The organism is Streptomyces africanus, assembly GCF_030816955.1.
GTDB lineage: Bacteria > Actinomycetota > Actinomycetes > Streptomycetales > Streptomycetaceae > Streptomyces > Streptomyces africanus.
Genome location: NZ_JAUSYP010000001.1, coordinates 1,019,499 through 1,474,843, shown reverse-complemented (window position 1 = coordinate 1,474,843; position 455,345 = coordinate 1,019,499). Strand labels below are relative to the sequence as shown.

Here is a 455,345-nt window from a genome sequence, read left to right as displayed (position 1 = left end):
CCAAGGGCACGAACTCCGAGCAGGCCCGCAAGCAGGTCGGCACCACCGCCAAGCTCTACTTCCGCCCGGTCATCGCCACGGAGGTCTCCGGCGGCGCCGGCGCGGCCAGCCCCTCGCCGAGCCCCACGGGAAGCCCCTCGGACAAGCCGTCCGGCCAGGCCACCGACAAGCCCGAGGCCACGGACAAGGGCTCCGCCTCCCCGTCCGCCTCGCCCACCACGCAGGGCCGCGCGGTCACGGACGCGCTGAAGGCCGACGCGACGCCGTCGGCGAGCGCCTCGGACAAGGCGAAGGCCAGCCCCTCCCCGTCCGCGTCCGGCGGCGCCGCCGCCGACGCGAGCAAGCTCCAGGAGCAGTACGCCAAGCTCGACTGCACCAACGCGAAGACCCGCTCCGCCGTGGGCGACGGTGTCAAGGCCTCCCAGCCCACCCTGGCCTGCGGCAAGAACTCGCAGGGTCAGTGGCAGAAGTACATCCTCGGCCCCGCCGAGGTCGACGGCACCGACGTCGACAAGGCCCAGGCCGTCCTGAACACCCAGAGCGGTGCCGGCTGGACGGTCACGATGGACTTCACCGACGGGGGCGGCAAGAAGTTCGCGGACATCACCGGCAAGCTGGCCAAGAACCAGTCGCCGCAGAACCAGTTCGCGATCGTCCTCGACGGCGACGTGGTCTCCGACCCGTACGTGCGGCAGGCGCTGACCGGTGGCAACGCGGAGATCTCCGGCAACTTCAACCAGCAGTCCGCCCAGGACCTCGCCAATATGCTGAGCTACGGTGCGCTGCCGCTGACCTTCCGGGAGGACAGCGTTTCGACCGTCACCGCCGCGCTCGGCGGTGACCAGCTGAAGGCCGGTCTGATCGCCGGCGCGATCGGTCTCGCGCTGGTCGTCATCTACCTGCTGCTCTACTACCGCGGCCTGGCGTTCATCGCGATCCTCTCGCTGCTGGTCTCCGCCGCCCTGACCTACACGATCATGGCGCTGCTCGGCCCGACCATCAATTTCGCGCTGAACCTGCCGGCCGTGTGCGGTGCCATCGTCGCGATCGGCATCACGGCGGACTCGTTCATCGTGTACTTCGAACGCGTCCGCGACGAGATCCGGGAGGGCCGCTCGCTGCGTCCCGCCGTCGAGCGGGCCTGGCCGCGCGCCCGGCGCACCATCCTGGTCTCCGACTTCGTGTCGTTCCTCGCCGCCGCGGTGCTCTTCATCGTGACCGTCGGCAAGGTCCAGGGCTTCGCGTTCACGCTCGGCCTGACCACCCTGCTCGACGTGGTCGTCGTGTTCCTCTTCACCAAGCCGCTGCTGACGCTGATGGCCCGCCGCCCGTTCTTCGCGAACGGCCACAAGTGGTCCGGCCTCGACCCGAAGGGCCTGGGTGCGAAGCCCCCGCTGCGCCGCACCCGCCGCCCCGCCGCCCCCGTCGACACCAAGGAGGCCTGAGATGTCGAAACTCGGCACCCTCGGCGCCCGACTGCACCGTGGCGAGGTCGGCTACGACTTCGTCAAGAACCGCAAGATCTGGTACGGGCTCTCCATCCTGATCACCATCACGGCCATCGTCGGCCTGGCGGTCCGCGGCCTGAACATGGGCATCGAGTTCCAGGGCGGGGCCGTCTTCAACACCCCGAAGAACACCAGTGCCTCGGTGTCCCAGGCGGAGACGTACGCGGAAGAGGCCTCCGGCCACGACGCGATCGTCCAGAAGCTCGGCGACGGCAGCCTGCGCATCCAGGTGGCCGGCATCGACACCGGCGCGGCCGACAAGATCAAGGACAAGCTCTCCGACGACCTCAAGATCGACAAGGAGCAGATCAACGCCGAACTGGTCGGCCCCAGCTGGGGTGACCAGATCGCCGGCAAGGCCTGGCAGGGCCTCGGCATCTTCCTGGTCCTCGTGGTGCTCTACCTGGCGATCGCCTTCGAGTGGCGGATGGCGCTGGCCGCGTTCGTCGCCCTGATCCACGACATCACCATCACGGTCGGCATCTACGCCCTGGTCGGCTTCGAGGTCACACCGGGCACGGTGATCGGTCTGCTGACCATCCTCGGCTACTCGCTCTACGACACGGTCGTGGTCTTCGACAGCCTCAAGGAACAGACCAAGGACATCACCAAGCAGACCCGCTGGACCTACAGCGACGTCGCCAACCGCTCGATCAACAGCACCCTGGTCCGCTCCATCAACACCACGGTGGTCGCGCTGCTGCCGGTCGCGGGCCTGCTGTTCATCGGCGGCGGTGTCCTCGGCGCCGGCATGCTGAACGACATCTCGCTGTCGCTGTTCGTCGGCCTCGCCGCCGGTGCGTACTCCTCGATCTTCATCGCCACGCCGCTCGTCGCCGACCTCAAGGAGCGCGAGCCGCAGCTGAAGGCCCTCAGGAAGCGCGTCCTCGCCAAGCGGGCCCAGTCCGGTGCCCAGGGCGGGACCGAGCCCCAGGGCACCGACGAGTCGTACGACGGCGAGCCCGAGGACGCGGCACCCGCGGTCGTCGGCCCCCGCAACCAGCCCGCGTCCCGCACCCGGGGCCGTGGCCGTCCCTCGGGGAAGCGCCGATGACCGACATCAGGGAGCTGCTGCTCAGCCGCATCAGGGACGTGGCGGACTACCCGGAGCCGGGCGTGATGTTCAAGGACATCACCCCGCTCCTGGCGGACCCGGCGGCGTTCACCGCGCTCACCGACGCCCTCGCCGAGATCGCCGAGCGCACCGGTGCCACCAAGGTCGTCGGCCTGGAGGCCCGGGGCTTCATCCTCGGCGCCCCGGTCGCCGTCCGCGCCGGCCTCGGCTTCATCCCCGTACGCAAGGCGGGCAAGCTCCCCGGAGCCACCCTCGGCCAGGCCTACGACCTGGAGTACGGCTCGGCGGAGATCGAGGTGCACGCCGAGGACCTGACCGCCGACGACCGCGTCCTGATCGTCGACGACGTCCTCGCCACCGGCGGCACCGCCGAGGCCTCGGTCCAGCTCATCCGCCGGGCCGGCGCCGAGGTCGCGGGCCTCGCCGTCCTCATGGAGCTCGGCTTCCTCAGCGGCCGCGCCCGCCTGGAGCCGGCTCTGAACGGCGCCCCGCTGGAGGCGCTGCTCACGGTCTAGAAACCCCACCGCAGAGCGCCGTACACCGGCACGACAGCGCGGAGGCGGGCCCGGAGGAATCCGGTGCCCGCCTCCCGTGTTTCTCGGGTAGACGGTCCTCACATTGGCCTGAAGGCGATCCTGGGGCCCAGGATGGCTACCATGGGGTCTCCGGAGCCTGACCGGGGGACCCGGATCGCGCACGAGGAGCCCTCTTGCCAGACGAGGCCCAGCACCTGACCGCCGCCAAGCCCGAGTCCGCCTCGGCAGCCGCGGCCAAGCCCGCGCCGAACGCGCCCCACGCGAAGAACGACACCCGCGGGCCGGTCGAGCACGCCCAGTCGGCGCCGGTCGACAAGCCCGCCGAGCAGGCGCGCCCCAAGCCCGCCCCGCCCGTGCGGCAGGCCTCCGGTCAGCCGGCCCGTACCGGCTCCTCCAACCGTGTCCGCGCCCGCCTGGCCCGCCTCGGCGTCCAGCGCGCGAACCCGTACAACCCGGTGCTGGAGCCGTTGCTGCGGATAGTGCGCAGCAACGACCCGAAGATCGAGACGTCGACGCTCCGCCAGATCGAGCGCGCCTACCAGGTCGCCGAGCGCTGGCACCGCGGCCAGAAGCGCAAGAGCGGCGACCCGTACATCACGCACCCCCTCGCGGTGACGACCATCCTCGCCGAGCTGGGCATGGATCCGGCCACCCTGATGGCGGGCCTGCTGCACGACACGGTCGAGGACACCGAGTACGGCCTGGACGACCTGCGCCGCGACTTCGGCGACGTCGTCACCCTGCTCGTCGACGGCGTCACCAAGCTGGACAAGGTCAAGTTCGGCGAGGCCGCGCAGGCCGAGACCGTGCGCAAGATGGTCGTCGCCATGGCCAAGGACCCGCGCGTCCTGGTCATCAAGCTCGCCGACCGCCTGCACAACATGCGCACCATGCGCTACCTCAAGCGCGAGAAGCAGGAGAAGAAGGCGCGCGAGACCCTGGAGATCTACGCGCCGCTCGCCCACCGCCTGGGCATGAACACCATCAAGTGGGAGCTGGAGGACCTCGCCTTCGCGATCCTCTACCCCAAGATGTACGACGAGATCGTCCGCCTGGTCGCCGAGCGCGCCCCGAAGCGCGACGAGTACCTCGCCATCGTCACCGACGAGGTGCAGCAGGACCTGCGGGCGGCCCGCATCAAGGCGACCGTCACCGGCCGTCCGAAGCACTACTACAGCGTCTACCAGAAGATGATCGTCCGCGGCCGGGACTTCGCGGAGATCTACGACCTGGTGGGCATCCGCGTCCTCGTGGACACCGTCCGCGACTGCTACGCGGCCCTCGGCACGGTGCACGCGCGATGGAACCCGGTCCCCGGCCGGTTCAAGGACTACATCGCGATGCCCAAGTTCAACATGTACCAGTCGCTGCACACGACGGTCATCGGCCCCGGCGGCAAACCGGTCGAACTCCAGATCCGCACGTTCGACATGCACCGCCGCGCCGAGTACGGCATCGCCGCGCACTGGAAGTACAAGCAGGAGGCCGTCGCCGGCGCCTCCAAGGTGCGCACGGACGCGCCCAAGTCCTCCGGCAAGGACAAGGACGCCATCAACGACATGGCGTGGCTGCGGCAGCTGCTGGACTGGCAGAAGGAGACCGAGGACCCCGGCGAGTTCCTGGAGTCGCTGCGCTTCGACCTCTCCCGCAACGAGGTCTTCGTCTTCACCCCCAAGGGCGACGTCATAGCGCTCCCCGCGGGTGCCACTCCGGTGGACTTCGCCTACGCGGTCCACACCGAGGTCGGCCACCGCACCATAGGCGCCCGGGTCAACGGCCGGCTGGTTCCGCTGGAATCCACCCTCGACAACGGCGATCTGGTCGAGGTCTTCACCTCCAAGGCATCCGGCGCCGGTCCCTCCCGCGACTGGCTCGGCTTCGTCAAGTCACCGCGCGCCCGCAACAAGATCCGCGCCTGGTTCTCCAAGGAGCGCCGCGACGAGGCGATCGAGCAGGGCAAGGACGCCATCGTCCGCGCCATGCGCAAGCAGAACCTGCCGATCCAGCGCATCCTGACCGGCGACTCCCTGGTGACCCTCGCGCACGAGATGCGTTACGCGGACATCTCCGCGCTGTACGCGGCGATCGGCGAGGGCCATGTCTCCGCGCAGAACATCGTGCAGAAACTCGTCCAGGCCCTCGGCGGCGAGGAGGCCGCCACCGAGGAGATCGACGAGTCGATCCCGCCGGCCCGCGGCCGCAGCCGCAAGCGCCGCTCCAGCGCCGACCCGGGCGTCGTCGTCAAGGGCGTCGAGGACGTGTGGGTCAAGCTGGCCCGCTGCTGTACGCCCGTCCCCGGCGACCCCATCATGGGCTTCGTCACGCGCGGCAGCGGCGTATCGGTTCACCGCACCGACTGCGTCAACGTCGACTCGCTGTCCCGCGAGCCCGAGCGCGTCCTCGAAGTCGAGTGGGCGCCCACCCAGTCCTCGGTCTTCCTGGTCGCCATCCAGGTGGAGGCCCTGGACCGCTCCCGGCTTCTCTCGGACGTCACCCGCGTCCTGTCCGACCAGCACGTCAACATCCTCTCCGCGGCCGTCCAGACCTCCCGCGACCGCGTCGCCACCTCCCGCTTCACCTTCGAGATGGGCGACCCGAAGCACCTCGGCCATGTGCTGAAGGCGGTCCGGGGCGTGGAGGGCGTCTACGACGTGTACCGGGTGACGTCGGCGCGCAGCAGGTCGTAACGGCTCGCCGCGACCACGCGAAAAGCGACCACGCGAAAAGGGCCCCGTACGGCATGTACGGGGCCCTTTTCCGACCGGCTGATCAGCCGCCGAACTCCTGCAGACCCTTCAGCGCCTGGTCCAGCAGCGCCTGACGGCCCTCGAGCTCACGCTCCAGCTTGTCGGCCCTGGCGTTGTTGCCCTGCGCCCGGGCCTGCTCGATCTGGCCCCTCAGCTTGTCCACGGCGGCCTGGAGCTGGCCGGTCAGACCCTCGGCACGCGCGCGTGCCTCCGGGTTCGTCCGGCGCCACTCGGTCTCCTCGGCCTCCTGGAGGGCCCGCTCGACCGCGTGCATCCGGCCCTCGACCTTGGGCCGGGCGTCGCGCGGCACATGACCGATGGCCTCCCACCGCTCGTTGATCGTGCGGAACGCGGCCCGGGACGCCTTCAGGTCAGTGATCGGCAGGAGCTTCTCGGCCTCCTCGGCCAGCTCCTCCTTGAGCTTGAGGTTCTCCGCCTGCTCGGCGTCCCGCTCGGCGAACACCGAGCTGCGCGCGGCGAAGAAGACGTCCTGGGCGCCGCGGAAGCGGTTCCACAGATCGTCCTCGTGCTCGCGCTGGGCCCGGCCGGCGGCCTTCCACTCGGCCATCAGCTCGCGGTAGCGCGCGGCCGTCGCACCCCAGTCCGTCGAGTTCGACAGTGCCTCGGCCTCGGCGACCAGCCGCTCCTTGGTCCGCCGCGCCTCCTCGCGCTGGGAGTCCAGCTGCGCGAAGTGCTGCTTGCGCCGCTTGGAGAACGCCGACCGCGCATGCGAGAACCGGTGCCACAGCTCGTCGTCGGACTTGCGGTCCAGCCGCGGCAGACCCTTCCAGGTGTCCACCAGGGCCCGCAGCCGCTCACCGGCCGCCCGCCACTGGTCGGACTGCGACAGCTCCTCCGCCTCGACGACCAGCGCCTCCTTGGCCTTGCGCGCCTCGTCGGACTGCTTGGCCCGCTGCGCCTTGCGCTCCTCGCGGCGAGCCTCCACCAGCTCGGTGAGCTTGTCCAGTCGGACCCGCAGGGCGTCCAGGTCGCCCACCGCGTGATGCGCGTCGACCTGCTCCCGGATGTGGTCGATGGCCGCCTGGGCGTCCTTCGCCGACAGGTCGGTGGTCTTCACTCGCTTCTCGAGGAGGCCGATCTCGACAACCAGGCCCTCGTACTTGCGCTCGAAATAGGCCAGCGCCTCCTCGGGGGAGCCTGCCTGCCACGAACCGACGACCTGCTCGCCGTCGGCCGTACGCACGTACACGGTCCCCGTCTCGTCGACGCGGCCCCACGGGTCGCTGCTCACAGCGCCTCCTCCACATGATGCCTGCGAGGGGCTGAAGCTCCCCCGGGCATCGTCCACAGTTTCGTCACGGCCAACATAGGCGACCGGCGGGGGGCCTGTCCGCATCCCGCGCGACCGAAATTACGCAGTTGAGGGTCAGGATTTCGCGACCGTGGCCTTGTTGATCACGACCGTCGCGTTGGGCGCGGTATTGCCCGTCTGAGGGTCGGGGGCCTGCGCTCCGGCGGCGGCGATTTTCTTGAGCACCTTCATGCCCGCCTCGGACACCGTTCCGAACGGGGTGTAGTCGGGCGGCAGCTGACTGTCCTGGTAGACGAGGAAGAACTGGCTGCCGCCGCTGTTGCGGCCCTGCTTCGTCTGGGCGTTGTACTGGTTCGCCATCGCGACCGTGCCCGCCGGGTAGACCCCGCCCTTGAGGCTCTTGTCCTTCAGATTCTCGTCCGGGATCGTGTAGCCGGGGCCGCCCATGCCGGTGCCCTGCGGGTCGCCGCACTGCAGGACGTAGATGCCCTGGTCGGTGAGCCGGTGGCACTTGCTGTGGTCCAGGTAGCCCTTGCCGAGAAGGAAGTTGAACGAGTTGACGGTGTGCGGCGCCGCCGACGCCTTCAGCGCGATGTCTATCCCGCCGCAGGTCGTGTCCAGTTTCATCGTGTACTTCGCGGACTTGTCGATGGTCATCGCCGGTTCCTTCTTCCAGGTCTCCGACTTGACCTTGCCCGGGGCCGGCTTCTCGCACGGGTCCGGGGCCTTGCTGGGCGAGGCGCTCGGGCTGACCTCCGCGCCCGCCTTCTCCGTCTTGCCGTCGTCCTCGAACGGCTTGGTCAGGTAGACCGACACGGAGAGCACCACGACCACGCCGAGAACCGAGGCGATCACGGAGTTGCGGATACGGGCCTTGCGTCGCGCATCAGTGCGCCGCTGCTGCTGCCGCAAGTACTTCTCACGGGCGAGCTGACGCCGCCGCTGTTCCTGGCTGACCACCGGGTTCTCTCCTCATGCGTCTCGAACGTCGAACCGGTACGCGTGGGGCCTGTGCGCCGACCGCCTGCGTGTGCCCCGTACCGTATATGGGTTCGCTGAGGAATCGGCAGCGCCGGTAGGCTCTGACAGCAGTCGCAGCCGCCCGTATCGACACAACGAAGGACGATCGTGCTCATTGCCGGGTTCCCCGCCGGGGCCTGGGGGACGAACTGTTACCTCGTCGCCCCCGCCGCCGGTGAGGAGTGCGTGATCATCGACCCCGGCCATCAGGCCGCCGACGGCGTCGAGGAAACGCTCAGAAAGCATCGGCTCAAGCCCGTCGCCGTCGTCCTCACGCACGGCCACATCGACCACGTGGCGTCGGTCGTCCCGGTGTGCGGCGCGCACGACGTGCCGGCCTGGATCCACCCCGACGACCGGTACATGATGAACGACCCCGAGAAGGGAATCGGCCGTTCCATCGGGATGCCGCTCCTGGGCGAGCTGACCGTGGGGGAGCCCGATGACGTCAAGGAACTGGCCGACGGGGCGAAGCTGGAGCTGGCGGGCCTGGAGCTGTCCGTCGCGCACGCGCCCGGCCATACCAAGGGGTCGGTGACCTTCGGTATGCCCGAGGCGGCGGACATCCCGCCGATCCTGTTCTCGGGCGACCTGCTGTTCGCCGGCTCCATCGGACGCACCGACCTGCCCGGCGGTGACATGGCCGAGATGCTCGACTCGCTGGCCCGCGTGTGCCTGCCGCTCGACGACTCGACCGTGGTGCTGTCCGGCCACGGCCCCCAGACCACCATCGGCCAGGAGCGCGCCACCAACCCGTATCTGCGGCAGGTGGCGGCCGGCCAGGGAGCATCCCCGGCTCCCCGACGAGGAATGTGACGAGACCTTCCGTGAGCACCTTCAAGGCCCCCAAGGGCACGTACGACCTGATCCCGCCGGACTCCGCGACGTTCCTCGCGGTCCGCGAGGCGATCGCCGCGCCGCTGCGCAACTCCGGCTACGGCTACATCGAGACGCCGGGCTTCGAGAACATCGAACTCTTCGCGCGTGGCGTCGGCGAGTCGACGGACATCGTGACGAAGGAGATGTACGCCTTCGAGACGAAGGGCGGCGACAGGCTGGCCCTGCGTCCCGAAGGCACGGCCTCCGTGCTGCGTGCCGCGCTGGAGGCCAACCTGCACAAGGCGGGCAACCTCCCCGTCAAGCTCTGGTACTCCGGCTCGTACTACCGCTACGAGCGCCCCCAGAAGGGCCGCTACCGCCACTTCTCCCAGGTCGGCGCCGAGGCGATCGGTGCCGAGGACCCGGCGCTGGACGCCGAGCTGATCATCCTGGCCGACCAGGCGTACCGCTCGCTGGGCCTGAGCAACTTCCGGATCCTGCTCAACAGCCTGGGCGACAAGGAGTGCCGCCCGGTGTACCGGACGGCGCTGCAGGACTTCCTGCGCGGCCTGGACCTGGACGAGGACACCCTGCGCCGGGCGGAGATCAACCCGCTGCGCGTGCTGGACGACAAGCGCGAGTCCGTCCAGAAGCAGCTCGGGGACGCCCCGCTGCTGCGCGACTACCTCTGCGACGCCTGCAAGGCGTACCACGAGGAGGTGCGCGAGCTGCTCACGGCGGCGGGCGTCGCCTTCGAGGACGACCCGAAGCTGGTGCGCGGCCTGGACTACTACACCCGCACGACGTTCGAGTTCGTCCACGACGGCCTCGGCTCCCAGTCCGCCGTCGGCGGCGGCGGACGCTACGACGGGCTCTCCGAGATGATCGGCGGCCCCGCGCTGCCGTCCGTCGGCTGGGCCCTCGGCGTCGACCGCACGGTCCTCGCGCTGGAGGCGGAGGGCGTCGAGCTCGAACTCCCCGCCACCACCAGCGTGTTCGCCGTCCCGCTCGGCGAGGAGGCCCGCCGGGTCCTGTTCGCCAAGGTCACGGAGCTGCGCAAGAACGGCATCGCGGCCGACTTCTCCTACGGCGGCAAGGGCCTCAAGGGGGCGATGAAGAACGCCAACCGCAGCGGCGCCCGCTACACGATCGTCGCCGGCGAACGCGACCTCGCCGAGGGCGTCGTCCAGCTCAAGGACATGGAGTCGGGCGAGCAGACGCCGGTCGGCGTGAACGAGATCGTGGCGGAACTGGAAGCGCGGCTCGGCTAGCAGCAGACCAGGAGCGAAGGCGCCGGACACCTGCCGAGGTGCCCGGCGCTTTCGTCACTGCTCCAGCAGCCCGTACCGCAGCGCGCTCGTCACCGCCGCCGTCCGGTCGTCCACTCCCAACTTGCCGAAGACGCGCAGCAAATACGTCTTCACCGTCGACTCGCCGATGAACAGCCGCCGCCCGATCTCCGCGTTCGTGCAGCCCTCGGCGACCAACCGCAGCACGGCCGTCTCGCGTTCCGACAGCCGCGGCCGCTCCGGCTTCGTACGCAGCTGCTCCACCAGCCGGGCCGCGACGGACGGGGCCAGGACCGTCTCGCCGCGCGCCGCCGCCCGCACGGCATCCGCGAGTTCCGCACGCGGCAGGTCCTTCAGCAGATAACCCGCCGCCCCGGCCTCCACCGCCCGCAGAATGTCCCGGTCCGTCTCGTACGTCGTCAGCACGACCACCCGGCACGGCAGCCCGGCCCGTGTCATCCGCACGATGGAGTCCACGCCCCCGCCACCCGGCATCCGCAGGTCCATCAGCACGATGTCGGGCCGCAACTCAGCCGCCAGCGCCTCCGCCTGCGGCCCGCTGGACGCGTCGGCGACGACCTCCAGATCGGACTCCGCACTGAGCATCGCCCGCAGTCCCTCCCGTACGACGGGATGGTCGTCGGCGAGGACGATCCGGATCACGGCGTCTCCCTCCTCAGGACCGGAAGGCGGACGGTCACCACCGTGCCGACGCCCGGGGCACTGCGCACCTCGGCCGTTCCGCCCACTTCCACGGCCCGGGCCCGCAACCCCGCCAGACCGTACCCACCGCGGGCGGCACCCGGGTCGAAGCCGGGCCCGTCGTCCCGCACGGACACGGTCAGCATGTCGTCGGCGTACGCCAGCGCCACCCCGACCGCAACCGAACTCCCCGCGTGCTTACGGGCATTGGCCAGCGCCTCCTGGCAGGCGCGCAGCGCGACCACCTCGGGACCGGCGGGCAGCATGCGGACCGGGCCGGTCACCTCCAGCGTCGCGTCATGGCGCGCGGCGAGCCGGCCCAGCGCGTCCGGCAGGGAGGCACCGTCCAGGTCGGCCGGCGCGCCCCCGGCGACCAACGCCCGGGCCTCGGCGAGGTTCTGCCGGGCCGTCTCGTCCATCAGCCGCAGATGACGCCGCGCCTCGGGCAGGTCGTGGTCCAGCTCCGCCTCGACCGCCTGGATCAGCATCACCAGACTCGTGAACCCCTGCGCGAGCGTGTCGTGGATCTCCCGGGCCAGCCGCTCCCGCTCGGCCAGCGCCCCGTGCGCCTCGGACAGCCGGCCGATCTCGTGCCGGCTCGCGTCCAGCTCCGCGATCAGCTCGGCCCGCCCCTGGCTCTGCTCGATGATCCGGATGGTCCAGATCCCGAGCGCCACCGAGAACACCAACGTGACCAGGCAGAACAGCGCGTTGAAAACCAGATCCCGGGCATTCGGGCGCCACAGCAGCGCCCAGCCCGCCACGGGCACCAGATTGATCGCGGCCACCGCCACCAGCGCCGACCGCAGCCGCAGCGTCATGAAGCACTGCGGGATGAGCGCGAAGGTCAGCACCCGCGTCTCACCGGCGAGCACCGCCGACGGAAGGAACAGCGCCAGCGCCGCCGCCAGATAGACGACCGCCTGCCACTGGTCGGGCGGATCGCCCCGGATCAGACGTCGCCCGGCCCCGACGTACAGCGGGACGAGCGGCACGAGCAGCGCCGCCGCGACCGTGCGGAGCGGCCAGCCGGACTGCTCCGCGGCGAGCACATAGGCCACGGTGGCTGCCCACACCAGCGCGAAGTACGTGTCCCAGAGCCGGAACGAGCGCTCCCAGTGGTACGCGCTCGCGGCATCGCTCATCCGGTGCGCCGGTCCTTCCAGCGGAACGTCAGCAGACACAGCACCAATCCTCCGGCGCACCACGCGGCGAGCACCAGGGCCACGCGTCCCATCTCCCAGCTCCCCGCCTGCTCCAGCACCTGCGCCGACTCCGGCAGGAACACCCCGCGCAGCCCCTGGCACATCCACTTCAGAGGGAACAGCGCACCGATGGTCAGCATCCAGTCCGGGATGGTGCCGATGGCGATGTACACCCCGGAGATGAACTGGAGTACCAGGAAGGGCAGCACGACCACGGAACTCGCGCTGTTCGCGGACCTCGGCACCGAGCTGATCGCGATGCCGAGCAGGGCGCAGGCCGTGATCCCGAGCACGAAGATCCACGCCAGGTCGAACCAACGGCCCGCGTCGGACGGCAGGTTCACGTCGTACACGGTCGTGCCGACGAGGAGCAGGATCACCGTCTCCAGCAGACCGGTGAACAGAACAAGCCAGATCTTGCCGAGGAAGTACGCCGTCGGCGGCATCGGCGTGCCCCGCAGCCGGCGCAGCACCTTCTCCTCCCGCTCCACGGCGATCGAGATGCCGAGCGCCTGGAAACTCGTCGACATGATGCCGGCGGCCATCATCGCCGGGACGTAGAGCTGCGAGGCGGTGATGCCCGCGCCCGCCACGTCGTCCCGGAAGATAGACGCGAACAGGAACAGGAAGACGACCGGGAAGGCGAACGTGAACACCACCTGGTCGCGCTGCCGGAAGAACTGCCTGATCTCCAGGGCGCCCCGCCGCAGCCCCAGGCTCCAGGCGCCGGGCAGCCCCCCGACGCCGACCCCACCTCGCTCCCGTACGGCGGTCGTGGTCATCGCGCGTCCTCCTGCCGCTGTCCGGTCAGCCGGAGGTAGACGTCCTCCAGCGTGGGCCGGCTCACCGCCAGCCCCGGGATCTCACCGTCGAAGCGCTGCATGAGCCCGGCGATCGTCCTGGTCGGCGTGCCCGTGCGCTCCCTGCGCGGGGTGCCGTCCGGCTCGGTCCACTCGACGAGGGTCTCGGTGCCGAACCGCTCCCGTAACGCCCCGGGCTCGCCCTCGGCGACGATCCGGCCCTTCGCGACGACGGCCAGCCGGTGCGCGAGGGCCTCCGCCTCCTCCAGGTAGTGCGTGGTCAGCAGGATGGTCGTGCCGTCGTCGGCCAGGGCGCGGATGAGCGACCAGAACTGCCGCCGGGCCGCCGGATCGAACCCGGTGGTCGGCTCGTCCAGAAGCAGCAGGTCCGGCCCGCCGATCACGCCGAGCGCCACGTCCAGACGCCGGCGCTGGCCACCCGACAGCGCCTTGATCCGGCTGTCCGCCTTCGTCTCCAGTCCGACCAGGCCGATGACCTCCTCCGGGTTCCGCGGCCGGGGGTAGTAGCCGGCGAAGTGCCGCACCGTCTCCCGGACCGTCAACTCCGCGGGCGCCGATTCGTCCTGCCAGACGATTCCGACACGCGAACGCCACGCGCGCGTGCCGGTCGCCGGGTCCGACCCGAGCACGGACACCTCGCCCGCGTCCCGGTCCCGGTTGCCCTGGAGGATCTCCACCGTGGTGCTCTTGCCCGCGCCGTTGGGCCCGAGCAGGCCGAACACCTCGCCCCGGCGGATGCCCAGATCGATGCCGTCGACGGCGGTCACGTCCCCGTACCGCTTGCGCAGTCCCCGCACCTGAACGGCGAGGTCGTACTCGTGTGCTGTCATACGACGAGCGTCGGCCGGAACGCACCCCTCAGGGACGACCGTGCGGACATCCTTATGTCCACTGAACGGTGGACAGGCGCCCGCGTGCGGCAGAATGGCACTGCCCGAAGTTGGTCAGGCCTCAAGCGACGGAATCGGCGTGATGAGCAAGACGACAGTCAAGGACGTCTCCATGGAGCCCGAGTCGGAGCGCGCGGAGATCGCGCCCCGCACCGAGGGCGGCAGCCGGGCCCTCGCCCTGCTGCTGGTGATCACCGGCGCGGCCGGGCTGCTCGCCTCGTGGGTCATCACGATCGACAAGTTCAAGATCCTCGAAGCCAAGGTCGCGGGCACGACGTTCACGCCCGGCTGCAGCCTCAACCCCGTCGTCTCCTGCGGCAGCGTCATGGAGAGCAAGCAGGCCGCCGTCTTCGGTTTCCCGAACCCGATGCTCGGCCTCGTCTGCTACGGCATCGTGATCGCCGTCGGCGTGAGCCTGCTCGCCCGCGCCCGCTTCCCGCGCTGGTACTGGCTCACCTTCAACGCCGGCTGCCTGTTCGGCGTCGTCTTCTGCGCCTGGCTGATGTTCCAGTCCCTGTACCGGATCAACGCGCTGTGCCTGTGGTGCTCCCTGGCCTGGGTCGCGACGATCCTCATGTTCTGGTACGTGACGTCGTTCAACATCCGCAAGGGCTTCCTGCCCGCCCCGGCCTGGCTCAGGAGCTTCTTCGGCGAGTTCACCTGGGTCATGCCCGTGCTGCACATCGGCATCATCGGCATGCTGGTCCTGACCCGCTGGTGGGACTTCTGGCTGAGCTGAGCCGGGAGCACCGGGGCCCGGAGGGATTGTCAGTGCCGTGATTTAGGGTTTCTGACGTGGAGCCCGACCTGTTCACCGCCGCAGCAGAAGAACGCCAGGAGAAGGAGCCGTCCAGCAGCCCCCTGGCGGTGCGGATGCGCCCGCGCACCCTCGACGAGGTCGTGGGCCAGCGGCATCTGCTGAAGCCGGGCTCTCCCCTGCGCAGACTGGTCGGCGAGGGCGCCTCCGGCCCGGCCGGCCCCTCCTCGGTGATCCTCTGGGGCCCGCCCGGCACCGGCAAGACCACCCTGGCGTACGTCGTCTCCAAGGCCACCGACGCCCGCTTCGTCGAGCTCTCGGCGATCACCGCGGGCGTCAAGGAGGTCCGCGCGGTCATCGACGGCGCCCGCCGCGCCTCCGGCGGCTTCGGCAAGGAGACCGTCCTCTTCCTCGACGAGATCCACCGCTTCAGCAAGGCCCAGCAGGACTCCCTGCTCCCGGCCGTGGAGAACCGCTGGGTGACGCTGATCGCCGCGACGACGGAGAACCCGTACTTCTCGGTGATCTCGCCGCTGCTGTCCCGCTCCCTGCTGCTCACCCTCGAACCGCTCACGGACGACGACATCAAGGGCCTCGTCCAGCGGGCCCTGACCGACGAGCGCGGCCTCAAGGGCGCCGTCGCCCTCCCCGAGGAGACCGAGAGCCACCTCCTGCGCATCGCCGGCGGCGACGCCCGCCGCGCCCTGACCGCCCTGGAGGCCGCCGCCGGAGCCGCCCTCGACAAGGGCGAGACGGAGATCGGGCTGACGACGCTGGAGGAGACGGTCGACCGGGCCGCCGTGAAGTACGACCGCGACGGCGACCAGCACTACGACGTGGCCAGCGCCCTGATCAAGTCCATCCGCGGCTCCGACGTCGACGCCGCCCTGCACTACCTGGCCCGGATGATCGAGGCCGGCGAGGACCCCCGCTTCATCGCCCGCCGCCTGATGATCTCCGCCAGCGAGGACATCGGCCTGGCCGACCCGACCGCTCTGCAGACGGCGGTCGCCGCCGCCCAGGCCGTCGCCATGATCGGCTTCCCGGAGGCCGCCCTCACCCTCAGCCACGCCACCATCGCCCTGGCCCTGGCCCCCAAGTCCAACGCCGCGACCACCGCGATCGGCGCCGCCCTGGAGGACGTACGCAAGGGACTGGCCGGGCCCGTGCCCGCGCATCTGCGCGACAGCCACTACAAGGGCGCCACCAAGCTCGGCCACGGCCAGGGCTACGTCTACCCGCACGACCTGCCCGAGGGCATCGCCGCCCAGCAGTACGCCCCGGACGCCCTGAAGGACCGCGAGTACTACGAGCCGACCCGGCACGGCGCGGAGGCCCGCTACGCGGACGCGGTCGAGTGGACCCGGAAGAACCTCGGTCGAAAGCGGTCCTGAGCACCCTGTAAACTCGGTCGGAGTGCCGCGTCCCGTGCAGTCAGAACGGGACAGTCGGCCGGAGCCAGTCAGGGGCACAGTCCCCGGGACCGGCTCCAGGAGCGTCGCGCACCGTCGAACGGTGTCGCGGGCAGCCCACCACCCCTCGTCGCAGGACGGGACCGGTCGGTGGGCCACTCGCGTGCTGCACGTATGTGCCCAGACCAGGGGAGCGGCTGCCCACCCCGTCCGGCAAGGACGAGGAGGGTTTCCCCGGCTGCGGATGCGACCTCCCACAACCCTGACAAGCCGACACTAGGAAACGAGAAACAGTGGCGAACCAGTCCCGCCCCAAGGTCAAGAAGTCGCGTGCCCTCGGCATCGCGCTCACCCCGAAGGCCGTCAAGTACTTCGAGGCCCGTCCGTACCCGCCCGGTGAGCACGGCCGCGGCCGCAAGCAGAACTCGGACTACAAGGTCCGTCTGCTCGAGAAGCAGCGCCTGCGCGCGCAGTACGACGTGTCCGAGCGCCAGCTCGTCCGCGCCTACGAGCGCGCCTCCAAGGTCCAGGGCAAGACCGGTGAGGCCCTGATCATCGAGCTGGAGCGCCGTCTCGACGCCCTGGTCCTGCGTTCGGGCATCGCCCGCACGATCTACCAGGCCCGCCAGATGGTCGTCCACGGCCACATCGCGGTCAACGGCAAGAAGGTCGACAAGCCCTCCTTCCGTGTCCGCCCGGACGACGTGGTGCAGGTCCGCGAGCGCTCCAAGGAGAAGACGCTCTTCACGATCGCCCGTGAGGGTGGCTTCGCCCCCGACGGCGAGACCCCGCGCTACCTCCAGGTGAACCTCAAGTCCCTGGCGTTCCGCCTGGACCGCGAGCCCAACCGCAAGGAGATCCCGGTGATCTGCGACGAGCAGCTCGTCGTCGAGTACTACGCCCGCTGATCCACGGCAGGCACGCGGTACCCCAGCCCGTCGTCTCCCCGCCCCTTCGGGCGGGCGAGGCGGCGGGCTTTCGCGAATCCGCCGTCCCCGGGCGGTAATCCGGTACGGAGCCGCATCCCCGGCGCGATAGGCTCGTCGCACGACTTTTTCGATGTTCAGGCACGTTTTTCAGGGAGCGGGTGCACACAGTGTCCGGTGGAGAGGTGGCCGGAATCCTGGTGGCCGTCTTCTGGGCGATCCTGGTCTCCTTCCTCGCCGTCGCGCTGGCGAGGCTGGCCCAGACGCTCAGGGCGACCACCAAGCTCGTGGCGGACGTGACGGATCAGGCCGTCCCGCTGCTGGCCGACGCCTCCGCGGCGGTGCGCTCCGCGCAGACCCAGATCGACCGGGTCGACTCGATCGCCTCCGACGTACAAGAGGTCACGTCGAACGCCTCCGCGCTGTCGACCACCGTCGCCTCCACCTTCGGCGGCCCCCTGGTCAAGGTCGCCGCCTTCGGCTACGGCGTGCGCCGGGCCCTCGGCGGTCGCAAGGAGGACGTGCCCGGCAAGGCGTCGAGGCGTACCGTGATCGTGGGCCGCACGGTCTCTCGGCGCAGCGCCCGAGGGAAGAGGGACTGAGAGCCAGCGATGTTCCGCCGTACGTTCTGGTTCACCACCGGCGTCGCCGCCGGAGTGTGGGCCACCACCAAGGTCAACCGGAAGCTGAAGCAGCTGACGCCCGAGAGCCTCGCCAGAACCGCGGGGAACAAGGCGCTCGAGGCCGGCCACCGGCTCAAGGACCGCGCGGTCGACTTCGCGCTCGACGTCCGCGACAACATGGCCCAGCGGGAGGCCGAACTGGGCGACGCGCTCGGGCTCAACGCCCCCGTCGACCCCGAACTCCCGGCCCCCCGGCGGTACGCCGCCATCGAGAACCGCACAGAGCCGAAGACGTACGTCATCGACAGCACGTCGTCCACGTACAAGAAGAATTCGTACAACCGGAATGAGGACCACTGATGGAGTCGGCTGAGATTCGCCGCCGCTGGTTGAGCTTCTTCGAGGAGCGCGGTCACACCGTCGTCCCTTCGGCGTCGCTCATCGCGGACGACCCGACTCTGCTCCTCGTCCCGGCCGGCATGGTCCCCTTCAAGCCCTACTTCCTGGGTGAGGTCAAGCCGCCCTTCGCCCGCGCCACCAGCGTGCAGAAGTGTGTGCGCACGCCGGACATCGAAGAGGTCGGCAAGACCACCCGGCACGGCACGTTCTTCCAGATGTGCGGCAACTTCTCCTTCGGCGACTACTTCAAGGAAGGCGCCATCAAGCTCGCCTGGGAGCTGCTCACCAGCCCCCAGGACAAGGGCGGTTACGGCCTCGACCCCGAGCGCCTGTGGATCACCGTCTACAAGGACGACGACGAGGCCGAGCGCATCTGGCACGAGGTCGTCGGCGTGCCGAAGGAGCGCATCCAGCGCCTCGGCATGAAGGACAACTACTGGTCCATGGGCGTCCCCGGCCCCTGCGGCCCCTGCTCCGAGATCAACTACGACCGCGGCCCCGAGTTCGGAGCCGAGGGTGGCCCCGCCGTCAACGACGAGCGGTACGTGGAGATCTGGAACCTCGTCTTCATGCAGTACGAGCGGGGCGAGGGCACCGGCAAGGACAACTTCGAGATCCTCGGGGACCTGCCCAGCAAGAACATCGACACCGGCCTCGGCCTCGAACGCCTCGCCATGATTCTGCAGGGCGTGCAGAACATGTACGAGATCGACACCTCGATGGCCGTCATCGACAAGGCCACCGAGCTGACCGGCGTCCGCTACGGCGACGCCCACGCCTCGGACGTGTCCCTGCGCGTGGTCACCGACCACATGCGCACCGCCACCATGCTCATCGGCGACGGTGTCACCCCGGGCAACGAGGGCCGCGGTTACGTGCTGCGCCGCATCATGCGCCGCGCCATCCGCAACATGCGCCTGCTCGGCGCCACCGGCCCGGTCGTCAAGGACCTGATCGACGTCGTCATCGGCATGATGGGCCGGCAGTACCCCGAGCTCATCACCGACCGCGAGCGCATCGAGAAGGTCGCCCTCGCCGAGGAGAACGCCTTCCTCAAGACGCTGAAGGCCGGCACCAACATCCTCGACACCGCCGTCAGCGACACCAAGGCCGCCGGCTCCACCGTGCTGCCCGGCGACAAGGCCTTCCTGCTCCACGACACCTGGGGCTTCCCGATCGACCTCACCCTGGAGATGGCCGCCGAGCAGGGGCTGTCCGTGGACGAGGAGGGCTTCCGCCGCCTGATGAAGGAGCAGCGGGAGCGCGCCAAGGCCGACGCCCAGGCCAAGAAGACAGGCCACGCCGACCTCGGCGCCTACCGCGAGATCGCCGACCGGGCCGGCGCCACCGACTTCATCGGCTACACCGACACCGAGGGCGAGTCCACGGTCGTCGGCATCCTGGTCGACGGCGTCTCCTCCCCGGCCGCCACCGAGGGCGACGAGGTCGAGATCGTCCTCGACCGCACCCCGTTCTACGCCGAGGGCGGCGGCCAGATCGGCGACACCGGCAAGATCAAGACCGACTTCGGTGCCGTCATCGAGGTCCGCGACTGCCAGAAGCCGGTCCCTGGTGTCTACGTGCACAAGGGCGTCGTCCAGGTCGGCGAAGTCACCGTCGGCGCCAAGGCCCACGCCGCCATCGACGACCGCCGCCGCAAGGCCATCGCCCGTGCCCACTCGGCCACGCACCTGACCCACCAGGCCCTGCGCGACGCCCTCGGCCCGACGGCCGCCCAGGCCGGTTCCGAGAACCAGCCCGGCCGCTTCCGCTTCGACTTCGGTTCCCCGTCCGCCGTTCCGACGGCCGTGATGACCGACGTCGAGCAGAAGATCAACGAAGTGCTCGCCCGCGACCTGGACGTCCGCGCCGATGTCATGGGCATCGACGAGGCCAAGAAGCAGGGCGCCATCGCCGAGTTCGGCGAGAAGTACGGCGAGCGCGTGCGCGTCGTGACCATCGGCGACTTCTCCAAGGAGCTGTGCGGCGGCACGCACGTGCACAACACCGCTCAGCTGGGCCTGGTGAAGCTGCTCGGTGAGTCGTCCATCGGCTCCGGTGTCCGCCGGATCGAGGCCCTGGTCGGCGTGGACGCCTACAACTTCCTCGCCCGTGAGCACACGGTCGTCGCCCAGCTCCAGGAGCTGATCAAGGGCCGCCCGGAGGAACTGCCGGAGAAGGTCTCCGCCATGCTCGGCAAGCTGAAGGACGCCGAGAAGGAGATCGAGAAGTTCCGCGCCGAGAAGGTCCTCCAGGCCGCCGCCGGTCTCGCCGAGTCCGCCAAGGACGTCCGTGGCGTTGCTGTCGTGACCGGTCAGGTCCCGGACGGCACGACCGCCGACGACCTGCGCAAGCTCGTGCTCGACGTGCGCGGACGGATCCAGGGTGGACGGGCCGTCGTGGTCGCCCTGTTCACGGTGGCGAACGGCAAGCCGCTGACGGTCATCGCCACCAACGAGGCCGCCCGCGAGCGCGGCCTGAAGGCCGGCGACCTGGTCCGGACGGCCGCCAAGACCCTCGGCGGCGGCGGTGGCGGCAAGCCGGACGTCGCCCAGGGAGGCGGCCAGAACCCGGCCGCGATCGGCGACGCCGTGGACGCCGTCGAGCGCCTGGTCGCCGAGACGGCCAAGTAAGAAACGGGTCCGGAAAAGATGCGCAGAGGACGTCGACTCGCGATCGACGTCGGGGACGCCCGGATCGGGGTCGCCTCGTGCGACCCCGACGGGATCCTCGCCACCCCGGTGGAGACGGTCCCGGGGCGTGACATCCCCGCAGCTCACCGGCGGTTGAAGCAACTCGTCGAGGAGTACGAGCCCATCGAGGTCGTGGTCGGTCTCCCGCGCTCCCTCAAGGGCGGCGAGGGCCCGGCCGCGGTCAAGGTCCGGGGCTTCGCGCAGGAACTGGCGCGCATGATCTCCCCGGTTCCGGTGAGACTCGTGGACGAACGCATGACGACGGTGACGGCCAGTCAGGGACTGCGCGCTTCGGGCGTGAAGTCCAAGAAGGGAAGGTCCGTCATCGACCAGGCGGCGGCGGTGATCATCCTGCAACAGGCCCTCGAATCCGAACGGGTGTCAGGTAAAGCACCCGGAGAAGGCGTCGAAGTGGTCATCTGATCGCGATACGGTAACGTTCCGCGCGATGCGGCGGCATTCGAACAGCCACCGCACAGCAAGAGGCGGGACGGGAGCCGAGCCGGAAGCCGCGTGACCGCCGCCTCGCGGCTCTAGGGGATCGATGACTGAGTATGGCCGGGGCCAAGGCTCCGAACCGTGGCATCCGGAGGACCCGTTGTACGGGGACGGCGGATGGGGAGGAGAGCAGGCCCACCAGGGCCGGCATTCCCCCTACGGCGGCCAGCCGCAGCACCATCCAGAGCAGCCGCAGCAGCCGCAGTACGGCGACTGGGGCACCGGTGAGCAGGCCGGATACGGTCAGGCGCAGCAGCAGTACCAGTACGACCAGCAGCAGTACGCGGCACAGGCCCATGGGCATCAGCAGTACCCGGGGCAGGGTGACCAGGGGCACCAAGACCAGCGATACCAGCAGGACCCGGGATACCAGGACCAGGGATACCAACAGGATCCCGGATACCACCAGCAGCAGTACGACAACGGCGGCTGGGCCACAGGACAGCACCAGCAGGTCTCGTACCCCGGCGACCCCGCCGACCCGTACGGTCAGCAAACCGGTGCGTACGGCCAGGGCCAGTCCGACTACTACGGCACGCCTGACGCGTATCCGCCACCGGAGCCGCCCGGCCGGCGGCGGGCCGAGCCGGAGCCGGAGACCGACTGGGACCCCGGCCCCGACCAGGGTGAGCACGCCTTCTTCGCGGGCGGCGACGACGATGACGACGCCGACGAGCCGGGCGACCGCCGCCGGCGTGACGACCAGCGGGGACGCGGCGGCAAGCCCAAGAAGCGCCGCAGCGGAATGGCCTGCCTGGTGGTCGTCCTGGTCCTCGGCGGCGGCCTGGCGGGCGTCAGCTACTTCGGCTACCAGTTCTTCCAGGATCGTTTCGGCGACGCCCCGGACTATGCGGGGGACGGCAACGGGCAGCAGGTGTCCGTCGAGATCCCGCAGGGTGCGGACGGTTACACGATCGGCCGGGTGCTGAAGTCCGCGGGCGTCGTCAAGAGCGTCGACGCCTTCGTCTCGGCGCAGGCCGGCAACCCCGAGGGCAGGACCATCCAGGACGGCGTGTACACGCTGCAAAAGCAAATGTCGGCCGACAGCGCGGTCGAAATGATGCTCAGCCCGGAGAGCCGCGACAACCTGATCATCGCCGAGGGCAAGCGCAATGCCGACATCTACCGGCTCATCGACAAGCGGCTGGAGGTCAAGGACGGCACCACCGCCGCGGTCGCCAAGAAGGACTGGAAGAAGCTCGGCCTGCCCGACTGGGCGCTGAACCACAAGGATGTCAAGGACCCGCTGGAAGGGTTCCTCTACCCCTCCAGCTACGGCATCGCCAAGGGACAGAAGCCCGAGGACGTGCTGAAACGGATGGTGACCCGGGCCACCCAGACGTACGAGAAGCTCGGCGTGGAGAAGAAGGCCCAGAGCCTCGGACTCGAGGACCCCTGGCAGTTGCTCACCGTCGCGAGCCTGGCCCAGGCCGAGGGCACGAGCCACGACGACTTCCGCAAGATGGCCGAGGTCGTCTACAACCGCATGAAGCCGGGGAATCCGCAGACCAACGGCATGCTGGAGTTCGACTCCACCTACAACTACATCAAGAACCAGAGCAAGATCGACCTGAGTCTGAGCGAGCTGCGGAACTACGACAACCCGTACAACACGTACTTCCACAAGGGCCTGCCGCCCGGGCCGATCGACAACCCGGGCGAGGCGGCGCTCAAGGGCGCCCTGAACCCGACGAAGGACGGCTGGTACTACTTCATCTCGCTGGACGGCAAGACCAGCGAGTTCACCAAGACCAACGCCGAGCACCAGAAGCTGGTCGACAAGTTCAACGCCTCGCGGAACAACTGAGGAACACCTGATGGCCGCACATCGCCGAGCCGCCGTTCTCGGCTCCCCGATCGCCCACTCGCTCTCCCCGGTCCTGCACCGCGCGGCCTATGAGGAGCTGGGCCTGACCGGCTGGACGTACGACCGGTTCGAGGTCGACGAGGCCGCGCTGCCCGGGTTCTTCGAGACGCTCGGGCCCGAATGGGCGGGGCTCTCGCTGACCATGCCGCTCAAGCGGGCCGTGATCCCGCTGCTCGACGGGATCAGCGAGACAGCGGCCTCCGTCGACGCGGTCAACACGGTCGTCCTCACCGAGGACGGCCGCCGGACCGGCGACAACACCGACATCCCCGGCATGGTCGCGGCTTTGCGCGAGCACGGCATCGACAAGGTCGAGGCCGCCGCGATCCTGGGCGCGGGCGCCACCGCCTCGTCCGCACTGGCCGCGCTGTCCCGGGTCTGCCCGGGCGAGATCGCCGTGTACGTGCGCAGCGAGGCCCGGGCCGCCGAGATGCGGCAGTGGGCCGAACGGCTGGAGGTCCCGGTGCGCATCGCCGACTGGGCGGACGCCGAGCGGGCCCTGCACGCCCCGCTGGTGATCAGCACCACGCCGGCGGGTGTCACCGACGCCCTCGCCCGATCCGTCCCGGAGCGCCCGGCGGCCCTGTTCGACGTGCTCTACGACCCCTGGCCGACCGCCCTCGCCGCCCGCTGGTCGGCGTACGGCGGCGCGGTCGTCAGCGGCCTCGACCTGCTGGTGCACCAAGCAGTGCTGCAGGTCGAGCAGATGACGGGTCGGGCCCCGGCCCCGCTGGACGCCATGCGAAAAGCGGGCGAACGCGCTCTCGCGGCCCGATAGGATCCGCTCTCGTTCCGCAGGGGGCGGAACAGGGGAGGGGAACCAACCATGTCCAGCGGCATGCCTCAGGCGTCCGTCAAGTCCCAGATATTCGAGTCCCTGCTGGGATTCCTGCCCGACTGGGTGCAGATCACGGTGCTCGCCCTGATCGTGCTCGCGGTCCTCGCGTCCTGGGCGGTCAAGATCAAGCGCAAGATCGCCTACCGGCGGGCCGTGCGCAGCGGCCGGCCCGTCCACGCGGCGGCCCAGTACGGGCAGGGGCGCGGCGCGGACTACCTGGGGGAGTACGCACCGCAGCAGGCGCAGCAGCAGGGCAGCGGGGCCGACCATCTGGGCGCCTGGGCACCGCAGCAGACGCAGACCGCGCAAGCGCAGAGCGGCGCGGACTTCCTGGGCGCCTACGCGCCGCAGCGGGAGACCGGCGGCCCGGCCTCGTCCGCCTGATGGACCGGCGGCCGGACCCGCGCTCCGGACATGGCAGGATCGTAGGTGGCGGACCGGGGCCGCGCACCCGGTCGGGCCGTCGCCGTACGCGATGAGGTGCGTACGCTGGGCAGTAAGCACGCCGCGAACACTGAGGAGCACCGTTGAGCAGGTTGCGCTGGCTGACCGCGGGGGAGTCCCACGGTCCCGCACTCGTCGCGACGCTGGAGGGTCTTCCCGCCGGCGTGCCGATCACCACGGACATGGTGGCGGACCATCTCGCGCGGCGGCGCCTGGGCTATGGGCGCGGTGCGCGGATGAAGTTCGAGCGGGACGAGGTCACCTTCCTGGGCGGCGTCCGGCACGGCCTCACTCTCGGCTCGCCGGTCGCGATCATGGTGGGCAACACCGAGTGGCCCAAGTGGGAACAGGTCATGGCGGCCGACCCGGTCGACCCGGAGATCCTGGCCGGCCTCGCGCGCAACGCTCCGCTGACCCGTCCGCGCCCCGGTCATGCGGATCTGGCGGGGATGCAGAAGTACGGCTTCGACGAGGCCCGTCCGATCCTGGAGCGGGCCTCCGCGCGGGAGACGGCGGCGCGGGTGGCGCTCGGGGCGGTGGCGCGGTCGTATCTGAAGGAGACGGCCGGTATCGAGGTCGTCTCGCATGTGGTGGAGCTGGCGGCCGCGAAGGCGCCGTACGGCGTGTACCCGAGGCCGGCGGATGTGGAGAGGCTGGACGCGGATCCGGTGCGCTGCCTGGACGCGGACGCGTCGAAGGCGATGGTCGCGGAGATCGACCAGGCCCACAAGGACGGTGACACCCTCGGCGGCGTGGTCGAGGTGCTGGCCTACGAGGTGCCGGTCGGGCTCGGTTCGCATGTGCACTGGGATCGTCGTCTGGACGCCCGGCTGGCCGCGGCGCTGATGGGCATCCAGGCGATCAAGGGCGTCGAGGTCGGCGACGGCTTCGACCTGGCGCGGGTGCCGGGCTCCGAGGCCCACGACGAGATCGTGGGCACGCCGGAGGGCATCCGGCGGACGTCCGGCCGCTCGGGCGGCACCGAGGGCGGGTTGTCCACGGGTGAGTTGCTGCGGGTGCGGGCGGCGATGAAGCCGATCGCGACGGTGCCGCGGGCGCTGAAGACGGTGGACGTCGTCACGGGCGAGGCCACGGCCGCCCATCACCAGCGTTCGGACGTGTGCGCGGTGCCGGCGGCGGGGATCGTCGCGGAGGCGATGGTGGCGCTGGTGCTGGCGGACGCGGTGGCGGAGAAGTTCGGCGGTGACAGTGTGGCCGAGACCCGCCGCAACGTGCGGTCCTACCTCGACCATCTGGCCATCCGATGAGCCCGCTGATCGTGCTGGTCGGTCCGATGGGGGTGGGCAAGTCCACCGTCGGGCAGCTGCTGGCCGGGCGGCTCGGGGCCGGCTACCGGGACACCGACGACGACATCGTCGCCGCGCAGGGCCGGACCATCGCCGAGATCTTCGTCGAGGAGGGCGAGCCCGCCTTCCGCGCGATCGAGAAGCAGGCCGTGCGCGAGGCACTGGCCGGGCACGACGGCGTGCTGGCGCTGGGCGGCGGCGCCGTCCTCGACCCGGACACGCGCGCGCTGCTCGCCGGGCAGCGCGTGGTCTACCTGTCGATGGACGTCGAAGAGGCGGTCAAGCGCACCGGTCTGAACGCGGCCCGGCCGCTGCTCGCCATCAACCCGCGCAAGCAGTGGCGCGAGCTGATGGAGGCCCGCCGCCACCTCTACGAAGAGGTCGCCACGGCCGTGGTCGCCACCGACGGCCGCACCCCCGAAGAGGTCACCCAAGCCGCCCTGGACGCACTGGAGTTGAAGGAAGCATGAGCGAGGCACTGACCCGGATCCAGGTCGGCGGCACGGCGGGCACCGATCCCTACGAGGTCCTCGTAGGGCGTCAACTCCTCGGCGAGCTGCCCGGGTTGATCGGCAGCAAGGCCAAGCGGGTCGCGATCGTCCACCCCGAGGCACTGGCCGAGACCGGTGACGCCCTGCGCGCCGACCTGGCCGGGCAGGGCTACGAGGCGGTCGCCATCCAGGTGCCCAACGCCGAGGAGGCCAAGACCGCCGAGGTCGCCGCCTACTGCTGGAAGGCGCTGGGCCAGTCCGGGTTCACGCGCACGGACGTCATCGTCGGCGTCGGCGGCGGCGCGACGACGGACCTGGCCGGGTTCGTGGCCGCCACCTGGCTGCGCGGGGTGCGCTGGATCGCGATCCCGACGACGGTCCTGGCCATGGTGGACGCGGCCGTCGGCGGCAAGACCGGCATCAACACCGTCGAGGGCAAGAACCTGGTCGGTGCCTTCCACCCGCCCGCCGGTGTGCTCTGCGACCTGGCCGCGCTGGACTCCCTCCCGGTCAACGACTACGTCTCCGGACTCGCGGAGGTCATCAAGGCCGGCTTCATCGCCGACCCGGTGATCCTCGACCTGATCGAGTCCGACCCCGAGGGCGCCCGCACCCCGGCCGGTCCGCACACCGCCGAGCTCATCGAGCGCTCCATCCGGGTCAAGGCCGACGTGGTGTCGTCCGACCTGAAGGAGTCGGGCCTGCGCGAGATCCTCAACTACGGCCACACGCTCGGACACGCGATCGAGAAGAACGAGCGCTACAAGTGGCGGCACGGCGCCGCGGTCTCGGTGGGCATGCACTTCGCCGCCGAACTGGGCCGCCTCGCCGGGCGGCTGGACGACGCCACGGCGGACCGCCACCGCACCGTCCTCGAAGCCGTCGGGCTGCCGCTGCACTACCGGCACGACCAGTGGCCCAAGCTGCTGGAGACCATGAAGGTCGACAAGAAGTCCCGCGGCGATCTGCTGCGCTTCATCGTCCTCGACGGTCTGGCCAAGCCCACGGTTCTGGAAGGACCCGACCCGGCCGTGCTGCTCGCCGCGTACGGCGAAGTCGGACAGTAAGTACCCAGGCGCGCCTTCCGCCCGGAATCGCCTTACGGGGCCGGGCACTTCGGACCGCCCCCGGCCGTTCACACAACACCGGCCGGGGGCGGTACCGTTCGGTAGCAGCGGGTTCCGCCCCCGCTGTTCAGCGCCCATCGCCTGTACGAGACGGAGTGGCACCGGATGCAGCACGCAGTGGGTTCTCCGCTGCCGCCGCCCCACCAGCCGGGGCACGGACCGGCCGTCGGCTGGTCGCCGGCCGCACACCACCCGGGCCCGCAGCACCCGGGTGCGCACCAGGGTTCCGCGCCCGTGCCCCCGCCGCCCCCGGCACCCGGTTATCCCGCGCCTCCGCCCGGGCCGGGCCCGCTCCCGCCGCAGGCCTCCGTCCCCCCGGCGCCGGACACCACCGGCCATGTGCCGCTGCCGCCCGGCGGCCCGGTCGCCATGCCCAGCGCGCCGCCCGCGACGGCGGCCCCCGACCCGGCCGGTACGACGCTCGCGGTGCTGCTCATCGGGCCCGCGGGCGCCGGGAAGACCAGCGTCGCCAAGTACTGGGCGGACCATCGCCGGGTCCCCACGGCGCACATCAGCCTCGACGACGTGCGCGAGTGGGTCCGCTCGGGCTTCGCCGACCCGCAGTCCGGGTGGAACGACAACTCGGAGGCGCAGTACCGCCTCGCCCGCCGCACGTGTGGTTTCGCCGCGCGGAACTTCCTGGCCAACGGCATCTCCTGCATCCTCGACGACGCGGTCTTTCCCGACCGGCCCGTGGTCGGCCTCGGCGGCTGGAAGCGGCACGTCGGGCCGGGTCTGCTGCCGGTCGTCCTCCTGCCCGGGCTGGACATCGTCCTGGAACGCAACGCGGAGCGCACGGGCAATCGGCGGCTGTCGGACGAGGAGGTCGCCCGTATCCATGGGCGGATGGCCGGGTGGTACGGGTCCGGTCTGCCGATCATCGACAACTCGCAGCTGGATGTACCGGAGACGGCGCGGCTCCTGGACGATGTACTGGCCAGGTCCATCGCGAGTCCGCCGAAGTGGTAGCCGGGGTGCGGTTCCAGCTGCGGGCAGTCGTGCCTCCCTCAGTGCCTTAAGGGCCTGGGAGGTACCCAGGGCGGCACGGGTGGGCGCAGCGGCACCCCGGCGCGCCGGCCTGCGCAACGCCCCGGCCTCAGCGCTGACGCCCTGACACTGAGACGCCGGGCTACGGGCCGGTGTACCGCCCAGCCGCCGCGGACAACCCCCACTCGGCCCTCCCGACCGGCGACATCGCCCCGGCGCTCGTAGGCTCGGGTCATGTCAGAGGTGTACGCGGCCCGCCGGACGCGTCTGAGGGAATACTGCAACGCGGGCGGCAGCGCGGCGGCGCTGGTCTCCCGCCCCGCCAATGTGCGCTATCTCGCGGGTGCGGCCCCGCACGGCGCCGTTCTCCTGCTGGGCAAGACCGAGGACCTCCTGGTGTGTGCCGGCCCGACGGCCGACCGCCCCACGCAGGAGCGCCCCGACGAGGCCCTGCGCGTACAGACCCTGCCCGGTGCCGGCGGCGGCGACCCGGCCGTCGCGGCCGCCGGCCTCGCCGCGCGCCAGGGCGCCGACTCCCTCGCAGTGGAGGAGCACCACCTCACCGTGGCCCGGCACCGCGCCCTCGGCTCGGTCGCCCCCCGGCTGCGCCTGGCCAACCTCGGCGGTGCCGTCGAGCAGCTCAGGGTCGTCAAGGACGAGGAGGAGATCTCCTGCCTGCGCATCGGCGCCGAGATCGCCGACCAGGCCCTCGGCGAACTCCTGGAGTCCATCCTCGTCGGGCGGACGGAGCGCCACCTCGCCCTGGAACTCGAAAGGCGCCTCGTGGATCACGGGGCCGACGGCCCGGCCTTCCCCACCTCCGTCGCCACGGGGCCGAACGCCGGACGGCCCGGGCACCGGCCCACCGACCGGCGCGTCGAGGAGGGCGACTTCCTCTCGGTCTGCCTGGGCGCGACCTACCGCGGCTACCGCTGCGAGATCGGCCGTACGTTCGTCATCGGCACGGCCCCCGCGGACTGGCAGGTCGAGCTGTACGACCTGGTCTTCGCGGCGCAGCGCGCGGGACGTGAGAGCCTGGTACCCGGCGCCGCCTGCCGGGACGTCGACCGTGCCGCCCGCCAGGTCCTGGACTCCGCGGGGTACACGGAGGGCCTCACGGCGCTCACCGGACACGGGGTCGGGCTCGAAATCGACGAGGACCCTCAATTGAGTCCTGCGGCCATGGGTAAACTGGACGCTTGCGTGCCGGTCACCGTCGAGCCTGGGGTCCACCTCCCGGGCCGGGGCGGTGTCCGGATCGATGACACGCTCGTCGTCCGCCCAGAGGCGGACGGCGGACCCGAGCTACTCACCATCACGACCAAGGAGCTGCTCGCCCTGTAGGCAGGTGCGTGCCCCGGGGTCGTACGTCAGTCCAGGAGATTCCGCAACCGTGGCTTCCACGAACGACCTCAAGAACGGCATGGTGCTCAAGCTCGAAGGCGGCCAGCTCTGGTCCGTCGTCGAGTTCCAGCACGTCAAGCCCGGTAAGGGCCCGGCCTTCGTGCGCACCAAGCTCAAGAACGTGCTCTCCGGCAAGGTCGTCGACAAGACCTTCAACGCCGGCGTCAAGGTCGAAACGGCCACCGTCGACAAGCGCGACATGCAGTTCTCCTACATGGACGGCGAGTACTTCGTCTTCATGGACATGGAGACCTACGACCAGCTCATGGTCGACCGCAAGGCCGTCGGCGACGCCGCCAACTTCCTCGTCGAGGGCTTCACGGCCACGGTCGCCCAGCACGAGGGCGAGGTGCTCTTCGTCGAGCTGCCGGCCGCCGTCGAGCTGACCGTCCAGGAGACCGAGCCGGGCGTCCAGGGCGACCGCTCCACCGGCGGCACCAAGCCCGCCACGCTGGAGACCGGCCACCAGATCCAGGTCCCGCTCTTCATCACCACCGGTGAGAAGATCAAGGTCGACACCCGCACCAGCGACTACCTCGGCCGGGTGAACAGCTAACCGTGGCTGCCCGCAACACGGCCCGCAAGCGCGCCTTCCAGATCCTCTTCGAGGGCGACCAGCGCGGCGCCGAGGTCCTCACGGTCCTCGCCGACTGGGTCCGGCTCTCCCGGGCCGACACCCGGCAGCCGCCGGTGAGCGAGTACACGATGGAACTGGTCGAGGGCTACGCGCAGCACGCGAAGCGCATCGACGAGCTCATCGCCCAGTACTCGGTCGGCTGGACGCTCGACCGGATGCCGGTCGTCGACCGCAACATCCTGCGGCTCGGCGCCTATGAGCTGATCTGGGTCGACGAGACCCCGGACGCCGTTGTCCTCGACGAGATGGTGCAGCTGGCGAAGGAGTTCTCCACGGACGAGTCGCCCTCGTTCGTGAACGGCCTGCTCGGACGGCTGAAGGAGCTCAAGCCCTCGCTCCGCCGCGACGAGGTCTGAGAGACAGACAGACAGAACGCCGGAGGGCCCGCAGCAGCGTGACTGCCGCGGGCCCTCCGGCGTTCCCGTGCCGTCGAGGGCTGCCAGGCCCTCACAACGGCGCCGGGGCGGCCGAAACCCATACGGTTTCGGCCACCCCGGCGGCACGTTTCTGCTGGCCCCTCCGCTGCTCCCGGGAGCGGTCAGCCCTCCTCGTGGGCCGCCACCGCGCGGCGCGCGTCCGCGTCGAGGACACCCCAGCTGATCAGCTGTTCGGTGAGGACCGAGGGCGACTGGTCGTAGATGACGGCGAGTGTGCGCAGGTCGTCCTGGCGGATCGAGAGCACCTTGCCGTTGTAGTCACCGCGCTGCGACTGGATCGTGGCCGCGTAGCGCTGAAGCGGGCCCGCCTTCTCGGCCGGCACCGTGGCCAGCCGCTCCAGGTCCAGGACCAGCTTCGGCGGCGGCTCGGCGGCGCCGCCCGGGGTCGTGCCCGGGAGCAGCTCCTGCACCGGAACGCCGTAGAAGTCCGCCAGCTCGGCAAGGCGCTGCACGGTCACGGCACGGTCGCCGCGCTCGTACGAACCGACCACGACCGCCTTCCAGCGTCCCTGGGACTTCTCCTCGACACCGTGGAGGGAAAGGCCCTGCTGGGTGCGGATCGCCCGGAGCTTGGCCCCGAGCTGTTTGGCGTATTCGCTGGACATATAGCTCCCCGGCACTGTGTCGACGCGTCTGGCGTGGGTGCCAGGCCGCGCGGCTGGTAACTCACTGTGAGGTTACGCAGCGTTACTCTGCCGCGTCAAGCCGAATGGTCCGCACCGACTCTTCCGTGGTATCGGCACTCTGTTAGGCCGAGTGGGTGATCCGAGGGGGCCGTCCGGGCGACGGCGAGGGCCTGCTACCGTGGATGGCGCAATCCCGACGTCCTTTAAGGTCCGTCCCGTGAGGCGGAGAAGGAGGTCCGTTTCGTATGGACACGCACGACTCGCAGTCCGATGCCCGGCCCGTTCTCGAAGGGCCCGACATCGCGCGGGTACTGACCCGCATCGCCCACGAGATCGTCGAACGCGCCAAAGGCGCCGACGACGTGGTGCTCCTCGGCATTCCGACCCGGGGCGTCTTCCTCGCCCGGCGGATCGCCGACAAGCTCGAGCAGATCACCGAGCGCAAGGTTCCGTGCGGCTCGCTCGACATCACCATGTACCGCGACGACCTGCGCATGCACCCGCCGCGTGCGCTGGCCCGCACCGAGATCCCCGGTGACGGCATCGACGGCAAGCTGGTCGTCCTCGTCGACGACGTCCTCTTCTCCGGCCGCACCATCCGCGCCGCCCTCGACGCCCTGAACGACATCGGGCGCCCGCGCGCGGTGCAGCTCGCCGTCCTCGTCGACCGCGGTCACCGCGAACTGCCCATCCGCGCCGACTACGTCGGCAAGAACCTCCCCACGTCGTTGCGGGAGACGGTCAAGGTCCAGCTCGCCGAGGAGGACGGTCGCGACACCGTGCTGCTCGGTGCCAAGCCGACCGCCCAGTAGCGCTTCAGGCGTGCGCCCCTGTCGTGCGCCGGCTCAGTGCGCGCCCTCGCGCGCCCGTCTGCCCCGATTCTCCCGTTTGAACTGCCTTACGGAGCCTGACAGATGCAGCGTCATCTCATCTCGGCCGCCGACCTCACCCGCGACGACGCCGTCCTGATCCTCGACACCGCCGAGGAGATGGCCCGGGTCGCCGACCGGCCGATCAAGAAGCTGCCGACCCTGCGCGGCCGCACGATCGTCAACCTCTTCTTCGAGGACTCCACCCGGACCCGGATCTCCTTCGAGGCCGCCGAGAAGCGGCTGTCCGCGGACGTCATCAACTTCTCCGCCAAGGGGTCGAGCGTCTCCAAGGGCGAGTCCCTGAAGGACACCGCCCAGACGCTGGAGGCCATGGGCGTCGACGCCGTCGTCATACGGCACGGCGCCTCGGGAGCCCCGTACCGGCTGGCGAACTCCGGCTGGATCGACGCGGTCGTCGTCAACGCCGGCGACGGCACCCACCAGCACCCCACCCAGGCCCTGCTGGACGCCTTCACCATGCGCCGCCGCCTGATCGGCCCGGACGCCGGGATCGGCCAGGACCTCGACGGCAAGCGCATCACGATCGTCGGCGACGTCCTGCACAGCCGGGTCGCCCGCTCCAACGTCGACCTGCTGCACACCCTCGGCGCCGAGGTCACCCTCGTCGCCCCGCCGACCCTGCTGCCGGTCGGCATCGAGACCTGGCCCTGCGAGGTGTCGTACGACCTCGACAGCACGTTGCCCAAGTCCGACGCGGTGATGATGCTGCGCGTGCAGCGCGAGCGCATGAACGCCGCCTTCTTCCCGACCGAGCGCGAGTACTCCCGCCGCTACGGTCTCGACGGCGACCGCATGGCGCGGATGCCCGAGCACGCCATCGTGATGCACCCCGGCCCGATGGTCCGCGGTATGGAGATCACCGCCGAGGTCGCCGACTCCGACCGCTGCACCGTCGTCGAGCAGGTGGCGAACGGGGTGTCCATCCGGATGGCCGTTCTGTACCTGCTGCTCGGTGGCAACGAGCCCGCCGTCACCCACCCCCGTACCGAGGAGAAGTAAGACAGATGAGCAAGATCCTGATCCGTGGTGCGAAGGTGCTCGGCGGCGAGCCGCAGGACGTGCTGATCGACGGCGGGACCATCGCCGAGGTGGGTGCCGCTCTGAGCGCCGAGGGCGCGGAGGTCGTCGAGGCCGAGGGCAAGGTGCTGCTGCCGGGCCTGGTCGACCTGCACACGCATCTGCGCGAGCCGGGCCGTGAGGACTCCGAGACCGTCCTCACCGGTACGCGCGCCGCGGCCTCCGGCGGCTACACCACCGTGTTCGCCATGGCCAACACCTTCCCGGTCGCCGACACCGCCGGCGTCGTCGAGCAGGTCTGGCGGCTCGGCAAGGAGCACGGCTACTGCGACGTCCAGCCCATCGGTGCCGTCACCGTCGGACTGGAGGGCCGCAAGCTCGCCGAGCTGGGCGCCATGCACGAGTCGGCCGCCGGGGTCACCGTCTTCTCCGACGACGGCAAGTGCGTCCACGACGCCGTGATCATGCGCCGCGCCCTGGAGTACGTGAAGGCCTTCGGCGGTGTCGTCGCGCAGCACGCTCAGGAGCCGCGGCTGACCGAGGGCGCCGAGATGAACGAGGGCGTGGTCTCCGCCGAGCTGGGGCTCGGGGGCTGGCCCGCGGTGGCCGAAGAATCGATCATCGCCCGGGATGTCCTGCTCGCCGAGCACGTCGGCTCCCGCGTCCACATCTGCCACCTGTCGACCGCCGGGTCCGTCGAGATCGTCCGCTGGGCCAAGTCCCGCGGTATCGCCGTCACCGCCGAGGTCACCCCGCACCACCTGCTCCTCACCGACGAGCTGGTCCGCACGTACAACCCCGTCTACAAGGTCAACCCGCCGCTGCGCACCGAGCGCGACGTGATGGCCCTGCGCGAGGCGCTCGCCGACGGCACGATCGACATCGTCGCCACCGACCACGCCCCGCACCCGCACGAGGACAAGGACTGCGAGTGGGCCGCGGCCGCCATGGGGATGGTCGGCTTGGAGACCGCGTTGTCAGTGGTGCAGGAGACGATGGTCGACACGGGTCTGCTGGACTGGGCCGGCGTCGCCGACCGGATGTCCGTCAAGCCCGCGCAGATCGGACAGGCCACGGGCCACGGCCGTCCCGTCTCGGCAGGTGAGCCCGCCAACCTCACCCTGGTCGACACGGCATACCGTGGGCTCGTGGAACCCGCGGGCTTCGCCTCGCGCAGCCGCAACACCCCCTACGAGGGGCGTGAGCTGCCGGGCCGTGTGACGCACACGTGGCTGCGGGGCAAGGCCACGCTCGTCGACGGGAAGCTCACGTGACACCTGTACTGCTGCTGGCCGCCGAGAAGGAATCGGCGCAAGTGACCGACTGGGCCGCCCGCATCGGCTGGGTCGTCGGCCTCGCCCTGTTCGTCGCGCTCGTCTACTGGCTGATGCGCGAGGGCTGGAAGTGGCGCGGCACCCTCCAGGGCGACCTGCCCGAGCTGCCCGTCACCCCGGACGAGACGGGCCCGGAGCGCCTGACGATGAGCGGCCGCTACCACGGCTCCACCACGGCCGGGCAGTGGCTCGACCGCATCGTCGCGCACGGCCTGGGCACCCGCAGCCGCGCCGAGCTGACCCTCACGGACGCCGGACTGGACGTCGTACGCCCCGGGGCGAGCGACTTCTTCGTCCCGGCCGCACAGCTGCGCGAGGCCCGGCTCGACAAGGGCATCGCCGGCAAGGTGCTCACCGAAGGCGGCCTGCTCGTCGTCACCTGGGAGCACGGCGACCGGCTGATCGACTCCGGCTTCCGCTCCGACCACGCGGCCGAGCACAACGAGTGGGCCGACACCATCAACTCCATGATCGAAACGAACAGCAGGGAAGGCGCCGAACGATGACCACCTCCACCAGGGGAGCCGCCAAAACTCCCGCCGTACTCGTCCTGGAGGACGGCCGGGTCTTCCGCGGCCGTGCCTACGGGGCCGTGGGGGAGACCTTTGGCGAAGCGGTGTTCTCCACCGGCATGACCGGCTACCAGGAGACCCTCACCGACCCCTCGTACCACCGCCAGGTCGTGGTGATGACCGCCCCGCACGTCGGCAACACCGGCGTCAACGACGAGGACCCCGAGTCCAAGCGCATCTGGGTCTCCGGGTACGTCGTGCGCGACCCCGCGCGCGTGCCGTCCAACTGGCGCTCGCGGCGCTCGCTGGACGAGGAGCTGGCGGCGCAGGGCGTCGTCGGCATCTCCGGAATCGACACCCGGGCCCTCACGCGCCACCTGCGCGAGCGCGGCGCCATGCGCGTCGGCATCTTCAGCGGCGACGCCGTCCGGGACGACAGCGCACTCCTCGCGCGCGTGCAGGAAGCCCCGCAGATGAAGGGCGCGAACCTCTCCGCCGAGGTCGCCACCACCGAGCCGTACGTCGTCCCGGCGATCGGCGAGAAGAAGTTCACGGTCGCCGCCGTCGACCTCGGCATCAAGGGCATGACCCCGCACCGCATGGCCGAGCGCGGCATCGAGGTGCACGTGCTCCCGGCCACCGCCACCGTCGAGGACGTCTACGCTTTGAACCCGGACGGCGTGTTCTTCTCCAACGGCCCCGGCGACCCCGCCACCGCCGACCACCCCGTCTCCGTGATGCAGGGCGTCCTGGAGCGCGGCACGCCGCTGTTCGGCATCTGCTTCGGCAACCAGATCCTGGGCCGCGCGCTCGGCTTCGGCACCTACAAGCTGAAGTACGGCCACCGCGGCATCAACCAGCCCGTGCAGGACCGTACGACCGGCAAGGTCGAGGTCACCGCGCACAACCACGGCTTCGCCGTCGACGCCCCGCTCGACCAGGTCTCCGAGACCCCGTTCGGCCGCGCCGAGGTGTCCCACGTCTGCCTGAACGACAACGTGGTGGAGGGGCTCCAGCTCCTCGACCGCCCCGCCTTCAGTGTCCAGTACCACCCCGAAGCGGCAGCCGGCCCGCACGACGCCGCCTACCTGTTCGACCGCTTCGTTTCCCTGATGGAGGGCCAGCGTGCCTAAGCGCACCGATATCCAGTCCGTCCTGGTCATCGGCTCCGGCCCGATCGTCATCGGCCAGGCCGCCGAGTTCGACTACTCCGGCACGCAGGCGTGCCGCGTCCTGAAGGCCGAGGGCCTCAGGGTCATCCTGGTGAACTCCAACCCGGCGACGATCATGACCGACCCGGAGATCGCCGACGCCACCTACGTCGAGCCCATCACCCCCGAGTTCGTCGAGAAGATCATCGCCAAGGAGCGCCCGGACGCGCTGCTGCCCACCCTGGGCGGCCAGACGGCCCTCAACACCGCGATCTCCCTGCACGAGTCGGGGACGCTCGACAAGTACGGTGTCGAGCTGATCGGCGCCAACGTCGAGGCGATCCACAAGGGCGAGGACCGCGACCAGTTCAAGGAGGTCGTGGAGGAGGTCCGCAAGAAGATCGGCCACGGCGAGTCCGCCCGGTCCTACATCTGCCACTCCATGGACGACGTCCTCAGGGGCGTCGAGGAGCTCGGCGGCTACCCGGTCGTCGTCCGCCCGTCCTTCACCATGGGCGGCGCCGGCTCCGGCTTCGCCCACGACGAGGAGGAGCTGCGCCGCATCGCCGGCCAGGGCCTCACGCTCTCCCCGACCACCGAGGTGCTCCTGGAGGAGTCCATCCTCGGCTGGAAGGAGTACGAGCTGGAGCTGATGCGCGACAAGCACGACAACGTCGTGGTCGTCTGCTCCATCGAGAACTTCGACCCCATGGGCGTGCACACCGGCGACTCCATCACCGTCGCCCCGGCGATGACGCTCACCGACCGCGAGTACCAGACCCTCCGCGACATCGGCATCGCCGTGATCCGCGAGGTCGGCGTCGACACCGGCGGCTGCAACATCCAGTTCGCCGTGAACCCCGAGGACGGCCGGGTCATCGTCATCGAGATGAACCCGCGCGTGTCGCGCTCCTCGGCGCTCGCCTCCAAGGCCACCGGCTTCCCGATCGCCAAGATCGCCGCCAAGCTCGCCGTCGGCTACACGCTGGACGAGATCCCGAACGACATCACGCAGGAGACCCCGGCCTCCTTCGAGCCGACGCTCGACTACGTGGTCGTGAAGGCCCCGCGCTTCGCCTTCGAGAAGTTCCCGAGCGCGGACTCCACCCTGACCACCACCATGAAGTCGGTCGGCGAGGCCATGGCCATCGGCCGCAACTTCACCGAGGCCTTCCAGAAGGCCCTGCGCTCGCTGGAGAAGAAGGGCAGCCAGTTCACCTTCGTCGGCGACCCCGGCGACAAGGACGAGCTGCTCCGTGAGGCGGTCCGCCCCACCGACGGCCGGATCAACGCGGTCATGCAGGCCATCCGCGCGGGCGCCACGCCCGAGGAGGTCTTCGAGTACACGAAGATCGACCCCTGGTTCGTCGACCAGCTCTTCCTGATCAAGGAGATCGCGGACGAGCTGGCCGAGGCGCCCGAGCTCACGCCCGGCCTGCTCGCCGAGGCCAAGCGGCACGGCTTCTCCGACACGCAGATCGGCGAGATCCGCGGCCTGCGCGAGGACGTCGTCCGCGAGGTCCGGCACGCGCTCGGCGTCCGCCCGGTCTACAAGACGGTCGACACCTGCGCCGCCGAGTTCGCCGCGAAGACGCCGTACTTCTACTCCTCCTACGACGAGGAGACCGAGGTCGCGCCCCGCGAGAAGCCGGCCGTCATCATCCTGGGCTCCGGCCCGAACCGCATCGGCCAGGGCATCGAGTTCGACTACTCCTGCGTCCACGCCTCCTTCGCGCTCAGCGACGCGGGCTACGAGACCGTGATGGTCAACTGCAACCCGGAGACCGTCTCCACGGACTACGACACCTCCGACCGCCTGTACTTCGAGCCGCTGACGCTCGAGGACGTGCTGGAGATCGTCCACGCCGAGCAGCAGGCCGGCCCGGTCGCGGGCGTCGTCGTCCAGCTCGGCGGCCAGACCCCGCTCGGCCTGTCGCAGGCGCTGAAGGACAACGGCGTGCCGATCGTCGGCACCTCCCCGGAGGCCATCCACGCCGCCGAGGACCGGGGCGCCTTCGGCCGGGTCCTGAAGGAGGCCGGCCTCCCCGCCCCCAAGCACGGCACGGCCACGACCTTCGCCGAGGCCAAGGCCATCGCCGACGAGATCGGCTACCCGGTCCTGGTGCGTCCCTCGTACGTCCTCGGCGGGCGCGGCATGGAGATCGTCTACGACGAGACGCGCCTGGAGGCGTACATCGCCGAGTCGACGGAGATCAGCCCGTCCCGTCCGGTCCTGGTCGACCGGTTCCTGGACGACGCGATCGAGATCGACGTCGACGCGCTCTACGACGGCGAGGAGCTGTACCTCGGCGGCGTCATGGAGCACATCGAGGAGGCCGGCATCCACTCCGGCGACTCGGCGTGCGCCCTGCCCCCGATCACGCTCGGCGGCTTCGACATCAAGCGCCTGCGCGCCTCCACGGAGGGCATCGCCAAGGGCGTCGGGGTGCGCGGCCTGATCAACATCCAGTTCGCGCTGGCGGGCGACATCCTCTACGTCCTGGAGGCCAACCCGCGCGCCTCGCGCACCGTCCCCTTCACCTCGAAGGCGACCGCGGTGCCGCTGGCGAAGGCCGCCGCCCGGATCTCCCTGGGCGCGACCATCGCCGAACTGCGCGCCGAGGGCCTGCTCCCGGCCACCGGCGACGGCGGCGAGCTGCCCTTCGACGCGCCGATCTCCGTGAAGGAGGCCGTCATGCCGTGGTCGCGCTTCCGCGACATCCACGGCCGCGGCGTCGACACGGTCCTCGGCCCGGAGATGCGCTCCACGGGCGAGGTCATGGGCATCGACTCCGTCTTCGGCACGGCGTACGCCAAGTCGCAGGCGGGCGCCTACGGCCCGCTGCCCACCAAGGGCCGGGCGTTCATCTCGGTCGCCAACCGCGACAAGCGCTCGATGATCTTCCCGGCGCGGGAGCTGGTCGCGCACGGCTTCGAGCTGCTCGCCACCTCCGGCACGGCCGAGGTCCTCAAGCGCAACGGCATCAACGCCACGATCGTGCGCAAGCAGTCCGAGGGCACCGGCCCGAACGGCGAGAAGACCATCGTCCAGCTCATCCACGACGGCGAGGTCGACCTCATCGTCAACACCCCGTACGGCACCGGTGGCCGCCTCGACGGCTACGACATCCGCACGGCGGCCGTGGCACGCTCCGTGCCCTGCCTGACGACGGTCCAGGCGCTCGCGGCGGCGGTCCAGGGCATCGACGCCCTCAACCGCGGTGACGTGGGCGTCCGATCGCTCCAGGAACACGCGGAACACCTGACAGCGGCCCGCGACTAGCAGCCCCGAGGGGGACACCGGAAACGGTGTCCCCCTCTTCGTGAGGACACCCATGTCTTCGTGAGGACACCATGTACAAGATCTTCTTCAGTCTGCTCTTCAAGCGGATGGACCCGGAGCAGGCCCACCACCTGGCTTTCCGCTGGATCCGCCTGGCCGCCCGCGTGCCCGTGCTGCGCACCTTCCTCGCGGCGGCCCTCGCGCCCCGCCACAAGGAACTGCGCACGGAGGCCTTCGGGCTGCGGATGCACGGCCCCTTCGGGCTCGCCGCGGGCTTCGACAAGAACGCCGTCGGCATCGACGGCATGGCGATGCTCGGCTTCGACCACGTCGAGATCGGCACGGTCACCGGCGAGCCGCAGCCCGGCAACCCCAAGCAGCGGCTGTTCCGCCTGGTCAAGGACCGGGCGTTGATCAACCGCATGGGCTTCAACAACGACGGATCGCTCCGCGTCGCCGCCCGCCTGGCCTCCCGGACGCCCGTCTTCAAGACCGTCGTCGGCGTCAACATCGGCAAGACCAAGGTCGTACCCGAGGAGGAGGCCGTCACGGACTACGTGAAGTCCGCCGAGCGGCTGGCGCCCTACGCCGACTACCTCGTGGTCAACGTCTCCTCCCCGAACACCCCCGGCCTGCGCAACCTCCAGGCCACACAGGCGCTGCGGCCCCTGCTGAGCGCCGTCCGCGAGGCCGCCGACCGCACGGTTCCGGCGCGGCGCGTCCCGCTCCTGGTCAAGATCGCGCCGGACCTCGCCGACGAGGACATCGACGCCGTCGCCGACCTCGCCGTGGAACTCGGCCTGGACGGGATCATCGCCACGAACACGACCATCGCGCGCGAGGGACTCGGCCTGAGGTCCGACCCCTCCCTGGTCGAGGAGACCGGCGGCCTGTCCGGCGCGCCCCTGAAGGAACGCTCCCTGGAGGTCCTGCGCCGCCTCTACGCGCGCGTGGGCGACCGCATCACCCTGGTGGGCGTCGGGGGCGTCGAGAACGCCGAGGACGCCTGGCAGCGCATCCTGGCCGGTGCCACGCTGGTCCAGGGCTACAGCGCCTTCATCTACGAGGGGCCCTTCTACGCCCGCACCATCCACAAGGGGCTCGCCGCGCGCCTGCGCACCAGCCCGTACGCCACGCTCGCCGACGCGGTGGGCGCCGACGTGAGGAAGACGGCATGAGTGGTCTCGAACCCTTCGGCGTCCGGCTGCGCCGCGCCATGGACGAGCGCGGCCCGCTCTGCGTCGGCATCGACCCGCACGCCTCCCTGCTCGCCGAGTGGGGCCTCGACGACGACGTGACGGGCCTGGAGCGGTTCAGCCGCACGGTCGTCGAGGCGGTGGCCGACCGGGTCGCCGTGCTCAAGCCGCAGAGCGCGTTCTTCGAGCGGTTCGGCTCGCGCGGCGTCGCCGTCCTGGAGAAGTCGGTCGCCGAGGCGCGGGCGGCGGGCGCGCTCGTCGTGATGGACGCCAAGCGCGGCGACATCGGCTCGACCATGGCCGCGTACGCCGAGTCCTTCCTGCACAAGGACGCCCCGCTGTTCTCCGACGCGCTGACCGTCTCGCCCTACCTGGGCTACGGCTCGCTCAGCCCGGCCGTCGCGCTGGCCCGGGAGAGCGGGGCCGGGCTGTTCGTGCTGGCGCTGACCTCCAACCCGGAGGGCGGCGAGGTCCAGCACGCCGTGCGCTCCGACGGCCGCAACGTCGGAGCGACCATGCTCGCGCACCTGTCCGCCGAGAACGCGGGGGAGGAGCCCCTGGGGTCCTTCGGCGCCGTCGTCGGCGCGACCCTCGGCGATCTGTCGTCGTACGACCTGGACATCAACGGCCCGCTCCTCGCGCCCGGCATCGGTGCCCAGGGGGCGACGCCGGCCGATCTTCCCGGGGTCTTCGGGGCGGCGGTGCGCAATGTCGTGCCGAACGTCAGCCGGGGAGTGCTACGCCACGGTCCCCACGCGGTCGCGCTGCGTGACGCCGCGGAACGCTTCGCGGAGGAGATCCGGCACGCCGTGGCCTCCTCCTGACCTCCTCCTGACCTCCTCCCGACCCCTTCCAGGCCTCTTCCGGAGTCCTCCGATGAGTGGTCCGGGGCACGCTTGAGCCTGAATACATCCTCAAATCCGGGGCAGTATGTCCTAAATGTCCGTTGAGATGAAGGCTGACCAGGACTTTTCCGCTGTTCTCGCTGACTCTGGCGGACTTGCCCGCTAGTCTCCGACGAGAGTGAACGGGCAAGCGTGTTGCTCGTGGCTCCCCAGGTGTGGGGCGACTAGGTTCCTCACCGGTCCGTATCCGACAGTTCGACATCCGAGGTGACGTAGGCGTGGCTCTTCCGCCCCTTACCCCTGAACAGCGCGCAGCCGCGCTCGAAAAGGCCGCCGCGGCTCGCCGGGAGCGGGCCGAGGTCAAGAATCGACTCAAGCACTCCGGCGCCTCTCTTCACGAGGTCATCAAGCAGGGCCAGGAGAACGACGTCATCGGCAAGATGAAGGTCTCCGCCCTCCTCGAGTCCCTGCCGGGCGTGGGCAAGGTCCGCGCCAAGCAGATCATGGAGCGACTCGGTATCTCCGAGAGCCGCCGCGTGCGGGGTCTCGGTTCCAACCAGATCGCCTCCCTTGAGCGTGAGTTCGGCAGCACCGGCTCCTGAACCGGGAACTCCGGGGGAGCGAGTCCCGGGCACTCCGGGTTTGCTGGATAATCGCTGCATGGCTGCAACACCCCGGGGGACCACCCCCGTGCCCCCGGACGTACGTCCGCGGCTGACCGTGCTCTCCGGCCCCTCCGGGGTCGGCAAGAGCACGGTCGTCGCCCATATGCGCAAGGAACATCCCGAGGTCTGGCTCTCGGTGTCGGCGACGACCCGCAAGCCCCGGCCCGGCGAGAAGCACGGAGTCCACTACTTCTTCGTCACCGACGACGAGATGGACAAGCTGATCGCCAACGGCGAACTGCTGGAGTGGGCCGAGTTCGCGGGCAACCGCTACGGCACGCCGCGTGCGGCCGTGCAGGAGCGCCTGGAGAAGGGCGAGCCCGTACTCCTCGAGATCGACCTCCAGGGCGCCCGGCTGGTCCGGGAGTCGATGCCCGAGGCCCAGCTGGTGTTCCTGGCTCCCCCCTCCTGGGAGGAGCTCGTGCGCAGACTCACCGGGCGCGGCACCGAACCGCCCGAGGTCATCGAGCGCCGGCTCGATGCGGCGAAGATCGAACTGGCCGCCGAGCCCGAGTTCGATACGACCCTGGTCAACACCTCCGTCGAGGACGTGGCTCGCGAGCTGCTAGCCTTGATGGACGTGGTGTGACCATCGCTGATCGTTTCAGGGTCTCGCTGATCATCCCGACAGAATCTTTCCCATCCATCGGAAGGTAGAGCGTGTCCTCTTCCATCTCCGCGCCCGAGGGCATCATCAACCCGCCGATCGACGAGCTCCTCGAGGCCACCGACTCGAAGTACAGCCTCGTGATCTACGCGGCCAAGCGGGCCCGCCAGATCAACGCGTACTACTCGCAGCTCGGCGAGGGTCTCCTCGAGTACGTCGGTCCTCTCGTCGACACCCACGTCCACGAGAAGCCGCTCTCGATCGCCCTTCGCGAGATCAACGCGGGGCTGCTGACGTCCGAGGCCGTCGAGGGCCCGGCGCAGTAAGTGCTGTTTACAGCTTGACGCTGACTTTTCCACAGGCCCGGCAGGCCGACTGCCGGGCCTGTGGTGTGTCATGGAGTCGTACGGTGTGCCGGTTGCCGAGGTCCGGGGAGAGACGTGGACAAGCCGAAGGTCGTTCTGGGGGTCAGTGGCGGCATCGCCGCGTACAAGGCCTGTGAGCTGCTGCGGCGGCTGACGGAGTCGGGCCATGACGTGCGCGTCGTCCCCACCGCCTCCGCGCTGCACTTCGTCGGCGCCGCCACCTGGTCCGCGCTCTCCGGAAACCCGGTCTCCACCGAGGTGTGGGACGAGGTGCACGAGGTCCCGCACGTCCGCATCGGACAGCACGCCGACCTGGTCGTCGTCGCCCCCGCCACCGCCGACATGCTCGCCAAGGCGGCCCACGGCCTCGCCGACGACCTCCTCACCAACACCCTGCTCACCGCCCGCTGCCCGGTCGTCTTCGCCCCCGCCATGCACACGGAGATGTGGGAGCACCCGGCCACCCAGGAGAACGTGGCGACGCTGCGCCGCCGCGGCGCCCTCGTCATCGAACCGGCCGTGGGCCGCCTCACCGGCGTCGACACCGGCAAGGGCCGGCTGCCCGACCCCGGCGAGATCTTCGAGGTCTGCCGCCGGGTGCTGGCCCGGGGCGGGGCCGAGCCCGACCTGAAGGGCCGGCATGTCGTGGTCAGCGCCGGCGGCACCCGCGAGCCCCTGGACCCCGTCCGGTTCCTCGGCAACCGCTCCTCCGGCAAGCAGGGCTACGCCCTCGCCCGCACCGCGGCGGCCCGCGGCGCGCGCGTCACGCTGATCGCGGCCAACAGTGCCCTGCCCGACCCGGCCGGCGTGGACGTCGTGCCCGTGGGCACCGCCGTGCAGCTGCGCGAGGCGGTGCTGCAGGCGGCCGCCGACGCCGACGCGGTGGTCATGGCGGCGGCGGTGGCGGACTTCCGCCCGGCGGTGTACGCGGCCGGGAAGATCAAGAAGAAGGACGGCCAGGAGCCGGAGCCGATCACCCTGGTGCGGAATCCGGACATCCTCGCGGAGATCTCCACCGAGCGCGCCCGCCCCGGGCAGGTGATCGTCGGCTTCGCGGCGGAGACCGACGACGTGCTCGCCAACGGCCGCGCGAAACTGAAGCGCAAGGGCTGCGATCTGCTGGTGGTGAACGAGGTCGGCGAGAGCAGAACCTTCGGTTCCGAGGAGAACGAGGCCGTCGTCCTCGGCACCGACGGAAGTGAGACCGCGGTGCCGCACGGCCCCAAGGAAGCCCTGGCCGAGACCGTGTGGGACCTGGTGGTCGAGCGTCTCCGCTGATGTTTCAGTCGCCCTGCGACACGGTGAAACCCGGCCGATCGGGGCGTGGCGCCTCTGGCCAACGCAGCTCGGCATTGGGCAGAATGCCCGTGCCGCAGGTCACAGCACTTCCGAGTGGCGAGACAGGGGGGCCGTGGCCGAAGCGTGACCGATAAACTGTTCCACGGACGGCGCCGGGTGCAGCCCCCGCCGTCCGCCAATGATCAGCCAGCAGCCGCTGCAACCCCAGGGAGCGTTGTGTCCCGTCGTCTGTTCACCTCGGAGTCCGTGACCGAGGGTCACCCCGACAAGATCGCTGACCAGATCAGCGACACCATTCTCGACGCGCTGCTCCGCGAGGACCCGACGTCCCGGGTCGCCGTCGAGACCTTGATCACGACCGGCCTGGTGCACGTGGCCGGCGAGGTCACCACCAAGACGTACGCGGACATCGCGACGCTGGTCCGGAGCAAGATCCTCGAAATCGGCTACGACTCCTCGAAGAAGGGCTTCGACGGCGCCTCCTGCGGTGTCTCGGTGTCGATCGGCGCGCAGTCCCCGGACATCGCCCAGGGCGTGGACACGGCGTACGAGTCCCGTGTCGAGGGCGACGAGGACGAGCTCGACAAGCAGGGCGCGGGCGACCAGGGCCTGATGTTCGGCTACGCGACGGACGAGACGCCGACGCTGATGCCGCTGCCGATCTTCCTGGCCCACCGCCTGTCGAAGCGCCTGTCCGACGTGCGCAAGAACGGCACGATCCCCTACCTGCGCCCGGACGGCAAGACGCAGGTCACCATCGAGTACGACGGCGACAAGGCGGTCCGCCTGGACACCGTCGTGGTCTCCTCGCAGCACGCCTCCGACATCGACCTGGACTCGCTCCTGGCTCCGGACATCAAGGAGTTCGTCGTCGACCCGGAGCTCAAGGCGCTGCTCGACGAGGGCATCAAGATCGACACGGAGAACTACCGCCTCCTGGTCAACCCCACCGGCCGCTTCGAGATCGGCGGCCCGATGGGTGACGCCGGCCTGACCGGCCGCAAGATCATCATCGACACCTACGGCGGCATGGCCCGCCACGGCGGCGGCGCCTTCTCGGGCAAGGACCCGTCCAAGGTCGACCGCTCCGCGGCGTACGCGATGCGCTGGGTGGCCAAGAACGTGGTCGCCGCGGGTCTCGCCACCCGCTGCGAGGTCCAGGTGGCGTACGCCATCGGCAAGGCCGAGCCGGTCGGTCTGTTCGTCGAGACCTTCGGCACCGCCAAGGTCGACACGGAGAAGATCGAGAAGGCGATCGACGAGGTCTTCGACCTCCGCCCGGCCGCCATCATCCGCGACCTCGACCTGCTCCGCCCGATCTACTCCCAGACGGCGGCCTACGGCCACTTCGGCCGTGAGCTTCCCGAGTTCACCTGGGAGCGGACGGACCGCGTGGACGCGCTGCGCAAGGCCGTGGGTCTGTAGGTCCCAGCAGGACGGCGGGGCCGCGAGCCCGACGCCGCCGCGGTACCTCGCGAGGCCCGGCACCCTTCGGGGCGCCGGGCCTCGTCGTGCGTCCGCCGTGCGGGCGGCGGGTACTCGGGGCCCGCCGGATGTCAGTGGCGTTTGGTAAGAATGCAAGCGTGAGCAGCGAGAACGAACAGGCGGGAGGCGGCGCGGAGGGTGCGCCGCCCGAGCAGCTCGCGCTCATCCGGGAGAGTGTGCGCAAGGCCAAGACCCCCCGGGCCAAGCCGCGGACCTGGCGGGGGGCCGCGCTCGCCAAGGAGCTGCCCGTCGCGCGGGTGCTCGTCGACAAGGGCGTGCTCCATCTCGACCGGTACTTCGACTACGCCGTGCCCGAGGAGCTGGACGAGCAGGCCCAGCCGGGCGTCCGGGTGCGGGTGCGGTTCGGGGCCGGGCGGCACCGGGTGCGGGACGGGCGGCGCGAGGGCGGCGGGCTGATCGACGGGTTCCTCGTCGAGCGGCTGGCCGAGTCCGACTACTCCGGGCCGCTGGCCGCCCTCGCCCAGGTCGTGTCGCCCGAGCGGGTGCTGAGCGAGGAACTGCTCGGGCTGACCCGGGCGGTCGCCGACCGGTACGCGGGCAGCCTCGCCGACGTCCTGCAACTCGCGGTGCCGCCGCGTAACGCCCGGGCCGAGCAGCGCCCCTCGCCCGCACCGCTGCCGCCGTCTCCGGCGCCCGAGGCGGGCTCCTGGCAGCGGTACGAGCAGGGGGAGGCCTTCCTGGAGTCGCTGGCCTCGGGCGGTGCGCCACGGGCCGTGTGGAACGCCCTGCCCGGCCCGGAGTGGAGCGAGGAGCTGGCCCGGGCCGTCGGGGCGACGCTGGCCTCCGGCCGCGGCGCGCTCGTGGTCCTGCCCGACGGGCGGGCGGTCGCGCGGGTCGACGCCGCCCTGACCGCCCTGCTGGGGGAGGGGCGGCACGCCGTGCTCACCGCCGACGCGGGACCCGAGAAGCGGTACGCGCAGTGGCTCGCGGTCCGGCGGGGCTCCGTCCGGGCCGTGATCGGGACCCGGGCCGCGATGTTCGCACCGGTCCAGGACCTCGGGCTGGTCGCCATCTGGGACGACGGGGACGACAGCCACAGCGAGCAGCACGCCCCGCAGCCTCACGCACGTGAAGTGCTGTTGCTGCGGGCCGCCCAGGACAGGTGCGGCTTCCTGCTGGGCAGCTGGGGCTGCACGGTGGAGGCCGCGCAGCTCGTCGAGAGCGGATGGGCGCGCCCGCTGGTCGCCGGGCGTGACCAGGTGCGCGCCACCGCCCCGCTCGTCCGCACCGTCGGGGACGGGGACCTCGCACGGGACGAGGCCGCCCGGGCCGCCCGGCTGCCGACCCTCGCCTGGCAGGTCGTCAGGGAGGGACTGCGGCACGGCCCGGTGCTGGTGCAGGTGCCCCGGCGGGGATACGTGCCGCGCATGGCCTGTGCCAACTGCCGGGCGCCCGCGCGGTGCCGGCACTGCTCCGGACCGCTGGAGACGCGGGACGGCGGCGCGTTGTGCTGCGGGTGGTGCGGCCGTGAGGAGAGCGGCTGGCACTGCCCGGAGTGCGGCGCCTTCCGGCTGCGCGCGTCGGTGGTGGGTGCCCGGCGGACCGCCGAGGAACTCGGACGGGCCTTCCCCGCGGTTCCGGTGCGGACCTCGGGTCGTGAACACGTGCTCGACACCGTGCCGGGGGCGCCCGCGCTGGTGGTGAGTACGCCGGGGGCCGAGCCCGTCGCCGAGGGCGGCTATGCGGCGGCGCTGCTGCTGGACGGGTGGGCCATGCTCGGGCGGCCCGACCTGCGGGCCGGCGAGGACGCGTTGCGGCGGTGGATCGCGGCCGGCGCGCTCGTCCGGCCGCAGCCGGCCGGCGGGCACGGTGGTGGTCGTGGCCGAGCCGACGCTGCGGCCCGTCCAAGCTCTCGTGCGGTGGGATCCCGTCGGTCACGCGGTGCGGGAACTCGCCGAGCGGGCCGAGTTGGGGTTTCCGCCGGTGTCGCGGATGGCGGCCGTGTCGGGGCCGGCGGAGGCGGTGGCCGAGTTTCTCCGTGCGGCAGAACTGCCCCCGGAGGCCGAGGTGCTGGGGCCGGTGCCGTTGCCCGTCCCCGCGGCGGGGCGACCGCGGCGGGCGGGGGCGCCGCCGCCCGGGGAGCAGTGGGAGCGGGCGTTGGTCAGGGTGCCGCCGGGGAAGGGTGCCGCGCTGGCCGGTGCGCTGAAGGCGGCGCAGGCCGCGCGGATGGCCCGGGGGAGTGCGGAGCCTGTCTGGGTGCGGATCGATCCGGCTGACATCGGGTGAGCCGGTGGCTGCGGTCGTGCCTGCCGCTGTTCGTTGCCTCGATATGACGCTGCCCTCCCGGACGCATCGGGAGGGCAGCGGCCTGTCGGGGCGGGATGCGGCTCAGCCGTTGCGCGGGCTGGGGAAGGCCGTCGACCTCGCCTCGTCGCGGAGGGCCGGGCTGCCCGCCGTCGGCTGGGTGGGCATGGAGCGGGCCGCCGGGACTGTCGGGACCGTGGGGAGGCCGGTGTTCACACTGACCGTGCGGGAGCCCGACGGCTCCGGTGTGCGCTCCGCCTCGGCCGCGGCAGGCTGGGGCGTGGCCCGGCGGGCGCCGTAACGGCGGTGGACCGCCTGTTTGGTGACTCCGAGCGCGGAGCCCACCGCGTCCCACGAGAAGCCGAGTGAGCGGTCGAAGTCCACGGCCGCCGTGACCAGGGTCTCGACGCTGTCCCGCAGCTCCTGGGCGAGACGTACCGTCGGGGCGGGGGCGCGTCCGTAGACGACGAAGCCCGTGGAGGGGCCGGAGCGGCGCGGGCGGTAGACGTTGCCCAACTGGGCGGTGAGTGTGCGCAGTGCGTCCACCTGCCGGCGGACCCGCTCGATGTCCCGCACCAGCAAGTGCAGGCTGGCCCGAGCCTGGGCGTCGTGGGTTGCGTGGTCGGCCATGAACAAGCCTCTCGAACCGGCGTTGAAAGGAATGGGCCGCGATCGCGGCCCGATGTGGTCAACTCTGTCTTGACCAACGCGGATTCGCTCCGCGGGTCACGGTGTGGGGGCGTGGGGGCACATGCGTGCGCCCGTTTGCGCGGGGTGTGCGCCTCGGCCTGCGGCCTTCGGCTTTGGTCTCCCACCCGCGCACCGCCCGTAACTGTCTGTCGAGTGGCCCGGCTCTCCCGTGGGTGGCCGGGCGCCGTCGGCGGCTTTCCGTGTCCGGCTCATAGACTTGGGCGTTGCCCGTCGTCGTCCCCACCCGAGAGGCCCCCACCACCCCATGAAGCTCGTCTTCGCCGGTACACCCGAGGTCGCCGTTCCCGCTCTGGACGCTCTTCTCGCCTCCGAGCGGCACGAGGTGGCCGCTGTCGTCACGCGGCCCGACGCGCCGGCCGGGCGGGGGCGCAGGCTTGTCGCGTCGCCCGTCGCCGAGCGGGCGGAGGAGGCCGGGATCGAGGTGCTGAAGCCCGCGAAGCCGAAGGACCCCGAGTTCCTGGAGCGGCTGCGGGAGATCGGGCCGGACTGCTGTCCCGTCGTCGCCTACGGTGCGCTGCTGCCCCGGGTCGCCCTCGACGTCCCGGCCCACGGCTGGGTCAATCTGCACTTCTCCCTGCTGCCGGCCTGGCGCGGTGCCGCGCCCGTGCAGCACGCCATCATGGCCGGGGACGAGATCACCGGGGCTTCCACCTTCCTGATCGAGGAGGGGCTGGACTCCGGGCCGGTGTACGGGACGGTCACCGAGGAGATCCGGCCCACCGACACCAGCGGGGACCTGCTGACGCGGCTGGCCTTCGCCGGTGCGGGGCTGCTCGCGGCGACCATGGACGGGATCGAGGACGGCACGCTGAAGGCCGTACCGCAGCCGGCCGAGGGGATCAGCCTGGCCCCGAAGGTCAACGCCGAGGACGCCCACATCGACTGGAGCGCGCCCGCGCTGCGCGTCGACCGGATGGTGCGGGGCTGCACTCCCGCGCCCGGTGCCTGGACCACCTTCCGCGGTGAGCGGCTCAAGCTCATCCAGGTCACCCCCGTGCCGGACCGGACGGATCTGGCCCCGGGGCGGATCTCCGCCGGGAAGAACAACGTGTACGTCGGCACCGGCTCGTACGCCGTCGAGCTGGTCTGGGTGCAGGCCCAGGGCAAGAAGCCGATGCGGGCGGCGGACTGGGCCCGGGGGGTGCGGATCGCCGAGGGCGAGCGGCTCGGGGGCTGACACGGCGGCACGTCCGGGGCGGCGTAGGCTGGACGGCGCACTTCTTCTCACATCCGGAGCACCTTTTCGTGAGCGACCAGCCCCGTCGGCCCCGTACGTCCGGCAAGCCCTACCGGCGGCCCAAGAAGGACCCCGTCCGCATCCTCGCCTTCGAGGCGCTGAGGGCCGTGGACGAGCGGGACGCCTACGCCAACCTCGTTCTGCCGCCCCTGCTGCGCAAGGCGCGGGAGAAGGAGGGGCCCGAGAAGTTCGACGCCCGTGACGCGGCGCTCGCCACCGAGCTGGTCTACGGCACGCTGCGGCGGCAGGGGACGTACGACGCCGTCCTTTCGGCCTGCGTGGACCGGCCGCTGGGGGAGGTCGACCCGCCCGTGCTGGACGTGCTGAGCCTCGGCGCGCACCAGCTCCTCGGGACGCGGATCCCGACGCACGCGGCCGTGTCCGCCACCGTCGAGCTCGCCCGGGTCGTGCTCGGCGACGGGCGCGCCAAGTTCGTCAACGCCGTGCTGCGGAAGGTCGCGCAGCACGATCTGGACGGCTGGCTGGAGCGGGTCGCGCCGCCCTACGACGACGATCCCGAGGACCACCTCGCCATCGTCCACTCGCATCCGCGGTGGGTCGTGTCCGCGCTGTGGGACTCCCTCGGCGGCGGTCGCGCCGGCATCGAGGACCTGCTGCGCGCCGACAACGAGCGGCCCGAGGTGACCCTGGTGGCGCGGCCCGGGCGGGCCACGGCCGAGGAACTGCTCGAAGAGGACGCCGCCGTGCCGGGCCACTGGTCGCCGTACGCCGTGCGGCTGACCGAGGGCGGTGAGCCGGGCGCCGTCGCGGCCGTGCGGGACGGGCGCGCGGGCGTGCAGGACGAGGGCAGCCAGCTCGTGGCGCTCGCCCTTGCGGGCGCGCCGCTGGACGGGCCCGACCGGCGGTGGCTGGACGGGTGTGCGGGGCCCGGCGGCAAGGCCGCGCTGCTCGGCGCCCTCGCGGCCCAGCGGGGCGCGCTGCTCGTCGCCTCCGAGAAGCAGACCCACCGCGCCGGGCTCGTGGCCAGGGCGCTGGAGGGGAACCCCGGTCCGTATCAGGTGATCGCCGCGGACGGGACGCGTCCGGCGTGGCGGCCCGGCAGCTTCGACCGCGTGCTGGTCGACGTGCCGTGCACCGGGCTCGGTGCCCTGCGGCGCCGCCCCGAGGCGCGCTGGCGGCGCCGGCCGGAGGACCTGGAGGGGTTCGCGCCGTTGCAGCGCGGCCTGCTGCGCACCGCCCTGGAGTCGGTGCGGGTCGGCGGTGTCGTCGGCTACGCGACCTGCTCGCCGCACCTCGCCGAGACCAGGGCCGTGGTCGCCGACGTCCTCAAGCAGTATCCGGACACCGACCTCCTCGACGCCCGGCCGCTGCTGCCCGGCGTACCGGACCTCGGCGAAGGGCCCGACGTGCAGCTGTGGCCGCACCTGCACGGGACCGACGCGATGTACCTGGCGCTCATCCGCCGGACCGGCTGACCCCCGCTCCGACGCTCTCCCGGTCCGCCGCACCGCCGTCCTCCCCAGCCAGCCGGTGCGGCCACCACACCTTCGGGCCGACGTCCAGGAACAGCGACGTCACCAGGACCGAGCGCACGATGAACGTGTCGATGAGGACGCCGAGGGCGACCGCGAAGCCGATCTCGGCGAAGGCGACCATCGGCAGGGTGCCGAGGGCGGCGAAGGTGCCGGCCAGGACCAGGCCGGCGGAGGTGATGACCGCGCCGGTGGTGGCGAGCCCGGTGACCACGCCCGCTCTGGTGCCCTGGCGGGCCGCCTCCTCGCGGATGCGGGTGGTCAGGAAGATGTTGTAGTCGATGCCCAGGGCGACCAGGAACACGAAGACGAAGAGCGGGAAGTCGGTCGCCTCGCCCGCGTAGTCGAAGACGTACCGGAACGCGAGCGCGCTGATGCCGAGGGCCGCCGCGAACGACAGGATCACCGTCCCGATCAGCAGCAGCGGGGCGATCAGGGCGCGCAGCAGGGCGCACAGGATCAGCAGGACGACCGCCAGCACCACCGGGATGATCAGCACGTTGTCGTGGGTGATCGCCTCGTCCATGTCCACCAGGCCCGCCGTACCCCCGCCCACCTTGGCATCGGCGTCCGGTACCGCATGGACGGCGTCCCGTACCCGCTCCACGGTCTGTTTCGCCGCGTCGCTGTCGGCCGGGGCGGTCATCGTGGCCTCGAAGAGGACCCTGCCCTGGAAGGACGGTTTCGTGCCCGGTGGCAGGCCCAGCGACTGCGGGACCACGCCCGGCGTGGCGGCGACCGCGCGGCCCACCTGCCGGGCCTGCGCCTGGTTGCTGACGATGACGAGCGGACTGCCGCTGCCCGCCGGGAAGTAGCGCGCCGACACCTCCTGGCCGGTGACCGAGTCCGGTTTCCCGGTGAACGCGTCCGCGTTGCCGATGCCCTCCGCGCGCAACTGGATCAGGCCCAGCGAACAGACCGCCAGGGCCAGCGCCGTGACGGCCCAGGTCGTACGCGGCCGGCGGGCGATACGGCGGCCCGTGCGCGCCCAGATGCCGCGCTCGGTCGGGTCGGGCGCGCCGTAGTGCGGGACCGCCGGCCAGAAGATCCACCGGCCGAAGATCACCAGCAGCGCCGGGAACAGGGTCATCATCGCCAGCAGGGCGACGGCGACACCGATCGCGGCGACCGGGCCCAGGCCGCTGGTCGAGTTCATCTCGGCGACCAGCAGTACCAGCATGCTCAGCACGACCGTCGCGCCGGAGGCGAGCACCGCGGGGCCCGCGCGGTGCAGCGCCAGGGCCATCGCCTCGTGCCGGTCCTCGTGCCGGCGCAGCTCCTCGCGGTAGCGGGCGACCAGCAACAGGGCGTAGTCCGTCCCCGCCCCGAAGACCAGCACCGTCAGGATGCCGGCGCTCTGGCCGTTCACCGTCAGGCCCGCGTGCTCGGCCAGCAGGTAGATCAGCGCCTGGGAGGTGAACAGCGCACAGACCACCGAGATCAGCGGGACGAACAGGAGGGTCAGGCTGCGGTAGGTGATGAGCAGCATGACGATGACGACGGTCATGGCCGCGAACAGCAGCGTCGAGTCGATGCCCTCGAAGGCCTCCGAGAAGTCCGCCGACGTGCCGCCCGGCCCCGTGATGTGCACGGCCGGCCCGCCGCCGCCCTCGCCGACGTCGTCCCGGACGGAGTCGACGGCGGGCGCGATCCGCTCCCAGCCCTTCTCGTCCATCGTGATCGGCACGAACACCTGCGCCGCCCGCGGATCGGTCTGCCGGTCGAAGACCGGCCCCCGGGTCTCCGCCCCCCGGATGCCGTGGTCACGCAGCTCCTTCAGCTGCCGCACGTCCTGGGCGATCTCCGCCCGGTCCCGGGCCGTCAGCCCCCCGTCCCGGGCGTAGATCACCACCGCCGGGATCTGCTCCGGCCGGAAGTCCTCGGAGATCTGCAGCACCTGCGTCGACTCCGCGGACCCCGGCAGCCAGGACGCCGCGTCGTTGTCCTGGGCGTCGGTCAGCTTCATCGCGAGTGGTGCCGTCACGAACAGCACCGCCACCCACAACACCAGCACCAGCCACTTGGCCCGCCGCCCGCAGACGAGATGTGCGACGCCCTGTTTCATGGCAACCCCCTCCGCGCCCCGGGACCGATGCCCACAACCCCGGGAGGGCATGGCAGTCTTAGGTCATGGCCGCGCAGATCAACCCCAGCATCCTGTCCGCCGATTTCGCCCGCCTCGCGGACGAGGCGAAGGCCGTGGAGGGAGCCGACTGGCTCCACGTCGACGTCATGGACAACCACTTCGTCCCGAACCTCACCCTCGGCGTGCCGGTCGTAGAGTCGCTCGCCCGTGCGACGGACACCCCGCTGGACTGCCATCTGATGATCGAGGCCCCCGATCGGTGGGCGCCCCAGTACGTCGAGGCGGGGGCCGGTTCCGTCACGTTCCATGTCGAGGCGGCCGCCGCCCCGGTCCGGCTCGCCCGGGAGATCCGGGCCAAGGGCGCCCGCGCCTCCATGGCGCTGAAGCCCGCGACCCCCATCGAGCCGTACGAGGACCTGCTCCCCGAGCTCGACATGCTGCTGATCATGACGGTCGAACCGGGCTTCGGGGGGCAGGCCTTCCTCGACATCATGCTCCCCAAGATCCGCCGCACTCGCGAGTTGATCAGCAAGCACGGTCTGGAGCTCTGGCTCCAGGTCGACGGCGGAGTCTCCGCTTCCACGATCGAGCGGTGCGCGGACGCCGGAGCCGACGTCTTCGTGGCCGGATCGGCGGTCTACGGGGCAAACGACCCGGCAGAGGCGGTACGTGCACTACGCACGCAGGCGGATGCGGCGACCGCCAAGGCCTCCTGGGCCTGCGACCACTGAGCCACAGCAAAGTGAACGGCTCTCATCAGGGCTGATCATCCGCGCCGGATCTGCAAGGATGAACGGCGAATCCAGAGTGTGAACAGCAGTGAGGAGATCGCCGTGTCGGGTATGTCGGCGGGCCGGTCAGCCATGCGGATGGGACCCGCTGAGCTGGTGCAGGCGGCGGCCATGGCCCGCCGCTTCTACCTCGAGGGCAAGTCCAAGATCCAGATCGCGGAGGAGTTCGGCGTCAGCCGCTTCAAGGTGGCCCGGGTCCTGGAGACCGCCCTCGAACGGGATCTCGTGCGTATCGAGATCCGTGTGCCTGCGGAGCTGGACGCCGAGCGCTCGGACGCGCTCCGCGCCCGGTACGGCCTCAGGCACGCCGTCGTGGTCGAGTCCCCGGCCGATGCCGAGGAGTCGCCCGACCCCGAGAACCTGGGAGAGGTGGCCGCCGACCTGCTCGGCGAACTGGTCAACGAAGGTGATGTGCTGGGCCTGGCCTGGGGCCGTTCCACCATCCACATGGCGGCGGCCCTCGACCGGCTGCCGCCGTGCACGGTGGTGCAGCTGACGGGCGTGTACGACGCCGGGACCGCCGAGCGCGGCTCCGTCGAGGCCGTACGCCGTGCCGCCCAGGTGTCCGGCGGTGACGCGCACCCCATCTACGCGCCGATGCTGCTGCCCGACGCGGCCACGGCCACGGCCCTGCGCAACCAGACGGGGATCGCCCGGGCCTTCGAGCACTTCGACAAGGTCACCGTCGCCTGCGTCTCCATCGGCTCCTGGGAGCCGGGCATCTCCACGGTGCACGACATGCTGAGCGACGAGGAGCGCGCGCACTACGCCTCCCTCGGTGTCGCCGCAGAGATGTCCGCGCACCTCTTCGACTCCGAGGGCCGCAGGGTCGGCCGGGACCTGGGCGAGCGGTGCATCACCGTCAAGGCCGACCAGCTCCGCCGTATCCCCGAGGTCGTCGCGATCGCCGGCGGGCAGCGCAAGGGGCCCGCGATCGACGCGGTGCTGCGGTCCGGGCTCGTCACCAGCCTGGTGACGGACACCTCGGCCGCGGACTATCTGATGACGGCGGGCCCGGCACCGAAACCCGCGCTCAACAGGGCCGACCCGGACGGAGTCTGACAGATGGTCAGCCAGTCGCACGAAGTGCCGGACGACCCGGCCGGCCGGATCGTGCTCGTGCTGGACCTCGACGGGGTCACGGACAAGGCGGGCCTCATGGACCGCTGCGCCCGTGACCTGTCCCTGCCCGAGTGGTTCGGCCGTAACTGGGACGCCCTCGCCGACTGCCTGGCCGATCCTGACCTGTGGCCCGAGGGGTCCGAGGAGCGGGGGCTGCTGGTCGTCGTCCGGGGCTGGCGGGCGTACGCCGAGAAGCGGCCCGAGGAGTGGCAGGTCGCGGAGGAGATCTTCGCCGAGGCGACGGACCGGGGCCCGGGTCTCTTCGTGACCCTCGGGCTTGGAGCATCCTCCGAACGAGGCCCTGACCAGCCTGGATGATCCGCTGGGGGTTGTTCGCCGGCCCGTCATGGGAGAATGAAGTACGTGCTCTTTTCCCCCTGGCCGGCCGGTCGGGGGGTCACCTCTGATCGACTGGGATGTGCAGCACGTGCGTTTCCTCAATGACATCCAGCCCGGGTACGACCTGACGTACGACGACGTCTTCATGGTGCCGAGCCGCTCCTCGGTGGGCTCGCGGCAGGCCGTCGACCTCAGCTCCCCGGACGGCACGGGCACCACCATCCCGCTCGTCGTCGCCAACATGACCGCCATCGCCGGGCGCCGCATGGCCGAGACCGTGGCCCGCCGCGGCGGCCTCGTCGTCATACCGCAGGACATCCCGATCGACGTGGTCACCGATGTCGTCTCCTGGGTGAAGAGCCGCCATCTGGTCCTGGACACCCCGATCATGCTGGTGCCCCACCAGACGGTCGCGGACGCGCTGGCCCTGCTGCCCAAGCGGGCGCACAACGCCGGAGTCGTCGTCGACGAGAACCACCGGCCGGTCGGCGTGGTCACCGACTCCGACCTGTCCGGCGTGGACCGCTTCACGCAGCTGGGCGAGGTCATGTCCCGGGACCTGCTGCTCATCGACGCGGACATGGACCCGGGCGAGGCCTTCGACACCCTCGACCACGCCAACCGCCGCTACGCCCCCGCGGTCCACGAGGACGGCACGCTCGCCGGCATCCTCACCCGCAAGGGCGCCCTGCGCGCCACGCTCTACACGCCGGCCACGGACGCGCAGGGGCGGCTGCGGATCGCCGCCGCCGTCGGCATCAACGGCGACGTCGCGGGCAAGGCCAAGCAGCTGCTGGACGCGGGCGTCGACACGCTCGTCATCGACACCGCGCACGGCCACCAGGAGTCGATGATCAGCGCCCTGAAGCTGGTGCGCGACCTCGACCCGCAGGTGCCGATCGTCGCGGGCAACGTGGTGGCCGCAGCGGGCGTGCGCGACCTGATCGAGGCGGGCGCGGACATCGTCAAGGTCGGTGTCGGACCCGGCGCCATGTGCACCACGCGCATGATGACCGGCGTCGGCCGGCCGCAGTTCTCCGCCGTCTTGGAGTGCGCCGCCGAGGCCAGGAAGTACGGCAAGCACGTGTGGGCCGACGGCGGGATCCGCCACCCGCGCGACGTGGCCATGGCCCTCGCCGCCGGCGCGTCCAACGTGATGGTCGGCTCCTGGTTCGCGGGCACCTACGAGTCCCCGGGCGACCTCCAGCACGACGCCCAGGGGCGCGCCTACAAGGAGTCCTTCGGCATGGCCTCCGCGCGGGCCGTGCGCAACCGCACGTCGGAGGAGTCGGCGTACGACCGGGCCCGCAAGGCGCTGTTCGAGGAGGGCATCTCCACGTCCCGGATGTTCCTCGACCCGGCCCGCCCCGGCGTCGAGGACCTGATCGACTCGATCATCGCGGGCGTCCGCTCCTCCTGCACGTATGCCGGGGCCGGATCCCTGGAGGAGTTCGCCGAGAAGGCCATCGTCGGCATCCAGAGCGCCGCAGGCTACGCCGAGGGCAAGCCGCTGCACGCCAGCTGGAGCTGACGGGCCCCCACACCCTCGTCCGGGCCCCCGGTGAAAATCGGGGGCCTCGTGCGTGCGGGCGCCCTACCGTCGTACGTCATGGAGATCACCGTCTGCCGGGCCGCCGACGTGCCGCTGCTCGACCAGTACATCGGCTCCCCGGGCGCCACCTCGTTCCACGCGCGCCGCTTCGAACGTCAGGAGCAGGGCCGGAGCACGTATCTCGTCGCCTGGGTCGACGCACGGCCCGTCGGGCACACGGAGCTGCGCTGGGGCGGCTGCGACGACGCGGCCGTACGGGCGGCCCGGCCCGGCTGCCCGGAGATCAACGCGCTCTCCGTGTGGCCCGAGACCCTGCGCTCGCGCGGCATCGGCAGCGCCCTGATCCGGGCCGCGGAGGAACGCGCCCGGGAGCGGGGCCGCACGGCCATCGGCCTCGGCGTCGCCGACGACAACCCACGCGCCGCCGTCCTCTACGCCCGGATCGGCTACCGGCCCCTCACCCCCTACGTCGGCCGCTGGTCCTACGAGGGCCACGACGGCGTCACACACGAGTGTGTCGAGGAGCTCACGTTCCTCGTGAAAGAGCTGGTCCGAGCAAGGCCCGTGCAACGGACCAACGCTGACGTGCAACGAACCTCCGGCCAGTCCCGAGGAACGCAATGATCTTGCGGGCACGCGCAAGGTTGCTGCATTACACGGGCAACGCCGCTGCTCGTAGGCTGTCGCCTCGTACGTGGCGTGGCGGGGACCCCGCTCGGTGGGTCCCGGCTGTCGGGCGGGGCGCTGCCGGTCCCCGCCGCCCAAGACCGGCAGTGACGAAGGAGCCAGCGCGTGCTCGACCAAGGCGCACCCCCGCACAGCAGTAGTCAGACCGCCCCGCCGTCCCCGGGCGTCGGCGCGCGCCTCATGCGCCGCAAGCCGGTGGAGAACCTGGTCGCGGAGGGTGGCCAGGGCGAGGGAGGCTCGCTGCGGCGCTCCCTCGGCCTGTGGCAGCTCACCATGATCAGCATCGGCGCCACCCTCGGCACCGGCATCTTCGTCGTGCTCGGCGAGGCCGTCCCCAAGGCGGGACCGGCCGTCACGCTCTCCTTCGTCATAGCCGGTCTGACCGCCCTGTTCTCGGCCCTGTCCTACGCCGAGCTGGCGGGCACCATCCCGGTCTCCGGCTCCTCGTACTCGTATGCGTACGCAACGATGGGCGAGCTGATCGCCTGGATATGCGGCTGGTGCCTGGTCCTGGAGTACGGCGTGTCCGTCGCCGCCGTCGCCGTCGGCTGGGGCGAGTACCTCAACGAACTGCTCGACGGGACCATCGGCGTCACCCTCCCGGCCGCCCTGTCCGCCCCGCCCGGCGACGGCGGCGTGTTCAACCTGCCCGCGCTGATCGTCGTCCTGCTCGCGATGGCGTTCCTGCTGGGCGGCGCCCGCGAGTCCGCACGCGCCAACACCGTCATGGTCATCGTGAAGATCGCCGCGCTGGTGCTGTTCTGCGCCATCGGCGTCCAGGGCTTCCGCTCGGGCAACTACGAGAACTTCATGCCGCTGGGCATGGCGGGCGTCAGCGCCGCCGGTGCGACGCTGTTCTTCTCCTACATCGGCTTCGACGCCGCCTCCACCGCCGGCGAGGAGGCCAAGAACGCCCAGCGCGACCTGCCGCGCGCGATCATGCTGTCGCTGGTCATCGTCACGGCGCTGTACGTCCTCGTCGCCGCCGTCGCGGTCGGCGCCAAGCCCTGGAAGGGCTTCACCGACTCCGAGGCCGCCCTCGCCCAGATCATGCGCGAGGTCACCGGGCAGACCTTCTGGGGCACGCTGCTGGCCTTCTGCGCCGTCATCGCCATCGCGAGCGTGGTGCTGACCGTGCTCTACGGCCAGACCCGCATCCTGTTCGCCATGTCCCGCGACGGTCTCGTGCCGAAGGTGTTCGCCAAGGTCCACCCCAAGAGCGGCACGCCCCGCGCCAACACCCTGATCGTCTCCCTGTTCTGCGGTGTGCTGGCGGCCGCGATCCCGCTCGGGCAGCTCGCCGACGCCACCAGCATCGGCACGCTGTTCGCCTTCGCGCTGGTCAACGTCGCCGTCGTGGTGCTGCGCCGGACCCGGCCGGACATGCCCCGCACCTTCCGGGTGCCGCTCTCCCCGGTCCTGCCCGCGCTGGGCTTCGCCCTCTGCCTCTGGATGATGGGCAGCCTGTCGACCGTGACCTGGGTCGTCTTCGGTGTCTGGATGGCCGCCGGGCTCGTGTTCTACTTCGTGTACGGCTATCGCCGCTCCCGACTCGCACCATCCGAAAAGTGACCGACCCACTGTGCTGAACGATCTCGACGAACGCATCGTGCACGCCCTCGCCGAGGACGCCCGCCGCTCCTACGCCGACATCGGCCACATCGTCGGCCTGTCCGCGCCCGCCGTGAAACGGCGCGTGGACCGGCTGCGGGCCACCGGAGCCATCACCGGCTTCACCGTACGGGTGGACCCGGGCGCCCTCGGCTGGCAGACCGAGGGGTTCGTCGAGATCTACTGCCGGGGCAACACCTCCCCGGAGACCATCCAGCGGGGCCTGGAGCGCTACCAGGAGGTCGTGGCCGCGTCCACCGTCACCGGGGACGCGGACGCGATCGCCCAGGTCTTCGCCTCCGACATGCGGCACTTCGAACGGGTCCTGGAGCGGATCGCCGGGGAGCCGTTCGTCGAGCGGACCAAGTCCGTGCTCGTGCTGTCGCCGCTGCTGCGGCGCTTCTCGTCGGGTTCGCCCACCTGAGAATCCGCCACCGGGAAATCGGCGGCGCCCCGCGCCGCACGGGCCTAGCATCGGTGTCATGACCTGGCGACATTGATCCACCAGCCGCGCCTCCCGAGGACCGCCTCGCACGCCGTATCTCCGGCGTCCGATCGGTCCTTACGGGAAGGCCTCATGACACTCTCACCCGCACGCGTGCCCACCACCGGCGTCCGGCGGCTGACACGCACGCTGTACGGCTACGCGTTCCTCGACGACTTCGTCCTGCTCTACCCGGTGTACGCGCTGCTGTTCGCCGACACCGGCCTGTCGCTGTGGCAGATCTCCTCCCTCTTCGCCCTGTGGTCGATCACCGGGGTGGTGCTGGAAGTGCCCTCCGGTGCCTGGGCCGACGCCGTGTCGCGCCGCAGGCTGCTGTGGATCGGCCCGCTGCTCACCGCCGCCGGCTTCGCGCTGTGGGTGGCGATCCCGTCGTACGGGGCGTTCGCGGTCGGCTTCCTCCTGTGGGGCGCCGGCGGAGCGCTCGGCTCCGGAGCGCTGGAGGCCCTCATCTACGACGAGCTGGACCACCTCGGCGCCGCCGACCGGTACGCGCGGGTCATGGGCCGGGCCCGGGCCGCGCGGCTGGCGGGCACCGTGGCCTCCCTCGGCCTCGCGGGGCCCGTCTTCGCCGAGGGCGGCTACGCGGCCGTCGGCGCCGCCAGCGTCCTGGCCTGTGTGCTGACCGCCCTCACCGCGACCCGGTTCCCCGAGCACCGGGCGCGCCCGGAGACCGCCGACGACAGCTGGGCGACGATCCTGCGGACCGGACTCGCCGAGGTCCGCGGGGACCGTGCGGTGCGCGGCGCCCTGCTGCTGGTCCCGGCCGTGGCCGCGGTGTGGGGCGCGCTGGACGAGTACACCCCGCTGCTCGTCCGTGACATCGGCGTCGCGGAGGCGACGGTGCCCTACCTGATCATGCTGATCTGGGCGGGCGTCACCGTCGGCAGCCTCCTGGCCGGACCGGCCGAACGCCTGGGCACGGCCGGGTTCGCGGCTCTGCTCGCCGGCGCCGCCCTCGCCCTGGCCGTGGGCGCCGCGTCCCGCTCACTGGCCGGAATCGCCCTCGTGAGCCTCGCCTTCGCCGGGTTCCAGCTGGCCGAGGTGCTGGCCGACGTCCGCCTCCAGCACCGCATCGACGAGTCCCGCCGGGCCACCCTCACCTCCGTGGCGAGCCTGGGCACCGAGCTGGCCACGGTCGCCACGTTCGGCGTGTACGCGCTGCTCGGCACCCGCCTGGCGCACGGCACCGTCTTCGCGGTGCTCGCGGTGCCCTACCTGGTGACGGCCCTGGCGCTGATCAGAGCTCGGGCTGCCAGGGCACGACAGTGAAGTCGCCCGTCCCCTTCGCGACCTTCTCGAAGGGGGCGGAGCTGACGCACTTGGGCAGCTCCTTCGTCTCGGCGGGGCTGCCCGTGGACGCCCAGCTGTAGCCGAGCCGGTCGTGGCGGCCGAGGTCGTGGACGGTGACACCGACCCGCTTGCCCTCGGCGCCCGGCAGGTCGGACTCGGTCACGACACCCGAGACGACGGCGACCTTGCCGCCGGTCAGCAGGCAGTCGACCGCGACCTCGGCCCGGGCGCCCTGGCCATTGAGGTAGTGGCTGAACTCGAAGGTGCCGGTGGCCTTCATCGGATCGGCCTTGTCCTTCGCGGCCAGGTGCGCGTCGAAGGAGAAGGTGATGTCGTCCCCGGCCGAGCGGTACAACTTGGCCTTGCCGGTGAGCGCGGCGGCCTCACGCCCGCTTCCGTGGTGGGCGGATGCTCCGGCGGAGCCGGCCGCGGCGGCGACGGTGAGCAACAGCGCGGAGCCGAGTAAGGCGGTCCTCGTACGGCGGTTCATGGCGGTCCTTTCCGCAGGTGACGCACGTCGACTGGACACTCACCACTGTCCCGGCGCGGCGCCCGCACCACATCGCACCCGGGACGGGACCCGGCCTCCGCCGTCCGGCGGGGAAACACCGCTCGGGCATGCGCCCAGGGGAGGACTGGCCAGGGCCCGCAACGAATCGCCGCAGAGGCGGCGGCGGACGCAATGATCCGCTCACGGACGCGCAACGGCTGCTCCTTGTCCGGCCGCAGCCGCCGACCGTACCGTCTATCAGGCCCCCCGAAACCCCCGCGTACCGGTGAGGAACACGCATGCGCACCGCCCTGCTCCAGAGCTCCGGCCGACCCGGCTCCACCGCCGAGAACCTCAAGGTCCTCGACGAGGCCGCGGGCCGGGCCGCCGCCGCGGGCGCCGGGCTGCTGGTCGCGCCGGAGATGTTCCTGACGGGGTACGCGATCGGCGGCGACATCGGCCGGCTCGCCGAGCCCGCCGACGGCACTTGCGCGGACGTCATCGCCGAGACCGCGACCAGGCACGGACTGGCGATCGCCTACGGCTACCCCGAGCGGGCCGGCGACGCCGTGTTCAACTCCGCCCAGCTGATCTCCGCCGACGGCACCCGGCTCGCCAACTACCGCAAGACCCACCTCTTCGGCTGCTTCGAGCGGGACCACTTCACGCCCGGGGACCAGCCGGTCGTCCAGGCGGAGCTCGACGGTCTGCGCGTCGGGATCCTGATCTGCTACGACGTCGAGTTCCCGGAGAACGTCCGCGCCCACGCCCTCGCCGGCACCGACCTGCTGGTCGTCCCGACCGCGCAGATGCACCCGTTCCAGTTCGTCGCCGAGTCGATGATCCCGGTGCGTGCCTTCGAGAACCAGATGTACGTCGCGTACGTCAACCGGGCCGGCCGGGAGGGCGAGTTCGAGTTCGTGGGGCTGTCCACGCTGGCCGGGCCCGACGGGGTCGCCCGGACCCGGGCCGGGCGCGCCGAGGAACTCGTCCTCGCCGACGTCGACCCCGTCTTCCTCGCCGCGTCGCGCGAGGCCAACCCGTATCTGCGGGACCGGCGCCCCGGCCTGTACGGGCCGCTCGTCTGACACCCCCTTCAACGCCTGTTCGTATCTGTGCAAGGAGTCCGTACCCCATGACGTCCACCGTGCCCAACGCCGTCGAGCACGCAGACGCGCAGCAGCCGCCGATCACCATGTTCGGCCCGGACTTCCCGTACGCCTACGACGACTTCCTCGCCCACCCGGCGGGTCTCGGGCAGATACCCGCGACCGAGCACGGCACGGAGGTCGCGGTCATCGGCGGTGGCCTGTCCGGCATCGTCGCCGCCTACGAGCTGATGAAGATGGGCCTCAAGCCGGTCGTGTACGAGGCCGACCGGATCGGCGGACGGCTGCGGACGGTGGGTTTCGACGGCTGCGACGACTCCCTCACCGCCGAGATGGGCGCGATGCGCTTCCCGCCGTCCTCCACCGCCCTCCAGCACTACATCGACCTGGTCGGCCTCCAGACGCGGCCCTTCCCCAACCCCCTGGCGGAGACGACCCCGTCGACCGTCGTCGACCTCAAGGGCGAGTCGCACTACGCCGAGACGATCGCCGACCTGCCCCAGGTCTACCGGGACGTCGCCGAGGCCTGGAACCGGTGCCTGGAGGAGGGCGCCGACTTCTCCGACATGAACCGGGCCCTGCGCGAGCGGGACGTCCCGCGCATCCGCGAGATCTGGTCCCGGCTCGTGGAGAAGCTCGACAACCAGACGTTCTACGGCTTCCTCTGCGACTCCGAGGCGTTCAGGTCGTTCCGGCACCGCGAGATCTTCGGCCAGGTCGGCTTCGGCACGGGCGGCTGGGACACCGACTTCCCCAACTCCATCCTGGAGATCCTGCGCGTCGTCTACACCGAGGCCGACGACCACCACCGCGGCATCGTCGGCGGCTCCCAGCAACTGCCGCTGCGCCTCTGGGAGCGCGAGCCGGAGAAGATCGTCCACTGGCCCTACGGGACCTCCCTCGCGAGCCTCCACGACAACCGTGCGCCCCGCCCGGCCGTCACCCGCCTGCACCGCACCGCCGGCAACCGCATCACGGTGACCGACGCGCACGGCGACATCCGCACCTACCCGGCGGCGATCTTCACCGCCCAGTCCTGGATGCTGCTGTCGAAGATCGACTGCGACGACTCGCTCTTCCCGATCGACCACTGGACTGCCATCGAGCGCACGCACTACATGGAGTCCTCCAAGCTGTTCGTCCCGGTCGACCGGCCGTTCTGGCTCGACAAGGACGAGGAGACCGGGCGGGACGTCATGTCGATGACGCTCACCGACCGGATGACGCGCGGGACCTACCTCCTCGACAACGGCCCGGACCAGCCCGCCGTCATCTGCCTCTCCTACACCTGGTGCGACGACAGCCTGAAGTGGCTGCCGCTGTCCGCGAACGAGCGGATGGAGGTCATGCTGAAGTCGCTCGGCGAGATCTATCCCAAGGTGGACATCCGCAAGCACATCATCGGCAACCCGGTGACCGTCTCCTGGGAGAACGAGCCGTACTTCATGGGCGCGTTCAAGGCCAACCTGCCCGGCCACTACCGCTACCAGCGGCGCCTGTTCACGCACTTCATGCAGGACCGGCTGCCCGCGGACAAGCGCGGCATCTTCCTCGCCGGCGACGACATCTCCTGGACGGCCGGCTGGGCCGAGGGCGCCGTCCAGACCGCCCTCAACGCGGTCTGGGGCGTCATGCACCACTTCGGCGGCACGACCGACCCGGCCAACCCGGGTCCCGGCGACGTCTACGACGAGATCGCGCCGGTCGAGCTGCCCGAGGACTAGGGCAGGCAGGAGGGCTGCGGCAGGGGCGTGAGCAGCATGCGCCCCGCGAAGCCCACCGCCGTGTCCAGGCGTTCGGTGAACTCCTCGGCGACGTCGGGGAGTCCGCGCAGCGCCCACAGCGCCCGGGCCGCCGTCCAGGTGGCGTCGCGGGCGCGCTCCAGGCTCCAGGAGCCGAGCAGATGGGTCAGCGGGTCGGCGATCTGGAGGAGGTCGGGGCCCGGCATCAGATCTTCGCGGATGCGCTCCTCCAGCGACACGAGGAGATCGCCCACCGCGTCGAACTCGTCCTCCAGCTCGGCGGGTGCGCAGTCGAGCGTACGGCAGGTGTCCACGACGGCCAGCGCGAGATCGTGCCCGATGTGCGCGTTGATGCCCGCGAGCGCGAACTGCAACGGCCGTACACCGGGATGGCGCCGGAACTGGAACAGGGGCCGCCAGCAGGCCGGCGGGCGCCGCTCGCCGGCCACCGCCTCGACGGCCTCCAGGTACCGCTGCGCGAACCGTACGTCCAGCGTGATCGCGGCGTGCGGGTCCGCGAACCGCCCGCTGTCGACGTACCGGTCCACCGCTTCCGTCACGGCGAGGTAGACGCGGTTGAAGACCGCCACCCCGTCCCGGGGGTGCAGGGTCGCGTCGAGGGCGCGCATACGGGAGATGACTCCGTCGACCGGAGTGTCCACGGCTGGGGGGACTTGTTCGCATCGCGGCATGCGGGCAGAGTCCCAGCTCTAGGCTGGCGGGAGTACCGGCAGGCCCGGCGCTTCCCCGAAACGGGGGAACGCCGCCCGCCGCAGGGGGAGGGGGACCGGCACCGTGTCAGGCTCACGTGCCCAGCGCCTGGCCGTCCGCAGGGCCGAGCGCAGGCGTGCCGTACGGCGTGGCGCGATGGTCGTGGCGGCCTCCGTCGTGGTCGCGGCCGGCTCGGTCGCCGGGGTGCTGTCCGCGTTCGACGCCCGGCGCGGCCCGGACCGGGCCGAGCGCCCCGCGGTGCCCGCCTCACCCCGTCTGGCGCCCCTGCCTGCCGTACCGTCGGCTCCCCCGTCGGTGACCGAGCCGGCTTCCCCGACGCCCGTCACCTCCGCGCCCGCGACGCCGAGCCCCAGGCCGTCGCCGTCGAGAACCCGCGAGAAGCGGGAGCGGACCGCCCCCGTGAGCGCCCGGCTCTACCGCCACCCCGACTCCCAGGTACTCGACTGGGTCCGGGCCCACGCCGGCGATCCCCGCCAGGCGGTCATCGCCTCCCGCATCGCCGACCAGCCGGCCGCCGTCTGGTTCGCCGACTACGCCCCGGACACGCTCACCGCCCGGGTCGCCGCGGTGACGTCGGGCGGTGCCGCGCTGGGCCGGGTGCCCGTCCTCGTGCCGTACGCGATCCCCGGCCGGGACTGCGGCGGTCACTCCCAGGGCGGGGCGCCCGGACTGGACGCCTACGACGCGTGGATCGACCGGTTCGCCGACGGGCTGGGCTCCGGCGAGGTCATCGTCGTCCTGGAGCCGGACTCGGTCGCCCAGGCCGAGTGCCTGTCACCCGGCGAGCGCGCGGACCGCTTCGCCTCGCTGGCCCGGGCCGGACGCGTCCTGAAGGCCGCCAACCCCCGGGCACGCGTGTACTTCGACGCGGGGCACTCGGGCTGGAACGCGCCCGGCAAGCAGGCGGCGTGGCTGCGGCAGGCCGGTGCCGCCTCGCCCGCCTCCTCCGACGGGATCTTCAGCAACGTCTCCAACTTCCACGCCACGGCCGACGAGGTCGCCTACGACCGGCGGGTCCTCGACGCGCTGGGCGGGCCGGCGGGCCTGGGTGCCGTCATCGACACCAGCCGCAACGGCAACGGCGCTCCGCCCGACGGCATGTGGTGCGACCCGGCGGGCCGTAAGCTCGGCCGGGCCCCGACCCTCAGCACCGGCGAGGACCGGATCGACGCCTATCTGTGGGTCAAGCTGCCGGGGGAGTCGGACGGCTGCAAGGGCAGGCCCGGGACGTTCACGGCGTCGTACGCCTACGAGTTGGCCTCGTCGTAGGAGCTGGTGCCCTCGTCCAGCAGCGGCCGCTGTGTCTTCAGGTGGGGCGGGGCGAAGGCCCGCAGCGCGTGGTAGCCGGTGATGACGACGAGCGTGCCGAGCGCGATGCCGCTCAGCGAGAAGGTGTCCGTGATCTTCATGGAGACGTTGCCGACGCCGATGATGATGCCGGCCGCCGTCGGGACCAGGTTCAGCGGATTGCGCAGGTCCACCCCGGCGTTGAGCCAGATCTGGGCACCGAGCAGGCCGATCATGCCGTACAGGATGACGGTGATGCCGCCGAGCACCCCGCCCGGGATCGCCGCCACGACCGCGCCGAACTTCGGGCAGACGCCGAAGAGCAGGGCGAAGCCGGCGGCGGCCCAGTAGGCGGCCGTGGAGTAGACGCGGGTCGCGGCCATCACGCCGATGTTCTCGGAGTACGTCGTGTTGGGCGGGCCGCCGACCGCGGTGGACAGCATGGAGCCGACGCCGTCGGCCGCGATCGCCGTGCCGAGCTTGTCGTCCAGCGGGTCGCCGGTCATCTCGCCGACCGCCTTGACGTGCCCGGCGTTCTCCGCGACCAGCGCGATGACGACCGGCAGGGCGACCAGGATCGCCGACCACTCGAACGACGGGGCGTGCAGGGTCGGCAGCCCGATCCAGTCGGCCTCGGCGACGCCGGAGAGGTCGAGCCGCCAGTGGTCGGTCGGCTTGCCGCTCGCGTCCACCGAGTGGATCCTGCCGAAGACCAGGTCGAAGACCCAGGAGACGCCGTACCCGAAGACCAGCCCGAGGAAGATCGCGATCCGGGACCAGAAACCGCGCAGGCACACCACGGCGAGACCGGTGAACAGCATCACCAGCAGCGCCGTCCACTGGTCCTGCGGCCAGTACGTCGAGGCCGTCACCGGCGCCAGGTTGAAACCGATCAGCATCACCACCGCGCCGGTCACGACCGGCGGCATCGCGGCGTGGATGATCCGCGCCCCGAACCGCCGCACGGCGAGCCCCACCAGGAACAGCGCGGCGCCCACGACGAAGACCGCGCCGGTGACGGTGGCGCTGCTGCCGCCCTGCGCCCGGATCACCGCCGCCACCCCGACGAAGGACAGCGAGCAGCCCAGATAACTGGGCACGCGGCCGCGGGTGGCGAGCAGGAACACGACGGTCGCGACGCCCGACATCATGATCGCGAGGTTGGGGTCCAGGCCCATCAGGACCGGGGCCACGAAGGACGCCCCGAACATGGCCACCACGTGCTGGGCACCGAGCCCGGCGGTGCGGGGCCAGGAGAGCCGCTCGTCGGGGCGGACCACGGCGCCGGGCGCCGGGGTGCGTCCGTCGCCGCCGTGCAGTTTCCAGCGGACGCCGAGATCCATGGTGCGGTTTCGCTTTCGTCGTGCGTGCGAGTGTCCGGACCATTGTCGGGGTGCGTCAGCGGTGGGGATGACCCAGGGCGGTCGGATGTCCGTTCAGGGCCGCGGGTCGGGGACCGCCGCGTCCGGCCGGCTGATCGCCGCCCGGTCGCCGGGGCGCAGCACGCGCGCGAACGCCACGATCCCGCAGGACAGCAGCGTCACCAGAGCGAACGACACCATCAGGCTGGTCGCCTGCGCCAGCATGCCGATCGCGCTCGGCGCGACCAGGCCCGAGGTGTACGTGATGGTCGCGACGCCCGCGATGGCCAGGCTCGGGTTGGACCCGCTGCGGCCCGCCGCCGCGAAGCACAGCGGTACGACGACGGCGATGCCCAGCCCCATCAGCGCGAACCCGGTCATCGCCACCGCCGGGTGCTCCGCCACCACGATCAGCAGCCCGCCGAGGACGGCGAACACCCCGCTCGCCCGCACGGTCCGCACGGCACCGAAGCGGTCCACGACCTTGTCACCGGCGATCCGGGCGATGGCCATGGTGAGCGTGAAGCCCGTCGTGCACGCCGCCGCGAGACCGGCCGAGGTCTCCAGCTGCTCCCGCAGATAGACCGCCGACCAGTCCAGGCTCGCGCCCTCGGCGAACACCGCGCAGAAGCCGATCGCGCCGATGAGCAGCGCCGAGCGGGGCGGCAGAGCGAACCGCGGCGGCGGCTCCTCGTCCTCGGCGGGCTGGAGGTCGAGCACCCACTGGCAGGACAGCACGCCGGCGACGGTGAGGACCGCGGCGGCCAGGACGTGGTGCAGCCGGGCGTCCGAACCGAGGTGCGCGGCGAGCGTGCCGGCCGCCGAGCCGACCAGGGCGCCCGCGCTCCACATGCCGTGCAGTCCGGACATGATCGACCGGCCGAGGCGGTTCTCGACCTCGACGCCGAGCGCGTTCATCGCCACGTCCGCCATGCCCGCCGTGGCGCCGTAGGTGAACAGGGCCAGGCAGAGCGTGAGCAGGTTCGGGGCGAGGGACGGCAGGACCAGCGACAGCGTCCACAGGGCGATCAGTGCGCGCAGGGCGTTGCGGGCGCCGAAGCGGTGGCTGACGCTGCCGGCGAGCGGCATCGCGACGGACGCGCCGAGCGCGGGGAAGGCGAGCGCGATCCCCAACTGGCCGGGGCTGACGCCCGCGTGGTCCTGGATCCACGGCACGCGGGTGGCGAACGAGCCGGTCACGGCGCCGTGTACGGCGAAGACGGCGGCCACGGCGTACCGCGACCGCTTCACCTCGCGCTCTTCGTAGACCACGTTGCTCATTCTCCGGCCCCCGTCCTCTCCTGGTCTTCCCCGCGTCGGCGCCCGTGGGCACGCGTTGTCGAGCGCTGGCGCGCGTAAACTATCAGGAACCCTGCCTGATAGATAAGGGGATGACCGGTCGGCCGGAGCACCCGGCCGTGCGGCCCCGATGTTCTGGAAGGATCCCGGCATGCCCGCATCCCCGAGCACCGCCCGGGCCATCAACGACCGGCTCGCCCTGCGACTGCTCCAGCAGGAGGGCCCGCTGACGGCAGGGCAGTTGAAGCAACTGACCGGTCTGTCCCGGCCGACCGTCGCCGACCTCGTCGAACGCCTCACCGCCGCCGGGCTGGTCGCGGTGGTCGGCGAGGCGGGGGAGCAGCGGCGCGGGCCCAACGCCAAGCTGTACGGCATCGTCGCGGACCGGGCGCACCTCGCCGCGCTGGACGTACGCACCGAGGGCGTCTCCGTGGCCGTCGCGGACCTGGTGGGACGGGTCCTGGCCGAGGAGTCGGTGCCCATCGGCGGCGACATGGCGACGGGTCCCGCCGTGGAGCAGGCGGTCGCGCTGGTCGAGCGCGTGGTGAAGGAGGCCGGGGCCGACCGGCTGCACACCGTGGGGATCGGGGCGCCCGGTCTGATCGACCCGGCCAGCGGCGAACTGCGCGACTCCTCCGGGTTGCCCAAGTGGCACCGCCGGCTCGTCGCCGCCCTCCAGGAGCGGCTGCCCGAGGCCCGGGTGAGCGTGGAGAACGAGACCAACCTCGCGGCGCTGGCCGAGCAGCGTGACGGGGCGGCCCGGGACCGCGACACCTTCGTCCTGCTGTGGCTCGGCCACGGGACGGGCGCGGCGGTGGTCCTCGACGGCGCGCTGCGACGCGGTGCCTCCGGCGGCACCGGCGAGATCGGCTTCCTCCCGGTCCCGGGCACGGCCGCGCTGCCGTCCTCGACGGACTGCGAGGGCGGCTTCCACTCCCTGGCGGCGGCGGGCGCGGTCGTGGACCTCGCGGCGAGGTGCGGGGTTTCGGCGGAGCCGGGGCAGGAGCGGTCGGTGGTGGGGGTGGTGCGGGCGGCGGTCGGGCTGGTGGGGTCGGCGGTGGCGCAGGTGCCGGAGGTGCCGGAGGTGCCGGAGGTGGTCGAGGGGGAGAGGCGAGAGACGGCGCAGGCGGGGCGAGGGGTGAAAGAGGTGCGGGGGGCCGTCGCCGCTGCCCGTTTCCTCGATGCCCTCGCCGACCGGCTCGCCGTCGGTGTCGCCTCGGTCGTCGCGATCCTGGACCCCGGGTGCGTGGTGCTCGGCGGTGAGGTCGGCCGAGCGGGCGGCGACGAACTCGCCGCCCGGGTACAGGACCGCATCGCCCGGATGACCCCCCTGCCCACGGAGGTACGGACGACCACGCTCGGCGGAGGTGCCGTCCTGCGCGGCGCCCTCCTCACGGCCCGCGACCGCGCCCAGGAGGAACTCTTCGCGCCAGGGGAGCGGCCGGTTCAGCGGTGGTAGGCCGTGCCGGGGCTCACGCCCTGGACCGCCCGCTGCCCGCCCGGGCCTGCTCGCCCCCGTACCGCCGCGCCAGATACTCCTCGAACGTGCCCGTGCCGGTCGCACGCTGCGGCGTCAGGTGACCACCGCTGCGGAAGCCCCGGTAGGCCGCGCCCCACAGCGGCACGTTCACAACCGCCCGGCGCCGCCCCGTCGCCTTCAGATACGCGCGGGCCAGGGACTCGAACGTGCGCACCTCCGGCCCGCCCATGTCCTCCACCCGCCCCGCCGGCGCCCCCGCCGCGAGTTCGACCAGCCGGTCGGCGACCTCGGCCACCTCGACCGGCTGGTCACGGACACCGGCCGGCAGGAACACCACGGGCAGCTTCGACAGCCCCTCGAGCAGCATGACGAGCAGGTCGTGGAACTGCGTCGCCCGCAGCACGGTCCAGCCGAGCCCCGACTCCTCGACCAGCCTCTCCACCGCGAGCTTGCTCTTGTAGTAGCGGAACGGCACCCGGTCGATGCCCACGATGGAGATGTGGACGAGGTGCCGCACACTGGCCCCGCGCGCCGCCCTGATCAGGTTCGCCGCAGCCCGCTCGTCGCCCTTCGGTGATGACGCGCAGTGCACGATCGTGTCGACACCGGCGACGGCAGCGTCCAGCGCGTCACCGCCTTCCCGCAGGTCGACCGCGTACGGCTGGGTGTGCCTGCTGAGCACCCGCACGTCGTGCCCGTCCGCGCGCAGCCGCTCGGCGACGAGCCGGCCGAGCGTCCCGGTGCCGCCGGTCACCAGAATCGTGGTCATGCTGTTCAGTCCCTTCGGACGCCCGGCACTCCCGGACGGAGCGCCGCTCATCAGATGAGACCGAACAGCCCCTGCCGGATGTGACATACCCGCCCGGCGTCCGCGCCCGACGCGCTACGTCCCGCGTCTGGCGCCCGGCGCTCGGCGTCCCGCGTGCCGCGTGCCGCGTGCCGCGTGCCGCGTCCGGCGCCCGGCGTGCCGCGTCCCGCGTCCGGCGCCCGCCGTCCGACGCGCCACGTCCCGCGCCCGGCGCCCCGCGCCCGACGCGCCACGTCCCGCGCCCGGCGCCCCGCGCCCGACGCGCCATGTCCCGCGCCCGGCGTCCCGCGTCCGGCGCCCGCCGTCCGCCGCCCGGCGTCCCGCGTCCGGCGCCCGGCGCCCGCCGCCCGACGACCCACGACCCGCGCCCGACGACCCGCGCCCCGCCGACGGTCCCGCGACCCGCTCGACGGCCCTACGCCCGGCTGAACTGACGCCGTGCGAACGCCAGCTTCTCCGGGTTGACCACGGCCCGAACCCCCGCGATCAGCCCGTCGCGCACCTCGAACGCCGCCAGGCCGACGAGCGTGTCGCCCGCCCACGTGGCAAGCCCCGTCGCACCGTTGACCTCGACGACGGTGAACTCGAGGCCCCCCGTGAACTTCGGGCCCCCGCCCGCCAGGAAGTGGGCGACCCTGGGCCCGCCCTCGATCGGCCACCGGGCCGCGATGACCTTCCCGCCCCCGTCGCTCCACCAGGTGGCGTCGGCCGTGAGCAGCTTCTCCAGCCCGGCCAGGTCGCCGTCGCGCGCCGCCGTGAGGAACGACGTGACCAGCTCCTCCTGCTGCTCGGACGCGGGCTCGAACCGGGCCTGCGGCTCACCCACCCGCTGCACGGCCCGCCGGTACAGCTGGCGGCAGTTGGCCTCGCTCAGATCCAGCACCCCGGCGATCTCCCGGTGCCCGTAGCCGAACGCCTCCCGCAGCACGTACACCGCCCGCTCGGTCGGCGTGAGCCGCTCCAGCAGCACCAGCATCGCCATCGACACGGCGTCCCGCTGCTCGGCCGACTCCAGGGGCCCGAGCGTGCCGTCCGCGGTCACCACCGGCTCGGGCAGCCACGTCCCGACGTACCGCTCGCGGCGGGCCCGGGCTGAGGTCAGCCGGTTCAGACAGAGGTTGGTGACGACCTTGGCGAGCCAGGCCGCCGGATGCTCGATCCCGCTACGGTCCGCGCCGCTGAAGCGCAGATACGCGTCCTGGACCGCGTCCTCCGCCTCCTCGGCGGAGCCCAGCAGCCGGTAGGCGAGCGAGAACAGCCGGGGCCGGTGGGTCTCGAACTCGTAGGCGAGCGTGGTGGTCATGCGCCTCACCCTGCCAGAACACCGTCCGTCCGGCGTGGGAAGGCCCGACGGCGGGCAAGGGCCGTCGTCACCGCCGCCGGGCCGGTCTGGGCAGCTTGCGCACGACCCTAGAAAGGACTAGACCACAGCGTCAATAGGTGCGTACCAACGCGAGGGCCGTCGGACAAGGGCGGGCGTGCGCACCGGAGTTGCATCGCCCTGTCGCGCTCGGGAAGGGCGGCGACACGTTCTGTGAGGCACCCCACACCGATCGCCCGTCTGGGCATCGATCAGGCGTGGCAGACTAGGCATGTATCAGTAGCAGCGCACTCCGGGGTCGGTGAAAGTCCGAACCGGCGGTTACAGTCCGCGACCCGGTCGCTTCCAGCGGCCGGTTGACCAGGTGAAATTCCTGGACCGACGGTTAAAGTCCGGATGGGAGGCAGTGCGCGGCGAGCGGGCATACATGCGCGCCGCCGAAGAAGTCCGTCCTCGCGGCGGACTCCGTCCGGCGTCGTTCCCAGTGTCCTCGCTCGTATCACCTGTCGTCATCGACAGCCCCGGAGTCCGTGCCCGAAGAGGCAGGAGGACCCGGGAAGTGTTCACCGGAATCGTCGAAGAGCTGGGCGAGGTCACCGCCGTCGAGACCCTCGACGACGCCTGTCGCTTCCGTCTGCGAGGCCCCGTCGTCACCCAGGGCGCGAAACACGGCGATTCCATCGCCGTCAACGGCGTCTGCCTCACGGTCGTCGACCACGAGGGCGACGAGTTCACCGCCGACGTGATGGCCGAGACCCTCAACCGCTCCAGCCTCGGCGCGCTCCAGGCCGGCTCCCGCGTCAACCTCGAACGCCCCATGGCCGTCGGCGAACGCCTCGGCGGGCACATCGTGCAGGGTCATGTGGACGGCACCGGCGAAATCCTGGAGCGCAAGCCGTCCGACAACTGGGAGATCGTGAAGATCTCCCTCCCCGCGGACCTCACCAGGTACGTCGTCGAGAAGGGCTCCATCACCGTCGACGGCATCAGCCTCACCGTCGTCGACGCCGGCCCCGACTACTTCACCGTCAGCCTCATCCCCACCACCCTCGACCTGACCACGCTCGGCCACAAGCAGCCCGGCGACCCGGTCAACCTCGAGGTGGACGTCATCGCCAAGTACGTCGAGCGGATGCTGGGCGACCGTGTGCAGGGGGCGGCCAAGTGAACTGGCTCAACTCCGAGGCGTTCACGCTCTTCGGCCAGCACATCAAGTGGTCGGACATGATCGGCAACGTGATCGGTCTGATCGGCCTCGCCTTCGGCTGGCGGCGTTCGCTGTGGACCTGGCCCGCCCAGTTCGTCTCCGGCCTGATCCTCTTCGCGGCCTTCGCCACCGCCCATCTCTCCGGCAGCGCCGGCAAGCAGGTCGTCGTGATGCTCGTCGCCACGTACGGCTTCTGGCAGTGGAACCGCGGCCGGCAGCAGGCCCAGGACGGCTCCATCGCCGTACGGTTCGCCACCTGGCGCGAGCGCGGGGTGCTGGCCGGGGCCGCCGCCCTCGGCACCCTCGCGGTCGGCGGCCTGTTCACGGCCTTCCCGGCCCTGTCCTGGGACCCCTGGCCGGACGCGTACATCTTCGTCGGCACGATCGTCGCGATGTACGCCCAGGCCCGCGGCATGGTCGAGTTCTGGTTCGCCTGGCTGCTGGTCGACCTGGTCGGCGTCCCGCTGAACTTCGCCAACGGCTTCGCCTTCTCCGGCTTCGTCTACGTCATCTACGGCGCGCTCGTCCTGTGGGGCCTGCGCGACTGGTGGCTGCGTTCGCGCGCGGCAGCACAGCCCACCCTGGAAGGAGCGCCGGCATGAGCACGGCACCGATCCTGTACGGCACCGACGGCTTCGAGGACCTCACCCTCGACCCGGTCGAGCAGGCCATCGCCGACATCGCGGCCGGCCGCCCGGTCGTGGTCGTCGACGACGAGGACCGGGAGAACGAGGGCGACCTCGTCATCGCCGCCGAGAAGGCGACCCCCGAGATCGTCGCCTTCATGATGAGCGAGTGCCGCGGCCTGATCTGCGCGCCCATGGAGGGCGACGAACTCGACCGGCTGCGCCTGCCGCAGATGGTCGAGGACAACACCGAGTCGATGAAGACCGCGTTCACGGTCTCCGTCGACGCCTCCGCCGCGCACGGCGTGGGCACCGGCATCTCGGCCGCCGACCGCGCCACCACCCTTCAGCTGCTCGCCGACGGCGCCGCCCAGCCCGACGACTTCGTCCGCCCCGGCCACATCTTCCCGCTGCGTGCCAGGCCCGGCGGGGTGCTGACGCGTAACGGCCACACCGAGGCCGCCGTCGACCTCGCCCGCCTCGCGGGTCTGCGCCCGGCCGGCGCGATCGTCGAGATCGCGGGCGAGGACGGCACGATGCTGCGCCTGCCCGAGCTGATCCCCTTCGCCCGCAAGCACGGCCTGACGATCATCTCCATCGAGGACCTGATCGCCTACCGCCGCGGCAGCGAACCCACCGTCCGCCGCGAGGCCAGGACCCAACTGCCCACCGCGCACGGCACCTTCACGGCCTACGGCTACCGCTCCACCGTCGACGGCGTGGAGCACGTCGCCCTGGTGCACGGCGAGATCGGCGACGGCCAGGACGTCCTCGTGCGCGTCCACTCCGAATGCCTCACCGGTGACGTCTTCGGCTCCGCCCGCTGCGACTGCGGCCCCCAGCTCGACGCCTCGCTGGCCCGTATCCAGGCCGAGGGCCGGGGAGTCGTGGTCTACCTGCGGGGGCACGAGGGCCGCGGCATCGGCCTGATGTCCAAGCTGCGCGCCTACGAACTCCAGGAGCGCGGCCGCGACACCCTCGACGCCAACCTCGAACTCGGCCTGCCCGCCGACGCCCGCGACTACGCCGCCGGAGCCCAGATCCTCGCCGACCTCGGCGTGCGCGGCGTCCGCCTGCTGACCAACAACCCCGACAAGACCGACGCGCTCACCCGCCACGGCATCGTGGTGAAGACGCGCGTGCCGATGCCCGTGAGCGCCGGCGAGCACAACCTCCGCTACCTGCGCACCAAGCGGGACCGGATGGGCCACGACCTGCCCTGGCTGGACACGACCACCGTGCCGGCCTGCGGCAACCAGTAACAGAGCACAAAAGGAGAGACGTGAGCGGCAAGGGTGCACCGGAGCTGTCCGTACGCAATGTGGGTGACCTCAGGGTCGCCGTCATCGCGGCGCAGTGGCACGAGAAGGTGATGGACGGTCTGGTCGACGGCGCCCTGCGCGCCCTGCACGACCTCGGAATCGACGAGCCGACCCTCCTCAGGGTCCCCGGCAGCTGGGAGCTCCCGGTCGTCGCCAAGGTCCTCGCGGGCCGCGGCTACGACGCGATCGTCGCCCTGGGCGTCGTCATCCGCGGCGGCACCCCCCACTTCGAGTACGTGTGCCAGGGCGTGACCCAGGGCCTGACCCAGGTCTCCGTCGACACCGGCGTCCCCGTCGGCTTCGGCGTGCTGACCTGCGACACGGAGGAGCAGGCCCTGGACCGCGCCGGCCTGGAGGGGTCGAACGAGGACAAGGGACACGAGGCGGTGACGGCGGCGGTGGCGACCGCGGCCACCCTCCGCTCAGTATCCGAACCCTGGCGCTGACGAAGGGCACCCGTGGCATAGGCTGAGCGTCACCATGTCCAAGAAGACGTTCGAGGAGCTCTTCACCGAGCTCCAGCACAAGGCCGCCCATGGCGACCCCGCCACTTCCCGCACCGCAGAACTGGTCGAGAAGGGCGTCCACGCCATCGGCAAGAAGGTCGTCGAAGAGGCCGCCGAGGTCTGGATGGCCGCCGAGCACGAGGGCAAGGAGGCGGCCGCCGAGGAGATCTCGCAGCTGCTGTACCACGTCCAGGTGATGATGGTCGCCCGCGGCATCTCCCTCGACGACGTCTACGCCCACCTGTAAGCCGCACCGTTCCCGTAAGACACCCACGCAAAGGAAGCCGACCTCATGCTGCGCATCGCCGTCCCCAACAAGGGTTCCCTGTCAGGCCCTGCGGCGGAGATGCTGCATGAGGCCGGCTACCAGCAGCGCCGGGAGTCCAAGGAACTGCGGATCGTCGACCCGACCAACGAGGTCGAGTTCTTCTACCTCCGCCCCCGCGACATCGCGATCTACGTCGCCTCCGGCCAGCTGGACATCGGCCTCACCGGCCGGGACCTGCTCATCGACTCCGGCGCCGACGCGGAGGAGATCCTCGCCCTCGGCTTCGCCCGCTCCACGTTCCGCTACGCCGGCAAGCCCGGCACCATCAGCGGCCTGGCGGACCTGGCGGGCAAGACCGTCGCCACCTCCTACGAAGGCATCGTCGCGGCCCACCTCGCCGAGCACGGCATCGACGCCTCCGTCGTCCACCTCGACGGCGCCGTCGAGACCGCCATCCAGCTCGGCGTCGCCCAGGTCATCGCGGACGTCGTCGAGACCGGCACCTCGCTGCGCAACGCGGGCCTGGAGGTCGTCGGCGAGCCGATCATGCAGTCCGAGGCCGTCGTGATCCGCCGCACCGGCGCGGACGGCGACGACCCCAAGGTGCAGCAGTTCCTGCGCCGCCTCCAGGGCGTCCTGGTCGCCCGGACGTACGTGATGATGGACTACGACTGCCGCGTCGAGCAGCTGGAGAAGGCCGTCGCCCTCACCCCCGGCCTGGAGTCGCCGACCGTATCCCCGCTGCACAACGAGGGCTGGGTCGCCGTCCGCGCGATGGTCCCGGCCAAGGAGGCGCAGCGGATCATGGACGACCTGTACGACATCGGCGCCCGGGCCATCCTGACCACGGCCATCCACGCCTGCCGTCTGTGAGAGGCGCGCACTGATGTCCGATCTGCCCACCCTGCCCGTCACCTTCCGGCCGGGCAGCACCCGCGCGGTGCTGCTCAGCGCCGCCGTCGCGATCCTCGTGGTGATCACGGCCGTCGCCATGCTGCTGAAGCAGCTCAGCCCCGCCGAGCGCCTGAGCTTCATCGCCACGGCGCTCCTGCTGGACGCGGTGCTGCTTCTGCTGGCGCGGCCCAAGGTCGTCGCCGACGAGTCCGGCGTCACTGTGGTCAACCTCACGAACAAGCGCCGGCTGGAATGGGCCGAGATCCTCCAGGTGACCCTCCGGCCGGGCGACCCCTGGGTGTTCCTCAACCTCAGCGACGGCACCAGCCTGCCCGCGCTGGGCATCCAGCCGGGCATCGCCCGGCAGCGCGCGATCGCCGACGCCCGGGCCCTGCGGGCGCTCGCCGAGGCCCGTTCCATCGCGGACCCCGAGCGGCCTCAGGGCTGACTCGGGGGATCCACAGGGCCGCCGCCACTGCCGCACCGGGCCGTGTCTTGATTAATCTGTTGGGCGGAGGCGCGAACGGATGCGCCTTCGCCCCTGTCGCCCCGCCCGGTGCGCCCGGGGCTCCAGCTAACCGAGGAGTGACCCCCTCCGGCGATGGACGGATCGTCCTGCAGTACCTGCGCCGCCCCCTGCCGACATAGCGCGGACCGTGTCCGCGACCGTGCGGAGGCGGCGGCATCATGACCATCCCCCTGCTGCTTCTGGCAGCCGCGTTCCTGCTGATTCTGGCCAACGGATTCTTCGTCGCGGCCGAGTTCGGACTCGTGACGGTCGAGCGGCCGGAGGCCGAGAAGGCCGCCGCCGAGGGCGACCGGCGCGCCCACCGCGTCGTCGAGTCGCTCAAGGAGCTGTCCTTCCAGCTCTCCGGCACCCAGCTGGGCATCACCATCACCTCCCTCGTCGTCGGCATGCTCGCCGAACCGGCGCTCGCCGAGCTGCTGCACGGCCCGTTCACCTCGATCGGCGTCCCCGAGGGAGCCGTCTCCGGTGTCACGGTCGTCGTCGGCATGCTGCTGGCCTCCGCCGTGCAGATGGTGATCGGCGAGCTCCTGCCCAAGAACTGGGCGGTCTCCAGGCCGCTCCAGGTAGCGCGCTTCGTCGCGGGCCCGCAGCACGTCTTCGCACGGCTCTTCCGGCCGGTCATCGCCGGCCTCAACGCCGTCGCGAACCGGCTCGTGCGCGCCCTGGGCGTCGAGCCCGCCGAGGAGCTGGCCTCCGCCCGCACCCCCGGCGAGCTCGTCTCCCTCGCCCGCCACTCGGCCCGGGCCGGCGCCCTGGAACAGGACACGGCCGACCTCTTCGTGAGGACCCTGTCGCTGGGCGAGCTGACCGCGCAGCACGTGATGACGCCGCGCGTGAAGGTCAGCGCCCTGCAGTCCTCGGCCACCGCCGAGGACGTGGTCAACCTGACCCGCGCCACCGGCCTGTCCCGCTTCCCCGTCTACCGGGAGAGGATCGACGAGGTCGTCGGCATGGTCCACCTCAAGGACGCCCTGGCCGTGCCCGTGCGGGACCGGCTGCGCACGTCCGCCGGCCGCATCGCCCGCCCGGCGCTGCTCGTCCCCGAGACTCTGCCCGTACGGCCGCTGCTCGCCCGCCTGCGCAGCGAGCAGCCGATCGCGGTCGTCGTCGACGAGTACGGCGGCACGGCTGGTGTCGTCACGCTGGAGGACATCGTCGAGGAGATCGTCGGCGAGGTCCGCGACGAGCACGACGGACACGACCTGCCCGAGCTGGCCTCCGCGCCGCCGGAGGACGGCAGGCCCGCCTGGGACGTCGACGGCAGCTGCCGGGTCGACATCCTCCAGCGCATAGGCCTCGACGTACCCGAAGGCCCGTACGAGACCGTCGCGGGTCTGATCGCCGACCTGCTGGGCCGTATCCCGGCCGTCGGCGACAAGGCGGAACTGCCCGGCTGGCGGCTGTCGGTCCGCCAGGTCGGCCACTACCGCGCCGAGCGGGTCCGCCTGGTCAGAACGGCTCCCGTCGCCGTGGTGGAGGCCGCCCGATGAGCGTGCTCCAACTGACCTTCGCCGCACTCCTGGTGCTTCTCAACGGCTTCTTCGTCGGCGCCGAGTTCGCGCTCGTCTCCGTACGCCGCAGCCAGATCGAACCCCTCGGCACCGCCCGCTCCCGGCAGGTCCTCTACGGTCTGGAGCGGCTGCCGCAGATGATGGCCGCGGCCCAGTTCGGCATCACGATCTGCTCCCTCACCCTCGGGGCGGTCGCCGAACCGACCGTCGCGCACCTCCTGGAGCCGGTCTTCGAGTGGATCCACCTGCCGCAGGGCGTGATCCACCCGCTCACCTACGTCATCGCCCTCGCCGCCGTGGTCTTCTTCCACCTCGTCATCGGCGAGATGGTCCCGAAGAACCTGGCGATGGCGGCCCCCGAGAAGGCCGCGCTGTGGCTCAGCCCCGGCCTGGTCTGGTTCGCCCGCTTCTGCAAGCCGATCACCGCCGCGCTCGGCGCCGTCTCCCAGGGCATCCTGCGGCTCTTCCACGTCGAGCCCAAGGACGAGGTCGAGGCCGTCTTCACCAGTGAGCAGCTCAACCGGCTCGTGGAGGACGCCGGCCAGGCGGGCCTGCTCGACCCCGAGGAGGCCGAAAGCCTGGAGGACGCCCTGGAGCTGGGCTCCCGCCCGGTGACGGACGTCCTGCTCAAGCGCGAGTCACTGGTGACGGTCAGCCCGTCGGTCACCCCCGGCCGCATCGTCGAGCTCACCGCGCGCACGGGGTACTCCCGGTTCCCGGTCGTCGCGGAGAACGGTGTGTTCATGGGATACCTGCACGTCAAGGACGTCCTCGACCTGGAGCACTCGGACCGGGCCGTGCCACAGCAGTTGTGGCGCTCCATGACGACGCTGCGGTCCGAGCTCCCGCTGGACGACGCGCTGACCGTGATGCGGCGGGCGGCGACACATCTGGCCCAGGTGGCGGACGGGTCCGGGAAGGTGCTCGGGCTGGTCGCGCTGGAGGATGTGCTGGAGCTGCTGGTGGGGGAGGTGCGGGATCCCGCGCACCGGGAGGTCCGCGAGGTGAGACTGACCGAGCCGAGGTCCGGCGAGGAGGTACTGGCGACGTAGGCCCAGCTGCGGGCAATCGTGCCTCCCCCAGCCCCTACGCCAGTTCCTACAGTCCGGGCGGATCCTGCGGCCCCCGCCCGGACAGCACCTCTCCGTACGCCTGCATCAGATCCGGCAACCGCAACGTCGCCAGGTCCTCCCTGCCCAGCGCCCCCGGACAGACGGACAACCGCAGATCCCGGTACGCGCAGCTCTTCTCGTACAGCGTCCGCAGGAACCGCCCGTTGCCCAGCTCGTCGATCCACCCCTGGTCCACCACATGCCCGGCGATCGACCGCAGCTCGTCGAGGGCCTCCTCGTCCCACAGGTCGCCGTTCTCCGCGGCGAGCACCTTGCCGATCTCGGTGAGTTCCAGGGGCCGGTAGGAGGGGAAGTCGACGCGGGTGGTGAAGCGGGAGGACAGCCCGGGGTTGGCGGCGAGGAGCCGGTCCATGCCCTCGGGGTAGCCGGCCAGGATCACCACGAGATGGTCGCGGTTGTCCTCCGCCCGCTTCAGCAGCACCTGGAGCGCCTCGTCGCCGTACGCGTCCCCCTTGCCGTAGCCCGAGTTGGACAGCGAGTACGCCTCGTCGACGAAGAGCACGCCGCCGAGCGCCGAGTCGATCAGTTCGTTCGCCTTCACGGCGGTCTGCCCGAGGTACTCGCCGACCAGGTCGGCCCGCTGGGCCTCCACGAGATGGTCGCCGCCGAGCAGGCCGAGCGCGTAGAAGACGCGGCCGAGGATGCGGGCGACGGTGGTCTTGCCGGTGCCCGAGGGGCCGGAGAAGACGAAGTGGCGTTTCGGCGGCTGGACCGGCAGGCCCTGCCCGGCCCGCAGCCGGGCCATGTTCAGCTGCGCCGACAACGCCTTGACCTGGCGTTTCACCGGTTCCAGACCCACCATGCGCTCAAGCTCGGCGAGCGCCTCCTCGAGTAACACGGGGTCGGTGGGACCGGCGGGCAGCGACGGGGCCGGGCCGGTCCGCGAGCGCACCGTGGGGTCGGTCACCGGCGGCAGGGGAGCGGAGGCGGGCGTTTCGGGATCGGGCAGTCTCAGGTCACGGCCCTCGGCGCCGAAGAGCGGGTCGAATCCGTCCGGTCCGTCCGCGGCGTCCTGGCCGGCGCCGGTGAGGGTGATCGCCGCGAGGTCCGTGGCCTCGTCGTAGCCGTCGCCCTCAGCGATCGCGGCGAGCCGGGCCGCGGTGTCCATGAAGGCCGGGTCGACGCGGTGCACGGCCCGGTACAGGGGGAGCGCGGCGGCGCTGCGGCCGGTGCCCTCGTGCGCCCGGGCCAGCCAGTAGCGCAGTTCCTTGCGCTGGGGCTGCTCGCTGCGGCAGCGCATCAGCGCGGCGGACAGCAGTGGTTCGGCCTGCCCGTACATCTCCAGACGGACCCGGGCCATGCCGCCGAACAGGCCGGCCTCGATGCCGAGCATCGGATCGTCGAGGAGCGGGTCGGTGTGCCGGACCAGCTGCTCCCAGTCCTTGACGAGATAGGCGCGGCAGGCGTGCAGGAAGCGGACCTGGGCGTCGGTGTCCACCGGAGGCAGCCCGGCGAGGGCGCGGTCCAGCTCGGGGACGTGGCGGCCGTCCAGCCAGTGGGAGGCGTGCGCGAGCAGCAGATCGCGGGGGCTCTCCAGCACGGGCTGTACCCACCAGCCCAGCCAGTACCAGGAGTTGAGGGCGCGACGGTAGCGGGTGCGCTGCTCGCCGAAGCGGTCCCGGTGGCGGAACATCCTGAGCAGCGCGGTCGTCGTGTCGACGCGCAGCGCGTGCAGCCCGAGCCAGGCGTCGGCCATCCCGGAGTCCATCCGCACGGCGGCGCGGAACTCCTCCTCCGCCTGCGGATAGGCGCCCATGGTGTAGGCGTCCACGCCTCGCAGCCAGGCGAGGTCGGCCGGGGCCTGCGGGCCCTGCGTGCCGAAGTCCATCACGTCCCCCACGAACCGTGCCCCCGTCGGTATGCCAACGAGCCGTCCCCCGGCCGGCTGCCCTGCTCGAACCGCTATGCCACGGACCGGAGTTGCAAGGTGTGCGAAGCAACCGTCCGTAGGTCGCAACGAGGGCATCGTACCTGCGCGGGCGGCGCCCCCGTAGGGTGCCGTACGGGGCGTTCGGCGAGGTGGGAGCGGATGCGGCACACTCCCGCACGGTGACCGAGGGTGAGCACGTGGCGCCGCGCGGCGCCCGGAAAACAGTAAGAAGACAGAACGAAGCCCCCGATCACGGGGGAACAACCGGGGGCTTCGCGTCTGTGGGCGGCTCCGAATGGCCGCACATTGAGAACGTAAGACCTGTACGGGCCCCCGGTCAAGCCGAGTTGAAGCACTCCGGCAAGTTGTTCCGCAAGGCCCTTCACAAGTTCAGCACACTGCGGGCGGTCCGTCACCGTGCGTGAGGGGCTGGTCCGGTCCAACCGTCCCAGCAGGTCCCGGAAGTACCTCATACCCCTTCTCTCGCTGGCGTACCAGAAGGTCGGCGAACGGCCGCGAGGGATCGTCGGCGAAATGCCGGCGTTCCGCCGGTGCCCATGCGTCCCAGAACTCCCGCTGTTCCTCCCCGTCCCGTGAACGACCCCGCGCCCAGGCCTCCGCAGGGGGCAGCTCCATCCACAGCAGCAGGGCCAGGCGGGGCCGCAGCGCCCGGCGCCCCGCGCCGACGCCCTCCACGAGAACCACCGGAGCGGGCGGCAGGGGGCGCGGCGTACCGAAGCGGCGAGATCGCCAGTCGTAGGGGGCGTAGTGCGCGGTCCGGCCCTGGGCCAGGGGCTCGATCACCTGGTCCAGCAGGCGTCCGGTCCAGTCGAACAGTTCGTCGTGGGTGGCGATGTCGTCGAGGCGCAGCACCGGCGCGCCGCCCAGCGCCGCGGCCAACTGCCCGGCGAACGTGGTCTTCCCGGAGCCGGCGTGCCCGTCGACGCCGACGAGGCGGACCGGGCCGCAGGAGGGCGGAAGGCGGCGGATCCGGGAGGCCAGGTCGCGGACGGCGGGCCCCGGTACGGGGCGGAAGGGCGGATTCATCTCGCGCAGCACTCTAACCACGGTGTCCGCGGCGCCCGCCAGTGGTCGACGCCAATATTGGTAGGCGTGGCGCGGGCCGAAGTGCTGGCGGGACCCGGCGGGCTGTGCTCCTATGTGGCGCATACATGTGTGCTGCCCCTATGGGGCGTCCACACGTGTGCGACCGACCGTGCAACGGACCTGCCCCACCCCTGTCCGACTCCGACTTCCGGGGGTCCCCGCCATGCGCAGAGCCGAACAGCCCTCCCGCAGAGCCGTCCTGGCCGCCGCGGTCGCCGCCGCCGTCACGGCAGGCGCGGGCCCGGCGGCCGCCGACACCGAGGAGCCCATGACGACCGACACCGCCGAACTCGCCCGCGCGGACCTGGCCCGGACCGTGGACAACCGGGCCTGGACCTCGTACGGCGACTGGCGCGGCGGCACCGCCCACGGCACCCGTGCCGTCGCGGGCGCCCGCCCGGGCGTGGCGATCGCGAAGCCCGCCGGAACCGCCGACTACACGGACCCGCACACCGGCACCACCGCCCGCTGGGAGTTCGGCACCTGGACGTCCCCGGCCCACCGGCTCGCCGTCCCCGCGACGGAGGCGATCGTCTCCTGGAACGCGCACACCCCGGCCGGCACGTGGCTCCAGGCAGAGATCAAGGCCACCTACACCGACGGCACCCGCACGCCCTGGTACGTGATGGGCCGCTGGGCGGCCGGCGACCAGGACATCCGGCGCACCTCGGTCGACGACCAGAGCGACGGCAAGAGCACCGTCTGGACCGACACCCTGGCGATCGACGACCCGTCGACGGGCCTGCGCCTGGCCTCGTACCGGCTGCGCCTCACCCTCTACCGCAAGCCCGGCACCAAGGCCACGCCCACCGTCTGGCGGCTCGGCGCGATGGGCTCCGACGTGCCCGACCGGTTCACCGTCCCGGCGTCCGCGCCCGGCTTCGCCGGGGAGCTGGCCGTCCCGCGGTACTCGCAGGAGATCCACAAGGGCCAGTACCCCGAGTACGACAACGGTGGCGAAGCCTGGTGCAGTCCGACGTCCTCCCAGATGATCATCGAGTACTGGGGCGGCCGGCTCACCCCGGAGCAACTGGCCTGGGTGGATCCGTCGTACGCCGATCCCCAGGTGTGCCACGCGGCCCGCTTCACCTACGACCACCAGTACGCCGGCTGCGGCAACTGGCCTTTCAACGCCGCCTACGCGGCCACGTTCAAGGACCTCCAGGCAGTGGTCACCCGGCTCGGCTCGCTCACCGACCTGGAGACGCTGATCGCGGCGGGCATCCCGGCCATCACCTCCCAGTCCTTTCTGAAGGAGGAGCTGACGGGCGCCGGGTACGGCACCGCCGGGCACCTGATGACCGTCATCGGCTTCACCGCCGAGGGCGACGTGATCGCGAACGATCCCTTCTCGGAGACCAACGAGGCCGTGCGACGCGTCTACCGGCGGCGGGAGTGGGAGAACATCTGGCTGCGGACCAAGCGGTACAACGCCTCCGGCAAGGTCGTCTCCGGCACCGGCGGCGTCTGCTACCTGTACTTCCCGGCCCGCCCGACCGCGGCCCAGCGCAAGGCGCTGACCGCCGTGGGCGTGCGCGTGTGACCAAGCTCTCGGCCACGCAAGCCGCTCCCGATGGCAAAGTGGACAGGCCCTCAAAGTGGACTGACCCCTCGGGGGAAAGTCCGTCCGCATCACGAATCAGCGAGAATTCATGACCGCGCACTCAGTCACCGCAGCCGGCGTCCGTACCGGCGGTCCTCAGGACGACGGCCCGAAGATCGTCGAGCATGTCATGGGCTGGACCCTCGTCGTGGTCGTCGCGATGCTCGTGACCCAGCTCGGGCTGCTGTGACCCGTCGCGGGGTGCTGTGACCTGACCCACGGCCCTGCTCTGCGGCCTGCCATACTGCGGATGTCCCGCCGCCGCCCGTTGGAACCAGGGTCGAAATTGAATATCAGTCAACAGCCTGCCGCGCGTCCCAGAGCCCGCGGCACCGAGCGCTCGCTGGCGCGCCGTGCCGAACTCATCGCAATCGGGCGGAGGTTGTTCGCCGACACGTCCTACGACGCCCTGTCGATGGACGACATCGCCCGGCAGGCGCACGTCGCCAAGGGGCTGATCTACTACTACTTCCAGTCCAAGCGCGGCTATTACCTGGCCATCATCCAGGACTCGGTCACCGACCTGGTCACCCTGGCGGCGAGCGGACACGAACTGCCCCCGGTCGACCGCGTCCAGCGCACCATCGACCGCTATCTGCGCTACGCCGAGCACAACCAGGCCGCGTACCGCACCATCGTCAGCGGCGGCGTCGGCTTCGACACCGAGGTGCACGCCATCCGTGACGGTGTGCGCGAGGCCATCGTCGCCACCATCGCCGAGGGGGCGTACGGCCGCGCCGACATCACGCCGCTGGCGCGCATGGGCCTGCTCGCCTGGGTGTGCGGTGTCGAGGGCACCACCCTCGAATGGATCGACCGCCCCGAACTGCCCCGCGAGACCATGTGCGAGCTGCTGGTGAAGGGGCTCGGCGGCGCCCTGCGCGCGATCGAGGACCTCGACCCCGCCTACCCGGCTCCGCAGGTCGCCCGCCAGGGCGCATGAGAGGGGGGGCGGAGGGGTCCGTCACGGTCCCTCCGCCCCCGGGTGCCCAGGCCTACTTGATGGCCCTGATCAGCTCACCGTTCGCCGTGTCGCCGCTCAGCTCCCAGAAGAACGTGCCGCCCAGGCCCTGCTGGTTCTTGTAGGTCATCTTGGTCGCGACGGTCGTCGGGGTGTCGTAGCTCCACCAGTCGTTCCCGCACTTGGCGTACGCCGTGCCGGCCACCGTCCCCGTCGCCGGGCACTTGGTCTTGAGCACCTTGTAGTCGTCGATGCCCTGCTCGTACGTGCCCGCCGCCGGGCCGGTCGCGGTGCCGCCGGGCGCCGACTGGGTGACGCCGGTCCAGCCGCGGCCGTAGAAGCCGATGCCGAGCAGCAGCTTCGAGGCGGGGATGCCGAGGCCCTTGAGCTTCGCGATGGTCGCCGAGCTGTGGAAGTCCGCCTTGGGGATGCCGGCGTAGGAGGTCAGCGGGGAGTGCGGGGCCGTCGGCCCGGCGGCGTCCCAGGCGCCGAAGTAGTCGTACGTCATCGGGTTGTACCAGTCGACGTACGGGGCGGCGCCCGCGTAGTCCGCCGCGTCGATCTTGCCGCCCGGGGTGGCGTCGGCGGTGATCGCCGCGGTGACGAGGTTCTTCGAGCCGAACGTGGCGCGCAGCGCCTGCATCAGGTTCCTGAAGGCCGCCTTGCCGCTGGTGTCGCAGGTGGCGCCGCAGGCGTTCGGGTACTCCCAGTCGATGTCGATGCCGTCGAAGACATCCGCCCACTTGGAGTTCTCGACGAGGTCGTAGCAGGACCGCGCGAAGGCGGCCGGGTTCTTCGCGGCCTCGCCGAAGCCGCCCGACCAGGTCCAGCCGCCGAAGGACCACAGCACCTTGAGGTTCGGGTGCTTCTGCTTCAGCTTGCGCAGCTGGTTGAAGGTGCCGCGCAGGGGCTGGTCCCAGGTGTCGGCCTTGCCGTCGACGGACTCGGCGGCGGTGTAGGCCCGGTCGGTGGCGGCGTAGGCGTCGCCCATCGCGCACTTGCCGCCGGTGACGTTGCCGAAGGCGTAGTTGATGTGCGTGAGCCGGGCCGCCGAGCCCGACGTCTCGATGTTCCTGACGTAGTACTTGCGGTCGTAGGTGCCCCATTCGGTGAAGTACCCGACGACCTTGGAGCCGGCGGCCTTGGAGTCGGGAGCGGCCTTCGTGCCGGCGGCGGCCTCCTGAGCCGAGGTCGCCGCGGTGGCGGTGGCACCCGCGCCGGCCAGCAGACCGGCGCCGAGGACGGCGCAGCAGGCCGCGGACACGATGGCCCGGAAACGGGAGCGGTGGGGGGTGTGCATCCGATGACTCCTCGTAGGGGAGGGGACGCGTGCCTATTGGCATGAACGCGGTGAATCGGTGGAGCGAAACAGTAGGAGGACTAGACCAGTCCGGTCAATGGTGCGGACCAATTTCGCTTCCCCGGGGGCGCTCGGGTATTTCTTGAAGTAAGCGGTCGTTAACTGGTGACGGGATGCCTCCGATCGGGCATACTCACAGCGCAGAGCCGCTGGTCAGCAGCTTCCGAGACCCGGGACTGCAAGCATCGGCCAGGCACCAGAACGACCCGGCGGCGCCGCCCCCACCCACGGGCCCGTCCGCCAGTGCCCGACAGGGAGGAGAGTGTCGCCATGCCCGACCGCGCCCCGCAGCCGGTGGACCGGCAACTGCCCACGGAGGAGGCCCGGGACCTGATCTCGCTCGTCCGCGACATCGCGCAGCAGGAGATCGTCCCGAAGGCGGCCGAAGAGGAGGACGCCGGCCGCTTCCCGCGCGAGCTGTTCACCCTGCTCTCACGCTCCGGCCTGCTCGGCCTGCCGTACGACTCCGAGTACGGCGGCGGTGACCAGCCCTACGAGGTCTACCTCCAGGTCCTGGAAGAGCTCGCCGCGGCCCGCCTCACGGTCGGCCTCGGCGTCAGCGTGCACTCCCTGGCCTCCTACGCGCTCGCCGCCTACGGCACCAAGGAGCAGCAGGTCGAGCACCTGCCCGCGATGCTCGGCGGTGGCATGCTCGGCGCCTACTGCCTCTCCGAGCCGCACTCCGGCTCGGACGCGGCCGCCCTGCGCACCAGGGCGGTGCGCGACGGCGACGCCTGGGTGATCACCGGCACCAAGGCCTGGATCACGCACGGCGGAATCGCCGACTTCTACACGGTCATGGCGCGCACCGGCGAGGAGGGTCCGCGCGGGATCACCGCGTTCCTGGTGCCCGGCGACGCGCCGGGGCTGAGCGCCGCACCGCCCGAGAAGAAGATGGGCCTGAAGGGCTCGCCCACCGCCCAGGTCCACTTCGACGGCGTACGCGTCACCGATGACCGGCGTATCGGCGAGGAGGGGCAGGGCCTTGCGATCGCCCTGTCCGCGCTCGACTCGGGGCGGCTCGGCATCGCGGCGTGCGCGATCGGCGTGGCGCAGGCGGCGCTCGACGAGGCGCTGGCGTACGCGACCGAGAGGCGTCAGTTCGGCAAGCCGATCGCCGACTTCCAGGGGCTGCGCTTCATGCTCGCCGACATGGCGACGCAGATCGAGGCGGGCCGGGCGCTCTACCTGGCGGCGGCGCGACTGCGGGACGCGGGCCGGCCGTTCGCCGCGCAGGCGGCCATGGCCAAGCTGCACTGCACCGACACGGCGATGCGGGTCACCACCGACGCCGTGCAGATCCTCGGCGGCTACGGCTACACCGCGGACTTCCCGGCGGAGCGCTACATGCGCGAGGCGAAGGTGCTCCAGATCGTCGAGGGCACCAATCAGATCCAGCGGATGGTCATCGCCCGCCATCTCGTGGGTCCAGGGGGACGCTGAACTGGTCCAGGCCCCGCCAGGGCGCCGCGAGCCGCATCCACTCCGGGTCGTGCCGGCCCGGAAGAGTGCGGCCGCGCTCGACCCAGGCCCGCATCAGGTCACGGTAGATCGGCGGGTCCTGATAGCGCGGCGCGGTAGGCCGAACCGATTCTGCGGGCGGCGGGACGAACAGGAGGCGTTGACGCCCGGTCGCTGAGGAGATGGGGGTCATGCCAGGGCAACGCGGAAGAGGCCGGACAGGTCACCCCGGGGCGGAATCGCGCGTGCGTTCAGGGGAGTTCAATACATCTGGACGCACTGATCCCGCACCACGGCAGACTGCGAGCCGTGGTGCGGGGCAGTCACTGGGATGGAGCGAGCGGGCGAAGAGGGCCCGCGCTCAGGCCGCTTGGCGGCGCATGACGGGGACCCTGATGGGGCGCGAGCCCGGCCCGCCGACGTGCGAGAAGGGCTGGGTCCGCCAGTCGAGTCCCTGAGGCAGCGTCAACAGCAGGGCGGTGTCCTGCTCCTGAGGGTCGACGGACTCGTCCGCGGGGCGGGCGTCCGTGGCCCTGCGGCCGGTTCCGGCACAGACCGTGAGTCCGAACGGGTTCCACGGCGAGGCGCACAGCGCGTGCTCCGGCAGGACCTCCTCGTCCGCCAGGAGGGCGATTGGCTGCGCGCAGTCCGGGCATACGACCCGGTACATCTCGAACGTGTCGTAGGCGTCGAGTTCGTCGTCGAAGGTGTCGGGTTCGACGCCCTCCGGCTCGGGCTCGACGACGAGCTGCTGCCGCTTGGGTGCGGTGCGACCTGGGCGCTTAAGACTCTGCATTGGGTTCTCCCCCTCGGGCTGGGCCGTATCAGGCACTGCGGCCTCGACCACAGCAAGCACTTCCCGTCCGCCCTCGGCGGTAATCACGAGAACATTACGGAGACTGTTCGAGCCCTGTGGCGTTCGTCACATGCCGCACGCAGGTGCCCACTGCGGCCGGTTTGTCCCCCGGACGGCTGACCGTCGCCCACCGGCCGGCTCACGAACCGGGCATGGCCCGGGCCGCTCAGGTATCGGAGGAGATCAACCGCACTGTAGGTTCTTGCGCCATGGAGGAGCTGGACCGACAGATCGTGCAGCTGCTCGTCAAGGACGGGCGGATGAGCTACACCGACCTGGGCAAGGCCACGGGCCTGTCCACGTCGGCCGTGCACCAGCGGGTGCGCCGGCTGGAACAGCGTGGCGTCATCCGCGGCTACGCCGCGGTCGTCGACCCGGAGGCCGTCGGTCTGCCCATGACCGCGTTCATCTCGGTCAAGCCCTTCGACCCCAGCGCGCCCGACGACATCGCCGACCGCCTCGCGGACGTGCCCGAGATCGAGGCGTGCCACAGCGTCGCGGGCGACGAGAACTACATCCTCAAGGTGCGGGTCGCCACGCCGCACGAACTGGAGGAACTGCTCGCACGGGTGCGGTCGTTGGCGGGCGTGTCCACACGGACGACGGTGGTGCTGTCCACGCCGTACGAGGCACGGCCGCCGCGGATCTGACCGCCGGGCCTCCCTGTTCGGCTGTTGGGGGTCACCCCTGTTCGTAGCGGTCGGAGTGAGGCGCGAGACTGGTCCTCATGAGTGAGTCCAGTGCCCCGCCGAAGACCGTCCTGCTCCGTCGCGGAGAGGTTCACAGCCCTGCCGATCCGTTCGCGACCGCGATGGTCGTGGAGCGGGGGCAGGTCGCCTGGGTCGGCTCGGAGGGAGCCGCCGACGCCTTCGCGGACGGTGTCGACGAAGTGATCGACCTGGACGGGGCCCTGGTCACCCCGGCGTTCACGGACGCCCACGTGCACACCACCGCCACCGGCCTCGCGCTCACGGGCCTCGACCTGTCCGCCGCCCCCTCCCTCGAGTCCGCACTGGCCCTCGTACGGGACTTCGCCGCCGCCCGGCCGCACGACCGCGTGCTGCTCGGGCACGGCTGGGACACCGCCCGCTGGCCCGGCGGACGTCCCCCGACGCGTGCCGAACTCGACGAGGCCACCGGACACCGGCCGCTCTACCTCAGCCGGATCGACGTCCACTCGGCGGTCGTCACCACGGCCCTGCTCGACATGGTCCCGGACCTCCCGCGCGCGGACGGACCGCTCACCGCCGATGCCCACCACGCCGTCCGCGCCGCCGCGTTCGCGGCCGTGACGCCTCGGCAGCGCACCGACGCCCAGCGCGCCGCCCTCGCGCACGCCGTCTCGCTCGGCATCGGCACGATCCACGAGTGCGGCGGCCCGGAGATCTCCTCCGAGGACGACTTCACCGGTCTGCTGCGGCTCGCCGCCGAGGAGCCCGGTCCGCGCGTCGTCGGCTACTGGGCCGAGGAGGACGTCGCCAAGGCCCGGGAACTGGGCGCGGCCGGCGCCGCGGGCGACCTGTTCGCCGACGGCTCGATCGGCTCGCACACGGCCTGCCTGCACCAGCCGTACGCCGACGCCGACCACACCGGCCGGGCCTATCTGGACGCCGCCGCCGTCGCCGCCCACGTCGTGGCCTGTACCGAGGCGGGCCTCCAGGCCGGCTTCCACGCCATCGGCGACGCCGCGGTGGATTCCGTGGTCGAGGGCGTGCGGGCCGCTGCCGAGAAGCTCGGTCTCGCCCGCATCCGGGCCGCCCGCCACCGGATCGAGCACGCCGAGATGCTCACGCCCGAGACCGTCGCGGCCTTCGCCGAGCTCGGTCTCACCGCCTCCGTCCAGCCCGCCTTCGACGCCCTGTGGGGCGGCGCGGACGGCATGTACGCGCAGCGGCTGGGGGCCGAGCGGGCCCGTACCCTGAACCCCTACGCGGCGCTGCTGCGCGCCGGTGTGCCGCTCGCCTTCGGCTCCGACAGCCCGGTCACACCCCTCGATCCCTGGGGCACGGTGCGCGCCGCCGCCTTCCACCGCACGCCGGAGCACCGCATCTCCGTGCGCGCTGCGTTCACGGCGCACACGCGCGGCGGCTGGCGGGCCGTCGGACGGGACGACGCGGGCGTCCTGGCGCCGGGGGCGCCCGCCGACTACGCGGTGTGGCGCACCGGCGAACTCGTGGTCCAGGCCCCGGACGACCGGGTCGCGCGCTGGTCGACCGATCCCCGCTCCGGCACCCCGGGACTGCCCGACCTGACCCCGGGCCGCGACCTGCCCGTCTGCCTGCGGACCGTGGTGGGCGGACACACGGTGTTCGTACGGCCGGGCGAGTGATCTACGGGGGTGGCGCGCACACGATCGTGCGCCGCGCCCCTGGCGTGCGACCTGCGCATCCTCCGCGCTGACCAGGGCTTTGCCGAACGATGCGCAGGTCAAATGGCTGTTGACAGGCGGCCGCAGGGGGCCGGTAGGTTCGGCCGAGTCCACCACCGGACGCCCGACCGGGGTACGTCCGCCCACTCGCCGCAGCGCCGCCGGGTCAGGGACGGTGTGCCGCACCGGGGCACCGCCACTGGGAGCCAGGCTCAGGCCGGCGCGGCGCCGAGGGAACGTTCCGGCCGGTCGGGGAGGTGTGACCCCGGGTGGGGCCCGGGCGCTCAGTAGACAACGGCTTTCGGTCGATCCGCAGCCGGCGGATCCCAGGTCGGCCCGAAGGGCGCCGGGCCCCCATCCGCCGTACGCTCGCCCCCGGAGGCGCGCTCTTACCCGGGTCTTGTGGATTCGACACCACGATTCGAACGGCCTATCACGTCATCGCAGGCCGGGCCCACTATGGTGGACCCCTGCGTACGGACATGAAGGGGCATCAGTGAACGACGGCGACGGAACCCTCGCGGCAGGAGCCCAGGGGAGGAAGTTCGGCCCGCTCGGCACGGCCTTGGTGATCATCCCGACCTACAACGAGGCGGAGAACATCAAGAGCATCGTCGGCCGGGTGCGCGAGGCCGTCCCCGAGGCGCACGTACTCGTGGCCGACGACAACAGCCCGGACGGCACGGGCAAGCTGGCCGACGAACTGACCGTCGACGACGACCACGTCCACGTGCTGCACCGCAAGGGCAAGGAGGGCCTGGGCGCCGCCTACCTCGCGGGCTTCCGCTGGGGCCTGGAGCACGACTACGGCGTGCTGGTCGAGATGGACGCCGACGGCTCCCACCAGCCCGAGGAACTGCCCCGTCTGCTCACCGCCCTGAAGAGCGCCGACCTGGTGCTCGGCTCGCGCTGGGTGCCCGGCGGCCGGGTGGTGAACTGGCCGAAGTCCCGCGAGGTGATCTCCCGGGGCGGGAGCCTCTACTCCCGGCTGGCGCTCGACCTGCCGCTGCGCGACATCACCGGCGGCTACCGCGCCTTCCGCCGGGAGACCCTTGAGGGCCTCGGCCTCGACGAGGTCGCCTCCCAGGGCTACTGCTTCCAGGTCGACCTCGCCCGTCGCGCGGTCAAGGCCGGCTACCACGTCGTGGAGGTGCCCATCACCTTCGTCGAGCGTGAACACGGCGACTCCAAGATGAGCCGCGACATCCTCGTCGAGGCCCTGTGGCGGGTCACGGCTTGGGGTGTGGGGGAGCGGGTCGGCAAGGTCACGGGGCGCGGCGGCAAGCCGTCGACGTCGTAACCGGCACTGCGCGCTCCCTCCTCGCCCGCCGCTCACAGAAACACCTGATCGGGGCCTTATCCCGCGCTGAGCCGGGCCCAGGCACACTGGAGACATGACGACTGGCGCTCAGACCCCCGGTAATCCCGCCCGGCCCCGGCGCTCCCGGCTGCGTACGTTCCTGCCGCTGGGGCTCGCCGCGTGGCTCGTCCTGGAGATCTGGCTGCTCATCCTGGTCGCGGGGGCGTCGAGCGGGCTGGTGGTGTTCCTCGTCCTGGTGGCGGGGTTCGTCCTCGGCTCGGTCGTCATCAAGCGGGCGGGCCGGCGGGCCTTCCGCAACCTCTCCGAGACGCTGCAACAGCAGCAGAGCGGCGTGATGCCCGCGGAGGCCCGGCCGAACAGCGAGGGCAACGGCCTGATGATGCTGGGCGGACTGCTGCTGATGATCCCCGGCCTGGTGTCGGACGCGGTGGGTCTGCTCCTGCTGCTGCCCCCGGTCCAGAAGGCCGTGAGCCGCACGGCGGAGCGCACCTTCGAGCGCAAGCTCCGCGAGGCCGACCCGGGCACCCTGGGCGGCGCCTTCCAGCAGGCCCGTATGCACCGCCCCGACGGCAAGGTGGTCCAGGGCGAGGTCATCAGGGACGACCGGGGCGACGCAGCGCAGGAACCGCGGCCGCCGCTGACGCACTGATCCGCGGGAACGCACGGCGCACTGATCCGCGGGCACGCACGCCGCACCATCCGCAAGAAGGCATGACAAAAACCGCGGGCGCCGTACTTCACGTACGGCGCCCGCGGTCCTTGACGCGCTGTAACTTTCGGCCAGACCCCGGAGGGACTTACGCCGACTTGCGGCTGTCTCGGGGATGAACCGCGATGTTCATCGCCCCGGAGCGCAGAACCGCCAGGCGCTCCTCGAGGACCTCTTCGAGTTCCTCACGGGTGCGCCGCTCCATCAGCATGTCCCAATGCGTACGCGCGGGCTTGGCCTTCTTCTCTTCAGGGCCATCGCCGTCCACGAGGAGTGCCTGGGCCCCGCAGACCTTGCACTCCCACTCCGGCGGGATCTCCGCCTCGACCGAGAAGGGCATCTCAAACCGGTGCCCCTTCTCGCATGCGTACTCCACGGCCTGGCGCGGGGCCAGGTCGATGCCGCGGTCCGTCTCGTAGCTGGTCACCACGAGGCGCGTGCCGCGAAGAGCTCGCTCACTCATGAATCGTGCCTCCCGGGCTTGTCGCCCACAGGACAGGTGTCGCTGTCGTCGTCATCCGGTCAACGTCCGGTCGGCGGTAAAGATTCCCGTTCCGAGTCCCGTTCCGGGTCATGCGTCGCCGTCGTAGCCGCCCTTGTTGTACCCACCAGCGCCCGGTTTGTCACATCTGCTAGCAGATGTAACCCAGCGTTTCGGCATCTTTGACGCGCAGTAACGGTACGCCTGGCAGGCCAAACGCGTACACTACAGCCCTTTCGCGCCGAGCGCTAAATTCTGTCAGGAACCGGGTTCCCCGCTTCTTCGATCGCACGCCGCACCGGAACCCGCGCGAGCAGGGCGAACCCGATGACGAAGAAGCCCACCAGCGAGATGATCGCGTCCCGATAACTCCCGGTCAGCTGGTAGGTGAGCCCGAACACCAGCGGCCCGAGCCAGCTCATTCCGCGGTCGCTCATCTCGTACGCGGAGAAGTATTCGGCCTCCTTGCCGGGCGGGACGAGATGGGAGAACAGGGACCGGGACAGGGCCTGACTGCCGCCGAGGACCAGGCCGATGCCGGCGGCCAGGGCGAAGAACCACGCCGGTGCCCCGGCCGGCAGGAAGAACCCGGCCGCCAGCGTCACCGTCCACGCCACCAGCGAGCCGAGGATCGTGCGCTTGGCGCCGTAGGTCCGGGCCAGCCGGCCCATCGTCAGCGCTCCCACCACCGCCAGTACCTGCACCAGCAGCACGGCGCCGATCAGGGTGGACTGGCCGAGGCCGAGCTCCTCGGAGCCGTAGACCGAGGCCTGGGAGATCACCGTCTGGATGCCGTCGTTGTAGACGAGGTAGGCGAGCAGGAAGGAGAGGGTCAGCGGGTGCCGGCGCATGTCGCGGACGGTCGCCGCGAGCTGCCGGAACCCGGGAAGGGCCGCCTCCCGGGCGGCGGACCTGCGATCGCGGAGCCGGATCAGCGGGATGAGGGTGAACGCGCCCCACCACAGGCCGGCCGACGCCAGGCAGATGCGGACCGCCGTGCTCTCGGAGACGCCGAAGCTGTCGTGCCCGGTGTAGAGGGCCAGGTTGACGACGAGGACCAGCGAGCCCGCCGCGTAGCCGAAGGCCCAGCCGCGGGAGGAGACCGCGTCCCGCTGCTCGGGCGGGGCGATCTGCGGCAGGTAGGAGTTGTAGAGCATCATCGCCACGGACTGCGCGGCGTTCGCGACGATCAGCAGCGCCCCGCCGAGCAGATAGCGGTCGCCGTCCAGGAAGAACATCGCCGTCGTGGCCGTGGCCCCCAGGTAGGCGGCGGTGGCGAGGAGGGGTTTCTTGCGGCCGGTGCGGTCGGCGGCGGCGCCCACCAGGGGCATCACCAGCACGGCCACGATCACCGACAGGGACACCGAGTACGCGAAGAAGGACCCGGCCCGCACCGGGATCCCGAGGGGGTGCACGTACCCGTCGGCATCGGCCGCCGACTCGGCGACCGACGTCAGATAGGGGCCCAGGAACACGGTGAGCACGCTCGTCGAATAGACGGAGCAGGCCCAGTCGTAGAAGTACCAGCCGCGCTGCTCGCGCCTCAGTCCCGCGGCCCCGTCGGCCGCCTCCGGACGCGCGGTGTCGGTGCCCACCCGTGCCCTCGCCTCCCCGTGAACGCGCAGAGGCGACCGGCCGGGTCTCAGACCCAGACGCCGCGGTCCTCCATGACCTTGCGCAACGTGTCGATGTGATCGGTCATGATGCCATCCACGCCGAGGTCGAGAAGCCGGTGCATGCCCTCCGGGTCGTTGACGGTCCACACGTGCACCTGGAGCCCGCGCGCGTGGGCGGCGCGGAGGAAACGGTGGTCCACGACCTGGATGCCGGACTGGATCTCGGGCACCTGGGCGGCGACCGCCGAACGGCGCACCGCGGCCGGCAGCCCCCAGGAGCGCAGCCGCAGGTTGAGCACTCCCCGGGTGCCGTACGAGGTGGCCAGGCGCGGGCCGGCCAGCCGCTGGGCGCGCACCACCCGCGCCTCGGAGAACGAGCCGAGGCAGATCCGGTCCCAGGAGTTCGTCCGGCCGACCAGGTCGAGGAAGGGCAGCAGGGCGGCCTCCGCCTTGACGTCGACGTTCCAGCGGACGTCCGGGAAGGTCTCCAGGAGCTCCTCGAAGAGCGGCACCGGCTCCTCGCCCGCCACGCGCGCGTGGCGCACCTCCTGCCAGGGCAGGTCGGCGATCCGGCCCGCGCCGTCCGTCACCCGGTCCAGGGTCGCGTCGTGGAAGGCGACGAGTGCGCCGTCCCGGGTGGCGTGGACATCGGTCTCGATGTACCGGTAACCCGCCTCGACGGCGCACCGGAACTGCCGCACGGTGTTCTCCAGGCCGTCCGCGGCCCCGCCCCGGTGGGCGAAGGCGATCGGGCCGGGATGGTCGAGGTAGGGATGGCGTATCCGCGGGGTCACGGACGCAGTATCGCTCCTCGGGGTTGACCGGTGGCAACGACCGTGCTGCCGCCGGATGCCGCGGGGACGGCGAACACGCGCAGGAACAGCTGGGCCAGCGGGCCGATCGCCACCGCGTACAGGAGGGTGCCGACCCCGACGGTGCCGCCCAGCGCGAAGCCGGTCGCCACGACCGTGAGCTCGATGCCCGTGCGCACCAGGCGGATCGAGACGCCCGTGAGCTGGTGGAGGCCCGTCATCAAACCGTCGCGCGGGCCAGGGCCGAAGCGGGCCGCGATGTACAGGCCGGTCGCCGCGCCGTTCAGGACGATCCCCGCCGCCAGCAGGGTCACGCGGAGCGCCCAGCCGTGCGCGTCGGGCACCAGGGCCAGCGTCGCGTCCATCGCCATGCCGATGACCAGCACGTTGGAGATCGTGCCCAGGCCCGGCCGTTGGCGCAGCGGGATCCATGCGAGCAGCACCGCGGCGCCCACGATGGTCAGCACGACGCCGATGGACAGACCGGTCCGCTCGGCGAGGCCCTGGTGCAGGACGTTCCACGGCTCCAGTCCGAGGCCCGACCTGACGAGCAGCGCCGAACTCGCGCCGTACAGAACGAGACCGACGTAGAGCTGCGTCAGACGCCGGGCGAGCCGCCGCTGCGTGGACATGATGTGCCCCCCTGGTGGTAGTGGACTGATGCATGACACCCTGTGGCTTGGATGGAGAGGCCATCCATGGCCAATCCGGGGAAGGTGGACTGATTCTCATGGCGCAGTGGACCTCGGCCGTGGGTGCGACTCAGCTCGCGCGGCTGCTCAACTCCCAGCACGACCGCCCGGCAGGGCCCGGCACGCGCCGGCCGCCCGCCTACCGCGCGCTCGCCGACGGCGTCCGCCTGCTGGTGCTCGAAGGGCGGGTCCCGGTGGCCGCCCGGCTGCCCGCCGAGCGGGAACTCGCCCTCTCCCTGTCCGTCAGCCGTACGACGGTCGCCGCCGCCTACGAGGCCCTGCGCAGCGAGGGTTTCCTGGAGTCCCGGCGCGGCGCGGGCAGCTGGACCGCCGTACCGGCCGGGAACCCGCTGCCCGCGCGCGGGCTGGAACCCCTGCCGCCGGAGGCCCTCGGCTCGATGATCGACCTGGGCTGTGCGGCGCTTCCGGCCCCGGAGCCGTGGCTGACCCGGGCCGTGCAGGGCGCGCTGGAGGAACTGCCGCCGTACGCGCACACGCACGGCGACTATCCCGCCGGGCTGCCCGCGCTGCGGTCGATGATCGCCGAGCGCTACACCGCGCGCGGGATACCGACCATGCCCGAGCAGATCATGGTGACGACCGGGGCGATGGGCGCGATCGACGCGATCTGCCATCTGTTCGCCGGGCGGGGCGAGCGCATCGCCGTCGAGTCGCCCTCGTACGCCAACATCCTCCAGCTGATGCGGGAGGCCGGGGCCCGGCTCGTGCCCGTCGCGATGGCCGAGGGACTCGCGGGCTGGGACATGGACCGCTGGCGGCAGGTCCTGCGGGACGCCGCGCCCCGGATCGCCTACGTCGTCGCCGACTTCCACAATCCGACCGGTGCGCTCGCCGACGAGGACCAGCGGCGGCGGCTGGTCGACGCGGCCCGGTCCGCGGGGACCGTGCTGATCGCCGACGAGACGATGAGCGAGCTGTGGCTCGACCCGGACGTGCGGATGCCGCGGGCGGTGTGCGCTTTCGATCCGGCCGGGTCGACGGTGATCACCGTGGGGTCGGCGAGCAAGGCCTTCTGGGCCGGGATGCGCATCGGGTGGGTGCGGGCCGCGCCCGACGTGATCCGCAGCCTGGTCGCGGCGCGGGCGTACGCGGACCTCGGTACGCCGGTGCTGGAGCAGCTGGCCGTGAACTGGCTGTTCGGCACGGGCGGCTGGGAGCAGGCCGTCAGGATGCGGCGGGAGCAGGCGCGGGAGAACCGGGACGAGATCGTGGCGGCGGTGCGGCGGGAGTTGCCCACCTGGGAGTTCGAGGTGCCTCGGGGCGGCCTGACGCTGTGGGTGCGCACGGGCGGTCTGTCCGGCTCGCGGCTCGCGGAGGCGGGGGAGCGGGTGGGCCTGCGGGTGCCGTCCGGACCGCGCTTCGGGGTCGACGGGGCGTTCGAGGGGTATGTGCGGTTGCCGTTCACCGTGGGGGGTGCGGTGGCCGAGGAGGCGGCCGCGCGGCTGGCTGCGGCGGCGCGGATCGTGGAGGACGGGGGTGTGGGGGCCGGCGAGTCGCCGCGGACGTTCGTGGCGTAGGGCCGGGCCAGCCGGGCCAGGCCGGGCTCGTGGCTGCGGCGATCGGCCTGGTTGACCGCGGCTAGTGACCTGAGTCAGAGATTCGTCGTTAGTCGGGCATGAGTCGTCCGGGTCCGAAGATTCCGCCGTTGTCGGTCACTGATGCCCAGCGGGCGGTGCTGGAAGGCTGGCTACGTCGACGTAGGACGGCTCAGGCTCTGGCCCAGCGGTCTCGGATCGTGCTGGAGTGCGCCGAGGGCCACTCGATCATGGAGGTGTCCCGTCGGCTGCAGATCGTTCCGGACACGGTCCGCACCTGGCGGCGTCGCTTCATCGAGCGGGGTCTGGACGGCTTGTGCGACGACCCCAGGCCCGGCGTCCCCCGGAAGATCACCGATGCCGACGTCGAGCGGGTCATCGTCAAGACGCTCGAGGAGACACCGAAGAACGCCACCCACTGGTCGACGAGGTCGATGGCCGCTGCCACGGGCATGTCCCAGTCGACGATCTCGCGGATCTGGCGGGCGTTTGCCCTGGCCCCGCACCGGTCGCAGACGTTCAAGCTGTCCACGGACCCGCTGTTCATCGACAAGGTCCGTGACGTCGTCGGTCTGTATCTCGATCCGCCGGAAAAGGCTTTGGTGCTCTGCGTGGACGAGAAGTCGCAGATCCAGGCCCTGGACCGGTCGCAGCCGGTTCTGCCGATGGTACCTGGCGTTCCCGAACGCCGCAGCCACGACTATGTCCGGGCCGGCACCACGACCCTCTTCGCCGCCCTGGAGGTCGCCACCGGCAAGGTCATCGGCTCCCTCCACCGCCGCCACCGGGCAGCGGAGTTCAAGAAGTTCCTCGCGAAGCTGGACAGGGAAGTCCCGGCTGATCTGCAGGTTCATCTGATCCTGGACAACTATGCGACTCACAAGACGCCCGACATCAAACGGTGGCTGCTGGCCCACCCGCGGTTCCGCCTGCACTTCACACCGACCAGCGCGTCCTGGCTGAACCTGGTCGAGCGGTGGTTCGCCGAGCTGACCCAGAAGAAGCTCAAGCGCGGCGTCCACCGCTCCGTCCAAGCCCTCGAACGCGACATCCGGGCCTGGCTCACCGACTGGAACGAGCACCCCAGACCGTTCGTCTGGACGAAGACCGCCGACGAAATCCTCGACAAAGTCGCCGCCTACTGCCGACGAATCTCTGACTCAGATCACTAGGACGTCTTCGTGGGTTTGGTCAGTACGGGGACCGGCTTTCGTTCCGCCGGTTCGGGTTCCGGTTCCGTCAGTACCGGTACTGGCTCGGATTCCACGGGCTCCGGTTCCGCCGGCTCAGGCTCGACCAGCTCCGGTTCTCCCTGCGACGGATCCGGGTCGGGCACCGTCTCCCCGTCCGCCGGTGTCGTGCGGGGCGGCAGGAGGTCCAGCACCGCCTGGCGGAGGGCGTCGGACGTCGCGTCGTCGTAGGGGTTGGGGGTGGCCGGGACCTGGAGGCGGTGGACCGGGCCCGTGCCCAGGCGGGCGTAGCCGCGGCCGGGCGGGACCTGGTCGACGGGCGTGGTGTGCGGGGGCGCGCCCAGGACCGACTCGACCTGGGCGGCCGTCGCCGGGCCGAGGATCACGCGCGCGCGGGTGTGCTGCCGTACGGCGTCGGTGAGGGTGTCGACGCTGTCGAGCTGGTCGGCCACCACCACCGTCACGTTCGCCGGACGGCCGTGCCGCAGGGGGACCTGGAGGAGGGCCTGGGGATCCTTGCGGTCGTCGGCGGCGGCCAGGTGGGTGAAGGCCGTCGGGCGGTCCAGGAGGATCCACAGGGGGCGCTTGGTGTCGTCGGGCGGCGGGTGGCCCGCCTGGTGGGCGCGGTTGGCGGCGATGAGGCGGCGCTCGGTCTCGGTCGCGGCCCACTCCAGGATGGCGAGTGCCCCGGTGAGCCCGCACTCGACGGCCAGGACGCCGTCCCGGCCGGTCAGGCAGGCGTACTCGCCGGTGCCGCCGCCGTCGACGATCACCACGTCGCCGTGCTGGAGGGCCTGGAGGGCGATGGACCGCAGCAAGGTGGAGGTGCCGCTGCCGGGCTGGCCGAGGGCGAGCAGATGGGGCTCGGTCGAACGCAGGCCCGTGCGCCAGACGACCGGGGGCGCGTCCCGCCGCTGTTCGCCGTAGGTGAGGGGGAGCGTGCGCCGGACCTCGGTGGGGTCGGTGAAGCCGAGGACCGTCTCGCCGGGGGTGGTGACGAAACGCTGGGCGGCGATGTCGACGGGCAGCGGCAGGAGCACGCTGACCGTCAACTGGTTGCCCTCCTCGTCCCACGTGAAGTGGTATTCGCGGCCCCGGCCCGACTTGGCCGCGAGCAGGTGCTCGATCCGGGTGCGGACTTCGGCCTCGCCGTCGGTGAAGTACGCCGGGTAGCGGACCACCAGGTGCGAGATCCGGCCGGCGCCGTCGAACGCGTAGGTGGGGAAGGCCTTGTCCCACGCACCGCCGTGGGCGTACAGCGGCTCGGGGTCCTCGGTGGCGGAGAAGTGCGGCACGAGGGCCTCGTAGAGCGCCTTGAGGCGTTCCGACTGCGACTCGTCGGGCCCGTCGGACGCCGCCGGGGCGCGGTCCCGGCCCTTCCAGGCCGCGGCCGCCATCAGGGTGACGGCGGCGCACAGCGGTCCGTAGGGCAGCAGCGCCACGACCAGGAGCACGGAGGCGACGAGGAACAGCAGCGCCCCCCGTCTCTCCTTGGGGGTCTCGGTCCATCTGCGCCGCCCGGCCGCTGCCAGCCGGCGCAGACCGCGCGTGATCGTGATCAGCGGGTGGAGGACGTCCGTGGCGCTGTCGGCGGCCGTCCGGGCCAGCTCCCGGCTCCGGGCGAGCTGTGCGCTGCCGTTGCTCAGGATGCGGGGGAGGGGGCGCCGGGCCACTGCTGCCTCCAGGGAGTGCGTACGGGGAGCGGGGTCGTCAGAACTTGATTCCGCCGAGGAGGCTCGCCAGGCTCTCGCCGCCCGCCTTGATGCTCGGGGCGATGGCCGTGCTCGCCAGGTAGAAGCCGAACAGCATCGCCACCACCGCGTGCGACGCCTTCAGGCCGTCCTTGCGGAAGAAGATGAAGACGACGATGCCGAGCAGGACCACGCCTGAGATGGAGAGGATCATTTGAGATCTCCTGGTTCGCGGGGACAGTCACCATGAGTACTTCCAGGCTCACAGGATGTATCCATACGATAAAAGGTGCAACTGGGTGAAATTCGGACTATTCCGCCTGGCTGGCGGAGTGGTCCCCGGCCCGGTCGCGCTGGGCTGTTGCGCCCGGCGAGGTCTGTGGTGATCTTTACCTCGGGCACATCGGGTCATGTGCCGCGCGAGCCAGTACTCTGGCGATTCACTCGTACGGCTGCACCGCTGCAGGCGTACGCACCCGACGAGACGCGTGAGAGGCGGTCCGGCCGATGACCGAAGTCCCCGACCCCGAGGTCGTGGAGCTGGCGACCAAGATCTTCGATCTGGCCCGGCGGGGACAGACGGAGGCGCTCGTGGCATACGTCGACGCGGGTGTCCCGGCCAACCTCACCAACGACCGCGGTGACTCGCTCGTGATGCTCGCCGCCTATCACGGCCACTCCGAGGCGGTCCGCGCGCTGCTCGCCCGCGGCGCCGAGGCCGACCGGGTGAACGACCGAGGCCAGACCCCGCTCGCGGGAGCGGCCTTCAAGGGCGAGACGGGCGTCGTCAAGGCCCTCCTGGAGGGCGGCGCCGACCCGTCCGCCGGCACCCCCTCGGCGGTCGACACCGCCCGGATGTTCGGTCGGACGGAATTGCTCGAACTGTTCGGCGAGCACTGAGCCGACCAGTCTGACCTGGAACGACGACGAAAACGGGGGAGGCGGTACAGGGCCGCCGAAATTTCGGTCGCGGCAGATGGAACTGCCGGGTCATCATGACGACGTGGTTCACGGACGTGATGGCTGGGCAGCTGTTGCCGCACCGCGCGGACCGTGACCCGGTCCGCAAGGGCCACCGACGAGAGGCAGAGGAAGATGGTCTACAGCAAGCAGGAAACGGCGGACACTCCGACGTGTTGTCGCGCGGCCAGGTAGTACACGTCCCCGGTTGCGTCGACGCTTGATGTGAGGCTGTTTCCCATGTTCGATCCGGTCATAGCGCCCAGCGGTACGCTGCTCGGCCTGCTCCAGCGGGGCCGCGGCGACGGCACACTGCACGCGCTCACCGCCCCGCGTCCCGAGGCGCTCGCGGCACTGAACCACTGCGTGCTGCGCGATCCCCGCCACGACTGGCAGGTGGAGAACCGCTCCCTCTACTACGCCCGGCTCTTCCTCGACCTGAACGGCGAGCTGGACGAGATCGAGGCCCACCTCTTCGGTGCCGAGGACGTCCTCGACGCCGACGAGTCACGCACCGGGCTCGCCCTCGCCGTCCTCGGGCACCTCGCCTCCTACGGCAGGCGGGACGCGCTCGAACTGCTGCGCAGGTACGCCGCCCACGGCTCCAACTGGGCCTGGGCCCTCGACGAGCTGGCCCTCAGGGACGACGACGCGGGCCTGCGGGCCCTCGCCGCACCGGTCCTCGCGCGGTTCCCGGCCGATCCGGAGGGCGACGCCGAGCTGGCCGCGACCGTCCGTGACGCCTTCGAACCCCGGCCGTGGCGGCTGTGGGCCGAGGATCCGCGCGAATCCATCGCCACACGCGTGCGTGCCGCCCACGAGACAGGCTGTTTCGACCGCTGGCAGCGGCAGATGCGGCCGGCCGGACCCCGCCCCGGGTGGAGTGTGCAGGCCGTTTTCGAATGGGCCCAGCAAGGCCTCGAACGGGGCGCGGCGCTCCATGTCCCGGCCGCCCGCTGTCTCACCGCCGTGGCGGGGCCCGAGGACCGGGCCGAGATCATCCAGGCGGCGAAGGACGGCGGCGACGGAGCCCGGTGCACCGCCCTGCGCTACCTCGCCGACGGCAACGATCCCGACGCCCTCGGTCTGATCGAGGGCGCCGTGGCCACCGGCTCGACGGTCGTCGTGGACGCCGCCGTCGACGCTTTCGAACGTATGCGCTCGCTCGCCGCCGTCGACCAGGCGCGCGGCTGGGCCCGGCGGCCGGACGCGCTGGGCGCCGCCGCCGGACGCGTCCTCGCCTGCCGGGGCGGCGCGCAGGACCGCGACCTGGTCCTCGCGGCACTGCGCGAAGCCGTACGGGGCGACGGCCCCGACGCACCGACCCTGTGGACGCTGGTCGACGGCACCGGACGGCTCGGCATCGCCTGCGCCGCACCCGTGCTCCGCCACATCTACCGCGAGACCGCCTCCTCCCAGTTGCGCTGCCGGGCCGCCCGCGCCCTCGCCGCCACCGACCCCTCCTTCGCCACCGGCTTCGCCGTCGAGTGCCTGTGGGACTGCGAGGAGACCACCCGGGAGATCGCCGCCCGGCATGCCGAGACCGGAGACGCCCGTGTCGTCGAGCGACTGCGCCGGCTCGCCGCCGACCCGGCCGAGGAGGCCGAGGTCCAGACGGCCGTACGCAGCCGGATCGGTCCCGAGGAGACCGCCGTGTGACCCCTCTGCGTGAGCGGGTTGACTCCCTTGGGGCAAGGGCGCGGGGACGGATTGCGCAAGGACGCCAGGGCGGAATCAGGCCGCCCGGGTGAACGCGGGATGACTCGCGGGCCAGGAGCGCATGGCCGCGGCCTGACCTGCGCGGGTGCACCTCAGAACGCTCATGGGACGTTCCTCGTCCGGAAAGATCCACGTTGACGCGGCCACGTCCGGCACGGCGAGAACACCGGTATGCGTGTCGTCATCGTGACCGAATCCTTTCCCCCCGATGTGAACGGCGTGGCCCACTGCGCGCTCCAGACCGCCCGGCACCTCGTCGATCGCGGTCACGCCCCCGTCGTCGTCGCCCCGGCCCCCGCGCCCGGGAGCAAGCCCGACGCCGACGCGCCGTGCCCCGTCGTCCACGTCCCCTCCCTCCCGCTCCCCGGCTACTCCCAGGTCCGCATCGCCCTCCCCAGCCGCCGCCTGGCCGCCACCCTCGCCGAGCACCGCGCCGATGTCGTCCACCTCGCCAGCCCCTTCGTCCTCGGCGTGCGCGGCATGGCCGTCGCCGCCCGCCTCGGCATCCCCGCCGTCGCCGTCTACCAGACCGACCTGGCCGGATACGCCCGTACGTACATGGGTGCCGGGGAAGCCGCCGCCTGGCGGCGGATCCGCTCCGTGCACGGCGCCGCCGACCTCACCCTCGCCCCGTCCAGCGCGTCCCTGCGCGACCTCACGACGCACGGAGTGCCCCGGGTCGAGCTGTGGCCGCGCGGCGTCGACACCGAACGTTTCCGGCCCGACCGCCGCGACGAGGCCCTGCGTCGCGAACTCGCCCCGAACGGTGAGCTGATCGTCGGCTACGTCGGCCGGCTCGCCCCCGAGAAGCAGGTCGAACTCCTCGCCGGTGCCTGCGGCCTGGAGGGCGTCCGGGTCGTGGTCGTCGGCGACGGCCCGAGCCGGCCCGGCCTGGAACAGGTGCTGCCCGGCGCGGTCTTCCTCGGCCGCCGTACCGGCGACGATCTGGCCCGGGTCTTCGCCTCGCTGGACGCCTTCGTGCACACGGGTCCCTTCGAGACCTTCTGCCAGACGGTGCAGGAGGCCATGGCCAGCGGCCTGCCCGTCGTGGCTCCCGCCGCGGGCGGGCCGCTGGACCTGGTCGCCCACGGGCGCACGGGCCTGCTGGTGCCGCCGCGCGACGCGAGTGCCGTACGGGACGCGGTACGGGCCCTGGCCGCAGACGCCGGGCTGCGCGCCGCCTTCGGGGTCGCCGGGCGCGCCACCGTGGAGGGCCGCACCTGGGCGGCCGTCGGGGATCAGCTGATCGGGCACTACGCGCACGTGCTCGCCGGGCGCAGGACGGCGGTGGCGGCATGAGCGTCTCGCGTCCGGGTGACGGCAGCCGCAGCCGTCAGTCGCTGCGGATCGTGCGGCTCGCCAACTTCGTCGCGCCCGCGTCCGGCGGTCTGCGCACCGCCCTGCGCGAACTCGGCAAGGGCTTCAAGGCGGCGGGGCACGAACCCGTCCTCGTGGTCCCCGGCGAGCGGATGAGCGACCGTGAGACCGAGCAAGGGCGGGTGATCACCCTCCCCGGGCCGCTGCTGCCCGGCACCGGCGGCTACCGCGTGCTCGCCGACAAGCGGCGGGTGGCCCGGCTCCTGGAGGAGCTCGCGCCGGACCGGCTGGAGGTGTCCGACCGTACGACCCTCAGGTGGACCGGCAAGTGGGCGCGGCGCGCCCGGATCCCGGCCGTGATGGTCTCCCACGAGACCGCCGACGGGGTGCTGCGCACCTGGGGCCTGTCCGAGGGGGCCGCCCGGCGGGCCGCCGACGCCCTCAACGTCCGCACGGCCCACACGTACGCGCGCGTCGTGTGCACCACCGAGTTCGCCGAGCGGGAGTTCGTGCGGATCGGGGCACGCAACGTCGTCCGAGCCCCGCTGGGCGTCGATCTGGCGCAGCGGCACCCCGCGCTGCGCGACCCGGAGCTGCGGGCACGGCACGCGCGCGTGGACGAGACGCTGCTGGTGATGTGCTCGCGGCTGTCCGTGGAGAAGCGGCCCGGCACGGCGTTGGACGCCCTGGAGGCGCTGCGGTGGCGCGGGCGCCGGGCGGTGCTGGTGGTGGCCGGGGACGGGCCGCTGCGCGCCCGGCTCGAACAGCGGGCGCGCGAGAGCGGCCTGCCGGTCACCTTCCTCGGGCACGTCTCCGACCGCGGGCTGCTCGGCGCGCTCCAGGCGTCCGCCGACGTGGCCCTGGCGCCGGGGCCCGCCGAGACGTTCGGGCTCGCCGCGCTGGAGGCCATGGCGTGCGGCACGCCCGTGGTGGCGAGCGCGTCGTCCGCGCTGTCGGAGGTGATCGGCTCCGCCGGGGCCGTCGCGGGGGACCACGGGGGGGCCTTCGCGGACGCCGTGGACCTGCTGCTGGAACGACGGGAGGCGGACCGGCGCGAGCGGGCACGCGCGCGTGCGGAGTGCTTCGGCTGGGACGCGGCGGTCGACGCGTTCCTCGCCGCGCATGACGCGGCTGTCCCTGCGCGTCCGGTTCAGCCCTTCGTGCCCGGGGGCGTGGCATGAGACCCCCGCGGTTCGAGGGGCCCGTGAGGTTCGTGGCCCTCGGCGACTCACTCACCGAGGGCGTGGGGGATCCCGTCGGCCACGGGGCGTGGCGCGGCTGGGCAGCGCTGCTCGCGGACGGGCTCGCCGAGGGGCCCGCGGGGCTCTTCGAGGGACCCGTCCGGTTCACCAACCTCGCGGTGAGCGGGTCGCAGACCCGGGACGTGCTGGAGCGGCAGTTGCCTGCCGCGTTGGAGCTGCGGCCCGACCTCGTGTCCGTCGTCATCGGCGTCAACGACACCCTGCGCTGCACCTTCGACATCCAGGCCGTGGCGGCCCGGCTCGACCAGATGTACGCGGCCTTCACCGAGCGGGGCGCGGTCCTGCTCACCGCCTGTCTGCCCGACCCGGGCACGATGCTCGGGCTGCCGGGGGCACTGGCCCACCCGCTGGCACGGCGGCAGCGGGCCGTGAACGCGGTCGTCCATGCCCTGTCCGACCGGTACGGGGCTCTGCACCTGCACGCGTGCGAGGGCGACTGGATCACGGACCGTGCCTTGTGGAGCGCGGACCGGTTGCACCCCGGAGAGCGCGGGCACCGGCAGCTGGCCCTGCGTTTCCACGCGCTGCTCGCTGAACACGGCCTCGCGACGGGGCCCGTGCCCTCGCCCGAGCCCGAGTCCCCCGTCCCGACCAGGGCGGCGAGCCTGTGGTGGCTGGCCACGGCGGGCACCGGCTGGGTGGCCCGCCGGTGCACCGACCTGCTGCCCCAGCTCCTGACGCTCGCCGCCGACGAGCTCCGGCACCGTGCCCGGGGTACGAGCGCCCGGCTCGATCTGCGGGCCTCCGCGGCCGTGTCCGCCGCGCTGGCCGCCCTGTCTTTGGCGGAGCAGCCGGACGCGGCCTGACGGGGCGGCGGCGACCGACATGGTCCGGCCGGTTCAGCGGCGCCGTACGGCCGTGAAGCGGACCGGCGTGCCCGGAACCGCCTGGGCGGCGGCCGCCAGGTCGGCGGCGCGGACCACCGCGATCACCGGATAGCCCCCGGTGGTCGGGTGGTCGGCGAGGAACACCACCGGCCTGCCGTCGGGCGGCACCTGGACGGCGCCCAGCACCATGCCCTCGCTGGGGAGTTCTCCGGGCCTGGCCCGCTCCAGGGCGGCCCCCTCCGTGCGCAGCCCGATGCGGTTGCTCGCCGGGGACACCCGGTAGGGGCGCGAGACGAAGGTGCGTACGGCCTCCGGCGTGAACCAGCCGTCGCGCGGCCCGAGTGTCACCCGCAGGACCAGCTCGGCCGGTGGCGCCGGCTGCGGGGCGACGTCCACGCGCGCCTGGACGCCCGAGGGCCGGCCCAGGGGCAGCACCGTGCCGTCCGTGAGAGGGGGCGGCCCGAGCCCCGACAGCAGGTCCGTCGAGCGGCTGCCGAGCACCGGCTCGACGGTGATGCCCCCGGAGACGCCCACGTAGCTGCGCAGGCCCGACACGGCAGGCCCGACGTCCAGCAGCGCCCCGGCGGGCACGCGCACCGGCGCTCCCCAGGCGACGGGCCGTCCGTCCACCGTGACCCGGCAGGGCGCGCCCGCCACGGCCACGGTGACGGTGGAACGGGGCCGTACGGTGCAGCCGTTGACGGTCGTCTCCAGCACGGCCGCCTCGGGCGGATTGCCCGTCAGCCGGTTGACGAGGTCCGCCGCGGGCCGGTCCAGGGCCCCGGAGCGGGGCACACCGAGGTGGGCGTGCCCGGGGCGTCCCAGGTCCTGCACGGTGGTCAGGGCCCCGGCCCGGACGACGGCGAGCGCGCGGTCGGTCACGGGTGCCCCACCGGCTCGACGGGGACGAACCGCACCCGCGTGCCCGGCGACAGCAGCGCGGCCGGCACGCGCGCGTGGTCCCACAGGACGGCGTCCGTCGTGCCGATCAGCTGCCAGCCGCCCGGCGACGAGCGCGGGTACACGCCCGTGTACGGGCCCGCCAGCGCCACCGAACCGGCCGGGACGGCCGTGCGCGGGGTGGCCCGGCGCGGGACGTCGTAGCGCGGGGGCAGGCCGGTGAGGTAGCCGAAGCCGGGGGCGAAGCCGCAGAAGGCGACCCGGAACTCCGTCCCCGAGTGGAGGCGGGCGACCTCCCGCTCCGGCACGCCCCAGTGCGCGGCGACATCGGCCAGGTCCGGGCCGTCGTAGCGCACCGGGAGCTCGACCACGGCACGCGCGCGTGGGGGAGCGGGCGGCAGTTCGGCGGCGGTCAGTTCGGCGGCCACCCGGGCGGGGGCGTCGAGGCCGTCGAGGAGGACCGTGCGGGCCGCGGGCACGATCTCGCGGGCCGACAGCGTGCCCTCCGCGCGGCGGCGCAGCAGCTCCGCGTGCAGGGCCTGGGCCTCGTCGCCCGAGGAGACCTCGACGAGCAGGGCGTCCTCGCCGACCGGCAGGACCTTCATGCGAAGGCCTCCACCCGGACGCCCGACGCCTCCAGGCGCTCCCGCACGCGGCGGGCCAGCTCCACCGCGCCGGGTGTGTCGCCGTGCAGGCACAGGGAACGCGCGCGTACCTCGATCCGGGTCCCCGAGCGGGAGACGACCTCGCCGGAGCGGGCCAGGCCGAGCGACCGTTCCACGACGGTGTCGGGGTCGGTGACCACGGCGCCTTCCAGGGTGCGCGGCACGAGGGTGCCGGCGTCGGTGTACGCCCGGTCCGCGAACGCCTCCGTGACGACCGGCAGTCCGGCCTTCCCGGCCAGCTCCAGCAGGCGCGAGCCGGGCAGGCCCAGCACCGGCATCGAGGCGTCCGCGAGGAGCACGCCGTCCACGACCGCGCCGGCCTGCTCCTCGTCGTGCACGACGCGGTTGTAGAGCGCGCCGTGCGGTTTCACGTAGGCCACGCGGGCACCCGCCGCGCGGGCGAAGACCTCCAGGGCGCCGATCTGGTAGGCCACCTCGGCCGCCAGCTCGGCGGGCGGCACGTCCATCGCGCGCCGCCCGAACCCGGCCAGGTCCCGGTAGGACACCTGGGCGCCGATCCGGACGCCGCGCTCGGCCGCCAGCTCGCACACCCGGCGCATGGTGGCCGGGTCCCCGGCGTGGAAGCCGCACGCCACGTTGGCGCTGGTGACGACCGACAGCAGGCGTTCGTCGTCGGTGAGCCGCCAGCGGCCGAAGCCCTCGCCGAGGTCGGCGTTCAGGTCGATGGACGTCATAGCGAGTCGGGTCTCCTGTCAGGCCACGCGGTACTGCTCGTCGCGGGCGTCGGTGAGGAACATCTGCCCGGGGGCGTGCGTGAGGGCGAACGGCGGGCGGGAGGCCATCACGGCCGCCTGCGGGGTCACTCCGCAGGCCCAGAACACCGGGATGTCGTCCGGCTCGGCGGCCACCGGGTCGCCGAAGTCGGGACGGCCGAGGTCGTCGATGCCGAGCCCCGCGGGATCGCCGCAGTGTACGGGGCTGCCGTGCACCGCCGGCAGCAGACTGCTCTCCCGGATCGCCGCCGCCAGGTGTGGGGGCGGCACCGGCCGCATGGACACCACCAGCGGCCCGTGCAGCCGTCCCGCCGGACGGCACTGCCGGCTGGTGACGTACATCGGGACGTTGCGGCCCTGCTCGACGTGGCGGATCGGCACGCCCGCCTCGCTCAGCGCCCACTCGAAGGTGAAGCTGCACCCGATCAGGAACGACACCAGGTCGTCCCGCCAGCACGCGCGCACGTCCGTCGGCTCGTCCACCAGCTCGCCGTCCCGCCACACCCGGTAGCGCGGCAGGTCGGTGCGCAGGTCCGCGCCCTCCGCGAGCACGGTGGTCCAGGACCCGGCGTCGGTGACGTCGAGGACGGGGCACGGCTTGGGGTTGCGCTGGCAGAACAGCAGCATGTCGTAGGCCCAGTCGGCGGGCACCGAGATCAGGTTGACCTGGGTGTGGCCCGCGGCGACCCCGGCCGTGGGGCCTGTCAGGCCCTCCCGGAAGCGGGCCCGGGCCGTTTCCGGGCTCCACGCGCGCGCGTGCTCGTCGACGAGGACGACGGGACGGTCCCCGGTCTCGGTGCTCGTGCGGTTCATGTGAGCTCCTTCCCGCGCGTCTCCGGCAGCCCGAGCAGCGCCAGGGCCGCGATGCCGTAGCCGATCGCCCCGAAGACCAGCGCGCCGCCCACACCCCAGCTGTCGGCCAGGAACCCGACCGTCGTCGGGAAGACGGCACCCACCGCGCGCCCGGTGTTGTACGTGAATCCCTGCCCCGTGCCGCGCACCGCCGTCGGGTACAGCTCGCTCAGGTACGAGCCGAAGCCGCTGAAGATCGCCGACATGCAGAACCCGAGCGGGAAACCGAGCACCAGGAGCAGGGTGTTGGCGCCGCTCGGGATGTTCGCGTACGCCAGGATGCAGATCGCCGACAGCAGGGCGAAGAGCCAGATGTTGCGCCGCCGGCCCAGCTTGTCGGTGAGGTAACCGCCCGTCAGATAGCCGATGAAGGCGCCCGATATCAGGAACGTCAGATAGCCGCCGGTGCCGACGACCGACAGGTCGCGCTCGGACTTGAGGTAGGTCGGCACCCAGGTGGCCAGCGTGTAGTAGCCGCCCTGGACGCCGGTCGAGAGCAGCCCGGCGAAGATCGTCGTCCGCAGCAGGCCCGGCTTGAAGATCGCCGTGAACGAACCCTTCTCCGCGCTCTGTTCACGAGCGGCGGCCGCCTCGGGCGCGTCGTGCACACTGCGCCGCACCCAGATGACGAGCAGCGCGGGCAGCGCCCCGGTCCAGAACATGATGCGCCAGGCCAGGTCGTCGCCGGCCACCGAGAAGACCACGGTGTAGACGACCGCCGCGAGGCCCCAGCCCACGGCCCAGGAGCTCTGGATGGCGCCGAGGGTGCGCCCCCGGTGCCTGGCGCTCGCGTACTCGGCGACGAGGATCGCGCCGACCGCCCATTCGCCGCCGAAACCGAGGCCCTGGAGGGCGCGGAAGACCAGCAGCGTCTCGTAGTTGGGCGCGAAGCCGCAGGCGACGGTGAAGACCGCGTAGGTGATCACCGTGAGCATCAGCGCCTTCACCCGGCCGATGCGGTCCGCGAGGACACCCGCGAGGGCGCCGCCGATCGCGGAGACCACCAGCGTGACCGTCGTGAAGAGGCCGGTCTGGCCGCTGCTCAGGCCGAAGTAGGCGGACAGCGCGACCATGCTCAGCGGCAGCGTGAAGTAGTCGTACGAGTCCAGGGCATAGCCGCCGAAGGCACCGGTGAAGGCGCGCCGGCCGCGCGGGCCCAGGGCGCGCAGCCAGCCGAACGCCCCGTCACCGCCGGTGTGTTCGGCCGCCGCGGAGCGCGTGTCGTCGGTCAGGGCCTGTTGTGGAGGAGTCGTGCTCATGGGCACCTCGAAGAGGGGGACGGAGGGTGCTTCGGACTGAGCAGTGGGGGTGCTCTGTGAGTGAGCCCGGCCGCTTCGGGAGCGAGCCGTGCCTAGCACCGTAGAGGATTGTTCAACGATCCCTCAATACCCATGTTGGTTCGTTCTTGCGATCTGCGATTGAATTCCGGCATGGCAGAGCAGCTGAGGGACCTTTCCGACGACCGGGCTCTCCTGGGGCGCACCAGCACCGCCGAGCGCGTCTCGGACATCCTCAGGAGCCGGATCGCCGAGGGCTATTTCCCGCCCGGGACCCGGCTGTCGGAGGACAGCATCGGCGGCGCGCTCGGCGTCTCCCGCAACACGCTGCGCGAGGCGTTCCGGCTGCTCACGCACGAACGCCTGCTCGTCCACGAGCTGAACCGGGGCGTTTTCGTCCGGGTCCTGACCGTCGAGGACGTCGAGGACATCTACCGCACCCGCAGGCTCGTCGAGTGCGCCGTCGTGCGAGGTCTCGGCGAGCCGCCCTACGGCCTCGACGGGCTCGCCGGCGCTGTGGAGGAGGGGCGGCAGGCGGCGCGGGAAGGCGACTGGAAAGGAGTGGGCACGGCCAACATCCACTTCCACCGGGAGCTGGTCGCCCTCGCGGCGAGCGAGCGCACCGACGAGCTGATGCGGAGCGTGTTCGCCGAACTCCGCCTCGCGTTCCACGTGGTGGACGAACCGCAGCGGTTGCATGAGCCGTACATCGCGCGAAATATCATGATTCTTGAGGCTCTTCAGGCAGGAGACCGGGGCAAGGCCGAGCGTCTGCTCGCCGGTTACCTGGACGACTCGCTGCAACGGGTCGTCGAGGTGTACCGGCGGCGGGTCGGCGAGGACGGCTGACCAGGCCCACCCGCGTCGTTTGGGTCGTTGTCAGACCCAGGACCTAGTCTGTGCACCGTGACTTCGCCTGCATCGACGGACAGCGTTCCGCCCCAGCTCAGCGCGGGGCCGCGCCCCGCCCCGGGGCCGGCCGCCGACGAGGGCCTGGCGCGGCGCCTGCGCGCGCTGGCCTGCACCGCGCCGCTGCACGACCTCGACGCGCGCAAGGCCAACCTCGCCGGTGAGTACTCGGTGTACGGCATGGCGGAGGTCGCCCTCGCGGCCATCGACCTGGTCACGCTGAACATGGACTTCGACACGGGCGCGGACCACGACCAGATCGTCGCCCGCCTCGTCCCGCGCATCGCCGCCCAGGCGCCGCAGCGCCCCGCCGCCGAGCATGAGCGGGTGGCCCGCTGGGTCCTGGAGAACCTGATCAACGTCGGCAGCGTCGACCGCGGCTTCCGCGCCGTGTACGGCACGTTCGGCGCGGACGGCACCTATGTGCGCCGTGACTACGACTTCAAGCTGATCGAGGAGGTCCCGGGCCCGGGCGGCACGGTCTACCTGCGCACGACGGACGAGGCGGTCAACGTCCTCGTCGGCGCCCTCGACACGGACGTCACCAGCGCGCAGATCGCCGCCGAAGTCAAGCTGGAGGTGCTGATCAGCCGCGGCCGGCTCGCCGACGCACAGCTCGCGGCCGAACAGGCCCGCTACCGCACCGTGCAGTACTCGGAGACCCTGCGCCGCGCCCTGGAGGCCACCCGGCGCAACGTGCGCGCGGTGGACTGGCTCACCACCGTGCCCGACATGATCGCCGAGGCCCTGGAGCACGTGGCCGACCGCTATCGCCACGAGAACGCGATCCTCACGAACATCCGCAAGGCCCGTGACGAGTCCGAGGGGCCCGAGCACAAGCGCCGCGCCGCCGAACTCGTCGACATCGTCAAGGACTGCATCCGGCGGCACACGCAGTTGCAGTCCCGGCTGCTCGAGGCCGGACCGCTGTTCCGCGCCGAGCAGGACCGGCAGGCCTTCGCCACACCGGCCGCCACCTCCGGAATAGACCTCTACGGGCACCTCGTCTCGCCCGTCCTGCCGCTGCCGCTGGAGCAGGCCGTGCGGGTCACGGACGCGTTCTTCGGGCACGGCACGGGGCTGCGGACACCGGTGTCCGTCCGGGTCGGGGACCTTGTCGACATACTGCTGACGCCGCCGCTGGAGCGGGAGCACCTGGGTGCGGAGATGCCCGAGCCGGACCTCATCGCCACGCCCGACGACAGCCGCTTCAGCGAGGAGCAGATGGCGGCCGCGCAGGAGCTGCTCGACCTGCCGGCGGATGCGCCGCGCCGGTTGTCCGGGCTGCTGGCCGAGGCCCGGCGGCAGGATCCCGAACTGCCGTATCTGGTGGCCTTGCTGGCGGTGCACGCCGCGAGTCCGCCGGTCGGTACGGCCTATCGCCAGGGCGAGCAGAAGCTGCTGTTCGCCGTGGACGACGGGACCGAGCTCGATGATCCGGAGTTCGGCGGGTCGGATCTCATCGTCGGTACCGCGCTGCTGGACGCGGCGGGGATGGCGGCGGACCGGACGGAAGCAGCATGAGTCAGTACGAGTGGCACAAGGAGTCCCGACCGTGAGCGAGCATGTCGAGTGGAGTGAGCCGGAAGCCCCGGCCCCGACGGCCTCGGCCGCCGTCACTCCCGCCGACGCCGCCGACGCGGCTCGGCTCGTGTCCTTCGGGCTGCAGCCCAAGCTCCAGCCCGCGCGCGACCAGGAGTACGCGGACCTGCTGCGGCGCTACCGGGAGGACCCCCCCTTCGCGCGGCTCGCCGACGCCGTGGCGACCGGCCTGGGGCTGATCGTGCTGGAGGTGTCCCCGCGCGCGGGCATGGCCGTGACCGCCGCCGAGGACTCGGTGTTCGCCGTCCGCATGGGCGACTACGCGCGTCGTACGTCCGCCGACGGCGGCGACCGGTTCCTGCACGGGCTCGCCCATCTCGCCGTCGCCGCCATGGCGTTCCCGCGCCCCGAGGACCTCGCCGACGACGGCTACATCGGCCGCGTCACGGTCAACGGCGTCGACGCCTTCGTGCGCCAGGCCTGCCGCCGCCTGGAGGAGCGGGCCGCCGAACAGGGCGAGAACACCGACCCGGCCACCGACGCTCCCGGCCTGGAGGCCGCCTGGCGGATCTGGGTGCGGCGCAGCTCGACCGGGGCCACCAAGGACGCGCGCCGGCTCGCCGGTTCGACCACCGGCATCGTCGCCAAGGCCGTCGCGTTCCTCACCGACTCCGGTTTCCTCCAGCGCACCGGCGACGACAACGGCGGCACGTACCGCACGACCGCCCGCTACCAGCTCCAGGTCCGCGACATGGCCGGCAGCGCCGCCCTGGCCGAGCTGCTGGAGCTGGGCGTCGTCCCGGTCACCGACGGCACGCCGACGCTGCTGCCCCCCGAGGAGAGCGACGACCTGGATCTGGTCGCCGACGCCGGGCTGCCGTTCCACTCCTCCTGAACTCCCCACCACTCCTGCTGAACCCCCACCTCACGAAGCCTTACGAGAGTCCGCCATGTACGAGCTGTCCCGGGTCCGCCTCTACTCCATCGGGCCCGCCGGTGCGCGTTACGCCGACACCGTGCTTGACCTGCGCGGCGTGGGCGAGCCCGTGCCCGACCCCGCGCCCACGCAGGCGGAGTTCTTCGAGGAGGAGCCCGTCGGCCCGCCGCGCCGGCCGGCGCCCGCGGGCGTGCTCTTCCTGGAGAACGGCGGCGGCAAGTCGGTGTTGCTCAAGCTGATCTTCTCCGTGATGCTGCCGGGGCACCGCAACACGCTCGGCGGCGCCAGCTCAGGCGTGCTGCGCAAGTTCCTGCTCGCCGACGACTGCGGCCATGTCGCGCTGGAATGGCAGCACGTGCTGACCGGCGAGTGCGTCGTCGTCGGCAAGGTCAGCGAGTGGCGCGGACGGCAGGTCTCCAACGACCCGCGCAAGTTCGCCGAGGCCTGGTACTCCTTCCGGCCCGGGCCCGGACTGAGCCTCGACAACCTTCCCGTGGCCGAGTCCACCGCCGTACGGGCCCCGGTCGAGGGCCAGTCGGGCGCGCGCGGCCGGCGTCGCACCATGAAGGGCTTCCGTGACGCCCTCATGGAGGCGGGCAAGACGTATCCGCACCTGGAGGTGCACTGGGAGGAGATCCACGACCGCTGGATCGAGCACCTCGGCGACCTCGGCCTCGACCCCGAACTCTTCCGTTACCAGCGGGAGATGAACGCCGATGAGGGTGAGGCCGCAGGTCTCTTCGCGGTCAAGAAGGACGCCGACTTCACCGACCTGCTGCTGCGCGCCGTCACCGACACGCGTGACACCGACGGGCTGGCCGACCTGGTCAGCGGATTCGGCAACAAGCTGGGCCGGCGCGCCGAGCTGATCGCCGAACGCGACTTCACCGCCGGGTCCGTCGACCTGCTCGGCCGGATCGTCGAGGCCGCCGAGGCCCGCTCACGCGCGCGGGACATCCATGCCGCAGCCGAGCGCCGGACCCGGACCCTGGCGCGCAGACTGTCCGCGCGCGGCGTGCAGGAGCGGGCCCGGGCCGCCGATCTGGCCCAGCGGGTCACCGCCGCCGCGTACGCCGTCACCCACGCGGAGGCGGCCCGTGAACGCAGCGCGCTGATCTCCGCCGAACTGGCCTACCGGCACGCCTCGCTGGCCCTCGCCGCGGCCGAGAAGTCCGCCGCCGCGCAGAAACGCGAACTGGCCGACGCCCGCACGCTGTACTCCGCGTGGCAGGCCGCCGAGGCCGTACTGCGCCACCGCGCCGCCGCCGACCGCGTCACCCGCGTGTCCGCCGCGATCCAGGAGGCGGAACGCGACGCCGCTCCGGCCCTCGCCGCCCGCTCCAAGGCCGCCGTCGACCTCGTACGAGCCCTGCACGCGGCCGCGGAGAACGCCGAGAACCACGCCAACGAGGAGGAGGAGCGCTCCGCCGCCCTCCAGGAGGTCAGCGACGCCGCCTACCGGGACTCCACCGCCGCCGCCACACAGGCGCAGCGGGCCCGCAGCGAGGTCGGGCACCTCAAGCAGCGTCTCGCCGAGGTCGAGCAGGAGACCGCCGAGGCGGTCCGGGCCGGCTGGCTCGACGACAGCGCGCCCGACGCCGACCCGGCCCGGGCGGCCCTCGCCGCCAGCGACGCCGAGAAGACCGCCGTCGCGGCCTGGGACTCGGCCCGCGAGGCCTCCCACCGGGCCACCGAGCACGCGCGCGAGGCCGGTGCTGCCGAGACCCGCGCGGAACTGACCGCGGCCCGTGCGGCGGACGCGGCCACGGCGGCCGAGCGGTCGTACGAGGCCGAGCGCCGCACCGCCGAGGCACTGGCGAGGGAGGAGCGGCTGGCGGAACTGCTCAGCCTGACCTCCGAGACCCGCCCGGGCATCCCGCAGCCCCGCCACGGCACGGACAGCGAGCCGGCCACCCGGCCCGCCCCCGGCCGGCATGGCCTCAGCCCCGAGGAGCTCGACCGCTTCGCCGACGACCTGCGCGAACTGCTCGACGACGCCGTCAGCTCGGCCGAACGGCAGCTGTTCGACCTGCGTACGGCCGCCGCCGACGACTCCCGGATCCTCGGCGCGCTCGGTGACGGCGGGCTGCTGCCGCCCGGCCCGGACGTGCTGGCCACGGTCGAGTTCCTCGGCGAGCACGGCATCCCCGCGCTGCCCGGCTGGCGCTACCTCGCGCAGGCCGTCGACCCGGCCGACCACGCGCGCGTCCTGGCCGCCCGGCCCGAACTGGTCGACGGCGTGATCATCACCGACCCCGACTCCCACGCACGCGCCCGGGAGGCGCTGGGCGACGCGGCGCTGCTGCCCCGTTCCGCCGTGGCCGTCGGCACGGCCGCCGCCCTGCTCGCCCCGACCCCCGCCCCGGACACCGACAGCGGCGACGTGTTCCTCGTCCCGCCGAACCCGGCCATGCACGACGAGCATGCCGCCGACGAGGAGCGGCAGGCGCTGCGCGCCCGGGCGGCCGAGCGGGACGAGGAGATCCGCACACTCGCCGCCCGGCTCGGCAAGGACCGCGAACTGGCCGCCCGGCTCGCCTCCTGGCGCACCGGCTGCCCGGCCGGCCGGCTGGCCGAACTGGCGCAGGCGGCACACGACACCCGTGCCTTCGCCGAGGAGGCGGAAGCCGAGCTGGCCGAGGCGCGCACGGTGCGGGCGGAGGCCGAGGAGGCCGCCGCGGAGGCCGCGCGCGTCCGGGACGAGCGGCAGGAGACCGCCCAGAAGGCCCGCCGCTCCGCCGACGCCCTCGCCGGGCTCGCCTTCCGGCTGCGCGAGCGGGCCGGCTGGCAGGTGAAGCTGCGCGAACTGGCCGACGAGGCGGCCGAATCCGAGGCGGCCGCCCAGGCCTGCCTGGAGCGGGCCCGGGCCGCAGACGAGGACCGGCGGGCCGCCCAGCGCGCCGCCGACGACGCCCGCCGCACGGCCCGCGCGCTGCGCGCCGAGCGCTCCGAGATCGCCGGCGCCCCCGACGACGTACCCGAGGACGACGCCCAGACCCCGAAAGCCTCCCTGCCCGCCCTGCGCGAGGCCTACCGGGCGGCGTCGCAGCTGTACGAGAAGGTGGGCGTCGGCGCCGACCTGCGGGCCGAGCAGGCCCGCGCGGAGAGCGACGAGAGCGCGGCCCGCGCGGAGCTGGACCGGCTGAGCAACAAGGTCCGCACGCGCGCGGAGCAGCTCCTCGAATCCCCCGACGGCTCCGACGGACCCAGCCGCCAGGCCGCCGCCGCCCGTGCCGAGGAGCTGGTGCAGCTCCTGGAGACCCGTATGTCGAGCGCGAGCGAGCAGCTCGGGCGGCTGCGCGGCGAGGCCGAGCGGCACGCGCCCGAGGAGGGCGAGGCGCACACCGACCTCCCCGAGGACCTCCAGCCGCGCGACGCCGAGCACGCGCAGGCCCTGCTGCGCACCGCGACGGCCGAACTCGCCTCCCACACCGAGGCGCTGAACCAGGCACGCGAGGCGCACGCCGAGCTCCTCGACGCCCACCGCGCCGCCGAGGACGCGGCGAGCGGCTTCGACGAGATCGCCGCCATGCTCCGCGACCTGCTGCGCGAGCACACCACGGAGGAGGAGCAGGAGGAGACCGAGCCGTACCCCGGCAGCCCGGAGGAGGCCCGGCAGTCGGCCGCCGAAGCCCGCCGCTCGCTGCGCGGCTGCGCCGCCGACCTGTCCGCCGCGGAGGCCGCCGTCCGCGAGGCCAGCGACATCCTCGTCCGGCACGCCAACTCCACGCGCTACGAGCAGGTCCGAACCCCGGCACGGCAGCAGATCCGCGAACTTCCCGCCTCCGCTCTGCCCGAACACGCCCAGAAGTGGGCCGACGCCTTCGCGCCCCGGCTCCGGGTCCTGACCGACGAGCTGGAGCAGCTGGAGCGCAACCGCGACTCGATCGTGGACCGCCTGCGCGGCCTGGTCGAGTCGGCCCTGGCCACCCTGCGCTCCGCCCAACGGCTCTCCCGCCTTCCGGAGGGCCTCGGCGAGTGGTCGGGACAGGAGTTCCTGCGGATCCGCTTCGAGGAGCCCGACCAGGCCACGCTCACCGAGCGGCTGGGCGAGGTCATCGACGAGGCGACCCGCGCCGCCGTCAAGAAAAACTCCGACCTGCGGCGTGACGGCATGTCCCTGCTGCTGCGGGGCGTCGCCGCGGCACTCCAGCCAAAGGGCGTCGCAGTCGAGATCCTCAAGCCCGACGCGGTTCTGCGCGCCGAGCGCGTCCCCGTCGGACAGATGGGCGACGTCTTCTCCGGCGGCCAGCTTCTCACCGCCGCGATCGCCCTGTACTGCACGATGGCCGCGCTGCGCTCGAACGACCGGGGCCGCGACAAGCACCGGCACGCCGGGACGCTGTTCCTGGACAACCCCATCGGCCGCGCCAACGCCACGTACCTGCTGGAACTCCAGCGGGCGGTGTCGGACGCGCTGGGCGTCCAGCTCCTCTACACCACCGGCCTGTTCGACACCACGGCGCTCGCCGAGTTCCCCCTGGTCATCCGCATGCGCAACGACGCCGACCTGAGGGCCGGCCTCAAGTACATCAGCGTCGAGGAACACCTCCGCCCGGGACTGCCGCCGCAGCCCCAGGCGGGGGAGGCCGTACACAGCGAGATCACGGCGACCAGGATGTACAAACGCCCCGCGTCCACGACGCCTTAGGGGCGGGGAGCCGCGCGACCGGCCACAACGGTTCGGGGGCCGACCGCGGTCAGGCGCTGTCGGCCCCCGGGGCGGCGACGGAAGCGGTGGCCCCGCCGTTCGAACGGTGCTCGGCGAGCACGCCGGTCCGGTGCCGCTGGACGAACCAGTAGTAGGCGAAGCCGCCGCCCGCGATGACGGCGACGAACAGCACCGCGCCCCAGCGCAGGTACCAGTGGTACGGGGCCGTGGCGTTGTAGACCGCGCCCCGGGGCCAGATCAGGTTCAGCGTCATGGCCGCGCCCCACAGCACGGCCAGGATGTTGACCGGCAGGCCCCAGCGGCCCAGCGAGAACCGGCCCTCGCCCGCGGGCTGCCACCTGCCGCGCAGCCGCGCGACCAGCAGCGGCACCGTGACGCCCAGGTAGGCGAGGTAGATCATGATGATGCCGATGCTGGTGACGACGGTGAAGATCTGCGGCTGGCGGATGTTGACCACCAGGATCGCCAGCGCCAGGATCCCGATGATCACGGTCGGCAGCACCGGTGTCCGGAAGCGCGGATGGCACTTGGCCAGCCGCGAGGAGGCGGGCAGGTTGTTGTCGCGGGCCATCGCGAACGCCAGCCGGACCGCCGCCGTGTGCACCGCCAGGGCGCACACCGTCACCGCGATCAGCACACACCACAGCATCGCCTTGCCGGCCGTCGGACCCAGCACGTCCAGGACGATGTATTGCAAGCCGTCCGTGGACAGCTTCTCGCCCTTCAGACTGGAGACGCTCATCAGGGCGAGCAGCAGGATCAGGCCGCCGAGCACGAAGGAGGCCACGATCGCCCGGATGATCGCGCGCGGCGCGTTCCGCGTCGGGTCCAGGGACTCCTCGCCGAGCGAGCCGCGGTGTCGAAGCCGTACATGACGTACGCCGAGGCCAGTGAGGCGACCAGGAAGGCGCCGAGGTAGCCGTAGCCGGCGCCGGTACCGTGCGTCTCCATCACGACCTGCGGACCACGCGTGATGTGGACCGCGAACAAGGCGATCAGTACGACAGTGGCGATCAACTCGATGAACACGCCCGCCGTGTTGATCGTGGCCATCAACGTGACGCCGAAGGCGTTGACCAGGGTGGTGAACAGGATCAACACGGCCGCCAGGATGACCGCGTTGGTCGCCACGTCGTACGTACCCGTGCCGTCCCCCACGAACTGGAAGAACGACGAGATCTGCGGCAGCGTCAGCTGGTAGGCCAGCGCCACGGCCGATATGGAAACGATCGAGGCGATCAGCATCATCCAGCCGGCGAGCCAGCCCAGATGCGGATTGCCTGTCTTCTTCGACCAGTTGTAGACGGAGCCCGCGACGGGATAGCGGGCGGCGAGCTCCGCGAAACACAGGGCGACCATGAACTGGCCGACGAAGACCATCGGCCACGACCACCAGTAGGCGGGACCGCCGCTGCCGTAGCCGAACTCGGTGAGTTCGGCGTCGTCCTGGCCGTGTGATTCCGTGGACTGCGCGGTCGGTCTCATGGGTGGTTCCTCAAGGGGCGTTCTCTCAGGGCGGCTTGATCAGTCGAACCAACCCTGAGGTGGGGAACCGGTGTTGCGCCAGATGGACTGCAGGAAACCGCCCCTCCCGCCGTCACTCACAAGCGGGCCACCTGCCCGTCCACGCTACGAGTGGGCCACCTGCCCGGCCCCGCCCCGCCGGCGTATCCGCTCCTGTGCCCGCTCGGCGGCGCGCGCCTGCCGCCGGGCCCGGCGGCGCTCGCGTCGCAGGGCCCGTGCCGTGCTGCTCGGCACGGACACCACGCCGTTGCGCTGGTTCCAGACCTGACGCGTCACCCACACGTCGAGTGCTCCCCAGGTCGCCACGATCGTGCTGACCACGCTGCTGATCACCATCGGGAACGCCAGCCAGGATCCGGCCATCGTGCACAGGAAGGCCACCATGGCCTGAAGCAGCGTCAGGGCGATGAGGAGTACCGACCGCACGGCGGCTGTCCGCACGGGATCCGGCAACCGGCGCCGCCGCGCCGGCTCCTCGACCCACAGAGGCCGGTAGTACTGCTGCTCGCGCACGTCACGGCCCGCCCCTTGAGCCGGGACCCTCGCCCCGCGAGTCGTGCTCTCCGCCTCGTCAGCCGCGTTGTCGCGATCAGTCGCCTCGCCCTCCTGATGCGCTGTTACTTGCACCCCGCCCGCCCTGGGCGCCCTGCTCCGCTCCGCCGTGCCCATCACCGTGTCACTCCCCACCGCCAGCAGACTGCTCGCTCGCATCCGAAGACCCGTGCTTCCCAGTGGCTGCCCGGCTTGCGCTGTTTTACGCCGCCCGGATGCGGGATGCGGCTCCTGTGGCCGATTCCGCCTTCATTTCCCGTAGAGAAGGACGAACAACCCGTCACGAAGATTCCCGGAAACCGAAAAATTTCAGCCAACCGCCCGGACCGTCCACCGGCCTTGGCCCGCGCGGCCGCCGTCGGTTTCGGGGAGACAACTCCCGCAATGCCCGGACAACTCCACGTGCCTCGTAGCTGGCGCGGAAGTTCACCTTCCGGACCGGCCTTCGAGTTCCCTGGGCGTCGGTAGTAGGCTCGCGCCGTTTGTTGACGCACATGTGTACCCCCGGTGGACCGGGGGGCCCGAGCTGGGGGAGGCCATGCGCTTTCGCGGGAAGTCCATCCGCCGGAAGATCGTGGCGCTGCTTCTCGTGCCGCTGGTGTCCCTGACCGCGATCTGGGCCTTCGCCACGGTGCTCACGGGACGTGAGGCGGGCGACCTGTTCAACGTGTCGTCCGTGGTGGAGAAGATCGGCTATCCCATCGAGGACACCGTCCGTGTCCTCCAGGAGGAGCGCCGTCAGACCCTGGTCTACCTCGCCGACCCCCGTGCTTCCGACGGGCTCGCCGCGCTCCGGCGCAGCCGGACCGCCACCGACGAGGCCGTCGGCAGCATCCGCGAGAACGCCCGGAATCCGGACGTGCGTGACGCGATGGGAGCGGACACCGACGAGCGGCTGACCGCGGTCCTGGACGCCTTCGACGGCATCGAGTCGCTGCGCAGCAGTGTCGAGGACGGCACCGTCGACCGCTCCCAGGCCCTCGACCTCTACAACCGGCTGGTCGACCCGTGTTACGTCCTGCTCACCAACCTCCACGTCGTCGACAACGTGGAACTGGACAAGCAGTACCGCGCGCTGGTCAATCTCGCCCGCGCCCGCGAACTGCTCTCCCGTGAGGACGCCCTCCTCGGCTCCGCCCTGATCGTCGGCGAGATCTCCCGGTCCGAGGAGCGGGAGATCTCCGACCTCGTGGCACAGCGCACCCTGATGTACGACACCAGCCTCCCGCTGCTGCCCGTCTCGGAACGCGACCGCTACCAGACCTTCTGGAAGAACGCCTCCACCGCTCCGCTGCGCGTAGCTGAGGAAGCGGCCGCCTCCTCCGCCGACGGAACACCGCGCGGCGTCACCGCCAAGAGCTGGGACAGCGCCGCCGGCAACGTGCTCGACGAACTCGGCACGCTCAACGACCAGGCCAACGACCGCTACCAGAACCGCGTCGAACCGGTGGCCATGGGCGTCATCGCCAAGGCGGTCATCGCCGGCGTACTCGGCCTGCTCGCTCTCCTGGTCTCCCTCTTCCTCTCCGTGCGCGTCGGCCGCACCCTCATCCGCGATCTGCGGCAGCTGCGTCTGGAGGCCCACGAGGCGTCCGGAGTGCGGCTGCCCAGCGTGATGCGCCGCCTCTCGGCGGGCGAGCAGGTCGACGTCGAGACCGAGGTCCCGCGCCTGGAGTACGACAAGAACGAGATGGGCGAGGTCGGCCAGGCCCTCAACACGCTTCAGCGCGCCGCCGTCGAAGCCGCCGTCAAGCAGGCCGAACTGCGCGCCGGCGTCTCCGAGGTGTTCGTCAACCTCGCGCGCCGCAGCCAGGTCCTGCTGCACAAGCAGCTCACCCTGCTCGACGCCATGGAGCGCCGGACCGAGGACACCGAGGAACTCGCCGACCTGTTCCGTCTCGACCACCTGACGACCCGTATGCGCCGGCACGCCGAGGGCCTCGTGATCCTCTCCGGCGCCGCGCCCTCCCGGCAGTGGCGCAAGCCCGTCCAGCTCATGGACGTCGTACGCGCCGCCGTCGCCGAGGTCGAGGACTACGAGCGCATCGAGGTCCGCCGCCTTCCGCGTATCGCCGTCACCGGCCCGGCCGTCGCCGACATCACCCATCTCGTGGCGGAACTCCTGGAGAACGCCACGGTCTTCTCGCCGCCGCACACCGCCGTCCAGGTCCTGGGCGAGCGGGTCGCCAACGGCTTCACCCTGGAGATCCACGACCGCGGCCTCGGCATGGCCGCCGAAGCGCTCCTCGACGCCAACCTGCGGCTCGCCGAGACCCCGGAGTTCGAGCTGTCGGACACCGACCGGCTCGGCCTGTTCGTGGTCAGCCGTCTCGCCCAGCGACAGAACGTCCGCGTCTCCTTGCAGCCCTCCCCGTACGGCGGCACGACTGCTGTCGTCTTCATCCCGGACGCCCTGCTGACGGACGACGTCCCGGACACGAACGGCATCGGGTTCCGGCTCGACCGCCCCCAGCTGGCCAAGGAGAGCGAGCCGCAGGACAGCCGCCGCGTCGCGCTGTCCCAGGGGCCCGCGCAACGGCCCGGCCTGCCGGCATCCCTCCTCGACGGACCGGTGGAGCTGGAGGCCCCCGTCGACCTGGACGCCATCGGCGACTTCCCCGGCGCGCTCGATGACGGGGGCAGCGAACACGGCGCCCTGTTCCGCCCCCGGCCCCTCACCCGCGCCCAGGACGAGGCCGCCGGCCGCCGCCCCGATCCGCACCAGGCAGCCGACTCCCACAGCGCCCACGACCGGACCGACACCGATGACGACCCGAGCGCTCCGGTCCAGTTGCCGCGCCGCCACACCCCGAAGCTGGTCAGCTCGCACGGGCGCCCGGTCACCGAGCAGCGCCCCCGGCGGGGGAAGACGGACGAGGAGACCCCCGCGGGCACCGGCCGAGGGGAGCCGGGCGGTGCCTCACCGCTCCCTTCGCGTCGCCGGGGAGACGACTCCGTGAGCGGCGGGGCCGTGGGCCGATCGGGGCCGGAGCCCGCGTCCGCGCTTCCGGTGCGCCGCCGCACCGAGGACTCCTCGACCGGCGGCGGGCGAGGCGAAACCCAGTCGGACGCACCGCCGCCTCTGCCGGCCCGCCGTCGGGGAGCGGAGTCCGGCCGCCGTGGCATCGGCGCGGCCAGCCGGAACGACGACCGCACGGCGTCACCGGCCTCGCCCGGCACCGGGCCGCAGCCGCCCACACTCCCCACGCGGACACGCCGCGCGGAGATCGCATCGAGCGGCCAAGAGGGCTTCGACCATCGGTCGGGCCCCGGGCCGGAGCCCACCGGCGGGTCCACGCGCCAGATGACCGGCTCCGGTGCCACGCCGCAGGAGACCGGGTCGACTCCCAGCGGCGGACGACGGGGGCAGGCTCCCGGGTCCGCTACGAACGAGCCCCGCTCCGGCACCGCGCCGCTGCCCCGGCGCGTCCGCCAGGCCAACCTGGCACCGCAGCTGAAGCGGGGGTCCGAGCCGCGTACGGAGGACAGAGCCGAGCCCGTCGAACGCGACGCCGACGAAGTACGCAGCCGTATGGCCTCGCTCCAGCGCGGCTGGCAGCGCGGCCGCGACGAGAACGCAGCGGGCGACGCCGCCCACAGCGGCACAGCACGACAAGGAACGACAGAGAGGGACGGTCGATGACCGCACCGAAGGCCACCGGCCACACCGCAGCCAACAAGGGGGAGCTGAACTGGCTCCTCGACGACCTGGTGGACCGCGTCGCGAGCATCCGCAAGGCCCTCGTGCTCTCCGGCGACGGTTTGCCGACCGGGGTGTCCAGGGACCTGACCAGGGAGGACAGCGAGCATCTGGCCGCCGTCGCCTCCGGGTTCCACAGCCTCGCCAAGGGCGTGGGACGCCACTTCGAGGCCGGCAACGTCCGTCAGACGGTCGTCGAGCTCGACGACGCTTTCCTGTTCGTGACGGCCGCCGGCGACGGCAGCTGCCTCGCCGTCCTCTCGGACGCCGACTCGGACGTCGGCCAGGTCGCCTACGAGATGACGCTCCTGGTGAAGCGGGTGGGTGTGCATCTGGGTGCCGCTCCGCGCACCGATCTGCCCGCAGGCGGGTAGTGGGATGACATGAGCGCTGACGGTCAGGGAAGAAGCCACTGGTTCGACGACGAGGCCGGACCGGTCGTCCGTCCGTACGCCATGACGCGCGGCCGCACCAGCAGCCAGGGCCAGCACCGCCTGGACCTGATCGCGGTCGTGGTCACGGAACCGCACGGGAACGACCCGGAAGCGGACCACATGCTCTCCCCGGAGCATGTGGACATCGTCGAACTGTGTCGTGACGCCCCGCAGTCCGTCGCCGAACTCGCAGCGGAACTCGACCTGCCGATCGGGGTGGTACGGGTCCTTGTCGGAGATCTCGTGGACGCGGAATTCGTCCATGTGAACCGGCCCGTACCCCCTGCCGAACTGCCGGACGAGAGTATTCTGCGCGACGTGATCAACGGCCTCCGGGCGCTGTGAGCAGCGCGGAAGCGGGGTACTGACGTGACAGGCTGGCAGTTCTGGGTCGACCGAGGCGGCACCTTCACCGACATCGTCGCGCGTCGCCCGGACGGCCGGCTGCTCACGCACAAGCTGCTGTCGGACAACCCGGCCCGCTACGCCGACGCGGCCGTCGAGGGCGTCCGCTCCCTGCTGGCCGGCTCCGACGACTCCGTGGACGCCGTGCGCATGGGCACGACGGTCGCCACCAACGCCCTCCTGGAGCGCAAGGGCGAACGCACCCTGCTGGTCATCACCCGCGGCTTCCGCGACGCCCTGCGCATCGCCTACCAGAACCGCCCGAGCATCTTCGCCCGCCGCATCGAACTGCCCGAGCTGCTGTACGAACGGGTCGTCGAGGTCGACGAGCGCATCGCCGCCGACGGCACCCTCCTGCGCGCACCCGACCTGGACGCCCTCACCGGGCCCCTCCGGGAGGCCTACGACGACGGGATCCGGGCCGTCGCCGTGATCTGCATGCACAGCCACCTCCACCCCGCCCACGAACAGGCCGTCGGGGAACTCGCCGCCCGCATCGGCTTCCCGCAGATCTCGCTCTCCAGCGAGGCCAGTCCCCTGATGAAACTCGTCCCCCGCGGGGACACCGCCGTCGTCGACGCCTACCTCTCGCCCGTCCTGCGCCGCTACGTCCGGCACGTCGCCGACGCCCTGGAAGGCGTACGGCTGATGTTCATGCAGTCCAACGGCGGTCTCACCGAGGCCGGGCAGTTCCGCGGCAAGGACGCCATCCTGTCCGGGCCGGCCGGCGGCATCGTCGGCATGGCCCGCATGTCGCAGCTGGCCGGTTTCGACCGCGTCATCGGCTTCGACATGGGCGGGACCTCCACCGACGTCTCCCACTTCGCGGGCGAGTACGAACGTGTCTTCACCAGCCGGATCGCCGGCGTCCGGCTGCGCGCCCCCATGCTCGACATCCACACCGTCGCCGCCGGCGGGGGCTCGGTCCTGCACTTCGACGGCTCCCGCTACCGCGTAGGGCCTGACTCGGCGGGCGCGGACCCGGGGCCGGCCTGCTACCGCGGCGGTGGCCCGCTCACCGTCACCGACGCCAACGTCATGCTCGGCCGCATCCAGCCCGCCCACTTCCCGAAGGTGTTCGGCGCGAACGGCGACGAGCCCCTCGACGACGCGCTCGTCCGGGACCGCTTCGCGGCCCTCGCGCGCGAGATCCGCGAGAAGACCGGCGACGACCGCACCCCCGAACAGGTCGCCGAGGGCTACCTGCAGATCGCCGTCGCCAACATCGCGTCCGCCGTGAAGCGGATCTCGGTCCAGAAGGGCCATGACGTCACCCGCTACGCCCTCACCACCTTCGGCGGCGCCGGCGGCCAGCACGCCTGCCTGGTCGCTGGCTCGCTCGGCATCCGCACCGTTCTCGTACCGCCCATGGCCGGTGTCCTCTCCGCACTCGGCATCGGCCTCGCGGACACCACCGCCATGCGCGAACAGTCCGTCGAGGCACCCCTGGAACCCGCATCCATGCCCGGCGTCCTCAAGACCGCCGAAGACCTGGAAGCCGCGGCACGCGCCGAACTCCTCGCCGAGGACGTCCCCGAGGAGCACATCGAGATCACCCGCCGCGCGCAGCTCCGCTACGACGGCACCGACACCACCCTCACCGTCGAGCTGACCGAACCCCGCACCATGCGGCATGCCTTCGAAGAACGTCATCGCGCCACGTACTCCTTCACGCTCGACCGCCCGATCGTCGTCGAAGCCCTCTCCGTCGAAGCCACCGGCATCACCGAACCCCCCGATCTCTCCGCTCTCGCTCCCTACGAAGCCACCGCCGACGGCGGCCCCGCGGCGCCGCGGTCCGTCCGACTCCACACGGGCGGAGCCTGGCGCGACGTGCCCCTCCACCGCCGCGAGGACCTTCCCCCCGGCGACACCGTCACCGGTCCCGCGATCATCACCGAGGCCGGCGCGACGACCGTCGTCGACGACGCCTGGAGGGCCGCGGCGACCGACGACGGGCATCTGGTCATGGAACGCGCCGCGATTACGCAGAGTTCCGAACTCGACACGAAGGTCGACCCGGTTCTGCTTGAGGTCTTCAACAACCTGTTCATGTCCATCGCCGAGCAGATGGGCGCCCGTCTCGAATCCACGGCCCAGTCCGTCAACATCAAGGAGCGCCTGGACTTCTCCTGCGCGCTCTTCGACCCGGACGGAAACCTGGTGGCCAACGCCCCGCACATCCCGGTTCACCTGGGCTCTATGGGCACGAGCGTCAAGGAGGTCATCCGGCGCCGGGGCTCCCGTATGCGCCCGGGGGACACCTACGCCGTCAACGACCCGTACCACGGCGGCACTCATCTGCCCGACGTCACCGTGATCACCCCGGTCTTCGACACCGCACCGTCGGCCGACACGGAGAGTGACCCGGAGATCCTCTTCTACGTCGCCTCACGCGGCCACCACGCCGAGATCGGCGGCATCGCCCCCGGCTCCATGCCCGCGAACAGCCGCACCATCGAGGAGGAAGGCGTCCTCTTCGACAACTGGCTGCTCGCCGAGAACGGCCGCTTCCGCGAGGACGAGACCCTCCGCCTCCTCACCGAGGCGCCGTACCCCTCGCGCAACCCGAAGACCAACCTCGCCGACCTGCGGGCCCAGATCGCCGCGAACCAGAAGGGCGTCGACGAGGTCGGCCGCATGATCGAGGACTTCGGTCTCGACGTCGTCCAGGCCTACATGCGGCACGTCCAGGACAACGCGGAAGAGGCCGTACGCCGTGTCATCGACGCCCTCGACGACGGCGACTACGCCTATGAGACCGACTCGGGCGCCGTCATCCGCGTCAGCGTGCGCGTGGACCGCGAGAACCGTGCCGCGACCGTCGACTTCACCGGCACCTCGGCGCAGCTGCCCACCAACTTCAACGCCCCCTTCTCGGTCGTCAACGCGGCCGTCCTCTACGTCTTCCGCACGCTCGTAGCGGACGACATCCCCCTCAACGACGGCTGCCTGCGTCCCCTGGACATCGTCGTGCCTCCCGGCTCCCTGCTCTCCCCGGAGCCGCCGGCCGCCGTCGTCGCCGGCAACGTCGAGACGTCCCAGGCCATCACCGGTGCCCTCTACGCGGCGCTCGGCGTCCAGGCCGAGGGCTCCGGGACCATGAACAACGTCACATTCGGGAACGCACGCCACCAGTACTACGAGACCGTCGCCTCCGGCTCCGGCGCGGGCGACGGTTTCCCCGGCGCCCCCGTCGTCCAGACGCACATGACCAACTCCCGCCTCACCGACCCCGAGGTCCTGGAGTGGCGGCTGCCCGTGCGCCTCGAGGAGTTCGCGGTCCGGCGCGGCAGCGGCGGAGCCGGCCGGTGGCGCGGCGGCGACGGCGCCGTGCGGCGCATCCGGTTCCTGGAGTCCATGACCGTCTCCACGCTGTCCCAGCACCGCCGCGTTCCCCCGTACGGTATGGCGGGCGGCGAGCCGGGCACTCTCGGCGCCAACCGGGTGGAACACGCCGACGGCACCGTGACCGAACTCGGCGGCAGCGACTCCGCGGACGTCGTCACCGGCGACGTGCTCGTCATCGAAACCCCAGGCGGCGGCGGCTACGGCCCGCCGTCGCCCGACCCCCATCAAGCAGGAGAAGAGATCGATGATCTTCGGGCGTTCTGAGCGCGGCAAGCCTCCGGTCGAGCCCGTCACGCTCAAGATCCTGGTGGCCGGCGGTTTCGGCGTGGGCAAGACCACGCTCGTCGGCGCGGTCAGCGAGATCAGGCCGCTGCGCACCGAGGAGCTGCTCACCGAGGCCGGGCGCCCGGTCGACGACACCAGCGGTGTGGAAGGCAAGCACACCACGACCGTGGCCATGGACTTCGGCCGCATCACGCTCCGCGAGGACCTGGTGCTGTACCTCTTCGGCACGCCCGGCCAGGAGCGGTTCTGGTTCATGTGGGACGAGCTCTCCGAGGGCGCCCTCGGAGCCGTCGTGCTCGCCGACACGCGCCGCCTGGAGGACTCCTTCGCCGCCGTCGACTACTTCGAACGGCGCTCGATACCGTTCCTCGTCGGCGTCAACTGCTTCGAGGGCGCCCCGCGTTACCCCGTCGAGGACGTGCGCCAGGCCCTCGACCTCGACGACGGCGTACCGCTCATGATGTGCGACGCCCGTGACCGCGAGTCGGTCAAGGAAGCGCTCATCGGCGTCGTCCAGCACGCCATGGCATACGCGGCCGACCGCCGCCAGACGGTGACCACCTGAGGCTGGCCGACCGCGGCGGGCGCGGACCGTACCCCCGCCGACGGGGGTACGGTCCACAGTCGCGAAAGGCCCTCCACGCGCGCGTGGCTAGCTGTCGGCGTCCTCCTCCCAGCCGAAGCTCTTCTCCACGGCCTTGCGCCAGTTCCGGTGCTCGCGGTCCCGCACGGACGCGTCCATGGACGGCGTCCACTCGACGTCCTTCTGCCAGTGCGCCTTGAGCTCGTCCGTGTCGTTCCACACGCCGGTGGCCAGACCGGCCGCGTACGCCGCGCCCAGACAGGTCGTCTCGGAGACCTTGGGCCGCACCACCGGCACGTCGAGCACGTCCGCCTGGTGCTGCATGAGCAGGTTGTTCTTCGTCATGCCGCCGTCGACCTTCAGGGTGGTGATGTGCACCCCGGAGTCCTGGTACATGGCGTCCACGACCTCGCGGGTCTGCCAGCTCGTCGCCTCCAGCACGGCGCGCGCGAGGTGCGCCTTCGTGACGTACCGGGTCAGCCCGGTGACCACGCCGCGCGCGTCGGAGCGCCAGTACGGCGCGAACAGGCCCGAGAACGCCGGCACGATGTACGCGCCGCCGTTGTCCTCCACGCTCGCGGCCAGGGGCTCGATCTCGTCGGCGGTACGGATGATGCCGAGCTGGTCGCGGAACCACTGGACCAGCGCGCCCGTTATGGCTATCGACCCCTCCAGACAGTAGATCGGCGCCTCGCTGCCGATCTTGTATCCCATCGTCGTCAGCAGGCCGCTCTTCGACGACACCGGGCGGTTGCCGGTGTTGAGGAGCAGGAAGCTGCCCGTGCCGTACGTGTTCTTCGCGGTGCCCACGTCGTAGCAGGCCTGGCCGAACACCGCGGCCTGCTGGTCGCCCAGTGCGGAGGCCACGGGCACGCCGGCGAGCTGGCCGACGGCGGTGCCGTACACCTCGGCGGAGGACCGGATCTCGGGCAGCATGGCCTCGGGGATGTTCATCGCCGAGCAGATCGAGGAGTCCCACTGGAGGGTCTCCAGGTTCATCAGCATGGTGCGCCCGGCGTTGGTCACGTCGGTGACGTGCTGCCCGCCGTCCGTGCCGCCGGTGAGGTTCCAGATCAGCCAGGAGTCCATCGTTCCGAAGGCGATCTCACCGCGTTCGGCCCGGGTCCGGAGGTCAGGCACGTTGTCGAGCAGCCAGGCCGCCTTGGGTCCGGAGAAGTAGGTGGCCAGCGGCAGACCCGTCTGCTCGCGGAAACGGTCCTGCCCTTCCGAACCGCCCAGCTGGTTGCACAGCGCCGCCGTCCGCGTGTCCTGCCACACGATGGCGTTGTGCACCGGCTTCCCCGTCGCGCGGTCCCACAGGAGGGTCGTCTCGCGCTGGTTGGTGATTCCCATCGCGCTCAGCTGGTCGGCGCGCAGCCCGGCCTTGGCGAGCGCCCCTGCGACCACCGCCTGCACCTTGGACCAGATCTCGGTGGCGTCGTGCTCCACCCACCCGGGCTTCGGGAAGATCTGGCGGTGCTCACGCTGGTCCACGGCGACGATGGCACCGTTCTGGTTGAAGACGATGCAGCGGCTGGAGGTGGTGCCCTGGTCGATCGCTGCTACGTACTTCTCGGAGTTGTCCGTCATGGCTACTACCTCTTGATCGCTTGGTCAGAAGGCTGCGTTGCAGATGAGGGCCCCGAGAATTCCGCCGGCCGCAGGCCCTGCCACGGAGGCCCTGCCACGGGATCCAGGCGTACCCCCAGTCGGACGTTCCCTTGCCCGGGATCGGGATCGGGATAGGGATAGAGGCGAACTGGTGCGCGATGCGCGGCCCCGGTCACGTGCGTGATCGGTGTGGCCACCCGACAGCCGGCCGGCGGCGGTGTACGCGCCCGCCGTATCGATGGTCTCGCCGACGAAGATTCCACGCTGCTCATGGCGGCTCCTAGGCCGAGGCCCCGGGACGATCCGCCCCGGTCCTCATGTGCGGGGTGCGTTTCCCATGGCTACTTCACCCGAAGGCAGGAAGGTCCCACGCCCCGCCCGGCGTCCGTGACGCGCGTGCCGATCGCAGCCGAACCGCCCGTGGAACAAAGGGCCTTGGTGGTCGGCGCGCCCGCGCGCCGCATGCCGGATACGCCGGGTATGTACGGCGAGGTCGACTGACACCGGAAGTGTTCACCGGCGCCCAGGGGGCGTCAAGGTCGCCGACCGCAACGGTTGACGGCCTTGTGGCGGCGGCCGGGCCTGCCGGGCCGGGTGGCCGGCTGCACGGCCCTGGCGGCGCCCGGTCGGGTCGCTGTTCAGATCTGGTCGGGGCCTGCGCGCGCTTCGCTGAGCCGCGCGAGGCCTTGCTGGTGGTGTCGTCCGGCCTACGCTGGGCTCCGCCGTAGGCGATCGCCCAGCCGCACCTGACTCCTCGCTTGCTAGCCACCAGCATCCACCTGACCAGGCGGTCTCTCAACCGGACGAGCAGCGCCCCGCCCCTGGCGCCCTACCGGTGCCCTGGCGGGCCTGGGCGGGCGGGCCACTGCCGTGCCAAGGCGCCCGCCCCTCACGGCGCCACAATCCCGCGTACGGACTGAGTCGTGCCACCGGACGCCCCTAAGGGGCCCCCGCACCGCGCCGCTGCCGGCGTCGTCTCAGCGCCGCGGCGGGTCTCATGTCCGGGCGTGCCCGCGCGGCCCAGCACCCAACTCGGCCCGTGCAACGCCTTCGCCGCCTTCTTCAGGGGTGCCAGGCATGCCGCCGCCTGTCGGTGGTCGGTCACACTGCCCGGCGCGCACAGCACCGTGGCGAGCGACAGCGTGACCGGCCGACCGCCCGCCGACCAGGGGGCGTCCAGTACGGAGGCGGCCAGCGGATCGAGGCCCTCCGGTTCGGCGAGCACCAGGAAATCGTCGCCGCCGATGTGTCCCACGCGTGTGCTGTCCGTCGCGGCCTGTTGCAGCGCACGCCCCACCGCCCGGATCAGCTCGTCGCCCGCCGCGAACCCGGCTCCGTCGTTGACCTGCTTGAAGTGGTCGACGTCCAGCCAGCTCAGCGCGAACGCCCGCCCGGACGCGATCCGCCGGTCCACCTCACCGGTGATCGCGTCCGAGCCGGGCAGACGCGTCAGCGGATTGAGCGCCGCCGCCTCCTCCACTCGGGTCTCGGCCAGTGCGCGCACGAGGTCCGCGAGCCGTACGACGCCCACACACCGCCCGTACTGGTCCACGACGGCGACATCGTCCGACGTGCGATCCCGCTCGCCGACCGCCACGACGTCCAGTACCTCCCAGGCGGTGGCGTCGATGCCCACCGTCCGCGGTGGATCACCGAGCTTGGCCGCGGGCCGGTCGGCGTAGAGGGCGTGCCCGTAGCGCCCCGACATCGACAACAGGAAGCGGGACCGGTGCACCGACCGGACCGGCACTCCGGCGGTGTCCACGAGCAGCACCCCGGACACATCCGGTGATCCCGTCAGCAGCGCCCGCACGTGCCCCGCGGACGCCGTGGCGGGCAGCAGTGCGGCGGGCCGCACGAACTCCCGCACCGACGGTCCCGACCGTGGCACGGCCACATCGACGGGGGAGCGGGGCGGGACGTAGACGTCGGCGGCGGGCAACCGGGCCGGCGGGGCGAACAGCTCGCCCTGTGCGAGCTGTGCCCCGGCCGCCAGCGCCGTCGCGCACTGCCCTTCGGTCTCCACGCCCTCGACAGCCAGGAGAGCTCCCATCTCGTCGCACAGCGTCCGCATCGACCGCACCACCGCCGGCCGGGCCAGCAGCGACGCGTCCAGCTTCACCAGGTCGGGCGTGATGTCCGAGAGGAGCCGCAAGGGCACGTCGCCATCCCCGATACCGTCCGCGCAGATCCGGAACCCGTGCCCGCGCAGCCTGGACACCGCCTCCAGAAGTGCCCCCTGCGGCACGTGCGTGTACGGCGGACAGACGTCGATCGTCACCTCCCACGGAAGCCGCCCCGCCTCGCGCACGGCGTCGTGGAGCGAAGGGAGCCCGCCGAGGTCGGCGAGGGTGCCGGCGAAGGCATTGACGAACAGCGGCAGCAGGGTCTCTTTGTCCACCGCGGCGCGGAGCGCCGACACCGCCAGCCGGCTGTCGAGCTCGGGATCCCGGCGGGCCTCGGCCAGGATGTCGCCGGTCTCCGGGCGAGCGAGTATCTCCAGTCCCGCGACCGCGCCGGTCGTCAGATTGACCACCGGTTGGAAGGCGAAGCGGAGAGTGTCCGTCCAGGAGTGCACGGCAGCATGATGGCTCCACCGGCGCAGACCTGAGCGCAGTTCATGAGACGTTCACGCAGGATTCCGGACCGGTCACGCAGCGTATGGCAAGGCTCGGTCGCGGCCGCACAACGAGCGCGCGCGGCGGCACGGCTCCGGCGGCGTCCCGGCACGATCCCGGTGTGCGTCCGTGCCGCCTCCGGGGACCTGCCCTCGCGCCGCGTCCGGGCGCCTCCTCGCGCCGCGTTCGGGCACCCGCCGACGCCACGCCGGTCACCGCCCAGGCCCCGTCCCGGCACCGCCTCAATCCACGCCCCCTCGCACTGCACCCGTCGTTCCCAACGCCCCCCAGGCCGTGCCCGGCACCGCACCCGTCGCGTCCCAGCGCCGCCTCAGACCGAGTCCGGCACCGCACCGTCGCGTCTCAGCGCCGCCGCAGGCCGTGCCCGGCACCGCACCGTCGCGTCTCAGCGCCGCCGCAGGCCGTGCCCGGCACCGCACCGAGCCTCGTCCCGACCCCGCCGCTCACCGCACCGCGATCACCGCCGATCCATGCCCGAACAACCCCTGATTCGCGCTGATCCCCACGCGCGCCCCCGCGACCTGCCGGTCCCCTGCCTCGCCCCGCAACTGCCAGGCCAGCTCGCACACCTGGGCTATCGCCTGTGCCGGTACCGCCTCGCCGAAGGAGGCCAGTCCACCGCTGGCGTTCACCGGTATTCGCCCGCCCAGGGCCGTCGCCCCGTCGCGCAGCAGCTTTACGCCCTCGCCCTCACCGCACAGCCCCAGGTCTTCGTACCACTGCAACTCGAGCGCCGTGGACAGGTCGTAGACCTCGGCCAGCGACAGGTCCTCCGGCCCGATCCCCGCTTCCTCGTAGGCCGCCCGGGCGATGGACACCCGGAACGTCTCGGCGGGCGGATCGACCGCCGCCGCGGAGTCCGTGGCGATGTCCGGCAGGTCCAGCAAGGTGTTCGGGTACCGCGGCGTCACCGTGGCCACCGCCCGGATCCGCACCGGATCCGCATGGCCGTGCCGCCGCGCGAACTCCATGCTGGAGAGCACCACCGCCGCGCCGCCGTCGGAGGTCGCGCAGATGTCGAGCAGCCGCAGCGGATCGGCGACGACGGCGGAGGCGGCCACCTCCTCGGCGGTGACACGCCGGCGGTAGCGCGCATGGGGGTTCAGCGCACCCATCGCCGCGTTCTTCACCTTCACCTGTGCGAAGTCGCCCGGCGTATCGCCGTGCACGGCCATGCGCCTACGGGCATACAACCCGAAGTACACGGGGTTGGTCGCCCCGATGATCCGGAACCGCAGCCAGTCGGGATCGTCGGGCCGATCCCCGCCCGCGGGGCGGAAGAATCCCTTGGGAGCGGCATCGGCTCCCACCACGAGCACCACCTCGGCGAGCCCGGAGAGGATCTGGGCCCGCGCCGCGTCCACGGCCTGCGCCCCGGACGCGCACGCGGCGTACGCGCTCGTGACCCGGGCGCCTTGCCAGCCCAGTGCTTTCGCGAACGTCGCTCCGGCGACATAGCCGGGATAGCCGCCACGGACGGTGTCCGCGCCGATGATCGAGCCGATGTCCCGCCAGTCCAGCCCGGCGTCGGTGAGCGCCGCGCGGGCCGCTGTGACGCCGTACTCGACGAAGTTGCGCCCCCACTTGCCCCACGGGTGCATGCCCGCGCCCAGCACCGCCACCTCGCCCGTCACGCCTTCACCCCCGTCGGCCGCCAGTGCCACGTCGTCCAAGTCGTTTCCGCGTCCTCGTGGAGCACGCCGGGCACGACCTCCACCTCCATGCCCACCGTCAGATCCGCGACGGTGACCCCGGGAGCCGCCTGTCCCAGCACCACGAGCCGCTCGGCCTCCAGCTCCACAGCGATCAACGCACACGGCTCCCACGAGAGTTCCGGATCGCTCACGTAGGGTGACGGCGGCCGATACCGGCTGTCCGTATACGACCAGACGCGGCCATGCCGCGACAGCGGGACCTCCGTCAACTCTCCGCCGGCGCAGGCCGGGTTGCGGCAGTGGTGGTCCTCGCGGGGGAAGAAGACCGAGGCGCACGCTGCGCAACGGGTGCCGAGCAGCCGGAAATCCTTCCCCTCTCCGGCGAACCACCCGGCGACCACCGGCGTTCGTGCACGCGACACAGGGCCTCCCCGCAGACCGAATCTGACGGTACGTCAGAATTCTGCCACGGCCTCCCGGATTTCGGCATCCCTTCCCCGGCGGGACCGTCTCCTGGTAGACGCAGGAGCCATGACACGACTCACCACCGTGGCACGCGGCCTGATCACAGCCCTCGCCGCCGTGCTGGCAGCGACCGCCCCCACCGCCACCTCCCAGGCCAAGACCGGGCCCGGACCCCATGCGCCCGACGACTTCGTGGCCCTGAAAAGCGTGGACCCGACGATCATCCAGGAGATGCGCTACTTCACCCCGCACAACTTCGTCGGCGAGCGCATCGACGGCTACGCCCAGCCCATCTGCGTCCTCACCCGCCCCGCCGCCCAAGCCCTCCACAGGGCCCAGACGAAGCTGCTGCGCCAGGGCTACACACTCAAGGTGTACGACTGCTACCGGCCGCAGCGCGCGGTGAACCACTTCGTCCGCTGGGCCAAGGACCTCGACGACCAGGCCATGAAGGGCGAGTTCTACCCGAACGTCGACAAGACCCGTCTGTTCGCCGATGGCTACATCGCCGAGAAGTCCGGCCACAGCCGCGGATCGACCCTCGACGTCACGCTCGTGAAAGTGCCGGCGAAGCCGACCCGGCCGTACCACCCCGGAGAGCCCCTCGTGCAGTGCTTCGCCCCCAAGGACGAGCGGTTCCCCGACAACTCCGTCGACATGGGCACCGGCTTCGACTGCTTCGACACTCTCTCGCACACGCTCGACCCCCGCGTCCAGGGCGAACAGCGCGCCAACCGGCTGTTGCTCAAGAGCACCCTGGAGGGCCTCGGCTTCGTGAACCTGGCAGAGGAGTGGTGGCACTACACCTACAAGCCCGAGCCCTACCCGGACACCTACTTCGACTTCCCCGTGTCCAGGAAGGCGCTGACCAGCGCTCACTGAGCCGCCCGCCCGAGACGCCCTCTCCGTGATCGGCTACAGTCCGCCGCGTGTCCGAAACTCAGCACTCCAGTTCCAACTCCGCGCCGGGCTCCCACTGTTCGAGCTGTGGCGCGCCCTACGGAGAGGGCGTCTCCGGCTGGCCCCGCACCTGCCCGGCGTGCGGCAACGTGGCCTACCGCAATCCACTCCCGGTCGCGGTGGCCCTCCAGCCCGTGTACGACACCAAGGGCACCGCCCTGGTCGTCATCACCCGAACCGTCACTCCCGCGCGCGGGGGCATCGCCCTGCCCGGCGGTTACATCGACGACCGGGAGGACTGGCGGCAGGCCGTCGTACGCGAACTCAAGGAGGAAACCGGCATCGACGCGGCCGTCCGCGACGTACGCCTCGTCGACGCGATGAGCTCGCCCGACGGACACCTACTGCTGTTCGGCCTCCTCCCGGAACGCCCTGTCGAGGGCCTGCCGCCCTCCGCCGCCACGGACGAGACGGAGGGCTGGCACCTCCTGCGCAGGGCGGAGGAACTCGCCTTCCCTCTGCACACCGTGGCGGTACGGGCGTGGTTCGAAGGCCGCTACATCTGAGCTCAGCGCTTCCCGGCACCGCGGACGCGCACCGGGCGGGACGGCTCGCCCCCGCCGGCCCCACCCTCCAGCTCTACGACCACCCGAGAGCCCACCCACCGAGCGGTGTAGCGCTCGATATCCGGCTCGTCCCACCCGTCGCCGCCGTCCGGCACGACCAGCCCGCCCCCGGTCCGTCCCGGGGCGGGCGCCCACACTTCCAATTCCAGCCCGCCGTCCTCCCCGCGTACGGGAAGCACCGCACCCGCGCGTGCGAACACCGGGATCCGCGACAGAGGTGCGTCGACGAGCACCTGCGCCGGCCCCTCGTACGCCTGCTCCGTCACCGTGTCGTACCAGCGTCCCCGCGGCAGCTGCACGGCACGCCGGTCCGCGCCCGGGTCCAGCACCGGCGCCACCAGCAGGCTGTCGCCCAGCAAGAAGGCGTCCCCGCAGTCACGCAGCGCCCGCTCCTCCGGCGCGGCCCACCACAGAGGCCGCACGTAGGGCGCTCCCGTACGCCGCGCCAGATGCGCCAGCGTCATGAAGTACGGCAGCAGCCGCCGGCGTTCGATGAGTGCCACGCGCGCGTGCTCCAGCACCTCGGCACCGAACTCCCACGGCTCCCTGCGCCCCGCCCGCATACTCGCGTGCGTACGGAACAGCGGCAGATACGCGCCCAGCTGGAACCACCGCAGGAACAGTTCGGGCGAGGGATCCCCGTCGAAGCCCCCGATGTCCGGCCCCGAGTACGGCACACCGCACAGACCGAGCCCCATCACCAGCGCCACGGACGCCCGCAGTCCCGGCCAGTCGGTGGCCACGTCACCCGACCATGTCCCGCCGTAGCGCTGCAGTCCGGCCCACCCGGAGCGGGAGAACAGGAACGGCCGCTCCTTGGGATCGAGCTTCCGCAGCCCTTCGAAGCCCGCCCTGGCCATGCACAAGGCGTACACGTTGTGCGCCTCACGATGGTCACCGCCCCGCCCCTCCAAGGAGTGCCGCGCCGAACGCGGCAGCGTCGCCTCCCCGAAGGCGGCGAAGGACGTGGGCTCGTTCATGTCGTGCCAGAAACCCGAGAAGCCCTGCGCGAGCCGCTCCTCGTAGAGACCGCCCCACCACTCACGCACACGCGCGTGCGTGAAATCGGGAAACACCGCCTCCCCGGGCCACACGACACCGCGCACGAGCCGCCCCGAGGCATCCCGCACGAACACGTCCTCGGCCGTCCCGCCGTCGTACACGGCATTGCCCGGCAGGGCCTTCACGGCCGGGTCGACGATGGACACCAGCCGGATGCCGTCCCGTCGGAGTTCCTCGGCCAGAACGGGCAGCTTCGGGAAGCGGTCCTGGTCGACGGTGAACACCTGATGCGCGTCGAAATGATCGATGTCCAGGTGCACGGCGTCGAGCGGCAGACCGTGCTCCAGGTAACCCGCGACGATCCGCCGCACCTCCTGCTCACTGCCGAACCCCCACCGCGCGTGGTGGTGCCCGAGGGCCCACGCGGGCGGCAGCGCGGGCGCGCCGGTCAACGAGGCCCAGGCGAGCAGCACGCGCGCGGGGGTGCCCGCCATCACCCAGCAGCGCAGGGGACCGCCCTCCATCCGCAGCTCGCTCGTCCCCACCCGGTCATGCCCGGAACCAGCGCCCTCCTCGCCCTCCCGCAGCGTCACCGTGCCGTCCCACGAACTGTCGTGGAACACGAGATGCGTACCGCCGTCGGACACCACCATCTGCACCGGCATCGTGATGTACAGCGGGTCGTCACCGGGCGCGAAGGCGTGACCGGGGTCGGTGTTCCACAGCCGGTACGTCCCGTCCGGCAGCCGAGGACCCGAGGCACGACCACCGAGCCCGAAGAACCGCGCGTCGGCAGCCACCTCCGACCGCTGCATCCACCGCGCCGGGCCGCCCCCGACCGGCTCCCACCACCGCGGCGGCAGATCACGGCGCAGCGTCACGCCACCGGGGGTGCGCACCTCCACCGCGCCATGCCGCGTCACGACGACCGTCACCCGCTCGGCCACCACCCGCCAGCCGCCGTCTTTGTCCGGCTCCAGCGCTGCCCGGGGATCCGCCTCCGGACACCGGCCGGCCAGCGCGTACGACGGCTCGGGCTCCGCCCCGTCCCAGCCCCAGAAGACGGCTCCGTTCACGGCGACGAGAATCCGCAGCTCCGACCGGCTGAACCGGACGACACCGCCCCCCGGCCCCGGCTCCACCTCCTGCACGGCCCCGGGCACCCGCGCACGCTCCGCCCCGCGCGACGGCAGCCCGGTGGCGTCGGCCCGCCGCCTGCGCCACGCTGCTCGTACGGTACGCACACCCTGTGCCGCGCCCACCGAACCCACCGCTTTCACCGAACGCACCAGGTCACGACCGTTCATGCTGCTCACCCTGCCACTGACCGCCCCACGCGCGCGTGTCGTTCAACTGCCGTTCATCCGTGCCGGGACCACATCTTCACGACACGGACTATGTGGGGCGCACCCTGGTGTCGAAGTCGATCACATGGCATTGTCCGTGCCAGCCGCGTCACGCGCACACCCCAGCCCGTGCGCGGAGGACGCACACGACGCGTACAGTCCGGGAGCCGACCATGTCGACCGATAGTCCTCAGCCGCTGTGGCAGCCAGACCCCGACCGCATCGCCCGGGCACGGATCACGAGGTTCCACGCCTGGGCAGCCGAGTACCACGGCGCCCCCGCCGAGGGCGGCTACGCGGCCCTCCAGCGCTGGTCCGTCGACGAGCTGGACACCTTCTGGAAAGCCCTCACGGAGTGGTTCGACGTCCGTTTCTCGACGCCCTACGCGCGCGTGCTCGGCGACCGTTCGATGCCCGGCGCCCAGTGGTTCCCCGGCGCGACCCTCAACTACGCCGAACACGCCCTGCGCGCGACCGACACCCGCGCTGACGAACCGGCCCTCCTGTACGTCGACGAGACACACGAACCAAGCGCCGTCACCTGGGCCGAGCTGCGCCGCCAGGTCGGCTCCCTGGCCGCCGAACTGCGCGCCCTCGGCGTACGCCCCGGAGACCGCGTCAGCGGCTATCTCCCCAACGTCCCGCAGGCCGTGATCGCCCTCCTCGCCACAGCCGCCGTCGGCGCCGTCTGGACGTCCTGCGCGCCCGACTTCGGCGCCCGCAGCGTCCTCGACCGCTTCCAGCAGGTCGAACCCGTCGTGCTGTTCACGGTCGACGGCTACCGCTACGGCGGCAAGGAGCACGACCGCCGCGAGATCGTCGCCGAACTGCGCCGCGAACTGCCCACCCTGCGCGCCGTCGTCTACATCCCCCTCCTCGGCACCGAGGCACCCGAGGGCGCCCTGGACTGGTCGGCCCTCACCTCCGCCGACACGACCCCCGTCTACGAGCAGGTGCCCTTCGACCACCCCCTGTGGGTGCTCTACTCCTCCGGCACCACCGGCCTGCCCAAGGCCATCGTCCAGTCCCAGGGCGGCATCCTGGTCGAGCACCTCAAGCAACTCGGCCTGCACTGCGACCTGGGCCCCGAGGACCGCTTCTTCTGGTACACGTCGACCGGCTGGATGATGTGGAACTTCCTCGTCTCCGGCCTGCTCACCGGCACCACGATCGTCCTCTACGACGGCAGCCCCGGCTACCCGGACACCGGCGCCCAGTGGCGCATCGCCGAACGCACCAAGGCCACCCTCTACGGCACCTCGGCCGCCTACGTCATGGCCTGCCGCAAGGCGGGCGTCCACCCGTCGCGCGACTTCGACCTCTCCACTGTCCAGTGCGTCGCCACCACCGGTTCCCCCTTGCCGCCCGACGGCTTCCGCTGGCTCCACGACGAGGTCCGCGACGACCTGTGGATCGCTTCCGTCAGCGGCGGCACAGACGTGTGCTCCTGCTTCGCCGGAGCCGTACCGACCCTCCCGGTCCACGTCGGCGAGCTCCAGGCCCCCTGCCTCGGCACCGACCTCCAGTCCTGGGACCCGAGCGGCACCCCCCTGGTCGACGAGGTCGGCGAACTCGTGGTCACCAACCCCATGCCGTCGATGCCCATCCACTTCTGGAACGACCCCGACGGCAGCCGCTACCACGACAGCTACTTCGACACGTACCCCGGCGTCTGGCGGCACGGCGACTGGATCACCGTCACCTCCCGCGGATCCGTCGTCATCCACGGCCGCTCCGACTCCACGCTCAACCGCCAGGGCGTACGCATGGGATCCGCCGACATCTACGAGGCCGTGGAGCGCCTTCCCGAGATCAGGGAATCCCTGGTCATCGGCATCGAACAGCCCGACGGCGGCTACTGGATGCCCCTCTTCGTGCACTTGGCCCCCGGAGCCGTCCTCGACGAGGCCCTGCTGAACCGCATCAAGCAGACCATCCGGGAACAACTGTCACCGCGCCACGTCCCCGACGAGATCATCGAAGTCCCCGGCGTCCCCCACACCCTGACCGGCAAGCGCATCGAGGTCCCGGTCAAACGCCTCCTCCAGGGCACCCCGCTGGACAAGGCGGTCAACCCGGGCTCCATCGACAACCTCGACCTGCTGAGCTTCTACGAGGACCTGGCCCGCAAACGCGCCTGACCGGCATCACCCTGAGACCACTCGTCGTAACCATGGCTGCCGACGCAATCGTGCCCCCTGTAAGGTCGCTGACCTGCTGTTTTCACCCTCGCTCGGATGGGTGTTCACCTTGCCCACCCCCGTTGTCAGTGCCTCCGATTACTGTGAGTGAGCATTGATCGACCGTGCACAGGGGGAACAATGACGCACACCGACAGCCGGACCATGCGACGTGTACTGCGCCGCGAAATCGCCGGCACCATCGGCCTGCTCACCGACGAGCACGACTTCCGGGTCATGCGGCGCTACCGCAGCTTCACCTTCCATGACCACGCCGCCTACCTCAAGCATGTGGAAGGCCTCCTCAGGGCACGAGCCCTGGAAGGCAGTCACACCACGGTGGCCCTCTTCGACCCCGAGGAGTACGCCGAGTTCTGCACGCAAAAGGGCCTTGATCCCGACCACCCGTCGAGCCGCACACGCTTCACGGCACGACTCGCGGTCACAGGCCCGACCCTTCCCTACGAGGGCCAGCCTCTGTCCGACCTCCTCCCGGCCCTCGTCGACGAGGCCGTGCGCCAGGCCACCTGGGAGTACGCGACCACACTCCTCGCTCGCCTGGGCGCCTGCACCTCCTGCGGCGAGGACCTCGGACGCGCCGCCTTCGCCCGGGCCTCCGACCTCCTCGTCCGCATCCTCGACACGGCCCCACCCGGCAACCGCCACCTCGTATGCAGCGTCACCGGACCGCCCGAAACCCTCGTCGCCGCCCTCCACGTCGCCGACACCGGCGGCGCCGTGAAACTGGACGAGACCGAAGCCCTCGAGTTCACCACGGTCCTGGCCCTCGGCCTGGCCACCGAAAGCCCCGGAGGACTCGTCATCCGTGCCAGCGCCCCAGGCGACCCCGACCGCGTCTACGGCTGGCGCCTGCGCGCATACGGACTCGAACCCCTCACCGCGGGAGAGGTCTTCGACGCCTACTGCACCGACGTCGAATCCGGTGACCTGATCTCCCCTGAATCCAACGTCGACTACTGCGAACCGCCCGACCTGGGAGAAGTGCAACCCGCACAGGGACACAACCACTGAAAAGCGGGCGGGGCGCCCCACCGCAGTGGAGCGCCCCGCTCGGGCAATCATCAGCCGGACATGGCCCGGCTCACTCGCCCGACAACACGGCCTGCGCCGCGCTGCGCGCGTCCTCGGCGCTGTCCGAGGCCCGCGCCGCCGCAGCGGCCCGCTCACACTGCGCCAGGGTGTACTTCGCCAGCGTGGCCCGGACATAGGGAATCGACGCCGCGCCCATCGAAAGAGAGGTGACGCCCAGACCAGCCAGCACGCACGCGAGCAGCGGGTCGGACGCGGCCTCACCACACACGCCGCAGCTCTTGCCCTCGGCCTTCGCCGCCTCGGCGGACAGCGCCACCAGGTCGAGCAGCGCCGGCTGCCAGGGATCCTGGAGACGGGAGACCGCACCCACCTGACGGTCGGCGGCGAAGGTGTACTGCGCCAGGTCGTTCGTCCCCAGCGACAGGAACTCGACCTCCTGGAGGATCGAGCGTGCCCGCAGCGCGGCCGACGGGATCTCGACCATGGCGCCGAACTTCGCACGCAGCCCGGCCTCTCGGCACGCGTCCGCGAAGGCTCGGGCATCAGTGCGGTCCGCGACCATCGGGGCCATGACCTCGAGGTAGACCGGCAGCCCCTCCGCGGCCTTGGCGAGCGCCGTCAGCTGGGTACGCAGGACCTCCGGGTGATCCAGCAGCGTCCGCAGACCCCGCACGCCGAGCGCCGGGTTAGGCTCGTCGGCCGGCGTCAGGAAGTCGAGCGGCTTGTCCGCGCCCGCGTCCAGCACCCGCACCACGACACGCCCCTCGGGGAACGCCTCCAGCACCTGTCGGTACGCGGCAACCTGCTTCTCCTCGGACGGCGCCTGCTTGCTGTCGTCCAGGAAGAGGAACTCGGTACGGAAGAGACCGACCCCCTCCGCCCCGGCCTCGACCGCTGCCGCTGTATCCGCGGGGCCACCGATGTTCGCAAGCAGCGGCACCTTGTGACCGTCCGCGGTGGCACCGGGACCGGTGGAGGCCGCCAGCGCCGCCTTGCGCTCGGCGGCCGCGGCCTCGAGTTGAGCCTTCTTCTCATCACTCGGGTCGACGAAGATCTCGCCGGTGCTGCCGTCGACGGCGATCATCGTGCCTTCGGCGAGCTCACCCGCACCCGGCAGCGCGACCACGGCCGGCACCCCGAGCGCCCGCGCCAGAATCGCGCTGTGGCTGGTCGGACCGCCCTCCTCGGTGACGAAGCCGAGCACCAGAGTCGGGTCCAGCAGTGCGGTGTCGGCGGGCGCGAGGTCACGGGCGACCAGGACATAGGGCTCGTCGCTGTCGGGGACACCCGGCATCGGCACCCCCAGCAGACGGGCGACGATACGATTCCGCACGTCGTCGAGGTCGGCCACGCGACCGGCGAGGTACTCACCGGCGCCCGCCAGCAGCTCGCGGTACGCGGCGAACGCGTCGTACACCCCGCGCTCGGCCGTGCTGCCGACGGCGATCCGTCGCTCCACGTCTGCTATCAGCTCGGGGTCCTGGGCCATCATGGCCTGCGCCTCGAGCACCGCCTGGGCCTCACCCCCCGCCAGGTTGCCCCGTGCCATCAGGTCGGCCGCCACAGCCTCCACGGCCTTGCGGGCGCGCCCCTGTTCACGCTCCGCCTCCTCCGCGGGGATCTGCTTCGCGGGCGGCTCCAGCACCGCCGTACCCATGTGCCGAACCTCGCCGATAGCCACACCGTGGCTTACGCCGACGCCTCGCAGCGTTGTGTCCATCTCACCCGTCTCCGATAGTGCGGCGGATCCAACCGCCGCGTTGGTTCTCCTGCTGGCCGCCCTCCGACGGCACTGACGTCACTTCCAGAGGAAGAGGCTGTCGCCGGCCTTCACATCGCCGTCGTCACGCAGATCGGAGAGTGCTTCGGCCGTGGCCTCCAGCGCCACGATCGGGCAGACCGCGGACTTACCGGCGGCCTCGACGGCAGCCGGGTTCCAGCGCACGATGCCCTGACCGCGCCTGACGGTGTCACCCTTGTTCACGAGCAGCTCAAAACCCTCGCCGTTGAGCTGCACGGTGTCGATACCGAGGTGGGTGAGAACACCGTGACCGTTCTCGTCGACGACGACGAACGCGTGCGGGTGCAGGGAGACGATGACGCCGTCCACCGGCGAGACGGCCTCGGAAGGCTCACGTACGGGGTCGATCGCTGTGCCCGGGCCGACCATGGCCCCGGAGAAGACCGGATCCGGCACGGCTGCCAGTCCGATGGCGCGTCCTGCGAGTGGGGACGTCACGGTGGTCATGGGAAGCCTCCCAGGGGTGGAGATCGATATGGGCCGTCCCTGTCGGTACCGGGCGGCACACTGTTCAGCAGGGTATGTCACCTGAAGTGCCGGTTCCGCATGAGCGCTTCAGAGTGGTCTAGACCATACCGCACATCGATTTGCACCCGCTCCGTGGCCGCGTGTACAGTCGTACTCCTGCCTGGGGCTGAGCGACGCACTCTCGCGGCCCGGCCTGGCAGCACCCAACTTGCCAGATCCTATCTCGGGGTCACTTTCTGCATGCCTGCAGGACGGTGGTCAGAGGGCCGGAAAAACACTGGTAGAGTTGGAAACGTCGAAGGGAAGCGCCCGGAGGAAAGCCCGAGAGGGTGAGTACAAAGGAAGCGACCGTTCCTTGAGAACTCAACAGCGTGCCAAAAGTCAACGCCAGATATGTTGATACCCCGTCTCCAGCATCTGCTGGGGCGAGGTTCCTTTGAAAAAACACAGCGAGGACGCTGTGAACGGCCGGGCTTATTCCGCCTGGCTGTTCCGCTCTCGTGGTGTTCATCCCGATTACGGGAAAACATTCACGGAGAGTTTGATCCTGGCTCAGGACGAACGCTGGCGGCGTGCTTAACACATGCAAGTCGAACGATGAACCACTTCGGTGGGGATTAGTGGCGAACGGGTGAGTAACACGTGGGCAATCTGCCCTGCACTCTGGGACAAGCCCTGGAAACGGGGTCTAATACCGGATACAACCACTAGGGGCATCTCTTGGTGGTGGAAAGCTCCGGCGGTGCAGGATGAGCCCGCGGCCTATCAGCTAGTTGGTGAGGTAATGGCTCACCAAGGCGACGACGGGTAGCCGGCCTGAGAGGGCGACCGGCCACACTGGGACTGAGACACGGCCCAGACTCCTACGGGAGGCAGCAGTGGGGAATATTGCACAATGGGCGAAAGCCTGATGCAGCGACGCCGCGTGAGGGATGACGGCCTTCGGGTTGTAAACCTCTTTCAGCAGGGAAGAAGCGAAAGTGACGGTACCTGCAGAAGAAGCGCCGGCTAACTACGTGCCAGCAGCCGCGGTAATACGTAGGGCGCGAGCGTTGTCCGGAATTATTGGGCGTAAAGAGCTCGTAGGCGGCTTGTCACGTCGGTTGTGAAAGCCCGGGGCTTAACCCCGGGTCTGCAGTCGATACGGGCAGGCTAGAGTTCGGTAGGGGAGATCGGAATTCCTGGTGTAGCGGTGAAATGCGCAGATATCAGGAGGAACACCGGTGGCGAAGGCGGATCTCTGGGCCGATACTGACGCTGAGGAGCGAAAGCGTGGGGAGCGAACAGGATTAGATACCCTGGTAGTCCACGCCGTAAACGGTGGGCACTAGGTGTGGGCAACATTCCACGTTGTCCGTGCCGCAGCTAACGCATTAAGTGCCCCGCCTGGGGAGTACGGCCGCAAGGCTAAAACTCAAAGGAATTGACGGGGGCCCGCACAAGCGGCGGAGCATGTGGCTTAATTCGACGCAACGCGAAGAACCTTACCAAGGCTTGACATACACCGGAAAACCCTGGAGACAGGGTCCCCCTTGTGGTCGGTGTACAGGTGGTGCATGGCTGTCGTCAGCTCGTGTCGTGAGATGTTGGGTTAAGTCCCGCAACGAGCGCAACCCTTGTCCCGTGTTGCCAGCAGGCCCTTGTGGTGCTGGGGACTCACGGGAGACCGCCGGGGTCAACTCGGAGGAAGGTGGGGACGACGTCAAGTCATCATGCCCCTTATGTCTTGGGCTGCACACGTGCTACAATGGCCGGTACAATGAGCTGCGATACCGCGAGGTGGAGCGAATCTCAAAAAGCCGGTCTCAGTTCGGATTGGGGTCTGCAACTCGACCCCATGAAGTCGGAGTCGCTAGTAATCGCAGATCAGCATTGCTGCGGTGAATACGTTCCCGGGCCTTGTACACACCGCCCGTCACGTCACGAAAGTCGGTAACACCCGAAGCCGGTGGCCCAACCCCCTTGTGGGGAGGGAGCTGTCGAAGGTGGGACTGGCGATTGGGACGAAGTCGTAACAAGGTAGCCGTACCGGAAGGTGCGGCTGGATCACCTCCTTTCTAAGGAGCACTTCTCACCGATCCCTTCGGGGTGAGGTCAGAGGCCAGTACATCAGCGAATGTCTGATGCTGGTTGCTCATGGGTGGAACGTTGACTACTCGGCCGGATTCTGGGTCGGAGGCTGCTAGTACTGCTCGCAAGGGCGTGGAACGCATGATCTTCGGGCGGGAGCTGGTCGGGCACGCTGTTGGGTGTCTGAGGGAATGAACTTTCCTCAGTGCCGGCCCCGGTAAAGGTTCGCGTAAGCGGGCTGTGACGGGTGGCTGGTCGTTGTTTGAGAACTGCACAGTGGACGCGAGCATCTGTGGCCAAGTTTTTAAGGGCGCACGGTGGATGCCTTGGCACCAGGAACCGATGAAGGACGTGGGAGGCCACGATAGTCCCCGGGGAGTCGTCAACCAGGCTTTGATCCGGGGGTTTCCGAATGGGGAAACCCGGCAGTCGTCATGGGCTGTCACCCGCTGCTGAACACATAGGCAGTGTGGAGGGAACGCGGGGAAGTGAAACATCTCAGTACCCGCAGGAAGAGAAAACAACCGTGATTCCGGGAGTAGTGGCGAGCGAAACCGGATGAGGCCAAACCGTATGCGTGTGAGACCCGGCAGGGGTTGCGTATACGGGGTTGTGGGATCTCTCTTTCATGGTCTGCCGGCCATGAGACGAGTCAGAAACCGTTGATGTAGGCGAAGGACATGCGAAAGGTCCGGCGTAGAGGGTAAGACCCCCGTAGTCGAAACGTCAGCGGCTCGTTTGAGAGACACCCAAGTAGCACGGGGCCCGAGAAATCCCGTGTGAATCTGGCGGGACCACCCGCTAAGCCTAAATATTCCCTGGTGACCGATAGCGGATAGTACCGTGAGGGAATGGTGAAAAGTACCGCGGGAGCGGAGTGAAATAGTACCTGAAACCGTGTGCCTACAAGCCGTGGGAGCGTCGGGCAAGCACTTGTGCTTGCCTCGTGACTGCGTGCCTTTTGAAGAATGAGCCTGCGAGTTTGCGGTGTGTTGCGAGGTTAACCCGGGTGGGGAAGCCGTAGCGAAAGCGAGTCCGAATAGGGCGATTTTAGTAGCACGCTCAAGACCCGAAGCGGAGTGATCTAGCCATGGGCAGGTTGAAGCGGAGGTAAGACTTCGTGGAGGACCGAACCCACCAGGGTTGAAAACCTGGGGGATGACCTGTGGTTAGGGGTGAAAGGCCAATCAAACTCCGTGATAGCTGGTTCTCCCCGAAATGCATTTAGGTGCAGCGTCGTGTGTTTCTTGCCGGAGGTAGAGCACTGGATAGGCGATGGGCCCTACCGGGTTACTGACCTTAGCCAAACTCCGAATGCCGGTAAGTGAGAGCGCGGCAGTGAGACTGTGGGGGATAAGCTCCATGGTCGAGAGGGAAACAGCCCAGAGCATCGACTAAGGCCCCTAAGCGTACGCTAAGTGGGAAAGGATGTGGAGTCGCACAGACAACCAGGAGGTTGGCTTAGAAGCAGCCACCCTTGAAAGAGTGCGTAATAGCTCACTGGTCTAGTGATTCCGCGCCGACAATGTAGCGGGGCTCAAGCGTACCGCCGAAGTCGTGTCATTGCAGCATATACGGCCAACGCCGGCTGTGATGGGTAGGGGAGCGTCGTCTGCCGGGTGAAGCAGCACCGGAAGGTAGTTGTGGACGGTTGACGAGTGAGAATGCAGGCATGAGTAGCGATTCACACGTGAGAAACGTGTGCGCCGATTGACTAAGGGTTCCTGGGTCAAGCTGATCTGCCCAGGGTAAGTCGGGACCTAAGGCGAGGCCGACAGGCGTAGTCGATGGATAACCGGTTGATATTCCGGTACCCGCTGTGAAGCGTCAAACATCGAATCCAGTGATGCTAAGCCCGTGAAGCCGTTCCGGACCCTTCGGGGAAAGGAAAGTGGTGGAGCCGGTGACCCAATCTGGTAGTAGGTGAGTGATGGGGTGACGCAGGAAGGTAGTCCAGCCCGGGCGGTGGTTGTCCCGGGGTAAGGGTGTAGCCCGTCATCTAGGTAAATCCGGGTGACATGAGGGTGAGACCTGATGCCGAGCCGATTGTGGTGAAGTGGATGATCCTATGCTGTCGAGAAAAGCCTCTAGCGAGTTTCATGGCGGCCCGTACCCTAAACCGACTCAGGTGGTCAGGTAGAGAATACCGAGGCGTTCGGGTGAACTATGGTTAAGGAACTCGGCAAAATGCCCCCGTAACTTCGGGAGAAGGGGGGCCACATCCGGTGATGAGCTTTGCGCTCTGAGCTGGGGGTGGCCGCAGAGACCAGCGAGAAGCGACTGTTTACTAAAAACACAGGTCCGTGCGAAGCCGTAAGGCGATGTATACGGACTGACGCCTGCCCGGTGCTGGAACGTTAAGGGGACCGGTTAGTCACTCTTCGGGGTGGCGAAGCTGAGAACTTAAGCGCCAGTAAACGGCGGTGGTAACTATAACCATCCTAAGGTAGCGAAATTCCTTGTCGGGTAAGTTCCGACCTGCACGAATGGCGTAACGACTTCTCGACTGTCTCAACCATAGGCCCGGTGAAATTGCACTACGAGTAAAGATGCTCGTTTCGCGCAGCAGGACGGAAAGACCCCGGGACCTTTACTACAGTTTGATATTGGTGTTCGGTTCGGCTTGTGTAGGATAGCTGGGAGACTGTGAAGCGCTAACGCCAGTTAGTGTGGAGTCGTCGTTGAAATACCAGTCTGGTCGTGCTGGATGTCTAACCTGGGTCCGTGATCCGGATCAGGGACAGTGTCTGATGGGTAGTTTAACTGGGGCGGTTGCCTCCTAAAGAGTAACGGAGGCGCCCAAAGGTTCCCTCAGCCTGGTTGGCAATCAGGTGTTGAGTGTAAGTGCACAAGGGAGCTTGACTGTGAGACCGACGGGTCGAGCAGGGACGAAAGTCGGGACTAGTGATCCGGCGGTGGCTTGTGGAAGCGCCGTCGCTCAACGGATAAAAGGTACCCCGGGGATAACAGGCTGATCTTCCCCAAGAGTCCATATCGACGGGATGGTTTGGCACCTCGATGTCGGCTCGTCGCATCCTGGGGCTGGAGTCGGTCCCAAGGGTTGGGCTGTTCGCCCATTAAAGCGGTACGCGAGCTGGGTTTAGAACGTCGTGAGACAGTTCGGTCCCTATCCGCTGTGCGCGTAGGAGTCTTGAGAAGGGCTGTCCCTAGTACGAGAGGACCGGGACGGACGAACCTCTGGTGTGCCAGTTGTTCTGCCAAGGGCATGGCTGGTTGGCTACGTTCGGGAGGGATAACCGCTGAAAGCATCTAAGCGGGAAGCCTGCTTCGAGATGAGGACTCCCACCTCCTAGAGAGGGTAAGGCTCCCAGTAGACGACTGGGTTGATAGGCCGGATATGGAAGCACGGTAACGTGTGGAGTTGACCGGTACTAATAGGCCGAGGGCTTGTCCTCAGTTGCTCGCGTCCACTGTGTTGGTTCTGAAACCACGAACAGCCCCATGCCATGGTCACGGCGTGGTGCGGCATAGTTCGACAGTTTCATAGTGTTTCGGTGGTTATAGCGTAGGGGAAACGCCCGGTTACATTCCGAACCCGGAAGCTAAGCCTTACAGCGCCGATGGTACTGCAGGGGGGACCCTGTGGGAGAGTAGGACGCCGCCGAACTCCTTTTAGAGCTCTGGCTCTTGGGCACTCAGCCCGAGAGCCAGAGCTTTTTTGCGTTGAGGTAAGGTCAGGGGGCATCGTTGGCACGTTTCCCACAGGAGGCCCCCGGGTGGAGGTTCAGGAGACTCGCGTCCAGACGGACCGTGTGCTCACCATCCCGAACATCCTCAGCATGGCGCGCCTCGTCGGCGTGCCCCTCTTCCTGTGGTTGATTCTGCGTCCTGAGTTCGGTGGGCCCAAGAGTGACGGCTGGGCACTTCTGGTACTGGCTCTCAGCGGCATCAGTGACTACCTCGACGGCAAGCTCGCGCGGCGCTGGAACCAGATCAGCAGCCTCGGCCGGCTCCTCGACCCCGCGGCCGACCGGCTCTACATTCTTTCCACTTTGGTCGGCCTCACCTGGCGCGAGATTCTGCCCCTCTGGTTGACCGCTGTACTTCTGGCGCGAGAGCTGGTTCTGCTGGTGATGGTGGGCATCCTCCGCTGGCACGGCTACCCGCCGCCCCAGGTGAACTTCCTGGGGAAGGCCGCCACCTTCAACTTGATGTATGCCTTCCCGCTGCTCCTGCTCAGTGACGGAAGTGGTTGGATCTCGTCACTGGCTGCTATTTTCGGATGGGCGTTCGCCGGATGGGGTACAACGCTGTACTGGTGGGCAGGAGTCCTCTACGTAGTACAAGTCCGCCGCCTGGTCCGTGCGGACGCCATGCCCGATTGAACTCGCGGATTGCTCCCACAGAAGCGGTGCGATGGCCCGTGGTGGAAAAGTGCGGGACAATCCTCGCGGGGGAAGTCGGCTAGACCGTCGTCTCTTTGAGGAGGACGCTTCCGACATGAAGGCCGTCGTGATGGCCGGAGGCGAGGGCACGCGCCTTCGCCCCATGACCTCGAGCATGCCCAAGCCGCTCCTGCCCGTGGCCAACCGCCCGATCATGGAGCATGTGCTGCGGCTGCTCAAAAGGCATGGGCTCAACGAAACAGTCGTAACTGTCCAGTTCCTGGCCTCGCTCGTCAAGAACTACTTCGGTGACGGCGAAGAGCTCGGTATGGAGCTCACCTATGCCAATGAGGAGAAGCCACTCGGTACCGCCGGAAGCGTCAAGAACGCCGAAGAGGCGTTGAAGGACGATGCCTTCCTGGTCATCTCGGGCGATGCGCTGACGGATTTCGATCTCACCGAGCTCATCAATTTCCACAAGGAGAAGGGTGCACTGGTCACGGTCTGTCTGACGCGTGTGCCCAATCCGCTGGAATTCGGTATCACCATCGTCGACGAGGAAGGCAAGGTGGAACGCTTCCTCGAGAAGCCCACCTGGGGCCAGGTCTTCTCCGACACCGTGAACACCGGCATCTACGTGATGGAGCCCGAGGTCTTCGACTACGTCGAGCCCGATGTGCCCGTCGACTGGTCCGGCGATGTCTTCCCGCAGTTGATGAAGGAAGGCAAGCCCATCTACGGCTACATCGCCGAGGGCTACTGGGAGGACGTCGGCACGCACGAGAGCTACGTGAAGGCCCAGGCCGACGTCCTGGAGGGCAAGGTCGACGTCGACATCGACGGGTTCGAGATCTCCGCCGGGGTGTGGGTCGCCGAAGGAGCCGAGGTCCATCCCGACGCCGTGCTCCGAGGGCCGCTGTACATCGGTGACTACGCCAAGGTCGAAGCCGGCGCCGAAATCCGTGAGCACACCGTCGTGGGCTCCAACGTGGTCGTCAAGAGCGGTGCTTTTCTGCACAAGGCCGTCGTTCACGACAACGTCTACGTGGGGCCCCACAGCAATCTGCGGGGTTGCGTGGTCGGAAAGAACACCGACATCATGCGCGCGGCGCGGATCGAGGACGGCGCGGTCATCGGTGATGAGTGCCTGATCGGTGAAGAATCGATCGTTCAGGGCAATGTGCGGGTCTATCCGTTCAAGACCATCGAAGCCGGCGCCTTCGTCAACACCTCCGTCATCTGGGAATCAAGGGGACAGGCGCACCTCTTCGGCGCCCGGGGTGTGTCCGGAATCCTGAATGTGGAGATCACGCCGGAGCTGGCGGTACGGCTTGCCGGTGCCTATGCGACCACCCTGAAAAAGGGCTCGACCGTCACCACGGCCCGCGATCACTCGCGTGGTGCCCGCGCGCTGAAGCGAGCGGTGATCTCCGCGCTGCAGGCCAGCGCCATCGACGTGCGGGACCTGGAGAACGTGCCGCTGCCCGTGGCCCGTCAGCAGACGGCGCGCGGCAGTGCGGGCGGGATCATGATCCGTACGACGCCCGGGGTGCAGGATTCCGTCGACATCATGTTCTTCGACGGGCAGGGCGCCGACCTGTCGCAGGGCAGCCAGCGGAAGCTGGACCGGGTGTTCGCGCGGCAGGAGTACCGGCGTGCGTTCCCCGGGGAGATCGGTGACCTGTACTTCCCGGCGAGTGTCTTCGACTCGTACACCGGGTCGCTGCTGCGGAACGTCGACACCACCGGGATCGCGGACTCGGGTCTGAAGGTGGTCGTGGACGCGTCCAACGGCAGTGCGGGACTCGTCCTGCCGAGTCTGCTGGGGAAGCTCGGTGTCGACTCGCTGACGATCAATCCCGGTCTCGACGAGTCCAGGCCGACGGAGACGGCCGACATGCGGCGGTCGGGGATGGTGCGTCTCGGGGAGATCGTGGCGTCCTCGGGGGCCGCGTTCGGGGTGCGGTTCGATCCCGTCGGTGAGCGACTGTCGCTCGTCGACGAGAAGGGGCGCATCATCGAGGACGACCGTGCGCTGCTCGTGATGCTGGACCTCGTTGCCGCCGAGCGGCGCAGTGGACGGGTCGCGCTTCCGGTGACCACGACCAGGATCGCCGAGCAGGTTGCGGCGTACCACGGGACCCAGGTCGAGTGGACCACCACGTCTCCCGACGACCTCACGCGCGTGGGCGGTGAGGAAGGGACGATCTTCGGCGGCGACGGCAAGGGCGGGTTCATCGTCCCCGAGTTCAGCAGCGTGTACGACGCCACCGCGGCCTTCGTACGGCTCATCGGGCTCGTGGCGCGGACGCAGCTCACGCTCAGCCAGATCGACGCGAGGATCCCGCGGGCGCACGTCCTGAAGCGCGACCTGGCGACTCCGTGGGCCGTCAAGGGGCTGGTGATGCGGCGGGTCGTCGAGGCGGCCGGAGACCGGTTCGTGGACACCACGGACGGCGTGCGAGTGGTGGAGACGGACGGTCGTTGGGTGATGGTGCTGCCCGACCCGGCCGAGGCCGTCACCCACCTGTGGGCCGAGGGGCCGGACGATGCCTCCGCGCAGGCCCTGCTGGACGAGTGGTCGGCGGTCGTGGACAGCGCCGGCCGGTAAACGGGCTGCACGCGTGCGTGCCGGACAAGTGTCCCCAACGGGGCCTGTCCGGCACGCCGTGGGGCCGTTTCGGAGGTAGTGGCCCCGACGTGCGACGATGTGCGGCATGCCGCAGCAACCCCCCATTCGGAGCACACCGACGCGGCCCCGGCGCCCGGACGCGTCCATGTCGTTGATCACCAACGTCATGGACCACAGCCTCGACGACGGATACGCCGAGGCCGCCGAGCGGAAGAAGGCCGCGGGTGACGGTGGCATGCCGAGGACGCTCAGGGCGAAGCTGGGACTCGCTGCCGGCCTGGTGCTCGCGGCTCTCGTCGTGACCGTGGGAGCGGCCCAGGCGCGCGTCGCCGCTCCGGTCGTCGCCAAGGAGCGGGAGGAGCTGGTCGACCGGATCGACCGGGAGACCGAGGCGGCGGACCAGTTGGAGGACTCCGTCGACCGGCTGCGCGAGGATGTGAGCGCGCGCCAGCGGGAAGCGCTGAAGCACAGCGGTGGCAGCGCCGAGTCCGAGGTCGTGGGCATCCTGTCGGGTGCCACGGCGGTGCACGGCCCCGGCGTGAAGCTCGTGGTCAACGACGCCAAGGAGGCCGGCTCGGGCGGTGGCGCGGACCCGCGCGAGACCACCGGATTCTCCGACACCGGCCGCGTGCGCGACCGGGACATGCAGCGTGTGGTCAACGGTCTGTGGGAGTCGGGTGCCGAGGCCGTCTCGATCAACGGGCAGCGGCTGACGGCCCTGTCCGCGATCAGGGCCGCGGGGGACGCGATACTGGTCGACAACAAGCCGCTGGTGCCGCCGTACACGGTGCTCGCGGTGGGGGACGGGCAGCGGCTGAGCACTCGGTTCCAGGACAGCGCGGACGGGCTGTATCTGAACGCGCTCCAGGAGAGTTACGGCATCAGGACAGGTATCTCCGTGGAGGACGACCTGCGGTTGCCTGCCGCGCCGAGTGTGATCGTACGTACCGCACAGCCGAGCATTGAGAAGAGCGAGAAGGGCACATCGTGATCGCCGTACTGGGCCTCGTCGTGGGAGTCGTGGCCGGCCTGTTGGTCCGGCCTGAGGTTCCGGCGGTGGTCGAGCCTTATCTGCCGATCGCTGTCGTGGCGGCGCTCGACGCCGTCTTCGGCGGCCTGCGGGCCATGCTCGACGGCATCTTCGACGACAAGGTCTTCGTGGTGTCGTTCCTGTCCAACGTGGTGGTGGCCGCGTTGATCGTGTTCCTGGGCGACAAGCTGGGCGTGGGTGCCCAGCTGTCCACCGGTGTGGTGGTCGTCCTCGGTATCCGGATCTTCTCCAACGCCGCGGCGATCCGCCGGCACGTGTTCCGGGCGTGAGGCCGATGAGCGAGCACGACGACAAGCGCCCCGAGGAGAACGGCGGGACGCGCGCGGACCAGCGTGACGGGAACGGCGAGTCCGGGAACCGGCTGCGCAAGGAACTGCCCCAGGAGGTGTCCGCGCCCGTGCCGGCGGCCCAGGACGCCTCTGAACCAGAACCCCAATCGGAACCGGAGCCGCAACCGGAACCGGAGCCGGAACCGCAGGCGCCTCCCGGGCCCGGTCCCGAGTCCGAGCCGCGGCTGACCGGTCGGCAGCGGCTGGTTCAGGGGCTGTGGCCGCCGCGGGTCTCACGGGCCCAACTCATCGTCGCTGTGCTGCTGTTCGGCCTCGGGTTCGGGCTGGCCGTGCAGGTGGCCTCGCACAGCGACAGTGACAGCGCGCTGCGCGGTGCGCGTCAGGAAGACCTTGTCCGGATTCTCGATGAACTGGATGACCGTACGCAGCGTCTTGAGGACGAGAAGCAGGGCCTCGAGAAGCAGCGCGACGAGCTGGAGAACAGCTCGGACCAGGCCGAGGAGGCCCGGAAGCAGACCGTCGAGAAGGAGAGGCAACTCGGCATCCTGGCCGGCACCGTGGCCGCGCAGGGGCCTGGCATCACCATGACCATCGAGGACACCAAGGGGACGGTCGAGGCGGACATGCTGCTCGACGCGGTCCAGGAGCTGCGCGCGGCGGGTGCCGAGGCGATACAGGTGAACGGCGTGCGGGTCGTCGCAGGCACGTATCTGACGGATTCCGGCAAGGGCGTGAGCGTCGACGGGAACAAGATCAACGCGCCCTATCGTTTCAAGGTCATCGGCAAGCCGCAGGATCTCGAGCCGGCGCTCAACATCCCCGGAGGCGTGGTGCAGACTCTCGAGAAGGAACAGGCCACGGTCACCATCGAGCGGTCGACCAAGATCGTCGTGGACGCCTTGCGGGCGGTGAAGCGGCCTGACTACGCTCGGTCGTCCTCCCAGTGAACCGGGGGTGCATGGGCGAGGTCGGGCGAGGGCATGAGGTTGCGGGGGGTCGGCGCACCGAATGGGTGGTGCGTGGTGGAAACTGTCTGGTGCAGACGGACGTTGTCAGGATGTCCGGGTCGGCCAGAGTGTTCAGTCAGGGTTCGTCCTGCCCCACGGGCGGGTCTGTTTCGGTCAAGGGGAATCGCCCGTGAAGTTGTTTGCGAAGTTGTTCGGCAAGAGCGCGCGAGAGAGCAGCGACAACGCGACGGCTCGCCATCGCGCACAGCCTGACGCGGAAGGCCAGCGGCCGCTGTTCCGGGACCAGGTCGGTGGCCCGGGCGGTGACGTTTCCGGAGGTCAGGGCGCGCCGTCGGTTGACCCTGCGCAGTCCGGAGGCATAGGTTTCGGGCAACCGCCAACCTCAAGTGCGGGTGGAGGGTTTTCCGACCCGCATGCGTCCAATGCCCCCGGTGGGCAGCCGCGGCAGGAGGATCCGATGTCGGCCCTGGTGTGTACGAGGTGCGGTAACCGCAACGCGGAGAACAGCCGCTTCTGCTCCAACTGCGGCGCGCCGCTGCGGGCGGGTGCGGCGGCGGAGCGTCCGTCCGAGACGACCTCCACGATCTCCATTTCCGGTCTCGAGGCCTACGACAGCGAGACCACCGGCCAGACGCCGATGCCGACGCTGTCTCCCGAGGCGCAGGCAGCCGTCGACGCGCTGCCGCTGGGTTCCGCGCTCCTGGTCGTGCGCCGCGGGCCGAACTCGGGCAGCCGCTTCCTGCTGGACGGCGATCTGACCACGGCCGGGCGTCATCCGCAGAGCGACATCTTCCTGGACGACGTGACGGTCTCCCGGCGGCACGTGGAGTTCCGCCGAGGTCAGGACGGCTCGTTCACGGTGGCCGACGTGGGCAGCCTGAACGGCACGTACGTGAACCGCGAGCGGATCGACCAGGTCGCCCTGAACAACGGCGACGAGGTGCAGATCGGCAAGTACCGGCTGGTCTTCTACGCCAGCCAGCGGGGCTACTGACCGGATTCCGTCCGGGGAACCCCTGCGAAGGTCCGTCCGTCAGGGAAGGTCCATGCTTCAAACACCGAGCGGCGGTGCCGGACACGGCGCCGCCGCCACGGACAGGCTGATGAGCATCGGCACGGTGCTGAACGTGCTGCGCGACGAGTTCCCCGAGGTCACCATCTCCAAGATCCGTTTCTTGGAGGCGGAGGGGCTCATCGAGCCACAGCGGACTCCGTCGGGGTATCGCAAGTTCAGCGCCCATGACGTCGAGCGCCTCGGCCATGTCCTGAGGATGCAGCGGGACCACTATCTGCCCCTCAAGGTGATCCGCGAGCATCTGGAGGCCATGGAGCGCGGCGAGGCCGTCCAGCTGCCGACGCTGGGCCGCCAGCGCGACGCCGAGAGCGTGCCCGAGTCCCCCGAGGCGCCTACGGCGGCCAGGATCGGGCGTGAGGAGCTGCTCGCCGCCGCCGGCGTCGGCGAGGAGGAGCTCGGGGAGTGGGAGTCGTACGGGCTCGTCACGCCCCTGGAGGACGGGGTGTACGACGCTGAGTCGGTCACGGTGGCCTCGCTGATCGCCGAGCTGGGGCGGTTCGGGATCGAGCCACGGCACCTGCGGGTGATGAAGGCCGCCGCCGACCGCGAGGCCGGGCTCGTGGACCAGGTGGTGGCCCCGCTGAAGCGGCACCGGAACCCGCAGACCAGGGCTCATGCGGAGGCCCGCACCAAGGAGCTGGCGGGGCTCACGGTGAGGCTGCACGCCGCGTTGGTGCAGACGGCGCTGGGTGTGCGGCTGCCCTGAGGCGACCGGTCGTGGGCGACCGGAACAGGCGCCCGTTCCGGGCCCGACTACCCAAACATCCCGAGCACGGCCTAGGGTTGCTGTGTGAACGAGCTCGATGTCGTAGGTGTCCGGGTGGAAATGCCCTCCAACCAACCGATCGTGCTGCTGCGTGAAGTGGGAGGCGACCGTTACCTCCCCATCTGGATCGGACCGGGGGAGGCGACGGCGATCGCCTTCGCCCAGCAGGGCATGGCTCCGGCGCGGCCGCTGACCCACGACCTGTTCAAGGACGTGCTGGAGGCCGTCGGCCAGGAGCTCACGGAAGTGCGCATCACGGACCTGCGTGAGGGCGTCTTCTACGCGGAGCTGGTCTTCGCCAGCGGCGTCGAGGTGAGCGCCCGGCCGTCCGACGCCATAGCGCTGGCCCTGCGCACCGGAACGCCGATCTACGGCAGTGACACGGTGCTCGATGACGCCGGTATCGCGATCCCGGACGAGCAGGAGGACGAGGTGGAGAAGTTCCGCGAGTTCCTCGACCAGATCTCCCCGGAGGACTTCGGCAGCAGCAGTCAGTGAGCTCCGGATTCCGGTGAGAGCCGGATGACGGGGAGTGCCAGAGGCCAGTGAGGCTTGTGTGGGGCGGCCCGGCGGACGATGTGGTCCGCAGCAGGGTCGCCCGCCGTGTGTGACGGGTGAAATGCCCGCATGTGCCGGAGGCGACTGAGAGCGTCACGCGGCCCGCATCGGAGGCATTCGGCTAGCCTTTCCCCGCGGTGGGGCACGGGAAACCACTCTTAGGGTGATTATCACTCGGCGTGGCGAGTGTGGCGATCGTTGACGCACCCCGGGTGACTGCCTACCGTCGAGAAGGCAGGTCAAGGACGGAGGTCGGCGTGAGAAGCAGCGGCGACGGTACGGCTGGGGGTGGCCCCGAGCGCAGTCTCAGGGCGAGCGGTCCGTACCCTCCCCCGGGCTCACGGCTCCGCCCGAGCGGGGCGTGTCCCCAGCCCGGCGACGTGGCTGATCACGTTCCGCAGCGACCGACGGCTGTGCCGAGCAGCGGAGGGGCGACGTCCATGGCGTCCGAGCAGATCGGCTATCGCGGCCCCACGGCCTGCGCGGCCGCCGGTATCACCTACCGGCAGTTGGACTACTGGGCCCGCACCGGGCTCGTCGAGCCGAGTGTGCGTCCCGCCTACGGGTCCGGGACGCAGCGGCTGTACAGCTTCCGGGACGTCGTCGTCCTGAAGATCGTCAAGCGCTTCCTCGACACCGGGGTGTCGCTCCAGAACATCCGCACGGCCGTGCAGCACCTCAGGGAACGCGGTTTCCGTGACCTTGAGCGGATGACCCTGATGAGTGACGGAGCGACGGTCTACGAGTGCACCTCGCCGGACGAGGTCCACGCGCTGCTCCAAGGGGGCCAGGGCGTCTTCGGGATCGCTGTGGGCGTGGTGTGGCGGGATGTCGAGAGCGCGCTGTCCCAGCTGCACGGGGAGCGGATCGACACCGGCGAGACCCTGGTCGGGTCCAACCCGGCGGACGAGCTGGCGCGGCGGCGGAACCGGGCCGTCTGAGCCGTCCGGCAGCGTGGTGCTCCCGGGTCATTCCAGGCGGGACGTTTCCGCGCCGGGCTGCAAGCGGTTTCTCCCGGGGGTGTCGGGGCAGTTGTCCGGGGCGTTGTCAGTGGCGTAGGGCAGCATCGGAGATGTGAGAACCGCGCCTACGATCCTGCATCTCGACATGGACGCCTTCTTCGCCTCGGTGGAGCAGGCGTCCAAGCCGAGTCTGCGCGGGAAGGCCGTCGTCGTGGGCGGGCTCGGGCCGCGGGGTGTCGTGGCCACGGCGTCGTACGAGGCCAGGGTCTTCGGTGTGCATTCGGCGATGCCGATGGGGCAGGCGCGGCGGCTCGCGCCCAACGCCGCCTACCTCGTGCCGCGCTTCGGGTTCTACAAGGCGATCAGCGAGCGGGTGATGGAGCTGCTGCGGGCGCTCTCGCCGCTGGTGGAGCCACTGAGCCTGGACGAGGCGTTCGTGGACCTGGAGGCCGGGGGAGCGGCCTGGGACGAGCAGTCGGCGCGGCTGGTCGGGGCACAGCTGCGCGCGGAGATACGGGCCGCCACCGGGCTCACGGGGTCGGTCGGGCTCGCCGCCTCCAAGATGCTCGCGAAGATCGCCTCGGAGCAGGCCAAGCCCGACGGGCTGGTGGTGATCGAGCCGGGGACCGAGCGGGCGATGCTCGGACCGATGTCGGTGCGGACGCTGCCGGGGGTCGGGCCGGCGACGGGCGACCACCTGCGGCGGGCCGGGATCACCACGATCGAGGAGATCGTCGAGGCGGGCGAGGACGAGATGGTCCGGCTGCTGGGGAAGTCGCACGGGCACGGCCTCTACGCCATGGCGCTGGCGCGGGACGACCGGCCTGTCGTGGCGGAGCGGGAGGCGAAGTCGGTGTCGGTCGAGGACACCTACGACGTGGACATCCACGACCGGGTGCGGGTCGGTCTGGAGGTGCAGCGACTGGCCGACCGGTGCGTGCGGCGGCTGCGCGGGGCCGGGCTGTCCGGGCGGACCATCGTGCTGAAGGTGCGGCGGTACGACTTCTCGACGCTCACGCGGTCCGAGACACTGCGCGGGCCGACGGACGATCCGGGGGTGATCCGCGAGGCGGCGGCCCGGCTGCTCGACTCGGTCGACACCACGGGCGGTGTGCGGCTGCTCGGGGTGGGCGTCAGCGGGCTCGCCGACTACACGCAGGAGGATCTCTTCGCGCAGGCGGCGGGGGAACGGACGGAGGCAGAGGGGCCCCTCGAGGAGGACGCCGTGGCGCCGGCCGAGGAGCAGCCGACGCTCGCCGAGCGGCGGTGGGCCGCCGGGCACGACGTACGGCACGCCGTGTTCGGGCACGGGTGGGTGCAGGGCAGCGGTCTGGGGCGGGTCACCGTGCGGTTCGAGACGCCCGGCTCTGAGCCCGGGCGGGTGCGGACCTTCCGGGTCGACGATCCGGACCTGGAGCCGGCGGATCCGTTGCCGCTGGTTTTATCGGGACCGGAGGAGAGCCGTGGGCCGGAGGGTGGGGCCGGAGCTGTGGGGGTGCGGTCCGCTGTCCCGTAGGCGGCTTGCCGGGCTTCAGGCCGTCTCGTCCGTGCCCGCCAGCTTGCCGAAGTGGTGGTCGGGGAGCGGGGGAGGTGCGGCGACGTCGAGGCCGTAGTGGTGGTAGAGCTGGAGCTCCTGTTCGGGAGAGAGGTGGCGGCCCACGCCGAAGTCGGGGGCGTCCTTGATCAGGGCACGGTCGAAGGGCACGTGGAGGGCGCCGTCGATCAGTTCACTGGGTTCGAGGGGGACGAAAGCGTCCCTGCTGAACAGGCCGGTCCGTATGGCCGCCCACTCCGGCTCGCCGGTGGCGTCGTCGAGGTAGACCTCGTCGATCGTGCCGATCCTGGTTCCGTTGCGGTCGAACGCCTTGCGGCCGATCAGGTGGCGTGGATCGATATCGGTTCGCACGGGCCCTCCACATGGTCGCAACTCATCCGTAAGCCCTACAAAACGGCACAATCGGAGAGGCGGCCACTCGAAGGTTCGTGCGTGGACCGCGCTGGTAGGCTGGCAGCGGCTGCTGACCCCGTGCGGGAGAGTCCTCCAGACACCATCGGAGGCGCCGAAGGAGCAAATCCTCCCCGGAATCTCTCAGGCCCACGTACCGCACGGACGAGGTCACTCTGGAAAGCAGGGCGGGTGTCGACGGCTTCCGCTCTCACCGACGGTGAAAACCGGAGGCCTTCGGGCGATCCGGTGAAGCTCTCAGGTTGAGATGACAGAGGGGGAGGCCGTCCGGGTACCCGTGCCGTGGTGCCCCTCGAAGGTCGTGTCAGACCAGGAGGCCTCCGCAAATGACCGCCCATCGCATCCCGCTCTCCGAACTCGAAGAGGCAGTTCCCTTCGAGCAGCGTCACATCGGCCCCGACCACGAGGCCCGCGCCAAGATGCTCGCGCAGGTCGGCTACGGCTCGCTGGACGAGCTCACGGCCGCCGCGGTCCCGGCCGTGATCAAGAGCGCCGAGGCGCTGGACCTGCCGGGCGCCCGCAGCGAGGCCGAGGTGATCGCCGAGCTGCGCTCCCTCGCCGACCGCAACCAGGTCCTCGACTCCATGATCGGGCTCGGGTACTACGGCACCTTCACGCCGCCCGTCATCATGCGCAACGTCATGGAGAACCCGGCCTGGTACACGGCCTACACGCCGTACCAGCCGGAGATCTCGCAGGGGCGGCTCGAGGCGCTGCTCAACTTCCAGACCATGGTCGCCGACCTCACCGGACTGCCCACCTCCGGTGCCTCCCTGCTCGACGAGGGCACCGCGGCCGCCGAGGCCATGGCGCTCTCGCGGCGCCTCGGCAAGAACAAGAAGGGCCTCTTCCTGGTCGACGCGGACGCGCTGCCGCAGACCATCGCCGTGATCCGGACCCGGGCCGAGCCGACCGGCGTCGAGGTCGTCGTCGCCGATCTCGGCGAGGGCATTCCCGCAGAGATCGCCGAGCGCGAGATCAACGGCGTGCTGATCCAGTACCCGGGCGCCTCCGGGGCCGTACGCGACATCAAGCCGGTCATCGACCAGGCCCACGAACTCGGGGCGCTCGTCACCGTCGCCGCCGATCTGCTCGCGCTGACGCTGCTGAAGTCGCCCGGTGAGCTCGGCGCGGACATCGCCGTCGGGACGACGCAGCGCTTCGGTGTGCCGATGGGCTTCGGCGGTCCGCACGCCGGTTACATGGCGGTCCAGGACAAGATGGCGCGCAGCCTGCCCGGGCGGCTCGTCGGCGTGTCCGTGGACGCCGACGGGAACAAGGCCTACCGGCTGGCGCTGCAGACGCGTGAGCAGCACATCCGCCGCGAGAAGGCCACCAGCAACATCTGCACCGCCCAGGTCCTGCTCGCCGTCATGGCCGGCATGTACGCCGTCTACCACGGGCCGGAGGGCCTCAAGGGCATCGCGCGGCGCACCCACCGGTACGCCACGGTGCTCGCCGCCGGCCTCGCGAACGGCGGGGTCGAGGTCGTGCACGGGGCCTACTTCGACACGCTGACCGTGCGCGTCGAGGGCCGGGCCGCCGACGTCGTGGCCGCCGCGCGGGAGAACGGGGTCAACCTCCGTCTCGTCGACGCCGACCATGTCTCGATCGCCTGCGACGAGACCACAACGCGCAACCAGCTGCGTGCCGTATGGGCCGCCTTCGGGGTCGACGGTGTCATCGAGGCGCTGGACGCGGCCACCGAGGACGGGCTTCCGGACGCTCTGCGGCGGACCGACGAGTACCTGACGCACCCCGTCTTCCACCAGCACCGCTCCGAGACCGCCATGCTGCGCTACCTGCGCCGGCTGGCCGACCGCGACTACGCACTCGACCGGGGCATGATCCCGCTGGGTTCCTGCACCATGAAGCTCAACGCGACCACGGAGATGGAGCCGGTCACCTGGCCCGAGTTCGGCCAGCTGCACCCCTTCGCGCCCGCCGAGCAGGCCGGGGGTTACCTCACGCTCATCCGTGAGCTGGAGGACCGACTCGCCGAGGTCACCGGGTACGACAAGGTGTCCCTCCAGCCGAACGCCGGGTCGCAGGGCGAACTGGCCGGTCTGCTCGCCGTCCGCGGGTACCACCGGGCGAGCGGGGACGAGCAGCGCACCGTGTGCCTGATCCCGTCGTCCGCGCACGGGACCAACGCCGCGAGCGCGGTGATGGCGGGCATGAAGGTCGTCGTCGTGAAGACCGCCGACGACGGTGAGATCGACGTCGAGGACCTGCGGGCCAAGATCGAGCAGTACCGCGACGAGCTGGCGGTGCTGATGATCACGTACCCGTCCACGCACGGCGTGTTCGAGGAGCACGTCTCCGAGATCTGCGCCCAGGTGCACGAGGCGGGCGGTCAGGTCTACGTCGACGGGGCCAACCTCAACGCGCTCGTGGGGCTCGCCAAGCCGGGGCACTTCGGCGGTGACGTCTCGCACCTGAACCTGCACAAGACCTTCTGCATCCCGCACGGCGGCGGCGGTCCCGGCGTCGGGCCGGTGGCGGTGCGGGAGCACCTCGCGCCGTACCTGCCGAACCACCCGCTCCAGCCCGAGGCGGGCCCGGAGACGGGGGTCGGCCCCCTCTCCGCGGCGCCGTGGGGTTCCGCCGGCATCCTGCCGATCTCCTGGGCGTACGTCCGGCTCATGGGCGGCGAGGGGCTGAAGCGGGCCACGCAGGTGGCGGTGCTCAGCGCCAACTACATCGCCAAGCGCCTGGAGCCGCACTACCCGGTGCTCTACACCGGCCCCGGCGGGCTGGTCGCGCACGAGTGCATCATCGACCTGCGGCCGCTGACCAAGGCGACCGGGGTGAGCGTCGACGACGTCGCCAAGCGGCTGATCGACTACGGCTTCCACGCGCCGACGATGTCGTTCCCGGTGGCCGGGACGCTGATGATCGAGCCGACCGAGTCGGAGGACCTGACCGAGCTGGACCGGTTCTGCGAGGCGATGATCGCCATCCGTGCGGAGATCGAGAAGGTCGGCTCCGGCGCGTGGCCCGCGGACGACAACCCGCTGCGGGGCGCTCCGCACACCGCCGGGACGCTCACCGGGGAGTGGGAGCACGCCTACAGCCGTGAGGAGGCCGTCTTCCCGGCCGGGGTCTCGGTCGCCGACAAGTACTGGCCGCCGGTGCGCCGCATCGACCAGGCCTTCGGCGACCGCAACCTGGTCTGCTCCTGCCCGCCGCTGGACGCGTACCAGGACTGACCGGCCGGATCGGTCGTAGGGGAGGGGCTCCGCGGTGCGGGGCCCCTCGCGTCATTCGGCGGCGAGGGACACCTCGGTCGACTTGATCAGGGCGACGACGGGGGTTCCGGCCGACAGGGCGAGGTCGTCCGCGGCGTCCCTGGTGATCGCGGCGGTCAGTTCGCCGCCCTCGACGGTGACGCGCACGGACGCCATCGCGTCGCCGGTGGCGATGCCCGTGACCGTGCCGGGGAGCCGGTTGCGGATGGACAGGCCCTCGACGGGGGCGGTGGCCAGCGAGACCTCCGTCGACTTCACCAGGGCGCGCACTGCGGTGCCCGGTGTGAGACCGAGGTCGTCGGCCGCCTCGCGGGTGATCGCCGCGGTGAGGGCCTGGCCGCCGGTGAGGCGGACCCTGACCGTCGCCATGGCCTCGCCCGGCGTGACGGCGGTGACGGTGCCGGGAAGCTGGTTGCGGATGCTCAGGCTCATGGGTGCACGGTAGCCCGGCGAGTTCCTCATGCCGGGTATGCGTGCGTCTGCGTCGCCTTGACCGCCGCCCATACCGGGGCGCCGGGATGCAGGTCGAGTTCGGCCGCGGCGACCGTGGTGAGGTCGGCGGTCAGGGCGAGTTCGCCGGTGAGGTCCGCGCGGATCTGGTCGCCGTGCGTCTCCAGCCCGGCGACCTCGCAGCGCCACAGGTTGCGGGCGCTGGAGCCGGTGGGGCGTTTCCGATACAGCGTCACGGCGCCGGGCGGGAACGCCACGAAGGCCGGGCCGGAGAGCTCTTCCGTGGTCGTGATGGCCGGGCCCGCGTCGAGCCGGACGGTGTGGCCCTCGGCGCGTCCCCGGTAGAGGTTGAGGCCGACGAGCCGGGCGATGTAGTCCGTGCGGGGGTGGCGGGCGATGTGGGAGGGCGTGCCCTCCTGGACGACGTGGCCGTGCTCGACCACGACCAGGCGGTCGGCCAGCACCATGGCGTCCAGCGGGTCGTGCGTGACGAGGACGGCCACGGCCTCGAACTCGGCGAGGTGGCGCCGGAGCTGGGCGCGCACCTCCAGGCGGGTGCGGGCGTCGAGCGCGGCGAGGGGTTCGTCCAGGAGCAGCAGCCGGGGCCGGGTGGCCAGGGCCCGGGCCACGGCCACGCGCTGGGCCTGACCTCCCGACAGGCGGCGGGGCTTGGCGCCGGCGTGGTCGGCCAGGCCCATCCGGTCCAGCCACTCGGCGGCCTGGGCACGGGCCTCGGCCTTGCCGGCGCCCCGGCAGCGCGGCCCGAAGGCGACGTTGTCCAGGGCGGTCAGATGCGGGAAGAGCAGGTAGTCCTGGAAGACGACGCCGACCGGGCGGGACTCGGGCGGCGTGGCGTCCAGTGGGGTGCCGTCCAGCCGCAGGTGGCCCGAGGTGAGAGGGGTGAGCCCTGCCAGGGCGCGCAGGGCGGTGGTCTTGCCGGCGCCGTTCGGGCCGAGCAGGGCCACGACCTCTCCCGGGGCGGCGGCGAGCGTGATGTCGAGGCGGAAGGTGCCGCGCTGCACGACGAGGCGGGCGTCGAGGCCTTCGGCGAGGACGCCGGTCGTGGTGCCGTCGAGGTCGGTCATATGCGTTCGTCCAGGGGTCAGGAGGCCGTCATCCAGCGGTCGCGCAGCGCCGCCAGGACCGCGATGGACACCGCCAGCAGGACCAGGCTGAGGGCGATCGCCGCCGCCGGGTCGTTCTGGAGGGCCAGGTAGACCGCCAGCGGCATGGTCTGGGTGCGGCCCGGGAAATTGCCCGCGAAGGTGATCGTCGCGCCGAACTCGCCCAGGGCCCGGGCCCAGGCCAGTACGGCTCCGGCCGCGATGCCCGGCGCGATCAGCGGAAGGGTGACCCGGCGGAACGCGGTGAAGCGGGAGGCGCCCAGGGTCGTGGCCGCCTCCTCGTAGCGCGGGTCGGCGGCCCGCAGGGTGCCCTCCACGCTGATCACGAGGAACGGCATCGCCACGAACGTCTCGGCGAGGACGACACCCGTCGTGGTGAAGGGCAGGGTGATCCCGAACCAGGAGTCCAGCCACTGGCCGATGACGCCGCCTCGCCCGAAGGCGAGCAGCAGGGCCACACCGCCCACCACCGGCGGCAGCACCAACGGCAGCGTCACCAGGGCCCGTACGAAACCCCGGCCGGGGAACCGGGTGCGGGCCAGCAGCCAGGCCAGGGGCACGCCGACGACCAGGCTCAGGCCCGTCGCCGCCGTGGCACAGACGAGCGACAGCCGGAGTGCCTCCCACACCTCGGCGCTCGTCAGCTGTTCGGGGAGGCTGCGCCAGGGCGCCCGTACGAGCAGGGCGATCAGGGGCAGGAGGAGGAACGCCAGGCCGATCAGGGCGGGCACCAGCAGGGGCGCCGGCACCGACCGGGTCCTGCCGCGGTGGCGATCGCGGCGGGGCCGGCTTTCCAGTGTGTCGGTCACGGCTTGAGGAACCCCGCCTCGGACAGCGCCTTCCGGCCCTCGGGGGACCGCACCAGTGCGACGAAGGCCTTCGCCGCCTTGGGGTTGGGGGCGTTCTTGAGCAGGGCGATCGGATAGTCGTTGACGGCCTGGGCCGACTCGGGGAAGTCCACGCCCGCCACCTTGTCACCCGCCGCCCGCACGTCGGTCCGGTAGACGACGGCGGCGTCGGCCTCCTTCAGCTCGACCTTCGTCAGGGCGCTCTTGACGTCCTGCTCGTACGAGACGGGGGTCAGCTTCAGGCCGCCGGCGTCCAGGGCCTTCTGGGCGGCGGCACCGCACGGCACGCTCTTGTCGCACAGGACGACCTTGAGGCCGGGCTCGGTGAGGTCCTTCAGGGAAGAGACGTGGTCGGGGTTGCCGGGCGGCGTGGCGATCTCCAGCCGGTTGCGGACGAAGGTGACCGGCGTGCCCGCCGCGTCCTGCTGGTCCGTCACGGTCGCCATGGTCTTGGTGCTGGCGGCGGCGAAGACATCGGCCGGGGCGCCGCTGGTGATGCCGGCGGCGAGGGTGTCGCTGCCGCCGAAGTTGAAGGTGACCTTCGTGCCGGGGTGCTGCTTCTCGAACGTCTTGCCCAGAGCCTCGAAGCTCTCCTCCAGGGAGGCGGCGGCGAAGACGGTGATCGTGCCGGAGGGTTTCGCCGGGGAGGAGCCCTTGTCCGAGCCCGTGGCGGAGGAGCAGGCGCTCAGCGTCAGCAGCGCGGCTGCGGACACACCGGCGACCTGGAGGATCCGGCGTTTCCGGTGCGCGGAACGGGTCATCTGGGGGCCACTCCCTCGGTGCGCGGGGGAGGAACCCGTAGGGCTCCTCCGATACGTCGATCATACTGACGCATCTGCGAGGGGGAAGTCTGCTGTGGCTTCGCATGAGCCAGGGCGAGCGGGCCATGGGGTGTGTATGTGCGTTACTACGGGCTCAGACCCGGTCGATATGGACGTTCGTCGACTTCACGCGGGCCGTCGCCTCCATACCGACCTCCAGGCCCAGTTCCTCGACGGCCTCGCGGGTGAGCAGGGAGACGAGGCGGTGCGGGCCGGCCTGGATCTCCACCTGGGCGGCGACGTCACCGAGCTTGATCGCGGTGACGATGCCGGGGAAGGCATTGCGGGCCGAGGTGTACGGGGTGTCCTCCTCGGCGGTGCCGGACCTGGCGAGTTCGACGGAGAACGCGGCCAGGTCCCGTCCGTCGATGAGCCGCCGCCCGGCCTCGTCGCGGTGGGTGGTGATGCGGCCCGCGTCCGCCCAGCGCCGGGCGGTGTCCGGGCTCACGCCGAGCAGCCGTGCTGCCTGGCCGATCGTGTAGGACTGCATGCCGGTCACGATAGGGGCGCGCGGCGGGAACGGCGGATGCGGGGTTGGCCGTTGGGTATAACGCGATATAGCGTTAGTCGTCGAATGGGTGGGCCGGGTGCCGTGCCCGGGGAGATCGGGGTGATGTGATGGCGGGGGACCTCTCGCGTACCGGTGGATCGCCCGAGGTGAGGGCCTCGCATGCGGACCGGGACCGGGTGGTGGACGTCCTGCGCGTCGCCGCGGGTGACGGCCGGCTGACCTGGGAGGAGCTCGACGAGCGCCTGGAGGCCGCGCTGTCCGCCCGTACGGTGGGCGAGCTCGCCGTGCTGACCGCGGATCTGCCCGAGGGATCGGGCGGGACCGGCGTCGAGGCGCAGGAGGTCGTCCGGATCGAGCAGGAGGGGTCCTCGACCCGGCGCGGTGACGGCTGGGTGGTGCCGCGGCGGCTGGAGGTCCGGTCGGCGTGGGGCGAGGTGACGCTCGACTTCACCGACGCGGTGATCACCCAGGACACGCTGGACATCGACCTGGACATGCGGGCCTGCTCCCTGAAGCTGCTGACCCGGCCGGGAGTTGTGGTGGACACCGGCGGGCTGGTGACGAACTACTCCCAGATCAAGGCGCGTGGGGCGGCCGACGCTCCGGTCGTGCTGCGCGTGCGGATCACCGGCGAGATCAACTACGGGCAGATCGTGGTGCGTCCGCCCCGCCGGGGCCTCGGCCGGCGCAGAGCGAAGGGCTGACTCAGCCCACGTGCACCTTCGGCCGCCGCTTGCGGTCCGGTTCCGCCTCGCGCAGGACCTCGCGGGTCACCGGGGCGACCTCGCCCTGGCCGAAGAGGAAGAAGCGCAGGAGGTTGGCGAAGGGGCCCCCTTCGGTCCACTCGAAGTAGATGTGCGGGGTGCGGCCGGTCATGTCGCGGGCGTACAGCAGGAGCGCGGCCAGGGCGTTGGGGACGGAGGAGGATTCCAGGGTCAGGACGCGGTAGCGGTCGTGGAGCACCTCGCCGCGCACGGTCAGGCCCGCCTCGAATTCGGACGGGTCGGTGACCGTCACCTCGACGAAGACGAAGTCCTCCTGTCCGGGTACGTCGTTGTCGTGCCGGATCTGTTCGATCTTGTCGCGGTACTCCGCGATGTCGCGCCGGTCGGGCTCGTTGGCGATGAACCGCATCCGGCGGCTGGCCACGTCCCGAATGAAGCGTTCCGCCATGTCGTCCAGCGTCACGCCGGTCACGCGGAGTTCGAACGACCGGGCCAGCCGGGACGCCAGGGAGACCAGGATGATGCCGGCGATGAAGCAGGCGCCGATCTTCACGCCGTCCGGGCGCTCGATGACGTTGGCGACGGTCGTGTAGAGGAACACCGCGGAGATGACCGCGAAGGCGACGGTCCAGTTCCGCTGACGGGCCTTGCGGGCGGCGATGGTCACCGCGATCGCGGCGGAGCTGATCAGGACCAGCACACCGGTGGCGTAGGCGCCGCCCTGTGCGTTGACGTCCGCGTCGAAGATCCAGGTGACGAGGAAGGCGATCAGGGTGAAGACGATGACCATGGGGCGGACGGCCCTGGCCCAGTGCGGGGCCATGCCGTAGCGGGGGAGGTAGCGCGGCATCAGATTGAGCAGGCCGGCCATCGCCGAGGCGCCGGCGAACCACAGGATGGCGATCGTCGAGGCGTCGTAGACGGTGCCGAAGGTGTTGCCCAGGTAGTCGTGCGCCAGATAGGCCAGCGCGCGCCCGTTGGCCTGGCCGCCCGGCTCGAACTCCTTCTCGGGGATGAGGAGAGTGGTGATGAAACTGGTGGTGATCAGGAAGCCGCTCATGACGAGGGCGGCCGTGGTGAGCAGCTTCTTCGTGTCGCGGATGCGGCCGGCCGGCCGTTCCTCCGTGTCGTCCGGGTCGCCCTTGACGTGCGGCATCACAGCCACGCCGGTCTCGAACCCGGAGAGGCCGAGCGCCAGCTTCGGGAAGACGAGCAGGGCCACGCCGATCATGACGAGGACATTGCCGTGCTGGGTGGTGAGGGCGCCGGCCCAGTCGGTGACCACATGGCCGGTGGTGACCACGTGGTAGACGCCGACGACCACCACGACCACGTTGAGCGCCAGGTAGGCGCCCACCAGGGCGACCGCGACGCCGATCGCCTCCAGGAAGCCCTTGAGGAACACCGCGCCGAGCAGCGCCACGAGGACGAGCGTGATCAGCATCTGCTTGTCGTGCAGGACGCCGGTCAGATGCGGGTTCTCCACGAGGTGGGTCGAGGCGTCGGCGGCCGACAGGGTGATGGTGATCAGGAAGTCGGTGGCGGCGAAGCCCAGCAGGGTCAGCACGAACAGCTTGCCCTGCCAGAAGGAGAGCAGCCGCTCCAGCATCGCGATCGAGCCTTCGCCGTGCGGGCTCTCCTCGGCCACCCGGCGGTAGACCGGCAGGGCGCCCGCCAGGGTGACGATCACCAGCACGATCGTCGCCACCGGCGACAGCAGCCCGGCGGCGAGCGCCGCGATGCCCGGCTGGTAGCCGAGCGTGGAGAAGTAGTCGACGCCGGTCAGGCACATCACCCGCCACCAGCGCCGGCCCTTGTGCGGCGGCTCCGGTGCGGCATGGGGGCCGGTGTGGCCGCCGCCCTTGCCCATGTCGGACAGTCCCTCCAGCATCCAGGCGCGCAGGCGACCGGATGCAGAGGGCTCCGTACGGTTGAGTGGCGGCTGCTCAGTGGTGGCCATCGACGTGCTCCCGATGTGCGGTTCAGCGTGGTTCCGGCCATCACTGGACGGCCCGATCAGCGTAAGCGGAGCGTGATGCGATGGCCTGTGGATGAGGTCACTGCGGGCGTCAAGCTTCCGTTAAGACTGGCGGCGGGGTCGGTGGCACGGGGGCGTGGGGCGTCAAAACACGTGCTGAGGGCCATTGGGCCACCGATCGAGCGGCGCAGCCGCGCCTGCGGGCGAGGGGCGTACGCCCGCCGAGGGTTGAACACCCTCCGTGATCGCGCTCGCGCCGGTCGCGGTGCGTCGGCCTTCTTGTTGCCGGAGGCGGTGACCTCTACAGTGCACCTTCGTAACGTTCGCCGAACCAGCCGAAACATTCGCACCCTTCCCCGACTCTCGTCGAAGGGGCTGGTGCTGCTGGAGAGGCAGTTGCCAGTCAAGACCCGTACGCCGTCGGGAGATTCACCGTGCACAAGGGGTTGCCAGTGTTTGGCGCCTGTCTCTAGGGTGCGGCATCAACGAAGCTTTCTGGATCTCTTCCGAAACTTTCGATCCAGTGGACGGACGCGGGAGCGCCGTCCCGTACCCAAGGAGCGCATGATGGGCGACCCGGCACTGTCCCGCCGCGGCTTCCTGGCGGCCTCCGCCGCGGCCGGTCTCGGAATGACGACACTGAGCGCATGCGGCGGGGACTCGGGCGGAGGGTCGTCGGGGACGACCACGATCGAGTGGTGGAACATCTCCACCACCGAGCCGGCCAAGACCGTCTGGGCCGCCCTCGCCCGGAAGTTCGAGGCGCAGAATCCCAAGGTCAAGATAAAGATCGTCCAGATGGAGAACGACGCCTACAAATCGAAGATGACGGCCCTGACGGCCTCCGGGAAGCTCCCCGACATCTTCCACACCTGGGGCGGCGGCGTGCTCAAGCAGCAGGTCGACGCCGGACTCGTCGAGGACCTCACGGACCGGACCAAGCCCTGGGGCGACGCCCTGCTCCCGGTCGCCAAGGAGCCGTACCTGATCGACGACAGGGTCTACGGCATCCCGTTCGACATCGGCATGATCGGCTTCTGGTACAACAAGGCGCTCTTCGCGAAGGCCGGCATCAGTGCGCCCCCGACCACCTGGAGCGGCTTCCTCGACGCCGTACGCAAGCTGAAGTCCGCCGGCGTCACGCCCCTGGCGCTGGCCGGCAAGGAGAAGTGGCCCGGCATGTACTACTGGGCCTACCTGGCGATGCGCGCCGCCGGCGCCGAGGCGCTGGAGAAGGCCTACGCCGACAAGGACTTCACGGGCGCCCCCTTCGTCGAGGCGGGAGAGCACCTCAAGGAGCTCGTCGGCCTCCAGCCGTTCCAGAAGGGTTTCCTCGGCGCCGCCTACTCCAGCCCCACCGGCCAGGCCGCCGCCGTCGGCAACGGCAAGGCGGCCATGGAACTCATGGGTCAGTGGGCGCCCGTGGTGCAGGCCGACGCGGGCAAGGGCCTCGGCAAGGACCTCGGGTTCTTCCCGTTCCCCGCGGTCGAGGGCGGCAAGGGCGCCATCACCGAGGTGTTCGGCGGAGGCGGCGGGCACGCCCTGCGTCGGGGTGCCCCGCAGGAGGCCGTCGACTTCCTGAAGTTCTTCGCGTCCGAGGCCACCGACCTGGAACTGGTCAAGAAGACCGGCACCCTGCCCGTGGTCCCGGCGGCCGAGAGCGCCATCGCCGACCCCAACATCAAGGCCGTACAGGAGCAGTTGAAGAAGGCCACCGGCTTCCAGCTCTACCTCGACCAGGCGTACGCGCCCGCCGTCGGCCAGGAGGTCAACGACAGCGTCGCCGCGCTCATCGCCGGTTCCCGGTCGCCGGAGCAGGTCGCCCAGTCGATCACGAAGACCACGAAGGAAGAGCAGTAACCGGCGATGACCTCCACGTTCCTGCCGGACAAACGGACCGGCCGCGACGCCGGACTCCCGCCCCCGGCCACGGACCGGTCCCGGAGCCGGGCCCGGCGACGGGCACTGAACTGGCTGACCGCGGTCGGCTTCCAACTGCCCGCCCTCGTGCTGTTCATGGGGCTCGTCCTGCTGCCGATGCTGTTCGCGCTGTACGCCGCGTTCTTCCGCTGGGGCGGCTTCGGCATGCCCTCCGAGTACATCGGCGGCGAGAACTTCACCCGGCTCTTCCAGGACGACGTCTTCCTGGGCGACCTGTGGCGCTGCCTGGTGCTGGTGGTGCTGTCGCTCGTCGTCCAGCTGCCGTTCGCGCTCGCCATGGCCGTCCTGCTCAACCAGCGGATGCGCGGCCGGGCGGTGTACCGGATGCTGTTCTTCGCCCCGTACGTCCTGTCCGAGGCCATCACCGGAATCCTGTTCGGCATGATCTTCGCCCCGGACGACGGCTTCGCCGACCAGGTCCTCGGCAAGGTCGGGCTGGACGGGCTGGGCGGGGAGTGGTTCGCCGATCCGTCCACCGTCATGGCGACCCTGTTCCTGGTCATGACCTGGAAGTACTTCGGCTTCCACATGATGCTGTACCTGGCCGGGCTGCAGGCCGTCCCCAGGGAGCTGACCGAGGCGGCGCTCATCGACGGGGCCGGCCCCTGGCAGCGCTTCCGCAACGTGACGCTGCCGCTGCTCGCGCCCACCCTGCGCATCAGCGTCTTCCTGTCGGTCATCGGGGCCATCCAGCTCTTCGACCTGGTCTGGGTGACCACCGCCGGCGGACCGGACCACCACTCCGAGACCATGGCCGTGACCATGTTCCAGTACGGGTTCAAGCGCTACCAGGTCGGCTACGCCAGCGCGATCAGCGTGGTCATGTTCGGCATCAGTCTCGTCTTCGCCCTCGCCTACCAGCGGTTCGTCCTCCGGCGCGACCTGGAAGGGGCCACGACCACCATGCGGGGAGACGGAAAGTGACGCACAGTCGGACATCACGCAGGGGCAGGAACCTCCCCCTGCACCTCGTCCTGGTCCTCGTCGGCGCGGTCATGGCCGTCCCGCTGCTCTACGCCGCGCTCTCCGGCTTCAAGACCACCGACGAGCTCTCCCGCAACCCGGTCGGCCTGCCCGAGTCGTGGGTGACCTCCAACTACACCCAGATCCTGGGCTCGGGGGACTTCTGGCGGCTGATCGGCAACAGCACGCTGATCGCGGTGGGCACGACCGTCCTGGTCGTCGCGGTCTCCGCGCTGTCGGCCTTCTCCTTCGCGCGGTTCGCCTTCCGCGGCCGGGAGATGCTGTTCACGCTGTTCACGATGGGGCTGATGTTCCCCTTCGCGGTGGCGGCCCTGCCGCTGTTCCTGCTGCTGCGCTCCCTGGACCTGCTGGACAACCCGCTCGGAGTGATCCTCCCGCAGGCGGCCTTCGGGCTGCCGATGACCATCATCATCCTGCGCGGCTTCTTCCGGCAGATCCCGGGCGAGCTGGAGGAGGCGGCCACGCTCGACGGATGCAGCTCGTTCGGCTTCTTCTGGCGGGTGCTGCTGCCCATGGCGCGGCCCGCGCTCGGCACCGTGTCCGTGCTGGCCGTCGTCACCAGCTGGAACAACTTCTTCCTGCCGCTGCTGGTCTTCACCGATGCGCAGTGGTGGACCCTGCCGATCGGCGTGCAGCAGTTCCAGGGGCAGTACTCCGCGCAGTACGCCAAGGTCTTCGCCTATCTGGTGCTGGCCATGGTCCCCGCCCTCGCCTTCTACTCGGTCGCCGAGCGCCAGCTCGTCGGCGGCCTCACCGCGGGCGCGACGAAGGGCTGACACGCGCCGCGGACGTACGGCTCACCCACCCATCGATCGTGAGGAGTCGCACCATGCGCAAGACCGCCACACGGCTCAGACTCGCCGGGGCGCTCGCCGCCGCGCTGATGCTCGGAGGCATCGCCACCGGCCCCGCGGCCCAGGCCGGCGAGGAGCACGGCAAGGAACCGACCCTCGCCGACCTCGCACACCGGCACGGCCGCTACTTCGGCAGCGCGACGGACAATCCCGAGCTCGGCGACGCGCCCTACACGGCCCTGCTCGGCAGCGAGTTCGACCAGATCACCCCCGGCAACGGCATGAAGTGGTACGCGACCGAGCCCCAGCAGGGCGTGTTCGACTTCTCCCAGGGCGACGAGATCGTGAAGCTCGCCCGTGCCAACCGGCAGAAGGTGCGCGGCCACACCCTCGTCTGGCACAGCCAGCTGCCCGAGTGGCTCACGGGGCGGGAGTGGACGGCCCCCCAGCTTCGGGCCGTGCTCAAGAAGCACATCCAGACCGAGGTACGGCACTACCGGGGCAAGGTGTTCGCCTGGGACGTCGTCAACGAGGCGTTCAACGAGGACGGTACGTACCGCGAGTCGGTCTTCTACAAGACGCTCGGGCCCGGTTACATCGCCGACGCGCTGCGGTGGGCGCACCAGGCCGATCCGCGCGTCAGGCTGTACCTCAACGACTACAACATCGAGGGGATCGGCCCGAAGAGCGACGCGTACTACAAGCTGGCCAAGGAACTGAAGGCCAAGGGCGTCCCGCTGCACGGCATCGGCCTCCAGGCCCACCTCGCTCTCCAGTACGGCTATCCCGGCACCCTGGAGGACAACCTCCGCCGCTTCTCCCGGCTCGGCCTCGACACCGCGCTGACCGAGGTCGACATACGGATGCAGCTGCCCGCGACCGAGGAGAAGCTGACCCAGCAGGCCGAGTGGTACCGGGACCTGACCGAGGCCTGCCTGGCGGTGCGCCGCTGCGTCGGCATCACCCTCTGGGACTACACGGACAAGTACTCATGGATCCCGGCGTTCTTCCCGGGCGAGGGCGCGGCCCTGCCGTGGGACGAGCAACTGGCCCCGAAGCCGGCGTACTTCGCGATCCGTGAGGCGCTCGGGGGGAAGTAGAGGGGGTGGGTGGCGCCCCGTGCAGGGGGCGGGTCGGGTCGGGGCGCCATCCAGACCGTGCCGGGGGAGCGACTTGCCTGCGGCCTGTCGGGGCAGTCCCGATTCTTCTGCGGGCCCCGCCGCGCCTTGTCGGCTTCCGCCCGGTCGGGCGGGTTCGTCACGTGCGCTCCGGCGGAGGTGCCGTGCTTGCCCGCACCACCAGGTTCGTTCCCAGTTCGACCCGAGGGGAGCTCGGGTGTTCGTCGTGGGTCAGGTGGAGCACCGTGCGGACGGCCAGTTTGCCCATGTCGGCCAGGGGCTGGCGGACCGTCGTCAGAGGCGGGGCCGACCAGCGGACTTCCGGAAGGTCGTCGAAACCGACCACGCTCATGTCCTGCGGCACCCGCAGCCCGCGTCGGCGCAGTGCCTCGATCGCGCCGAGTGCCATCTGGTCGCTGGCCGCGAACACGGCGGTCGGCGGCTCGGGCAGGCCGAGCAGGGTGTCGCAGGCGGTGTGAAGCCGGACTCGGGGCGGAAGTCGCCGGGGACGACGAGGGACTCGTCCATCGCGATGCCGGCGCGTTCGAGAGCCGCGCGGTAGCCGTCCAGCCGGGCCCGTGAGCACAGCAGCCGCGGCGGCCCCGCGATCAGGCCGATCCGGCGGTGGCCCAGGGACAGCAGGTGTTCCGTGGCCGCCATGCCGCCCGACCAGTTGGCGGCACCGATGGTGGGAGCCTCCAGGGCGGGCGAGCCCGCCGGGTCGACGACGACCAGCGGGACGCCGAGAATGCGCAGTTCCTCGTGGAGCGTCGGTTCCAGGGCCGAGGTGACGAGGATGACGCCGTCCGAGGCCCGGGCCCGGAGGTTGCGCATCCACTCGCGGGCGTCTCCCGAACGTCCGTGGATGGCCGACACCACCGTGCCGACCCCGGCGGCGTGCGCGACTTCCTCGACCCCGCGGATGATCTCCACGGCCCAGGGGCTGTCGAGGTTGTTGAAGACCAGGTCGAGCAGGCCGGCCCGGGTGCCCGGGGCCGCGGGGCGCTTGCGGTAGCCGTGCCGCAGCAGCAGGTCCTCGACGCGGGCGCGGGTCTGCGGCGACACATCGGACCGGCCGTTGACGACGCGGGACACGGTCGGTACGGATACCCCGGCCTGCCGGGCGATCTCCGTGATCGTGACCTTGCCCCCGGCCTCGGCCTCATGTGCTGCCACTTGCCCCACCTCCGTCGACGGGTGCCCCCGAAACTTCCAGGAGTCTTCCGGAAAACGGGCATCCGTGGGAAGGCGTACCGTCCCGTTCGTGGCGGTGACGGTGAGTGACGGCACTCGGACACGCGTCGGGGCCGGTTCGCAGGGTGTCCTGCGGCCGGCCCCTCATGTCTGCGGGCGGGAGGTCACGCCGCCCGGCGGCCTCAGGCGGCCGTCATCACCTGGCTGGAGGCCAGCGGACGGTGCGGGTCGATGACCCGGCCGTCCGGCAGGAGCTCGCCGGTGTCCTCGAAGAGCAGCACACCGTTGCACAGCAGGCTCCAACCCTGCTCCGGGTGGTGCGCCACGAGACGGGCGGATTCCCGGTCGGCGGATTCGGCTGACGGGCACGGAGTCTGGTGCTGGCACATGGGTGGGATCTCTCGCTGTGTCGTGGTGGATGGGATGGCTGAGTCGGCTGTCGTGTCTGTTCCGCGGCTCGAAGTGTCGTTCATGGCCGCCCCCCGTTGTGATAAGTCGTCGGAACCCAGTGTTGCCCTACGGGCGTCGATCCGCAGGGATTTCGCGGCACGGCTTCTCACAGGTTCATGACGCATCACCCGCGCGGACGGTTCACCCCAACTGGACTGTCACTTCGGGTGGTTCGCACTGGCCGAATGGGGCTAGTCCGGGCGGGCAGGTGATCCATTCCGGCTCGTACGAGCTATTGAGTGCTCGTACGAGCGAATAAGGGGACGGAATGAAAAAGCGCGACCCGCCGCCGGTGAATTCGGCGACGGGGCGCGGAGAGCTGCGGGACGCGGAAGGCTTCGGGGCGCGGCGCTTCAGGCGGGTGAGCCGAGGAGCCGCGTGGGAGCCACCCGGTGGGTCAGCACCGGGAGCAGTTCGGCGACGCGGTGCGGGCGATGGGCCGCGATGCCGGGAGGCGCGGGGGCCAGGGGGACGAGCAGGTCGGTGGCGGCGGGGTGGCCGACGGCACCGTCGGCGGTGATGTCCTCGTGCAGCCAGAGCGTCAGCATGTACAGGCCGGGTACGGACAGCAGACGGGGCTGGTACGGCTGCGACATCGTCTCGGCCTGGCGCAGGGCGCGCTCGGTGGAGGCGATGTACGGGCCCTCGAAGAAGCGGGAGAAGGCCCAGCCGTCGGGAGTCAGCATGGTCTCCGCCGCGGCCACCGCACGGTCGCCACAGCGGATCAGGAAGCGCCACCCGGCCAGCCGGGTGGCCGACACGCCCTCGGCCGTGACGCGGTCGAGGACGTGGACGGGCAGGGGGAGCTCGGGAGTGACGGGTCCCTGGGCGCGGAGCAGGGAGGGAGTTCGGGCCTCACGGACCACGGTGGGAGAGGAGAGCGCAGTCAGGACGGAACGGAGTGCGGGCGCGGGAGCCGGCGGGACATGCAGCGGCATGGTGGGTCGCCTCTCAGTTCAAAGGCACGATGGCACGAGGGCGGGGGCGGACGGCGCTGTCAGCTCACGGAGGTCATCAGAGGCAGGGGCCGGGGTCTCAAGAACGAGAGGGGGGTGGGTCCGCCGAACATCGCCTCGACGGCATGACCCATCGACCGTGGGCGCCAACCTTCTGCCTTGTTCGCGGAGTTTATACGACACGGGTTCAGACTGTGTTTCGTCTAGCCGTTTCCGGTGAGTAGAACAAGGGTACATTCGGTCGGCGAAACGCGAGAATTATCCCGATTCCACGCGGGGTGCGGGGCGATGACCTCGGCGCATGCTCCCGCGGCGGTCGGCCTATTCTCGTCGGCGTTTTTCACGAGTTCGCGCAACCCCGAAACCCGGGCCGTTGCGTCATGCCGAGTGAATGTGCCACCGGTCATACGTGACCAGCGTAGCGGCCGACGGGCCCGTCCGGGACGTTATCGATCGCTTTCGCTGGGCATCCTCCACCTGACCGGGAACCCGGCGGCCGGATCTTCGGCCCACATCATCCGAGGAGGGACGCATCGATGGGGGAGAAGGTCGTGGCGGGCGGGTTCGACCTGTCCGACCGCCAGCGCTACCGCGACAAGCTCCGTCGGTGCCTGACGGGCTTGGAGCGACTCCTGGCGGAGAAGCGGTTCGACCGCCCCAAGAACCTCATGGGGCTGGAGATCGAGTTGAATCTCGCGGGCGCCGACGGCATGCCGAAAATGTTGAACGCGCAAGTCCTCGAACGTATCGCGAGCCGTGATTTCCAAACAGAACTCGCCATGTTCAACCTGGAAGTCAACATTCCCCCACACCGCCTCGGAGATCGGGTATTCGATCGGCTCGCGGAGGAACTCCGTACGTCACTGGCATATGCCGACCGGAAAGCCGGTGAGGTCGACGCGGGAATCGTGATGATCGGTATTCTGCCGACCCTCGACCGGGACGACCTGGTGTCGTCGAACCTCTCCGACGTCGACCGCTACACCCTCCTCAACGACCAGATCGTGGCCGCCCGCGGCGAGGAGTTCACCCTCGACATCGCCGGCGTGGAGCACCTCAGCTGCACCTCCAAGTCCATCGCGCCGGAGGCCGCCTGCACCTCCGTGCAACTGCACCTCCAGGTCACCCCGGCCCGCTTCGCCGACGTGTGGAACGCGGCCCAGGCGGTCGCCGCCGCGCAGATCGCCGTAGGAGCCAACTCGCCGTTCCTCTTCGGCCGTGAGCTGTGGCGCGAGTCGCGGCCCCCGCTGTTCCAGCAGTCCACCGACACCCGCCCGCCCGAACTCCAGGCCCAGGGCGTCCGGCCGCGCACCTGGTTCGGGGAGCGCTGGATCACCTCGGCGTACGACCTGTTCGAGGAGAACCTGCGCTACTACCCGGCGCTGCTGCCGATCTGCGACGACGAGGACCCGCTGGAGGTGCTCGACCAGGGCGGCGCCCCGTCCCTCGCCGAGCTCGTCCTGCACAACGGCACCATCTACCGCTGGAACCGCCCGGTCTACGGCATCGCCGACGGCGTCCCCCACCTGCGCGTGGAGAACCGCGTCCTGCCCGCCGGGCCCACCGTCATCGACGTCGTCGCCAACGCGGCCTTCTACTACGGCCTCGTCCGCGCCCTCGCCGAGGAGCCCCGGCCCGTGTGGACCCGGCTGCCGTTCGAGGCGGCCGCCGCCAACTTCGACGCCGCGTGCAAGGACGGCATCGACGCCCGCTTCACCTGGCCCCGGCGCGGCCGCTACGGAGGTACCGCACAGGTCGACGCGGTGAGCCTGGTCCGCGACGAACTGCTGCCGCTCGCCGAGGCCGGGCTGGACGCGTGGGGCGTGGAGCCGGCCGACCGCGATCTGTACCTGGGCGTGATCGAGGAGCGGTGCCGGCGCAGGGTGAACGGGGCGAGCTGGCAGGCCGCGACCTTCCGCAAGGCACTGGACGCGGGCCACCCGAGGGACGCCGCGCTGGCCGCCACGACCCGGCGCTATCGCGAGCTGATGCACAAGGGGGACCCGGTGCACACCTGGCCCGTGGGGTCGCCGGAGCCGGTGCCGTTGGGCTGATGCGCCGCCGGGCCGATCTGCTGCTGCCCTCATACTGATCCGACAGGTCGGTGAAGTGGAGGCAGGTGTGCAGGCGGAGGCGAGCCCGGTGGCCGACGGATCCTTTCCCCAGCAGCGGCTCTCGCGGCGGATGCTCCGCCACGAGACGCTGCTCGTGCTGGCGCTCTCGCTGGGGGCGAGCGGAGTCTCCGCCCTGATCAGCTTCATCGGCTCGGTCACCAAGCCCGGCGGGCTGAAGGACCAGGCGGCCACGATGAACGCCTCGGCCGCGCCCGGCCGTCCCTGGCTCGACCTGGCCTGGCAGCTCTTCGGGATCACGTCGGCCCTCGTGCCCGTCGTGCTCGTCGCGCACTTCCTGCTGCGCGAGGGCGCGGGCCTGCGCACCATCGGATTCGACCGCACCCGCCCCTGGCCCGACCTGGGCCGCGGGGCGGCGATCGCGGCCGTCATCGGCAGCACCGGAATCGCCTTCTACCTGGCGGCCCGAGGCCTCGGCTTCAACCTCACCGTGGTGCCCGAGGCGCTGCCCGGCGTGTGGTGGAAGTACCCGGTGCTGATCCTCTCGGCGATCCAGAACGCGGTGCTGGAGGAAGTGATCGTCGTCGGCTACCTGCTGCGGCGCCTCGGCCAGCTGGGCTGGACGCCGACGGCCGCGCTGGTGGGCAGCTCGGTCCTGCGCGGCTCCTACCACCTCTACCAGGGCATCGGCGGCTTCGTCGGCAACATGGTCATGGGCGTGGTGTTCGTCTGCCTGTACCGCCGCTGGGGCCGGGTGGGCCCTCTGGTGGTGGCCCACTCGCTGCTCGACATCGGCGCCTTCGTGGGCTACGCCCTGCTGGCGGGCAAGGTCGGCTGGCTGCCGACGGCGTGAGAGACCGGCGGGGGGTCCGTCTCAGGCCAGCAGCTCGCCCTCGATGACGGTGACCGCCCTGCCGGACAGCAGGGTGCGCTCGCCGCGCAGCTCCGTGCGGACGCGGCCGGAGCGGGGGGAGGCCTGGAGGCCGGTGAGGCGGGGGCTGCCGAGACGCTCGGACCAGAACGGGGCGAGCGCGGTGTGGGCGCTGCCCGTCACCGGGTCCTCGTCTATGCCGACATTCGGGAAGAAGCAGCGCGAGACGAAGTCGTAGCCCCGGTCGGGGTCGTCCGCGCGGGCCGTGGCGATGACGCCGCGCTCGGAGTGGGCGGCGAGGGCCTTGAGGTCGGGGACGAGGCCGTGCACCGTCTTCTCGTCGGCGACCTCGACCAGCAGGTCGCCGATGTTGGGGCCGGTGTCGAGGACCGTGAGCGGCTCGGTGCCCAGGGACTCGGCGAGGCCGTCCGGCGGGTCGACCCGGGCGAGCGGGGCGGTCGGGAAGTCGAGCGTGACGGAGCCGTCCTCGGCGGGCGTGGCGGCGAGGACGCCGCTGCGGGTGGCGAACCGTACCGGGCCCTCGTGGGCGCCGGTGGTGTGCAGGACGTGGGCGGTGGCCAGGGTCGCGTGGCCGCACATCGCGACCTCGGTGGCCGGAGTGAACCAGCGCAGCGCCCAGTCGGCCTCGCCGCCCTCGGGGAGGGGACGGGCGAAGGCCGTCTCGGCGTGGTTGACCTCCAGGGCGACATTCTGGAGCCAGGTGTCGTCCGGGAAGGCGTCCGCGTCGTCCAGCAGGACGACCCCGGCCGGGTTGCCGGAGAAGGGGCGATCGGTGAAGGCGTCGACGATTCGAATCCGCATGCCCCGACGCTAGAGGCTCGCCGCAGCGGCGGACCAAGGCCAATGCGCGAGTCCTGGACCGATTTACCCACGAGCCCCGTCTCGCGCCGGGCGCTCACCAGGGCCGACCCGGAGCAGTCGCCTGTCGGCCGCCCGGACGGCCAGGGCGCAGGCCGCGCATCCCGCCCCGAGGAGGCTGGAGCCCGTCCAGCCGTAGGCGGTGAAAACGGCGGTGGTTGCGGCCGCGCCGAGGGCGGAGCCGAGCGAGTAGAAGACCATGTAGCCGCCGAGGACGCTGCTGACGCGGTCCGGATACGCGGTGGTGAGCTGGTGCTGGTTGCTCACGTGCACGGCCTGGACCGCGAAGTCGAGGACCACGATTCCGGCGATGAGGAGCCACAGCGACCACGGCAGTTGCCCGATCGCCGCCCACGAGAGGATGAGCAGGGCGAGCGCGAGACCGGTGACCGGAGCCGCCCGCCCGGCGTCCGCCCACCGCCCCGCGCGTGCCGCGCCGAGCGCGCCGGCGAGTCCGGCGATGCCGAACAGGCCGATCCGGCTCTCGCTCAGCTGCCACGGCGGGTTCGCCAGCGGCAGGGAGAGCCCGCTCCACAAGGTCCCGAACGAGGCGAACAAGAAGAACGCGATGAGCCCGCGCGTGAGGAAGACACGCTGTCCGAACAGTCCGCCGAGTGAGGCGACGGCCTGCCCGTACCCCGCAGGCGGGTCGAGGCGCTCCTCGGACGGCAGTGCCACGAGGACGAGGGCCGCGAGCCCGAGGGACAGCACCGCGAGCACGGCGTAGACGCTCCGCCAGCCCCACGCCTCGGCGAGCGTGCCGGTGACGACCCGCGCGCCCAGGATTCCGGCCACGACGCCCGAGGTCACGACGCCGATGTTCCGGCCGCGTTCGGCGGGCGGTGAGACCGACGCGGCGTAGGCCACCGTGGTCTGCACCACGACCGCGAACAGCCCGGCCGCCGCGAGCCCCGCGAACGCCACCCAGGCGGCTGACGCCGACGCCGTGAGGAACATGCCCATCGCGGTGATCGCCAGATGCGCGGCGATGAGCCGGCGCCTGTCCGCCACATCGCCCAGCGGCACCAGCAGCACCAGCCCCGCCAGATAGCCGAGCTGGCCTACCGCGACGATCCACCCGGTGAGTTCCGCCGGCACACCGAGATCGCGTCCCATCGGCTCCAGAACCGGCTGCGCGGCGTAGATGCTCGCCACGGCGACACCGCACACCACCGCGAGCAGCAGCCGCCGCCACACGTCCATCGCTCCCCAACCCCCATCAGTAGCAAATTGCAACCGATTTGAAGGTACGGCAGAATGGTTTCGATCCGCAACTCATTGGGAGGCGTCATGCCGCGCACCGCCACGCGCGCCCCGACCCCCGACTGGACCGACCCCGACTGCCCCGTCGCCCGCACGCTCGACCTCGTCGGCGACAGGTGGAGCCTGCTCGTCATCCGCGACGCGATGGACGGAGCGCGTTCGTTCACCGAGTTCCAGCGGCGGACCGGCATCGCCCGCAACATCCTCACGGACCGCCTGCGCAAGCTCACCGCTCATGGGGTCCTCGCGCAGCGCACCGCGCCATCGGGCCGCCGCCGGGAATACGTACTCACCGACGCCGGCCGCGACCTGTTTCCGGTCATCGTCACCCTGCGCCAGTGGGGGGAGCGCCACGCCTTCGCCCCCGGCGAGACGCACTCCACCCTGGTCGACCAGCACGGCACCCCCGTGCCGGAGATCGTGCCGGCCGGTGCCGACGGCACGCCCCTCGGCGCCGACACGACCCAGGTACGGAAGGTCTGATGGAGTTCATCGAGCGGACCACGGACATGACCCCCAACAGTTGCTCGGACTGGCCCTTGAGATAGCGGAGCAGGGCCTGGCCGGCGGGCGAGCTGCCGATCGGGGCGGTCGTGGCCATGGGGAATGACGTCGTCGGGCGGGCCTACACACAGGAGCAGACGCTCGACCGGCGGCTGGTCCACGCCGATCTGACGGCGCGTTCGGTGCCCGGGGCGGCGGTCAGGTCGACGCGGCTGACGACGCCGGGGGTCACCCACACCGGCACCGTCTCCAGGAAGCCGAAGATCTGCAGGTGGAAGTGGCCGCAGAGGATGAGGCGGACATCGCTGCCGCGGATCACCTCGGCCAGTTCCGCCGGGTTCTGCTGCCCCAGGGCCCGCTGGACTTCCACGTCCAGGGTGATGGGCGGGTGGTGGAAGACCAGGACGGTGCCCCGGGGTGCCGGGGTGCGCAGAACCTCGCGGAGCCGGTCGAGCTGGGTGCGGCTGAGCCGGCCGTATCCCTTGCCGGGCACCAGGGAGTCGAGGGTGATGAAAACGCCTGTCGTTCGTCGTGGTTGCCGGTGTTGTAGATCACCGGGACGTTCCGCTCCGCGGCGAAGTCACGCACGAGGTCGCGGGCGGCGACGTAGGCCTCCGGCGGTCCGTCGTCGGCGATGTCGCCGCTGACGACGATGGCGTCGACGTCGCGCAGGTACCGCAGGTCAGCGAGCATCCCGCGCAGGGACCGGGTCGCGTTGACGCCGTGCTTGCTCGGTGTGTCGCGGCGGTCGAGGTGGGTGTCCGACAGATGTAAGACCCTCATTTCCCAGGCCATCGCCGCCCCGGACACCCTCGGGCGGAGTCCGGAAACGAGCGAAGAGCGAGGTCAGCGCCTGACGGCGGTTTCCCGCGCCACACGCGACAGCTTCTCGGGGTTGCGGACGTGGTAGGCGCCGGTGATGCAGCCGTTCTCGACGCGCACAGCCACCACGCCGTCGACCTCCCCGTCGACCCGCACTAGCAGCCCCGGAGCGCCATTGATCTGGGCCGGCTCGACCGACCTCTCGGCGTCGCGCCGCCACCAGCCGGCCGCCAGCAGGCGGGCCACCTCGTCCGCGCCCACGACGGGCCGCAGCAGGGCATGTGCGACTCCGCCGCCGTCGCTCAGGGCGACGACGTCCGGCGCGAGGATGTCGAGCAGGCCCTGCAACTCGCCGGTTTCGACGGCTCGCTGGAAGGCCTGGAGCGCGGCTCGGGTCTGGGCCGGGGAGACGGTGCCGCGTGGCCGGCGCGCGGCGACGTGTGCCCGTGCGCGATAGGCGAGCTGGCGGACCGCGGCCGGGCTCCTGCCGACGGCTTCGGCGATCTCGTCGTACTCGAGGGCGAACACCTCGCGCAGGACGAACACCGCTCGTTCGACCGGGGCGAGCGTCTCCAGCACCAGCAGCATCGCCATCGAGATGCTGTCGGCCAGTTCGACGTCCTCGGCCACGTCCGGCGCGGTCAGCAACGGTTCGGGCAGCCACGGCCCGACGTAGGACTCCTTGCGCCGGCCGAGCGCGCGCATCCGGTCCAGTGCCTGCCGGGTGACGATCCGCACGAGGTAGGCACGCTTCTCCCGCACGGTCGCCGGATCGACGCCCACCCACCGCAGCCAGGTCTCCTGCAGGACGTCCTCGGCGTCGGCGGCCGAACCGAGCATCTCGTAGGCGACGGTGAACAGCAGGTCGCGGTGGGCGACGAACACCTCGGTGGCGGAGTCCGCCGGCTCCGTCCGGCCGGTCCGGTCGAGTGGCCCCGCCCCGCCCGTGGTCCGTTCCCCGCGCTCGCTCATCCCCGGCTCCCGCCTGTCCGTTCCCGGCCCCGCTCCACACACCAGACGCCGGACCCCGCCGTTCTGTAACACCCCTGATCGGTGGCCTGCGTCACACGACCGCGTCTGTTACGGGCGCCGGGGCGCCGGCGTCTCGTGTTCGTCAGGAGCGACCCGATGAGAAGGGCACGGGACATGAGCACCCATAGGTTCGCAGTGGCAGGGGCGACCGGGCGGCTGGGACGCCACGTCGTGGACGTTCTGGCGGAACGAGGGCACCAGGTCGTGCCGATGGCCCGCGCCACCGGCGTGGACATCATCACCGGTGAGGGCCTGGCCGAGGCGCTCACCGGGGTCGACGTCATCATCGACGTCGCGTCCTGGCACGCCTCCGACCAGGAGGCCGCCACGGAGTTCTTCCGTACGGCCACCCGCAACCTGCACGAGGCCGGGCGGCACGCGGGAGCCGGCCGGGTCGTCGCCGTGTCCATCATCGGCACGGACAAGGCCACCGCCGGTTTCATCGCCGCCCAGCAGGTGCACGAGGAGGCCCACCTGTCCGGTCCGCTGCCCGCTCGCATTCTCCGGGCCGCGCAGTTCCATGAATTCGTCGGTCAGCTCCTGGACTGGCGGCAGGGGGACGTCGCCTACATCCCGGCCCTGCCCACCCAGCTCGTCGCCTGTCGCACCGTGGCCGAAACGCTGGTCGACCTGGCCACCGACCCCGGCGCGCCCGACCGGCCGGGCCCCGGAACACCGATCCCCGAGATCGCCGGGCCGCGCAGGGAGACCATGGCCGAGGCGGCCGGGCTCCTCGGCGCCCGCCGGGGCATCAAGGTCGTAGAGGTCGACGGCTCCGGCATGCCCGATGCCGAGACGGCGGCGGCCGGCGGGTTCCTGCCCAGCCCGCACGCCAAGCTCGCCGGCCCCACCTTCCGGGAATGGCTCGACACCCAGCCCTGATACGGGCGGACCCGATCGAGCCTTGCCATCCGAACACTACCGATATATCGTTGAGGCATCGCGACAGATCAACGATGGAATGGAGAGTGTTTGCGATGCATACTCACGGATTCGAGCACGGACATGGCCATGGCGGACCCCGTCACGGCGGCCGGGGCGGCTTCGAGGCGCTGCGTGCGGCCTTCGGGCCCTTCGGGCCGGGCGGTCCCGGCTGGGGCGGGCCCGGTGGTCCGGGCTTCGGCCCCGGCCCCTGGGGCGGACGAGGGCGCGGCGGGCCGAGGGGAAGGGCGCGGCGCGGTGACGTGCGGGCCTCGATCCTGGCCCTGCTCAAGGACCGGCCGATGCACGGCTACGAGATGATCCAGGAGATCGCCGAGCGCAGCGGCGGGGCGTGGAAGCCCAGTCCCGGCTCGGTGTACCCCACCCTTCAGCTGCTGGAGGACGAGGGCCTGATCACGAGTGAGTCCGAGGGCGGCAAGAAGCTGTTCTCGCTCACCGAGGCGGGTCGCGCAGCGGCCGAGGAAGGACCCGAGGCGCCCTGGGAGGAGGCCTCCCGCGGGGTCGACTGGGAGGCTCTCGGGGAGATCCGCCAGGCGGGTTTCGGCCTCATGGAGGCCTTCGGCCAGGTCTGGAAGACCGGCAGCAAGGAGCAGCGGGAGAAGGCGCTCGGCGTCATCAACGAAGCCCGCAAGAAGCTGTATCTGATCCTCGCCGACGAGGACTGACGATCGAGAGGACCGGCGGCCGCGAGGGGTGACGCGAGTACGGCGCTGAGCAGGCGCCCCGTGGAGTGATCCGCGGGGCGCCTCGGCTTGCGCCGGTTGCGCCGGTTGCCGGACTGCCTGGCGTTGGCGTCAGGTCACCAGCCCGTCCAGCTTGCGCAGCGACTCGTTCAGGGCGGCCGTGGCCGAGTCCTTGAGCTTGCCCGCCATCAGCGACACCGTCGCGCCCGTGAACTCGCCGTCGATGCGGACCGTCGTCACTTCGCCGTCGGGTGTGAGGGTGTAGCGCGTCACTACGGTCACGCCCATCGGGCCCTTGCCGCGGATGCCGAGCACCCGGGCCGGTTCTAGTGCCTCGACGGTCCACTCCACCTCGGCCGGGAAGTTCATGAGCCGCATGTTCTCCCGGAACGTCGCGCCGACCTCAAGCGGTTCGGGGCCGCCCTCCGGGAAGTTCGTGTGGGTCGCGTTCCACTCGCCGTACGAGGGCCAGTCCGTGAGTCCGGCCCACACCTTCTCGGCCGGCGCCCCGATGCGTGCCTCCGCGCTGACTTCGGCCATGCGACCACCTCTTCACGTCGGGCTGGATGTCGCGGAACGTAGCCGTGACCGTCGCAATGTTCAATACTGACGAACTGTCAGTTCGGTCGGGGCTGCCGGGTGGAACAGCCTGATGTCCTCCGTAAGGAGGAGATTCCGGCCGGCGATGTCCACTTTCCGTGGGACGCGAAAATGCTTCCCTCCGGGGATGACCCGGGCGCCCGGGACTGATGGGGTGGGGGATGTGCAACCCCGTATCCCCCGCCAGTCGGCGCATGAGCACGGCATCCACCGCGCGGAGAACGATGCCAGGCTCAGTGACGAGCTGGCGTCGGTGGTCACCGGTGCCCGCCGGAGGGCGGTCAGGGACGCGGACCGTCAGATCGACACGGCCCATCTGCTCCACTCGCTGCTGGAGTCCGACCCGGAGGCGCGTGCCGTCTTCGAGGGGCCGCAGATCGCGCGGCTGCTCGGCTACCTCGTCCAGCGCAGCATCGGCTACGGCCTGCGCTGGCAGAACGGCGTCGAGGACTCCGGCGCCGTCCCCGTCGTGACGGAGACCGCGGGCTTCTCGCCGCTGGCCGCGGCCTCGATGGAGTACGCCCGTGAACGGGCCGCGCGGCACGGCGGTCCGGCCCGCGGCGTCGACCTGCTCGCGGCGATCGTCGTCGACTCGCAGGCGCGCGCGGTCGAGGTGCTCCGACGCGCCGGGATCGACCCGCACGCGGTGCTCGCCCGTATCGACGGCTGGACCGACGGGTCGCGGGAGTGCCCGTCTCAGGAGTGTGTCCGAGGTGGCGAAGCCGCTTACTGACCGGGCTCGGCCGAGCCGCTCGTGACGTCCAGACAGTGAGACAGGTGCCATAAGGGATGACGCTCCTGTCACGGCCTGTCATCATGTGCCGGTGCGTACGTCTGACAGCAGTCCCAGCAGGCACGGCAAGGGCGTGGGGCTCGGCCTCGCGCTCCTGTCCGCGGTCGCCTTCGGCGGATCCGGTGTCGCGGCCAAGCCCCTGATCGAGGCGGGTCTGGACCCCCTGCACGTGGTGTGGCTGCGTGCGACCGGGGCGGCCCTGGTGATGCTGCCGCTCGCCGTGCGCCACCGGGCGCTGCTGCGCCGCCGGCCCGGACTGCTCGCCGGGTTCGGGCTGCTGGCCGTCGCCGGTGTCCAGGCCTGCTACTTCGCCTCGCTCTCCCGTATCCCCGTCGGGGTGGCGCTGCTCATCGAGTACCTGGCGCCCGCCCTCGTGCTGGGCTGGGTGCGGTTCGTGCAGCGGCGGCCCGTGACGCGCGCGGCGGCGGTCGGTGTCGTCCTCGCGGTCGGCGGGCTCGCGTGTGTCGTCGAGGTGTGGTCGGGGCTCCGCTTCGACGCCCTGGGGTTGCTGCTCGCCCTCGGCGCGGCCTGCTGCCAGGTCGGCTACTTCGTCCTCTCCGACCAGGGCAGCGACGCCGGGGACGAGGCACCCGACCCGCTCGGCGTCATCGCCTACGGCCTGCTCGTCGGCGCGGCCGTACTGACCGTCATCGCCCGGCCGTGGAGCCTGGACTGGTCCGTGCTCACCGGCACCGCCCGCATGGACGGCTCGCCCGTCGCCGCGGTCGCCCTGCTGGCCTGGATCATCCTCGTCGCCACGGTCGTCGCGTATGTGACCGGCGTGCTCGCCGTGCGCCGGCTCTCCCCGCAGGTCGCCGGTGTCGTGGCCTGTCTCGAAGCGGTCATCGCCACCGTCCTGGCCTGGATCCTCCTCGGCGAGCACCTGTCGGCGCCGCAGCTCGCCGGTGGCGTGATCGTGCTGGTGGGCGCGTTCATCGCGCAGTCCTCGACGCCCGCCAAGGGCTCCGGACAGCCGGTGGCCAGCGGCGGCCCGGAAAGGAAGTTGTCCCGGCCCGGAACGGCCGCATAGGGTGCCGATCATGCCTTCGAACGCACTCGTTCTTCCGCCTCCGGCCGCCTGAGGCGGGCCCTCCGGAATCCGCGCCCGGCGTGTCACGGCCGGGCCGAACGGTGCTGCCCGCAGACGAAGTCCGCGGACCCCGCTGATCCGACGTGATCCGGGGCCCTTCCCGAACTTCCGCGCACCAGCCGCCGCCGATGCCGCGCGGCGTGCCGTGCGCGTCTGCGGAGAGAACACGTGTCGAACACTGCCTCCGGCCTGCCCGTCGGGCGAGGCCTCCTCTATCTGATCGTCGCCGGTGTCGCCTGGGGCACCGCGGGCGCGGTCGCCTCACTGGTCTACCGGGCCAGCGACCTGGGGCCCGTCGCCCTCTCCTTCTGGCGCTGCGCCGCCGGTCTCGTGCTGCTGCTCGCCGTCCGCCTCGTCCGGCCGCGCGCCCGGGCCGCCGTACGCGTGCCGCTCGGCCGCCGGGCGCTGCGGTCCGGGGTCACCGGAGTCGGGCTCGCGGTGTTCCAGACGGCCTACTTCGCGGCCGTCTCCGCCACCGGCCTCGCCGTCGCCACGGTCGTCACCCTCGGCGCCGGGCCCGTGCTCATCGCGCTCGGCGCCCGGCTGACGCTCGCCGAGCGCCTCGGCCGGGGCGGAACTGCCGCCGTCGCGGGCGCTCTCGCCGGGCTCGGGGTCCTGGTCCTCGGCGGCGGGGACACGACCGTACGCCCGTGGGGTGTGCTGCTCGCGCTGCTGTCGGCGGCCGGGTACAGCGTGATGACGCTGCTCACCCGCCGGTGGGGTCGCGACGGCGAGGCCGACGCCTCCCGGACGACCGTCGGGGCGTTCGCCGTCACGAGCCTGTTCCTGTTGCCGTTCGCCCTGGCCGAGGGGCTGCTGCCGCACACCGAGGAGCCCGGCCGCCTCCTGGTCCTGCTGGCGTACGTCGCCGCCGTCCCCACGGCCCTCGCCTACGGCCTCTACTTCGCGGGCGCGGCCGTCGTACGGTCGGCCACCGTGTCGGTGATCATGCTGCTGGAGCCGGTGAGCGCGGCGGTGCTCGCCGTCGTCCTGCTCGGCGAGCACCTCACGGGGGCGACGCTGGCCGGCACCGTGCTGATGCTGGGCTCGGTCGTGGGGCTCGCCGTGGGCGAGGCGCGGGGTGCCAGGACCAGGGAGCCGGTGATGCTGGGGTGACATCAGCGAGCCCTCAGGTCCGGGCGTGACGTCACCGCGCCGTCAGGTAGTCGGGCAGTTCGGTGCCGGGGGCCAGGTCGTGGTTGGCGACCGGGGTGCCGTAGCCCATGCGCAGGGGGACGACACCGGCCCAGTGGGGGAGGGCGAGGTCCTCGGGTTCGTCGTTCGCGCCGCCGGTGCGGACCTTGGCCGAGACCTCGTCCAGGTCCAGGCGGATCACCGCGGTGGCGGCCAGCTCCTTCTTGTTGGCCGGCCGTGAGTCGGCGGAGCGGCCCTGGACGACCTGGTCGACCAGGGCGTCCAGGGCCTGCCGCTTCTCCTCGGGGTCCGTCACGTCATGGGCGACGCCGTGCACCACCACGGAGCGGTAGTTGATCGAGTGGTGGAAGGCCGAGCGGGCCAGGACCAGTCCGTCCACGTGCGTGACGGTCAGGCAGACCGGGAGGCCCGGGTCGGCCTGGCCGGCCTCCCGCAGCGGGCGCGAGCCGGTCGAGCCGTGCACATAGAGCCGCTCGCCGGTCCGGGCGTACAGGGTGGGCAGCACGACCGGCGCGCCGTCGCGGACGAAGCCCAGATGGCAGACGTAGGCCTCGTCGAGGATCGAGTGCACCAAGTCCTTGTCGTACGAGGCCTTGTGCGCGGCGCGCGTGGGGACGGTGCGGTCGGTCGGGGTGTAGGCGTCGGGCTGCGACGGCGTCTGCGTGGTCCCCTGCATGGTGCTCTCCATTGTATTAGTGCATAATGAGATTTGTGCTAGGAGAGTATCGGATCAGTGGGCGTCGTGCAGCGGAGATTTCCGCGAGCATTGAGCGGGCGGTGGGCAGCGGCGAGCTGTCGCCGGGTCAACTGCTGCCGCCCATGCGGGAGTTGGCGGAGCGGTTGGGGGTGAATCCCAACACGGTCGCGGCCGCGTACCGGACCCTGCGCGAGCGCGGGGTCATCGAGACCGCGGGCCGGCGCGGCAGCCGGGTGCGGGCCGCGCCGGCCACGACCGGGCGGGACCACATCAGGGTGGACGTACCCGACGGCGTGCGTGACGTGGCGAACGGCAATCCGGATCCGGCACTGCTGCCGCCGCTCGCCGGGGCGTTCGCGGCGGCGGCAGCCGAGGGCGACCGCGCGCCCGTGCTGTACGGAGCCGATCCGCTGGAGCCTGAGCTGGCCCGGATGGCCCGCGCCGGTCTCGACGCCGACGGGGTGCCGGACGGGCCGCTCGCCGTGGTCTCCGGGGCACTCGACGGCGTCGAACGGGTGCTCGCGGCCCACCTCAAACCCGGAGACGCCGTCGCCGTGGAGGACCCCGGCTGGGGCCGCACCCTCGACCTCGTGCCGGCGCTCGGGCTCAGGACCGTCCCCGTCGGGGTCGACGACGAGGGGCCCGTCGCCGACGACGTACGGCGGGTGCTGGAGTCCGGGGCGCGTGCGCTGATCGTCACGGACCGGGCGCAGAACCCGACCGGCGCCGCGGTGAGCGCCGGGCGCGCGCGTGCCCTGCGGTCCGTGCTCCGGGAGCACCCGGAGACCCTCCTCATCGAGGACGACCACGGGCACGGCATCGTCGACGTGCCCCTCCACTCCCTGGCCGGCGCCACCCGGCACTGGGCGTTCGTACGCTCGGCCGCCAAGGCCTACGGACCCGATCTGCGCCTCGCCCTGCTCACCGGGGACGCCGTCACCGTCGACCGGGTCCGCGGCCGGCAGCGGCTCGCACCCGGCTGGGTGAGCCTGCTGATGCAGCGGGCGCTGGTGCGGCTGTGGGCCGACGGGGCGGTGGACACGGGCGCGGTGGCGGCGGCGTACGGGAGGCGCCGGGACGCGCTGATCGGCGCGCTCGGCCGACGCGGTGTCCTGGCGCACGGGCGCAGCGGTATGAACGTGTGGGTGCCCGTTCCGGACGAGACCGGCGCCGTCGCGCGGCTGCTGCACGCCGGGTGGGCCGTCGCCCCCGGCGCCCGCTTCCGGCTGAACGCGCCGCCCGGCATCCGGGTCACCGTCTCCACGCTCACCGAGGACGAGACCGGGGCGCTGGCCGACGCAATCGCCTCGGCCCTCGGACCGGCTCCGGCGCGGAGTTATGTCTGAGGCTCCCCGGTTGGGCGGGGCTGTGCGGCGGCTGGGTCGGAGGGGGTGTCCGGGGGCTGGCTGTGCCCGGGGGCCGGCGGGGGCATGTGGGGACCGGCTGTGTCCGAGGGGTCGGCGGGGGCCGCTTTGGCCTCGGGGTCCGTCGGATTCGCTGAGGCGTGCGGTCGGATCGGTTGCGTCGGACGTGTCCGGCCCCCCCTGCAGCGTCGGAGCGCTTCCGGTCCCGCGCGCTGCGTCGAAAGTGTCCGACCGGACCGCTGCGCCGGAGTGTGTCCGGCCCCGTCCGCTGCGGCGGAGGTCTCCGGCGGACCCGCTGCGGCCGCGGGTCCGCCGGACTCGCTACGGCCGAGGCCCTGGTCGGATCTCTGGGACCGATGCGCCGGCTGGACTGTCCGTCCGGGGTCCCGGCCGGGCTCTGGGACGGAGGGCCCGCCCGGGTCTCTGCGTCGGAAACCCGCCTGGGCACCCACGCCCGAGGTCCCGCCCAGGCCTCCACGCCCGAGGTCCCGCCCAGGCCTCCACGCCCGAGGTCCCGCCCAGGCCTCCACGCCCGAGGTCCCGCCTCGACCTCTGGCTTCGCCCCACCCGGACCTCACCCCCGAGGCTTCGGTCGTACCTGTGTAAGGGCCGCGCCGGTCAGGACGATGACCGCCCCGACCGGTGTCGACCAGGTGAGCGACTCGCCGAGGAGGGCGACGCCCGCGGCCGTGGCGATGACCGGGATGAAGTACGTGACCATCTGGGCGGTCGTCGGTCCGACCTCGGCGACCAGGCCGTACTGGAGGAGGACGGCGAGGCCCGTGCCCAGTGCGCCCAGGGCGGCGATAGCCAGCAGCGGTCCGACGGACAGGTGGGTGGGCAGCGTTGTGAACAGCCGCGTGACGACGGCCAGTTGGACCGTCGCGAGCAGCAACTGCGCGCCCGTCATCGACAGGTGCGAGTTGCTGGTGCCGGCCAGGGTGCGGCGGACGTAGATCCAGCCGATCGGGTAGCTGAGGGAGGCCAGCAGGGCCAGTGCCGTGCCGGTGGCGTCCAGGTCGTGGAAGCCCTGCCAGGCGCCCAGCACCGTGAGTACTCCCAGGAAGCCGAGCCCGAGCCCGGCGACCCGCACCCGGGTCGGGCGGTCCTCCGACAGGGCGACCAGCGACAGTGCCATGCCCCACAGCGGCGAGGTCGCGTTGCAGATGCCCGCGAGCGTGGACGGGATGGTCAGCTCGGCGTACGCGAACAGCGAGAACGGCAGGGCGTTGAGCAGGAACGCGGCGACCGCCAGATGCCCCCACGTGCGCGCCCCGCGCGGCAGTCGCTCCCGGCGCACCGCCATCGCGGCGGCCAGCACCGCCGTACCGAACACCAGCCGGCCGAGCGTGACCTGGAACGGCGCGTACCCCTCGGTGCCCACCTTGATGAGAAGGAAGCTGAAGCCCCAGATCAAGGACAGCGCGGTGAAGCGCAGACGCCAGTCGAGGCGGCGACGGGGGCGGTCGCCCGAAGGGGTGGCGACCCGGCCGGGGGTGGTGACGGTGCTCATGGAAGACACGATGCCGGGCAGCACCTCGTAGCACAATCGAGGTTTCGCACCCGATATTGCGTAGCATTGCTTACATGTTGAACCTGGAGCGCCTGCGCACCCTCGACGCCCTCGCCCGGCACGGCTCGGTCAGCGGCGCGGCCGAGGGGCTGCACATCACGACGTCCGCCGTCTCCCAGCAGATGTCCAAGCTGGAGCGGGAGGTCGGCCAGCGGCTCCTCGCCAAGAACGGCCGGGGCGTGCGCCTCACCGACGCGGGCCGGCTGCTCGCCGAGCACGCCGCGCGCATCCTGTCCCAGGTCGAACTCGCCCAGTCCGACCTGGAGGCGCAGCGCGGACAGGTGGTCGGCGAGCTGAGACTCTCGGCGTTCCCGACGGCCGCCCGCGGCCTGTTCCCGCTCGCGCTGCCCGCGCTGCGCGAGCGGCATCCCGCGCTCCGGCTGCGCTCCTGCGAGCTGGAACCGGAGGCAGGCATCGCCGGAGTGGTGCGCGGCGACCTCGACCTCGCCGTGGTGCTCGACTGGTACAACAAGCCGATGACGCTGCCCGACGGCCTGGTCAAGGCGTCGATCATGGACGACCCCGCCGATGTCGCCATGCCCGCGGACCACCGGCTCGCCGGCCGGGACGAGGTGGACCTCGCCGAGTTCGCCGACGACGAGTGGATCACCTGGGGCCAGGGGGAGTTCTGCCACGAGTGGCTGATGTTCACGCTCCGCTCGAAGGGCATCGAGCCGCTCGTCGGCCACCGCGCCGCCGAGACCCACACCCAGCTCGCGCTGGTCGCCGCCGGCCTCGGTGTGTGCGTCGCCCCGCTGCTCGGCCGCCGTCCCGTGCCCGCCGGAGTCGTGACCGTCCCCGTCAGACAGCGGGTCCGGCGGCATGTGTACGTGGTCTGGCGCGCGGACGCCGACCGCCGCCCGTCGATCCGGGCCGCGGTGAAGGCCCTCCAGGAGGCGGGGGAGAGCCTCGGCTGAGCCCGCGCCGCCGCTCTACTGCGGCGCCAGCTTGCGGAAGTCCCAGGAGACGATCTTCTGCGGCGTCAGACGTATCCAGGCGTGCCGGCCGTCGTGCGGCATCTCCTCCAGGCGGAAGTTCTTCCGGGCGAACAACATCTCCGGGACGTCGAGTTCGGCGCGCAGCTCGCCGGTGCGCGGGATCTCACCCACGAACTCGACGGTGCCCGACAGCTCGACACCGCGCAGCTCGTCGTACTCCTCGCCGGTGTCGACCACGATCGCCACCCGCGGATCGCGCCGCAGGTCGGTCCACCGTTTGCTGCGCACGACCGAGTACAGCCACATCGAGGTGCCGTCCCAGGCGAACCACAGGGTGCTCACGTGCGGGGCGCCGTCGGCCGACACCGTGGCGACCCGGCAGGTGCGCTGCGTGGTGAGGAAATCGTCCAGCTCGCCAGGCGTCATCATGATCTTCCGGCCCCGGCGCTGCTGAGTGACGGTCATGCTCCCCCTCTTTCCTTCTTCTCTCACGTCGTGTCAGAGGTGATCCTCTGACATCACGTCAGAAAAGAATGGATTCTCTTCCGTTGGTGCGCAATGGTGGCTACGCTCGCGCGCCCAGCCGCCGGCGCCCAGGGGGAACCGTGCCCGCGTACGCAGAGCTCAGCGAACTCCTCGATCCGCGGACCACCGTGCTGCTCACCGTCGAGTGCCAGGAGGGCGTCGTCGGAGCGGACAGCGCGCTGCCCGAACTCGCCGAGCAGGCACGCGCCGGCGGGGTGCTCGCCAACGTCGCCCGACTGGTGGCCGCCGCCCACGAGAGCGGTGTCCAGGTCGTGCACGCCATCGCCGAGCGCCGCCCCGACGGCCGCGGGGCCAGCCGCAACGCCCGCCTGTTCCGTGCCGCCGAACGCCTGCCCGTGCAGCAGGTGTCGGGCACGCCGGCGGTGCGGGTCGCGGCCCCGATCGAGGTCGCCGAGGAGGACCTCGTCGTACGGCGCCTGCACGGGCTGTCGCCCCTCCAGGGCACCGATGTCGACCCGCTGCTGCGCAACCTCGGCTGCCGCACGCTGATCGTCACCGGGGTCTCGGCCAACGTGGCCGTCCCCAACGCCGTGTTCGACGCCGTGAACCGCGGCTACACCGCCGTCGTCCCGGCGGACGCCATCGCGGGAGTTCCGTCCGAGTACACCCCCGCGATGATCCGCCACACTCTCGCGTTGGTCGCCACGGTCGCGACCACGGACGAGGTGCTGGCGTGTCTGGAGGCCCCGCGGGGACTCAAGCGAGCGTGATGGAGTCGCCGTTCACGCTGATCTGCTTGGCCTCCAGCGGTTCGACCGCGGGCCCCTTCTTCACGCTCCCGTCGAGGACGGAGAACCGACTGCCGTGGCAGGTGCAGGAGATGATGTCGTCCTTGAGGTCCACCATCGGGCAGTCACGGTGGGTGCAGATCGTCGAGAAGGCCTTGTAGTCGCCCGCCGTCGGCTGCGAGACCACGACCTTCTCGTCCTTGAAGATCTTGCCGCTGCCCTCGGGGATGTCGGTGGTCTTGGCGAGCGCCGCGCCGCCGGCTCCCTCGTTCGTCGCGCCGCCGCCGGTGGCGGCGCCCTGTTCGGTGGACGCATCGGACGCCTTGTCCTCCGATCCGCACGCCGTCAGCCCCACGGTGAGCCCTGCCGCGCCCACCGCCGCCACGACGGCGCGGCGGCTCGGTCCCGACTTCGGCTGAACTGATTCGCTGGTCATGCTGACGTTCCTTCCGGGGATTCGTGATCTGCCGAGAGGTACGGCCCCTGGGGACCGGCTGTTCAGACAGTGCCGAAATCCTGCCGGGTGCGCGGAACGGCGTGGGTAAAGCGGGGCTGTCGGTTCGCTGTCGGGTGAATGGCTGACCGACACCTGACCGGAGACTGCGGACCTGCGAGTCGGGCGGCGGAGACGCGCCGGTGATCAGCTGTCCGCGGCGGAGCGGGACCGGATCTGCATGCCGGGGCGTCGGCGGTGAACGGTGAGATAGGACAGGCCGTCCGCACCTGCGGTGATGCGGCGGGTCGAGCCGTGGGGAAGCCAGAACAGCACGCCACCTGTGAGAGGTTCGTTCCGGTCGTTGCTGCCGAGGATGCCCTGCCCGGCGACGACGAGCAGGAGCACGTCGAGATCGGGCTCGGCGTGGGTCTCGACGCACTGGTGAGCCGGCAGGTGGACGAGGTTGGCGTCGAGCTGACGGCCGGACTCGGTGAGCTTCCACACGGCACCCGCCGATGCCGGATCGGCCCGGGCGAGAGCATGGATGTCGCACAGCAGGCGCGGTGCCGGCGCGGGAGCTGACCCGGGGGAGGGCACGGCAACGTGCGGGTCGATCGCCCCGGGGGTACCGGGAGCTGGGGTGTCAGGCATCGACGGTCGCCTTTCCGATCCGTACCCGCCAGGTCTCCCGGCGGGATTCGAGGTAGTCGCAGGTGTGGGTGCCCGTTCGGGTGGCCTCGAACTCGCGGCGCAGGGGCTTGGGGCCGTGGTTGTTGACCAGGAACCCCTCGCCGGGGCTCAGGCGACCGTAGCGTGCGAAGATCCGCAGGTGCCGCCGGCCGTGCGGGATCTCACGCACGTCGAGGACCGGCGGACCGCCGAGTGCGCCACCCGCGAGCAGCGTCAGCATCGTCCCCCGCACGGCGAGCACGGCGGCGAAGGTGTCACCCGAAGGCGCCCTTCTCAGGGCCTGGCCACGCCGTTCACGCCACGTGGGAGCCGCGATGCAGGTGGATCAGTTCGGCGCTCTGCACCGCCTGTTCATCGCTTTCCTGGAGGGGCGTGAGCCGGATGCCGACGTGGTAGTCCTGGACCAGCGTCCAGCCCAGGAAGCCGGCCCCGAGCGTGCAGGCCAGTCCGGCCGAAGACAGTGCGAGTCCCGGAGTGGCGCCGGTCGCCGGGCCATCCCAATGCGTGGCGTACACGGCGAGGCTCGCGCCGAAGAGGCCCAGCGCAGCGACATTGAGACCGCCGTGGGCGATTCCGACGGTCCTGGCCGCCGACCGGCGGGGGATGCCGAGCGCCAGATCGGCGATGCCGGGCAGGGCTGCCAGCAGTGCCGTGCCGACCCCGGCGATGTTGAGGGCGATGGCCAGGTTGAGCCAGAACTGCTGCCCATTGGCCGCGTAGACGGCGAAGCCCACCAGCGTGCCGGTGTAGCCGGCGATGGGGAAGCCGACGAGCATCGGGTGAACGGGATGGCCGGTGACGGTGATCTTGCTGTACATGGCACCTCCAGGCCAGTTGGTCCGTGCTACGCCTTTCCAGCTTCTCCCTCGGTGTACAGGAGCGCCAACGCGGGCCGATCAGCGTGTTCGAGTTTCGGGGCGGTGCCCGTGCAGGCGGTTCTGGCGGTGGCCGGCGGAACTCCACAGGGCGGCGCGGTGAGGGCTTTCGCCGGACCGCTTCCCGGACGAAGACCAGGACCGCCGGCCCGTCGCTGGGTGCGGATTGCGGGCTGCCGGCCGTCCGGCGACGATGGAGCGACAGGCAAGCTCTGGTGCGGGCCGCGGGCGAGCAGCGAGAAGCCTCGAGCTGTTCACTCCGCCGGGCGCGCGGGAGGAGCGGGCAGCGTCATGAATCCCTTGAACACATTGAGCGATGCCGGAGTGTCGATCTGGCTGGACGATCTCAGCCGGGAGCGGCTGGTGTCCGGGAGTCTGGCGGACCTGGTCGCGCGGGACCGGGTGGTGGGGGTGACCACCAATCCCACGATCTTCGCCAAGGCCATCACGGGCGGCGAGGCGTACGACGCACAGATCCATGACCTGACGGCCCGCGGAGTCGGGGTCCCTGAGGCACTGCGGGCGCTGACCACGACCGACGTCCGGTGGGCCTGCGACGTGCTGCGCCCGGTCTACGACGCGACGGACGGCGTCGACGGCCGGGTCTCCATCGAGGTCGACCCCCGGCTCGCGCACGACACCGCGGCGACGATCGCGGAGGCACGGGCGCTGTGGTGGCTGGTCGACCGGCCCAACCTGTTCGTGAAGATCCCGGCCGCCCGCCAGGGCCTGCCGGCGATCACCGCGTGCCTGGCCGAGGGCATCAGCATCAACGTCACGCTGATCTTCTCCCTCACCCGCTACGACGAGGTCATGACCGCCTTCCTCGACGGGTTGGAACGGGCCCGCGAGGCGGGCCGGGAGCTGTCCGGGATCGGCTCGGTGGCTTCGTTCTTCGTCTCGCGTGTCGACGCCGAGGCAGACACCCGTCTGGACAAGACCGGCACGGCGCAGGCGGCCAAGCTGCGCGGCCGGGCGGCGATCGCCAACGCAAGGCTGGCCTACCAGCACTACGAGCGGGTGTTCTCCGCACCCCGCTGGCATGCGCTTCAGAAGGCCGGGGCCCACCCTCAGCGTCCGCTGTGGGCTTCGACCTCCGTCAAGGATCCCGCCTACCCCGACACCCGTTACGTGACCGAGCTCGTCGCACCCGGCGTGGTCAACACCATGCCCGAGGCCACCTTGCGCGCGGTCGCCGACCACGGCCGAGTACCGGCCGACTCGGTCCGCACCCACTATGACGACGCTCAGCGGGTTCTCGACGGGTTGCGGGCCGTCGGCGTGGACTACGACGACCTCGTGCAGACCCTGGAGGACGAAGGGGTGTCGAAGTTCGACGCCAGTTGGGAACAGCTCTCCGAGCAGCTCGCCGCAACGCTGCGGCGCCGGCCCGCGGCCGGGGAGGGGAGCTGACGATGTCCGCGAACGACGCGTGTGTGATCGTCGGAGCTTCCCTGGCCGGGGCCAAGGCCGCTCAGGCCCTGCGCGAGGAAGGCTTCGACGGACCGCTGGTCCTGATCGGGGACGAGAGCGAACGGCCCTACGAGCGGCCGCCGCTGTCCAAGGGCTACCTGATGGACAAGGACGGGCGGGAGCAGATCTACGTCCACCGGCCGCGGTGGTACGCCGAACACAACGTGGACATGCGGCTCGGCACGGCAGTCACCGCCATCGAACCGGCCGCGCGCGAGGTGACACTCGCCGACGGCAACCGGGTCGGCTACGGCAAGCTGCTGCTGACCACCGGATCCTCCCCGCGCCGCCTGCCTGTCCCGGGTGCGGACCTGGAGCGCGTGCTGTACCTGCGGCGGGTCGAGGACAGCGACCGGATCAAGCGAGCGTTCCGGTCCGCCACACGGGCCGTGGTCATCGGTGCGGGATGGATCGGTCTGGAGACCGCTGCCGCCGCCCGCGCGGCCGGTGTGGAGGTCACCGTGCTGGAGAGGGCCGAGTTGCCGCTGCTGCGGGTCCTCGGCCGCGAGGTGGCTCAGGTCTTCGCGGACCTGCACCGCGGCCACGGCGTGGATCTGCGGTTCGGTGTGCGGGTCACCGAGATCATTGGCAGCGGCGGCGCGGCGGACGGGGTGCGGCTGTCCGACGGCACCCGCGTCGACGCCGATGTCGTCATCGTCGGGGTCGGCATCACGCCGAACACCGGGCTGGCGCGGGAGGCGGGCCTGGAGGTCGACGACGGCATCCGCGTCGACGAACGGCTGCGTACCTCCTACCCGGACATCTACGCCGCCGGTGACGTCGCCAACGCTTTCCACCCGCTGCTGGGCAAGCACATCCGCGTCGAGCACTGGGCCAACGCGCTGCACCAGCCGCAGACCGCGGCCAGAGCCATGCTCGGCCGGCACGACGCGGTGTACGACAGGGTGCCGTACTTCTTCACCGACCAGTACGACCTGGGCATGGAGTACGCGGGGTACGTCGAGCCGGGCGGTTACGACCAGGTCGTCTTCCGCGGTGATGTGGCCGGACGCGCGTTCATCGCCTTCTGGCTCGCCGGCAACCGGGTACGCGCAGCCATGAACGTCAACATCTGGGACGTCAACGACCAGCTCCAAGCCCTCGTCCGCACCGCCCGGCCAGTCGACGTGGACACGCTCACCGACCCACAGGTGCCCCTGGAGTCTCTCCTGCCCTGATCGGAACGACGGCGGCCTGTACGAACAGCTCCACGCCCATGTGCCCGTTGTGGTCGTTCCGGCCGACTTCCGGCGCGCCTCCTCCTGACGCCGTCAAAAGCAACTGCGGGCACTCCTCGTCCGCGATCACCCTCGGTTACTATGCTCACTTCATGCCGGAGGCCGAAAGCAAGGGACATGCTGAAAGAGGTCACCGCGACCCGCTACATCACGCCGCTGCGTGAGGGCGGTTCGCTGCCGGGGCTCGTCGAGGCCGACGACTTCGGCACGTACGTCCTGAAGTTCACCGGCGCCGGGCAGGGGCGCAAGACGCTCGTCGCCGAGGTGGTCTGCGGGGAACTCGCCCGCCGGCTGGGGCTGCGCGTGCCACGCCTGGTCACGGTCGAGCTCGACGCGGAACTGGGGCTCGGCGAACCCGACCAGGAGGTGCAGAGCCTGCTCAGGTCCAGCGGCGGCACCAACCTCGGCATGGACTTCCTCTCCGGCGCGCTCGGCTTCGACCCGCTCGCCTTCCCGGTCGGTCCCGGGGAGGCCGGGCGGATCGTCTGGTTCGACGCGCTGGTCAACAACGTCGACCGGTCCTGGCGCAACCCCAACCTCCTGATGTGGCAAGGCGAGTTGTGGCTCGTCGACCACGGGGCGACGATGATCTGGCACCACAACTGGCCCGGCGCGCAGGCCTCCGCGGCCCGCCCCTACGACGCCGCCGACCATGTCCTGGCGCCCTTCGCGCCCGATGTCGCCGCCGCCGCGGCCGAGTTGGCGCCCCGGGTCACCGAGGACCTGCTCGCCGACGTCACCGCGCAGATCCCGGACGCCTGGCTGACGGGCGAGCCCGGCTTCGACACGCCGGACGACCTGAGGCGGGCCTACGCGCGGCCGCTGCTCGCACGGGCTGCCGTCATCCACGACCGCATCCAGGGGATCACGTGAGCGACCGGCACATCATCAAGGGCGGGCCGCGCGACCGCCAGATCTACGAGTACGCCGTCCTGCGCGTCGTCCCGCGCGTCGAGCGCGGCGAGTGCATCAACGCCGGGGTGCTCGTCTACTGCCGCGCCGAGTCCTACATCGGCGCCCGCACCCACCTCGACGAGGCCCGCCTGCTGGCCCTCGACCCCCGGGCCGACGTGGCCGGCGTCCGCGCGGCGCTGCGCGCCGTGGAGGGCATGTGCGCGGGCGGCCCCGCGGCCGGCCAGGCGGCGGACGACACCCCCGGCCGCCGCTTCCGCTGGCTGGTCGCCCCGCGCTCGACGATCGTCCAGCCCGGCCCCGTGCACACCGGCCTGACCACCGACCCGGCGGCGGAGACCGAGCGTCTGCTGGACCTGCTGGTGAGATGACGGACGCCCCCGGACGTCAGCGTCGGCGGCGCTTCACCGCGTAACCGGCGGCGACGGCGGCACCCGCCGCGAAGGTCAGGCCGATGGCGAGGTCCCAGTCGCTCGGCCCCGAGGTCACCGCACCCCCGAGCCCGCCTCGCGCGCCTCGGGTCGGGACGACGGTGGGAGTGGCGGTGACGGGAACGGAGGGACTGGGCGAGGTGGTGGGGGAGATGACCCCGCGGCGGGCCAAGGCCTCACACGCGATGCCGTCGTCCGGGCCCTGGTCCTCGTCGAGTCTGTTGGGATCACTGGGATCCGCGTCGAAGACGGCCTGCGCGTCCTCCTGGAACGAGAAGTCGCGGCAGTCCAGGTCCTGCCGGGCATGAGCGGGGTCGGCCAACGGCACGATCGCGGCGATCGCGAACAGCGTGCCTATGGCACCGGTACGACGGCGCATGGAGTGCCTCCCTTCCGGCCACGAGTGGCTCGGGCTCCGACGCTAGGCGCCGAGAGGCACGGCGGCGCGCCGCCGTGGGCCGATCGGGTGTCCGGGAGGGCGCCGCCGGGCAGAGTGGGCACGGGTAATGGATCACATGCCGAGCGTGCCCGTTGACACCGCGTGCCAGGGCTTCTAGCGTCACACCCACTGAAGGTACTAAGCGGTCGCTCACCTGAGGAGAAGCAGCCATGTCCACCACTGAGCAGCGGGTCGCCGTCGTCACCGGTGCCGCGCGCGGGATCGGCGCCGCCACCGCCGTACGGCTGGCAGCCGAGGGCCGCGCGGTCGCCGTGCTCGACCTCGACGAGGCGGCCTGCAAGGACACCGTCGAGAAGATCACCGCCGCCGGCGGCAAGGCCATCGCGGTCGGCTGCGACGTCTCGGACGAGGCGCAGGTCGAGGCGGCCGTCGCGCGGATCGCCGCGGAGCTCGGCGCGCCGACGATCCTGGTCAACAACGCCGGCGTGCTGCGCGACAACCTGCTGTTCAAGATGAGCGTCTCCGACTGGGACACCGTCATGAACGTGCACCTGCGTGGCGCCTTCCTGATGTCCAAGGCCTGCCAGAAGCACATGGTGGACGCGGGCTTCGGCCGGATCGTCAACCTGTCGTCGTCCTCGGCGCTGGGCAACCGCGGGCAGGTCAACTACTCGGCCGCCAAGGCAGGCCTCCAGGGCTTCACCAAGACCCTCGCCAAGGAGCTCGGCAAGTTCGGCGTCACCGCCAACTCCGTCGCCCCCGGCTTCATCGCCACCGAGATGACCAAGGCCACCGCCGACCGCGTCGGCATGGGCTTCGAGGACTTCAAGGCCGCCGCCGCCACCCAGATCCCGGTGGCGCGCGTCGGTGAGCCCGAGGACATCGCCAACGCCATCGCCTTCTTCACCGGCGAGGCGGCCGGGTTCGTCTCCGGCCAGGTGCTGTACGTGGCCGGCGGACCGCTCGACTAGGGATCACAGGAGCTCACGGACATGACTGAACTCTCCGGCAAGGTCGCGCTCGTCACGGGCGCCAGCCGCGGCATCGGCTACGGCGTCGCCGAGGCGCTCGTCGCGCGCGGCGACCGCGTGTGCATCACCGGCCGCACCGAGGACGCCCTCAAGGAGGCCGTCGAGAAGCTCGGCTCGGACCGCGTGATCTACGCGGTGGGCAAGGCGCACGACGAGGCCCACCAGGCCGCCGCCGTCGAGCGCACGATGGAGGCCTTCGGCCGCGTCGACTACCTGGTCAACAACGCCGGCACGAACCCGGTGTTCGGCCCGATCGCCGATCTGGACCTGAACGTCGCCCGCAAGGTCTTCGAGACCAACGTCGTCTCGGCACTGGGCTTCGCCCAGCGGACCTGGCACGCCTGGCAGAAGGACAACGGCGGCGCGATCGTCAACATCGCCTCCGTCGCCGGCCTCTCGCCCTCGCCGTTCATCGGCGCGTACGGTGTCAGCAAGGCGGCGATGATCAACCTGACCGTGCAGCTGGCGCACGAGTTCGCGCCCAAGGTGCGGGTCAACGCGATCGCCCCGGCCGTCGTGAAGACCAAGTTCGCCACCGCCCTGTACGAGGGCCGGGAGGAGGAGGCCGCCGCGGCCTACCCGCTCGGCCGGCTCGGTGTGCCCTCCGACATCGGCGGCGCGGCGGCGTTCCTCACCTCCGGGCAGTCCGACTGGGTCACCGGCCAGACGCTCGTCGTGGACGGCGGCATCTTCCTCAACGCCGGCACGGGCTGACCTCGGCGACGGCACGGCCCGGCACGGGCGCCCCTGGGGACAGGCGGCGCCCGCATCGGCGTAAAGGTGCCGCAAAGCCGATGACAACGTAGTCACAGGTTTATCGATCAAGAGGTCATGTCCCGGGGCGGGGCAGCGGGCACGGCACTGCGGTATGGTCTGCCGACCCTTGGTATGGCAGATCGAGGAGCGTGCGCGTGTTCAACCGGAACCGATGCCTGCGGCGGGTGGCGGCCATCGCGTCCATATCGTCCCTGGTCGCCGGGTGCGGCGTGTTGTCGTCCGACACTCCGGAGGACGAAGGGCCGATCGTCGTGGGCACCACCAGTGCCCCCAGCACGCTCGACCCTGCCGCCTCCTGGGACAGCTCCTGGGAGCTGTTCCGCAACATTTACCAGACGCTCCTGAGCTATCCGACCGGCGCGAGCGAGCCCCAGCCGGACGCCGCCGAGAGCTGCGGCTTCAGCGACTCCTCGAACCAGGTGTACCGCTGCGAGCTGCGCGAGGGCCTGAAGTTCTCCAACGGAGACGCGCTCGATGCCCGGGCCGTGAAGTACTCGTTCGACCGGATCCGCAAGATCAACGTCAACGGCGGCCCGGCCGGTCTGCTCGGCAGCCTGGAGCGGGTCCAGGCGCCGAACGAGCGCGAGGTGATCTTCCACCTCAACAAGCCCGACGCCACCTTCCCGTTCGTGCTCGCCACCCCGGCCATGTCGATCGTCTCCCCGGCGGCCTACCCGGAGAACTCCCTGCGCAAGGGCAGCGACGTCGTCGGCTCCGGGCCGTACGCCCTCGACTCCTACGACGAGGGCAAGGAAGCCGTCCTCGTCCGCAACGACAGCTACAAGGGCTACGCGGAGCGCCGGAACAACGCGGTGACCATCCGCTACTTCCAGGACTCCGGCGCCATGGTCAAGGCCCTGCGGGACGAGCAGATCGACGTCACCTACCGCGGCCTGGGCGCCGGTGACGTGGTCGACCTCCAGAGCAAGTCCTCCACGGAGGAGGAGATCCAGCTCGTCGAGGGCACCGGCACCGACATCAACTACCTGGTGTTCAACCCGAAGGACTCCTGGGCCAACCGCAAGGCCGTGCGCCAGTCCATCGCCCAGGTCGTCGACCGGGCGGCGATCGCCCACAAGGTCTACAAGGACACCGTCGACCCGCTGTACTCCATGGTCCCCAAGGGCCTCACCGGTCACACGACGGGCTTCTTCGACGACTACGGCGACCCGGACGTCGCCAAGGCCCGCAAGATCCTCACCGGCGCGGGCATCAACCGGCGGGTCCCGCTCACCCTCTGGTACACCAGCGACCGCTACGGCTCCGAGACGGCCGCGGAGTTCAAGGAGCTGAAGCGCCAGCTCGATGACTCGGGCCTGTTCTCGATCACCCTGAAGAGCCGCCCCTGGAAGACGTACGTCGAGGGCTACCAGAAGGGCGAGTACCCGGTGTTCGGGCGTGGCTGGTTCCCCGACTTCCCGGACGCCGAGAACTTCATCGCGCCGTTCGTCGGCGAGCAGAACGCCCTCGGAACGCCCTACCCGGCGCCCGAGATCACCGGCGATCTGCTGCCCCGGTCGCGCCGCGAGAGCGACCGCGCGAACGTGGAGAAGGAGTTCGAGGAGGCCCAGCGGATCCTGGTGGACGACGCGCGGCTGCTGCCGCTGTGGCAGGGCCGGCAGTACGTGGCGGCAAGCCGGGACGTCTCGGGCGCGGAGCGGGCCATGGATCCGTCGACGATCATGATGATGTGGGAGCTGCACCGCAAGACCGCCTGGTAGGCGGGGCGGGCACCGGGCTCTCCCGGCAGGTTGTCACCGGGCTCTCCCGGCAGGTTGTCACCGGGCTCTCCCGGCACGTTGTCACCGGGCTTTCCGGCACGTTGTCAGTGGTCGCCGGTAGGTTCGTGGCCTGGAAGTGACCGCACATCGTGAGGACGTTGACGTGACCGACATCGCCATGCTGCCCGAGTCCTGGCGCGGGGTTCTGGGTGACGAGCTTCAGCAGCCCTACTTCAAGGAGCTGACGGAGTTCGTCGAGGAGGAGCGGGCGAAGGGCCCCGTCTATCCGCCGCGCGAGGAGGTCTTCGCCGCGCTGGACGCCACGCCGTACGAGGAGGTGAAGGTCCTGGTCCTCGGTCAGGACCCGTACCACGGCGAGGGGCAGGGGCACGGGCTGTGCTTCTCGGTCCGGCCCGGCGTGCGGATCCCGCCGTCCCTGCGGAACATCTACAAGGAGATGCACGAGGAACTGGGCACGCCGATCCCGGACAACGGCTATCTGATGCCATGGGCCCGGCAGGGCGTCCTGCTGCTCAACGCGGTGCTCACCGTTCGCGGCGGCGAGGCCAACTCGCACAAGGGCCGGGGCTGGGAGAGGTTCACCGACGCGGTCATCCGCGCGGTGGCCGGCCGGCCCGACCCGGCGGTGTTCGTGCTGTGGGGGAACTACGCGCAGAAGAAGCTCCCGCTGATCGACGAGTCGCGCCATGTGGTGGTCAAGGGCGCGCATCCGTCGCCGCTGTCGGCGAAGAAGTTCTTCGGCTCGCGGCCGTTCACGCAGATCAACGCGGCGGTGGCGGCGCAGGGGCACGAGCCGATCGACTGGACGATTCCGAGCCTGGGCTGACGGCTGACGCCCCGGGGCCGTACGGAGCGGCCTCAGCCGGATCCTCCCGGCCTGCGGTTAGCGTCGGGAGGAACAGCGGGCGAGCGGTGCGGAGGGCGTGGTCGTGGAGCGACAGGGACATGCGGTGCCGGATGCCGTGCCGACGCGGATCGGGCAGGTCGTCATGCTGCACCACGCCGGGGACCGGGAGGAGGCCCGGCAGCGGTTCCTCGACCTCTGGGCGGAGATCGGGGAGCACGGCGACCCGCTGCACCGCTGCACCCTCGCCCACTACCTGGCCGACACGCAGGACGATCCCGCCGACGAACTGGCCTGGGACCTGCGCGCGTTGACGGCGGCGGAGGAGATCACCGACGCCGGGATCCCCTCGGGGGAGGGGGCGCTCGCGGTCCGCGCGTTCTACCCCTCCCTGCACCTCAATCTGGCCGCCGACTACGACAGACTGGGCCACCGCGACGCCGCCCGCGCCCACCTGCGGCGGGCCCGCGGAGCGGCCACGGCCCTCACCGACGACCCCTACGGCGAGGGCGTCCGTGCGGCCATCAGCCGACTGGAGTCCCGGCTGGGCGAGGACGGCGGCGGGATGTGGACACCGCCGAGGCAGCGGCCGTAGCGCCCGAAGCGGCGCGGGCCGCTCGGGGCAGTGGGCGTGGTGCCGGGAGAGGCGCGGGGGTCGCTCGGGGCAGCGGCCGTGGCGCCGACGGGGGACGTGGGCCACTCCGGACGTGATCGACCGTCCGAGGTGGTTCTCAGCCTTCCACGCCCGGTGCGTTCGTCGACAGGGTCCGGGTGTGGTCGGCACCCGCCGTGCCGGCAGGCCACGGCCCAGGCGGCGGGTTCCGGCTGAGCCGGGCCTGTTCAAGGGCCCGCCCCGGGCGTCGTTCAATGCCCGTACGTGTCGCGGCAGATCGTCGCCTCCGGGCTGTCCGCCCGCCAGCCCCCGTAGCGCCTGCCCAGTGCGCAAATGTCCGTGTTCTTCGGGACGTTCTCCTGGACGTCCTGGCGTACCGACTCCGGGACCCCGGGCAGGCCGGTGTGCGGACGCCGTGGGCCGCGCGGGGCCGGTTCGGGGCGTTCCGGGCGGGCGGGGCGCGGGCGGACGTCGCGGGGGGCGGGCGGCTGCCGCCGCTGCTGTGGCGCGGTGGCCGGAGGCGTGGTCAGGCGCGACGGGGACGCGGCCGGCTCCGGGCGGGTGGACGTCTCGATGAGTTCCAGGGCCTCGCGGGCCGGTGCCTGCACGATCTGCGTCTCCGACTGCTCCTCCGGCTGCGGCGCCGACGTCCGGGCCGGGGCCGCGGGCGGCCCGGGAGCGAGGGGACGCTGGACCGTCACACAGCCGGAGAGGGCCGAGACCGCCACGGTCACCAGGAGCGTCGCTGTGGTCGTCGTTCGATGCACCCGCGTCACTCTGGTGCGTCCGGCCCGCGGCAGGGCAGCGGACGGGCGGAGGATGCCCCGCACGGGTGATCTCGCTCCCCGTACGGAGACAGTCGGCCCGTCCGGGGTGACGTCGTCGGCCGGTCCCGGCCGACGTCAGTCGCCGGTCGAGCCGTCGATGCGCTCGCGGAGCAGGTCGGCGTGGCCGTTGTGCCGCGCGTACTCCTCGATCATGTGGGTGTAGAGCCACCGCAGGTTGAACCGCTCGCCGGTGCGGCGGTGCTTGCCCTCGGAGAGGTCGTCCAGGCCGAAGCGGGCGGCGTTGCTCCGGGCGGTCTCGATCTCGGCCTGCCAGGCGGCGTGGGCCTCCGCGTAGGTGTCCGCCTCCGTCAGACGGAAGTCGGCGTCCGGGTCCTCGTCGCTCCAGTAAAGCGGCGCCACGTCCTCGTTGGTCAGCACCCGGCGGAACCAGCTCCGTTCCACGTCCGCCATGTGCCGCACCAGCCCCAGCAGGGACAGGTCGGAGGGCTCCACGGCGGGGGACCTGAGCTGCTCGTCGGTCAGGCCCTCGCACTTCCACGCGAGGGTCTGCCGGTGGAACTCCAGCCAGCCCTCCAGCATGGTCCGTTCGTCGGCGGTCGTGGCAGGCATACTGCGTTCGGTCGTCATGTCCGCATCCTTTCCCAACGCCCCCCTGCCCGACCACGGCTTTTTTCAGGCCCCCAGCATCCCGTCCAGCAGCTCCCGCAGCCCGGCCCGCACCTCCTCCAGGCCCGGCACCTCGGCACTGAAGGACCCCGCCACACAACTGAACATCAGCCCGTCCGACCAGGCGATCAGGGACAGCGTGTGCCGGGCCGGATCCGTCGAGCCCATCCCGGTGACGAGGGCGGCCAGCTGCTCACGGAAGCGGGCGCCCGTCGCGTCGAAGTACGCCCGCAGCTCCGGGCGGCGCGTGGCCTCCAGGGCCAGTTCGTAGCGGGCGAGGGTGAGTTCGCGGTTGCGGGTCAGGGCCCGGTGGGTGGCCAGGGCCAGCGCGTCCGCCAGGGGGCCGGCCCCGGCCCGGGGGTCCGGCATCTCGTGCAGCGCCAGCACTCGTGCCTCGCGGTCGGCCAGGCGCCGCACCGCCAGTTCCAGCAGGGCCTGCCGGGTCCGGGCGAGGTTCGACGTGGAGCCCTGGGGGAGTCCGGCCGCCTCGTCTACCGCCCGGTGCGTGAGGCCCCGCATCCCGCGCTCGGCGAGCAGGGCGAGGGCGGTGTCGGCGACGAGGTCGGAGCGGGAGGGGCCGGTGGTGCGTACGGACATGGAACTCACGCTACCCGTCTCACTACAGCTGTAGTAAAGTCGACAGGGGACTACAGGTGTAGTAGCGCGGCCGGTTCAGGTCCGGCCGCCGGTCGGAGGAGGAGCCATGACACAGGCGAGGCGGGCTGTCGTGATCGGCGGCGGAATCGGAGGCCTGACCGCGGCGGCCGCACTGCACCTGCGCGGCCGGCAGGTCACCGTGCTGGAACGTGCCCGTTCACTGGAGCCGGTCGGCGCCGCCATCTCGCTCTCTCCCAACTCCCTGCGCGCGCTGGACGTCATCGGCCTCGGCGACGAGATCCGCGACCTCGCCGCCTGGGCGGGGGACGGCGGGTTGCGCACACCGTCCGGCCGGTGGCTCTCGCGTTCCTCCGCCGAAGCCGCCGCCGAGCGGTTCGGCGGCCCCCTCGTGCTGCTGCACCGCGCCACCCTCGTCCAGCGCCTGACCGCACTGCTCCCGTCCGACGCGGTCCGCACGGACGCCGCCGCGACCCTCGTCGACAGCGGCGACACGGGCCGGCCCGCCCGCGTCACCACCGCGGACGGCGAGCTGGAGGCCGACCTGGTGGTGGCCGCCGACGGCGTCCGGTCCGCCGTACGCCGCGCGCTCTTTCCCGGCCACCCGGGGCCCGTCTACTCCGGATTCACCACCTGGCGGGTCGTGCTCCCCGTCCCCGGCGTCGAGTTCGCCTCGCACGAGACCTGGGGCAGGGGCCGCATCTGGGGCACGCACCCGCTCAAGGACGGCCGCGTCTACGCCTACGCCGCCGCCATGACACCCGCCGGTGGACGCGCGCCCGACGACGAGAAGGCCGAGCTGCTGCGCCGCTTCGGCGACTGGCACGACCCGATCCCCGCCGTGCTCGCCGCCGCCCGCCCCGAGGACGTGCTGCGGCACGACGTCCACCACCTCGCCGAACCCCTGCCGGCCTACCACCACGGCAGGGTCGCCCTGGTCGGCGACGCCGCGCACGCCATGCCCCCGACCCTCGGTCAGGGCGGCAACCAGGCCATCGAGGACGCGATCGTCCTCGCGCACCACTGCGACGACCTCCCCGCCTACACCGCCGCCCGGCTGCCCCGTACGACCGCCGTCGCACGCCAGGCCGTGAAGGTCGCCCGGCTCAACCTCATGACCGGCCGCGTCGGGACCGTCGTACGCGACACGGCCGTGGCCGCGCTGTCGAAGGCCGGACCCGCTCTGTTCCTGCGGAGCTTCGACGGCATCGCCGACTGGCGGCCGCCACAGCAGACGTATGCTTCCGAGCAGACCCCGGCCGGCAACCGTTAGAGGAGAGCACCCCGTGAAGGTCGGCTGCATCGGACTCGGCGACATCGCGCAGAAGGCCTACCTTCCGGTCCTCGCCTTCCAGCCCGGGGTGGAGCTGCACCTCCAGACGCGCACGCCCGCCACGCTCGACCGGGTCGCCGACGGCCTCCACATCCCGCCCGAGCGGCGGCACACGACTCTGGACTCCCTCCTCGCGGCAGGCCTCGACGCCGCCTTCGTACACGCGCCCACGATCGTGCACCCGGAGATCGTGAGCCGGCTGCTGGAGGCGGGCGTGCCGACGTACGTCGACAAGCCGCTCGCCTACGAACTCGACGCGTCCGCGCGGCTGGTGGCGCTCGCCGAGGAGCGGGACACCAGCCTCGCCGTCGGCTTCAACCGGCGTCACGCCCCCGGCTACACGCAGTGCGCCGACCATCCGCGCGAGCTGATCCTGATGCAGAAGAACCGCATCGGGCTCCCGGAGGAGCCGCGCACGATGGTCCTGGACGACTTCATCCACGTCGTCGACACCCTGCGGTTCCTGGTGCCCGGAGAGATCGACGACGTCACCGTGCGCGCCCGGGTCCAAGGCGGCCTGGTGCACCACCTCGTGCTCCAGCTCGCCGGGGACGGCTTCACCGCGCTCGGCGTGATGAACCGGCTCAGCGGTTCGGCCGAGGAGATCCTGGAGGTGTCCGGGCAGGACACCAAGCGGCAGGTGGTCAATCTCGCCGAGGTCGTCGACCACAAGGGGCAGCCGACCGTGCGGCGGCGCGGCGACTGGGTGCCGGTGGCCCGGCAGCGCGGCATCGAGCAGGCGGTGCTGGCGTTCCTGGACGCCGTGCGGGCGGGCAGGGTGCTCAGCGCCCGGGACGCGCTGGAGACTCATGAACTGTGCGAGCGGGTGGTACGCGCGGTTCAGGAGCGGACCGCCTGAGCCGCAGCGTCCGTACGCCCTCACCGGCGGCCCACGCGGCGAGGATCAGCATGGCCGCGTGCACGGTCCAGTCACCGAGGCGCACATAGGGCGTGGTGCCGTGGGCGAGGGGCACGTCGTAGACCTGCGTGGCGGACGCGTCCGTCCCGAGCCACGAGCCGACGCGCTCCCCGCTCGGGCCGTAGACGGCGGAGACACCCGTCAGCGTCGCGTGCACCATGGGGCGGCCGGTCTCGGCGGCGCGCAGCGCGGCGAGCGCGGCGTGCTGCTCGGGCGCCCAGCTGTTCTGGAACGTGGACGTCGACGACTGGCCGATCAGCACGTCGACGCCCTCCCGGGTGAGGTGGCGGGTCATGTCGGGGAAGGCCGTCTCGAAGCACACCATCGGGCCGGCGCGCAGGCTGTCCCCCATGTTCATCACGACCGGCTGGGAGCCGCGCATGCGGTCCTCGCCCGCCGCCTTGCCGACGGAGGTGGCCCAGCCGAGCAGGGAGCGGGCCGGGACGTACTCGCCGAAGGGGACGAGCCGCATCTTGTCGTAGCGCTCGCCGGTGAGACCGTCGGGCCCGACCAGGATGGAACTCTTGTAGATGCCGGGCTTGTCGGAGCGCCGGGCGTCCACGTTGACCAGGATGTCGGCGCCCGTCGCGCGGGACAGGTCGGCGAGCCGCCGGGCGAGGTCGGGCCGGTCCCCGAGGTCGAAGCCGACGCTGCTCTCGCCCCAGACGATCAGGTCGACGTCCTGCCCGGCGAGGCGCCGGGTGAGCTGTTCCTCGCGGGCGAGCCGGTGGCTCGGGCCGTCGATGACGCCGGGCTGGACGACGGCGATCCTGACCTGGCCGTCGACGTCGGGGCGCGGAGACAGGGACCAGGCGGCGGAGGTGGCGGCGGCCGTGGCGACGAGACCGGCCATGGCGGGCACGCGGGACTGACGGACCGCGACGAGGACGGCGACCGCGACGTTCATGGCCACGATCAGGAAGCTGAGCAGCCACACCCCGCCGACCGAGGCCAGCCGCAGCGCCGGCTCGACCTGCCACTGACTGGAGCCGAGCATGCCCCAGGGGCCGCCGAGGCCCTGCCAGGAGCGGACCAGCTCGACGGCCAGCCAGCCGGACGGCAGGACGACGAGCGCGGACGCGATCCGCCGCCGCGAGGGCAGGCCTGCCAGCAGCCGGTGCACCAGCCATCCCCACCCGGCCCACAGGGCGCCGAGCAGCGCGGCGAGGACGAACGTGAACACGTGCAGGAAGGGCAGCAGCCAGTGGTGCAGGGCCAGCATGAAGCCGAACCCGGCGCACCAGCCGTCGTACGCCGCGCGTTTCCCGGTCGGCGCGGTGCGCGTCAGCAGGATCCAGGGGACCAGGGCGACATAGGCCCACCACCACAAGGAGGGGGCGGGATAGGCGAATACGGGAAGGGCGCCCGCGATCACAGCGGCGGCCGAGCGCCGCCACGGGGAGGCGAGCCAGTGGCCGAGCGTCTTCATAGGCGCCTCCTACCCCGCGGGTGCCTCCAGTGTGCGCCCTGAGGACGATCTAGGACAGAGGACGCCCGCCGGGTCAGTTGACCACAGGCGCCGTCCGCCGCTCGGGAAGGCGCCGCCACTTCTCCCGGACGACCACCTCGCTCAGCCGCCAGCCGTCGACGGTGCGCCGCAGCGCGAAGGCGTACCGGCCGCCGCCCACGAAGTCGGGCGCGGGCCCTTCGGTGGCCATGGGGTTGATGTAGTCGGCCTGGACCTGGGCCGTGTCGCCGGTGTCCTGCTCCCAGACACCGAAGCGCACCCGCCGGTTGACGATCAGGTGCTGTCGCATCGGGAAGAGGCGCATGCTCTCGGCGAGCCACGCGGCGACCGCCGTGGCCTCCCCCTCGATGCCGCCGGCCGATCGGTAGTCCGCCCGTCCCTGAGGGACGAACAGCCCCCGGTACGCTTCCCAGTCGCCGTCGTCGACCGCCACCGCGTAGTCGGTGATCACTCCGTCGACGGCCAGTCGGTCCCTCACGGTGGCGAGCTCCACGCGCTGCGTCATCGGCTCAGTGTTGGGCATGGCAGGCGCGGAGCCAAGGGGTGTGCGGTGAGCGTCAGGCCGCCTTGACGACGGCGCCGCGGATCGCGGCCGCCCACTCGACGACCAGCAGTTCGTACTCCGCGCGCTCCTCGGCCGACAGGGTGCCGCCCGTGCGCCGCCAGAGCGCACGGATCTCCTCGTTGACCTCGGCGGCGGACCGCACGGAACCAGGGGTCACGAAATCGGGGGACATGCGGACAAGCCTAGGGGCCGCCACTGACAGCCCGCTACCGGACGGCTACCCCAAGGCTATGCGGTTGGTCACGAGACGCGGGTCACAGCCCGCCGGGTCAGCCCGCCGACTCGGCCGCGTGCGGGCTCAGCGCACCCATGCTGACCAGGGCGATGATGAGGATGCCGAGCGCGATCCGGTACCAGACGAACGGCATGAAGCTCTTGGTCGAGATGAACTTCATGAACCACGCGATCACCGCGTAGCCGACCCCGAAGGCGATGACCGTCGCGAAGATCGTCGGCCCCCACGAGACATGGCCGCCCTCCGTCGCGTCCTTGAGCTCGAAGATGCCGGAGGCGAGCACCGCCGGGATCGCGAGCAAAAAGGAGTAGCGGGCCGCGGCCTCGCGCTTGTAGCCCATGAACAGGCCGCCGCTGATGGTGGCGCCGGAGCGGGAGACGCCCGGGATGAGCGCCATGGCCTGGCAGACGCCGTAGATCAGGCCGTCCCGTACGCCCAGGTCCTCCAGGGCCTTGCGCTGCTTGGGGGCGCGGTGCTTGCCGCCGTTCTCGTCCCGTGCCGCGAGCCGGTCGGCGACGCCCAGGACGATGCCCATGCCGATCAGCATCGTCGCGGTGATGCGCAGGTCCCGGAACGGACCCTCGATCTGGTCCTTCAGTGTCACGCCGAGCACACCGATCGGGATCGAGCCGACGATGACCAGCCAGCCCATCCGCGCGTCGGGGTCGCCGCGCAGCTCCTTGTTCGTGAGCGAGCGCGTCCACGCCGAGATGATCCGCCCGATGTCCTTGCGGAAGTAGATCAGCACGGCGGCTTCGGTGCCGATCTGGGTGATCGCCGTGAAGGCCGCGCCCGGGTCCTCCCAGCCCGAGAAGGCCGCCGTCAGACGCAGGTGCGCGCTGGAGGAGACGGGGAGGAACTCGGTCAGCCCCTGGACGAGTCCGAGGATGAGTGATTCGAACCAAGACATGAGGTAGCGGAGTCCAAGTGCCGATCGTGGAACGGACGACGGGCACACCGGGCCGCCGGGTGTGATGACCGGGGGATCATATGTGCCGAGGGGGAAGCGTAGCGCCCCCGGATGTCCGCTCCGACACAGGGGTTTGGCCGGTGCTCCGCGGCAGGCCGGATCAGGCCGCCGTCGGTCCGGTCACCGTCCAGCCGGGCGCCTGGGGGTGGGCCCTGAGGTCCTCGTGGCGCACCTCGTCGCCGCAGCCCCGGCAGGTGACGACCGGGGTGAGCGCCCGGCCGCAGGAGTGTTCCACGACCATCGGACGGTCGCCGTCCGTTCGCAGGTGGCGGTCGCCCCAGGCCATGAGGGTCATCAGCACGGGCTCCAGTTCCAGCCCGGCCCGGGTCGGCCGGTACTCGAAGCGCTGCGGGCGCTCGCTGTAGAGGTGCTTGACCAGGATCCCGGCGTCGACGAGCCGGCGCAGCCGCGTGGCGAGGATGTCGCGCGGTGCGCCGATGTTGCGCACCAGCTGGTCGAAACGGCCGTTGCCGAGGCACACCTCCCGCAGCACGAGCAGCGAGTACTTCTCGCCGACGAGAGCCAGGGTGTCGGCGATGGAGCAGGGGCGCGGTTCTTTGCTGGCGGCCATGCGGCTCAGTCTAGGAGAGGGTTGGATTTTCCAACCCACCGGGCTACGGTGAGTTCGGATTTCCTACTCACTGGTAGCCGTGGAGGCCCGCACCATGCGTGACGCAGTCATCGTCGAAGCCGTACGCACCCCGATGGGCAAGGGCAAGCCCCACGGCGCCCTCGCACACGTCCACCCGGTGGAGCTCCTCGCCCACACCCTGCGCACCCTCGTCGAACGCTCCGGCGTCGACCCGGCGCTGATCGACGACGTCATCGGCGGCGCCGTCGACCAGGTCGGCGAGCAGGCCATGAACACCACCCGCTACGCCGCCCTGTCCGCGGGCTTCCCGGAGTCGGTGCCCGCGACCACGGTGGACCGCCAGTGCGGCTCCTCCCAGCAGGCCGTGCACTTCGCGGCCCAGGGCGTCCTCTCGGGCGCGTACGACCTCGTCGTGGCCTGCGGGGTCGAGTCGATGAGCCGGGTGCCGATGTGGTCGAACGTGCCCGCGGGCAAGGACCCCTTCGGCCCCGGGATCGCCGAGCGCTACCCCGAGGGACTCGTCCCCCAGGGCATCAGCGCCGAACTCATCGCCGCCAAGTGGTCGATCGGCCGCGAGCAGATGGACGACTTCGCCGTCTCGTCGCACCACAAGGCCGCGGCGGCCTGGGACGCCGGGCTCTTCGACGCCGAGGTCGCGCCCCTGGAGGGTGTCACGCGCGACGAGTGCGTACGGCCCGGCAGCACCCCCGAGATCCTCGCCGGCCTCAAGCCCGCTTACCACGACCCCGGCTTCGCCGAACGCTTCCCGCAGATCGAGTGGAACATCACGGCGGGCAACGCCAGCCCGATCAACGACGGAGCCTCGGCGGTGCTCATCACCTCCAGCGAGACGGCGGCCCGGCTCGGCCTGCGCCCGCTCGCCCGGTTGCACAGCTTCGCCGTCACCGGCTCCGACCCGCTGCTGATGCTCACCGGTGTCGTCCCGGCGACCGAGAAGGTACTGCGCAGGGCCTCGCTGACCCTCGACGACATCGACCTGTTCGAGGTCAACGAGGCGTTCGCGGCCGTCGTCCTGGCCTGGCAGCAGGAGACCGGCGCCGACCTCGCCCGGGTCAACGTGCACGGCGGCGCGATCGCGCTCGGCCACCCGCTCGGCGCGAGCGGCACCCGGCTGACGACGACGCTGGTGCACGCGATGCGCGAACGGGGCGCCCGGTACGCGCTCCAGACCATGTGCGAGGCGGGCGGGCTCGCCAACGCCATGGTGCTGGAACGGGTGTGAGCCGGGGCGGGCGTAACGGTTGGTCAGAGCTGGCGCAGGCGGTGCCGCTTGCGCCACGCCACCACCACGCCCGCCAGGGCGGGCAGGGCTATGCAGGCCAGGGCGATCAGGAAGGCGGGGGACGTCGGGGCGGAGGCGCGGGCGCCGGCGACGGCGTAGGCGGCGGTGTTCGGGATCGAGCCGAGGCCCGTCGCCAGCAGGAACGGCAGCAGGCCCATGCGGGAGAACGAGGCGCAGTAGTTCGCGGCCCAGAACGGCACACCGGGGAAGAGCCGCACCACCAGCATCGAGCGGAAGCCGTGCCGGCTGAGCTGACCGTCCGCGGCCTTCAGCCAGCGCCCGCGCAGCAGCGGCCGCAGGGCGTCCTGGCCCAGCGCGCGGCCCAGGCAGAAGGCGATCCCGGCACCGAGCACCGTGCCCGCCAGCGCCACGCCGGTGCCCAGCTGCGAACCGAACAGCGCCCCCGCCGCGAGGTTCAGCAGCGGCCTCGGTACGAACGCCACCGTGCACACGCCGTACGCCACCGCGAACACCAGCGCCGCCATGGCGCCGCCGAGCTGTGGCGGCCAGCCCTGCGTCAGCAGCCGCTGCGGCTCGAACAGCAGCACCCCGCACGCGCCGGCGGCGAGCAGCGCGACGAGCAGGGACAGCCGCGACCACGGGGAGAGCAGAACTCTGGTGCAGCGAGCGGTGAAACCGGTGGACGGGACGGGCGAGGCGGTCGTTGCCGAGGGGACGGCGACGGCGAGCTCCGCGGTGCTGGCCCGGGGAGAGGCCGTGGCGGTGCCCCCAGAGCGGGTGGTGGCATCGAGCATCCGGTGACACTAACCGACATATGTGTGTGATCGCCGTATGGTTCGTCTCACCAGCGTCACAGACAGCCGTCCGCATCCCCGCGCGGGACCGACGGAGCAGACGCCGAAAACCGTTCGACGTGCGGTGAAGCGTCGGCGATGATCTGACGCATGTTCCGGCACGCCTTCACCCTCGCAGCATCCGTGGTCACGGATGCCCCGAAGGCTGCCGTCGTGGTTGTCACGGCCGTTGCGGACGGCGTCCGAAGCTGACCCTCTCCGGTTCGTCCGGCGGACCCCGCAAGGGGAGGGTCGGCAGGTCCTCGGGGTCCCACGTTCTTCTTCGCCGATCAGACGCTTCGAGGTACAGCCATGTCCAAGACGGCCTACATCCGTACGAAACCACACCTCAACATCGGCACGATGGGTCATGTCGACCACGGCAAGACCACCCTCACGGCCGCCATCACCAAGGTCCTCGCCGAGCGCGGCACCGGCACGTTCGTGCCGTTCGACCGGATCGACCGGGCGCCCGAGGAGGCGGCGCGCGGCATCACCATCAACATCGCGCACGTCGAGTACGAGACCGACACCCGGCACTACGCGCACGTCGACATGCCGGGCCATGCCGACTACGTCAAGAACATGGTCACCGGCGCCGCGCAGCTCGACGGGGCGATCCTCGTCGTCTCCGCGCTCGACGGGATCATGCCGCAGACCGCCGAACACGTACTGCTCGCCCGGCAGGTGGGCGTCGACCACATCGTGGTCGCCCTCAACAAGGCCGACGCGGGCGACGAGGAGCTGACCGACCTGGTCGAACTGGAGGTCCGCGACCTGCTCACGGCGCACGGCTACGGAGGCGACTCCGTACCCGTCGTACGCGTCTCGGGACTCAAGGCGCTGGAGGGGGACCCGCGGTGGACGGCCTCGGTCGAGGCGCTGCTCGACGCGGTGGACACGTATGTGCCGATGCCGGAGCGGTATCTGGACGCGCCGTTCCTGTTGTCCGTGGAGAACGTGCTGACCATCACCGGGCGGGGGACCGTGGTGACCGGTGCGGTGGAGCGGGGCACGGTGCGGGTCGGGGACAAGGTCGAGGTGCTCGGGGCTGCCGTCGAGACGGTGGTCACCGGGCTGGAGACCTTCGGCAAGCCGATGGAGGAGGCGCAGGCCGGGGACAACGTGGCGCTGCTGTTGCGGGGCGTGCCCCGGGACGCTGTCCGGCGGGGGCATGTGGTGGCCGCGCCGGGGAGTGTGAAGCCGCGGCGGCGTTTCTCGGCGCAGGTGTATGTCCTGTCGGCCCGGGAGGGTGGGCGGACGACGCCTGTCTCCTCCGGGTACCGGCCGCAGTTCTACATCCGGACCGCGGATGTGGTGGGGGTGGTCGACCTCGGTGAGGTGGCGGTGGCTCGACCCGGTGACACGGTTGCCATGACCGTGGAGCTGGGGCGGGAGGTGCCGTTGGAGCCGGGGCTCGGGTTCGCCGTTCGTGAGGGTGGGCGGACTGTGGGGGCGGGGACTGTGACGGTCGTCGGGTGATCGCCTCTTGCTGTGCGTGGGGGACTGCCGGCTGGATGTGGCTGGTCGCGCAGTTCCCCGCGCCCCTGATGGGGCACCGCACCACAGGCACAATGAGAGGGTGAACGAGCCCATCCCCGTGACCCGCGACGTCGATCACGGCACCGCCAAGCTCATGCCCGACGTCGACCGGGAGCGGGCCTGGCTGCTGACCGTCGACGGGGCGCCCCAGTCGTATGTCGATCTGGACGCGCCGACGCATCTGGAGTTCGAGTACGCGCGGCGGCTCGGGCATGTGCTGGACGTGGTCGCGGAGCCGGGGTGTGCGCTGGACGTGCTGCATCTCGGTGGGGGCGCGCTCACACTGCCCCGGTACGTGGCCGTGACCCGGCCGGGGTCCCGGCAGGACGTCGTCGAGGTCGACCGGGGGCTGCTGGAGCTGGTGGCCGAGCATCTGCCGTTGCCGGAGGAGGCCCGGGTCGCGCTGCACACGGCGGACGCGAGGAAGTGGCTGGAGAACGCCGCCACGGACTCGGCCGATGTGATCGTCGCCGACGTGTTCGGCGGTTCGCGGGTTCCGGCGCACCTCACGTCCGTCGCGTACGTCCGTGAGGCCGGCCGTGTGCTGCGGGACAGCGGGGTCTATCTCGCCAACCTCCCCGATGCGGCGCCGTTCGCCTTTCTGCGGTCCCAACTCGCCACTCTGGCGACGGTGTTCGAGGAGCTTGTGCTGATCGCCGAGCCGGGGGTCCTGCGGGGGCGGCGGTTCGGGAACGCGGTGCTCGTGGCCGGGCGCGAGCCGGTCGACGTCGCCGCCCTGGCCCGGCTCACGGCCGCCGACGCCTTCCCGGCCCGGGTCGAACACGGCGACGCTCTGCGGGAGTTCATCGGTGGGGCGCGTGCGGTGCGGGACGAGGACGCCGTGCCGTCACCCGAGCCCCCCGACGGGGCGTTCGGTATCGGCTGACGTGTGCCGGTCCCGAGGTTCCGGTGAGCCGGGCCCGCCCCCTGCCGGGGCGAGCCCGTTCGGCGTCCGCGTCAGCCTCCGGTCGGCTCGCCGTGCAGCCGGACGGTGCTGAGGATCTTCAGGATGGTCTCCTTGGGCACCTCGCCCTTGACGCCCTTGGCCCCGAAGAAGCTCCACGCGACGAAGTCGCCCGCCGAGTTCTTGAAGCCGAAGGTGACCGCCTTGCCGTCGCTCGCGCACTTGCCCTTGTCGGGCGTGTTCTCCGACCACGCCCAGGCGACGCTGCCCTTCACACCGGCGGCCGAGGTGTAGGGCTTGGCCTTCTCGGTCTTGACGCTCTTCTTGTCCGGCTGCGTGTAGCCGCCGTACACCCATGAGGCCGCCTGGTTGAGCGCGACCTCGTCGGTGTTCTTCGCGCCGTCCGCGCCCTTGGTGCCCGTCCCGGCCAGGGACTCGCTCTCGGTCCTGCCGTCCTTGTTGTCGTCGCTCGTGCACCACTCGGACTTGTAGAAGGCCGGCGCGGACATGAGGATGAGCGGCTTGCCGTCGTCGGACTTCTCGTCCTCGAAGAAGACGTACGACGTCGGGGAGGCGACCTCCCAGTCCGCCGGGACGTCGAAGGCCGTGCCCCACTTGGGGTTGATGACGACCTTCCAGCCCTTGACCGTGGGCTTCTCCTCCTCGCCGCCGCGAGGGTTGTCGCCCGTGGCGGGTGCGCTCGACTCCGTGGACGGGCTCGCCGGCGCGGTGGTCTTCTTGCCTCCGCCCTTGCCGCCGTCCGCGGTGTCGTCCTTGTCGCCGCCCAGCACCAGGAAGCCGGTGACACCGGCCGCCACGACGACCGCCGCGGCGGCGATGATCGCGACCAGCTTCGTCCGGTTTCCGCCTCCGCCCTGCGGGGGCTGCGGCGCGCCGGCCGGCCCGGGGGCGTCCCACTGGGGCTGCTGCCCGTAGGGGTTGGGCTGTTGCTGATAGCCCGGCTGCTGGTACGGATTCGGATTCGGCTGCTGGTAACCCGGCTGCTGGTACGGGTTGTTCGCTTGCGGGTTCTGCTCGCCCCCGGGCGGCTGCTGTCCTGGCCACATGGGCAGCAACCCTAGCCGCGCTCCGGACACGATTCGGTCACTGCCCGTGGACGGAGACGTAGCAACCCGGGAACAGCGGCGCGGACGGGCGGGGGAGGACCGATGCGGCGGTCGTCACACGGGCCTGGCCAGCCGTCTCTACTCGTGAGTAACATGCGGCCATGAGCGCAGACCAGATGTCCATCGGCGAGATGCTCGCCGCCACGGTGCCCATGGCCCGGACCCTGAACCTCGAGTTCCTCGAGACGACGCCGGAGCGGGCGGTGGTGTCCCTGCCCGACCAGGGCGAGTACCACAACCACGTGGGCGGACCGCACGCCGGGGCGATGTTCACGCTCGGCGAGTCCGCGAGCGGGGCCATCGTGCTGGCCGCGTTCGGGGACCAGCTCTCGCGCGCCGTGCCGCTCGCCGTCAGCGCCGAGATCTCCTACAAGAAGCTGGCCATGGGCGCGGTCACCGCGACCGCGACCCTGGGCCGTCCGGCCGCCGAGGTCGTCGCGGAACTGGACGCGGGCGAGCGCCCGGAGTTCCCTGTGGCCATCGCCATCCAGCGGGCCGACGGCGCGGTGACCGGCGAGATGACCGTGGTCTGGACACTGCGTCCCAACGGCTGATCCGGCTTCGCCTGTGCGGGGCCCCGGCTGTGCGGGCCCCGGTCGTGCGTAGGCCCCGGCGCCTGGTGCCGGGACTCTCGCATGTCAGGCGGCGATGTCCCGCCGGGCGGTGCGTGTGCCGTCGAGGCCCGCGACGAACTCCTTGAGCCAGGCCGTGAACTCCGGCCCCAGGTCGGGCCGGTCGCAGGCCAGCCGGACCACCGTGCGCAGATAGTCGGCCTTGTCGCCGGTGTCGTAGCGCGGGCCCTTGAAGACGACTCCGTGCACGGTGCCGCTCGTGGCCAGTTCCTGGAGGGCGTCGGTCAGCTGGATCTCGCCGCCCCGGCCCGGCGGGGTGCGCTCCAGGACGCCGAAGACGTCCGGGTCGAGGACGTAGCGGCCGATGACGGCGTAACGGCTCGGAGCGTCCTGCAGGGCCGGCTTCTCGACCAGGCCGGTGACGCGGACGACGTCCTCCTCGCCGGTCGGATCCACGGCCGCGCAGCCGTAGAGGTGGATCTGCTCCGGCGGGACCTCCATCAGGGCGACCACGCTGCCGCGCCGGCGGTCGCGGACGTCCAGCATCCGGTCGAGCAGGGTCTCGCGCGGGTCGATCAGGTCATCGCCGAGCAGGACCGCGAAGGGCTGGTCGCCGACGTGCCGGCGGGCGCAGAGCACGGCGTGGCCGAGGCCGAGCGGCTCGCCCTGGCGGATGTGGTGGATGCTCGCCAGTCGCGCCGCGTCGCGCACCGCGTCCAGCCGCATGGTGTCGCCCTTGGCGGCGAGGGCCTGCTCCAGTTCGAAGGCGTGGTCGAAGTGGTCCTCGATGGCCCGCTTGTGCCGGCCCGTGACCATCAGGACGTCGTCCAGTCCCGCCGCTGCCGCCTCCTCGACGACGTACTGGATGGCCGGCTTGTCGACGACCGGCAGCATCTCCTTGGGCGTCGCCTTCGTTGCGGGCAGGAAGCGGGTGCCGAGACCGGCGGCCGGGACCACCGCCTTGCGGACGGTGCGGGCGGGGGCGACCGGGGCGGAAGGGTGGGGGGTGATCATGCGGCCCATGCTGGCGGGCGGAGATGGGAGCGCGCCGAGAGCCACATGGGAGCGGGCTGTGGAGTGGGGGATTTCGGGGACCAACCGCCTTTGAGCGCCCACAATGTGAGACCCGTGGCGGCGATGTTTTCGAAAGCCGGTGCGGATACCGCCGGTAACACATCGGAATTCCCCTCGTTTTGAACCTGGGTCATCCGAACTCCTTGTTACCTGTCAGTCGCGTGTGCGAAAGTGAGCCGCCTCACAGCCGGGTCCGCAGCTGACGCGGCACAGGTATGCACCAATCACGCACCTGCTTTCCGACGGACGCGCAATTCGCTTGCCGTCCTGCGGCTGGAAGGAAATGGTTCCGTGCAATCCCCCTACCCCCCACGCCCGCCGTACCCGCCGCGCCCCGGAGCGGGTTCCGCGGATTCCGATCGCAATCTCCTCGCCCGGGTCGGTGACCCCGCCGAAGGCCCGCGCGCCGCCGCGCTGTTGCTGGCCCGGCACTGGCGGGCGGTGTACGAGTACGCCGTGATCTGCCTGGCCTCCTCTGAGGACTCCGCGTCGATGGCGGCCGCCGCCGCGTTCCGCCGGGAACTCGCCCGGCCGGGCGGCGGCGCCCTGCGCCCGCGGCTGCTCGCGGCCGTGCGGGACACGGTCCGGGATTGGGCGGCCGACGACGGCATTTCCGGAGTGCTGCCGGAACTCCGCAAACCCGTAGGTGCTCGCGGGCTGCGGGCCGCGCGGTCCGTGACAGCCGAAAGGCGGCGGCTCGCCGAACGCGCATTCCGGGCCCTTCCGGGGGCTTCCCAATGTCTGCTCTGGCATACGGAGGTCGAGGCCGAGCCCCTATCCGTACCGGCCGGTCTGCTGGGAGTGGACGTCCGTACCGCGTCGGCCGCTCTGGAGGAGGCGCGTGAGCAATTCCGGGTGGGTTGCGTCCGGGCTCACCGGGAACTCGCGCCGACGCGGGAATGCCGCTTCTACAACCGCCTGCTGGACGTTCCGATGCGCCGCGGCGGGTCCCTGCTGCCGGATGTGCAACGGCATCTGATGACCTGCCGCTACTGCCGGCACGCCGCGGAACAACTCAGCCATTTCGAGGACGGGTTGGAGGACCTGCTCGTCGAGACCGTGCTCGGCTGGGGCGCCCGCCGCTACCTCGCGTCACGGCCGGGCCGGGGCGGGGGCCCGGGCGCGCTGCCCGCCGGCCCGGCCGGTGGCCGCCACCGGCTCCGGGCGCACGCCCTGCCGGCGGGCGGCCGGCTCGGGGCGTCGAGAAGACACACGAAGGCGCTGGCCGCCGCGGTCGGGGTGACCTCCCTCGTGCTGCTCGCGACGCTGCTCGCCGCCAGGGGCTGGACGGAGGAGGGCGGCACCGTCACCCCCCAGGCCACCTGGGGAGCGGTCAGCGGCCACTCCGTCGTCCCGGACTCGGAGGGAACCTCCTCGGCCGGCCTCCCGTCGGCCGCGTCCGCCGGCCACCCCGCCGAAGTGGCCCGCGGGCGGCTGCGCAACCTCCACACCGGCCTGTGTCTCGGCGTCCCGGGCGGCCGGGCCCGGGCCGACGCCCGCATGGTGCTGACCTCGTGCTCCACCGCCGGTCCCCTGACGTGGGCGTACCAGGACGACGGCATGCTGCGCAGCGCCGCCGACCCCACGCTCTGCCTCGGCTCGGACACCGCCGAGGGCTCGGTCGTCCTGGCCGGCTGCCTCGTGCACGCAGGAGTCGTGCGCTACGACCTGACCGTGCGCGGCGAACTCCTGCCGCGCGGCGGCAAGGGCCTGGCCCTCGCCCACGGCACGGGCCGGAACGTCATCGTCGCCGGGCGCGACGGGTCCGAGACGCAACGCTGGGTGCTGGACCCGGAGGACCCGGGGAACTCGCGGGACCCGGTCGGCCGGGGGGACACCGGGAAGCGGCAGGGCCAGGACGCGCCTCGGGAGAGCCCCCGGCAAGAGAACCGCCGGGAGAAGGAACCGTATGACGGCGCCCCGCACGGGCAGCTGCCCGAGCCTCCGCGGGGCACGGCCGGGGACCAGCCGCAGGAGCGGTACGAGACGCGGTTCGCCCAGGCGGACTGCTGCGGCACGGCCGAACCGGGACGGGCCCCGACCCCCGGCGACCCGGGCGCGCCCGGCACCGGCGCACTCGGCCCGGCGCCCCGCGCCGACGCACTGGGTTCCGCGACAGTCCCCGTGACGACGGCCGTGACGACGGCACTCCACACCACCGCGCTCCCGTAGACACCGGGGCCTGCCCGGGGACACCCGTCGGGTCACCCGGTCGGGTGGGCCCGCGCGCCCTGTGGACCGGGGCGTCGGCACGGGACCTGCGGCTGAGGACGACCGTACGGATGGGCGGCTGACGGCGCGTGCCGCACCCCCGGCGACAGATGGCCGACAGGCGCCCTGCATCGAACCGGAACAGACTGGTACTCCTCCTGAGGCCGTCGCAGAACCCAGGGAGTCACCTAATGCCCGAGGCCCCGCGCCAGGACAGCAGCACGCAACCGACCGACGAGGAACTGCGCACACTGGACGCCCACTGGCGGGCCGCCAACTACCTGGCGGCCGGTCAGATCTACCTGCTGGCGAACCCCCTGCTGACCGAGCCGCTGCGGCCCGAGCACATCAAGCCGCGGCTGCTGGGCCACTGGGGCACCTCGCCCGGGCTCAACCTCGTCCACACGCACCTCAACCGGGTGATCAAGAACCGCGGGCTGGACGCGCTGTGCGTCTGGGGCCCGGGCCACGGCGGCCCGTCGGTGCTGGCCAACTCCTGGCTGGAGGGCAGCTACAGCGAGAAGTACCCGGACGTGACGCGGGACGCCCGGGGTATGGAGCTGCTGCTGCGGCAGTTCTCCTTCCCCGGCGGCGTGCCCAGCCATGTCGCCCCGGAGGTGCCCGGCTCGATCCACGAGGGCGGCGAACTCGGCTACTCCCTCGCCCACGCCTACGGCGCCGCCCTCGACCACCCCGGCCTGCTGGTCGCCTGCGTGATCGGCGACGGCGAGGCGGAGACCGGCCCGCTGGCCGGATCCTGGCACGCCAACAAGTTCCTCGACCCCGTCCACGACGGCGCCGTCCTGCCGATCCTGCACCTCAACGGCTACAAGATCGCCAACCCGACCGTGCTGGCGCGCCTCCCGGAGCCCGAGCTCGACGCGCTCCTGCGCGGTTACGGCCACGAGCCGATCCACGTCACCGGCGACGACCCGTTGGCCGTGCACCGCGCCATGGCGCAGGCGATGGACACCGCCCTCGACCGGATCGCCGCATTCCAGCGCGCCGCGCGCGAGGACGGCACGACCGAGCGCCCCCGCTGGCCGGTCATCGTGCTGCGCACCCCGAAGGGCTGGACCGGGCCGGCCGAGGTCGACGGGCTTCCCGTGGAGGGCACCTGGCGCGCTCACCAGGTCCCGCTGTCCGCCGTCCGCGACAACCCCGACCACCTGCGCCAACTGGAGAGCTGGCTGCGCTCCTACCGGCCTGAGGAGCTGTTCGACGCCGAGGGACGGCCGGTCGCGGACGTCCTGGCCTGCGTCCCCGAGGGCGGCAGGCGGCTCGGCGCCACCCCGTACGCCAACGGCGGGCTGCTCGTCCGTGACCTGCCGGTCCCGCCCCTGGACGACTTCGCCGTCCCCGTCGACAAGCCGGGCACCACCCTGCACGAGCCCACCCGCGTCCTCGGCGACCTCCTGGCCCAGGTCATGCGGGACACCGCCGACCGTCGGGACTTCCGCCTGGTCGGCCCGGACGAGACCGCCTCCAACCGGCTCCAGGCCGTCTACGACGCCAGCGGCAAGGCGTGGCAGGCCGAAACCCTCGACGTCGACGAGCACCTCGACCGGCACGGCCGGGTCATGGAGGTCCTCTCCGAGCACCTCTGTCAGGGCTGGCTGGAGGGCTACCTGCTCACCGGCCGGCACGGGCTGTTCTCCTGCTACGAGGCGTTCGTACACATCGTCGACTCGATGGTCAACCAGCACATCAAATGGCTGCGCACCTCCCGGCGCCTGCCGTGGCGCGCCCCCATCGCCTCCCTCAACTATCTGCTGACCTCCCACGTGTGGCGGCAGGACCACAACGGCTTCTCGCACCAGGACCCCGGCTTCGTCGACCACGTCCTCAACAAGAGCCCCGAGGTCGTGCGGGTCTACCTGCCGCCGGACGCCAACACCCTGCTGTCCGTCGCGGACCACGTCCTGCGCAGCCGCGACTACGTCAACGTCGTCGTGGCCGGCAAGCAGCCCTGCTTCGACTGGCTGTCCATGGACGAGGCCAAGGTCCACTGCGCCCGCGGCGCCGGCATCTGGGAGTGGGCCGGCACCGAGGACGGCTCCCGCGAACCCGACGTGGTGCTGGCCTGCGCGGGCGACGTCCCCACCCAGGAGACCCTGGCCGCCGCGCACCTGCTGCGCCGACATCTGCCCGACCTGTCGGTCCGCGTGGTGAACGTCGTCGACCTCGCCCGGCTGCTGCCCCGCGAGGAACACCCGCACGGCATGAACGACTTCGAGTACGACGGCCTCTTCACCGCCGACAAGCCGGTGATCTTCGCCTACCACGGCTACCCGTGGCTGATCCACCGCCTGGCCTACCGCCGCGCCGGCCACCAGCACCTGCACGTGCGCGGCTACAAGGAGGCCGGCACCACCACCACGCCCTTCGACATGGTCGTCCGCAACGACCTCGACCGCTACCGCCTCGTCATGGACGTCATCGACCGTGTCCCGGGTCTCGGGGTGCGCGCCACGGCCGTACGCCAGCGCATGGCCGACGCCCGCACCCGCCACCACGCCTGGATCCGCGAGCACGGCACCGACCTGCCCGAGGTCGCCGAGTGGAACTGGAACGCCTGAGCCGCGAAGGACGTCTTGTCACCCGGTAGGCTTCCCGTGCACGCAGGGAAGCTCAGGGAAAGGATCCGGGGTTGCACGTCCAGGAATGGCTCGAAACCGTACCCGCGGTCGCCGTCTACGCACTGGTGGGACTGGTCATCGGCCTGGAGAGCCTGGGCATCCCGCTGCCGGGCGAGATCATCCTGGTCTCCTCCGCGCTGCTGGCCTCCCAGCAGGGCCACATCGACCCCGTCGTCCTCGGCGCCAGCGCCACGGCCGGCGCGATCATCGGCGACTCGATCGGCTACGCCATCGGCCGCAAGGGCGGCCGCCCCCTGCTGGCCTGGCTGGGCAAGAAGTTCCCCAAGCACTTCAGCGAGGGCCATATCGCCACGGCCGAGCGGTCCTTCGAGAAGTGGGGCATGTGGGCGGTCTTCTTCGGCCGCTTCGTCGCCCTCCTGCGCATCTTCGCGGGCCCCCTCGCCGGTGTGCTCCGCATGCCGTACTGGAAGTTCCTCATCGCCAACGTCCTCGGCGGCATCGTCTGGGCGGGCGGCACGACGGCGGTCATCTACTACGTCGGCATCGTCGCCGAGTCCTGGCTGAAGCGCTTCTCCTGGCTGGGCCTGGTGGCGGCGGTCCTCATCGGCCTCACGTCGATGCTGATCCTCAAGCGCAGGGCGAAAAAGACAGCACCTGCTGTCGCCGCGGACTGAAGTCCTGGGGGCGCGGGGAACTGCGCGACCAGCCCCCACCGGGCCGCACCCGCCGAACGACCTACGCATGCACCTCACGATGCGCCTTCGCCAACTCGGAGTACATCGTGCCGTTGAGGGTGACCCCCTGCCGCTCCTCCTCCGAAAGCTCCCGCCGGACCTTCGCGGGAACACCCGCGACCAGCGACCCGGGCGGCACGACCATGCCCTGCGGCACCAGCGCCTGCGCGGCGATGAGCGACCCGGCCCCGATCACCGCCCCGTTCAGCACCGTCGCCCCCATCCCGATCAGACAGTCGTCCTCGACGGTCGCCCCGTGCACCACCGCGTTGTGACCGATGCTGACCCGCTCACCCACCGTCACAGGAAACCCCGGGTCCGCATGGAGCGTGCAGTTGTCCTGGACGTTGCTGCTCGCCCCGACGGAGATGCGCTCGACGTCACCCCGCAGCACCGCCCCGTACCAGACACTCGCCCCCGCACCCAGCGTCACGCTCCCGATCACCGACGCCGTCGGCGCCACGAACGCCGTCTCGTCGATCTCCGGCTCCCGGCCCCCGATCCCCGTGATCATCGCCCGCTGTCCCATGCCCGCCTCCAGAAACGTCGTAGACAACGCGCAAACCGTACGACACTCGGTGGGGCGAAGATCACAGGCCTCCAACGCCGCAGGGTGAGCTACCGCTGAGTACCGTGACCTCGTGCCGAAGCGCAAGAACACGTTCTCATCCTGGCGGCGCGGCCTCGCGCAGCGTGCCGTCCATGCGGGCTGGGCCTGGGTGCAGCGCACGGGCTCCGTCACCGCCGAACACCCCGGGCGCTACCGGTTCGGCGCGATGGGAACAGGTACCAGACTCGCTTTCCCGCTCGGCACGGTCTTCGGCGAACCCTGGATCCACATGGGCGCCCACTGCATCATCGGCGAGCAGGTCACCCTCACCGCGGGTCTGATGCCCGACCTCGACCTCGGTCCGGACCCGATCCTGCGCATCGGCGACGGTGTCGTGCTCGGCCGCGGCAGCCACGTCATCGCGGACACGACGGTCACCATCGGCAGCGACTGCTACTTCGGCCCGTACGTCTACGTCACGTCCACGAACCACTCCTACGACGATCCGCACGAACCGATCGGCAAGCAGTGGCCGCGGATGGAGCCGGTGGAGATCGGGCGCGGCTGCTGGATCGGCACGGGCGCGGTCATCCTGCCGGGTGCCCGGATCGGGCGGAACGTGGTCGTGGCCGCGGGCGCGGTGGTCCGGGGCACGGTGCCCGACCACGCCGTGGTGGCGGGCGCGCCGGCCCGCGTCGTACGACGCTGGACACCGGCCGACGGCTGGCAGCCGCCGCTGCGCACGCCGCCGCCGGTGCCGATACCGGAGGGTGTCACGCCCGAGCAGCTGCGCGCCCTGTCGGGCCTGGACGAGGAGACGGCGGCCGGACTCGCTGAGCTGGAGCCGGGATCCTGAACCGCCCCGGCCCCCTGGTGACCAGGGCCGAGAGCGCTGTCATGGGACGGATGCCTCGCAGTACAGTGCGGTGAACGATCAGGTCAACCACACCGTAGTGCAGCGGGCTGCACTGCCTCATGCGGAATATTGGACGGAATGTGTCGGACCTCGACCTGCTGACCCAGTCGCTGGCGCGCAGCGTCAAGCACTGGCGCGCGGTGCGCGGCTTCACGCTGGACGTGCTCGCCGCCCGGGCGGGCGTCAGCCGCGGCATGCTCATCCAGATCGAGCAGGCCCGCACCAACCCCAGTCTCGGCACCGTCGTCAAGATCGGTGACGCGCTCGGCGTCAGCATCACCACCCTCCTCGACTATGAGCAGGGCCCCAAGGTCCGCATCGTCCCCGCCGCACAGGCCGTACGGCTGTGGCACACCGAGGCGGGCAGCTACAACCGGCTGCTCGCGGGCACCGAGGCGCCCGGCCCGCTGGAGATGTGGGACTGGCGGCTCATGCCCGGCGAGAGCAGCGCGTCCGACCCGCACCCCGCGGGCACCATGGAGCTGCTCCACGTCACGGCCGGGGAGCTGACGCTCACCGTCGACGGCGTGGAGCACCGCGTCCCCGCGGGCGCGAGCGTGTCCTTCGAGGCCAACCTCCCGCACACGTACGGCAACACCGGCGAGGTGCCGATGGAGATGATGATGGCCGTCTCGGTTCCGCCGGTGACCTGAGACGCCCGGTCCGAGGGCGCCCGGTCTTGCTAGCGTGCGGCCATGCGCGCACCCATCGGACACTTCGACGACGCCCGTCCGGCCCCCGTCTGCCTCGACGAGCTCACCGGCCCGGTCGCCGACGCCGTACGCCAGTGGCGCGGCAGCGTCCCGGCCGACCAGATCCTCTACGTCGACACCGACCCGCAGTGGGCCGACACCGCCACCTTCGTGGAGCACTACGGCCGTGACCTGCTGGAGCGGTCCGCGAACTGCGTGGTGGTCGCGGGCAAGCGCGGCGGCGAGACCACCCTCGCCGCGAGCGTCGTACTGTCCACCACCCGGGTGGACGTCAACGGCGTCGTACGCCGCCAACTCGGCGCCCGCAAGGCCTCCTTCGCCGCGATGGACACGGCGACCGGGGAGACCGGCATGGAGTACGGCGGCATCACCCCGCTCGGACTGCCGGGCGGCTGGCCCGTGCTGGTGGACGCGGCCGTCGTCGATCTGCCGTACGTGCTGGTCGGCAGCGGCCGGCGGCGGGGCAAACTGCTGGTGCCGGGCAAGGCCTTCGCGGAACTGCCGGGCGCGGTGGTGCTGGAGGGGCTCGGGGTCGCCTGAGGGCAGGTCCCGTGCCGCCGCGTGGTGGGTCAGCGGCTGGTGCGCGTCATGGATCAGTACCGCGCGGCCGTCCCGAGGTACTGCTCGGCGAAGGCCGCGGCGGCCGCGGGCGAGGTGAACAGGCGACGCAGGCGGGCCAGTGTCGTGCCCGCGCGGAACGGGTCGCCCGCCGCCGCGCCGTGGTACACCTCGGACAGCCACTGCGAGAACTCCTGGTAGTCCCACACCCGCCGCAGGCACGCCTGCGCGTAGCCGCCGAGGCCGCTGTCGTCCCCGCTGGTCAGCTGGGCCACCAGGGCGTCGCCGAGCAGGAAGGCGTCGTGCAGGGCGAGGTTCATGCCCTTGGCGGCGATGGGGGCGACCAGGTGGGCCGCGTCACCGGCGAGGAAGAGCCGGCCGGAGACCATCGGCTCGACCACGTAGTCGTGCATGTCCAGCACACGCTTCTCGATCAGCCGCCCCTCGGTCAGCGGCGGCACACCGGACGCGCCGAGCCGCTCCCGGAGTTCCGCCCAGACGCGCTCGTGCGGCCAGTTCTCCGGGTCGTCGCCCGGCGGGCACTGGAGGTAGTAGCGGGTCACCTCCGGGCTGCGGGGCATCTGCCCGGCGAACCCCTTGGCGTGGCAGCCGAACAGCACGCCGTCGGCGGACGGCGGCGCCTCGGCGAGCAGGGCCAGCCAGCCGATGCCGTAGTCGTGCCGCGCGATGCGCACCTGTTCCGGCGGCAGGGCGGCCCGTGTCACCCCGCGCGCCCCGTCGCAGCCGGCCACGAAGTCGCAGTGGACGATGCGGTGTTCACCCGTCTCCGGGCAGGTGTACGACACCGAGGGCCGGTCGGAGTCGATGTCGTGCACCCGCACGTCCCGGACCCCGAAGCGGATCTGTCCGCCGCGCACGTCGGCGTACTCGCGCACCAGGTCCGTCACCAGCAACGGCTGCGGGTAGACGAAGTGGTGACTGCCGGTCAGCTCCGCGTAGGGGAACCGGTACCGCTCGCCGTCGAAGCGGAACTCGCACGCGGAGTGCAGCTCCGCGCGGTCCAGCAGATTCCGCGCGAGGCCACGCTTCTCCAGGCCCCGTACGGCCCACTCCTCGATGACTCCGGCCCGGGGCCGCTGTTCTATGAACTCCCGCGTCTCGGTCTCCAGCACCAGGCAGTCCACGGCCGCGGCCCGCAGGATGTTGCCGACGGTCAGCCCGGCGGGACCGGCGCCCACGACAACGACTGGGAAGCGTTGCGGGGCGCCGGAGTCGGGAGGCGGGGAGGCTTGGGTCATGCGCTCATTATGGAGGCCCCGGCCGCGCGGGGGGCGGTGTCAGTGGACGGTCGCCTCGGTGACGGCCACCCCCCCGATGCTCCGCTCGATCTCCTCCGGCCGGGACGCCGAGGCCCGGGCCCAGTAGTAGATCCCCAGGGAGAACACCGTGATGACCGCCATGTCCCACCACAGTCCGATGTGCCCCTGGCCGCCGAAGCCGCCCTGCCAGGAGATGACGCCCATGCCCAGCAGGTAGACGGGCAGCCACTGGGCGGCCCTCCAGTCGAGCCGGGGTGCGTCGGGCAGTTGCTTGCGGGTGGCGTACCAGGCGTATCCGCCGAGCAGGACGTAGCCGAGGACGATGGCCACACCGAGCCGCCACAGGGTGTCCCACGTCGACCAGTAGATGATGAGGTCGGCCACGACGAACGACAGCGGGGAGACGACGTTCCCGCCGGGCAGCCGGTAGGGCCGTGCCCGGTGCGGCAGCCGGTCGGCGAAGACGCCGTACGCCAGCGGGGCGCCCGCGTACATCAGCACGCTCGCCGAGGTGATGAAGCCGACCAGCTGCTGCCAGCTCGGGAACGGCAGGAAGCAGACCACGCCGGTCACGAAGGAGACGATCAGGCCGAACCACGGCACGCCGCGCGCGTCGGTGCGCGTGAAGATCTTCGGCGCGTAGCCGTTGCGGGCCAGGCCGTAGGAGACGCGGGAGGTGGCGGTGGTGTAGATCAGGCCGGTGCCGCCGGGGGAGACGACCGCGTCCAGGTACAGGACCACGCTCAGCCAGCCGAGCCCCAGCAGGGTGGCCAGCCCCGCCCAGGGGCCGCTGATACCGGGGTAGTCGAGCTTGGCCCAGCCGTGCGCGAACGAGGCCAGCGGCAGGGCCGCGATGAAGACGATCTGGAGCAGGACGTAGATCCCGGCCCCGATGGCGACCGAGCCGAGCGTCGCGCGGGGCAGGTCACGGGCCGGGTCGCGGCTCTCACCCGCCAGCTGGATCGCCTGCTCGAAGCCCAGCAGGGCGAAGATGATGCCGCTGGAACTCACGGCGCTCAGCACGCCGTGGGCGCCGAACGGGGCGAAGCCGTGCTCGGTGAAGTTGCCCGGGTGGAAGTTGCCGGCCGCGATGATGAAGATCGCGGCCAGCGGCACGGCCACCTTCCACCAGGTGGCGGCGCTGTTGGTGTGCGCCAGGAGCCGCACACCGAGGAAGTTGACCACGACGAACACGGCCATGAGGAGGACGGCGACGACGAACCCGCTGGTCGTCAGCGTCCCGTCCTTGGCGTGCTGGAAACCCTGCGCCCAGTGCCAGTGCCCGGCGTAGCCGATCATGGCCTCGACCTCGATCGGTGCCACGGTCGCCGCCTGGAGCCAGGAGAACCAGCCGAAGGACATGCCGGCCAGTCCGCCGAACGCGTAGTGCGGATAACGTGCCGTGCCGCCCGCGACCGGGAACATGCCGCCGAGTTCCGCGTGCACCAGGGCCAGCAGCACGATCCCGACCGCGCCGATCAGCCACGACAGAATCGCCGCGGGCCCGGCCGCCACGACCGCCTTCTCGGCGCCGTACAGCCACCCGGAGCCGATGATGGAACCGACCGACGCCCACATGAGCCCGATCAGTCCGACGTCCCGGCGCAGTCCGCCCGGACCCCCCTTTACCCCCGCTGCTGCCTGGTCGACGCTCACCATGAATGAAGGGGCCTCTCATAAAAGAACTCGTGAGTTCTGCGAGCAAGAGGCCTCAGATTAGGAATCGGTCATCCGGCGGCAGAAGGCGAGTTGTGCAGCCTTGACCCGGCCCGGGCATTTCCTGGAAAGCGCTTCAGGAATTCTGTACGCCGTGATGAGGAAGTCGTGGGATCTCGATCGCCGGGCAGCGGTCCATCACCATCTCCAGGCCCGCGGCGCGGGTCCGGTCGTACGCCGCCTCGTCGATGACGCCGAGCTGGAACCACACGGCCTGCGCTCCCTTCGCGACCGCCTCGTCCGCGACGGCTCCGGCGAGATCGCTGTTCACGAACACGTCCACGACGTCCACGTCGAAGGGGATGTCCGCCAGGCTCGCGTACCCCTGCTCGCCGTGCACCGTCTCCGCCTTGGGATGCACGGGCACGACGCGCTTGCCGAAGCGCTGGAGCACGGCGGCGACGCCGTACGCCGCGCGCTGCCGGTTCGACGACAGGCCCACCACGGCCCAGGTGTCGCCGAGCTCGGTGAGGATCCTGCGGACCGTTGCCTCGTCGCCGTACACCGGCGGCCTCCTCGTACGTCGCGTAAGTGCTGCTGGGGACTCCCCTGGATGCAACGGCGCAGGGCGGGCGGTGATTCCCCCGAGCTCGCCGTGATAGCTTGCCGAGGCCAGTCGAACCCATGTACGTGGGTCAGGGAATCCGGTGCGAATCCGGAACTGACGCGCAGCGGTGAGGGGGACGGGCGGGGCCTCGGCCACTGGACGGCGCGTGTGACGTCCGGGAAGGCGCTCCGCACCGGACGAACCCGAGTCCGAAGACCTGCTGGCGGCCCCCGCGGCCGTTCGCGGCGGGGGAGCACCGTACGACCGGGCTCCGCGATCGAGCCCTCGACGACTGAGGACTGGTTTCCGTGCCCCTCGCCCGACCCGCCCGTGCCGCCGTCCTGCTCGCGGTCGGCTCCCTGCTCCTGGCCGGCTGCGGCGACTCGAAGGCCACCACGACGAAAGCCGCCGTCACGCTCGGCAACTGCGGCCACGAGGTGCGCGTCGAGGCCCCGCCGCAGCACGCCGTCTCCCTCAACCAGGGCACCACCGAGATCCTGCTCTCGCTCGGCCTCGCCGATCGCCTCGCGGGCACCGCCACCTGGACCGACCCCGTGATGAAGGGGCTGGCGAAGGCCAACGCGAAGGTGCCGCGCATCGCCGACAACAACCCGTCCTTCGAACGGGTCCTGGACGCCGACCCCGACTTCGTCGCCGCCTCCTTCGTCTCCACCCTCGGCAAGGGCGGCGTCGCCACCCGCGAGCAGTTCGAGAAGCTCGGCCTCCCCACGTACGTCTCCCCGTCGGACTGCGCCGGCAAGGACAACTCCGGCGACGGCGACGGCGACGGCGCGCGCGCCAAGGCGCTGGGCATCGACACCGTCTACGGCGAAGTACACGACCTGGCCACCGTGTTCGGGGTGAAGGAGCGGGGCGACAAGCTCGTGGCCTCCCTCCAGCGGCGCATGGCGAAGGCCACGCAGGGCATCCACGCCTCGGACGTCACCCTCCTGTACTGGTTCGCCAACTCCGAGTCGCCCTACATGGCGGGCTGTTGCGGGGCGCCCGGCATCATCACCCGGGCCCTCGGCGCGAAGAACGTCTTCGACGACACGCACGAGGAGTGGCCGCAGACCAACTGGGAGACGGTCGCCGAACGTGACCCCGATGTCCTCGTCATCGGCGACCTGACCCGCACGTCGCAGACCGCCGAGTCGGCCGCGCGGAAGATCGCCTTCCTGGAGTCCAACCCCGTGACCCGGAACATGGACGCGGTGAGGCACAAGCGGTACGTGCTGCTCAGCGGGCAGGCCATGAACCCGACCATCCGCACGGTCGAGGGCGTGGAACAGGTCGCCGCCCAACTGCGCGAGTTCGGGCTCGTGAAGTGACCGTCCGCGGGCCCGCGCTCGGTGTCGCGGGCGCCTTGCTGCTGGTGGTCTCCCTGGCCCTGGCGATCACCGTCGGCCCGGCCGACATCCGGGTCGCGGACGTCTGGTCCGTCGTCGCGGCCCATCTCGGTCTCGGCAGTGCCGACCTGACGCCGATCCGCGACGGGATCGTCTGGCAGCTGCGGCTGCCGCGCACCCTGCTCGCGGCCGTGTGCGGGGCCGGACTGGCCGTCTGCGGGGCGGTGATGCAGTCGCTGCTGCGCAACCCGCTCGCCGACCCGTTCGTGCTCGGGGTGTCCTCCGGCGCCTCCACCGGCGCGGTCGTGGTCGTCGTCCTGGGCGTGGGCGGCGGTGCCGTCTCGGTGTCCGCGGGCGCGTTCCTCGGCGCCCTGGTGTCCTTCGCGCTGGTGCTGCTGCTCAGCCACACCCTCGGCGGCACCACCGACCGGGTCGTCCTCGCGGGCGTCGCCGCCATGCAGCTCTTCTCCGCGCTCACCTCCTTCGTCGTGATGACCGCCGCCGACGCCGAGACGACCCGGGGCGTGCTGTTCTGGCTCCTCGGCTCGCTCGGCGGCGCGGGCTGGACCGATGTGTGGCTGTGCCTGGCCGTCCTGGCCGTGACGCTGGTGGTGTGCCTGTGGTACGCCCGTACCCTCGACGCCTTCGCCTTCGGGCAGGACGCGGCGGCCGCGCTCGGGGTGTCCGTGGCCCGCACCCGCCTGGTGCTGCTGTGCGTCACGGCCCTGCTCACGGCCGCGCTGGTCAGTTCGGCCGGGGCGATCGGCTTCGTCGGGCTGGTCCTGCCGCACGCCGCGCGGGCCCTGGCCGGCCCCGGGCACGTCCGGCTGCTGCCGGTCACGGCCCTCGCCGGAGCGGTGTTCCTGGTGTGGGTCGACACCCTCGCCCGTACGGTGCTGGATCCCCAGGAGGTGCCGGTGGGCGTCGTGACGTCACTGATCGGGGTTCCGGCGTTCGTGGTCGTGCTGTACCGGACGCGGAGGGTGCGGTGAGCGGGGCGGCGGGAGCAGCGGTGTCCGGCGCCGGGTTGCGGGCCGACCGGGTCGGTCGCCGTGCCGACGGGCGTCTCATCCTCGACGGGGTCGTCCTCGCGCCCGAGACCGGCTCCACCGTCGGTGTCCTCGGCCCCAACGGCTCCGGCAAGTCCACCCTGCTGCGGCTGCTGGCCGGGTTGCTCACCCCGACCGCCGGAGTCGTCACCCTCGACGGCACCCCGCTGGGCGACCTGCCCCGCCGCACCGTCGCCCGCCGGCTCGCCGTGGTCGAGCAGCAGGCCGACACACAGGTCGAGTTGACGGTGGTGGACGTCGTACGGCTGGGCCGCGTGCCGCACCGGCGCGCCTGGACGCCGACATCGCAAGACGACGAACGGGCCGTGCGCGACGCCCTGCAGCGCACCGGCCTCGCCGAACGCGCCGACCAGCCCTGGCACACCCTCTCGGGCGGCGAACGCCAGCGGGTGCAGATCGCCCGCGCGCTCGCCCAGGAACCCCGCGAACTCCTCCTGGACGAGCCCACCAACCACCTCGACATCCACCACCAGCTCGACCTGCTCTCCCTGGTCACGGGCCTGCCGGTCACCACCGTCGTCGCCCTGCACGACCTCAACCTCGCGGCGATGTACTGCGACGAGGTCGTCGTCCTGAGCGCGGGGCGGGTCGTGGCGGGCGGCGCCCCGGGCGATGTCCTGACGGAGGAACTCATCGCCGAGGTGTACGGCGTACGGGCCGCCGTCAGCCGTGACGGCCCCGAGCAGCGGCCGCATGTGCGGTTCCTCGGGACGCTGGGCTGAGCGGGCGGGGGCGATGCACGCCACGGTGGCCCTGGGGCGTGTCCGCAAAGTCCCGCCTGCCCCGCGACGCCCTGCACGCCCTCTCGCCGCACCGGGCCCCCAGAGCACGCACCGGACGCCGCTGGGCCCGCCCTCCGGGCGGACGACGGGACTTTACGGACACGCCCCAGGCGTGGTTCCCGCCCCGGTGCCCTGGTCCGTCCGGCACGCCATTGGTGGGGTGTTCCCGCCACGGTGGCCGGAAAAAGCCGCACAAGCCTGCGTGCGCCCGCCCACCCGGCCTACGCTCGCCTCGTGCTGCGCATCATCGACGCCCGGACCGGCGAGCCGGTCGACGCCGCTCCGGCCCGCCGGGGCCTGACCCGTGTCGAAGTACACGCGCCCGGCTCCGACCTGACCAACCTGCGGGTGCTGCTCGTGGCGGATCTGCTCGTGCGGGCGCTGGAGCTCGGCGGCACACCGGTGTGGGCCCTGCTGACCGGCGGGCGCCGCCAGGCCGAGCTGCGCGCGGACGCCACGGCCCTCGGCATCCGCCCCTTCGAGGACAGCCCCGACGTCAGCGCCGGACTCGGCGAGGCCCAGGTCGTTCATGTCGCCGCCGAGGGCGGGGAGACGCCTGACGGGGTCCGGATCGCTGTCGCGCCTGTCGAGACGACCGGACCGGCCACGTCGGTCGGCGCGTCGGCGGAATCGCGCCTGCCGGTCGGCGAATCGGCGAAGCCAGGCCCGCCCAGCGGCCGGCCGGCCGAACCGGACCCGTCGGCCGGTGAGTCGGCGATGCCGAACCCGCCGAGTGGCCGGTCGGCCGGGCCGGACCCGTCGGCCGGTGAGTCGGCGATGCCGAACCCGCCGAGTGGCCGGTCGGCCGAGCCGGGCCTGCCGGCCGGTGAGTCGGCGACGTCGGACCCGTCGCGCGGCCAGTCGGTGGGATCCGGCCCGCTGGGCGGTGTCGACCCCGCCGTCCTGCGCCTCGCCCTGTTCACGCGGCACCACAAGGCCCCCGTCCGGCTGGAGGCGGACGTCCTCAGGGAGGCCGAGGCCACGCTCGCCCGGTGGCGCGGTGCCGTTGCCCGTTGGGCCCGGCGGCCCTCCCGGCCCGTGCCCGACGACGTGCGCGGGCGGCTGCGCGACGCCTGGGACGAGGATCTGGACGTGCCCCGGGTGCTGGACGTGCTGCGGGGCGTGGAGAACGAGCCGGATCTGCCGGACGGCGCCCGGTTCGAGACGTACGCCTACGCCGACCGGCTCCTCGGCCTCGAACTCACCCGCGATCTGGGAGCCCCGGCATGAGGGAGCGCGCCGGAGCGGGCCCGCCGCGCCGCCTGGTCGTGCTGCGGCACGCCAAGTCCGCCTGGCCCCTCGATGTCACCGACCACGAGCGCCCGCTCGCCCCGCGTGGCCGCCGCGACGCACCCGCCGCCGGTCAGGCCTTGGCCGAAGCGGACTGCCTGCCCGACCTCGCGCTGTGCTCCACCGCCGTACGCGCCCGCCGGACCTGGGAACTGGCCGCCGCCGAGTGGGGCACGCCCCCGCCGGTCCGGTTCGACCGGCGCCTGTACGCCGCGAGCCCCGCCGGTCTGCTGGCCGTCGTGCACGAGGTGTCCGCCGAGGTGGAGACACTGCTGCTGATCGGGCACAACCCGGGCCTGGAGGAACTCGTCCTGGCACTCGCCGGTGACGGCCCCGACGACACGCTGGAGCGGGTCCGCACCAAGTTCCCGACGTCGGCCGTCGCCGTACTGTCCTGGTACGGCACGACCTGGCGGGCCCTCATCCCCGGCGCCGCGCTGCTCACCTCCCTGACCGTGCCGCGGGGCGAGAAGAAGTAGCCCCGGGCCGGTCCGGCTCGTCCCCGGGCTCGCGCATAGGGTGGCCGGATGCAGGACGAATACCGCACGGTCGCCCGCGCCGGCGTGCACGAGACCGAGGTCAACCGCTCCCGCTTCCTGTGCTCCCTCGCCCCGGCGGCCACCGAGCAGGAGGCGCAGGACTTCATCGCCGCGATCCGCAAGGAGCACGCCGACGCCTCCCACAACTGCTGGGCCTACGTCATCGGCGCCGACGCGTCCGTCCAGAAGGCGAGCGACGACGGGGAACCCGGCGGCACCGCCGGCGTCCCCATGCTCCAGATGCTGCTGCGCCGCGACATGCGGTACGTCGTCGCCGTCGTCACGCGCTACTTCGGCGGGGTCAAGCTCGGCGCGGGCGGACTCATCCGGGCGTACGGCGGAGCGGTCGGCGAGGCCCTGGACACCCTCGGCACGCGCACCCGCCGCCGGTTCCGGCTGGCCACGGTCACCGTCGACCACCAGCGCGCCGGCAAGCTGGAGAACGACCTGCGGACCACCGGGCGCGAGGTGCGGGACGTCCGCTACGGGGAGGCGGTCACCATCGAGATCGCCCTCCCTGACGCCGATGTGGAGGCCTTCCGGGGGTGGCTCGCCGACGCGACCGCCGGAACGGCCGGCTTCGAACCGGGCGGGGAGGCGTACGGCGACGCCTGACGCGCGGTCAAGCTCTCGTGAGGCGCCCGGGGGCCGGCCCGGCGGGCGTCAGCGCCGGGGAGCGGGACGGCGGACCCCAGCGCGCGGTCGAGACCGTCGCACGCAGGAAGGTCAGGGTTCCCGGCCGCGCTGAGGGCGAAGCAGACGTACGTCCACCATGGCCGGCCGTGCTCACCGCCGAGGATCAGCGGGATGAGCACGAAAGGCAGCAGCACGGCGGTGAAGACGGCGCCGGCGATGCCGAGCCGCGGCAGATCGGCGCTGCGGCTCTCGGTGACGGCGGGCACCCTGGACCGGTGGATGCGGACGTACGACATCGCGCCGGAGTGAACGGTTCCACGACATATATGCGGGCATTTCCCCTGAACTGACGCCCGATGGGTGGGGCATCCCGAGGTTCGTGAGGGACCAGGTGTCCGCACGGGTTAGCGTGGTGGGTGCTGACAGCGAGCCGTGCCGGCTCGCGCGGATCGTGGAGCGGTAGCAGGGGGAGACATGCGGGTCGGAGCGGCGTCGTGAGACTGCTGCACACGTCCGACTGGCACCTCGGCCGGTCGTTCCACCGCGTGAACATGCTCGCCGCCCAGGCCGAGTTCATCGGCCACCTCGTCACGACCGTGCGCGAGCGGGCCGTGGACGCGGTGGTCGTGTCCGGGGACGTGTACGACCGGGCCGTGCCGCCGCTCGCCGCGGTCGAGCTGTTCGACGACGCCCTGCACCGCCTCGCCGACCTCGGCGTGCCGACGGTGATGATCTCCGGGAACCACGACTCGGCCCGCCGGCTGGGCGTCGGCGCGGGCCTCATCGGCCGGGCCGGCATCCACCTGCGCACCGAGCCGTCGGCGGCCGGCACCCCCGTGGTGCTGGCCGACGCCCACGGAGACGTCGCCTTCTACGGCCTGCCCTACCTCGAACCGGCCCTGGTGAAGGACGAGTTCGGCGTGGACAAGGCCGGGCACGAGGCCGTGCTCGCCGCCGCCATGGACCGGGTCCGCGCCGACCTCGCCACACGGGCGCCCGGCACGCGCTCCGTCGTCCTCGCGCACGCCTTCGTCACCGGCGGCGAACCCAGCGACAGCGAACGGGACATCACCGTCGGCGGCGTGGCCGCGGTGCCCTCCGGTGTCTTCGACGGCGTCGACTACGTGGCGCTCGGGCATCTGCACGGCTGCCAGACCCTCACCGACCGCGTCCGCTACTCCGGCTCCCCGCTGCCCTACTCCTTCTCGGAGGCCCGGCACCGCAAGAGCATGTGGCTCGTCGACCTGGCCGCCGACGGCACCCTCGACGCCGAGCGTCTCGACTGCCCGGTGCCGCGCGCCCTGGCGCGGATCCGCGGCACCCTGGAGGACCTGCTCGCCGACCCGGCGCTGGCGCGGCACGAGGAGGCGTGGGTCGAGGCGACGCTCACCGACCCGGTCCGCCCGGCCGACCCGATGGCCCGGCTCACCGAGCGCTTCCCGCACACCCTCAGCCTGGTCTTCGACCCCGACCGGACCGAGGACGACCCCGAGGTGTCGTACGCCCGGCGCCTCGCCGGCCGCAGCGACCAGCAGATCGCGGAGGACTTCGTCGCCCACGTGCGCGGCGCCGGACCCGACGCGCACGAACAGGACGTGCTGCGGGACGCCTTCGACGCGGTGCGGGCCGACGAGACCGTACGGGAGGTCGCCCGGTGAGGCTCCACCGGCTGACGGTCACCGCCTTCGGGCCCTTCGGTGGCACCCAGACCGTCGACTTCGACGAGCTGTCCGCGGCCGGGCTGTTCCTGCTGCACGGACCGACCGGCGCCGGCAAGACCTCCGTCCTCGACGCCGTGTGCTACGCCCTGTACGGCTCGGTGCCGGGCGCCCGGCAGGGCGGCGGCGGCCAGGGCACGGCCCTGCGCAGCGACCACGCCGCCCCGGCGACCCGCACGGAGGTCACCCTCGAACTCACCGTGGCCGGACGCCGCCTGGAGCTCACCCGGCAGCCGCCCTGGGAACGCCCCAAGAAACGCGGCACCGGCACGACCCTCGACAAGGCCCAGACCTGGCTCCGCGAGTACGACACCACGGCCGGCGCCTGGAAGGACCTCAGCCGCTCCCACCAGGAGATCGGCGAGGAGATCACCCAACTGCTCGGCATGAGCCGGGAGCAGTTCTGCCAGGTCGTCCTGCTGCCGCAGGGCGACTTCGCACGGTTCCTGCGCGCCGACGCCGAGGCCCGCGGCAAGCTGCTGGGCCGCCTCTTCGACACCCGCCGCTTCGCCGACGTCGAGAAGCGCCTCGCCGAGCGCCGCCGCGCCACCGAGGCCCAGGTCCGGGACGGGGACGCCGCGCTGCTGGCCGACGCCCACCGCATGCAGCAGGCCGCGGGCGACACCATGCGCCTGCCGGACCTGGCCCCCGGCGAACCGGGACTCGCCGAGGCCGTGCTGGGCGCCGCCGCCATCGCCCGCAGCACCGCCCGCGAACAGCTCACCGTCGCCGAGTGCACGCTCGCCGCCGCCGAGTCCGCGCAGGCCGCCGCCGGCCGCTTCCTCGACGACGTACGCGAACTCGCCCGGCTCCAGCGGCGGTTCACCGAGGCGCGGGAACGATCGGCGCGCCTGGAGGAGGGAGCCGGGGCGTACCGGGAGGCGCAGGCGCTCATGGAGCGGGCCCGCAAGGCCGAGGCGGTCGCGCCCGCCCTGGAGCTGCGGGAGTCCGCCGAGGCCGAACACCGGCGGGCGGCCGACGCCGAGGCACGCGCGCGTGCCCTGCTGCCCGAGACCTTCGCCGACGCGGGCGCGGCCGGACTCGCCGCCGCGGCCCGCCGGGCCGCCGAGGAACTGGGCGGACTGGACTCGGCCCGCCGCGCCGAGCGGCGGCTGGCCGAACTCCTCGACGAACGCGCCGGCCTGGACCGTCAGGAACGCGCCGACGCCGACGTCCTTCAGGAAGCGGACGCCTGGCTCGACGGCTGGGAGGAGACCCGCACCGCCCTCCAGGCCCGCGTCGACTCCGCGCAGCAGGCCGCCGCCCTCGCCGAACAGCTCGCCGTACGGCGCGAGCCCGCGCGGCAGCGGCTGCAGGCCGCCCGGCTGCGCGACCAGCTCGCCAAGGACACGCAGCAGGCCGTCGAGCGGGTCCGCACCGCGCAGGAGGAAGCGCTGCGCGCCAAGCAGTACTGGCTCGACCTCAAGGAACAGCGCCTGACCGGCATCGCCGCCGAACTGGCCGCGCATCTCACCGACGGCGAGCCCTGCGCCGTCTGCGGTGCCACCGAACACCCCGCCCCCGCCCGCAAGGTCGCCGGGCACGTCGACCGCGAGGCCGAGGAACACGCCCTGGCCGCCTACCAGGACGCCGACGAACAGCGCGCCGAGGCAGAGCGGAACCTCGGTGCCGTCCGGGAGTCCCTGGCCGCCGCCACCGCCGAGGCCGGTGACACATCCACCGAGCAACTCGCCTGCGAAGCCGAGGAGTTGGAGGAGCAGTACGCGCAGGCCCGGCGGGGCGCCGCCGAGCTGCACGCCGCGCAGGAGCGGCTGCGGCAGGCCGGGCACGAGCACGAGCGGCGCGTCGCCGCCCGGCAGGAGGCCGCCGTGCGCAGCGCCGCCCGGGTCGGCCACCGGGAGCGGCTGGAGAGCGAACGCACCGCCCTGGAGGAGGAGCTGGACCGGGCGAGAGGCGCCCTGGACAGCGTCGCCGCCCGGGCCGCACAACTGGAGCGCCGGACCGCGCTGCTCACGGACGCCGCCGACGCCGCCCGCGCCGCCGACGACACCGCCCAGCGGCTCAAGGACGCCGACGCCCGCCTCGCCGACGCCGCCTTCCGCGCCGGCTTCGACACTCCGCGGGACGCGGCCGATGCCCTCCTCGACGACGCCGCCCACCGCCAACTGCAACGCCGCCTGGACGCCTGGCAGAACGAGGAGGCCGCCGTACGGGCCGTCCTCGCCGAGGCCGACACCGCGGCCGCCGCCCGGCAGCAGCCGGCCGACCTCGCGTCGGCGCAGCTCGCCGCCGACACCGCGGCCCGCCGGCTGCGCGAGGCCGCCTCCGCACACGACGCCGCCGTCCGGCGCTGCGCCGAACTCGACCGGCTCTCCGCCCGGGCGACCGCCTCCGTCCGCCGACTGGCGCCGCTGCGCGAGGAGTACGACCGGGTCGCCCGCATGGCCGGCCTCACCGCCGGCACCTCGGCCGACAACGAACGCCGGATGCGCCTGGAGTCGTACGTGCTGGCGGCCCGCCTGGAACAGGTCGCCGCCGCCGCGACCGTACGGCTGCGGCGCATGTCGTCCGGCCGCTACACCCTCGTCCACTCCGACGACCGCACCGGACGCGGCCGCAGCGGACTCGGACTGCACGTCGTCGACGCCTGGACCGGCCGCGAGCGGGACACGGCGACGCTGTCCGGCGGCGAGACGTTCTTCGCCTCGCTCGCCCTCGCCCTCGGCCTCGCCGACGTCGTCACGGACGAGGCGGGCGGGGTGCGCCTCGACACCCTCTTCATCGACGAGGGCTTCGGCAGCCTCGACGACCAGACCCTCGACGAGGTCCTCGACGTCCTCGACTCCCTGCGCGAACGCGACCGCAGCGTCGGCATCGTCAGCCACGTGCCCGACCTGCGGCGGCGGATCCACGCCCAACTGGAGGTCGTCAAGGGCAGGTCCGGGTCGGTGCTGCGGCAGCGCGGCGTGGGCTGAGATCAGCGGCCGAGCGGACGCCGGGGGAGCGGCGAGGAGTACACGACGCTCGTCGTCACCGAGCCCAGCGCACCGATCCGCCCGGACACCTCCTCCAGGTGGCGCATCGAGCGGGCCGTGACCTTGATGACGAAACAGTCGTCCCCGGTGACGTGGTGTGCCTCCAGGATCTCGGGCGTGGCGGCGACGAGGTCATGGAAGGGCTTGTAGTTCCCGGTGGGGTACCGGAGACGTACGAACGCCAGGATCGGCAGTCCCAGCTTCTCCGGATCGACCACCGCCGCGTAGCCCTGGATGACCCCGGCCTCCTCCATCCGCCGCACCCGTTCGGTGACCGCGCTCGCGGACATGGAGACGGCACGGGCCAGCTCGGTGAAACTGGCCCGGCCCTCCCGCTGGAGGACGTCGAGGATGCGCCAGTCGGTGGCGTCCGGGGAATACACGGTCATCCCCGAGGAATAGCAGCGAAATCCCCGGCGGATCAAGCGGGATGCCGGGGATCGTCACTTCAGGGCGTGGAGCAGTGGCCGTAGCTTTCTCGGCATGACGACCATCACCGTGAATCCCGTGCTGCGCGTGGCCCCCGCCGCCCCGGCCGAGGCCGCCGTCCACTTCCGCGCCGGTCTCGCCTTCCACACCGACGTGTCCGACGTCGCCGCCGCGCTCGCCGCCGACGGCGAGACCGGCTTCGTGTTGGTCGACTCCCGCTCCACCGAGGCCTGGGACCAGGGCCACATACCCGGCGCCGTCCATCTGCCGACCGCGCTCGTCGGCGAGCAGGCCGGACAGCTCCTCGACAGGTCGGTGCCGGTTGTGACCTACTGCTGGGGCCCCGGCTGCAACGGCGCCGCCCGTGCCGCCTTGGCACTCGCGGAACTCGGCTACCGGGTCAAGGAGATGCTGGGCGGCTTCGAGTACTGGGTGCGCGAGGGCTTCGAGTTCGAGACCTGGCAGGGTCGCGAACGCCGTGCCCCGGATCCCCTGACGGCTCCGGTGGACGGCGGCGACTGCGGCTGCTGACCCCCCAAGCTCTGAAGGAAGTTGACCCTGTAGGTTCTTGCGCCATGGTGCGATACGCGGAGCCGGGCGTCGTGGAATGGGTGGAATCGGGCGGCGGGCCGCTGATAGCGGTGCCGGAGACGGTTCTGCCGTTCTGGGCGGGTGCCGACGGCGAGGAGACGGCGTCGGACTACGACCGGGCCTGCGAGGTGGACGGGCACGTGGGGCTCCTGCCGGTCGGCGACTGCACGGCGCTGGTGCTGGGGGACGAGCCCGCCTCGACGGCGTATCTGCCCGACCACGGGATGTTCGTCCGGTGGTGCGCGGGGAATTCCGAGGACGAGTTGCTGGCGAGTGTGCCGGTGGCTGTCGATACGGCGGAGTGGGAGCCGGAGGTTCTCTGGGAGGTGCCCGGGGCTGTGTTTCTTTTCGACGCGGCGTGGCCTGGGGCTGAGCCGGGCCCTTCGGGGATCGAGCGGGTTCGGGTGAGGTTGCAGCCGGGGCGTTACGCGGTTCGGGCGGCTCGGGTGCAGCCGGGGGCTGAAACGTGGTTGGGCTTGGTCCAGTTGCGGTTGCTTGCTCCTAGGTAGCCGTTGGGTGCGGTTGTCTGGCGTGTGCGGGTTGTCTGTGGCTTGTCGCGCAGTTCCCCGCGCCCCCAGGGGGTGATATTCGCGTGCGTCGGTTATCAGGTCCGGCCACGATGATCGTATGCCTCGACTTCCTCAGCCCGGTCCCGAAGAACTGCGCCGTGATCCCCTGCCCCTGCGGGGGCGTGCCGCCCTGGTGACCGGGGCCAGTCGGCGTGGGGGCATCGGGCATGCAGTGGCCCGGCGGCTTGCCGCCTACGGCGCCAGTGTCTATCTGCATCATCATGTGCCGCACGATGCCGGCCAGCCCTGGGGCGCCGATCGTCCCGAGGACGTCGTCACGTCCGTGCGGGAGGCGCTCGGGGATCCCGAAGCCCGGGTCGTCGCCGGGCCCGGGGATCTGGGCGATCCCGCCGTGGCCGGTGAACTCGTCGGCAGGGCCGCCGAGGCGCTCGGCGGGCGGCTCGACATCCTCGTCGCCAACCACGCGCAGAGCGGGTTCGACGGCTCCCTGGACGAGATCGACACGGCGATGCTCGACCGGCACTGGGCGGTCGACACCCGCTCCGTGATCCTGCTGATCCAGGCCTACACGCGGCTGCGGTCCGCACTGCCGCCGCGCAGCCCGGCCGGACGCGTCATGATGATGACCTCCGGCCAGGACATCGCGGGCGGCATGCCCGGGGAGCTCGCCTACGCCCTGCAGAAGGGCGCCCTCGCCTCCGTCACCCGGTCCCTCGCGACGGCGCTCGCCGAGCACGCGGTCACCGTGAACACCGTCAACCCCGGGCCCGTGGACACGGACTACATGACCGGTGCGGACTACGAGGCCATCGCGGAGCTGTTCCCGGCCGGGCGGTGGGGTATGCCCGACGACCCGGCCCGCCTCATCGCATGGCTGGCCACGGACGAGGCGGAGTGGGTCACCGGGCAGGTCATCGACTCCGAGGGGGGCTTCCGCCGCTGACTGCCTCTAGAGCCGGGACAGTTCGTCGACGAGGTCGTCCAGACCCAGCGAGCCCTGCGACAGCGCCGCCATGTGCCAGGCCTTCAGGTCGAAGGCGTCGCCGCGCCGGGCGCGGGCCTTCTCGCGGCCCAGCAGCCAGGCCCGCTCGCCGAGCTTGTAGCCGATGGCCTGGCCCGGCATGGACAGATAGCGGGTCAGCTCGCTCTCCACGAAATCCGCGGGCCGGCTGCTGTGCGAGCCGAAGAACTCCTGCGCCAGCTCGGGTGTCCAGCGTTCGCCCGGGTGGAAGGGGGAGTCGTCAGGGATCGTCAGCTCCAGGTGCATGCCGATGTCGATGATGACGCGTACGGCACGCATCATCTGCGCGTCCAGGTAACCGAGCCGGCGCTCCGCGTCCGTCAGGAAGCCCAGCTCGTCCATCAGCCGCTCGGCGTACAGGGCCCAGCCCTCGGCGTTGGCGCTCACCATGCCGACACTCGCCTGGTAGCGGGAGAGGTTCTGCGCCACGTGCTTCCACTGGGCCAGCTGGAGATGGTGGCCGGGCACGCCCTCGTGGTACCAGGTCGACACCAGGTCGTAGACGGGGAAGCTCGTCTCGCCCATGGTCGGCAGCCAGGTGCAGCCCGGGCGCGTGAAGTCGTCCGACGGCGGCGTGTAGTACGGCGCTGCGGCGCTGCCCGGAGGGGCGATGCGCGACTCCACCCGGCGCACCCGCTCGGCCAGGTCGAAGTGGGTGCCGTCGAGCGCGTCGATCGCCTCGTCCATCAGGGACTGCAACCAGTCGCGCACCTCGTCGACGCCCTCGATGTGCGTGCCGTGCTCGTCCAGGTGCGCCAGCGCCACCCACGGCGTGGCGGCACCCGGCAGGATCTTCTCGGCCTCCGCCCTCATCTCGCCGAGGAGGCGGTGGTACTCGGACCAGCCGTACGCGTACGCCTCGTCCAGGTCGAGGTCCGTGCCGTTGTAGTAGCGCACCCAGCGCGCGTACCGCTCCCGGCCCACCACGTCCGGTGCGCCCTCGACCGCCGGCGCGTACACGTCCCGCATCCAGTCGCGCAGGCCTACGACCGCCTCGGTGGCCGAGCGGGCCGCCGTGTCCAGCTCGGACCGCAGCGCCTCGGGGCCGGCGGCCGCGAAGGTCTCGAACCAGCCGCGGCCCTCGCCGCCGGCGTCCGCCCACTCGCCGAGCTGCTCCACGAACGTGGCCGTGGCACGAGGCCCGCCGTACAGCTTCCGCTCCAGGCCGAGCGCGAGGGACTCCCGGTACCCCTCCAGCGCGGCCGGGACCGCGCGCAGCCGCTCGGCGATCGCCGCCCAGTCCTCCTCCGACTGCGCCGGCGTCACGGTGAACACCTGCCGCACCGCATGGGCGATGGAGCTCAGATTGCTGACGGACCGCAGGCTCTCCTCGGCTTCGTGCACGCCGAGGTCCGCGATGAGCCGCTCGCGCAGCAGCCGCCCGCAGCGGCGCTCGATGTCACTGTCCGCGCCGGGCCGCCGCTCCGCCTCGTCCAGCCGGGCCAGCGTCCGGCGCGCCAGCTCGGCGAACGCCTCCTGGCCCGCGGGAGAGGTGTCGGGCAGCTTGCCCGAACTCTCCTTGACGCCGAGGAACGTACCGGTGATCGGGTCGAGGGCGATGAGCTCGTCGACATACGCGTCGGCGACCTCACGGGGCAGCGGGCTCTTGGTCTCAGACATGCCGCCCATCCTCGTACGCGCGGCAGCGCACGTCATCCGGATTGAGCCGAGGGCGAAGGCGGCAGCAGCGGCCCGCACTCCCACTGCTGGAAGATCAGCCGGGTCTCCACCCGCGCCACCTCCCGCCGCGAGGTGAACTCGTCCAGCACGAGCCGCTGAAGGTCGGTCATGTCGGCGACCGCGACATGGACGAGGTAGTCGTCCGGCCCGGTCAGGTGGAAGACCGTCCGCGACTCCGGCAGGGCGCGGATCCGCTCCACGAACGGCCCCACCAGCTCGCGCCGGTGCGGCCTGACCTGCACCGACAGCAGCGCCTCCAGGCCTCGCCCCAGCTTGGCCGGGTCCAGCTCCAGCCGGTGCCCGAGGATCACGCCCGAGCGGCGCAGCCGGGTCACCCGGTCCAGACAGGTCGACGGCGCCACCCCGACCTGTGCGGCGAGGTCCCGGTACGTCGTCCGGGCGTCGTTCTGCAACAGCCGCAGCAGGTGGAGATCCACCGGGTCCAGTACGACAGATTCGCCCATCGGCCGAACGTAGCACGGGGGTCCCGCCCTGAGGGCCGGTCGGTGTTCACCCTTCCGTCATGGACACAGCGAGCATGGGCGCCCACGACGCCGTACGCACCGCACCGAGAGCACTCGCCACCGAGGCCGTCCACGCCGGGCGGGACGACCTCGCCCGGCAGGGCCTGCACGCCCCGCCGATCGACCTGTCCACCACCTACCCGTCGTACGACAGCCGCGGCGAGGCGGCCCGGATCGACGCGTTCGCCGCCACCGGCGCGGACCCGGACGGCCCGCCCGTCTACGGGCGCCTCGGCAACCCGACCGTCGCCCGCTTCGAGACCGCGCTGGCCCGCCTGGAGGGCAGCGAGGCGGCCGTCGCGTTCGCCAGTGGCATGGCCGCCCTGAGCGCCGTCCTGCTCGTCCGCGCCTCCATGGGGCTGCGGCACGTGGTGGCCGTACGACCCCTCTACGGGTGCAGCGACCATCTGCTGACCGCCGGACTGCTGGGCTCTGAGGTGACCTGGACCGACCCGGCGGGGATCGCGGAGGCCCTGCGTCCGGACACCGGCCTGGTGATCGTGGAGTCACCGGCCAACCCCACGCTCGCCGAGGTGGACCTCCGGGCCGTCGCACACGCCTGCGGCTCGGTGCCGCTGCTCGTGGACAACACGTTCGCCACGCCGGTGCTCCAGCGCCCCGCCGAACAGGGCGCACGGCTGGTGCTGCACAGCGCCACCAAGTACCTCGGCGGCCACGGGGACGTGCTGGCGGGCGTGGTCGCCTGCGACGAGGAGTTCGCGGGCCGGCTGCGGCAGGTCCGCTTCGCCACGGGCGGCGTCCTGCATCCGCTGGCCGGCTATCTGCTGCTGCGCGGCCTGTCCACCCTCCCCGTCCGGGTACGGGCCGCCTCCGCCAACGCCGCCGAACTCGCCCACCGCCTCGCCGCCGACCCGCGCGTAACGCGTGTGCACTACCCGCGCATCGGCGGCGCGATGGTCTCCTTCGAGATACACGGCGACCCCCACGAGGTCATCGCCGGCGTCCGCCTCATCACCCCGGCGGTGAGCCTCGGCAGCGTGGACACCCTCATCCAGCACCCGGCGTCCATCAGCCACCGCATCGTGGACGCGGACGACCGCAGGGGGGCCGGGGTGAGCGACCGCCTCCTGCGCATGTCGGTGGGCTTGGAGGACGTGGACGACCTCTGGTCGGATCTCGACCAGGCGCTGAAGCGCCTCGAAACTGCCCCTACGGCGCTGAGGTGCTCCCCACCTCACCCGCACCCGTCGAAACAGATTCACCCAGCCGCGCAGTGATCACCAGGGTCCCCTCCTCGACCTGATAGTCGAGGGGGAGGCCCAGCCCCCGCATCGCCGCGACCATCCCCGTGTTGGACGCCTGCGTCACGGCGTACACGCTCCTGCAGCCCCCCTCCGCCGCCATCGCGACCAGCCGCCCCAGCAACTCCCCGCCGACCCCGCGCCGCTGCCACGCGTCCTCGACGATCAACGCGATCTCCGTCTCGTCCCCGTCCCACAGCAGATGCCCGAGACCGACGAGCCGCCCGGAGGCCGTCTGCACGGCGAGGGTCCGGCCGAAACGCGGACTGAGCAGGTGGTTGAGATAGCGGTCGGCGTCACCGACCGGCCCGTGGTAGCGCAGCCTGAGCGTGCGGTCCGAGCACCGCTCGTGCATCGCCCTGGCCGCCTCCAGATCACGCGTGTCGGCCCGGCGCACGGTGATGTCACTGCCCTCGGCCAGCGTGAGCACGTCCCGGCCGTGCGGGACGCGCGGCCCGAGCCGGGCGTCCAGTTCCACCAGGGCCCTGGCCCGGGCGAACTCGGTCGGTGTGAAGGGCAGATACGGCCGCTCCACGGTGATCACGCCGCCCTCCGGGGCGCGCAGGCGCATCACCGTGTCGTCGAGGGCTCCCTCCACCGGGACACCGTCGGCCGCCCGGGCGCCGCCGGCCGGTGCGGGCTGGGAACGGATCGTGCACCGGCCCAGCAACTGGCGCAGCGCCAGAGGCAGTTCCGCGGCGTCCAGGGCGGTCCGGGCGGCGAGTCCGAGGATCCGGGTCGGCGCGTCCACCAGGTCGTGGGCGTCGGCCCGCTCGATCCAGGTGTCGGTGCCGCCGGCCGTGCGGACCGCCGTGGCGATCCCGGAGGCGGCCAGTTCGCCCGGGGCACGCAGCAGGAACTCGTCCACCGTGCCCTCGGCCAGCGGATGCGTCTGGAGGCTGAGGATGTCGACCCGGTGCCCGGCGAGGGCCGTGCACAGGGCCGCCAGCGATCCCGGCTCGTCCTTCACCGTGGTCCGCATCCGCCACAGCGTGTTCGCCCCCGGCACCGGCTCCGGTGCCGGGGACTCCGTATCGTCCGACGGCGGCGCGTGTTCGTGGCGTCGTGTTCGCCAGGTGTGGAGCGCCGCCGTGACCCGCTGCCACGGGGTGGCGGGGCGGCAGTCGTTCTGCAGGTTGGTCACTTCAGTCACTTTTCGCGTCATGCACCCACTGTGACCGAACGGTGTTGCGTGATCACGAACGTATTGTGACTGGCGGGTAAAAGGGCTGGCTTGCCCGCTTTATCAAGCCTTCAAACTCACTGGCCCACCAGACCCGGCTGGAGCACCTTCGTGAACAGCACGGTGCCGTCCTGCTCGCGAAGACGTACCGTCAGCTCGCCGCTGCCGCCGTCGATGTCGACCTCGCCGAAGAACTGGTAGCCGCCGGCGGGGGAGACGTTGGCGGTCGTCGGCGCCTTCAGGAACACCCGGTCGGGACCGAAGGTGCCGTCGAGCGTGTTCGCGGGGAACGCACCGGCGTTGAGCGGCCCCGAAACGAACTCCCAGAACGGCTCGAAGTCGGTGAACGCGGCCCGCGACGGCTGGTAGTGCTGCGCCGAGGTGTAGTGCACGTCGGCCGTGAGCCACACCGTTCCGGTGATCCGGCGGTGCTTGACGAAACGCAGCAGCTCCGCGATCTGGAGCTCACGGCCCAGCGGGGCACCGGGGTCGCCCTGGGCGACGGCCTCGATGTTCGGCTTGCCGTCGCCGGTGTCCGGGACGACCAGGCCGATCGGCATGTCGGAGGCGATCACCTTCCACACCGCGTGGGAGCGGGACAGCTCGCGCTTGAGCCACTCCAGTTGCTCGCGGCCGAGGATGCCCTGCGGGTCGGTGGGCTGGTCGTCCGGCGAGTTGGCGTTGCGGTAGGTACGCATGTCCAGCACGAAGACGTCCAGCAGCGGGCCGTGGTGCTGCACGCGGTAGACGCGGCCGTCGGGGCGGCGCAGGGTGGAGATCGGGAAGTACTCCGAGAAGGCGCGCCGGGCGCGGGCGGCGAGCACGTCGACGTTCTTCTCGGTGTACCGGGTGTCGCCGAGGATCTCGCCCGGGTACCAGTTGTTGGTGACCTCGTGGTCGTCCCACTGGACGATGGACGGGACCCGGGCGTTGAAGGCACGAAGATTCTCGTCCAGCAGGTTGTACCGGAAGTTGCCGCGGAACTCCGCCAGGGTCTCGGCGACCTTCGCCTTCTCCTCGGTGGTGATGTTCCGCCAGGTGCGCCCGTCGGGCAGGGCCACGGTCTCGGTGAGCGGGCCGTCGGCGTAGATGTTGTCACCGCTGCACAGGAAGAAGTCCGGGTCCAGGGCGGCCATCGCCTCGTAGATCCGGTAGCCGCCGAGCTCCGGGTTGATGCCCCAGCCCTGACCGGCCAGGTCGCCGGACCAGACGAACCGTACGCCGTCACGGCGCTTGTCGGACGCCGTGCGGAAGGTGCCGGTGACCGGCTCGCCGGTGCGGCGCGGGTCGTCCGGGTCGGCGAGCAGCACCCGGTAGTGGATCTGCTCGCCGGACGGCAGGCCGTGCAGCCGGGTCGTGCCGGTGAAGTCGGTACCCGGGCCCAGCAGCGGGCCGTGCCATCTGCGCGGGTTGCGGAACGACTCGGTCGCCGACGTCTCGACGATCATCCGGGCGGGCCGGTCGGACCGCACCCACACCAGCCCGGAGTCGCGGGTCACGTCTCCCGCCTGCACACCCCACCCCGCTGTGGGACGCCCCGACCGCGCGAAGGCCGGCGCGGCGCCGAGGGCGGTGGGCAGGGTGAGGGCCGCCGACGCGGCGAGGGAGCCCCGCAGGACGCTGCGGCGCGCGGGGAACGGACGGTGTGACATGGATGCGCCTCCAGGGACGGGATCCGGCCAGTGTGCACAGCCACACCTACTGCCACGCCGCGGCGCACACACGAACCCCAAGTGAACAACTGACCGCGGGAGGAGGGGAACCGGCGGGAACCCGTGAGCTGCGCCGGGGAATCACGCCGTGGCCGCCTCCGCCATCAGGCGTATGCCCTCGTGGATCCGGGCGGGCGGGACGTGCGCGTAGCCCAGGACGAGCCGTATCCGCTTCGGCTCGTCGGTGCCTTCCCGCGCCGCACTCGGGTGTGCGTAGGCCGACAGGGGGCGTACCGCCACCCCGGCCGCCGTGACGCGGGTCAGGAAGCGGCCCTCGGGGCCGTAGCGCTCCGGCAGCGTGGCGATCACGTGCAGGCCCGCGGCGATGCCCGAGACCCGGGAGCCGGGGAAGTGCTCGTCGAGGGCGGCGGTCAGGGCGTCACGGCGCTCGCGGTAGGCACGCTGGCAGCGGCGCAACTGGCGGTCGTAGTCGCCGCGTTCCAGGAACCGGGCGAAGAGCGCCTGGTCCAGGGCCGGATGGCCGAGGTCCATGGTGCGCTTGCGTTCGACGATCTCCTCCGCCCAGGACTCGGGCACCATCAGCCAGCCCAGCCGCAGCCCCGGCGCGAGGGACTTGCTGACCGAGCCCGTGTAGGCGACGCGGTCCGGGTCGAGGCCCTGGAGCGCGCCGACGGGAGCGCGGTCGTAGCGGAAGTCGCCGTCGTAGTCGTCCTCCAGGACGATGCCGTCCACGGACCGCGCCCAGTCCAGCAGTTCGGCGCGACGGCGGGCCGAGTAGGCGATGCCGGTGGGGAACTGGTGGGCCGGCGTCGTCACCACGGCCCGTACGCCCGACGCCCGCAGCGGCTCCAGGGCGATTCCCTCGCCGTCCACGGGCAGCGGCACGGCGGTCACCCCCGCCGAGGCGTACAGCGCGTCGTGCTGGGGACTGCCCGGGTCCTCCACACCCACCGTGCGCACCCCGCGCGCGTGCAGCGCGAAACCCAGCAGCGTCGTCGCCTGGGCCACCCCGGAGACCACCACGATCCGCTCCGGGTCGGCCACCACACCCCGCCGCCGGGCGAGCAGTCCGGCCAGCGCGGTACGCAGCCGGGGCAGCCCGCGCGGATCGGGATACCCCAGCTCCTGGTGCGGCAGTTCCGCCAGCACAGCGCGCTGGGCGGCGGCCCACGCCGAGCGCGGGAACAGCGACAGGTCCGGCGTCCCGGGCACGAAGTCCGCCCGGGCACCGGGGGAGCGCGGAGCGAGGTCGTGCGCCCGCGTCCGGGCGGCCCGTACGGCCGAGCCCACCCACGTCCCGGCGCCCCGGCCGCTGCGCAGATAGCCCTCCGCCGTCAGCTGCTCGTACGCCTCCGTGACCAGCCCGCGCGACACCCCCAGGTCCGCCGCGAGATCCCGGCTCGACGGCAGCCGGGTGCCCGGCGCGAGCCGGCCCGAGCGGACCGCCTCGCGCAGCGCCGCCTGCAGGGAACGGCCACGCGTGCGTGCCGGCGCGGAAGCGGCCGGGAGCAGCAGCTCCCAGGCGGGCGACACGGGCTCGTCACGGTCCATGCGGTCAGTCTGCCGGATCCGCGGCCGGGCTTTCCGCCGGGCGGGGTGCCCCGCTGTTCAGCGGCTGCCGTCGAGGACGACCCGGGCGACCAGGGCCGGGTCGTCGTTCATCGGGACATGGCCGCAGCCGGGCAGCCGTACCAGCCGGGCGCGGGGGATGACGCTCTTGGCGCGCACGCCCTGACGGGGGATCAGCAGCCGGTCCCGGCTGCCCCACGCCACAGTGACCGGCGTGCCGACGATGTCGTCGGTGAACTGCACGGTCCGGCCGGAGCGGAGGGTCTCGGAGAACCCCTGCGCCCGGGCCAGCGCGAGCGTCTCGGCGACCACGGCCTCGGGCGAACGACGGCCCGGGCGGGCATAGATGGTGCTCGTCAGCAGGGTGCGGCCGATCGCCGGGCGGGCCAGCCGTTCGACGACCGGCAGCGGCATCCGCTGGGCAATCTGCCGCATCGTCATCAGCACCGTGAAGGCGTAACGGCGCTCGACATCGTTCCAGAAGCCCGCGGGGGACAGGGCGGTGACGGAGCGGACGAGCTGCGCCCGGGCCAGCTCCAGGGCCAGCAGGCCGCCCAGCGAGTTGCCCGCCACGTGCGGCCGTTCGATCTCCAGCGCCCCGAACAGCGCGGCGAGGACGGTGTTCATGGTCGGCAGGTCGTGCGCCATGCCGTCCGGGAGCGCCGGTGACTCGCCGCACCCGGGCAGGTCCACGGCGATCACGTCCCGCTCGGCGGCCAGCGCGGGGAGTATCGGGTCCCACACCTGCCGGTGGTGGCCGATGCCGTGCAGCAGGAGCAACGGTTCGCCGCTGCCCCGGCGCGTGTAGGACAGGGTCACGCTCTGCTCGCCGTGGGCGGAGGCGACGTTGAAGGAGACGGTGGCGGACATGCGGTGCTCCTCGGCTGTACTCGCTGACGGACGCCGTAGACAGCTTGTCAGCAATTGCTACCGGCGGGTAGCCCCGAGGTGTCGCCACTTTCGCGGCCACGGTCGGCCGGGACCGGGCGAATTCGCCTGGACAGGGCCGGGTCGGTGGGTTGGGATGGAGCCCGTGACCACCGAGACCGCGACCGACGTCTTCGAAGCACACCGCCCCGTCCTGCTGGGCGTCGCCTATCGCATGCTGGGCCGCGTCGCCGACGCGGAGGACGTGGTCCAGGAGGCCTGGCTGCGCTGGTCGGCCGGCGACCGCGGCGACGTGCGCGAGCCGCGCGGCTATCTCGTACGGATCACCACCCGCCTCGCCATCGACCGGCTGCGCCAGATCAAGGCCCGCGGGGAGACCTACGTCGGCCCGTGGCTGCCCGAGCCGTACGTCACCGACTTCGGCGACACCGTGCCGGACACCGCCGAGCGGGCCGTGCTCGCGGACTCCGTCTCGCTCGCCGTCCTCGTCGTGCTGGAGTCGCTGTCGCCGCTGGAGCGGGCGGTGTTCGTGCTGCGCGAGGCCTTCGGCTTCCCGTACGCCGACATCGCCGCCATGCTCGACCGCGGCGAAGCGGCGGTGCGCCAGCTGGCCGGGCGGGCGCGCAAACACGTCGAGGAGCGGCGGCCGCGCTACGAGGTCGACCCGGTCCAGCGGCGCGACCTCACCGAACGGTTCCTCGCCGCCGCGGCGGACGGCGACCTCGAAGGGCTGATGGAGCTGCTCGCCCCGGACGTCCGGCTCGTCGGCGACAGCGGCGGCAAGTCGCGGGCGCCGCTGCGGGTTCTCCGGACGGCGGACAAGGTGGGCCGCTTCCTCGTCGGCGCCGCGCAGAAGGGCGTCCCCGACTTCTCCCTGCGCTTCCTGGAGCTCAACGGCGGCCCGGCCGTGCTGGTCCTGTCCGGCGGCAAGCCCGACTCCGTCTTCCAGCTCGACGTCGCCGACGGCCGCGTCCAAGCGGTCTACATCGTCCGCAACCCCGACAAGCTGCGCTCGCTGGCCGCCCTCTAGACACCGCTGTCGGCCCCCGCTGCGGCCTCGCATGAACGTCCCGTGAACGTTCCCGGCCATTGGTCTTGACCAAGGATCAGGGCCGCCCTATGGTCGCAGAGAAGTGAAACAACCTTTAAAAAACAAGGGCGCGAAAACGCTGCCGACCACGGCGATTGCGGAGGACAGGGTGGGGACCACGCAGCTGGAATCGGTGCCGGAACCGAAGTACTGGCATCTCAAGACCGTGCTCAGTGAAGCGCTCGACTCGGAGTTCTCCGTGGGGGAGATCCTGCCCAACGAGCGCGACCTCGCGGCCCGCTTCGGCGTCGCGCCGCGCCACGCTCCGACAGGCCCTGGAGCAGCTCGAACTGGAGGGCAGGCTGCAGCGCCGCCGCGGTGTCGGTACGACCGTCGCGCCGCCCCGCATGGGTGTCTCCCTCGGCACCGGCCCGCACACCTGGCCGGGCGGCCCCGAGGACGCCTGGCAGCCCGTGGACTGCACGGCGGCGGTACCGCCCGCGGCGGTCGCCGAGGTGCTGGAGACCGGCCTGGAGGAGTCCGTGCACATCGTGCGGCGCTCCCGGGTCTCGCAGGGCCGGCCGGTGGCCGCCGAGCTGTTGTACGTCCCGCAGTCCTCGGCGCCCGAGCTCCCCGGCATCGACGCGCCGTCCGGAGCGGCACGTGCGCGTGCGGTGCTGCGCGAGTTGCAGCGGCTGGAGCTGGACCGGCAGGAGAACGCGGTGGAGCTCGGCTCCGCCGGGGCCGACGACGCGAAGGAACTGGACCGGTTGCCCGGGGCGCCCGTGCTGGTGGTGACGACGCGGTTCGTGGCGGCGGGGCGTGTGGCGGCGTTGTCCGTCGCGACGTATCGCGCTGACACGTGTCGGTTGACCTTCGGGGATGCGGGGGGTGTGGAGATCCACGCCGGGCCGCAGCGGCAGGCGTCTTGAGCCTGGCGCCGTAGGGGTGCGGTGCGCAGGGGACTGCCGGTTCGTCGTGGCTGGTCGTGCCCACGCGGCGGAGCCGCATATCGGCACAGCCCCGCGGCCCTTGGGGCGTTGACCTCAGCGGCGTGGTGTGGTCGTGCCCTCCACGCTGAACAACTGCTCCTCGACGTGATCCAGGGCGAGACGCAGGGCGCCCGTGGCGACTGCCGCGTCGCCGAGGCGGGAGAGGGCCACCTCGGGGGGACGCAGGCAGTAGCGGGCCAGTTCGTGGCGGAGGGGGGCCAGGACGCCGTCCAGGCCCGCAGCCCAGCCGCCGATGACGACCAGTTCCGGGTCGAGGGCGAGGACCAGCGCCGCCACGTCGTGGACCAGGCGCTGGAGGAAGCGGTCGACGGCCGCGCGGGCTCGCTGGTCGCCCTGGCGGGCCTGTGCGAAGACCTCGGCGACGGCCTGTTCGTCGAGGGGATGGAGGGGTTGGTCCGTGGTGGACAGGAGCGTCTCGGGCGTCACCTCCCGGCCGAGGAGATGCAGCGCGCCGATCTCGCCGGCCGCCCCGCCGTAGCCCCGGTGCAGCCGTCCCCCGATCAGTGAACCGGCGCCCGGGCTGAGCCCCGCCAGCACGAACACCACGTCGTCCGACTCGGTGGCCGCGCCCTTCCAGTGCTCGGCGACGGCCGCCGCGTTGGCGTCGTTCTCGACCAGGACCGGGCACTTGAACGACCGGCTCAGCCGCTCGCCCAGCCGCAGCCCCGTCCACCCGGGCAGCGCGGTGCCCAGCCGTACCGTGCCGTCCGCCTCGACGATCCCGGGCGTCGCCACGCCCACGGCCCGCAGCGAGCCGCGTGCCACACCGGCCCGGCGCAGCAGCTCGGCGACGGTCCCCCGCAGCCGCTCCAGCCGCTCGTCGGCGCCCGCCGTCTCGGGCACGTCCTTGGCCTGGGAGCCGATCACCCGGCCGTCCAGGTCGGCCAGCAGCGCGGCCACCCGGTGCGCGCCGATCTCCAGCCCCAGCAGATGCCCCGCCTCCGCCCGGAACCGGAACCGCCGCGCGGGCCGTCCCTGCCGCCGGGCGGCACCCTCCTCGGCCGCCTTCTCGACGACGAGACCGGCCTCGATGAGCCCTTCCACGACACCTTCGACGGTCGGCCGCGACAGCCCCGTCACCCGGGTGATCTCGGTCAGCGTCGCGCAGTCCGTGGCACGCAGCGCGTGCAGCACCACCGCGGAGTTGATCCTGCGCAGCAGCGAGGGATCCCCGCCGGTCAGCCGCCCCACCGTCCGTCCTCCCAGCTCGTGCGCGTGTTGGCCGGATCGTACTCGGCGCGGCGGACCCCGGCGAGGGGCAGACACCGGCCCCCGCCGATCAGCCCGGCGCCACGAACCCGGACTCGTACGCCGCGATCACCGCCTGCGTGCGGTCCCGCGCCCCCAGCTTCGCCAGTACGGCGCTCACGTGCGACTTCACCGTCTCGGTGCCCACCACCAGCCGGGCGGCGATCTCCGCGTTCGACAGGCCCCGCGCCATCAGCCGCAGCACCTCGCCCTCCCGCTCGGTCAGCTGGGCCCGCTCCATCGCCGCCCGCGCGGCCCGGTTCCCGCCGCCCTCGCCGTACTCGGCGGCCAGCTGCCGTACCGAGGCCGGGAACAGCAGCGACTCGCCCTCGGCGATCAGCCGCACCGCGTGCACGATCTCGGCCGGCCGGGCCCGCTTCAGCAGGAACCCATCGGCGCCCGCCCGCAGCGCCTCGTAGACGTACTCGTCGTTCTCGAACGTCGTCACCACGAGGATCCGCGGCGGCGCGTCGACCGTCCGCAGCAGTGCCCGGGTGGCCTCGATACCGTCCAGCAGCGGCATCCGTACGTCCATGGCGACCACGTCGGGCCGCAGCTGCCGCACGAGCGGGATCACCGCCGCCCCGTCCGCGGCCTCCCCGACCACCTCGATGTCGGGCTGTGCCTCCAGCACGGCCCGCAGCCCGGCGCGCACAAGGGGTTCGTCGTCGACGAGGAGAACGGTGACCGGCATCGGACCAGCGTAGATCAACTCAACGGCAGCTCGGCATGAACCTGCCAGTCACCCTGGTCGGGGCCGGTCCGGGCCTGCCCGCCGAGCAGGGCGGCACGCTCGCGTATGCCGCGCAGGCCGCTGCCCCGCCCGGGGCCGGGTACCGGCTCCGACAGCGGGTTGCGTATCGCGAGGACGAGGGTGTCGTCGGTGACGTCCACGCGGACCCGCACGGGTACGGCTCCGGCGTGCCGCAGCACGTTGGTCAGCGCCTCCTGGAGGATCCGGTAGCCCTCCCGGGACACCGGCCCGGGCACGGTGTCCACGGGACCGGTCACCTCGGCGTCGATCTTCGCCCCCGAGGTGCGCGCCGACTCCAGCAGGCGGTCGGCGTCCGCGAGGGTCGGCCGGCTGCTCACGGGTTTCTCCGACTCGCGCAGGACACCGAGCACCCGCTCCAGATCCTCCAGAGCGGCCCGGCCGGTCTCCTCGATGGCGACCAGCGCCCGGTCCGTGAACTCCGGGTCACCGGCTGCCCGCGCGGCTCCCGCCTGCACCACGGCGACCGTGAGCGCGTGCCCGATGGAGTCGTGCAACTCGCGGGCGATACGCGTGCGTTCCAGGAGCTGGTCGGTGCGCTCCTCCAGCGCCGCGAGACGCTCCGCGGGCGACGGGCCGAGCAGGCGCAGGGCGATGCGGGTGATGAGGTGCCCCGAACCGACGACGACCGCGGCCCCCAGGATCAGGGGCAGGGGCGCGAACAGGGCGTGCCACGCGTGCCGGCCTTCGACGGCAAGCCAGGCGCCGCCGGCACGCTCGTCACTGACCGCCGTCGACACCAGGTCCACCGCGAGTAAGAGGAGCTGGACGCAGAGATGCGACACCAGGACGCCGAGGAACAGCCGCGCCCCCAGCCACACCACCACCCGGCCGCGGTCGCTCCAGGTGGCTGCGGGGGTAACCATGATCTCCGGGGTCTCGCCGCCGTCCCTGGGGCCGGTCAGCAGCAGCCGGGCCTGGAACCCCTCCACGACCCGCATGGCGGGGACAAGGCCCGCCAGCCCGAGCAGCACGGTCGCCGTGCCCACGGTCCACCACGCCTCGTCGATGAACAGCCACAGGGACGGCCACACGATGGCCATGGACAGATGCAGCCACCGCGTGTACGTCACCGCCCGCGTCAACGGGCGCAGCATGCGGACCATGGCGCCATCGTGCCAGCCGCCGCTGACAACGAGCCTCCCTCCTACGGGGGAGACGATCTCCACCGCCGGGGGAGGACTGCACCACCGGCGAAAAGCCACGCTGCTGTCATGACCAGCATCGAAGTCCAGGACCTCACCAAGGAGTACGGCGGCAAACGAGCCGTGGACGGCCTCACCTTCCGCGTCCTGCCCGGTCGCGTCACCGGCTTCCTCGGCCCCAACGGCGCCGGGAAGTCCACCACGATGCGGCTGGTGCTCGGCCTCGACCGGCCGACCGCCGGTTCCGCCACGATCGATGGCCGCGCCTACTCCACCCTGCGCGAACCCCTGCGCCACGTCGGCGCCCTGCTCGACGCGCAGGCCGCGCACGGCTCCCGCACCGCCCGCGACCACCTCCGCGTCCTGGCGACGAGCAACCGCATCCCGGACCGCCGGGTGGACGAGGTGCTGGAAGAGACGGGCCTGGCCCCGGTGGCCCGGCGCCGCGTGCGGACGTACTCCCTGGGCATGCGCCAGCGCCTCGGCATCGCCGCCGCGCTGCTGGGCGACCCCGAGGTGGTCATGCTGGACGAGCCGTCCAACGGTCTCGACCCCGAGGGCATCGTGTGGATCCGGCAGTTGCTGCGCCGGCTCGCGGGGGAGGGCCGCACGGTCCTGGTCTCCAGTCACCTGATGAACGAGACCGCGTCCTTCGCGGACCACCTCGTCGTGCTGGGCCGGGGCCGGCTGCTCGCCGACACCCCGATGCGGGACTTCATCCACGCGCGCGTGCAGCCCAGCGTCCGCATCCGCACATCCGACCCCGCCGCCCTCCGCAGCGCCCTCGCCCGGCACGGCCATGACGCCGTGGAACACGTGGACGGTCACTGGACCGTGCACCACGCACGCGTGGACGACATCGGCCACATCGCCTCCGAAGCGGGTGTGCCCGTCCTCGAACTCGCGGCGGAGGAGGGCACCTTGGAGCAGGCGTACTTCGACCTCACCTCGACCGAGACCGAGTTCACCGCACAGCAGCCGCAGGAGGCCTGACCATGGAACTCACCCCCGTCCTCCGCTCCGAGTGGCTGAAGATCCGTACGCTCCGCTCGCTGCCGGGAGCGCTCCTGGCCCTGTTCGCCGCGACCACGGCGTTCTCCGCGATCGCCGGTGTCTCCGAGACGTCGGACCCCGGATTCGACCCACTGTTCACGGCCCTGTCCGGCGTGGTGCCGGGGCAGATCGCGGCCGTCTCCTTCGGGGCCATGGCCGTGTCCTCGGAGTTCCAGTCGGGCGCCCTCCGGCTCTCGCTGGCCGCGGTGCCGCGGCGCGGCCGGTGGTTCGCGGCCAAGGCGGCCGTCATCGCCGTACCGGCTCTGCTCGTGGGACTGGTGACCGCCCTCGCCGCCCTCCTCGTGGCACGGGCGGGGCTCGGCCCGACGGCCGACGGGCTCGGCACCGGCGAACAGGTGCGCGGTGTCGTGGGCTGCGGTGTCTACCTCATGCTGATGGCCCTGTTCGCCGCGGGGCTGGCCGCCCTGCTGCGCAGCGGCGTGGCCACGCTGTCCCTGCTGATCCCGTTCATCCTCGTGGTGTCGTTCGTGATCGGCGACGCGACGGGCACGGTCGCCGACTTCCTGCCCGACAAGGCGGGACAGCTGGTCCTGAGGGAGACCTACGACGGCACCCTCGGGCCGTGGTCGGGGCTCGCGGTGACCGCGCTGTGGGCGGCGGCCGCGCTGCTCGCGGGAGCGTGGAGCCTGCGGCGCCGGGACGCCTGACCGCAGAACGGCGGGAACAGGGTTGACGCCCCGCCAAGTGTCAGTGGGGCCGGGTTTACTGGACCCATGAACATCGCACAGCACATCGCCCTCATCGACGAGCTGTGCTACCGCCCCTTTCCGGCGGAGCACGGCCCGTCGGACGTCGGCGTCTCCGGACCCGGTCGGCACACCGCGGTGTTAGAGGCCGCGCCCGACGACGACCCGGCGCTCCGGGCGGTGACGATCGACCAGTACGAGAAGGACCGGGACGCCGTCTACGAACTGCTCGCCTCACGCTGGGGCGACACGCCCCCCTACAACCTGCAGACCGTCCTGCTGCGCACCGAGCGGGAGGAGATACCCCGGCCGTGGGCCGAGTTGAGCGCGTGCGCGAGCGTCGCGTACGTGTGGGAGGTGGAGGGCACCGGCCGCTGGGTCGCGGTGGCGGTCACCGACCGCGACACCTCGCGCGGGGTCCGGCTGCTGGCCCTGGTCACGGAGACGGACCCGCCGTAAGGGATCAGCTCTCGGCGGCTTCCCGCAGCCGAGCGAACTCCTCGGCCATCGTCTCGGCCGTCCAGTGCGCGTTCAGCCCGCTCGGATTGGGCAGCACCCACACACGCGTGTCCCCGATCAACCGGGACTGCGGCCCGACCCCGGCCTTCCGGTCGTCGAACGCGGCGCGGTACGCGGTCACTCCGACCACGGCCAGCCAGCGCGGCCGCAGCCGCCCCACCTTCAGCGCCAGCAGCCGCCCGCCCTCCCGGTACTCCTCGGCGCTCAGCTCGTCGGCCCGAGCGGTCGGCCGCGCCACGACATTGGTGATGCCGAGCCCGTACGAGAGCAACTCCTGCTGCTCGGCGGGCTTCAGCAGCCGCGGCGTGAACCCCGAGCGGTACAGCACCGGCCAGAAGCGGTTGCCCGGACGGGCGAAGTGATGACCCGTCGCGGCCGTCATCAGACCGGGGTTGATGCCGCAGAACAGCACCCGCAGACCGTCCGCGACCACGTCCGGCACGACACGGTCGCGGGCGGCCTCCAGCTCCTCGGGCGTGAAACGGGGCATGGGGGCCGGCGCGTCAGAGGATCGCGCCGGGCGTGTAGCCCGCGGCCTGGGGGTGCTGCTTCACGATCTCCTCGACCCGGGCGACCACGGCGGCGACCTGGTCGCCCGCGGCACCCGTGAAGGACAGCTTGTCGGCCATCAGCGCGTCCAGCGCGGCGCGGTCGAGCGGAATGCGCGCGTCGGCGGCCAGCTTGTCGAGCAGTTCGTTGCGCCCGGCGCCCTCCTCGCGCATCGCGAGCGCGGAGGCGACCGCGTTCTCCTTGATCGCCTCGTGCGCGAGCTCCCGGCCCACGCCCGCGCGCACGGCGCCCATCAGCACCTTGGTGGTCGCGAGGAACGGCAGGTAGCGGTCCAGCTCACGCGCCACGACCGCCGGGAACGCGCCGAACTCGTCGAGCACGGTCAGGAACGTCTCCAGTAGACCGTCCAGCGCGAAGAACGCGTCCGGCAGCGCGACCCGGCGCACCACCGAGCAGGACACGTCGCCCTCGTTCCACTGGTCGCCCGCCAGCTCGCCGGTCATCGAGGCGTAGCCGCGCAGGATCACCATCAGGCCGTTGACGCGCTCGCAGGAGCGGGTGTTCATCTTGTGCGGCATCGCCGAGGAGCCGACCTGCCCCGGCTTGAAACCCTCGGTGACCAGCTCGTGCCCGGCCATCAGACGGATCGTCTTCGCCAGCGACGAGGGCGCCGCCGCCAGCTGCACCAGCGCCGTGACGACCTCGTAGTCCAGCGAGCGCGGGTAGACCTGGCCGACCGAGGTGAACGCCTGCGAGAAGCCCAGGTGCGTGGCGATCCGCTGCTCCAGCTCCGCGAGCTTCGCGGCGTCCCCGCCCAGCAGGTCCAGCATGTCCTGCGCGGTGCCGACCGGGCCCTTGATGCCGCGCAGCGGGTAGCGGCCCAGCAGTTCCTCGGTCCGCCCGTAGGCGACGAGCAGTTCGTCGGTGGCGGTCGCGAAGCGCTTGCCGAGGGTGGTGGCCTGCGCGGCCACGTTGTGCGAGCGGCCGGCCATGACCAGCTCGCCGTATTCGCCGGCCAGCTTGCCCAGGCGGGCCAGGACGGCCACCGTACGGTCTCGCATCAGTTCCAGCGAGAGGCGGATCTGGAGCTGCTCGACGTTCTCGGTGAGGTCGCGGGAGGTCATGCCCTTGTGCACGTGCTCGTGCCCGGCGAGGGCGTTGAACTCCTCGATCCGCGCCTTCACGTCGTGCCGCGTGACCTTCTCGCGCTCGGCGATGGAGGCCAGGTCGACGGTGTCGAGTACACGCTCGTAGTCGGCGAGCGCCGCGTCCGGCACCTCGATCCCGAGGTCCTTCTGGGCCCGCAGCACGGCGAGCCAGAGCTGCCGCTCCAGCTTCACCTTCTGCTCGGGCGACCAGAGCGTGGCGAGCTCGGCGGAGGCGTAGCGTCCGGCGAGGACGTTCGGGATGCGGGGCTTGGCGGGAGCGGAAGTCACGTGGACGGATTCTACTGGCGATTCATGCAGGCCAGCGTCGCGGGTGCCTTCGTGGGAACCTACAAGGGCGTTTCGGCGCCCTGCCGCGAGGCCGCCGGTCACCGCCTCGCCGCGGGAACCGCCTACACCCGGTCCTCGTACGGCAGCAGCTCGGGCCGCTTCGGCGGCAGTCCGTCGCCCGACGCCGTACCCTGGGGGTCAGGAGGCCTCAATGGCCAGGACAGCACGCGAGTACCGCCGCCTCAGCAAGGACCGCGGCGGGAGCGGCAGCATCGCCCAGCAAGCGGCCGACAACGCCGCCGCGGCCGGGCGTGAGGGCTGGGCCCTCGGCGACCCGTATGAGGACGCCGACCGATCGGCCAGCCGGTACAAGACCCGGGAGCGAGACGACTACGACCGGCTGCTCGCCGACCTCCGCGCCGGACATTTCGGCGCGGCCGTCCTCATCATCTGGGAGAGCAGCCGCGGAAGCCGCGACGTGGGCGAGTGGGACGCCCTGGTGAAGATCTGCGAGAAGCGCCGCGTCCTCATCCACGTCACCTCGCACGGCCGCACGTACGACCCGCGGAACTACCGTGACCGTCGCTCCCTAATGGACGACGCCGTTGACTCCGCGTACGAGAGCGACAAGAACTCCGCCCGCATCCGGCGCGACACTGCGGCCAGCGCGGCCAAGGGGCGCCCGCACGGCCTCGCCCCGTACGGGTTCCGCCCGGTGTATGACCCGCAGACCGGTGACCTGGACACCTGGGTCGAGAACGAGGCTGAGTCGGAGGTGCCGAAGGCGCTTTTCGCCCTGCTCGCCGCGGGACACAGCCTGGCCGCCATCGAGCGCACCTTCGCCGAGCGCGGCTGGGTCAACGCCAAGACCGGCCGGCCGTTCACCCGTCACCACCTCCGCAACATGGCGACTCGCGCTGCCTATGCGGGAATCCGGGCGCACACCGACCCCGACACCGGTGAGGTCACCGAGACCGACGGCACCTGGGACGGACTGGTGTCCAAGGAGGTGTTCTATACGGTCCGCGTCCTGCTGGCCGACCCCTCCCGCCGGACCACGCGCAATGGCGCCGCGAAGTACGAGCTCACCCTGACGATCAAGTGCGACGTCTGCCGCGGGCCGCTCACGGTGACCCGTGCCCACCTGAAGTCCAAGCGCGAGAGCTACAAGTGCCGCCGCAGCCACGTTTTCATTGCGAAGGCCGAGGTGGACGCCGTCGTCATCCCGGCACTGCTCGCGTATCTGACCCGCGACGACATCTACCAGCGGCTGGCCGCCCCGGCAGCCGACGACGAGCGCGCCGCGCAACTCCGCGAGCAGCTCGCCGAGGGCCGCGCGGCGCTGGCAGAGATGGAGGCGGAGGTCCCGGAGAGCACCGGCCACGCGCGGGTGCTGGGGCGCTCCATCACGGCCCTGACGGCGAAGATCACGGCGCTGGAGGAGAAGGAACGCGGGATGACCATGCGGCCCGCCGTCGCCTCGCTGCTGGCCGCCGACAGCGTGACCGCCTGGTGGACGGCGGCGCCCATCCCCGCCCGGCGCGAGATCGCCGCGATCGTCCTGAGCCCGGCACTGATGGGAGCCGTGACGGTGACGCCGACGCCGACCGCGGGCCGGACACCGTCGGCGGCCGACCGCATCCGGATACGGCGGGCGTGACACTGCCCACACGCTTCACTTGCCCTGTTAGCAAATGCAATGCGCGGGGGAGGACGTGAAGTACACGCCGCGCGAAGTCTGAGGCGCGGGAAGGCCGCCCCCTCCCATCGAAGGAGGATCAGGGCCGCCTAGCACGGCAGGAACCGTGCCATGCCCATCTCACCGGAAGCACGCCGTCAGCGTGCCCAGCTCGCCTGCGCCACGCGCTACGGCCGCATCGAGGCCGCCGAGGACGCCGCGCGCCAGTTCAAGGTCACCCGCCTCGCCGAGCACATCCAGGAGGCCGTCGACACGGCGCCCCTGCCCACGCCCGAGGAGATGACGCGACTGCGCCACCTGCTCCGGCCCCGGCCCTGACCCCTGCCCGCCGACCCAGACCCCGCAGTCAGGAACAGAGGCGCATGACCGCAGACGAAAGCGGACCGGCCCCCAGGAGTGAGGCCGGTCCGCTTAACGAAAACGATGTTCAGCAACAGATGGTAGCAGGCGCAGCGCTGACGCCGCTGCAACTGAAGGACCGGGCCTCGGCGTACATCGGACTGCCGGACGACCAGAAGGCCGCCGCCATAGAGGAGGTCGCGCTAGAGCAGCGCGAGGAGTTCTGGGCGCTGATCCGTCGGCTCAAGGAGGAGCGGAAGGCGCGGGTCGTCCCGCCACCCCAGCTGCCGATGGCGGTCGCCCGGCACATCATCACCGACGGGCTCCCGCACGTGGTGCGCTGGCGGGAGACCTGGATGCGGTGGGACCGGACCTGCTGGGTCGAGACGTCCGACGAGGAGTTCCGCGCCCTCCTGTACCTGCGCCTCGAACACGCGACCTGCGCCGCGAAGGACAAGCAGGGCAACACCGTCGAAGTGCCGTTCGCACCGAACCGTGGAAGCGTGGCAGGGGTCGCGGAAGCCCTTACGGCCTGCGTACCGCTGGACAGCACGCGGGAACCGCCGCTGTGGCATGACGGCTGGGTTGACCGCGCCGGCACATGGGTCTCCATGGCCAACGGGCTCCTCGAACTGAAGACCCGGGAGACGATGCTGCACACGCCCGGGTTCTTCAACGTCTACTCGCTGCCGTTCGACTACGACGCCCAGGCCGAGTGCCCCCGCTGGCTCGCATTCCTGGACAGCATCTGGGGCAATGACCCTCAGGCCATCGAAATGCTTCAGGAGTTCTTCGGATTCATCGTGTCCGGGCGCAAGCATCCGCAGAAGATCCCGGTCATCTGGGGGCCGACCAGGTCCGGAAAGGGCGTCATATCCCGCGTCCTCACTCAGCTCATCGGCGAGGACAACGTCGCCGCCCCGTCCATGGCGCAGTTCACCCAGAGCTTCGGGCTGTGGTCACTGATCGGTAAACCGCTCGCGATCGTGGGCGATGCACGGACACCGGGCAGGGACAGCTCCACCATCACGGAGCGCCTGCTCTCCATCAGCGGCGGCGACCGGCAGAACGTCGGCCGCAAGAACAAGTCCGACTGGATCGGCGAACTGCCGACGCGGTTCCTCATCTGCTCCAACGAGCCGCCGACACTGCACGACTCGTCGGGGGTAATCGCCGACCGTTACGTACTCCTGCGAACGACCAGGTCCTATCTGGGCGAGGAGGACCCGAAGCTGGAGGAGGAGCTGGCAGATGAACTGCCGGGAATCCTGAACTGGGCACTGGACGGGCTGGAGCGACTGAGCCGCAACGACCAGTTCACCCACGTCCGCTCCGGGGACGCCCTCACCGAATCCATTCGTGACGCCGCATCACCCATCGGCGAGTTCGTACGGGAGATGTGCGTCACCGGCCCGCAGCGATGGGTGGCCAAGTCGGATCTCTTCAGCCGCTGGAAGGAGTGGTGCGACGTGAACGAGCACCGCCCGGGAAGCTCGGCCAGGTTCACGACCCTGCTGCATTCGGTGGTTCAAGACCTGGACAGCGATCCACCTCGACCGCATGGCACGCCGCGACGGTATGGGGGCATCGGCCTGAATCCAGTCCCACTGAACCAGTTTTGAACCAGCTACTGAACCATCCTGATACGCACTCTGACCTGCTTGAACCACCTTGAACCACCTACTTTCAATAACCAATACATACACGGGATCGCGCGCACGTTCGCGCACGCGCGCACCCGAGAGGTGAGTTTCTGAACCAGGTGGTTCAGGTGGTTCACAAGATCGAGAAAGGAAGATCCAAATGGCCGAGATCGAACTCCAACGCATCGACGCGACCCTGCAACGGATCGCCGACCAACTGGAGAAGCTGACCGAGGCGGTAACGGAGACACCGACACCGGCATCGACCCGGCCTAGGCCACGTGTCGAGACCCGGAATGCGATCCCGATCCCGACCCCGAGGGCGTCGGTTGCGGCGAAGCCGCGCACTGGGCGTACGAACCTGAATGAGAACACCGATTAAAGAATTGAGGCACAGTCAAATGGCACGTACACGGAAGCTGTCCGAGTTCGTCGCGGAAGATTGGCTCGAAGGTGAGGCCGAATCCGAGTCCGACGTCGTGACCGCGTGGGACCGCTGGCGGATTGAGCGGGCCGAACACATTGCCCTGGGCGAACAAAGGCCCGCCCCGCTGGTCGAGGCCAGCTGGGTGGAAACGCAGGAGCTGAGCCGGGCCATAGCGCGACTGGGGGCGGCTCGGAGGGCCGGGCGCACGATGGCGGGTGCGAGGCCAAGCGGATTCCCAAGAAAGGACTGTGATGAGCAGCTACGACGAGGCACTTGAACTGGCCGTCATAGCGATCCAGGAAACCGTGCGGAAGCGGCTGGACCTGGCATTCGGCCATGACGACCGCGCCGCGCTGGTCGACGGCTTTGTGAAAGGCGAAATCGCCTTCGTGATCTTCGACGACGTGATTCAGACGATGAAGGTCTACGACGAGCAGATCGTGATCCCCGACGACGCATCCGGACTGGATGGAATGGATAGCGGGTAACCTATGGATATAAGGAGTGTGAAGTATCCGAGGTGATTAGGCCCTCGCATACGGTCGGTAGGCCCCTCCGTTTTAGGTCGATAGAACCCGCAATGACCAAAGGAGGGGCCACCGTGCCCAGGAACAGGCGCCGCGACGGCGCATCAGAAGAATTCAGTCATGTCGACGAGGCCCGCGAAACCATGCAGGAACTCCACGAGCGCGCGAACGGCGCCGACCTTTCCGAAGCGGACCAGGCGACCTGGTCGGCCGCTGAGAAGTACATAACCCGCTGCGAGACGGCTCAACGGGCGCTCCACGAAGCCGTCCTTCGCGGCGATCAGCACGAGAGGGCCGGAGAGAGCCGCTCAGCGACTCGTGGCCCGCAGGTGGGCTCGCAGGCCCGACACGTCCTGGAGTCCTACGAGCGCGGCAGCCGCGCCGAACTGTTGGACCGCAGCTCGATGGAGAAGTTGCACACCACCCTCGACGAGGGCGAAGGCGCCGAATTCGACGAGATGAGCCGATGGCTCACGATCACGGGCAACCCGCACTACGAGCGTGCGGTGTGCAAGCTGTTCCGCGATCCCGATCATGGGAGTCGGGACTTCACGCGCGAGGAGCTGGCCGCCTGGCAGGCCGCCCGTAACCTCCAGCGGTCCGTGTCCGTCTACCAGGGCGGACCCTCCGGCGGGTTCTTGGCGCCGGTCCACTTGGATCCGGCCGTCCTGCTCAGCAGCGACGGTGTCCTCTCCAGTTTCCGGAAGCTCGCGCGTACGGTGACCATCAGCACGGAATCCTGGCGAGGGGTCTCGTCGGCCGGGACGACGGCGTACTGGGTTCCTGAGAATCAGAGCGCTGAACAGTCCGACGCGACGTTCGACCAGCCGAAGGTGACGCCTCACAAGCGTGTCGCTTATCTCGTGGCGTCGTTCGAGGCCCTGGGCGACACCAACATCCAGCGCGAGGCGCAGAACCTGATCCGGGACGAGTTCGCCTGCCAGGAGAACCAGGCGTTCACCTACGGCGCCGGTGACGCTGCCGGTGAGCCGACCGGGGTCCTGACGGCGCTGGACGACGGGTCACGGGACGTACCCACCGCCGTCGACGGGGTCTACGGCCGCGAGGACGTGCTGGCGTTCCAGGAGTCGCTCGCCCCCAGGTGGCGGGCCAACCGGCCTGCGATCCAGGGATCCCTCCACGCACTGAACCTGACGCGAGCCTTCCCCCTGCTGGCGGGCGGGGTCGAGACGAGCCTGGTCACCGAAGGTGACCCGCCTTCCGTCCGTGGCACGCCCTGGTACGAGAACTCCTCTATGGACGACGGCGACCTCCCCGGCGACGCCATCGCCGTGCTCGCGGACTGGCAGCAGTTCCTTATCGCCGACCGTGTCGGCGCGTCGTTCGAGCTGATCCAGAACGTCATGGACGCCTCGACGCAGCGGCCGACCGGCCAGCGCGGGATCATGGCCTGGACGCGTACCGGGTCCGGCGTACTTGTCCCCGAGGCGTTCAAGGTTCTTCGGCTTGCTGGCGGTGCTTCCTGATGCTGGAGACAAGGCAGTTCGTGTTCCGGGCTGACACCGAAGGCGACGGGCGGACCCTGTCGGGTGTCGTGGTGCCCTACTCCACGCGCGCCGACATCCATGAGAACGGCCGGGACTTCACCGAGCAGATCGCACCCGGCGCATGCCGCGACGCGGCCGCATCCGGGGGCGTGCCCATCCTCTGGGCGCACGACCGCAGCCAGGTACCGATCGCGACCGCGACCAATCTCGAAGAGCGGGACGACGGGCTGCACATGACCGCGCGCCTGCTCACCCATCCCCTCGCCGACGCCGTCAGGGAAGGCGTCGCCGAAGGTGCCGTACGCGGCGCCAGTATCGGCTTCAGCGTCCCCGAGGGCGGCGACGAATGGCGCGGTGACGAACGCGTGATTCACCGCCTTCAGCTCAGGGAGATCTCGATCACCAGCTTCCCGGCCTATGTCACCACCGGAGTAGGTGTCCGCAGCGCTGACGCCGGCCCCCTCACAGCAGGGGCTCGGGCCCACCGTCTGCGCGAGCTGGCGCTTCGGGCGTACGCGCCACCAACGCCGGCACTGGATGCGCCACCGTCACCTTCGGGGGCGGATGCGCCGACCGAGGAGGATGCGGCTGATGCGCTGGCCGTGCTGGACGCCTACTTCGCGGCGATGAAGCAGGGGGACGGTTCAGGCGAACCGCCTCCCCTCAACTGAAGACGTGCCGGGTCCTTTCAGGGAGTTTCCTTCCACGGTCCTCCCTCTTCCAGCCCGGCACCCGCTCCTCATTCGGTGACGCCGACACTGAGGAGCAACGGGCCCTGGGCAGGGATGGCTTCCCCTGCCCAGGACCCATCGACTTGTAGGTGTTACCTGTATGACGACCGAACTACGCCTGGCCCGCAGCCGGATGGAGAAGTGGCGCACTTACGCCTGCTTCGTCCAGCTCACCCTCTCAGCCTGCACGCTCATCCTTGTCGTGCTGCTGAGATAGCCGTCGCATTACCCCGTGTGCACGCGCCCAGCGCATGACCCCTCGTACCCCCAACGCCCTGGTCGTGGCCTGGTGCCATTGCCACGTGCTGTGCCAGTGCCCAGTGCCAGTGCCAGTGTCGTGTCGGTGTCCGTGTGCCGTGACGCTGAGCCTGACCGATGCTGCGACTGCGACACGATCAGCTCATGCTCATGATGAAGTCACAATGCAACATCATAATGTCGCTCATCTGTTCATTGCTTCGATCAACTTCATGTGAACTTCGTTGAGTTCATCAATTCTATTCAATGACTCGACTTCGCTTCGATCACTTCCAATCGTGATCGCGATCTGAAGATCATTAAGTTGGAGTCGTGATGGGATCTTGTAGCTTCGAGGTATCTCGACCTTGCGGAGAGCGACGAGGAGACATGCGACGCCGACGCTGATGGTGGTGCCGACGGTGACGGTGGCGCCAACAGGATGCAACAGGGACGGCTGCCGTGGCGCCCGGCACTGGCATGGGTCCCCAATTCGGCGACGCACGCCCAGGTTACGCGGCTGGCGCCGCGCCTGTCGGGTACGGCGTCCGGGGCCTCCGGTGGGCCCCCCGGACGCTGGGCGCGGGTCCCCCGTTGGCCTGACTCGGGCAGCGACACCGCAACTCATCGGCCACGAACGCGAGAACGCGAGTTGCTTGCTGCGTCGCCGGATAACCGTGATCGTTCTGACTGCGCCACCCGGGAGACAGTGAGAATGATCTAGCGGCCATCGGCATGACCGATCAGCGTGTCGCCCGGCGCTTCGGGTCGCCACTCGCCCGGCATCAGCGTCACGTCGCGGCGAATCGGCCAGGTCACCGGTCAATGCGCACGCGGCGACGGTGAATGCGACGGCGCCACCGCCACTGACACCGAATGGCGACGCATTCCGCGACGGCGACAGGGAATGGCCGGGGGGCGGGTCGCACACGCAATGCGCGCGACGCATACACGACCCCGCCATCTGGGACCCCGATTTCTCTCTACGTGAAAAGTTGCGCGACGCAGACACAAGTACAGAAGGAGAAGCGAGATGGGTGGCATCAAGTACAGCTATCGGCATCAGCAGGAGCGGAAAACCTGGGTTCCGATCGTGAACCTGGGCGGCGTTCCCTGTCACCTCTGCGACCAGGAGATCGAGCCAGGGACCAAGTGGCACCTGTCCCACCGCTGGTCGCCGGAAGGGTTCCCGCTGGAAAGCCATCCCGCCCACGCTCGGTGCAACTGCGACACCGCGCGCACCGACTTTGAGCGGGACGTCGGCCGGACACCGGCAGTGGGACCGACTCCCGCACGGCCGCCAGCACTGTCCGGGACGCTGACACCGCCGCCGACGGATGGCACCTGGGCGTGGTGCGAGCCGTCTGGGTCATGGGTGAAGGTGTCCAGGGAGTGGCGGTAACACCTGCCGGTGCGCCTTCGGTTCGGTGAGAGGCCACCCGGCACTGAGCATGCCAGCAGCGGGCCGGAGCGCTGAGCGCCACAACTCCGTTGTGGCCAGTGCCGGTTGTCAGTGGGGGATGCCACAATCTCGTCATGGCTGATGAGCTGCGCTCGCTGGACGAGATCCTGGCGAACCCGAACCTGTCAGACGAGGAGCGGCAACGCCTGCGCCGAGACAAGGTGCTTGGAGGCAGTGCCTTTCTGCTACATGAGCAAGGCGATGTTGAGGTGGCTGGGCTGGCCGCCGAAGCAGAGCTGGAGGAGTTGATTCCCTGGAGCCAGTCCAGCGACTACGAGTTGGGCTTCAAAGCTGTTCTCAGGGTGGAACCGCACCTCTTCGCTCACTACACCGAGGAGGCTCTGAACAAGATCGCCGCTGCCATGCGGGTGACGATGTCTCACGGTGAAACCATCGACGAGATCGAAGCCCGACCGTCAACTGCCCAGGTCTCTGTGGACTGGCGGAAGCAGTTCAAGGCCGCCAACGGTCCCGCGCCCAACAACCAGGCCCGTCGCATCCGGATGGAGCCCCAGCACCCGATTGAGGACGGCCTTCACTTCACCAACGAGTGGGAGCGGAGGGTGTACATGGTGCTCAAGGAACGACAGGCGGCCCTGTCGGACAACGACACCATCGGAATCCTCCCGCTCCCAAGGATGAAGGTACTCAAGTCGATTCCAGTCGAACCCGACTTCCTGATCACTTACCGTGGGCGGGTCGGGATCATCGAGGTCGACGGTCATTACCATCGGGGGCCGCGCTCGCGCTCGGACGACCACAGCCGGGAGCGGCTGATCCGCAACGCTGGCGTCAGGCAGATCGATCGCATCGACGTGCGGGACTCCACCTCGAAAGAAGAGGTCGAGAAGTTCGTGATCGACTTCCTGAAGCACCTGGCGAGCTGACGGCCGCCTCATCCGTGTGTGGCTTTGCGGCCGGCTCGGGTTCGTCGTGCGGAGCTGATCCAGCCCCCGGACTGGCTACAGGGGAGCGGAGGTCTGGGCGGAGATGCGGCGATCATCGTGGGGTGCCAGTCTGAGGTAAGGATCAGGGCGCCCTTTGGAGGGGAGTGGGTCAATGGCTCGCTGCGGTCGAATAGCCACCCTTTTGGACGTGGAGATGCTGGGCGTGGGCGAGGTGGTCCTTGCCGAGGGCCGACCCCTTGAACACCTACCGGGCAAGCCTGGCGAGAAGGCATCCAAAGAGATCGGGGGCCGCTGCGTGCTCCGCTACCTGCGGCGACACCAGGTAGGTCTGTACAGCGGAGGGACGACTGATCCTCAGTGGGTGACCGTCACTCCCTACACGCCGAAGGAAGCTGTCCGGTGGTTGGCGCTGCCCAACGCACTCGACCCCCCTGGATTCGTGCTCTTCATTGACATAGCCTCGGTCCCTGTCGTTAAAGGGCCGGGGCGCGTGCGTCTTGGAGGCGGTATCGAATACTTGCTGCCGGGGGGTTTCCCCGCGGAGGCAGTGGTCCATCCAAAGTGGGAGGTCGAAATTCAGTGAAGGAAGTTATTCACGACTTCGTGAAGCGGCAACTCGACGGCTTCGACCTCACGGAAGATGGATTCGACCGCCACGGCAGCTTCGAGTGGACCATGCATCGTGAGAGCGATGGCTTGCACCGCTACGTGATCGTGGCTGTCTCCCCCACAGCAGACGCGAACTTCGTGGTCGAAGTCTGGGCTGGTGCTAGCGACGGGCTCCACTTCGCTCGCCGACTCATTGGGACGCAGACGATGGTCGGCGGATGGACTGAGTACGGGCACATGGCCGAGCAGGTGCTACAGAAGCCAATCGATGATGCGAAACAGCTGGCTGAGAGGCTGCGCAAGTCAGACCTTGACCAGTCGTACGTAGCCGGAAGTAGCCCGCTGTAGGAAGCGTCCCCTCGGTCAGGGGTGCCAAGGGAGAGCCCTCTGGACACTGCCAGGGCACCAGACACGGAGTGACGACCAGATACGACCGCAACCAACGATGCCCATATATGCAGGCCAGCGGCCCTTTCACTCCATCGCCGTAGGTAGCCAGGACCCGGGATAAGTATTGGTCCTACTGCTGCCCGTGCCTGACCCCCGCGTGGCGGGGGGACGTGCCGCAGCGCGGTGCCCGCAGCTAGTGGGCTGGCGTGGCACACACGACGCACGGCTCCGACAGGCCGACCGCCCTGTGCGTATGCGGGGCCGCAGCGGGTGGACCGTCCGGCCAGAGGTCGTCCCAGACCCAGTAGCAGCCGATCTCACGACAGTGCACGGTGCACACCGGATCGTCCCAGTGAGGGACTAGCAACGGCGTAATATTGTCGCCCGAGGAGCGGCCCGTCAGGCGGCGGCCTATCCAGGGCAGCAGGTGCTGCCGGGCGAACCGCAGGTCCGCCGCGCGGCGCATGACCCAGCCGGGCGGCAGTGTCGTCGGCATCGGGGTGCGCCACTCGGTGTCCTCGGGCTCGTAGCCGAGCGCCTGCCACACCCCTTCGGCGACCCGGCGGTGGCCTTCGCCCGTCAGGTGCAGCCGGTCCACGTCCCACATGCGCGGATCCGAGAGCGAGGGGGCGCCGTACAGGTCGACGACGATCGCGCCGTGCCGTGCGGCGAGCTCGTCGACGCAGGCGAACAGTTCCTCCATGCGCGGCCGGAACCGCTCCAGGACGGGGCCCTGACGGCCCGGGCTGCGCATCAGCACGAGCTGTTTGCAGGACGGGGCCAGCCGCTCCACGGCCTCCTCCAGGAGTCCGCGCACCCGGCCCATGTCACACTTCGGCCGCAGCGTGTCGTTGAGCCCGCCGACCAGGGTGACGACGTCGGCCTCCATGGCCGCGGCCACGTCCACCTGCTCGTCGACGATCTGCCGGATCAGCTTGCCGCGCACCGCGAGGTTGGCGTAGCGGAAGCCGGGCGTGCGGGCCGCCATCCGCGCGGCGAGGAGATCGGCCCAGCCCCGGTGGGTGCCGTCGGGCAACAGGTCCGACATGCCCTCGGTGAAGGAGTCGCCGACCGCGACGAGGCTGCTGTAGGTGGGGTTCGTGTCCATGGCGGCGGAAATAGTATCCCGTGCACATACCCAGCAGTCGGTCACCCGTCCGGAGTATCGGCGACCGTCCCCTCACGCCCGCTGGCCGAACAGCTCCCGCAGGACGTCCTCCATGGTCACGAGCCCGGCCATCCGGCCGTCCGCCCCGAGGACGGCCGCGAGGTGCGTACGGCTGCCCCGCATCGCCGTGAGGACGTCGTCCAGCGGCGTGTGCTCCCGCACGCGCGCGATGGACCGCATGTCCCGCAGCCGGAACGGCACATCGCGCCCGGCGGCGTCCAGCGCGTCCTTCACATGCAGGTAGCCGACGATCCGCCGCCCCTCGTCCACCACCGGGAAGCGGGAGAAACCGGTCTCCGCAGACAGCCGCTCCAGCTCGTCAGGAGTGACGCCGACGCGCGCGTACACCACGCGTTCCAGCGGCAGCACCACGTCGCGCACCGGGCGGCGGCCCAGTTCCAGCGCGTCGTGCAGCCGCTCCTGGGCGCGGTCGTCGATGAGGCCGGCCTCGCTGGAGTCCTTCACGATCTGCGCTATCTCGGCGTCCGAGTAGGACGCGGCGACCTCTTCGCGCGCCTCCACGCGCAGCAGCTTCAGCAGGGTGTTGGCGAAGGTGTTCACCGTGAAGATCACCGGGCGCAGCGCCCGGGACAGCGCCACCAGGGGCGGGCCGAGCGTCAGCGCGCTGCGCACCGGCTCGGCGAGCGCGATGTTCTTCGGCACCATCTCGCCGAGCAGCATGTGCAGATAGGTCGCCAGGGCCAGCGCGATCACGAAGGACACCGCGTGCCCCGCGCCCTCCGGCACGCCCACCGCGTGGAACACCGGCTCCAGCAGGTGCGCGATCGCCGGCTCGGCCACCACACCCAGCACCAGCGTGCACAGCGTGATGCCGAGCTGCGCGGCCGCCATCAGCGCGGACACGTGCTCCAGGCCCCACAGCACGCTCTTGGCACGCCGGTCGCCCCGGTCGGCGTAGGGCTCGATCTGGCTGCGGCGCACCGAGATCAGCGCGAACTCGGCGCCGACGAAGAAGGCGTTGACGACGAGCGTCGCCAGACCGATCAGCAGCTGGACGGCGGTCACAGCTCCGCTCCCTTCTCGTCGGGCTTCTCGTCGTCGAGGGGCGCTCGCAGCCGGACACGGGCGGCCCGGCGGCCGGTGGCGTCCAGGACCTCCATCCGCCAGCCGGCGACCTCGAGGGTGTCACCGGCCGCCGGTATCCGGCCGAGTACCGTCGCCACCAGCCCGGCGAGCGTCTCGTACGGCCCCTCCGGGGCACGCAGCCCGACGCGTTCGAGGTGGTCCACGCGCGCCGAGCCGTCGGCCGAGTACAGGGCGTGGCCCGCCTCGTCCGTGCCGGCCGGCGCGAGGTCGGGCAGCTCGTGCGGATCGTGCTCGTCGCGCACCTCGCCGACGACCTCCTCGACGATGTCCTCCAGGGTGGCCACGCCCGCCGTGCCGCCGTACTCGTCGATCACCACGGCCATCGTGCGCTTGCCGGAGAGCCGGTCCAGGAGCCGGTCGACGGTGAGGGTCTCCGGGACCAGCAGCGGCTCGCGCATCAGCTCGGAGACGAAGATCCTGGTCCGGCGCTCCGCCGGGACCGTCAGCACGTCCTTGACGTGTGCCGTCCCGACTACCGAGTCGAGGGTGTCGCGGTAGACGGGGAACCGGGACAGGCCGGTCGCGCGGGTCGCGTTCGCCACGTCCTCCAGGGTCGCCCGCACCTCCAGGGCGACGACCTGCACCCGGGGCGTCATCACGTTCTCCGCGGTCAGGTCGGCGAGGTTCAGCGTCCGCACGAACAGCTCGGCGGTGTCGGCCTCCAGAACCCCTTTCTTGGCGGAGTGCCGGGCGAGCGCCGCCAGCTCCTGCGGCCCGCGCGCCGACGCCAGCTCCTCGGCGGGCTCCACACCGATCCGGCGCACGACCCGGTTCGCCGTGTTGTTGAGGTGCGTGATGAACGGCCGGAACGCCGCGCTGAACCAGCGCTGGGCGTTGCCCACCGTCTTGGCGACCGCCAGCGGCGACGAGATCGCCCAGTTCTTGGGCACCAGCTCGCCGACGACCATCAGGAACACCGTCGACAGCGCCGTGCCCAGTACCAGCGCCAGGCTGTGCGAGGCCGACCGCGAGACGCCGGCGTCCTCCAGCGGCCCGGCGATCAGCGCGGCGATCGACGGCTCGGCGAGCATGCCGACGACCAGGTTCGTGACCGTGATGCCGAGCTGCGCACCGGAGAGCTGGAACGTCAGATTCCGTACGGCCTTCAGGGCGCCCTGCGCGCCCCGCTCGCCGCGCGCCACCGCCTGCTCCAGCTCGGCGCGCTCGACCGTGGTGAGGGAGAACTCGGCCGCCACGAAGGCGCCACAGGCGAGCGAGAGCAGGATCGCCGCCAGGAGGAGGAGCACTTCGGTCATCGGTTCACCCCCGTTCCATGGTTCTCCAGGACGGGGCGGAACGCGCGGTGTCGCGTACTGGGAGGCTCGCCCATGGGCGGACGGTCACAACCTTTCATGCAGAACCGAGTGGCCATCCAAGAGTAAAGGATCAGCAAAGTCCTGCGGCCAGGGTGGTCAGCGGGGCTCGGCGGGCACGGGAGCGAGCCGGTACGCGCCCTCGTGTGCGACGACGCGGCCGGCGGTGGGCGGTGCGAAGTGGGTGCCCAGGAGGAGGGTGTCCGTGCCGGCGAGCGCGCCGAGCAGCTCGCGGCGCGTGCTCTGAGACCGTCCGGGGTCGATGTCGACGCAGGCGCCGATACCGGGGTGGGCGAGCTGGACGGGGTGGTGGACGCAGTCGCCGGTGATCAGTGCCGTCCGTCCGCGGCTGGTCAGCTCGACGGCGACATGGCCGGGGGTGTGCCCGGGGGTCGGGATCAGACGCAGTCCCGGGACGACTTCGAGGCCGTCGGCGGGGATGTCGAGGAGGTCGAGCAGCCCCGCCTCCTCCACCGGGATCACCGAGTCGCGGAACATCTGCCGGCGCGGCTCGTCCATGGCGTACCCGGCCCAGAACTCGCGCTCGGTGCGTGAGGTCAGGTAGCGGGCGTTCGGGAAGGTGGGCACCCACGCGCCGTTCACCTCCTGGGTGTTCCAGCCGACGTGGTCGGCGTGCAGGTGGGTGAGGATCACCAGGTCGACGGAGTCCGGGGGGAAACCGGCGGCGCCGAGGTGCTCAAGGTAGTCGGTGTCCAGGTCGTGCCAGGCGGGATTGGCCCGCTCCTTGCCGTTGCCGATGCCGGTGTCCACCAGGACGCGCAGCCCGCCGGCCGTGACGGCGAAGCTGTGGCTGTCGGCGCGCAGGACGCCGTCGTTGTCGGCGAAGTGGGGGCGCAGCCAGTCCTGTCCGCCGACGACCTCGGGGGTGGCGTCGGGCAGCAGCCAGGCTCCGGTGGCCGGTGGCAGAGGGGTCTCGTCGATGCGGTGGACGGTGAGGTCGCCCACGGTCCAGGAAGCGGGTGTGGTCAAGGGTCCTCCTCGGTGCACTAACGCAATCCATTTGCGTTAAGGCGACGGTAGATCCTAGAGTCCTCTAACGCAAACAATTAGCTTTTAAGGGGGAGTCCCGTGTCGAGTCCCATGCCCCACCCCGCACTCACGCCGCCCGAAGCGGCCCGTTGGGCCCACCGCGCCGGGCTCGTCCTGCCCGCCGACCGTCACGCGGCGGTCGCGGCCACCGCCGACCACATCCAGTCCGTCGTGGCGGTCCTGAGGGAGCTGGACTTCGGCGACACCCCGCCCGCCCCGGCCTACCGCGTGACAGCCGCGAAGGAGACGCACGATGCAGCCGTATGAACTGACGCTCGCTGCCGCCGCCGACGCGATCGAGGCACGCCGGCTGTCCCCCGTCGAGCTGGCCGACTCCGTACTGGAACGCATCGAGCAGGTGGAGCCGCGGCTCCGGGCCTACGTCACCGTCGACGCCGAGGGCGCGCGCCGGGCCGCACGCCGTGCCGAGAACGACATCGCGGCCGGCCGCCACCGCGGTCCGCTGCACGGCATCCCGATGGGCCTGAAGGACCTGATCGACGTCGCCGGTGCGACCACCTCGGCCAGTTCCCGAGTACGGTCCGGCCACCGCGCGCAGACCGACAGCACCGTCGCCGCACGCCTGTCGGCCGCCGGAGCGGTCCTGCTCGGCAAGACCCACACCCACGAGTTCGCCTACGGGCTGACCACCCCGCAGACCCACAACGCCTGGGACCCCGGCCGGGTCGCGGGCGGCTCCAGCGGCGGATCGGCCGTCGCCGTCGCCGCCGGCGCCGCCACCTTCGCCCTGGGCACCGACACCGGCGGATCCATCCGGGTCCCCGCCGCGCTGAACGGGGTCGTCGGCCTCAAACCCACCTACGGCCTCGTCCCGCGCCACGGTGTCACCTCCCTGTCCTGGTCCCTGGACCACGTCGGCCCGATCACCCGCACCACCGAGGACGCGGCCCTGGTCCTCGCGGCCCTGGCCGGCCATGACCCCCGCGACCCCGCGTCGCTGACCGCACCCCCGGCGCACTACCGGCCGGGCCCGGACACGGACCTGACCGGACTGCGGATCGGTGTGCCGCGCACCTACTACTTCGACCACGTCGACCCGGAGGTGGCAGCCGCCGTCCGGAGCGCGATCGACCGGCTCCAGGCGCTCGGTGCCCGCCTCGTCGACGTCGAGATCCCCATGACCCGCTACATCCAGGCCACCCAGTGGGGCCTGATGGTGCCCGAGGCCACCGCCTACCACGAGAGCAGCCTGCGTACGGTCCCCGAGCTCTACCAGGCCGACGTCCGGATCCTCCTGGAAGCCGGCGAGCTGATGTCCGCCGGGGACTACCTGCGCGCCCAGCGCTCGCGCACCCTCATGCGGCAGGAATGGGCGCGGCTGCTGCGCGAGGTCGACCTGATCGCCGCCCCCACCGTGCCGATGACCGCCGTTCCGGCCGGTCAGGAGACGGTCACCTGGGCCGACGGCACCGTCGAGGGAGTCTCCGACGCCTATGTGCGGCTCTCGGCGCCGGCCAACATCACCGGTCTGCCCTCCCTGTCCGTCCCGGTCGGCCACGACACGGCGGGCCTACCGATCGGTATGCAGCTCGTCGGGCCGCCGCTCGGGGAGAGTCTGCTGCTGCGGGTCGGACACGCCGGCGAACAGACCCGGTCCGCAGGCCATCTCGCGGCCCGGGCAGCACCGTGCTAGAAGCAATCGGTTCGCTTTAAGGTGGGTTCCGTGAGCAGGCAGATGGTGCGCCCCGGCGGGCGCAGTGCGCGGGTCCAGGCGGCGGTGCACACCGCCGTGCGCGAACTCGCCTCGGAGGTCGGCCGGGACGCCCTGACCGTGCCGATGGTCGCCCAGCGCGCGGGCGTGACGCCGTCGACGATCTACCGCCGCTGGGGAGACCTGCAGGTGCTGCTGTCGGACGTGGCGGTCGAGCGGCTGCGGCCCGACACCGAACCCGCCGACCACGGCACCCTGGCGTCCGACCTGACGGCCTGGGCCGAGCAGTTCCTCGACGAGATGGCCTCGCCGGCCGGCCGCGCCTACATCCGCGACGCCCTCCTCGGCGACCCGGACGGCGGGAACGCCGGCCAGTGTTCCGCCTACGCCGCCGAGCAGATCGACGTCATCCTCCGTCGCGCGACCGGGCGGGGGGAACCGGCACCCGGTGTCGAGACGGTCGTCGACCAGGTCGTCGCGCCCCTGATGTACCGCATCCTGTTCCGCCCGGACGGACTCGACACCGCCTACGCCCACCGGCTCGTGGCAGGAGCCCTCGGCCGGTGACGGGTTTCCCCAACGTCAGTCGGTGAGGGGCTTCACCCAGCGTCGCCACTGCTCCTCGGGCGCGTACCCGGCGGCTCCCCACGCGCGGTGCGCGGTCTCGTTGCGCGTGAGCACCATCGCGTCCGCGCGCCGCCCGCCGAGCGTGACGAACCGCTCCTCGGCCGCGGCGAGCAGCGCGGAGGCGATGCCCTGGCGGCGGTGGTCCGGATGCACGGCCAGCCGGTAGAGGTGGCACCGCCAGCCGTCGAACCCCGCGATCACCGTGCCGGCCAGCTCGCCGCCCCGCTCCGCGAGGATCAGGGCCTCGGGGTCGCGCGCGACCAGCCGCTCCACGCCACCGCGGTCGTCGCTGATGCTCGTGCCCTCGGCGGCCACCTTCCAGAAGGCCAGCACGGTGTCCAGATCCTCGGGCGTCGCGGCCCGGATGCGCAGCTCGGTCATGCCATGACCACATCACGCACGGCCGCCCTCGGGCGCACCATTTCAGAATCCGGACGTCAGGCCCCGCGCAGTGCCGATCACATCACTCGTGCGCAATGGCCGCCAGTACGTTCATGCGGGAGGCACGCAACGCCGGGAGCAGCGCCGCCACGACCCCCACCACCGCCGAGCCGATCACCACCGCGACGATCGTGGTCCACGGGATCGCGAGGGCCGTCATGCCCTGGAGGGCCAGCACCTCGTGGGTGCACACGCCCCACACCAGCCCCAGCGCGAGCCCCAGGACGGCCCCGAAGACGGCGATCACCACCGACTCCAGCCGGATCATCCGCCGCAGCTGCCGCCGCGCCAGCCCGATCGCCCGCAGCAGCCCGATCTCCCTGGTGCGCTCGACGACCGACAGGGCGAGGGTGTTGACCACGCCGAGAACCGCGATGATGATCGCCAGCCCGAGCAGCGCGTAGACGAGGTACAGCAGGACGGCGATCTGGTCGTGCACCAGCTGTTTGTAGTCGGCCAGGTCCCGCACCTGAACCTGGGGGTAGGGGTCCAGAGTCCGTTCCAGGTGCCCGCGCAGGTCGTCGTCGCTCGTGCCGGGGGCGGCGTTGACGTACAGCGCGGAGTCCTGCCCTCCCGGCGCGTACCGCTCCAGGGTGGCGAGACCGAAGTAGAGCCCGCCCTGCGTGCCGAACCCCTCGGCGGAGTCCTGGTCGGTGAGGGCGCCCACCGTCAGCTCGGCCGTGCGCCCGCCCGGGAACTCCACCGGGACCGTGCCGCCCACCCGGACGTCGTGGTCGCGCGCGAAGTCCCGGTCCATGGCGAGGCGCCCGAAGGCGAGCGCGGTTGCCGAGTCCCCTTGTACGTACGTGATGTTGGCGACCTCGTCGAGCCGCGGATCGTAGCCCGCGGCGGTCGTCTCCACGCGGTCGCCGTCCGGGAGCCGCACCCCGACCGGCGTGAACCGCCCCCGCACGACGAGACCCGCGCCCTCGGTGCCGCGCACCTTGTCGGTCACCTCCTTCGGGAACGGCAGGAAGTTGGTGTTCTGGATCACGAAGTCGGCGCCCAGCGACTTGTCGATCTGCTGGTCGAACGACCTGGTCATCGAGGCGCTCGCCACCGACATCCCGCCGACCAGGGCGAGACCCACCATGAGCGCGGCCGCGGTGGCCCCGGTACGGCGGGGATTGCGCAGGGCGTTGCGCTGGCTCATCCGGCCGATCGACCCGAACAGGGCGGGAAAGGCCGCGCCGAGGACGCGGATCACCGGGCGCACCAGCAGCGGCCCGGCGATCACGGTCGCGATCAGGGTGAGCACGACACCGAGCCCCAGCAGGGACGCCGCCGCCGACGTCCGCTCCGCCGCCACGCACCCCATGAGCGCCGCCGCTCCGGCCGCCCCGACGACCACGCCGGCCACCGCACGCACCCGCAGTGGCCGGCCCACCCCGGCGACCTCGGCGTCCGAGAGCGCGGCCATCGGCGAGACCCCGGCGGCCCGCCGCGCCGGGAGGTACGCGGCGACGAAGGTGACCCCGAGTCCGACGACGTACGCCGTCACGGGCGTCACCCAGCCGATGACCATCTCGCCCGCGTCGATGTTCATGCCGAGCAGGCCCATCAGCTCGATGAGCCCGGCCGCGAGCCCCACGCCGGCGGCGAGTCCCAGCGTGGAGCCGACCAGACCGAGCAGGAGGGCCTCGGTGAGCACCGAGCGGCGGACCTGGCGACGGTCGGCGCCGAGCGCGCGCAGCAGCCCCAGCTCGCGGGTGCGCTGGGCGATCAGCATGGAGAAGGTGTTGACGATCAGGAACACCCCCACCAGCACGGCGACCCCGGCGAAGCCGACCATCACGTACTTGATGACGTCGAGGAACCCGCCCAGCTGCTCGACGTCCGACTCGGCCTGCTCGTCGGCGGTCCTGAAGTCGTAGGTGTGCGCACCGAGCGCGGCGGTCACGCGCTGCTTGAGCTGCTCGTCGCTGACACCGTCGGCGGCGTCGACCGAGATGCTGGTGGCGGCCCGCGAGCTGTCCAGCAGTTTCGTCTGCGCGGTGCGGGGGTCGAGGAAGACCAGTGCGGCGCCCGGGTTGGTGGTCGTGAACGTGGCGATGCCGACGACGCGGACCTTGAACGACCCGGGCGGTGCGACCACGGTGAGGGTGTCGCCGATGGCCACGTGCTTGCGGTCGGCGGTCTCCGAGTCGAGCAGCGCCTGACCGTCGCCGTGCGGGGTGTGACCGGAGGTCAGTTCCACGGGGCTGCGCTCGTTCGGGTTCCAGGCGGTGCCGAGCGTGGGAGCACCGGTGGTCGGGCCGACCGGCTCGTTCTCCTCGTCGACGACCGTGAGGCCGTCCACGTCGACCTCGGCGCGTGCCGCCGCGACCCCGTCGACCCGCCGCACGCGTTCGGCGAGCGCGGCCGGCAGGGTGGCCGTCCGCCCGGAGGGCACGGCCTCGTCGAGGTCCTCCTTCGGGCTGACGGTGACATCGGCCGCGGTGGAGGCGAACAGCCGGTCGAACGTCTGGCTGACGGTGTCCGAGAAGATCAGACTGCCCGCGACGAACGCGACGGACAGCAGGACGGCGAGCGCCGAGAGCAGCAGCCGCCCCTTGTGCGCCAGGAAGCTCCTCAGGGTCGCCTTGAGCACGGGATCAGTTCTCCTCGGGTGATGCCGGGGTTTCGTCGAAGCGGGTCCGGATCCCGTCGAACCGCTTCATGCGCTCCAGCACGGTCTCCGCCGTCGGCCGCCGCATCTCGTCGACGATCCGGCCGTCCCCGAGGAAGAGCACCAGGTCGGAGTGGGCGGCGGCGCCCGGGTCGTGGGTGACCATGACGACGGTCTGCCCGAGCTGGTCCACCGCCTCGCGCAGGAAACCGAGCACCTCCAGGCCGGCGCGCGAGTCGAGGTTGCCGGTCGGCTCGTCCGCGAAGATCAGCTCGGGCCGGGAGGCCAGCGCCCGCGCACAAGCCACGCGCTGCTGCTGGCCGCCGGAGAGCTGCGACGGCCGGTGGCTGAGCCGGTCCCGCAGGCCGAGGGTGTCGATCACCTGGTCCAGCCATTTCTCGTCGGGCTTCTTGCCCGCGATGTCCATGGGCAGGGTGATGTTCTCCAGCGCGTTCAGGGTCGGGATGAGGTTGAACGACTGGAACATGAACCCGATCCGGTCGCGGCGCAGCCGCGTCAGGTCGCGCTCCCGCAGGCCCGTGATCTCCGTGTCGCCGAGCCACACCTGGCCGGCCGAGACGGTGTCGAGCCCCGCCAGGCAGTGCATCAGCGTGGACTTCCCGGAGCCCGACGGCCCCATCACCGCGGTGAAACGGCCGCGGACGATGTCGACGTCCACCGTGTCGAGCGCGAGCACGGTCGTCTCGCCCGAGCCGTACGCCTTGGTCAGACCGCGGGCCCGGGCCGCGATCCCGTCGGCCGACGCGAGGCCGGGGACGTGCTCCGCAGCAGGTGTGGACAAGGCCGCCTCCTCGGGGTGGACGCCGAATTTCGTCACCTTGCCCGAGGGTAATGTGGCGCGGCCCACACTGGGCATCCTCCTCGGGTCGGAGTCCCGCCCTTGCCGGTGCTAGCACCTTCGCGCTAGCTTCGAGGTATGGCGAAGACCCAGCTGAACGTGCGAGTCGACGAGGGCACCGCCCGAGCCGCCCGCGAGCGCGCCCTGGCCCGCGGCATGAGCGTCAACCGCTACATCGAGGAGCTGGTCAGACAGGACACCGGCGAGGTGGGCCACACGTTCGTGGAGGCCGCCGCCGACTTCATGAAGCAGTACGAGTCCGTCTTCGCCGAGGAGTTCGGCGCAGACCGTGAAGGCACGCGCGAAGGTCGCCACTGAACCCTTGAACAACCTCGAGATCGACCTCGCCTGGCTGCTGATGCTCGCCGAGCACAAGACCCCGGGAGACCCCCAGGTCACCGACTGGGGAGCCCTCGTCGCCGCCGTCGCACGCCACCAGGCCGCCATCTTCGACGTCCCCGTCTACGACAGCCCGCACGCCCGCGCCGCCGCGCTGCTCCAGCTCCTGATCCACGTCCCCGCGCTGGAACGCTCCAACGCCCTGTTCGCCTCCGCCGTCGCCTACGCGTACCTCGTCGCCAGCGGCGCCAAGGTCGTCACCTCACCCGAGCAGGTCCGCGACCTCGCCCGGCTGGTCAAGAGCGGCGAGGCGTCCGTGCGGGACATCGAGCAGGAGCTGCGCCAGTGGAGCCTGTGACCTCGCGGGCTACGAACTGACCGGGCGCCAGGCCGTGCCCAGCACGCAGAACGAGATAGGCAGCGTCGGCCCCTCCTCCGGCATCATCACCTGCCGGTAGGGGCCGAGCTCGAAGCCGGCGTCCCGCAGCGCCCGCACCGGCTCCCGCGCCAGGTGGCAGCCCCCGCTCACCACCGGCCACACCGTCCGGTCCAGGGCGCGCTGGCTGAAGGTCATCACCCGGCCGCCACCCCGGCCGTGCTCGAAGAACCGCACCTCACCGCCCGGCCGCAGCACCCGCCGGAGCTCCCCGAGCGCCCGGGGCACGTCCCGCACACTGCACAGCACCAGCGACACCACGGCCGCGTCGAAGCCCTCGCTCTTCACCGGCAGCGCCTCGGCCGCACCCGGCACCACGTCCACCGGCACCTCCGCCCGCAGGGCGGCCTCCACGGCCAGCTGCCGCAGCCGCCGCTCCGGCTCGATGGCCACGACCTCCGAGACGGTGCCCGGGTAGTGCGCGAAGTTCAGCCCGTTGCCCGCGCCGATCTCGATCACCCGCCCGGACAGCCCGGCGAGCAGCTTCTCGCGCATCCGGCCCACGCCCATCCGGGTCTCGGCGGTGACGCTGACCCGGGCGTAGCAGCGGGCGAACAGCGGATGGTGCACGGCATCCCGTGACACCGTGCCGGAGCGGGCGGACCGGAGCGGCATGGAGACCTCCCTGGCGAGGCGGGCCGTACCGGGATTGTCCCCCGGAGGAGCCAGAAGCGAACCCCGTCGGGGCCAGCCGGACGGACGGCAGATGGACCACGTAGACCGCGATCTCCCCGGCGGGCGCCGACACCGTGGCCCGCAGACCGCGCTGCCAGCTCCCCATCCGGCCCGAGGGGTGCCCCCACCGCAAGGGTGGGCCGACCAGAGCCCGACCGTTCCATGGACCGCCCGGTGGGGGTGGGAGGCGCTCAGGGCGTCCTCGAACACGGCACGGCCACGGGCACCAGGCCCGCGAGCAGCCCCGCCACGGACCGCCTGAGCACGGCGAGGCAGCCGAGGAGAGGGACGGTCACGCCCAGCCACGGCACCGTCCGCCCCTCACCCGCACCGGCCTAGCCGAGTTCCGCCGCCAGCAACGCGGCCGTCTTCGCCACCAGCGCGTCGTCGGCCGGGGCGTCCTCCTCGGGCTGGGTCGTCAGAACGGACAGCACGATCGGGGCACCGTCCGGCGGCCAGGTGAGGCCCACGTCGTTGGAGCCGCCGTACCGTCCGCCGCCCGTCTTGTCGGCGACCAGCCAGTCGGCGGGCAGGCCCTTGCGGAACCTGTCGTCGCTCGTGGTGTTCCGCAGCAGCCAGTCCGTGAGCCGTGCCCGGTCCCGGGGTTCCAGCGCGTTGCCCAGCACGAGACGGGCGTAGGTCAGGCCGATGGCGCGGGGAGACGTCGTGTCGGTCACGCGCCAGGGCTCCGCGGAGTTGAGCTCGGGCTCCCACCGGTCGAGCCGAGTGACGGGGTCACCGATCGAGCGGGCGAAGCGCGTGACGGCGGTCGGTCCGCCCAGCTCCTTCAGCAGCAGGTTGCCCGCGGCGTTGTCGCTGAAGCGGATCGTGGCGTCGCACAGTTCGCCGACGGTCATGCCGGTCGCGACGTTGTCCTTGGTGATGGGGGAGTAGCCCGACTTCGTGACGTAGTCCTGGGTGTACCGGATGCGCCGGGCCAGGAACTCGCCATCGCGGTCGAGGTCGCGCAGGACGGCCGCAGCGGCGAGCGTCTTGAACACCGAGGCCATCGGGAAGCGTTCGTCGGCCCGGTACGCCACCGTCCGGCCGGTGCGCAGATTGCGGGCGTACACGCCCAGCCGGGCGGTGTGCTCCCGTTCCAGTTCCCTCAGCCGTGCGGTGGCGCCGCCTGTGCCGGGTAAGGCGTGGGCCGTGCCGCCGCCCAGGGAGAGAGCGGCGGCGGCGGCGCCCAGCGCGAGGGCCGTGCGGCGGGACGGGCGTGGGTGTGTGGTGTGCACGGTGTTCCCTTCGGAGGTGATCACGTACGTAGTCCAACACGCGATCACGCTCGCGCCGGTTTCACCGCGCGCCCGCCGCAACGCTCAGAAGGCCGGGGGTGCCTGACGCACCTGGAACGCCGCCGCGTCCCACGTACCGTCCAGGCGCGGCGCCAGCCACTGCGGCGCGCCCGCCCGGAAGGCGGCGGGGGCAAGGGCCCCCGACCCGGCGGGAACGGAGCCCAGCAGCGGCGCCCCGGCCACGTCCGGCAGGTCCGCGAGATTGCAGCGCGAGGCGAGGTCCGGCACGGCGGGCCAGCTCCCGATCACGATCCCCGCCGTGTCCAGCCCCCGGGAGCGCAGCTCACGCGCCGTCAGCTCCGTCGTGTTCAGGGTGCCGAGCCCCGCCGACGCCACGACCAGCACCGGCGCCGACAGCAGCCGGGCCGCGTCCGCCAGGGTGCCGCCGGCCGGGTCGAACCGTACGAGCAGTCCGCCCGCGCCCTCCACCAGCACCAGGTCGTGCTCGGTGGCCAGCTTGGCGGCGGCCTCCGCGACCTCCCGCGGGTGCACGGGGGCGCGACCGGCCCGGCGGGCGGCCGTGGCGGGCGCCAACGGCTCGGGGTAGCGGGCGAGTTCCGCTGTCGTCACCGCACCCGCGAGCCGCGCGACCTCGGCGGCGTCCCCCGGCTCGTCCGGCCGTACGCCCGTCTGGGCCGCCTTCAGCACGGCCACCGAACGGCCGGCCGCCAACGCCGTCGCCGCCACCGCGGCGGTCACGACCGTCTTGCCGACCTCCGTGCCCGTGCCCGTGATCACCAGTACCGGCATGTCATCCCTCCCGCGCCGCCGCGCACACCGCCTGCGCGATCCGCGCCACGTCCGCGTCGCCCGTGACGTACGGCGGCATGGTGTAGATCAGATCGCGGAACGGCCGCAGCCACACGCCCTCGCGTACGGCCGCCTCCGTGGCCGCCTTCATGTCCACCTCGTGGTCGAGCTGGACGACCCCGATGGCGCCGAGGACCCGAACGTCCCGCACGCCCGGCAGGTCCGAGGCCGCCGCGAGCCCGTCCCGCAGTCCCGTCTCGATCCGCTTGACCTCCGTGCGCCAGTCCTGGCCGAGCAGCAGCTCGATCGAGGCGCAGGCCACGGCCGCCGCCAGCGGATTGCCCATGAAGGTCGGCCCGTGCGCGAGCACCGGCACCTCACCGCGCGCGATGCCGTCGGCCACCCGCGGGGTGCACAGCGTCGCCGCCATGGTCAGATACCCGCCGGTCAGCGCCTTGCCCACGCACATCACGTCCGGCGTCACGGCCGCGTGCTCCGCCGCGAACAGCGCGCCCGTGCGGCCGAAGCCGGTCGCGATCTCGTCGAACACCAGCAGGACGTCGTGCGCGTCGCACGCCTCGCGCAGCACCCGCAGATAGGCGGGGGAGTGGAAGCGCATCCCGCCCGCGCCCTGCACCACCGGCTCCACGATCACCGCGGCCAGCTCGTCGGCATGCCGTTCGATCGCCGCGCGCAGCTGCTCGGCGTACGACTCCTCGTACGCGGGCGGAGGCGGACCGACGAACACCTGACGCGGCAGCACCCCGGTCCACAGCTCGTGCATCCCGCCCTCGGGATCGCACACCGACATCGGCTGCCAGGTGTCGCCGTGGTAGCCGCCGCGCCAGGTCAGCAGCCGCTGTTTGCGGGGGCGGCCCAGCGAGCGCCAGTACTGGAGGCACATCTTGACCGCGACCTCGACCGACACGGATCCGGAGTCGGCCAGGAACACATGTTCCAGGCCCTCGGGCGACATGTCGACAAGGAGCTTCGCCAGTCGTACGGCGGGCTCGTGGGTGAGCCCGCCGAACATCACATGGCTCATCCGCTCCAGTTGCCCGCGCGCAGCCTCGTTCAGCACCGGGTGGTTGTAGCCGTGGATCGCCGACCACCAGGACGCCATGCCGTCGACCAGCTCTCCCGAGCCGTCGGCGAGCCGCAGCCGGACCCCGCTCGCCGACTCCACGACGAGCGGTTCCCGCCGGCCGGGCATCGGGCCGTACGGATGCCACACATGCCGCCGGTCGAGCTCCAGCAGCTCGGGCACCGTCAGCTCAGGCATTGGGCGCGAGGTCCGTTCCGGCGCCCCGGCGGCGGACGGCGACCAGGTCGGTACGGGGCTCCGCGGCCGTGCGGGGCTCGGCGGCTTCCGGAGCAGCGGCGGAACCGCAGACTCCGCCCCCCTCGGAACCGCAGCCTCCGCCACCGTCGTGGCAGCCCCCGGCCGCGCGGTGCTCGGGCAGTGTCACCTGGTCGGCGCCCTCCACCTCGAACCCGGCGTCCGCGATCATCTCCAGGTCGGCCTTGCCCGCCTGGCCCTCGGTGGTGAGGTAGTCGCCGAGGAAGATCGAGTTGGCCAGGTGCAGGGCGAGCGGCTGCATCGAGCGCAGATGGACCTCCCGGCCGCCCGCGATGCGCACCTCGACGTCCGGGCACACGAAGCGCACCATGGCCAGGATCCTCAGGCAGCGCTGCGGGGTGAGGTTCCACTCCTTGGCGAGCGGGGTGCCCTCGACCGGGATCAGGAAGTTGACCGGCACCGAGTCCGGGTCCAGTTCGCGCAGCGAGTAGACGACGTCGACCAGGTCCTCGTCCGTCTCGCCCATGCCGGCGATCAGCCCGGAGCAGGCGGACAGCCCCGCCGCGTGGGCCTTCTCGACGGTGTCCACGCGGTCGGCGTAGGTGTGCGTGGTGGTGATCTCCCCGTACGTCGCCTCGGACGTGTTGAGGTTGTGGTTGTAGGCGTCGGCGCCCGCCTCGCGCAGCCGCTCGGCCTGACCGTCGGAGAGCAGCCCGAGGCAGGCGCACACCTCGACGCCCTCGTTGTTCTCCTTGATCGCCCTGATCGTCTCGGAGACCCGGTCCACGTCCCGGTCGGTCGGACCGCGCCCGCTGGCCACCAGACACACCCGCTTGGCGCCCCCGGCCACCCCGGCCGCCGCCGCGTCGGAGGCCTGGTCGGGTTTGAGCCAGGTGTACTTCAGGATGCCGGCCTCGGAGCCGAGCCGCTGCGAACAGTACGAGCAGTCCTCGGGACACAGCCCGGACTTGAGGTTGACGAGATAGTTGAGTTTCACCCGCCGGCCGAACCAGTGCCGGCGTACCTTCCCGGCCGCGGCCACCACATCGAGCAGGTCGTCGTCGGACGTCGCGAGGACGGCCAGCGCCTCTTCGCGGGTCGGCAGCTCGCGCCGAAGCCCCTTGTCCACCAGCGTGTTCAGCAGGTCCATGGGAGCCGATCCTGTCGTACGGAGCCGCCCGCGGCCAAGGAGAGTTCGCACAACAGAGTCGCTTCGAGGTGTGGGTATTGCCACACAGTGACCTGCTGGAGGTCCCGCTAGTGTCTGTGCACTGCCTACAAATTCCCCGGAGGACCCCCCATGGCGTTCGGCTGGATCGACGAGCAGGCGCGGCTGCGCCGCCGTGCCGGACTCGTACGGACTCTGCGCCCCCGTCCGGCCGTTTCACCGCTTCTCGACCTGGCGAGCAACGACTACCTGGGACTGGCCCACCACCCCGAGGTCACCGAGGGTGCGGCCCGGGCCGCGCGACTCTGGGGCGGCGGCTCGACCGGCTCCCGGCTCGTGACCGGCAGCACCGAACTGCACGCCGAACTCGAACAGGAACTGGCCGATTTCTGCGGTGCCGAGGCGGCTCTCGTCTTCTCCTCCGGCTACGCGGCCAACCTCGCGGCGGTCACCGCGCTGGCCCCGCACGGCTCCCTCATCGTCTCCGACGCGGGCAACCACGCCTCGCTCATCGACGGCTGCCGGCTGGCCCGCGGCACGACCCAGGTGGTGGCGCACGCCGAGCCGGACGCCGTGCGCAAGGCGCTGCACACGCACGAGGGCACGGCGATCACCGTGTCCGACACGGTCTTCTCGGTCGACGGCGACGCGGCCCCGCTTGCCGCGCTCGCCGAGGCGTGCCGGGAGCACGGCGCCGGACTGGTGGTCGACGACGCCCACGGCCTGGGCGTCCTCGGCGACGGCGGACGCGGCGCCCCGCACGCGGCGGGGCTCGCGGGCGCCGACGACGTCGTCGTGACGGTCACGCTGTCCAAGTCGCTCGGCAGCCAGGGCGGAGCCGTCCTCGGCCCGGCCCGGGTGATCGACCACCTGGTCAACGCGGCACGGACGTTCATCTTCGACACGGGGCTCGCCCCCGCGGCGGCGGGGGCGGCCCTGTCCGCACTGCGGCTGCTGCGCCGCGAGCCGGAGCGCGCGGCGCGGGCCCGTGCGGTGGCGGGCGAGTTGTACGCACACCTGACCGCCGCGGGTCTGGAAGCGGTACGTCCGGACGCCGCGGTGGTCTCGGTGCGGGCGCCCTCCCCCGAGGACGCCGTGCGCTGGGCGGCCGAGTGCCGGGCGGCGGGCCTGGCCGTGGGCTGTTTCCGTCCTCCTTCCGTGCCCGACGGCATCTCACGGCTCAGGCTCACCGCCCGGGCGGACCTGACCGGGGAACAGATCGAACGCGCTGTACGACTGATCGGCGAGACGCGGCCATGAGTCGGCGTGACACGGCCGTGGGTCGCGCGGCAACGGACTGACCGGAAGTGGTTCGGACGGAGCTCGGATGCGGCTCAGATGCGGTCGACCGCGGCCGTGAACTCCGCCCAGCTCCCCGGAGAGAAGAGCAGCGCCGGCCCGGCCGGGTCCTTGGAGTCCCGCACGGCGAGCAGTCCGGCCCAGGGCGGGACGTCCGGACGCGCGGTCTCGACGCAGTTGTTCGCGCCGGTGCTGTAGCTGCTGCGCAACCACCGCACACCGTGCAGTTCGATGCTTGAGGGGACATGACGAGGCAGTGCACGCATGGTGCCTCCTTACGCGCCGGCGGCTGTCCCGGCGATGAAATCCAACGAGTCCTCGGGCGAAAGGGCGTGGATCTGAAGGGCGTTGAAGGCCTCCGTGTAGGCCTGGAGGTCTTCTTTCCGTTCGAGGTAGAGGCTACTCGTCAAGTGGTCGAGAACAACCACATCCAGATCAGATGTGCTCGAAAATGAGAAGATAACGAAAGGGCCGGTCACCCCGATGTGCGCCCCGGCGGCGAACGGCAGGACCTGGAGCCGCACTTGGGGCAGCCGCGCCGCCTCGACCAGGCGTTCGAGCTGCCGGGACATGACCCCGGGTCCGCCCACCTCCCGCCGCAGCACCGCCTCGTCCAGGACGGCGCTCAGTTCCAGCGGCGGCTCCGCGCGCAGCACGTCCTGCCGGGCCAGGCGCACCTCGACCAGCGTGTCGAGCCGGTCCTCCGGTAGGCCCTCCACCGCGGCCTTCGTCACCGCACGCGCGTACTCGGGCGTCTGGAGCAGCCCCGGGACGACGGTGGTCTCCAGCGTGCGCATCGCGCCGGCCTGCGACTCCAGGCTGATGAAGTCCCGGTAGGTCGGCGGCAGCACCCCGCGGTAGGCGTGCCACCAGTGGGTCCGGCCGCCGCTGTCCTCGGATCCCGCCAACACCATGAGCAATTCGCGCAGTTGCCCGTCCCCCACGGCGTACGCGTCGAGAAGTAACCGCACATCGGCCGGTTTCACCCCGCTCGTGCCCGTCTCGATACGGCTGACCTTCGACTGGTGCCAGCCCACCAGCCGGGCCGCCTCACCACTGGTGAGCCCCGCCGAGGTGCGCAGCGCGCGAAGTTCGGCGCCCAGTTTCCGGCGGCGCACCGCGGGACCGTGCTGCATGGGCTACTCCTTACTCCTTCCGAGCCACCCAGATACGGTCTCGCGTCGCAGAGTTCACCGCATTGAGCGACAGATATATGCATATCTTGGTGGATCGCCGCCCTTCAGGGGGGTTCTGGTGGCACTCTGGCGACGAAGCACCAGTCCGGGACCGTACTCGAACCTTCCGCTCCGTGTCGGACTGCGGTCCCATCGGAAAGGGACGACGTCGCCATGGCAGACCATTTGGAAGCATCCGTCACTCTGCCGAGCGATCCCGCCTCGGTCTCCGCGGCACGCGCCTACGTCGTGGGCACGCTGGCGGAGTGGGGCCTGCCGACGGACACGGACGTGTCCGACTCCATCCGGCTCATCATTTCCGAACTCGCCACCAACGCCGTCCAGCACACCTTCGGACAGTCGCCCACCTTCACGGTGGACGTCGCACTCGACCGCGACGAACACCTGCGCATCGCCGTCACGGACAGCCACCCGCGATTCCCCAGACGCCTGCCCGCCGCCGTCCAGCAGGACAACGGCCGCGGCCTCGTCATCATCCGCTGGCTGACCGCGGAATGCGGCGGCAGGCTCCGGATCCGCCCCACCCGCGAGGGCGGCAAGACCATCTCGATCGAACTCCCGTGGACCGTCCCGGTCCGGCCCGTGCCGACGGCCAGGCGACAGGAGCCGTGAGCTCACCGCGTCGGTGACGTGTGCCGCGCGCGGCCGAACGCCCCGCGCAACAAGGCCCGGAAGGCCTCCACGGCGGGCGCCGCCTCCTCGCCCCGGTAGGCGACGGAGATCGTACGGCGCAGCTCGCCCGCCCCGAGCGGGCGCACCCCGACCGGCGTGACCGTCGTCCGCGCCACCATCTCCGGTACGACTCCCACCCCGAGACCCGCGCTGACCAGCGCGCACACCAGCGCGTACCCGGGCGTCGAGACCAGGACCGACGGACTGGCCCCGGCCCGCGCCAGCGCCGCCTCCACACCCTGCCGGGACGGATGCTCCGGCGCCATGCTGATCAGCGGCTGACCCGCCAGCTCCGTCAGGGGAAGCCTGGACGTGCCGTCGGCGAGGGCATGACCCGGGGCGGTCACCAGAACCAGTTCCTCGACCAGCACCGGCTCCAGGCGGACGGAGGCGGGGAGCGCCAGGGCATCGGCGGGCTCGTACGTGTGCGTCAGGGCCAGGTCGATCTCACCGGCGGCCACGGCCGTGACACCGGCCGGCGGCTCGTAGTCGGCGACGGACAGCTCCACATCCGGGTGAGCCCGGCGGAACGCGCTGAGCACCGGCGGCAGCAGATGGATGCCCGCCGTCTGGAACGTGCCGAGCCTCAGGAGGCCGCCCGACAGACCGGTCAGCCGGGCCAGTTCGTGACGGGCCCGCTCCAACTCGTCGAGCACGCGCCGGGCCCGCGCCACCAGCAGCTCGCCCGCGCCCGTCAGCCGCGCCCCGCGGTGATGCCGGACCAGCAGCGCGGTGCCCGCCTCCCGCTCCAGCTTCGCCAGTTGCTGGGAGAGCGCGGGCGGGGTGTAGCCGAGGCGCTCGGCGGCCCGGGTGATGGACCCGGCCTCCGCGACGGCTACCAGCGCCGCGAGCCGGGTCGGGTCGTACATGCCGCTGACCTCCGCAGACCAAAGAGATGCTTAAGGCACATCCAGGATATTCGAAGTACCTGCTGAAGGCCCCGGCCCGGCAGGCTGGCCGTATGGACGCACAACTCATCGCCTTCACCGGGGTGGCGGCGGGCATGGTCGCCATGCCGGGCGCCGACTTCACCGTCGTCGTGCGCAACGCCCTGACCTCCCGCCGGGCCGGCCTCGCCTGCGCCCTCGGTGTCGCGGGCGGGCTGCTGCTGCACACCCTGCTGGCCGTGGCGGGGGTCGCCGCGGTCCTGGCCGCCGTGCCCGCGCTGTTCCGCGCGCTCCAGCTGCTGGGCGGCGGCTATGTGCTGTACCTGGGAGCGCGGACCCTGTGGTCGCTGCGCCGGACCCGCGTCCCGGCCGCCGAAGCCACCGGAACGCGCCGGACACGTGCCGTGGCCGCCGAAGCCGTCGGAACGCGCCGGACCCGTGCCGTGGCCGCCGAAGCCATCGGAACGCGCCGGACACGTGCCGTGGCCGCCGAAGCCACCGGAACCGCTTCGTCCGCCGCGCGTCCCCTGCGGCAGGGCTTCGTCACGAACGCCCTGAACCCGAAGGCGCCGATCACCTTCCTCAGCCTGCTGCCGCAGTTCGTGCCCGCGGGCAGTCCCGCGCTGCCCCGGACGCTGGTGCTGGCACTGATCGTGGTGGTCCTCGCGCTGCTGTGGTTCCCGGCCGTGGCGCTGCTGGTGGACCGGCTCGGCCGGTGGCTGCGGGAGCCGCGTGCCGCGCGGGCCGTCGAGACGGTCACCGGCGCCGCGCTGACGCTTCTCGGTGTGCTGCTCCTTCTCGAACCCCTGAGGGCTGCCTGATGGTGCCGTGCAGCGGCGTGGGGATCCGGACGGCGCTCCGGACGGCCGGCTCCTCGGCGGCGGCTTCCGGTCGCCCGGGGCCGCCCTGTGTCTCGTCGCGCAGCCCCGCCCGCCGCACCAGCCGGGGGAGCAGCCCCCACAGGCCGACGCAGACCAGGAACGTCGCCGCGCTCGCGGCGATGCCGCCGGCCCGACCGGTCGTCACATCCACCACCAGCAGCACGGAACCGCTGAAGGCGAACACCAGCACGACCAGGCCGGTGGTGGCCAGGCGTGAGGAGACCTGCACGATGCGCGGCTTGGCGCCCTGCTGGAAGAGCGAGCGGTGCAGCGCCGCCGGTGCCGTGAACAGCGCCGCGGCCAGGACCGCCAGCAACAGCGTGATGACGTAGGTGACGCGCTGGACCGTGTCGAGGGACGTGAAGCGCGAGGTGAACGCGAGCGACAACAGGAACGCGAACAGGATCTGTACGCCCGTCTGGGTGACCCGGAGCTCCTGGAGCAGCTCGACGAAGTTCCGGTCGGCGCGCTGGAGCGGGGTCTCGCCGCGTGCGGTGCAGGGACGGTGCTCGGCCATGGGGGGACGGGTAACCACATAAGGCCGTGTCACGCTCCGGCGTGCGGCGGCGCGTCGGGGACGCCGCCGCACGCCGGGCGGATCACTTCACGCGTCCGTACCAGACGCTCTTGGTCCAGATCTTCTGCAACCGCACCACGTCCCCGCTCTTCGGGGCGTGCCAGAGCTTGTTTTTACCCGCGTAGATACCGACGTGGTACACGCTGCTGCCCGAGTGGAAGAACACCAGGTCTCCCGCCTTGCGGTTCTTGGCGGAGATGTGGCGCGTCTTGTTGTACTGCTGGGCGGCCGTGCGGGGGAGCTTCTTGCCCGCCTTCTTGAACGAGTACAGCGTGAGGCCCGAGCAGTCGAACCGGTGCGGGCCGGTGGCGCCGTACCGGTAGGGCGATCCCTTCTTCGAGGCCGCTATCTGGAGTGCCTTGGTCGCCGGTGTGGCTGCCGCTGCCTCGGAGGAGAAGCCGGGGGCCACGATCGAGCCGCCCACGGCGGCGATGGTGAGGGCCGAGGCCGTACCGGCCCGGACCATCAGCGACGGGACACGATTGAGCGCAGTCATGCGCAACCCTTCGTCAGCCGCCTGTGAAGGATGACCTGTCGGATTCGGGCTGGCGAAGTTGCCCGGCCGCTGACGCGGCTTCACCCCAAGGGCTGCGCGGGCCCGGTCATGGCGTGACCGTCCCGGCGACCCGTCGTGCTTGGGTCCTCCACTCCTGCCGATCCACTCCTGTCGACCGGTCATCCGGGCGGCGGCAGGACTCGGCGTCCGCCCGGACCGCCCCGCCGCTGTGGCGGGGGCTTGTCGTCAGTCAGGGATCTTGGCTCATGCTTGTCCCGAAATCCCAACGGAACCGGGGATTTGTGTTGTTACTCACCACTCACCCGTTCGGGTGGACACGTCTGTGTTCGAGCCGCCGTCCGCGGGTCCATGGGCCGCCGGACCAGCGATGGAATGTCCCATTCCGCCCCTCGGCCACGCCCGTTGCGCAACTCTGAGGGTCCGAAAATAGGACTCCCGTCTACTCCGAACAGAGGTACGTCGTTCGGCGGGTTTCGACTCAGGCCCGGACGCTCCGCCGGCAGGGCGGGCGTCCGGGCCGGCGACACCGGTCAACTGACGGAATCCGGGGGAAGGGTGACGCGCGCCGTGCGCCGCTCGCCGTCCAGCACCCGCAGCGCCCGGCCGAGAGTGCCGGCGTGCAGTTCCGTCTCTCCCCGCTGGTGCATCAGCGTCAGTGCGTCACGCAGCGCCGTCGCCTTGCCGACCAGGGCCTGGGCGGCGCGCAGTCCGCGGTAGGTGTCGCCGGGCAGAGCCGGGTTGATCCGGCCGAGCAGGTCGACGACCTCCAGGTAACGGTCGATCAACTCCGCCTCGGCGCGGGTCAGTGCGGGCAGCGGCGGCAGTTCGGGCGGGAGCACCGGCGGCTCACTCTCCGGTCGGCGGGACCAGGGTGGCGTCGCGGCGGGGGACGATGCGGTCCACCAGGCCGTACTCCACCGCCTCCTGGGCGGTGAGGATCTTGTCGCGCTCGATGTCCGCGCTCACCTGCTCCCGGGTGCGGCCCGTGTGCCGCGCGAGCATCTCCTCCATGCGGGTCCGCATGCGGGTCAACTCGTCGGCCTGGATCGCCAGATCGCTGGCCTGCCCGCGGACCGGCTCGGGCAGCGCGGGCTGATGGATCACCAGACGCGCGTCCGGCAGCACGGACCGCTTGCCCGGTGTGCCCGCCGCCAGCAGCACCGAGGCGGCCGCGCCGGCCTGGCCCAGGCAGATCGTCTCCACGTCACAGGCGACGTACTGCATCGTGTCGTAGAGGGCCGTCATGGCGTGGAAGGTGCCGCCCGGGGAGTTGATGTAGAGCGAGATGTCGCGGTCGGGGGCCTGGTGCTCGAGGTACATGAACTGGGCCATCACGTCGTTCGCCGAGGTCTCGTCCACCGGCGCCCCGAGGAAGACGATCCGTCCCTCCAGGAGCTTCGAGTACGGGTCCATCGTCCGTTGCCCGGACGACGTGCGTTCGGTGAACTCGGGCAGCACGTAACGGGCGGACGGTCGGGTCATGGTGAACCCCTCCTCGTGGGCAGAGCCGTCTCCGGCGACAGCTGTCTCTGTAAAAAATGTACAGGACGTACATGACGTTATGATGGGGACATGGCCTACGAGATTCCGGTGACGCAAGCCAGGGCTGAGCTCGCCGACCTGATCAACCGCGTGGTGTACGGCGGCGAACGCGTCGTCGTCACCCGGCACGGCAAGCCCCTCGTCGCCCTCGTCTCAGCCGATGACCTGCGGCGACTCGACGAGACCCAGGAGCTCGCGGAGCCCGCGGAGCCCGCGGAGGAGCAGGTGATCAGCGCGGTCTCCACGGTCCGCGAGGTCGCGTCCGCTCCGCGCGAACACCGGCGGTTCGGGATCGCGGCGGAGCACCGGGGGGCCGACCCGGCGTAGCCCGCCCGAGCGCGGCCCGGTTAACGTGCCTGAAACCCGGTCCCACTAGCCTGCCGCCACGCCACCAGGGCTTTCCCCCCGGGGCTGCGGCAGCCGGGCCCCGCACGGTCCGGAGCGAGGACTGTGAGGTGGGACGTGCAACTGACCCCGCACGAGCAAGAGAGACTGCTGATCCACGTGGCGGCCGACGTGGCCGAGAAGCGCCGGGCCCGCGGGCTGAAGCTCAACCACCCCGAGGCGGTCGCGCTCATCACGTCGCACATCCTCGAAGGCGCGCGTGACGGCCGTACCGTCGCCGAGCTCATGTCCTCCGGGCGCAAGCTGCTCACCAGGGACGACGTCATGGAGGGCATCCCGGAGATGATCCACGACGTGCAGGTGGAGGCGACGTTCCCGGACGGCACCAAGCTCGTCACCGTTCACGATCCGATCGTCTGACGCCGGAGGCCGCCGTGATTCCCGGAGAGACCCTGTTCGCCGACGGACCGATTGCGTACAACGAGGGCCGCGAGGTCACCCGGCTCACCGTCCTCAACGCCGCCGACCGGCCCGTCCAGGTCGGCTCCCACTACCACTTCGCCGAGGCCAACCCCGGTCTGGAGTTCGACCGCGCCGCCGCGCGCGGCAAGCGGCTGAACGTCGCCGCCGGCACGGCCGTGCGCTTCGAACCCGGGATCCCCGTCGAAGTCGAACTCGTTCCGCTGACCGGCGCCCGCGTCGTGCCCGGTCTGCGCGGGGAGACCGGAGGTGCCCTCGATGCCTGAGATCTCGCGTGCCGCGTACGCCGACCTGTTCGGCCCGACGACCGGCGACCGGATCCGGCTCGCCGACACCGATCTGCTCGTCGAGATCGAGGAGGATCGTTCCGGCGGGCCCGGGCGCGCCGGTGACGAGGCCGTGTTCGGTGGCGGCAAGGTCATCCGCGAGTCCATGGGCCAGGCGCGCGCCACCCGTGCGGAGGGCACCCCGGACACCGTCATCACCGGCGCGGTGATCATCGACCACTGGGGCATCGTCAAGGCCGACGTCGGCATCCGCGACGGGCGGATCACCGGCATCGGCAAGGCCGGCAACCCCGACACCATGGACGGTGTCCACCCGGACCTGGTCATCGGGCCCGAGACCGAGATCATCGCCGGCAACGGGCGGATCCTCACGGCCGGCGCGATCGACGCCCACGTGCACTTCATCTGCCCGCAGATCGCCGACGAGGCGCTGTCCGCGGGCATCACGACCCTGGTCGGCGGCGGTACGGGCCCCGCCGAGGGCTCCAAGGCCACCACCGTGACCCCCGGGCCCTGGCATCTGGCGCGGATGCTGGAGGCCATGGAGGCCTACCCGCTCAACATCGGCCTGCTCGGCAAGGGCAACACCGTCTCCCACGAGGCGATGCTGTCGCAGATCCGGGGCGGGGCACTCGGCCTGAAGCTGCACGAGGACTGGGGTTCCACCCCGGCCGTCATCGACGCCTCGCTGACCGTCGCCGGGCAGACCGGCGTCCAGGTCGCCATCCACACGGACACGCTCAACGAGGCCGGGTTCGTCGGCGACACGCTCGCCGCGATCGCCGGACGGGGCATCCACGCCTACCACACCGAGGGTGCGGGCGGCGGGCACGCGCCGGACATCATGACCGTGGTCTCCGAGCCGCACGTGCTGCCGAGCTCCACGAATCCGACCCGGCCGTTCACCGTCAACACCGCCGAGGAACACCTCGACATGCTGATGGTGTGCCACCACCTCAACCCGGCCGTGCCGGAGGACCTGGCCTTCGCCGAGTCCCGGATCCGGCCGTCCACCATCGGCGCCGAGGACGTGCTGCACGACCTGGGCGCGATCTCGATCATCTCCTCCGACTCCCAGGCCATGGGGCGCGTGGGCGAGGTCGTCATGCGGACCTGGCAGACCGCCCATGTGATGAAGCGGCGCCGGGGCGCGCTGCCGGGTGACGCAAGCGCGGACAACCATCGTGTACGCCGCTATGTCGCCAAGTACACGATCAACCCGGCGCTCGCCCAGGGCCTGGCCCGGGAGATCGGGTCGGTGGAGACCGGCAAGCTGGCCGACCTCGTGCTGTGGGAGCCGGCCTTCTTCGGCGTCAAACCGCAGCTCGTCATCAAGAGCGGGCAGATCGCCTACGCGCAGATGGGCGACGCCAACGCCTCGATCCCCACACCTCAGCCGGTCCTGCCGCGCCCGATGTTCGGGGCGATCGGCCGGGCACCCGCCGCCAACTCCGTGAACTTCGTCGCGCCCCTGGCCGTCGAGGACGGGCTGCCGGAGCGGCTGGGCCTGGGCAAGCGGTTCGTGCCGATCGAGTCGACCCGCGGGGTCACCAAGGCCGACATGCGGGAGAACGACGCCCGGCCCGAGGTCCGCGTCGACCCCGACAGCTTCGCCGTGCACATCGACGGCGAGCTGGTGGAGGCGACACCGGCGGCCGAACTGCCCATGGCCCAGCGGTACTTCCTGTTCTGAGGACGTCCTGATGTCACGTGCGGCACTTCTCGTCCTGGCCGACGGCCGCTTTCCCGCCGGCGGCCACGCCCACTCCGGCGGGGCGGAGGCGGCGGTCAAGGCCGGGCGGATCAGTGGGGCGGCGAGCCTGGCGGAGTTCTGCCGGGGGCGGCTGCACACGGCCGGTTCGGTGGCGGCGGCCCTCGCGGCGGCCGCCGCGCTGGGGATCGACCCCGTCACGCTGGACCGAGCCGCGGACGCCCGTACGCCCTCGCCCGCGCTGCGGGTCGCCGGGCGCAAGCTGGGGCGGCAGCTGATGCGGGCCGCCCGGGCGACCTGGCCGTCCACCGAACTGCACGCGCTGGCACGGCAGTTCCCCAAGGGAGCCCATCAGCCGGTGGTGCTGGGGCTCGCGGCGCGGGCGGCCGGGCTGGGGCCGGTCGACGCGGCGTACTGCGCGGTATACGAGAGCGTCAGCGGACCGGCCACCGCCACGGTGCGGCTGCTGAGTCTGGACCCCTTCGACGCGACGGGAGTGCTGGCCCGGCTGGCGCCGGAGATGGACCGCGTCGTGGACCGGGCGGTGGAGGCGGCTCGCAGGGTGGTCGACGAGGGAGTCGACGCGTTGCCGGCGGGGTCGGCGCCGTTGCTGGAGATCGGGGCGGAGATACACGCGGGCTGGCCCGTGCGGCTGTTCGCCTCCTAGGCAGATCACCCCTTTACTCGAATCAGTCGGACCAGAACGCAGGAGCCGCCCCATGCACCTCGACCACGACCACACCCACGACGGCCCCGGCGCCGTGAGTGCCGACGCCCTCCGCGCCGACGGCAGCCGCCGTGCCCTGCGGATCGGACTCGGCGGGCCCGTCGGGTCCGGGAAGACCGCCACCGTCGCGGCGCTGTGCCGCGCGCTGCGGGAGGAGTTGTCCCTCGCGGTCGTCACCAACGACATCTACACCCGTGAGGACGCCGAGTTCCTCCTCCGGGAGGCCGTCCTGCCGCCCGAGCGGATCACCGCCGTGGAGACGGGAGCCTGCCCGCACACCGCGATCAGGGACGACATCTCCGCCAACCTGGAAGCCGTGGAGGACCTGGAGGACGCCGTCGGGCCGCTGGACCTGGTCCTCGTGGAGTCCGGTGGGGACAACCTCACCGCGACGTTCTCCAAGGGGCTCGTCGACGCGCAGATCTTCGTGATCGACGTGGCGGGGGGCGACGACATTCCCCGCAAGGGCGGGCCGGGGGTGACCACCGCCGACCTGCTCGTCGTCAACAAGACCGACCTTGCACCGTACGTCGGCTCCGACCTCGCGCGGATGGCGGCCGACGCCAAGGCGCAGCGGGCCGAACTGCCCGTCGTCTTCCAGTCGTTGCGCAGCGAGCCCGGGGTGGCCGATGTCGCCGCCTGGGTGCGTGCGCAGCTCGCCGCGTGGACGGCACGGGCGTGAACAGCGCCGGGGTGCGCTCCGTGGCGAGCGTCGTCGCCCGGGACGACGGCCGGGGCGGGACCGCCCTGCCCGTGCTGGAGAGCGACGGACCGCTGGCGCTGCGGCGCACCCGGGGCAGCGGCGCCGAGGCGCGGGTCATGCTGGTCGGAGCGATGAGCGGACCGCTCGGCGGCGACCACTTCACCGTGCGGGCCCGGCTGGAGGAGGGAGCGCGGCTGTCCGTCGGCTCGGCCGCCGCCACCATCGCCCTGCCGGGGCAGGCCAAGGGAGAGGCCCGCTACGACGTCCGGCTCGATGTCGCCGAGCGGGCCGAACTGCACTGGCTGCCCGAGCAGTTGATCTCCGCCCAGGGCAGCGACCTGTACGTCACGACCCGCGTCGAGCTCGCCGCCTCGGCCCGGCTCGTGCTGCGCGAGGAGCAGGTGCTCGGCCGCTCCGGTGAGGAACCCGGGCGGCTGACGAGCCGGCTGACCGTGCGGGTCGCCGGGAAGGTCGTGCTCGACCAGGAACTGGCCTGCGGGCCCGGCGCGCCGGGCGGCTGGGACGGCCCGGCGGTACTCGCCGGTCATCGTGCGGTCGGGCAACTGGTCGTCGTGCGCCCGGAGTTCGCCGCCGAGCCGGTGCCGGCCCGGGCACTCGGAGAAGGGGCCTCGGTCGTCCCGCTCGCCGGTCCCGCCGCCCTGGTGACCGCCGTGGCGCCGGACGCGCTGCGGCTGCGACGGCTGCTCGACGAGGCACGCGTGTCACTCATGCGGTCCTAGGGGCTCAGGCCCCGAACCAGGCGTCCTCCGCCGTGTAGTCGAACAAGTCGGGGTAGGCCCTTGCGAGCGTCGGGAAAGTCTCCTTCCAGTCCTGGTCCTGCCCGGACAGCCGGCGGATGAGCCAGTCGACCGTCTCCGGCAGGCTCTCGGCGTAGGACACGACCGGCCGGTAGCCCAACTCCCGTTCGGCGGCGGTCATGTCGAAGACCACCGGCAGCTCCGTCGACCAGGGCGAGCGGCCCACGGACGGCGAGGGTGCCGCCCCGCCCACCAGGACGGTCTCCGTCTCCACTCCCATCACCGCGTCCACCGCCGCCCCGATCTCGGCCACCGTCGGCGGCTGCGGGTCACAGGCGTTGAGCGCCCGCGAGCCGGGCCGGGCGGCCGCCAGCCGGATCAGTTCGGCGATGTTGCGGGCGGCCGACGTGTGGAAGCGGCTCTCGCCCCGGTGGGCGAGCACCCGCCTGCGCCGGCCGTCGAGGTTCCGCTTCACGAAGTACAGCTCGCGGGGGAGCGGGCTGTGGGGACCGTGGATCGCGCCCGCGCGCAGCACGGTCGTGGGCAACCGGTCGCCCGCCGCGATGAGTTCCCTCTCCAGCGCGGCCTTGCCGGTGCTGTACGTGGCGTCCCCCGGCGGGACCGTCGGCTGGTCCTCGCGTACGGGAACGGGGTACTGCGGGAATCCGCCCGGCTCGCTCATCGTGTCGAAGCCGCGGCCCGTGCCGTCCTCGTACACCGACACCGTCGACACGACCACGGCCGAGCCGATGCGGTCGGCCAGACCGGTCAACTGCCGTGCGTGCCGGGCCCCGTAGGCGACGATGTCGACCACGAGATCGCAGCCGTCGCCGATCAGCGCGCCCAGCGCCGCGTCGTCCTCGCGGTCCAGCCGCACCGCCCGCACCTCGCCGGGCCAGCTCTCGTCCCGGGCCCCGCCGCGCGACGCGGCCGTCACCTCCCAGCCGTCCCGCGCCAGCGCCTGCACCGTCGGCCGTCCTATCTGCCCGCCGGCCCCTACCACCACAGCACGTCTCATGCCGCGACCGTAGATCGCCGAGACCGGCCGCGGATACGGCTTCTGCCGACAGCAGACACCTCAGGTGAGCGGCAGGCGCGGGAACTTCCGTTCCTTCGTGGCGGCGGCGGCCTCCTCGGCCTTCACGACGGCCGCGTACTGGTCGACGTACTCCTGCTCGGACAGGGAGAGGATCGCGTACATGATCTCGTCGGTGACGGCGCGCAGGATGGCCTTCTCGTTCTCCATGCCCGCATAGCGCGAGAAGTCGAGGGGCTTGCCGAAGCGGATCACGACGGGGTGGACGTTGGGGATGACCTTGCCCGGCGGCTGGGCCTCGAAGGTGCCGATCATCGCGCAGGGGATGACCGGGACACCGGCCTTGAGGGCCATGACCGCGACGCCCACCTTGCCCTTGTAGAGCCGGCCGTCGTGCGAGCGCGTGCCCTCCGGGTAGATGCCGAGCAACTCGTCCTTGCTCAGGACGCCGAGGCCCTCGCGGATCGCGGCCTGCCCGGCGTCCTTGCCGGAACGGTCGACGGGGATCTGCCCGGCGCTGCGGAAGAACGACGCGGTCAGACGGCCCTTGATGCCCGGGCCCGTGAAGTACTCGGCCTTCGCGAGGAAGGTGATGCGCCGCTTGAGGACCGCGGGCATCAGGAAGTGGTCCGAGAACGACAGATGATTGCCGGCGATGATGGCGGCGCCCTGAGAAGGAACGTGCTCCAGGCCTTCTATCCGAGGCCGGAAAACCAGTCTCAGCAGCGGTCCCAGCAGCACGTATTTCAGCAGGTAGTAGAACAAAGCGGGCGCTCCTCGACTCTTGCGGTGGACTCAACCGCCGCGTTCCAGCAGGTCAACCGGCATGTCGTGGGGTGCCAGTGTAGGTGCAGGCGTGGCCACAGGGCACCTCGTGCGACCTGACCTGCCGATCCTTTGCCGATTGACTGACGGTCAGTCAGTAAGGTGCGTCCGGTGGTGCTCCTGCGGCTGGGGAGAACCGCGGGACCAGCGTGCTGCGCCACCCGGGTGACCGGCAAGCCGAACGGGCCGCGTGGCGGAATCCGAGGGGGTGCCTGGCCAACGGCTGGTTCTTGCGGCCCCGCCGAGTAGTCTGCGAAGCATGCGGATCTCTGTTTCCTCGGACATGGACGAGCCCGTCGCCCGCTTCCTCGTGGCGGCGCTGCGCGAGCGAGGACACGAGGTGCGCCCGCACGGCGCACTGCGCCCCGGGGACGACCCCCAGTGGGCGGTGTGCTCGGAGGCCGCGGCCCGCGAGGTCGCCGACGGGACGGCCGACCAGGCCGTGGTGTGCTGCTGGACCGGCACGGGCGCCTCGATCGCCGCGAACAAGGTGCCCGGCGTCCGGGCCGCCCTGTGCACGGACGCCTACACGGCCGACGGGGCCCGCCGCTGGAACGACGCCAACGTCCTCGCGCTCAGCCTGCGGCTCACGTCCGAGCCGCTGCTGAAGGAGATCCTCGACGCGTGGTTCGCCGGCGAGCCCAGCGCGGACACCGAGGACCGCCAGAACGTGGACCGCGTCCGGCTCCTCGACCACGGCAACACCCGCCGCTGAAGCGCAGCTCACAGCCGCACGATGATCAGCGCGGTGTCGTCCGTGGCGCCGCCGGGCGGCAGCAGTTCCAGCAGGACCGTGTCGGCGAGGCGCTCGGGATCCTGCTCCCGGCTGCGGTACAGCGCGTCGGCGAGACGGGCCAGGCCGGTGTCGATGTCCTCGCCGCGCCGTTCGACCAGGCCGTCGGTGTAGAGCACGAGCGTGGCACCCGGCGTGAAGGACGTCTCCGCCTGGGGTCTGGGGATCGGGTCGGGGCGGGCGTCGAGCGGGGTGTCCGTGGCCCCGTCGAGGAACTCGGCGCGGCCGTCGCGGTGGACCAGCACGGGCGGGAGATGGCCGGCGCTGCTGTAGGTGATGGTGCGCCGGTCGAAGTCGATGAAGGTCGTCACGGCGGTCGCCGACTCGGCGCCCTCGACCACATGGGCGTAGCGCCCCAGCACGTCCAGGGCCTGGGCCGGGCCCCCGGCGACCCGGGAGGCCGCGCTGAGCGCGCTGCGCAGCTGGCCCATCACGCCGGCGGCCTCCAGCCCGTGCCCGACCACGTCCCCCACCGACACACCGACCCGGTGACCGCCGACCAGGTCGACCAGGTCGTACCAGTCCCCGCACACGTTGAGCGCGCCCACGGCGGGCCGGTACCGGACGGCGGCCCGGTGGTGGTGGCTGACCTGACGGCGGTCGGGCAGCATCGCCTCCTGGAGGACCATCGCCACCTCCCGCTCCCGGGAGTGCGCCTGCCGCAGCCGCTCGTTGAGCTCCTGCAGCTCACGGGCGCGCGTGTACAGCTCGGCTTCCAGGACCCGGGACCGGCCGCCCCGGTCTCCGCCCGGGCGGCCCCGGGCCCGGATCAGCTCCGTGACCTCCTCGACCCGGTGCAGGATCAGCACCACCTTGCCGTCGGGGCCGAGCAGCGGCGCGTTCACCGGACTCCAGTAGCGCTCTTGCCACTGCCCGGGCCGCTCGGGATCCTCGACGTCGTAGCGCTGCAGGGCCATGGCGTCACGCTCCTCGGTCGCCAGGACCCGGTACAGCGAGGCCTCCAGGTTGCGCATGCCCGTCGAGGCCGGGTCGTTGGGGTTGTCGGGGAAGACGTCGAACAGGTAGTGCCCGACGAGCTGCTCGCGGGAGCGGCCGGACACCCGGACGAAGTCCTCGTTGACGTCCACGTACACCAGCTCGGGCGTCAGCAGCGCCACCATGCCGGGCAGGGCCTGGAACACCGCCGTGTAGTCGATCGCCGAATGCGTCATGCCCGCCGCCTCACCACTGCCGGGGTCAGACCAGTTTCCCACGGTATGGGCGAATCCGGCTTCGGCTTCACTCCAGGAGCGCCGCCACGGGCAGCTCGGGGAGCTCCGTCAGGGACTGCTCCGCCCAGATGATCTTCCCGTCCTGGACGAACCGCGTGCCCCACCGCTGGGTCAGCTGGGAGACCAGCAGCAGACCGCGCCCGCCCTCGTCCGTCGTACGGGGATGGCGCAGATGGGGCGCGGTGGCGCCGCTGTCGAAGACCTCGCAGACCAGGGCGCGCTCCCTGATCAGGCGGAGCCGGATGGGCCCGGGGGCGTGCCGGATGGCGTTGGTGACCAGCTCGCTCACCACCAGTTCCGTGGTGAAGGCCAGCTCCTCCAGCCCCCAGCGGGCCAGCTGCCGGGTGGCCCGGTGGCGGGCGTCGGCGACGAGGGCAGGGTCGGGTTCCAGGTCCCAGGCCGCGACCTGCTCGGTGCCCAGGCGTTTCGTCCGGGCCATCAGCAGGGCCACGTCGTCGTACGGGCGCGCCGGGACCAGCGCGTCGACGACGTTCCGGCAGTGCGCCTCCAGCGGACCCGCACCTTCCAGCGCCCCGCGCAGCCGTTCCCGCCCGGCGTCGACGGCCCAGGTCTCCGCCCGGGCCAGCAGCCCGTCCGTGTGCAGGGCGAGGGTGCTGCCCTCCACGAGGGACAGCTCGACCGCCTCGAAGGGCGGACCGCCCACGCCGAGCGGCGGACCCTGCGGAAGTTCGACGAACGTGACCGAGCCGTCGGGCAGGACCACGGCCGGCACCGGATGGCCCGCGGCGGCCATCGCGCACCCGCCGTCGACCGGGTCGTAGACGACGTACACGCACCCGGAGCCCACGGACTGCGTGCCCGCGGAGCCCGCCGCGCCCGGTTCGGCGCCCCCTTCCCGGGCCGACCGCGCCACCAGGTCGTCGAGGTGCGCCAGCACCTCCTCGGGCGGCAGATCCTGAGCGGCCAGCGTCCGTACGGCCGTCCGCAACTGGCCCATCGCCGCGGCGGCGTCGATGCCGTGCCCGGGCACCTCGCCCACGACGAGCGCGACGCGCGCCCCGGACAGCGGGATGAGGTCGTACCAGTCGCCGCCGAGTCCGGTCAGCTCGTCGGCCGGCCGGTAGCACGCGGCCACCTCGACCGCGTCCTGCTCGGGCAGCCGGTGGGGGAGCAGACTGCGCTGCAGGACGAGCGCGGCGTCGCGTTCGCGCGTGTAGCGCCGGGCGTTGTCCACGCAGACGGCCGCGCGGGAGACGAGGTCCTCGGCCAGCCGCAGGTCCTCCTCGTCGAAGGGCTCCCGGCCGTGCCGCCGGAAGAAGGTGGTGATGCCCAGGGTGATGCCGCGGGCCCGGACCGGCACGATCATCACGCTGTGCAGGCCCAGCTCCGAGAACGTGGACCGCCGGGCGCCCGGGCCGTCCGTGCCCCACACCCGCTCCCGCGGATCGAGCCGCTCCGCGTGCCAGGTCCGGCCCGTGGTCAGACAGCCGACCGGGGGCGACCCGGCCGGGTACGTCGCGACCTCGCCGATCCCGACGAGGGCCTGCGGGACGCCCTCCTCCGAGGAGCGGTGGCCCGTCCGGCGCAGCGCCACCGGATCGGTGTCCGCGAGCGGCCCGGGCGTCACCTCGGCGCCCCGCAGCACCGTCTCCAGCAGGTCCACGGTGACGAGGTCGGCCAGTCCCGGCACGGCCACGTCGGCCAGCTCCTGCGCGGTGCGCGTGAGGTCCAGGCTGCGGCCGATGGTCTCGTTGGCGCGGTCGAGGAGCGCCAGCCGCTGCCGGGCGCGGTGCCGCTCGGTGATGTCGACGACCGTGTAGTACACGCCCATCGGGCGGCCCCGGTCGTCCTCGAGCCGGGTGAACGACAGCATGTGCGCGGTCTCGCGCAGCGGCGCCGACACCACGCGGCCGACGTGCTCGTACCCGACCACGGCCTCGCCGGTCTCCAGCACGTGCCGCATCTGCGCCTCGACCGCCTGGGCGTCCAGGCCCGGCTGGACGTCCGCGAAGCGCAGGCCGAGCCGCCGGGACGGCGGTCCGCCGCCGAACTGCTCCAGGGCGGAGTTCGACCATACGAAGCGCAGGTCCGTGTCCACGATCGCGATGCCGACCGGGGCGTGGGCCACCATCCGCTCCAGCACCGTGCGGCTCATGTCCCAGCCGGGCGCGTCGGCCAGCTCCGACAGCAGCACCAGCCAGCGCGAGGCGCCGTGCGCCTCCTCGGCCGGGGTGATCCGGGCCGCGACCCTCACCGGCTGCCCGTCCCTGTGGCGGGCCGTCAGCAGCCCCGTCCAGCCGCCGTCCCTGCGGCACCGCTCGACCAGGTCCGGCACGCGCTGCGCGTCCTCGGCCGTCAGCAGGTCCGCCAGCTTCCTGCCGACCGCCTCGGCGGCCGGGTAGGCCAGCAGCCGCCGGGCCTCGCCGGTCCAGCCCGTCACCACGCCCTGCGGATCGAGCAACAGGGGCACGGCGTCGGCCACGTCGAACCGCCGCCGACCGTACTCCTCGTGTGCGCCCACGGCCGACCTCTCTGTCGCTGAGAGTGGTCTACCACCTCTTGCCTCAATCTTCACCCTTCCGGCATGCGGGGGCGGGTTGTACGGGGCCGGTTGGGGTGGCTGGTGGCGGGCTGGGTTGGCGGGCTTTGCCGGGTGGTTGGTGGGGCGTGACGCGCTGGAAGCGGGGCGGTCGTGGCGGGCTTGGCCGCCGGGGGCTGGGACGCGTGGGTCGGGGCGATTCGTGGCGCGCTCGGCCTGGCGGAGGCCACCCCGCTGCTGTGGTGGCCCCGCCGTCAGCCCCTGGTGGGGCCACCTGCGCCGTCACCTTTCTGCCAGGGCGGTCTCCGTCAACAACCGCCTGCCAGGGCGGCGCTCGCCATCAACCGGCTGCCTGGCGGTCTCCGGCGTCGACGCGCTGCCAGGCGGCTTCACCGGTGCCCCTCTGCGGGGCAGGCGGCTTGCGACGCGGCCCCTGCCGGGCGGCCTCCGTCATCCCCCCGGCCAGGCGGCCGCCTTCGCCCCTCCGCCGGGCAGCCCCTTGCATCGTGCTCCGCCAGGCCGCCCCTGCCGTCACCCCTCGCCAAGGCGGCCTCCGCAGCCAGCCTCCGGCCTCCTACCGCAGCACCTTCTCCAGCGTCCCCAGTGCCCCTTCGAGCTCCTCGCGCGTGATGGTGAGCGGTGGGGCCAGGCGGATCGTGGAGCCGTGGGTGTCCTTGACCAGGATCCCCTCCCGCATGAGGCGTTCGCTGATCTCGCGGCCCGTGCCGAGCGCGGGGTCGATGTCGACGCCCGCCCACAGGCCCCGCGAGCGGAAGCCGACGACGCCCTTGCCGACCAGGCCCGTCAGACCGTCCCGCAGGACCGCGCCCAGCTCGGTCGCGCGGCGCTGGAACTCGCCCGTCTCCAGCAGCTCGACCACCGCCGTGCCGACCGCGGCCGCCAACGGGTTGCCGCCGAAGGTCGACCCGTGCTCCCCGGGGTGCAGCACCCCGAGCACCTCCCGCCGGGCGACCACCGCGGACACCGGCACGATGCCGCCGCCCAGCGCCTTGCCCAGCAGCACCACGTCCGGCACGACCGACTCGTGCTCGACCGCCAGAGTGCCGCCCGTACGGCCGAGCCCGGACTGGATCTCGTCCGCGAGGAACAGGCAGCCCTTGCGGCGGGTGAGCTCCCGCACGCCCGTCAGGTAGCCGTCGTCCGGGATGATCACGCCCGCCTCGCCCTGGATCGGCTCGATCAGCACCGCCGCCGTCGTCTCGTCGACCGCCGCCTCCAGCGCGGCCAGGTCGTTGTACGGCACGATCCGAAAGCCCGGCGTGAAGGGCCCGAAGCCCGCCCGGGCCGTCTCGTCCGTGGAGAAGCTGACGATCGTCGTCGTACGGCCGTGGAAGTTGTCCGCCGCGACCACGATCGTGGCCCGGTCGGCGGGGACGCCCTTGACGTCGTACGCCCACTTGCGGGCCACCTTCACCCCGCTCTCCACCGCCTCCGCACCGGTGTTCATGGGCAGCACCATGTCCATGCCGGTCAGCGCCGCCAGCCGTTCCGCGAACTCGGCGAGCCGGTCGTTGTGGAAGGCGCGGGAGGTGAGGGTCAGCCGGTCGAGCTGGCGGTGGGCGGCCTCGACCAGCGCCGGGTGCCGGTGCCCGAAGTTGAGCGCCGAGTAGCCGGCCAGCATGTCGAGGTAGCGCCGCCCCTCCACGTCCTCCACCCACGTGCCCTCGGCACGGGCGACGACCACGGGCAGCGGGTGGTAGTTGTGCGCGAGGACCGGCTCCTCCGCGCGGATGAGCTCCTCGGAGCCGCGGGTCTCCTGCGAGTCCTGGGTACGGACGGGTGCGGTCATGAGCGGATCTCCCGGATCTCCTGGGTGCAGCACTTGATGCCGCCACCGGCCTTGTGGAACTCGGACAGGTCGACGGGGACGGGGACGTAGCCACGGTCGGCGAGCCGGCCGGCCAGGGCCGTCGCCCCCGGTGAGATGAACACGTGCCGCCCGTCGGAGACGGAGTTGAGCCCGAACGCCATCGCGTCCTCGCCGGTGGCGAGCACCGCGTCCGGGTACAGCCGGGCCAGCACCTCACGGCTGCCCGGCGAGAACGCCTCGGGGTAGTAGGCGATGGTGTCGTCGTCGAGGACGAACAGCGCCGTGTCGAGGTGGTAGAAGTAGGGGTCCACCAGCGTCAGGCTGATCACCGGCACCCCGAAGTGCTCCTGCACCTCGCGGTGCGCCTCCCGGGTCGTACGGAAGCCCGTCCCGGCCAGGATCCAGCGGCCGGCCGGCACCAGGTCGCCCTCGCCCTCGCACACCGACTCGGGGTGGTAGACCTCGTACCCCTCCGACTTGAACCACGCCTCGTACGGCACGGACTCGGGGCGGCGCTCGGGCGCGTGGAAGAGGGAGCCGAAGACGCGGCCGTCGACGACGACCGCCGCGTTCGCGGCGAAGACCATGTCGGGCAGACCGGGAACGGGTTTCACAGTGTCCACGGTATGGCCGTGGGCACGGTAGGCGCCGACCAGCGTCTGCCACTGGTCCAGGGCGCGGATGACGTCGACGGGTTCGTCGGGACGCATCCACGGGTTGATCGCGTACTGCACGGCGAAGTGTCTGGGTTCGCAGACGAGGTAGCGCCGCCGGCGCGGCACACGGGAGTCGGGCACAGAGGGGTCCCTCCGCTTCCTCACGGTGTGTGACTGGGGGTTGACACAACGGTAGGAACTGGCTGAGGGCTCGACAAGAAACAAAGGTTGCGTGTCCGCGCAGGAACGCTGCGTCTTGCGGCCGGTCAGCGCAGGTCTGCTGCGCCGCCCTGGGCCTCCTCGGGTGCCGGATGGCCGGCCCCGGCCTCCGGACTCTCCGGGAGCAGATGGGACAGCACCATCACGCTGATCGTCTTCCGGATGAACGGCTCCTGGCGGATCCGCTCCAGCACCTCCTCGAAGTGCTCCACGTCCCGCGCCCGCACGTGCAGCAGCGCGTCCGCACCGCCCGTCACGGTCATCGCCGCGGTGATCTCCGAATGGTTGCGCACCACCTCCGCGAGCCGCCGCGGCGGGGCCGCGCCCTCGCAGTACACCTCGACGTAGGCCTCGGTCCGCCAGCCCAGCGCCGACGGCTTCACCGTGGCCGTGAACCCGGTGATCACGCCCGTCTCCCGCAGCCGGTCGACCCGGCGCTTGACCGCCGTGGCCGACAGCCCGATCGCCGTGCCGATCTCGGCGAAGGACGTCCGGGCGTTCGTCATCAACGCGGTGATGATCTTCCGGTCGAGTTCGTCGAACGGCGTGGACCTGCTGTTCATGCGGGCACTGTATCCACCGGCACCCCGCCCCGCGCCCGGCCCGACGCGGCCACCGTGTCCAGCGCGAACGCCTGCCCCCGGCACGTGTCCAGACGTACCGATCGCCCCTACACTCCGGGTTCATGCTGCGCGCCCTCGCTGTCGACGACGAACGCCCCTCGCTGGAGGAACTGCTCTACCTGCTGCACGCGGACCCCCGCATCGGCAGCGCGGAGGGCGCCGGCGACGCGACCGAGGCGCTGCGCCGCATCAACCGCGCCCTGGAGTCCGGCCCGGGCGGGCCCGAGGCGATAGACGTCGTCTTCCTCGACATCCAGATGCCCGGCCTCGACGGCCTCGACCTGGCCAGGCTGCTCACCGGGTTCGCCCGGCCGCCGCTCGTCGTGTTCGTCACCGCCCACGAGGACTTCGCCGTCCAGGCCTTCGACCTCAAGGCCGTCGACTACGTCCTCAAGCCCGTCCGCAAGGAACGGCTCGCCGAGGCCGTACGGCGTGCCGCCGAGCTCCGCGGCGCCGCGCCCCGCATCCCCGTGAGCGAGCCCGACCCCGACCACATCCCCGTCGAACTCGGTGGCGTGACCCGCTTCGTCGCCGTCGACGACATCACCCACGTCGAGGCCCAGGGCGACTATGCCCGGCTGCACACCGACAAGGGCAGCCACCTGGTCCGCATCCCGCTGTCCACCCTGGAGGAGCGCTGGCGCTCCCGCGGTTTCGTCCGCATCCACCGCCGCCACCTCGTCGCCCTGCGCCACATCGGCGAACTCCGCCTCGACGCCGGCACCGTCAGCGTCCTGGTCGGCTCCGAGGAGCTCCAGGTCAGCCGGCGCCACACGCGCGAACTGCGCGACCTGCTCATGAGGAGGACGTGACGGTGCCCCAGGACCACACCGAGCGTCGCGTCGTCGTCACCGGCCCGCCCCGCCAGACCCGCAGGGCCTCCGGCTACTACCGGCCGCGCACCGAGATCGACGAGCAGACCACCCTCGGCCACACCTACGTCCGGTCCCTGATGCGCACCCAACTGCGCGCCGCCCTCACCGTCTTCGCGATCCTCGGACTGCTCATCGGCCCGCTCCCGCTGCTCTTCGCGGCGATGCCCGGCACCCGCCGCCTGGAGTGGGCCGTCCTCGGCTTCGGCCTCTACGTCCCCCTGGTCCTGCTCGCCCGCTGGTACGTCCGCCGCGCCGAGCGCAACGAACGCGACTTCGTGCGCCTCGTCGAAGACCGATGACCGACGACCGAACTGGCGCCCGATGAACTCCCACTACGCCGTCCCCGCCGTGGCCCTGGTCGTCGTCGCGACGGTCCTGTTCGGCGCCTTCGGCCTGCGCATCTCCCGCACCACCTCCGACTTCTACGTCGCCTCCCGCACCGTCGGCCCGCGCCTCAACGCCGCCGCCATCAGCGGCGAGTACCTCTCCGCCGCCTCCTTCCTGGGCATAGCGGGCCTCGTCCTGGTCCAGGGCCCCGACATGCTCTGGTACCCCGTCGGCTACAGCGCCGGCTACCTGGTGCTGCTCCTCTTCGTCGCCGCCCCGCTGCGCCGCTCCGGCGCCTACACGCTCCCCGACTTCGCCGAGGCCCGCCTCGCCTCCCAGGCCGTGCGGCGGCTGGCCGGAGCCTTCGTCGTCGGCGTCGGCTGGCTGTATCTGCTGCCCCAGCTGCAGGGGGCCGGACTGACCCTGACGGTGCTGACCGGGGCGCCCGACTGGCTCGGCGGAGTGATCGTCGCCGTCGTCGTCACCGCCACCGTCGCCGCCGGCGGCATGCGCAGCATCACCTTCGTCCAGGCCTTCCAGTACTGGCTGAAACTCACCGCCCTGCTCGTCCCCGCCCTGTTCCTGGTCCTGGCCTGGCAGAGCGACGGAGCCCCCCGCCACGCCTTCGACGAACCCGCCACCTTCCGCGAGCAGCGCGTCGTCCGCGTCGGCGACAGCATCGACCTGAAACTGGACCGGCCCCTCACCGTCACGGTGACCGGCACCGTGGACGGCCGTACGCACACCGACACCCGCCTCGAACTCCCCGCCGGCGCCCACCGCGTCGAACGCGGCACCCGGCTCACCTTCGCCGCGGGAGCGGCCGTCCCCGAGGCGCAGCGCAGCGGCGGCGGCGACCTGTCGCCGGCCCAGGCCGAGAGCCGCGAGGAACGCCCGCTGTACGCCACGTACGGGCTGATCCTCGCCACGTTCTTCGGCACCATGGGCCTGCCGCACGTCGTGGTCCGCTTCTACACCAGCCCGCACGGTGTCGCCGCCCGCCGCACCACCGTCGCGGTCCTCGGCCTGATCGGCGCCTTCTACCTCCTGCCGCCCGTCTACGGCGCACTCGGCCGCCTCTACGCCCCCGAACTCACCCTCACCGGCGACACGGACGCCGCAGTGCTCCTGCTGCCCGACCGCATCATCGGGGGAGTGGGCGGCGATCTGCTGGGCGCGCTGGTGGCGGGGGGCGCCTTCGCCGCGTTCCTGTCCACGGCCTCGGGGCTCACCATGGCGGTCGCGGGCGTGCTCACCCAGGACGTCCTCCCCGCACGCGGCGTACGGCACTTCCGGCTCGGGACCGTGCTCGCGATGGCCATGCCCCTCGCGGCGAGCGTCCTGGTCGGCGGGCTCCCGGTGGCCGATGCGGTGGGGCTCGCCTTCGCCGTGTCCGCGTCGTCGTTCTGCCCGCTGCTCGTCCTCGGCATCTGGTGGCGGCGGCTCACCCCGCCCGGCGCGGCCGCCGGCATGCTGGTCGGCGGCGGCTCGGCCCTGCTCGCCGTCGCCGCGACCATGGCGGGCTACCCGGGCGAGGGCGCGCTGCACGCCCTGCTCGCCTGGCCCGCGCTCTGGTCGGTGCCGCTGGGCTTCCTCACCATGATCCTGGTGTCGCTGGCCACCCCCGGCCGGGTACCGCCGGGCACGGCGGCGGTCCTGGCCCGGTTCCACCTGCCCGAGGAACTGCGCACGGAGGTGACGGCATGAGCGGGTTCCTGGCGGGCCTGTGCGTCGCCGTGCTCCCGGTCCTGGCCGTGGGAGTCTGGCTCGGCCGGCGCACGGCACGCCCCAAGAGCCTCGGCGGCCTGGGCACGCCCGTGGAACACGCCACCTTCGAGACCCTGCACACCGCCTCCCTCGCCGCGCCCCCGCTGCGGGCCGGCCTGACAGAGGAGACCGCCCGTAAGTCCGCCCGCAAACTGCGCTCCCTGCTCGGCACGGACGCCCTGTGCCTGACCGACACCGAACAGGTCCTGGTCTGGGACGGCGACGGCGCCCACCACCGCACCGAGATCATGGAACGTCTCGCCGGCCCTCTGGAGACCGGCCGCGGCGAGGCCTTCCAGCTGACCTGCGACCTCCTCGACTGCCCGGTGCGCTGGGCGGTCGTCGCCCCGCTCACCGTCGACGACCGGGTGCACGGCGCCCTCGTCGCCTGCGCGCCCCGCGAGTCCGCGGTCCTCGTCCGGGCAGCCGGCGAGGTGGCCCGCTGGGTGTCCGTACAACTGGAGCTCGCGGACCTGGACCAGTCCCGCACCCGCCTCATCGAGGCCGAGATCAAGGCGCTGCGGGCCCAGATATCCCCGCACTTCATCTTCAACTCGCTCGCGGTGATCGCCTCGTTCGTCCGCACCGACCCCGAGCGCGCCCGCGAACTGCTCCTGGAGTTCGCCGACTTCACCCGCTACTCGTTCCGCCGGCACGGCGACTTCACCACGCTCGCCGACGAACTGCACGCCATCGACCACTATTTGGCGCTCGTGCGGGCACGCTTCGGCGACCGCCTCTCCGTCACCCTCCAGATCGCCCCGGAGGTGCTGCCCGTCGCCCTGCCCTTCCTGTGCCTCCAGCCGCTCGTCGAGAACGCCGTCAAGCACGGCCTGGAGGGCAAGGCCGACAAGTGCCACATCCAGATCACCGCCCAGGACGCGGGCGCCGAGGCCCTGGTCGTCATCGAGGACGACGGCGCGGGCATGGACCCCGGCCTGCTCCGCCGCATTCTCGCCCGCGAGGTCAGCCCCTCGGGCGGCATAGGGCTCTCCAACGTCGACGACCGGCTCCGCCAGGTCTACGGCGACGACCACGGCCTCGTCATCGAGACCGCCACGGGTGCGGGCATGAAGATCACCGTCCGGCTTCCCAAGTACCAGCCGGGTGTGCATTCGGCCGGACGGCTGACCCGGGAGTGAGCCTCAGGTGCTCTTCGTGGTGACCACCATCCCGAGGGTGATCAGGCCCAGGACGACCCAGCCGAACCACAGCCAGCCGTTGCTGCCGAGCGCCACCGTGTAGGCCGTCACCAGGACGAGGCCGCCGACGGTGACGACTCCCATGGTCTTCGTCGCGTTCGAACCGTTCGTGGAACCGGGCATCGCAACACCCTCCTCATGGTTCTTTTCCCACCATGGTGCCCCCGTTCTGCCTCCTGACGGTGCAGACGACGACATGAGTACCGGATTTCCAGGGTCCGTCGCTGGTCCACGAACCGGCCTCGTAGACGGACGGATCGAAGCCGTAGTCGTGTGGCGCCACGTCCCGGGCGCATGCCGTGTCCGACGAGGTCCGCGCCTCGGCGAGCGTCACAGCGGCGCCCAGTCGGGTGAATCCGAGCACCTGCTGGTCGTACCGCCCGCCGCACGGCACCAGCCGGACCTCCCGGTTCGAACGGACGTCCAAGCAGTCACGCTTCTGCATGGTGGCGGTGTCGGCGAACGCCGTACCGAACCTACGTCGCTCGCCGAGCGGCCCGTACAGCGGCCCGTGCGCGCCGAGCAAAAGGCAGGCGGTGCGCCGCCCCGCCGCCTCGAACCCGGTGCCGCTCGGCACGACGGCGTGGCTGCGGACATCGGCGAGCCGCTCCCGCAGCTCCCGGGTCCGCTCCTCGCACCGGGCCGGTCCCAGCTTCCGTGCCTCGTCCGCCGAGGCCGCCTCGACGAACGCCACCACCTGCCCGTCCGGCGCCTGGTCCCGGCAGGTCGGGTCCAGGGCGAGCCGGGGCGTGCCGGCGAACCGGGCCCCGCCCGGCCAGTCCGCGAGCACACAGTCCCCGTCCGCGAGCGGCTTCCCCAGCCCGACGGCCTCGCCGTACGGCACCGCCGTCCCGCCGCCCGCCCGGTCGCCCAGCGCGTACCAGACCCCGCCGAGCGCGAGGATCAGCCCGAGACCGCAGGCGGCGACGGCCCGGAGGGCGGGGGAGCGCCGGCGACGCCGTGCGCCGGGTGCGGAGACACCGGGTGCCGCGAGGCCGGATGCCGCGACGCCGGGACCGATGCCGCCCGGCCCGGGTGGGGGCACGGGCGGCGTCTCCCACGGCGACGGTGACCCCGGGTCCCTCCACGTCCGCTCGTACGCCTCCGCATGAGGCGTGACGAGTGCCGACAGCCCGGCCTCCACCTCCTGGGCGGTCATCCGCAGCTCCGGATCCTTGGCGAGCAGCCCGTGCAGCACGGGCTCCAGAGCCCCGGCCCGTGCCGGCGGATCCGGCTCCTCCATGACCACCGCGGTAAGTGCCGCCAGGTGCGACTCCCGCTCGAAGGGGCCGCGGCCCTCGACACCGAAGTACAGCGTGCAGCCCAGCGAGAACAGATCGGCGGCCGGCGTCGGCGCACCGCCGGACGCCCGCTCCGGCGCCAGATACCCCGCCGTGCCGACCAGCACGGACGCCCTCGTGTACCGCGTCTCACCGGCGTCCGGCTGCACGGAGATGCCGTAGTCGGTGAGCAGGACCCGTCCGTACGGCGAGCCCGCGCGGTCCGGCGCGAGCAGGATGTTGGCCGGCTTCACGTCCCGGTGCATCACGCCCCGCTCGTGCCCCGCGGTCAGCGCGTCCAGTACGGCGAGACCGACGCGGGCACACTCGGCCGGAGCGAGCGGCCCGCGCCGGGTCACCAGCTCCCGCAGGTCCACGGCGCCCGTCACGTACTCCATGACGATCCACGGCAGCCCCTCGTGCTCCAGCACGTCGTGCACCGTCACCACGTGCGGGTGTCCGCGCAGCCCGGCCGCGTGCCGGGCCTCCGCCCGGGCCCGCGCGACCCGCGCCTCCCGCTCGTTTCCGGCCTCGGCCGGATCGCGGAACACGATCTCCTTCAGCGCGACCTCGCAGGCGAGTCTCTGGTCGTGGGCGAGCCAGACGTGCCCCATGCCTCCGCTGCCGAGCGGGCGCAGCAGCAGATAACGGCCGGCGATGACCCGGCCCACTCCCGACGTCGGTGATCCTGAGGACATCCGGCGACTCCAGGGGTTCTCCAGGGTTCGGCGGGGGCGCGGCGCTGGACGGTGGTGCTCGGGGTGGGTGGTGTGGTCGACGGAGCGGTCGTCGCCGGGACGGTCGTCACAGGGGTGGTCGTCGCGGGAGCGCTGGACACGGGCGGGCTGCTCGCCGGCGGCGGCGCGCCGCTCCTGACCGGTTCACCGGTGGGAGGCGGGCTGGTGACCTGCCGGGGAGAGGAGCTGGTGACCTGTGGTGGTGAGCTGGTCGCCGTGGGCGGTGCGCTGCTCCTGGGCGCGGCGCTCGACGCAGACGGCGGCACGGAGCCGGTCGGCGCCTTCGACGGGGGCTGACGGGGCGGCGCGGGCCAGGTGCTCGTCGGAGGCCTGGAGCCGACCGGGGGAGTGGAGGACGCCGAGGGCGAAGCTGTCGCCGTACTCGCCGTACGCCCCTCCGTCCCCGGCTCCGCCGCCACGCTCAGCGTCACCTGCGCCCCGAACCGCAGCTCGACACCCGCGCCCGGCTCGGACGCGATGACGCGAGCATGGTCCGCGGGCGGCTCCGCACCCCTGAACGCGACCGCGAGCCCCGCATCGGCCAGCCGCCGGCTCGCCTCCCCGAACGTCGTCCCGGCAACCCGCGGCACGGCCCGCCCCTCCGTCGCGTCGAAGCCGGTGTCGGCCTCACCCGTCGTGCCGACAGGGCGTGCGATGCCCCGGACGGGGTCCTGGAGGTCGACGAGGGCGATGCGTTCCAACTGCCGGGGAGCGGGCCGTATGACCACCACCTCGGCACGGTCGTACCCCTGCCACTTCTCGTTGCCGTCCCCGAACGTGACGGATATCCGGCGTGTGTCGCCCTCGAAGGGCCGCAACGGATTTCCGCACGAACATTTGACCGACGGAAGTCCGTGCTGGTCCACGAGAACCGCGATTCCAGCCTGGAGCAGGGCACGGAAGGGAACGGCCTTTCCCTTTTTGTAGTCGTGATTCACCGCGAGAGTGTCGTGACGCAGGAGAACCGGTGTGAGCCGGTCGAGATATCCCGGAATCCCGTCCGTGCGAAGGTCGAGGGCGGCCGCCCACGCCCGCGCCTTGCGAGCGTTGCGCGGCGCCGTGAGGAACCGCTTCAGCCGCTCGACATCACAGATCCCCGGCTGCTTCGTCCCTCCGTACAGCCCCGGCCTGTCCCCCTGCTGCAGGCCACCGGGCACGGCCCGTGACCGCACCCGGGCATCCCGGCCGAGCCCGCTGTCCTCGGGGAAGAAAGGCGCCAGGGACGGAACTCCCGCGGCCACGGCCTTCACCTCGGACAAGGACCCGCCCGAATCGCACCCCCCGAGAGCCAGCAGAAAAACGACCAGGACAGCGATCCTCCGCATCACCGCTCCCCCCTGCGGTTCCTCCCGACGCGTTTCATGCTACTGAAGGAAAATGCTATTCAGCCGCGTTGTGGAGGAAGAGCAGAAGCGAGGATGAACGGGCGAACCGGGGCGTGCGAAAAGTCAGTTCCCGCGTGCGTGCAGCGAGCTCAAATAGGCGTTGTACGCCTCGAGTTCCTTGTCCCCGTCGCGGTCGGCGGCCCGGTCCTCGCGCCTGGCCTGACGCTGGTCCGAGGCGTACCACTGGAACAGCAGCGCGACCAGCACCAGCACGGACGGGATCTCGCTGAACGCCCAGGCGATGCCGCCCGCCGCGTTCTGGTCGGAGAGCGCCTCGATGCCGAGCGAGGCGGGCGGGTTCTTGAACGTCTCGACCATCGGCTCGGACGCCATCATCAGCGCGATCCCGAAGAACGCGTGGAACGGCATGCCCGCGAACAGCTCCAGCATCCGCATCAGATAGCCCGGCCGGTGCGGGCCCGGGTCCACGCCCATGATCGGCCAGAAGAACACCAGGCCCACCGCGAGGAAGTGCACCATCATCCCGATGTGCCCCGCCTTGGAGCCCATCAGGGTGTCGAACAGGGGCGTGAAGTACAGCCCGTACAGGCTCGCGATGAACAGCGGGATCGTGAACGCCGGGTGCGTGATGATCCGCATGTACCGGCTGTGCAGGAACATCAGCAGCAGCTCACGCGGCCCCTTGCGGCCCCGTCCCGCCGTCGGCAGCGCCCGCAGCGCGAGCGTGATCGGCGCCCCGAGCAGGATGAGGATCGGCGACACCATGCTGATCACCATGTGCTGCACCATGTGCACGCTGAACATGACCATGCCGTAGTCGTTCAGCCGGGTGCACATCATGAGCACGATGCTGAGCACGCCGATGACGAAGGCGACGCTCCGCCCCACCGGCCACTTGTCCCCGCGCCGCATCAGCCGCACGACACCCCACCCGTACAGCGCCAGCCCGGCCAGGCAGGCGACGAGGAAGAACGGGTCCGTCGACCACTCCAGCCCTCGTCCCAGCGTGAACGGCGGCAGATCCATGGTCATGCCGTGCCCGCTGTGATCCATACCGCCGGCTCCTGTTTCGTGGGGGTGTGCTGCAATCTGTCCGCCCCAAGAGTAGAACCGCCCCCGGTCACACAGGTGACCGGGGGCGGTAAGACGTGCTCAGGGACGCGGGGGCCTCAGAGAACACACTCCGCCTCGGCGTACCGATCGTCCGGCACGGTCTTCAGCGTCTCCACGGCCTCGGCCAACGACACCATCACGATGTCGGTGCCCCGCAGCGCGGTCATCTGCCCGAAACTCGCCCCGGTGCACCGCCTCCACCGCGTGCCACCCGAACCGCGTGGCCAGCACCCGGTCGTAGGCGGTGGGCGTCCCACCGCGCTGCACATGCCCGAGGATCACCGGCCGGGCTTCCTTCCCCAGCCGCCCCTCCAGCTCGACCGACAGCTGACGGGCGATCCCGGCGAACCGCTCGTGCCCGTAGATGTCCTTGCCGCCCTCGTCGAACTCCATGGTCCCGGCCCGGGGCTTGGCCCCCTCCGCCGCCACGACGATCGCGAAGCGCTTGCCCGCCTCGAACCGCTCGCCCACCTTGCGGGTCAGCTCGTCGACGTCGAAGGGCCGCTCGGGCACGACGATGGCGTGCGCGCCGGCCGCCATTCCGGAGTGCAGTGCGATCCAGCCGGTGTGCCGGCCCATGACCTCGACCACCAGAACCCGCTGGTGGGACTCGGCGGTGGTCTTCAGCCGGTCCAGGGCCTCGGTCGCCACCCCGACGGCCGTGTCGAAGCCGAACGTGACGTCCGTGACCGCGATGTCGTTGTCGATGGTCTTCGGCACACCCACGACGGGCAGACCGCTGTCCGACATCAGCCGCGCGGCCTTGAGCGTGCCCTCGCCGCCGATGGGGATGATCGCGTCGAGGCCGAGCTCCTCGACATGGCCCTTGGCCCGCTCCACACCGTCCCGCAGATGGGAGGGCTGGACCCGGGAGGACCCCAGAATCGTGCCGCCGCGGGCGAGGATGCCACCCACCGCGTCGAGGTCGAGCTTGAGGTAGTCGCACTCCAGAAGGCCTTTCCAGCCGTCCCGGAAGCCGATGACCTCGTCGCCGTGGTCGACGACGGCGCGGTGCACGACGGACCGGATGACGGCGTTCAGGCCGGGGCAGTCGCCGCCGGACGTGAGGACACCAATGCGCATAGCCCGAAAACCTTCTCAACGTGGGCCGGGACCGGACCACGTTGTCCGGCTCGAATCCCCGCCACCCTAGCGGCATCGAAGGGCCGGACCGAAGCACGCGTCCGCCTGCTGGACGACCCCGCTCACCTGTGCGGATGTGCCGTCAGACGGGCTGTTGACCAGCAGGTTGACGCGTGCTGGCCGTACGCTGCCGCGCAGCGCTCACGCAGGCTGCTGAGCAGCCGCGATGCGCTCGTTGCGAAGTGCCTCGTACCAGCGGTCGTCCGTCGGCGGCAGCGCGTTGACGTCGAGGGCCAGCTTCAGGAGCAGGTCCGCGATCAGCGGGTTGCGCGCCAGCACCGGGCCGTGCATGTACGTGCCGAAGACGGTGTCGTTGAACGCGCCCTCCGTGCCGTCGCCCGTGCCGTTGCCGTTGCCGAACCGCACCCGGGCGAGCGGGCGGGCGGTGGGGCCGAGGTGGGTGACGCCCTGGTGATTCTCGAAGCCCGTCAGCGGGGGCAGGCCGAGGCGCGGGTCGATGTCGCCCAGCACATCACCGACGCACCGCTCGCCCTCGCCGCGTACGGACACCACGTCCAGCAGGCCGAGGCCGGGCTCGCGCTGCCCGAGGTCGTTGATGAACTCGTGGCCGAGGATCTGGTAACCGGCGCACACGGAGAACACGATGGCGCCGTTCTCCACCGCCCGGGTCAGTCCGCCGTCCCGGCGCAGCCGCTCGGCCGCGAGCCGCTGCGGACGGTCCTCGCCGCCGCCGATCAGGTAGATGTCGCCGGAGGTCGGGATCGCCTGGTCGCTGCGCACGTCCAGCCGCGCCACGTCCAGGCCGCGCTGCCGCGCCCGGCGCTCCACGACGAGGACGTTGCCCTGGTCGCCGTAGGTGCTGAGCAGGTCGGGATAGATCCAGACGACCCGCAGTTGGTTGTCGCTCACAAAAGTCCCCTGACGTCTCGTGCTCAGTTGCCGACCCGGCGGCGCAGGTCCTGGAACGCCGTGTAGTTGGCGATGACCTCGATCCGGCCCTGCGGGCACGCGGCCACGGCCTGGTCGAGGTTCTCGTAGACCTGGAAGTGCTGGTCGGCGACCTCCAGGCGCACCGCGAGGTCCAGTCGCCGGTCGCCGACGACGCAGATCGGATGGCCGGTCAGACGCGTGTAGTCGACGTCCCACAGCCAGGAGGTGTCGGTGCCGTCGGCGGAGCGCGCGTTCACGGACAGGATGACCGGGGCGGGCGGCGGGTCGATCAGGGAGAACGTCTCCAGCCAGCCGGCCGGGTTCTTCGCGAGGAGCAGCCTGAGGTCACGGCCCTGGAACTGGACGACGTCGTACCGGCCGGCCACCGCCTGCACCTGGTACATGCGCTCCAGCGCGACCTGCGGCGGCACGCCGAACACGGCGGCGACGGCGGCCGAGGAGGCGGCGTTGGCCTTGTTGGCGCGGCCGGGCAGCTGGAGGTGGATCGGCCAGGCGGAGCCGTGCGGGTCCAGGACGTGGTCGCCGGAGAGCGCCCAGCTCGGCGTCGGACGGCGGAAGCCGCATTCGCCGCAGTACCAGTCGTCGCCGGGGCGCTGCATCACGCCACCGCACGACGGGCAGGACCAGGCGTCGTCCTTCCACATCTGCCCGGCGGCGACCCAGATCACATTGGGGGAGGAGGACGCCGCCCACACCACCAGCGGGTCGTCGCAGTTGGCCACCACCACGGCCTTGGAACCGGCGAGTCCCTCCCGCCAGTTCTCGGCGAGCATGCGGGTCTCGGCGGCGCGGTCGAGCTGGTCGCGGGAGAGGTTGAGCAGCGCGATGCACTTCGGCGCGGTGTCCCGGGCGACGCCGGCGAGGTACTTCTCGTCGACCTCGATGACGCCGTACCGGGCGTCCGAGCTGCCCGCGAGCGCCGAGGTGATGCCGGCCGGCATGTTGGCGCCGAGCGCGTTGGAGACGACCGGTCCCGCGGCGCGCAGGGCTTCGGCGATGAGCCGGGTGGTCGTGGTCTTGCCGTTCGTCGCGGAGACCAGGATCACGTCCAGGTTCTGGGCGAGCCGGGCGAGGAGGTCGGGGTCGAGCTTGAGTGCCACCCGGCCGCCGATCACCGAACCGCTGCCGCGCCCCGCGGCGCGCGATGCCGCCGCGACCGCCTTGCCCGCGGTCACGGCCAGCTTGGCCCGCGGCGAGAGCGGGTCCGAGTTGCCTGCCATCAGTTCTCGATCCTCCTTGCGTACGCGCCGCGCCTTGAAGCCTGACGGCCACGTGGTGTGGACCTCAGCCTATCGAGATCCATTAGCACTCCCGAACCGCGGCACTGTGGTGAACTCGTGCAGGAGGCGCGGAATGACAGGGACCTTACTCTTGCCGCCATGCGAAACAGCTCCATCCCCGGCGCCCGCGGCCACGTGAGACCCCTCACCCTGCACGGCGACCCGCTGCTGCACACACCCTGCGCGGAGGTCACCGACTTCGGTCCCGAACTGGCCCGGCTCGTCGAGGACTTGTTCGCGACCATGTACGCCGCCCAGGGCGTCGGCCTCGCCGCCAACCAGATCGGCGAGCCGCTGCGGGTCTTCGTCTACGACTGCCCCGACGACGAGGACGTCCGGCACCTGGGCCACGTGGTCAACCCGCGCCTGGTCGAGGCGGACGGAGTGGTGATCCGGGGCCCGGAGGGCTGCCTGTCCCTGCCGGGCCTGGAAGCGGGCACGGAGCGCTACGACCACGCGGTGGTCGAGGGCTTCACGGTGACCGGCGACCCGATCACGGTGCACGGCACGGGCTTCTTCGCCCGCTGCCTCCAGCACGAGTGCGACCACACGGAGGGCCGCATCTACGCGGACCACCTGAGCGGCTGGCGCCACCGCAAACTGATGCGCCAGGTGGCCCGGGCTTCCTGGCGCGGGTGAGGTGTCCGACCTCAGGGGCGCGGGGCTGTTCGATATGCGGCTCCGCCGCGTGGGCGCGAACAACCCTCACCGGCCCGCAGCCGAAGGAAGACGGTCAGAATCCCGGCCCGCCCATCTTGTCCCCGGCAGCCGCAAGACGCCCCCACAGCAGATCAGCCAGACTCCGCACCAACTCCGCACGAGAACAAGGCCGTTCTCCCAGCCACCAGTCCCCGGCCGCATGCATCATGCCGACGATCCCGTGCCCCCACACCCGCGCCAGCTGCTGCCCGCCCGGCCCGAGATCCAGCCGCTCCTCGATGACCTGGGCCAGCTCCTCACCCATCCGCCGCAGCAGCGGAGCGCTGTGCTTGCCGACGTCGAACCCCTGGTCCCCCGGCTGGCCCCCCTCAGCCGGATGCATCAGGAACCGGTACACCTGCGGCCGCGCCTCGATCGCCGCGAGGTACGTGTCCAGCGTCGCCTCGACCCGCTCCCGCCTCTCCGCGGGTGCGTCCAGCGCCGCCCGGAGCGAGTCCAGCAGCGCGTCCGTGTGCCGCTTGGCGAGGGCGGCGTATAGTCCGCCCTTGTCACCGAAGTGCCGGTAGAGGATCGGCTTGGTGATGCCGGCCTCCGCCGCGATCGCGTTCATCGAGGCCTGCGGACCGTCGCGCAGCACCACTCGGTCGGCGGCCTCCAGCAGCTCACGCCGTCGGCGGTCGGCGGACCGTTGCTGGTCGGTCCGCTGCGTGGTGTCCATGTGCTCTCCCCACCCGTGCTGATTCGATGACGCCTGCGCAAACTAACACCCAAACATGCCCTGGACATCGAACGGGTGCCGACCGGTCGGTAGGAGTTGACTTCACCTACCCGTCGGTAACAGACTGGTGTTACCGCAAGTAACATGTGCCGCTGGAGGGGACGACATGGCCGAGTTCACCATGGATCTCAACGACGAACAGAAGGAGGTCCGGGACTGGCTGCACGGCTTCGCGGCCGATGTGATCCGCCCCGCGGCCGCCGAATGGGACGAGCGTGAGGAGACTCCCTGGCCGGTCATCCAGGAGGCCGCCAAGGTCGGCATCTACTCCCTGGACTTCTACGCCCAGCAGTACTTCGACCCCACCGGCCTCGGCATCCCCATGGCGATGGAGGAACTGTTCTGGGGCGACGCGGGCATAGCCCTGTCCATCGTCGGCACCGGTCTCGCCGCCGTCGGCGTCCTCGCCAACGGCACCGAGGAGCAGATCGGCACCTGGATCCCGCAGATGTACGGCGACGCGGGCGACGTCAAGGTCGCCGCGTTCTGCTCCTCGGAGCCCGACGCCGGTTCCGACGTGGCCTCCATGCGCACCCGGGCCGTGTACGACGAGGCCAAGGACGAGTGGGTGATCAACGGCACCAAGACCTGGGCGACCAACGGCGGTATCGCCAACGTCCATGTCGTGGTCGCGGTCGTCGACCCGGAGCTCGGCTCCAAGGGGCACGCCTCCTTCATCATCCCGCCGGGTACCGAAGGCCTGTCCCAGGGGCAGAAGTTCAAGAAGCACGGCATCCGCGCCTCGCACACCGCCGAGGTCATCCTGGACAACGTGCGGGTTCCCGGCTCCTGTCTGCTCGGCGGCAAGGAGAAGCTGGACGAGCGGCTCGCCCGGGCGCGGGAGAAGGCCAGGCAGGGCGGGGAGCGCGTGAAGAACGCGGCGATGGCCACGTTCGAGGCGTCGCGCCCGGCGGTCGGGGCGATGGCGGTCGGTACGGCCCGGGCCGCGTACGAGGTCGCCCTCGACTACGCCAAGACCCGCGAGCAGTTCGGGCGGCCGATCATCGACAACCAGGGCGTGGCCTTCCAGCTCGCGGACATGCGCACGTCCATCGACGCGGCCCGGCTCCTGGTCTGGCGTGCCTCCTGGATGGCCGTCAACGGCAAGCCTTTCACGGCGGCCGAGGGCTCGATGTCCAAGCTGTTCGCGAGCGAGACGGCCAAGAAGGTCACGGCCCAGGCGATCCAGATCCTCGGCGGCAACGGCTACACGCGGGAGTACCCGGTGGAGCGGATGCACCGGGACGCCGCGATCTACACGATCTTCGAAGGCACCAGCGAGATCCAGCGCCTGGTGATCGCCCGGACGCTGTCGGGCACGCCGATCCGGTAAGCGGCGGCAGCGGGCAGCAGGCCGCGAAGAAGCCGGCCGCGAAGGCGCTCGGCTGGGTCGTGTTCGAGGGGGAGTGCCGCCGGTTCACCACGTCACGGGCAGGGCCTCGGGCTCGCGGATCAGCCCCTTCTTGAACGGCACCTCCTCGGCGGGGACGGCGAGCCGCAGTCCGGGCACTCCGTCGAGGAGCGCGTCCATCAGGAGTTCCGACTCCAGCCGGGCCAGCGTGCCGTCGGGGCGGTAGTGCGGGCCGAATCCCTGGTCGGGGACGCTGTCCGGGTCGCGGTGCGGGAGCCGGCGCAGCAGTTCGTCGATGGCCCACGGGCGGATCTCCGGCTCGGCGCGCAGCCGCTCGGCGAGTTCGGGGCGGGTCAGCAGGACGTGGAACATCCGGCCGCCGTTGTGAGTGACCGCCTCGCCGCCGATCTGGAGGAGCACCGCGAGGCCCACCGCCTCCTCCAGGGTGACCTCGGCACGGCCCACGGCGGCCCCGAGCAGAGACGTGACGTCCTCGCCCGTGCTGCCCTCGCGCAGGCCGATCAGGTCGGAGAAGCAGGCGCCCATCTCCCGCTTCGCCTTCTCGCGGACCTCGGCGCCGCGCGAGGAGGAAAGGATCAGCTGGGTCCAGGTGTGCATGCCCTGCCGGTCGGCGGCCGGGACGCCCATCAGCTCGCAGATCACCGCGACGGGGAAGGGATTGAGCACGGCCTCGGTCAGGTCGGCCGGCGGGCCGTCCTGGAGCATCTCGTCGACCAGTTCCGCCAGCATGCTGCGGGACCGCTCGCGCACCCGCTCCACCCCGCGCGCCGTGAACGCCGCGGCGACGCTGCGGCGCATCCGGGCGTGCTCCGGCGCGTCCAGGAGGCCGACCACGCCACGGGCCGGGTCGAAGTGCGCTCCGGGCAGGTCGAGCGCGGGCCGGTCCCGGACCGGAGGCAGCGTTTCGTTGATCGTCTCTTCGCTCATCTTTGCCCCCGGCCAAAAGGTGGTTCACCTCAGAGGGGTGGTCCCCTCACGATCACCCGGCGGGGCGCCGAACTCGCGCCGGACTACGCCGTATCGGGGACGCCGTGCCAGGCTCGTCCCGACACCTCGACGACGGAGGACGCGATGACGCACCCGGCCCGGGACCTGCTGCAGACGACCACCGCGGCTCTCGCCCCGGACCCGCGGTCCAACCCCTTGGTCCCCCGGATCGCCGACGGCACGGCGCCCCGTTCCGTCTTCGCCGTACTCGCCCTGGAACAGTCCTGGGTGATCCCCGCGGACCGCCGGGCCTTCGAGTATCTGGCGGAGCGCTCCCTCGTGAGGGACCCGGAGGCCGCGGCCTTCTTCGCGACACTCGCGGAGGGCGAGGCGCTGGCGGAGGAGCGGCTGGCATCGTTCGCCCGGGCGTGCGGCGTGAACGAGACACGGACGGCAGCGTACGAGCCGCTCCCGGGATGCCAGGCGTACCCCGCGTACGTGGCCTGGCTGGCTCTCAACGCCGCACCGGCGGACGTCGTCCTGGCCCTGGCCGCCAACTTCTCCGCGTGGGGAGGCTATTGCGCGACCATCGCCCAGGCCCTGCGCACCCATTACGGCTTCACGGACGAGGCGTGTGCCTTCTTCGACTTCTTCGCGGAGCCGTCCCCGGAGCTGGAGAGCCGGGCGACGGCGGCGGTGCGGACCGCCCTGGACGCAGGGCGACTCGACGAGACGAGCGCGCAGCGCTACGGACGTCTCCTGCAAACGTACGAGGCCATGTTCTGGAACGCGTTGACTGCGGCCCCCTAGGCTACGTCGCACCCCCACTGCTGTGCGCAATACAAGCCACATCAATACGGTCGGCCAACTTCGCCAGCTCGATCGTCAACGCGGCGACCGTGTCCTCGTCGAGCCCCGACTCCCCGGCCTCGACAAGCCGCACCCACCGACCCCCCACCGTCCGCAACAGCTTGCTGACATCGGCCGCAGCCACCTGCAAGGTCCCGCGGTCGTCGACGATCAGAGGCAGAGTCACTTCGCGGTTCACAGACGGGATCGTAGCCCCGCAACACTCACGCACCGTGCCAAACGGTCGTGATGTTGTTGCAGAACTCCCGGATTCCGTGCCCGGACAGCTCACGCCCGTACCCGGACCGCTTCACACCGCCGAACGGGAACGCCGGATGGGAGGCCGTCATGCCGTTGACGTACACACTGCCCGCCTCCAGGTCCCGGACGAACCGGTCCACCTCGGCGTCGTCCCGCGTCCACACGTTGGAACTCAGTCCGAACGGCGAGTCGTTCGCGATCAGTACGGCCTCGTCCAGGTCGGCCGCCCGGTACAGCGTGGCGACCGGACCGAACGCCTCCTCCCGGTGGATGCGCATCTCCCGGGTGATGCCGGCGAGGACGGTCGGCGTGTAGTACCAGCCCGGCCCGTCCGGCCGTTCGCCACCGCACAGTACCTCCGCACCGCCGCGCACCGCGTCGTCGACCAGCTCCTCAAGATCGCGCAGTCCCTGCTCGCTGGAGAGCGGCCCGACCTCGGTGTCGTCGGACATGGGGTCGCCGACCTTCAGCGCCTTCATGCCCTCGGCGAACCGCTCGGCGAAGGCGTCGTAGACGTCCGTGTGCACGATGAACCGTTTCGCGGCGATGCAGGACTGCCCGGTGTTCTGCACGCGCGCGGTCACCGCGACCTTCGCGGCCCGGTCGAGGTCGGCGGACGGCATGACGACGAACGGGTCGCTGCCGCCCAGCTCCAGCACCGTCTTCTTGACCATCTCCCCGGCCGTGGAGGCGACCGCGCGGCCCGCCGGCTCGCTGCCGGTGAGGGTGGCCGCCCTGACCCGCTCGTCGCGCAGGATCTCGTCGACCGCGGCGGAGCCGATCAGCAGGGTCTGGAAGCAGCCCTCGGTGAAGCCCGCCCGGTGGAACAGGTCCTCCAGGTACAGGGCGGTCTGGGGGACGTTCGAGGCGTGCTTGAGCAGGCCCACGTTCCCGGCCATCAGGGCGGGCGCGGCGAAGCGGACCACCTGCCACAGAGGGAAGTTCCACGGCATGACCGCCAGCACCGGACCCAGCGGCCGGTAGCGCACCCGCACCCGCGAGGCACCGGAGTCCTTCACGTCGGTGTCGGAGGGCTCCTCGTCGGCGAGCAGCTTCTCGGCGTGGTCGGCGTACCAGCGCATCGCCTTGGCGCACTTCGCGGCCTCGGCGCGGGCCTGCTGGATCGGCTTGCCCATCTCGGTGGTCAGCACGCGGGCGATGTCCCGCTGGTCCTCGTCGAGGAGGTCGGCGGCCTTCCTCAGCAGCCGGGCGCGCTCGTCGAACGTCGTCGTCCGGTACGTGCGGAACGTGGCCTCCGCGAGCTGGAGCCGGCGCTCGATCTCCTCCTCGCCCATGGCCTCGTACGTCTTGAGCGTCTCGCCGTTCGCCGGGTTCACCGTTGCGATGGGCATGGCTTGACCTCCCTCGGAGCGGGCTTAGTCCGACCTTCCCGCGCGGCGGAGCGGACCGCAACGCGGGAGCGTCTCCTCAGGGCGAGTGCTCCGCCAGGCGGTCGAGAAACGCCGCCTGCGCCTTGACGATCACCTCGCGGGCCCGGTCGAGCCCGAACCACGCCACCCGGTCCAGCTCGGGGAACTCCTGGAGCTGTCCCGACCTCGGGGGCCACTCCATCCGGAAGGTGCCGGGTGCGATCGTCGCCGGGTCGAGGTCCGCTTCGATCGCCCAGACCGTGACGATCTTGCCGCCCGTCTGCCGGACCTCGCCCAGGGCGAGGGCCTCCCCGTCGGGCGGAGGCAGCCCCAGTTCCTCCTCGAACTCGCGGCGGGCGGCCGCCCAGGCGGACTCGTCCGGCTCGTACTCGCCCTTGGGGATGGTCCACGCCCCGGCGTCGCGCCGGGCGAAGAACGGGCCGCCCATGTGGCCGAGCAGCACGTCGAGGCCGTCGTCGGTGTGGTGGAAGAGCAGCAGGCCGGCACTGCGCCTCACGGCCTCACCTCCGGGTGCGCGGCCAGCAGCGTCTCCACCGTGTCGGCGTCCTCGGGGCGCTTGTCCTCCCGGTAGCGGACCACGCGGGCGAAGCGCAGGGTGACGCCGGCCGGGTAGCGGGTGGAGCGCTGGAGGCCGTCGTAGGCGATCTCGACGACGAGTTCCGGGCGTACGGTCACGACGTAGCCGTTGTCGTCGACGGCGAGCTGCCGGAGCCGTTCGGTCTGCCAGGTCAGCATCGCGTCGGTCATGCCCTTGAAGGTTTTGCCGAGCATGGCGAGGCCGCCGTCGGCGGTGCGGGCGCCCAGGTGGAGGTTGGAGAGCTTGCCGGTGCGGCGGCCGTGTCCCCACTCGGCGGCGAGGACGACCAGGTCGAGGGTGTGGACGGGCTTGACCTTCAGCCAGGAGGCGCCGCGCCGGCCCGCGCTGTAGGGGGCGTCCAGTGCCTTGGCGACGACGCCCTCGTGGCCGCGCTTGAGCGTCTCCGCGAGGAACTCCTCCGCCGTGCGCAGGTCGTCCGGGCCGGACACCGTCGTGCGGCGCACCCGCATCGGCTCGGGGACCAGCCGGGCCAGCTCGGCGTGCCGCTCGGCGAACGGCAGGTCGAGCAGGTCACGGCCGTCGACGGACAGCGCGTCGAAGAAGACGGGGGAGACCGGCACCGCGCGGGCCGCCGTCGCCACGTCCGTGCGCGAGCCGACGCGACCGGCGGTCTCCTGGAACGAGCGGGGGCGGCCGCCCTCGTCGAAGGAGATCACCTCGCCGTCGAGGACGAACCGCTCGCCCCGCAACTCCAGTGCGGCAGCGGTCACTTCCGGCAGGCGGTCGGTGATGTCGTCGAGGGTGCGGGTGTAGAGCCGTACCGTGTCGCCGTCCCGGTGCACCTGGACGCGGATGCCGTCCAGCTTCTCCTCGACCGCGCAGGCGCCGAGCTTGTCCACCGCCTCGGCGACCGAGGAGGCACTGTGCGCCAGCATCGGCCAGACCGGGCGGCCGACGGTGAGACGGAAGCGGTCCAGGGCGGCGGGGCCGTCCGCGAGCAGGGCCTCGGCCACCGTCTGGAGGGAGCCCGCGAGCATCACGGCCCGTCGCACGTCCGCCGGGGGTGCCCCGGTCGCCTGGGCCAGTCCCTCGACCGCGACGGCGTCCAGCGCGCCCTGCCGCACCTCCCCGGTGAGCAGCCCGACCAGGAACCGCTGTTCGTCCTCGGTGGCCGCGCCCATCAACTCCCCGACCAGCCGGGCCCGTTCCGCCTGGGAACCGGGCCCCGAGACCTTGGCGAGCTCCGACAGCCGGGCGTCCACCTCCCGCACGGTCAGGCCCGGCTCGGCGGCGGGGGCGACCGGGCGGCTCAGCACCTTCCAGCCGACGCCGATCCGGCCCTGCGGCAGCCGTCCGGCCAGGTACGGGATGACGATCGGCACGTCGTCGGCCTCCGCGTCCCGGAAGAGCTCCGCGAGCAGGGCCGTCTTCCGGGACCGCGCCGAGGTGGCGGCGACCTCCTGGGACACTCGGGCCAGCCGGTGCAACAGCATGCAGCCATGGTGCACCGCAGGAGCCGCCTCTACACCCGGACGGTGCCTCTACTCCTGGGCGGCCGCGTCGAGGTCCTGGGCGGCCGCGTCGAGGTCGGTCATCAGCAGATCCCCGACGATCGCCGACGCCGCCCGGTAGCCGCCGCTCGCCGCGTGCACGACCTGCTCGGCGAAGCCGATCGCGTTGCCCGCGGCCCACACGCCCGGGACGGTCGTCAGCCCGGTCGGGTCGACCACCGGGTACGCGCCGAACGGCGTCTCGTGCAGCTCGGCGCCGAGCCGCTCCAGCAGGCCGGTCTGCGGGACGGGGCGCGGGGCGACGAACAGCACGGAGCGGGCGTGCGTCGTACCGTCGCCGAGCCGGACGCCGGTGAGCCGGTCGTCCTCGACCACCAGCTCCGCGACCTCGCCGGGCACCACGTCCACCCCGGCCGCGGCGAGCCGGCGCAGGTCCTGGTCGGACAGCTCCTCCTCGGCGACCGTGTGCAGGAAGAACCGCACGTCCTTCGACCACTGGGACACGATCAGCGCCTGGTGCACGCTCGCCGGGCTCGACGCCAGCACTCCGAACGGCTGGTCGCGCACCTCCCAGCCGTGGCAGAACGGGCAGTGCAGCACGTCCCGGCCGAACCGCTCGGCGACCCCGGGGACCGCCGGCAGCTCGTCCTTCAGCCCGGTCGCGATCACCAGCCGCCGGGCCCGCACGGTCCGCCCGCCGGCCAGCACCACCGCGAAGTCCTCGCCCTTCTCCACCTCCACCGCCCGGTCCCGCACGAGTTCCACGCCGTACCCCGCGACCTCCTCCCGGCCGACGGCGAGGAAGTCGGCGGGCGGCATCCCGTCCCGCGACAGATAGCCCTGCATGTGCGCGGCGGGCGCGTTGCGCGGCTCGCCCGCGTCGACGACCAGCGTGCGGTGCCGGGCCCGGCCCAGTACCAGCGCCGCGGACAGGCCCGCCGTACCACCGCCGACGACTACGACTGCGTACCTCTCGGTCATGGTGACCACCTCCGCCGCCGAGCGTCGCCCCACCGCCACGGGATTGACAAACGCGTTTGCCGAACCTGCAATACGAGCATGACGACGGACGAGGTACTCGCGGGCGTAGGCCCCCGACTGCGACAGATGCGCAAGGAGCGGGAGGTGACCCTGGCGGCGCTCTCCGAGACCACCGGGATCTCCGTCAGCACCCTGTCGCGCCTGGAGTCGGGCCTGCGCAAGCCCAGCCTGGAGTTGCTGCTGCCGATCGCCCGGGCGCACCAGGTGGCCTTGGACGAGCTGGTCGGAGCCCCGTCGGCCGGTGACCCGCGGGTACGGTCGAAGCCGATCGAGATGTTCGGCCGCACCCACTGGCCGCTCACCCGCCAGCCCGGCGGCCTCCAGGCCTACAAGGTGCTGGAACCCCAGCGCAGACAGGAGCCGGACCCGCGCACGCACGAGGGCTACGAGTGGCTGTACGTGCTGTCCGGCAAGCTGCGCCTGGTGCTGGGCGAGCACGACGTGGTGCTCACGGCGGGGGAGGTCGCGGAGTTCGACACCCGGGTGCCGCACTGGTTCGGGTCGACGGGGGAGGGGCCCGTGGAGTTCCTCAGCCTGTTCGGGCCGCAGGGGGAGCGGATGCACGTGCGGGCGCGGCCGAAGCGGTCGTGACGCAACCGACTGTTCCCTGATCGGCAAGCGACCGCTTAGTATGCGAACCGACCCCGGTCAGACGAAGCAGTCCCCCGTGGAGGCCCCGCATGCAGGCATGGCAAGTGCACGAGAACGGCGAGCCGGGCGAGGTGATGCGCCTGGCGGACGTGGCGCCGCCGGTCCCCGGCGACGGCCAGGTCCTGCTGAAGGTGCGCGCCGCGAACATCAACTTCCCCGACGCCCTGCTGTGCCGCGGCCAGTACCAGGTCAGGCCGCCGCTGCCGTTCACCCCGGGCGTGGAGATCTGCGGCGAGACCGAGGACGGCCGCCGGGTGATCGCCAACCCGGTCCTGCCGCACGGCGGCTTCGCCGAATACGCCGTCGCGGACTCCGCCGCCCTCCTGCCCGCGCCGGACGCCCTGGACGACGCGGAGGCCGCGGCCCTGCACATCGGCTACCAGACCGGCTGGTTCGGTCTGCACCGCCGGGCCGGTCTGGAGGCCGGCGAGACCCTGCTCGTCCACGCTGCCGCTGGAGGGGTCGGCAGCGCGGCCGTGCAGCTCGGGAAGGCCGCCGGCGCCACCGTCATCGGTGTCGTCGGCGGCTCCGGGAAGGCGGCCGTCGCCCGCGAGCTGGGCTGCGACGTCGTGATCGACCGGCGCTCCGAGGACGTCGTCGCCGCCGTCAAGGAGGCCACCGGCGGCCGGGGCGCCGACGTGATCTACGACCCGGTCGGCGGCGAGGCCTACGCCCAGTCCGCCAAGGTCGTCGCCTTCGAGGGGCGCATCGTGGTCGTCGGCTTCGCCAGCGGCACGATCCCCAGCCCGGGGCTGAACCACGCCCTGGTGAAGAACTACTCGATCCTCGGCCTGCACTGGGGCCTGTACAACACCAAGAACCCGAAGCTGGTTCAGCGCTGCCACGAGCAGCTCACCGAGCTGGCCGCCCGGGGCGCGATCAAGCCGCTGGTGAGCGAACGCGTGCCGCTCGGCGAGGCGGCTGCCGCCGTGCAGCGGGTCGCGGACGGCCTCACCACTGGCCGGATCGCCGTCGTCATGGAGGAGGCAGCATGAGCAGCGCCGAGGAACTGCGCCGTCGCACACAGGAGTTGCTGGCCGCGCATCCGCCTGCCTCGACCGACCGCCTGGACTTCCTCCGGGCCCGCTTCGACGCCGGACTGGCCTGGGTGCACTACCCGGAGGGCCTCGGCGGACTCGGCGCTCCCCGGTCCCTCCAGGCCGTCGTGGACGCCGAGCTGGAGGCGGCCGGGGCGCCCGACAACGACCCGCGTCGCATCGGCATCGGCCTCGGGATGGCCGCGCCGACCATCCTGGGCTACGGCACCGAGGAGCAGAAGCGGCGGTACCTGAGGCCCCTGTGGACGGGGGAGGAGGTCTGGTGCCAGCTGTTCAGCGAGCCGGGCGCCGGGTCCGACCTCGCCGCCCTGCGCACCCGGGCCGTCCGCGAGGATGGGGGCCCCTCCCGCTCGAGCGAAGCCGAGAGTGGGGGAGACTGGGTGGTCAACGGGCAGAAGGTCTGGACGTCCAGCGCCCACGTGGCGCGCTGGGCGATCCTCATCGCCCGCACCGACCCGGACGTGCCCAAGCACCGGGGCATCACGTACTTCGTCTGCGACATGACCGACCCGGGTGTCGAGGTGCGGCCGCTGCGGCAGATCACCGGCGAGGCCGAGTTCAACGAGGTGTTCCTCACCGACGTCCGCATCCCGGACTCCCGCCGCCTCGGCGAGGTCGGTGACGGCTGGCGGGTCGCGCAGACCACCCTGAACAACGAGCGCGTCGCCATCGGCGGCATGCGGCTGCCCCGCGAGGGCGGCATGATCGGCCCGATCTCGAAGACCTGGCGGGAACGTCCCGAGCTGCGCACCCACGACCTGCACCAGCGGCTGCTGAAGCTCTGGGTCGAGGCCGAGGCCGCCCGGCTCACCAGTGAGCGGCTGCGCCAGCAGCTCGTGGCCGGCCAGCCCGGCCCCGAGGGCGCCGGAATGAAGCTCGCCTTCGCCCGCCTCAACCAGGAGATCAGCGGCCTGGAGGTGGAACTCCTCGGGGCGGAGGGCCTGTTGTACGACGACTGGACCATGCGCCGCCCGGAGCTGGTCGACTTCACCGGCCGCGACGCCGGCTACCGCTACCTGCGCTCCAAGGGCAACAGCATCGAGGGCGGGACCAGCGAGGTCCTGCTGAACATCGTCGCCGAGCGCGTCCTCGGCCTGCCCGCCGAACCGCGTACCGACAAGGACGTCGCCTGGAAGGACCTGGCCCGATGAGCACCCAGCCCGACCTGTTGTACTCGGAGGAGGAAGAGGCGCTGCGCGCCGCCGTCCGCGACCTGCTCGCCGACCACTGCGACGCCCCGGGCGTCATCGCCCGCGTCGAGTCGGACGCCCCGCACCACCCGGCGCTGTGGAAGGCACTCACCGACGGCATGGGCCTCGCGGGCCTGCTGGTGCCGGAGGAGCTGGACGGCCAGGGAGCCACGCACCGGGAAGCCGCCGTGGTGCTGGAGGAGCTGGGTCGTGCGGTCGCGCCCGTCCCGTACCTCACGAGCGCGGTCGTCGCCACCGAGGCGCTGCTGGCCTGCGCGGCCGACGACCTGATCACCGAGCTCGCCTCCGGGACGTCGATCGGAGCCCTCGCGGTCGCCCTCGACGTCGCACCGGGCGCCGCCTACAAGGTCGTCCGGCACGAGAACGGCCTGCTGCGCGGCGAACTGACCGGTATCGCGGACGCGGCCGTCGCCGACGTGCTGCTCGTACCCGCCGACGACGGCGGCCTCTACGCGGTCGACGCCACCGCCGCGACCGTCACACCCCAGATCTCCCTGGACCTGACCCGGCCGCTGGCGACCGTCACCCTCGACGGGGCGCCGGGCCGCCTGCTGGGCGACGCCGAGCCCGCCGTACGCCAGGCCCTGCGCGCCGGAGCCGGACTGCTCGCCTCCGAACAGCTCGGCCTGGCCGACTGGACGCTGACGGAGACCGTCCGCTACCTCAAGGACCGCAAGCAGTTCAACCGGCCCGTCGGCGGCTTCCAGGCGCTCAAGCACCGGCTGGCCCAGCTGTGGCTGGAGGTGGCCAATCTCCGCGCGGCCGCCCGCAACGCCGCCGACGCGCTGTCCACCGGCCAGGACACCGACGTCGCCGTCACCGTCGCCCAGGCCTACGCGGCACCCGTGGCCGTCCACGCCGCCGAGGAGGCCCTGCAACTGCACGGCGGCATCGGCATGACGTGGGAGCACCCGGTGCACCTGTACCTGAAGCGAGCGAAGGCCGACTCGATCGCCTACGGCACGGCCGGTGCCCACCGGGAGGCACTGGCCGGACTGGTCGACCTCCAGGCTCCCTGAGTCACACCTGGCCGACGCCGGTGAAAAGCCCGTCCCACCAGGGGCGGGCTTTTTCGTGTGCCCCGCCCCGGTGAAGTGAACGCACGACGGCACTCCGGCCAACTCCCCGCCAGGCCCTGCTCCTTGGCCCTGCCCGAACCCCATACTCGCAGGGTTCCCGTACGGCACTCCCAGGGAGGCAGAGCATGGACCTCAGCACCCGTCGCAGAGCCCTCAGCACCCTCGGCGCCGCCCTCGCGGGCTCGGTCGCCCTCCCCGCCACCGACGCCCTCGCCGGCGAACGGCGGTACGGGCCCCGCCCGTTGTGGCGGGCCCACGCCCACAACGACTACGAGCACCCGCGCCCCCTGTTCGACGCCCTCGACCACCGCTTCGGCAGCGTCGAGGCCGACATCCATCTCGTGGGCGACCAGCTCCTCGTCGCCCACGACCCGGCGGACCTCGATCCGGCCCGCACGCTGGAGTCCCTCTACCTCGACCCGCTCGCCGCCCGCGTGCGGGCCAACCGCGGCCGCGTGTACCGGGGGTACCGCGGGTCGCTGCAGATGCTCGTCGACCTCAAGACCGAGGGCTCGTCGACGTACCTCGCACTCGACCGCCACCTCAGGCGCTACCGGCACCTGTTCACGACCTACGCCCACGGCCGGGTCCTCCCCGGCCCGGTCACCGCCGTCGTCTCCGGCGACCGCGCGGCCCGTCCCCCGATGGAGGCGCAGACCGTCCGGCGCGCCTTCTACGACGGCCGGCTCGCCGACCTCGGCGGCCCGGCACCGGCCTCCTTCATCCCGCTGATCAGCGACAACTGGACGCTCAACTTCACCTGGCAGGGCGTGGGTGCGTTCCCGGACGCCGAGCGGGAGAAGCTGCGGGGTATCGTCCGGGCCGCGCACCGCCGGGGGCAGAAGGTGCGGTTCTGGGCCACCCCCGACCTGGCCGGGCCGGCCCGGGAGGCGCTGTGGGCCGAACTGCTCGCCGCGGACGTCGACCACCTCAACACCGACGACCTCGCCGGACTGGAGGCGTTCCTGGACGCGCGGCGGGCGGCGTAGGACGGTCGGGCCCGTAGGGGACACCACACGTTCGGCGGACAGGTCAGCAGCCCGGACGAACCCTCCGCTACGCCACACTTACGGCCGAACGCCGTGAACCGGACATGGCGGCGTGGCGGAGGAGTTGACGATGGCCATTTCCATCTCTGTGGTGCTGCTGCTCGCGGTCCTGGCGGTGATCTTCTTGCGCAACGGCGGGCTGAAGTTCTCCCATGCCCTGGTCTGCCTGCTGCTCGGCTTCTACCTGGCCAGCACCAGCGTCGCCCCCACCATCCACAGCGGCCTCACGGCGACGGCGGACATCGTCAGCAGTCTGCGGCCCTGACGTCACGGCCCCGAGAACACGCCGATGCCGTTCGCGACAGCCCGTTCGGCGCCGCCGCTGGGGTGGTTGCGCACCGAGACGGTGCTCGCGCCCGTCTTCCGGGCGACCAGCGTCGACGACCCGCCGCCGTCCAGGCTGAAGGCGTCGTCCGAGCCCAGCTCCCGCATGGTGTCGGCCACTTCGGCGATCGTCAGGCCGCTGCGGTAGGCGGCGGCGCCGTCCAGCGCGAGCAGCAGCAGGCGCCGCCCGCCGTCGGCGATCCCCACGGCCGTACGAACGGCCGAGGTCGTGTCGTCCAGACCCGGCAGCGGCCGGCCGCCCGTGAGAACCGGGTAGCCGCCGAGGGCGAGGCGGTAGGCGGCGCCGTCCGTGGCCGCCACGAGACGGTGCTCGACCTCGACCGCTTCGCCGGCGGACAGCTTCCGCAGCTGCTGCGCGCCCGCCTCCCGGCCGACCAGCACCGTGGTGCCCGCGGCGATGGGGCCGCTGCCCGGTGTGTCGGCAGCCGAGACGACCTCGCCGTCGCGGACCGTCACCTCGTACGTGTCCGTACTGCACGGCGCGGCCCGGTCCGTGTCCGTGCCGCACGTGGCGCGTACGCGGGAGACGCTGCCCCATTCGGAGGTGAACGCGCCGACGGAACCCACCGGCAGCGCGTACTGGTTGAGCCCGCCCAGCGCCAGCTGCGCCTCGTCCGTACGGACCGAGCCGTCCAGGGCCAGCCGGTCCAGCCGCGCCACTTCGTCGGTACCGACACCGAACACGTCCTCGGTGGTCGTGCCGGGCGGCAGCGCCGGGCCGAAACGCTGGCCGTCCGGCACGGCGGCCTTGAGCGTCCGCCCGGCCGCGATCGCCGGACCCACGCTCGCGCCGGTGGCCTCGACGCCCGGGTGCTGCGTCTCGGTGATGTTGAAGAAGTCGCCGTTGACACCGGCGACCGCCCCCTGGGCGTCGGCCATGCGCGAGACCTGCGCGCGTGAGGCCACGGCCCCGGGATACAGCAGATCGACCCGTACCTGCGGATGACCCAGGTCGACCTTCAGCACATGCGCATGTGTCACCCCCTTGGCGGCCTCGATGTCGAACTCCTCGTACCTGACACCCGGCGCGACCCGTACGCCCTTGTGGACGGCGCCGGCCGGAGCCGCCCCCGCCAGGGCCGCACCGGTCAGCGCGCCGAACGCCGTGAGAAACGCCAGTACCGCTCTGCCTGCTCCCCGTCGCCTGCGACGACCTGCCACCGTGCCCCCTGATGCCTCGTCAACCGACTGGATCCTCAGGGGCAGTGCACCAGACCACGAGGGCCGGCGGGGTGGCCGGGCGCCGACTCCACGGGAACGGCTGAAAAAACGCACCCCTCCGGGTGCTTCAACCGTCGCCCGTTCCGGCGCCGTACGGCGTGAAGTGAGCGGGCGCGTGGTCGATCGGCAGACCCGGCCGCCAGGCGGTGAGGGCCTGCGCGCTGCACACGAACAGCTCCTCCGGCAGCCGGTCCAGGGCGAACCAGCGCCAGCGGCCCACGCTCTCCCCGGGCTGGTCCGACGGCTCTCCCCGCCAGGCGGTGACCCGGGCGGCCACCGTCACCCGTACGACACCGCCGGCGTCGTCGAGGAGCGTCCCCAGCAATCGGACGTCCTCCGGCCGGGCATCGAGGCCCGTCTCCTCGCGCAGTTCGCGCACGACCGTCTCCCGCAGCGACTCCCCGGGCTCCACCGTCCCGCCGGGCAGCTCCCACGTCCCGTGCCGGTGCCGGCCCAGGAGCAGTCCGCGGGGCCCGTGCACGATGGCGCCCACCCCGAGCGCGGCGTGGGCCGCCGGCGGCTTGGCGGTGCGCGGCCGGGAGGAGGCGCGGACGGGCCGGGTCACCCGGAAGAGCCGGTACGACGCGTGGTTGCCGGCCTGCGGTGTGTCGAGCACGTCGACCTGCTCCACGCGCAGCCCGTGCTCGGCGAGCAGCGCCGTCCAGAGCTCCGGGTCGAGGACCCACATCTGGACGGTGACGTCCCCGCCGCCGGCCAGCCGCAGGATCTCCGGCCGGGCGATGACCTCGTCCGACGGTCCGTCACCGCGTGAGTTGGTGTGCAGCACGGTGAAGCAGAGCCTGCCGCCCGGCTTGAGCGCCGTGGCCAGGGCGGGCAGCAGCCGGTGCGGGTCGATGTACGGCACGGCGTTCACCGAGTAGATGACGTCGTACGGCTCCGCCGAGCGCAGATGCTCCACCGCGTCGCTCAGGACCAGGCGCAGCCCGGGCAGGGAGCCGTAGCGGGCGCGCGCCCGTTCGACCTGCCCGGCCGAGGAGTCGACGGCGTCCACCAGGGCGCCGTGAGCACGGACCAGATGGGCGGCCTGCCGCGCCGGACCGCAGCCGAGGTCCAGCACACGCCGGCCCGTCAGCTCCCCGAGCACCTCGATCCCAGGACCCGCGCCCTCGAACCCCCAGTCGATCCGCGCCACCTCGGGCAGCACCGTGCCCCGCCTCAGATGGTGAGCTCCGTACGTGCGCCAGGCCTCCGCGTTGACGGCCTCCGGTCGGCTCGCCACGGCTCAGCCGCCCGCCGCGGCGTCGCGCGGAAGGACCGTGACACGGTGGAAGTTGCACCCGGCGAGCTCGTGCTGCTCCCCGTCGGGCCGGGTCTGGTGGGCCTTGAGGGCGATGCTCACCAGGCTCAGCAGCAGGTCGATGTCCGCCTCGCAGTCGAGGTGGACCGTCACCCAGCCCGATCCGGGAACCAGGTGGAGCGCGCTCGAACCGGCGAGGTCGTAGTGGAAGCGCTGGATGGCCCGGCGGGTGAGGTGGAGGTCCACGTCCCGCGTCGAGTGGAAGTGGACGATCTCGTCACGGACGGAACGGAGCGCCCGTCCGGTGCCGCAACTCGCCGGGCCCGCCATCAGGTCGGGCCAGGCCTGCAAACGCTCCAGGGCGCGCTGGGCCAGGGTCATGGTCCCATCGTCGCGTGCTTACCGTGCCGCAACCAGAGGTTGAGCGTTTTGTAACCGGGACGTGAGGTGGGGGCCGGGGGCAGGGGCGGGGAAGTGCGCCGGTCTCAGGCGGAGTTGCCGACCGGTCTCATGGAGCGCCTCCAGTCCCAGTGGCGGCCCGGATCCGCCTGGCCTGGCCGGGGCCGAACTAGGCCCGCTCGGCGACGGTGGCCGGATCGTCCAGCACCGCTCGCACGACCGAGTGCGCGGCGCCCAGCAGCGGCCCCTGCGGACCCAGCCGGGACACGGACACGGGACAGGCCGGACCCGCCGTGCGGCGCGCCAGCTCGTCCCGCAACGACGGCAGCAACCACGGCGCCAGCCCGGACAGTTCCCCGCCCAGCACCACGCTCTCCGGGTCGAGCAGGTTGACCGCGCCGGTCAGGGCGACCCCGAGCGCCGTGCCCGCGTCGCGCAGGGCTCGGCGTACGTCCTCGTCGCCCTCCGCCGCGCGCCCCGCCAGCAGCCCGACCCGGTCCTCGTCCGGCTCCAGACCGGCCGCGCGCAGCACCGCCTCCTCGCCGGCGTACTGCTCCAGGCATCCGCGCCCGCCGCAGGCGCACTCCGGCCCGTCCGGCTGGACCGGTACGTGCCCCAACTCGCCCGCGAAACCGCGGGTTCCGCGCAGCAGTCCGCCGTCCACCACGACCGCCGCACCGATGCCGATCTCCGCCGACACGTGCAGGAAGTCGCGCGGCGTGCCCTCGCCCAGCCAGAGTTCGGCGAGCGCACCGAAGTTGGCCTCGTTGTCCACGGTCAGCGGGAGGTCCGCCGGCAGCAGGTCACCGAGGTCCGTGTCGTGCCAGTCGAGGTTCGGGGCGCGTACGACGGTCCGGGCGTCGCGCGCCACCAGACCGGGCACGGCCACGGCGAGACCGGCCGGCCACAGGCCCTCGCCCTCCGCGTCGGCGACGACCCGGCGGATGAGTTCGGTGAGCTCGGCGAGCACGGGCCCGGGGGAGCGGCCGCGGTTCGCGCCCTGGCGTACGGCCCGCGACCGGGTCGTGCCGCGCAGGTCCACGGCACAGACCGCGAGATGGTCGACGCCGATCTCCGCGCCGATCCCCGCCGGTCCGCGTCCGCTCAGCGCGAGCGCGGAGCCGGGGCGGCCCACCCGGCCGGGCCGTTCGGGCCCCAGCTCCTCCAGCAGCCCCGAGCGGATCAGTTCGTCGACGAGCGTCGAGACCGCCGCCCGGGTCAGGCCGATCCGCGACGCGACGGCGGCCCGGGACAGCGGCCCCTCGGCCCGGACGGCGTGCAGGACCCGGGCGAGGTTGCGGCGGCGCATGCCCTGCTGGGTGTCCGGCAGGGCGCGTCCCGGCCCGGCCGGACGGGCCTCGTGCAGCGGTGCGGTCATGCCTGACGCCAGTCCTCAGTGGGTGTCCGTGGGCCGCTCCAGCAGCGGAGCCGCGTCGGAGAGTACCCCGGCGATCCTGGCCAGCGTCTCCTCGTCCCGCTCGACGGCGTCGAGCACCGGCCCGGCCGCCGTGTTCCAGCGCCGGGCGACCGCCGCCGGATCCTCCCCGGTCAGCACCCCGGCCGCCTGCGCGGCAGCGCCGAGCGCCACCAGTTCCTTCGCCTCGGGCACCTGCACGGGCCGCCCCGACAGCCGCCGTACGGTCTGCTGCCAGGCCGTGCCCCGGGCGCCGCCGCCGATCAGCAGCAGGGGCGCCGAGGGGTCCGCGTCCTCGTCGAGGACCAGGTCGAGCGCGCCGAGCAGGGAGTGCACGGCACCGTCGTAGGCGGCCTGGAGCAGCTGGCCGGCGGTCGTGTCGTGACGCAGGCCGTGCAGCAGGCCGGAGGCGTTCGGCAGGTTGGGGGTGCGTTCGCCGTCCAGGTAGGGCAGCAGCGTCACGGCCGTGCCGGGCTCGACGGCCTCGCGGTCCAGCCCCAGCAGCGTGGCCACGCGGTCGACGGCGAGCGTGCAGTTCAGGGTGCAGGCGAGCGGCAGCCAGTCACCGCGGGCGTCGGCGAAACCCGCCACCGTGCCGCTCGGGTCGGCGGGCCGCCGCCGCGACACCGCGTACACCGTGCCCGAGGTGCCGAGGCTCATCACCGGCATGCCCGGACGCACCCCGAGGCCCAGCGCCGCGGCGGCGTTGTCGCCGGTGCCGGGCGCGACCAGGGTGCCCTTGGAGAACGGCAGATCATGGCTGTCGCGCACGGTGCCCGCCACCTCGCCGGGCCGGACCACCCGGGGCAGCAGGGCCGGGTCGAGCCCCACGTGCGCCAGGATCTCCTCGTCGTAGCCTTCCGTCCCGGACGCCCACCAGCCGGTCCCGGAGACATCCCCGCGGTCGGTCGTGCCCTGCCCGGTGAGCCGCTCGGTCAGGTAGTCGTGGGGGAGGCGCACGGCCTTGGTGGCGCGCGCCGCCTCCGGTTCGTGCTCGGCCAGCCAGGCCCACTTGGTGACCGTGAAGGAGGCGGCGGGCACGCTTCCGGTGCGCTCGGCCCAGAACTTCGCGCCGCCCAGTTCCTCGGTCAGCCTGCGGGCCTGCGGTGCCGAGCGCACGTCGTTCCACAACAGGGCCGGACGGACCGGCTCACCGCGCTCGTCCAGCGTGACCAGGCCGTGCTGCTGCCCGCCGACCGACACCGCGGCGGCCTCGTGCGCCGCGTCGCCGCACTGGCGCAGGGCCTCGCACAACGCGTCCCACCACTGACGCGGATCGCTCTCGCGCCCGGCCCCCGAGGAGACCGTGTGCGGCGCCTGGCCGCTCGCGACGACCCGGCCGGTCGACGCGTCGACGACCAGCGCCTTGGTGGACTGGGTGGACGAGTCCACGCCGACGACGAGCGGACCCTCGGCTGCTGACATCGGGCTTCTCCCTCTGCTCTCGTCCCGAGACACCTTGTCTCTTCCCAGGAAGGTGCTCGCATACTAATTTGTAAATCGGCATGACGAAATAGCCTCAGCGAGCAAGGAGCCGCGGCATGAGCTACCAGCCCACCCCCGAGGACAGGTTCACCTTCGGCTTGTGGACCGTCGGCTGGCAGGGACGGGATCCCTTCGGCGACGCCACGCGGCGTGCCCTCGACCCGGTCGAGACGGTGCAGCGACTGGCCGAGCTCGGCGCCCACGGCGTCACCTTCCACGACGACGACCTGATCCCGTTCGGCTCCGGCGACACCGAGCGCGAGGCCCACATCAAGCGCTTCCGGCAGGCGCTGGACGCCACGGGCATGAAGGTCCCGATGGCCACCACCAACCTCTTCACGCACCCGGTCTTCAAGGACGGCGCCTTCACCGCCAACGACCGCGACGTGCGCCGCTACGCGCTGCGCAAGACCATCCGCAACATCGACCTCGCCGTCGAGCTCGGCGCCCAGGTGTACGTGGCGTGGGGCGGCCGGGAAGGCGCCGAGTCGGGCGCCGCCAAGGACGTCCGCGCGGCCCTGGACCGCATGAAGGAGGCCTTCGACCTGCTCGGCGAGTACGTCACCTCCCAGGGCTACGACCTGCGCTTCGCGATCGAGCCCAAGCCGAACGAGCCGCGCGGCGACATCCTGCTGCCCACCGTCGGCCACGCCCTGGCGTTCATCGAGCGCCTGGAGCGTCCGGAGCTCTACGGCGTCAATCCCGAGGTCGGGCACGAGCAGATGGCCGGGCTGAACTTCCCGCACGGCATCGCTCAGGCGCTGTGGGCGGGCAAGCTCTTCCACATCGACCTCAACGGCCAGTCCGGCATCAAGTACGACCAGGACCTGCGCTTCGGCGCCGGTGACCTGCGCGCCGCGTTCTGGCTGGTCGACCTGCTGGAGTCGGCCGGCTACACCGGCCCGCGGCACTTCGACTTCAAGCCCCCGCGGACCGAGGATCTCGACGGGGTGTGGGCCTCGGCGGCCGGCTGCATGCGCAACTACCTCATCCTCAAGGAGCGCGCCGCCGCCTTCCGCGCCGACCCCGAGGTCCAGGAGGCCCTGACCGCGGCCCGCCTGGACGAGCTGGCCCAGCCCACCGCCGCGGACGGCCTCCAGTCCCTGCTCGCCGACCGGTCGGCCTTCGAGACCTTCGACGTCGAGGCGGCCGCCGCCCGCGGCATGGCCTTCGAGCGTCTGGACCAGCTGGCGATGGACCACCTGCTGGGGGCGCGCGGCTGAGCGCACGCGCGCGTGCGGGGCTCTTGGCACGCGCGCGTGCGGTGCCCGATCGGCACACGCGTGTGCGCGTCCGTTGGCCGGTCACGGGGTGCGTGACCGGCCAACGGACCCGTAATGCTCCGGAATCATGCGATCCGCGCCATGAGCCCGTATCAACTTCCGTGCGCCCCTGCCGTCTTGAGCGGTGCGCGGCGACTCTGGTCGGTATGGCCACGCCACCCGTTCCGCCTCACCCGCCCCGGCCTCCCCGGCGCCGGAATCCCCTGCTCGTCCTGCTCGTCGTGCTGATGGCCGTCGCAGCCGTGGCCGTCGTGGTGCTGATGGCCAGGGGCGGCGACGACTCGCCGGACCGGGAGCCGCCCGCCGAGAGCACGAGCCCCACCCCCGCCCCGTCCTTCGGCATCCCCACAAAGCTGCCCACCCGGTTGCCCACCGAGCTGCCCAGCAACCTGCCGACCCGGCTGCCGTCGGGCTTTCCCAGCCGGCTGCCGAGCGATCTGCCCAGCGACCTCGCATCGCTCCTGCCGTCCCTGGCCACCGGCGCGCTACTGCCCTGAGCTCGGAGCGGCTCCCTCCGCGGCGGCGAGTTCCGCCGACGTCAGTGCCGTCGCCGGATCCTGTGCGGCGCCTCCCGAGGGCAGCCAGCGGCCGCGCTCCTTGTGGTACGGCCACCACCGGCCGTCCCGGCCGAGGCGCAGCTGGACCGGCGCGCCGACGACCGTCCAGCGGTTGCCCCGTGCCCGCAGCTCCGGCCGCTCGTCCGCGTCCCAGGCCGATTCCAGGGCGGCACGCGCGCGTGCGAGCGTCTCGCCCTGAGCCTTCCACTCCTCGTCGAGCACGGCCAACGCGGCCGTACCGCCGTGCCGCCACGCACGGACCGCCGCTGCCAGCCCCTCCCGGCCGCGCCCCGACCCGTCGGCCAGCCGGTCCGCCACCTCCTGCCCGGGCTCGCCCGCGGCCAGTCGTACGGCGTCTTCCGAGACGGTCGGGTCCGCGCCGGAAGGGCGCCGTTCGGCAGGGTCCCGGAGTGACTCGGCGAGCAGGCGGTGGGCCAGTACGGCGGTCCGCGCGGCCAGGAACTCCAGCGCGGCCGGGTCGATGCCCGGGGCGGGCGGTGTCTCGGTGTCCAGGGACGGCGGCACCCCCGGCTCGTCGGGGAGTTCGGGCAGGGGCGGCAGCGGAGGCAGGATGTCGCCGGCCGCGTACGCCTCGGCCGCGTCCACCCCCTCCTGGCCGGAACGCTCCGCCGCGGACGCGCCGCTGCGCGACTGGAGAGCGTTCAGCAGGGCGACTTCGTCGCGTCCGCGCATCAGGAGCAGGACGAACGGGTCCTGGTCCAGCAGGCGTGCCACCTGGTAGCAGAGCGCCGCCGTGTGCCCGCAGTGGTCCCAGGCTCCGCAACCGCACTCCGGCTCCAGATCGCCCAGACCCGGCAGCAGTTCGACGCCCTCGGCCGCGGCGTCCTCGACCAGGTGCGGCGGCATCTCACGGTCCAGCAGCGCCGCCACGTGACCGGCCCGCTCGACGGCCATGTCCAGGAAGCGGTCCCACTGTCCGGGCGAGAGCTCCTCCAGCAGGACGTCGGCCCGGTGTGCCGTGCGGTCAGAGTCCTGTACGACGGCCGTGAGCCGCCCAGGGCGCACCGACACCGCGCCGACCGCTCCCGCGCGCGCGAGCCGGCGGCCCCTCCTGAGCTGCGCCGAGTCCAGTGCCGTGTCCTCCAGCGCCTTCAGCCACGCCTGACCCCACCAGGTCTGTGCGAAGCCCCGCCCGTGCGCGGGCGGCAGCGCGGCGAACGTGCGCTCCGTGTCACCGTCGTGCCGAGTCATCGCAGCCCCCCTCGCAGTTCGACCAGATCCGCCAGTTCCGCGTCCGTCAGCTCCGTGAGGGCGGCCTCGCCGGAGCCCAGGACCGCGTCCGCCAGCGCCCGCTTGCGGGCCAGCAGTTCGGCGATGCGGTCCTCGATGGTTCCCTCGGCGACGATCCGGTGCACCTGCACGGGCCGGGTCTGGCCGATGCGGTAGGCGCGGTCGGTCGCCTGGGCCTCGACGGCCGGGTTCCACCAGCGGTCGTAGTGCACGACGTGCTCGGCCCGGGTGAGGTTCAGGCCGGTGCCCGCCGCCTTCAGCGACAGCAGGAACACGGGGACTTCACCGTCCTGGAAGCGCCGCACCATGGCCTCGCGTGCGGCGACGGGCGTCCCGCCGTGCAGGAACTGCGAGGGCGTGCCGCGGGCGGCCAGGTGCCGTTCGAGGAGGCGGGCCATCTGCACGTACTGCGTGAAGACCAGCACGCCCGCCTCCTCGGCGAGGATCGTGTCGAGCAGTTCGTCCAGCAGCTCCAGCTTCCCGGAGCGTCCGGCGATCACCGGCCGCTCCTCCTTGAGGTACTGCGCCGGGTGGTTGCAGACCTGCTTGAGGCCGGTCAGCAGCTTCACGATCAGTCCGCGCCGCGCCATGCTGTCCGCGCCGGCGATCTCCGCGAGCGCCTCGCGCACCACGGCCTCGTACAGGCCCGCCTGCTCCTGGGTGAGCGACACGGCGTGATCGGTCTCCGTCTTCGGCGGCAGCTCGGGCGCGATCCCCGGGTCCGCCTTGCGGCGGCGGAGCAGGAACGGCCGTACGAGCCGGGCCAGCCGGTCCGCGGCGGCCGGGTCCTGACCGCCCTCGACGGCCTCCGCGTACCGCCTGCGGAAGGTCCCGAGCCGGCCCAGCAGCCCCGGAGTGGTCCAGTCGAGGATCGCCCACAGCTCCGACAGGTTGTTCTCCACCGGGGTGCCGGTGAGCGCCACGCGCGCGCGTGCCCCGATCGAACGCAGTGCCCGCGCGGTCGAGGAGTGCGGGTTCTTCACGTGCTGGGCCTCGTCCGCGACGAGCATGCCCCACGGCACCTCGGCGAGCCGGGGCGCGTCCAGGCGCATCGTGCCGTACGTGGTGAGCACGAACTCCCCGTCGGCCAGGCCGTCGAGGCCGCGCCGCGCGCCGTGGAAGCGCCGCACGGGTGTGCCGGGCGCGAACCTCTCGATCTCCCGCTGCCAGTTGCCCATCAGGGACGTCGGGCAGACCACCAGGGTGGGCCCGGCGGACCCGGCGTCGGTCTGCCGGTGCAGGTGCAGGGCGATCAGCGTGATCGTCTTGCCGAGCCCCATGTCGTCGGCGAGGCAGCAGCCGAGGCCCAGCGAGGTCATCCCCGCGAGCCAGTTCAGGCCCCGCCGCTGGTAGTCCCGCAGGGTGGCGGCGAGGGCCGCCGGCTGCTCCACGGGCTGCTGCGCCTCGGGGTCCGCGAGCCGCTCCCGCAGGGCCGTCAGCCACCCGGTGGGCCGCACCTCGACCCGGCGGCCGTCCACCTCCGCCCAGCCCGTCAGGGCCGCGCCCAGCGCGTCCACCGGCGTCACCTTGTGGTCCTGCCGGGAGCGGGCCAGACGCACCTCCTGAGGGTCGATCAGGACCCACTGGCCGCGCAGCCGCACCACGGGGCGCTTGGCCTCGGCGAGCCGGTCCAGCTCCTCCCGGCTCAGCCGCCGGTCGCCCAGCGCGAACGACCAGTCGAAGGCGAGCAGCGCGTCGGCGGACAGGAACGACGGCATGGCCGCGAAGGACGTGCCGGACTCCGGCTCGTCGTCGGCAGGGCCCACCTCCGCGCGCGTGGTGAGCTCGTCGCGGGTCAGTCCCTTCGGCCAGTGCACGTCCACTCCGGCCGCCGCCAGCGCCCGCGCGCCCGCGCCGAGCAGCTCGGTGACCTCCTCGTCGGCGAGCTCGACCGCGTCCGGCACGGTCGCCGACAGCAGGGGCATGAGCGGGGTCCAGGCCCGGGCCGCGCGGCGCAGGGCGAGCAGGGCGTCCATCCGCGCGCGCGGGCCGAAGGCTTCGCCCCCGGCGCCGGACCAGACGTCCGCGGCGTCCGCCACGAGCGCGGGATCGTTCACGCTGTGCACCTGGAGCACGGCCCGGAACGTCACGTCCGCGTCGTCGTCCGCGTCGTCGTCCGCCGCGTCCGCCGCGTCCGTCAGGCCGCCCGCGTCGACGCGCAGCGACAGCCGCACTCCCGCGTCGTGGCCCGCGGCGACGTCGGCGGCCCACGCCCGCTGCTCGGGCAGACGCACCGGCTCGGGCGACGCGTAGGCGGGGCCGCCGGTGACCAGCGGCGCGGCGGGGGAGCGGGGCAGGGTGTCGGCGACCGCGTCGAGGAAGGCGCGCAGCAGCCGCTCCGGGTCCGGCAGCCGCAGGGGCCCGGCGCCCGCCAGTGGCACGGCGTGCGCCTCGGGCGGCATGGCGGCGGCGAGGCGGCGCACGGCCTCGACGTCCTCGGCGCGCAGCGGGCCCGTCCGCCAGGCATCGTGGTCGGCCGGGGACAGCCCCGGCAGCAGCAGTCCGCGGGCCACGAGGTGCAGGGCGTGCGCGGCCGCCGCGCCCCAGAACACGGTGGACCGGTGCCCATGACCCTCGGCACGCGCACGTGTGAGGACCGGCAGGGCCGCGCGCACCGGCAGCAGAACCGCGGGCACGCTCAGCGGCTCGACGCCGTCACCGCCGGGCACGACGACGGTCAGGTCCGCGGCGGACGCCGACGTCACGGTCGGCGGGGCCTCGCCGTCGGGCCGCCAGAAGGCGACGCTGCCGGTCCGGGCCGGGTCGCCGGGGACGAACACGGTGCGGCAGCGGGCCAGTTCGGGGAAATGGGAGGAGGGTGCCGGGGGAGTCGGATGCTCGGCTATGGCTGATTCCTCAAATTTGACTAGCGGGTCGGAGTCGCCGAGGGTACAGCACTTCTGGCGCACGCGGGTATGACTGATGTGTGACGTGAGTCACTATGGGGAGGTCGGGGGTGTGTAGGGGGCGCACCTCAGGGATGTCTCAGGGTCGCGGTCCGGAACTGCCGCAAGCGCGGGCCCGTTTTCGAGACAGAGAGCGGCAGTGGCCGCGAAGGAGGCGACAGTCATGTCGAAGAACGCCAAGATCGCCGTAGGCGGTGTGGCGGTCGGGCTCATCCTGCTGATCTGGCTGCCCTGGTGGGCCGCGCTTTTGATCATCCTGGGAGTCCCGGCCGCCGCGTACCTCACGCTGGACCCCTCACAGCGGCGCAGGCTGCGCCGTGCCACCCGGAAGGAACTGGGCCGTTGACGCGCTGCTGACCAGCGCGGCGAAGGCCGCACCGGCTAGCTTCGGCCGTACGGCCCACCAGCTCAGTTCGGCCGTACGGCCATCTTGTCGAGGGCCTCGAGGAGGCCCGGCAGCTCCGGCCCCCGCCCCACCGGCAGGACCTCGCCGGGTTCCTCGTCGAGCAGCACGAAGGCGATGTCGTCGGTCCTGGCCACGAGCGACCAGCCGGGACCGTCGGCCCGCAGGGTCCGCGCGTCACCCGGTGCGAACGACGACCGGACCCGGCCCAGCGGCGGCGGCGAGTCGATGTAGGTGCGGGCCTCCGCGAGAACGCGCCGGATGCCGCTGTGGCCCTGCTGCCCGTTCCCCCCGCTTCCGTCCGGACCGCCGGCCGCCGCGCCCGCGTCGCCCGGTGGCGCCGAGGACCCCGGCGCCGGGAAGGCCGAGTCGTCGACCTGTTCCCGCCACGTCGCCCACTGAAGCGCGATCTCGTCCGCGCCCAGGCGCCGCTGGGCGGGGCCCCAGACGGTGGTGTCCGGCGGAGCCAGCGGGGGCCGGTCGTCGGCCTCCGGGCCGGGATCGTGCGGCGCGGGCACTCCGGGTGCCGCGACGGCGACCGCGAGGGGCCAGCCGGGCAGGGCCGCGACGACCGTGCGCTCGTCGGGCGACAGTTCGTACTCCATCCCGCAGTCCCAGGACGCGATCGCGACGGCCACCAGGGAGACGTCGTCGATGACCACGGTCCACCGGGCGCCGTCACCGTCCTGGCCGAGCACCAGCCCGTACCCGTCGGCGAGCGGCGCGAGGCCGAGCGCCGCGCACGCCTCCGGATAGTCGTCGCCCAGCACGCTCGGGAACTTCGCCGGCGTCAGCAGCACCGCCGTGAGCACATAGAGCGCGTCGTCCGCGGCGGCGACGGTGTCCTCGTCCGTCCCGGCCATCCCAGCCTCCCCATTTCGTCCACCGGCGCGCACCCTAGTGCGCGCGCAAGCCCCTTGTCACGGGCCCGCAAGCACACGTGGAGCTGCCGTTTTCCGGCGGACGGGGCGAATCGGCCGTCCCCGCCGGGTGCGTCACTCCGCCGGCAGCCCCAGCAACTCACGGGCCACGGTCCGGGGTGACTGGCCGCGTTCCCGCGCGAGCGCGACGACGGCCCGGCAGGCCAGCTCGTTCACCCCGAACGACAGCGCCTCGGGCGACACCCAGCCGGCCGCCTCGTCGGCCCGCTCCTGGTCGTCCTCCGCGTTAGCCGTGACGTAGGCCGCCGCCGCCTCGAAAAGATTGTGTGGACGTTTGTCCCCGCCGGCCTTCGGCTCCGTGCGCAGGGCGTGAGCGACTCTTCCTCCGGCCTTGCGGACCTTGCCCCACATGCTGACCACCTTCCCCCAGTGCGGATGTCCCGCCGTGCCGGTCATCTCCCGGACACCAACGTAAAGTTGCAGATCCGGTGACAGAAGGGGGACGGCACTGTGAAGCGCTTCGCGCGCCTGGAACAGATACGGCGGATGGACCCGTACCGGCAGGCCACGGAGATCTACCGGCTGAGCGTGGCGTACGAGTTCCCGTGGGACTTCACCCGCGCCCTGGAACTGGCCCTGTACCGCACCTACGCGGTCCCGAGCATCGGCCGGCTGCTCGCCGAGACGGAGGAGCTCACGGAGCGGACGCAGAAGCGCTACGACGACACGTCGCTGCTCCTGGACGCCGTGGTCGAGCACGGCTTCGGCAGCGACCAGGGCAGGACCGCGATCCGCCGCATCAACCAGATGCACCGCAGCTACGACATCAGCGACGACGACATGCGCTACGTGCTCTGCACGTTCGTCGTGGTGCCCAAACGGTGGATCGACGCCTACGGGTGGCGCAGGTTGTCGCGCCACGAGATCGTCGCCAGTGTCGTCCACTACCGCACGCTGGGCCGGCACATGGGCATCAAGGACATCCCCGAGACCTACGAGGAGTTCGAGACCTGCCTCGACGACTACGAGGCGGACCGCTTCGCCTGGGACGAGCAGGCCCGGCGGGTCTCGGACGCCACGCTCGACCTGATGTCCTCCTGGTACCCGCGCCCGCTCGCCCCGCTGCTGCGCACCACGACCCTCGCCCTGCTCGACGACTCACTGCTGCGTGCCTTCCGCTACACCCCGCCGAGCGCCGCCACGCGCGCGTGGGTGCGTCGCGCGGTACGGCTGCGGGGCCGCGCCGTCCGTCTGCTGCCGCCCCGGCGCGCCCCGCACTTCGCCCGCCAGAACTGGGAGATCAAGGGCTACCCGGACGGCTACCGGCTCGCCGACCTGGGCACGCGCCCGGTCCCCGGCGTCCGGGGCTGTCCCGTGCGGCACGTGGCGGCGTCGGACACCGAGGCCGGGTGACGCGGCTGCTCAGTCCTCGCGGACGGCGACTGCTCAGTCCTCGCGGACGGCGAGCGCCAGGAAGCGGGAGTCCTCGTCGACGTACGACGTCATGCGCCACCCCGAACCGGCCAGCAGCGGCCGCAGGTTGGGCTCGGCGCGCAGGTCGTCCGGGGTGAGCGCGCGGCCGTGGCGGGCGGCCAGGGCCGCCCTGCCGATCGGGTGGAACAGCGCGAGCACACCACCGGGGCGCACCACGCGTGCCAGCTCCCGCAGGTCCTCGGCCGGACTCGGCAGGTGCGAGATCAGCCCCGCCCCGAACACGGCGTCCAGCGCGTGTGAGCGCAGCGGCAGGGCGGCGACGTCCGTGAGCAGCAACGCCCCGTCACGGTCCCGTCCGGCCCGCACGGCCTCCCGCAGCATGGCCGGGGTCAGATCGGCGCCGAGCACCACACCCGAGGGCCCCACGGCGGCACGCAGCGGCGGCAGGGCGCGTCCGGTGCCGCACCCCGCGTCGAGCACGCGGTCGCCCGCGCGCAGTCCGAGTTCGGCGACCGCGGCCGCGTAGGCCGGACCGTCGTCGGGGAACCGGCTGTCCCAGTCGGCGGCGCGGGCGGTGAAGAACTCCTGGACACGCGTCTGGTCGTCGCTCATGTACGGCATGATTCCTCACCGGCACGGATGACGCCTCAGTGCACACGTTCGAGCGTGACCCGATCGTTCCGGTACATCCTTGCGTCATATTCCAACACCTTTCGAAATGCGCCCCCTTTGTGCGCCCCTGCCGGGTCTAGCGTCCCGGGGCCATGGGACACCTGGACCACGCCGCCCTGGGTTGGCTGACCCCCGCACTGTCGTACGTGATGGCCTGCACAGGCGCCGCACTCGGACTGCGCTGCACCGTCCGCGCGCTCGCCGCCACCGGGCGCTCGCGCCGCAACTGGCTCGTCACCGCCGCCTCGGCGATCGGCACCGGCATCTGGACCATGCACTTCGTGGCCATGCTCGGTTTCAGCGTCGGCGGCACCGATATCCGCTACGACGTGCCGCTCACCCTGCTGAGCCTGCTCGTCGCCATGGTCGTGGTCAGCGCCGGCGTCTTCGCCGTCGGCTACAGCCGGGACCGCGGCCGGGCCCTGCTGATCGGCGGGCTCACCACCGGCCTCGGCGTCGCGAGCATGCACTACCTGGGCATGGCCGCTGTCCGCCTGCACGGCGACGTGGCCTATGACCCGGTGCTCGTCGGGCTCTCCGTCCTGATCGCCGTCGTCGCCGCGACGGCGGCCCTGTGGGCGGCGCTCAACATCAAGTCGGCCGTCGCGGTCACCCTCGCCTCCCTGATCATGGGCGCGGCCGTCAGCAGCATGCACTACACCGGGATGTTCGCGGTGAGCGTGCGCGTGACGCCCTCGGGGGAGGCACTGCCCGGGGCCACGGCGATGCAGTTCGTCTTCCCCCTCGCCGTCGGCCTCGGGTCCTACCTCTTCCTGACCTCCGCCTTCGTCGCGCTGTCGCCGACGGCGGGGGAGCGCGAGGCGTCCGCGTCGGCCCAGCGGCCGGTCGAGAACGTCGCCCGTTAGCCGCGGGCAGACCCCCATAGCCCGGACGGCATGCCCTGAAGCCGGGGTGACACGCCCCGAACCACCCCCGAGCGAGGAGTTCATGCGTACACCCCGTAGGACCCCCGAGGCCGGCGCCGAGGCGCCGCCTCCGCGCGGGCGCCGCGCGCACGCCGGACCACCGGCCGACGAGGACGGCGAGGCCCTCTCGGAGGCCGCACCGGACGGAGCGGCCACGCGCGCGGAGCGCTGGCACATACGCCCCCGTACCGTGCGCGCCAAGATCGTCTGCCTCCTGATGGTCCCGGTCGTCTCCCTCCTGGCCCTGTGGGCCCACGCCACCGTCACCACCGCCCAGGACATCTCCCGGCTGCGGCAGGTCCAGCGCGTGGACGCCACGGTCCGCGCCCCCGTCTCCGCCGCGGTCGCCGCCCTCCAGGCCGAACGCGCCGCCGCCGTACGCCACGCCACCGACCCCTCCGCCGCGGGGACCGACGAGCTGGACGAACTCGCCCGGCGCACCGACCGGGCCGTCGCGAAACTGCGGCTCGGCGAGGACAGCACCGTCGCCGACAGCGAGGACCTGCCCGCCGGAGTCGCCCGCCGCCTGGAGGCGTTCGTCACCGGTGCCGGGCAACTGCGTCCGCTGCGGACCGAGGTGCGGGACCGGCGCGCGGACTGGGCCGAGACGTACGGCGGCTACACCCGGACCATCTCGGACGCTCTCGGCGTCGGCGGTGCCCTCACCGGCATCCAGGACGCCGACCTCGGCTCCGACGCGCGCGTGCTGCTCGAATTCTCCCGCGCGGGCGAGGCCTTGGCCCGGGAGGACGCCCTGTGGGCGAGCGCCCGCCTCTCCGGGACACTGACCGGGGAGCGGCTTCGGCTCTTCACCGGCGCCGTCGAACTGCGCCGCTCCCTGACCGAGTCGGCCGTCGCCGACCTGCGCGGCACCGAACGCGCCGCGTGGAGCGCCCTGACCGAGAGCAGCGCATATGCCGGGCTGGGCGACGCCGAGGACGGGATCCTCGCCGCCGGACCGGGCGCCAAGGCGATCGACGCGGCACCCGAGAGCACCTGGCACACCGCCCACGCGCGCGTACAGAACGGCATGCGCGCGATCGAGAACGACGCCGCACGCGACGTCGCGGAACGAGCCGACCCGTTCACCCGGGGACTGCTCACCCCGGCCGGCGCGGCCGTCCTGCTCGGACTCGCCGCCGTCGCCGCCTCGCTCGTCATCTCCGTACGCATCGGCCGCGGCCTCGTGGTGGAGCTCGTGAGCCTGCGCAACAGCGCCCTGGAGATCGCCCGGCGCAAACTCCCCGAGGCCATGCGGAGACTGCGCGCGGGCGAGGAGATCGACATCCGCGCCGAGGCACCGCGGGGACCGGCCGCCGAGGACGAGACCGGGCAGGTCGCCGAGGCCCTCGGCACCGTCCACCGGGCCGCGCTGCGGGCCGCCGTCGAGCGCGCCGAACTCGCCAGCGGCATCTCCGGCGTCTTCGTCAACCTCGCCCGCCGCAGCCAGATCCTCGTCCATAGGCAACTGAGCCTGCTCGACAGCATGGAACGCCGCTCCGACAACCCGAACGAACTGAGCGACCTCTTCCGCCTCGACCACCTCACCACCCGCATGCGGCGCCACGCCGAGAGCCTGATCATCCTCTCCGGAGCGGCCCCGGGGCGGGCCTGGCGCATGCCCGTCTCCCTGACCGACGTGGTCCGCGCGGCCGTCTCCGAAGTGGAGGACTACGCGCGCGTGGAGGTACGGCAACTCCCCGAGGCGGCCGTCGTCGGCGCGGCCGTCGCCGACCTCACTCACCTCCTGGCCGAACTCATCGAGAACGCCGCACAGTTCTCGCCGCCCCACACGCGCGTGCGCGTCACCGGCGAACCCGTCGGCAACGGCTACGCCGTCGAGGTCGAGGACCGCGGCCTCGGCATGGGCAAGGAGACCCTCGCCGAGGCCAACCGCCGCATCGAGCAGTCCGAGGCGCTCGACCTGTTCGACAGCGACCGGCTCGGCCTGTTCGTGGTCAGCAGGCTCGCCGCCCGGCACGGCGTCAAGGTCCACCTGAGGACCTCGCCGTACGGCGGCACCACCGCGGTCGTCCTGGTGCCCACGGCCCTGCGGCACACCGGCGCCGCGGAACGTTCCCACGGTGAAGCGGTGCACGCGCACCAGCGCGAGGAGCGCGCCCACGCGCGCGTGCCCGACGACCTCCCGCATCAGGACACCGTCCCCGACGCCGTCCCGGCACCGGCCGGCCGGCGCTCCCTGGTGGCTCCCGTCCCGGCCGTCGCGGAGACCGCGAGCCATACCCCACCCCCAGGAGTGGCCACCTTGCGACTGCACCGGCCCCAGGAGCAGGCCGACGACTCCGGCGACCTCCCGCGTCGCGTACGGCAGGCCAGCCTCGCGCCCCAACTGCGAAACGGGCGACCCGAAGAGCCGCCGCCCTCGCCCGCGCCCCGGGACGACGAACGCACGCCCGAGGCCGTCCGGGACCGCATGGCGGCGTACCGCGCCGGCTGGACGCGCGGCGGCGGCAGGCAACCCGGCCGCGGAACCACTCCCCGCCCGACGGGCAGCCACAGCAGCGAAGGAGACCCCGCATGATCCAGGACCCGAGCACGCATTCCGCCCGGAGCTCCGGCGAACTCGACTGGCTGCTGGACGATCTGGTGCTCCGCGTGAGCGAGATACGGCACGCCGTGGTGCTGTCCAACGACGGCCTCGCCGTGGGCGCCTCGACCGACCTGCGCCGCGAGGACGCCGAACACCTCGCCGCGGTCGCCTCGGGCTTCCACAGCCTCGCCAAGGGAGCCGGGCGGCACTTCGGTGCCGGCGGGGTCCGCCAGACCATGGTGGAGATGGACGAGGGCTTCCTGTTCGTGGCCGCCGCGGGCGACGGATCCTGCCTCGCCCTCCTCACCGCCGTGACCGCCGACATCGGCCTGGTGGCCTACGAGATGGCACGCCTGGTCAAACGCGTCGGCGAGCACCTCGGCACCGCGCCCCGCGTCGGCGCCCGGCCACCCGCCGCCGGATGAACGGAGAGGGCGGTCCGCGCAGATGACCGAGGACACGACGGGCACCCCGGCCGAGCAGGGCAGCCAGTGGTACGACAACGAGGCCGGCCCGCTCGTCCGGCCCTACGCCATGACGGGCGGACGCACCCGGCCCGGCCCCACCGGCGTGCGGTTCGACCTGATCGCCCTGGTCACGCTCGACCCGGCCGCGCCCGGCGTGGACGACGCCCCGCTCGGCCCGGAACACCGCAACCTCCTCGATCTGTGCCGTACGGAGACCCAGTCGGTCGCCGAACTCGCCGCAGACGCGGATCTGCCCGTGGGCGTCGTCCGGGTCCTCCTCGGCGACCTCCTGGAACTCGGCTGCGTAACCGTCAGCCGCCCCGTGCCGCCGGCACAGCTGCCCGACGAGCGCATTCTGCGCGAGGTGATCGCAGGACTGAGGGCGCTGTAGACGCAGGCACTCCACCACCTGACGCACGCACACCACCACCCGACCCACGCACACCACCACCCGACTCACGCACACCACCACCCGACCCACACACCCCCCCGTACTCACCGCCCCTCGCCTCACCTCACCCCTTGCCGGCACTCCCGAGAGAAGTGATCAATGGTCTCCGAGCACTCCGACGCCACCGGCGGCGAGACCTCCGCACTGGCGTTGAAGATTCTGGTCGCCGGCGGGTTCGGCGTGGGCAAGACCACCCTGGTGGGCGCCGTCAGCGAGATCCGGCCGCTGCGCACCGAGGAACTGCTCAGCGAAGCCGGCCAGTTGGTGGACGACACCGACGGCGTGGACCACAAGACCACCACGACCGTCGCCATGGACTTCGGACGCATCACCATCCGCTCCGGCCTCTCCCTGTACCTGTTCGGCACACCGGGCCAGGACCGGTTCTGGTTCCTGTGGGACGAGTTGTCACAGGGGGCGCTCGGCGCGGTCGTCCTCGCGGACACCCGGCGCCTGGAGGACTGCTTCCCCGCGGTCGACTACTTCGAGCACCGGCGCATCCCGTTCGTGGTGGCCGTCAACTGCTTCGCGGGCGCCCGGCGGCACGGCGCCCCGGACGTCTCACGCGCCCTCGACCTCGACCAGGGCACACCCGTGGTGCTGTGCGACGCCCGGGACCGCGACTCGGGGAAGGAGGTCCTGATCCGGCTCGTCGAGTACGCCGGGCGGATGCACACCGCCCGGCTCCTCGACTCGGTCGGATGACCGAAGGGCACGGGCCCCGCGGTCAGTCCGCGACGTCCCGCTCCGCCAGGACCCTGTCGATGGCGACCCGGACGAGGAGTTCGCCCGGGACGCCGTTGCGGGCACCGAACTCCTCGGCGCGTTCCTCGCCCATGTACCGGGCGCCGATGCGGGTGGCCCAGTGGCGTATCTCGTCGAGGTCCTCAGAGACACGGGCGCGGCCCCGCAGGACCACGAAGGAGTACGGCCGCCGGTCGTCGTCCACACACAGGGCGACCCGGCCGTCACGGATGAGATTGCGCCCTTTCACGGTGTTCTTGCCGGTGTTGAACACCAGCTCGTCGCCGTCCAGGACGAACCAGATCGGGGCCACATGCGGGCTCCCGTCGGCCCGGACCGTGGAGAGCTTTCCGGTGCGGGTGCCGTGGGAAACGAACTCCCGCCATTGCGCGTCGGTCATCTTCTCTGCCATGGCTCCCATCCTCCTTGCCCCGGCAGCGGTCGTGGGGAAGGCTGGCGTGGAGATCCTCCGGCCAGGAGGAGAATCGCACGGGGAGAAAACGGGGAGATCGGAACATGGCGCAGAACCAGGGACTGGACTGGCTGCTGGACGACCTGACCGAGCGCGTCCACCAGGTGCGGCACGCACTGGTCCTGTCCAACGACGGCCTGGTGACAGGGGCGAGCACCGGACTGCGCCGCGAGGACGCGGAGCACCTCGCGGCCGTGTCGTCCGGACTGCACAGCCTGGCCAAGGGCTCGGGACGGCACTTCGGCGCGGGCAGCGTACGCCAGACGATGATCGAGTTCGACGACGCGGTGCTTTTCGTCACCGCGGCCGGCACGGGCAGTTGTCTGTGCGTCCTCAGCGGCGCGGAGGCCGACATCGGCCAGATCGCCTACGAGATGACCCTGCTGGTCAACCGGGTCGGCGAGCACCTCGACGTCGATGCGCGCCAGCCTGAACGGAAACCGGAAACAGACGTCTGACCTGGGTGTTCGCCATCCCCCGCGGAGTTATCCACAGGCTCGCCACGCGATCCGCCGAAGCGGCTACGGTTTTTTCACGGCGACCGCACACGGCGTGAGCCGCTGACGCTGACTCCACGGGGGAGACCGACCATGTCAGGCACCATCGCGAAATCCGACCGCCTCACCTGCGCCCCGAGCCGGGCCGCGCGCGAACTCGACCTCAGGCGCGGTGACTTCGACCTGGCGGTGAATCTCGGACTCATCCGGACCGTCCCCGACGAAGGAGGCGGAGGCCGACGGGTCGCCCGCGCCGAGATCGACCGGCTGCGCGCCGAGGACGGCTTCCCGGACGCCTTGCGCGAGCGCGTCGCGACCGTGGGCACCCATGGGGGTGCCGAGATCATGGACGTGACACCCACCAGGTTCACGAGCCTCGCGCGCTTCGGCCTCCTCGTGCCCGTCCGCTCTTATCTGAACCGCTACCGCACCGTCGTCTGGCTCTATCTGGCCGAAGAACTACGGCAGTTCGCGGCCGACAAGAGCAACACCCGGCTGCTGACCGGCCGCATGCCCGCGGAGGTGCGGCAAGGGCTGAAGGCAAAGCTGGACCGGCGGCCCCGCAACTGGCGGGGACGGCACATCGGGTTCCTGCTGCGGCAGGCGGGAGACGACCCGTGGGCCCACGCGGCGGCCGTGGCCTGCCTCCTCGACCCGGCCGACGTGGCGGACGTCGTCGAGGACCCGTACGAGCGCGACCATCTGAACCGTTGCCGCCCCCGGCTGCCGGCACACGGCGCGCCCGGCTCGCCCGCCGCCGAGCGGGCCCAGGAGCTCATGACGGCGAGCGAGCCGGACGAAGTGGCCTGGTTCCGCGCGGACCTCGCCCACACGATGGAAACGGCCCGAAGGCAACACCCGGCACCACGTCCGGCCCCGGAACCGGCCCTACAGCAGGAGGCCCGCCCGGCACCCCCGGACCACCCCCCCTTCCCAGGGCGTCCTGGGCTGGCTGCGTCGCAGAGGCCGGCGGCCTACGGGGTGACCCTGCCCGCCCCCTGCCGGGCGGAGGGCACGGGCCCCGCCGTCCGCCCGATGAGCGATGAGTTTCCGGATGCGTCCCGGTCCGACCTGTGAGGAGACTAGGTCCGGGAGGCGATCATGTTCGGTACGACGAAGGCGTTCAGCGGGTTCTCCGTGAACGACATCGAGGCGGCCAGGACGTTCTACGGAGACACGCTGGGACTGCGCGTCTCGGAAGAGCACGGCCTGCTGACCCTGCACATCGCGGGCGACCGGGACATCCTGGTCTACCCGAAGGAGGACCACACCCCGGCGACATACACCATCCTGAACTTCCCCGTCGACGACATCGAGGCGGCGGTCGACGAGCTGAGCAGAAGGGGGGTGCGCTTCGAGCGCTACGACCACCTCAAGACGGACGACAAGGGCATCTTCCGCGGCGGCGGCCCGCTGATCGCGTGGTTCACCGACCCGGCGGGGAACGTGCTGTCCGTCCTCCAGCAAACCTGAACCGCCGGTCATGCCCGAGCTGCCCGATGTCGAGGGCTTCCGCCAGGTGCTGGAGTCCTGCGCGAAGGGACGGGTCGTGCGGCGTGTCGAGGTACGGGACGCGGGCGTCCTGCACGGCGTCGGGATCCGGGGCCTGCGTGACGCGCTGGAGGGGCGGCGGTTCGGCACACCGGAGCGGCACGGCAAGTGGCTGCTCGCCCGCACCGGCGGCCCCACCCTCGTGCTGCATTTCGGCATGACCGGGCGACTGGTCTGCGCTCGTCCCGAGGACGCCGTCGAGGCCCACGACCGCGTGCTGTTCACACTGAGCGGCAACCGTCAGCTGCGCTTCCGTGACCAGCGCAAACTCCAGGGCCTGTGGCTGGCCCACGACGACTCCGATCTCGACCGGCTGCTTCGGCGGCAGGGCCCCGACGCCATGGCGGTGGACCGTGCGGAGTTCGAGGCCGTGCTCTCGTCGCGCCGCGGGCACCTGAAGACCGCGCTCACCGACCAGTCCGTCCTGGCCGGCCTCGGCAATCTGCTCGCCGACGAGATCCTCTGGCGCGCCCGGTTGCGCCCCGACCGCTGGGGGCGGGAGCTCACCCAGGACGACCGCCGTCGCCTGTACAGCGAGATGCGCAGAACCCTGCGGTCCGCCGTCAACGCCGGGTGCGTGCCACCGAGGGACTCCTGGCTCACCGGACACCGCGACGACCCCGACCCCAGGTGCCCGCGCTGCGGCAGCGGCCTGCGCCGGTCCCGGATGGCGGGCCGTGGCACGGTGTGGTGCCCGCGGTGCCAGCCGGACGGGTGATCAGGCCCGGGGAGGGGGGACTCGCCGAGCGCCAGGTCAGCCGGCGGCTGGGCCGGGCCGGTCAGTCGCCGGACCGCGTTGTTGACCAGGACCGACACCGGTCGCAGGGCCTGCTCCGTCTCGGCCAGGGCCCGCTGCCAGGCGTCCTCGCCGGTGACGTTCAGATGCGTGAAGCGGGCCCGGCCGCCGAGCTCGGCCGTCAGCCGCGCCCCCTCGTCGTCCGGATGCCAGGACCGACTGTGTGAACGGAATCCGCGCCAGCAGCCACCACCCGGACGGCCGGCCCGCATCGCGTTCTCCAGCAGGAACAGCCGCCCACGAGTCCCTGCTCGTCGAGGACGTGGATGTCGGTCTTCATCAGCGCCGCGGTCACCGCACAGCTGATCGCCGTCGCGGCACCCGGACACGCCGCCCGGGCCCGGCCCTCCCGGCGTCGCAGGGCGGCGACAGCGAGGGCCGGCCCGTGCGCGGCAGATGAAACGGCGCGTCAGCAGCGACGCGACGACGAGGGCCAGCGGCAGCTCCAGCACGAACAGCGGCTGCACCATCGTCAGCGGCCCGGTCGCCGGCGCCGGCGCCTGGCAGACGGCGGCGCCGATCACCGCGGCGATGCCGGCCGGCCAGAGGGGGCCGGCGCAGCGAGCCGGCGATCAGCCCGGCCCGGAGCCCCTGGGCCCTGATCGGTACGTGACCAGGTCAGCCCAGCTTCCTGAACAATCCCTCCTGCACGACCGACACGACCAGCCGGCCCTCACGGTCGTAGATCCGGCCCCGGGCCAGACCGCGGCCGCCGACCGCGATCGGCGACTCCTGGTCGTACAGCAGCCAGTCGTCCGCGCGGAACGGGCGGTGGAACCACATGGCGTGGTCCAGTGACGCCATGTCGAAGCCCCGCGGGCCCCACAGCGGCTCGACCGGGATGCGGACGGCGTCCAGGAGGGTCATGTCGCTGGCGTAGGTGAGGGCGCAGGTGTGGACGAGCGGGTCGTCGCCGAGCGGCCCGACCGCGCGCATCCACACGGCGCTGCGCGGCTCGGAGTCCGCGACCTCGTCGGTGGTCCAGCGCAGCCGGTCCACATAGCGGATGTCGAAGGGCTGGCGGCGGGCCATCCGCTCCAACTGCTCGGGCAGCGCGCCCAGGTGCTCCCGGATCTCGTCCGTGACCGTGGGCAGGGACTCCGGGTCCGGGACCGTGCGGGCGGGCGGCAGCTGGTGCTCGAAGCTGCCCTCCTCCGGCTTGTGGAAGGAGGCGGTGAGATTGAAGATCGTACGGCCCTGCTGCACGGCCGTGACCCGGCGGGTCGTGAACGACCGCCCGTCACGCACCCGCTCGACCTGGTAGACGATCGGCACGCCCGGTATGCCCGGGCGCAGGAAGTACGCGTGCAGCGAGTGCACGGGCCGGTCGCCGTCCGTGGTGCGGCCTGCGGCGACCATGGCCTGGCCCGCCACCTGGCCGCCGAAGACCCGCTGGAGGGACTCCTGCGGGCTGCGGCCACGGAAGATGTTCACCTCGATCTGCTCCAGATCGAGCAGGTCGACCAGTCTCTCGGCCGGGTTCGTCATCGGTGGGATTCTCCTGTGCTCGCTGCTGCCCGGCCGTTCACAACTGGCCGACGTCGGTGACGCGGACGACCGCCCGGCCCTCCGCGTCGGAGGCGGTGAGGTCGACCTCCGCGCTGATGCCCCAGTCGTGGTCGCCGTTCGGGTCGTGGAAGATCTGCCGGACCCGCCACAGCGCGTTCTCCGGCTCCTCCTCGATGAGCAGCAGCTTGGGGCCGCGGGCGTCGGGGCCGGTGCCGAGGTCGTCGTACTCGTCCCAGTACTTGTCCATCGCCTCGCCCCACGCGTCGGCGTCCCAGCCGGACTCCGCGTCCATCTCGCCGAGCTCCTCGACCTGGTCGAGGGCGGCCAGCTCGACCCGGCGGAACATGGCGTTGCGGACCAGGACGCGGAAGGCACGCGCGTTGGCCGTGACCGGTTTGACCTCGTCGGCCTTCTCCTGGGCCTCCTCGGCGGTCATCTCCTCCGGGTTGGCGAGCTGCTCCCACTCGTCCAGCAGGCTGGAGTCGACCTGGCGCACCATCTCGCCCAGCCACTCGATCAGGTCCTGCAGATCCTCGGACTTGAGGTCGTCCGGGACGGTGTGGTCGAGGGCCTTGTAGGCGCTGGCCAGGTAGCGCAGCACGATGCCCTCGGTGCGCGCCAGCTCGTAGTGGGACACCAACTCCGTGAAGGACAGCGCCCGTTCGTACATGTCACGGATGATCGACTTCGGGGACAGCGGATGGTCGCCGACCCAGGGGTGGCTCTTGCGGTACGTGTTGTACGCGTGGAAGAGCAGCTCCTCCAGCGGCTTCGGGTAGGTGATGTCCTGGAGGCGCTCCATGCGCTCCTCGTACTCGACGCCGTCCGCCTTCATCGCGGCCACGGCCTCGCCGCGCGCCTTGTTCTGCTGGGCGGCGAGGATCTGCCGCGGGTCGTCGAGCGTCGACTCCACCACGGACACCATGTCGAGCGCGTACGACGGCGATTCGGGGTCGAGCAGTTCGAACGCGGCGAGCGCGAACGTGGACAGCGGCTGGTTGAGCGCGAAGTCCTGCTGGAGGTCGACGGTGAGGCGGACGACGCGGCCGGTCGCGTCCGGCTCGTCGAGCTTCTCGACGATGCCGCCGTCCAGCAGCGAGCGGTAGATCGCGATGGCCCGGCGGATGTGCCGCAACTGCTGCTTGCGCGGCTCGTGGTTGTCCTCCAGCAGGTGGCGCATCGCCTCGAAGGCGTTGCCGGGGCGGGCGATCACCGACAGCAGCATCGTGTGCGTCACCCGGAACCGGGAGGTCAGCGGCTCCGGTTCGGAGGTGATGAGTTTCTCGAAGGTCTGCTCCGACCAGGCGACGAAGCCCTCCGGGGCTTTCTTGCGGACGACCTTGCGGCGCTTCTTCGGATCGTCACCGGCCTTGGCGAGCGCCTTCTCGTTCTCGACGACGTGCTCGGGCGCCTGCGCGACGACGAAGCCCTCCGTGTCGTAACCGGCCCGCCCGGCACGGCCCGCGATCTGATGGAACTCCCGGGCGCGCAGGGTGCGTACGCGGGTGCCGTCGTACTTGGTGAGGGCCGTGAACAGCACCGTGCGGATGGGCACGTTGACGCCCACGCCGAGGGTGTCCGTACCGCAGATGACCTTCAGCAGGCCGGCCTGCGCGAGCTTCTCCACCAGGCGGCGGTACTTGGGCAGCATGCCCGCGTGATGGACGCCGATGCCGTGCCGGACGTAACGGGAGAGGTTGCGGCCGAACTTGGTGGTGAAGCGGAAGTTGCCGATCAGCTCGGCGATCTGCTCCTTCTCCTCACGCGAGCACATGTTGATGCTCATGAGCGCCTGTGCCCGCTCCACGGCCTGCGCCTGCGTGAAGTGCACGATGTAGACGGGCGCCTGCCGGGCAGCCAGCAGGTCCGTGAGCGTCTCCGTGAGTGGCGTGTAGCGGTACTCGTACGACAGGGGCACGGGGCGGGTCGCCGAGCGGACCACCGCCGTCGGGCGGCCGGTGCGGCGGGTGAGGTCCTTCTCGAAGAAGGACACGTCGCCCAGCGTCGCCGACATCAGCACGAACTGCGCCTGCGGCAGCTCCAGGATCGGGATCTGCCAGGCCCAGCCGCGGTCGCCCTCCGCGTAGAAGTGGAACTCGTCCATCACGACCTGGCCGACATCCGCCTGCTTGCCGTCGCGCAGCGCGATCGACGCGAGCACCTCGGCGGTGCAGCAGATCACGGGAGCGTCGGAGTTGACGGACGCGTCGCCGGTCAGCATGCCGACGTTCTCCGTGCCGAAGATCTTGCACAGTTCGAAGAACTTCTCCGACACCAGCGCCTTGATGGGGGCGGTGTAGAAGGTGACCTCGTCCCGGGCCAGCGCGGCGAAGTGCGCACCCGCCGCGATCATGCTCTTGCCGGAGCCGGTGGGCGTCGACACGATCACGTTCGCGCCGGAGACCACCTCGATCAGCGCCTCCTCCTGGTGGGGATAGAGCGTGAGACCCCGCTCACCGGCCCACGACTCGAAGGCTTCGTACAGGGCGTCGGGGTCGGCGGTCCGCGGCAGCTGATCGATGAGGGTCACGCCCCCCATCTTGCCTGGCCTCCCGCCCGATGCGGGAATCGGCTGCGGGCGCGAAGATCGCGAACGCTACGCTGTGTCGCCGACGGGATGTCAGCGCGCCGGTCAACTGGACAGCGGTACACGAGGAATGGGGCGGGCCACGCCGATGATGGGACCAGCACACTCACTGTCGGGCGCCGCCGCCTGGCTCGGCGTCGGTGCGGCGGCCGCCGCGGCCGGGCACCCGATGCCCTGGCCGGTCCTCCTCGTCGGCGCCCTGGTCTGCGCCGGTGCCGCGCTCGCCCCGGACCTCGACCACAAGGCGGCCACCATCTCCCGGTCCTTCGGACCGCTGTCGCGCTGGCTGTGCGAGATCGTCGACAAGTTGTCGTACGCCGTCTACAAGGCCACCAAGAAGCAGGGCGACCCGCGTCGCTCCGGCGGGCACCGGACGCTCACGCACACCTGGCTGTGGGCGGTCCTGATCGGTGCGGGCACCTCGGTCGTGGCGATCACCAGCGACCGCTGGGGGGTGCTGGCGATCCTCTTCGTGCACCTGGTGCTGGCCATCGAGGGCCTGCTGTGGCGGGCGGCGCGCGGCTCCAGCAGCGACGTCCTGGTGTGGCTGCTGGCCGCGGCCACCGCGTGGATCCTCGCGGGCGTCCTGGACAAGCCGGGCAACGGCGCGGACTGGCTGTTCACGGCGCCGGGGCAGGAGTACCTCTGGCTGGGGCTGCCGGTCGTGCTGGGGGCGCTCGTGCACGACCTCGGGGACGCGCTCACCGTCTCGGGGTGCCCGGTCCTGTGGCCCATACCGGTGGGGCGCAAGCGCTGGTACCCGGTCGGGCCGCCGAAGGCCCTGCGGTTCCGGGCGGGCAGCTGGGTCGAGCTCAGGGTGCTGATGCCGGTGTTCATGCTGCTCGGCGGGGTGGGCTGCGCGGCGGCGCTCAACGTCATCTGAACGCCGGCCGAGCTCACGCCGGGGGACAGGGCTCAGCGGCCGCCGTACCGCCGCTCGAACGCGGCGACCCGGCCCTCCGAGTCCACCGTGCGGGCCTTGCCCGTGTAGAAGGGGTGGCTCTCCGAGGAGATCTCCACGTCCACGACGGGATAGGTCTCGCCGTCGTCCCACTCGATGGTCTGGTCGCTGGTCGCGGTGGACCGGGTCAGGAACGCGTACCCGGCGGCGCGGTCGCGGAAGACGACGGGGTGGTAGTCGGGGTGCTTGTCCTGCTGCATGGCTGCTCCTCGCGCGGCTCGGGTCGGTTCTGCGATCAGCCGGACAGGGTGTCCTCGTCGACGATGTGCACGGCTGCCTCCTCGGCCGACGCCGCCGCGCCGTCGATGCCCACGTCCAAGGCGACCAGGGCGCTCTCCTCGTCCTCGTGCGCACCCTCGTCGGGGGCGACGAGCCGGCCGGAGCGGGCGGCGCCGACCTCGTTGTCCAGGAGTTCCCCGTCGGTGCCCTGGCAGTCCCCGAGACCGTCACCGTCCGGGGCGACGGGCTCCGGCAGCTCCTCGGCGAGCCGCTGGTCCAGCGTCTCGCCCTGCCGCCGCTCCGCCGCCGTGACGCCCCTGTGCTCCACGGCCCAGGGCCGCTCGGGAGGGGACCAGCCCCGGTCGAGGGGATCGTCGACGCCGTCGTACTCCAGGGTGTCCTCGGCGTCGAGCAGCCCCGTGTCCTCTCTCTGCTCGGATGGTTCCGGCTGGTAGACGTCGTCTCCCCAGCCGTCGGAGCTCTTCACGGGTACCTCCAGGGGGTGGGGCGGGCCCGTTCACACCGGGGCCCGCGCCGGGCCGCCGCCACACGGAGCACTGACGCCGCCCGCCGCCGAACCGCTGCCGCGGTTCCCGGGCGTTTCCCCGAGCCGGTGCCTGTCTCCAGCCTTCCACCCCGCCTCACCACCGCGCAACGCCACGGACCACCTCCGGCGGTCCGACCAGGAGGCGGGACCGACCGGGCCCGGCTGCCCCCGGGGCCGGGCTGCCCCGGGCCCGGGGCCCGAGCCGTCCTGGGCCGCACTGCCCCGGGCCCGGGCCGCCGAGAAGGGGCCCGTCTCACAACCCCCTCGGCACCCGATCGTCACCCATGCCACGACCTCCACAGCGCCGCATAAGCCCCGTCCGCCGTCACCAGTTCCTCGTGGCTGCCCAGTTCGCTGATGCGGCCGTTCTCGACGACGGCGATGACGTCCGCGTCGTGGGCGGTGTGGAGGCGGTGGGCGATGGCGACGACGGTGCGGCCGTCGAGGACCTTGGCCAGGGATCGTTCCAGGTGGCGGGCGGCGCGCGGGTCGAGCAGGGACGTCGCCTCGTCCAGGACGAGGGTGTGCGGGTCGGCCAGCACCAGGCGGGCCAGGGCGATCTGCTGGGCCTGGGCGGGAGTGACCGTCAGGCCGCCCGAGCCGACCTCGGTGTCCAGGCCGTCGTCGAGCGCCCGGGCCCAGCCGTCCGCGTCGACCGCGCCCAGCGCCGCCCACAGCTCGGCATCGTCCGCGCCGGTCCGGGCGAGCCGGAGGTTGTCGCGCAGGGAGCCCACGAAGACGTGGTGCTCCTGGTTGACGAGGGCGACATGGGCGCGGACGCGTTCCGCGGGCATCCGGGACAGCTCGGCGCTGCCCAGCGTGATCCGGCCGTCCCGGGGCGCGTAGATCCCCGCGAGCAGCCGGCCCAGTGTCGACTTGCCCGCACCCGAGGGGCCGACCAGGGCCAGCCGGGTGCCGGGCGCGACCTCCAGTGACACCTTGCGCAGGACGTCCACGCCCTCCAGGTAACCGAAGTGCACGCGGTCGGCGTGCACGCGGCGTCCGTCGGGGGACACAGAGGGGTCGCCGGCGTCCGGCTCGATGTCCCGGACCCCGACGAGCCGGGCCAACGACACCTGGGCGACCTGGAGCTCGTCGTACCAGCGCAGGATCATGCCGACCGGGTCGACGAGCATCTGGGCGATCAGCGCGCCCGTCGTGAGCTGGCCGACGTCGATCCAGCCGTGCAGGGCGAACACACCGCCGACCAGGAGGACCGAGGCGAGCACGGTCACGTGCGTGACGTTGATGACCGGGAAGAGCACCGACCGCAGCCACAACGTGTAGCGCTCCCAGGCCGTCCATTCCCTGATCCGGCGCTCGGACAGCGCGACGCGCCGGTCACCGAGGCGGTGTGCCTCGACGGTGCGCCCGGCGTCCACGGTCTCGGCGAGCGCGGCGGCCACGGCCGCGTACCCGGCGGCCTCCGAGCGGTAGGCGGCCGGTGCCCGCCGGAAGTACCAGCGGCAGCCGACGATCAGCAGCGGCAGGGCGAGCAGCACGGCGAGTGCCAGCGGCGGCGCCGTGACGACCAGCCCGCCCATCAGCAGCACCACCCACACCACGCCGATCGACAGCTGCGGTACGGCCTCGCGCATGGCGTTGGCCAGCCGGTCGACGTCCGTGGTGATCCGCGACAGCAGATCGCCGGTGCCGGCCCGCTCCAGCACGCCGGGCGGCAGTCCCACCGACCGGACGAGGAAGTCCTCGCGCAGGTCGGCCAGCATCCGCTCGCCGAGCATCGCGCCGCGCAGCCGTACCTCGCGGACGAACAGGGCGTGGACGGCCAGTGCCGCCACGAACAGTCCCGCGGTGAGTTCCAGCCGGAGGTCCCGCGCCCCGTCGGACACCCGCTCCACGACTCCGCCCAGCAGCCACGGACCGGCCATGGAGGCGACGACGGCGACCGTGTTGACGACGACGAGCAGCAGGAACGCCCGGCGGTGCCGGCGCAGCAGCTCGGCCACGTAGGCGCGGACGGTCGTGGGGGCGCCGACCGGCAGGGTGTTCGCCGTCGTCGGGGCGGCCGGGTCGTACGCCGGTGGCGCCACGCCGATCATGCCTTCTCCTCGATCTCTTCCAGTTCTTGCAGGACGTCGTGTTCTCGAAGCGATTCGTGTTCTTGAAGCGCTTGGTGTTCTTGAATCGATTCGTGTTCTTGAAGGCGGGCGGTCTCCTCGTCCGTCTCGCGGGTGACCACCGCCCGGTAGCGGGGCTCGGTGTGCAGCAGCTCGCGATGCGTGCCGGCCGCCGCGACCTCGCCGTCGTGCAGGAACACCACCCGGTCGGCGCGGTCCAGCAGCAGCGGCGAGGAGGTGAACACCACGGTCGTGCGCCCCGCGCGCAGCTCCCGCACGCCCTGCGCGATCCGGGCCTCGGTGTGCGAGTCGACGGCCGAGGTCGGCTCGTCGAGGACGAGCACCTCCGGGTCCGTGATCAGCGACCGGGCGAGCGCGAGCCGCTGGCGCTGGCCGCCGGACAGGGACCGGCCGCGTTCGGTGATCCGCGCGTCCATGGGGTCGGCGGCGTCCACCGAGCCCTGCACCAGCGCCGCCAGCACGTCGTCGCACTGCGCGGCGGCCAGCGCCGCCCGCGGTTCGACGGCGCCCGACGCGGGTACGTCGAGCAGTTCGCGCAGCGAGCCGGACAGCAGCACGGGGTCCTTGTCCTGGACGAGGACGGCCGTACGGGCGCTGTCCAGCGGGAGCTCGTCGAGCGGCACACCGCCGAGCAGCACCGAGGTGCCCTCCTGCGGCGGATGCCCGCCCAGCCGTTCCGCGAGCCGGCCGGCCGCGTCCGGGTCGCCGCACACCACGGCGGTGAGCCGGCCGGAGCTCGCGAGCAGCCCGGTGTCCGGGTCGTACAGATCCCCGGACGGGAGCTCGGCCCCGCGCGACCCGGCGGTGTCGGTGGCCCGCTCCAGCGCCAGCACGCCCGCGGCCCGTTTGGCGGACGGCCGGGAGAAGGAGTACGCCATGGCGATCTCCTCGAAGTGCCGCAGCGGATAGGTGAGGACCATCACCGAGCTGTAGACGGTGACCAGTTCGCCGACGGTGATCCGGCCCTGGCGCGCCAGGTGCACGCCGTACCAGACGACGGCGATGAGCAGCAGGCCCGGCAGCAGGACCTGGATCGCGGAGATCAGGGACCACATCCGGGCGCTGCGCACCGCCGCCTGCCGGACCTCCTGGGAGGCGCGGCGGTAGCGGTCGAGGAACAGTTCCTCACCGCCGATGCCGCGCAGCACGCGCAGGCCGGCGACGGTGTCCGAGGCGAGCTCGGTGGCGCGTCCGGCCTTCTCGCGCTGCACGTCGGCACGCCGGGTGGCGCGGGGCAGCAGGGGCAGCACGGCGAGCGCCAGCACGGGCAGCCCCACGGCGACGACCACGCCGAGGGCGGGCTGGTAGACCAGCAGCGCGACGCAGACCAGCACGATGGTGACCAAAGCCGCGGTGAACCGCGACCAGGCCTCCACGAACCAGCCGATCTTCTCGACGTCACCCGTGGAGACCGCCACGACCTCACCGGCCGCGACACGCCGGGTCAGCGCCGAGCCCAACTGGGCGGCCTTGCGGGCGAGCAGCTGCTGGACGCGGGCGGCCGCCGTGATCCAGTTGGTGATGGCGGTGCGGTGCAGGAAGGTGTCGCCGACGGCGTTGCCCAGGCAGGCCAGCACCAGCAGGCCGCCCGCCAGGGCGAGTTGCCCGCCGGAGCGGTCGACGACGGCCTGTACGGCGACGCCGACGCAGAACGGCAGCGCGGCGACGGAGGCGAAGTGCAGCAGCCCCCAGGCCAGTGACTTGAGCTGCCCGTCCAGCTGGTTGCGGAAGAGCCACCACAGGAATCGGGGACCCGAACGCGCGTCCGGCACGCCCGGGTCGGGGTACGGAAGGTCTTGAATCTGCATGACGTCCCAGTGGCTCGTGTCAGGGGGGATGTGGGAATGGGGGGATGGGGCTCGGCCGAAGGCAGCAAACCGTGACAGGTTCGCGTCGCCACGTGGTCGGAGGCAACCGGTTTTCGACCCACCGAACGGAACCGGCCGACAGGGGTGGGAAGGGGGTTGTCCAGGCGGGCCGGTGCTCATTGCGCCAGGCGGCGGACTCCCCGTAGAACACGGCCCATGAAGAGACGGATCGTCATGTCCATGCTTGCCGGAGCGACCCTTCTGGCGAGCACCCTCCTCGGGGCCGGTCCCGCCCGTGCGGCCGACGTCCCCGCCGAGTTCGGCACCGACTGGCACGACCCGGTCACGGCCGCCCCGCCCGTCACCAGGCCCGGCGGAAGGTCCTGCGAAGTCACCGTGGCCCGCGCGCAGTTCCGCGACTTCACCCCGTACCGGGGGACGTACACCCCGCCGGGCGACTGCGGTGACCGCTGGAGCAAGGTGGTGCTGCGGCTCGACGGCAAGGTCAAGGGGCGCCAGTACGACCGGCTCGGCTATCTGCGCGTCGGCGGGGTCGAGATCTTCCGTACGTCGACACCGCAGCCCTCGCCCGACGGCATCGAGTGGTCGGTGGAGAAGGACGTCACCCGCTACAGCGACACATTCCGCGGCCGCCGGGACGTCGAGATGCTCATCGGGAACGTCGTCGACGACACCTACACGGGCGTCCTCGACGTCAACGTCACGCTGACGTTCCACCAAGGCCGTCCTGACGGGAAGAACAGCCCCGACAGGGTCCTCACCCTCGGCCGGGGGACCGACGGCGCGACCACCCTCACGACCCCGCGCAACAGCGAACGCCTCGTCGCGGAGGTGTACGCCACCGGCTCCGGCGGTGGCTGCGAGGAGTACTGGTACCTGACGGTGCCCGACGCGGCACCGTACTCCTGCAAGGCGGGGCAAGGCCCCTACCGCGAGGTGCAGATCAGCGTGGACGGCCGGCTCGCGGGCATTGCCGCACCGTTCCCCACCGTGTGGACCGGCGGCTGGTCCAACCCGTTCCTCTGGTACGTGATCCCGGGCCCGCGCGCCTTCGACATCAAGCCGATCACCTACGACCTCACCCCCTTCGCCGGGCTCCTCAACGACGGCCGCCCGCACCGCGTCGAGGTCTCGGTCGTCGGCGTGCCCGAGGGGCAGACCGGCTGGAGCACGCCCGTGAACGTCCTCGTCTGGCAGGACGAGCAGCGCGCCCACGTTCCCGGGAAGCTCACCGCGCACCGGGCGGGCGACCTCGCCGACTCCTCGTCGTACACACCCGGTTCGGAGCATCGGGTCGACACCGAGGGTGCCCACCGGCTGACCGTCGCCGGATACGTCGACACCTCGCACGGCCGCGTCACGACCACCGTCGCCCGTTCGCTCGCCCACACCTCCGAGCACCGCTGGACGGACGGCGAGACGACCGACGCCCTCGAAGCCACCTGGACCGACGACGAGTCGGTGACCGTCGGCGGACGCGGACCGGCCCACACCACCCGCACTCACCGGACCAACACGATGGACGGTACGACCACCCTCGGCACGGGCGATCGGCTGCGCACCGTGCTGACCCTCGGCGACCGCGCCACGGCCGTCGAGACGCGCGGCGGCCGTCGTACGGCGTGGTCACGGCTCGACGACTCCTATACGGGCGAGGCCACGTACACGGCGAACGTGCCCCGCGACCAGCGGCACGCGGTCGGCACGACGCGTGAGCGCTACCGGCTGCACGGCTCGCACGGGTGCTACGACCGCACGCTGACCACCGTGCAGGGGGTGCTCACCGGGGACCGCCGTCGTTGCTGAAGGGGCATGTGTGGCGCATGTGACATGCATCACTTAGGGCGCTTTTACTTGGCTGAAACGTTGCGGTCTTGTGCGCGATCAAGACAGCCTCCAGAGTGTACGGCTACGGAAGCCGCTTTCCGTATTGCAGAAGTCCCCTCCGGCCTCTGTGTGTCCCGTCCCCCTAGGAGGCCTCGTGCCACCGTCCGTACCGTCCCTATCGCGGCGCGTCGCACGCACCCTGCGTACCTCACTCTTCGCGCAAGTCCTCTGCGCGCTCGTCCTCGGAATCCTCGTCGGGAAGCTGTGGCCGGATACGGCCACAGCTCTCCAGCCGCTCGGCGACGGTTTCACCCGGCTCATCAAGACGGTGATCTCGCCTCTGGTCTTCTGCGTGGTCGTCGTTGGCATCGCCAAGGCCGGTGACCTGAAGGCGTTCGGCCGGATCGGCGTCAAGGCCCTGATCTGGTTCGAGGTCGCCTCCACGGCGGCCCTGGTCATCGGCCTCGTCGCCGCCAATGTCGTCGGCCCCGGCAAGGGCATGAACGTCGACCCCGCCTCGCTGGACGCCGCCGCGGTGGACCAGACGACGGGCGGTGGTCATCTGCCCTCGACGACCGAGTTCGCCCTCAACGCGCTGCCCGAGAGTTTCGTCGGCGCCTTCGCCGAGAACGAACTGCTCCAAGTCCTCATCCTGGCCTGCCTGGTGGGCGCCGCCCTGCTGCACCTCGGACACACCAGGGTGCCGAAGATCCTGCCCGCCATCGACCAGGCCCAGGACGTGATCTTCACGGTCGTCGGGTTCATCATGCGACTCGCCCCGCTCGCGGTGTTCGGCGCGATGGCCCACCTGGTCGGTAACTACGGGCTGGGCGTGATGAAGACGTACGCCAAGCTCATCGTGCTCTGCTACGTGGCGGCCGCGCTGTTCGTCGCCCTGCTCGCCGTCGCCCTGCGGATGGTGACCGGGCTCAGCCTCTGGAAGTTCCTGCGCTACATCCGCGAGGAGATGCTGCTCGCGCTCGGCACCGCGTCCACCGAATCGGTCATGCCGCGTGTGATGCAGAAGCTGCGCCGGGCCGGCGCCCGCGACGACGCGGTGGGTCTGGTACTGCCCACGGGCTACTCCTTCAACCTCGACGGCGCCTCGCTCTACCTGTCGATCGGCACGCTGTTCATCGCCCAGGCTGTGGGCGTGGATCTGAGCCTGGGGCAGCAGATCACCGTGGTCCTGGTGCTGATGCTCACCAGCAAGGGCATGGCGGGCATCCCCGGTTCGGCGTTCCTCGCCCTGTCCGCGACGGCCTCGTCCCTGGGCGCCATCCCGGCCGGAGCCGTCGCCCTGCTGCTCGGCGTGGACCGCATCATGGACTCGATGCGCGTCGTCACGAACCTGCTCGGCAACTGCGTCGCGGTGTTCGCGGTGTCCCGCTGGGAGGGCGCGCTGGACATCGAGCGGGCCAGGAAGACGCTCGACGGGGAGGACACGTCCGACCCCGATGACGAGCTGGACGGCGGTGGCGGCGAGGGGGACATCGAGGCCTCCGCGGCGGTGAACCCGGCGCCGGGCATCCCCACCCAGAAGCCCAAGGAACCCGCCCCCGAGGTCAGTTGAGCCGAAGCGACCGGCACCGAACGGGCCGCGGCCACCGCTCCAGCAGGAGAGCGGCGACCGCGGCCCGTTTCGTGCGCCGGGTCCTCAACGCGCCTCAGGCCCTCAGCACCGCGCCACCGGCGCCCCGTCGATCAGCGTGTTCAGCAACCCCCCGAGTGCCTCGCGCTGTTCGTCCGTCAGCGGCGCGAGAATCTCCTCCGCGGCCGACCGGCGCGCCGCCCGCAGTTCGCCCAGCGCCTTGCGGCCGTCGTCCGTGAGCTCGATACGGATCACCCGCCGGTTCGCCGGGTCGGGGACCCGCCGCACCTTGCCGCTCGCCTCCAGCCCGTCGACCAGGGTCGTCACGGCCCGCGGCACCACCTCCAGGCGCTCGGCCAGGTCGGCCATCCGCGGTGGCGAGCCCCAGTGCGCGAGGGTGCGCAGCAGCCGGGACTGGGCCGGTGTGATGCCGAGGTCGCGCTGCTCCAGATGGTGCTTCTGGATGCGGTGCACCCGGCGGGTGAGCCGCAGCAACTGCTCGGCGAGCAGGCCGTCGGAATCGGGGGAGGTCATGCGGGAACAATATCAGGATGATGTTCATTGTGAGTATAGGTAACAATGAGCTACGATCCGATCCGCCGTCCCGGCCCCCGGCCGCACCGCTCTCTCGAAGGAGCCCATGCACCCCGACCACGAAGCCCCCTGGAGCGCACCCGCCGACGCGAAGGAACAGCCCCGGCAGGTCCGCCGCATCCTCAGGCTCTTCCGCCCCTACCGAGGCCGCCTCGCGGTCGTCGGCCTGCTGGTCGGCGCCGCGTCGCTGGTCTCGGTCGCCACGCCGTTCCTGCTGAAGGAGATCCTCGACGTCGCGATCCCGCAGGGGCGCACCGGCCTGCTCAGCCTGCTCGCCCTGGGCATGATCCTCAGCGCCGTCCTCACCAGCGTCTTCGGTGTCCTCCAGACGCTGATCTCCACGACCGTCGGCCAGCGCGTCATGCACGACCTGCGCACCGCTGTCTACGGCCGGCTCCAGCGCATGTCCCTCGCCTTCTTCACGCGCACGCGCACGGGCGAGGTGCAGTCCCGCATCGCCAACGACATCGGCGGCATGCAGGCCACCGTCACCTCCACCGCGACCTCGCTCGTCTCCAACGCCACCAGCGTGATCGCCACGATCGTCGCGATGATCGCCCTCGACTGGCGCCTGACCGTCGTCTCGCTGCTGCTGCTGCCGGTGTTCGTGTGGATCAGCCGCCGCGTGGGCAACGAACGGCGGAAGATCACCACCCAGCGCCAGAAGCAGATGGCCGCCATGGCCGCCACGGTCACCGAGTCGCTCTCCGTCAGCGGCATCCTGCTCGGCCGCACGATGGGCCGCTCCGACTCGCTGACGAAGTCCTTCGCCGAGGAGTCCGAGGAACTCGTCGACCTGGAAGTGCGCTCGAACATGGCCGGCCGCTGGCGCATGGCCGTCATCACGATCGTCATGGCGGCCCTGCCGGCCGTCATCTACTGGACCGCCGGCATGGCCCTCCAGATGGGCGGCCCCGAGGTCTCCATCGGTACGATCGTCGCCTTCGTCTCGCTCCAGCAGGGCCTGTTCCGACCGGCCGTGAGCCTGCTGTCGACGGGTGTGCAGATCCAGACCTCGCTCGCCCTCTTCCAGCGCATCTTCGAGTACCTCGACCTGCCGATCGACATCACCGAGCGCGCGGACCCGGTCCGCCTCGACCGGATCAAGGGAGAGGTCCGCTTCGAGAACGTCTCCTTCGGCTACGACGACAAGGGCGGCCCGGTCCTCGACGGCATCGACCTCACCGTCCCGGCCGGCGGCAGCCTCGCCGTCGTCGGCCCGACCGGCGCCGGCAAGTCCACGCTCGGCTACCTGGTGCCGCGCCTCTACGACGTGAGCGGCGGCCGTGTCACCCTCGACGGGGTCGACGTCCGCGACCTCGACTTCGACACCCTGGCGCGCGCGGTCGGCGTCGTCTCGCAGGAGACGTACCTCTTCCACGCCTCGGTCGGCGACAACCTGCGCTTCGCCAAGCCCGACGCCACCGACGAGGAGCTGTACCAGGCGGCGAAGGCGGCGCAGATCCACGACCACATCGCGTCCCTGCCCGACGGCTACGACACCGTCGTCGGTGAGCGCGGCCACCGCTTCTCCGGCGGCGAGAAGCAGCGCCTGGCCATCGCCCGCACGATCCTGCGCGACCCGCCGGTCCTCATCCTCGACGAGGCCACCAGCGCGCTGGACACCCGGACCGAGGCGGCCGTGCAGGACGCCATCGACGCGCTGTCGGCGAACCGCACCACGCTCACCATCGCCCACCGGCTGTCCACCGTCCGGGGCGCCGACCAGATCGTGGTCCTCGACTCGGGGCGCGCGGTCGAACTCGGTACGCACGAGGAACTGCTGGAACGGCACGGCCGGTACGCCGCGCTCGTACGCCGAGATGCCCAACTGGAACCGACAAGATGAAAATATGCCGGGTTTATGACGGTATGCGGGTTACCGTGCCCGCATGCAGAAGAACACTCCGCCACGGAGCACGATTCGACTGACGCGCCGGGGCCGTATCGCGCTCGTCGCGACCGGAGCCGTCGTGGTGGGCACCGCCGTGGCGGTGCCGCTGCTGACCCTGGGGCACGAGGAGCACGGCCGGCCTTCGACCCTGGTGATCCCCGAGGGCTGGCGCGCGAGCCAGGTCTACGCCGCCGTCGACAAGGCCCTCGCCCTGCCGCCCGGCAGCACGAAGAAGTCCCTGGCGAAGGCCGCCCTCAAACTGCCGAACGACGCCGAGGGCAACCCGGAGGGCTACCTCTTCCCGGCCGCCTATTCGCTCCAGGAGACGACGACCCCGGAGAAGCTCCTGGCCCTGATGGTCGACACCGCGAACGAGAAGTACAACGGCGCGCCCATCGCCGCGGGGGCGCAGCGCAACGCCATGAACCTCTACCAGGCCGTCACCATCGCGAGCATCGTCCAGGCGGAAGCGGCCACCGAGGCCGACATGGGCAAGGTCGCCCGGGTCGTCTTCAACCGCCTCGAACGCGGCATGCCGCTCCAGATGGACTCCACCATCAACTACGCGCTCGGCCGCTCCACCCTGCGCACCACGGCGAGCGACACCCGGATCGACAGCCCCTACAACTCGTACCAGCGCATGGGCCTGCCCCCCACCCCCATCGACAACCCCGGCGAGGAGGCCATGCGCGCCGCCATCAACCCGCCCCCGGGCGACTGGCTGTACTTCGTCACGGTCCGCCCGGGTGACACCCGCTTCACCGCGGACTACGCGGAACACCAGCGGAATGTCGTGGAGTTCAACAAACACCAGAAGAAGGGCGACGCGCGGGCGGCCGGGTGACCCGGGCGGCGGCGGAGGTTCAGGCGGGTGGCGCTCAGGGCCAGGCGCCCCCGGGCGGCGGCGGGCGGCACGGAGGGGCAGGTGGGTCGGCGGGGTGGGGCGTCGAGCCGGGTGTCGCGGGCGGCCGGGCGAGCCGGTGGGCGGCGCTCAGGGCCAGGCGCCCCCGGGGCGGCGGGCGGCACGGAGGGGAGGTGGGTCGGCGAGGTGGGGCGTCGAGCCGGGTGTCGCGGGCGGCCGGGCGAGCCGGTCGGCGGCGAGCAGCGCCGGGCGTCCCGGCCGGTGGCGCCTCGGCGGCCGGGGACGACCCTCTGCTCGGCGTCACGCGGCGACCGGCTGCCGCGCCAGCAGTCGCCTGATGTCGCGGACGGCCGCGCGGCCGGCACGGTTGGCGCCGATGGTGCTGGCCGACGGGCCGTAGCCGACGAGGTGGACGCGCGGGTCGACGGCCGCGCGGGTGCCCTCCAGACGGATGCCGCCGCCCGGCTCGCGCAGGCGCAGCGGGGTGAGGTGGTCGATGGCGGCGCGGAAGCCGGTGGCCCAGAGGATGACGTCGGCGTCGACGTGGCGGCCTCCCCCGAGCTCTCGGCTTCGCTCGAGCAGGGGGGACCCCCATCGCCAGTCCACTCCTGTCGGCGTGACGCGGTCGAACATCGGCTGCCGGTCGAGCACCCCGTCCTCGATGCCCTGCCGGACCGCGTCGTTGAGCGGCAGCCCGGTGACCGAGACGACACTCCTGGGCGGCAGTCCCTGCCGTACCCGTTCCTCGACGAGCGCGACGGCCGCCCGGCCCGCGTCCTCGTCGAAGGGGCCCTCGCGGAAGACGGGCGGACGCCGGGTCACCCAGGTGGTGGCGGCCGCGTACGGGGCGATCTCCAGCAGATGCTGCGTGCCCGAGGCGCCACCGCCCACCACGACGACCCGCTGCCCGGCGAACTCCTCCGGTCCGGGGTACTGCGCCGTGTGCAACTGCCGCCCCCGGAAGGTCTCCTGGCCCGGATAGCGCGGCCAGAACGGCCGGTCCCAGGTGCCGGTCGCGTTGATCAGCGCCCGCGTCGACCACACGCCCTCCGAGGTCTCCACCAGCAGCCGCCCGCCGGGCCCTTCGCGCACGGCCCGCACGTCGACGGGGCGCCGCACCCGCAGGTCGAAGGTCCGCTCGTACCGGTCGAAGTAGTCGCTGATCACCTCGGCCGACGGCCGCGCCGGATCCGCGTCCGTGAGCTCCATCCCCGGCAGCGCGTGCATCCCGTGCACCTTGCCGTACGTCAGCGACGGCCAGCGGAACTGCCAGGCGCCGCCGGGACCGGGGGAGTGGTCCAGCACCACGAAGTCGCTGTCCGGCTCGAAACCGGATCGCCGCAGGTGATAGGCGCCGGCCAGACCGGCCTGACCCGCGCCTATGACGACTACCTCGACCTCGCGTGTGTTGTTCACGCTTCTACTAACTGTGCCGGGGGCATGGATCTTCCCGCCCGGCGCGTCGTGTCACTCACCTTCCGAGGGCCGGGGCGCCGCGGTCGACGGCGGCAGGCCGCCGTTGAACCGGGTGTCGGTGAAGCCGGAGAAGTCGACCTTGCCCGGGATGAGCTTCAGCCCCGTGAACGTGTCGGCGATCTCCTGCTCGGAGGCGATCAGCGGCTTGTCGACGGCGACCGCGATCCGGGTCGTGTAGGTGCGCTTCACCGCGGCCAGCGCCACGTCCTCGGGGAGCCCGGTGTCCTTCGCCCAGACCTTCGCCCACTCCTCCTCGTGGTCGTACACCCACGCGTAGGCGCGCCGCAGCCGTTCCAGATAGTCCTTGACGGCGGCGGCCTTCTTCTTGTCCTTCAGCGCGTCCGGTGCCGCGACCTGGAAGGTGAGCCCGTTGGTCACGCCGTCGCCGTCGGTGAGGACCCGCCCCTGCTTGCCCTTCAGCACCTGCGAGGTGTACGGGTCCCACACCGCCCAGGCGTCGACCTTGCCGGACGTGAACGCGGCGAGCGCGTCGGCCGGCTGGAGGTACTTGACCTTGACGTCGCTCAGTTTCAGCCCGGCCTTCCTCAGGGACGCGACCAGCTGGTAGTGCGCGGACGAACCCTGCGCGACGGCCACCGACTTGCCCTTGAGCTGCTGGGGGCGCTTCAGGGGCGAGTCGTTCGGGACGAGGACGGTGTCGCCCTTGGACGTGCCGTGCCAGGCGGCCACGACCTTGATCTTCGAGTTCGCTCCGGCCGCGAAGACCGGCGGGGTGTTGCCGACGCCGCCGATGTCGACGGCTCCCGCGTTGACGCCCTCCAGCAGGGGTGGGCCGGAGGTGAACGTGGACCACTTGATCTTGTAGTCGAGGTTCTTCAGTTCCCCGGCGGCCCGCAGGATGGCCTCGGAACCGCCCTTCTGGTCACCGACGTCGAGCGTGACCGGGCCATGGCCGTCGGTGCCGCCGTCCGAGGTGCTGGCGGACGAGTTCCCGCCGCAGGCGGTGAGCAGCAGGGCGAGGGGGAGGAGCAGGGCGGCGGGGGCGAGGCGTCGTCGCATGGTGGTTCCGTTCGTGTGGGTCGTACGTGTCTCGTACGTGTGGGGCGTGTGCGGAAAGGTCAGGCGGCCTCGGCGGCCGTCGCCTCGACGCCGAGGCGTTCGAGGAGACCGGCGCGCAGTGCCGCGAAGCGCGGGTCGGTGATGTCGCGGGGACGGTCGAGGTCGACGCGCTGCTCGTGGGCGATGACGCCGCCGTCCATCACCAGGACGCGGTCGGCGAGCAGGACGGCCTCCTCCACGTCGTGGGTGACGAGGAGCACCGCGCAGCCTCGGCGCTGCCACAACTCGCCCACGAGCCGCTGGGCCTTGATGCGGGTGAGGGCGTCGAGCGCGCCGAACGGCTCGTCGAGCAGCAGCAGATCGGGCTCGCGCACCAACGCCCGGGCGAGCGAGGCGCGCTGGGCCTCGCCGCCGGAGAGGGTCTTGGGCCAGGCGGCCGAGCGGTGACCGAGGCCGACCTCGTCGAGGGCCTGCTCGGCGACGGCGCGTTCGGGCTTGCCGGGCAGGCCGAGCAGGACGTTGCGCCACACCTTCTTCCACGGCATCAGCCGGGGCGCCTGGAAGGCGACGGCCTTGCGGCGCGGCACCAGGACGGTGCCCTCGATGTCGCGGTCGAGCCCGGCGAGGATGCGCAGCAGCGTCGACTTGCCGCAGCCGCTGCGGCCGAGCAGGGCCACGAACTCGCCCGGCCGGACGTCCAGTCGCAGATCGTCGATGACGGCACGTCCGTCGAAGGAGCGGGTGAGCCCCTCGACATGGACCGCCTGGGGGGTCACCGGCCGGTGAACGTCGGTCGCCATTGCAGCAGCACCTTTTCGAGAGAGCGGACGATGAAGTCGGCGAGCAGGCCGAGGAAGGCGTAGACGACCAGGCAGACCACGATCACGTCGGTCCGCAGGAAGTCCCGCGCCTGCACCATGAGGAACCCGATACCGGAGTCGGCGTTGACCTGCTCGGCGAAGACCAGCGCGAGCCAGGCGATGCCGAGCGAGTAGCGCAGACCGGTCATGGCGTTCGGCAGCGCGCCCGGGAGGACGACGTGCCGGACGAGTCCCCACCGGGACAGCCCGAGGGACTCCCCGGCCTCGATCAACTGGGCGTCCACACCGCGGATTCCGGCGTAGACGTTGAGGTAGAGCGGGAAGGTCACACCGAGCGTGATGATGGCGACCTTGGGGGCCTCGCCGATGCCGAACCAGATGATGAACAGCGGGATGAGCCCCACGAACGGCACGGTCCGCAGCATCTGCACGGGCGCGTCCACCAGGTCCTCGCCGATCCGGAACAGGCCCGAGAACAGGGCGAGTCCGGTGCCGACGACCAGGCCGAGCAGCAGCCCGGCCGCGACCCGCTGGAGCGAGGTGCCCATGGCCGCGGGCAGCGAACCGTCGGCCACCATGTCCCCGGCGACCTGGGCGATCCGGCCGGGCGAGGCGAGCACGTCCGGCTGCAACGCGCCCGTGCTGCTGAGGAGTTGCCACAACGCCAGCAGCAGGACCGGGCCGGTGGTGCGACGCAGCCAGCGGGGGACGCGGGTGCGGCGGGAGGAGGTGGGGACGAGGGGCTGGAGGTCGAGGTCAGAGGCCGATATAGGCGAAATATCGCTTTTCGGTGACCTGGGAGGGGCATGGCTGATGCTCATGAAGGCTCCACGGGGAGAGCGCGGGCAAAGGGGAGGCGGAGGCACGCCTCGCCACCGCCGCACCGACGAGGACAAGGGAGTTCAAGCGAGAACAGGGGAGTTCAAGCGAGAACAGGGGAGTTCAGCGGGGCAGGCGGAACCAAGGCGAGGGAACCGGAACGCGAGGGGGGAAGGGCGTCAGCAGCCGCGGCGACACGCGGCGGAGGCCACCCGCAGCAGGTCGATGTGACCGCGCGTGGTGAGCAGGGCTGAACGCAACATGGAGCTGAACCTAGCCAGGTGGCATGCGCACGGTCAACGGCGTCTCGTCACGTGGACGCCTGTACCGCCACCCGGGCGGGGGCGGCCGGGCGGAACCGGGCGGGTGCGTCAGGATGGGGGCATGTCAGATGTCTTCACCACCCGAGTTCTGAACGTCCGCACCGGTTCCACGGAGAGGGTCGTCGACATCACCGGCGACTGCGAGTCCTTCCTGCGGGAGGCGGCGGCCGGGCGTGACGGCCTCCTCAATGTCTTCGTCCCGCACGCGACGGCCGGAATCGCCGTTCTGGAGACCGGTGCCGGCAGCGACGACGACCTCCTGGCCGCACTGCACACGCTGCTGCCCGCCGACGACCGCTGGCAGCACCGGCACGGCAGCCCCGGCCACGGCCGCGACCACGTCCTGCCGGCCCTCGTCCCGCCGCACGCGACCCTGCCCGTGCTGGGCGGCCGGCTGGAGCTCGGGACCTGGCAGTCGGTGTGCCTCGTGGACACGAACAAGGACAACCCGGAGCGGAAGGTGCGGTTGAGTTTCCTGGGGTGAATGCGCTCCGCCCGGCGCGGAGCCCCGTGCGCGGTGCCCGAACGGCTCCGGCGCACCGTGACGCGTGCCCGTAATGCCCGTATCCTCGTCAATGCCAGATTCACTTCCGAGCAGCGGATGATCGCGGGCGCAAGCGAGGCGAAGCGTGGTTCGGTCCGGCGAGGAACCCAAGCCGGCGGGACGTGCGACGGACGGCACGGGGCCCGTGCGTTCTCGCGAGCGGTTTCTCCAGGGCGAGCAGGTCGACACGGGTGTACGGACGTCCATCCTGAACTCGTGGCGGCGCAGCCTGTCCCTGGGCCTGTCGCCGGACCAGACCGACCTCCCCTACCGGGAGGACTTCGACCCCGGGGGCCGTATCGTCCGCGCGGCCGTGCCGGTGCTCGACCGGCTCCAGGACTCGTTCTCCGGCAGCCAGGTCAACATCTCGGTCGCCGACGCGAACGGGACGGTCCTCCTGCGCCGGTTCGGGGATCCCTCGATGGCCAGGAACCTCCCGGCGATCCAGCGGGTGCCGGGATTCGTGTTCGCCGAGCAGGTCGCCGGCACCAACGGCATCGGCCTCGCCCTGGCGGAGCGGCAGCTCATCCGCGTCTACGGCGCCGAGCACTTCGCGGAACGCTCCCAGGGCAACGCCTGCGTCGCGATGCCCGTCCGGGACCCGCTCAGCGGACGTATCGAGGGCGTCCTGTGCTTCGGCTATCCGCGCAGTTTCGAACAGCCCGCGCTGGGTGCGGCGATCCGCCGGGCGGCCGAGAACATCGAGCGGCGGCTGCTGGGGCAGAGCTCCGCGCACGAGCGCGCCCTGCTGCGGACGTACCTGGCCACCGGGGGCGGGGCCGGCCTGTACAGCGGCGTCGCCCTGGACGCGGTCGCCGACGAGTTCCCCCCGGGTGACCAGGCTGTCCTGAGGGAGAAGGCCGCCGAGCTGATCTCCCGCGGGCAGCGGGCCGCCATCGATGTGACCCTGCCCGGCGGCCGGCGGGTGACGCTGGTGAGCCGTCCGATGACGAGCGCCTCCGGCGTGCGGGGCTTCGCCGTCGAGGCGGTGCTGCCGGGCGCCTCGGTCGGGGAGTCCCTCGTCCTTCCGCACCAGGCGGACGAGCTGCCGGACCTGGCCGCGTTCGCGGCCGCACCACGGCCCGCCCGACCGTCGATCACCCTGCCGTCCGGATACCTCGCCGCCGCGTCCGCCCCGGCCGTCACGCCCGAGGGTGACCGGGTGCCCGCGGGGCACGGCGAGACGGGCAGGGCCGCCGGAGGGAGGGGGGCGCCGGACGGCGGTGGGGGTGCCGCGGGGCGTGGTGTGGCCGGTGGTGGTGCGGGCGCGGCCCACGGTGGCAGGGACGTCGTCGACGGCGGTGCGGACGGGGCGGACGGTGGCTGGGACGTCGTCGACGGCGGTCGGGGGGTGGCTGACGGTGGCCGGGACGCGGCGCGCGGGGACACCGGCGGGGCCGATGGTGGCGGAGGTGTGGCCGGCGGGGGTGCGGACGTCGCGGGCGGCGGCGGGGGTGTCGTCGACGGCGGTCGGGGTGTGGCTGACGGTGGCCGGGACGCGGCGCGCGGCGCCGGCAGGGGTGTGGTCGACGGGGGTACGGACGCCGGGGAGGCCGGCAGGGGCGTTGTCGACGGCGGTGGGGACGCGCTGTACGGCGGCAGGGCCACGGTGGACGATCGCACCGGCTCGCCGTTCCCGGCCCGGGGGCTCGTCATGGTGGGGGAGCCGCACGTCGGGGCCTACGCCCTGGCCGCGCGCCGGCGCCTGGAGCTGCTGTCCGAGGCCAGCGCCCGCATCGGCACGACCCTGGACGTGCGCCGCACCGCCGAGGAACTGGCCGAGACGGCCGTCCCGCGCCTGGCCGACTTCGTCACCATCGACCTGCCCGAGGCCGTCCTGCGCGGCGAGGAATCCGCCGACCCCCTCGCCGACCTGCGCCGCACGGTGCTGCACGGAGTCCGCGAGGGCCTGCCCTTCACCCAGCCCGGCCGGCGCATCGACTTCGGCCCGACCGCGCCCCAGCTGCGCTGCCTGACCACGGGTGAGGCGGTACTGGAACCGGACCTCAAGGCCGCGGCGGGCTGGCTCGCCCAGGACCCCGAGCACACCGCGCGCCTGCTCGCCCACGTCCAGTCCCTCATCGCGGTGCCCCTGCTCGCCCGCGGCGTCGTCCTGGGCATCGCCAGCTTCTACCGCGCCGGGAGCGCCTTCGGGGACGACGACCGTTCCCTGGCCCAGGAACTCGCCGCCCGCGCCGCCCTGTCCATCGACAACGCCCGGCGCTACACCCACGAACGCGCCATGGTCCTGGCCCTCCAGCGCAGACTCCTCCCGCACGGGCTGCCCGACCAGGACGCCGTCGAGGTCGCCCACCGCTACCTGCCCGCCGAATCCGACGTGGGCGGGGACTGGTACGACGTCATCCCCCTCTCCGGCACCCGCATCGGACTTCTCGTCGGCGACGTCGTCGGCCACGGCATGCTCTCCGCCGCCACGATGGGCCGGCTGCGCACGGCGGCGCGCAGCTTCGCCGAGCTCGACTTCTCCCCGGACGAGGTCCTCACGCACCTGGACAACCTCGTAGGACGCCTGGACCGGGAGGACCCCGACGGCAAGGGCGCCGGCGTCATCGGCGCGACCTGTCTGTACGCCGTCTACGATCCGACCGAGCAGCGGTGCCTCATGGCGCGGGCCGGTCACCCGCCGCCCGCACTCGTCCACCCCGACGGCACCGTGTCCTACCCCGACCTCCCGGCCGGGCCCCCGCTCGGTCTCGGGGGCCTGCCCTTCGACACCGTCGAGATCGACGTCCCCGAGGGCAGTCAGCTGGTGCTCTACACGGACGGGCTCATCGAGGACCGCCACCGTGACGTCGACGTGGTGCTGGAGCAGTTGCGCGTGGCCCTGGCCCATCCGGAGCGGGCACCCGAACAGACCTGCCAGGCGGTCCTGGACACCGTGGCGCCCGCGCACCCGCACGACGACATCGCCCTGCTCGTCGCCCGTGTGCACGCGCTCGACCCCGGCCGGATCGCCGCCTGGGAGCTGCCCGCCGACCCGTCGGTCGTCGCCGAGGTCCGGGCGTCCGCCATGCGGCGTATGGCCGACTGGGGGCTCGACGAGACCGCGTTCGCCGCGGAGCTGATCCTCAGCGAGCTGATCACCAACGCCATCCGGCACGGCGCCGGGCCCATCCGGGTCCGGCTGCTGTACGGGCGCACGCTGATCTGCGAGGTCTCCGACGTCAGCAACACCGCCCCCCATCTGCGCCGCGCGGCCAGTACCGACGAGGGCGGACGCGGCCTGTTCCTCGTCGCGCAGCTCTCGCAGAGCTGGGGCACGCGCTACCTCCCCGAGGGCAAGGTCATCTGGGCCGAGTGCGGGCTCGACGCCGCGTGAGGCGTCCGCCGACCCGCGTGGGAGTCACGGCGGTCGAAAGATGCCCGAAATGCTGTAATTTGATCGGGTGCGCGACGCTCCTGACACGCCGGTGAAGGCGGCTTCACCCTTCGGGCCGGAGCCCTTGGTCCGTATCCGCGGGCTCGGCAAGCGGTTCGGCGGGACCGTCGCGCTGGCCGGGGTCGACCTCGACGTCCACGCGGGCAGCGTGCTCGCCCTCCTCGGGCCCAACGGCGCGGGCAAGTCGACGCTCATCAAGGTCCTCGCCGGCGTCCACGCCGCCGACACGGGACAGATCACCGTGGACGGCATGCCCCTCGGCAGCCCGGCCGCGTCCCGGAGCATGTCCTTCATCCACCAGGACCTCGGTCTCGTGGAGTGGATGACGGTCGCCGAGAACATCGCCCTGACCACCGGGTACGCACGCCGGACCGGGCTGATCTCCTGGCGGCGCACGCGCGAGCGCTGCGTCGACGCGCTGCGGATCGTCGCCGGGCAGCTCGACCCCGACGCGCCGGTCTCCGGGCTCGCACCGGCCGAGCGCTCGCTCGTCGCGATCGCCAGGGCCCTGGCAGCCCGCGCGAAGCTCATCGTCCTCGACGAGCCGACCGCCCGCCTCCCCGCCGCCGACAGCGCCCGGCTCTTCGCGGTCCTGCACGACCTGCGCGACCGCGGACACGCGATCCTCTACGTCAGCCACCGCCTGGACGAGGTGTACGAGGTGGCCGACACGTTCGCCGTACTCCGCGACGGCCGCCTCGTCAGCCACGGCCACCTCGCGGACCACACCCCCGCCCGCCTGGTCCACGACATCGTCGGCACCCACCCCACCCCCACCACCGCCCGCCCCACTGCCACGCCGCCCCCGGCCCGCACACCCCCCGTCCTCACCCTCGACGGCGTGCGGACCGCTCGGGCCGGGCCGGTCGGTCTGGAGCTCGCTGCCGGTGAGGTGCTCGGGCTGGTCGGGCTCTCGGATGCCGGGCACACGGATCTGGGGCGTGCCCTCGCCGGGGATCGGCCGCTTCTCGGGGGGCGGGCCGTGCTGCACGGGCGGCCCTATCGGCCCCGCTCGGTCGCGGAGGCCGTCGCCCGGGGCGTCGGCTTCGTGCCGGGGGACCGGCTGCGGGAGGGCTGTCTCGCCGAACTGTCGGTGCGGGAGAACCTCCTGGCCAATCCCCGCGCGGGCGGCCGGCCGGCGCCGCGCTGGATCGGTCCCCGCCGCGAACGTGCCCAGGCCGCCGCCCTGATCGACCGGTTCTCGGTGCGCCCCCGCGACAGCGAGGCCCCCATCGCCACGCTCTCCGGCGGGAACCAGCAGAAAGTCATGATCGGCCGCTGGCTGCGGACGGAGCTGCGGCTGCTGATCCTCGAGGAACCGACCGCGAGCGTGGACATCGGCGCCAAGGCCGCGATCCACCGTCTGCTCGGCGAGGCCCTGTCGGCGGGCCTCGCGGTGCTGCTCCTGTCCACCGACTTCGAGGAGGTCGCGAGCGTGTGCGGGCGCACCCTGGTCTTCGTCCGGGGGTCCGTGACGGCGGAGCTGAGCGGCGGCACCCTCACCGTCGCCGGGCTCACCCGGGCGGCCTCGGCCCTGCCCCCGTCCACCACCGCGACGGCCGCGACGAAGCCATGACCGAACCGCCCGCCCCCTCCTCACCCCGCTCCCGGCGCCTGCGCGCCCCCGGCGGGCACCACATCGGCGCCTACGGCCTGCTCGCCCTCACCGCCCTGCTCTACCTGGTCTTCTCCCTCGCCCTGCCGGACACGTTCCCCACCCTGGACACCGTCGACTCGATCCTGTCCAACCAGTCGATCCCGGCCGTCCTCGCGCTGGCCGCCATGGTGCCCATCGTGACCGGCGCGTTCGACCTCTCCATCGGCTACGGCCTCGGACTGGCCCACGTCATGGTGATGCAGCTCGTCGTCACCGAGGGCTGGCCCTGGCCGCTCGCCTGCCTCACCGTGCTCGCCGGAGGGCTGGTCGTGGGCGTCCTCAACGGCGTCATCGTCGAGTTCGGCCGGATTGATTCCTTCATCGCCACCCTCGGCACCGGCAGCATGATGTACGCCGTGACCGGCTGGATCACCGACGGCAGCCGGATCGTCCCCGGCACCCAGGGCCTGCCGCCCGCGTTCACCGACCTGTACGACTCCACGTTCCTCGGCCTCCCGGTCCCCGCCTTCTACGTGCTCGCCCTCGCCGGAGTCCTCTGGCTGGTGCTGGAGCGGCTGCCGCTCGGCCGGTACCTGTACGTCGTCGGATCGAACCCGCGCGCGGCCGACCTCGTCGGCATCCCGACCCGCACCTACACCGTCTACGCGTTCGCCGCCTCGGGGCTGATCGTCGGCTTCGCCGGTGTGCTGCTCGCCTCCCAGCAGCAGATCGGCAACCCGAGCGTCGGCCTCGACTACCTGCTGCCCGCCTTCGTCGGCGCCCTGCTCGGCTCCACGGCGATCAAACCCGGCCGGCCCAACGCCCTGGGCACCGTCGTCGCCGTCGCCGTCCTGGCCGTCGGCCTCACCGGCATCGCCCAGCTCGGCGCCGACTTCTGGACGGTGCCGCTGTTCCACGGCGGCACCCTGCTCATCGCCGTGGGCCTGGCCGGATACGCCGCCCGCCGCCGGCTGCGCGGCGGCGCCGCGGCCCGCGACACACCCGCCGCCCCGCCCCCGCCACCGTCCTCCCCGCCCCCGTCGCCCCCGCCACCGTCCTCCCCGACGCCGGAGGGCGGCGCCGCGGGCACACCCCCCTGACCCCTCGGCACGTCCCGCCGCGCCGATCCCCTCACCAGGAGCCCCCGTGCACCGCAACCGCAAGGCCGCCCCCCGAGCCCGCACCGCGCGGCTCGCCTGCTGCGCCCTGCTGGCGACGGCGACCGCCCTCGTCGGCTGCGAGCGCGGTTCGTCGGACGGCGCGGACGAGACCGCGACGGGCCCGAGCGGCTGCCCCGACGTCCAGGCCGGGGCGCGGGCCGCCGTCACCCGGGCCGAGCGGACCGGCATCCCCTGGGGCGGACCCACCAGCGGCCCGGAGGCGGTGTCGGGCAGAACCATCGTCTACGTCGCCCAGACCATGACCAACCCCGGTGTCGCGGGCGCCGCGAACGGGGTGCGGGAAGCCGCCCGGGTCATCGGATGGAACGTCCGGGTGATCGACGGCCAAGGCACCCCGGCCGGTATCCAGGCGGCCATGAGCGAGGCCGTCGCCCTCAGGCCCTCGGGCATCGTCATCGGCGGCTTCGACCCCGACTCGACGGCACAGCAGGCCGCCCGGGCCAACGCGCAGCGCATCCCGCTCATCGGCTGGCACGCGGTCCCCGAGCCCGGTCCCAGCCGGCGGCCCGACCTCTTCACCAACGTCACCACCCGCGTCCAGGAGGTGGCCCGCATCAGCGCGCAGTGGATCATCTCCGACTCGGACGGCCGCGCCGGGGTCGTGCTCATCACCGACGCCTCGATCCCCTTCGCCAGGAACAAGTCCGACCTGATCAGGAAGGAACTCACCCGGTGCCGCGGGGTGCGGCTGCTCTCGGTCGAGAACATCCCGATCCCGGACGCGAGCAGCCGCACCCCGCGGGAGATCTCCTCGCTGCTCTCCCGCTTCCGGGACCGGTGGACCCACTCCGTCGCCATCAACGACCTGTACTTCGCCGACGCCGCCCCCGCCTTCCGCGCGGCCGGCGAGAAGGGCTCGGGGCCGCCGTACAACATCGGCGCGGGCGACGGTGATCCCTCCGCCTTCCAGCGCGTCAACAGCAGGCAGTACCAGGCCGCCACCGTGCCCGAACCGCTGTCCCTCCAGGGCTGGCAGATCGTCGACGAGTTCAACCGCGCCTTCTCCGGCCGCCCGGCCAGCGGGTACACGGCCCCCGTCCACATCGCCACGGCCGGCAACAGCGAGGGCGCCACGACCTGGGACCCGTCGGGCTACCGGGAGGCGTACCGGAAGATCTGGGGGAAGTGACGTCCGGTCAGGTGCCGATCCCTTCACCGAACATGCACGGAACCTCGAAATCCCTTTAAGTTTCAAGCGCTAATCTCACCGTCAGTCGAGTGGCCGCCGGGGGTCGATCCGAGCGGGGCCCGTTCCGCGGCGGCACTCGCAACCCCCCACCAGCACAGGAGACCGGGTGTGTACGACGGCGACGTAGTGGTGATCGGCGGCGGCTACGGCGGCGTCCGGCTGGCGAAGCGACTGGACCCCACGGCCCGGGTCACGCTGGTGGACCGCAAGGAGGTCTTCTTCCACCGCGTCGCCTCCCTGCGCGCGGGGGTGCGCCCCGAGTGGACGCACACGCCCTTCATCCCGTACGACCGGTTGCTGCACCGCGGGCGCGTGATCGCGGGCAAGGCCGTCCGTATCGACACCGCCGAACGGCAGGTCGTCCTCGCCACGGGCGAACGGCTGCCCTACGACGTGGTCGTGATCGCCACCGGCGCCGACTACCCCGAACCGGCCCGCTTCCTGGGCACCACCGTCGAGGAGGCGGCCAAGTCGTTCGCCGAGCACCAGCGCAACATCGCCACGGCCGAGCGCGTCCTCGTCGTCGGCGGCGGCCCCGGCGGCGTCGAACTCAGCGCCGAGATCCGCCTCGCCCGGCCGGACGCCCGCGTCACGCTCGCCCACTCCGGACCGGCCCTGCTCGACTCCACGGGCAGCGCGCGGCCGGGACGCAAGGCCCTCGCGTGGCTGGAGGCCCATGACATCGAGGTCCGGCTCGACTCGTTCATGTCGCCCGGCAACGACTTCGGCACCTACCGCGACGGCCGCGGCACCGTCATCGAGGCCGACCTGTCCTTCTGGGCGACGGGCACCACACCCAACACGCTCTGGCTCCGCCTGGCCGGACACGGCGACTGGCTGAACCGGGACGGACACGTCAAGGTCGACCGGACACTCCGGGTGGAGGGCAGGCTGGACGTGTTCGCCGTCGGCGACGTCAACGACGTCAGCGAACTCAAGATCACCCCCGCCGCCCTCGCCCAGGCGGACATCGCCGCCCACAACATCCGCGCCTACCTGCAGAGTTCGGGCAAGCACCGCAAGGAGCCCCGCTTCTACCGGCCGGTCCAGCGCACCCCGCTCATCGTGCCGTTCGGCCCGGCCGACGGACTGACCGTGCTGCCCGTCCCGGGCGGCGAGTCCGCGGTCCTCGGGAGCCGTACGACGGTCATGGCCAAGGCGAAGACCCTCATGACGCCCTACATGCGGCGCCAACTGGGTTACACCGCCGCCTGATCCGCGTCTCACGCGCCGGACCACCCGGCGTCCCCCCACCCCCCGTCGTTACCCGCCGGTTGCCTCTGGGGTAGGGTCCCCACCGTTTCCGGTTACCGGCTGATGGTGCGCCGGTACGGGGCGTGTCGGAGGGTGGCAAGACGATGGACTCCCAGTGGGGTGACGGCGGATCAGTGGACCTGGACGACACACGGCTGGAGGCGTTGAGTCCCCAGCCGTTGCTGACCCGTGACTACGAGACGCGCCCCGCGCTCGTGTACGAGCGGCTGAGGCAGCAGCACGGCCCCGTCGCGCCGGTCGATCTGCTCGGCGTACCCGCCTGGCTGGTCCTCGGCTACCGCGAGGCGCTCCAGGTCCTCCAGGACAACGACGGCTTCCCGAAGGGGCTGGAGAACTGGCGGGCCCGCTCCGAGGGCCGGGTGCCGGCCGACTGGCCGCTCGGCCCGTCCCTGGAGGTCAACCACATCCTGATCCAGGGCGGCCCCGGATACCGGCCGCTGCGCACGGCCTGGGACGTGGCCCTCAAGCCGTTCCAGGACCCGCGCCACCCCCAGGCCAAGCGCCTCAAGGCCGCCGTCACCGCCTACGCCGACGAGCTGATCACCCTGGTCGGGCAGGGCGGAAAGACGGGCGTGGCGGACCTGTCCGCGCAGTTCTCCCGACCGCTGCCGCTGATGGTGGCCAGCCATCTGCTCGGCTTCCCCGGCTCACAGGGCGACGACGCGCTGATGGACATGTGGCGCGTGCTCGACGCCGGCCCGGACGCGGAGGCCGCGCTGGAGCGCCTGCTCGCGACGCTGGCGGAACTGGCCGCGACGAAGCTGGAGAAGCCGGGCGACGACTTCCCCTCCTACCTGCTGGCCGCGCACCCCGACCTGTCGCTCGACCAGCTGGCCCGCGAGCTGTTCATGCTGCTCGGCATGACCTCCGACCACGTCGGCATCCTCATCTCCAACACCGTCGTCGAGGTCATCTCGGGCGAGGGCAGCGTGCGTGCCAGCCTGTCCGCCGGGATGGTCAGGGAGGCCATGAACCGGTCCGTCATGCGCAAGCCGCCCCTGGTGAACTTCGTCCCGCGCTTCGCGACCGCGGACACCCCGCTCGGCAACTACACGATCCGGGCCGGCGACCCGGTGTGGGTCTCCTCGGCCGCCGCGCACGCCGACCCGCTCTTCGCCGACCACGTCGCCTCCGGCACCACCATCAGCACCCGGGCGCACCTGTCCTGGGGAGCCGGGCCGCGCCAGTGCCCGTCACGGGAGCTCGCCTCCACCGTCGCGGCGGCCGGTGTGGGGCGGCTGTTCGAGCGGTTCGACCACCTCGACCTCGCCCTGCCCGCCGACCAACTGCCCTGGCGTTCCTCCCCGTTCATGCGCGGCCTGCGCTCGCTGCCCGTGCGCTACGACCTCTCCGCGGCGCCCGCGCGGCCGTCGGCGGACGGTTCCGCGCCGGTGGCCGAGGAGGTCCTGCCGGACCGGTCCGCCCGGCAGCGTTCCTCGCTGTGGCGCTATCTGACGGGCCTGATCCGCGGCGGCCGCTGACCGGGAGCCGGGGTCGGAACACCCATGTCGTATCAGCGTTCCTCCCGGTCCGGGGGTGACGGTCTCACGCCGCACGCGTGACGAACGGTGCTGTTGCGCGGCTTTCCGCTCTGCGATGCTCGTCGGCGGTCAGCCGCAGCACCTCCACCTCGCGCGGGGTCAGCGGGTTCGCGCCCGCGTCCAGGGCGGCCAGCGCGAACTCGGGATCGACGAACCGCTGCCCCCGCACCAGCTTGGGCACTCCGTGGACCAGCCGGTCCGGCGGGGCGTCGGTGCTGATGACGCCCGCGGCGTGCACATCGAGCATGCGGCGCAGCCGCTCGGGCGTCGTCGAGGCCATCATCAGCAGCATCCGGCACTCCGGCAGCCGCGCCCGCAGCTCGCCCCGCACGGCGATCTCCTCGCCCTCCCCGGAATCCACGTCGATCACGGCCACGTCGGGCCGGCACGCCACGGCACGTGCCACCACGTCACCCTTGCCGTCGTCCTCGGCGACGACCTCGATGTCGTCCTCACGGGACAGCAGCGCAGCGAAGGCTCCCCGCACCAGGCGGGCGTTCTCGAGAAGAAGAACGCGGATCACTGTCGCTCCCGCTCGGCCGTCGCGGCCCACTGACCGCCTGGCACGGATTATCACCGCGGACCCCGGCATTTCAGCACGGGAGGCACCCACGTTGATCGAGTGGTGAGGCCCGGGAGCCGGACGTACCGTCGAACGGTGGACACCGCAGGCAGCAGCCCGCAGCCGGCTACACCACAGACGACCACCACCAGGGAATCCGGTGGTGGCGGGAACGCGATGGCACTCTTCGTCATCGCCTCGTGCCAGCTCATGGTGGTCCTCGACATCACGATCGTGAACATCGCGCTGCCGCACATCCAGACCGCGCTGGACTTCTCCACCACGAGCCTCGCCTGGGTGGTCAACGCCTACACCCTCACCTTCGGCGGCCTGTTGCTGCTCGGCGGCAGGACGGGCGACATCCTGGGCCGGCGGCGCGTCTTCATCTTCGGCGTGCTGCTCTTCGTCCTCGCCTCCCTGCTCGGCGGGCTCGCCCAGAACGCCGGTCAACTCCTCGGCGCACGTGCCCTCCAGGGCGTCGGCGGCGCCATCGCCTCACCGACGGCCCTCGCCCTGATCAGCACCACCTTCCGCGAAGGGCCGGAACGCAACCGGGCCTTCGGCGTCTTCGCCGCGGTCTCGGCGGGCGGTGGCGCGATCGGCCTGCTGGCGGGCGGCATCCTGGTGGAGTGGCTGAACTGGCGGTGGGTGCTGTTCGTCAACGTGCCCATCGGCCTGCTCATCGTGCTCGCCACCCCGCGCTGGATCAGGGAGTCCGAACGCCACCCCGGGCGCTTCGACGTCACCGGCGCGCTCGCCTCCACCGTGGGCATGGTGCTGCTGGTCTACGGGTTCATCAGGGCCGCGCAGGAGGGCTGGCGCGACGCCCTCACCCTCGCCTCGTTCGCCGCGGCGGTCGTCGTCCTGACGGGCTTCGTCCTGATCGAGCGGCGCTCCAGACAGCCCATCACGCCGCTGCACATGTTCGCCGACCGCAACCGGGCGGGCACGTACGGCATCATGCTGTGCCTGGCCGCCGCGATCTTCGGCATGTTCTTCTTCCTCACGCTCTTCGTGCAGAACGTGCTGGGGTTCAGTCCCCTCGAAGCCGGACTGGCCTTCCTGCCGGTCAGCGCGGTCATCGCCATCGGCGCCGGACTGGCCTCGCGGTTCCTGCCCGTCTACGGCCCCAAGCCGTTCCTGGTGGTGGGCGCGCTCCTGGCCGCGGCCGGGCTGTCCTGGCTCACGCTGACCGACGTGCACTCCACGTACGCGGGCAGCGTCCTCGGCCCGATGCTCGTGTTCAGCCTCGGCATGGGCATGGAGTTCGTGTCGCTGACCCTCATGGCGCTGTCCAACGTGCCCACGCCGGAGACCGGCGCGGCCTCCGGACTGCTCAACGCCACCCAGCAGGTCGGCGGCTCCCTCGGCCTGTCCATCCTGGTCACGATGTTCGGCACGGCCAGTACCAACGAGGCCGAGAAGCAGATCCCGCTCTTCCTCCGGCAGGCGCCCCCTGCCGAGCGCCTGCGCTTCGAACGCACCGGGCAACTTCCGAAACCCTGGTCCGACGAGATCCTCACCGCCGGCGTCTCGGCCGCCTTCATCATGGCGGCGATCTTCACCGCGATCGCCGCGCTGATCGCCCTGATCGTCATCCAGGTCCGCCCTTCCGACCTGGAACGCCTCAAGGGAGGGGCGGGCCCCGGCCCGGTGTGAGGCCCGCCCCAGGGCCCGCTAGGCCCCGAGCCTCGCGGCGATGACCGGCGCCAGCCGGTCGGCGATGACCCGGTGCCCCCGGTCGTTGGGGTGCACCGAGTCCGTCAGATCGCCCGAGCCCAGCCAGCCGGTCGTGTCGACGAAGGAGACCCGGGTGTCACCGCCGGCGACGGCGGCCTTCACCGCGGCCTCGGTCTGCGGGACGTACCGCCCGCGGAACGTCTCCAGCGCGAAGATCCACGCCTGCGGATACGCCGCACGGACCTTGCGCAGCAGACTGCCGTACGCCGACTGGAACTGCGTGGAACTCACCCCGTGCCCGACGTCGTTGGTGCCCAGGTTGATGACGACCGCGTCGGCCCGGTAGCGGGAGAAGTTCCAGTCGGGCGTCGCGGCGTTCGGGTTGAGCTTGGTGAACTGCCGCTCAAGACCCACACAGCCGTCCGCCGCGGCCACCAGGCACGCCCCGCCCTGCGCGATCTGCGTGTGCTCCACGCCCAGTCGCTCCCCGATCAGCCAGCCGTACGCGGTACGGGCGTTCTGCGAGGTCGTCGTGCCCACCGTGATCGAGTCGCCGACGAACTCGACCAGTTTGGCCGGGGCCGGCGGGGCGAAGGTCGTCGCGCCGCTGTCCAGGACGAGCCCCTGGAAGACGGCGTCGCCCTTGTACGATCCGGCCACCACCTGGTAGTTGACCTGGAGCGTGTGGTTCCCGGAGGAGAGGGCCGCCGGGGTCAGGTTCACCGTCCCCTTGACGTCGTCGTAGAACTTCACGGGACCGTTGTCGATCCGCGCCCACAGATCGATCGTGCCGCGCTGCTTCAGCTTGACCGTCCGGCCGGTGAAGCCGACCCGGTAGTAGGCGCCGGCCCAATACGGGGTGTAGGCGGTGGCGGAACTGGTGGTGTCCCAGCGGCCGACGAACTTGATGTTCGGGTCGCCGGGCTGCCCGGGAGCCGCCGCCTTCACCGTGGCGCCGCTGCCGAGCCGGGCGCGGACGACCGGGGCCAGGCGCTCGGCGAACTTGGTGTGACCCGCCTCGTTGGGATGCCCGTTGCCGTCCTCGTAGTCGGCGCCGTCGGTGAGCCAGCCCGAGGTGTCGACGTAGTGCACCCGGGCGTCACCGGCGCTGTTGCGGGCGCTGACGGCGGCCTTGGTCTCGGCGACGTAGCGCTTCTTCAGCGTCTGCACCGCGAAGAGCTGCGCCGCGGGGTACTTCGCGCGCACGTCCCGCAGGAACGTGGTGTACGCCGACTGGAAGTCGGCGCCGGACACGCCGTGCCCGATGTCGTTGGTGCCGAGGTTGATGACGACCGCGTCGGCCCGGTACCGGGAGAAGTCCCAGTCCGCACCGCCGGCGGAGGCCGTCTTGAAGAACTGCCCGCTCAGACCGGTGCACCCCGACCGGGCGACCAGGCAGTACCCGGACCGGGCGATCTGCGTGTGCCGCATGCCCAGCCGCTCCCCGGTCTTCCAGGCGTACGAGTCCAGCGCCAGCCGGTCGGTCAGTGCCCCGGCGGTGATGGAGTCGCCGACGAACTCCACCAGCCCGGACGGGGCGCCGGCGGCGACGGTCCGGGCACCGGAGTCCAGGACCAGCCCCTGGAAGACGGTGTCACCGGAGCGGTAGGACAGGCGCAGGGTGTGGGTGCCGGGGGAGAGCGGCCGGGGAGTGAGGTTCACCGTGCCGCGCACACCGGCGTAGAAGACGTCGGGGCCGCCGTCGATGCTTGCGTAGAAGTTGACCGCGTTCCTGGCCCTGACCTTCACCGTGGTGCCGGTGAAGCCGGTCTGGAGGTAGCCGCCGGTCCAGTTCGGCACGGCCGCGGTCCCGGACGAGGTGTCCCAGCGCCCGACGTACGCGATGTTGGGATCGGACACCGAGCCGTCCCCCGTCGCGGCCCGCGCGGGAGAGCCGCCCGCCAGGGACAGCAGGCAGGCGAGCAGCGCGGCGGTGAGGAGAGCGGGCAGGGCGCGTCTGGGGAAGGGGTGGGGGGAGGTCTGCACGGGGTTCCCTTTCACGTGGGGGTGGGTCTGGGAGCGCTCCCATAGGCAGCTTTCCGAGGGAAGCAGTGAAACGGTTCAGGCGTCAAGTAGTGCGGCACGCGCGAAAGTTGCGCACGGGATGTCCCGCGCGGCCCGGTGTGACGGGGTACGGCCGGGTGGCGGGTCCCAACGCTTCCGTCGGGTGAACCTGCCGCCCGCGGACGCCCGGGAACCCGCGGGCGCGGAACCCTCACAGGGTGAACGGTGGTACACGTGCTTCCCAGGGTCCTGCCGCCCCGCGACTCGAAGGAGGAGGACTGTCGCGACTGCTCGGGCGGATGCTCCGCGACGGGCTCGGCCTGCGCCGCGCGCTGCACCGGCGCCGGCTGATGCGGCAGGGCTACGACCGGACCCGGACCTGGCGGGTCCGCAAGAGCGCCGGCTACGTGGCGCTGTTGGTGCTGACGTTCCTCGGGGCGCTGCTCCTGCTGTTCCTGGTTGTCACGGCCATCATCACCCTGTCGCAGGAAAAGGGTTTCGGGTCGCCCACCGCATGGTGGAACAAACAGTGCAAAAAGGATGATTTCAGCTGTGGCGTCCTCCAGTCCCTCTTCATGCCCTTCCTCACCCTCGCCCTGGCCACCGTCACCTACCTGTTCTTCCGCTTCACCCATGTGCGTCGGACCTACCTGCGGAAGGCGCGCCAGGAGCCCCAGACACTCGTGGAGACCGCGGGCGGCATCTTCGGCCGGGTCGTGGGCCGCGACCAGCTGTGTTCCGTCCTCATGGAGGACCTGCGGGACCGCCGCTTCCGCCGTACGCACGTCGTCGTAGGCGGCATCGGCACGGGCAAGACAGCGCTGGTCGTGCTGCTGACGCAGCGGCTCGCGGAGCGCGGGGCGGTGCCCGTGCCGCTGCGGCTGCGTGCCGCCGAGGCGAACCTCGACTTCCGCGAGCTGGCCTTCGAGCGCTTCTGCCGGGAGGTGCAGGGCAGCATCCGCTCGAGTGCCGAGGCGGAGAAGGTGTGGCGGCGCCTGTGCCAGCAGGGGCGGATCGTGGTGCTCGCGGACGGCCTGGACGAGGCGCTGACCGCCGACGACCTGACGGAGGAGCGCGACACCATCATCCGGCTGGCCATCCGCCGCGCCAACGAGGAGGGCCTGCCGCTGATCATCACCTCCCGGCCGCACGACTCGCTGCGTGGCATGGAGGCGTCCCTGACCGAGCTGGAGCCGCTGAGCGAGGAGGCCGCCCTCACCTACATCTCGTCCGGGGGCGCCGGGGAGGACCGGCAGCGGCTGGACTGGATCGTCGAGCGGGCCGGCATCGCGGAGGCCCCGACCTACCTGGAGATCGCCGCCGAACTGCACGAGCAGGGACTGCTGGAGCGCGCCCTCGCCGGCCACGGGGAGGAGGAGGCCGTAGAGACGCGGGGCGGCGACCGGGCGTCCCTGAGGTTCCACCTGTTCGAGACCTGGCTCAGCGCCCTGATCAGCGGGCGCTTCGGGCCGCATCTGCCGCTTTCCCCGGAGGAGCGCCGCTCGGTCGTCCACTACCTCTCCGCGCTGGCCTGCGTGGGACTCGCCCTCGACACCTCCGAGGTGCGGTTCGCCGATGTCGTCGACGAACGTGACCCGGCCCGCTCCCGTTTCCCCGAGATCGTCCGGGAGCTGGCCCGCAGGGTCGGCGACAACGGCATCGACCTCAGGCTCGCCGCCCACTGGGGCGCCGGGATGGAGCTGGTCGAGCTCGGCGGCGACCGCGTCCGCTTCCAGCACAGCGTGATCCAGGCCCAGTTGGGGGCCCGTTTCCTGAACGCGGTGATCCACCCGGACGTCCCGGCACAGCCGACGGAGGGCTGGTACTTCCCGGCGGCCCTGCGCGAACCGGGCCGGGAACTGCTGATCGCCATGGTGCTGCACTCCCGGCTGCCCGACGGCGCGTGCGTCCACGACGAGCCGGGCGCGGCGGGCTCCGACGGGACGCTGTGGTGCCCGGTGAGCGCTTCCCGCGACCTGCTGATGGAGGCCGCCTGCCAGGCACAGACGGTCAGGAACACCGGCACCGACGACAACAACGACGACAAACACCAGGTACGGCCCCTCTTCGGCCGCACTCTGCACAGCAAGGCCCTGGAGCTGTACGCGGCCGCCCTGGAGATCGACAGCGTCGACGCCCAGCCGGAGCAGCACCTCATCGCCATGCGGCTGTGCACGTCCTGGCCGGATCTGCGGGCCCGCGACCCGCACACCCTGAACACCGCGAAGGCCCTGCTCGTGGAGCGGTTCGGCGACGCCATGCGCGGCGTCGCACAACGGCAGACCCTCCGGCCCGCCTATCTGGAGATGTTCGAGATCGCACGCCTCGAACCCTCTTACCCGGTGCGGCTGGCCGTCGCGCAGGAGATCGGCGCCGGCGGGGACCTCGCCTTCGCCGCGCTCCAGCCGAGGCTGCGCGGGCCGCAGCTGGTCGAGGGCCTGCGGGTCGAGCGGGAACCCGACTGGCGGGAGAAGCTGTGGGGCGGGCAGCAGCCGGAGCTGGTGGGGGAGCGCGAGACCAGACTGCGCCGGCAGGGCGAGGGCCAGGTCGCGCGCATGAAGCGGGAACTGAAGGAACGTGAGGACGAGCGCCGCCTGGAGCGCAGACGGGAACGCGAGGACCGCGAGGCCGAGGAACGGCAGTGGCGGGACAACACCCTGTGCGCCTGGCTGGTCCCGCTGCTCGTCGGTTCGGTCACCACCCACCGGCACCAGGACACCCCGTACGCGTTCCTGGAGAGCTGGGTGCGGCGCGTCGGCGTCCCGGCGGACGGTCTCAACGGGTCTCCCGGACTCGACCTCAGCGTGGAGGTGGCGCTGGCCCAGGGCTTCAAGTACGCGGCGAACCGCCGGCACCGCCATCCGCACGCCCGGCCCGAGGCCCGCGAGTACCTGAGCGAGCAGGCGTGGGCCATGCTCAAGAACTCCCGGTTCTGGTTCACGCGCCTCACGCTGCTGCACGCGCTGACCCTGTGGGACCTGCCCGACGGCACCACCACCGGGCGCCTGTCACGCGGTCACGGGGCCGACCCCGCCCAGCAGGTCCGTCAGTGGCTGGCCCGGCCGGACGGCGAACCGGAGCACCCGTTCGTGATCGCGGCCGGGAAACTCTGCGTCTGGGCCCTGGAGACGGGGCAGCCCGAACGGTTCCTGTGGATCGACGAGTCGGGCGTCGCCGCGCACGTCGGCTCCCAGACGTCGCGTGGCGAGGTACGCAAGCACAACCTGTGGATCCCGCCCTCCACGGGCTGGAGCGCCCTGCACCCGACCGCGCAGCAACTCCTCGCCGACGTGCTGCTGCTGTTGAACCTGGCCGAACGGGGAGACTGGCCCACCGACCGCATCCGGCGCCTCCAGCACACCGCCCGGCCCGACCTGCCGCCCTGCCTCACCCTGGACCGCACCCCGCTCGACCCGTGCCGCACCACCGTCCGCACGACCTCCTCCCAGGCGGGCTCCAACTGCCGCGACGACTGCGCCTTCGAACTGTGCCCGTACCCGCCCAAGGGCCTGGACGGCCAGCGAGTGGAACTCGGCGAGGCCTTCTGTCGCGCCCAGTCCACCCTCCTGTCCCGCTCCCCGTTCCGCCGCTCCAAGGCCTCCTGGCAGCGCCGCACCGACCTCACGGAGCTGCGAAGGTTCTGGGAGTCGATGGGGCATCGGGCGCAGCGCAATTCGAAGGTGCGGTGAGCGAACCGGCGGTCGGGGTGCGTGGCCGGGCTCCCGGCCGCTACCGCTCGTGTCGGAAGCGGTTCGACAGGGCGTCGGGGAGGCCGGATGCGTCCGTGCCGAGTTTTCGGTACACGGAGGACAGGAGGTGCCGTACGCCCTGCTCGGTGATCCCCAGGTCCTTCGCGACCACCGATGCCGGGTGGCCCAGGGCCGTCATCTCGGCGGCCTTGCGCTCCTGGGTCGTCAGCATGTCCGTCTGCGGGTAGCGCAGGGGCAGCGGGCGCAGTCCCGCGGCGGAGAGCTCCCGCCTGGCCCGGGCGGCCAGACCTTCGGCACCGCAGTGCACCGCGCCTTCCAGACCCTGGTAGAGCCGGTCGGCGGCGTCGTGCAGACGGCCGTTGCGGGCCAGCGCGGAGCCGTGGCCGACCAGCGCGCGGGCCAGTTCGTACGCGGCGGGCGACTGCTCCAGATGGTCGACGGCCTGCGCGTGCAGATCGACCGCCGCCTCCCCGCCCGTCACCTCCGCCTGGACATGCAGCGCCTGGCCGATCGCGGACGCCGCACCGAAGTCCCGGGCCCGCTTGACGGCCTCCTGGGCATGGCGGGCCGCCTCCTCAGGGTCGGTGCGGGCGAGCGCGGAGGCCAGTCCCAGCTGCCAGGGGCACCACGCGGGGTTGCGCCAGTCCCGTGCGTCCAGCCAGTCGCCGACCTCGGACAACAGCCGCGCCGCCTGAGGGAGTCGCCCCTCCGCCAGGAGCAGGCCGGCGTAAACCGTGCGGGGATCCGGGAAGATGACGGCGTTGGGGACCACGTCGCCGTAGTGGTAGCCGTCGGCGAGCCGGCGTGCGTCACCGGTCCGCCCACGGGCCAGCAGGGTCTGGATGAGAATGCCGATGGCGAACCACTGGGCGGGCACCGCTCCTTCGACGCGCTCGGCGGTGTGCAGCCCGGCCCGGACGAGTTCTTCCGCCTCGCGCAGGCAGCCGCGGCGGTAGCGGATATAGCCCAGGAGGGTCTGTCCCTGCGCCAGATGGGAGCCGCGCCACCCCATGTGCTCGCACTCGGCCATACCTTCGGCGAAGAGCTCCTCGGCCCGCCGGGGCTGGTCGCAGTACATGAACAGCAGGGCGACCGCGGCGGGCACCTCGAAGCCGCGGTTCTCGTCGGTCCAGCTCATGCCTCCGCGGAGGGCCTCCTCGGCATACCCGAGGGCCGTCCGCCGCGGCTCGCCGCGCACCAGGGCGTCCCACGCCCGCAGACCGAGGATGTAGCGCTCCTCCAGGCCCCGGCCGGGCAGCTTGTCCGCCAGCCGCGCCAGCCGGCGCGAGCGGGCGGAGGAGTCGGGCTCGTCGGCGCGGAACGCGCTCCATACGAAGTGATCGGCCTGCATGCGCAGTTTGACGCGCGCGTTGGTGGCGCGCCGCGCCTCGTCGGCGGCCACGGTCGCGGCCTCGGTCAGCCGGTCGGTGTGGGCCAGCGCCTGGGTCAGCCGGTAGACGATGGAGGCGCGCAGGGCAGGGTCGATTCGCGGCTCCTTCAGCGCCTCACGGAGATGGCTGACCGTGGCCGTGGGCTCGATCAGGAACGTCGAGCGGGCCAGCTCGTGGAGAAGGGCGGCGCGGTCCTCGGCAGGGGGCGGTTCCCGCAGCGCTCGGGTCAGCACGCGCCGGGCGGCCTCCGGGGCCCCGGCACGGAGGTACTCACGCGCGGCGGCGCGCAGGCACGCGACCGCCTCGGGCCGGCCGTCGCAGGGAACTTCCAGCAGGTGCCGGGCGGCGACGGTGGGGTCGGCTCCGACCGCCTGGGCGGCATGGGCGGCCGCGTTGTGCATGCCGACCCGCAGGCCCGCGGGGATGGCGCGGTAGATCGTCGTGGCGATCTGCGGGTGGACGAACTCCAGGCTGCCCGCGGGCTCGTCGGTGTCCGCGAGAATGCGGCGGGCGCGCAGCTTCTCGGCCGCCTCGGCGGCCTCCTCGCTGCCGAGAACCGCGAGGTCGGCGGCAACCTCCGGGGAGAAGGGCCCACCCAGGACAGCGCCGGCCCAGGCGAAGCGGACGGTGCCCGGGCCGAGCCGTTTGAGGCGCTCGATCAGGCCGGGGCCCTTGACCGCGGCGGCGAGGCCCCGCATCACGGCCAATTCGTCCCGGGTGCCCCTCAGCTTCCGCTCACGGAGCCTGATGGCCAGCTCGACGGCTTCGAAGGGGCTTCCACCGGTGACCGTCCAGCACTCACCGCAGAATTCGTCCTCGGCTTCGTCACCCACTTCGTCCCTGATGATCCGCGCCACTCCGGCTTCCCCGAGCGGGAACAGCACGTGCGGGCGCTGCTCGTGGCGTTCGACGAGCGTACGGAACGAGGCCGCGTCGGACGGGAGTTCATCGGGCCGGTAGCCGACGACGATCAGCAGCGGGAGGTTGGCGACCCTGGGCGCGAAGGAGGCGAGCCAGTCCAGGGATTCGGCATCGGCCCAGTGCAGGTCGTCCAGGAGCAGAACGACAGGCGAGTTCAACATCGTCAGTCGCGTCATGACCCAGTCGAGCCCGTCGCGTACTCCGGTCGGGTCCGGTACCCGGGAGGGGTCGGTCGCCTTGAGACCGAGCGCGGCACCGACGATGTCGTACCAGGTGCCCAGGAAGTCCCGGCGCTCCGTCTCGCCCATCCGGGCCAGGATGGGCTGCATCGCCTGGCGGACGACGCGGAACGGCATCTCCCGCTCGTTCTCGCCGCCCTTGCCGGAGAACACCGTGAACCCGAGGGCGGCGGCGCGGGCACGCACCGCCGCGATGAGTGTGGTCTTGCCCAGCCCGGCCTCGCCGGTGAAGGCGAGCAATCCGCCGCGCGGTTCCTGGGGCACGCCGTCGACGGTGTCTCGGAGCTCCGCCAACGCCTGGTCGATGGCCCGGAGTTCCTCGTCGCGTTCGAGTAGAGGCCGGTCTTCGGTGATCGGTTGCCGCAGCCCGTGGGCCATGTGGTCTACCGCTTCCTGTCGTTGCTCCCCGCCGGACGGGGCGAGCGTACGCCTTGGCGCTCGCCCCATGGCCGGGTCGGAACGGGAGGTCGACAGAGAGGGTGAATTTCCTGCGGGAGCGGTTCGTGTCTCAGCTTTTCGGGTAATCTGCTCCGTTTCGGTTCTTCTCGGGACCCCTGTGGTGGAAACGACCGGTCGGGCAGCGGATCAGAGCACCGCGGGTGCCGCCATCGTGTCCGCGTACCGTGGCACGGTCCGGGACCAGAAGTAGCAACCGCGGATCCAGCCGGCCATGCCCTCCACGTAGCCGACGCCGGACGGGGACAACTCCGGCCGCAGTTCAGCGTAGAGCTCCTCGAACTCGCGGATCGTGCTGTTGATGTGCCGTGTGGCGAGCGTGACGGCCACCGGTAGGGAGCACCGGTGTGTCCGCTGGTAGGCGAGGGCCAGGTTGATCACGCCGCCCGCCCGCTGTTCCTTCACCGCGGAGAACAGGTCGGGTATCCACACCGCCGCGTCGGCCGACAGCCGGCTCAGGCGTCGCATGACGGGGTGATGGATCTCCTCCGGGGGCAGTTCGCACGGCTGGGCGGCCTCGCACAGCGGGTAGAACGGCTCGACGCCCGCGATGAGGGAGCGTATGGACCGGCACAGCCCGCTCTCCACCGGGACGGGGTGGTTCTGGGCCACCGCTTCGTGCAGCAGGCCGTGCACGTACTCACGGCTGTTCCAGGCCCACCGGGCCGCCTGAGCGGGTGTGCACCGCTCCTGTACCTGTCGATGGAGGTCGGCCAGAGCCGCCCCGAGCGGGGTGGTGGGCGGTTGGCCGTCCCGCAGGATCGCGATGCTCTCGCACAGCATGGGCAGCAGCAGGCCCGGCGTGTGCCGGCCGACGTCCTCCGCGCGGTCGTCGAAGATGAACTGGTAGGCGATCTGGTTGGCCATGATCTGGAGGAGCCCGGAATCCATGGTCGGACTGTTGTAGGCCGCGAGTTCGGCAGGGCGCGTACAGGAGATCATGGCCGCCACCGCCGGGTCGTCGGTCAGCCCCCAGGCGCTCAGCCATTCCTCGACGCCTGCCGCCGCTTCGGACGCGTGGGGATTGCGCTGGAACGGGAAGGGCATGTAGAGGTTCGCGTCGATCAGGTCCCTCAGATCGACGACCGGAATTCCCGCCTGCGTGGCGAGCGTGCCTTCCTCATGCGTCGCGGACATCATTGCCACCTGCCGTTCGTGAGGTGTGGACGACGGGTACGCCGGTTGTCCCGGGCGTGCGTGAATCCGCCCGAGGCGGTGTGCCCAAAGGCCGCCCCGTTCGCGGTTCGCCGACCATCACCAATCCCCTCGGCCCCAACGACGCCGCGGGGCGCAGGCGTTCGGTGGAGCCGGGCAGATGACGCAGCCGCCAGTGGCGGGCGATGAACGCGACGGCCACCGTGGCCTCCGCCAGCGCGAGCGTCTCCCCGATGCATTTCCGGCTGCCCGCACCGAACGGGATCATCGCTCCGGGCGGGACCGCGACGGCCTGCCCTGGCAGCCAGCGGTCGGGGAGGAAACGATCGGGGTCGGGGAACAGGGCGGGGTCGTGATGCAGGAGGTAGGGGCTGAACATGACGGTGGTGCCCTGCGGGAGACGGTGCCCGGCGAGTTCCGTCTCCCGCGTGGTGACGCGCGTGAAGAGCCAGCCGGGCGGGCGGTGGCGGAGGGTCTCGGTGAGGACGCACCGGGTGTGGACGAGATGCGGCAGGTCCTCGGGGCCGGGCGGCTGCCCGGAAGCGAGCACGGCGTCGACTTCGGAGTGCAGGCGGCGTTCCTCCTCGGGATGGTGCCCCAGGAGCCCCAAGGCGGAGGAGAGGCACAGGGCGGTGCTCTCGGCGCCGGCGAACATCAGCGTCAGCACCTGGCCGTGGACTTCCTGATCCGTGATCGCCGTTCCCCCGCCGTCGGCCCGCGTGGCCGCCAGCAGAGTTGCGAGCAGGTCGTCGCGGTCGTCGTGGGGAGTGTCTCGCCGGCGCTGGGCGATGGCCGCGTCGACGATCGCGCGCAGGCGGTCGGAAGCATGCCGGTAACGCCGGTTGGCCGGCGTGGGAACCCGGAACAGCGCGTCGACCGGCATCACCGTCCGGACGAACATGCCGCGGAACACGGTGGCCAGGCACCCGCGCATCTCGGCGGCCGTATCGGTGTCGAGCGAGTCGGAGAAGAGGACGCGGCTGACCACGCGGATGGACAGATCCAGCATGGCCGCGCTGATGTCGACCGCCTGCCCGGGCCGCCAGGCACGGCACACCGACTCCACTTCCTCGCCCATCAGGCGCACCTGGTCGGTGACGCGGGCCTTGCGGAACTCGGGCTGGAGCATCCTGCGCTGGCGCCGGTGATCCTGATGGCGGCAGGTGCCGACGCCGTCCCCCAGCAGCATCCGCAACCTGTCGTAGAGCGGGCCGCCCTTGTCGAAGGTGCGCGGGTCCCTGAGGACCTGGTGGACCAGGTCCGGGTGACACGCCATCCAGGCGCGCTGCGGGCCCAGGCGTATCTCGACCAGATCCCCGTGTCCGGGCAAAGAATTCAGAAAGGCCAGCGGTCGCCGGACCAAGTCGATACCATGGCCGAGGAATGGGAATATGCCTGGAGCAGTGCCCACTGTCCAATTTCGGGCCGGTCCTGGGACGGAGCCGCTCATCGAATACCACCTGCCTCACTTGGCACACGGGATTTCGGTGCGGTCGCACCGACTTGATGGTCGCCTCATGTCCTTCCCAGTGGAATCTGCCGATCGCTCGCTGAATCCTTTCTCCGTAGGGGCGCACGGAAGCACGGTGGGGCATCGAGAGAATCACGTTTGCTCATGCACCCAGCTTTTTATTGATTTCCTGTGCACGCAGAAATCCGTCTTCCCGTCAGTGCTCCCGGGGAACGGGGCCAGGATTGAAGACGCGGTGGTAGCTCTCCGGTGGCGCGAGATAGCTCGCCGGCAGGCCCCCCGTGTCGATGACGATCTGGTCCACGGCGATCGCGGGGTCGGTCATGAACACCCGCAGCACATGCTCACCCGGCTCCGCCACGGTCACCCTGGCCGTCAGCTTCTCGATGCCCTCCTCGACGTTGCGGGCCCAGGCGTCACCCCGGTTGCCCGTGGCGATCGCCTGGCCGGACAGGACCGTCGGCGGCTGGTCGTCGAGGGCGACCGCCAGCCGGCGCTTGCCCCGCTCGTCGAGGGAGGGCAGCCGGAAGACGGTCACCGGGAAGGTGCCGGTGCTCGTGAAGCGCACCCGGTAGCGCAGCTCCGGTGACCGGGTGGGCAGGTCCCCGGTGATCGGCGGTGCGGTCGTCGGGACCGCCTCGACCGCGGCCGTACGGCGTCCCAGGCCGCGGACGACCCGCCACCGGGCCCCGCCGCGCGCCACCCGGTCGTCGAAGTGCGCGGCGTCGATCGACACATACCCGTGGGCCTCGACGAAACCGCGGGCGCGCTGCCGGGCCCGGTCGCCGTCGTTCACCACCCGCAGGGGCACCTCGGCGGTCGTGCCGGCGCCGGTGAAGGTCAGCGTGGGCAGGTGGGTGCCCTCCGGCGCCCGCGACCAGTCGATCTCCACCCACACCCGTGTCTGGTCCGTGAGTTCGCCGCCGGCCGTGCTCAGGCGGATCCACGGGTGACTCGGCTCGGCACGCCACTCCAGAGGGAGGAAACCCGTGTTGAAGACGTCCACGAAGCGGCGGTCGCGGGTGTAGGAGGAGAAGGAGAGCGGGCGGCTCGCTCCCGTTTCGTTGCCCTCCGCGGCCAGCCCCAGGCCGGAGGTCTCCTGGCGCGGCACCCGTGTGACGGCCGGACGGCCCGGGGCCTTGGGGATCTGGGACGGGTACGGATTGACGATGCCGTCCCACTTGCCGCCCGCGATCTCCGCGTTGTAGCGGCGGGTGATCTCCTGCTCCTCGGCGTGCGCGGCCTCGGCCAGGTCCGCGAAGCGGTTGGTGCCCGCGCCGCGCCCCTGACGGACGGCGAGCGCGTTCCGGTCCGCCCAGTAGTACTTGAGGTTCATCAAGCAGGCGCCGTGTACCGGGTATTCGACCAGCTCGTAGAAGGCGTCGCGGTAGGGCTCGGGCAGCTTCGCGCCCAGCGTCCGCACCCGGTCCAGCAACTTCTCGTAGGCGGCCAGCCGGCGTTCCGCTTCGTCCCCGTGGTGCACCGTCGAGAAGACCGCCTTGTCGATGAACTCCGGGCGCCGCTCCGCCGCCAGGCGGTAGTACTCCGTGCGGATGGCGGCGATCTCCGGGCCGTGGCGCCGGCCGAACTGGCGCCCGGCCCACTCCACCAGGAAGTCCTCGACGTCGTCCGGGCCCCAGCGGTCCACGTCCCACGCCATGTCCAGGCAGAAGGACAGGCCCGTCTCGATCGACTTGATGTCACCGACGTTGAAGATCCACATCCGGTCGACCTGGTGGTCGTGGACCCGGCGCAGCTCCTGCCACACCTTGCTCAACTGCGTGGTGTCCAGCCACAGATAGCTCCGGGGACGGCCCCAGTAGGAGAGGTGGTAGTAGATGCCGTTGCCGCCGGAGCGGCGCCGCTCCGCCTCGTCCGGGAGCTGGCGCATGTTGCCGTGGTTGTCGTCCGGCCAGATCAGCGTGACGTCGTCGGGGACCTGGACGCCCGCGTTGTACAGCTCCAGGACCTCCTTGTACGGGATGAAGATCTGCGGCGCGGCCGCCTCGCCCACCTCCTCGGCCAGGATGCGTCGCTGGTCGCTGATGATGTCGTTCATCACCGCGACCTTCTCCGGGATGGTGGTGGCGTACTTCGTCTCCAGCGCGGAGTCGTGCAGGCCGCGCATGCCGATCGTCCAGCTGCTGTCGTAGGCGGCGTTCTGCCGGGCCCGCGCCCGCCAGTAGTCGGAGATGACGGCCGGGTTCACCGTGTAGTCGTAGACCGGCAGGGTGCCGTCGGGGTTGCGGTGCTCCTCGGCCCAGGGCTCCCACTCGTGCACGCCGTTGCGCAGCATGGCCTCGGGATGGCTGGAGCCGACCACGATGCCGTAGCGGTCGGCCAGTTCGGGGTTCTCGCGGTGCTTGTTGAAGAAGTCGGAGTACGGGTGCATCGCGGGCCAGAGGTAGTTGGCCTTGAGGCGGAGCAGCAGCTCGAAGACCCGCTCGTAGGTCCGTGGGCCGATGTTCTTGTCCGGCTCCTGGGTACGGTGGGACCAGGTGGTGAGGTTCTGCTCGTCGTTGATGAAGATGCCGCGATAGCGGACGGCGGGCTCGTGGCGTACGAAGGGGCCTGCCGGGACCGTCACCGTGTCGCGGCGCACCACCGGGACGTCGGCCCACCAGTACCAGGGCGAGACGCCGATGCGTTCCGAGGTGTCGTAGACGCCGTAGACCGTGCCGCGCCGGTCGCTGCCCGCGATGACCAGGGCGCGGTCCACGCCGGGCAGCGGACGGTCCACGACCTGGGTGACGGACGCCTCCCAGCGGCCCTGGACCCGGGAGACGTCCAGGCGTCCGCGGCGGACCAGCCGGTCGATCACCGGGCTCGCGCCGAGCGTCCCCACCAGGACCAGGAGTTCGGCCCGCCGGGGCACGGCGTGCAGCAGCCGTGGCCTGACACCGCCGACCCGCTCCACGTCCGCCACGAGGTCACCGGCCGCGCGGATCACGGCCGGGTCGTCCGCCGCGTCCACGAACACGTCCGTGGGGGTGCCGTTGCGGAGCAGCGGGAAATCCGGCCGGGCCGAGGCGGCGGCTTCGGCGGCGGCGGGGAGTACGGCGGGGAACAGGGGGGCGGCGCCGACGGCTGCCATGCCCCGTAAGAACGACTTGCGGGTCCATGACGGGTGCGACGGTCTGTGGGGCTCGCTGTGCGGCACGGGGCACTGCCTTTCCGCGTCAGGCCCGCGTCGGTTCCTCGTCCGGGCCGTCGGCGGGGCTGCGCGCACGTGGGATGGAGCAGGGCTGGGTTGGCATGGGCCGGCTAGAAAGCGCTTGCCGTCGCACCCTAGGCGAGTCTGCGCGAGGGCGTCCAGAGGCCGGGGAGGCGTCCGCGGCCACACGGCCCCGGCCGTTCCCCGGCTACGCCGCCCGGGCCGTTCTCCGGCTGCGCCGCCCGGGCCGTTCTCCGGCTGCGCCGCCCGGGCCGTTCTCCGGCTGCGCCGCCCCGCCCGTTTCCCCGCTACGCCGCCCCTGCCATGAGCAGCCCCGCCAACAGCGCCGTGCGCGCCGGGATGTGGTCCAGCAGGACGTGCTCGTGCCGTGCGTGGGCGCCGTCACCCACCGCGCCCAGGCCGTCGAGGACGGGACGGCCGAGCCCGGAGACGAAGTTGCCGTCGCTCGCCCCGCCGACGGCCGTCTCCGCCAGGGACCACCCCAGCTCCTCCGCTGCCCCGTGCGCCTGCGCGAACAGGAGCCGGGAGGCGGGCGTCGGCACCATCGGGGGACGGTTCCAGCCGCCGGTGACCGCGACCCGCACCCGGGGGTCGGAGGGCGCGAGGGAGGCCAGTGCGGCGTCGATGCGGGCCGCTTCGGCGGGGTCGGGGACCCGTACGTCGATGCCGCAACTCGCCCGGCCGGCGATGACGTTGCGGCCCGTGCCGCCGCCGATCACCCCGACGTTGACCGTCGTGCCCCGCTCCCGGGAGCCCAGCCCGGCGATACGGGTGACCAGTTCGGCGAGGACGTGCACGGCGCTGGCGCCCCGGTACGGATCGAGGCCGGCGTGTGCCTCCACGCCTTCCACCGTCACCTCGAAGAGGCCGACGCCCTTGCGGGACGTCTTCAGCGCGCCCTCCGGGCCGGCCGACGCCTCGCACACGAGCGTGGCCGTCGCGTCCTCGCTCAGCCGCTCGATGTGCGGGCGGGAGGCCGGGCTGCCGATCTCCTCGTCGCCGTTCAGGAACAGCCGCACCGACGGGCGCGGCAGGTCCAGTTCCCGCAGCAGGCGCAGTGCCCACACCCCCTGCACCAGGCCGCACTTCATGTCGAACGCGCCCGGTCCGGTGGCCCGGCCGTCCTCGCCCACCCGGAAGGGCCACCCGGCGAGGGTGCCGGCCGGCCACACCGTGTCGTAGTGGCACAGCACCAGCACCACCGCCGGCGATGTGCCCCGGTACAGCAGCTCCAGCATGTCCCCGTGCGGACCGCCGTCGTAGCGCCGCGACTCGTCCGGTGGGCCGAGCCGCTCGTGGGTCCAGGCCTCGACGGCGGCGAGCCCGGCCGTCAGCAACTCCTTGTCGTCGCTGGGCGTCTCCAGCTCGACCAGCCTCCGCAGATCGCCGGTGATCTCCGGCAGGGCGGTCCGGGCCAGCGACTCGACGCGGGTCAGGGACATGGACGGTCCTCCTCGTACGTGCGCAAAGCGGCCGGGCGGTCAGCGGACGGGCACGCCGGGGCCCAGGGGAATGCCCAGCGCCCACCAGGCGTAGAAGAGCAGCGTCCAGGCCGCCAGCATGACCAGGCACAGCGGCAGGGTCAGCGACAGCAGCGTGCCGATGCCGGCCGAGCGCCGGTAGCGCTGGACGACGCCCAGGGTCATCACGAAGTAGGCGCTCATCGGGGTCGCCGCGTTGGTGCACGAGTCGGCGATGCGGTACACCGCCTGGGTCACCTCGGGCGGGATGTCGAGCAGCATGAACATCGGCACGAACACCGGGGAGACCAGGGCCCATTGGGCGGAGCCGCTGGTGACGAGCAGGTTGATGACCGTGCAGACCAGCAGGACGCCGAGGAACGCGACCGGGCCCGTGATGCCCGCCGACTTCAGCAGGCCGGCGCCCCGGATCGCCAGGACCTCCCCGACGCCGGTCCACTTGAAGTACGCCAGGAACTGGGAGATGGCGAAGAACAGCACCAGGATCGGCGCCATCTCGCGCAGGCCCTGCGCCATCTGGTCGGGGATGTCCCGGCCGGTCCGTACGGTCCCGACCGTGCGCCCGTACACGGCGCCCACGATCAGGAACGCCACCGCAAGGACGACCGCGATGCCCGTGAGCACCGGAGACTCCACGATGCTGCCGCCCTCGCCCCGCAACGGTGACGAGGCCGGGGCCATCGCCACCACGACCAGCGCGGCGTACACCAGCAGCGCGAGACCGGCGTTGCGCAGGCCCCTGCGCTCCTCCGTGCGCAGCGTCAGACCTCCGGCTTCCTGACCTGCGGCCTCGGGGGCGTCCTCCGGCTCCGGTTCCTCCGGCATCGCCGCCACCCGCCGGGCGATGACCTTCTCCGTGACGACGGTGACCACGACGGCCAGGACGACCGACGAGGCCACCGAGAAGAAGTAGTTGGACAGCGGGTTGACCACGTACGCGGGGTCGACCGTATGCGCGGCGGCCGTCGTGAGCCCGGCCAGGATCGCGTCCGTCGGGGTGACCAGCGGGCTCGCGTCGTACCCGGCGGACACCGACACGAACGCCACCACGGCACCCAGCATCGGGCTGCGCCCCACCGCCCGGAACGCCATCGCGCCCAGCGGCACCAGCACCACGTAGGCGGCGTCGGACGCGACGTGCGCGACCATGGCGGTGAAGGCGAGCGTGAACGTCAGCCAACGGGCCGGGACCCGGGCGACGGCCGCCCGCAGCATCGCGGGCAGCAGCCCCGACCGGTCGGCGACGGCCACGCCCAGCATGACCACGAGGATCGTGCCGAGCGGCGGGAACGTGGCGTAGTTGGTCACCGCGTCGGAGATCATCATCCGCAGCCCCTCGCCCGAGACGAGGCTGCGCACCCCCACCGTCTTGCCGGTGGCGGGGTTGAGCGCCGAGGCGCCGGTGGCCGACAGCAGCCAGCTGACCAGCGCCAGGACGACGCTGAGCACACCGAACAGCCAGAAGGGGTGGGGGAGTTTGTTGCCGAGGCGCTCGATGCGCCCGAGGGCGGCGAGCACCCGGGAGAGCTGCTTCGAGGGGACGTCGGGCGGCGGGGGCGAAGTGGCGGTGGTCACGCCCCTATTGACGACCGCTTGATGAAATCATGCAAGTAAAAAGGTTGTTGCGGTCGTATCGGTCGTGTGAAGTCGCTGGTTGACGGATTCTTTCAAAGGAGAATGGGTCGCATGGAGAACGCCCTGGACGACGACGACCTCGACCTGGTCGCCGCGCTCCAGCGCGCACCACGCGCTCCGCTCAGCCTGCTCGCCCAGGCCCTGGGCGTGTCGGCGAGCACCGTGGGACGGCGGCTGGCCCGGCTGGAGTCGAACCGGCTGCTGCGGGTGATCGGCCAGGTCGATCTGTCGGTGTCCGGCGAGGGCACCCCCTGGCATGTGTGGGTCGCCGCCGCGCCGGGACAGGCCGTCGAGGTCGCCCGGCGGCTCGTCGCACTGCCCGAGGCGGCCCATGTCGCCGTCACCGCCGGGCAGGCGGACGTCTACTGCGTCGTCCAGCCCGCGCGCCGCACCGAGGCCCGCGACCTGCTCACCCGGCGCATCGCCACGCTCCCCGGCATCCGGTCCGCCCGCACCGAACTCGTCCTGGGCGCGGACACCAAGTCCGACGCCTGGCGGCTGCCGCGCCTGACACAGGACCAGCGCCGACTGCTCGCCACGTACACGGCGGAGGAACGCGAGAGGGACCCGGGCGGCACGGACCGGCCCGCCCGCCCCACCGGTGACGAACTGCGCACCCTGAGGCTGCTCGCCGCCGACGGCCGGATGACCGCCGCGCAGGTCTCCCGGGAGCTGGGCATCGGCCAGTCCACCGCCTACCGCGTCACCCAGTCGCTGCTGCAGCGCGGACTGGTCCGCCCCCGCGTGGAGATCGAGCCCGGACTGCTGGGCTACGCCCTGGAGGCGGTGGTCGCGCTGACCGTGTCGCCGGGCGGGGTGCGCGAGGCCGCCCGGACGCTCGCCCGGCATCCCTCCGCCCGGTACGTGTCGACCAACGCGGGCACCTTCTCCGTCGTCCACCAGGGCGTCTTCCGGGACGAGGAGGGGCTAGCGGCGTTCCTCACCCGGGACCTGGCGGAACTGCCCGGGGTGATCTCCTTCGACGTCTCCGTGGTGCTCCAGGCACTGCGCAGGCACTGGCTCGACCGGGAGGACGGCCGCCTGGCCGCCGTACCCGGCCCGACGGACACCGGAAGTGGACGGCATGACGACACGTGAGACCGCCATCGGCCTGGCGGAGGCCTACTTCGACTCCGGCGGCTTCCTGGCCGACCTGCGGCGCCGGGTCGCCTTCCCGACCCAGAGCCCGCCGCCCGACGGCACCGGCCCGCTGCGCGCCTACCTGGCCGACGAACTCGCCCCCGCCGTACGCCGCCTGGGCGCGACTGTACGGATCGTCGACAACCCGGTGCCGGACGCGGGCCCGTTCCTGCTCGCCCACCGGCACGAGGCCGACGGCCTGCCCACCGTCCTGGTCTACGGCCACGGCGACGTCGTCCCCGGCCAGGACGGCCGCTGGCGCACCGGCCTGTCCCCCTGGGAACTCGTCGTCGAGGGCGACCGCCTCTACGGGCGCGGCACCGCCGACAACAAGGGCCAGCACACCGTCAACCTGGCCGCACTCGAACAGGTCCTGGCCGCTCGCGGAGGCCGGCTGGGCTTCAACCTGAAGGTGCTCGTGGAGACGGGGGAGGAGTCGGGCTCACCGGGTCTGCACGAGGTCTGCCGCCGGCTGACGGACGACCTGGCCGCCGACCTCCTCGTCGCCTCCGACGGCCCACGCCTCGCGGCAGACCGCCCCACCCTCTTCCTCGGCTCCCGGGGCGCCGCCAACTTCCGCCTGCGCGTGGCCCTGCGCGAAGGCGCCCACCACTCGGGCAACTGGGGCGGCGCCCTGCGCAACCCCGCCACCGTGCTCGCCGGCGCCCTGGCCGCCCTGGTCGACTCCCGGGGCCGCATCCTGGTCGAGGGACTGCGGCCGCCGGCGCTGCCCGGGCCCGTCGCGGCCGCCCTGGCGGATCTCACCGTGGGCGGCGGGGACGGTGACCCGGAGGTCGACACCGACTGGGGCGAGCCGGGTCTGAGCCCGGCGGAACGCGTCTTCGGCTGGAACACCCTGGAGGTCCTCACCCTGGCCGCCGGGGATCCCGCCAAGCCCGTCGGCGCCATCCCCGGCACCGCCCACGCCGACGTCCAGCTCCGCTTCGTCGTCGGCACGCCCTGGCGCGACCTCGAACGCATCGTCCGCGACCACCTCGACGCCCACGGCCTGCCCATGGTCGACGTCGAGGTGCTCCAGGCCGTCCCCGCGACCCGCCTCAGCCCGGACGACCCGTGGGTCCGCCGGGCCGTGGACTCCCTGCGGCACACCACCGCCAAGGAACCGGCCGTCCTGCCGAACCTCGGCGGCACCCTCCCCAACGACGCCTTCGCGGACATCCTCGGCCTGCCCACGGTGTGGGTCCCGCACTCCCACCCCTCCTGCTCCCAACACGCCCCCGACGAACACCTGCTGGGGTCGGTGGCCCGCGAAGGGCTGCGCATCATGGCGGGGTTGTTCTGGGACCTCGGCGAACACACGCCTGACGCCGATCGGTAGGTTGCGGACAGCGCCGCGGTCCGGCGCTCCGCCCCCACGGAAGGACACCCCTGTGCGCCCTCGACGTCTCCGGTCCGCCCTCACTCTCCTCAGCACCCTGACGACCGCGGCCACTCTGGCCGTCGCCACGGCCGGCCCGGCCACCGCCGCCGAGCGGCCCGCTCCCGTACGTCACGCCGCCGCCGCGCACGACGTCGCGTCGGGCCTGTCGCCGGTGACCGAACTGCTCGCCCAGCGGCTGCTGCTGGCCGACAAGGTCGCCGCCGCCAAGTACGGCACGGACACGCCGATCGACGACCCGGAGCGCGAGGCGCGGATCCTGGACGACGTCCGCGCCCGGGCGGCCGGCCTCGGTCTCGACCCGGATGCCGTGGCCGCCGTGTTCCGGGACCAGATCGAGGCGAACAAGCTGGTGCAGCGCGGCCTGTACGCCCGCTGGGACGCGCACCCCGCCGAGCGCCCCACCGAGCGGCCCGACCTGGCCAAGGAGGTCCGCCCGGCCCTCGACCGCATCACCACACAGCTGCTGGCCGCGCTCGACACCACGGAACGGGCCCGGGCCCTGCCGTCGTGCGGCCCGCGCCTGGCCGCGGCCGCCGGCTGGTCCGCGTACACCCACCGGCTCGACGCGCTGCACCTGAAGGGGCTCGGCCGGGCACTGCCGTCGGTGTGTGCGCCGTCCTAGGAGTCGCGGTCGGCTTCGACGAACCGGGCCAGATTCTCCAGGGCCATGCGCGTGCCCGTCTCGTTGTCGGCGGCGGGCACGGCGTCGGGGATCCCCTCGTGGACCATGACGACGTCGGTGCCACCGCCCTCGGCGTCGGCGAGCGTCGTCGTCAGGGTCATCGTGCCGCCCAGCGCGGGGTCGACGGCCTCGAATGCGAGCACCTCGACCACCTGCTCGTCCGGCACGAGCCGCGTGAAGCGGCCGTGGTACGTGTCGGTGTGCGCGGCCGACTTCCCGGTGGCGTCCGGCGCCTCGTAGGTGAGCGAGACACGGAACCGGCCGCCCTCACGGGCGTCGAACTCGTGCACCTCACCGCTCATCCCCTCCGGTACCCGCCAGCGCGCGATCGCCTCCGCGCTCACCAGGGCCCGGTAGACGTCCGCACGGGGCGCGTCGACATGCCCGGAGACCCGCGTCGTGTACATGGGCGCCACCCTAGGCCCTGTCGTCAAATTCCCGTCTGCCTCGCGACGCCATGCACGCACTCTCGCCGCACCGGGCGAAAGCCCAAGTACGTCCAGTACGAGGGCTTCCGCCCGGCACGCCGAGAGCACGCACCTGACGCCGCGAGGCCGCCCTCCGGGCGACGACGGGAATTTGACGACAGGGCCTAGGCGACCTGGTCCGCCCCCGTCGGCAGGGGCGGTTCCGACTCGATGCGGCGCAGTTCCTCGTCGGTGAGCAGGCGGGAGCGGAGCAGGAAGCGGACGCCCTCCGGGGCCTCCAGGGAGAAACCGCTGCCACGGCCCGGGACCACGTCCACGGTGAGGTGGGTGTGCGACCAGTACGCGTACTGGTCCGCGCTCATCCAGAACGGGGTGTCCCCGGCCACGTGCCCCAGCAGGACGTCCCCGGCACCGACCCGGAACTCGCCCCGCGGGTAGCACATCGGGGCGCTGCCGTCGCAGCAGCCGCCGGACTGGTGGAACATCACCGGCCCGTGCGTCCCGGTCAGCCGCCGCAGCAAATCTTCGGCGGCGGGCGTCAGTTCGACACGTCCCGTGCGGGTCATGGGGTCCCTCCTTGCCTCGGGGGTGCCCAGCCATGGTCGCCCGGAAGCGTGCCTCTCGGAAACCCGTACGAGCTTTGCGTGCCGACCTCAGAATGAGAGATACGGGCCTCGACCGGTGGATGCGAATACAGGGCCGGCCGCCCCACGTCACCCGCCGTACGTCGTCCGCGTCATCCGCGAGCGGCTCACCCGGCCCGCCGTCGTGCCGCGCTGACGGGCCGGGTGGGCCGGTGGCCGTCAGCCCGGACGCCGCCGGTGCCGGCGGATCCAGGCCGCCTGCCCGCCGTCGACGAGCAGGTCGCTGCCGGTGATGTAGCGGGCCTCGGGGCCGGTGAGGAAGGCCACCGCGTCGGCGATCTCGCCGGGCGTGCCCGGCCGGCCCGCGCCGCACGCGTCGAGCATCGCGAGCATGTGCCCGCCGGCGTCCGAGTCGGCCTCCGCCTTCGCCATGGCGGTGGCGACCACCCCGGGGCTGATGGTGTTGATGCGGGCGCCGAGCCGGTTCCAGGCGAGGGCGGCGGCCTGCACGCGTACGTGGTTGGCGCGTTTGGCCAGGATGTACGCGGCGGTCGCGTCGTCGCCGAGGGCCGTGACCGCCTTCAGCCCGAGCAGCTCCTCGGCGGGAGCCGTCGCCAGGGCGGTCTCGTCCTCGTCGTCGAGCGAGGCCATGTGCCCGGCCAGGCTGGCGACACAGACCAGCGAGGTGCCGCGGACGGCCACCTTCTCGAACGCCTCGATCACATACACCGTGCCGAGCAGGTCCACGTCGAGGATCCCGCGGACCGAGGCCGTGGCGGCGGCGACACCGGCGGTGTGCACCACGGCGGTGATCCGCCCCTGCTCCGCCGCGGTGCGGGCGAGCCGCTCGACCGACGCACGGTCGGAGACGTCGGTCGGCACGCCCTGTGCCGCGTACCCCTCCGCGCTCAGCTCCGCGACGACCTGATCGAGCCGCTCGCGCGCGTGGTCGGCGAGGATCAGCGTCGCTCCGCTGCCCAGGCGTCGCGCGACCGCCGATCCCATCCCGCCCGCTCCGGTGACGACGACCACGTCACGCGGGTCGTCCGTACGGTTGTGCATGTGCGATCTCCTTGGGTGGGTCCCGGAGGTCAGGCCGCCTCGGTGCCGGCGGCCGGTACGGCGTCGCGCCAGGCCGTCCCGCCCGCGATGGCCTGCCGCCAGGCGCGGACGGACTTGGGCGGCATGCCGACCGCCAGGGCGCCGGTCAGCCGCTCGCCCGTGCGGTAGACGGCCACGAACCTGCGCTCGGCCACGTCACCGGCCACGACGGCGACTTCGTCGTGCCCGCGCAGAAAGCCGTACGCCTGGACCTTCATGTCGTACTGGTCGGACCAGAAGTACGGCACCGGCGCGAACGGCCGCCGCGCGTCCGGCGCGGCGAGCAGATTGCGGGCGGCGGCCATGCCCTGCTCGGCGGCGTGCGTACGGTGCTCGATCCGCATCGACGTCCCGAACAGCGGGTTGTCCCAGCGGGCCACGTCACCGGCCGCGTACACCCCCGGAGCGGCCTCGCAGTACGCGTCGCAGAGCACGCCGTCGCCGACGCGCAGCCCGCTGTCCGCCAGCCACTCGGTGTTGGGCAGCGAGCCGACGGCGACCAGGATCTCGTCGGCCTCGACCACTTCGCCGTTCGCGAGCCGCACGCCCCCGTCGGTCACCTCGGCCACGGTGACACCGGTCCGCAGCTCCACGCCGTGGTCGAGATGGGCCTGGGAGAGCACCTGGCCGACCTCGGCGCCGACGGCGTGCGCCAGCGGCACGGGAGCCGGTTCGAGCAGGGTCACGCGGGCGCCCAGCCGCCGGGCCACCGCGGCGGCCTCGGCGCCGAGGAACCCGGCACCCACCACGACCAGCCGGACACCCGGCTTCAGCCGCTCGCGCAGCGCGAGGGCGTCGTCCAGGGTGCGCAGCACATGGGCGCCGCCGTCGCCGGGCAGCCGCCGGGGACGCACCCCGGTGGCCACGACCAGGCCGTCGTACGGCACGCGCGACCCGTCGGCGAGACACACCGCACGGTCCGTCAGGTCCAGGCCGGTCGCCGCCGTCCCCAACCGCAGGTCGAGGCCGAGGGCGTCGAGGTCGGCCCGCGGGCGCAGCGGCAGGCGTCCGGTGCTCCACTCGCCGGAGAGGATCTGCTTGGACAGCGGGGGACGGTCGTACGGGGCGTGCGGCTCGTCCCCGACGAGGGTGAGCGTGCCGTCGTAGCCCGCCCGGCGCAGGGTCTCGGCCGCCGCGAGCCCGGCGGCCGAGGCGCCGACGACCACGACGCGCCTCACCGCTCCACCAGCCTGATCGCCGCGGCCGGGCAGATCGCCACGGCCTCGCGCACGTCGTCGAGCAGTTCCTCACCGGGCCGCTCCTCCAGCAGGATCGCGACGCCGTCGTCGTCTCGCTGGTCGAAGACATCGGGAGCGGCCATCACGCACTGCCCCGACGCCACACACTTCGGCACGTCCAGTTCCACACGCATGCTTGTCACCTCGGGTCGCTTTCTGATCGGGGGGAGGGGTCACCAGGCGACGGGCAGGCTGTGCACGCCGTAGGTGGTCCCGGTGTGGTCGAACTCCAGCTCCTCGATCGCGGCGGCCGGCCGCAGGGTCGGGATACGGCGGTAGAGGGTGCCGTAGACGACCTGGAGCTCCAGGCGGGCCAGGTTCTGGCCCAGGCACTGGTGCGGGCCGTAGCCGAACGCCTGGTGGATCCGGGCCGGGCGGGTGATGTCCAGCCGCTGCGCCCCGGGGAAGACCTCCGGGTCCCAGTTCGCGGCGTGCAGGTCGAAGATGATGCCGTCGCCCTTGCGGATGAGGACGTCACCGATCTCGATGTCGTCCTTGGCGACCCGGCGGACCCCGGTCTGGACGATGGACAGGTAGCGCAGCACCTCGTCCACCGCGTTCGCGACCACCTTCGGGTCGTCGGTCTCGCGCAGCAGGGCGAGCTGGTCGGGGTGCTGGAGCAGGACGAGGGTGCCGAGGCTGATCATCGTGGCGGTCGTCTCGTGACCGGCGATCAGCATGGCCACGCCCATGTGGACGGCCTCGGTGTGCGACATCTCGCCCGCCTGGACGCGGCCCGCCAGCTCGGAGAGCACGTCGTCCTCCGGGTCGGCCGTCTTCCGCGTGACCAGGTCGTCCAGGTAGGCGGCGAGCTCACCGCTGACCCTCCGGGCCTCCTCCGGCGGCGCCGAACCGTCCAGCACCAGGCTGCTGCTGCGCTGGAAGAAGTCGTGGTCCTCGTACGGCACTCCGAGCAGTTCGGCGATGACGAGCGACGGCACCGGCAACGCGAAGGCCGTGAGCAGATCGACCGGGTTGGGCCCGGCGAGCATCTCGTCGATCAGGCCGTCGACGATCTTCTGGACCGGCTCGCGCATCTTCTCGATCCGCTTGACCATGAACGGCCCGTTGACGGTCCGCCGCAGCCGCGTGTGCTCCGGGGCGTCCGTGTTCGTGATGAGCCGCGGTGTGACCGGCGCGATCTCCGCCCGGTGCGCGTTGACGTACGGGAAGCCGGGGTCGAGGTCGTCGTCGCTGACGCGCGGGTCGGGCAGCAGGGCCCGCTGGTCGGCGTGCCGGGTGACCAGCCAGGGCGTGCTGCCGTTCCAGATCCGTACCCGGGTGATCGGCTGCTCGGATCGCAGCTCCTGCGTGGCCGGGGCGGGGGCCAGCGGGCAGTCCGCCGCCCGCGGCAGCGGGTACTCGGGCAGCGGCAAGGCGCCGGTGACGGGGCACGTCAGGGAATCGGACATGACATCTCCTCAGGGGTGGGGGGAGCGGGAACCGGCCGGCCGGGGGCTGGAGTCGGGGTGGAAAGAGGGATCCTGCCTAGGAGCGCGCGGTGGAGAACTCCGCCTGCTCGGCGGGGCCTTCCGCCACCGGGGCGGGGTCGGTGACGGCCTGCCGGCGCGGGAGGAAGGACGCCAGGACGAAAGCCAGGAGTGCCGCTCCGGCACCGATGGCCATGACCGTCCTGAAGCCGTTCTCGGAGGGCAGGGCGTGGCCGCCGAAGCCGGTGGTCATCTGCGCCAGGATGACGCCGGCGAGGGCGCTGGCGAACGACGTGCCCATGGAGCGCATCAGGGTGTTGAGGCTGTTGGCCGCGGCCGTCTCGGAAGCGGGCACGGCGCCCATGATCAGGGCGGGCATGGCGCCGTAGGCGAAGCCGACGCCGCCGCCGATGACGCAGGCGACCAGGACGATGTGCCAGACCTCGGACATCAGCACGAGACTCAGGGCGTACCCGGCGGCCACGACGACCGCGCCGGTCATCAGGGTGACCTTCGGTCCCTTCGCCCTGGTGATGCCCGCGGACACGGCGGACATGGCCATCATCACCAGTCCCTGCGGGGCCAGGATCAGACCGACGGCCAGCATCGACTTGCCCAGCCCGTAGCCGGTCAGCTCGGGCAGCTGGAGGACCTGCGGCAGGACGAGCGACATGGCGAACATCGAGAAGCCGAGCGCGACCGAGGCGAGGTTGGTGAACAGCACCTGCCGGCGCGCGGTGGTGCGCAGATCCACCAGCGGCTGGGGGGTGCGCAGCTCGTACCACCCCCACACCAGGAAGATCACGGCCGCGGCGCCGAACAGCCCCAGGGTCGTGCCGCTGGTCCAGCCCCAGTCGCCGCCCTTGGAGACGGCCAGCAGCAGGGACACCAGCGCGGCGGACAGTCCGAGCGAGCCGGGCAGGTCGAAGCTGCCGCCGGTGCGGACCTTGGACTCGGGCACGACCAGCAGCACCAGCGCCAGGGCGGCGGCACCGAGGACGGCGGAGATCCAGAACAGCGTGTGCCAGTCGTAGCGGTCGGCGATGAACGCCGCCGTGGGCAGCCCGAGGGCACCGCCGACGCCGAGCGAGGCGCTCATGAGGGCGGTGGAGCCGGCCAGCCGCTCGGCGGGCAGGACGTCCCGCAGCACGCTGATGCCGAGTGGGACGACGGCCGCCGCCAGGCCTTGCAGCGTCCGGCCGACGACCATCGGGACGAGCGAGTCGCTCAGGGCGCAGACGGCCGAGCCGGACACCAGCAGCGCGAGGCTGACCAGGAGCATGCGGCGCTTGCCGAACATGTCGCCGAGGCGTCCGACGACCGGGGTGGCGACGGCGGCGGCGAGCAGGGTGGCGGTGACCGCCCAGGCGGCGTTGGACGGCGAGGCGTCCAGGTACGTCGGCAGCTCGGGGACGATCGGGATGACCAGGGTCTGCATCAGCGAGACCACGATCCCGGCGAGGGCGAGCACCGCGACCACGGCGTTCGGTCTGGGCGGTCTCGGTGGGGCGGAGGCCCCGGCCTTCGCGTGGCGGGCGGGGATGTCGGACATGGCGGGGCCTCCATGGAGCGGGATGCACGGTTGCTTGACTTAGGCAAGCAGAGGTGCATTGCCTAAGTCAAGCAACTGTTTCCCGGGCGACTCCTCGTCACCCCGCCCCGGCCCCCGCTACAGCAGGTCGCGCGGGACCTTCTCGTTCCAGGTGCGGGAGAACACCCGGCGGTCGGCCTCGAACGCGTCGAGGGTCGCGTCCACGAAGAAGTCCGTGTCGTCACACCTCAGCTGGGTGTGCGTCACCACCTGTACGTCCCAGTCGTCCCGCTGGAACCGCATGGTCCACGTGGACTCGCCGCTGACCGACGTGAAGTCGTCGGCGACCGCCGTGTAGCGCTCGTGGGCGCGGCGCCCCGCCTCCAGGTTGATGTCCTCGAAGCGGACCGTGCCCCGGTCCTTCACGATGTCCAGCTCGGAGTGGTAGCCGATCAGGTCCCGCTTGACCTCCCAGCGCTCCTCGGGGGGCGTCACCTGGCTCGTCGCGAGCGGGGCAGTGCCCTCGGGTTCACCGAAGGGGGACGCCGGCACCTCGTCCGGTTCTTCCACGGGCCGCACCGGCAGGGTGAGCGTGCTGGAGTGCTCGTGGACGCTCAGCAGGGCGGGCTTCGGCGCTGGCCAGGCCAGCGGCCAGTAGGACGTGGACAGGGAGAGCCGGATGCGGTGGCCGGGCGGGAACGCCTGGGCCACTCCGTTCAGCGGGACGGTCGCGCGGTAGCGGCGGCCCGGCTCCAGCGGCTCGGGAGACTCCGTGCTGTCACGGCGGGTGAGGTTCAGGATGCCGTACGAGACCCGGGTCGCGGAGCCGTCCGGGCTCACGTCGGACAGCCGCGCGGCCACCAGGGCGACCGGTTCGCTGACCGACAGGTCGAGTTCCACGGTCGGCGAACCGAGGATCTCCACCTGCTCGGTCAGCGGCTCGGTGTCGAAGACCAGGGAACCGCCGTCCTCCTCGCGCTGGTCGTACGGCAGGTCCGGAGGCGCGTTGTAGGAGGCCCACTTGCCCGCGAACTGGCCCACCGACAGCGGCGACTGCACGGTCAGCGCGTCGCCGCCGGGGGCGTCACCCTCGTCCGCCGCCGCCCGCGGAGGCCCGATCGTGTGCCGGGTGAGCGGATGAACGGCCTGCCGGATGTGCGGGGAGGGCCATTCCGGCTCCCCGACCCAGCGTCCCGGCCGCTCCTCGTACGCGGTGGAGGGCGGCACGCTGTCCTGCATCCACGCCTGCAGCATGGGACCGTCCATGACGCCGTTGTCGACGCCCTTCAGCCAGTGGTCCCACCACCGGACGAGCTCCTGGAGGTAGCCGATCGCCGGGCCGGGCTCCCCGAGGTGGGGGAACTTGTGCGACCAGGGGCCGATCAGCCCCTTGCGGGGCACGTCCAGGTGGCCGAGCAGCCGGGTCACGGCGTTGGAGTAGCCGTCCGCCCAGCCGCTGGAGGCCAGGACCGGGCAGCGCACGCTGCTGTAGTCCTCGCACACCGAGGCGTGCCGCCAGTAGTCGTCCCGGCGCTGGTGGCGCAGCCACTGGAGGACCCAGGGCTCGGTGTGCTCCAGCCGCTCGTGCCACATTTCGCGCCAGCGGTCGCCGACCACGGCCGGGTCGGGCGGGCAGGTGCCGTAGGCGAACATCGTGCCCGCCTCGGCCAGGTTGTCCGACAGCAGGGCGCCGCCCATGTAGTGCATGTCGTCGGCGTGCCGGTCGTCGGTGAAGGACGCGATGGCGATGGCCTTCAGGCCCGGCGGCTGCCGGGCCGCCACCTGGAGCGCCGCGAACGCGCCCCAGGAGATGCCCATCATGCCCGTGCCGCCGTCGCACCAGGGCTGTTCCGTCAGCCAGGCCAGGACCTCCTCGGCGTCCGCCTGCTCCCGTTCGAGGTACTCGTCCCGCAGCACGCCCTCCGAGTCGCCGGTGCCGCGCAGGTCGACGCGGACACAGGCGTAGCCGTGCCCCGCGAGGTACGGGTGGTGGATCGAGTCGCGTACGGCCGTGAGGTCGCGCTTGCGGTACGGGATGTACTCCAGCACCGCGGGCACCGGCTCATGGTCCGAGGAGGTGGGACGCCAGATGTGCGCGGAGAGCCGGACCCCGTCGGACATCGGGATCGTGACGTGCTCTTCTTCCTTCGTCGCACAGGGCAGGTTGGTCACGTAACGCATGGAACCCACGTGCTCCTTACTGTCGGGGTTCACTCCGGCCGGGCTTCACTCCTGCGGGGGTTCGTCGAAGGCGAGCCCCAGGGCGGCCACGCAGTGGTCGAACTTCTCCCGCAGTTCCTCCTCGTCCGCCCCGCCGGTGAAGATGTGCGCCAACTCGTAGCTGTAGCTGTCCTGTCCGGGCAGGTCCGACAGCCGCGTACCCTCCTCGGGGACCACCTCGATGCGCACGCCCGGTGTCTCCCGCTCGATGCGGGCGATCTCCTCGGGCCCGGGCACCCGGCGCACCACGCCGTCGGTGAACCAGCGGTGGTACCACTTCGCCGCCATCGCGTACGGGCCCTGGCGGTGCGGCATGCGCGGGTCCTCGCCGAGCGCGAGGCGGACCATGCAGTGGTGGTTCGGGACGCCGTCGACGTACTGGAACAGCTCCGCGTGCGACTGGGAGTGCCGGGGGTTGATCTCCAGCAGATTGATCGACTGCGTCCGCGGGTCGTAGAAGTACTCGATACTGAAGGTGGCCGACTCCATTCCGATCTGCCGCATCACCCGCTTCGAGACGTCGTGGAGCTCCGCGATGGCCGCCGGCGGCAGCGTCGAGGGGTACTGGTGGCGCAGGAAGCAGGGGGAGTCCGGGTACTGGATGGAGTCCAGGACTCCGTAGACCGTCACCTCGCCCTGGTGGACGTAGCCCTCCACGGCGACCTGGACGCCGGACATCGACTCCTCGGCCAGACAGACCCGGCCGCCGACGCCGTCCATCTCCGGCGGCAGGTCGATGCGTTCGAGGATGTGCTCGAAGGGGCGGCCGATGCGGGAGATGCCGTCGCGGATCTCGGCGACGGCCGAGCGGAACTCCTCGTCGTCGTCCACCCCGAAGGCGAGTTCCGAGGAGTAGGAGAGCGCCGGCTTGACCCACATCGGGAACGTCACGTCCTCGGGCGGGCGCGGCGGCTCGGCCGACAGGTCGACCTTGCCGAAGCGCGGGTGCCGGTCCGTCGCCTTCTGCTGCTCCAGACGGCTCCAGTACTTGTGCTCGCACTTGACCACGGACTCAAGGCTCGTGCTCCGCGTTCCGTAGCGTTCGCTCAGCATGGGCACGAGGGTGCTGACCGGGAAGTCCCAGTAGCCGACGATCGCGTCGATGCTGCCGTCGAAGGCGTCCAGCACCGCTGTGGCCTTGTCGAGCAGCGTGGGCAGGTGCACTTCGCCGAGCTGGAGTTCCTCGGCGGTCAGCAACTGGTGAAAGCGCAGCCGATCGGCTCCGGGAACCTCCCGCAGCGTCGGCAGATTGGCCTCGTCGAGCCCGATCACGAAAATGTTCTTCACCGTCTGGTCAGACACGGATCTCCTTCCGACAGCCGGCTCTCGGGCCGGGACCTTCCAAGATCGACTGAGTACCCCTCGCGGGTGCGGCCATGCCGGTCGGCGCGGCGCTCGGGCGTGACGACGGGGTACATGCCTGCCGCCGTTGTGGGCACCCCGTGCGGGGAAGCAACGGCGTGGCCCGAGGTGAACGGCCGCGCCGTGGACGACACCGGCGAAAGGGAAGCTCGTGCAGCCCGAGCAGGAACAGTCCGCACCGCAGGTCGTGTCCGAGCCGGACCCGCCCTACGACTCCGACAAGCAGCAGCGGCCCGGCCTCGAGGCCGACATGCGCACCAAGCCGCGCTATCGGGCGAGCCGCTACCGCGCCAGCGGGAAGCTGGAGGGCAAGACCGCGCTGATCACCGGCGGCGACTCGGGTATCGGGCGAGCGGTGGCGCTGCTGTACGCGCGGGAGGGCGCCGACGTCGCCCTCGTCTATCTGCCCGAGGAGCAGGTGGACGCGGAGCAGGTCCGGCGCGAGGTGGAGGAGCAGGGCCGGCGCTGTCTGCTGCTGCCGGGCCATCTCACCGACCCGGATTTCTGCCGCGAGGCCGTCGAGCGGACGGCGGCGGAACTCGGCGGGCTGAACATCCTGGTGAGCAACGCCGCGTACCTCAACAGCAAGCTGGAACTCGACCAGTTGACCGCCGAGGACTTCGACCGGACGTTCAAGACGAACGTCTACGCGTACTTCCACCTGCTCATGGCGGCGCTGCCCCACCTGGAGCCCGGTGACGCCGTCATCGCCACCGCGACCGAAGAGGCGCTCAAGGGCAGTACGACGATGATCGACTACGCGGCGTCCAAGGCCGCGCTGATCACCCTGACCAAGTCCGTCGCCGTGCACCTGGCCAAGCGCGGCGTGCGCGCGAACGTGGTCGCGCCGGGCCCGACCTGGACGCCGCTCAACGAGGCGGACCCGCACATGCCGCCGGACGGGCTCGCCCACATCGGCAGCGAGGCCCCGCTCGAACGCGCGGCCCAGCCGGAGGAGATCGCACCGACGTACGTCTACCTCGCCTCCGACGCCGACTCCAGCTACACGGTCGGCGAGGTCATCGCGGTGACCGGCGGCATCGTCGACACACGCTAGCCGCCGGCCACCGGCCGCTGTTCAGCAGGACGGCTCCGCGGGCAGGGGCTGTTCCGCCCAGATGGTCTTGCCCGTGGGGGTCTGGCGGCTGCCCCAGCGTTCGGAGAGCTGGGCGACGAGCAGCAGTCCCCGTCCGCCCTCGTCGAAGACGCGGGCCCGGCGCAGGTGGGGTGCGGTGCTGCTGCCGTCGGACACCTCGCAGATGAGGGCCGAGTCGCGGATCAGCCGCAGTTCGATGGGCGAGCCGCCGTACCGCAGCGCGTTGGTGACCAGCTCGCTGACGATCAGTTCCGTGGTGAACTCCGCCTCCGCCAGCCCCCAGACGGCCAGTTGCTCGCCCGCCATCTTGCGGGCCCGGGCCACGGCCGTCGGCTCGGGCGGCAGCTGCCAGGTGCGCACCTTCCCGGCGCCGAGCGCGGCGGTGCGGGCCAGCATCAGCACGATGTCGTCGGCGGGACGGCCGGTCAGCACGGTGCGCAGTACCTGCTCACAGGTCTCCTCCAGCGCCTCGGCAGGGTCGGCCAGCGCCTCGCGGAGCAGGGTGAGCCCGACGTCCATGTCGTGGTCGGCGGCCTTGAGCAGCCCGTCGGTGTAGAGCGCGAGCAGGCTGTTCTCCTCCAGCTCCACCTCGACGGCTTCGAACGGCAGGCCGCCGAGGCCCAGCGGCGGCCCGGTCGGCACCTCCAGGAACCGTACGGCGCCGTCGGGCGTGACCAGGGCGGGCGGCGGATGCCCGGCCCGGGCCATCGTGCAGCGCCGGGACACCGGGTCGTACACGGCGTACAGGCAGGTCGCGCCGACCTGCCCCGACGCCTCCACCGCCCGCCCGCGCGCCTCCGGGCCCTCTTCCCGGTCGATCCGGACGACGAGGTCGTCCAGCTGGGTGAGCAGTTCGTCGGGGGCGAGATCGACGTCCGCGAGTGTCCGCACGGCGGTGCGCAGCCGGCCCATCGTGGCCGAGGCGTGGATGCCGTGTCCCACCACGTCGCCCACGACCAGGGCGACCCGGGTGCCGGACAGCGGGATCACGTCGAACCAGTCGCCCCCGATGTCCGCTCCGGAACCGGCCGGCAGATAGCGGTAGGCGACCCGCATCGCCGCAAGGTCCGGCGGCCGGTCGGGCAGGAGGCTGCGCTGGAGCGCCAGCGCCGTCCGGCGTTCCCGGGTGTAGCGGCGGGCGTTGTCCACGCTCACCGCCGCCCTGGCGACGATCTCCTCCGCGAGCAGCAGATCGTCCTCGCTGAAGGCTCCGGCGTGCGGTGGCGCAGGAAGTGCACCAGCCCCAGGGTCACCCCGCGGGCGCGCAGCGGCACCATCATCACCGAGTGGATCATGTGCCTGCCCACCGACTCCTCGCGGGCCGGGGAGGACCTGACCCACTCCCGCAGGCCCGGATCCCCCGGCAGGTGCCGGGAGCCCTGGCCGGCGACCAGCGTCCGCACCGGCAGCGAGTCCACGGGGTAGAGCGTGGTGTCGCCCGAGGGGACCACAGACTCGGGGCAGCCCTCCAGCACCGACCGCTGGGCGGTGCGCCGCACGGTGACCGGCGCGTGCGGCGGCACCGGTTCCGGCTCGTCGCCCACGGTGACGGACTCCAGCAGGTCCACGGTGACGAAGTCCGCGAACCCGCTCACCGCCACCTCGGCCAGCTCCTCGGCCGTCCGGGTCACGTCCAGGGTGCTCCCGATCCGCAGGCTCGCCTCGTTGAGCACCGCCAGCCGGCGGCGGGCCCAGTCCTGCTCCGTGGTGTCGAACACGGTCGCGGACATGCCCTGCACCGCACCGGTCTCGTCCGTCAGCGGCGACATGAACATCGACCAGGCGTGGCGCCGGATCTCGCCCGGGGCCTTGCCGTGCTGCTCGTGGAAGATCGTCTCGCCGGTGCGCAGGACCTCGCGCTGCAGGCGGTCGTACTCGTCGAAGGGCGGCCCTGGCTCGATCTCCCGGAGCGTCAGGCCCTTCATCTCCTCCTCGGACCGGCCCATCACCTGGGTCATGATCTCGTTGGCGGCCACGAGCCGGGCCTCACGGTCGTAGACCGCCACCGGCACGGGGAGTTGCGCGAGCGTGAGGTCCCACAGGGTCAGGGCTCCGTGCCCGGCCCGCCTCGCCGTGGGCGCCAGTGCGGTGCCGGTGACGAGCCAGAGCCGCGTGCGGTCCGCGTCCAGCAGCGGCGTGCCGTGCAGCCGGGCCACGACCAGGTCGCCGTGCCGGTGCCGCAGCGCCACCTCACCGGCCCAGCGCTGTCCGTCGGCCACGTGGCGTCGCGTGGAACCGGGCAGGCCGGCGGCGAGCAGGCGGGTGACGGCCCGGCCCACGACTTCCTCGGGTTCGTATCCGAGCAGCCGTCGGGCGCCGTCGCTCCACACCCTGATCACACCACGGGCGTCGACGACGACCGCCAAGTTCTCCGGTACGCGTCCCTGCACGGTGCCTCCGGATGTGACGCCCCTGTCGCTTCCCCGGTCATCATCTCAGGAAGGGCCGCGGGGGGGACCCCTCGCCGGTTTCCCGGGGCACACGCACCGTCAGCCGGCCAGCCGTTCCGCCAGCAGGAAACCGCCGATGACGATCATCATCGCGCCGGAGACGCGGGTGACCGCCCTGGCCGCCGAGGGCCTGGTCCTCAGGACGGTGCGGGCCAGGACCCCGACGGTGAGGTAGACGACGGCGCAGGCGGTCATGTGCAGCGTGCCGAGCAGGCCGGTCTGCGTGGCGACCGGCCAGCCGCCCGCGGGGTCGATGAACTGCGGGAACAGCGAGAAGTACAGCAGCAGCGCCTTCGGGTTGAGCCCGCTGATCCCGGCTCCCCTGAGCATGATCCGCAGGCGGGAGGAGCCCACGTCGCCCTCGGGGGCCGTCAGGACGGCCGGCTGCCTCAGCACACCGCAGCCGAGCCACACCAGGTAGCCGGCCCCGGCCACCGTCAGCGCGGTGAGCAGGGTCGCCGAATTCGCCACGATCACCACCAGGCCCGCGACCGCGAGCAGGGTGTATCCCGCGTATCCGGCGATCAGCCCGGCGACCGCCGGGACGACCGACCGGCCCCTGATGCCCGCGGTGATCGCGTAGGCCCAGTCCGCGCCGGGGGTGAACACCAGCAGCAGATCCACTGCCAGAAATGCCGCCAGTGTCGTCGTATCCATGGACCGGTCCCTCTCACGTGCCTTGTCGCGAGAGGAAGGCTAGGCCGGATCAGCCCGAAAGTGTTCCCTTCTTTACTCCTTGATCGCGGGATCTGGGGCAGAATCTTCTCCATGGATGCCCTGGACCGGAAGATTCTTACCGAGCTCCAGCTGGACGGCCGTCTCACGGTCACCGAGCTGGCCGCCCGAGTGAAACTGAGCGTCTCGCCCTGCCACCGCCGCCTGCGCGACCTCGAACGCGAAGGCGCGATCCGCGGCTACCGGGCGGTCGTGGACCCGGCCTCCGTGGGCCTGAATTTCGAGGCCCTCGTCTTCGTCACCCTGCACTGGGAGGACGCCGACACCGTCTCCGCGTTCGAAGAAGGCGTGGCCGCCGTCCCGCACGTGCTCCAGGCGCAGCGCCTGTTCGGCGACCCCGACTACCTCCTGCGCGTCGCCACCACCGACCTGGCCGCCTTCCAGCAGCTCTACGACCAGCAGCTCGCCCGGCTGCCCGGCGTCCAGCGCCTGAACTCCACCCTCGTCATGAAACACGTCGTCGACGACCGGCCCCTGCCCGAGTGAGCGCAGCCGCCGCCTCGCGCTCAGCCGTCCAGGCCGCCGGCGAACGGCATCGTCCGCCACTGTTCGACGGCCGGCTTCAACGCCTCCACCAGCAGGGGCAGTTGCGGCGCGAGCGCGAGGCAGGCCACCGCGCGGGACATGCCCACGGCGTTGACGACGCGCAGCACACCCTCGTCCAGCCGCCGCAGGCCCCGGCGCTCGGCGGCCGTGTTGTAGGCGGCCTCGCACGCGGGGCCCAGGGCCGCCAGGTCCCACTCGACCGGTCCGAGCGTGGTCAGCTCGAAGTCGGAGTACAGCTCTCCGCCCTGGGCGGAGACGATGTTGGCGGCCGGGGAGTCCCCGTGGACCGGCTGGACGTCGATGCCGGGGAAGGCCGCCTCGAACGCCGCGCGTGAGCTGACGACGGGTTCCAGGACGTCCCACTCGCGGCGCGCGCGGTCGAGGTCGGCCGGGTCCAGCAGGTCGGGCCGCCCTTCGAGCGCGGCAAGTCCCTCGGAGACGAACCGCGGTTCCGCCGCCGACAGGAACGGCAGCTCACCCGGGTACGAGCGCAGCGCGGCGTGCAGGCCGGCGACCAGGCCGGCGTTGTGCACGTAATCGGGCTCCGCGCTCTGGTCCAGCTCGACGAACTGCCAGAACGTCAGCGAGAAACCGTCCCGCAGCACCGGCTCCCGCGGCACCAGCGGACTCGGCGGAATCACCGGGTGCCCCTGGTCCGCGAGCCACCCCGCCACATCGAGCTCCAGCCGCTGCCGCGCCGCCTGGGACTCGGGACCGGAGTACGAGGGAAGGACGGTCGGCACCCGCACCACCACGGGCGACGGAGCGAGATGCACCACGACGGAGAACACGTCGTACAGCACCCTCGCGTCGGTCACCGTCAGCCCCAGATCACGGCCCGCGGCGACGGCCGCCGCGCGAGCACGGGACGTACGGGCCTCGATCTGATCACCCGTCAAGAAACCTGCCATGTCTGCGATGTTGTCACCCCGGCCACGGGCCTGCGACTGATTAACGGCCCTCCGAACACGGTCCCCGTGCGCCCCCGGTCAAGAACCGGTGCGCTGCCCGGCAACCGGTCCCGCGGCCCCGGGTCTAGCGTGGCAAGGTCCGTCACCAGCCACCCCGGAACGAGGAAACCAGCGCATGCCCTACATCACCGTGGGCCAGGAGAACTCCACCGCCATAGACCTGTACTACGAGGACCACGGATCCGGGCAGCCGGTCGTCCTCATCCACGGCTTTCCGCTCGACGGCCACTCCTGGGAGCGGCAGAGCGCCGTGCTGCTCGACGCCGGCTACCGCGTGATCACCTACGACCGGCGCGGTTTCGGGCAGTCCTCGCAGCCGACGACCGGCTACGACTACGACACCTTCGCCGCCGACCTGAACACGGTGATGGAGACCCTCGACCTGCAGGGCGTCGTCCTCGTCGGCTTCTCGATGGGCACCGGCGAGGTCGCCCGGTACGTGTCCCGGTACGGCACCGGACGGGTCGCCAAGGTCGCCTTCCTCGCCTCGCTGGAGCCCTGCCTGCTCAAGTCCGACGACAACCCGCAGGGCGTCGCGCCGAAGGAGTTCTTCGACGGGATCGTCGCGGCCGTCAAGGCGGACCGCTACGCGTACTACACGGACTTCTACAAGGACTTCTACAACCTCGACGAGAACCTCGGCACCAGGATCAGCGAGGAGGCCGTCCGCAACAGCTGGAACGTCGCCGCGGGCGGCGGCTCCTTCGCGGCGGCCGCCGCGCCGTCGACCTGGTACACCGACTTCCGGGCCGACATCCCGAAGATCGACGTGCCGGCCCTGATCCTGCACGGCACGGGCGACCGCATCCTGCCCGTGGAGGGCACCGCCCGGCCGTTCCACAAGGCCCTTCCGGCCGCCGACTACGTCGAGATCGAGGGCGCTCCGCACGGTCTCCTCTGGACCCACGCGGAGGAGGTCAACTCGGCGCTGCTCGCCTTCTTGGCGAAGTGATCGGACTCCTTCTCTGGTTCTTCCTCCGATTCCTCCTGGACCGCCCCGGCCCGGGATGGTGACATCGTCAAGGCCGGCAGCGCATCGGAGCTGCCGGCCTTCGATGATGCCCAGGGGGGAACCAGGTGTCCGTCGTCCTGTCCACCGCGTCGCTCTCGGCGGCCGACCGCAGTGAGCTCTGGCACCACGCGGTGTCACGCACCTTCATACCGCTCGACGTACAGCTCCTCGAAGAGGATCCGTCGCCCGGGAGAATCGTCAGCAACCAGCTGGGTTCCTTACGGATTTCGCAGGTCCAGGCGGGCCCGCAGACGGTGACGCGCAGCCGCCGGCTGATCCGGGACGGCAAGGAGCACCTCATCCTCACCCTTCAGCAGCGGGGCACCGCCATCAAGGAGCAGGACGGCAGACAGGCGTGGATCGGGCCGGGCGACTTCTCCCTCTCCGACTCCTCCCGGCCGTTCCGGAAGACCGTGCAGGGCGACTTCTCCTTCACGTCCTTCCAGTTCCCCCGCACGGACCTCCGCGTGAGCGACGAGGATCTGCGGGAGGTGACCGCCACGGCGTTCTCCGGACAAGAGGGCAGCGCCGCACTCGTGGCGGCGTACTTCGCGCGCCTGGCCCGCGAAGCGCCGGGTCTCGACGCCTTCGTCGGCAGCCAGTTCGCGGCCACCGCGCTCGACCTGCTGGCGCTGCTGATCAACGAGCGGTGCGGGCGCTTCGCCTCCCAGGCTCCGGAGGCCGCCGCGGCCACCCTCGTACGCGTCAAGGACCACATCCTGCGCCACCTCGCCGACCCCGGCCTGTCACCGCCCGACATCGCCGCCGCGCACTTCATGTCCGTCCGCTACCTGCACAAACTGTTCCAGCTGGAGGGCGTGACGGTCGGGGAGTGGATCCGCACACAGCGGCTGGAGCGGTGCCGCAGGGATCTTCTGCGCTCCCCGGCCCTCGGGTACGGGGTCGCGGCCGTCGCCCGGCGGTGGGGTTTCGTCAGCCCCAGCCACTTCAGCCGCGTCTTCCGCGCCGCCTACGGTGTGACGCCCCGCGAGTGGCAGACGCACGGCTTGTCCGGCGACGGACGGACCCGAAGCGAAGACGGGCGGACCGGAAGCGAAGACGGGCGGAAGCGACGCGAAGTCGGGCGGAACGGAGGGGAAAGGGAGGGAACGCCTCCGCGAACCGGCGCGTTGCACAGGAGTTCGCCCACGTCACCGACCCTGGGAGCATCGTGCCCGACACCACGCCCGACCCGTCCACCGTCCTCCCCGCACTCCCGCCCCTGAGCGCGCAGGCCGAGCGGCTGATCGAGCTGGGGGTGCACGAGACCGCCGGGCTGTCCGCCGACGAGATCCGTACGTTCGCCGCCGGAACCGACGGCGAGGGCGCCCTGCTGGCCGTGCACCCGGACAGAGCCCCCGCCTCCGCCCTGGCGCCGCTGCTGCGCCGCGACGGCAAACCGGGCTTCGTCGTCGTCGACATGCCCGACGTCGACGCGTTCACGCCCTGCGCCGTCGAACTGCCCGACGCCCCGCTCTACGTCGTCACCGGCCTCGACCGCGGTGACCACATGGCCAACTGGAGCCCGGACGAGGCACTGCCCGCCCTCACCAAGGAGGACCGCACCCCGCTGCTGCTCACCGAGGGCATCCACTGGGTGCTCCAGCAGCCGGACGCCCTGGAGCGCAACCGCTGCTTCATGACCATCGGCTCCCGGTTGCGCAAGCCCGACGGCAGCCTGGACGCCCGCACTCCGGCGATCTGGATCAGCAACGGCACCGGCCGCGACGGCCGCGAGCGCCGCAACGCCCCGAAGGTCGGCTGGTGCTGGTGGAACAACCGTCACACCTGGCTGGGCTTCGCCTCCACGACGGGCCGCGGACCCTCGCGGGATTGACCGCAGGCCCCGTCACTGCCCGAACCGGGTCGGTGGCGGCGGCAGGCCCGCGGTCAGGGCGGTGAGGCCCGCGCGGGGCCTCGCAGGTCCGCGGGCAGGCGGTCCTACCGGCGGGCCGGGCGCCGGGGCGGGCCGCGCGGGCGGCGGCGAGCAGCCCGGCGTGCGTCGCCTCGTCGAGGTCCGGGCCCTGGGCGAGGGCGGTGACGGTGCCACGGTGCGGACGCCGGCTCCGGCCCCGCTCCATGTCACCGATGGCACGCCCCGAGACTCCCGACGCCTCGGCCGGTTCCTCGATCGTCAGCCGACGGTTGTGCCGTAACTCCCGCAACAGCCGCCCGAACGGCGCGCTGAGCTCCCTGCTGTGCCCACCGCGCGATGATACGTGCGCACGCCAGCTCGAGCCCAGGAAGACCACGCCGGTCAGAACCTGGGGCGAGGGGCCCGCTCCTCGACGATCTTCGCGGCCTCGGCCTCCGTCTCCACCGACGGCGGCGAACCGGCCAGGGGCTTGTTGGCGGTCTCCTTCATGCACAGCACGGCGATGACGCCGATGACCGCGGCCCCCGTGGAGTAGTAGGCCGGCATGAGGGTCGAGTCGAAGGCACTGATCAGGGCGGTGATCACCAGGGGAGTCGTACCGCCGAAGATCGAGGTGGCCAGGTTGTAGGCGACCGAGAGGGAGCCGTACCGGACGTGGGTCGGGAAGATCGCCGGGAGCGCCGCCGACATCGTGCCGAGCATCATCACCAGGGAGAGCCCCAGCAGCAGCAGCCCCAGGGCGATCAGGACGACACTGCCCTGCCGGATGAGCAGGAAGGACGGCACGGACAGGCAGAGGAAGCCGAGCATCCCCGCCATCAGCAGCGGCCTGCGCCCGAAGCGGTCCGACAGCCGTCCGACCTGGTTGATGACGCACATCTGGAGCACCATCACGATCAGCAGGATGAGCAGCCCGTGGTTGGTCTCGTAGCCCAGCTCGTCGGACAGGTACGTCGGCATGTACGACAGCAGCATGTAGTCGGTGATGTTGTACGCCGCGACCAGCGCGAGGCACAGCAGCAGCGGCCGCCAGTACCGGGTGAAGATCTTGCCGAGGTCTGCGGCGGCCGAGGTCTCCACGGAATCGGCGGCCTCGCTCGCCTTGACCTGGCCGCCCTCCAGCTTCTGGAAGGCGGGCGTCTCGTCCAGCTTCAGCCGCAGGTAGAGGCCGATGAAGCCGAGCGGGGCGGCGACCAGGAAGGGGATGCGCCAGCCCCACGCCAGCATCTGGTCGGCGCTGAGGAGCATCTGGAGGACGACGACGAGGCCGGAGGCCCCGACATACCCGGCGAGCGTGCCCAGCTCCAGGAAGCTGCCGAAGAAGCCGCGCCGCTTGTCGGGCGCGTACTCCGCGATGAACGTCGAGGCGCCCCCGTACTCCCCGCCGGTCGAGAATCCCTGCACCAGCCGGAAGAAGATCAGCAGAGCCGGGGCCCACAGACCGATGACGGCGTGCGACGGGACCAGGCCGATGGCGAAGGTCCCCACCGCCATCATGATCATGGTGAGGGAGAGGATGCGCTTGCGGCCGACCTTGTCGCCGAGCGGCCCGAACACCATGCCGCCGAGCGGGCGCACGAGGAAGGCCACCGCGAACGTCGCGAAGGAGCTGAGCAACTGGGCGGTGTCGTTCCCCGAGGGGAAGAACACCTTCCCGATGGTCGAGGCCAGATAGCTGTAGATGCCGAAGTCGTACCACTCCATCGCGTTGCCGAGGGCGGCCGCCTTCGTGGCGCGCTTGACCGCCGCCTCGTCGGTCACGGTGATGTCGCTGCGGCGCAGCTTCGGATGGCGTCGTTTCTCGATCGCCCGGAACAGCACCCGGTGTCGTCTCACGGCTGCGTGGTCCACCGACTCGTCGTTGTCGGGCGCCGCCATCACGTGGTTCCTTTCGCCGGTCGTCTATCCCAAGCACAACGCCTGCACAGATCTCGCGCGCTCAAACGAACCCCTTCGCACGGCGCCCGGATGACTACCGGCAGTGATGTCCGGATGCTTTGGGTGAGGCCCGCGCTGACTGCCGGCTGCGGTGTGTCCGGCGCCCCGGAGGGGGAACTTGGTTCGCCGCGGTGCCCACCCGGTGAGAGGAGCCCCAGGTGACAGCGTCAGCGGCGGGCGACCGGAACCAGGGCGCGCAGGAGGCCGGATACGAGCCGGATCCGCGCCGGTGGCGGGCCCTGTGGGTCACCCTGGTGGCCGGCTTCATGAGCCTGCTGGACGTCTCGATCGTGGTGGTCGCCCTGCCCTCCGTGCAGCGCGGCCTGGACGCCTCTCCCGCGCAGGTGCAGTGGGTGGTGTCCGGATACGCCCTCGCCTTCGCTCTCGCGCTCGTCACCGCCGGCCGCCTCGGAGACGCGCTGGGCCGGCGCCGCATCTTCCTGCTGGCCCTCAGCGGCTTCGTGCTCTTCAGCGTGGCCTGCGGGGCGGCCCCCGGCATCACGCTGCTGGTGGTGGCCCGCCTCGCCCAGGGCCTGGCGGCCGGGTTCATGGCGCCCCAGAACTCCGCGCTCATCCAGCAGATGTTCCGCGGCGGCGAACGCGGCCGTGCCTTCGGCTTCTTCGGCGCCACCGTCGGCATCTCGTCCGCAGTCGGCCCGCTCGCCGGCGGCCTGATCCTCGCCCTGGCCTCCGGCGACCAGGGCTGGCGGTGGATCTTCTACGTCAACGTGCCCATCGGGATCCTCGCCGTCCTCCTCGGCCGCCGTCTGCTGCCCCGCACCCGGCGCTCCGGCCGGCAGCACGTGGACCTGCCCGGCGTCCTGCTCCTCGGCCTCGGCGTCCTCGCGATGATGTATCCGCTGGTCCAGGCGGGCTCCGGCGGACTCGGTCGGCTGTGGTGGATGTTCCCCGCCGGTGCCGCGATCCTCTTCGGCTTCACCCGGTGGCAGCGTCGCCTCGTCGCACGGGACGTCCAGCCGCTGCTCGATCCACGCCTGTTCACCACCGTGCGCGGCTACGCGGTCGGCGCCGGCGTCGGCACGCTCTACTTCATCGGCTTCAGCGGCGTCTGGCTGGTCTTCGCGCTCTTCTACCAGGACGGCCTGGGCTTCTCCCCGCTCCGGTCCGGCCTCGCCGTGACGCCCTTCGCCCTCGGCTCGGCCTGCGGGGCCGCGGTCGCCGGCCGGCTGGTGGACCGGCTCGGCCGCATGCTCACCGTGGGCGGCCTCACGGCCGTGATCGCCGGCCTCGGCGGCACCGCGCTGCTGCTCCGCTTCGCGCCCCTGGACATCGCGCCCTGGGTCGCCGCCCCGGTGCTGTTCCTCGGCGGTGTCGGCAGCGGCTGCGTGATCTCACCGAACATCACCATGACGCTGCGCGAGGTGCCCGTGCGGATGGCGGGCGCGGCGGGCGGCGCCCTCCAGACCGGGCAGCGGCTCGGCGCAGCGGTGGGCACCGCCGCCCTGCCGGGTCTCTTCTACGTGGTGCTCGGCAGCGGCGACGACTACCGCGGCGCCCTCGCCACCGCGCTGGGTGCCGCCCTCCTCGGCATGCTGGCGTCCCTGGCCCTGGCGACATCCGACTTCAGGCGCGACCGGCGGACGCGGCAGCAGCACGGGACGTGCCCGGAGGATGTGGCCAACAGCCCGATACACGCCCGGCAGAACTGATTCCCGCGGCGCGCCGGCCGAGTACGGGGACCGGGCTCAGCCGGCGGCCAGCACCGCCTTCCCGGCGCCAGCACTCACCTGGTCGTTCGGGGCCAGCCGCAGGTAGGCGGTGATCTGCTTTCCCCTGAGGCGGGGTGCCACGGCGACCCGGTCGCTGACCGTGTGCACGAGCCGTAGTCCATGGCCTCCGACGCGGAACCGGTCGTCCTTCTGCACCGAGGGCTGCTCCGCCGAGGTGTCCCGCACGGTGATGGCCAGCCTTCCCCGGAACAGCCGCAGGATCAGCTCGCAGGGCCCGGGAGCATGCCGGATCGCGTTGGTGATCAGTTCGCTGACGACGAGTTCGGCATCCATGGCCAGAGAGGCCGGAATCGGGGCGAGAACGGTGTGCGGGCCGTGGGCGAGGAAGGCGCGCAGCGCCAGACGTGCGTCGACGGCGCTTGCCGCGCCGTCCGCCCAGGCCGCGCCGAAGCGCAGCGTGGCGTGCTCGTCCGCGCCCGGCCGATCTGCCGCCTGCTTCCCAAGCGGGTGGACCATACGGAGGCTCTTTCGTTGTGTTCGCCCCTGTCGGGCTGGTCTGTCGCCCTGCGTTTACCCGGGTGTGGACCACACATACCCGGGCAACCGCCGGGCGTTGTGCGGCTGCCCGGATCGGCAGAGCCACACGGGGCTGGTTTCGCCGCCACGGGGCACACGGGGAACGCCGGACGGCATCCCGCGGGGGACGGGCCGACAGCCGGCAGGGGCGGCCGATCAGCAAGGAGGCGACGACATGGCAGGGCCGGACCGTACGGAGACTGCCGCGCAGCAGTCTGTGGCCGTGCTCGACACCTCGCTGACCCGAGGCCTGGAGGCCCTCGGAACCGGCGCCTACGTCGTGGACGAGGAGGGCCGCATCCTCGCGGTCAACACCCGCGCCCGGGACCTGCTCGCCCGTACCGCCGAGGACCTGCTCGGGCACGACGCGCACGACCTGCTGCACCGGGACGCCCACGGGCAACCGCTGCCCACGTCGCGGTGCGCAATGCGGCAGGCCTTCCACGCCGGGCGGACCGCCCAGGGCGAGGAGGACTACTTCGCACGCGCAGACGGCTCCCTGCTGCCCATCGCCTGGCTGCTCACCCCGTACGACATCGGGGATGCCGGAGTCGGCACGCTCGTGCTCTTCCACACCGTCGAGCACACCCCGGAAACCGGCAAGCGGCCGGAGCCGACGGCCGGGCCGCTGCGGGAGCTGGAACGACTTGCCCTGCTGGCCGACGCCACCACGCGGCTGACCTCCACGCTCGACGACGACGAGGCGCTGGAACGCCTGGTGAGCCTGGTCGTGCCCCGGCTGGCGGACTGGGTGATCGTCGATCTCATCACCGAGCACGACGAAGTCTGGCGGACCGCCGTCGTCCACGCCGAAGGCGGCGCTCTGGTACGCCGCGACGACCTTCAGGGCCCGATGCCGCCCGTCCCGGAGGTGTCCCAGATGCCGCTGTCCAGAGCCCTGCGCGGCGTGGCCTCCACGGTGGCCGGGCCCGGCACCTACCAACGCGAACCGGACTCCGGCATCGCGGTCGAGCAGCGCCGGCTGTTCGACGCCACGGGGATGCACTCGGCGGCCATCGTGCCCATCCGCAGCACCCGCGCGGTGCTGGGGGCCCTGACGCTCGGCCGTGCCGAGGACCCGGTCGCCTTCACCCCCGCCGATCTCCCGCTGGTCGAGGACATCGCACGCCGGGCCGGCCTCGCCCTGGACAACGCCCGCCTGTACCAGCGCCAGCGCAAGGTCGCCGAGACCATGCAGAACCATCTGCTGCCCCAGATGCCGGGCGTCCCGGGGCTGCAGATGACCGTCCGCTACCTGCCCGCCCCCGACGCCTCACAGGTCGGCGGCGACTGGTACGACGCCTTCCCCCTGTCCGACGGATCCACGGCCCTGGCGGTCGGGGACGTCGTCGGGCACGACCTGGATGCGGCGGCCGGCATGGCCCAGGTGCGCAACATGCTCCGCGCCTACGCCTGGTCCCAGCACGAACCGCCCAGCCGGATCGTCACCCGGCTCGACGAAGCGCTCCAGCACATCACGGACGTCGACATGGCCACGATGATCTTCGCCCGCATCGAAGCGGCCGACGACGGCCAGTGGCAGCTGTCCTGGACCAACGCGGGCCACCCGCCGCCCCTGCTGATCAGCCGCGACGGCCTGGCGCGCTACCTCACCGACGGCCACGGCATCGTCCTGGGCACCGGCGGCGGCACCCCGCGCCCCGACGCCACGACCCTGCTCGCGCCCGGATCCACCCTCGTGCTGTACACCGACGGTCTGATCGAAGCGCCCGGCCACAGCCTCGACGAGGGCCTGGACCGGCTGTGCCGGCACGCCGCCGCCCTCGCCCACCGGCCCCTCTCCTCCTTCACCGACCACCTGCTGCGCCGCGTCCGCCCCGCCGACAACGAGGACGACGTCGCCCTCCTGGCCCTGCGCACACCTGTCCCCAGGGCACCAGGCGCCGGACGGTGACTCGACGCCCGACCCTCAGGGTTCGACATGGATCTTGGGGCCGGGCCCGGAGCCGGCCGGGCGCTCGCCGGCGAGGACGGGGCCCACGTCGTCGAGTCCCACGGTGGCGGCGACCAGCGGCCTGGGATCGACCGATCCGTCGGCGTACGCCCGGATGGTGGCGTCGAGGCCGGGGGAGGCGGACAGGACACCGGTCGCGGTCACGTCCTTGAGGACGAGCGTGCGGGTGTCGACCTTGCTGGGCTCGCCGGCCAGCCCGATGTACACGAGACGGCCCCCGGGCTCGACGAGTTCCAGGGCCAGATCCGGCAGCGAGGCGGCGTTCGAGGCGTCGACCACCGCGTCGAACGGCACGTCCGGCACGGAGTCCCGCGTCCACACGTGCGCGAAGCCCAGGGAGCGGGCGAAGCCGAGGGAGCTCTCGGTCGTGCCCAGGAGGTGCACCTCGGCACCGGACGCGCGCAGGAACATCGCCACCAGCAGCCCGATCGTCCCCGGGCCCAGGACCAGGGCGCGGTCCCCGGGCCCCGGCGCGGCGGCCCGAGCGGCGCGCAAGGCATTGCCGCCGGGCTCGACGAGCGCGCCGAGCACGGCGTCGACGGAGTCGGGCAGGGCGTGCAACGAAGAGGCGGGTACGGCGAGTTGCTCCGCCAGCGCGCCGGGCAGGCCCCCGCGTATGCCGACCTCCCGCCGCCGCTCGCACACATGCCGACGGCCGCGTCGGCAGCGGCGGCAGGAGCCGCAGCCGAGCATGGTGTCGCCCATGACACGGCGGCCGAGCCAGTCGGCATCGACACCGTCACCGACCGCCGCCACCCGCCCGGCCCACTCATGGCCCGGCCGCATCGGGTAGGCGGAGTGGCCTTGGTGGAGGTAGGCCATCGCGCCGGTGAAGAACTCCGCGTCCGTGCCGCACACCCCGACCCGCTCGACGTCGACGACGACCTCACCGGGACCGGCCACCGGCGCCGGGAGCTCCTGGACCTCGTACGCGCCGGGCCCGGTCAGGACGAACGCGCGCATCACAGGGCGGCGCACGGTGGGCGTGTCGCTCGGTCGACCGTCTGCCTATGCTTCATGACGTTCCGGAATCCAGACCGCTGTACCGTCCATTGGAAGGGCTCCATGGAGAGACTCCGCAGCGCGCAGTGGTACGAGGGACAGGACCGCAACGCCTACATCCACCGGGCATGGATGCGGCGCGGCGTGCCCGGCGACGCGTTCACCGGCCGGCCGCAGATCGCCATCGCCAACACCGCCTCGGACCTGACTCCGTGCAACGCGCATCTCGACGAGGTCGCGGCCTCGGTGCGCAACGGCGTGTACGAGGCGGGCGGCATCCCGCTGGACCTGCCCGTGGTGTCACTGGGCGAGACCCAGGTGCGGCCCACCGCCATGCTGTGGCGGAACATGGCCGCGATGGCCACGGAGGAGATGCTGCGGGCCAACCCCGTCGACGGCGTCGTCCTGCTCGGCGGCTGCGACAAGACGATCCCCTCGCTGCTCATGGCCGCCGCCTCGGTGGACCTGCCCGCGGTGGTGGTCCCCGGCGGTCCCATGCTCAACGGCACCTTCCGCGGCGGTCTGCTGGGCTGCGGCACCGGGGTGTGGCGTCTGTCGGAGGAGGTCCGCGCGGGCACGCTCTCCCAGGAGGAGTTCACCCGCTCCGAGTCGGCGATGATCCGCAGCCGCGGCCACTGCAACACCATGGGCACGGCCTCGACGATGGCGCTGGTGGCGGAGGCGCTGGGCACGGTCCTGCCCGGCACGGCCGGAACCCCCGCCCCCGACAGCCGGCTGCTGGAGGCCGCGCACCACACCGGCCGGCTGGCGGTGGACATGGTGGGCGCCGGACGGCGGCCCGCGACGTTCCTGACCGAGGCGTCCTTCCACAACGCGATCGTCGCGCTGGCCGCCATCGGCGGCTCGACCAACGCCGTCGTCCATCTCCTGGCCGTCGCGGGCCGGCTGGGCATCGACCTGTCGCTCGACGACTTCGACCGCATCGGCTCCCGGGTGCCGGTCCTGGTGGACCTCCAGCCGGCCGGCCGCTTCCTCATGGAGGACTTCCACCGTGCCGGGGGTCTGCTCGCCGTCCTGCGCGAGGTGCGCGACTTGCTCGACCCCGACGCGCTGACCGTCACCGGCAGGCCGCTCGTCGCCTGCCTCGACGACGCCGCGATCTGGGACGGCGAGGTCATCCGCACCCGCGGCCGGCCGCTGGTCGCCGAGGGCGGCATCGCGGTCCTGCGCGGCAACCTCGCCCCCGACGGCGCGCTCGTCAAACCGGCCGCCGCCTCACCGCACCTGCTCCGGCACCGGGGCCGGGCCGTCGTCTTCGACAGCATCGAGGACTTCCGCGCCCGGATCGACGACCCCGGTCTCGACGTCGACGCCGACTCCGTCCTGGTGCTGCGCGGCTGCGGCCCCAAGGGCTATCCGGGCATGCCCGAGGTCGCCAACATGCCGTTGCCCAAGAAGCTGCTGGAACAGGGCGTGCGGGACATGGTCCGGGTCTGCGACGGCCGGATGAGCGGCACCGCGTACGGCACGGTCGTCCTGCACGTGGCCCCCGAGGCAGCGGCCGGCGGCCCCCTCGCCCTCGTACGGACCGGGGACTTCATCACCCTCGACGTCGAGGCCCGCCGTATCGACGTCGACGTGCCGGAGGCCGAACTCGCCCGCAGGACCCCCGACCAGGCCACCGTCACCGGCTTCGCCGCTCCGCGGCGCGGCTGGGAACGCCTCTACATCGACCACGTCCTGCAGGCCGACACCGGAGCCGACCTCGACTTCCTCGTCGGCTCCAGCGGCTCCGAGGTGACCCGTGAGTCGCACTGACACCAGGTCACCCGGGGCATTCACCACGTCACGGGCAGCTCCGTGACGCCACCGGTGAGGGTGGTGCGCACCTCCAGTTCGTCCAGCTCCTTGGCGAGCCGCAGCCCGGGCAGCCGGCGGGCCAGCGTGGCGAACACGATGCGCAACTCCACCCGGGCCAGGCTCGCGCCGATGCAGAAGTGCACGCCGTGGCCGAAACCGAGGTGGGTGCGCTCGGGGCGGTCGGGGGCGAAGGTCTCGGCGTCCGTGTAGACGGAGGCGTCGCGGTTGGCGGCGTTGACCGACAGGACCACGGCGTCGCCGCGCCGGATGGTGACACCGGCGACGTCGACGTCGGTGTGCGCGTACCGCAGCAGTCCGAGGTCACCGGGCGCGCCCAGGCGCATGATCTCCTCGACGGTGGCGTTGACCCTGCCGTCGGGGTCGGCGGTCAGCGCCCGCCACTGGTCGAGACGCGTGAGCAGGAAGAGGATGCCCAGGCCGATGCGGTTGACGGTGGTCTCGTGGCCGGCGAACAGCAGCCCGACGCAGAGCTGGATCATGTCGGCGTAGTCGTAGTCCGCGTCGGTGCTCTGCGCGCGGACGAGGTCGGAGATCACGTCCTCGCCCGGCTGCGCGCGCTTGGTCTCGGCGAGTTTTGCCATGTACGCGTTGAACTCGTCCCGCGCCCGGTGGGCTTCGTCGCCGATGGCGTAGTCGGCCATGCGCTCCGACAGCGATGCGAAGAGCTCACGGTCGCTCTCCGGCACCCCGAGCAGCCGGCAGATGACCGCGACCGGCAGCGGGAAGGCCAGCCCGGCATGCAGGTCGACGACCCGGCCGGGGGCGGCGGCGTGCTCGGTGATCAGCCGGTCGACGCACGTGTCGACCAGGTGCTGGACGTGGTCGGTGAGCATCCGCATCCGCTTGGCCGAGAACGCCGGGGTCAGCAGCCGGCGCATCCGCGTGTGGTCGGCCTCCTCGGTGTCGTAGTTGCCCGTGGGGCCGTCCAGGACGGCGGCGGACGTCAGTCGGGACGCCCGCTCGGGCTCGGGGTGGGAGCGGCCGAGTCGCTTGTCGCCGAGCAGGTCGCGCACCTCCTCGAAGCGGGTGACCAGCCAGGCGGGGTCACCGGCCGGTGTGGTGACCGGCGTGACCGGCGCCTCGCGGCGCAGTACGTCGTAGAGAGGCGCGAGGTCGAGAACGTTCGGCCTCGGGAAGGGCAGTTGCTGACGCTCGGCGGTAACGCTCATGGCGCTCCTCCTGTGATCTCCGCATGCGATCTTCGAGCCGTCCCGACCGTAGCAGTTTATTGGCAGTAACTGTCATTAAAGTTTCGGCCAGTCGTCTCCCCTGTCGCGCGCGTGTTTAGATCGCCTGATGGAGGACGTCATGGTGGACAGCGGTCGTACATCCCGCCGGGGCCGGCCGCCGGTGAGCGAGGAGCAGCGCGGGCGGCAACGCCTCGGCATCTCCCGCCACGCGGTCCGGCTGTTCGCCGCGCAGGGCGTGGCCGCCACCTCCGGCGAGCAGATCGCGCGGGCCGCCGGAGTCTCCGAGCGCACGCTGTGGCGCTACTTCCCCACCAAGGAGAGCTGCGTCGAGCCGCTGCTCACGAAGATGCTCGACGCGTTCCGGACGGTCCTGCACGCCTGGCCGCCCGGATCCGGCCTGATCGAGCACCTGCGCGCGGCCTACCAGCCCGTCCTCGGCTCGTCGTCCGGTGAGGACGTCGAGGCGGTTCTCGCCGTGATCCGGATGACCCATGACGAACCCGCGCTGCGGGCCGCCTACCTCGTGCTCCGGGAGCGCGCGGAGGAGACGTTCACCGAGGTGCTCGCCGCACGCATGGGCATGCCGCCCGAGGCGTTCGAGGTGCGTGTGCAGGCCGCCGCCATGAACGCCGTGCTCAAGGTCGCGGCCGACGAGTTCGCCCGGGAGACGGCCGGCCGGGGCATCACCCCCGAGGTGCTGAACGATCACCGCGAACAACTCGCCCACGCCCTCGGCCTCGTCACCGGGAGACTCTCGGGCACGGACGCCGACTGAGGAGCCCGCGTCGCTTCAGTGCTCCCGGCGACCGGCCCGGGCGGCATGCGGGTCGTGGGCGCGTACGGCTGCCGCGACCGCGGCGTCGTCGGCCCGGCCGCGTGCTTCGAGGCCCGCGGCGACGCCCTCGATGGTGCCCTGCGGCTGGTTCTGGCTGAGCTTGAACTTGGCCTCGACCCGGCTGATGACCACCTCGACGCCGACGATGGCGCGCAGTTGCCGCTCGACGAACTTCGCCGGGGCCTGGTCGACGGACCAGGGTTCGGCGCGCCCGGCCTCGTGCCGGTCGGTCAGGCGGCGTATGTGGCCCTCGATCCAGGCCGGGTCGTCGTGCACGACCAACTGCCCGTACACATGGGCGGTGATGTAGTTCCAGGTCGGCACCACCCGGTGGTGCTCCTCCTTGGCCGGGTACCAGGAGGGCGTCACGTACGCCTCGGGTCCGCGGACGATCACCATGGCCTCGCCCTGCACCGGCCGGCGCCACTGGTCGTTGCCGCGCGCCATGTGGCCGATGAGAGCGCCGTGTTCGCCGGCCTCCGGGTCGTACTCGAACGGCAACAGGGTGGCCACGAGGCCCTCGGGGGTCATGGTGATCAGGTCGGACGCGCCCTGGTGGGCCAGCAGT

The 455,345-nt window shown here is 71.7% G+C and carries 401 protein-coding genes, 3 rRNA genes, 11 pseudogenes and 3 riboswitches (2 of these 418 cut by a window edge); of the genes and pseudogenes, 236 read left to right on the top strand and 179 right to left on the bottom strand.

All coding sequences use genetic code 11. From position 1 onward, the window contains the following. The 4 genes from secD to relA all read left to right on the top strand — a co-directional run. A protein-coding gene (gene secD, locus QF034_RS06920) for a protein translocase subunit SecD (RefSeq protein ID WP_307174093.1) crosses the window boundary here: on the top strand, nucleotides 1–1,445 show its 3' portion. 319 nt of this gene lie to the left of the window's left edge; the window shows 1,445 of its 1,764 coding nt (coding positions 320–1,764); the start codon falls outside the window, past its left edge; its stop codon occupies nucleotides 1,443–1,445. A 1-nt stretch (nucleotide 1,446) separates the two neighbouring features. Further along, nucleotides 1,447–2,562 (top strand): protein translocase subunit SecF, encoded by a 1,116-nt coding sequence (secF, locus tag QF034_RS06915; RefSeq protein ID WP_307174092.1) that lies wholly within the window; start codon nucleotides 1,447–1,449, stop codon nucleotides 2,560–2,562. Further along, complete coding sequence (locus tag QF034_RS06910) at nucleotides 2,559–3,098, top strand: adenine phosphoribosyltransferase (protein ID WP_307174091.1); 540 nt, start codon at nucleotides 2,559–2,561, stop codon at nucleotides 3,096–3,098. Before secF ends, QF034_RS06910 begins: the two co-directional genes overlap by 4 nt. A 194-nt stretch (nucleotides 3,099–3,292) precedes the next feature. Beyond that, a complete protein-coding gene (gene relA / locus QF034_RS06905) occupies nucleotides 3,293–5,806 on the top strand; it encodes a GTP pyrophosphokinase (RefSeq protein WP_307174090.1) in 2,514 nt (837 codons plus the stop codon). Between the two features lie 82 nt (nucleotides 5,807–5,888). Here relA and QF034_RS06900 read toward each other — a convergent pair whose 3' ends face one another. Next, the gene (locus QF034_RS06900; RefSeq protein WP_307174089.1) at nucleotides 5,889–7,118 is read right to left on the bottom strand and encodes a DUF349 domain-containing protein; all 1,230 of its coding nucleotides are present in this window, start codon (nucleotides 7,116–7,118) and stop codon (nucleotides 5,889–5,891) included. 135 nt (nucleotides 7,119–7,253) lie between these two features. Then, nucleotides 7,254–8,099 (bottom strand): peptidylprolyl isomerase, encoded by an 846-nt coding sequence (locus tag QF034_RS06895; protein WP_307174088.1) that lies wholly within the window; start codon nucleotides 8,097–8,099, stop codon nucleotides 7,254–7,256. A 168-nt stretch (nucleotides 8,100–8,267) separates the two neighbouring features. Here QF034_RS06895 and QF034_RS06890 point away from each other — a divergent pair, with 168 nt between their 5' ends. Continuing rightward, nucleotides 8,268–8,975, top strand: coding sequence for an MBL fold metallo-hydrolase (locus tag QF034_RS06890; protein ID WP_086565620.1), 708 nt, complete (start codon nucleotides 8,268–8,270; stop codon nucleotides 8,973–8,975). Nucleotides 8,976–8,986: 11 nt separating this feature from the next. Next, entirely contained in the window at nucleotides 8,987–10,249 is a 1,263-nt protein-coding gene (gene hisS / locus QF034_RS06885) for a histidine--tRNA ligase (protein WP_307174087.1), read from the top strand. 54 nt (nucleotides 10,250–10,303) lie between these two features. Here hisS and QF034_RS06880 read toward each other — a convergent pair whose 3' ends face one another. From QF034_RS06880 to QF034_RS06865, 4 genes are read right to left on the bottom strand one after another with little or no spacing between them, the layout of a single operon-like run. Next, nucleotides 10,304–10,930 (bottom strand): response regulator, encoded by a 627-nt coding sequence (locus QF034_RS06880; protein ID WP_307174086.1) that lies wholly within the window; start codon nucleotides 10,928–10,930, stop codon nucleotides 10,304–10,306. Beyond that, nucleotides 10,927–12,114, bottom strand: a complete 1,188-nt coding sequence (locus QF034_RS06875; RefSeq protein ID WP_307174085.1) for a sensor histidine kinase — start codon at nucleotides 12,112–12,114, stop codon at nucleotides 10,927–10,929. The genes QF034_RS06880 and QF034_RS06875 overlap by 4 nt, the downstream gene beginning before the upstream one ends. Continuing rightward, nucleotides 12,111–12,956, bottom strand: coding sequence for an ABC transporter permease (locus QF034_RS06870; protein ID WP_307174084.1), 846 nt, complete (start codon nucleotides 12,954–12,956; stop codon nucleotides 12,111–12,113). The genes QF034_RS06875 and QF034_RS06870 overlap by 4 nt, the downstream gene beginning before the upstream one ends. Further along, nucleotides 12,953–13,825, bottom strand: coding sequence for an ABC transporter ATP-binding protein (locus QF034_RS06865; protein WP_307174083.1), 873 nt, complete (start codon nucleotides 13,823–13,825; stop codon nucleotides 12,953–12,955). Before QF034_RS06865 ends, QF034_RS06870 begins: the two co-directional genes overlap by 4 nt. Nucleotides 13,826–13,967: 142 nt before the next feature. On the opposite strand from QF034_RS06865, the gene QF034_RS06860 reads away from it, so the two are divergent. From QF034_RS06860 to nusB, 17 genes are all read left to right on the top strand, one after another. Then, on the top strand, nucleotides 13,968–14,624 hold the full coding sequence (locus tag QF034_RS06860; protein WP_307174082.1) for a vitamin K epoxide reductase family protein: 657 nt from the start codon (nucleotides 13,968–13,970) through the stop codon (nucleotides 14,622–14,624). 56 nt (nucleotides 14,625–14,680) lie between these two features. After that, nucleotides 14,681–16,036 carry a replication-associated recombination protein A gene (locus QF034_RS06855; RefSeq protein WP_307174081.1) on the top strand — a complete coding sequence of 452 codons (1,356 nt, stop codon included), beginning with the start codon at nucleotides 14,681–14,683 and terminating at the stop codon, nucleotides 16,034–16,036. A 311-nt stretch (nucleotides 16,037–16,347) separates the two neighbouring features. Beyond that, nucleotides 16,348–16,962 carry a 30S ribosomal protein S4 gene (rpsD, locus tag QF034_RS06850; RefSeq protein WP_031138994.1) on the top strand — a complete coding sequence of 205 codons (615 nt, stop codon included), beginning with the start codon at nucleotides 16,348–16,350 and terminating at the stop codon, nucleotides 16,960–16,962. A 179-nt stretch (nucleotides 16,963–17,141) separates the two neighbouring features. Next, nucleotides 17,142–17,582: a DUF948 domain-containing protein gene (locus QF034_RS06845; protein WP_040904142.1), complete on the top strand. Its 441-nt coding sequence runs from the start codon at nucleotides 17,142–17,144 to the stop codon at nucleotides 17,580–17,582. A gap of 9 nt (nucleotides 17,583–17,591) precedes the next feature. Further along, complete coding sequence (locus QF034_RS06840) at nucleotides 17,592–17,963, top strand: hypothetical protein (RefSeq protein ID WP_086559723.1); 372 nt, start codon at nucleotides 17,592–17,594, stop codon at nucleotides 17,961–17,963. Next, nucleotides 17,963–20,635: an alanine--tRNA ligase gene (gene alaS, locus QF034_RS06835; RefSeq protein WP_307174080.1), complete on the top strand. Its 2,673-nt coding sequence runs from the start codon at nucleotides 17,963–17,965 to the stop codon at nucleotides 20,633–20,635. The genes QF034_RS06840 and alaS overlap by 1 nt, the downstream gene beginning before the upstream one ends. A gap of 18 nt (nucleotides 20,636–20,653) precedes the next feature. Then, nucleotides 20,654–21,118, top strand: coding sequence for a Holliday junction resolvase RuvX (gene ruvX, locus QF034_RS06830; RefSeq protein WP_307174079.1), 465 nt, complete (start codon nucleotides 20,654–20,656; stop codon nucleotides 21,116–21,118). A 121-nt stretch (nucleotides 21,119–21,239) separates the two neighbouring features. Further along, nucleotides 21,240–23,000, top strand: a complete 1,761-nt coding sequence (gene mltG / locus QF034_RS06825) for an endolytic transglycosylase MltG (protein ID WP_307174078.1) — start codon at nucleotides 21,240–21,242, stop codon at nucleotides 22,998–23,000. 10 nt (nucleotides 23,001–23,010) lie between these two features. Next, nucleotides 23,011–23,838 carry a shikimate dehydrogenase gene (locus tag QF034_RS06820; RefSeq protein ID WP_307174077.1) on the top strand — a complete coding sequence of 276 codons (828 nt, stop codon included), beginning with the start codon at nucleotides 23,011–23,013 and terminating at the stop codon, nucleotides 23,836–23,838. 48 nt (nucleotides 23,839–23,886) lie between these two features. Further along, the gene (locus QF034_RS06815; RefSeq protein WP_307174076.1) at nucleotides 23,887–24,282 is read left to right on the top strand and encodes a hypothetical protein; all 396 of its coding nucleotides are present in this window, start codon (nucleotides 23,887–23,889) and stop codon (nucleotides 24,280–24,282) included. A 143-nt stretch (nucleotides 24,283–24,425) separates the two neighbouring features. Next, a complete protein-coding gene (gene aroC, locus QF034_RS06810) occupies nucleotides 24,426–25,610 on the top strand; it encodes a chorismate synthase (RefSeq protein WP_307174075.1) in 1,185 nt (394 codons plus the stop codon). Further along, nucleotides 25,607–26,119, top strand: coding sequence for a shikimate kinase (locus QF034_RS06805; RefSeq protein ID WP_307174073.1), 513 nt, complete (start codon nucleotides 25,607–25,609; stop codon nucleotides 26,117–26,119). Before aroC ends, QF034_RS06805 begins: the two co-directional genes overlap by 4 nt. Beyond that, nucleotides 26,116–27,207 carry a 3-dehydroquinate synthase gene (aroB, locus tag QF034_RS06800; RefSeq protein ID WP_307174072.1) on the top strand — a complete coding sequence of 364 codons (1,092 nt, stop codon included), beginning with the start codon at nucleotides 26,116–26,118 and terminating at the stop codon, nucleotides 27,205–27,207. Before QF034_RS06805 ends, aroB begins: the two co-directional genes overlap by 4 nt. Nucleotides 27,208–27,372: 165 nt before the next feature. Continuing rightward, nucleotides 27,373–28,236, top strand: a complete 864-nt coding sequence (locus QF034_RS06795) for a Pro-rich N-terminal domain-containing protein (RefSeq protein ID WP_307174071.1) — start codon at nucleotides 27,373–27,375, stop codon at nucleotides 28,234–28,236. Between the two features lie 252 nt (nucleotides 28,237–28,488). Further along, nucleotides 28,489–29,598 (top strand): aminopeptidase P family protein, encoded by a 1,110-nt coding sequence (locus QF034_RS06790; protein WP_307174070.1) that lies wholly within the window; start codon nucleotides 28,489–28,491, stop codon nucleotides 29,596–29,598. Nucleotides 29,599–29,647: 49 nt separating this feature from the next. Beyond that, on the top strand, nucleotides 29,648–30,214 hold the full coding sequence (gene efp / locus QF034_RS06785) for an elongation factor P (RefSeq protein WP_010046444.1): 567 nt from the start codon (nucleotides 29,648–29,650) through the stop codon (nucleotides 30,212–30,214). A 2-nt stretch (nucleotides 30,215–30,216) separates the two neighbouring features. Beyond that, nucleotides 30,217–30,651: a transcription antitermination factor NusB gene (gene nusB / locus QF034_RS06780; RefSeq protein ID WP_274814998.1), complete on the top strand. Its 435-nt coding sequence runs from the start codon at nucleotides 30,217–30,219 to the stop codon at nucleotides 30,649–30,651. Between the two features lie 182 nt (nucleotides 30,652–30,833). On the opposite strand, the gene bldD is transcribed toward nusB, so the two are convergent. Next, nucleotides 30,834–31,337 (bottom strand): transcriptional regulator BldD, encoded by a 504-nt coding sequence (bldD, locus tag QF034_RS06775; RefSeq protein WP_086562148.1) that lies wholly within the window; start codon nucleotides 31,335–31,337, stop codon nucleotides 30,834–30,836. 266 nt (nucleotides 31,338–31,603) lie between these two features. On the opposite strand from bldD, the gene pyrR reads away from it, so the two are divergent. From pyrR to QF034_RS06705, 14 genes and pseudogenes are all read left to right on the top strand, one after another. Next, a complete protein-coding gene (gene pyrR, locus QF034_RS06770; RefSeq protein WP_086840123.1) occupies nucleotides 31,604–32,170 on the top strand; it encodes a bifunctional pyr operon transcriptional regulator/uracil phosphoribosyltransferase PyrR in 567 nt (188 codons plus the stop codon). A 102-nt stretch (nucleotides 32,171–32,272) separates the two neighbouring features. Further along, on the top strand, nucleotides 32,273–33,250 hold the full coding sequence (locus QF034_RS06765; protein ID WP_307174069.1) for an aspartate carbamoyltransferase catalytic subunit: 978 nt from the start codon (nucleotides 32,273–32,275) through the stop codon (nucleotides 33,248–33,250). A gap of 5 nt (nucleotides 33,251–33,255) precedes the next feature. Then, entirely contained in the window at nucleotides 33,256–34,542 is a 1,287-nt protein-coding gene (locus QF034_RS06760; RefSeq protein WP_307174068.1) for a dihydroorotase, read from the top strand. Next, a complete protein-coding gene (locus QF034_RS06755) occupies nucleotides 34,539–35,108 on the top strand; it encodes a PH-like domain-containing protein (RefSeq protein WP_307174067.1) in 570 nt (189 codons plus the stop codon). Before QF034_RS06760 ends, QF034_RS06755 begins: the two co-directional genes overlap by 4 nt. Next, nucleotides 35,105–36,247 carry a glutamine-hydrolyzing carbamoyl-phosphate synthase small subunit gene (gene carA, locus QF034_RS06750; protein WP_307174066.1) on the top strand — a complete coding sequence of 381 codons (1,143 nt, stop codon included), beginning with the start codon at nucleotides 35,105–35,107 and terminating at the stop codon, nucleotides 36,245–36,247. The genes QF034_RS06755 and carA overlap by 4 nt, the downstream gene beginning before the upstream one ends. Beyond that, nucleotides 36,240–39,548, top strand: a complete 3,309-nt coding sequence (gene carB, locus QF034_RS06745; RefSeq protein ID WP_307174065.1) for a carbamoyl-phosphate synthase large subunit — start codon at nucleotides 36,240–36,242, stop codon at nucleotides 39,546–39,548. The genes carA and carB overlap by 8 nt, the downstream gene beginning before the upstream one ends. Before the next feature lie 71 nt (nucleotides 39,549–39,619). Next, nucleotides 39,620–40,726 (top strand): quinone-dependent dihydroorotate dehydrogenase, encoded by a 1,107-nt coding sequence (locus QF034_RS06740; protein WP_307174064.1) that lies wholly within the window; start codon nucleotides 39,620–39,622, stop codon nucleotides 40,724–40,726. Continuing rightward, the gene (gene pyrF, locus QF034_RS06735) at nucleotides 40,723–41,568 is read left to right on the top strand and encodes an orotidine-5'-phosphate decarboxylase (RefSeq protein ID WP_307174063.1); all 846 of its coding nucleotides are present in this window, start codon (nucleotides 40,723–40,725) and stop codon (nucleotides 41,566–41,568) included. Before QF034_RS06740 ends, pyrF begins: the two co-directional genes overlap by 4 nt. Before the next feature lie 299 nt (nucleotides 41,569–41,867). Continuing rightward, entirely contained in the window at nucleotides 41,868–42,191 is a 324-nt protein-coding gene (locus QF034_RS06730) for an integration host factor (RefSeq protein ID WP_003977346.1), read from the top strand. 58 nt (nucleotides 42,192–42,249) lie between these two features. Continuing rightward, nucleotides 42,250–42,843 carry a guanylate kinase gene (gene gmk / locus QF034_RS06725; RefSeq protein ID WP_086562157.1) on the top strand — a complete coding sequence of 198 codons (594 nt, stop codon included), beginning with the start codon at nucleotides 42,250–42,252 and terminating at the stop codon, nucleotides 42,841–42,843. A gap of 71 nt (nucleotides 42,844–42,914) precedes the next feature. After that, the gene (gene rpoZ, locus QF034_RS06720) at nucleotides 42,915–43,187 is read left to right on the top strand and encodes a DNA-directed RNA polymerase subunit omega (protein ID WP_003988945.1); all 273 of its coding nucleotides are present in this window, start codon (nucleotides 42,915–42,917) and stop codon (nucleotides 43,185–43,187) included. A gap of 114 nt (nucleotides 43,188–43,301) precedes the next feature. Further along, a complete protein-coding gene (gene coaBC, locus QF034_RS06715; RefSeq protein ID WP_307174062.1) occupies nucleotides 43,302–44,504 on the top strand; it encodes a bifunctional phosphopantothenoylcysteine decarboxylase/phosphopantothenate--cysteine ligase CoaBC in 1,203 nt (400 codons plus the stop codon). Nucleotides 44,505–44,741: 237 nt separating this feature from the next. Beyond that, nucleotides 44,742–45,950 carry a methionine adenosyltransferase gene (gene metK, locus QF034_RS06710; protein WP_086562159.1) on the top strand — a complete coding sequence of 403 codons (1,209 nt, stop codon included), beginning with the start codon at nucleotides 44,742–44,744 and terminating at the stop codon, nucleotides 45,948–45,950. Between the two features lie 158 nt (nucleotides 45,951–46,108). After that, a pseudogene (locus tag QF034_RS06705) lies at nucleotides 46,109–48,257 on the top strand (primosomal protein N'). A 102-nt stretch (nucleotides 48,258–48,359) separates the two neighbouring features. On the opposite strand, the gene QF034_RS06700 reads toward QF034_RS06705, so the two are convergent. Next, nucleotides 48,360–48,905, bottom strand: a complete 546-nt coding sequence (locus tag QF034_RS06700; protein ID WP_307174061.1) for a hypothetical protein — start codon at nucleotides 48,903–48,905, stop codon at nucleotides 48,360–48,362. A gap of 325 nt (nucleotides 48,906–49,230) precedes the next feature. On the opposite strand from QF034_RS06700, the gene fmt reads away from it, so the two are divergent. Together fmt and QF034_RS06690 are read left to right on the top strand one after the other, a co-directional pair. After that, nucleotides 49,231–50,163 (top strand): methionyl-tRNA formyltransferase, encoded by a 933-nt coding sequence (gene fmt, locus QF034_RS06695; RefSeq protein ID WP_307174060.1) that lies wholly within the window; start codon nucleotides 49,231–49,233, stop codon nucleotides 50,161–50,163. A gap of 68 nt (nucleotides 50,164–50,231) precedes the next feature. Continuing rightward, nucleotides 50,232–51,659 carry an RsmB/NOP family class I SAM-dependent RNA methyltransferase gene (locus tag QF034_RS06690; RefSeq protein WP_307174059.1) on the top strand — a complete coding sequence of 476 codons (1,428 nt, stop codon included), beginning with the start codon at nucleotides 50,232–50,234 and terminating at the stop codon, nucleotides 51,657–51,659. On the opposite strand, the gene QF034_RS06685 is transcribed toward QF034_RS06690, so the two are convergent. Continuing rightward, nucleotides 51,640–53,781, bottom strand: coding sequence for an MMPL family transporter (locus QF034_RS06685; RefSeq protein WP_307174058.1), 2,142 nt, complete (start codon nucleotides 53,779–53,781; stop codon nucleotides 51,640–51,642). The genes QF034_RS06690 and QF034_RS06685 overlap by 20 nt on opposite strands. 65 nt (nucleotides 53,782–53,846) lie before the next feature. Here QF034_RS06685 and rpe point away from each other — a divergent pair, with 65 nt between their 5' ends. From rpe to QF034_RS06645, 8 genes are all read left to right on the top strand, one after another. Beyond that, nucleotides 53,847–54,533, top strand: coding sequence for a ribulose-phosphate 3-epimerase (gene rpe, locus QF034_RS06680; RefSeq protein WP_243381339.1), 687 nt, complete (start codon nucleotides 53,847–53,849; stop codon nucleotides 54,531–54,533). A gap of 78 nt (nucleotides 54,534–54,611) precedes the next feature. Continuing rightward, on the top strand, nucleotides 54,612–55,655 hold the full coding sequence (locus QF034_RS06675) for a sugar-binding transcriptional regulator (protein ID WP_086559802.1): 1,044 nt from the start codon (nucleotides 54,612–54,614) through the stop codon (nucleotides 55,653–55,655). A 24-nt stretch (nucleotides 55,656–55,679) separates the two neighbouring features. After that, complete coding sequence (locus QF034_RS06670; RefSeq protein ID WP_307179820.1) at nucleotides 55,680–56,033, top strand: barstar family protein; 354 nt, start codon at nucleotides 55,680–55,682, stop codon at nucleotides 56,031–56,033. Nucleotides 56,034–56,142: 109 nt separating this feature from the next. After that, a complete protein-coding gene (locus QF034_RS06665; RefSeq protein WP_307174057.1) occupies nucleotides 56,143–57,585 on the top strand; it encodes a GuaB1 family IMP dehydrogenase-related protein in 1,443 nt (480 codons plus the stop codon). 78 nt (nucleotides 57,586–57,663) lie between these two features. Continuing rightward, entirely contained in the window at nucleotides 57,664–58,230 is a 567-nt protein-coding gene (locus tag QF034_RS06660) for a GNAT family N-acetyltransferase (protein ID WP_307174056.1), read from the top strand. 168 nt (nucleotides 58,231–58,398) lie between these two features. Beyond that, nucleotides 58,399–59,865 carry an amino acid permease gene (locus QF034_RS06655; RefSeq protein ID WP_307174055.1) on the top strand — a complete coding sequence of 489 codons (1,467 nt, stop codon included), beginning with the start codon at nucleotides 58,399–58,401 and terminating at the stop codon, nucleotides 59,863–59,865. A 10-nt stretch (nucleotides 59,866–59,875) separates the two neighbouring features. After that, nucleotides 59,876–60,328: an Lrp/AsnC family transcriptional regulator gene (locus QF034_RS06650; RefSeq protein WP_010046396.1), complete on the top strand. Its 453-nt coding sequence runs from the start codon at nucleotides 59,876–59,878 to the stop codon at nucleotides 60,326–60,328. 153 nt (nucleotides 60,329–60,481) lie between these two features. Further along, the gene (locus tag QF034_RS06645) at nucleotides 60,482–61,678 is read left to right on the top strand and encodes an MFS transporter (protein WP_307174054.1); all 1,197 of its coding nucleotides are present in this window, start codon (nucleotides 60,482–60,484) and stop codon (nucleotides 61,676–61,678) included. Here the strand turns inward: QF034_RS06645 and QF034_RS06640 are convergent. Beyond that, the gene (locus QF034_RS06640; RefSeq protein WP_307174053.1) at nucleotides 61,647–62,189 is read right to left on the bottom strand and encodes a Repetin; all 543 of its coding nucleotides are present in this window, start codon (nucleotides 62,187–62,189) and stop codon (nucleotides 61,647–61,649) included. The genes QF034_RS06645 and QF034_RS06640 overlap by 32 nt on opposite strands. A 299-nt stretch (nucleotides 62,190–62,488) precedes the next feature. On the opposite strand from QF034_RS06640, the gene QF034_RS06635 reads away from it, so the two are divergent. Then, a complete protein-coding gene (locus QF034_RS06635; RefSeq protein WP_307174052.1) occupies nucleotides 62,489–63,277 on the top strand; it encodes a carbon-nitrogen hydrolase family protein in 789 nt (262 codons plus the stop codon). 47 nt (nucleotides 63,278–63,324) lie between these two features. After that, the gene (locus QF034_RS06630; protein WP_307174051.1) at nucleotides 63,325–65,022 is read left to right on the top strand and encodes a flavin monoamine oxidase family protein; all 1,698 of its coding nucleotides are present in this window, start codon (nucleotides 63,325–63,327) and stop codon (nucleotides 65,020–65,022) included. Here QF034_RS06630 and QF034_RS06625 read toward each other — a convergent pair. After that, entirely contained in the window at nucleotides 65,019–65,732 is a 714-nt protein-coding gene (locus tag QF034_RS06625; RefSeq protein WP_307174050.1) for a DUF5995 family protein, read from the bottom strand. The genes QF034_RS06630 and QF034_RS06625 overlap by 4 nt on opposite strands. A 175-nt stretch (nucleotides 65,733–65,907) precedes the next feature. Here QF034_RS06625 and QF034_RS06620 point away from each other — a divergent pair, with 175 nt between their 5' ends. Further along, nucleotides 65,908–67,041, top strand: a complete 1,134-nt coding sequence (locus QF034_RS06620; RefSeq protein WP_307179819.1) for a glycoside hydrolase family 6 protein — start codon at nucleotides 65,908–65,910, stop codon at nucleotides 67,039–67,041. On the opposite strand, the gene QF034_RS06615 is transcribed toward QF034_RS06620, so the two are convergent. Both QF034_RS06615 and QF034_RS06610 read right to left on the bottom strand, forming a co-directional pair. Next, a complete protein-coding gene (locus tag QF034_RS06615) occupies nucleotides 67,020–68,402 on the bottom strand; it encodes a uracil-xanthine permease family protein (protein ID WP_307174049.1) in 1,383 nt (460 codons plus the stop codon). The genes QF034_RS06620 and QF034_RS06615 overlap by 22 nt on opposite strands. Before the next feature lie 93 nt (nucleotides 68,403–68,495). Continuing rightward, the gene (locus QF034_RS06610; RefSeq protein WP_307174048.1) at nucleotides 68,496–69,701 is read right to left on the bottom strand and encodes an MFS transporter; all 1,206 of its coding nucleotides are present in this window, start codon (nucleotides 69,699–69,701) and stop codon (nucleotides 68,496–68,498) included. 169 nt (nucleotides 69,702–69,870) lie between these two features. Between QF034_RS06610 and QF034_RS06605 the strand changes: the two genes are divergently transcribed. Continuing rightward, complete coding sequence (locus QF034_RS06605) at nucleotides 69,871–71,178, top strand: ROK family transcriptional regulator (RefSeq protein ID WP_307174047.1); 1,308 nt, start codon at nucleotides 69,871–69,873, stop codon at nucleotides 71,176–71,178. A 13-nt stretch (nucleotides 71,179–71,191) separates the two neighbouring features. Here QF034_RS06605 and QF034_RS06600 read toward each other — a convergent pair whose 3' ends face one another. Beyond that, nucleotides 71,192–71,968 (bottom strand): SDR family oxidoreductase, encoded by a 777-nt coding sequence (locus QF034_RS06600; RefSeq protein ID WP_307174046.1) that lies wholly within the window; start codon nucleotides 71,966–71,968, stop codon nucleotides 71,192–71,194. Between the two features lie 454 nt (nucleotides 71,969–72,422). After that, complete coding sequence (locus tag QF034_RS06595; RefSeq protein WP_307174045.1) at nucleotides 72,423–73,310, bottom strand: RNA polymerase sigma-70 factor; 888 nt, start codon at nucleotides 73,308–73,310, stop codon at nucleotides 72,423–72,425. A gap of 301 nt (nucleotides 73,311–73,611) precedes the next feature. Further along, nucleotides 73,612–73,742, top strand: a riboswitch (FMN riboswitch). A 145-nt stretch (nucleotides 73,743–73,887) separates the two neighbouring features. Here QF034_RS06595 and QF034_RS06590 point away from each other — a divergent pair. The 9 genes from QF034_RS06590 (at nucleotide 73,888) to QF034_RS06550 (ending at nucleotide 81,243) form a co-directional block, all read left to right on the top strand. Beyond that, nucleotides 73,888–74,496 (top strand): riboflavin synthase, encoded by a 609-nt coding sequence (locus QF034_RS06590; protein WP_307174043.1) that lies wholly within the window; start codon nucleotides 73,888–73,890, stop codon nucleotides 74,494–74,496. Further along, on the top strand, nucleotides 74,493–75,137 hold the full coding sequence (locus QF034_RS06585; RefSeq protein ID WP_307174042.1) for a nicotinamide mononucleotide transporter family protein: 645 nt from the start codon (nucleotides 74,493–74,495) through the stop codon (nucleotides 75,135–75,137). Before QF034_RS06590 ends, QF034_RS06585 begins: the two co-directional genes overlap by 4 nt. Further along, a complete protein-coding gene (locus QF034_RS06580; RefSeq protein WP_307174041.1) occupies nucleotides 75,134–76,423 on the top strand; it encodes a bifunctional 3,4-dihydroxy-2-butanone-4-phosphate synthase/GTP cyclohydrolase II in 1,290 nt (429 codons plus the stop codon). The genes QF034_RS06585 and QF034_RS06580 overlap by 4 nt, the downstream gene beginning before the upstream one ends. A gap of 20 nt (nucleotides 76,424–76,443) precedes the next feature. Further along, nucleotides 76,444–76,929 carry a 6,7-dimethyl-8-ribityllumazine synthase gene (gene ribH, locus QF034_RS06575; protein WP_010046367.1) on the top strand — a complete coding sequence of 162 codons (486 nt, stop codon included), beginning with the start codon at nucleotides 76,444–76,446 and terminating at the stop codon, nucleotides 76,927–76,929. 34 nt (nucleotides 76,930–76,963) lie between these two features. After that, nucleotides 76,964–77,236 carry a phosphoribosyl-ATP diphosphatase gene (locus QF034_RS06570; protein ID WP_010046365.1) on the top strand — a complete coding sequence of 91 codons (273 nt, stop codon included), beginning with the start codon at nucleotides 76,964–76,966 and terminating at the stop codon, nucleotides 77,234–77,236. 45 nt (nucleotides 77,237–77,281) lie between these two features. After that, the gene (gene hisG / locus QF034_RS06565) at nucleotides 77,282–78,130 is read left to right on the top strand and encodes an ATP phosphoribosyltransferase (RefSeq protein WP_020273518.1); all 849 of its coding nucleotides are present in this window, start codon (nucleotides 77,282–77,284) and stop codon (nucleotides 78,128–78,130) included. 13 nt (nucleotides 78,131–78,143) lie between these two features. Next, the gene (locus tag QF034_RS06560) at nucleotides 78,144–78,599 is read left to right on the top strand and encodes a PH domain-containing protein (protein WP_307174040.1); all 456 of its coding nucleotides are present in this window, start codon (nucleotides 78,144–78,146) and stop codon (nucleotides 78,597–78,599) included. A 239-nt stretch (nucleotides 78,600–78,838) separates the two neighbouring features. After that, a complete protein-coding gene (locus QF034_RS06555) occupies nucleotides 78,839–80,170 on the top strand; it encodes a hemolysin family protein (RefSeq protein WP_307174039.1) in 1,332 nt (443 codons plus the stop codon). Then, the gene (locus QF034_RS06550; RefSeq protein WP_307174038.1) at nucleotides 80,167–81,243 is read left to right on the top strand and encodes a hemolysin family protein; all 1,077 of its coding nucleotides are present in this window, start codon (nucleotides 80,167–80,169) and stop codon (nucleotides 81,241–81,243) included. The genes QF034_RS06555 and QF034_RS06550 overlap by 4 nt, the downstream gene beginning before the upstream one ends. Nucleotides 81,244–81,289: 46 nt before the next feature. On the opposite strand, the gene QF034_RS06545 is transcribed toward QF034_RS06550, so the two are convergent. Together QF034_RS06545 and QF034_RS06540 are read right to left on the bottom strand one after the other, a co-directional pair. Beyond that, the gene (locus QF034_RS06545) at nucleotides 81,290–83,152 is read right to left on the bottom strand and encodes an AAA family ATPase (protein ID WP_307179818.1); all 1,863 of its coding nucleotides are present in this window, start codon (nucleotides 83,150–83,152) and stop codon (nucleotides 81,290–81,292) included. Nucleotides 83,153–83,584: 432 nt separating this feature from the next. Continuing rightward, nucleotides 83,585–84,241: a uridine kinase family protein gene (locus QF034_RS06540; RefSeq protein WP_307179817.1), complete on the bottom strand. Its 657-nt coding sequence runs from the start codon at nucleotides 84,239–84,241 to the stop codon at nucleotides 83,585–83,587. Between the two features lie 223 nt (nucleotides 84,242–84,464). Here QF034_RS06540 and QF034_RS06535 point away from each other — a divergent pair, with 223 nt between their 5' ends. From QF034_RS06535 to QF034_RS06525, 3 genes are all read left to right on the top strand, one after another. After that, the gene (locus QF034_RS06535) at nucleotides 84,465–85,844 is read left to right on the top strand and encodes a C39 family peptidase (protein ID WP_307174037.1); all 1,380 of its coding nucleotides are present in this window, start codon (nucleotides 84,465–84,467) and stop codon (nucleotides 85,842–85,844) included. A gap of 109 nt (nucleotides 85,845–85,953) precedes the next feature. Then, complete coding sequence (locus tag QF034_RS06530; RefSeq protein WP_307174036.1) at nucleotides 85,954–86,094, top strand: SCO1431 family membrane protein; 141 nt, start codon at nucleotides 85,954–85,956, stop codon at nucleotides 86,092–86,094. A gap of 96 nt (nucleotides 86,095–86,190) precedes the next feature. After that, nucleotides 86,191–86,847, top strand: a complete 657-nt coding sequence (locus QF034_RS06525; protein ID WP_307174035.1) for a TetR/AcrR family transcriptional regulator — start codon at nucleotides 86,191–86,193, stop codon at nucleotides 86,845–86,847. 52 nt (nucleotides 86,848–86,899) lie between these two features. Here the strand turns inward: QF034_RS06525 and QF034_RS06520 are convergent, their stop codons facing one another. Beyond that, entirely contained in the window at nucleotides 86,900–88,165 is a 1,266-nt protein-coding gene (locus QF034_RS06520) for a glycoside hydrolase family 18 protein (RefSeq protein ID WP_307174034.1), read from the bottom strand. A 330-nt stretch (nucleotides 88,166–88,495) separates the two neighbouring features. Between QF034_RS06520 and QF034_RS06515 the strand changes: the two genes are divergently transcribed. Next, the gene (locus QF034_RS06515; RefSeq protein ID WP_307174033.1) at nucleotides 88,496–89,668 is read left to right on the top strand and encodes an acyl-CoA dehydrogenase family protein; all 1,173 of its coding nucleotides are present in this window, start codon (nucleotides 88,496–88,498) and stop codon (nucleotides 89,666–89,668) included. A 379-nt stretch (nucleotides 89,669–90,047) separates the two neighbouring features. Here the strand turns inward: QF034_RS06515 and QF034_RS06510 are convergent, their stop codons facing one another. Next, nucleotides 90,048–90,482 carry a hypothetical protein gene (locus QF034_RS06510; protein ID WP_086564322.1) on the bottom strand — a complete coding sequence of 145 codons (435 nt, stop codon included), beginning with the start codon at nucleotides 90,480–90,482 and terminating at the stop codon, nucleotides 90,048–90,050. Nucleotides 90,483–90,751: 269 nt separating this feature from the next. Between QF034_RS06510 and QF034_RS06505 the strand changes: the two genes are divergently transcribed. The 4 genes from QF034_RS06505 to fxsA all read left to right on the top strand — a co-directional run bounded on the left by QF034_RS06505 (nucleotide 90,752) and on the right by fxsA (nucleotide 94,880). After that, a complete protein-coding gene (locus QF034_RS06505) occupies nucleotides 90,752–91,192 on the top strand; it encodes an Lrp/AsnC family transcriptional regulator (RefSeq protein ID WP_010046337.1) in 441 nt (146 codons plus the stop codon). A gap of 77 nt (nucleotides 91,193–91,269) precedes the next feature. Further along, on the top strand, nucleotides 91,270–92,871 hold the full coding sequence (locus QF034_RS06500; protein WP_307174032.1) for an amidohydrolase: 1,602 nt from the start codon (nucleotides 91,270–91,272) through the stop codon (nucleotides 92,869–92,871). A gap of 535 nt (nucleotides 92,872–93,406) precedes the next feature. After that, nucleotides 93,407–94,210, top strand: a complete 804-nt coding sequence (locus tag QF034_RS06495) for a polyprenol monophosphomannose synthase (protein ID WP_307174031.1) — start codon at nucleotides 93,407–93,409, stop codon at nucleotides 94,208–94,210. Nucleotides 94,211–94,304: 94 nt separating this feature from the next. Next, nucleotides 94,305–94,880 (top strand): FxsA family membrane protein, encoded by a 576-nt coding sequence (gene fxsA / locus QF034_RS06490; protein ID WP_307174030.1) that lies wholly within the window; start codon nucleotides 94,305–94,307, stop codon nucleotides 94,878–94,880. A gap of 148 nt (nucleotides 94,881–95,028) precedes the next feature. Here the strand turns inward: fxsA and QF034_RS06485 are convergent, their stop codons facing one another. From QF034_RS06485 to yczE, 4 genes are all read right to left on the bottom strand, one after another. Next, nucleotides 95,029–95,403, bottom strand: coding sequence for an RNA polymerase-binding protein RbpA (locus QF034_RS06485; protein ID WP_003977404.1), 375 nt, complete (start codon nucleotides 95,401–95,403; stop codon nucleotides 95,029–95,031). Nucleotides 95,404–95,669: 266 nt separating this feature from the next. Then, the gene (locus QF034_RS06480; RefSeq protein WP_307174029.1) at nucleotides 95,670–97,016 is read right to left on the bottom strand and encodes an MFS transporter; all 1,347 of its coding nucleotides are present in this window, start codon (nucleotides 97,014–97,016) and stop codon (nucleotides 95,670–95,672) included. Between the two features lie 47 nt (nucleotides 97,017–97,063). Continuing rightward, complete coding sequence (locus tag QF034_RS06475; protein WP_307174028.1) at nucleotides 97,064–97,831, bottom strand: glycerophosphodiester phosphodiesterase family protein; 768 nt, start codon at nucleotides 97,829–97,831, stop codon at nucleotides 97,064–97,066. After that, a complete protein-coding gene (yczE, locus tag QF034_RS06470) occupies nucleotides 97,828–98,481 on the bottom strand; it encodes a membrane protein YczE (RefSeq protein WP_307174027.1) in 654 nt (217 codons plus the stop codon). Before yczE ends, QF034_RS06475 begins: the two co-directional genes overlap by 4 nt. Before the next feature lie 98 nt (nucleotides 98,482–98,579). On the opposite strand from yczE, the gene QF034_RS06465 reads away from it, so the two are divergent. Beyond that, complete coding sequence (locus tag QF034_RS06465; protein ID WP_307174026.1) at nucleotides 98,580–100,079, top strand: SCO1417 family PLP biosynthesis transcription factor; 1,500 nt, start codon at nucleotides 98,580–98,582, stop codon at nucleotides 100,077–100,079. Nucleotides 100,080–100,177: 98 nt separating this feature from the next. Then, the gene (locus tag QF034_RS06460) at nucleotides 100,178–101,269 is read left to right on the top strand and encodes an IS630 family transposase (RefSeq protein ID WP_307173531.1); all 1,092 of its coding nucleotides are present in this window, start codon (nucleotides 100,178–100,180) and stop codon (nucleotides 101,267–101,269) included. Here QF034_RS06460 and QF034_RS06455 read toward each other — a convergent pair. Together QF034_RS06455 and QF034_RS06450 are read right to left on the bottom strand one after the other, a co-directional pair. Further along, nucleotides 101,266–102,960, bottom strand: coding sequence for a hypothetical protein (locus QF034_RS06455; protein ID WP_307174024.1), 1,695 nt, complete (start codon nucleotides 102,958–102,960; stop codon nucleotides 101,266–101,268). The genes QF034_RS06460 and QF034_RS06455 overlap by 4 nt on opposite strands. A gap of 37 nt (nucleotides 102,961–102,997) precedes the next feature. Beyond that, entirely contained in the window at nucleotides 102,998–103,192 is a 195-nt protein-coding gene (locus tag QF034_RS06450; protein ID WP_030843336.1) for a hypothetical protein, read from the bottom strand. Between the two features lie 293 nt (nucleotides 103,193–103,485). Between QF034_RS06450 and QF034_RS06445 the strand changes: the two genes are divergently transcribed. The 5 genes from QF034_RS06445 to QF034_RS06425 all read left to right on the top strand — a co-directional run bounded on the left by QF034_RS06445 (nucleotide 103,486) and on the right by QF034_RS06425 (nucleotide 109,042). Then, on the top strand, nucleotides 103,486–103,878 hold the full coding sequence (locus QF034_RS06445) for an ankyrin repeat domain-containing protein (protein ID WP_307174023.1): 393 nt from the start codon (nucleotides 103,486–103,488) through the stop codon (nucleotides 103,876–103,878). 300 nt (nucleotides 103,879–104,178) lie between these two features. Further along, nucleotides 104,179–105,597: an amino acid adenylation domain-containing protein gene (locus QF034_RS06440; protein WP_307174022.1), complete on the top strand. Its 1,419-nt coding sequence runs from the start codon at nucleotides 104,179–104,181 to the stop codon at nucleotides 105,595–105,597. Nucleotides 105,598–105,828: 231 nt separating this feature from the next. After that, nucleotides 105,829–106,956 (top strand): glycosyltransferase family 4 protein, encoded by a 1,128-nt coding sequence (locus QF034_RS06435; RefSeq protein ID WP_307174021.1) that lies wholly within the window; start codon nucleotides 105,829–105,831, stop codon nucleotides 106,954–106,956. Beyond that, nucleotides 106,953–108,155, top strand: a complete 1,203-nt coding sequence (locus tag QF034_RS06430) for a glycosyltransferase (RefSeq protein ID WP_307174020.1) — start codon at nucleotides 106,953–106,955, stop codon at nucleotides 108,153–108,155. The genes QF034_RS06435 and QF034_RS06430 overlap by 4 nt, the downstream gene beginning before the upstream one ends. After that, nucleotides 108,152–109,042 carry an SGNH/GDSL hydrolase family protein gene (locus QF034_RS06425; RefSeq protein WP_307174019.1) on the top strand — a complete coding sequence of 297 codons (891 nt, stop codon included), beginning with the start codon at nucleotides 108,152–108,154 and terminating at the stop codon, nucleotides 109,040–109,042. The genes QF034_RS06430 and QF034_RS06425 overlap by 4 nt, the downstream gene beginning before the upstream one ends. Nucleotides 109,043–109,075: 33 nt before the next feature. On the opposite strand, the gene QF034_RS06420 is transcribed toward QF034_RS06425, so the two are convergent. The 5 genes from QF034_RS06420 to QF034_RS06400 are packed head-to-tail and all read right to left on the bottom strand — an operon-like array spanning nucleotide 109,076 to nucleotide 113,473. Next, a complete protein-coding gene (locus QF034_RS06420; protein ID WP_307174018.1) occupies nucleotides 109,076–109,945 on the bottom strand; it encodes a 5-oxoprolinase subunit C family protein in 870 nt (289 codons plus the stop codon). Further along, nucleotides 109,942–110,568: a 5-oxoprolinase subunit B family protein gene (locus tag QF034_RS06415; RefSeq protein ID WP_307174017.1), complete on the bottom strand. Its 627-nt coding sequence runs from the start codon at nucleotides 110,566–110,568 to the stop codon at nucleotides 109,942–109,944. The genes QF034_RS06420 and QF034_RS06415 overlap by 4 nt, the downstream gene beginning before the upstream one ends. Then, nucleotides 110,565–111,323, bottom strand: coding sequence for a LamB/YcsF family protein (locus QF034_RS06410; RefSeq protein WP_307174016.1), 759 nt, complete (start codon nucleotides 111,321–111,323; stop codon nucleotides 110,565–110,567). The genes QF034_RS06415 and QF034_RS06410 overlap by 4 nt, the downstream gene beginning before the upstream one ends. A gap of 18 nt (nucleotides 111,324–111,341) precedes the next feature. Further along, complete coding sequence (locus tag QF034_RS06405; RefSeq protein ID WP_307174015.1) at nucleotides 111,342–112,175, bottom strand: putative hydro-lyase; 834 nt, start codon at nucleotides 112,173–112,175, stop codon at nucleotides 111,342–111,344. Next, nucleotides 112,172–113,473, bottom strand: coding sequence for an MFS transporter (locus tag QF034_RS06400; RefSeq protein ID WP_307174014.1), 1,302 nt, complete (start codon nucleotides 113,471–113,473; stop codon nucleotides 112,172–112,174). The genes QF034_RS06405 and QF034_RS06400 overlap by 4 nt, the downstream gene beginning before the upstream one ends. A gap of 171 nt (nucleotides 113,474–113,644) precedes the next feature. Between QF034_RS06400 and QF034_RS06395 the strand changes: the two genes are divergently transcribed. Genes QF034_RS06395 through QF034_RS06380 form a run of 4 tightly spaced genes read left to right on the top strand, consistent with a single transcriptional unit; the run spans nucleotide 113,645 to nucleotide 121,530 of the window. After that, nucleotides 113,645–114,340 carry a GntR family transcriptional regulator gene (locus tag QF034_RS06395; protein WP_307174013.1) on the top strand — a complete coding sequence of 232 codons (696 nt, stop codon included), beginning with the start codon at nucleotides 113,645–113,647 and terminating at the stop codon, nucleotides 114,338–114,340. A 57-nt stretch (nucleotides 114,341–114,397) separates the two neighbouring features. Further along, nucleotides 114,398–115,924 carry a hypothetical protein gene (locus tag QF034_RS06390; RefSeq protein WP_307174012.1) on the top strand — a complete coding sequence of 509 codons (1,527 nt, stop codon included), beginning with the start codon at nucleotides 114,398–114,400 and terminating at the stop codon, nucleotides 115,922–115,924. Nucleotides 115,925–115,955: 31 nt separating this feature from the next. Next, nucleotides 115,956–116,837 carry a hypothetical protein gene (locus tag QF034_RS06385; RefSeq protein WP_307174011.1) on the top strand — a complete coding sequence of 294 codons (882 nt, stop codon included), beginning with the start codon at nucleotides 115,956–115,958 and terminating at the stop codon, nucleotides 116,835–116,837. Nucleotides 116,838–116,892: 55 nt separating this feature from the next. Further along, nucleotides 116,893–121,530 (top strand): hypothetical protein, encoded by a 4,638-nt coding sequence (locus tag QF034_RS06380; RefSeq protein ID WP_307174010.1) that lies wholly within the window; start codon nucleotides 116,893–116,895, stop codon nucleotides 121,528–121,530. A 49-nt stretch (nucleotides 121,531–121,579) separates the two neighbouring features. On the opposite strand, the pseudogene QF034_RS06375 reads toward QF034_RS06380, so the two are convergent. After that, nucleotides 121,580–123,036, bottom strand: a pseudogene (locus tag QF034_RS06375) (APC family permease). A gap of 144 nt (nucleotides 123,037–123,180) precedes the next feature. Then, a complete protein-coding gene (locus tag QF034_RS06370; RefSeq protein WP_307179816.1) occupies nucleotides 123,181–123,744 on the bottom strand; it encodes a hypothetical protein in 564 nt (187 codons plus the stop codon). A 421-nt stretch (nucleotides 123,745–124,165) separates the two neighbouring features. Here QF034_RS06370 and QF034_RS06365 point away from each other — a divergent pair, with 421 nt between their 5' ends. From QF034_RS06365 to QF034_RS06345, 5 genes are read left to right on the top strand one after another with little or no spacing between them, the layout of a single operon-like run. After that, nucleotides 124,166–127,270 (top strand): sensor histidine kinase, encoded by a 3,105-nt coding sequence (locus QF034_RS06365; RefSeq protein ID WP_307174009.1) that lies wholly within the window; start codon nucleotides 124,166–124,168, stop codon nucleotides 127,268–127,270. After that, a complete protein-coding gene (locus tag QF034_RS06360) occupies nucleotides 127,267–127,701 on the top strand; it encodes a roadblock/LC7 domain-containing protein (protein ID WP_020275952.1) in 435 nt (144 codons plus the stop codon). Before QF034_RS06365 ends, QF034_RS06360 begins: the two co-directional genes overlap by 4 nt. 9 nt (nucleotides 127,702–127,710) lie before the next feature. Continuing rightward, nucleotides 127,711–128,106, top strand: coding sequence for a DUF742 domain-containing protein (locus QF034_RS06355; RefSeq protein WP_307174008.1), 396 nt, complete (start codon nucleotides 127,711–127,713; stop codon nucleotides 128,104–128,106). Between the two features lie 24 nt (nucleotides 128,107–128,130). Then, nucleotides 128,131–131,781, top strand: a complete 3,651-nt coding sequence (locus QF034_RS06350; protein WP_307174007.1) for a hydantoinase B/oxoprolinase family protein — start codon at nucleotides 128,131–128,133, stop codon at nucleotides 131,779–131,781. Next, complete coding sequence (locus tag QF034_RS06345; RefSeq protein ID WP_086561343.1) at nucleotides 131,762–132,367, top strand: GTP-binding protein; 606 nt, start codon at nucleotides 131,762–131,764, stop codon at nucleotides 132,365–132,367. The genes QF034_RS06350 and QF034_RS06345 overlap by 20 nt, the downstream gene beginning before the upstream one ends. Before the next feature lie 87 nt (nucleotides 132,368–132,454). Here QF034_RS06345 and glpK read toward each other — a convergent pair whose 3' ends face one another. From glpK to QF034_RS06325, 4 genes are all read right to left on the bottom strand, one after another. Next, complete coding sequence (gene glpK / locus QF034_RS06340) at nucleotides 132,455–133,975, bottom strand: glycerol kinase GlpK (RefSeq protein ID WP_307174006.1); 1,521 nt, start codon at nucleotides 133,973–133,975, stop codon at nucleotides 132,455–132,457. Nucleotides 133,976–134,885: 910 nt separating this feature from the next. Further along, a complete protein-coding gene (locus QF034_RS06335) occupies nucleotides 134,886–136,574 on the bottom strand; it encodes a GGDEF domain-containing protein (protein WP_307174005.1) in 1,689 nt (562 codons plus the stop codon). A gap of 504 nt (nucleotides 136,575–137,078) precedes the next feature. Further along, the gene (locus tag QF034_RS06330) at nucleotides 137,079–138,269 is read right to left on the bottom strand and encodes a lipid-transfer protein (RefSeq protein WP_307179815.1); all 1,191 of its coding nucleotides are present in this window, start codon (nucleotides 138,267–138,269) and stop codon (nucleotides 137,079–137,081) included. Next, nucleotides 138,266–138,691 (bottom strand): Zn-ribbon domain-containing OB-fold protein, encoded by a 426-nt coding sequence (locus QF034_RS06325; protein WP_307179814.1) that lies wholly within the window; start codon nucleotides 138,689–138,691, stop codon nucleotides 138,266–138,268. The genes QF034_RS06330 and QF034_RS06325 overlap by 4 nt, the downstream gene beginning before the upstream one ends. Before the next feature lie 130 nt (nucleotides 138,692–138,821). Here QF034_RS06325 and QF034_RS06320 point away from each other — a divergent pair, with 130 nt between their 5' ends. Continuing rightward, a complete protein-coding gene (locus tag QF034_RS06320) occupies nucleotides 138,822–139,637 on the top strand; it encodes a M15 family metallopeptidase (protein WP_307174004.1) in 816 nt (271 codons plus the stop codon). Nucleotides 139,638–139,684: 47 nt separating this feature from the next. Then, complete coding sequence (locus QF034_RS06315) at nucleotides 139,685–140,221, top strand: NUDIX domain-containing protein (protein WP_307174003.1); 537 nt, start codon at nucleotides 139,685–139,687, stop codon at nucleotides 140,219–140,221. 2 nt (nucleotides 140,222–140,223) lie between these two features. On the opposite strand, the gene QF034_RS06310 is transcribed toward QF034_RS06315, so the two are convergent. After that, nucleotides 140,224–142,590 carry a glycoside hydrolase family 31 protein gene (locus QF034_RS06310; RefSeq protein ID WP_307174002.1) on the bottom strand — a complete coding sequence of 789 codons (2,367 nt, stop codon included), beginning with the start codon at nucleotides 142,588–142,590 and terminating at the stop codon, nucleotides 140,224–140,226. 212 nt (nucleotides 142,591–142,802) lie between these two features. Between QF034_RS06310 and QF034_RS06305 the strand changes: the two genes are divergently transcribed. Both QF034_RS06305 and QF034_RS06300 read left to right on the top strand, forming a co-directional pair. After that, complete coding sequence (locus tag QF034_RS06305) at nucleotides 142,803–144,770, top strand: acetoacetate--CoA ligase (protein ID WP_307174001.1); 1,968 nt, start codon at nucleotides 142,803–142,805, stop codon at nucleotides 144,768–144,770. 180 nt (nucleotides 144,771–144,950) lie between these two features. Further along, nucleotides 144,951–145,841, top strand: coding sequence for a DUF8829 domain-containing protein (locus tag QF034_RS06300; RefSeq protein ID WP_307174000.1), 891 nt, complete (start codon nucleotides 144,951–144,953; stop codon nucleotides 145,839–145,841). Between the two features lie 70 nt (nucleotides 145,842–145,911). Here the strand turns inward: QF034_RS06300 and ptsP are convergent, their stop codons facing one another. Both ptsP and QF034_RS06290 read right to left on the bottom strand, forming a co-directional pair. Next, nucleotides 145,912–147,582 (bottom strand): phosphoenolpyruvate--protein phosphotransferase, encoded by a 1,671-nt coding sequence (gene ptsP / locus QF034_RS06295; RefSeq protein WP_307173999.1) that lies wholly within the window; start codon nucleotides 147,580–147,582, stop codon nucleotides 145,912–145,914. Between the two features lie 78 nt (nucleotides 147,583–147,660). Further along, nucleotides 147,661–148,110, bottom strand: a complete 450-nt coding sequence (locus tag QF034_RS06290) for a PTS sugar transporter subunit IIA (RefSeq protein ID WP_059416024.1) — start codon at nucleotides 148,108–148,110, stop codon at nucleotides 147,661–147,663. Between the two features lie 550 nt (nucleotides 148,111–148,660). On the opposite strand from QF034_RS06290, the gene QF034_RS06285 reads away from it, so the two are divergent. The 13 genes from QF034_RS06285 to QF034_RS06225 all read left to right on the top strand — a co-directional run bounded on the left by QF034_RS06285 (nucleotide 148,661) and on the right by QF034_RS06225 (nucleotide 164,365). Then, a 16S ribosomal RNA gene (locus QF034_RS06285) occupies nucleotides 148,661–150,188 on the top strand. A 307-nt stretch (nucleotides 150,189–150,495) separates the two neighbouring features. Continuing rightward, nucleotides 150,496–153,617: ribosomal RNA gene (locus tag QF034_RS06280) — 23S ribosomal RNA — on the top strand. A 95-nt stretch (nucleotides 153,618–153,712) separates the two neighbouring features. Beyond that, a 5S ribosomal RNA gene (gene rrf, locus QF034_RS06275) occupies nucleotides 153,713–153,829 on the top strand. The 16S, 23S and 5S rRNA genes sit together here, the layout of an rRNA operon. A 109-nt stretch (nucleotides 153,830–153,938) precedes the next feature. Beyond that, nucleotides 153,939–154,547 (top strand): cardiolipin synthase ClsA, encoded by a 609-nt coding sequence (gene clsA / locus QF034_RS06270; RefSeq protein ID WP_307173998.1) that lies wholly within the window; start codon nucleotides 153,939–153,941, stop codon nucleotides 154,545–154,547. A 115-nt stretch (nucleotides 154,548–154,662) separates the two neighbouring features. Next, nucleotides 154,663–157,158 carry a mannose-1-phosphate guanyltransferase gene (locus QF034_RS06265; RefSeq protein ID WP_307173997.1) on the top strand — a complete coding sequence of 832 codons (2,496 nt, stop codon included), beginning with the start codon at nucleotides 154,663–154,665 and terminating at the stop codon, nucleotides 157,156–157,158. Between the two features lie 97 nt (nucleotides 157,159–157,255). After that, a complete protein-coding gene (locus QF034_RS06260) occupies nucleotides 157,256–158,170 on the top strand; it encodes a DUF881 domain-containing protein (protein ID WP_307173996.1) in 915 nt (304 codons plus the stop codon). Further along, entirely contained in the window at nucleotides 158,167–158,499 is a 333-nt protein-coding gene (locus tag QF034_RS06255) for a small basic family protein (RefSeq protein ID WP_003988855.1), read from the top strand. Before QF034_RS06260 ends, QF034_RS06255 begins: the two co-directional genes overlap by 4 nt. A gap of 5 nt (nucleotides 158,500–158,504) precedes the next feature. Beyond that, nucleotides 158,505–159,467 (top strand): DUF881 domain-containing protein, encoded by a 963-nt coding sequence (locus tag QF034_RS06250; RefSeq protein WP_307173995.1) that lies wholly within the window; start codon nucleotides 158,505–158,507, stop codon nucleotides 159,465–159,467. A 61-nt stretch (nucleotides 159,468–159,528) separates the two neighbouring features. Then, nucleotides 159,529–160,482, top strand: a complete 954-nt coding sequence (locus tag QF034_RS06245) for a zinc-ribbon and FHA domain-containing protein (RefSeq protein ID WP_307173994.1) — start codon at nucleotides 159,529–159,531, stop codon at nucleotides 160,480–160,482. A gap of 52 nt (nucleotides 160,483–160,534) precedes the next feature. Next, on the top strand, nucleotides 160,535–161,269 hold the full coding sequence (gene ftsR, locus QF034_RS06240; protein WP_307173993.1) for a transcriptional regulator FtsR: 735 nt from the start codon (nucleotides 160,535–160,537) through the stop codon (nucleotides 161,267–161,269). Between the two features lie 84 nt (nucleotides 161,270–161,353). Continuing rightward, nucleotides 161,354–161,827: a bifunctional nuclease family protein gene (locus tag QF034_RS06235; RefSeq protein ID WP_003988851.1), complete on the top strand. Its 474-nt coding sequence runs from the start codon at nucleotides 161,354–161,356 to the stop codon at nucleotides 161,825–161,827. A 317-nt stretch (nucleotides 161,828–162,144) separates the two neighbouring features. Further along, nucleotides 162,145–162,828, top strand: coding sequence for a MerR family transcriptional regulator (locus tag QF034_RS06230; protein ID WP_307173992.1), 684 nt, complete (start codon nucleotides 162,145–162,147; stop codon nucleotides 162,826–162,828). A gap of 133 nt (nucleotides 162,829–162,961) precedes the next feature. Then, the gene (locus tag QF034_RS06225) at nucleotides 162,962–164,365 is read left to right on the top strand and encodes a DNA polymerase IV (RefSeq protein ID WP_307173991.1); all 1,404 of its coding nucleotides are present in this window, start codon (nucleotides 162,962–162,964) and stop codon (nucleotides 164,363–164,365) included. A gap of 15 nt (nucleotides 164,366–164,380) precedes the next feature. Here the strand turns inward: QF034_RS06225 and QF034_RS06220 are convergent, their stop codons facing one another. Next, on the bottom strand, nucleotides 164,381–164,755 hold the full coding sequence (locus tag QF034_RS06220; RefSeq protein ID WP_086564051.1) for a PRC-barrel domain-containing protein: 375 nt from the start codon (nucleotides 164,753–164,755) through the stop codon (nucleotides 164,381–164,383). A 113-nt stretch (nucleotides 164,756–164,868) separates the two neighbouring features. Next, a riboswitch (glycine riboswitch) is annotated at nucleotides 164,869–164,964 on the top strand. Between the two features lie 177 nt (nucleotides 164,965–165,141). On the opposite strand from QF034_RS06220, the gene gcvP reads away from it, so the two are divergent. Then, nucleotides 165,142–168,027 (top strand): aminomethyl-transferring glycine dehydrogenase, encoded by a 2,886-nt coding sequence (gene gcvP / locus QF034_RS06215; RefSeq protein WP_307173990.1) that lies wholly within the window; start codon nucleotides 165,142–165,144, stop codon nucleotides 168,025–168,027. Nucleotides 168,028–168,078: 51 nt separating this feature from the next. On the opposite strand, the gene QF034_RS06210 is transcribed toward gcvP, so the two are convergent. The 5 genes from QF034_RS06210 to QF034_RS06190 all read right to left on the bottom strand — a co-directional run bounded on the left by QF034_RS06210 (nucleotide 168,079) and on the right by QF034_RS06190 (nucleotide 171,799). Beyond that, a complete protein-coding gene (locus QF034_RS06210) occupies nucleotides 168,079–168,498 on the bottom strand; it encodes a TOBE domain-containing protein (protein WP_307173989.1) in 420 nt (139 codons plus the stop codon). Between the two features lie 26 nt (nucleotides 168,499–168,524). Beyond that, nucleotides 168,525–169,601 (bottom strand): ABC transporter ATP-binding protein, encoded by a 1,077-nt coding sequence (locus tag QF034_RS06205; protein WP_307173988.1) that lies wholly within the window; start codon nucleotides 169,599–169,601, stop codon nucleotides 168,525–168,527. 17 nt (nucleotides 169,602–169,618) lie between these two features. Beyond that, a complete protein-coding gene (locus tag QF034_RS06200) occupies nucleotides 169,619–170,437 on the bottom strand; it encodes an ABC transporter permease (RefSeq protein WP_307179813.1) in 819 nt (272 codons plus the stop codon). An 8-nt stretch (nucleotides 170,438–170,445) separates the two neighbouring features. Continuing rightward, entirely contained in the window at nucleotides 170,446–171,249 is an 804-nt protein-coding gene (gene modA, locus QF034_RS06195) for a molybdate ABC transporter substrate-binding protein (RefSeq protein WP_307173987.1), read from the bottom strand. A 154-nt stretch (nucleotides 171,250–171,403) separates the two neighbouring features. Next, complete coding sequence (locus QF034_RS06190) at nucleotides 171,404–171,799, bottom strand: TOBE domain-containing protein (RefSeq protein ID WP_307173986.1); 396 nt, start codon at nucleotides 171,797–171,799, stop codon at nucleotides 171,404–171,406. Between the two features lie 128 nt (nucleotides 171,800–171,927). Here QF034_RS06190 and QF034_RS06185 point away from each other — a divergent pair, with 128 nt between their 5' ends. Beyond that, complete coding sequence (locus tag QF034_RS06185) at nucleotides 171,928–172,524, top strand: DUF1707 SHOCT-like domain-containing protein (RefSeq protein ID WP_370880770.1); 597 nt, start codon at nucleotides 171,928–171,930, stop codon at nucleotides 172,522–172,524. Nucleotide 172,525: 1 nt separating this feature from the next. Here the strand turns inward: QF034_RS06185 and QF034_RS06180 are convergent, their stop codons facing one another. Further along, nucleotides 172,526–174,505 carry an APC family permease gene (locus QF034_RS06180; RefSeq protein ID WP_307173984.1) on the bottom strand — a complete coding sequence of 660 codons (1,980 nt, stop codon included), beginning with the start codon at nucleotides 174,503–174,505 and terminating at the stop codon, nucleotides 172,526–172,528. Nucleotides 174,506–175,090: 585 nt separating this feature from the next. Between QF034_RS06180 and QF034_RS06175 the strand changes: the two genes are divergently transcribed. The 4 genes from QF034_RS06175 to QF034_RS06160 all read left to right on the top strand — a co-directional run bounded on the left by QF034_RS06175 (nucleotide 175,091) and on the right by QF034_RS06160 (nucleotide 179,342). Beyond that, nucleotides 175,091–176,383, top strand: coding sequence for an extracellular solute-binding protein (locus tag QF034_RS06175; protein WP_307173983.1), 1,293 nt, complete (start codon nucleotides 175,091–175,093; stop codon nucleotides 176,381–176,383). A gap of 6 nt (nucleotides 176,384–176,389) precedes the next feature. Beyond that, a complete protein-coding gene (locus QF034_RS06170; RefSeq protein ID WP_307173982.1) occupies nucleotides 176,390–177,388 on the top strand; it encodes a carbohydrate ABC transporter permease in 999 nt (332 codons plus the stop codon). Between the two features lie 71 nt (nucleotides 177,389–177,459). Beyond that, nucleotides 177,460–178,224 (top strand): carbohydrate ABC transporter permease, encoded by a 765-nt coding sequence (locus tag QF034_RS06165; RefSeq protein WP_307179812.1) that lies wholly within the window; start codon nucleotides 177,460–177,462, stop codon nucleotides 178,222–178,224. A gap of 53 nt (nucleotides 178,225–178,277) precedes the next feature. Then, on the top strand, nucleotides 178,278–179,342 hold the full coding sequence (locus QF034_RS06160) for an endo-1,4-beta-xylanase (protein WP_307173981.1): 1,065 nt from the start codon (nucleotides 178,278–178,280) through the stop codon (nucleotides 179,340–179,342). Between the two features lie 157 nt (nucleotides 179,343–179,499). Here QF034_RS06160 and QF034_RS06155 read toward each other — a convergent pair. The 3 genes and pseudogenes from QF034_RS06155 to QF034_RS06145 form a co-directional block, all read right to left on the bottom strand. Continuing rightward, nucleotides 179,500–180,536 (bottom strand): annotated as a pseudogene (locus QF034_RS06155) (LacI family DNA-binding transcriptional regulator). 200 nt (nucleotides 180,537–180,736) lie between these two features. Beyond that, nucleotides 180,737–180,943 carry a DUF5999 family protein gene (locus QF034_RS06150; RefSeq protein WP_086565677.1) on the bottom strand — a complete coding sequence of 69 codons (207 nt, stop codon included), beginning with the start codon at nucleotides 180,941–180,943 and terminating at the stop codon, nucleotides 180,737–180,739. 414 nt (nucleotides 180,944–181,357) lie between these two features. Beyond that, nucleotides 181,358–181,942, bottom strand: coding sequence for a hypothetical protein (locus tag QF034_RS06145; RefSeq protein ID WP_307173980.1), 585 nt, complete (start codon nucleotides 181,940–181,942; stop codon nucleotides 181,358–181,360). Nucleotides 181,943–182,496: 554 nt separating this feature from the next. On the opposite strand from QF034_RS06145, the gene QF034_RS06140 reads away from it, so the two are divergent. Together QF034_RS06140 and QF034_RS06135 are read left to right on the top strand one after the other, a co-directional pair. Further along, the gene (locus QF034_RS06140) at nucleotides 182,497–184,014 is read left to right on the top strand and encodes a glutamate-cysteine ligase family protein (protein WP_307173979.1); all 1,518 of its coding nucleotides are present in this window, start codon (nucleotides 182,497–182,499) and stop codon (nucleotides 184,012–184,014) included. Nucleotides 184,015–184,081: 67 nt separating this feature from the next. Continuing rightward, nucleotides 184,082–184,885, top strand: a complete 804-nt coding sequence (locus QF034_RS06135) for a CPBP family intramembrane glutamic endopeptidase (RefSeq protein WP_307179811.1) — start codon at nucleotides 184,082–184,084, stop codon at nucleotides 184,883–184,885. Nucleotides 184,886–184,906: 21 nt separating this feature from the next. Here QF034_RS06135 and QF034_RS06130 read toward each other — a convergent pair whose 3' ends face one another. Beyond that, nucleotides 184,907–185,725, bottom strand: coding sequence for a PhzF family phenazine biosynthesis protein (locus QF034_RS06130; RefSeq protein WP_307173978.1), 819 nt, complete (start codon nucleotides 185,723–185,725; stop codon nucleotides 184,907–184,909). Between the two features lie 63 nt (nucleotides 185,726–185,788). Beyond that, complete coding sequence (locus tag QF034_RS06125) at nucleotides 185,789–186,985, bottom strand: MFS transporter (RefSeq protein WP_307173977.1); 1,197 nt, start codon at nucleotides 186,983–186,985, stop codon at nucleotides 185,789–185,791. Between the two features lie 87 nt (nucleotides 186,986–187,072). Between QF034_RS06125 and QF034_RS06120 the strand changes: the two genes are divergently transcribed. Then, a complete protein-coding gene (locus QF034_RS06120) occupies nucleotides 187,073–187,528 on the top strand; it encodes a winged helix-turn-helix transcriptional regulator (protein ID WP_307173976.1) in 456 nt (151 codons plus the stop codon). A 142-nt stretch (nucleotides 187,529–187,670) separates the two neighbouring features. Here QF034_RS06120 and QF034_RS06115 read toward each other — a convergent pair whose 3' ends face one another. From QF034_RS06115 to QF034_RS06105, 3 genes and pseudogenes are all read right to left on the bottom strand, one after another. After that, nucleotides 187,671–188,042 (bottom strand): metallophosphoesterase family protein, encoded by a 372-nt coding sequence (locus QF034_RS06115; RefSeq protein WP_307180115.1) that lies wholly within the window; start codon nucleotides 188,040–188,042, stop codon nucleotides 187,671–187,673. Nucleotides 188,043–188,101: 59 nt separating this feature from the next. After that, nucleotides 188,102–188,332, bottom strand: a pseudogene (locus QF034_RS06110) (metallophosphoesterase family protein); the annotation flags it as partial. Nucleotides 188,333–188,395: 63 nt separating this feature from the next. Further along, a complete protein-coding gene (locus QF034_RS06105) occupies nucleotides 188,396–189,343 on the bottom strand; it encodes an RNA polymerase sigma-70 factor (RefSeq protein WP_307173975.1) in 948 nt (315 codons plus the stop codon). Nucleotides 189,344–189,517: 174 nt separating this feature from the next. On the opposite strand from QF034_RS06105, the gene QF034_RS06100 reads away from it, so the two are divergent. Next, on the top strand, nucleotides 189,518–190,285 hold the full coding sequence (locus QF034_RS06100) for an SDR family oxidoreductase (RefSeq protein ID WP_307173974.1): 768 nt from the start codon (nucleotides 189,518–189,520) through the stop codon (nucleotides 190,283–190,285). A gap of 95 nt (nucleotides 190,286–190,380) precedes the next feature. Continuing rightward, the gene (locus QF034_RS06095) at nucleotides 190,381–191,010 is read left to right on the top strand and encodes a PadR family transcriptional regulator (RefSeq protein WP_307173973.1); all 630 of its coding nucleotides are present in this window, start codon (nucleotides 190,381–190,383) and stop codon (nucleotides 191,008–191,010) included. A 129-nt stretch (nucleotides 191,011–191,139) separates the two neighbouring features. On the opposite strand, the gene QF034_RS06090 is transcribed toward QF034_RS06095, so the two are convergent. Further along, nucleotides 191,140–191,568: a type II toxin-antitoxin system Rv0910 family toxin gene (locus QF034_RS06090; protein ID WP_307173972.1), complete on the bottom strand. Its 429-nt coding sequence runs from the start codon at nucleotides 191,566–191,568 to the stop codon at nucleotides 191,140–191,142. Between the two features lie 223 nt (nucleotides 191,569–191,791). On the opposite strand from QF034_RS06090, the gene QF034_RS06085 reads away from it, so the two are divergent. The 3 genes from QF034_RS06085 to QF034_RS06075 all read left to right on the top strand — a co-directional run bounded on the left by QF034_RS06085 (nucleotide 191,792) and on the right by QF034_RS06075 (nucleotide 194,627). Beyond that, on the top strand, nucleotides 191,792–192,361 hold the full coding sequence (locus tag QF034_RS06085; RefSeq protein WP_307173971.1) for a Clp protease N-terminal domain-containing protein: 570 nt from the start codon (nucleotides 191,792–191,794) through the stop codon (nucleotides 192,359–192,361). 85 nt (nucleotides 192,362–192,446) lie between these two features. Next, nucleotides 192,447–193,451, top strand: coding sequence for an EamA family transporter (locus tag QF034_RS06080; RefSeq protein WP_307173970.1), 1,005 nt, complete (start codon nucleotides 192,447–192,449; stop codon nucleotides 193,449–193,451). Between the two features lie 228 nt (nucleotides 193,452–193,679). After that, on the top strand, nucleotides 193,680–194,627 hold the full coding sequence (locus tag QF034_RS06075) for a DMT family transporter (protein ID WP_307173969.1): 948 nt from the start codon (nucleotides 193,680–193,682) through the stop codon (nucleotides 194,625–194,627). Nucleotides 194,628–194,658: 31 nt separating this feature from the next. Here QF034_RS06075 and QF034_RS06070 read toward each other — a convergent pair whose 3' ends face one another. Then, the gene (locus QF034_RS06070) at nucleotides 194,659–195,342 is read right to left on the bottom strand and encodes a pyridoxamine 5'-phosphate oxidase family protein (RefSeq protein ID WP_307173968.1); all 684 of its coding nucleotides are present in this window, start codon (nucleotides 195,340–195,342) and stop codon (nucleotides 194,659–194,661) included. 35 nt (nucleotides 195,343–195,377) lie between these two features. Between QF034_RS06070 and QF034_RS06065 the strand changes: the two genes are divergently transcribed. Then, nucleotides 195,378–196,709, top strand: coding sequence for an aminotransferase class I/II-fold pyridoxal phosphate-dependent enzyme (locus QF034_RS06065; protein ID WP_307173967.1), 1,332 nt, complete (start codon nucleotides 195,378–195,380; stop codon nucleotides 196,707–196,709). A gap of 592 nt (nucleotides 196,710–197,301) precedes the next feature. Here the strand turns inward: QF034_RS06065 and QF034_RS06060 are convergent. After that, a complete protein-coding gene (locus QF034_RS06060; RefSeq protein WP_307173966.1) occupies nucleotides 197,302–198,240 on the bottom strand; it encodes a DMT family transporter in 939 nt (312 codons plus the stop codon). Between the two features lie 74 nt (nucleotides 198,241–198,314). Here QF034_RS06060 and QF034_RS06055 point away from each other — a divergent pair, with 74 nt between their 5' ends. Then, a complete protein-coding gene (locus tag QF034_RS06055; protein WP_307173965.1) occupies nucleotides 198,315–199,217 on the top strand; it encodes a LysR family transcriptional regulator in 903 nt (300 codons plus the stop codon). A gap of 15 nt (nucleotides 199,218–199,232) precedes the next feature. Here QF034_RS06055 and QF034_RS06050 read toward each other — a convergent pair whose 3' ends face one another. Continuing rightward, nucleotides 199,233–199,703 (bottom strand): pyridoxamine 5'-phosphate oxidase family protein, encoded by a 471-nt coding sequence (locus tag QF034_RS06050; protein WP_086561598.1) that lies wholly within the window; start codon nucleotides 199,701–199,703, stop codon nucleotides 199,233–199,235. 140 nt (nucleotides 199,704–199,843) lie between these two features. Between QF034_RS06050 and QF034_RS06045 the strand changes: the two genes are divergently transcribed. Beyond that, nucleotides 199,844–200,494 (top strand): cysteine hydrolase family protein, encoded by a 651-nt coding sequence (locus QF034_RS06045; protein WP_307173964.1) that lies wholly within the window; start codon nucleotides 199,844–199,846, stop codon nucleotides 200,492–200,494. Here the strand turns inward: QF034_RS06045 and QF034_RS06040 are convergent. From QF034_RS06040 to QF034_RS06025, 4 genes are all read right to left on the bottom strand, one after another. Continuing rightward, complete coding sequence (locus QF034_RS06040) at nucleotides 200,481–200,948, bottom strand: Rieske (2Fe-2S) protein (protein ID WP_307173963.1); 468 nt, start codon at nucleotides 200,946–200,948, stop codon at nucleotides 200,481–200,483. The two genes, QF034_RS06045 and QF034_RS06040, sit on opposite strands and share 14 nt — an antisense overlap. A 204-nt stretch (nucleotides 200,949–201,152) precedes the next feature. Then, nucleotides 201,153–201,599, bottom strand: a complete 447-nt coding sequence (locus QF034_RS06035; RefSeq protein ID WP_307173962.1) for a hypothetical protein — start codon at nucleotides 201,597–201,599, stop codon at nucleotides 201,153–201,155. Next, a complete protein-coding gene (locus QF034_RS06030) occupies nucleotides 201,592–201,879 on the bottom strand; it encodes a DUF2249 domain-containing protein (protein WP_307173961.1) in 288 nt (95 codons plus the stop codon). Before QF034_RS06030 ends, QF034_RS06035 begins: the two co-directional genes overlap by 8 nt. Before the next feature lie 52 nt (nucleotides 201,880–201,931). Further along, a complete protein-coding gene (locus QF034_RS06025; RefSeq protein WP_307173960.1) occupies nucleotides 201,932–202,456 on the bottom strand; it encodes a DUF2231 domain-containing protein in 525 nt (174 codons plus the stop codon). A 348-nt stretch (nucleotides 202,457–202,804) separates the two neighbouring features. On the opposite strand from QF034_RS06025, the gene tal reads away from it, so the two are divergent. From tal to QF034_RS06005, 4 genes are all read left to right on the top strand, one after another. Next, nucleotides 202,805–203,926 carry a transaldolase gene (gene tal / locus QF034_RS06020; RefSeq protein ID WP_307173959.1) on the top strand — a complete coding sequence of 374 codons (1,122 nt, stop codon included), beginning with the start codon at nucleotides 202,805–202,807 and terminating at the stop codon, nucleotides 203,924–203,926. A 2-nt stretch (nucleotides 203,927–203,928) separates the two neighbouring features. Further along, on the top strand, nucleotides 203,929–205,164 hold the full coding sequence (locus tag QF034_RS06015; RefSeq protein ID WP_307173958.1) for an NAD(P)/FAD-dependent oxidoreductase: 1,236 nt from the start codon (nucleotides 203,929–203,931) through the stop codon (nucleotides 205,162–205,164). A 177-nt stretch (nucleotides 205,165–205,341) separates the two neighbouring features. Then, nucleotides 205,342–206,097, top strand: coding sequence for a HipA family kinase (locus tag QF034_RS06010; RefSeq protein ID WP_307173957.1), 756 nt, complete (start codon nucleotides 205,342–205,344; stop codon nucleotides 206,095–206,097). Further along, on the top strand, nucleotides 206,094–206,507 hold the full coding sequence (locus QF034_RS06005) for a DUF3037 domain-containing protein (protein WP_307173956.1): 414 nt from the start codon (nucleotides 206,094–206,096) through the stop codon (nucleotides 206,505–206,507). Before QF034_RS06010 ends, QF034_RS06005 begins: the two co-directional genes overlap by 4 nt. Before the next feature lie 16 nt (nucleotides 206,508–206,523). Here the strand turns inward: QF034_RS06005 and QF034_RS06000 are convergent, their stop codons facing one another. After that, nucleotides 206,524–206,946, bottom strand: a complete 423-nt coding sequence (locus QF034_RS06000) for an excalibur calcium-binding protein (protein ID WP_307173955.1) — start codon at nucleotides 206,944–206,946, stop codon at nucleotides 206,524–206,526. Between the two features lie 230 nt (nucleotides 206,947–207,176). Between QF034_RS06000 and fabG the strand changes: the two genes are divergently transcribed. The 5 genes from fabG to QF034_RS05975 all read left to right on the top strand — a co-directional run bounded on the left by fabG (nucleotide 207,177) and on the right by QF034_RS05975 (nucleotide 211,956). Further along, on the top strand, nucleotides 207,177–207,938 hold the full coding sequence (fabG, locus tag QF034_RS05995; RefSeq protein ID WP_307173954.1) for a 3-oxoacyl-ACP reductase FabG: 762 nt from the start codon (nucleotides 207,177–207,179) through the stop codon (nucleotides 207,936–207,938). A gap of 21 nt (nucleotides 207,939–207,959) precedes the next feature. Continuing rightward, nucleotides 207,960–208,712: an SDR family oxidoreductase gene (locus QF034_RS05990; RefSeq protein WP_307173953.1), complete on the top strand. Its 753-nt coding sequence runs from the start codon at nucleotides 207,960–207,962 to the stop codon at nucleotides 208,710–208,712. 197 nt (nucleotides 208,713–208,909) lie between these two features. Continuing rightward, on the top strand, nucleotides 208,910–210,496 hold the full coding sequence (locus QF034_RS05985) for an ABC transporter substrate-binding protein (RefSeq protein ID WP_307173952.1): 1,587 nt from the start codon (nucleotides 208,910–208,912) through the stop codon (nucleotides 210,494–210,496). 163 nt (nucleotides 210,497–210,659) lie between these two features. Further along, nucleotides 210,660–211,343 (top strand): uracil-DNA glycosylase, encoded by a 684-nt coding sequence (gene ung / locus QF034_RS05980; protein ID WP_307173951.1) that lies wholly within the window; start codon nucleotides 210,660–210,662, stop codon nucleotides 211,341–211,343. 97 nt (nucleotides 211,344–211,440) lie between these two features. After that, nucleotides 211,441–211,956, top strand: coding sequence for a hypothetical protein (locus tag QF034_RS05975; protein WP_307173950.1), 516 nt, complete (start codon nucleotides 211,441–211,443; stop codon nucleotides 211,954–211,956). Nucleotides 211,957–212,225: 269 nt separating this feature from the next. Here QF034_RS05975 and QF034_RS05970 read toward each other — a convergent pair whose 3' ends face one another. The 3 genes from QF034_RS05970 to QF034_RS05960 form a co-directional block, all read right to left on the bottom strand. Beyond that, nucleotides 212,226–212,750, bottom strand: a complete 525-nt coding sequence (locus tag QF034_RS05970; protein ID WP_307179810.1) for a hypothetical protein — start codon at nucleotides 212,748–212,750, stop codon at nucleotides 212,226–212,228. A gap of 126 nt (nucleotides 212,751–212,876) precedes the next feature. After that, nucleotides 212,877–213,389, bottom strand: coding sequence for a DinB family protein (locus tag QF034_RS05965; RefSeq protein WP_307173949.1), 513 nt, complete (start codon nucleotides 213,387–213,389; stop codon nucleotides 212,877–212,879). A 45-nt stretch (nucleotides 213,390–213,434) separates the two neighbouring features. Then, on the bottom strand, nucleotides 213,435–214,025 hold the full coding sequence (locus QF034_RS05960) for a TetR/AcrR family transcriptional regulator (protein WP_307173948.1): 591 nt from the start codon (nucleotides 214,023–214,025) through the stop codon (nucleotides 213,435–213,437). 106 nt (nucleotides 214,026–214,131) lie between these two features. On the opposite strand from QF034_RS05960, the gene QF034_RS05955 reads away from it, so the two are divergent. Next, nucleotides 214,132–215,316, top strand: a complete 1,185-nt coding sequence (locus tag QF034_RS05955; RefSeq protein WP_307173947.1) for an FAD-dependent monooxygenase — start codon at nucleotides 214,132–214,134, stop codon at nucleotides 215,314–215,316. Nucleotides 215,317–215,329: 13 nt separating this feature from the next. Next, complete coding sequence (locus QF034_RS05950; protein ID WP_307173946.1) at nucleotides 215,330–216,235, top strand: Gfo/Idh/MocA family protein; 906 nt, start codon at nucleotides 215,330–215,332, stop codon at nucleotides 216,233–216,235. Here QF034_RS05950 and lnt read toward each other — a convergent pair. The 5 genes from lnt to QF034_RS05925 form a co-directional block, all read right to left on the bottom strand. Next, nucleotides 216,159–217,724, bottom strand: a complete 1,566-nt coding sequence (gene lnt / locus QF034_RS05945; protein ID WP_307173945.1) for an apolipoprotein N-acyltransferase — start codon at nucleotides 217,722–217,724, stop codon at nucleotides 216,159–216,161. The genes QF034_RS05950 and lnt overlap by 77 nt on opposite strands. Nucleotides 217,725–217,797: 73 nt before the next feature. Continuing rightward, nucleotides 217,798–218,268 (bottom strand): nuclear transport factor 2 family protein, encoded by a 471-nt coding sequence (locus QF034_RS05940; RefSeq protein ID WP_307173943.1) that lies wholly within the window; start codon nucleotides 218,266–218,268, stop codon nucleotides 217,798–217,800. Between the two features lie 52 nt (nucleotides 218,269–218,320). After that, nucleotides 218,321–218,500 (bottom strand): hypothetical protein, encoded by a 180-nt coding sequence (locus QF034_RS05935; protein ID WP_086562056.1) that lies wholly within the window; start codon nucleotides 218,498–218,500, stop codon nucleotides 218,321–218,323. A gap of 97 nt (nucleotides 218,501–218,597) precedes the next feature. Continuing rightward, nucleotides 218,598–219,473: an undecaprenyl-diphosphate phosphatase gene (locus tag QF034_RS05930; RefSeq protein ID WP_307173942.1), complete on the bottom strand. Its 876-nt coding sequence runs from the start codon at nucleotides 219,471–219,473 to the stop codon at nucleotides 218,598–218,600. Between the two features lie 160 nt (nucleotides 219,474–219,633). Then, nucleotides 219,634–220,104: a winged helix-turn-helix transcriptional regulator gene (locus QF034_RS05925; RefSeq protein ID WP_307173941.1), complete on the bottom strand. Its 471-nt coding sequence runs from the start codon at nucleotides 220,102–220,104 to the stop codon at nucleotides 219,634–219,636. A gap of 94 nt (nucleotides 220,105–220,198) precedes the next feature. Here QF034_RS05925 and QF034_RS05920 point away from each other — a divergent pair, with 94 nt between their 5' ends. Next, entirely contained in the window at nucleotides 220,199–221,368 is a 1,170-nt protein-coding gene (locus QF034_RS05920) for a thiolase family protein (protein WP_307173939.1), read from the top strand. Nucleotides 221,369–221,391: 23 nt separating this feature from the next. Here the strand turns inward: QF034_RS05920 and QF034_RS05915 are convergent, their stop codons facing one another. Next, a complete protein-coding gene (locus QF034_RS05915) occupies nucleotides 221,392–222,183 on the bottom strand; it encodes a TVP38/TMEM64 family protein (protein WP_086562052.1) in 792 nt (263 codons plus the stop codon). A 351-nt stretch (nucleotides 222,184–222,534) separates the two neighbouring features. Between QF034_RS05915 and tuf the strand changes: the two genes are divergently transcribed. Both tuf and QF034_RS05905 read left to right on the top strand, forming a co-directional pair. After that, a complete protein-coding gene (tuf, locus tag QF034_RS05910) occupies nucleotides 222,535–223,704 on the top strand; it encodes an elongation factor Tu (protein WP_307173938.1) in 1,170 nt (389 codons plus the stop codon). A gap of 100 nt (nucleotides 223,705–223,804) precedes the next feature. Then, on the top strand, nucleotides 223,805–224,650 hold the full coding sequence (locus QF034_RS05905) for a spermidine synthase (RefSeq protein WP_307173937.1): 846 nt from the start codon (nucleotides 223,805–223,807) through the stop codon (nucleotides 224,648–224,650). A 71-nt stretch (nucleotides 224,651–224,721) separates the two neighbouring features. Here the strand turns inward: QF034_RS05905 and QF034_RS05900 are convergent, their stop codons facing one another. Then, nucleotides 224,722–225,735, bottom strand: coding sequence for a DUF8017 domain-containing protein (locus QF034_RS05900; protein WP_307173936.1), 1,014 nt, complete (start codon nucleotides 225,733–225,735; stop codon nucleotides 224,722–224,724). Nucleotides 225,736–225,896: 161 nt separating this feature from the next. Here QF034_RS05900 and QF034_RS05895 point away from each other — a divergent pair, with 161 nt between their 5' ends. Further along, entirely contained in the window at nucleotides 225,897–226,349 is a 453-nt protein-coding gene (locus QF034_RS05895; protein ID WP_236711722.1) for a DUF4442 domain-containing protein, read from the top strand. Between the two features lie 84 nt (nucleotides 226,350–226,433). Here the strand turns inward: QF034_RS05895 and galU are convergent, their stop codons facing one another. Beyond that, the gene (gene galU, locus QF034_RS05890) at nucleotides 226,434–227,381 is read right to left on the bottom strand and encodes a UTP--glucose-1-phosphate uridylyltransferase GalU (RefSeq protein WP_307173935.1); all 948 of its coding nucleotides are present in this window, start codon (nucleotides 227,379–227,381) and stop codon (nucleotides 226,434–226,436) included. Nucleotides 227,382–227,732: 351 nt separating this feature from the next. Here galU and QF034_RS05885 point away from each other — a divergent pair, with 351 nt between their 5' ends. The 3 genes from QF034_RS05885 to QF034_RS05875 all read left to right on the top strand — a co-directional run bounded on the left by QF034_RS05885 (nucleotide 227,733) and on the right by QF034_RS05875 (nucleotide 232,926). Next, nucleotides 227,733–229,613, top strand: coding sequence for an RICIN domain-containing protein (locus tag QF034_RS05885; protein WP_307173934.1), 1,881 nt, complete (start codon nucleotides 227,733–227,735; stop codon nucleotides 229,611–229,613). Between the two features lie 230 nt (nucleotides 229,614–229,843). Beyond that, nucleotides 229,844–232,231, top strand: a complete 2,388-nt coding sequence (locus tag QF034_RS05880; protein WP_307173933.1) for a phosphoketolase family protein — start codon at nucleotides 229,844–229,846, stop codon at nucleotides 232,229–232,231. A gap of 71 nt (nucleotides 232,232–232,302) precedes the next feature. Continuing rightward, nucleotides 232,303–232,926: a DedA family protein gene (locus tag QF034_RS05875; protein ID WP_307173932.1), complete on the top strand. Its 624-nt coding sequence runs from the start codon at nucleotides 232,303–232,305 to the stop codon at nucleotides 232,924–232,926. Nucleotides 232,927–232,987: 61 nt separating this feature from the next. Here the strand turns inward: QF034_RS05875 and QF034_RS05870 are convergent, their stop codons facing one another. After that, a complete protein-coding gene (locus QF034_RS05870; RefSeq protein ID WP_307179809.1) occupies nucleotides 232,988–233,515 on the bottom strand; it encodes a gamma carbonic anhydrase family protein in 528 nt (175 codons plus the stop codon). 112 nt (nucleotides 233,516–233,627) lie between these two features. On the opposite strand from QF034_RS05870, the gene QF034_RS05865 reads away from it, so the two are divergent. The 3 genes from QF034_RS05865 to QF034_RS05855 all read left to right on the top strand — a co-directional run bounded on the left by QF034_RS05865 (nucleotide 233,628) and on the right by QF034_RS05855 (nucleotide 235,705). Next, a complete protein-coding gene (locus QF034_RS05865) occupies nucleotides 233,628–234,392 on the top strand; it encodes an acyltransferase (protein WP_307173931.1) in 765 nt (254 codons plus the stop codon). 140 nt (nucleotides 234,393–234,532) lie between these two features. Continuing rightward, complete coding sequence (locus tag QF034_RS05860) at nucleotides 234,533–235,105, top strand: XRE family transcriptional regulator (protein ID WP_307173930.1); 573 nt, start codon at nucleotides 234,533–234,535, stop codon at nucleotides 235,103–235,105. 42 nt (nucleotides 235,106–235,147) lie between these two features. Continuing rightward, the gene (locus QF034_RS05855; RefSeq protein ID WP_307173929.1) at nucleotides 235,148–235,705 is read left to right on the top strand and encodes a YbaK/EbsC family protein; all 558 of its coding nucleotides are present in this window, start codon (nucleotides 235,148–235,150) and stop codon (nucleotides 235,703–235,705) included. Nucleotides 235,706–235,758: 53 nt separating this feature from the next. Here QF034_RS05855 and QF034_RS05850 read toward each other — a convergent pair whose 3' ends face one another. The 3 genes from QF034_RS05850 to QF034_RS05840 form a co-directional block, all read right to left on the bottom strand. Next, on the bottom strand, nucleotides 235,759–236,982 hold the full coding sequence (locus QF034_RS05850) for a 4-hydroxybenzoate 3-monooxygenase (protein ID WP_307173928.1): 1,224 nt from the start codon (nucleotides 236,980–236,982) through the stop codon (nucleotides 235,759–235,761). Nucleotides 236,983–237,021: 39 nt separating this feature from the next. Continuing rightward, nucleotides 237,022–238,662: an APC family permease gene (locus QF034_RS05845; protein ID WP_307173927.1), complete on the bottom strand. Its 1,641-nt coding sequence runs from the start codon at nucleotides 238,660–238,662 to the stop codon at nucleotides 237,022–237,024. A 133-nt stretch (nucleotides 238,663–238,795) separates the two neighbouring features. Then, on the bottom strand, nucleotides 238,796–239,224 hold the full coding sequence (locus tag QF034_RS05840; protein ID WP_086561444.1) for a CoA-binding protein: 429 nt from the start codon (nucleotides 239,222–239,224) through the stop codon (nucleotides 238,796–238,798). A gap of 91 nt (nucleotides 239,225–239,315) precedes the next feature. Next, a riboswitch (cobalamin riboswitch) is annotated at nucleotides 239,316–239,505 on the top strand. Nucleotides 239,506–239,574: 69 nt separating this feature from the next. Between QF034_RS05840 and QF034_RS05835 the strand changes: the two genes are divergently transcribed. The 9 genes from QF034_RS05835 (at nucleotide 239,575) to QF034_RS05795 (ending at nucleotide 249,586) form a co-directional block, all read left to right on the top strand. Continuing rightward, entirely contained in the window at nucleotides 239,575–240,597 is a 1,023-nt protein-coding gene (locus QF034_RS05835; RefSeq protein WP_307173926.1) for an ABC transporter substrate-binding protein, read from the top strand. Further along, complete coding sequence (locus tag QF034_RS05830; protein WP_307173925.1) at nucleotides 240,594–241,607, top strand: FecCD family ABC transporter permease; 1,014 nt, start codon at nucleotides 240,594–240,596, stop codon at nucleotides 241,605–241,607. The genes QF034_RS05835 and QF034_RS05830 overlap by 4 nt, the downstream gene beginning before the upstream one ends. Before the next feature lie 20 nt (nucleotides 241,608–241,627). Then, nucleotides 241,628–242,407 (top strand): ABC transporter ATP-binding protein, encoded by a 780-nt coding sequence (locus QF034_RS05825; RefSeq protein ID WP_307179808.1) that lies wholly within the window; start codon nucleotides 241,628–241,630, stop codon nucleotides 242,405–242,407. Nucleotides 242,408–242,701: 294 nt separating this feature from the next. Continuing rightward, complete coding sequence (locus QF034_RS05820) at nucleotides 242,702–243,697, top strand: ICP22 family protein (protein WP_307173924.1); 996 nt, start codon at nucleotides 242,702–242,704, stop codon at nucleotides 243,695–243,697. After that, nucleotides 243,694–244,236 carry a SixA phosphatase family protein gene (locus QF034_RS05815; protein WP_307173923.1) on the top strand — a complete coding sequence of 181 codons (543 nt, stop codon included), beginning with the start codon at nucleotides 243,694–243,696 and terminating at the stop codon, nucleotides 244,234–244,236. The genes QF034_RS05820 and QF034_RS05815 overlap by 4 nt, the downstream gene beginning before the upstream one ends. Before the next feature lie 48 nt (nucleotides 244,237–244,284). Continuing rightward, nucleotides 244,285–244,911 carry a YigZ family protein gene (locus QF034_RS05810; RefSeq protein WP_307173922.1) on the top strand — a complete coding sequence of 209 codons (627 nt, stop codon included), beginning with the start codon at nucleotides 244,285–244,287 and terminating at the stop codon, nucleotides 244,909–244,911. A gap of 192 nt (nucleotides 244,912–245,103) precedes the next feature. Further along, on the top strand, nucleotides 245,104–245,241 hold the full coding sequence (locus tag QF034_RS05805) for a hypothetical protein (protein ID WP_307173921.1): 138 nt from the start codon (nucleotides 245,104–245,106) through the stop codon (nucleotides 245,239–245,241). 185 nt (nucleotides 245,242–245,426) lie between these two features. Beyond that, a complete protein-coding gene (locus QF034_RS05800; protein ID WP_307173920.1) occupies nucleotides 245,427–246,590 on the top strand; it encodes an exonuclease SbcCD subunit D in 1,164 nt (387 codons plus the stop codon). Then, a complete protein-coding gene (locus QF034_RS05795; protein WP_307173919.1) occupies nucleotides 246,587–249,586 on the top strand; it encodes an AAA family ATPase in 3,000 nt (999 codons plus the stop codon). The genes QF034_RS05800 and QF034_RS05795 overlap by 4 nt, the downstream gene beginning before the upstream one ends. A gap of 2 nt (nucleotides 249,587–249,588) precedes the next feature. On the opposite strand, the gene QF034_RS05790 is transcribed toward QF034_RS05795, so the two are convergent. Continuing rightward, entirely contained in the window at nucleotides 249,589–250,035 is a 447-nt protein-coding gene (locus QF034_RS05790; RefSeq protein ID WP_307173918.1) for an Lrp/AsnC family transcriptional regulator, read from the bottom strand. 94 nt (nucleotides 250,036–250,129) lie between these two features. On the opposite strand from QF034_RS05790, the gene QF034_RS05785 reads away from it, so the two are divergent. The 3 genes from QF034_RS05785 (at nucleotide 250,130) to QF034_RS05775 (ending at nucleotide 252,139) form a co-directional block, all read left to right on the top strand. Next, nucleotides 250,130–250,606 (top strand): rhodanese-like domain-containing protein, encoded by a 477-nt coding sequence (locus QF034_RS05785; RefSeq protein WP_307173917.1) that lies wholly within the window; start codon nucleotides 250,130–250,132, stop codon nucleotides 250,604–250,606. Between the two features lie 44 nt (nucleotides 250,607–250,650). Further along, nucleotides 250,651–251,175, top strand: a complete 525-nt coding sequence (locus QF034_RS05780) for an immunity 21 family protein (RefSeq protein WP_307173916.1) — start codon at nucleotides 250,651–250,653, stop codon at nucleotides 251,173–251,175. A gap of 118 nt (nucleotides 251,176–251,293) precedes the next feature. Then, on the top strand, nucleotides 251,294–252,139 hold the full coding sequence (locus QF034_RS05775; RefSeq protein WP_307173915.1) for an SDR family oxidoreductase: 846 nt from the start codon (nucleotides 251,294–251,296) through the stop codon (nucleotides 252,137–252,139). A 6-nt stretch (nucleotides 252,140–252,145) separates the two neighbouring features. Here the strand turns inward: QF034_RS05775 and QF034_RS05770 are convergent, their stop codons facing one another. Both QF034_RS05770 and QF034_RS05765 read right to left on the bottom strand, forming a co-directional pair. Continuing rightward, the gene (locus QF034_RS05770) at nucleotides 252,146–253,837 is read right to left on the bottom strand and encodes a DUF885 domain-containing protein (protein WP_307173914.1); all 1,692 of its coding nucleotides are present in this window, start codon (nucleotides 253,835–253,837) and stop codon (nucleotides 252,146–252,148) included. A gap of 32 nt (nucleotides 253,838–253,869) precedes the next feature. Next, a complete protein-coding gene (locus tag QF034_RS05765; RefSeq protein WP_307173913.1) occupies nucleotides 253,870–254,361 on the bottom strand; it encodes an Lrp/AsnC family transcriptional regulator in 492 nt (163 codons plus the stop codon). 59 nt (nucleotides 254,362–254,420) lie between these two features. Here QF034_RS05765 and QF034_RS05760 point away from each other — a divergent pair, with 59 nt between their 5' ends. Continuing rightward, a complete protein-coding gene (locus QF034_RS05760; RefSeq protein ID WP_307173912.1) occupies nucleotides 254,421–255,659 on the top strand; it encodes a trans-sulfuration enzyme family protein in 1,239 nt (412 codons plus the stop codon). Here the strand turns inward: QF034_RS05760 and QF034_RS05755 are convergent. The 4 genes from QF034_RS05755 to QF034_RS05740 form a co-directional block, all read right to left on the bottom strand. Beyond that, the gene (locus QF034_RS05755) at nucleotides 255,592–256,848 is read right to left on the bottom strand and encodes a GNAT family N-acetyltransferase (RefSeq protein ID WP_307173911.1); all 1,257 of its coding nucleotides are present in this window, start codon (nucleotides 256,846–256,848) and stop codon (nucleotides 255,592–255,594) included. The two genes, QF034_RS05760 and QF034_RS05755, sit on opposite strands and share 68 nt — an antisense overlap. Nucleotides 256,849–256,943: 95 nt before the next feature. Continuing rightward, nucleotides 256,944–258,518 carry an alkaline phosphatase D family protein gene (locus QF034_RS05750; protein WP_307173910.1) on the bottom strand — a complete coding sequence of 525 codons (1,575 nt, stop codon included), beginning with the start codon at nucleotides 258,516–258,518 and terminating at the stop codon, nucleotides 256,944–256,946. 141 nt (nucleotides 258,519–258,659) lie between these two features. Beyond that, nucleotides 258,660–260,090 (bottom strand): MocR-like pyridoxine biosynthesis transcription factor PdxR, encoded by a 1,431-nt coding sequence (gene pdxR, locus QF034_RS05745; RefSeq protein ID WP_307173909.1) that lies wholly within the window; start codon nucleotides 260,088–260,090, stop codon nucleotides 258,660–258,662. Nucleotides 260,091–260,147: 57 nt separating this feature from the next. Then, nucleotides 260,148–260,978 (bottom strand): alpha/beta fold hydrolase, encoded by an 831-nt coding sequence (locus QF034_RS05740; protein ID WP_307173908.1) that lies wholly within the window; start codon nucleotides 260,976–260,978, stop codon nucleotides 260,148–260,150. Between the two features lie 163 nt (nucleotides 260,979–261,141). Between QF034_RS05740 and QF034_RS05735 the strand changes: the two genes are divergently transcribed. Both QF034_RS05735 and QF034_RS05730 read left to right on the top strand, forming a co-directional pair. Beyond that, nucleotides 261,142–262,026 (top strand): RNA polymerase sigma-70 factor, encoded by an 885-nt coding sequence (locus QF034_RS05735; RefSeq protein ID WP_307173907.1) that lies wholly within the window; start codon nucleotides 261,142–261,144, stop codon nucleotides 262,024–262,026. Nucleotides 262,027–262,195: 169 nt separating this feature from the next. Next, nucleotides 262,196–262,958, top strand: a pseudogene (locus tag QF034_RS05730) (GntR family transcriptional regulator). Between the two features lie 114 nt (nucleotides 262,959–263,072). Here the strand turns inward: QF034_RS05730 and QF034_RS05725 are convergent. The 3 genes from QF034_RS05725 to QF034_RS05715 all read right to left on the bottom strand — a co-directional run bounded on the left by QF034_RS05725 (nucleotide 263,073) and on the right by QF034_RS05715 (nucleotide 266,165). Continuing rightward, a complete protein-coding gene (locus QF034_RS05725) occupies nucleotides 263,073–264,230 on the bottom strand; it encodes an ROK family transcriptional regulator (protein WP_307173906.1) in 1,158 nt (385 codons plus the stop codon). 88 nt (nucleotides 264,231–264,318) lie between these two features. Then, a complete protein-coding gene (locus QF034_RS05720; RefSeq protein ID WP_307173905.1) occupies nucleotides 264,319–264,981 on the bottom strand; it encodes a response regulator transcription factor in 663 nt (220 codons plus the stop codon). A gap of 14 nt (nucleotides 264,982–264,995) precedes the next feature. Then, on the bottom strand, nucleotides 264,996–266,165 hold the full coding sequence (locus QF034_RS05715; protein WP_307173904.1) for a sensor histidine kinase: 1,170 nt from the start codon (nucleotides 266,163–266,165) through the stop codon (nucleotides 264,996–264,998). 108 nt (nucleotides 266,166–266,273) lie between these two features. Here QF034_RS05715 and QF034_RS05710 point away from each other — a divergent pair, with 108 nt between their 5' ends. The 3 genes from QF034_RS05710 to QF034_RS05700 all read left to right on the top strand — a co-directional run bounded on the left by QF034_RS05710 (nucleotide 266,274) and on the right by QF034_RS05700 (nucleotide 268,423). Then, nucleotides 266,274–267,197, top strand: a complete 924-nt coding sequence (locus tag QF034_RS05710; RefSeq protein WP_307173903.1) for an ABC transporter ATP-binding protein — start codon at nucleotides 266,274–266,276, stop codon at nucleotides 267,195–267,197. Nucleotides 267,198–267,199: 2 nt separating this feature from the next. Beyond that, entirely contained in the window at nucleotides 267,200–267,925 is a 726-nt protein-coding gene (locus tag QF034_RS05705; RefSeq protein WP_307173902.1) for an ABC transporter permease, read from the top strand. A gap of 66 nt (nucleotides 267,926–267,991) precedes the next feature. Next, nucleotides 267,992–268,423 carry a hypothetical protein gene (locus QF034_RS05700; protein WP_307173901.1) on the top strand — a complete coding sequence of 144 codons (432 nt, stop codon included), beginning with the start codon at nucleotides 267,992–267,994 and terminating at the stop codon, nucleotides 268,421–268,423. Nucleotides 268,424–268,427: 4 nt separating this feature from the next. On the opposite strand, the gene mug is transcribed toward QF034_RS05700, so the two are convergent. Next, a complete protein-coding gene (mug, locus tag QF034_RS05695; RefSeq protein WP_307173900.1) occupies nucleotides 268,428–268,973 on the bottom strand; it encodes a G/U mismatch-specific DNA glycosylase in 546 nt (181 codons plus the stop codon). 13 nt (nucleotides 268,974–268,986) lie between these two features. Then, the gene (purB, locus tag QF034_RS05690) at nucleotides 268,987–270,429 is read right to left on the bottom strand and encodes an adenylosuccinate lyase (RefSeq protein WP_307173899.1); all 1,443 of its coding nucleotides are present in this window, start codon (nucleotides 270,427–270,429) and stop codon (nucleotides 268,987–268,989) included. Nucleotides 270,430–270,640: 211 nt separating this feature from the next. Here purB and QF034_RS05685 point away from each other — a divergent pair, with 211 nt between their 5' ends. From QF034_RS05685 to QF034_RS05640, 10 genes are all read left to right on the top strand, one after another. Next, nucleotides 270,641–272,089: a recombinase family protein gene (locus tag QF034_RS05685; protein WP_307173898.1), complete on the top strand. Its 1,449-nt coding sequence runs from the start codon at nucleotides 270,641–270,643 to the stop codon at nucleotides 272,087–272,089. A 150-nt stretch (nucleotides 272,090–272,239) separates the two neighbouring features. After that, nucleotides 272,240–272,446, top strand: coding sequence for a hypothetical protein (locus QF034_RS05680; protein ID WP_307173897.1), 207 nt, complete (start codon nucleotides 272,240–272,242; stop codon nucleotides 272,444–272,446). 44 nt (nucleotides 272,447–272,490) lie between these two features. Further along, nucleotides 272,491–274,089 carry a DNA primase family protein gene (locus tag QF034_RS05675; RefSeq protein WP_307173896.1) on the top strand — a complete coding sequence of 533 codons (1,599 nt, stop codon included), beginning with the start codon at nucleotides 272,491–272,493 and terminating at the stop codon, nucleotides 274,087–274,089. A gap of 181 nt (nucleotides 274,090–274,270) precedes the next feature. Continuing rightward, nucleotides 274,271–274,492, top strand: a complete 222-nt coding sequence (locus QF034_RS05670) for a hypothetical protein (RefSeq protein WP_307173895.1) — start codon at nucleotides 274,271–274,273, stop codon at nucleotides 274,490–274,492. Between the two features lie 296 nt (nucleotides 274,493–274,788). Continuing rightward, on the top strand, nucleotides 274,789–275,025 hold the full coding sequence (locus QF034_RS05665) for a hypothetical protein (protein WP_307173894.1): 237 nt from the start codon (nucleotides 274,789–274,791) through the stop codon (nucleotides 275,023–275,025). A 113-nt stretch (nucleotides 275,026–275,138) separates the two neighbouring features. Further along, complete coding sequence (locus tag QF034_RS05660) at nucleotides 275,139–276,551, top strand: phage major capsid protein (protein WP_307173893.1); 1,413 nt, start codon at nucleotides 275,139–275,141, stop codon at nucleotides 276,549–276,551. Then, nucleotides 276,551–277,243, top strand: a complete 693-nt coding sequence (locus QF034_RS05655; protein WP_307173892.1) for an HK97 family phage prohead protease — start codon at nucleotides 276,551–276,553, stop codon at nucleotides 277,241–277,243. Before QF034_RS05660 ends, QF034_RS05655 begins: the two co-directional genes overlap by 1 nt. Nucleotides 277,244–279,076: 1,833 nt before the next feature. Next, nucleotides 279,077–279,889, top strand: coding sequence for a putative endonuclease domain-containing protein (locus tag QF034_RS05650; protein WP_307173891.1), 813 nt, complete (start codon nucleotides 279,077–279,079; stop codon nucleotides 279,887–279,889). A gap of 208 nt (nucleotides 279,890–280,097) precedes the next feature. Further along, a complete protein-coding gene (locus tag QF034_RS05645; protein WP_307173890.1) occupies nucleotides 280,098–280,493 on the top strand; it encodes a hypothetical protein in 396 nt (131 codons plus the stop codon). Continuing rightward, a complete protein-coding gene (locus QF034_RS05640; protein WP_307173889.1) occupies nucleotides 280,490–280,867 on the top strand; it encodes a hypothetical protein in 378 nt (125 codons plus the stop codon). The genes QF034_RS05645 and QF034_RS05640 overlap by 4 nt, the downstream gene beginning before the upstream one ends. 394 nt (nucleotides 280,868–281,261) lie before the next feature. Here QF034_RS05640 and QF034_RS05635 read toward each other — a convergent pair. From QF034_RS05635 to QF034_RS05620, 4 genes and pseudogenes are all read right to left on the bottom strand, one after another. Then, nucleotides 281,262–282,017, bottom strand: a pseudogene (locus QF034_RS05635) (SGNH/GDSL hydrolase family protein); the annotation flags it as partial. 72 nt (nucleotides 282,018–282,089) lie between these two features. Then, nucleotides 282,090–283,103 (bottom strand): hemolysin family protein, encoded by a 1,014-nt coding sequence (locus QF034_RS05630; protein ID WP_307173888.1) that lies wholly within the window; start codon nucleotides 283,101–283,103, stop codon nucleotides 282,090–282,092. After that, nucleotides 283,100–284,440 (bottom strand): hemolysin family protein, encoded by a 1,341-nt coding sequence (locus QF034_RS05625; RefSeq protein ID WP_307173887.1) that lies wholly within the window; start codon nucleotides 284,438–284,440, stop codon nucleotides 283,100–283,102. The genes QF034_RS05630 and QF034_RS05625 overlap by 4 nt, the downstream gene beginning before the upstream one ends. Before the next feature lie 156 nt (nucleotides 284,441–284,596). Next, nucleotides 284,597–285,487, bottom strand: a complete 891-nt coding sequence (locus QF034_RS05620; RefSeq protein WP_307173886.1) for an MBL fold metallo-hydrolase — start codon at nucleotides 285,485–285,487, stop codon at nucleotides 284,597–284,599. 111 nt (nucleotides 285,488–285,598) lie between these two features. Here QF034_RS05620 and QF034_RS05615 point away from each other — a divergent pair, with 111 nt between their 5' ends. From QF034_RS05615 to QF034_RS05605, 3 genes are read left to right on the top strand one after another with little or no spacing between them, the layout of a single operon-like run. After that, a complete protein-coding gene (locus QF034_RS05615) occupies nucleotides 285,599–285,814 on the top strand; it encodes a hypothetical protein (RefSeq protein WP_307179807.1) in 216 nt (71 codons plus the stop codon). Next, entirely contained in the window at nucleotides 285,801–287,201 is a 1,401-nt protein-coding gene (locus QF034_RS05610) for an amidase (protein ID WP_307173885.1), read from the top strand. Before QF034_RS05615 ends, QF034_RS05610 begins: the two co-directional genes overlap by 14 nt. Nucleotides 287,202–287,243: 42 nt before the next feature. Then, complete coding sequence (locus tag QF034_RS05605) at nucleotides 287,244–287,786, top strand: TetR/AcrR family transcriptional regulator (RefSeq protein ID WP_307179806.1); 543 nt, start codon at nucleotides 287,244–287,246, stop codon at nucleotides 287,784–287,786. Between the two features lie 15 nt (nucleotides 287,787–287,801). Here QF034_RS05605 and QF034_RS05600 read toward each other — a convergent pair whose 3' ends face one another. The 3 genes from QF034_RS05600 to QF034_RS05590 form a co-directional block, all read right to left on the bottom strand. Continuing rightward, nucleotides 287,802–288,227, bottom strand: coding sequence for a GNAT family N-acetyltransferase (locus tag QF034_RS05600; RefSeq protein WP_307173884.1), 426 nt, complete (start codon nucleotides 288,225–288,227; stop codon nucleotides 287,802–287,804). 82 nt (nucleotides 288,228–288,309) lie between these two features. Then, complete coding sequence (locus tag QF034_RS05595) at nucleotides 288,310–290,877, bottom strand: ABC transporter permease (RefSeq protein WP_307173883.1); 2,568 nt, start codon at nucleotides 290,875–290,877, stop codon at nucleotides 288,310–288,312. 4 nt (nucleotides 290,878–290,881) lie between these two features. Next, the gene (locus tag QF034_RS05590) at nucleotides 290,882–291,697 is read right to left on the bottom strand and encodes an ABC transporter ATP-binding protein (RefSeq protein ID WP_307179805.1); all 816 of its coding nucleotides are present in this window, start codon (nucleotides 291,695–291,697) and stop codon (nucleotides 290,882–290,884) included. A gap of 135 nt (nucleotides 291,698–291,832) precedes the next feature. Between QF034_RS05590 and QF034_RS05585 the strand changes: the two genes are divergently transcribed. Continuing rightward, nucleotides 291,833–292,072, top strand: a complete 240-nt coding sequence (locus tag QF034_RS05585; RefSeq protein ID WP_020270799.1) for a hypothetical protein — start codon at nucleotides 291,833–291,835, stop codon at nucleotides 292,070–292,072. Nucleotides 292,073–292,076: 4 nt separating this feature from the next. Next, nucleotides 292,077–292,451: a fic family toxin-antitoxin system, toxin component gene (locus QF034_RS05580; RefSeq protein WP_086560029.1), complete on the top strand. Its 375-nt coding sequence runs from the start codon at nucleotides 292,077–292,079 to the stop codon at nucleotides 292,449–292,451. Between the two features lie 9 nt (nucleotides 292,452–292,460). On the opposite strand, the gene QF034_RS05575 is transcribed toward QF034_RS05580, so the two are convergent. From QF034_RS05575 to bioB, 5 genes are all read right to left on the bottom strand, one after another. Further along, nucleotides 292,461–293,144 carry a class I SAM-dependent methyltransferase gene (locus QF034_RS05575; protein ID WP_307173882.1) on the bottom strand — a complete coding sequence of 228 codons (684 nt, stop codon included), beginning with the start codon at nucleotides 293,142–293,144 and terminating at the stop codon, nucleotides 292,461–292,463. A gap of 395 nt (nucleotides 293,145–293,539) precedes the next feature. Then, nucleotides 293,540–294,442, bottom strand: coding sequence for a class A beta-lactamase (gene bla, locus QF034_RS05570; protein WP_307173881.1), 903 nt, complete (start codon nucleotides 294,440–294,442; stop codon nucleotides 293,540–293,542). Between the two features lie 84 nt (nucleotides 294,443–294,526). Beyond that, on the bottom strand, nucleotides 294,527–295,252 hold the full coding sequence (gene bioD / locus QF034_RS05565) for a dethiobiotin synthase (protein ID WP_307173880.1): 726 nt from the start codon (nucleotides 295,250–295,252) through the stop codon (nucleotides 294,527–294,529). 1 nt (nucleotide 295,253) lies between these two features. After that, nucleotides 295,254–296,534 (bottom strand): adenosylmethionine--8-amino-7-oxononanoate transaminase, encoded by a 1,281-nt coding sequence (locus tag QF034_RS05560; protein WP_307173879.1) that lies wholly within the window; start codon nucleotides 296,532–296,534, stop codon nucleotides 295,254–295,256. Further along, nucleotides 296,527–297,702, bottom strand: coding sequence for a biotin synthase BioB (gene bioB / locus QF034_RS05555; protein ID WP_086558820.1), 1,176 nt, complete (start codon nucleotides 297,700–297,702; stop codon nucleotides 296,527–296,529). Before bioB ends, QF034_RS05560 begins: the two co-directional genes overlap by 8 nt. Nucleotides 297,703–297,852: 150 nt before the next feature. Between bioB and QF034_RS05550 the strand changes: the two genes are divergently transcribed. Continuing rightward, a complete protein-coding gene (locus tag QF034_RS05550; RefSeq protein WP_307173878.1) occupies nucleotides 297,853–298,980 on the top strand; it encodes an 8-amino-7-oxononanoate synthase in 1,128 nt (375 codons plus the stop codon). A gap of 74 nt (nucleotides 298,981–299,054) precedes the next feature. Here QF034_RS05550 and QF034_RS05545 read toward each other — a convergent pair whose 3' ends face one another. Both QF034_RS05545 and QF034_RS05540 read right to left on the bottom strand, forming a co-directional pair. Continuing rightward, nucleotides 299,055–299,285, bottom strand: a complete 231-nt coding sequence (locus QF034_RS05545) for a DUF397 domain-containing protein (RefSeq protein ID WP_307173876.1) — start codon at nucleotides 299,283–299,285, stop codon at nucleotides 299,055–299,057. 9 nt (nucleotides 299,286–299,294) lie between these two features. After that, entirely contained in the window at nucleotides 299,295–300,155 is an 861-nt protein-coding gene (locus tag QF034_RS05540) for a helix-turn-helix domain-containing protein (protein ID WP_307173875.1), read from the bottom strand. A gap of 213 nt (nucleotides 300,156–300,368) precedes the next feature. Between QF034_RS05540 and QF034_RS05535 the strand changes: the two genes are divergently transcribed. Continuing rightward, entirely contained in the window at nucleotides 300,369–300,827 is a 459-nt protein-coding gene (locus tag QF034_RS05535; RefSeq protein ID WP_307173874.1) for an ATP-binding protein, read from the top strand. 2 nt (nucleotides 300,828–300,829) lie between these two features. Here QF034_RS05535 and QF034_RS05530 read toward each other — a convergent pair whose 3' ends face one another. Beyond that, a complete protein-coding gene (locus tag QF034_RS05530) occupies nucleotides 300,830–301,756 on the bottom strand; it encodes a LysR family transcriptional regulator (RefSeq protein WP_307173873.1) in 927 nt (308 codons plus the stop codon). A gap of 92 nt (nucleotides 301,757–301,848) precedes the next feature. On the opposite strand from QF034_RS05530, the gene QF034_RS05525 reads away from it, so the two are divergent. Beyond that, the gene (locus tag QF034_RS05525) at nucleotides 301,849–302,595 is read left to right on the top strand and encodes a LysE family translocator (protein WP_307173872.1); all 747 of its coding nucleotides are present in this window, start codon (nucleotides 301,849–301,851) and stop codon (nucleotides 302,593–302,595) included. On the opposite strand, the gene QF034_RS05520 is transcribed toward QF034_RS05525, so the two are convergent. The 4 genes from QF034_RS05520 to QF034_RS05505 all read right to left on the bottom strand — a co-directional run bounded on the left by QF034_RS05520 (nucleotide 302,531) and on the right by QF034_RS05505 (nucleotide 305,231). Beyond that, nucleotides 302,531–303,172: a DUF6328 family protein gene (locus QF034_RS05520; protein ID WP_307173871.1), complete on the bottom strand. Its 642-nt coding sequence runs from the start codon at nucleotides 303,170–303,172 to the stop codon at nucleotides 302,531–302,533. The genes QF034_RS05525 and QF034_RS05520 overlap by 65 nt on opposite strands. Before the next feature lie 82 nt (nucleotides 303,173–303,254). Further along, entirely contained in the window at nucleotides 303,255–303,728 is a 474-nt protein-coding gene (locus QF034_RS05515; RefSeq protein WP_307173870.1) for a C40 family peptidase, read from the bottom strand. 551 nt (nucleotides 303,729–304,279) lie between these two features. Further along, complete coding sequence (locus QF034_RS05510) at nucleotides 304,280–304,588, bottom strand: hypothetical protein (protein WP_307173869.1); 309 nt, start codon at nucleotides 304,586–304,588, stop codon at nucleotides 304,280–304,282. A 7-nt stretch (nucleotides 304,589–304,595) separates the two neighbouring features. Further along, on the bottom strand, nucleotides 304,596–305,231 hold the full coding sequence (locus tag QF034_RS05505; protein WP_307173867.1) for an ATP-dependent Clp protease proteolytic subunit: 636 nt from the start codon (nucleotides 305,229–305,231) through the stop codon (nucleotides 304,596–304,598). A 90-nt stretch (nucleotides 305,232–305,321) separates the two neighbouring features. Here QF034_RS05505 and QF034_RS05500 point away from each other — a divergent pair, with 90 nt between their 5' ends. The 7 genes from QF034_RS05500 to QF034_RS05470 all read left to right on the top strand — a co-directional run bounded on the left by QF034_RS05500 (nucleotide 305,322) and on the right by QF034_RS05470 (nucleotide 310,284). Continuing rightward, nucleotides 305,322–305,618: a type II toxin-antitoxin system Phd/YefM family antitoxin gene (locus QF034_RS05500; protein WP_307173865.1), complete on the top strand. Its 297-nt coding sequence runs from the start codon at nucleotides 305,322–305,324 to the stop codon at nucleotides 305,616–305,618. A 135-nt stretch (nucleotides 305,619–305,753) separates the two neighbouring features. After that, nucleotides 305,754–306,056, top strand: a complete 303-nt coding sequence (locus tag QF034_RS05495; RefSeq protein ID WP_010988499.1) for an urease subunit gamma — start codon at nucleotides 305,754–305,756, stop codon at nucleotides 306,054–306,056. A gap of 14 nt (nucleotides 306,057–306,070) precedes the next feature. Continuing rightward, nucleotides 306,071–306,382: an urease subunit beta gene (locus tag QF034_RS05490; RefSeq protein ID WP_307173864.1), complete on the top strand. Its 312-nt coding sequence runs from the start codon at nucleotides 306,071–306,073 to the stop codon at nucleotides 306,380–306,382. Further along, a complete protein-coding gene (locus tag QF034_RS05485) occupies nucleotides 306,375–308,096 on the top strand; it encodes an urease subunit alpha (protein WP_307173863.1) in 1,722 nt (573 codons plus the stop codon). The genes QF034_RS05490 and QF034_RS05485 overlap by 8 nt, the downstream gene beginning before the upstream one ends. Nucleotides 308,097–308,106: 10 nt before the next feature. Further along, the gene (locus QF034_RS05480) at nucleotides 308,107–308,781 is read left to right on the top strand and encodes an urease accessory protein UreF (protein ID WP_307173862.1); all 675 of its coding nucleotides are present in this window, start codon (nucleotides 308,107–308,109) and stop codon (nucleotides 308,779–308,781) included. Between the two features lie 52 nt (nucleotides 308,782–308,833). Then, nucleotides 308,834–309,523, top strand: coding sequence for an urease accessory protein UreG (gene ureG, locus QF034_RS05475; RefSeq protein ID WP_307173861.1), 690 nt, complete (start codon nucleotides 308,834–308,836; stop codon nucleotides 309,521–309,523). Next, nucleotides 309,520–310,284: an urease accessory protein UreD gene (locus QF034_RS05470; protein WP_307173860.1), complete on the top strand. Its 765-nt coding sequence runs from the start codon at nucleotides 309,520–309,522 to the stop codon at nucleotides 310,282–310,284. The genes ureG and QF034_RS05470 overlap by 4 nt, the downstream gene beginning before the upstream one ends. A gap of 4 nt (nucleotides 310,285–310,288) precedes the next feature. Here QF034_RS05470 and QF034_RS05465 read toward each other — a convergent pair whose 3' ends face one another. After that, a complete protein-coding gene (locus tag QF034_RS05465) occupies nucleotides 310,289–311,320 on the bottom strand; it encodes an NAD-dependent epimerase/dehydratase family protein (RefSeq protein WP_307173859.1) in 1,032 nt (343 codons plus the stop codon). Between the two features lie 60 nt (nucleotides 311,321–311,380). Beyond that, nucleotides 311,381–312,103 (bottom strand): lysophospholipid acyltransferase family protein, encoded by a 723-nt coding sequence (locus QF034_RS05460; protein WP_307173858.1) that lies wholly within the window; start codon nucleotides 312,101–312,103, stop codon nucleotides 311,381–311,383. A gap of 319 nt (nucleotides 312,104–312,422) precedes the next feature. Here QF034_RS05460 and QF034_RS05455 point away from each other — a divergent pair, with 319 nt between their 5' ends. Continuing rightward, complete coding sequence (locus tag QF034_RS05455) at nucleotides 312,423–312,878, top strand: RpiB/LacA/LacB family sugar-phosphate isomerase (RefSeq protein WP_307173857.1); 456 nt, start codon at nucleotides 312,423–312,425, stop codon at nucleotides 312,876–312,878. 8 nt (nucleotides 312,879–312,886) lie between these two features. Here QF034_RS05455 and QF034_RS05450 read toward each other — a convergent pair whose 3' ends face one another. From QF034_RS05450 to QF034_RS05430, 5 genes are all read right to left on the bottom strand, one after another. Next, nucleotides 312,887–314,128 carry a PP2C family protein-serine/threonine phosphatase gene (locus QF034_RS05450; RefSeq protein ID WP_307173856.1) on the bottom strand — a complete coding sequence of 414 codons (1,242 nt, stop codon included), beginning with the start codon at nucleotides 314,126–314,128 and terminating at the stop codon, nucleotides 312,887–312,889. Nucleotides 314,129–314,195: 67 nt separating this feature from the next. Then, nucleotides 314,196–316,670 (bottom strand): SpoIIE family protein phosphatase, encoded by a 2,475-nt coding sequence (locus QF034_RS05445; protein WP_307173855.1) that lies wholly within the window; start codon nucleotides 316,668–316,670, stop codon nucleotides 314,196–314,198. 592 nt (nucleotides 316,671–317,262) lie between these two features. Beyond that, complete coding sequence (rocD, locus tag QF034_RS05440; RefSeq protein WP_307173854.1) at nucleotides 317,263–318,498, bottom strand: ornithine--oxo-acid transaminase; 1,236 nt, start codon at nucleotides 318,496–318,498, stop codon at nucleotides 317,263–317,265. After that, nucleotides 318,495–319,316, bottom strand: a complete 822-nt coding sequence (gene ddaH, locus QF034_RS05435) for a dimethylargininase (RefSeq protein WP_307173853.1) — start codon at nucleotides 319,314–319,316, stop codon at nucleotides 318,495–318,497. Before ddaH ends, rocD begins: the two co-directional genes overlap by 4 nt. A gap of 125 nt (nucleotides 319,317–319,441) precedes the next feature. Then, nucleotides 319,442–319,957 carry an Lrp/AsnC family transcriptional regulator gene (locus tag QF034_RS05430; protein WP_307173852.1) on the bottom strand — a complete coding sequence of 172 codons (516 nt, stop codon included), beginning with the start codon at nucleotides 319,955–319,957 and terminating at the stop codon, nucleotides 319,442–319,444. A gap of 122 nt (nucleotides 319,958–320,079) precedes the next feature. Here QF034_RS05430 and QF034_RS05425 point away from each other — a divergent pair, with 122 nt between their 5' ends. Genes QF034_RS05425 through QF034_RS05410 form a run of 4 tightly spaced genes read left to right on the top strand, consistent with a single transcriptional unit; the run spans nucleotide 320,080 to nucleotide 324,128 of the window. Beyond that, a complete protein-coding gene (locus QF034_RS05425; protein ID WP_086558796.1) occupies nucleotides 320,080–320,829 on the top strand; it encodes a LytR/AlgR family response regulator transcription factor in 750 nt (249 codons plus the stop codon). A gap of 2 nt (nucleotides 320,830–320,831) precedes the next feature. Next, nucleotides 320,832–321,191 carry a hypothetical protein gene (locus QF034_RS05420; RefSeq protein ID WP_307179804.1) on the top strand — a complete coding sequence of 120 codons (360 nt, stop codon included), beginning with the start codon at nucleotides 320,832–320,834 and terminating at the stop codon, nucleotides 321,189–321,191. 22 nt (nucleotides 321,192–321,213) lie between these two features. Next, a complete protein-coding gene (locus tag QF034_RS05415) occupies nucleotides 321,214–322,926 on the top strand; it encodes a sodium/solute symporter (RefSeq protein WP_307173851.1) in 1,713 nt (570 codons plus the stop codon). Then, nucleotides 322,923–324,128 (top strand): sensor histidine kinase, encoded by a 1,206-nt coding sequence (locus QF034_RS05410; protein WP_086558794.1) that lies wholly within the window; start codon nucleotides 322,923–322,925, stop codon nucleotides 324,126–324,128. The genes QF034_RS05415 and QF034_RS05410 overlap by 4 nt, the downstream gene beginning before the upstream one ends. Before the next feature lie 3 nt (nucleotides 324,129–324,131). On the opposite strand, the gene QF034_RS05405 is transcribed toward QF034_RS05410, so the two are convergent. Next, the gene (locus tag QF034_RS05405; RefSeq protein WP_010041043.1) at nucleotides 324,132–324,311 is read right to left on the bottom strand and encodes a hypothetical protein; all 180 of its coding nucleotides are present in this window, start codon (nucleotides 324,309–324,311) and stop codon (nucleotides 324,132–324,134) included. A gap of 13 nt (nucleotides 324,312–324,324) precedes the next feature. Further along, a complete protein-coding gene (locus QF034_RS05400) occupies nucleotides 324,325–326,166 on the bottom strand; it encodes a serine/threonine-protein kinase (RefSeq protein ID WP_307173850.1) in 1,842 nt (613 codons plus the stop codon). Nucleotides 326,167–326,238: 72 nt separating this feature from the next. Here QF034_RS05400 and QF034_RS05395 point away from each other — a divergent pair, with 72 nt between their 5' ends. Next, the gene (locus QF034_RS05395; RefSeq protein ID WP_307180114.1) at nucleotides 326,239–326,502 is read left to right on the top strand and encodes a hypothetical protein; all 264 of its coding nucleotides are present in this window, start codon (nucleotides 326,239–326,241) and stop codon (nucleotides 326,500–326,502) included. 128 nt (nucleotides 326,503–326,630) lie between these two features. On the opposite strand, the pseudogene QF034_RS05390 reads toward QF034_RS05395, so the two are convergent. The 5 genes and pseudogenes from QF034_RS05390 to QF034_RS05370 all read right to left on the bottom strand — a co-directional run. Continuing rightward, a pseudogene (locus QF034_RS05390) lies at nucleotides 326,631–327,530 on the bottom strand (DUF6777 domain-containing protein); the annotation flags it as partial. Between the two features lie 123 nt (nucleotides 327,531–327,653). Next, nucleotides 327,654–328,604, bottom strand: coding sequence for a cytochrome c oxidase assembly protein (locus tag QF034_RS05385; RefSeq protein WP_307173849.1), 951 nt, complete (start codon nucleotides 328,602–328,604; stop codon nucleotides 327,654–327,656). Between the two features lie 116 nt (nucleotides 328,605–328,720). Further along, nucleotides 328,721–329,747: pseudogene (locus tag QF034_RS05380) on the bottom strand (6-phosphofructokinase). A 201-nt stretch (nucleotides 329,748–329,948) separates the two neighbouring features. Beyond that, nucleotides 329,949–330,677: a type 1 glutamine amidotransferase gene (locus tag QF034_RS05375; RefSeq protein ID WP_086558790.1), complete on the bottom strand. Its 729-nt coding sequence runs from the start codon at nucleotides 330,675–330,677 to the stop codon at nucleotides 329,949–329,951. 23 nt (nucleotides 330,678–330,700) lie between these two features. After that, a complete protein-coding gene (locus QF034_RS05370) occupies nucleotides 330,701–331,939 on the bottom strand; it encodes a MurT ligase domain-containing protein (protein WP_307173848.1) in 1,239 nt (412 codons plus the stop codon). A gap of 159 nt (nucleotides 331,940–332,098) precedes the next feature. Here QF034_RS05370 and def point away from each other — a divergent pair, with 159 nt between their 5' ends. After that, nucleotides 332,099–332,638 carry a peptide deformylase gene (def, locus tag QF034_RS05365; RefSeq protein WP_307173847.1) on the top strand — a complete coding sequence of 180 codons (540 nt, stop codon included), beginning with the start codon at nucleotides 332,099–332,101 and terminating at the stop codon, nucleotides 332,636–332,638. Between the two features lie 94 nt (nucleotides 332,639–332,732). Here def and QF034_RS05360 read toward each other — a convergent pair whose 3' ends face one another. After that, complete coding sequence (locus tag QF034_RS05360) at nucleotides 332,733–333,377, bottom strand: TetR/AcrR family transcriptional regulator (RefSeq protein WP_086840448.1); 645 nt, start codon at nucleotides 333,375–333,377, stop codon at nucleotides 332,733–332,735. Between the two features lie 166 nt (nucleotides 333,378–333,543). On the opposite strand from QF034_RS05360, the gene QF034_RS05355 reads away from it, so the two are divergent. Continuing rightward, nucleotides 333,544–334,770, top strand: coding sequence for an acyl-CoA dehydrogenase family protein (locus QF034_RS05355; protein ID WP_307173846.1), 1,227 nt, complete (start codon nucleotides 333,544–333,546; stop codon nucleotides 334,768–334,770). Between the two features lie 84 nt (nucleotides 334,771–334,854). Here the strand turns inward: QF034_RS05355 and QF034_RS05350 are convergent, their stop codons facing one another. Continuing rightward, complete coding sequence (locus QF034_RS05350) at nucleotides 334,855–335,736, bottom strand: cytochrome P450 family protein (RefSeq protein ID WP_307173845.1); 882 nt, start codon at nucleotides 335,734–335,736, stop codon at nucleotides 334,855–334,857. Between the two features lie 144 nt (nucleotides 335,737–335,880). On the opposite strand from QF034_RS05350, the gene QF034_RS05345 reads away from it, so the two are divergent. Beyond that, the gene (locus QF034_RS05345) at nucleotides 335,881–336,546 is read left to right on the top strand and encodes a thiaminase II/PqqC family protein (protein WP_307173844.1); all 666 of its coding nucleotides are present in this window, start codon (nucleotides 335,881–335,883) and stop codon (nucleotides 336,544–336,546) included. A gap of 1 nt (nucleotide 336,547) precedes the next feature. Here the strand turns inward: QF034_RS05345 and QF034_RS05340 are convergent, their stop codons facing one another. The 5 genes from QF034_RS05340 to QF034_RS05320 form a co-directional block, all read right to left on the bottom strand. Beyond that, on the bottom strand, nucleotides 336,548–336,784 hold the full coding sequence (locus QF034_RS05340) for a DUF6213 family protein (RefSeq protein ID WP_059417701.1): 237 nt from the start codon (nucleotides 336,782–336,784) through the stop codon (nucleotides 336,548–336,550). Between the two features lie 25 nt (nucleotides 336,785–336,809). After that, complete coding sequence (locus QF034_RS05335) at nucleotides 336,810–338,198, bottom strand: NADP-dependent succinic semialdehyde dehydrogenase (protein WP_307173843.1); 1,389 nt, start codon at nucleotides 338,196–338,198, stop codon at nucleotides 336,810–336,812. Between the two features lie 76 nt (nucleotides 338,199–338,274). Beyond that, entirely contained in the window at nucleotides 338,275–338,733 is a 459-nt protein-coding gene (locus QF034_RS05330; RefSeq protein ID WP_307173842.1) for an NUDIX hydrolase, read from the bottom strand. Then, nucleotides 338,730–340,268 (bottom strand): ATP-dependent DNA ligase, encoded by a 1,539-nt coding sequence (locus QF034_RS05325; RefSeq protein WP_307173841.1) that lies wholly within the window; start codon nucleotides 340,266–340,268, stop codon nucleotides 338,730–338,732. The genes QF034_RS05330 and QF034_RS05325 overlap by 4 nt, the downstream gene beginning before the upstream one ends. 48 nt (nucleotides 340,269–340,316) lie before the next feature. Next, nucleotides 340,317–341,267 carry an NAD(P)/FAD-dependent oxidoreductase gene (locus tag QF034_RS05320; RefSeq protein ID WP_307173840.1) on the bottom strand — a complete coding sequence of 317 codons (951 nt, stop codon included), beginning with the start codon at nucleotides 341,265–341,267 and terminating at the stop codon, nucleotides 340,317–340,319. 78 nt (nucleotides 341,268–341,345) lie between these two features. Here QF034_RS05320 and QF034_RS05315 point away from each other — a divergent pair, with 78 nt between their 5' ends. The 6 genes from QF034_RS05315 to QF034_RS05290 all read left to right on the top strand — a co-directional run bounded on the left by QF034_RS05315 (nucleotide 341,346) and on the right by QF034_RS05290 (nucleotide 346,640). Further along, nucleotides 341,346–341,918, top strand: a complete 573-nt coding sequence (locus QF034_RS05315) for a helix-turn-helix domain-containing protein (protein WP_307173839.1) — start codon at nucleotides 341,346–341,348, stop codon at nucleotides 341,916–341,918. Nucleotides 341,919–342,007: 89 nt separating this feature from the next. After that, nucleotides 342,008–342,973, top strand: a complete 966-nt coding sequence (locus QF034_RS05310; RefSeq protein WP_307173837.1) for an NADPH:quinone oxidoreductase family protein — start codon at nucleotides 342,008–342,010, stop codon at nucleotides 342,971–342,973. Further along, on the top strand, nucleotides 342,970–344,187 hold the full coding sequence (locus QF034_RS05305) for an acyl-CoA dehydrogenase family protein (protein WP_307173836.1): 1,218 nt from the start codon (nucleotides 342,970–342,972) through the stop codon (nucleotides 344,185–344,187). The genes QF034_RS05310 and QF034_RS05305 overlap by 4 nt, the downstream gene beginning before the upstream one ends. Further along, nucleotides 344,184–345,266: an acyl-CoA dehydrogenase family protein gene (locus QF034_RS05300; protein WP_307173833.1), complete on the top strand. Its 1,083-nt coding sequence runs from the start codon at nucleotides 344,184–344,186 to the stop codon at nucleotides 345,264–345,266. The genes QF034_RS05305 and QF034_RS05300 overlap by 4 nt, the downstream gene beginning before the upstream one ends. A 185-nt stretch (nucleotides 345,267–345,451) precedes the next feature. Then, the gene (locus QF034_RS05295) at nucleotides 345,452–346,315 is read left to right on the top strand and encodes a phosphatidylinositol-specific phospholipase C/glycerophosphodiester phosphodiesterase family protein (RefSeq protein WP_307173832.1); all 864 of its coding nucleotides are present in this window, start codon (nucleotides 345,452–345,454) and stop codon (nucleotides 346,313–346,315) included. 130 nt (nucleotides 346,316–346,445) lie between these two features. Next, complete coding sequence (locus tag QF034_RS05290) at nucleotides 346,446–346,640, top strand: hypothetical protein (protein ID WP_307173831.1); 195 nt, start codon at nucleotides 346,446–346,448, stop codon at nucleotides 346,638–346,640. Between the two features lie 2 nt (nucleotides 346,641–346,642). Here the strand turns inward: QF034_RS05290 and QF034_RS05285 are convergent, their stop codons facing one another. The 5 genes from QF034_RS05285 to xylB form a co-directional block, all read right to left on the bottom strand. Next, a complete protein-coding gene (locus QF034_RS05285) occupies nucleotides 346,643–347,839 on the bottom strand; it encodes a phosphodiester glycosidase family protein (RefSeq protein WP_370880933.1) in 1,197 nt (398 codons plus the stop codon). A gap of 169 nt (nucleotides 347,840–348,008) precedes the next feature. Then, on the bottom strand, nucleotides 348,009–349,181 hold the full coding sequence (locus QF034_RS05280; protein ID WP_307173829.1) for a bifunctional class I SAM-dependent methyltransferase/NUDIX hydrolase: 1,173 nt from the start codon (nucleotides 349,179–349,181) through the stop codon (nucleotides 348,009–348,011). A 3-nt stretch (nucleotides 349,182–349,184) separates the two neighbouring features. Then, a complete protein-coding gene (locus tag QF034_RS05275) occupies nucleotides 349,185–349,580 on the bottom strand; it encodes a luciferase domain-containing protein (RefSeq protein WP_307173827.1) in 396 nt (131 codons plus the stop codon). A 187-nt stretch (nucleotides 349,581–349,767) separates the two neighbouring features. After that, on the bottom strand, nucleotides 349,768–350,976 hold the full coding sequence (locus QF034_RS05270; RefSeq protein WP_307173826.1) for an ROK family transcriptional regulator: 1,209 nt from the start codon (nucleotides 350,974–350,976) through the stop codon (nucleotides 349,768–349,770). A gap of 15 nt (nucleotides 350,977–350,991) precedes the next feature. Then, nucleotides 350,992–352,437 carry a xylulokinase gene (xylB, locus tag QF034_RS05265; protein WP_307173825.1) on the bottom strand — a complete coding sequence of 482 codons (1,446 nt, stop codon included), beginning with the start codon at nucleotides 352,435–352,437 and terminating at the stop codon, nucleotides 350,992–350,994. 116 nt (nucleotides 352,438–352,553) lie between these two features. Between xylB and xylA the strand changes: the two genes are divergently transcribed. Both xylA and QF034_RS05255 read left to right on the top strand, forming a co-directional pair. Then, nucleotides 352,554–353,720: a xylose isomerase gene (gene xylA / locus QF034_RS05260; protein ID WP_307173823.1), complete on the top strand. Its 1,167-nt coding sequence runs from the start codon at nucleotides 352,554–352,556 to the stop codon at nucleotides 353,718–353,720. Between the two features lie 206 nt (nucleotides 353,721–353,926). Next, nucleotides 353,927–354,277 (top strand): hypothetical protein, encoded by a 351-nt coding sequence (locus tag QF034_RS05255; protein ID WP_307173822.1) that lies wholly within the window; start codon nucleotides 353,927–353,929, stop codon nucleotides 354,275–354,277. Here the strand turns inward: QF034_RS05255 and QF034_RS05250 are convergent. Then, a complete protein-coding gene (locus QF034_RS05250) occupies nucleotides 354,266–355,549 on the bottom strand; it encodes an SWIM zinc finger family protein (RefSeq protein ID WP_307173821.1) in 1,284 nt (427 codons plus the stop codon). The two genes, QF034_RS05255 and QF034_RS05250, sit on opposite strands and share 12 nt — an antisense overlap. After that, nucleotides 355,546–358,368, bottom strand: coding sequence for an SCO1167/SCO6262 family helicase (locus QF034_RS05245; RefSeq protein ID WP_307173820.1), 2,823 nt, complete (start codon nucleotides 358,366–358,368; stop codon nucleotides 355,546–355,548). Before QF034_RS05245 ends, QF034_RS05250 begins: the two co-directional genes overlap by 4 nt. A gap of 289 nt (nucleotides 358,369–358,657) precedes the next feature. Between QF034_RS05245 and QF034_RS05240 the strand changes: the two genes are divergently transcribed. Continuing rightward, a complete protein-coding gene (locus tag QF034_RS05240; protein ID WP_037674045.1) occupies nucleotides 358,658–358,840 on the top strand; it encodes a tail-anchor membrane protein in 183 nt (60 codons plus the stop codon). Nucleotides 358,841–358,902: 62 nt separating this feature from the next. On the opposite strand, the gene QF034_RS05235 is transcribed toward QF034_RS05240, so the two are convergent. Together QF034_RS05235 and QF034_RS05230 are read right to left on the bottom strand one after the other, a co-directional pair. Beyond that, the gene (locus QF034_RS05235; RefSeq protein ID WP_307173819.1) at nucleotides 358,903–359,760 is read right to left on the bottom strand and encodes a hypothetical protein; all 858 of its coding nucleotides are present in this window, start codon (nucleotides 359,758–359,760) and stop codon (nucleotides 358,903–358,905) included. Nucleotides 359,761–359,892: 132 nt separating this feature from the next. After that, the gene (locus QF034_RS05230) at nucleotides 359,893–360,189 is read right to left on the bottom strand and encodes a hypothetical protein (RefSeq protein WP_307179803.1); all 297 of its coding nucleotides are present in this window, start codon (nucleotides 360,187–360,189) and stop codon (nucleotides 359,893–359,895) included. 99 nt (nucleotides 360,190–360,288) lie between these two features. On the opposite strand from QF034_RS05230, the gene QF034_RS05225 reads away from it, so the two are divergent. Next, complete coding sequence (locus QF034_RS05225) at nucleotides 360,289–361,191, top strand: oxygenase MpaB family protein (RefSeq protein WP_307173818.1); 903 nt, start codon at nucleotides 360,289–360,291, stop codon at nucleotides 361,189–361,191. 33 nt (nucleotides 361,192–361,224) lie between these two features. On the opposite strand, the gene QF034_RS05220 is transcribed toward QF034_RS05225, so the two are convergent. Further along, nucleotides 361,225–361,824 (bottom strand): class I SAM-dependent methyltransferase, encoded by a 600-nt coding sequence (locus tag QF034_RS05220; protein ID WP_307173817.1) that lies wholly within the window; start codon nucleotides 361,822–361,824, stop codon nucleotides 361,225–361,227. 152 nt (nucleotides 361,825–361,976) lie between these two features. Here QF034_RS05220 and QF034_RS05215 point away from each other — a divergent pair, with 152 nt between their 5' ends. From QF034_RS05215 to QF034_RS05195, 5 genes are all read left to right on the top strand, one after another. Next, nucleotides 361,977–362,750: an MHYT domain-containing protein gene (locus QF034_RS05215; RefSeq protein ID WP_307173816.1), complete on the top strand. Its 774-nt coding sequence runs from the start codon at nucleotides 361,977–361,979 to the stop codon at nucleotides 362,748–362,750. A gap of 82 nt (nucleotides 362,751–362,832) precedes the next feature. Then, entirely contained in the window at nucleotides 362,833–365,352 is a 2,520-nt protein-coding gene (locus QF034_RS05210; RefSeq protein ID WP_307173815.1) for a sensor histidine kinase, read from the top strand. After that, nucleotides 365,349–365,786, top strand: coding sequence for a roadblock/LC7 domain-containing protein (locus tag QF034_RS05205; RefSeq protein WP_020277336.1), 438 nt, complete (start codon nucleotides 365,349–365,351; stop codon nucleotides 365,784–365,786). The genes QF034_RS05210 and QF034_RS05205 overlap by 4 nt, the downstream gene beginning before the upstream one ends. A gap of 22 nt (nucleotides 365,787–365,808) precedes the next feature. Beyond that, on the top strand, nucleotides 365,809–366,219 hold the full coding sequence (locus QF034_RS05200) for a DUF742 domain-containing protein (protein WP_307173814.1): 411 nt from the start codon (nucleotides 365,809–365,811) through the stop codon (nucleotides 366,217–366,219). Nucleotides 366,220–366,378: 159 nt separating this feature from the next. Then, nucleotides 366,379–366,984, top strand: a complete 606-nt coding sequence (locus QF034_RS05195; protein WP_307173813.1) for a GTP-binding protein — start codon at nucleotides 366,379–366,381, stop codon at nucleotides 366,982–366,984. 22 nt (nucleotides 366,985–367,006) lie between these two features. On the opposite strand, the gene QF034_RS05190 is transcribed toward QF034_RS05195, so the two are convergent. Further along, nucleotides 367,007–367,435, bottom strand: a complete 429-nt coding sequence (locus QF034_RS05190) for a PPOX class F420-dependent oxidoreductase (RefSeq protein ID WP_307173812.1) — start codon at nucleotides 367,433–367,435, stop codon at nucleotides 367,007–367,009. 104 nt (nucleotides 367,436–367,539) lie between these two features. Here QF034_RS05190 and QF034_RS05185 point away from each other — a divergent pair, with 104 nt between their 5' ends. The 4 genes from QF034_RS05185 to QF034_RS05170 all read left to right on the top strand — a co-directional run bounded on the left by QF034_RS05185 (nucleotide 367,540) and on the right by QF034_RS05170 (nucleotide 370,261). Beyond that, nucleotides 367,540–367,953: a roadblock/LC7 domain-containing protein gene (locus QF034_RS05185; protein WP_020277333.1), complete on the top strand. Its 414-nt coding sequence runs from the start codon at nucleotides 367,540–367,542 to the stop codon at nucleotides 367,951–367,953. 132 nt (nucleotides 367,954–368,085) lie between these two features. Next, entirely contained in the window at nucleotides 368,086–369,069 is a 984-nt protein-coding gene (locus tag QF034_RS05180; protein ID WP_307173811.1) for a DUF6397 family protein, read from the top strand. 24 nt (nucleotides 369,070–369,093) lie between these two features. Continuing rightward, nucleotides 369,094–369,465, top strand: coding sequence for a VOC family protein (locus tag QF034_RS05175; protein WP_307173810.1), 372 nt, complete (start codon nucleotides 369,094–369,096; stop codon nucleotides 369,463–369,465). Between the two features lie 10 nt (nucleotides 369,466–369,475). Next, nucleotides 369,476–370,261 carry an Fpg/Nei family DNA glycosylase gene (locus QF034_RS05170; protein WP_307173808.1) on the top strand — a complete coding sequence of 262 codons (786 nt, stop codon included), beginning with the start codon at nucleotides 369,476–369,478 and terminating at the stop codon, nucleotides 370,259–370,261. A gap of 696 nt (nucleotides 370,262–370,957) precedes the next feature. Here QF034_RS05170 and QF034_RS05165 read toward each other — a convergent pair. Both QF034_RS05165 and QF034_RS05160 read right to left on the bottom strand, forming a co-directional pair. Beyond that, nucleotides 370,958–371,827 (bottom strand): acyl-CoA thioesterase, encoded by an 870-nt coding sequence (locus tag QF034_RS05165; RefSeq protein WP_307173807.1) that lies wholly within the window; start codon nucleotides 371,825–371,827, stop codon nucleotides 370,958–370,960. A 37-nt stretch (nucleotides 371,828–371,864) separates the two neighbouring features. Beyond that, a complete protein-coding gene (locus QF034_RS05160) occupies nucleotides 371,865–374,378 on the bottom strand; it encodes a DEAD/DEAH box helicase (protein ID WP_307173806.1) in 2,514 nt (837 codons plus the stop codon). Nucleotides 374,379–374,523: 145 nt separating this feature from the next. Between QF034_RS05160 and QF034_RS05155 the strand changes: the two genes are divergently transcribed. Next, the gene (locus tag QF034_RS05155) at nucleotides 374,524–375,318 is read left to right on the top strand and encodes a metal-dependent hydrolase (protein WP_307173805.1); all 795 of its coding nucleotides are present in this window, start codon (nucleotides 374,524–374,526) and stop codon (nucleotides 375,316–375,318) included. A gap of 32 nt (nucleotides 375,319–375,350) precedes the next feature. On the opposite strand, the gene QF034_RS05150 is transcribed toward QF034_RS05155, so the two are convergent. From QF034_RS05150 to QF034_RS05135, 4 genes are all read right to left on the bottom strand, one after another. Beyond that, a complete protein-coding gene (locus tag QF034_RS05150; RefSeq protein ID WP_086563794.1) occupies nucleotides 375,351–375,596 on the bottom strand; it encodes a type B 50S ribosomal protein L31 in 246 nt (81 codons plus the stop codon). A gap of 35 nt (nucleotides 375,597–375,631) precedes the next feature. Next, nucleotides 375,632–376,102 (bottom strand): DUF5709 domain-containing protein, encoded by a 471-nt coding sequence (locus QF034_RS05145; protein ID WP_307173804.1) that lies wholly within the window; start codon nucleotides 376,100–376,102, stop codon nucleotides 375,632–375,634. A 338-nt stretch (nucleotides 376,103–376,440) separates the two neighbouring features. After that, nucleotides 376,441–378,222 carry an ABC transporter ATP-binding protein gene (locus QF034_RS05140; protein ID WP_307173803.1) on the bottom strand — a complete coding sequence of 594 codons (1,782 nt, stop codon included), beginning with the start codon at nucleotides 378,220–378,222 and terminating at the stop codon, nucleotides 376,441–376,443. Further along, a complete protein-coding gene (locus QF034_RS05135; RefSeq protein ID WP_307173802.1) occupies nucleotides 378,219–380,069 on the bottom strand; it encodes an ABC transporter ATP-binding protein in 1,851 nt (616 codons plus the stop codon). The genes QF034_RS05140 and QF034_RS05135 overlap by 4 nt, the downstream gene beginning before the upstream one ends. Before the next feature lie 216 nt (nucleotides 380,070–380,285). Here QF034_RS05135 and QF034_RS05130 point away from each other — a divergent pair, with 216 nt between their 5' ends. Both QF034_RS05130 and QF034_RS05125 read left to right on the top strand, forming a co-directional pair. Next, on the top strand, nucleotides 380,286–381,896 hold the full coding sequence (locus QF034_RS05130; RefSeq protein WP_307173801.1) for a peptide-N4-asparagine amidase: 1,611 nt from the start codon (nucleotides 380,286–380,288) through the stop codon (nucleotides 381,894–381,896). Between the two features lie 175 nt (nucleotides 381,897–382,071). After that, on the top strand, nucleotides 382,072–383,490 hold the full coding sequence (locus tag QF034_RS05125) for a cation:dicarboxylate symporter family transporter (RefSeq protein WP_307173800.1): 1,419 nt from the start codon (nucleotides 382,072–382,074) through the stop codon (nucleotides 383,488–383,490). Nucleotides 383,491–383,592: 102 nt separating this feature from the next. Here QF034_RS05125 and QF034_RS05120 read toward each other — a convergent pair whose 3' ends face one another. Beyond that, nucleotides 383,593–384,042 carry a MarR family winged helix-turn-helix transcriptional regulator gene (locus QF034_RS05120; protein ID WP_307173799.1) on the bottom strand — a complete coding sequence of 150 codons (450 nt, stop codon included), beginning with the start codon at nucleotides 384,040–384,042 and terminating at the stop codon, nucleotides 383,593–383,595. Nucleotides 384,043–384,148: 106 nt separating this feature from the next. On the opposite strand from QF034_RS05120, the gene QF034_RS05115 reads away from it, so the two are divergent. Both QF034_RS05115 and mltG (QF034_RS05110) read left to right on the top strand, forming a co-directional pair. After that, a complete protein-coding gene (locus QF034_RS05115; RefSeq protein ID WP_307173798.1) occupies nucleotides 384,149–385,951 on the top strand; it encodes an ABC transporter ATP-binding protein in 1,803 nt (600 codons plus the stop codon). A gap of 43 nt (nucleotides 385,952–385,994) precedes the next feature. Then, nucleotides 385,995–386,840, top strand: coding sequence for an endolytic transglycosylase MltG (gene mltG / locus QF034_RS05110; protein ID WP_307173797.1), 846 nt, complete (start codon nucleotides 385,995–385,997; stop codon nucleotides 386,838–386,840). 318 nt (nucleotides 386,841–387,158) lie between these two features. On the opposite strand, the gene QF034_RS05105 is transcribed toward mltG (QF034_RS05110), so the two are convergent. From QF034_RS05105 to QF034_RS41430, 5 genes are all read right to left on the bottom strand, one after another. Next, the gene (locus tag QF034_RS05105; RefSeq protein WP_307173796.1) at nucleotides 387,159–388,274 is read right to left on the bottom strand and encodes an NAD(P)-binding domain-containing protein; all 1,116 of its coding nucleotides are present in this window, start codon (nucleotides 388,272–388,274) and stop codon (nucleotides 387,159–387,161) included. 51 nt (nucleotides 388,275–388,325) lie between these two features. Continuing rightward, nucleotides 388,326–389,354 carry an ABC transporter substrate-binding protein gene (locus tag QF034_RS05100; protein WP_307173795.1) on the bottom strand — a complete coding sequence of 343 codons (1,029 nt, stop codon included), beginning with the start codon at nucleotides 389,352–389,354 and terminating at the stop codon, nucleotides 388,326–388,328. A 59-nt stretch (nucleotides 389,355–389,413) separates the two neighbouring features. Next, nucleotides 389,414–390,154 (bottom strand): ABC transporter ATP-binding protein, encoded by a 741-nt coding sequence (locus QF034_RS05095; RefSeq protein ID WP_307173794.1) that lies wholly within the window; start codon nucleotides 390,152–390,154, stop codon nucleotides 389,414–389,416. Then, nucleotides 390,127–390,996, bottom strand: coding sequence for an ABC transporter permease (locus QF034_RS05090; protein ID WP_307173793.1), 870 nt, complete (start codon nucleotides 390,994–390,996; stop codon nucleotides 390,127–390,129). The genes QF034_RS05095 and QF034_RS05090 overlap by 28 nt, the downstream gene beginning before the upstream one ends. A gap of 177 nt (nucleotides 390,997–391,173) precedes the next feature. Next, the gene (locus QF034_RS41430) at nucleotides 391,174–391,257 is read right to left on the bottom strand and encodes a putative leader peptide (RefSeq protein WP_349817350.1); all 84 of its coding nucleotides are present in this window, start codon (nucleotides 391,255–391,257) and stop codon (nucleotides 391,174–391,176) included. Nucleotides 391,258–391,378: 121 nt separating this feature from the next. Between QF034_RS41430 and QF034_RS05085 the strand changes: the two genes are divergently transcribed. From QF034_RS05085 to QF034_RS05055, 7 genes are all read left to right on the top strand, one after another. Further along, on the top strand, nucleotides 391,379–391,801 hold the full coding sequence (locus QF034_RS05085; RefSeq protein WP_037671216.1) for a secondary thiamine-phosphate synthase enzyme YjbQ: 423 nt from the start codon (nucleotides 391,379–391,381) through the stop codon (nucleotides 391,799–391,801). Nucleotides 391,802–391,946: 145 nt separating this feature from the next. After that, nucleotides 391,947–395,201, top strand: a complete 3,255-nt coding sequence (locus QF034_RS05080; RefSeq protein ID WP_307173792.1) for a SpoIIE family protein phosphatase — start codon at nucleotides 391,947–391,949, stop codon at nucleotides 395,199–395,201. A gap of 67 nt (nucleotides 395,202–395,268) precedes the next feature. Then, nucleotides 395,269–396,837 (top strand): sugar ABC transporter ATP-binding protein, encoded by a 1,569-nt coding sequence (locus QF034_RS05075; protein ID WP_307173791.1) that lies wholly within the window; start codon nucleotides 395,269–395,271, stop codon nucleotides 396,835–396,837. Continuing rightward, nucleotides 396,834–397,958 (top strand): ABC transporter permease, encoded by a 1,125-nt coding sequence (locus QF034_RS05070; protein ID WP_307173790.1) that lies wholly within the window; start codon nucleotides 396,834–396,836, stop codon nucleotides 397,956–397,958. Before QF034_RS05075 ends, QF034_RS05070 begins: the two co-directional genes overlap by 4 nt. 46 nt (nucleotides 397,959–398,004) lie before the next feature. Continuing rightward, nucleotides 398,005–399,168, top strand: coding sequence for a substrate-binding domain-containing protein (locus QF034_RS05065; protein ID WP_307173788.1), 1,164 nt, complete (start codon nucleotides 398,005–398,007; stop codon nucleotides 399,166–399,168). 168 nt (nucleotides 399,169–399,336) lie between these two features. Continuing rightward, nucleotides 399,337–400,443, top strand: a complete 1,107-nt coding sequence (locus tag QF034_RS05060) for an FAD-dependent oxidoreductase (protein ID WP_307173786.1) — start codon at nucleotides 399,337–399,339, stop codon at nucleotides 400,441–400,443. A gap of 143 nt (nucleotides 400,444–400,586) precedes the next feature. Then, the gene (locus tag QF034_RS05055) at nucleotides 400,587–401,984 is read left to right on the top strand and encodes a cytochrome P450 (RefSeq protein WP_307173785.1); all 1,398 of its coding nucleotides are present in this window, start codon (nucleotides 400,587–400,589) and stop codon (nucleotides 401,982–401,984) included. Nucleotides 401,985–402,048: 64 nt separating this feature from the next. On the opposite strand, the gene QF034_RS05050 is transcribed toward QF034_RS05055, so the two are convergent. Continuing rightward, nucleotides 402,049–402,567 (bottom strand): response regulator, encoded by a 519-nt coding sequence (locus tag QF034_RS05050; RefSeq protein WP_307173783.1) that lies wholly within the window; start codon nucleotides 402,565–402,567, stop codon nucleotides 402,049–402,051. A 216-nt stretch (nucleotides 402,568–402,783) separates the two neighbouring features. Between QF034_RS05050 and QF034_RS05045 the strand changes: the two genes are divergently transcribed. After that, complete coding sequence (locus QF034_RS05045) at nucleotides 402,784–404,265, top strand: MFS transporter (RefSeq protein WP_307179802.1); 1,482 nt, start codon at nucleotides 402,784–402,786, stop codon at nucleotides 404,263–404,265. Nucleotides 404,266–404,283: 18 nt separating this feature from the next. On the opposite strand, the gene QF034_RS05040 is transcribed toward QF034_RS05045, so the two are convergent. Further along, nucleotides 404,284–406,272 carry a GDSL-type esterase/lipase family protein gene (locus QF034_RS05040; protein WP_307173782.1) on the bottom strand — a complete coding sequence of 663 codons (1,989 nt, stop codon included), beginning with the start codon at nucleotides 406,270–406,272 and terminating at the stop codon, nucleotides 404,284–404,286. Between the two features lie 317 nt (nucleotides 406,273–406,589). On the opposite strand from QF034_RS05040, the gene QF034_RS05035 reads away from it, so the two are divergent. Then, entirely contained in the window at nucleotides 406,590–409,979 is a 3,390-nt protein-coding gene (locus QF034_RS05035) for an NACHT domain-containing protein (RefSeq protein WP_307173781.1), read from the top strand. Between the two features lie 40 nt (nucleotides 409,980–410,019). Here the strand turns inward: QF034_RS05035 and QF034_RS05030 are convergent, their stop codons facing one another. The 6 genes from QF034_RS05030 to QF034_RS05005 form a co-directional block, all read right to left on the bottom strand. Beyond that, nucleotides 410,020–412,929: a helix-turn-helix transcriptional regulator gene (locus tag QF034_RS05030; RefSeq protein ID WP_307173780.1), complete on the bottom strand. Its 2,910-nt coding sequence runs from the start codon at nucleotides 412,927–412,929 to the stop codon at nucleotides 410,020–410,022. Nucleotides 412,930–413,136: 207 nt separating this feature from the next. Further along, a complete protein-coding gene (locus tag QF034_RS05025) occupies nucleotides 413,137–414,144 on the bottom strand; it encodes a (-)-alpha-amorphene synthase (RefSeq protein ID WP_307173779.1) in 1,008 nt (335 codons plus the stop codon). Next, the gene (locus QF034_RS05020) at nucleotides 414,128–415,612 is read right to left on the bottom strand and encodes a cytochrome P450 (RefSeq protein WP_307173778.1); all 1,485 of its coding nucleotides are present in this window, start codon (nucleotides 415,610–415,612) and stop codon (nucleotides 414,128–414,130) included. Before QF034_RS05020 ends, QF034_RS05025 begins: the two co-directional genes overlap by 17 nt. A gap of 217 nt (nucleotides 415,613–415,829) precedes the next feature. Beyond that, on the bottom strand, nucleotides 415,830–418,727 hold the full coding sequence (locus QF034_RS05015; RefSeq protein WP_307173777.1) for a glycosyl hydrolase 115 family protein: 2,898 nt from the start codon (nucleotides 418,725–418,727) through the stop codon (nucleotides 415,830–415,832). Nucleotides 418,728–419,095: 368 nt separating this feature from the next. Beyond that, nucleotides 419,096–420,250, bottom strand: a complete 1,155-nt coding sequence (locus QF034_RS05010; protein WP_307173776.1) for a M20 family metallopeptidase — start codon at nucleotides 420,248–420,250, stop codon at nucleotides 419,096–419,098. A 39-nt stretch (nucleotides 420,251–420,289) separates the two neighbouring features. Continuing rightward, on the bottom strand, nucleotides 420,290–421,864 hold the full coding sequence (locus tag QF034_RS05005) for an AbgT family transporter (RefSeq protein WP_307173775.1): 1,575 nt from the start codon (nucleotides 421,862–421,864) through the stop codon (nucleotides 420,290–420,292). Between the two features lie 111 nt (nucleotides 421,865–421,975). On the opposite strand from QF034_RS05005, the gene QF034_RS05000 reads away from it, so the two are divergent. The 3 genes from QF034_RS05000 to QF034_RS04990 are packed head-to-tail and all read left to right on the top strand — an operon-like array spanning nucleotide 421,976 to nucleotide 425,088. Beyond that, a complete protein-coding gene (locus QF034_RS05000; RefSeq protein WP_307173774.1) occupies nucleotides 421,976–423,022 on the top strand; it encodes an Lrp/AsnC family transcriptional regulator in 1,047 nt (348 codons plus the stop codon). Next, nucleotides 423,009–424,403 (top strand): M20 family metallopeptidase, encoded by a 1,395-nt coding sequence (locus tag QF034_RS04995; protein WP_307173773.1) that lies wholly within the window; start codon nucleotides 423,009–423,011, stop codon nucleotides 424,401–424,403. The genes QF034_RS05000 and QF034_RS04995 overlap by 14 nt, the downstream gene beginning before the upstream one ends. 52 nt (nucleotides 424,404–424,455) lie before the next feature. Beyond that, nucleotides 424,456–425,088: a chorismate mutase gene (locus QF034_RS04990; RefSeq protein ID WP_307173772.1), complete on the top strand. Its 633-nt coding sequence runs from the start codon at nucleotides 424,456–424,458 to the stop codon at nucleotides 425,086–425,088. Here the strand turns inward: QF034_RS04990 and QF034_RS04985 are convergent. From QF034_RS04985 to QF034_RS04945, 9 genes are all read right to left on the bottom strand, one after another. Continuing rightward, nucleotides 425,085–425,555, bottom strand: coding sequence for an SRPBCC domain-containing protein (locus QF034_RS04985; protein ID WP_307173771.1), 471 nt, complete (start codon nucleotides 425,553–425,555; stop codon nucleotides 425,085–425,087). The genes QF034_RS04990 and QF034_RS04985 overlap by 4 nt on opposite strands. 185 nt (nucleotides 425,556–425,740) lie before the next feature. Beyond that, nucleotides 425,741–426,142 (bottom strand): DUF779 domain-containing protein, encoded by a 402-nt coding sequence (locus tag QF034_RS04980; protein ID WP_307173770.1) that lies wholly within the window; start codon nucleotides 426,140–426,142, stop codon nucleotides 425,741–425,743. Between the two features lie 237 nt (nucleotides 426,143–426,379). Next, nucleotides 426,380–427,222 (bottom strand): SDR family oxidoreductase, encoded by an 843-nt coding sequence (locus QF034_RS04975; protein ID WP_307173769.1) that lies wholly within the window; start codon nucleotides 427,220–427,222, stop codon nucleotides 426,380–426,382. Nucleotides 427,223–427,251: 29 nt separating this feature from the next. Further along, complete coding sequence (locus tag QF034_RS04970) at nucleotides 427,252–428,439, bottom strand: NAD(P)/FAD-dependent oxidoreductase (RefSeq protein ID WP_307173768.1); 1,188 nt, start codon at nucleotides 428,437–428,439, stop codon at nucleotides 427,252–427,254. After that, nucleotides 428,436–428,633 carry a ferredoxin gene (locus QF034_RS04965; RefSeq protein WP_307173767.1) on the bottom strand — a complete coding sequence of 66 codons (198 nt, stop codon included), beginning with the start codon at nucleotides 428,631–428,633 and terminating at the stop codon, nucleotides 428,436–428,438. Before QF034_RS04965 ends, QF034_RS04970 begins: the two co-directional genes overlap by 4 nt. A 39-nt stretch (nucleotides 428,634–428,672) precedes the next feature. Then, complete coding sequence (locus tag QF034_RS04960) at nucleotides 428,673–429,911, bottom strand: cytochrome P450 (protein WP_307173766.1); 1,239 nt, start codon at nucleotides 429,909–429,911, stop codon at nucleotides 428,673–428,675. Nucleotides 429,912–429,987: 76 nt separating this feature from the next. Then, nucleotides 429,988–431,481 (bottom strand): MFS transporter, encoded by a 1,494-nt coding sequence (locus QF034_RS04955; RefSeq protein WP_307173765.1) that lies wholly within the window; start codon nucleotides 431,479–431,481, stop codon nucleotides 429,988–429,990. A 117-nt stretch (nucleotides 431,482–431,598) separates the two neighbouring features. Further along, complete coding sequence (locus QF034_RS04950) at nucleotides 431,599–433,641, bottom strand: CocE/NonD family hydrolase (protein WP_307173764.1); 2,043 nt, start codon at nucleotides 433,639–433,641, stop codon at nucleotides 431,599–431,601. 45 nt (nucleotides 433,642–433,686) lie between these two features. Beyond that, nucleotides 433,687–434,982, bottom strand: a complete 1,296-nt coding sequence (locus tag QF034_RS04945) for an ATP-grasp domain-containing protein (RefSeq protein WP_307173763.1) — start codon at nucleotides 434,980–434,982, stop codon at nucleotides 433,687–433,689. Nucleotides 434,983–435,193: 211 nt separating this feature from the next. Here QF034_RS04945 and QF034_RS04940 point away from each other — a divergent pair, with 211 nt between their 5' ends. Further along, nucleotides 435,194–436,099: an SDR family oxidoreductase gene (locus QF034_RS04940; RefSeq protein ID WP_307173762.1), complete on the top strand. Its 906-nt coding sequence runs from the start codon at nucleotides 435,194–435,196 to the stop codon at nucleotides 436,097–436,099. A 21-nt stretch (nucleotides 436,100–436,120) separates the two neighbouring features. On the opposite strand, the pseudogene QF034_RS04935 reads toward QF034_RS04940, so the two are convergent. Together QF034_RS04935 and QF034_RS04930 are read right to left on the bottom strand one after the other, a co-directional pair. Continuing rightward, a pseudogene (locus QF034_RS04935) lies at nucleotides 436,121–438,528 on the bottom strand (SpoIIE family protein phosphatase). Between the two features lie 99 nt (nucleotides 438,529–438,627). Next, on the bottom strand, nucleotides 438,628–439,245 hold the full coding sequence (locus tag QF034_RS04930; protein WP_307173761.1) for a LysE family translocator: 618 nt from the start codon (nucleotides 439,243–439,245) through the stop codon (nucleotides 438,628–438,630). Nucleotides 439,246–439,356: 111 nt separating this feature from the next. On the opposite strand from QF034_RS04930, the gene QF034_RS04925 reads away from it, so the two are divergent. Next, a complete protein-coding gene (locus QF034_RS04925; protein ID WP_307173760.1) occupies nucleotides 439,357–439,809 on the top strand; it encodes an Lrp/AsnC family transcriptional regulator in 453 nt (150 codons plus the stop codon). Between the two features lie 20 nt (nucleotides 439,810–439,829). Here the strand turns inward: QF034_RS04925 and QF034_RS04920 are convergent, their stop codons facing one another. Next, nucleotides 439,830–440,780, bottom strand: coding sequence for a phosphotransferase (locus QF034_RS04920; RefSeq protein ID WP_307173759.1), 951 nt, complete (start codon nucleotides 440,778–440,780; stop codon nucleotides 439,830–439,832). Between the two features lie 175 nt (nucleotides 440,781–440,955). Here QF034_RS04920 and QF034_RS04915 point away from each other — a divergent pair, with 175 nt between their 5' ends. The 3 genes and pseudogenes from QF034_RS04915 (at nucleotide 440,956) to QF034_RS04905 (ending at nucleotide 443,689) form a co-directional block, all read left to right on the top strand. Beyond that, nucleotides 440,956–441,792, top strand: coding sequence for an alpha/beta fold hydrolase (locus QF034_RS04915; RefSeq protein WP_307173758.1), 837 nt, complete (start codon nucleotides 440,956–440,958; stop codon nucleotides 441,790–441,792). Between the two features lie 125 nt (nucleotides 441,793–441,917). Beyond that, nucleotides 441,918–442,886 (top strand): annotated as a pseudogene (locus QF034_RS04910) (AraC-like ligand-binding domain-containing protein); the annotation flags it as partial. 137 nt (nucleotides 442,887–443,023) lie between these two features. Beyond that, nucleotides 443,024–443,689, top strand: a complete 666-nt coding sequence (locus QF034_RS04905) for a DUF5701 family protein (protein ID WP_307173756.1) — start codon at nucleotides 443,024–443,026, stop codon at nucleotides 443,687–443,689. A 175-nt stretch (nucleotides 443,690–443,864) separates the two neighbouring features. Here the strand turns inward: QF034_RS04905 and QF034_RS04900 are convergent. Together QF034_RS04900 and proP are read right to left on the bottom strand one after the other, a co-directional pair. Continuing rightward, a pseudogene (locus QF034_RS04900) lies at nucleotides 443,865–444,104 on the bottom strand (helix-turn-helix domain-containing protein); the annotation flags it as partial. A gap of 5 nt (nucleotides 444,105–444,109) precedes the next feature. Continuing rightward, nucleotides 444,110–445,606, bottom strand: coding sequence for a glycine betaine/L-proline transporter ProP (gene proP / locus QF034_RS04895; protein WP_307173755.1), 1,497 nt, complete (start codon nucleotides 445,604–445,606; stop codon nucleotides 444,110–444,112). A 218-nt stretch (nucleotides 445,607–445,824) separates the two neighbouring features. Between proP and QF034_RS04890 the strand changes: the two genes are divergently transcribed. Continuing rightward, on the top strand, nucleotides 445,825–447,336 hold the full coding sequence (locus QF034_RS04890; protein WP_307173754.1) for an MFS transporter: 1,512 nt from the start codon (nucleotides 445,825–445,827) through the stop codon (nucleotides 447,334–447,336). Between the two features lie 36 nt (nucleotides 447,337–447,372). Here QF034_RS04890 and QF034_RS04885 read toward each other — a convergent pair whose 3' ends face one another. Next, a complete protein-coding gene (locus tag QF034_RS04885; RefSeq protein WP_307173753.1) occupies nucleotides 447,373–447,873 on the bottom strand; it encodes an ATP-binding protein in 501 nt (166 codons plus the stop codon). Nucleotides 447,874–448,108: 235 nt separating this feature from the next. On the opposite strand from QF034_RS04885, the gene QF034_RS04880 reads away from it, so the two are divergent. After that, nucleotides 448,109–449,848 (top strand): SpoIIE family protein phosphatase, encoded by a 1,740-nt coding sequence (locus QF034_RS04880; protein ID WP_307173752.1) that lies wholly within the window; start codon nucleotides 448,109–448,111, stop codon nucleotides 449,846–449,848. Nucleotides 449,849–449,863: 15 nt separating this feature from the next. On the opposite strand, the gene QF034_RS04875 is transcribed toward QF034_RS04880, so the two are convergent. Then, nucleotides 449,864–450,871: a zinc-dependent alcohol dehydrogenase gene (locus QF034_RS04875; RefSeq protein WP_307173751.1), complete on the bottom strand. Its 1,008-nt coding sequence runs from the start codon at nucleotides 450,869–450,871 to the stop codon at nucleotides 449,864–449,866. A gap of 102 nt (nucleotides 450,872–450,973) precedes the next feature. On the opposite strand from QF034_RS04875, the gene QF034_RS04870 reads away from it, so the two are divergent. Then, entirely contained in the window at nucleotides 450,974–452,689 is a 1,716-nt protein-coding gene (locus tag QF034_RS04870; protein WP_307173750.1) for an IlvD/Edd family dehydratase, read from the top strand. Nucleotides 452,690–452,709: 20 nt separating this feature from the next. Here the strand turns inward: QF034_RS04870 and QF034_RS04865 are convergent, their stop codons facing one another. Further along, complete coding sequence (locus QF034_RS04865; RefSeq protein ID WP_307173749.1) at nucleotides 452,710–453,921, bottom strand: cytochrome P450; 1,212 nt, start codon at nucleotides 453,919–453,921, stop codon at nucleotides 452,710–452,712. A gap of 139 nt (nucleotides 453,922–454,060) precedes the next feature. Here QF034_RS04865 and QF034_RS04860 point away from each other — a divergent pair, with 139 nt between their 5' ends. Then, a complete protein-coding gene (locus QF034_RS04860; RefSeq protein WP_307173748.1) occupies nucleotides 454,061–454,717 on the top strand; it encodes a TetR/AcrR family transcriptional regulator in 657 nt (218 codons plus the stop codon). Nucleotides 454,718–454,732: 15 nt separating this feature from the next. Here QF034_RS04860 and QF034_RS04855 read toward each other — a convergent pair whose 3' ends face one another. After that, nucleotides 454,733–455,345, bottom strand: the 3' portion of a protein-coding gene (locus QF034_RS04855) for an FMN-binding negative transcriptional regulator (protein ID WP_307173747.1). The gene runs 47 nt beyond the window's last position; 613 of the gene's 660 nt are visible here — the last part of the coding sequence; its start codon lies off the right edge, out of view; the stop codon is at nucleotides 454,733–454,735.

What these genes read in the sequence shown, in the direction of transcription:
- QF034_RS05750 (WP_307173910.1), bottom strand. Translation starts at nt 258,518, where the DNA reads ATGTCACACCGTCCGTTCCCCGCGCGCCGCAGCGTCCTGCGGGGCTCC.
- QF034_RS05185 (WP_020277333.1), top strand. Translation starts at nt 367,540, where the DNA reads ATGGCGCAGAACCAGGGACTGGACTGGCTGCTGGACGACCTGACCGAG.
- QF034_RS05935 (WP_086562056.1), bottom strand. Translation starts at nt 218,500, where the DNA reads ATGTCCCCCGATTTCGTGACCCCTGGTTCCGTGCGGTCCGCCGCCGAG.
- QF034_RS06805 (WP_307174073.1), top strand. Translation starts at nt 25,607, where the DNA reads ATGAGCCCGCTGATCGTGCTGGTCGGTCCGATGGGGGTGGGCAAGTCC.
- QF034_RS05255 (WP_307173822.1), top strand. Translation starts at nt 353,927, where the DNA reads ATGGCCACGCCACCCGTTCCGCCTCACCCGCCCCGGCCTCCCCGGCGC.
- QF034_RS05175 (WP_307173810.1), top strand. Translation starts at nt 369,094, where the DNA reads ATGTTCGGTACGACGAAGGCGTTCAGCGGGTTCTCCGTGAACGACATC.
- QF034_RS05500 (WP_307173865.1), top strand. Translation starts at nt 305,322, where the DNA reads ATGGCCTACGAGATTCCGGTGACGCAAGCCAGGGCTGAGCTCGCCGAC.
- QF034_RS05455 (WP_307173857.1), top strand. Translation starts at nt 312,423, where the DNA reads ATGCGGATCTCTGTTTCCTCGGACATGGACGAGCCCGTCGCCCGCTTC.
- gcvP (WP_307173990.1), top strand. Translation starts at nt 165,142, where the DNA reads ATGACCGCCCATCGCATCCCGCTCTCCGAACTCGAAGAGGCAGTTCCC.
- QF034_RS05325 (WP_307173841.1), bottom strand. Translation starts at nt 340,268, where the DNA reads ATGCTGTTGCACCGGCTGGCCCGAGTGTCCCAGGAGGTCGCCGCCACC.
- QF034_RS06815 (WP_307174076.1), top strand. Translation starts at nt 23,887, where the DNA reads ATGTCCAGCGGCATGCCTCAGGCGTCCGTCAAGTCCCAGATATTCGAG.
- QF034_RS06145 (WP_307173980.1), bottom strand. Translation starts at nt 181,942, where the DNA reads ATGCCGCTGCATGTCCCGCCGGCTCCCGCGCCCGCACTCCGTTCCGTC.
- QF034_RS06685 (WP_307174058.1), bottom strand. Translation starts at nt 53,781, where the DNA reads ATGAAACAGGGCGTCGCACATCTCGTCTGCGGGCGGCGGGCCAAGTGG.
- QF034_RS06250 (WP_307173995.1), top strand. Translation starts at nt 158,505, where the DNA reads ATGAGCGAGCACGACGACAAGCGCCCCGAGGAGAACGGCGGGACGCGC.
- QF034_RS06130 (WP_307173978.1), bottom strand. Translation starts at nt 185,725, where the DNA reads ATGCGGATTCGAATCGTCGACGCCTTCACCGATCGCCCCTTCTCCGGC.
- QF034_RS05710 (WP_307173903.1), top strand. Translation starts at nt 266,274, where the DNA reads ATGACCAGCATCGAAGTCCAGGACCTCACCAAGGAGTACGGCGGCAAA.
- QF034_RS06400 (WP_307174014.1), bottom strand. Translation starts at nt 113,473, where the DNA reads ATGAGCACGACTCCTCCACAACAGGCCCTGACCGACGACACGCGCTCC.
- QF034_RS05240 (WP_037674045.1), top strand. Translation starts at nt 358,658, where the DNA reads ATGTCGAAGAACGCCAAGATCGCCGTAGGCGGTGTGGCGGTCGGGCTC.
- QF034_RS05095 (WP_307173794.1), bottom strand. Translation starts at nt 390,154, where the DNA reads ATGGCGACCGACGTTCACCGGCCGGTGACCCCCCAGGCGGTCCATGTC.
- QF034_RS05780 (WP_307173916.1), top strand. Translation starts at nt 250,651, where the DNA reads ATGGTGCGATACGCGGAGCCGGGCGTCGTGGAATGGGTGGAATCGGGC.
- QF034_RS05020 (WP_307173778.1), bottom strand. Translation starts at nt 415,612, where the DNA reads ATGAGCGGCTCCGTCCCAGGACCGGCCCGAAATTGGACAGTGGGCACT.
- QF034_RS05525 (WP_307173872.1), top strand. Translation starts at nt 301,849, where the DNA reads ATGGACGCACAACTCATCGCCTTCACCGGGGTGGCGGCGGGCATGGTC.
- QF034_RS05210 (WP_307173815.1), top strand. Translation starts at nt 362,833, where the DNA reads ATGCGTACACCCCGTAGGACCCCCGAGGCCGGCGCCGAGGCGCCGCCT.
- QF034_RS06550 (WP_307174038.1), top strand. Translation starts at nt 80,167, where the DNA reads ATGAGCGTGCTCCAACTGACCTTCGCCGCACTCCTGGTGCTTCTCAAC.
- QF034_RS06175 (WP_307173983.1), top strand. Translation starts at nt 175,091, where the DNA reads ATGGGCGACCCGGCACTGTCCCGCCGCGGCTTCCTGGCGGCCTCCGCC.
- QF034_RS06190 (WP_307173986.1), bottom strand. Translation starts at nt 171,799, where the DNA reads ATGCAGTCCTACACGATCGGCCAGGCAGCACGGCTGCTCGGCGTGAGC.
- QF034_RS05805 (WP_307173921.1), top strand. Translation starts at nt 245,104, where the DNA reads ATGAGCACGAAAGGCAGCAGCACGGCGGTGAAGACGGCGCCGGCGATG.
- QF034_RS05315 (WP_307173839.1), top strand. Translation starts at nt 341,346, where the DNA reads ATGACGACGGACGAGGTACTCGCGGGCGTAGGCCCCCGACTGCGACAG.
- QF034_RS05965 (WP_307173949.1), bottom strand. Translation starts at nt 213,389, where the DNA reads ATGACGACCGAACGCAGTATGCCTGCCACGACCGCCGACGAACGGACC.
- QF034_RS06870 (WP_307174084.1), bottom strand. Translation starts at nt 12,956, where the DNA reads ATGACCACGACCGCCGTACGGGAGCGAGGTGGGGTCGGCGTCGGGGGG.
- QF034_RS05415 (WP_307173851.1), top strand. Translation starts at nt 321,214, where the DNA reads ATGAACTCCCACTACGCCGTCCCCGCCGTGGCCCTGGTCGTCGTCGCG.
- QF034_RS05560 (WP_307173879.1), bottom strand. Translation starts at nt 296,534, where the DNA reads ATGCCTGAGCTGACGGTGCCCGAGCTGCTGGAGCTCGACCGGCGGCAT.
- QF034_RS05920 (WP_307173939.1), top strand. Translation starts at nt 220,199, where the DNA reads ATGCGTGACGCAGTCATCGTCGAAGCCGTACGCACCCCGATGGGCAAG.
- QF034_RS06540 (WP_307179817.1), bottom strand. Translation starts at nt 84,241, where the DNA reads ATGAATCCGCCCTTCCGCCCCGTACCGGGGCCCGCCGTCCGCGACCTG.
- QF034_RS06355 (WP_307174008.1), top strand. Translation starts at nt 127,711, where the DNA reads ATGAGCGCTGACGGTCAGGGAAGAAGCCACTGGTTCGACGACGAGGCC.
- QF034_RS05465 (WP_307173859.1), bottom strand. Translation starts at nt 311,320, where the DNA reads ATGAGACGTGCTGTGGTGGTAGGGGCCGGCGGGCAGATAGGACGGCCG.
- QF034_RS04870 (WP_307173750.1), top strand. Translation starts at nt 450,974, where the DNA reads ATGGAGAGACTCCGCAGCGCGCAGTGGTACGAGGGACAGGACCGCAAC.
- tuf (WP_307173938.1), top strand. Translation starts at nt 222,535, where the DNA reads ATGTCCAAGACGGCCTACATCCGTACGAAACCACACCTCAACATCGGC.
- ruvX (WP_307174079.1), top strand. Translation starts at nt 20,654, where the DNA reads ATGCGCAGAGGACGTCGACTCGCGATCGACGTCGGGGACGCCCGGATC.
- secF (WP_307174092.1), top strand. Translation starts at nt 1,447, where the DNA reads ATGTCGAAACTCGGCACCCTCGGCGCCCGACTGCACCGTGGCGAGGTC.
- QF034_RS05740 (WP_307173908.1), bottom strand. Translation starts at nt 260,978, where the DNA reads ATGTCCGCCACCGTCTCCTTCAACGTCGCCTCCGCCCACGGCGAGCAG.
- QF034_RS06620 (WP_307179819.1), top strand. Translation starts at nt 65,908, where the DNA reads ATGGTCGTGGCGGCCTCCGTCGTGGTCGCGGCCGGCTCGGTCGCCGGG.
- hisG (WP_020273518.1), top strand. Translation starts at nt 77,282, where the DNA reads ATGCTGCGCATCGCCGTCCCCAACAAGGGTTCCCTGTCAGGCCCTGCG.
- modA (WP_307173987.1), bottom strand. Translation starts at nt 171,249, where the DNA reads ATGACCCGTTCCGCGCACCGGAAACGCCGGATCCTCCAGGTCGCCGGT.
- QF034_RS05790 (WP_307173918.1), bottom strand. Translation starts at nt 250,035, where the DNA reads ATGACCGTGTATTCCCCGGACGCCACCGACTGGCGCATCCTCGACGTC.
- QF034_RS05670 (WP_307173895.1), top strand. Translation starts at nt 274,271, where the DNA reads ATGGCCGAGATCGAACTCCAACGCATCGACGCGACCCTGCAACGGATC.
- fmt (WP_307174060.1), top strand. Translation starts at nt 49,231, where the DNA reads ATGAAGCTCGTCTTCGCCGGTACACCCGAGGTCGCCGTTCCCGCTCTG.
- QF034_RS05855 (WP_307173929.1), top strand. Translation starts at nt 235,148, where the DNA reads ATGCGCGCACCCATCGGACACTTCGACGACGCCCGTCCGGCCCCCGTC.
- tal (WP_307173959.1), top strand. Translation starts at nt 202,805, where the DNA reads ATGAATCCCTTGAACACATTGAGCGATGCCGGAGTGTCGATCTGGCTG.
- QF034_RS05430 (WP_307173852.1), bottom strand. Translation starts at nt 319,957, where the DNA reads ATGAACAGCAGGTCCACGCCGTTCGACGAACTCGACCGGAAGATCATC.
- QF034_RS05305 (WP_307173836.1), top strand. Translation starts at nt 342,970, where the DNA reads ATGAGCAGCGCCGAGGAACTGCGCCGTCGCACACAGGAGTTGCTGGCC.
- QF034_RS05310 (WP_307173837.1), top strand. Translation starts at nt 342,008, where the DNA reads ATGCAGGCATGGCAAGTGCACGAGAACGGCGAGCCGGGCGAGGTGATG.
- QF034_RS05070 (WP_307173790.1), top strand. Translation starts at nt 396,834, where the DNA reads ATGACCGAACCGCCCGCCCCCTCCTCACCCCGCTCCCGGCGCCTGCGC.
- QF034_RS06245 (WP_307173994.1), top strand. Translation starts at nt 159,529, where the DNA reads ATGGGTGGTGCGTGGTGGAAACTGTCTGGTGCAGACGGACGTTGTCAG.
- QF034_RS05650 (WP_307173891.1), top strand. Translation starts at nt 279,077, where the DNA reads ATGGCTGATGAGCTGCGCTCGCTGGACGAGATCCTGGCGAACCCGAAC.
- QF034_RS05385 (WP_307173849.1), bottom strand. Translation starts at nt 328,604, where the DNA reads ATGGATCACAGCGGGCACGGCATGACCATGGATCTGCCGCCGTTCACG.
- QF034_RS05705 (WP_307173902.1), top strand. Translation starts at nt 267,200, where the DNA reads ATGGAACTCACCCCCGTCCTCCGCTCCGAGTGGCTGAAGATCCGTACG.
- QF034_RS06160 (WP_307173981.1), top strand. Translation starts at nt 178,278, where the DNA reads ATGCGCAAGACCGCCACACGGCTCAGACTCGCCGGGGCGCTCGCCGCC.
- QF034_RS06150 (WP_086565677.1), bottom strand. Translation starts at nt 180,943, where the DNA reads ATGTGCCAGCACCAGACTCCGTGCCCGTCAGCCGAATCCGCCGACCGG.
- QF034_RS05675 (WP_307173896.1), top strand. Translation starts at nt 272,491, where the DNA reads ATGACCGCAGACGAAAGCGGACCGGCCCCCAGGAGTGAGGCCGGTCCG.
- QF034_RS05480 (WP_307173862.1), top strand. Translation starts at nt 308,107, where the DNA reads ATGTCACGTGCGGCACTTCTCGTCCTGGCCGACGGCCGCTTTCCCGCC.
- QF034_RS06635 (WP_307174052.1), top strand. Translation starts at nt 62,489, where the DNA reads ATGCGCACCGCCCTGCTCCAGAGCTCCGGCCGACCCGGCTCCACCGCC.
- QF034_RS06820 (WP_307174077.1), top strand. Translation starts at nt 23,011, where the DNA reads ATGGCCGCACATCGCCGAGCCGCCGTTCTCGGCTCCCCGATCGCCCAC.
- QF034_RS05755 (WP_307173911.1), bottom strand. Translation starts at nt 256,848, where the DNA reads ATGACGCGAAAAGTGACTGAAGTGACCAACCTGCAGAACGACTGCCGC.
- QF034_RS04965 (WP_307173767.1), bottom strand. Translation starts at nt 428,633, where the DNA reads ATGCGTGTGGAACTGGACGTGCCGAAGTGTGTGGCGTCGGGGCAGTGC.
- QF034_RS05960 (WP_307173948.1), bottom strand. Translation starts at nt 214,025, where the DNA reads ATGTCCGTACGCACCACCGGCCCCTCCCGCTCCGACCTCGTCGCCGAC.
- QF034_RS05250 (WP_307173821.1), bottom strand. Translation starts at nt 355,549, where the DNA reads ATGACTCGGCACGACGGTGACACGGAGCGCACGTTCGCCGCGCTGCCG.
- QF034_RS05400 (WP_307173850.1), bottom strand. Translation starts at nt 326,166, where the DNA reads ATGTCCTCAGGATCACCGACGTCGGGAGTGGGCCGGGTCATCGCCGGC.
- QF034_RS05360 (WP_086840448.1), bottom strand. Translation starts at nt 333,377, where the DNA reads ATGGACACCACGCAGCGGACCGACCAGCAACGGTCCGCCGACCGCCGA.
- QF034_RS05335 (WP_307173843.1), bottom strand. Translation starts at nt 338,198, where the DNA reads ATGCCCATCGCAACGGTGAACCCGGCGAACGGCGAGACGCTCAAGACG.
- mug (WP_307173900.1), bottom strand. Translation starts at nt 268,973, where the DNA reads ATGCCCCGTTTCACGCCCGAGGAGCTGGAGGCCGCCCGCGACCGTGTC.
- QF034_RS04985 (WP_307173771.1), bottom strand. Translation starts at nt 425,555, where the DNA reads ATGTACACGACGCGGGTCTCCGGGCATGTCGACGCGCCCCGTGCGGAC.
- QF034_RS06370 (WP_307179816.1), bottom strand. Translation starts at nt 123,744, where the DNA reads ATGGGCACGGCGGAGCGGAGCAGGGCGCCCAGGGCGGGCGGGGTGCAA.
- QF034_RS06360 (WP_020275952.1), top strand. Translation starts at nt 127,267, where the DNA reads ATGACCGCACCGAAGGCCACCGGCCACACCGCAGCCAACAAGGGGGAG.
- QF034_RS06265 (WP_307173997.1), top strand. Translation starts at nt 154,663, where the DNA reads ATGAAGGCCGTCGTGATGGCCGGAGGCGAGGGCACGCGCCTTCGCCCC.
- QF034_RS05880 (WP_307173933.1), top strand. Translation starts at nt 229,844, where the DNA reads ATGCCCGAGGCCCCGCGCCAGGACAGCAGCACGCAACCGACCGACGAG.
- pdxR (WP_307173909.1), bottom strand. Translation starts at nt 260,090, where the DNA reads ATGGACCGTGACGAGCCCGTGTCGCCCGCCTGGGAGCTGCTGCTCCCG.
- QF034_RS06765 (WP_307174069.1), top strand. Translation starts at nt 32,273, where the DNA reads ATGCAGCGTCATCTCATCTCGGCCGCCGACCTCACCCGCGACGACGCC.
- QF034_RS06515 (WP_307174033.1), top strand. Translation starts at nt 88,496, where the DNA reads ATGCCCGACCGCGCCCCGCAGCCGGTGGACCGGCAACTGCCCACGGAG.
- QF034_RS06860 (WP_307174082.1), top strand. Translation starts at nt 13,968, where the DNA reads ATGAGCAAGACGACAGTCAAGGACGTCTCCATGGAGCCCGAGTCGGAG.
- QF034_RS05045 (WP_307179802.1), top strand. Translation starts at nt 402,784, where the DNA reads ATGGCACTCTTCGTCATCGCCTCGTGCCAGCTCATGGTGGTCCTCGAC.
- QF034_RS05655 (WP_307173892.1), top strand. Translation starts at nt 276,551, where the DNA reads ATGCTGGAGACAAGGCAGTTCGTGTTCCGGGCTGACACCGAAGGCGAC.
- QF034_RS05785 (WP_307173917.1), top strand. Translation starts at nt 250,130, where the DNA reads ATGACGACCATCACCGTGAATCCCGTGCTGCGCGTGGCCCCCGCCGCC.
- QF034_RS06545 (WP_307179818.1), bottom strand. Translation starts at nt 83,152, where the DNA reads ATGGACTTCGGCACGCAGGGCCCGCAGGCCCCGGCCGACCTCGCCTGG.
- QF034_RS05700 (WP_307173901.1), top strand. Translation starts at nt 267,992, where the DNA reads ATGAACATCGCACAGCACATCGCCCTCATCGACGAGCTGTGCTACCGC.
- QF034_RS05895 (WP_236711722.1), top strand. Translation starts at nt 225,897, where the DNA reads ATGAGCGCAGACCAGATGTCCATCGGCGAGATGCTCGCCGCCACGGTG.
- QF034_RS06795 (WP_307174071.1), top strand. Translation starts at nt 27,373, where the DNA reads ATGCAGCACGCAGTGGGTTCTCCGCTGCCGCCGCCCCACCAGCCGGGG.
- QF034_RS05930 (WP_307173942.1), bottom strand. Translation starts at nt 219,473, where the DNA reads ATGTCTTGGTTCGAATCACTCATCCTCGGACTCGTCCAGGGGCTGACC.
- QF034_RS06535 (WP_307174037.1), top strand. Translation starts at nt 84,465, where the DNA reads ATGCGCAGAGCCGAACAGCCCTCCCGCAGAGCCGTCCTGGCCGCCGCG.
- QF034_RS06050 (WP_086561598.1), bottom strand. Translation starts at nt 199,703, where the DNA reads ATGACCGTCACTCAGCAGCGCCGGGGCCGGAAGATCATGATGACGCCT.
- QF034_RS06760 (WP_307174068.1), top strand. Translation starts at nt 33,256, where the DNA reads ATGAGCAAGATCCTGATCCGTGGTGCGAAGGTGCTCGGCGGCGAGCCG.
- alaS (WP_307174080.1), top strand. Translation starts at nt 17,963, where the DNA reads ATGGAGTCGGCTGAGATTCGCCGCCGCTGGTTGAGCTTCTTCGAGGAG.
- QF034_RS06070 (WP_307173968.1), bottom strand. Translation starts at nt 195,342, where the DNA reads ATGCAGGGGACCACGCAGACGCCGTCGCAGCCCGACGCCTACACCCCG.
- QF034_RS05290 (WP_307173831.1), top strand. Translation starts at nt 346,446, where the DNA reads ATGGCCATTTCCATCTCTGTGGTGCTGCTGCTCGCGGTCCTGGCGGTG.
- QF034_RS05520 (WP_307173871.1), bottom strand. Translation starts at nt 303,172, where the DNA reads ATGGCCGAGCACCGTCCCTGCACCGCACGCGGCGAGACCCCGCTCCAG.
- mltG (WP_307173797.1), top strand. Translation starts at nt 385,995, where the DNA reads ATGCAGAAGAACACTCCGCCACGGAGCACGATTCGACTGACGCGCCGG.
- QF034_RS05270 (WP_307173826.1), bottom strand. Translation starts at nt 350,976, where the DNA reads ATGACCGCACCGCTGCACGAGGCCCGTCCGGCCGGGCCGGGACGCGCC.
- QF034_RS06555 (WP_307174039.1), top strand. Translation starts at nt 78,839, where the DNA reads ATGACCATCCCCCTGCTGCTTCTGGCAGCCGCGTTCCTGCTGATTCTG.
- QF034_RS05320 (WP_307173840.1), bottom strand. Translation starts at nt 341,267, where the DNA reads ATGACCGAGAGGTACGCAGTCGTAGTCGTCGGCGGTGGTACGGCGGGC.
- QF034_RS05530 (WP_307173873.1), bottom strand. Translation starts at nt 301,756, where the DNA reads ATGTACGACCCGACCCGGCTCGCGGCGCTGGTAGCCGTCGCGGAGGCC.
- QF034_RS05605 (WP_307179806.1), top strand. Translation starts at nt 287,244, where the DNA reads ATGGTGCGCCCCGGCGGGCGCAGTGCGCGGGTCCAGGCGGCGGTGCAC.
- QF034_RS05000 (WP_307173774.1), top strand. Translation starts at nt 421,976, where the DNA reads ATGGAGAACGCCCTGGACGACGACGACCTCGACCTGGTCGCCGCGCTC.
- QF034_RS06530 (WP_307174036.1), top strand. Translation starts at nt 85,954, where the DNA reads ATGACCGCGCACTCAGTCACCGCAGCCGGCGTCCGTACCGGCGGTCCT.
- QF034_RS06125 (WP_307173977.1), bottom strand. Translation starts at nt 186,985, where the DNA reads ATGGACGTGTGGCGGCGGCTGCTGCTCGCGGTGGTGTGCGGTGTCGCC.
- QF034_RS06415 (WP_307174017.1), bottom strand. Translation starts at nt 110,568, where the DNA reads ATGAAGGTCCTGCCGGTCGGCGAGGACGCCCTGCTCGTCGAGGTCTCC.
- QF034_RS06610 (WP_307174048.1), bottom strand. Translation starts at nt 69,701, where the DNA reads ATGAGCAACGTGGTCTACGAAGAGCGCGAGGTGAAGCGGTCGCGGTAC.
- QF034_RS06140 (WP_307173979.1), top strand. Translation starts at nt 182,497, where the DNA reads ATGGGGGAGAAGGTCGTGGCGGGCGGGTTCGACCTGTCCGACCGCCAG.
- QF034_RS05275 (WP_307173827.1), bottom strand. Translation starts at nt 349,580, where the DNA reads ATGACCCTGGCCCAGCGCGCCCTGGAGCGTTTGCAGGCCTGGCCCGAC.
- QF034_RS06505 (WP_010046337.1), top strand. Translation starts at nt 90,752, where the DNA reads ATGGAGGAGCTGGACCGACAGATCGTGCAGCTGCTCGTCAAGGACGGG.
- QF034_RS05610 (WP_307173885.1), top strand. Translation starts at nt 285,801, where the DNA reads ATGCAGCCGTATGAACTGACGCTCGCTGCCGCCGCCGACGCGATCGAG.
- QF034_RS06465 (WP_307174026.1), top strand. Translation starts at nt 98,580, where the DNA reads ATGGCGCAGTGGACCTCGGCCGTGGGTGCGACTCAGCTCGCGCGGCTG.
- pyrR (WP_086840123.1), top strand. Translation starts at nt 31,604, where the DNA reads ATGGACACGCACGACTCGCAGTCCGATGCCCGGCCCGTTCTCGAAGGG.
- QF034_RS06040 (WP_307173963.1), bottom strand. Translation starts at nt 200,948, where the DNA reads ATGACCAGCGAATCAGTTCAGCCGAAGTCGGGACCGAGCCGCCGCGCC.
- carA (WP_307174066.1), top strand. Translation starts at nt 35,105, where the DNA reads ATGACCACCTCCACCAGGGGAGCCGCCAAAACTCCCGCCGTACTCGTC.
- QF034_RS05410 (WP_086558794.1), top strand. Translation starts at nt 322,923, where the DNA reads ATGAGCGGGTTCCTGGCGGGCCTGTGCGTCGCCGTGCTCCCGGTCCTG.
- QF034_RS05485 (WP_307173863.1), top strand. Translation starts at nt 306,375, where the DNA reads ATGCCTGAGATCTCGCGTGCCGCGTACGCCGACCTGTTCGGCCCGACG.
- QF034_RS05215 (WP_307173816.1), top strand. Translation starts at nt 361,977, where the DNA reads ATGGGACACCTGGACCACGCCGCCCTGGGTTGGCTGACCCCCGCACTG.
- QF034_RS04915 (WP_307173758.1), top strand. Translation starts at nt 440,956, where the DNA reads ATGCCCTACATCACCGTGGGCCAGGAGAACTCCACCGCCATAGACCTG.
- QF034_RS05090 (WP_307173793.1), bottom strand. Translation starts at nt 390,996, where the DNA reads ATGAGCATCAGCCATGCCCCTCCCAGGTCACCGAAAAGCGATATTTCG.
- QF034_RS06260 (WP_307173996.1), top strand. Translation starts at nt 157,256, where the DNA reads ATGTGCGGCATGCCGCAGCAACCCCCCATTCGGAGCACACCGACGCGG.
- QF034_RS05195 (WP_307173813.1), top strand. Translation starts at nt 366,379, where the DNA reads ATGGTCTCCGAGCACTCCGACGCCACCGGCGGCGAGACCTCCGCACTG.
- pyrF (WP_307174063.1), top strand. Translation starts at nt 40,723, where the DNA reads ATGAGTGGTCTCGAACCCTTCGGCGTCCGGCTGCGCCGCGCCATGGAC.
- ptsP (WP_307173999.1), bottom strand. Translation starts at nt 147,582, where the DNA reads ATGGACACAACGCTGCGAGGCGTCGGCGTAAGCCACGGTGTGGCTATC.
- QF034_RS06615 (WP_307174049.1), bottom strand. Translation starts at nt 68,402, where the DNA reads ATGGATCTCGGCGTCCGCTGGAAACTGCACGGCGGCGACGGACGCACC.
- QF034_RS06445 (WP_307174023.1), top strand. Translation starts at nt 103,486, where the DNA reads ATGACCGAAGTCCCCGACCCCGAGGTCGTGGAGCTGGCGACCAAGATC.
- QF034_RS04920 (WP_307173759.1), bottom strand. Translation starts at nt 440,780, where the DNA reads ATGGCAGGTTTCTTGACGGGTGATCAGATCGAGGCCCGTACGTCCCGT.
- QF034_RS05190 (WP_307173812.1), bottom strand. Translation starts at nt 367,435, where the DNA reads ATGGCAGAGAAGATGACCGACGCGCAATGGCGGGAGTTCGTTTCCCAC.
- QF034_RS05770 (WP_307173914.1), bottom strand. Translation starts at nt 253,837, where the DNA reads ATGTCTGAGACCAAGAGCCCGCTGCCCCGTGAGGTCGCCGACGCGTAT.
- QF034_RS06625 (WP_307174050.1), bottom strand. Translation starts at nt 65,732, where the DNA reads ATGCCGCGATGCGAACAAGTCCCCCCAGCCGTGGACACTCCGGTCGAC.
- aroB (WP_307174072.1), top strand. Translation starts at nt 26,116, where the DNA reads ATGAGCGAGGCACTGACCCGGATCCAGGTCGGCGGCACGGCGGGCACC.
- QF034_RS06090 (WP_307173972.1), bottom strand. Translation starts at nt 191,568, where the DNA reads ATGGCCGAAGTCAGCGCGGAGGCACGCATCGGGGCGCCGGCCGAGAAG.
- QF034_RS04875 (WP_307173751.1), bottom strand. Translation starts at nt 450,871, where the DNA reads ATGCGCGCGTTCGTCCTGACCGGGCCCGGCGCGTACGAGGTCCAGGAG.
- QF034_RS06025 (WP_307173960.1), bottom strand. Translation starts at nt 202,456, where the DNA reads ATGTACAGCAAGATCACCGTCACCGGCCATCCCGTTCACCCGATGCTC.
- QF034_RS06100 (WP_307173974.1), top strand. Translation starts at nt 189,518, where the DNA reads ATGAGCACCCATAGGTTCGCAGTGGCAGGGGCGACCGGGCGGCTGGGA.
- QF034_RS06060 (WP_307173966.1), bottom strand. Translation starts at nt 198,240, where the DNA reads ATGAGCACCGTCACCACCCCCGGCCGGGTCGCCACCCCTTCGGGCGAC.
- QF034_RS05915 (WP_086562052.1), bottom strand. Translation starts at nt 222,183, where the DNA reads ATGCTCGATGCCACCACCCGCTCTGGGGGCACCGCCACGGCCTCTCCC.
- QF034_RS06740 (WP_307174064.1), top strand. Translation starts at nt 39,620, where the DNA reads ATGTACAAGATCTTCTTCAGTCTGCTCTTCAAGCGGATGGACCCGGAG.
- QF034_RS05715 (WP_307173904.1), bottom strand. Translation starts at nt 266,165, where the DNA reads ATGGTCCGCATGCTGCGCCCGTTGACGCGGGCGGTGACGTACACGCGG.
- QF034_RS04885 (WP_307173753.1), bottom strand. Translation starts at nt 447,873, where the DNA reads ATGGTCCACCCGCTTGGGAAGCAGGCGGCAGATCGGCCGGGCGCGGAC.
- QF034_RS06875 (WP_307174085.1), bottom strand. Translation starts at nt 12,114, where the DNA reads ATGAGCGATGCCGCGAGCGCGTACCACTGGGAGCGCTCGTTCCGGCTC.
- QF034_RS06210 (WP_307173989.1), bottom strand. Translation starts at nt 168,498, where the DNA reads ATGAGCCTGAGCATCCGCAACCAGCTTCCCGGCACCGTCACCGCCGTC.
- QF034_RS05680 (WP_307173897.1), top strand. Translation starts at nt 272,240, where the DNA reads ATGCCCATCTCACCGGAAGCACGCCGTCAGCGTGCCCAGCTCGCCTGC.
- QF034_RS05600 (WP_307173884.1), bottom strand. Translation starts at nt 288,227, where the DNA reads ATGACCGAGCTGCGCATCCGGGCCGCGACGCCCGAGGATCTGGACACC.
- QF034_RS05870 (WP_307179809.1), bottom strand. Translation starts at nt 233,515, where the DNA reads ATGGGACAGCGGGCGATGATCACGGGGATCGGGGGCCGGGAGCCGGAG.
- QF034_RS05990 (WP_307173953.1), top strand. Translation starts at nt 207,960, where the DNA reads ATGACTGAACTCTCCGGCAAGGTCGCGCTCGTCACGGGCGCCAGCCGC.
- QF034_RS06510 (WP_086564322.1), bottom strand. Translation starts at nt 90,482, where the DNA reads ATGCAGAGTCTTAAGCGCCCAGGTCGCACCGCACCCAAGCGGCAGCAG.
- QF034_RS05540 (WP_307173875.1), bottom strand. Translation starts at nt 300,155, where the DNA reads ATGCAGCACGGTCCCGCGGTGCGCCGCCGGAAACTGGGCGCCGAACTT.
- QF034_RS06095 (WP_307173973.1), top strand. Translation starts at nt 190,381, where the DNA reads ATGCATACTCACGGATTCGAGCACGGACATGGCCATGGCGGACCCCGT.
- QF034_RS05545 (WP_307173876.1), bottom strand. Translation starts at nt 299,285, where the DNA reads ATGCGTGCACTGCCTCGTCATGTCCCCTCAAGCATCGAACTGCACGGT.
- QF034_RS06700 (WP_307174061.1), bottom strand. Translation starts at nt 48,905, where the DNA reads ATGGCCGACCACGCAACCCACGACGCCCAGGCTCGGGCCAGCCTGCAC.
- rpe (WP_243381339.1), top strand. Translation starts at nt 53,847, where the DNA reads ATGGCCGCGCAGATCAACCCCAGCATCCTGTCCGCCGATTTCGCCCGC.
- QF034_RS05150 (WP_086563794.1), bottom strand. Translation starts at nt 375,596, where the DNA reads ATGCAGCAGGACAAGCACCCCGACTACCACCCCGTCGTCTTCCGCGAC.
- QF034_RS05940 (WP_307173943.1), bottom strand. Translation starts at nt 218,268, where the DNA reads ATGACGCAGCGCGTGGAGCTCGCCACCGTGAGGGACCGACTGGCCGTC.
- QF034_RS06410 (WP_307174016.1), bottom strand. Translation starts at nt 111,323, where the DNA reads ATGACGTCCATCGACCTGAACGCCGACCTCGGCGAGGGCTTCGGCCGC.
- QF034_RS05015 (WP_307173777.1), bottom strand. Translation starts at nt 418,727, where the DNA reads ATGGCAGCCGTCGGCGCCGCCCCCCTGTTCCCCGCCGTACTCCCCGCC.
- QF034_RS05180 (WP_307173811.1), top strand. Translation starts at nt 368,086, where the DNA reads ATGTCAGGCACCATCGCGAAATCCGACCGCCTCACCTGCGCCCCGAGC.
- QF034_RS41430 (WP_349817350.1), bottom strand. Translation starts at nt 391,257, where the DNA reads ATGTTGCGTTCAGCCCTGCTCACCACGCGCGGTCACATCGACCTGCTG.
- QF034_RS05515 (WP_307173870.1), bottom strand. Translation starts at nt 303,728, where the DNA reads ATGACTGCGCTCAATCGTGTCCCGTCGCTGATGGTCCGGGCCGGTACG.
- QF034_RS04925 (WP_307173760.1), top strand. Translation starts at nt 439,357, where the DNA reads ATGGATGCCCTGGACCGGAAGATTCTTACCGAGCTCCAGCTGGACGGC.
- QF034_RS04980 (WP_307173770.1), bottom strand. Translation starts at nt 426,142, where the DNA reads ATGACCCGCACGGGACGTGTCGAACTGACGCCCGCCGCCGAAGATTTG.
- QF034_RS06320 (WP_307174004.1), top strand. Translation starts at nt 138,822, where the DNA reads ATGACACGACTCACCACCGTGGCACGCGGCCTGATCACAGCCCTCGCC.
- QF034_RS05140 (WP_307173803.1), bottom strand. Translation starts at nt 378,222, where the DNA reads ATGATCGGCGTGGCGCCACCGGCGTACGACCCGGCCGCCCCGACGACG.
- QF034_RS06000 (WP_307173955.1), bottom strand. Translation starts at nt 206,946, where the DNA reads ATGCGCCGTCGTACCGGTGCCATAGGCACGCTGTTCGCGATCGCCGCG.
- QF034_RS05300 (WP_307173833.1), top strand. Translation starts at nt 344,184, where the DNA reads ATGAGCACCCAGCCCGACCTGTTGTACTCGGAGGAGGAAGAGGCGCTG.
- galU (WP_307173935.1), bottom strand. Translation starts at nt 227,381, where the DNA reads ATGATCACCCCCCACCCTTCCGCCCCGGTCGCCCCCGCCCGCACCGTC.
- glpK (WP_307174006.1), bottom strand. Translation starts at nt 133,975, where the DNA reads ATGACGGACAACTCCGAGAAGTACGTAGCAGCGATCGACCAGGGCACC.
- QF034_RS05010 (WP_307173776.1), bottom strand. Translation starts at nt 420,250, where the DNA reads ATGTCCCTGACCCGCGTCGAGTCGCTGGCCCGGACCGCCCTGCCGGAG.
- QF034_RS05665 (WP_307173894.1), top strand. Translation starts at nt 274,789, where the DNA reads ATGAGCAGCTACGACGAGGCACTTGAACTGGCCGTCATAGCGATCCAG.
- QF034_RS06430 (WP_307174020.1), top strand. Translation starts at nt 106,953, where the DNA reads ATGAGCGTCTCGCGTCCGGGTGACGGCAGCCGCAGCCGTCAGTCGCTG.
- QF034_RS04955 (WP_307173765.1), bottom strand. Translation starts at nt 431,481, where the DNA reads ATGTCCGACATCCCCGCCCGCCACGCGAAGGCCGGGGCCTCCGCCCCA.
- QF034_RS06055 (WP_307173965.1), top strand. Translation starts at nt 198,315, where the DNA reads ATGTTGAACCTGGAGCGCCTGCGCACCCTCGACGCCCTCGCCCGGCAC.
- QF034_RS06205 (WP_307173988.1), bottom strand. Translation starts at nt 169,601, where the DNA reads ATGACCGACCTCGACGGCACCACGACCGGCGTCCTCGCCGAAGGCCTC.
- QF034_RS06660 (WP_307174056.1), top strand. Translation starts at nt 57,664, where the DNA reads ATGGAGATCACCGTCTGCCGGGCCGCCGACGTGCCGCTGCTCGACCAG.
- QF034_RS06580 (WP_307174041.1), top strand. Translation starts at nt 75,134, where the DNA reads ATGAGCACGGCACCGATCCTGTACGGCACCGACGGCTTCGAGGACCTC.
- QF034_RS05585 (WP_020270799.1), top strand. Translation starts at nt 291,833, where the DNA reads ATGGCGAAGACCCAGCTGAACGTGCGAGTCGACGAGGGCACCGCCCGA.
- QF034_RS06460 (WP_307173531.1), top strand. Translation starts at nt 100,178, where the DNA reads ATGAGTCGTCCGGGTCCGAAGATTCCGCCGTTGTCGGTCACTGATGCC.
- rocD (WP_307173854.1), bottom strand. Translation starts at nt 318,498, where the DNA reads ATGACCGCACCCGTCCGTACCCAGGACTCGCAGGAGACCCGCGGCTCC.
- QF034_RS05810 (WP_307173922.1), top strand. Translation starts at nt 244,285, where the DNA reads ATGCAGGACGAATACCGCACGGTCGCCCGCGCCGGCGTGCACGAGACC.
- QF034_RS05765 (WP_307173913.1), bottom strand. Translation starts at nt 254,361, where the DNA reads ATGGGCGAATCTGTCGTACTGGACCCGGTGGATCTCCACCTGCTGCGG.
- QF034_RS05850 (WP_307173928.1), bottom strand. Translation starts at nt 236,982, where the DNA reads ATGACCCAAGCCTCCCCGCCTCCCGACTCCGGCGCCCCGCAACGCTTC.
- QF034_RS05345 (WP_307173844.1), top strand. Translation starts at nt 335,881, where the DNA reads ATGACGCACCCGGCCCGGGACCTGCTGCAGACGACCACCGCGGCTCTC.
- QF034_RS06365 (WP_307174009.1), top strand. Translation starts at nt 124,166, where the DNA reads ATGCGCTTTCGCGGGAAGTCCATCCGCCGGAAGATCGTGGCGCTGCTT.
- QF034_RS06450 (WP_030843336.1), bottom strand. Translation starts at nt 103,192, where the DNA reads ATGATCCTCTCCATCTCAGGCGTGGTCCTGCTCGGCATCGTCGTCTTC.
- QF034_RS06165 (WP_307179812.1), top strand. Translation starts at nt 177,460, where the DNA reads ATGGCCGTCCCGCTGCTCTACGCCGCGCTCTCCGGCTTCAAGACCACC.
- fxsA (WP_307174030.1), top strand. Translation starts at nt 94,305, where the DNA reads ATGACGACTGGCGCTCAGACCCCCGGTAATCCCGCCCGGCCCCGGCGC.
- QF034_RS06570 (WP_010046365.1), top strand. Translation starts at nt 76,964, where the DNA reads ATGTCCAAGAAGACGTTCGAGGAGCTCTTCACCGAGCTCCAGCACAAG.
- QF034_RS06840 (WP_086559723.1), top strand. Translation starts at nt 17,592, where the DNA reads ATGTTCCGCCGTACGTTCTGGTTCACCACCGGCGTCGCCGCCGGAGTG.
- QF034_RS05350 (WP_307173845.1), bottom strand. Translation starts at nt 335,736, where the DNA reads ATGAGCGAAGAGACGATCAACGAAACGCTGCCTCCGGTCCGGGACCGG.
- QF034_RS05055 (WP_307173785.1), top strand. Translation starts at nt 400,587, where the DNA reads ATGGACTCCCAGTGGGGTGACGGCGGATCAGTGGACCTGGACGACACA.
- QF034_RS05845 (WP_307173927.1), bottom strand. Translation starts at nt 238,662, where the DNA reads ATGGTGAGCGTCGACCAGGCAGCAGCGGGGGTAAAGGGGGGTCCGGGC.
- QF034_RS06640 (WP_307174053.1), bottom strand. Translation starts at nt 62,189, where the DNA reads ATGAACCGCCGTACGAGGACCGCCTTACTCGGCTCCGCGCTGTTGCTC.
- QF034_RS06425 (WP_307174019.1), top strand. Translation starts at nt 108,152, where the DNA reads ATGAGACCCCCGCGGTTCGAGGGGCCCGTGAGGTTCGTGGCCCTCGGC.
- QF034_RS05425 (WP_086558796.1), top strand. Translation starts at nt 320,080, where the DNA reads ATGCTGCGCGCCCTCGCTGTCGACGACGAACGCCCCTCGCTGGAGGAA.
- QF034_RS06170 (WP_307173982.1), top strand. Translation starts at nt 176,390, where the DNA reads ATGACCTCCACGTTCCTGCCGGACAAACGGACCGGCCGCGACGCCGGA.
- QF034_RS05720 (WP_307173905.1), bottom strand. Translation starts at nt 264,981, where the DNA reads ATGCCGGTCACCGTTCTCCTCGTCGACGACGAACCCCTTGTGCGCGCC.
- QF034_RS05535 (WP_307173874.1), top strand. Translation starts at nt 300,369, where the DNA reads ATGGCAGACCATTTGGAAGCATCCGTCACTCTGCCGAGCGATCCCGCC.
- QF034_RS06395 (WP_307174013.1), top strand. Translation starts at nt 113,645, where the DNA reads ATGGCAGAGCAGCTGAGGGACCTTTCCGACGACCGGGCTCTCCTGGGG.
- QF034_RS06015 (WP_307173958.1), top strand. Translation starts at nt 203,929, where the DNA reads ATGTCCGCGAACGACGCGTGTGTGATCGTCGGAGCTTCCCTGGCCGGG.
- QF034_RS05115 (WP_307173798.1), top strand. Translation starts at nt 384,149, where the DNA reads ATGCACCCCGACCACGAAGCCCCCTGGAGCGCACCCGCCGACGCGAAG.
- QF034_RS06180 (WP_307173984.1), bottom strand. Translation starts at nt 174,505, where the DNA reads ATGGCCACCACTGAGCAGCCGCCACTCAACCGTACGGAGCCCTCTGCA.
- QF034_RS06380 (WP_307174010.1), top strand. Translation starts at nt 116,893, where the DNA reads ATGTACGAGCTGTCCCGGGTCCGCCTCTACTCCATCGGGCCCGCCGGT.
- QF034_RS05925 (WP_307173941.1), bottom strand. Translation starts at nt 220,104, where the DNA reads ATGGCCGCCAGCAAAGAACCGCGCCCCTGCTCCATCGCCGACACCCTG.
- QF034_RS06910 (WP_307174091.1), top strand. Translation starts at nt 2,559, where the DNA reads ATGACCGACATCAGGGAGCTGCTGCTCAGCCGCATCAGGGACGTGGCG.
- QF034_RS05130 (WP_307173801.1), top strand. Translation starts at nt 380,286, where the DNA reads ATGAAGAGACGGATCGTCATGTCCATGCTTGCCGGAGCGACCCTTCTG.
- QF034_RS06520 (WP_307174034.1), bottom strand. Translation starts at nt 88,165, where the DNA reads ATGCACACCCCCCACCGCTCCCGTTTCCGGGCCATCGTGTCCGCGGCC.
- QF034_RS05685 (WP_307173898.1), top strand. Translation starts at nt 270,641, where the DNA reads ATGGCCAGGACAGCACGCGAGTACCGCCGCCTCAGCAAGGACCGCGGC.
- QF034_RS05775 (WP_307173915.1), top strand. Translation starts at nt 251,294, where the DNA reads ATGCCTCGACTTCCTCAGCCCGGTCCCGAAGAACTGCGCCGTGATCCC.
- QF034_RS05230 (WP_307179803.1), bottom strand. Translation starts at nt 360,189, where the DNA reads ATGTGGGGCAAGGTCCGCAAGGCCGGAGGAAGAGTCGCTCACGCCCTG.
- QF034_RS05165 (WP_307173807.1), bottom strand. Translation starts at nt 371,827, where the DNA reads ATGACGAACCCGGCCGAGAGACTGGTCGACCTGCTCGATCTGGAGCAG.
- QF034_RS05405 (WP_010041043.1), bottom strand. Translation starts at nt 324,311, where the DNA reads ATGCCCGGTTCCACGAACGGTTCGAACGCGACGAAGACCATGGGAGTC.
- QF034_RS05355 (WP_307173846.1), top strand. Translation starts at nt 333,544, where the DNA reads ATGGCCGAGTTCACCATGGATCTCAACGACGAACAGAAGGAGGTCCGG.
- ureG (WP_307173861.1), top strand. Translation starts at nt 308,834, where the DNA reads ATGCACCTCGACCACGACCACACCCACGACGGCCCCGGCGCCGTGAGT.
- xylA (WP_307173823.1), top strand. Translation starts at nt 352,554, where the DNA reads ATGAGCTACCAGCCCACCCCCGAGGACAGGTTCACCTTCGGCTTGTGG.
- QF034_RS05575 (WP_307173882.1), bottom strand. Translation starts at nt 293,144, where the DNA reads ATGCCGCTCCGGTCCGCCCGCTCCGGCACGGTGTCACGGGATGCCGTG.
- QF034_RS06035 (WP_307173962.1), bottom strand. Translation starts at nt 201,599, where the DNA reads ATGCCTGACACCCCAGCTCCCGGTACCCCCGGGGCGATCGACCCGCAC.
- gmk (WP_086562157.1), top strand. Translation starts at nt 42,250, where the DNA reads ATGGCTGCAACACCCCGGGGGACCACCCCCGTGCCCCCGGACGTACGT.
- QF034_RS06300 (WP_307174000.1), top strand. Translation starts at nt 144,951, where the DNA reads ATGACGCACACCGACAGCCGGACCATGCGACGTGTACTGCGCCGCGAA.
- QF034_RS06105 (WP_307173975.1), bottom strand. Translation starts at nt 189,343, where the DNA reads ATGAGCGAGCGCGGGGAACGGACCACGGGCGGGGCGGGGCCACTCGAC.
- QF034_RS06405 (WP_307174015.1), bottom strand. Translation starts at nt 112,175, where the DNA reads ATGAACCGCACGAGCACCGAGACCGGGGACCGTCCCGTCGTCCTCGTC.
- QF034_RS05135 (WP_307173802.1), bottom strand. Translation starts at nt 380,069, where the DNA reads ATGCAGATTCAAGACCTTCCGTACCCCGACCCGGGCGTGCCGGACGCG.
- QF034_RS06595 (WP_307174045.1), bottom strand. Translation starts at nt 73,310, where the DNA reads ATGACCACCACGCTCGCCTACGAGTTCGAGACCCACCGGCCCCGGCTG.
- QF034_RS05235 (WP_307173819.1), bottom strand. Translation starts at nt 359,760, where the DNA reads ATGGCCGGGACGGACGAGGACACCGTCGCCGCCGCGGACGACGCGCTC.
- QF034_RS04930 (WP_307173761.1), bottom strand. Translation starts at nt 439,245, where the DNA reads ATGGATACGACGACACTGGCGGCATTTCTGGCAGTGGATCTGCTGCTG.
- QF034_RS06605 (WP_307174047.1), top strand. Translation starts at nt 69,871, where the DNA reads ATGCCCGCATCCCCGAGCACCGCCCGGGCCATCAACGACCGGCTCGCC.
- QF034_RS06310 (WP_307174002.1), bottom strand. Translation starts at nt 142,590, where the DNA reads ATGAACGGTCGTGACCTGGTGCGTTCGGTGAAAGCGGTGGGTTCGGTG.
- QF034_RS05025 (WP_307173779.1), bottom strand. Translation starts at nt 414,144, where the DNA reads ATGTCCGCGACGCATGAGGAAGGCACGCTCGCCACGCAGGCGGGAATT.
- QF034_RS05955 (WP_307173947.1), top strand. Translation starts at nt 214,132, where the DNA reads ATGACACAGGCGAGGCGGGCTGTCGTGATCGGCGGCGGAATCGGAGGC.
- proP (WP_307173755.1), bottom strand. Translation starts at nt 445,606, where the DNA reads ATGGCGGCGCCCGACAACGACGAGTCGGTGGACCACGCAGCCGTGAGA.
- QF034_RS05155 (WP_307173805.1), top strand. Translation starts at nt 374,524, where the DNA reads ATGATGGGACCAGCACACTCACTGTCGGGCGCCGCCGCCTGGCTCGGC.
- QF034_RS05205 (WP_020277336.1), top strand. Translation starts at nt 365,349, where the DNA reads ATGATCCAGGACCCGAGCACGCATTCCGCCCGGAGCTCCGGCGAACTC.
- QF034_RS05030 (WP_307173780.1), bottom strand. Translation starts at nt 412,929, where the DNA reads ATGGCCCACGGGCTGCGGCAACCGATCACCGAAGACCGGCCTCTACTC.
- fabG (WP_307173954.1), top strand. Translation starts at nt 207,177, where the DNA reads ATGTCCACCACTGAGCAGCGGGTCGCCGTCGTCACCGGTGCCGCGCGC.
- xylB (WP_307173825.1), bottom strand. Translation starts at nt 352,437, where the DNA reads ATGTCAGCAGCCGAGGGTCCGCTCGTCGTCGGCGTGGACTCGTCCACC.
- QF034_RS06645 (WP_307174054.1), top strand. Translation starts at nt 60,482, where the DNA reads ATGACACTCTCACCCGCACGCGTGCCCACCACCGGCGTCCGGCGGCTG.
- def (WP_307173847.1), top strand. Translation starts at nt 332,099, where the DNA reads ATGCGAAACAGCTCCATCCCCGGCGCCCGCGGCCACGTGAGACCCCTC.
- QF034_RS05505 (WP_307173867.1), bottom strand. Translation starts at nt 305,231, where the DNA reads ATGACCCGACCGTCCGCCCGTTACGTGCTGCCCGAGTTCACCGAACGC.
- QF034_RS06345 (WP_086561343.1), top strand. Translation starts at nt 131,762, where the DNA reads ATGATCTTCGGGCGTTCTGAGCGCGGCAAGCCTCCGGTCGAGCCCGTC.
- QF034_RS05100 (WP_307173795.1), bottom strand. Translation starts at nt 389,354, where the DNA reads ATGCGACGACGCCTCGCCCCCGCCGCCCTGCTCCTCCCCCTCGCCCTG.
- QF034_RS05220 (WP_307173817.1), bottom strand. Translation starts at nt 361,824, where the DNA reads ATGAGCGACGACCAGACGCGTGTCCAGGAGTTCTTCACCGCCCGCGCC.
- QF034_RS05085 (WP_037671216.1), top strand. Translation starts at nt 391,379, where the DNA reads ATGTCAGATGTCTTCACCACCCGAGTTCTGAACGTCCGCACCGGTTCC.
- bioB (WP_086558820.1), bottom strand. Translation starts at nt 297,702, where the DNA reads ATGGACCTGCTGAACACGCTGGTGGACAAGGGGCTTCGGCGCGAGCTG.
- QF034_RS06485 (WP_003977404.1), bottom strand. Translation starts at nt 95,403, where the DNA reads ATGAGTGAGCGAGCTCTTCGCGGCACGCGCCTCGTGGTGACCAGCTAC.
- QF034_RS06500 (WP_307174032.1), top strand. Translation starts at nt 91,270, where the DNA reads ATGAGTGAGTCCAGTGCCCCGCCGAAGACCGTCCTGCTCCGTCGCGGA.
- QF034_RS05900 (WP_307173936.1), bottom strand. Translation starts at nt 225,735, where the DNA reads ATGTGGCCAGGACAGCAGCCGCCCGGGGGCGAGCAGAACCCGCAAGCG.
- QF034_RS05120 (WP_307173799.1), bottom strand. Translation starts at nt 384,042, where the DNA reads ATGACCTCCCCCGATTCCGACGGCCTGCTCGCCGAGCAGTTGCTGCGG.
- lnt (WP_307173945.1), bottom strand. Translation starts at nt 217,724, where the DNA reads ATGAAGACGCTCGGCCACTGGCTCGCCTCCCCGTGGCGGCGCTCGGCC.
- QF034_RS05370 (WP_307173848.1), bottom strand. Translation starts at nt 331,939, where the DNA reads ATGGCAGGCAACTCGGACCCGCTCTCGCCGCGGGCCAAGCTGGCCGTG.
- bldD (WP_086562148.1), bottom strand. Translation starts at nt 31,337, where the DNA reads ATGTCCAGCGAATACGCCAAACAGCTCGGGGCCAAGCTCCGGGCGATC.
- QF034_RS06560 (WP_307174040.1), top strand. Translation starts at nt 78,144, where the DNA reads ATGTCCGATCTGCCCACCCTGCCCGTCACCTTCCGGCCGGGCAGCACC.
- QF034_RS06305 (WP_307174001.1), top strand. Translation starts at nt 142,803, where the DNA reads ATGTCGACCGATAGTCCTCAGCCGCTGTGGCAGCCAGACCCCGACCGC.
- QF034_RS05550 (WP_307173878.1), top strand. Translation starts at nt 297,853, where the DNA reads ATGGCGTTCGGCTGGATCGACGAGCAGGCGCGGCTGCGCCGCCGTGCC.
- QF034_RS04995 (WP_307173773.1), top strand. Translation starts at nt 423,009, where the DNA reads ATGACGACACGTGAGACCGCCATCGGCCTGGCGGAGGCCTACTTCGAC.
- QF034_RS05615 (WP_307179807.1), top strand. Translation starts at nt 285,599, where the DNA reads ATGCCCCACCCCGCACTCACGCCGCCCGAAGCGGCCCGTTGGGCCCAC.
- mltG (WP_307174078.1), top strand. Translation starts at nt 21,240, where the DNA reads ATGACTGAGTATGGCCGGGGCCAAGGCTCCGAACCGTGGCATCCGGAG.
- QF034_RS06120 (WP_307173976.1), top strand. Translation starts at nt 187,073, where the DNA reads ATGCCGCGCACCGCCACGCGCGCCCCGACCCCCGACTGGACCGACCCC.
- QF034_RS04950 (WP_307173764.1), bottom strand. Translation starts at nt 433,641, where the DNA reads ATGCGTTACGTGACCAACCTGCCCTGTGCGACGAAGGAAGAAGAGCAC.
- QF034_RS05035 (WP_307173781.1), top strand. Translation starts at nt 406,590, where the DNA reads ATGCTCCGCGACGGGCTCGGCCTGCGCCGCGCGCTGCACCGGCGCCGG.
- QF034_RS05200 (WP_307173814.1), top strand. Translation starts at nt 365,809, where the DNA reads ATGACCGAGGACACGACGGGCACCCCGGCCGAGCAGGGCAGCCAGTGG.
- QF034_RS06630 (WP_307174051.1), top strand. Translation starts at nt 63,325, where the DNA reads ATGACGTCCACCGTGCCCAACGCCGTCGAGCACGCAGACGCGCAGCAG.
- QF034_RS04860 (WP_307173748.1), top strand. Translation starts at nt 454,061, where the DNA reads ATGGTGGACAGCGGTCGTACATCCCGCCGGGGCCGGCCGCCGGTGAGC.
- QF034_RS06185 (WP_370880770.1), top strand. Translation starts at nt 171,928, where the DNA reads ATGGCGGGGGACCTCTCGCGTACCGGTGGATCGCCCGAGGTGAGGGCC.
- yczE (WP_307174027.1), bottom strand. Translation starts at nt 98,481, where the DNA reads ATGTCCACGCAGCGGCGGCTCGCCCGGCGTCTGACGCAGCTCTACGTC.
- QF034_RS05295 (WP_307173832.1), top strand. Translation starts at nt 345,452, where the DNA reads ATGGACCTCAGCACCCGTCGCAGAGCCCTCAGCACCCTCGGCGCCGCC.
- QF034_RS06010 (WP_307173957.1), top strand. Translation starts at nt 205,342, where the DNA reads ATGCTGAAAGAGGTCACCGCGACCCGCTACATCACGCCGCTGCGTGAG.
- QF034_RS04960 (WP_307173766.1), bottom strand. Translation starts at nt 429,911, where the DNA reads ATGTCCGATTCCCTGACGTGCCCCGTCACCGGCGCCTTGCCGCTGCCC.
- ftsR (WP_307173993.1), top strand. Translation starts at nt 160,535, where the DNA reads ATGCTTCAAACACCGAGCGGCGGTGCCGGACACGGCGCCGCCGCCACG.
- QF034_RS06435 (WP_307174021.1), top strand. Translation starts at nt 105,829, where the DNA reads ATGCGTGTCGTCATCGTGACCGAATCCTTTCCCCCCGATGTGAACGGC.
- QF034_RS04975 (WP_307173769.1), bottom strand. Translation starts at nt 427,222, where the DNA reads ATGCACAACCGTACGGACGACCCGCGTGACGTGGTCGTCGTCACCGGA.
- QF034_RS06790 (WP_307174070.1), top strand. Translation starts at nt 28,489, where the DNA reads ATGTCAGAGGTGTACGCGGCCCGCCGGACGCGTCTGAGGGAATACTGC.
- QF034_RS05760 (WP_307173912.1), top strand. Translation starts at nt 254,421, where the DNA reads ATGGACACAGCGAGCATGGGCGCCCACGACGCCGTACGCACCGCACCG.
- QF034_RS04865 (WP_307173749.1), bottom strand. Translation starts at nt 453,921, where the DNA reads ATGAGCGTTACCGCCGAGCGTCAGCAACTGCCCTTCCCGAGGCCGAAC.
- bioD (WP_307173880.1), bottom strand. Translation starts at nt 295,252, where the DNA reads ATGCCGGTACTGGTGATCACGGGCACGGGCACGGAGGTCGGCAAGACG.
- QF034_RS06290 (WP_059416024.1), bottom strand. Translation starts at nt 148,110, where the DNA reads ATGACCACCGTGACGTCCCCACTCGCAGGACGCGCCATCGGACTGGCA.
- QF034_RS06440 (WP_307174022.1), top strand. Translation starts at nt 104,179, where the DNA reads ATGTTCGATCCGGTCATAGCGCCCAGCGGTACGCTGCTCGGCCTGCTC.
- QF034_RS06600 (WP_307174046.1), bottom strand. Translation starts at nt 71,968, where the DNA reads ATGACCACGATTCTGGTGACCGGCGGCACCGGGACGCTCGGCCGGCTC.
- QF034_RS05815 (WP_307173923.1), top strand. Translation starts at nt 243,694, where the DNA reads ATGAGGGAGCGCGCCGGAGCGGGCCCGCCGCGCCGCCTGGTCGTGCTG.
- QF034_RS05170 (WP_307173808.1), top strand. Translation starts at nt 369,476, where the DNA reads ATGCCCGAGCTGCCCGATGTCGAGGGCTTCCGCCAGGTGCTGGAGTCC.
- QF034_RS04880 (WP_307173752.1), top strand. Translation starts at nt 448,109, where the DNA reads ATGGCAGGGCCGGACCGTACGGAGACTGCCGCGCAGCAGTCTGTGGCC.
- QF034_RS05450 (WP_307173856.1), bottom strand. Translation starts at nt 314,128, where the DNA reads ATGACGCATTCGGCGATCGACTACACGGCGGTGTTCCAGGCCCTGCCC.
- QF034_RS05625 (WP_307173887.1), bottom strand. Translation starts at nt 284,440, where the DNA reads ATGACCGAAGTGCTCCTCCTCCTGGCGGCGATCCTGCTCTCGCTCGCC.
- QF034_RS06865 (WP_307174083.1), bottom strand. Translation starts at nt 13,825, where the DNA reads ATGACAGCACACGAGTACGACCTCGCCGTTCAGGTGCGGGGACTGCGC.